At 33.3% G+C, this 461,373-nt stretch carries 408 protein-coding genes, 11 tRNA genes, 6 rRNA genes, 1 other RNA gene and 4 pseudogenes (1 of these 430 running past the window's edge); 300 read left to right on the top strand and 130 right to left on the bottom strand.

Features of this window, described 5'->3' with window-relative positions; genetic code table 11:
* Positions 1–1,749: the 5' portion of an outer membrane beta-barrel protein gene (locus H1R17_RS02680; RefSeq protein ID WP_163432528.1), read on the bottom strand. It extends 1,023 nt beyond the left edge of the window; the window shows 1,749 of its 2,772 coding nt (coding positions 1–1,749); the start codon lies at positions 1,747–1,749; its stop codon lies off the left edge, out of view.
* A 227-nt stretch (positions 1,750–1,976) separates the two neighbouring features.
* On the opposite strand from H1R17_RS02680, the gene H1R17_RS02675 reads away from it, so the two are divergent.
* Positions 1,977–2,552 (top strand): hypothetical protein, encoded by a 576-nt coding sequence (locus H1R17_RS02675; protein ID WP_163432529.1) that lies wholly within the window; start codon positions 1,977–1,979, stop codon positions 2,550–2,552.
* 210 nt (positions 2,553–2,762) lie between these two features.
* Here H1R17_RS02675 and H1R17_RS02670 read toward each other — a convergent pair whose 3' ends face one another.
* From H1R17_RS02670 to era, 7 genes are all read right to left on the bottom strand, one after another.
* Entirely contained in the window at positions 2,763–3,905 is a 1,143-nt protein-coding gene (locus tag H1R17_RS02670) for a cytochrome-c peroxidase (protein ID WP_163432530.1), read from the bottom strand.
* A 1-nt stretch (position 3,906) separates the two neighbouring features.
* Positions 3,907–5,430 carry a DUF6850 family outer membrane beta-barrel protein gene (locus H1R17_RS02665; RefSeq protein WP_163432531.1) on the bottom strand — a complete coding sequence of 508 codons (1,524 nt, stop codon included), beginning with the start codon at positions 5,428–5,430 and terminating at the stop codon, positions 3,907–3,909.
* A 9-nt stretch (positions 5,431–5,439) separates the two neighbouring features.
* Positions 5,440–6,666 carry a DUF4876 domain-containing protein gene (locus H1R17_RS02660; RefSeq protein ID WP_163432532.1) on the bottom strand — a complete coding sequence of 409 codons (1,227 nt, stop codon included), beginning with the start codon at positions 6,664–6,666 and terminating at the stop codon, positions 5,440–5,442.
* A gap of 7 nt (positions 6,667–6,673) precedes the next feature.
* The gene (locus H1R17_RS02655; RefSeq protein WP_163432533.1) at positions 6,674–9,445 is read right to left on the bottom strand and encodes a TonB-dependent siderophore receptor; all 2,772 of its coding nucleotides are present in this window, start codon (positions 9,443–9,445) and stop codon (positions 6,674–6,676) included.
* A 128-nt stretch (positions 9,446–9,573) separates the two neighbouring features.
* Positions 9,574–12,390, bottom strand: a complete 2,817-nt coding sequence (locus H1R17_RS02650; protein ID WP_163432534.1) for an outer membrane beta-barrel protein — start codon at positions 12,388–12,390, stop codon at positions 9,574–9,576.
* Between the two features lie 117 nt (positions 12,391–12,507).
* A complete protein-coding gene (der, locus tag H1R17_RS02645; RefSeq protein WP_163432535.1) occupies positions 12,508–13,818 on the bottom strand; it encodes a ribosome biogenesis GTPase Der in 1,311 nt (436 codons plus the stop codon).
* Positions 13,819–13,846: 28 nt separating this feature from the next.
* A complete protein-coding gene (gene era, locus H1R17_RS02640) occupies positions 13,847–14,731 on the bottom strand; it encodes a GTPase Era (RefSeq protein WP_163432536.1) in 885 nt (294 codons plus the stop codon).
* 116 nt (positions 14,732–14,847) lie between these two features.
* On the opposite strand from era, the gene H1R17_RS02635 reads away from it, so the two are divergent.
* The 3 genes from H1R17_RS02635 (at position 14,848) to H1R17_RS02625 (ending at position 16,480) form a co-directional block, all read left to right on the top strand.
* Positions 14,848–14,920, top strand: a tRNA-Met gene (locus tag H1R17_RS02635).
* A gap of 77 nt (positions 14,921–14,997) precedes the next feature.
* Positions 14,998–15,070, top strand: a tRNA-Met gene (locus H1R17_RS02630).
* Between the two features lie 318 nt (positions 15,071–15,388).
* The gene (locus H1R17_RS02625) at positions 15,389–16,480 is read left to right on the top strand and encodes a hypothetical protein (protein WP_163432537.1); all 1,092 of its coding nucleotides are present in this window, start codon (positions 15,389–15,391) and stop codon (positions 16,478–16,480) included.
* Between the two features lie 102 nt (positions 16,481–16,582).
* Here the strand turns inward: H1R17_RS02625 and H1R17_RS02620 are convergent, their stop codons facing one another.
* Genes H1R17_RS02620 through H1R17_RS02605 form a run of 4 tightly spaced genes read right to left on the bottom strand, consistent with a single transcriptional unit; the run spans position 16,583 to position 18,780 of the window.
* Positions 16,583–17,413 (bottom strand): YgcG family protein, encoded by an 831-nt coding sequence (locus H1R17_RS02620; protein WP_163432538.1) that lies wholly within the window; start codon positions 17,411–17,413, stop codon positions 16,583–16,585.
* Positions 17,413–17,853, bottom strand: a complete 441-nt coding sequence (locus H1R17_RS02615; RefSeq protein WP_163432539.1) for a TPM domain-containing protein — start codon at positions 17,851–17,853, stop codon at positions 17,413–17,415. The genes H1R17_RS02620 and H1R17_RS02615 overlap by 1 nt, the downstream gene beginning before the upstream one ends.
* Before the next feature lies 1 nt (position 17,854).
* Entirely contained in the window at positions 17,855–18,439 is a 585-nt protein-coding gene (locus H1R17_RS02610; RefSeq protein ID WP_163432540.1) for a LemA family protein, read from the bottom strand.
* An 11-nt stretch (positions 18,440–18,450) separates the two neighbouring features.
* Positions 18,451–18,780 carry a MerR family transcriptional regulator gene (locus H1R17_RS02605; protein WP_163432541.1) on the bottom strand — a complete coding sequence of 110 codons (330 nt, stop codon included), beginning with the start codon at positions 18,778–18,780 and terminating at the stop codon, positions 18,451–18,453.
* A gap of 169 nt (positions 18,781–18,949) precedes the next feature.
* Here H1R17_RS02605 and alaS point away from each other — a divergent pair, with 169 nt between their 5' ends.
* From alaS to H1R17_RS02575, 6 genes are all read left to right on the top strand, one after another.
* Positions 18,950–21,586: an alanine--tRNA ligase gene (gene alaS / locus H1R17_RS02600; protein ID WP_163432542.1), complete on the top strand. Its 2,637-nt coding sequence runs from the start codon at positions 18,950–18,952 to the stop codon at positions 21,584–21,586.
* A gap of 184 nt (positions 21,587–21,770) precedes the next feature.
* Positions 21,771–22,349, top strand: a complete 579-nt coding sequence (locus tag H1R17_RS02595) for a hypothetical protein (protein WP_163432543.1) — start codon at positions 21,771–21,773, stop codon at positions 22,347–22,349.
* Positions 22,350–22,402: 53 nt separating this feature from the next.
* The gene (locus tag H1R17_RS02590; RefSeq protein WP_163432544.1) at positions 22,403–22,762 is read left to right on the top strand and encodes a putative quinol monooxygenase; all 360 of its coding nucleotides are present in this window, start codon (positions 22,403–22,405) and stop codon (positions 22,760–22,762) included.
* A 26-nt stretch (positions 22,763–22,788) separates the two neighbouring features.
* Entirely contained in the window at positions 22,789–23,742 is a 954-nt protein-coding gene (locus H1R17_RS02585) for a GSCFA domain-containing protein (RefSeq protein WP_163432545.1), read from the top strand.
* Positions 23,743–23,809: 67 nt separating this feature from the next.
* Positions 23,810–24,358 carry a DUF4230 domain-containing protein gene (locus H1R17_RS02580; protein WP_240453359.1) on the top strand — a complete coding sequence of 183 codons (549 nt, stop codon included), beginning with the start codon at positions 23,810–23,812 and terminating at the stop codon, positions 24,356–24,358.
* Between the two features lie 120 nt (positions 24,359–24,478).
* Entirely contained in the window at positions 24,479–25,405 is a 927-nt protein-coding gene (locus tag H1R17_RS02575) for a hypothetical protein (protein WP_163432547.1), read from the top strand.
* Between the two features lie 127 nt (positions 25,406–25,532).
* Here the strand turns inward: H1R17_RS02575 and lysS are convergent, their stop codons facing one another.
* The gene (gene lysS, locus H1R17_RS02570) at positions 25,533–27,233 is read right to left on the bottom strand and encodes a lysine--tRNA ligase (RefSeq protein WP_163432548.1); all 1,701 of its coding nucleotides are present in this window, start codon (positions 27,231–27,233) and stop codon (positions 25,533–25,535) included.
* Between the two features lie 126 nt (positions 27,234–27,359).
* Here lysS and lipB point away from each other — a divergent pair, with 126 nt between their 5' ends.
* The 3 genes from lipB (at position 27,360) to H1R17_RS02555 (ending at position 32,680) form a co-directional block, all read left to right on the top strand.
* On the top strand, positions 27,360–28,055 hold the full coding sequence (gene lipB / locus H1R17_RS02565; RefSeq protein WP_163432549.1) for a lipoyl(octanoyl) transferase LipB: 696 nt from the start codon (positions 27,360–27,362) through the stop codon (positions 28,053–28,055).
* A 155-nt stretch (positions 28,056–28,210) separates the two neighbouring features.
* A complete protein-coding gene (locus H1R17_RS02560; RefSeq protein WP_163432550.1) occupies positions 28,211–31,288 on the top strand; it encodes a SusC/RagA family TonB-linked outer membrane protein in 3,078 nt (1,025 codons plus the stop codon).
* Between the two features lie 6 nt (positions 31,289–31,294).
* Entirely contained in the window at positions 31,295–32,680 is a 1,386-nt protein-coding gene (locus tag H1R17_RS02555; RefSeq protein WP_163432551.1) for a RagB/SusD family nutrient uptake outer membrane protein, read from the top strand.
* 49 nt (positions 32,681–32,729) lie between these two features.
* Here the strand turns inward: H1R17_RS02555 and H1R17_RS02550 are convergent, their stop codons facing one another.
* Positions 32,730–33,329 carry a ribonuclease HII gene (locus H1R17_RS02550; RefSeq protein WP_163432552.1) on the bottom strand — a complete coding sequence of 200 codons (600 nt, stop codon included), beginning with the start codon at positions 33,327–33,329 and terminating at the stop codon, positions 32,730–32,732.
* Positions 33,330–33,433: 104 nt separating this feature from the next.
* Between H1R17_RS02550 and H1R17_RS02545 the strand changes: the two genes are divergently transcribed.
* The 5 genes from H1R17_RS02545 (at position 33,434) to H1R17_RS02525 (ending at position 43,829) form a co-directional block, all read left to right on the top strand.
* Entirely contained in the window at positions 33,434–35,515 is a 2,082-nt protein-coding gene (locus tag H1R17_RS02545) for a S8/S53 family peptidase (protein ID WP_163432553.1), read from the top strand.
* Between the two features lie 124 nt (positions 35,516–35,639).
* Positions 35,640–38,681, top strand: a complete 3,042-nt coding sequence (locus H1R17_RS02540; RefSeq protein WP_163432554.1) for a SusC/RagA family TonB-linked outer membrane protein — start codon at positions 35,640–35,642, stop codon at positions 38,679–38,681.
* A 12-nt stretch (positions 38,682–38,693) separates the two neighbouring features.
* Positions 38,694–40,268 (top strand): RagB/SusD family nutrient uptake outer membrane protein, encoded by a 1,575-nt coding sequence (locus tag H1R17_RS02535; protein WP_163432555.1) that lies wholly within the window; start codon positions 38,694–38,696, stop codon positions 40,266–40,268.
* 104 nt (positions 40,269–40,372) lie between these two features.
* Positions 40,373–42,397, top strand: a complete 2,025-nt coding sequence (locus tag H1R17_RS02530; RefSeq protein ID WP_163432556.1) for a putative porin — start codon at positions 40,373–40,375, stop codon at positions 42,395–42,397.
* A gap of 70 nt (positions 42,398–42,467) precedes the next feature.
* A complete protein-coding gene (locus H1R17_RS02525) occupies positions 42,468–43,829 on the top strand; it encodes a pyridoxal-phosphate dependent enzyme (protein ID WP_163432557.1) in 1,362 nt (453 codons plus the stop codon).
* A gap of 91 nt (positions 43,830–43,920) precedes the next feature.
* Here H1R17_RS02525 and H1R17_RS02520 read toward each other — a convergent pair whose 3' ends face one another.
* Complete coding sequence (locus H1R17_RS02520; protein ID WP_240453360.1) at positions 43,921–45,579, bottom strand: GLPGLI family protein; 1,659 nt, start codon at positions 45,577–45,579, stop codon at positions 43,921–43,923.
* Between the two features lie 76 nt (positions 45,580–45,655).
* On the opposite strand from H1R17_RS02520, the gene H1R17_RS02515 reads away from it, so the two are divergent.
* From H1R17_RS02515 to H1R17_RS02295, 46 genes and pseudogenes are all read left to right on the top strand, one after another.
* Positions 45,656–46,921: a DUF2851 family protein gene (locus tag H1R17_RS02515; protein WP_163432559.1), complete on the top strand. Its 1,266-nt coding sequence runs from the start codon at positions 45,656–45,658 to the stop codon at positions 46,919–46,921.
* The gene (locus H1R17_RS02510; protein ID WP_163432560.1) at positions 46,918–47,760 is read left to right on the top strand and encodes a ComEA family DNA-binding protein; all 843 of its coding nucleotides are present in this window, start codon (positions 46,918–46,920) and stop codon (positions 47,758–47,760) included. Before H1R17_RS02515 ends, H1R17_RS02510 begins: the two co-directional genes overlap by 4 nt.
* A 37-nt stretch (positions 47,761–47,797) precedes the next feature.
* Entirely contained in the window at positions 47,798–48,940 is a 1,143-nt protein-coding gene (locus tag H1R17_RS02505) for an acyl-CoA dehydrogenase family protein (protein WP_163432561.1), read from the top strand.
* A gap of 103 nt (positions 48,941–49,043) precedes the next feature.
* The gene (locus tag H1R17_RS02500; protein WP_163432562.1) at positions 49,044–49,676 is read left to right on the top strand and encodes a hypothetical protein; all 633 of its coding nucleotides are present in this window, start codon (positions 49,044–49,046) and stop codon (positions 49,674–49,676) included.
* A 103-nt stretch (positions 49,677–49,779) separates the two neighbouring features.
* The gene (rpsU, locus tag H1R17_RS02495) at positions 49,780–49,974 is read left to right on the top strand and encodes a 30S ribosomal protein S21 (RefSeq protein WP_163432563.1); all 195 of its coding nucleotides are present in this window, start codon (positions 49,780–49,782) and stop codon (positions 49,972–49,974) included.
* 60 nt (positions 49,975–50,034) lie between these two features.
* Positions 50,035–50,946 carry a tyrosine-type recombinase/integrase gene (locus H1R17_RS02490; protein WP_163432564.1) on the top strand — a complete coding sequence of 304 codons (912 nt, stop codon included), beginning with the start codon at positions 50,035–50,037 and terminating at the stop codon, positions 50,944–50,946.
* A gap of 10 nt (positions 50,947–50,956) precedes the next feature.
* A complete protein-coding gene (hpf, locus tag H1R17_RS02485; RefSeq protein ID WP_163432565.1) occupies positions 50,957–51,256 on the top strand; it encodes a ribosome hibernation-promoting factor, HPF/YfiA family in 300 nt (99 codons plus the stop codon).
* Between the two features lie 85 nt (positions 51,257–51,341).
* Positions 51,342–51,415: transfer RNA gene (locus H1R17_RS02480), tRNA-Thr, on the top strand.
* A 19-nt stretch (positions 51,416–51,434) separates the two neighbouring features.
* Positions 51,435–51,515: transfer RNA gene (locus tag H1R17_RS02475), tRNA-Tyr, on the top strand.
* Between the two features lie 17 nt (positions 51,516–51,532).
* Positions 51,533–51,604: transfer RNA gene (locus tag H1R17_RS02470), tRNA-Thr, on the top strand.
* Between the two features lie 56 nt (positions 51,605–51,660).
* Positions 51,661–52,848: an elongation factor Tu gene (gene tuf / locus H1R17_RS02465; RefSeq protein WP_163432566.1), complete on the top strand. Its 1,188-nt coding sequence runs from the start codon at positions 51,661–51,663 to the stop codon at positions 52,846–52,848.
* Positions 52,849–52,904: 56 nt separating this feature from the next.
* A tRNA-Trp gene (locus H1R17_RS02460) sits at positions 52,905–52,975 on the top strand.
* A 14-nt stretch (positions 52,976–52,989) separates the two neighbouring features.
* A complete protein-coding gene (gene secE, locus H1R17_RS02455; RefSeq protein ID WP_163432567.1) occupies positions 52,990–53,187 on the top strand; it encodes a preprotein translocase subunit SecE in 198 nt (65 codons plus the stop codon).
* Positions 53,188–53,197: 10 nt separating this feature from the next.
* A complete protein-coding gene (gene nusG / locus H1R17_RS02450) occupies positions 53,198–53,749 on the top strand; it encodes a transcription termination/antitermination protein NusG (protein WP_163432568.1) in 552 nt (183 codons plus the stop codon).
* 56 nt (positions 53,750–53,805) lie between these two features.
* On the top strand, positions 53,806–54,243 hold the full coding sequence (gene rplK / locus H1R17_RS02445; protein ID WP_163432569.1) for a 50S ribosomal protein L11: 438 nt from the start codon (positions 53,806–53,808) through the stop codon (positions 54,241–54,243).
* A gap of 18 nt (positions 54,244–54,261) precedes the next feature.
* The gene (gene rplA, locus H1R17_RS02440; RefSeq protein WP_163432570.1) at positions 54,262–54,951 is read left to right on the top strand and encodes a 50S ribosomal protein L1; all 690 of its coding nucleotides are present in this window, start codon (positions 54,262–54,264) and stop codon (positions 54,949–54,951) included.
* A gap of 22 nt (positions 54,952–54,973) precedes the next feature.
* Positions 54,974–55,462: a 50S ribosomal protein L10 gene (gene rplJ, locus H1R17_RS02435; protein ID WP_163432571.1), complete on the top strand. Its 489-nt coding sequence runs from the start codon at positions 54,974–54,976 to the stop codon at positions 55,460–55,462.
* Positions 55,463–55,545: 83 nt separating this feature from the next.
* On the top strand, positions 55,546–55,914 hold the full coding sequence (gene rplL, locus H1R17_RS02430; protein WP_163432572.1) for a 50S ribosomal protein L7/L12: 369 nt from the start codon (positions 55,546–55,548) through the stop codon (positions 55,912–55,914).
* Between the two features lie 214 nt (positions 55,915–56,128).
* Positions 56,129–59,941: a DNA-directed RNA polymerase subunit beta gene (gene rpoB / locus H1R17_RS02425; RefSeq protein WP_163432573.1), complete on the top strand. Its 3,813-nt coding sequence runs from the start codon at positions 56,129–56,131 to the stop codon at positions 59,939–59,941.
* A gap of 243 nt (positions 59,942–60,184) precedes the next feature.
* Complete coding sequence (gene rpoC, locus H1R17_RS02420) at positions 60,185–64,474, top strand: DNA-directed RNA polymerase subunit beta' (protein WP_163432579.1); 4,290 nt, start codon at positions 60,185–60,187, stop codon at positions 64,472–64,474.
* Between the two features lie 202 nt (positions 64,475–64,676).
* On the top strand, positions 64,677–70,790 hold the full coding sequence (locus tag H1R17_RS02415) for a glycine-rich protein (RefSeq protein ID WP_181729246.1): 6,114 nt from the start codon (positions 64,677–64,679) through the stop codon (positions 70,788–70,790).
* 52 nt (positions 70,791–70,842) lie between these two features.
* Positions 70,843–75,303: a T9SS type A sorting domain-containing protein gene (locus H1R17_RS02410; RefSeq protein WP_163433148.1), complete on the top strand. Its 4,461-nt coding sequence runs from the start codon at positions 70,843–70,845 to the stop codon at positions 75,301–75,303.
* A gap of 315 nt (positions 75,304–75,618) precedes the next feature.
* Positions 75,619–76,617: a pyruvate dehydrogenase (acetyl-transferring) E1 component subunit alpha gene (gene pdhA, locus H1R17_RS02405; protein ID WP_163433147.1), complete on the top strand. Its 999-nt coding sequence runs from the start codon at positions 75,619–75,621 to the stop codon at positions 76,615–76,617.
* A gap of 3 nt (positions 76,618–76,620) precedes the next feature.
* Positions 76,621–77,494 (top strand): annotated as a pseudogene (locus H1R17_RS14250) (biotin/lipoyl-containing protein); the annotation flags it as partial.
* A 107-nt stretch (positions 77,495–77,601) separates the two neighbouring features.
* Positions 77,602–78,267, top strand: coding sequence for a dihydrolipoamide acetyltransferase family protein (locus H1R17_RS14245; RefSeq protein ID WP_370520247.1), 666 nt, complete (start codon positions 77,602–77,604; stop codon positions 78,265–78,267).
* An 83-nt stretch (positions 78,268–78,350) separates the two neighbouring features.
* The gene (locus H1R17_RS02395) at positions 78,351–79,331 is read left to right on the top strand and encodes a M28 family peptidase (protein WP_163433145.1); all 981 of its coding nucleotides are present in this window, start codon (positions 78,351–78,353) and stop codon (positions 79,329–79,331) included.
* Positions 79,331–80,008 carry an SDR family oxidoreductase gene (locus H1R17_RS02390; RefSeq protein WP_163433144.1) on the top strand — a complete coding sequence of 226 codons (678 nt, stop codon included), beginning with the start codon at positions 79,331–79,333 and terminating at the stop codon, positions 80,006–80,008. Before H1R17_RS02395 ends, H1R17_RS02390 begins: the two co-directional genes overlap by 1 nt.
* Positions 80,009–80,011: 3 nt before the next feature.
* Positions 80,012–80,614, top strand: coding sequence for a SprT-like domain-containing protein (locus H1R17_RS02385; RefSeq protein ID WP_163433143.1), 603 nt, complete (start codon positions 80,012–80,014; stop codon positions 80,612–80,614).
* Between the two features lie 2 nt (positions 80,615–80,616).
* Positions 80,617–81,681 (top strand): mannose-1-phosphate guanylyltransferase, encoded by a 1,065-nt coding sequence (locus tag H1R17_RS02380; RefSeq protein WP_163433142.1) that lies wholly within the window; start codon positions 80,617–80,619, stop codon positions 81,679–81,681.
* Between the two features lie 17 nt (positions 81,682–81,698).
* Positions 81,699–83,081 (top strand): DUF6056 family protein, encoded by a 1,383-nt coding sequence (locus H1R17_RS02375; protein WP_163433141.1) that lies wholly within the window; start codon positions 81,699–81,701, stop codon positions 83,079–83,081.
* A gap of 116 nt (positions 83,082–83,197) precedes the next feature.
* Entirely contained in the window at positions 83,198–84,931 is a 1,734-nt protein-coding gene (locus tag H1R17_RS02370) for a tetratricopeptide repeat protein (RefSeq protein ID WP_163433140.1), read from the top strand.
* Between the two features lie 123 nt (positions 84,932–85,054).
* On the top strand, positions 85,055–85,771 hold the full coding sequence (locus H1R17_RS02365; protein WP_163433139.1) for a hypothetical protein: 717 nt from the start codon (positions 85,055–85,057) through the stop codon (positions 85,769–85,771).
* Between the two features lie 93 nt (positions 85,772–85,864).
* On the top strand, positions 85,865–86,431 hold the full coding sequence (locus H1R17_RS02360) for a hypothetical protein (protein ID WP_163433138.1): 567 nt from the start codon (positions 85,865–85,867) through the stop codon (positions 86,429–86,431).
* Between the two features lie 3 nt (positions 86,432–86,434).
* Positions 86,435–87,118: a hypothetical protein gene (locus tag H1R17_RS02355; RefSeq protein ID WP_163433137.1), complete on the top strand. Its 684-nt coding sequence runs from the start codon at positions 86,435–86,437 to the stop codon at positions 87,116–87,118.
* Between the two features lie 33 nt (positions 87,119–87,151).
* Positions 87,152–87,931, top strand: a complete 780-nt coding sequence (locus tag H1R17_RS02350; RefSeq protein ID WP_163433136.1) for a sensor histidine kinase — start codon at positions 87,152–87,154, stop codon at positions 87,929–87,931.
* On the top strand, positions 87,900–88,577 hold the full coding sequence (locus H1R17_RS02345; protein ID WP_163433135.1) for a response regulator transcription factor: 678 nt from the start codon (positions 87,900–87,902) through the stop codon (positions 88,575–88,577). The genes H1R17_RS02350 and H1R17_RS02345 overlap by 32 nt, the downstream gene beginning before the upstream one ends.
* 335 nt (positions 88,578–88,912) lie before the next feature.
* Positions 88,913–89,725: an AraC family transcriptional regulator gene (locus H1R17_RS02340; protein WP_163433134.1), complete on the top strand. Its 813-nt coding sequence runs from the start codon at positions 88,913–88,915 to the stop codon at positions 89,723–89,725.
* Between the two features lie 10 nt (positions 89,726–89,735).
* Positions 89,736–90,836 carry a helix-turn-helix domain-containing protein gene (locus H1R17_RS02335; RefSeq protein WP_163433133.1) on the top strand — a complete coding sequence of 367 codons (1,101 nt, stop codon included), beginning with the start codon at positions 89,736–89,738 and terminating at the stop codon, positions 90,834–90,836.
* Between the two features lie 241 nt (positions 90,837–91,077).
* Positions 91,078–92,823, top strand: coding sequence for a hypothetical protein (locus H1R17_RS02330; RefSeq protein ID WP_163433132.1), 1,746 nt, complete (start codon positions 91,078–91,080; stop codon positions 92,821–92,823).
* A gap of 39 nt (positions 92,824–92,862) precedes the next feature.
* Complete coding sequence (locus tag H1R17_RS02325; RefSeq protein WP_163433131.1) at positions 92,863–94,680, top strand: hypothetical protein; 1,818 nt, start codon at positions 92,863–92,865, stop codon at positions 94,678–94,680.
* A gap of 34 nt (positions 94,681–94,714) precedes the next feature.
* Entirely contained in the window at positions 94,715–97,273 is a 2,559-nt protein-coding gene (locus H1R17_RS02320) for a hypothetical protein (RefSeq protein WP_163433130.1), read from the top strand.
* Positions 97,274–97,281: 8 nt separating this feature from the next.
* Positions 97,282–97,755, top strand: a complete 474-nt coding sequence (locus H1R17_RS02315) for a hypothetical protein (protein WP_163433129.1) — start codon at positions 97,282–97,284, stop codon at positions 97,753–97,755.
* An 11-nt stretch (positions 97,756–97,766) separates the two neighbouring features.
* A complete protein-coding gene (locus H1R17_RS02310; RefSeq protein WP_163433128.1) occupies positions 97,767–100,802 on the top strand; it encodes a hypothetical protein in 3,036 nt (1,011 codons plus the stop codon).
* Positions 100,803–100,819: 17 nt separating this feature from the next.
* Positions 100,820–102,079 (top strand): gliding motility-associated C-terminal domain-containing protein, encoded by a 1,260-nt coding sequence (locus H1R17_RS02305; RefSeq protein ID WP_181729245.1) that lies wholly within the window; start codon positions 100,820–100,822, stop codon positions 102,077–102,079.
* 12 nt (positions 102,080–102,091) lie between these two features.
* On the top strand, positions 102,092–103,012 hold the full coding sequence (locus tag H1R17_RS02300; RefSeq protein ID WP_181729229.1) for a type IX secretion system membrane protein PorP/SprF: 921 nt from the start codon (positions 102,092–102,094) through the stop codon (positions 103,010–103,012).
* 12 nt (positions 103,013–103,024) lie between these two features.
* A complete protein-coding gene (locus tag H1R17_RS02295) occupies positions 103,025–104,986 on the top strand; it encodes an OmpA family protein (protein WP_181729244.1) in 1,962 nt (653 codons plus the stop codon).
* Positions 104,987–105,035: 49 nt separating this feature from the next.
* Here H1R17_RS02295 and H1R17_RS02290 read toward each other — a convergent pair whose 3' ends face one another.
* From H1R17_RS02290 to H1R17_RS02280, 3 genes are read right to left on the bottom strand one after another with little or no spacing between them, the layout of a single operon-like run.
* Positions 105,036–105,548, bottom strand: a complete 513-nt coding sequence (locus H1R17_RS02290; RefSeq protein ID WP_163431652.1) for a hypothetical protein — start codon at positions 105,546–105,548, stop codon at positions 105,036–105,038.
* Between the two features lie 42 nt (positions 105,549–105,590).
* Positions 105,591–106,352, bottom strand: coding sequence for an ABC transporter ATP-binding protein (locus H1R17_RS02285; RefSeq protein ID WP_163431653.1), 762 nt, complete (start codon positions 106,350–106,352; stop codon positions 105,591–105,593).
* On the bottom strand, positions 106,352–107,092 hold the full coding sequence (locus tag H1R17_RS02280) for an ABC transporter permease (protein ID WP_163431654.1): 741 nt from the start codon (positions 107,090–107,092) through the stop codon (positions 106,352–106,354). Before H1R17_RS02280 ends, H1R17_RS02285 begins: the two co-directional genes overlap by 1 nt.
* A 111-nt stretch (positions 107,093–107,203) precedes the next feature.
* Here H1R17_RS02280 and H1R17_RS02275 point away from each other — a divergent pair, with 111 nt between their 5' ends.
* From H1R17_RS02275 to H1R17_RS02265, 3 genes are read left to right on the top strand one after another with little or no spacing between them, the layout of a single operon-like run.
* Complete coding sequence (locus tag H1R17_RS02275) at positions 107,204–108,133, top strand: glycosyltransferase family 2 protein (RefSeq protein WP_163431655.1); 930 nt, start codon at positions 107,204–107,206, stop codon at positions 108,131–108,133.
* Positions 108,134–108,137: 4 nt separating this feature from the next.
* Positions 108,138–109,628: a glucosyltransferase domain-containing protein gene (locus H1R17_RS02270; RefSeq protein WP_163431656.1), complete on the top strand. Its 1,491-nt coding sequence runs from the start codon at positions 108,138–108,140 to the stop codon at positions 109,626–109,628.
* A gap of 12 nt (positions 109,629–109,640) precedes the next feature.
* Positions 109,641–111,089 (top strand): glucosyltransferase domain-containing protein, encoded by a 1,449-nt coding sequence (locus H1R17_RS02265; RefSeq protein WP_163431657.1) that lies wholly within the window; start codon positions 109,641–109,643, stop codon positions 111,087–111,089.
* Positions 111,090–111,092: 3 nt separating this feature from the next.
* Here H1R17_RS02265 and H1R17_RS02260 read toward each other — a convergent pair whose 3' ends face one another.
* Both H1R17_RS02260 and H1R17_RS02255 read right to left on the bottom strand, forming a co-directional pair.
* Positions 111,093–111,941 (bottom strand): glycosyltransferase family A protein, encoded by an 849-nt coding sequence (locus H1R17_RS02260; protein WP_163431658.1) that lies wholly within the window; start codon positions 111,939–111,941, stop codon positions 111,093–111,095.
* A 1-nt stretch (position 111,942) separates the two neighbouring features.
* Positions 111,943–112,464, bottom strand: a complete 522-nt coding sequence (locus H1R17_RS02255; RefSeq protein ID WP_163431659.1) for a class I SAM-dependent methyltransferase — start codon at positions 112,462–112,464, stop codon at positions 111,943–111,945.
* A gap of 75 nt (positions 112,465–112,539) precedes the next feature.
* On the opposite strand from H1R17_RS02255, the gene H1R17_RS02250 reads away from it, so the two are divergent.
* The 4 genes from H1R17_RS02250 to H1R17_RS02235 all read left to right on the top strand — a co-directional run bounded on the left by H1R17_RS02250 (position 112,540) and on the right by H1R17_RS02235 (position 115,822).
* Positions 112,540–114,015 carry a lipopolysaccharide biosynthesis protein gene (locus tag H1R17_RS02250; protein WP_163431660.1) on the top strand — a complete coding sequence of 492 codons (1,476 nt, stop codon included), beginning with the start codon at positions 112,540–112,542 and terminating at the stop codon, positions 114,013–114,015.
* A 74-nt stretch (positions 114,016–114,089) separates the two neighbouring features.
* Positions 114,090–114,416 carry a DUF4870 domain-containing protein gene (locus H1R17_RS02245; protein ID WP_163431661.1) on the top strand — a complete coding sequence of 109 codons (327 nt, stop codon included), beginning with the start codon at positions 114,090–114,092 and terminating at the stop codon, positions 114,414–114,416.
* 89 nt (positions 114,417–114,505) lie between these two features.
* Positions 114,506–114,790, top strand: coding sequence for a hypothetical protein (locus H1R17_RS02240; protein WP_163431662.1), 285 nt, complete (start codon positions 114,506–114,508; stop codon positions 114,788–114,790).
* A gap of 6 nt (positions 114,791–114,796) precedes the next feature.
* Entirely contained in the window at positions 114,797–115,822 is a 1,026-nt protein-coding gene (locus H1R17_RS02235; protein WP_163431663.1) for a hypothetical protein, read from the top strand.
* Here the strand turns inward: H1R17_RS02235 and H1R17_RS02230 are convergent.
* The 5 genes from H1R17_RS02230 to H1R17_RS02210 are packed head-to-tail and all read right to left on the bottom strand — an operon-like array spanning position 115,819 to position 118,721.
* Positions 115,819–116,331, bottom strand: a complete 513-nt coding sequence (locus H1R17_RS02230) for a hypothetical protein (protein WP_163431664.1) — start codon at positions 116,329–116,331, stop codon at positions 115,819–115,821. The genes H1R17_RS02235 and H1R17_RS02230 overlap by 4 nt on opposite strands.
* Positions 116,332–116,338: 7 nt before the next feature.
* Entirely contained in the window at positions 116,339–117,076 is a 738-nt protein-coding gene (locus tag H1R17_RS02225) for a hypothetical protein (protein WP_163431665.1), read from the bottom strand.
* A gap of 53 nt (positions 117,077–117,129) precedes the next feature.
* Complete coding sequence (locus H1R17_RS02220) at positions 117,130–117,426, bottom strand: hypothetical protein (protein WP_163431666.1); 297 nt, start codon at positions 117,424–117,426, stop codon at positions 117,130–117,132.
* Positions 117,423–117,944, bottom strand: coding sequence for a HEAT repeat domain-containing protein (locus H1R17_RS02215; protein ID WP_163431667.1), 522 nt, complete (start codon positions 117,942–117,944; stop codon positions 117,423–117,425). Before H1R17_RS02215 ends, H1R17_RS02220 begins: the two co-directional genes overlap by 4 nt.
* A gap of 3 nt (positions 117,945–117,947) precedes the next feature.
* Complete coding sequence (locus tag H1R17_RS02210) at positions 117,948–118,721, bottom strand: hypothetical protein (RefSeq protein ID WP_163431668.1); 774 nt, start codon at positions 118,719–118,721, stop codon at positions 117,948–117,950.
* 193 nt (positions 118,722–118,914) lie between these two features.
* On the opposite strand from H1R17_RS02210, the gene brnQ reads away from it, so the two are divergent.
* Positions 118,915–120,216: a branched-chain amino acid transport system II carrier protein gene (gene brnQ, locus H1R17_RS02205; RefSeq protein WP_163431669.1), complete on the top strand. Its 1,302-nt coding sequence runs from the start codon at positions 118,915–118,917 to the stop codon at positions 120,214–120,216.
* 47 nt (positions 120,217–120,263) lie between these two features.
* Here the strand turns inward: brnQ and H1R17_RS02200 are convergent, their stop codons facing one another.
* Both H1R17_RS02200 and H1R17_RS02195 read right to left on the bottom strand, forming a co-directional pair.
* Positions 120,264–120,761, bottom strand: a complete 498-nt coding sequence (locus H1R17_RS02200; RefSeq protein ID WP_163431670.1) for a hypothetical protein — start codon at positions 120,759–120,761, stop codon at positions 120,264–120,266.
* A gap of 83 nt (positions 120,762–120,844) precedes the next feature.
* The gene (locus tag H1R17_RS02195) at positions 120,845–121,411 is read right to left on the bottom strand and encodes a hypothetical protein (RefSeq protein ID WP_163431671.1); all 567 of its coding nucleotides are present in this window, start codon (positions 121,409–121,411) and stop codon (positions 120,845–120,847) included.
* A gap of 148 nt (positions 121,412–121,559) precedes the next feature.
* Between H1R17_RS02195 and lpxD the strand changes: the two genes are divergently transcribed.
* Together lpxD and H1R17_RS02185 are read left to right on the top strand one after the other, a co-directional pair.
* Entirely contained in the window at positions 121,560–122,558 is a 999-nt protein-coding gene (gene lpxD, locus H1R17_RS02190) for a UDP-3-O-(3-hydroxymyristoyl)glucosamine N-acyltransferase (RefSeq protein ID WP_163431672.1), read from the top strand.
* Between the two features lie 9 nt (positions 122,559–122,567).
* Positions 122,568–123,020 (top strand): hypothetical protein, encoded by a 453-nt coding sequence (locus H1R17_RS02185; protein WP_163431673.1) that lies wholly within the window; start codon positions 122,568–122,570, stop codon positions 123,018–123,020.
* Between the two features lie 145 nt (positions 123,021–123,165).
* Here H1R17_RS02185 and H1R17_RS02180 read toward each other — a convergent pair whose 3' ends face one another.
* Entirely contained in the window at positions 123,166–124,224 is a 1,059-nt protein-coding gene (locus tag H1R17_RS02180) for a 3-oxoacyl-ACP synthase III family protein (RefSeq protein WP_163431674.1), read from the bottom strand.
* A 780-nt stretch (positions 124,225–125,004) separates the two neighbouring features.
* Between H1R17_RS02180 and H1R17_RS02175 the strand changes: the two genes are divergently transcribed.
* The 15 genes from H1R17_RS02175 to tsaB all read left to right on the top strand — a co-directional run bounded on the left by H1R17_RS02175 (position 125,005) and on the right by tsaB (position 142,725).
* Complete coding sequence (locus H1R17_RS02175; RefSeq protein ID WP_163431675.1) at positions 125,005–127,284, top strand: NADP-dependent malic enzyme; 2,280 nt, start codon at positions 125,005–125,007, stop codon at positions 127,282–127,284.
* 83 nt (positions 127,285–127,367) lie between these two features.
* On the top strand, positions 127,368–127,949 hold the full coding sequence (ruvA, locus tag H1R17_RS02170) for a Holliday junction branch migration protein RuvA (RefSeq protein ID WP_163431676.1): 582 nt from the start codon (positions 127,368–127,370) through the stop codon (positions 127,947–127,949).
* Between the two features lies 1 nt (position 127,950).
* On the top strand, positions 127,951–135,282 hold the full coding sequence (gene sprA, locus H1R17_RS02165) for a cell surface protein SprA (RefSeq protein WP_370520246.1): 7,332 nt from the start codon (positions 127,951–127,953) through the stop codon (positions 135,280–135,282).
* 58 nt (positions 135,283–135,340) lie between these two features.
* Positions 135,341–135,721: a glycine cleavage system protein GcvH gene (gcvH, locus tag H1R17_RS02160; RefSeq protein ID WP_163431677.1), complete on the top strand. Its 381-nt coding sequence runs from the start codon at positions 135,341–135,343 to the stop codon at positions 135,719–135,721.
* Positions 135,722–135,770: 49 nt separating this feature from the next.
* Positions 135,771–136,094, top strand: coding sequence for a VanZ family protein (locus tag H1R17_RS02155; RefSeq protein ID WP_163431678.1), 324 nt, complete (start codon positions 135,771–135,773; stop codon positions 136,092–136,094).
* Between the two features lie 21 nt (positions 136,095–136,115).
* Positions 136,116–136,859: a deoxyribose-phosphate aldolase gene (locus tag H1R17_RS02150; RefSeq protein ID WP_163431679.1), complete on the top strand. Its 744-nt coding sequence runs from the start codon at positions 136,116–136,118 to the stop codon at positions 136,857–136,859.
* A 94-nt stretch (positions 136,860–136,953) separates the two neighbouring features.
* Positions 136,954–137,853, top strand: a complete 900-nt coding sequence (gene cyoE, locus H1R17_RS02145; RefSeq protein ID WP_163431680.1) for a heme o synthase — start codon at positions 136,954–136,956, stop codon at positions 137,851–137,853.
* Positions 137,853–138,437 carry a cytochrome c oxidase subunit 3 gene (locus H1R17_RS02140; protein ID WP_163431681.1) on the top strand — a complete coding sequence of 195 codons (585 nt, stop codon included), beginning with the start codon at positions 137,853–137,855 and terminating at the stop codon, positions 138,435–138,437. Before cyoE ends, H1R17_RS02140 begins: the two co-directional genes overlap by 1 nt.
* Before the next feature lie 66 nt (positions 138,438–138,503).
* On the top strand, positions 138,504–139,496 hold the full coding sequence (locus H1R17_RS02135) for a cytochrome c oxidase subunit 3 (RefSeq protein WP_163431682.1): 993 nt from the start codon (positions 138,504–138,506) through the stop codon (positions 139,494–139,496).
* 22 nt (positions 139,497–139,518) lie between these two features.
* Positions 139,519–139,866 (top strand): cytochrome C oxidase subunit IV family protein, encoded by a 348-nt coding sequence (locus H1R17_RS02130; protein WP_163431683.1) that lies wholly within the window; start codon positions 139,519–139,521, stop codon positions 139,864–139,866.
* Between the two features lie 67 nt (positions 139,867–139,933).
* Complete coding sequence (locus tag H1R17_RS02125) at positions 139,934–140,596, top strand: hypothetical protein (RefSeq protein ID WP_163431684.1); 663 nt, start codon at positions 139,934–139,936, stop codon at positions 140,594–140,596.
* Positions 140,596–141,267: an SCO family protein gene (locus H1R17_RS02120; RefSeq protein WP_163431685.1), complete on the top strand. Its 672-nt coding sequence runs from the start codon at positions 140,596–140,598 to the stop codon at positions 141,265–141,267. The genes H1R17_RS02125 and H1R17_RS02120 overlap by 1 nt, the downstream gene beginning before the upstream one ends.
* A complete protein-coding gene (locus tag H1R17_RS02115; protein ID WP_163431686.1) occupies positions 141,267–141,809 on the top strand; it encodes a DUF420 domain-containing protein in 543 nt (180 codons plus the stop codon). Before H1R17_RS02120 ends, H1R17_RS02115 begins: the two co-directional genes overlap by 1 nt.
* A 10-nt stretch (positions 141,810–141,819) precedes the next feature.
* Positions 141,820–142,056, top strand: coding sequence for a hypothetical protein (locus H1R17_RS02110; protein ID WP_163431687.1), 237 nt, complete (start codon positions 141,820–141,822; stop codon positions 142,054–142,056).
* Positions 142,057–142,725, top strand: a complete 669-nt coding sequence (tsaB, locus tag H1R17_RS02105) for a tRNA (adenosine(37)-N6)-threonylcarbamoyltransferase complex dimerization subunit type 1 TsaB (protein ID WP_163431688.1) — start codon at positions 142,057–142,059, stop codon at positions 142,723–142,725.
* A gap of 27 nt (positions 142,726–142,752) precedes the next feature.
* Here the strand turns inward: tsaB and H1R17_RS02100 are convergent, their stop codons facing one another.
* From H1R17_RS02100 to H1R17_RS02090, 3 genes are read right to left on the bottom strand one after another with little or no spacing between them, the layout of a single operon-like run.
* The gene (locus H1R17_RS02100; RefSeq protein ID WP_163431689.1) at positions 142,753–143,409 is read right to left on the bottom strand and encodes a hypothetical protein; all 657 of its coding nucleotides are present in this window, start codon (positions 143,407–143,409) and stop codon (positions 142,753–142,755) included.
* Between the two features lie 47 nt (positions 143,410–143,456).
* Positions 143,457–145,442: a thioredoxin domain-containing protein gene (locus H1R17_RS02095; protein ID WP_163431690.1), complete on the bottom strand. Its 1,986-nt coding sequence runs from the start codon at positions 145,440–145,442 to the stop codon at positions 143,457–143,459.
* Positions 145,443–145,488: 46 nt separating this feature from the next.
* Positions 145,489–146,391, bottom strand: coding sequence for a NifU family protein (locus tag H1R17_RS02090; protein WP_163431691.1), 903 nt, complete (start codon positions 146,389–146,391; stop codon positions 145,489–145,491).
* A 183-nt stretch (positions 146,392–146,574) separates the two neighbouring features.
* Here H1R17_RS02090 and H1R17_RS02085 point away from each other — a divergent pair, with 183 nt between their 5' ends.
* Positions 146,575–147,603, top strand: a complete 1,029-nt coding sequence (locus tag H1R17_RS02085; protein WP_163431692.1) for a type IX secretion system membrane protein PorP/SprF — start codon at positions 146,575–146,577, stop codon at positions 147,601–147,603.
* Between the two features lie 47 nt (positions 147,604–147,650).
* Positions 147,651–148,160, top strand: a complete 510-nt coding sequence (locus tag H1R17_RS02080) for a gamma carbonic anhydrase family protein (RefSeq protein WP_163431693.1) — start codon at positions 147,651–147,653, stop codon at positions 148,158–148,160.
* A gap of 33 nt (positions 148,161–148,193) precedes the next feature.
* On the opposite strand, the gene H1R17_RS02075 is transcribed toward H1R17_RS02080, so the two are convergent.
* The 4 genes from H1R17_RS02075 to H1R17_RS02060 form a co-directional block, all read right to left on the bottom strand.
* The gene (locus H1R17_RS02075) at positions 148,194–149,237 is read right to left on the bottom strand and encodes a hypothetical protein (RefSeq protein WP_163431694.1); all 1,044 of its coding nucleotides are present in this window, start codon (positions 149,235–149,237) and stop codon (positions 148,194–148,196) included.
* A 35-nt stretch (positions 149,238–149,272) separates the two neighbouring features.
* Complete coding sequence (locus H1R17_RS02070) at positions 149,273–149,917, bottom strand: hypothetical protein (RefSeq protein ID WP_163431695.1); 645 nt, start codon at positions 149,915–149,917, stop codon at positions 149,273–149,275.
* A gap of 55 nt (positions 149,918–149,972) precedes the next feature.
* Positions 149,973–150,320, bottom strand: a complete 348-nt coding sequence (locus H1R17_RS02065) for a PUR family DNA/RNA-binding protein (protein WP_163431696.1) — start codon at positions 150,318–150,320, stop codon at positions 149,973–149,975.
* 70 nt (positions 150,321–150,390) lie between these two features.
* Positions 150,391–152,148, bottom strand: coding sequence for an ABC transporter ATP-binding protein (locus tag H1R17_RS02060; RefSeq protein ID WP_163431697.1), 1,758 nt, complete (start codon positions 152,146–152,148; stop codon positions 150,391–150,393).
* Positions 152,149–152,311: 163 nt separating this feature from the next.
* Here H1R17_RS02060 and H1R17_RS02055 point away from each other — a divergent pair, with 163 nt between their 5' ends.
* The 6 genes from H1R17_RS02055 (at position 152,312) to H1R17_RS02030 (ending at position 156,462) form a co-directional block, all read left to right on the top strand.
* Positions 152,312–153,412 (top strand): Glu/Leu/Phe/Val dehydrogenase, encoded by a 1,101-nt coding sequence (locus H1R17_RS02055; protein WP_163431698.1) that lies wholly within the window; start codon positions 152,312–152,314, stop codon positions 153,410–153,412.
* A gap of 86 nt (positions 153,413–153,498) precedes the next feature.
* Positions 153,499–154,440, top strand: coding sequence for a transcription antitermination factor NusB (nusB, locus tag H1R17_RS02050; RefSeq protein WP_163431699.1), 942 nt, complete (start codon positions 153,499–153,501; stop codon positions 154,438–154,440).
* Positions 154,441–154,446: 6 nt separating this feature from the next.
* Positions 154,447–154,935, top strand: coding sequence for a DUF1573 domain-containing protein (locus H1R17_RS02045; RefSeq protein ID WP_163431700.1), 489 nt, complete (start codon positions 154,447–154,449; stop codon positions 154,933–154,935).
* 5 nt (positions 154,936–154,940) lie between these two features.
* Entirely contained in the window at positions 154,941–155,231 is a 291-nt protein-coding gene (gene yajC, locus H1R17_RS02040; RefSeq protein WP_163431701.1) for a preprotein translocase subunit YajC, read from the top strand.
* A gap of 53 nt (positions 155,232–155,284) precedes the next feature.
* Positions 155,285–155,791 carry a hypothetical protein gene (locus H1R17_RS02035; protein WP_163431702.1) on the top strand — a complete coding sequence of 169 codons (507 nt, stop codon included), beginning with the start codon at positions 155,285–155,287 and terminating at the stop codon, positions 155,789–155,791.
* 2 nt (positions 155,792–155,793) lie between these two features.
* Positions 155,794–156,462 (top strand): hypothetical protein, encoded by a 669-nt coding sequence (locus tag H1R17_RS02030; protein ID WP_163431703.1) that lies wholly within the window; start codon positions 155,794–155,796, stop codon positions 156,460–156,462.
* A gap of 29 nt (positions 156,463–156,491) precedes the next feature.
* Here H1R17_RS02030 and H1R17_RS02025 read toward each other — a convergent pair whose 3' ends face one another.
* Positions 156,492–156,650, bottom strand: coding sequence for a lmo0937 family membrane protein (locus H1R17_RS02025; RefSeq protein ID WP_163431704.1), 159 nt, complete (start codon positions 156,648–156,650; stop codon positions 156,492–156,494).
* 122 nt (positions 156,651–156,772) lie between these two features.
* Here H1R17_RS02025 and H1R17_RS02020 point away from each other — a divergent pair, with 122 nt between their 5' ends.
* The gene (locus H1R17_RS02020) at positions 156,773–158,152 is read left to right on the top strand and encodes an NAD(P)/FAD-dependent oxidoreductase (RefSeq protein ID WP_240453339.1); all 1,380 of its coding nucleotides are present in this window, start codon (positions 156,773–156,775) and stop codon (positions 158,150–158,152) included.
* A gap of 9 nt (positions 158,153–158,161) precedes the next feature.
* Here H1R17_RS02020 and H1R17_RS02015 read toward each other — a convergent pair whose 3' ends face one another.
* Complete coding sequence (locus H1R17_RS02015) at positions 158,162–159,667, bottom strand: helicase HerA-like domain-containing protein (protein ID WP_163431705.1); 1,506 nt, start codon at positions 159,665–159,667, stop codon at positions 158,162–158,164.
* Positions 159,668–159,993: 326 nt separating this feature from the next.
* Between H1R17_RS02015 and H1R17_RS02010 the strand changes: the two genes are divergently transcribed.
* The 9 genes from H1R17_RS02010 (at position 159,994) to H1R17_RS01970 (ending at position 168,127) form a co-directional block, all read left to right on the top strand.
* On the top strand, positions 159,994–160,809 hold the full coding sequence (locus H1R17_RS02010) for a MotA/TolQ/ExbB proton channel family protein (protein ID WP_163431706.1): 816 nt from the start codon (positions 159,994–159,996) through the stop codon (positions 160,807–160,809).
* Between the two features lie 73 nt (positions 160,810–160,882).
* On the top strand, positions 160,883–161,494 hold the full coding sequence (locus tag H1R17_RS02005) for a biopolymer transporter ExbD (RefSeq protein WP_163431707.1): 612 nt from the start codon (positions 160,883–160,885) through the stop codon (positions 161,492–161,494).
* Positions 161,495–161,515: 21 nt separating this feature from the next.
* A complete protein-coding gene (locus tag H1R17_RS02000) occupies positions 161,516–162,058 on the top strand; it encodes a biopolymer transporter ExbD (RefSeq protein ID WP_163431708.1) in 543 nt (180 codons plus the stop codon).
* A gap of 24 nt (positions 162,059–162,082) precedes the next feature.
* Positions 162,083–162,958 carry an energy transducer TonB gene (locus H1R17_RS01995; protein WP_163431709.1) on the top strand — a complete coding sequence of 292 codons (876 nt, stop codon included), beginning with the start codon at positions 162,083–162,085 and terminating at the stop codon, positions 162,956–162,958.
* Between the two features lie 386 nt (positions 162,959–163,344).
* Positions 163,345–164,232: an energy transducer TonB gene (locus H1R17_RS01990; protein ID WP_163431710.1), complete on the top strand. Its 888-nt coding sequence runs from the start codon at positions 163,345–163,347 to the stop codon at positions 164,230–164,232.
* A gap of 177 nt (positions 164,233–164,409) precedes the next feature.
* Complete coding sequence (locus H1R17_RS01985; RefSeq protein WP_163431711.1) at positions 164,410–165,300, top strand: PstS family phosphate ABC transporter substrate-binding protein; 891 nt, start codon at positions 164,410–164,412, stop codon at positions 165,298–165,300.
* Between the two features lie 27 nt (positions 165,301–165,327).
* Positions 165,328–166,995, top strand: a complete 1,668-nt coding sequence (locus H1R17_RS01980) for a tetratricopeptide repeat protein (protein WP_163431712.1) — start codon at positions 165,328–165,330, stop codon at positions 166,993–166,995.
* An 85-nt stretch (positions 166,996–167,080) separates the two neighbouring features.
* Positions 167,081–167,698 (top strand): 7-carboxy-7-deazaguanine synthase QueE, encoded by a 618-nt coding sequence (locus H1R17_RS01975; protein WP_163431713.1) that lies wholly within the window; start codon positions 167,081–167,083, stop codon positions 167,696–167,698.
* A 30-nt stretch (positions 167,699–167,728) separates the two neighbouring features.
* The gene (locus H1R17_RS01970) at positions 167,729–168,127 is read left to right on the top strand and encodes a DUF2059 domain-containing protein (RefSeq protein WP_163431714.1); all 399 of its coding nucleotides are present in this window, start codon (positions 167,729–167,731) and stop codon (positions 168,125–168,127) included.
* Positions 168,128–168,154: 27 nt separating this feature from the next.
* Here H1R17_RS01970 and H1R17_RS01965 read toward each other — a convergent pair whose 3' ends face one another.
* Positions 168,155–168,865 carry a bifunctional 2-polyprenyl-6-hydroxyphenol methylase/3-demethylubiquinol 3-O-methyltransferase UbiG gene (locus tag H1R17_RS01965; protein WP_163431715.1) on the bottom strand — a complete coding sequence of 237 codons (711 nt, stop codon included), beginning with the start codon at positions 168,863–168,865 and terminating at the stop codon, positions 168,155–168,157.
* A gap of 37 nt (positions 168,866–168,902) precedes the next feature.
* Between H1R17_RS01965 and H1R17_RS01960 the strand changes: the two genes are divergently transcribed.
* On the top strand, positions 168,903–169,397 hold the full coding sequence (locus H1R17_RS01960) for a YkgJ family cysteine cluster protein (protein ID WP_163431928.1): 495 nt from the start codon (positions 168,903–168,905) through the stop codon (positions 169,395–169,397).
* Positions 169,398–169,409: 12 nt separating this feature from the next.
* On the opposite strand, the gene H1R17_RS01955 is transcribed toward H1R17_RS01960, so the two are convergent.
* Positions 169,410–169,625, bottom strand: a complete 216-nt coding sequence (locus H1R17_RS01955) for a hypothetical protein (protein WP_163431716.1) — start codon at positions 169,623–169,625, stop codon at positions 169,410–169,412.
* A gap of 83 nt (positions 169,626–169,708) precedes the next feature.
* Complete coding sequence (locus tag H1R17_RS01950; RefSeq protein ID WP_163431717.1) at positions 169,709–170,968, bottom strand: exo-beta-N-acetylmuramidase NamZ domain-containing protein; 1,260 nt, start codon at positions 170,966–170,968, stop codon at positions 169,709–169,711.
* A 4-nt stretch (positions 170,969–170,972) separates the two neighbouring features.
* Between H1R17_RS01950 and H1R17_RS01945 the strand changes: the two genes are divergently transcribed.
* Positions 170,973–172,211: an ABC transporter permease gene (locus H1R17_RS01945; RefSeq protein WP_163431929.1), complete on the top strand. Its 1,239-nt coding sequence runs from the start codon at positions 170,973–170,975 to the stop codon at positions 172,209–172,211.
* Positions 172,212–172,217: 6 nt separating this feature from the next.
* A complete protein-coding gene (locus tag H1R17_RS01940; protein WP_163431718.1) occupies positions 172,218–172,748 on the top strand; it encodes a hypothetical protein in 531 nt (176 codons plus the stop codon).
* 101 nt (positions 172,749–172,849) lie between these two features.
* Here the strand turns inward: H1R17_RS01940 and H1R17_RS01935 are convergent, their stop codons facing one another.
* On the bottom strand, positions 172,850–173,893 hold the full coding sequence (locus H1R17_RS01935) for an alpha/beta hydrolase (protein ID WP_163431719.1): 1,044 nt from the start codon (positions 173,891–173,893) through the stop codon (positions 172,850–172,852).
* A 203-nt stretch (positions 173,894–174,096) separates the two neighbouring features.
* Between H1R17_RS01935 and H1R17_RS01930 the strand changes: the two genes are divergently transcribed.
* Complete coding sequence (locus H1R17_RS01930) at positions 174,097–174,741, top strand: hypothetical protein (RefSeq protein ID WP_163431720.1); 645 nt, start codon at positions 174,097–174,099, stop codon at positions 174,739–174,741.
* 134 nt (positions 174,742–174,875) lie between these two features.
* Here the strand turns inward: H1R17_RS01930 and H1R17_RS01925 are convergent, their stop codons facing one another.
* Together H1R17_RS01925 and H1R17_RS01920 are read right to left on the bottom strand one after the other, a co-directional pair.
* Positions 174,876–176,318 (bottom strand): SusD/RagB family nutrient-binding outer membrane lipoprotein, encoded by a 1,443-nt coding sequence (locus H1R17_RS01925; RefSeq protein ID WP_163431721.1) that lies wholly within the window; start codon positions 176,316–176,318, stop codon positions 174,876–174,878.
* Between the two features lie 12 nt (positions 176,319–176,330).
* On the bottom strand, positions 176,331–179,555 hold the full coding sequence (locus H1R17_RS01920; RefSeq protein ID WP_163431722.1) for a SusC/RagA family TonB-linked outer membrane protein: 3,225 nt from the start codon (positions 179,553–179,555) through the stop codon (positions 176,331–176,333).
* Positions 179,556–179,787: 232 nt separating this feature from the next.
* On the opposite strand from H1R17_RS01920, the gene H1R17_RS01915 reads away from it, so the two are divergent.
* Positions 179,788–181,353 carry a calcineurin-like phosphoesterase C-terminal domain-containing protein gene (locus H1R17_RS01915; protein WP_163431723.1) on the top strand — a complete coding sequence of 522 codons (1,566 nt, stop codon included), beginning with the start codon at positions 179,788–179,790 and terminating at the stop codon, positions 181,351–181,353.
* Positions 181,354–181,407: 54 nt separating this feature from the next.
* Here H1R17_RS01915 and H1R17_RS14190 read toward each other — a convergent pair whose 3' ends face one another.
* The 5 genes from H1R17_RS14190 to H1R17_RS01890 all read right to left on the bottom strand — a co-directional run bounded on the left by H1R17_RS14190 (position 181,408) and on the right by H1R17_RS01890 (position 184,494).
* Positions 181,408–181,899, bottom strand: a complete 492-nt coding sequence (locus H1R17_RS14190) for a hypothetical protein (protein ID WP_163431724.1) — start codon at positions 181,897–181,899, stop codon at positions 181,408–181,410.
* A gap of 107 nt (positions 181,900–182,006) precedes the next feature.
* Entirely contained in the window at positions 182,007–182,198 is a 192-nt protein-coding gene (locus tag H1R17_RS01905) for a hypothetical protein (protein WP_163431725.1), read from the bottom strand.
* 14 nt (positions 182,199–182,212) lie between these two features.
* On the bottom strand, positions 182,213–182,695 hold the full coding sequence (gene purE, locus H1R17_RS01900; protein WP_163431726.1) for a 5-(carboxyamino)imidazole ribonucleotide mutase: 483 nt from the start codon (positions 182,693–182,695) through the stop codon (positions 182,213–182,215).
* Between the two features lie 27 nt (positions 182,696–182,722).
* Positions 182,723–183,877, bottom strand: coding sequence for a 5-(carboxyamino)imidazole ribonucleotide synthase (locus tag H1R17_RS01895; RefSeq protein WP_163431727.1), 1,155 nt, complete (start codon positions 183,875–183,877; stop codon positions 182,723–182,725).
* Positions 183,878–183,948: 71 nt separating this feature from the next.
* Complete coding sequence (locus H1R17_RS01890; RefSeq protein ID WP_163431728.1) at positions 183,949–184,494, bottom strand: hypothetical protein; 546 nt, start codon at positions 184,492–184,494, stop codon at positions 183,949–183,951.
* A 113-nt stretch (positions 184,495–184,607) separates the two neighbouring features.
* Between H1R17_RS01890 and hpt the strand changes: the two genes are divergently transcribed.
* The 4 genes from hpt to obgE all read left to right on the top strand — a co-directional run bounded on the left by hpt (position 184,608) and on the right by obgE (position 188,090).
* The gene (gene hpt, locus H1R17_RS01885) at positions 184,608–185,138 is read left to right on the top strand and encodes a hypoxanthine phosphoribosyltransferase (RefSeq protein WP_163431729.1); all 531 of its coding nucleotides are present in this window, start codon (positions 184,608–184,610) and stop codon (positions 185,136–185,138) included.
* Positions 185,139–185,155: 17 nt separating this feature from the next.
* Entirely contained in the window at positions 185,156–185,728 is a 573-nt protein-coding gene (locus tag H1R17_RS01880; RefSeq protein ID WP_163431730.1) for an adenylate kinase, read from the top strand.
* An 84-nt stretch (positions 185,729–185,812) separates the two neighbouring features.
* The gene (locus H1R17_RS01875; protein WP_163431731.1) at positions 185,813–187,087 is read left to right on the top strand and encodes a hemolysin family protein; all 1,275 of its coding nucleotides are present in this window, start codon (positions 185,813–185,815) and stop codon (positions 187,085–187,087) included.
* A gap of 4 nt (positions 187,088–187,091) precedes the next feature.
* Positions 187,092–188,090, top strand: a complete 999-nt coding sequence (gene obgE, locus H1R17_RS01870; RefSeq protein ID WP_163431732.1) for a GTPase ObgE — start codon at positions 187,092–187,094, stop codon at positions 188,088–188,090.
* Positions 188,091–188,147: 57 nt separating this feature from the next.
* Here obgE and H1R17_RS01865 read toward each other — a convergent pair whose 3' ends face one another.
* Positions 188,148–189,056: a hypothetical protein gene (locus H1R17_RS01865; protein ID WP_163431733.1), complete on the bottom strand. Its 909-nt coding sequence runs from the start codon at positions 189,054–189,056 to the stop codon at positions 188,148–188,150.
* A gap of 325 nt (positions 189,057–189,381) precedes the next feature.
* Here H1R17_RS01865 and H1R17_RS01860 point away from each other — a divergent pair, with 325 nt between their 5' ends.
* The 5 genes from H1R17_RS01860 to H1R17_RS01840 all read left to right on the top strand — a co-directional run bounded on the left by H1R17_RS01860 (position 189,382) and on the right by H1R17_RS01840 (position 194,271).
* The gene (locus H1R17_RS01860) at positions 189,382–189,615 is read left to right on the top strand and encodes a hypothetical protein (protein ID WP_163431734.1); all 234 of its coding nucleotides are present in this window, start codon (positions 189,382–189,384) and stop codon (positions 189,613–189,615) included.
* Positions 189,616–189,678: 63 nt separating this feature from the next.
* Entirely contained in the window at positions 189,679–191,613 is a 1,935-nt protein-coding gene (locus H1R17_RS01855) for a tetratricopeptide repeat protein (RefSeq protein ID WP_163431735.1), read from the top strand.
* Positions 191,614–191,623: 10 nt separating this feature from the next.
* A complete protein-coding gene (locus H1R17_RS01850) occupies positions 191,624–192,292 on the top strand; it encodes a response regulator transcription factor (RefSeq protein WP_163431736.1) in 669 nt (222 codons plus the stop codon).
* Positions 192,293–192,483: 191 nt separating this feature from the next.
* Positions 192,484–193,536 carry a type I restriction endonuclease gene (locus tag H1R17_RS01845; RefSeq protein ID WP_163431737.1) on the top strand — a complete coding sequence of 351 codons (1,053 nt, stop codon included), beginning with the start codon at positions 192,484–192,486 and terminating at the stop codon, positions 193,534–193,536.
* A 240-nt stretch (positions 193,537–193,776) separates the two neighbouring features.
* Positions 193,777–194,271, top strand: a complete 495-nt coding sequence (locus H1R17_RS01840; protein WP_163431738.1) for a thermonuclease family protein — start codon at positions 193,777–193,779, stop codon at positions 194,269–194,271.
* 72 nt (positions 194,272–194,343) lie between these two features.
* Here H1R17_RS01840 and H1R17_RS01835 read toward each other — a convergent pair whose 3' ends face one another.
* On the bottom strand, positions 194,344–194,811 hold the full coding sequence (locus tag H1R17_RS01835) for a hypothetical protein (RefSeq protein WP_163431739.1): 468 nt from the start codon (positions 194,809–194,811) through the stop codon (positions 194,344–194,346).
* A 295-nt stretch (positions 194,812–195,106) separates the two neighbouring features.
* Here H1R17_RS01835 and H1R17_RS01830 point away from each other — a divergent pair, with 295 nt between their 5' ends.
* Positions 195,107–197,113 (top strand): sensor histidine kinase, encoded by a 2,007-nt coding sequence (locus H1R17_RS01830; RefSeq protein ID WP_163431740.1) that lies wholly within the window; start codon positions 195,107–195,109, stop codon positions 197,111–197,113.
* Positions 197,100–197,726: a response regulator transcription factor gene (locus H1R17_RS01825; protein WP_163431741.1), complete on the top strand. Its 627-nt coding sequence runs from the start codon at positions 197,100–197,102 to the stop codon at positions 197,724–197,726. Before H1R17_RS01830 ends, H1R17_RS01825 begins: the two co-directional genes overlap by 14 nt.
* Positions 197,727–197,764: 38 nt before the next feature.
* Here the strand turns inward: H1R17_RS01825 and lysM are convergent, their stop codons facing one another.
* Entirely contained in the window at positions 197,765–198,223 is a 459-nt protein-coding gene (gene lysM / locus H1R17_RS01820) for a peptidoglycan-binding protein LysM (RefSeq protein WP_163431742.1), read from the bottom strand.
* Positions 198,224–198,352: 129 nt separating this feature from the next.
* On the opposite strand from lysM, the gene H1R17_RS01815 reads away from it, so the two are divergent.
* From H1R17_RS01815 to H1R17_RS01785, 7 genes are all read left to right on the top strand, one after another.
* Positions 198,353–200,506 (top strand): S46 family peptidase, encoded by a 2,154-nt coding sequence (locus H1R17_RS01815; protein WP_163431743.1) that lies wholly within the window; start codon positions 198,353–198,355, stop codon positions 200,504–200,506.
* Between the two features lie 102 nt (positions 200,507–200,608).
* Positions 200,609–200,971 (top strand): hypothetical protein, encoded by a 363-nt coding sequence (locus H1R17_RS01810; protein ID WP_163431744.1) that lies wholly within the window; start codon positions 200,609–200,611, stop codon positions 200,969–200,971.
* A gap of 78 nt (positions 200,972–201,049) precedes the next feature.
* Positions 201,050–201,973, top strand: coding sequence for a T9SS type A sorting domain-containing protein (locus H1R17_RS01805; protein ID WP_181729242.1), 924 nt, complete (start codon positions 201,050–201,052; stop codon positions 201,971–201,973).
* Positions 201,974–202,108: 135 nt separating this feature from the next.
* The gene (locus H1R17_RS01800; RefSeq protein WP_163431746.1) at positions 202,109–202,534 is read left to right on the top strand and encodes a hypothetical protein; all 426 of its coding nucleotides are present in this window, start codon (positions 202,109–202,111) and stop codon (positions 202,532–202,534) included.
* A gap of 55 nt (positions 202,535–202,589) precedes the next feature.
* Positions 202,590–203,573, top strand: coding sequence for a hypothetical protein (locus H1R17_RS01795; RefSeq protein ID WP_163431747.1), 984 nt, complete (start codon positions 202,590–202,592; stop codon positions 203,571–203,573).
* Complete coding sequence (locus tag H1R17_RS01790; protein ID WP_163431748.1) at positions 203,536–205,884, top strand: hypothetical protein; 2,349 nt, start codon at positions 203,536–203,538, stop codon at positions 205,882–205,884. Before H1R17_RS01795 ends, H1R17_RS01790 begins: the two co-directional genes overlap by 38 nt.
* Before the next feature lie 112 nt (positions 205,885–205,996).
* Positions 205,997–206,452 carry a lipoprotein gene (locus H1R17_RS01785; protein WP_163431749.1) on the top strand — a complete coding sequence of 152 codons (456 nt, stop codon included), beginning with the start codon at positions 205,997–205,999 and terminating at the stop codon, positions 206,450–206,452.
* A gap of 158 nt (positions 206,453–206,610) precedes the next feature.
* On the opposite strand, the gene H1R17_RS01780 is transcribed toward H1R17_RS01785, so the two are convergent.
* Positions 206,611–206,997 (bottom strand): hypothetical protein, encoded by a 387-nt coding sequence (locus H1R17_RS01780; protein WP_163431750.1) that lies wholly within the window; start codon positions 206,995–206,997, stop codon positions 206,611–206,613.
* Positions 206,998–207,027: 30 nt separating this feature from the next.
* Entirely contained in the window at positions 207,028–207,822 is a 795-nt protein-coding gene (locus tag H1R17_RS01775) for a bifunctional 2-polyprenyl-6-hydroxyphenol methylase/3-demethylubiquinol 3-O-methyltransferase UbiG (protein ID WP_163431751.1), read from the bottom strand.
* A 652-nt stretch (positions 207,823–208,474) separates the two neighbouring features.
* Here H1R17_RS01775 and H1R17_RS01770 point away from each other — a divergent pair.
* The 8 genes from H1R17_RS01770 to H1R17_RS01735 all read left to right on the top strand — a co-directional run bounded on the left by H1R17_RS01770 (position 208,475) and on the right by H1R17_RS01735 (position 214,320).
* Positions 208,475–209,551, top strand: coding sequence for a type I restriction endonuclease (locus H1R17_RS01770; protein WP_163431752.1), 1,077 nt, complete (start codon positions 208,475–208,477; stop codon positions 209,549–209,551).
* Between the two features lie 143 nt (positions 209,552–209,694).
* Positions 209,695–210,462 carry a hypothetical protein gene (locus H1R17_RS01765; protein ID WP_163431753.1) on the top strand — a complete coding sequence of 256 codons (768 nt, stop codon included), beginning with the start codon at positions 209,695–209,697 and terminating at the stop codon, positions 210,460–210,462.
* A 24-nt stretch (positions 210,463–210,486) separates the two neighbouring features.
* Positions 210,487–211,242 (top strand): hypothetical protein, encoded by a 756-nt coding sequence (locus H1R17_RS01760; protein WP_163431754.1) that lies wholly within the window; start codon positions 210,487–210,489, stop codon positions 211,240–211,242.
* A 144-nt stretch (positions 211,243–211,386) separates the two neighbouring features.
* Positions 211,387–211,749 carry a hypothetical protein gene (locus H1R17_RS01755; RefSeq protein ID WP_163431755.1) on the top strand — a complete coding sequence of 121 codons (363 nt, stop codon included), beginning with the start codon at positions 211,387–211,389 and terminating at the stop codon, positions 211,747–211,749.
* A 179-nt stretch (positions 211,750–211,928) separates the two neighbouring features.
* The gene (locus tag H1R17_RS01750; protein WP_163431756.1) at positions 211,929–212,300 is read left to right on the top strand and encodes a DUF1801 domain-containing protein; all 372 of its coding nucleotides are present in this window, start codon (positions 211,929–211,931) and stop codon (positions 212,298–212,300) included.
* Positions 212,297–212,641: a hypothetical protein gene (locus H1R17_RS01745; protein WP_163431757.1), complete on the top strand. Its 345-nt coding sequence runs from the start codon at positions 212,297–212,299 to the stop codon at positions 212,639–212,641. The genes H1R17_RS01750 and H1R17_RS01745 overlap by 4 nt, the downstream gene beginning before the upstream one ends.
* A 12-nt stretch (positions 212,642–212,653) precedes the next feature.
* Positions 212,654–213,739 carry a YARHG domain-containing protein gene (locus tag H1R17_RS01740; RefSeq protein ID WP_163431758.1) on the top strand — a complete coding sequence of 362 codons (1,086 nt, stop codon included), beginning with the start codon at positions 212,654–212,656 and terminating at the stop codon, positions 213,737–213,739.
* Between the two features lie 38 nt (positions 213,740–213,777).
* Positions 213,778–214,320, top strand: coding sequence for a YcxB family protein (locus H1R17_RS01735; RefSeq protein WP_163431759.1), 543 nt, complete (start codon positions 213,778–213,780; stop codon positions 214,318–214,320).
* A 56-nt stretch (positions 214,321–214,376) separates the two neighbouring features.
* On the opposite strand, the gene H1R17_RS01730 is transcribed toward H1R17_RS01735, so the two are convergent.
* A complete protein-coding gene (locus H1R17_RS01730) occupies positions 214,377–214,934 on the bottom strand; it encodes a hypothetical protein (RefSeq protein WP_163431760.1) in 558 nt (185 codons plus the stop codon).
* A 113-nt stretch (positions 214,935–215,047) separates the two neighbouring features.
* Between H1R17_RS01730 and murC the strand changes: the two genes are divergently transcribed.
* From murC to H1R17_RS01705, 5 genes are all read left to right on the top strand, one after another.
* A complete protein-coding gene (gene murC, locus H1R17_RS01725; protein WP_163431761.1) occupies positions 215,048–216,403 on the top strand; it encodes a UDP-N-acetylmuramate--L-alanine ligase in 1,356 nt (451 codons plus the stop codon).
* 114 nt (positions 216,404–216,517) lie between these two features.
* Positions 216,518–217,603: an FUSC family protein gene (locus H1R17_RS01720; protein WP_163431762.1), complete on the top strand. Its 1,086-nt coding sequence runs from the start codon at positions 216,518–216,520 to the stop codon at positions 217,601–217,603.
* A gap of 79 nt (positions 217,604–217,682) precedes the next feature.
* On the top strand, positions 217,683–218,561 hold the full coding sequence (locus H1R17_RS01715; RefSeq protein ID WP_163431763.1) for a pirin family protein: 879 nt from the start codon (positions 217,683–217,685) through the stop codon (positions 218,559–218,561).
* 221 nt (positions 218,562–218,782) lie between these two features.
* Positions 218,783–219,355: a hypothetical protein gene (locus tag H1R17_RS01710; protein WP_163431764.1), complete on the top strand. Its 573-nt coding sequence runs from the start codon at positions 218,783–218,785 to the stop codon at positions 219,353–219,355.
* 180 nt (positions 219,356–219,535) lie between these two features.
* Positions 219,536–220,102: a hypothetical protein gene (locus H1R17_RS01705; RefSeq protein WP_163431765.1), complete on the top strand. Its 567-nt coding sequence runs from the start codon at positions 219,536–219,538 to the stop codon at positions 220,100–220,102.
* Positions 220,103–220,105: 3 nt separating this feature from the next.
* Here H1R17_RS01705 and H1R17_RS01700 read toward each other — a convergent pair whose 3' ends face one another.
* On the bottom strand, positions 220,106–221,239 hold the full coding sequence (locus H1R17_RS01700; protein ID WP_163431766.1) for a hypothetical protein: 1,134 nt from the start codon (positions 221,237–221,239) through the stop codon (positions 220,106–220,108).
* A gap of 162 nt (positions 221,240–221,401) precedes the next feature.
* On the opposite strand from H1R17_RS01700, the gene H1R17_RS01695 reads away from it, so the two are divergent.
* The gene (locus H1R17_RS01695; protein WP_163431767.1) at positions 221,402–222,037 is read left to right on the top strand and encodes a hypothetical protein; all 636 of its coding nucleotides are present in this window, start codon (positions 221,402–221,404) and stop codon (positions 222,035–222,037) included.
* Here the strand turns inward: H1R17_RS01695 and H1R17_RS01690 are convergent.
* Positions 222,025–222,654, bottom strand: coding sequence for a DUF1287 domain-containing protein (locus tag H1R17_RS01690; protein WP_163431930.1), 630 nt, complete (start codon positions 222,652–222,654; stop codon positions 222,025–222,027). The two genes, H1R17_RS01695 and H1R17_RS01690, sit on opposite strands and share 13 nt — an antisense overlap.
* 303 nt (positions 222,655–222,957) lie before the next feature.
* Between H1R17_RS01690 and H1R17_RS01685 the strand changes: the two genes are divergently transcribed.
* The 8 genes from H1R17_RS01685 to H1R17_RS01650 all read left to right on the top strand — a co-directional run bounded on the left by H1R17_RS01685 (position 222,958) and on the right by H1R17_RS01650 (position 233,324).
* Positions 222,958–224,301, top strand: coding sequence for a sigma-54 dependent transcriptional regulator (locus tag H1R17_RS01685; protein WP_205600664.1), 1,344 nt, complete (start codon positions 222,958–222,960; stop codon positions 224,299–224,301).
* A 436-nt stretch (positions 224,302–224,737) separates the two neighbouring features.
* Complete coding sequence (kdpF, locus tag H1R17_RS14240) at positions 224,738–224,815, top strand: K(+)-transporting ATPase subunit F (protein ID WP_163431932.1); 78 nt, start codon at positions 224,738–224,740, stop codon at positions 224,813–224,815.
* Positions 224,816–224,948: 133 nt separating this feature from the next.
* The gene (kdpA, locus tag H1R17_RS01675) at positions 224,949–226,637 is read left to right on the top strand and encodes a potassium-transporting ATPase subunit KdpA (RefSeq protein ID WP_163431768.1); all 1,689 of its coding nucleotides are present in this window, start codon (positions 224,949–224,951) and stop codon (positions 226,635–226,637) included.
* Complete coding sequence (gene kdpB, locus H1R17_RS01670) at positions 226,637–228,670, top strand: potassium-transporting ATPase subunit KdpB (protein ID WP_305038439.1); 2,034 nt, start codon at positions 226,637–226,639, stop codon at positions 228,668–228,670. The genes kdpA and kdpB overlap by 1 nt, the downstream gene beginning before the upstream one ends.
* 18 nt (positions 228,671–228,688) lie before the next feature.
* Complete coding sequence (locus H1R17_RS01665) at positions 228,689–229,252, top strand: K(+)-transporting ATPase subunit C (RefSeq protein WP_163431769.1); 564 nt, start codon at positions 228,689–228,691, stop codon at positions 229,250–229,252.
* A 76-nt stretch (positions 229,253–229,328) separates the two neighbouring features.
* Positions 229,329–230,411 (top strand): porin, encoded by a 1,083-nt coding sequence (locus H1R17_RS01660; RefSeq protein ID WP_181729241.1) that lies wholly within the window; start codon positions 229,329–229,331, stop codon positions 230,409–230,411.
* A gap of 65 nt (positions 230,412–230,476) precedes the next feature.
* Positions 230,477–231,598: a sensor protein KdpD gene (locus H1R17_RS01655; RefSeq protein WP_181729240.1), complete on the top strand. Its 1,122-nt coding sequence runs from the start codon at positions 230,477–230,479 to the stop codon at positions 231,596–231,598.
* A 1-nt stretch (position 231,599) separates the two neighbouring features.
* On the top strand, positions 231,600–233,324 hold the full coding sequence (locus tag H1R17_RS01650) for an ATP-binding protein (RefSeq protein ID WP_163431771.1): 1,725 nt from the start codon (positions 231,600–231,602) through the stop codon (positions 233,322–233,324).
* Positions 233,325–233,393: 69 nt separating this feature from the next.
* Here H1R17_RS01650 and H1R17_RS01645 read toward each other — a convergent pair whose 3' ends face one another.
* A complete protein-coding gene (locus H1R17_RS01645) occupies positions 233,394–234,428 on the bottom strand; it encodes a hypothetical protein (protein WP_163431772.1) in 1,035 nt (344 codons plus the stop codon).
* Positions 234,429–234,567: 139 nt separating this feature from the next.
* On the opposite strand from H1R17_RS01645, the gene radC reads away from it, so the two are divergent.
* The 3 genes from radC to H1R17_RS01630 all read left to right on the top strand — a co-directional run bounded on the left by radC (position 234,568) and on the right by H1R17_RS01630 (position 237,759).
* Positions 234,568–235,263, top strand: a complete 696-nt coding sequence (gene radC, locus H1R17_RS01640; RefSeq protein WP_163431773.1) for a DNA repair protein RadC — start codon at positions 234,568–234,570, stop codon at positions 235,261–235,263.
* A 246-nt stretch (positions 235,264–235,509) separates the two neighbouring features.
* Positions 235,510–237,069: a Na+/H+ antiporter gene (locus H1R17_RS01635; RefSeq protein ID WP_240453340.1), complete on the top strand. Its 1,560-nt coding sequence runs from the start codon at positions 235,510–235,512 to the stop codon at positions 237,067–237,069.
* A 45-nt stretch (positions 237,070–237,114) separates the two neighbouring features.
* Positions 237,115–237,759 (top strand): NAD-dependent epimerase/dehydratase family protein, encoded by a 645-nt coding sequence (locus tag H1R17_RS01630; RefSeq protein WP_163431774.1) that lies wholly within the window; start codon positions 237,115–237,117, stop codon positions 237,757–237,759.
* Between the two features lie 75 nt (positions 237,760–237,834).
* Here the strand turns inward: H1R17_RS01630 and H1R17_RS01625 are convergent, their stop codons facing one another.
* Both H1R17_RS01625 and H1R17_RS01620 read right to left on the bottom strand, forming a co-directional pair.
* Entirely contained in the window at positions 237,835–238,215 is a 381-nt protein-coding gene (locus tag H1R17_RS01625; protein ID WP_163431775.1) for a VOC family protein, read from the bottom strand.
* Positions 238,216–238,259: 44 nt separating this feature from the next.
* Positions 238,260–238,619, bottom strand: coding sequence for a DUF2200 domain-containing protein (locus H1R17_RS01620; RefSeq protein ID WP_163431776.1), 360 nt, complete (start codon positions 238,617–238,619; stop codon positions 238,260–238,262).
* Between the two features lie 208 nt (positions 238,620–238,827).
* On the opposite strand from H1R17_RS01620, the gene H1R17_RS01615 reads away from it, so the two are divergent.
* Positions 238,828–239,754, top strand: coding sequence for a Dyp-type peroxidase (locus H1R17_RS01615; protein WP_163431936.1), 927 nt, complete (start codon positions 238,828–238,830; stop codon positions 239,752–239,754).
* A gap of 370 nt (positions 239,755–240,124) precedes the next feature.
* Here H1R17_RS01615 and H1R17_RS01610 read toward each other — a convergent pair whose 3' ends face one another.
* Positions 240,125–240,325: a hypothetical protein gene (locus H1R17_RS01610; RefSeq protein ID WP_163431777.1), complete on the bottom strand. Its 201-nt coding sequence runs from the start codon at positions 240,323–240,325 to the stop codon at positions 240,125–240,127.
* A gap of 776 nt (positions 240,326–241,101) precedes the next feature.
* On the opposite strand from H1R17_RS01610, the gene H1R17_RS01605 reads away from it, so the two are divergent.
* From H1R17_RS01605 to H1R17_RS01590, 4 genes are read left to right on the top strand one after another with little or no spacing between them, the layout of a single operon-like run.
* Positions 241,102–241,845 (top strand): hypothetical protein, encoded by a 744-nt coding sequence (locus H1R17_RS01605; RefSeq protein WP_163431778.1) that lies wholly within the window; start codon positions 241,102–241,104, stop codon positions 241,843–241,845.
* Between the two features lies 1 nt (position 241,846).
* Positions 241,847–242,245, top strand: coding sequence for a DUF5675 family protein (locus H1R17_RS01600; RefSeq protein ID WP_163431779.1), 399 nt, complete (start codon positions 241,847–241,849; stop codon positions 242,243–242,245).
* 2 nt (positions 242,246–242,247) lie between these two features.
* Positions 242,248–242,487 (top strand): hypothetical protein, encoded by a 240-nt coding sequence (locus tag H1R17_RS01595; protein ID WP_163431780.1) that lies wholly within the window; start codon positions 242,248–242,250, stop codon positions 242,485–242,487.
* On the top strand, positions 242,480–242,647 hold the full coding sequence (locus tag H1R17_RS01590; RefSeq protein WP_163431781.1) for a hypothetical protein: 168 nt from the start codon (positions 242,480–242,482) through the stop codon (positions 242,645–242,647). The genes H1R17_RS01595 and H1R17_RS01590 overlap by 8 nt, the downstream gene beginning before the upstream one ends.
* Before the next feature lie 327 nt (positions 242,648–242,974).
* Here H1R17_RS01590 and H1R17_RS01585 read toward each other — a convergent pair whose 3' ends face one another.
* The 4 genes from H1R17_RS01585 to H1R17_RS01570 form a co-directional block, all read right to left on the bottom strand.
* A complete protein-coding gene (locus tag H1R17_RS01585) occupies positions 242,975–244,417 on the bottom strand; it encodes a tetratricopeptide repeat protein (protein WP_163431937.1) in 1,443 nt (480 codons plus the stop codon).
* A 15-nt stretch (positions 244,418–244,432) separates the two neighbouring features.
* The gene (locus H1R17_RS01580; protein ID WP_163431782.1) at positions 244,433–246,148 is read right to left on the bottom strand and encodes a hypothetical protein; all 1,716 of its coding nucleotides are present in this window, start codon (positions 246,146–246,148) and stop codon (positions 244,433–244,435) included.
* A gap of 57 nt (positions 246,149–246,205) precedes the next feature.
* Positions 246,206–247,105 (bottom strand): hypothetical protein, encoded by a 900-nt coding sequence (locus tag H1R17_RS01575; protein WP_163431783.1) that lies wholly within the window; start codon positions 247,103–247,105, stop codon positions 246,206–246,208.
* A gap of 132 nt (positions 247,106–247,237) precedes the next feature.
* The gene (locus H1R17_RS01570; protein WP_163431784.1) at positions 247,238–248,908 is read right to left on the bottom strand and encodes an ATP synthase F0 subunit B; all 1,671 of its coding nucleotides are present in this window, start codon (positions 248,906–248,908) and stop codon (positions 247,238–247,240) included.
* Positions 248,909–249,030: 122 nt separating this feature from the next.
* Between H1R17_RS01570 and H1R17_RS01565 the strand changes: the two genes are divergently transcribed.
* Complete coding sequence (locus H1R17_RS01565) at positions 249,031–249,753, top strand: LuxR C-terminal-related transcriptional regulator (protein WP_163431785.1); 723 nt, start codon at positions 249,031–249,033, stop codon at positions 249,751–249,753.
* A 38-nt stretch (positions 249,754–249,791) separates the two neighbouring features.
* Positions 249,792–250,550 (top strand): PAS domain-containing protein, encoded by a 759-nt coding sequence (locus H1R17_RS01560; protein WP_163431786.1) that lies wholly within the window; start codon positions 249,792–249,794, stop codon positions 250,548–250,550.
* 49 nt (positions 250,551–250,599) lie between these two features.
* On the opposite strand, the pseudogene H1R17_RS01555 reads toward H1R17_RS01560, so the two are convergent.
* The 11 genes and pseudogenes from H1R17_RS01555 to H1R17_RS01505 form a co-directional block, all read right to left on the bottom strand.
* Positions 250,600–250,863 (bottom strand): annotated as a pseudogene (locus tag H1R17_RS01555) (DUF1016 N-terminal domain-containing protein); the annotation flags it as partial.
* A gap of 218 nt (positions 250,864–251,081) precedes the next feature.
* Entirely contained in the window at positions 251,082–251,498 is a 417-nt protein-coding gene (locus H1R17_RS01550) for a PIN domain-containing protein (RefSeq protein ID WP_163431787.1), read from the bottom strand.
* Positions 251,499–251,753, bottom strand: a complete 255-nt coding sequence (locus H1R17_RS01545) for a DUF6364 family protein (RefSeq protein ID WP_163431788.1) — start codon at positions 251,751–251,753, stop codon at positions 251,499–251,501.
* A gap of 550 nt (positions 251,754–252,303) precedes the next feature.
* Entirely contained in the window at positions 252,304–252,945 is a 642-nt protein-coding gene (locus H1R17_RS01540) for a DUF5655 domain-containing protein (RefSeq protein ID WP_181729239.1), read from the bottom strand.
* Positions 252,946–253,110: 165 nt separating this feature from the next.
* Positions 253,111–254,256 carry a His-Xaa-Ser system radical SAM maturase HxsC gene (hxsC, locus tag H1R17_RS01535; protein WP_163431789.1) on the bottom strand — a complete coding sequence of 382 codons (1,146 nt, stop codon included), beginning with the start codon at positions 254,254–254,256 and terminating at the stop codon, positions 253,111–253,113.
* Positions 254,253–255,752: a His-Xaa-Ser system radical SAM maturase HxsB gene (hxsB, locus tag H1R17_RS01530; RefSeq protein ID WP_163431790.1), complete on the bottom strand. Its 1,500-nt coding sequence runs from the start codon at positions 255,750–255,752 to the stop codon at positions 254,253–254,255. The genes hxsC and hxsB overlap by 4 nt, the downstream gene beginning before the upstream one ends.
* Complete coding sequence (hxsD, locus tag H1R17_RS01525) at positions 255,752–256,126, bottom strand: His-Xaa-Ser system protein HxsD (protein ID WP_163431791.1); 375 nt, start codon at positions 256,124–256,126, stop codon at positions 255,752–255,754. The genes hxsB and hxsD overlap by 1 nt, the downstream gene beginning before the upstream one ends.
* The gene (locus H1R17_RS01520) at positions 256,123–256,797 is read right to left on the bottom strand and encodes a peptidoglycan-binding protein (RefSeq protein WP_163431792.1); all 675 of its coding nucleotides are present in this window, start codon (positions 256,795–256,797) and stop codon (positions 256,123–256,125) included. The genes hxsD and H1R17_RS01520 overlap by 4 nt, the downstream gene beginning before the upstream one ends.
* 172 nt (positions 256,798–256,969) lie before the next feature.
* Positions 256,970–257,833 carry a hypothetical protein gene (locus H1R17_RS01515; protein ID WP_163431793.1) on the bottom strand — a complete coding sequence of 288 codons (864 nt, stop codon included), beginning with the start codon at positions 257,831–257,833 and terminating at the stop codon, positions 256,970–256,972.
* Position 257,834: 1 nt separating this feature from the next.
* Positions 257,835–258,656, bottom strand: a complete 822-nt coding sequence (locus H1R17_RS01510; protein ID WP_163431794.1) for a HipA family kinase — start codon at positions 258,654–258,656, stop codon at positions 257,835–257,837.
* Positions 258,657–258,893: 237 nt separating this feature from the next.
* A complete protein-coding gene (locus H1R17_RS01505; RefSeq protein ID WP_163431795.1) occupies positions 258,894–259,310 on the bottom strand; it encodes a transcriptional regulator in 417 nt (138 codons plus the stop codon).
* Positions 259,311–261,502: 2,192 nt separating this feature from the next.
* Here H1R17_RS01505 and H1R17_RS01500 point away from each other — a divergent pair.
* Genes H1R17_RS01500 through H1R17_RS01490 form a run of 3 tightly spaced genes read left to right on the top strand, consistent with a single transcriptional unit; the run spans position 261,503 to position 268,351 of the window.
* Positions 261,503–264,481, top strand: coding sequence for a SusC/RagA family TonB-linked outer membrane protein (locus tag H1R17_RS01500; protein ID WP_163431796.1), 2,979 nt, complete (start codon positions 261,503–261,505; stop codon positions 264,479–264,481).
* A gap of 23 nt (positions 264,482–264,504) precedes the next feature.
* The gene (locus H1R17_RS01495) at positions 264,505–265,878 is read left to right on the top strand and encodes a RagB/SusD family nutrient uptake outer membrane protein (RefSeq protein ID WP_163431797.1); all 1,374 of its coding nucleotides are present in this window, start codon (positions 264,505–264,507) and stop codon (positions 265,876–265,878) included.
* Between the two features lie 13 nt (positions 265,879–265,891).
* Positions 265,892–268,351, top strand: coding sequence for a S9 family peptidase (locus H1R17_RS01490; protein WP_181729238.1), 2,460 nt, complete (start codon positions 265,892–265,894; stop codon positions 268,349–268,351).
* 56 nt (positions 268,352–268,407) lie between these two features.
* Here H1R17_RS01490 and H1R17_RS01485 read toward each other — a convergent pair whose 3' ends face one another.
* The 4 genes from H1R17_RS01485 to H1R17_RS01470 form a co-directional block, all read right to left on the bottom strand.
* A complete protein-coding gene (locus H1R17_RS01485) occupies positions 268,408–268,686 on the bottom strand; it encodes a DUF6520 family protein (RefSeq protein ID WP_163431799.1) in 279 nt (92 codons plus the stop codon).
* Between the two features lie 75 nt (positions 268,687–268,761).
* The gene (locus H1R17_RS01480; protein ID WP_163431800.1) at positions 268,762–270,225 is read right to left on the bottom strand and encodes a DoxX family protein; all 1,464 of its coding nucleotides are present in this window, start codon (positions 270,223–270,225) and stop codon (positions 268,762–268,764) included.
* Between the two features lie 79 nt (positions 270,226–270,304).
* Positions 270,305–271,210 carry an AraC family transcriptional regulator gene (locus H1R17_RS01475; protein WP_163431801.1) on the bottom strand — a complete coding sequence of 302 codons (906 nt, stop codon included), beginning with the start codon at positions 271,208–271,210 and terminating at the stop codon, positions 270,305–270,307.
* Positions 271,211–271,212: 2 nt separating this feature from the next.
* Positions 271,213–271,590: a hypothetical protein gene (locus tag H1R17_RS01470; RefSeq protein WP_163431802.1), complete on the bottom strand. Its 378-nt coding sequence runs from the start codon at positions 271,588–271,590 to the stop codon at positions 271,213–271,215.
* Between the two features lie 204 nt (positions 271,591–271,794).
* Between H1R17_RS01470 and H1R17_RS01465 the strand changes: the two genes are divergently transcribed.
* Complete coding sequence (locus H1R17_RS01465; RefSeq protein ID WP_163431803.1) at positions 271,795–272,631, top strand: RteC domain-containing protein; 837 nt, start codon at positions 271,795–271,797, stop codon at positions 272,629–272,631.
* Between the two features lie 38 nt (positions 272,632–272,669).
* Here the strand turns inward: H1R17_RS01465 and H1R17_RS01460 are convergent, their stop codons facing one another.
* Positions 272,670–274,415: a helix-turn-helix domain-containing protein gene (locus tag H1R17_RS01460; RefSeq protein ID WP_163431804.1), complete on the bottom strand. Its 1,746-nt coding sequence runs from the start codon at positions 274,413–274,415 to the stop codon at positions 272,670–272,672.
* A gap of 203 nt (positions 274,416–274,618) precedes the next feature.
* Here H1R17_RS01460 and H1R17_RS01455 point away from each other — a divergent pair, with 203 nt between their 5' ends.
* The 28 genes from H1R17_RS01455 to H1R17_RS01320 all read left to right on the top strand — a co-directional run bounded on the left by H1R17_RS01455 (position 274,619) and on the right by H1R17_RS01320 (position 305,976).
* Positions 274,619–275,242, top strand: a complete 624-nt coding sequence (locus tag H1R17_RS01455) for a hypothetical protein (protein ID WP_163431805.1) — start codon at positions 274,619–274,621, stop codon at positions 275,240–275,242.
* 474 nt (positions 275,243–275,716) lie between these two features.
* Positions 275,717–280,444 carry a PKD domain-containing protein gene (locus tag H1R17_RS01450; RefSeq protein WP_163431806.1) on the top strand — a complete coding sequence of 1,576 codons (4,728 nt, stop codon included), beginning with the start codon at positions 275,717–275,719 and terminating at the stop codon, positions 280,442–280,444.
* 242 nt (positions 280,445–280,686) lie between these two features.
* On the top strand, positions 280,687–282,648 hold the full coding sequence (locus tag H1R17_RS01445) for a T9SS type A sorting domain-containing protein (protein WP_163431807.1): 1,962 nt from the start codon (positions 280,687–280,689) through the stop codon (positions 282,646–282,648).
* Between the two features lie 389 nt (positions 282,649–283,037).
* Positions 283,038–283,520 (top strand): hypothetical protein, encoded by a 483-nt coding sequence (locus H1R17_RS01440; RefSeq protein ID WP_163431808.1) that lies wholly within the window; start codon positions 283,038–283,040, stop codon positions 283,518–283,520.
* A gap of 135 nt (positions 283,521–283,655) precedes the next feature.
* Positions 283,656–285,605, top strand: coding sequence for a T9SS type A sorting domain-containing protein (locus H1R17_RS01435; RefSeq protein WP_163431809.1), 1,950 nt, complete (start codon positions 283,656–283,658; stop codon positions 285,603–285,605).
* A gap of 476 nt (positions 285,606–286,081) precedes the next feature.
* The gene (locus H1R17_RS01430) at positions 286,082–286,639 is read left to right on the top strand and encodes a YeeE/YedE family protein (RefSeq protein ID WP_163431810.1); all 558 of its coding nucleotides are present in this window, start codon (positions 286,082–286,084) and stop codon (positions 286,637–286,639) included.
* A 12-nt stretch (positions 286,640–286,651) separates the two neighbouring features.
* A complete protein-coding gene (locus tag H1R17_RS01425; protein WP_163431811.1) occupies positions 286,652–287,065 on the top strand; it encodes a DUF6691 family protein in 414 nt (137 codons plus the stop codon).
* A gap of 2 nt (positions 287,066–287,067) precedes the next feature.
* A complete protein-coding gene (locus tag H1R17_RS01420) occupies positions 287,068–287,700 on the top strand; it encodes a Crp/Fnr family transcriptional regulator (RefSeq protein ID WP_163431812.1) in 633 nt (210 codons plus the stop codon).
* Positions 287,701–287,729: 29 nt separating this feature from the next.
* Entirely contained in the window at positions 287,730–288,593 is an 864-nt protein-coding gene (locus H1R17_RS01415; protein ID WP_163431813.1) for a sulfite exporter TauE/SafE family protein, read from the top strand.
* 75 nt (positions 288,594–288,668) lie between these two features.
* Positions 288,669–290,081, top strand: coding sequence for a rhodanese-like domain-containing protein (locus H1R17_RS01410; RefSeq protein ID WP_163431814.1), 1,413 nt, complete (start codon positions 288,669–288,671; stop codon positions 290,079–290,081).
* Positions 290,057–290,440, top strand: a complete 384-nt coding sequence (locus H1R17_RS01405; protein ID WP_240453341.1) for a rhodanese-like domain-containing protein — start codon at positions 290,057–290,059, stop codon at positions 290,438–290,440. Before H1R17_RS01410 ends, H1R17_RS01405 begins: the two co-directional genes overlap by 25 nt.
* Positions 290,441–290,677, top strand: a complete 237-nt coding sequence (locus H1R17_RS01400) for a hypothetical protein (protein ID WP_163431815.1) — start codon at positions 290,441–290,443, stop codon at positions 290,675–290,677.
* An 18-nt stretch (positions 290,678–290,695) separates the two neighbouring features.
* Positions 290,696–290,989 (top strand): thioredoxin, encoded by a 294-nt coding sequence (gene trxA, locus H1R17_RS01395; RefSeq protein WP_163431816.1) that lies wholly within the window; start codon positions 290,696–290,698, stop codon positions 290,987–290,989.
* Positions 290,990–291,053: 64 nt separating this feature from the next.
* On the top strand, positions 291,054–292,514 hold the full coding sequence (locus H1R17_RS01390) for a rhodanese-like domain-containing protein (protein WP_240453342.1): 1,461 nt from the start codon (positions 291,054–291,056) through the stop codon (positions 292,512–292,514).
* 644 nt (positions 292,515–293,158) lie between these two features.
* Positions 293,159–293,842, top strand: coding sequence for a GNAT family N-acetyltransferase (locus tag H1R17_RS01385; protein ID WP_163431817.1), 684 nt, complete (start codon positions 293,159–293,161; stop codon positions 293,840–293,842).
* A 19-nt stretch (positions 293,843–293,861) separates the two neighbouring features.
* Positions 293,862–295,052, top strand: coding sequence for an argininosuccinate synthase (gene argG, locus H1R17_RS01380; RefSeq protein ID WP_163431818.1), 1,191 nt, complete (start codon positions 293,862–293,864; stop codon positions 295,050–295,052).
* A gap of 9 nt (positions 295,053–295,061) precedes the next feature.
* Positions 295,062–296,033, top strand: coding sequence for an N-acetyl-gamma-glutamyl-phosphate reductase (argC, locus tag H1R17_RS01375; protein WP_163431819.1), 972 nt, complete (start codon positions 295,062–295,064; stop codon positions 296,031–296,033).
* Positions 296,034–296,364: 331 nt separating this feature from the next.
* Positions 296,365–297,501 carry an aspartate aminotransferase family protein gene (locus tag H1R17_RS01370; RefSeq protein ID WP_163431820.1) on the top strand — a complete coding sequence of 379 codons (1,137 nt, stop codon included), beginning with the start codon at positions 296,365–296,367 and terminating at the stop codon, positions 297,499–297,501.
* Positions 297,502–297,580: 79 nt separating this feature from the next.
* On the top strand, positions 297,581–298,579 hold the full coding sequence (locus H1R17_RS01365; RefSeq protein WP_163431821.1) for an acetylornithine carbamoyltransferase: 999 nt from the start codon (positions 297,581–297,583) through the stop codon (positions 298,577–298,579).
* 109 nt (positions 298,580–298,688) lie between these two features.
* Positions 298,689–299,468, top strand: coding sequence for an acetylglutamate kinase (gene argB, locus H1R17_RS01360; RefSeq protein WP_163431822.1), 780 nt, complete (start codon positions 298,689–298,691; stop codon positions 299,466–299,468).
* A gap of 5 nt (positions 299,469–299,473) precedes the next feature.
* Positions 299,474–300,532 carry a M20 family metallo-hydrolase gene (locus tag H1R17_RS01355; protein WP_220458673.1) on the top strand — a complete coding sequence of 353 codons (1,059 nt, stop codon included), beginning with the start codon at positions 299,474–299,476 and terminating at the stop codon, positions 300,530–300,532.
* Positions 300,529–301,863 carry an argininosuccinate lyase gene (gene argH, locus H1R17_RS01350; protein ID WP_163431823.1) on the top strand — a complete coding sequence of 445 codons (1,335 nt, stop codon included), beginning with the start codon at positions 300,529–300,531 and terminating at the stop codon, positions 301,861–301,863. The genes H1R17_RS01355 and argH overlap by 4 nt, the downstream gene beginning before the upstream one ends.
* A 157-nt stretch (positions 301,864–302,020) precedes the next feature.
* Complete coding sequence (locus H1R17_RS01345) at positions 302,021–302,650, top strand: ABC transporter ATP-binding protein (protein WP_163431824.1); 630 nt, start codon at positions 302,021–302,023, stop codon at positions 302,648–302,650.
* Positions 302,647–303,918 carry an ABC transporter permease gene (locus H1R17_RS01340; RefSeq protein ID WP_163431825.1) on the top strand — a complete coding sequence of 424 codons (1,272 nt, stop codon included), beginning with the start codon at positions 302,647–302,649 and terminating at the stop codon, positions 303,916–303,918. The genes H1R17_RS01345 and H1R17_RS01340 overlap by 4 nt, the downstream gene beginning before the upstream one ends.
* On the top strand, positions 303,911–304,381 hold the full coding sequence (locus tag H1R17_RS01335) for a hypothetical protein (protein ID WP_163431826.1): 471 nt from the start codon (positions 303,911–303,913) through the stop codon (positions 304,379–304,381). Before H1R17_RS01340 ends, H1R17_RS01335 begins: the two co-directional genes overlap by 8 nt.
* An 8-nt stretch (positions 304,382–304,389) precedes the next feature.
* Positions 304,390–304,869: a hypothetical protein gene (locus H1R17_RS01330; protein ID WP_163431827.1), complete on the top strand. Its 480-nt coding sequence runs from the start codon at positions 304,390–304,392 to the stop codon at positions 304,867–304,869.
* Entirely contained in the window at positions 304,869–305,558 is a 690-nt protein-coding gene (locus tag H1R17_RS01325) for a YjjG family noncanonical pyrimidine nucleotidase (protein WP_163431828.1), read from the top strand. Before H1R17_RS01330 ends, H1R17_RS01325 begins: the two co-directional genes overlap by 1 nt.
* 1 nt (position 305,559) lies before the next feature.
* Complete coding sequence (locus H1R17_RS01320; RefSeq protein WP_163431829.1) at positions 305,560–305,976, top strand: hypothetical protein; 417 nt, start codon at positions 305,560–305,562, stop codon at positions 305,974–305,976.
* A 178-nt stretch (positions 305,977–306,154) separates the two neighbouring features.
* Here the strand turns inward: H1R17_RS01320 and H1R17_RS01315 are convergent, their stop codons facing one another.
* Entirely contained in the window at positions 306,155–306,838 is a 684-nt protein-coding gene (locus H1R17_RS01315; protein WP_163431830.1) for a hypothetical protein, read from the bottom strand.
* Between the two features lie 408 nt (positions 306,839–307,246).
* Here H1R17_RS01315 and H1R17_RS01310 point away from each other — a divergent pair, with 408 nt between their 5' ends.
* The 3 genes from H1R17_RS01310 (at position 307,247) to H1R17_RS01300 (ending at position 310,223) form a co-directional block, all read left to right on the top strand.
* Positions 307,247–308,206, top strand: coding sequence for a hypothetical protein (locus tag H1R17_RS01310; RefSeq protein WP_163431831.1), 960 nt, complete (start codon positions 307,247–307,249; stop codon positions 308,204–308,206).
* 12 nt (positions 308,207–308,218) lie between these two features.
* Positions 308,219–309,154, top strand: a complete 936-nt coding sequence (locus H1R17_RS01305) for a hypothetical protein (RefSeq protein WP_163431832.1) — start codon at positions 308,219–308,221, stop codon at positions 309,152–309,154.
* A gap of 130 nt (positions 309,155–309,284) precedes the next feature.
* Positions 309,285–310,223: a hypothetical protein gene (locus tag H1R17_RS01300; protein ID WP_163431833.1), complete on the top strand. Its 939-nt coding sequence runs from the start codon at positions 309,285–309,287 to the stop codon at positions 310,221–310,223.
* Positions 310,224–310,273: 50 nt separating this feature from the next.
* Here the strand turns inward: H1R17_RS01300 and gcvP are convergent, their stop codons facing one another.
* A complete protein-coding gene (gcvP, locus tag H1R17_RS01295; RefSeq protein WP_163431834.1) occupies positions 310,274–313,123 on the bottom strand; it encodes an aminomethyl-transferring glycine dehydrogenase in 2,850 nt (949 codons plus the stop codon).
* A 217-nt stretch (positions 313,124–313,340) separates the two neighbouring features.
* Between gcvP and H1R17_RS01290 the strand changes: the two genes are divergently transcribed.
* The 5 genes from H1R17_RS01290 (at position 313,341) to H1R17_RS01270 (ending at position 320,501) form a co-directional block, all read left to right on the top strand.
* The gene (locus H1R17_RS01290) at positions 313,341–315,737 is read left to right on the top strand and encodes a TonB-dependent receptor (protein ID WP_163431835.1); all 2,397 of its coding nucleotides are present in this window, start codon (positions 313,341–313,343) and stop codon (positions 315,735–315,737) included.
* A gap of 3 nt (positions 315,738–315,740) precedes the next feature.
* Positions 315,741–317,078 (top strand): hypothetical protein, encoded by a 1,338-nt coding sequence (locus tag H1R17_RS01285; RefSeq protein ID WP_163431836.1) that lies wholly within the window; start codon positions 315,741–315,743, stop codon positions 317,076–317,078.
* A gap of 149 nt (positions 317,079–317,227) precedes the next feature.
* Positions 317,228–317,956 carry a hypothetical protein gene (locus H1R17_RS01280; protein WP_240453343.1) on the top strand — a complete coding sequence of 243 codons (729 nt, stop codon included), beginning with the start codon at positions 317,228–317,230 and terminating at the stop codon, positions 317,954–317,956.
* Between the two features lie 24 nt (positions 317,957–317,980).
* On the top strand, positions 317,981–318,973 hold the full coding sequence (locus H1R17_RS01275) for a hypothetical protein (RefSeq protein WP_163431837.1): 993 nt from the start codon (positions 317,981–317,983) through the stop codon (positions 318,971–318,973).
* A gap of 16 nt (positions 318,974–318,989) precedes the next feature.
* On the top strand, positions 318,990–320,501 hold the full coding sequence (locus H1R17_RS01270; RefSeq protein WP_163431838.1) for a hypothetical protein: 1,512 nt from the start codon (positions 318,990–318,992) through the stop codon (positions 320,499–320,501).
* 1 nt (position 320,502) lies between these two features.
* Here H1R17_RS01270 and H1R17_RS01265 read toward each other — a convergent pair whose 3' ends face one another.
* On the bottom strand, positions 320,503–320,910 hold the full coding sequence (locus H1R17_RS01265) for a hypothetical protein (protein ID WP_163431839.1): 408 nt from the start codon (positions 320,908–320,910) through the stop codon (positions 320,503–320,505).
* 153 nt (positions 320,911–321,063) lie between these two features.
* Here H1R17_RS01265 and H1R17_RS01260 point away from each other — a divergent pair, with 153 nt between their 5' ends.
* Entirely contained in the window at positions 321,064–321,453 is a 390-nt protein-coding gene (locus tag H1R17_RS01260) for a hypothetical protein (protein WP_163431840.1), read from the top strand.
* Between the two features lie 35 nt (positions 321,454–321,488).
* Here the strand turns inward: H1R17_RS01260 and H1R17_RS01255 are convergent, their stop codons facing one another.
* Together H1R17_RS01255 and H1R17_RS01250 are read right to left on the bottom strand one after the other, a co-directional pair.
* On the bottom strand, positions 321,489–321,890 hold the full coding sequence (locus tag H1R17_RS01255; RefSeq protein ID WP_163431841.1) for a hypothetical protein: 402 nt from the start codon (positions 321,888–321,890) through the stop codon (positions 321,489–321,491).
* Positions 321,891–321,928: 38 nt separating this feature from the next.
* Entirely contained in the window at positions 321,929–322,537 is a 609-nt protein-coding gene (locus H1R17_RS01250) for an alpha-ketoglutarate-dependent dioxygenase AlkB (RefSeq protein ID WP_163431842.1), read from the bottom strand.
* Between the two features lie 110 nt (positions 322,538–322,647).
* On the opposite strand from H1R17_RS01250, the gene H1R17_RS01245 reads away from it, so the two are divergent.
* The 3 genes from H1R17_RS01245 to H1R17_RS01235 all read left to right on the top strand — a co-directional run bounded on the left by H1R17_RS01245 (position 322,648) and on the right by H1R17_RS01235 (position 326,381).
* Positions 322,648–324,039, top strand: a complete 1,392-nt coding sequence (locus H1R17_RS01245; RefSeq protein ID WP_163431843.1) for a M17 family metallopeptidase — start codon at positions 322,648–322,650, stop codon at positions 324,037–324,039.
* A gap of 82 nt (positions 324,040–324,121) precedes the next feature.
* Positions 324,122–324,586 (top strand): DUF6174 domain-containing protein, encoded by a 465-nt coding sequence (locus H1R17_RS01240; protein ID WP_163431844.1) that lies wholly within the window; start codon positions 324,122–324,124, stop codon positions 324,584–324,586.
* A gap of 322 nt (positions 324,587–324,908) precedes the next feature.
* Positions 324,909–326,381, top strand: a complete 1,473-nt coding sequence (locus H1R17_RS01235; protein ID WP_370520214.1) for a glycosyltransferase — start codon at positions 324,909–324,911, stop codon at positions 326,379–326,381.
* 57 nt (positions 326,382–326,438) lie between these two features.
* Here the strand turns inward: H1R17_RS01235 and H1R17_RS01230 are convergent, their stop codons facing one another.
* From H1R17_RS01230 to H1R17_RS01200, 7 genes are all read right to left on the bottom strand, one after another.
* Positions 326,439–326,858, bottom strand: coding sequence for a hypothetical protein (locus tag H1R17_RS01230; RefSeq protein ID WP_163431845.1), 420 nt, complete (start codon positions 326,856–326,858; stop codon positions 326,439–326,441).
* A gap of 6 nt (positions 326,859–326,864) precedes the next feature.
* Entirely contained in the window at positions 326,865–327,266 is a 402-nt protein-coding gene (locus H1R17_RS01225; protein WP_163431846.1) for a hypothetical protein, read from the bottom strand.
* 12 nt (positions 327,267–327,278) lie between these two features.
* A complete protein-coding gene (locus H1R17_RS01220) occupies positions 327,279–327,539 on the bottom strand; it encodes a DUF3781 domain-containing protein (protein WP_163431847.1) in 261 nt (86 codons plus the stop codon).
* A gap of 235 nt (positions 327,540–327,774) precedes the next feature.
* Positions 327,775–328,242, bottom strand: coding sequence for a copper resistance protein NlpE (locus H1R17_RS01215; RefSeq protein WP_163431848.1), 468 nt, complete (start codon positions 328,240–328,242; stop codon positions 327,775–327,777).
* A 74-nt stretch (positions 328,243–328,316) separates the two neighbouring features.
* Positions 328,317–328,856, bottom strand: coding sequence for a DUF1697 domain-containing protein (locus H1R17_RS01210; RefSeq protein WP_163431849.1), 540 nt, complete (start codon positions 328,854–328,856; stop codon positions 328,317–328,319).
* Positions 328,856–329,677 carry a VOC family protein gene (locus H1R17_RS01205; protein WP_163431850.1) on the bottom strand — a complete coding sequence of 274 codons (822 nt, stop codon included), beginning with the start codon at positions 329,675–329,677 and terminating at the stop codon, positions 328,856–328,858. The genes H1R17_RS01210 and H1R17_RS01205 overlap by 1 nt, the downstream gene beginning before the upstream one ends.
* A 218-nt stretch (positions 329,678–329,895) precedes the next feature.
* A complete protein-coding gene (locus tag H1R17_RS01200; protein WP_163431851.1) occupies positions 329,896–331,491 on the bottom strand; it encodes a glycoside hydrolase family 10 protein in 1,596 nt (531 codons plus the stop codon).
* Positions 331,492–331,733: 242 nt separating this feature from the next.
* Here H1R17_RS01200 and H1R17_RS01195 point away from each other — a divergent pair, with 242 nt between their 5' ends.
* The 9 genes from H1R17_RS01195 (at position 331,734) to H1R17_RS01155 (ending at position 338,450) form a co-directional block, all read left to right on the top strand.
* A complete protein-coding gene (locus H1R17_RS01195) occupies positions 331,734–332,450 on the top strand; it encodes a DUF3667 domain-containing protein (protein ID WP_163431852.1) in 717 nt (238 codons plus the stop codon).
* Positions 332,451–333,075: 625 nt separating this feature from the next.
* The gene (locus tag H1R17_RS01190) at positions 333,076–333,387 is read left to right on the top strand and encodes a hypothetical protein (protein WP_163431853.1); all 312 of its coding nucleotides are present in this window, start codon (positions 333,076–333,078) and stop codon (positions 333,385–333,387) included.
* Between the two features lie 4 nt (positions 333,388–333,391).
* Positions 333,392–334,027, top strand: coding sequence for a hypothetical protein (locus H1R17_RS01185; RefSeq protein WP_163431854.1), 636 nt, complete (start codon positions 333,392–333,394; stop codon positions 334,025–334,027).
* Positions 334,028–334,145: 118 nt separating this feature from the next.
* A complete protein-coding gene (locus H1R17_RS01180) occupies positions 334,146–335,249 on the top strand; it encodes a DUF262 domain-containing protein (protein ID WP_163431855.1) in 1,104 nt (367 codons plus the stop codon).
* Entirely contained in the window at positions 335,242–335,889 is a 648-nt protein-coding gene (locus H1R17_RS01175; protein ID WP_163431856.1) for a HEPN domain-containing protein, read from the top strand. Before H1R17_RS01180 ends, H1R17_RS01175 begins: the two co-directional genes overlap by 8 nt.
* A 213-nt stretch (positions 335,890–336,102) precedes the next feature.
* Entirely contained in the window at positions 336,103–336,507 is a 405-nt protein-coding gene (locus H1R17_RS01170; protein WP_163431857.1) for a hypothetical protein, read from the top strand.
* A 34-nt stretch (positions 336,508–336,541) separates the two neighbouring features.
* On the top strand, positions 336,542–337,120 hold the full coding sequence (locus tag H1R17_RS01165) for a hypothetical protein (RefSeq protein ID WP_163431858.1): 579 nt from the start codon (positions 336,542–336,544) through the stop codon (positions 337,118–337,120).
* A 128-nt stretch (positions 337,121–337,248) separates the two neighbouring features.
* Positions 337,249–338,070, top strand: a complete 822-nt coding sequence (locus H1R17_RS01160) for a hypothetical protein (RefSeq protein ID WP_163431859.1) — start codon at positions 337,249–337,251, stop codon at positions 338,068–338,070.
* A gap of 128 nt (positions 338,071–338,198) precedes the next feature.
* Positions 338,199–338,450, top strand: a complete 252-nt coding sequence (locus tag H1R17_RS01155; RefSeq protein WP_163431860.1) for a hypothetical protein — start codon at positions 338,199–338,201, stop codon at positions 338,448–338,450.
* Positions 338,451–338,639: 189 nt separating this feature from the next.
* Here H1R17_RS01155 and H1R17_RS01150 read toward each other — a convergent pair whose 3' ends face one another.
* From H1R17_RS01150 to H1R17_RS01130, 5 genes are all read right to left on the bottom strand, one after another.
* Positions 338,640–339,158, bottom strand: coding sequence for a hypothetical protein (locus H1R17_RS01150; protein ID WP_163431861.1), 519 nt, complete (start codon positions 339,156–339,158; stop codon positions 338,640–338,642).
* 50 nt (positions 339,159–339,208) lie between these two features.
* Entirely contained in the window at positions 339,209–339,730 is a 522-nt protein-coding gene (locus H1R17_RS01145) for an SRPBCC family protein (RefSeq protein WP_163431862.1), read from the bottom strand.
* Positions 339,731–339,737: 7 nt separating this feature from the next.
* Positions 339,738–340,115: a VOC family protein gene (locus tag H1R17_RS01140; protein ID WP_163431863.1), complete on the bottom strand. Its 378-nt coding sequence runs from the start codon at positions 340,113–340,115 to the stop codon at positions 339,738–339,740.
* Positions 340,115–340,558, bottom strand: a complete 444-nt coding sequence (locus H1R17_RS01135) for a VOC family protein (protein ID WP_163431864.1) — start codon at positions 340,556–340,558, stop codon at positions 340,115–340,117. Before H1R17_RS01135 ends, H1R17_RS01140 begins: the two co-directional genes overlap by 1 nt.
* An 85-nt stretch (positions 340,559–340,643) precedes the next feature.
* Complete coding sequence (locus H1R17_RS01130; RefSeq protein ID WP_163431865.1) at positions 340,644–341,102, bottom strand: DUF1801 domain-containing protein; 459 nt, start codon at positions 341,100–341,102, stop codon at positions 340,644–340,646.
* 196 nt (positions 341,103–341,298) lie between these two features.
* Here H1R17_RS01130 and H1R17_RS01125 point away from each other — a divergent pair, with 196 nt between their 5' ends.
* Positions 341,299–342,579 (top strand): sodium:proton antiporter, encoded by a 1,281-nt coding sequence (locus tag H1R17_RS01125; protein ID WP_163431866.1) that lies wholly within the window; start codon positions 341,299–341,301, stop codon positions 342,577–342,579.
* Positions 342,580–342,614: 35 nt separating this feature from the next.
* Here H1R17_RS01125 and H1R17_RS01120 read toward each other — a convergent pair whose 3' ends face one another.
* From H1R17_RS01120 to H1R17_RS01090, 7 genes are all read right to left on the bottom strand, one after another.
* Complete coding sequence (locus H1R17_RS01120; protein ID WP_163431867.1) at positions 342,615–342,968, bottom strand: hypothetical protein; 354 nt, start codon at positions 342,966–342,968, stop codon at positions 342,615–342,617.
* A 71-nt stretch (positions 342,969–343,039) separates the two neighbouring features.
* Complete coding sequence (locus H1R17_RS01115) at positions 343,040–343,240, bottom strand: helix-turn-helix transcriptional regulator (RefSeq protein WP_163431868.1); 201 nt, start codon at positions 343,238–343,240, stop codon at positions 343,040–343,042.
* Positions 343,230–343,637 (bottom strand): hypothetical protein, encoded by a 408-nt coding sequence (locus tag H1R17_RS01110; RefSeq protein WP_163431869.1) that lies wholly within the window; start codon positions 343,635–343,637, stop codon positions 343,230–343,232. Before H1R17_RS01110 ends, H1R17_RS01115 begins: the two co-directional genes overlap by 11 nt.
* Positions 343,638–343,649: 12 nt before the next feature.
* Positions 343,650–344,072 carry a hypothetical protein gene (locus H1R17_RS01105; RefSeq protein WP_163431870.1) on the bottom strand — a complete coding sequence of 141 codons (423 nt, stop codon included), beginning with the start codon at positions 344,070–344,072 and terminating at the stop codon, positions 343,650–343,652.
* Between the two features lie 2 nt (positions 344,073–344,074).
* Positions 344,075–344,383 carry a hypothetical protein gene (locus tag H1R17_RS01100; protein WP_163431871.1) on the bottom strand — a complete coding sequence of 103 codons (309 nt, stop codon included), beginning with the start codon at positions 344,381–344,383 and terminating at the stop codon, positions 344,075–344,077.
* A gap of 231 nt (positions 344,384–344,614) precedes the next feature.
* Positions 344,615–346,633 (bottom strand): M3 family metallopeptidase, encoded by a 2,019-nt coding sequence (locus H1R17_RS01095; protein WP_163431872.1) that lies wholly within the window; start codon positions 346,631–346,633, stop codon positions 344,615–344,617.
* A gap of 216 nt (positions 346,634–346,849) precedes the next feature.
* The gene (locus H1R17_RS01090; protein WP_163431873.1) at positions 346,850–348,127 is read right to left on the bottom strand and encodes a replication-associated recombination protein A; all 1,278 of its coding nucleotides are present in this window, start codon (positions 348,125–348,127) and stop codon (positions 346,850–346,852) included.
* Positions 348,128–348,199: 72 nt separating this feature from the next.
* On the opposite strand from H1R17_RS01090, the gene H1R17_RS01085 reads away from it, so the two are divergent.
* From H1R17_RS01085 to katG, 3 genes are all read left to right on the top strand, one after another.
* Positions 348,200–348,709, top strand: a complete 510-nt coding sequence (locus H1R17_RS01085; RefSeq protein WP_163431874.1) for a hypothetical protein — start codon at positions 348,200–348,202, stop codon at positions 348,707–348,709.
* 63 nt (positions 348,710–348,772) lie between these two features.
* Positions 348,773–349,567: a rhomboid family intramembrane serine protease gene (locus H1R17_RS01080; protein ID WP_163431875.1), complete on the top strand. Its 795-nt coding sequence runs from the start codon at positions 348,773–348,775 to the stop codon at positions 349,565–349,567.
* Positions 349,568–349,669: 102 nt separating this feature from the next.
* The gene (gene katG / locus H1R17_RS01075) at positions 349,670–351,883 is read left to right on the top strand and encodes a catalase/peroxidase HPI (protein ID WP_163431876.1); all 2,214 of its coding nucleotides are present in this window, start codon (positions 349,670–349,672) and stop codon (positions 351,881–351,883) included.
* 293 nt (positions 351,884–352,176) lie between these two features.
* Here katG and rlmB read toward each other — a convergent pair whose 3' ends face one another.
* Complete coding sequence (gene rlmB, locus H1R17_RS01070; protein WP_163431877.1) at positions 352,177–352,914, bottom strand: 23S rRNA (guanosine(2251)-2'-O)-methyltransferase RlmB; 738 nt, start codon at positions 352,912–352,914, stop codon at positions 352,177–352,179.
* Between the two features lie 41 nt (positions 352,915–352,955).
* On the opposite strand from rlmB, the gene H1R17_RS01065 reads away from it, so the two are divergent.
* Complete coding sequence (locus tag H1R17_RS01065; RefSeq protein WP_163431878.1) at positions 352,956–353,243, top strand: hypothetical protein; 288 nt, start codon at positions 352,956–352,958, stop codon at positions 353,241–353,243.
* Here the strand turns inward: H1R17_RS01065 and H1R17_RS01060 are convergent, their stop codons facing one another.
* Together H1R17_RS01060 and H1R17_RS01055 are read right to left on the bottom strand one after the other, a co-directional pair.
* On the bottom strand, positions 353,244–354,425 hold the full coding sequence (locus H1R17_RS01060; protein WP_163431879.1) for a TlpA disulfide reductase family protein: 1,182 nt from the start codon (positions 354,423–354,425) through the stop codon (positions 353,244–353,246).
* Between the two features lie 39 nt (positions 354,426–354,464).
* Positions 354,465–356,147 carry a hypothetical protein gene (locus H1R17_RS01055; protein ID WP_163431880.1) on the bottom strand — a complete coding sequence of 561 codons (1,683 nt, stop codon included), beginning with the start codon at positions 356,145–356,147 and terminating at the stop codon, positions 354,465–354,467.
* A 147-nt stretch (positions 356,148–356,294) separates the two neighbouring features.
* Between H1R17_RS01055 and rpsL the strand changes: the two genes are divergently transcribed.
* From rpsL to H1R17_RS00845, 42 genes are all read left to right on the top strand, one after another.
* Positions 356,295–356,678 carry a 30S ribosomal protein S12 gene (rpsL, locus tag H1R17_RS01050; protein WP_091100281.1) on the top strand — a complete coding sequence of 128 codons (384 nt, stop codon included), beginning with the start codon at positions 356,295–356,297 and terminating at the stop codon, positions 356,676–356,678.
* Between the two features lie 28 nt (positions 356,679–356,706).
* Positions 356,707–357,183 carry a 30S ribosomal protein S7 gene (gene rpsG, locus H1R17_RS01045; RefSeq protein ID WP_163431881.1) on the top strand — a complete coding sequence of 159 codons (477 nt, stop codon included), beginning with the start codon at positions 356,707–356,709 and terminating at the stop codon, positions 357,181–357,183.
* Between the two features lie 20 nt (positions 357,184–357,203).
* Positions 357,204–359,339, top strand: a complete 2,136-nt coding sequence (gene fusA, locus H1R17_RS01040; protein ID WP_163431882.1) for an elongation factor G — start codon at positions 357,204–357,206, stop codon at positions 359,337–359,339.
* A gap of 11 nt (positions 359,340–359,350) precedes the next feature.
* Positions 359,351–359,656, top strand: a complete 306-nt coding sequence (gene rpsJ, locus H1R17_RS01035; RefSeq protein ID WP_091100292.1) for a 30S ribosomal protein S10 — start codon at positions 359,351–359,353, stop codon at positions 359,654–359,656.
* A 99-nt stretch (positions 359,657–359,755) separates the two neighbouring features.
* Positions 359,756–360,373, top strand: coding sequence for a 50S ribosomal protein L3 (gene rplC / locus H1R17_RS01030; protein ID WP_163431883.1), 618 nt, complete (start codon positions 359,756–359,758; stop codon positions 360,371–360,373).
* The gene (gene rplD, locus H1R17_RS01025; RefSeq protein WP_163431884.1) at positions 360,373–361,002 is read left to right on the top strand and encodes a 50S ribosomal protein L4; all 630 of its coding nucleotides are present in this window, start codon (positions 360,373–360,375) and stop codon (positions 361,000–361,002) included. The genes rplC and rplD overlap by 1 nt, the downstream gene beginning before the upstream one ends.
* 8 nt (positions 361,003–361,010) lie before the next feature.
* Positions 361,011–361,301, top strand: a complete 291-nt coding sequence (gene rplW / locus H1R17_RS01020; protein ID WP_163431885.1) for a 50S ribosomal protein L23 — start codon at positions 361,011–361,013, stop codon at positions 361,299–361,301.
* 5 nt (positions 361,302–361,306) lie between these two features.
* Positions 361,307–362,131: a 50S ribosomal protein L2 gene (gene rplB, locus H1R17_RS01015; RefSeq protein ID WP_163431886.1), complete on the top strand. Its 825-nt coding sequence runs from the start codon at positions 361,307–361,309 to the stop codon at positions 362,129–362,131.
* A gap of 10 nt (positions 362,132–362,141) precedes the next feature.
* Positions 362,142–362,420, top strand: coding sequence for a 30S ribosomal protein S19 (gene rpsS / locus H1R17_RS01010; RefSeq protein WP_163431887.1), 279 nt, complete (start codon positions 362,142–362,144; stop codon positions 362,418–362,420).
* Positions 362,421–362,429: 9 nt separating this feature from the next.
* On the top strand, positions 362,430–362,840 hold the full coding sequence (rplV, locus tag H1R17_RS01005) for a 50S ribosomal protein L22 (protein ID WP_163431888.1): 411 nt from the start codon (positions 362,430–362,432) through the stop codon (positions 362,838–362,840).
* Positions 362,841–362,848: 8 nt separating this feature from the next.
* Entirely contained in the window at positions 362,849–363,580 is a 732-nt protein-coding gene (rpsC, locus tag H1R17_RS01000; RefSeq protein ID WP_163431889.1) for a 30S ribosomal protein S3, read from the top strand.
* A gap of 17 nt (positions 363,581–363,597) precedes the next feature.
* On the top strand, positions 363,598–364,017 hold the full coding sequence (rplP, locus tag H1R17_RS00995) for a 50S ribosomal protein L16 (RefSeq protein WP_163431890.1): 420 nt from the start codon (positions 363,598–363,600) through the stop codon (positions 364,015–364,017).
* Positions 364,018–364,029: 12 nt separating this feature from the next.
* Positions 364,030–364,221 (top strand): 50S ribosomal protein L29, encoded by a 192-nt coding sequence (gene rpmC / locus H1R17_RS00990; RefSeq protein WP_163431891.1) that lies wholly within the window; start codon positions 364,030–364,032, stop codon positions 364,219–364,221.
* Between the two features lie 17 nt (positions 364,222–364,238).
* The gene (gene rpsQ / locus H1R17_RS00985) at positions 364,239–364,496 is read left to right on the top strand and encodes a 30S ribosomal protein S17 (protein ID WP_091100330.1); all 258 of its coding nucleotides are present in this window, start codon (positions 364,239–364,241) and stop codon (positions 364,494–364,496) included.
* A 2-nt stretch (positions 364,497–364,498) separates the two neighbouring features.
* Positions 364,499–364,867, top strand: a complete 369-nt coding sequence (gene rplN / locus H1R17_RS00980) for a 50S ribosomal protein L14 (protein ID WP_155091394.1) — start codon at positions 364,499–364,501, stop codon at positions 364,865–364,867.
* A gap of 12 nt (positions 364,868–364,879) precedes the next feature.
* The gene (gene rplX, locus H1R17_RS00975; protein ID WP_163431892.1) at positions 364,880–365,194 is read left to right on the top strand and encodes a 50S ribosomal protein L24; all 315 of its coding nucleotides are present in this window, start codon (positions 364,880–364,882) and stop codon (positions 365,192–365,194) included.
* Between the two features lie 2 nt (positions 365,195–365,196).
* Entirely contained in the window at positions 365,197–365,748 is a 552-nt protein-coding gene (gene rplE / locus H1R17_RS00970; RefSeq protein ID WP_163431893.1) for a 50S ribosomal protein L5, read from the top strand.
* 3 nt (positions 365,749–365,751) lie between these two features.
* A complete protein-coding gene (rpsN, locus tag H1R17_RS00965) occupies positions 365,752–366,021 on the top strand; it encodes a 30S ribosomal protein S14 (protein WP_163431894.1) in 270 nt (89 codons plus the stop codon).
* 104 nt (positions 366,022–366,125) lie between these two features.
* Complete coding sequence (rpsH, locus tag H1R17_RS00960; RefSeq protein ID WP_163431895.1) at positions 366,126–366,524, top strand: 30S ribosomal protein S8; 399 nt, start codon at positions 366,126–366,128, stop codon at positions 366,522–366,524.
* 18 nt (positions 366,525–366,542) lie between these two features.
* The gene (gene rplF, locus H1R17_RS00955) at positions 366,543–367,085 is read left to right on the top strand and encodes a 50S ribosomal protein L6 (RefSeq protein WP_163431896.1); all 543 of its coding nucleotides are present in this window, start codon (positions 366,543–366,545) and stop codon (positions 367,083–367,085) included.
* Positions 367,086–367,096: 11 nt separating this feature from the next.
* Positions 367,097–367,444: a 50S ribosomal protein L18 gene (gene rplR, locus H1R17_RS00950; protein ID WP_163431897.1), complete on the top strand. Its 348-nt coding sequence runs from the start codon at positions 367,097–367,099 to the stop codon at positions 367,442–367,444.
* A 12-nt stretch (positions 367,445–367,456) separates the two neighbouring features.
* The gene (gene rpsE, locus H1R17_RS00945; protein ID WP_163431898.1) at positions 367,457–367,981 is read left to right on the top strand and encodes a 30S ribosomal protein S5; all 525 of its coding nucleotides are present in this window, start codon (positions 367,457–367,459) and stop codon (positions 367,979–367,981) included.
* A gap of 11 nt (positions 367,982–367,992) precedes the next feature.
* Positions 367,993–368,175, top strand: a complete 183-nt coding sequence (gene rpmD, locus H1R17_RS00940) for a 50S ribosomal protein L30 (RefSeq protein ID WP_163431899.1) — start codon at positions 367,993–367,995, stop codon at positions 368,173–368,175.
* A gap of 11 nt (positions 368,176–368,186) precedes the next feature.
* A complete protein-coding gene (gene rplO / locus H1R17_RS00935; RefSeq protein WP_163431900.1) occupies positions 368,187–368,639 on the top strand; it encodes a 50S ribosomal protein L15 in 453 nt (150 codons plus the stop codon).
* 18 nt (positions 368,640–368,657) lie between these two features.
* The gene (gene secY / locus H1R17_RS00930; RefSeq protein ID WP_163431901.1) at positions 368,658–370,004 is read left to right on the top strand and encodes a preprotein translocase subunit SecY; all 1,347 of its coding nucleotides are present in this window, start codon (positions 368,658–368,660) and stop codon (positions 370,002–370,004) included.
* A gap of 4 nt (positions 370,005–370,008) precedes the next feature.
* On the top strand, positions 370,009–370,224 hold the full coding sequence (gene infA, locus H1R17_RS00925; protein ID WP_011963449.1) for a translation initiation factor IF-1: 216 nt from the start codon (positions 370,009–370,011) through the stop codon (positions 370,222–370,224).
* Positions 370,225–370,235: 11 nt separating this feature from the next.
* Positions 370,236–370,352, top strand: coding sequence for a type B 50S ribosomal protein L36 (gene ykgO, locus H1R17_RS00920; protein WP_002987490.1), 117 nt, complete (start codon positions 370,236–370,238; stop codon positions 370,350–370,352).
* 2 nt (positions 370,353–370,354) lie between these two features.
* On the top strand, positions 370,355–370,729 hold the full coding sequence (gene rpsM / locus H1R17_RS00915; RefSeq protein WP_163431902.1) for a 30S ribosomal protein S13: 375 nt from the start codon (positions 370,355–370,357) through the stop codon (positions 370,727–370,729).
* Between the two features lie 8 nt (positions 370,730–370,737).
* On the top strand, positions 370,738–371,121 hold the full coding sequence (rpsK, locus tag H1R17_RS00910; RefSeq protein ID WP_163431903.1) for a 30S ribosomal protein S11: 384 nt from the start codon (positions 370,738–370,740) through the stop codon (positions 371,119–371,121).
* An 86-nt stretch (positions 371,122–371,207) separates the two neighbouring features.
* On the top strand, positions 371,208–371,813 hold the full coding sequence (gene rpsD, locus H1R17_RS00905; protein ID WP_163431904.1) for a 30S ribosomal protein S4: 606 nt from the start codon (positions 371,208–371,210) through the stop codon (positions 371,811–371,813).
* 25 nt (positions 371,814–371,838) lie between these two features.
* Positions 371,839–372,831 carry a DNA-directed RNA polymerase subunit alpha gene (locus H1R17_RS00900; RefSeq protein WP_163431905.1) on the top strand — a complete coding sequence of 331 codons (993 nt, stop codon included), beginning with the start codon at positions 371,839–371,841 and terminating at the stop codon, positions 372,829–372,831.
* Between the two features lie 62 nt (positions 372,832–372,893).
* Positions 372,894–373,382 (top strand): 50S ribosomal protein L17, encoded by a 489-nt coding sequence (gene rplQ / locus H1R17_RS00895; protein WP_163431906.1) that lies wholly within the window; start codon positions 372,894–372,896, stop codon positions 373,380–373,382.
* A gap of 120 nt (positions 373,383–373,502) precedes the next feature.
* Positions 373,503–374,615, top strand: a complete 1,113-nt coding sequence (carA, locus tag H1R17_RS00890) for a glutamine-hydrolyzing carbamoyl-phosphate synthase small subunit (protein WP_163431907.1) — start codon at positions 373,503–373,505, stop codon at positions 374,613–374,615.
* 76 nt (positions 374,616–374,691) lie between these two features.
* Entirely contained in the window at positions 374,692–375,009 is a 318-nt protein-coding gene (locus H1R17_RS00885) for a HopJ type III effector protein (protein ID WP_163431908.1), read from the top strand.
* A 126-nt stretch (positions 375,010–375,135) separates the two neighbouring features.
* Entirely contained in the window at positions 375,136–376,431 is a 1,296-nt protein-coding gene (gene eno / locus H1R17_RS00880; protein WP_163431909.1) for a phosphopyruvate hydratase, read from the top strand.
* A 278-nt stretch (positions 376,432–376,709) separates the two neighbouring features.
* Positions 376,710–377,993, top strand: coding sequence for a citrate synthase (locus H1R17_RS00875; protein ID WP_163431910.1), 1,284 nt, complete (start codon positions 376,710–376,712; stop codon positions 377,991–377,993).
* Between the two features lie 115 nt (positions 377,994–378,108).
* Complete coding sequence (locus tag H1R17_RS00870) at positions 378,109–379,023, top strand: dimethylarginine dimethylaminohydrolase family protein (protein WP_163431911.1); 915 nt, start codon at positions 378,109–378,111, stop codon at positions 379,021–379,023.
* A gap of 71 nt (positions 379,024–379,094) precedes the next feature.
* Positions 379,095–380,033, top strand: coding sequence for a citrulline utilization hydrolase CtlX (ctlX, locus tag H1R17_RS00865; protein ID WP_240453344.1), 939 nt, complete (start codon positions 379,095–379,097; stop codon positions 380,031–380,033).
* 447 nt (positions 380,034–380,480) lie between these two features.
* The gene (locus H1R17_RS00860; RefSeq protein WP_163431912.1) at positions 380,481–382,340 is read left to right on the top strand and encodes an ABC-F family ATP-binding cassette domain-containing protein; all 1,860 of its coding nucleotides are present in this window, start codon (positions 380,481–380,483) and stop codon (positions 382,338–382,340) included.
* 269 nt (positions 382,341–382,609) lie between these two features.
* Positions 382,610–383,617, top strand: a complete 1,008-nt coding sequence (locus H1R17_RS00855) for a 3-oxoacyl-ACP synthase III family protein (protein WP_163431913.1) — start codon at positions 382,610–382,612, stop codon at positions 383,615–383,617.
* 53 nt (positions 383,618–383,670) lie between these two features.
* Positions 383,671–384,336: a sterol desaturase family protein gene (locus tag H1R17_RS00850; protein WP_163431914.1), complete on the top strand. Its 666-nt coding sequence runs from the start codon at positions 383,671–383,673 to the stop codon at positions 384,334–384,336.
* A gap of 178 nt (positions 384,337–384,514) precedes the next feature.
* Entirely contained in the window at positions 384,515–384,865 is a 351-nt protein-coding gene (locus H1R17_RS00845) for a hypothetical protein (protein ID WP_163431915.1), read from the top strand.
* A 98-nt stretch (positions 384,866–384,963) separates the two neighbouring features.
* Here the strand turns inward: H1R17_RS00845 and H1R17_RS00840 are convergent, their stop codons facing one another.
* The 3 genes from H1R17_RS00840 to H1R17_RS00830 form a co-directional block, all read right to left on the bottom strand.
* The gene (locus H1R17_RS00840) at positions 384,964–387,180 is read right to left on the bottom strand and encodes an ABC transporter permease (protein ID WP_163431916.1); all 2,217 of its coding nucleotides are present in this window, start codon (positions 387,178–387,180) and stop codon (positions 384,964–384,966) included.
* Positions 387,177–388,091: an ABC transporter ATP-binding protein gene (locus H1R17_RS00835; protein ID WP_163431917.1), complete on the bottom strand. Its 915-nt coding sequence runs from the start codon at positions 388,089–388,091 to the stop codon at positions 387,177–387,179. The genes H1R17_RS00840 and H1R17_RS00835 overlap by 4 nt, the downstream gene beginning before the upstream one ends.
* Before the next feature lie 84 nt (positions 388,092–388,175).
* Positions 388,176–390,584, bottom strand: coding sequence for a TonB-dependent receptor domain-containing protein (locus H1R17_RS00830; protein ID WP_163431918.1), 2,409 nt, complete (start codon positions 390,582–390,584; stop codon positions 388,176–388,178).
* Positions 390,585–390,761: 177 nt separating this feature from the next.
* Between H1R17_RS00830 and argS (H1R17_RS14235) the strand changes: the two are divergent.
* Both argS (H1R17_RS14235) and argS (H1R17_RS14230) read left to right on the top strand, forming a co-directional pair.
* Positions 390,762–391,487 (top strand): annotated as a pseudogene (gene argS / locus H1R17_RS14235) (arginine--tRNA ligase); the annotation flags it as partial.
* A 222-nt stretch (positions 391,488–391,709) separates the two neighbouring features.
* A pseudogene (gene argS, locus H1R17_RS14230) lies at positions 391,710–392,858 on the top strand (arginine--tRNA ligase); the annotation flags it as partial.
* Positions 392,859–392,896: 38 nt separating this feature from the next.
* On the opposite strand, the gene H1R17_RS00820 reads toward argS (H1R17_RS14230), so the two are convergent.
* The gene (locus H1R17_RS00820) at positions 392,897–393,829 is read right to left on the bottom strand and encodes a hypothetical protein (protein ID WP_163431920.1); all 933 of its coding nucleotides are present in this window, start codon (positions 393,827–393,829) and stop codon (positions 392,897–392,899) included.
* Positions 393,830–393,973: 144 nt separating this feature from the next.
* Between H1R17_RS00820 and ffh the strand changes: the two genes are divergently transcribed.
* The 14 genes from ffh (at position 393,974) to H1R17_RS00750 (ending at position 414,836) form a co-directional block, all read left to right on the top strand.
* Complete coding sequence (ffh, locus tag H1R17_RS00815) at positions 393,974–395,317, top strand: signal recognition particle protein (RefSeq protein ID WP_163431921.1); 1,344 nt, start codon at positions 393,974–393,976, stop codon at positions 395,315–395,317.
* Between the two features lie 73 nt (positions 395,318–395,390).
* Positions 395,391–396,275, top strand: a complete 885-nt coding sequence (locus tag H1R17_RS00810; RefSeq protein ID WP_163431922.1) for a bifunctional 5,10-methylenetetrahydrofolate dehydrogenase/5,10-methenyltetrahydrofolate cyclohydrolase — start codon at positions 395,391–395,393, stop codon at positions 396,273–396,275.
* 82 nt (positions 396,276–396,357) lie between these two features.
* Positions 396,358–398,118: a DNA mismatch repair protein MutS gene (locus H1R17_RS00805; protein WP_163431923.1), complete on the top strand. Its 1,761-nt coding sequence runs from the start codon at positions 396,358–396,360 to the stop codon at positions 398,116–398,118.
* Between the two features lie 19 nt (positions 398,119–398,137).
* The gene (locus tag H1R17_RS00800; protein WP_163431924.1) at positions 398,138–399,130 is read left to right on the top strand and encodes a hypothetical protein; all 993 of its coding nucleotides are present in this window, start codon (positions 398,138–398,140) and stop codon (positions 399,128–399,130) included.
* On the top strand, positions 399,102–399,659 hold the full coding sequence (locus H1R17_RS00795) for a HutD family protein (protein WP_163431925.1): 558 nt from the start codon (positions 399,102–399,104) through the stop codon (positions 399,657–399,659). The genes H1R17_RS00800 and H1R17_RS00795 overlap by 29 nt, the downstream gene beginning before the upstream one ends.
* A gap of 777 nt (positions 399,660–400,436) precedes the next feature.
* Positions 400,437–401,954 (top strand): 16S ribosomal RNA (locus tag H1R17_RS00790).
* Between the two features lie 69 nt (positions 401,955–402,023).
* Positions 402,024–402,097 (top strand) — tRNA-Ile (locus H1R17_RS00785).
* A gap of 90 nt (positions 402,098–402,187) precedes the next feature.
* A tRNA-Ala gene (locus H1R17_RS00780) sits at positions 402,188–402,261 on the top strand.
* Between the two features lie 183 nt (positions 402,262–402,444).
* Positions 402,445–405,325 (top strand): 23S ribosomal RNA (locus H1R17_RS00775).
* Positions 405,326–405,511: 186 nt separating this feature from the next.
* Positions 405,512–405,623, top strand: a 5S ribosomal RNA gene (rrf, locus tag H1R17_RS00770).
* The 16S, 23S and 5S rRNA genes sit together here with 2 tRNA genes alongside, the layout of an rRNA operon.
* 181 nt (positions 405,624–405,804) lie before the next feature.
* Entirely contained in the window at positions 405,805–410,850 is a 5,046-nt protein-coding gene (locus H1R17_RS00765; RefSeq protein WP_220458695.1) for a translocation/assembly module TamB domain-containing protein, read from the top strand.
* Positions 410,822–413,149, top strand: a complete 2,328-nt coding sequence (locus H1R17_RS00760) for a BamA/TamA family outer membrane protein (RefSeq protein ID WP_163433096.1) — start codon at positions 410,822–410,824, stop codon at positions 413,147–413,149. Before H1R17_RS00765 ends, H1R17_RS00760 begins: the two co-directional genes overlap by 29 nt.
* An 85-nt stretch (positions 413,150–413,234) precedes the next feature.
* Positions 413,235–414,647: a sigma-54 dependent transcriptional regulator gene (locus H1R17_RS00755; RefSeq protein ID WP_220458694.1), complete on the top strand. Its 1,413-nt coding sequence runs from the start codon at positions 413,235–413,237 to the stop codon at positions 414,645–414,647.
* Between the two features lie 104 nt (positions 414,648–414,751).
* Positions 414,752–414,836, top strand: a tRNA-Ser gene (locus tag H1R17_RS00750).
* A 178-nt stretch (positions 414,837–415,014) separates the two neighbouring features.
* Here H1R17_RS00750 and rnpB read toward each other — a convergent pair.
* Positions 415,015–415,314, bottom strand: an RNA gene (gene rnpB / locus H1R17_RS00745) — RNase P RNA component class A.
* 92 nt (positions 415,315–415,406) lie between these two features.
* On the opposite strand from rnpB, the gene murQ reads away from it, so the two are divergent.
* The 5 genes from murQ to H1R17_RS00720 are packed head-to-tail and all read left to right on the top strand — an operon-like array spanning position 415,407 to position 418,104.
* A complete protein-coding gene (murQ, locus tag H1R17_RS00740; RefSeq protein WP_163433097.1) occupies positions 415,407–416,228 on the top strand; it encodes an N-acetylmuramic acid 6-phosphate etherase in 822 nt (273 codons plus the stop codon).
* On the top strand, positions 416,218–416,448 hold the full coding sequence (locus H1R17_RS00735; protein ID WP_163433098.1) for a DUF6095 family protein: 231 nt from the start codon (positions 416,218–416,220) through the stop codon (positions 416,446–416,448). The genes murQ and H1R17_RS00735 overlap by 11 nt, the downstream gene beginning before the upstream one ends.
* A gap of 3 nt (positions 416,449–416,451) precedes the next feature.
* Positions 416,452–416,826 (top strand): DNA topoisomerase IV, encoded by a 375-nt coding sequence (locus H1R17_RS00730; protein ID WP_163433099.1) that lies wholly within the window; start codon positions 416,452–416,454, stop codon positions 416,824–416,826.
* 3 nt (positions 416,827–416,829) lie between these two features.
* Positions 416,830–417,639 carry a TerC family protein gene (locus tag H1R17_RS00725; protein WP_163433100.1) on the top strand — a complete coding sequence of 270 codons (810 nt, stop codon included), beginning with the start codon at positions 416,830–416,832 and terminating at the stop codon, positions 417,637–417,639.
* Positions 417,640–417,681: 42 nt separating this feature from the next.
* Positions 417,682–418,104 carry a hypothetical protein gene (locus tag H1R17_RS00720; protein WP_163433101.1) on the top strand — a complete coding sequence of 141 codons (423 nt, stop codon included), beginning with the start codon at positions 417,682–417,684 and terminating at the stop codon, positions 418,102–418,104.
* Between the two features lie 15 nt (positions 418,105–418,119).
* On the opposite strand, the gene H1R17_RS00715 is transcribed toward H1R17_RS00720, so the two are convergent.
* Positions 418,120–418,509: a hypothetical protein gene (locus H1R17_RS00715; RefSeq protein WP_163433102.1), complete on the bottom strand. Its 390-nt coding sequence runs from the start codon at positions 418,507–418,509 to the stop codon at positions 418,120–418,122.
* A 112-nt stretch (positions 418,510–418,621) separates the two neighbouring features.
* On the opposite strand from H1R17_RS00715, the gene H1R17_RS00710 reads away from it, so the two are divergent.
* Positions 418,622–421,183 (top strand): gliding motility-associated C-terminal domain-containing protein, encoded by a 2,562-nt coding sequence (locus H1R17_RS00710; protein ID WP_163433103.1) that lies wholly within the window; start codon positions 418,622–418,624, stop codon positions 421,181–421,183.
* 131 nt (positions 421,184–421,314) lie between these two features.
* On the top strand, positions 421,315–426,120 hold the full coding sequence (locus tag H1R17_RS00705) for a T9SS type A sorting domain-containing protein (protein ID WP_163433104.1): 4,806 nt from the start codon (positions 421,315–421,317) through the stop codon (positions 426,118–426,120).
* 154 nt (positions 426,121–426,274) lie between these two features.
* Here the strand turns inward: H1R17_RS00705 and H1R17_RS00700 are convergent, their stop codons facing one another.
* The 3 genes from H1R17_RS00700 to H1R17_RS00690 all read right to left on the bottom strand — a co-directional run bounded on the left by H1R17_RS00700 (position 426,275) and on the right by H1R17_RS00690 (position 428,252).
* A complete protein-coding gene (locus H1R17_RS00700) occupies positions 426,275–426,886 on the bottom strand; it encodes a hypothetical protein (protein ID WP_163433105.1) in 612 nt (203 codons plus the stop codon).
* A 112-nt stretch (positions 426,887–426,998) separates the two neighbouring features.
* On the bottom strand, positions 426,999–428,039 hold the full coding sequence (gene rlmN, locus H1R17_RS00695) for a 23S rRNA (adenine(2503)-C(2))-methyltransferase RlmN (protein ID WP_163433106.1): 1,041 nt from the start codon (positions 428,037–428,039) through the stop codon (positions 426,999–427,001).
* Positions 428,040–428,063: 24 nt separating this feature from the next.
* Entirely contained in the window at positions 428,064–428,252 is a 189-nt protein-coding gene (locus H1R17_RS00690) for a hypothetical protein (protein WP_163433107.1), read from the bottom strand.
* A 151-nt stretch (positions 428,253–428,403) separates the two neighbouring features.
* Here H1R17_RS00690 and H1R17_RS00685 point away from each other — a divergent pair, with 151 nt between their 5' ends.
* Both H1R17_RS00685 and H1R17_RS00680 read left to right on the top strand, forming a co-directional pair.
* Positions 428,404–429,045, top strand: coding sequence for an O-methyltransferase (locus H1R17_RS00685; protein WP_163433108.1), 642 nt, complete (start codon positions 428,404–428,406; stop codon positions 429,043–429,045).
* 24 nt (positions 429,046–429,069) lie between these two features.
* Complete coding sequence (locus H1R17_RS00680) at positions 429,070–429,528, top strand: hypothetical protein (protein ID WP_163433109.1); 459 nt, start codon at positions 429,070–429,072, stop codon at positions 429,526–429,528.
* 32 nt (positions 429,529–429,560) lie between these two features.
* Here the strand turns inward: H1R17_RS00680 and H1R17_RS00675 are convergent, their stop codons facing one another.
* From H1R17_RS00675 to H1R17_RS00660, 4 genes are all read right to left on the bottom strand, one after another.
* Positions 429,561–430,151 (bottom strand): phosphatase PAP2 family protein, encoded by a 591-nt coding sequence (locus H1R17_RS00675; RefSeq protein ID WP_163433110.1) that lies wholly within the window; start codon positions 430,149–430,151, stop codon positions 429,561–429,563.
* Positions 430,151–430,567, bottom strand: a complete 417-nt coding sequence (locus H1R17_RS00670) for a twin-arginine translocase TatA/TatE family subunit (protein WP_220458693.1) — start codon at positions 430,565–430,567, stop codon at positions 430,151–430,153. Before H1R17_RS00670 ends, H1R17_RS00675 begins: the two co-directional genes overlap by 1 nt.
* Positions 430,568–430,629: 62 nt before the next feature.
* Positions 430,630–431,355, bottom strand: a complete 726-nt coding sequence (locus H1R17_RS00665) for a hypothetical protein (RefSeq protein ID WP_163433111.1) — start codon at positions 431,353–431,355, stop codon at positions 430,630–430,632.
* 50 nt (positions 431,356–431,405) lie between these two features.
* Entirely contained in the window at positions 431,406–432,104 is a 699-nt protein-coding gene (locus tag H1R17_RS00660; protein ID WP_163433112.1) for a hypothetical protein, read from the bottom strand.
* A 295-nt stretch (positions 432,105–432,399) separates the two neighbouring features.
* Here H1R17_RS00660 and pepE point away from each other — a divergent pair, with 295 nt between their 5' ends.
* Genes pepE through H1R17_RS00635 form a run of 5 tightly spaced genes read left to right on the top strand, consistent with a single transcriptional unit; the run spans position 432,400 to position 435,919 of the window.
* Positions 432,400–433,107: a dipeptidase PepE gene (gene pepE, locus H1R17_RS00655; RefSeq protein WP_163433113.1), complete on the top strand. Its 708-nt coding sequence runs from the start codon at positions 432,400–432,402 to the stop codon at positions 433,105–433,107.
* A 57-nt stretch (positions 433,108–433,164) separates the two neighbouring features.
* Entirely contained in the window at positions 433,165–434,514 is a 1,350-nt protein-coding gene (locus H1R17_RS00650; RefSeq protein WP_163433114.1) for an acyl-CoA dehydrogenase family protein, read from the top strand.
* A gap of 59 nt (positions 434,515–434,573) precedes the next feature.
* Entirely contained in the window at positions 434,574–434,891 is a 318-nt protein-coding gene (locus H1R17_RS00645) for a GNAT family N-acetyltransferase (RefSeq protein ID WP_163433115.1), read from the top strand.
* An 8-nt stretch (positions 434,892–434,899) separates the two neighbouring features.
* Positions 434,900–435,430, top strand: a complete 531-nt coding sequence (locus tag H1R17_RS00640; RefSeq protein ID WP_163433116.1) for a hypothetical protein — start codon at positions 434,900–434,902, stop codon at positions 435,428–435,430.
* 9 nt (positions 435,431–435,439) lie between these two features.
* Positions 435,440–435,919 carry a phosphate ABC transporter permease gene (locus H1R17_RS00635; protein ID WP_163433117.1) on the top strand — a complete coding sequence of 160 codons (480 nt, stop codon included), beginning with the start codon at positions 435,440–435,442 and terminating at the stop codon, positions 435,917–435,919.
* A gap of 37 nt (positions 435,920–435,956) precedes the next feature.
* Here the strand turns inward: H1R17_RS00635 and H1R17_RS00630 are convergent, their stop codons facing one another.
* The 5 genes from H1R17_RS00630 to H1R17_RS00610 all read right to left on the bottom strand — a co-directional run bounded on the left by H1R17_RS00630 (position 435,957) and on the right by H1R17_RS00610 (position 440,401).
* Complete coding sequence (locus tag H1R17_RS00630; protein WP_163433118.1) at positions 435,957–436,160, bottom strand: hypothetical protein; 204 nt, start codon at positions 436,158–436,160, stop codon at positions 435,957–435,959.
* A gap of 138 nt (positions 436,161–436,298) precedes the next feature.
* Entirely contained in the window at positions 436,299–437,771 is a 1,473-nt protein-coding gene (gene guaB, locus H1R17_RS00625) for an IMP dehydrogenase (RefSeq protein WP_163433119.1), read from the bottom strand.
* Between the two features lie 58 nt (positions 437,772–437,829).
* Complete coding sequence (locus tag H1R17_RS00620) at positions 437,830–438,693, bottom strand: hydroxymethylglutaryl-CoA lyase (RefSeq protein WP_163433120.1); 864 nt, start codon at positions 438,691–438,693, stop codon at positions 437,830–437,832.
* Positions 438,694–438,755: 62 nt separating this feature from the next.
* Positions 438,756–439,382, bottom strand: coding sequence for a LysE family translocator (locus H1R17_RS00615; protein ID WP_163433121.1), 627 nt, complete (start codon positions 439,380–439,382; stop codon positions 438,756–438,758).
* Positions 439,382–440,401, bottom strand: coding sequence for a quinone-dependent dihydroorotate dehydrogenase (locus H1R17_RS00610; RefSeq protein WP_163433122.1), 1,020 nt, complete (start codon positions 440,399–440,401; stop codon positions 439,382–439,384). The genes H1R17_RS00615 and H1R17_RS00610 overlap by 1 nt, the downstream gene beginning before the upstream one ends.
* Positions 440,402–440,524: 123 nt before the next feature.
* Here H1R17_RS00610 and H1R17_RS00605 point away from each other — a divergent pair, with 123 nt between their 5' ends.
* The 8 genes from H1R17_RS00605 to rrf (H1R17_RS00570) all read left to right on the top strand — a co-directional run bounded on the left by H1R17_RS00605 (position 440,525) and on the right by rrf (H1R17_RS00570) (position 454,318).
* Positions 440,525–441,241: an SH3 domain-containing protein gene (locus H1R17_RS00605; protein WP_163433123.1), complete on the top strand. Its 717-nt coding sequence runs from the start codon at positions 440,525–440,527 to the stop codon at positions 441,239–441,241.
* A 205-nt stretch (positions 441,242–441,446) separates the two neighbouring features.
* Positions 441,447–442,946, top strand: coding sequence for a gliding motility-associated C-terminal domain-containing protein (locus H1R17_RS00600; RefSeq protein WP_163433124.1), 1,500 nt, complete (start codon positions 441,447–441,449; stop codon positions 442,944–442,946).
* A gap of 348 nt (positions 442,947–443,294) precedes the next feature.
* Positions 443,295–448,529 carry a T9SS type A sorting domain-containing protein gene (locus H1R17_RS00595; protein WP_181729236.1) on the top strand — a complete coding sequence of 1,745 codons (5,235 nt, stop codon included), beginning with the start codon at positions 443,295–443,297 and terminating at the stop codon, positions 448,527–448,529.
* A 602-nt stretch (positions 448,530–449,131) separates the two neighbouring features.
* Positions 449,132–450,649: ribosomal RNA gene (locus H1R17_RS00590) — 16S ribosomal RNA — on the top strand.
* Between the two features lie 69 nt (positions 450,650–450,718).
* Positions 450,719–450,792: transfer RNA gene (locus tag H1R17_RS00585), tRNA-Ile, on the top strand.
* Positions 450,793–450,882: 90 nt separating this feature from the next.
* Positions 450,883–450,956 (top strand) — tRNA-Ala (locus H1R17_RS00580).
* Positions 450,957–451,139: 183 nt separating this feature from the next.
* A 23S ribosomal RNA gene (locus H1R17_RS00575) occupies positions 451,140–454,020 on the top strand.
* A 186-nt stretch (positions 454,021–454,206) separates the two neighbouring features.
* Positions 454,207–454,318: ribosomal RNA gene (rrf, locus tag H1R17_RS00570) — 5S ribosomal RNA — on the top strand.
* 251 nt (positions 454,319–454,569) lie between these two features.
* On the opposite strand, the gene H1R17_RS00565 is transcribed toward rrf (H1R17_RS00570), so the two are convergent.
* The 5 genes from H1R17_RS00565 to H1R17_RS00545 all read right to left on the bottom strand — a co-directional run bounded on the left by H1R17_RS00565 (position 454,570) and on the right by H1R17_RS00545 (position 461,206).
* Complete coding sequence (locus H1R17_RS00565; RefSeq protein WP_240453303.1) at positions 454,570–454,986, bottom strand: hypothetical protein; 417 nt, start codon at positions 454,984–454,986, stop codon at positions 454,570–454,572.
* 38 nt (positions 454,987–455,024) lie between these two features.
* On the bottom strand, positions 455,025–456,125 hold the full coding sequence (locus H1R17_RS00560; protein WP_163430467.1) for an efflux RND transporter periplasmic adaptor subunit: 1,101 nt from the start codon (positions 456,123–456,125) through the stop codon (positions 455,025–455,027).
* 7 nt (positions 456,126–456,132) lie between these two features.
* Positions 456,133–459,288 (bottom strand): efflux RND transporter permease subunit, encoded by a 3,156-nt coding sequence (locus H1R17_RS00555; protein WP_163430468.1) that lies wholly within the window; start codon positions 459,286–459,288, stop codon positions 456,133–456,135.
* Positions 459,289–459,306: 18 nt separating this feature from the next.
* The gene (locus tag H1R17_RS00550; protein WP_163430469.1) at positions 459,307–460,689 is read right to left on the bottom strand and encodes a TolC family protein; all 1,383 of its coding nucleotides are present in this window, start codon (positions 460,687–460,689) and stop codon (positions 459,307–459,309) included.
* Positions 460,690–460,777: 88 nt separating this feature from the next.
* The gene (locus H1R17_RS00545) at positions 460,778–461,206 is read right to left on the bottom strand and encodes a hypothetical protein (protein ID WP_163430470.1); all 429 of its coding nucleotides are present in this window, start codon (positions 461,204–461,206) and stop codon (positions 460,778–460,780) included.
* Between the last annotated feature and the right edge of the window lie 167 nt (positions 461,207–461,373).

Below are 461,373 nucleotides of genomic sequence, written 5' to 3'. Positions count from 1 at the left end.
CGTGTTTAAGGTAAAAAAGTACTTTTCGCCATTGATTTGATACCCAATGCTTGGCGCTGTTTTAACACCTTTCATGCTGTTTTGGTATGATAACAAACTATTGTAGTTGCTGTAATTACCATTTGCAGTATTAAAATCGTAAGTAGCACGCCCTTGATACTCATTACTCCAAGTATTGTTGAAATTAAACGTTAATGTTTGTTTAGGTGCAATTGGCTCACGATACACCACATTTACAGTATAAGCATCGGTATGACTGTTACTGTTGATGCTTTGGTTACGTATATCATCTGGCATATTGGTTTGATAGAAATAAGCAGCTGCATCTTTTAACTGATCTGTATTATTCTTTTTATTTTCATTATTAAACCCAATACTTAAACTACGCCCCTTACGTTTAAAGCGTCGTGCAATTAAGAACTCATTATTAAAAGTAGTATTATCAACACTTAAAAAATCAGTATTGCTACTTTTGTTTAACAATTGCCCTATTTCGTTACGCGTTTCGCTAAAACCACTGTTTCTACTAGTACTATTGGTGTTTTTAATGTTAGGAATAATAGTTAATGTGGTTAACGAGTCTAACTCCATTTCTATTTCATAGTTAAACGTATGGTTGCCTGTTTTTGATTTTAATGACGATTCTGATTCTGTAATATAGCGGTTATCTGGCAATAAATTCTCAATACGTGTTTTATTGGTATTGTTGTTCTCTACTTCATTAAACAAATAGTTCATGCTAACCTTGTTCTTTTTGCCCCAATTATCGCTGTAATTAACCCCAATCATATCGGTTTGATAAATACCTTTACCACCACCAAATTGCATTCCGTTTAAACTGTACGATCCATCATCAGACGATGATGTATAATAACCGTTACGACCACCCGACATGTTATCAAAGATTTCATTGGTAGAAAATCCGGTAGAGTTAATATTGTTGGATGCACCCAATACACTTATCTTAAAATCGCCTTTAAAATAGTTGAATAATAAGGACGATTCATATCGATCATCCGTACCATAGCCCGCTATAAAGCGCCCAAAGAGTCCTTTGTTTTTATCCTCATCAATAGTTAAGTTAATGGTTTTACTTTCACCACTTGTTGCTGCCCCCGTAAGTTTTTCTTCTTTTGTTTTACTATCGGTTATTTGTACCTTGTTAATAATGTCTTTAGGTAGGTTTTCTATAGCTACTTTACCATCGGCACCAAAGAAAGGTTTACCGTTAACCAATACATTATTTACCTCTTTACCATTTACTTTTATCTTACCATCGTCACCTACTTCAACACCAGGTAGTTGCTCTAATAGCTCTTTAACCGTAGCATCTGGACGCACTTTAAACGATGCCGCATTAAACTCTAACGTATCTTTTTTAACACGTATAGGCGCTGCATCGGTAGTAATAACCAACTCGTCTAAGGTATTATCGCCTTTTAGCGTAATAGTACCCACGTTTATGGCTTCTTTAATGCTTTCAAACTTTTGAGAGAAATCTTCAAAGCCCACATATGATACCGTCATAAAGCTAGGTTCATCAACCTTTTTTAAAGGCATGGTAAAATTACCCGCTACATCGGTAATGGTGTAATCAATAAGAGTAGAATCTTTTTGGGTTGATAAGTAAATAGTAGCAGCCTCTATAGGTTTTTTATCCTCGGCAATTACCTTACCTTTTAATTCAATTTTTTGAGAAAATGCAAACGTACTGCATAGCAATACGCATAAATAGAGTAAGTTTTTCATAAATGTTTTGTTAGTGTACTTTAGTTAACGCAAATGTGTTAAAAAAAGTATATATAAAAAAACATACTTGATATTTAGTGTTCTTTTTAACATTTTATTATACTTTTTGTCTGGATTACCTTATTAGCGTGACATTATACAGGAGTAAAACTTTACTATCTAAAGAATGATGTGTTTACTTTGAAAAAGATATATATTTACACTAATATTTTAACAATAAGTAATATATGATAGGATTTAAAAACATGATATTAATGATTGGAGGATCATTATGTGCTTGGATGTGTGGTTGCGATGATAATGATGATATAGTACCTGTGCCATATGAAAATGTAGATAGAATAGCTGTTTTAGTTGTTGATGATGCTACAAATACCTTTGAAGGAGGTGGTGTTTATCATTACAACACATTGAATCCAACATTTAATTTAAAGGTTGAAGAAGTTCCAGCAAATGATGCAGGTTATATTACTGTTTTATTTGAAGAAGGAAATGAAATTATTTACTATGCTACTCAATTTTTAAATTATGATGGTGCAATTGTTAAGCCTAATCCTTTTGTAGATGCATCCCATTTTAATAAAGTAGATACCGAAGATTTTTTAGAATTTCCTGTTAATGCTATTGCATTAACTAGTGAATCAACAGATGGTGTAGAGCAAAAATGGGCTGTTATTCAAAATGATTGGTTTATTAGAAAAGGAGCAGAGCTTAAAGGAGACAATAAAGTGTTTTATTTTAAACATCAATTAAATAAAAGTGATAACAAAAGTATTAAATGGGTTTTTATAACTAAGTACTAAAGAATTAGGAAATTGTTTTTTAAATATAATTCTACTATAATAAAAATTGAATAATAAACAACTATCTTTAATTAGTACAAACATTATGCTTATTAAAAAATGCTATAAGTAAACCTAAGAAGTGAACTTGTAAAAGTTATATAACAAAAACCGCCCATTGAGTTTAAAATACAGTGGGCGGTTTTGTGTACATGTTTATGGTATTACATACTATTTTGTAGGAAATTCGGGTCTACGCATTTTGTATGTTGTACCCGATAACGATTCAAGAAAGGCTACTAATGCCTTTTTTTCTTCTTTTGTTAGGTTCAATGGTTTTAACAAAGCATCGGTGTACGGATAGTTAGGGTCGTTTTTCTTTTGTTCCTCGGTAGGATCAATCATGTGCATGCCGCTGTTGTATAAATTTACAACGCCCTCTAGGTTATCAAACAAGCCATTGTGCATCCAAGGGCGCGTTAAAAGCAAATCGCGTAGGCTAGGTGTTTTAAAAGTACCTACATCTTTAGGGTCTTTTGTAATATCAAACCTTCCTAAGTCTTGGTATTCACGTTTGTAATATGTAAGGCCAATGTTATGAAAGCTTTCATCGGTTAAATTCTTTCCAAAGTGGCAATTCATGCATCGTGCTTTGGTTCTAAACAAATGTAGGCCGTAAATTTCTTCATCGGTTAAGGCAGTGTATTTACCATCTATGAACTTATCAAAATTACTTGGCTGACTTTTAATAGATCGTTGAAACGCTGCTAATGCCTTTGCTACCTTATCAAACGATATTTTGGTTGTACCGTATGCTTTATCAAACAATGGTTTGTAGCCTTCTATTTTAGAAAGTTTTAGCACAACATCGTCAAAGTTAGCCGCCATTTCGTTGTGAGCTGTAATAGGACCTTCTAATTGTTGTTCTAAAGAAGTTGCTCTGCCATCCCAGAAAAAAGTTTTTCTATCGGCAATGTTTAGTAAAGACATCGTATTGCGCTTACCCTCTAAGTGGTCATGTCCTAAGGCTACTCTACGTTTATCACTCCATCCCATTTCAGGGTCGTGGCATGTGCTGCATGATATTTGGTTAGAGCTTGATAGTTTAGGATCAAAAAACAACATCTTTCCTAAAGCTACTTCAGGTATTTCTTGTGTTTTAAAGTAATTGCTATCGCGCTTTATACTTTCAAACTCTTGCCAGTTTACACCTTTATCTATTGTAGGCGATGGCCAGTTGCCAATAGGTGTTTTGTATAACTGTACAATAGAATCGTACGGCGGGTTGGTGGTTGCATAGTTGTTGATGGCAGGAAAAAAACCTAACAATAAAAACGAAACAACTACGATAAAAAAGATAAAAAACTTATTCATTTTAAAAGGTAACGCCTACGGTAAGCGTTGTTTGAGTATTGGTACTTTTGTTGTGAAACTTTATATAATCGACTGCAAAGATAGCATAAAGTGCTCTTTTAGGATGTATTTTTGTGTGATAGGTTACAGCAGATGTTAAGGCATTGTACTGGCTACTTTTAACATCATAATCGTGCATTAACCAATTGTTTATACCAGTAGATGTGTAGGTGCTAAAGTAATTGCTTGCCTTTGTAACCTTACGTTGATAAGCATTTAATTGCACATTAATTACATTATTGGCGTTTAGCTGTTGTAGATAAAAAACAGTTGTACCTATGTAGTTGTAATTGTGGTGTTGGTAACTGTTGTTGTCAAACCTATCTTCGGTGTTTTTTTGCTGCGTAAAGTAGGGTGTAACCGCAAGGGTGCTGTTGTTGGTTTGGTATTGTAGTAATAACTGTACCTTTAGTTGGTTGGTTTTGTAAGCATAGTTTTCGCTTTCTAATAACTTTGATAAAACATTGCTGTTATTGGTGTACAAGGTTTCAAAACCTTTTCTGGTAGTGTTGTTGTATTGTGCTTTAACCCCCACAGTAAATTGTTGGTTTAGGCTAAACAGCTTTAAAGCACTTATAAAGTTGGTTTGATGTTGTATGCGGTTTATTTCATAACTAGATTTACCTAAGTCGGTAGCAGCATCTTTTACTAACCTACCTTTGTAACTACCTACACTTATGTTAAAGGTATTGTTAAGGGTACCAAAGGTTAATCCGTAATGATATACAAAATCTTTAAAGTAAGCATTGGTGGTTTTGTTGCTAAAGAAGAAATTATAACTACCTAAACCATTCATTTGGTATAAAGGTGTTTTTTGTATTTCGCTAGAAAAAGCAATTTCTGTTGCTTGTATGTATTTGTTTAGCCCAGCAAACACACCTACTTTATAGTTGGTTAGTACAGGGTAGTGAGCACCTATTTGTAAGTTAAGATCAGATGTTGTGTTTTTAGGTCTCGGATCTTGTGTTTTGTAACCTAATGTAGCGGTATAATCCAAGGCAAGTGCCAAGGTAAGTTGGTTTAATTGTTGGGCAAAGCCACCTGTAAAGTTATAGGTTTGTTTGTTTAAGGTACCACCAACCGAATCGGCAATGGCTATGGAAGCAATTCTGTCTAAATCAACATTATTATTCCATTGTACGTTTTTTACTTTGCTTTGTGTGTAACTAGCGCTGCCCCAAAGTGCATTGTTTTGCTTTTTTTTATAAGAAGCTGTTTCTAGTTTGAATTGATTTAAACCCGAACCTTCTGGTAACAGATAGGTATTTTTCTTTTGGGTTTGATAGTTTAATTGAATGGTAGAAAAAGAATGATTACTATAATCCAACATATTTGCCGGATTATAGTAATATTCTTTATTAAAAGATCTAAATACATGGTTTTGGTTTTCGATGTTTTGATACAACGAAAGCGTGTCTTGTGCCTTAGTTTGAAAACCAATGCAAAGCAATAGTAATAAGGTGATGTATTTTAGATTTTTAAACATAATAAGTTATTAATGAACAATACCGTTTGCAAAACTTGATGCAGACATTTTTTTGAAATCTTCGGTAGAGTTATTGGTGTCTTTATACATAGGTTTGCCATTTTCCATAGTACCAATTACTTTTCTACGAATGGTTTTACCGTAACGTTCTGGGTCACTATCAATAGTACCGCAACCTGTAAAGCCACTATCAATAGATGCATCTAAAGGATTACGTAACCAAGTAGCATCAACTGCACTGTTTACACCATCTAAAATCCAAGAGTTAGGTACTTTGTAGGCACTTTTTTTAGTAATGTTACCCGCTTGATTAGGGTATTCGTAATCGTATTTGTAGTTAGCTAACCATGTTTCTGTAGTTTCATTAGCAGGAAAACGTGCAATGGCATAGCTTTCTAACCCACGGTTGTGTAAGAAATACATATTGTAGTTAGCAGAGCTGTAAATAACGGTTGCATTAGGTACCGCAGGGTTATCAACCTGACCCAAAGAAGGATTGTCTAAGTTAGGAAACTCATAATCGGCATTGCTTAAATCGTAAGCAGGTATATTAGTTGTTTTATGATTCATAGCCATATCTGCAATAACAACAAAGTCACCTGGTTGTACATCTTTGCCTAAAGTAGCAGGTATCATTAAAGCACCATTCACTGCAAAATGGGTATTGCGTATTTCAGGTGTGTTTGTGTTGTTGGTTGATGGTAAAAACTCTGATTTAAATACAATTAATCCACCTGTGTTTAACACTTTGTTGGTGTTGTTTGTTAATTTAAAATAACGCCCCGATGTGTAGATTTTGTTTTCAAGTGTTCGTACACCTGTAAAGAAAACTTCTTCTATAATAAAATCTTCGCTAAAGTTTTTAATACTTAATTTAATAGTTACGTTTTGGGCGTTTTGGGTTAAATCAAAAGCTACCGTACCTGCTGCTTCTATTTCCTCTCCTGTTGTTAATTTTACAGTACCATTTGCTGTTGCTGTGTATGATCCTTTTTTAAGATCTAACTCAGAAGGCGATGCAGTAATATCTTTTGTAGTAACAATTCCTGTATTGATTTCTTTGAAATCAACCTTCATGCTTTTTATCTCGGCAATGTTATCACCTGTAAATGTTAATGATACTTTAGCAGGTGTGTTATCAACAACACCATTGGTGTTATCGTCATCGCTACAAGCTACGGTGGTAAATGTTAAGCCTGCTATGGCTAAGAACATAAATAGTAATCTATTTTTCATGATATAATTAAAAATTAAACGTTAATTCCATTCCAAAATAAGGTGCGCTGTTAAAGTTACGTTCGTATTCATTGCCCATAAATATATACGGACCATAGTAACTAAACAAACGGTTAACAAACAACGATGTTTTTAAGTTATTGTATAAGCGTTTGGTTGCTTTTAAGTTGCCTACAATATCAAAAGTATATTCTTTTTTCAAGTTTTCTGTAAATGATACGTTACGTACCAACCATTGTTTGTAGGTATCGGTTTTATCGGCTTCGGTAAAAGCAAATAGGTTACCGTCTTTATCATAATACGCATAAGGTTCGGCAATCATTGGCGATCTTGCTTCGTTAGAAAACCATGTGCCTTGTAACGATAAAGAAATATTCATATCTAAATTAGGTAAATAGGTATCGATGATGCAGTTGTAATTTAAACCCGAGTTATTGTAACCATAATCATTTTTATAAATACCTACATAAGGAAATGATAATCCGTTGATAGATTGTTTCGGTTTTTCATGCAAAGGCATTGAGTTTTCATAAATTGTTTTAAACCATGCGCCATTAAGTGTTATACGAGTGTTGATGCTTTTAAAACGAGGCGAGTTATAACCAAATTCAATTCCTTGCTTGTACGTTCTACTTCCGTTTAGGTTGGTAGCGTATATAGAAAAGCTGTATTGTTGTGTAAAAGGTAGGTCGTTAATGTTTGGTTTTTCGGTCATGTTTTCTAAATCCAAACCACTTGCATCGTATCTATTATAATAAAAGGTTTTAAACTGATCATCTATTCTAAACCCCGATTTCATATCTTCATTAAAGTAGGTAATAAAAAACTGATGTTTTTCATATTCCATATCTAAACGAACTTCTTTCTTAATGTTTTTAGCAGCTACCAAATCGTAATTGGTGTTATCTAATACATACGTCATAAAGTTTACGTAACGTAAATTGGGATTGTAGTGATGAAAGTTTAACTGCTGAAAATCTAAAAAGCGTTTGTTAGGATATAGCATTAACAAAGTAGGTTGCTTGTACAGCGTACCATACCCAAAAGTAACATCGGTTTTAAGTTCTTTACCTGCAATAGTTATACTTGGTGCGCTGTATTGTATATTGGCTCTGGGTTCAAAATATACTTTGTTGCCTAAAGCATACGCACTGGGCATACCCATCATTTTAGAAATACGTGCACCAGCATACATGGTAAAACCATGATTTTCAAGATCGTATTGCATTTTATCACCTACAAAGAACGCAAGGTTTTGGTATGCAGGAATATCGTTAAAAGCACGTGGGCGCGATGTCATTGTAGCAGTAGGTGGTTTTAAAACATCGTACATTTGTCCGCGACCATTGTTTTTAGAGTATTTAAAATCCAAACCTGTTTCAATAGCATGTGCAATAGCCCCCGATGTAAAAGAAGCATCGGCTATGAATTTGTACGACATATCTAAAGGGCGACCTTCGGTTTTTAAGTATGATACATAACTTAATTCGGGAAAGTAACCATCGTTTACACCTTCTTCGGTTGCAGTTGATATAACAGTTGGACCCGAGAATTGTACCCATTTGGTTTGTTTTAAATCATCGTACCCTTGTTTAATAGATGTGTTTAATTGCAAACGATTAAAAAAGCCCGATCTTATTTTGTAATCAAAGTTATTGGCAAAAGCAATGTTTTGGCGAGTGTTTTTATAAGTATCAATTTGTGCGTAACCACTGTCTGGATCTACGGATTCATCATCAATACTTAAGTTGTAATCTAAATTACTTTGCCATTTTAATTTGTTAACTCCTGCTTTAAGATGCATGGTAGATCGAACCGAACCCGAAAAACGTTTGTAGTTTTCGTGGGTATTACGTGGGTCGGCTTTGGCATCTAAATAATCTAAACTGGTGTTGATATGCCAATTATCGGCTACTTTAAATCCTTTGGCTAAATAATATAGTTTGCTAAAACCATCGACTTTTAATCGACTTTGCCATTCGGTTTCACCCGATTTACGGTTAATAACAACTAAGCCCGAAGTTAAATCGCCGTATGATGCAGTTGGTATACCACGAATAATTTCTACATTATCAATATCGTTGGTTGATATCGTTCGCATGTCGATACCATTAGCTTGGGTATTACGAGATGTTATGATATCAAGTACATTTTTTTCTTTTTGAAAAGGATCTTGGATAGATGTTTGCATATCTGCGGCACTGTTCATGGTGTTTCCATCCATCACAAACTGTACACCTAAAGAGCCTGTTGCGTATTGATTATTGGGTTGCCCGTATTCGCGAATTGTTATAGCTTTAGCGCCTGTAAGGTTAGGGTTTTGTGCTTTACCACCTGGTAGTAATTCTAATAAATCGGTAAAACTACTAGGTTGTAAGTGTGCCATAGCTTGACGATCGATTTTAGAAGATGAGGTTAAGCCTTTACTTTCTTTAGCGGTTATAACAATAGCTTCTAATTGATTGCCGTAATACTGAAGTGTAATTCGTTCAGTAGTGTTAGCATGAACCGTAATGTTTTTAAAAACCGATTGATAATTACTGTGCGTTATTTGCATATTGTAATTACCTTTTGGTAAAACCGCTGTTACTTTACCTTGAGCATTGGTTACGTATTGTTTTGTAAAGTTGGCATTGCTTATAAAATCAACTAAAGCATCGGGTACGTTTGTTTGTAAACTATCTTTTACCAAAACTTCAACTGTGAAACTTTGTCCGTAACTTAAATAAGTTGCTGTGAATAAACAGACTAACCAGATGTATTTTGATAATTTAAACATGGATGCTTTTGATGAAATCAGAGTGCAAAATTATTTAATCTTATTATAAATACATAATTTATTTAGACTTATTTTTAATAACAAAGTAAAAAAAACGTGTAATTAATTTTACACGTTTTAATATTATTTTACAACTCTCTGGTAGTTCTCATAGAATGTGGACCCATTCTATTGCCACGTCCTTTACCTTTAGCGCCGCCATTACCAAACTGATCAAACTTCCATGTTACAGAGAACATCACATAGCGTTCTAAAACCGTATTTTCTTGATCAACAATAGTTGTGGTGCCAATAACTCTAGATGTACCTGTGTTTTGGTTTAAAATATCGTACACCTTTACTTTGGCAGTTAATGCCTTGTTTAAGAAAGCGTAGGATACAGCTGTGTTCCACATAAAGAAATCTTTCTTAAAACCATCGGCAATATTACCATTATAGGTGTAGCTAAAATCGTTACCCCATGTAAAGTTTTCAGGCCAATACGTAGTGGTTTGTACCATTACATTGTGTCTTAAATAGTTGGTTTTATCAAATTGTAAATTGGTATAGTTGGTATTGTTGTACGAAAGGTTGTATGAAGGCGCAATGCTTAATACATCACCATAATCCCAAGATGTATATACGTTTGGTGCAAAACTTAACTCGTTGGCATTGTACAAAACACCATTGGCAAAAGCACGTTGTTTACCGTAACTAATTCTACCACCTAAGCCATATCTTATAGTGTGTTCATCAATTTTATACGATTTGTTCCAGTTGGCATAAAGATTTGTGCTATAAGCATCGGCAATGTTTTCATAGGTTGTAGTGCGTTTACGGTTTTCATCAAAAATAGTTGATGCCACAATTTGCGATGTGTAATAATTTCCATTGAAAAAGATGCTCCATCCAGAGCGTGTTTGAAAATCAAAGTTGCGATATCCAAAGTTAACAGCGTGGTATTTTGCTTGATCTAAGTTTTCATTACCCACATATGTTTGCAACGGATCATTTAAACGTTTGTAGTTTAATATTTGCATTACACTAGGGTTTGATACGTTGTAGTTGTATCGAAAACTAAAGTTTTTGCTTTTATCAAACTTGTATCTAAAACTTGCCTGTACATAAGGCGATACAAACTTTTTATCAACCCCATAATTGATATTTAAGTAGTACGCATCTGCATTGTAATTGGCAATGTTTACCCCAGAATTTACGTACCAGTTTAGTTTATCGTTATCATAATTAATACCCACATAAGGCGTGTTGGTAACAATATTGGTTTGTGTTTGGTTAGATAAAGCTCCGTTTAAATCGGTAAAGTTATTGCTGTTTTCATTGAAATTGTATGTTTCTAACACATCTGTTTGTTGATCATAATCTAACGAATAACCAAAATCTATATAACTTGTTTTACTAATTGGTTGCGAATATTCTGCTGTTAATGAGTACGTATCGGCAGTAGATCGTGTGTTTTCTTGCTGATTACGAACATCATCGGTTGCATTGTCTTGATAAAATTTAGTAATTGAGTTGGTATGCCCAATACCTGTAGTTTTAGAGTTGCTGTTGTTAAACTTTAAACTGAAGTTTTTTCCTTTATCATTTAGCTTTTTATTGAACTGAAGTGCGTTTTTAAACGTAAAACTATTGGCAGTTGCAAAGCTGTTTTCGTTACTTTCATTAAACAAGTTATCGTTAGCATCCATAGATTTTGAGCTACGTTTCGATTCAAATTCGTTCTTATTAGCTGTAACCGATGGATTGATGAATATCTTTGTTGTAGGATTTATTTTGTATTCAATACGTGCATTACCATTGTGGTTAATGTTATTATTGGTACGCGCAGATTCTGATTCGGTTATAAAATCACCATCAGGTAAAAGATTTACAACACGTGAACGGTTGTTGTTTTTGTTTTGCGTATCGTTTAAATAATAGCTAACATTGGTTTCAAAATCTTTAAAGTATTCATCAGAATAATTAGCGCCAATCATGTTGGTACGCGTAATACCTGTGCTACTACCAAAGCCACCTGGACCACCAGAGCGCCCGCCAAAGCTAAACATTTGACTACGACCGCCACCCATATTATCAAAGATTTCATCCATAGAAAAACCTGTTGAGTTAATGTTGTTTGATGATGCCAGTATAGATATTTTACGTTCGCCTTTAAAGTAGTTTAACAAACCGCTGCTTTCATAACGATTTTTATCATCAACCATACTGCCAATACCCGCCATTAACTTAGCCATTAAGCCTTTGTTATTTTCCTCATCAATGGTTAAGTTGATACTTGTATTATCACTTTTGGCTCTTCTGCCCGAAAATTCTTCGCCTTTTGTTTTATGATCGGTTATTTGTACTTTCTTAATTAAATCGGCAGGTAAGTTTTGCAAGGCAATGCTACCATCTTCATTGAAAAAAGGTTTTCCGTTTACTAAAATCTGTGTGACTTCTTTACCATTTACGGTGATTTTTTTATCGGCATCAATCTCTACTCCTGGTAATTCTTTTAAAAGCGCTTCTACATTAGCATCAGGTCGTACTTTAAACGATTTTGCGTTAAACTCAAGCGTGTCGTTTTTTACCCGAATAGGTGCATCGGTCACAATAACAATTTCTGAAAGTAAATCAGAATCAGCTTTCATGGTAATGTTGCCTAAGTCTTTTGATTCGATGAGTTTCTCGAATTTTTCAACATGATCTTGATAACCAATAAACGACAACGTTAAAAACGAAGGTTCGTTTACCGCATTAATATCCATTGAAAACAAACCAGCAGCATCGGTTGACGCGTACTGAATTAAAGTAGAATCTTTAGCGGCTGATAAATAAACGGTAACATCAGAAACAGCTGTTTTGGCTTCATCAATTACTTTTCCTTTTAACTGAATCGATTGCGCAATTGCCGATGTGCTTAAAAGAATTATTAAAACGGTTAGTAGAGATAGTATTTTTTTCATAACACAAAGATATAAAATAGGATAATTATGTTAAAAAGGTATGTCGCAATTAAGTTGAGGTTTACCTATTTTTGAAGATACAAAAAAAGGAAAGATGTATCATCTTTCCTTTTATAATTATTTCTGACGGAAGTAAATATCAAGTGGTACTCCTTCAAAATCATAAATTTCACGTAGTTTGTTTTCAACAAAACGCTTGTACGGATCTTTAATATACTGTGGTAAATTAGCAAAGAAAACAAACTGTGGTACCGGCGTTGGTAATTGCATACAGTATTTAATTTTAATGTATTTACCTTTAATTGCTGGTGGTGGGTTGTTTTCTATGATAGGTAATAACGTATCGTTTAATTTAGAAGTTGCAATGCGCTGCTTACGGTTTTCGTATACTTGTACAGCAGCTTCTAGCGCTTTTAACAAACGTTGTTTGTTTAATGCTGATACAAATAGAATAGGCACATCGGTAAACGGAGCAATTTCTTCACGAATGCGTTTTTCGTAATCATGGGCTGTCATGGTGTCTTTCTCAACCAAATCCCATTTGTTTACTAAAATAACAATACCCTTGCGGTTTTTTTCTGCTAACCAAAAGATGTTTTGATCCTGACCTTCAAATCCGCGAGTAGCATCAATTACTAAAATACAAACATCGGCATGTTCAATAGCACGTACAGAACGCATTACCGAGTAAAATTCTAAATCTTCTTTAACTTTTGCTTTTCTACGAATACCCGCAGTATCAACCAAGTTAAATTCAAAACCAAAACGGTTGTATTTAGTATCGATAGCATCACGAGTAGTACCAGCAATATCAGTAACCACAAAACGATCTTCGCCAATTAACGCGTTTATAAAACTAGATTTTCCTGCATTAGGACGCCCCACTACTGCAAAACGAGGAAGTTCTTCTTGATTTTCTTCAATTTCAGGTAATTCAGGTAAAATTTCAACCAATTTGTCTAAAACTTCTCCTGTTCCAGAACCGCTCATTCCAGACATGGTAACGTATTCGCCTAAACCTAAGTTGTAAAATTCAAAAGCATCTTGTTCGCGTTTTGCGTTATCTACTTTATTTACAACTAAAAGTACAGGTTTGGTAATTTTACGTAGCAATTTAGCCACTTCATTATCCATAGGTGTAATACCTTCTTCTACATCTACCAAGAAAACAATAGCATCAGCTTCATCAATAGCCAATTCTACTTGCTTGCGAATTTCGCCTTCAAAGATATCATCTGATCCTTTAATATATCCACCGGTATCAATAACCGAGAATTCTTTTCCATTCCATTCAGATTTTCCATAGTTACGATCGCGCGTAACACCACTTACTGAATCTACGATGGCTTCGCGTCTTTGAATAAGACGATTAAAAAAGGTAGACTTTCCTACATTAGGTCTACCCACAATTGCTACAATGTTGTTCATATAACAGGCACTTTTTTAAAAGTGTGATTTATTTTTGTTGATACCCAAAACGGCGTAATTGAAACTGATTGTTGCGCCAATCTTTGTTTACTTTTACAAACAATTCTATGTGTACTTGCTTGCCAAAGAATTTTTCTAAATCGGCACGGGCTTCCATTCCTACTTTTTTAATAGCAGCGCCTTTATGTCCTATAATGATTCCTTTTTGGCTGTCGCGCTCTACCATTATCACTGCTTTAATGTGAATAATGTCATCATCTTCTTTAAATTCTTCTGTTTCGATTTCTACCGAATACGGAATTTCTTTTTGATAATGCAAAAGAATTTTTTCGCGAATACTTTCGTTTACAAAAAAACGTTCAGGTTTATCTGTTAAAGCATCTTTTGGATAATAAGGAGGCGAATCAGGTAACAAGCTTAAAATTCTATTGAAAACCGTATCAACATTAAAATTATTTAAAGCCGATATTGGATAAATTTCTGCATTTGGTACTTGTTCTTTCCACAAGGCAACTTGCTCTTCTAAATGTTCTTGGTTTGATTTATCGATTTTATTCAATAATAACAACACAGGAACTTTAGCATTGGTAATTTTCTTAAAGAAATTCTCGTCTTTTAAGTCGCGCTCACCAATTTCTACCATATAAACTAATATATCTGCATCTTCAAACGCCGATTTTACAAAATCCATCATTGATGTTTGTAATTCGTAGGCAGGTTTAATGATACCTGGCGTGTCTGAAAAAACCATCTGAAAATCGTCTCCATTTACAATTCCGAAAATGCGATGACGAGTTGTTTGTGCTTTTGAAGTGATGATTGACAAGCGTTCACCAACAAAAGCATTCATTAAGGTTGATTTTCCTACATTAGGATTTCCTACAATATTGATAAAACCAGCTTTGTGCGACATATAATATATACTAAGGTGCAAAGGTATGGAATAATCACGAAACACACTAATTTAAAAAAAAGAGTACGAAATGTTTTTTTATTTAAAATAGTTGTTCTACATTTGCACCACAATAGCGCGGGATAGAGCAGTAGGTAGCTCGTCGGGCTCATAACCCGAAGGTCACTGGTTCGAGTCCAGTTCCCGCTACTAAGACTAAAAGTCCTTTTGAAAAATGTTTAGAATTTCGTTTTTTAATCGTAGTAAAAATTCAACAAAACGCACAGCGCGGGATAGAGCAGTAGGTAGCTCGTCGGGCTCATAACCCGAAGGTCACTGGTTCGAGTCCAGTTCCCGCTACTAGCAAGAGAATCAAGAAATTGGTTCTCTTTTTTTATTATATGGAAGAATATGTTGTTTATATCTTGTATTTTATCTACTTATTTATATTCCTATCTATATTTTGTTTAAACAAAAATTATAATCGTTAAACAAGAATTGTAAAATTAAATATGATTTGTTTGAAAACAGCTAATTTGTTGATTATGAATGATGTTTTGAAAATTACGAATTCTTAGTTACAATTTTTTTTACGATTTTTGTATATTAAGATTTAATTAAATAGTAAGTTAAAGAGATAAACCGTTTCTTTATTAATACATTAAAGTAATTTTTGTTATGACCAAAATCGTTTTCTATAAATCACTAATACATTTGTTTCTACTTTCTTTCTTGTTCATTGTACTTATTGGATGTGGAGAAGATGATAACAACTTTCAAGAAAATCCTAAACCAATAGATGTTGATATTTATGTTGCAGGATATCAAGCCGATCAATCGCTTATTAATAGAGCAATGTATTGGCAAAATAATCAAGCAATACCATTAACGGGATACAATATTTTAACTGAAACCAATGATATTGTAGTAGATAACGGAAATAGCTATGTTGTGGGTTATTTGAATACTGATAATTCAGCTGGGGTTAAACCAGATAAAGCAATCATTTGGCAAAATGGTGTGCCCAAGGAGCTTCTATCTCCATTAGGAAGCGCAACATTTGCTAATAAAGTATTCGTTTCAAATGGTAATGTTTATGTTGCTGGGTACACACTCAATAGACCTACACTTTACGCTACGTTGTGGATAAATGGAAAGGCTACCCATATTACAGATGGTACCAATAATGCTAAATTAAATAGTGTTTATGTAAGTGGAAATGATGTATATGTAGCTGGGCAGGTAAGTGAGGTTATTGAAGGTACTATTGACAAAAGAGCAAAATATTGGAAAAATGGCACTGTAGTTGCGCTTAATTCGGGCTCTAAAGAATCTACGGCTGAAGATATTTTTGTAAACGGTAATGATGTGTATGTTGTTGGTATTGAGGATAACAATGGCACCAAGGCTATGTTGTGGAAAAACGGTGTTTCTGTTAATTTAGCACAAACAGGAGAACGTTCGTATGCTAAAGCAGTAACTGTTTCAAATGGGGATGTATATGTGGCTGGGTATGATTATTTAGATGGAAAGTATACTGCAAAATTATGGAAGAATGGAGTACTACAGTCTTTAGAATTGAATAATTTTTCACGATCACTAGCACGCGATGTACAAGTAATTGAAGGAAATGTATTTGTGTGTGGTTACATCATAGATCCAAAACATCAAAGATATCAAGCAACAGTTTGGAAAAATGGTAAAAGTACAGTACTTACAACAGGAGAATATTCTTCAGTAGCTAGAGGTATTTCTGTGGTATTAAAATAAAGAATAACAGTATTTTGAGGTGTTTGTTTTGAACTTCCTTTAAATTTAGTAAATAAAAAAGCACTTCAAAAGAAGTGCTTTTTTATTTTAAAACGTTTGTGTTTACCAACTTCCGCCGGCTCCGCCACCAGAGAATCCGCCTCCGCCGAAACCGCCACCAGAGAATCCGCCTCCGCCGAAACCGCCACCAAAGCCGCCTCCGCCGAAACCACCGCCTCCTGATGATCCGCCACCAAAGAAGCCGCCACCGCCACCTCGACCCATTCTACTTAAGATAATTATATCCATTAAGTCGGGACCGCCACGATTTCCTCGGTTATTACCTTTGCCTCCGCCCATTTTACTAGCGATAATTAAGATGATAATGACAACCATAATGATAAAAAACACAGGAATTCCTCCACTTTCAGTATTCTCTTGTCGAGTTCCTTTGTAGGTTCCCGAGAATAATTCCATTAACTTATCGGTGCCAATATCTAAACCTGCGTAATAATCCCCTTTTTTAAATTCGGGAATAATATAGTTACGAATAATTTCGCCATTAATACCAGCTGTAAGAATGTGTTCTAAACCGTAACCTGGAGAAATCCATAGTTTACGTTCTTTTTCTGCTAATAAAATAAAAACACCATTGTCTTTATCTGCCTGACCAACACCCCATTTATGAGCCCATCTAGGAGCTAATTCTCCTTCGTATTCGCCATTTAAACTAGGTATAATGGCAACTACAATTTGGGTTGATGTAGTATCGGCATAACTAATTAACTTACGCTCTAATTCCTGTCTTTCATTGGCAGATAGTAACGAAGCATAATCGTAAACGCTTGTTTGTTCACTAGCTTTTGTAGGTTTTGCAGGAATGTTAAATTGTGCTAAAACCAGCAACGGAAACAAAAACAAACAAAACGTAGTTATTTTTTTTATTTGATTCATTAACTTCTTGAAATTTCATTAGGCAACTCGTTTACATCATCTTTACCTTGATAAGGAAAGAAAAACTTCAACTGTTTACCTGTTTGCAAAATGCCTTGTATCAAGCCTTCTTTAAACTGATTTTGTTTAAACTGATCAATAACAACTTTTTTGGTGCTTTCCCAAAAATCGTACGGAACCACTTTGTCTATACCATCATCGCCAATAATTGCAAAATGACGGTCTTTAACACCTATATAAAACAAAACGCCGTTGCGGGCGCTTGTTTTATGCATATTTAGTGTTTTAAATACTTCTTGTGCGCGTTCTAAGGCAGGTAAATGACTGTGCTCTTCAATGTGCACACGTATTTCGCCAGAGGTTTGTTGTTCTGCTTTTACAATAGCATCAACAATCTCACGTTCTTCAGTTGTACTTAAAAAATCTTCGGTTGCAGACATATTAGAATTTTACTTCAGGTGCTTTTTCTGCACCAGCATCAGCTTTAAAGAATGGTTTTTCAGGGTATCCACTTAAGAAAAACTTGTTAGGAAATTTCAATACATATCCATTATATACTTCAACAGTTTCGTTAAAACGAGTACGAGCTGTTAAAATTTGATTTTCGGTAGATGCTAATTCATCTTGCAATTTCAAGAAATTTTGATTTGTTTTTAAATCAGGATATTTTTCAACTGTTACTAATAATCGTCCTAAAGCACTTGATACACCATTTTGTGCTTGTTGAAATTCAGCCATTTTTTCAGGTGTCATATTTGTTGGATCAATAGTAGTTTGGGTAGCTTTTGAACGCGCATTGATAACTGCTTCTAATGTAGATTTTTCAAAATCGGCAGCTCCTTTTACCGTATTTACTAGGTTTCCAATTAAATCATTTCTTCTTTGATACGCTCCTTGAACATCAGCCCACGATTTATCACTAGCTTGTTTGTATCCTAAAGCGCCGTTTTGGTAGTTCATAGATAGTAAGAAATAACCACCAATTAAAACCACTAATACAATAATGATAGGAAGAATTTTTTTCATAAATTTTTTAATTAAATTTCGTTTTTAATAATAAGTAATTGTTTTTTTATCAGCTCTAATTTTTCAATAATTTCAATAGTGTTTAAAGAAGTTTTTTTGCTGTTTTTTAAAAATTCTTTAGCTCCTTCAAGGGTAAATCCTTTTTCTTTTACCAAATGAAAAATGGTTTTTAAATTTTTTAAATCTTCAGGCGTAAACATTCTATTACCTTTTGCGTTTTTTTTAGGCTTTAGAATATCAAACTCTTTCTCCCAAAAACGGATAAGCGAAGCGTTCACATCAAACGCCTTGGCAATTTCACCAATACTGTAATATCTTTTTTCGGGTAGGTCAATCTGCATTACATCAAATTTTAGCTTATGCTAATATACAATATTTCTAATAAGTTTTACAACTTCAAAAAGTTAGTTTTAAGCTGAATTTGTGTGTTAAAAATCACTATTTTTGCAACTTATATGCACTTTTTTGTAAAGTGTTAATTTTGAACGATTCATAATTTTATTATACAAAATGAAATCACAAGATATTAGAAAGAAATTTCTTGATTTTTTTGAAAAAAACGGACATTTAATTGTTCCATCAGCTCCAATTGTTTTAAAAGATGATCCTACTTTGATGTTTAACAACTCAGGTATGGCACAGTTTAAAGAATTTTTCTTAGGAAACGGAACACCAAAAAGCAACCGTATTGCCGATACGCAAAAATGTTTACGTGTTTCAGGTAAACACAACGATTTAGAAGATGTTGGTTTCGATACCTATCACCATACAATGTTCGAAATGCTAGGAAACTGGTCTTTTGGTGATTATTTTAAAAAGGAAGCAATAGCTTGGGCTTGGGAATTTTTAACCGAAGAATTAAAAATTGACAAAGACCGCTTGTATGTTTCGGTTTTTGAAGGAAACGAAGCTGAAAATGTACCTTTTGATCAAGAAGCTTGGAATTTATGGAAACAATATGTTGCCGAGGATCGCATCATCTTAGGTAATAAAAAAGATAACTTTTGGGAAATGGGCGATCAAGGACCGTGCGGACCTTGTTCTGAAATTCACGTAGATTTACGTACTAATGAAGAAAGAGCAGCCGTTTCAGGTCGTTCTTTGGTTAATGCAGATCATCCGCAAGTGGTTGAAATTTGGAACAACGTATTTATGGAATTTAACCGTAAAGCTGATGGTTCTTTAGAAAAATTACCTGCAAAACACGTAGATACAGGTATGGGATTTGAGCGTTTGTGTATGGCAATGCAAGATGTTACCTCTAATTACGATACCGATGTGTTTACACCGCTTATTGCTAAGGTAGAAGAAATTACAGGGTTAAAATATACAAATAACGAAATAAAAGATATTTCAGATACGCAAGATAAAACCAATATTGCCATTCGTGTAATTGTAGATCACGTACGCGCGGTAGCTTTTGCTATTGCTGATGGACAGTTGCCTTCAAATACAGGAGCTGGTTATGTAATTCGTCGAATTTTGCGTCGTGCTATTCGTTACGGTTTTACATTTTTAGGTACAAAAGAGCCTTTTATTTACCAATTGGTTGATGTATTGGCTGCGCAAATGGGGCAATTTTTCCCTGAAATTGTTGCGCAAAAAGATTTGGTTAAAAACGTAATCAAAGAAGAAGAAGCATCGTTCTTACGTACATTAGATCAAGGTTTACATTTGTTAGATTCTGTAATTGAAAAGACAAGTGGTAAAGTTGTAGACGGAGCTAAAGCCTTTGAATTGTACGACACGTTTGGTTTTCCAATTGATTTAACAGCGTTGATTTTACGTGAAAAAGGATACGAGTTAGACGAAGCTGGTTTTGATGCTGCAATGAAAGCACAAAAAGACCGCTCGCGTGCTGCTTCAGAAATTTCTAAAGACGATTGGAACGTTTTGGTTGAAGGAAATGTAGAAACGTTTGAAGGTTATGATAAAGTAGAAAACGATGTAAAAATTACACGTATTCGTAAAATTGAATCTAAAAAAGACGGAACATTATACCAAATTGTTTTAGATCATACGCCGTTTTATGCAGAAGGTGGTGGTCAAGTTGGTGATAAAGGCGTTTTAGTATCAGCAAATGAATCGATTGAAATTATCGATACTAAAAAGGAAAACAACTTAATTTTACATTTCACTAAGCAATTACCAGAAAATATTCACGCTTCATTTGTAGCAAAAGTAAATACCGATTTACGCAGTGCGTCTTCTAAAAACCACTCGGCTACACACTTGTTACATCAAGCATTGCGCACTGTCTTAGGAACGCACGTAGAGCAAAAAGGATCGTTAGTGGCTCCTAATTACTTGCGTTTCGATTTTTCGCACTTTGCTAAAGTAACCGAAGACGAATTGCAACAAGTAGAAGCTTTTGTGAACGCACGTATTGCAGAACAATTGCCGTTAATTGAGCGTAGAGCTATTCCTTTTAACCAAGCAGTTGAAGAAGGTGCAATGGCTTTATTTGGTGAAAAATACGGAGATTTGGTTCGTGCCATTAAATTTGGTGAATCAATGGAGTTGTGTGGAGGAATTCACGTTGCAAATACAGCAGAAATTTGGTCGTTTAAAATAATATCTGAAAGTGCTGTGGCTGCTGGTATTCGTCGTATTGAAGCGATTACAGGCGATGCAGTTCGCGCATTTTATCAAAATCAAGAAAATACCTTGAAAGAGATTAAAGAAACGCTTAAAAACCCTCAAGATTCATTAAAAGCAGTTCATTCGTTACAAGACGAAAATGCTAAATTGAAAAAACAAATTGAGCAGTTATTAAAAGAAAAAGCAAAAAACTTAAAAGGTGATTTGTTGGCCGAAGTTCAAGAAATAAACGGCGTTCAATTTTTAGCAAAACAAGTAGATTTAGATGCTACGGGTGCTAAAGATTTAGCTTACGAAATTGGCGGAACAGGTACTAATTTCTTTATTTTGTTAGGAACGATTACTGATGATAAACCGATGTTAACAGCTTATGTTTCTAAAGAAATTGTAGAAAGCAAAGGTTTAAACGCAGGGCAAATTGTTCGCGAATTAGGAAAATACATACAAGGCGGCGGCGGCGGACAAGCATTTTTTGCCACAGCTGGCGGTAAAAACCCTGAAGGTATGGCAGAAGCTATTGCAAATGCAGTGAATTTTGTGAAATAGTTTAATTTTATATAGTTATAAAAACGCAACTCGTAGAGTTGCGTTTTTTTGTATTTTAGATATTTAAATTATCATTATATGAAATTAAATAAAATAATAGTTATTATGGTTTCATTTCTGTTTTTCCATCAGTTCACAGGCAAATTATTTATTTTTTAAATACCCATTTACCAACATAACAAAATTGACTAGCAAAATTATCGATTATACTTCTCAAGATAAATACGAAATCATCTCTCATTTTACGCATAATAACGAAATATGGAGAGTAGAACAATACAAACAAAGCGGTCATCGAAAATCATTTGATGGTTTTGTTATATTTGATTCTTTTAATTATGAAAAATTTAATCACAAAAGAGCAAAAATTGAGATAGGAACTCTTGATAAAAAGGATAGGAACACAACTTCGGTAGCTATCAAAAATAATAAAGATGAAGAAATAGGCGTTGTAAAATATTTTTTTAATGAATTGGGATATGTGTTATCTATATCTCAAAGCTATTTCCATTCAAATGCGCAAAAGGAAATACAAAATATCTATACACATTTTCAATATAATTGTGCAAATCAACTTATTTTTTATTCTGTTTCTTACAATTACTTTACTACATCCCATAAATACAAACGTAAAAGTAGTGTAGAATATCAAATAGTAAATTGTAATCCTGATTCTAAAGGGAATTTTAAGGATATCTACTACAGTTCAGTAAAAAATAATAGTATTTTGAAGTTTGAAAAAAGACATTACACATATAAGTAATGAATATTTAAATTTTCATTTGATTTTTTTTATAAATTTAAAAGAAAAAAGGTATGAGATATGTAGTTATTGTTTCTTACAGAGTGTTTCCGCAGCAAAGAGAAGCTTTTTTTAATTTGGTTAGAAAAGAAGCAGATGCTTTGGTTCAGAATGAATTGGGAACTTTACATGTAACCAGCATGATGGATCAAATAGATCCAAACAAATTTTTGAATTTAAAGATTTTTGAATCCAAAGAAGCGTACGAAGAACATAAGAAAGGATCCATTTTAAAAGCATTTTTACAAGAGGCTGATGAAATGATTTTAGAAGGTCCACAAGTTATTTTTGAAGGCGTACACATGTATTCTTGCGATGATTACACCTTAGAGCAAAAAAGTGGCGAAGATATGTCGGCGTATTTTCGTAGATAGCTGTATTTTTGTAAAAAAGAAAAAGAATGCAACTTCAAACCATTGTTCCTATAAAACCGCTTGAAAATAAAATAAACTACCATTCAAAAATAGTGAGTGTAGGTAGTTGCTTTGCTATAAATATGGCGCAACGTTTTCAGCAATTTCAGTTTCAACACACAGTAAACCCTTTAGGTATATTATTCCACCCATTGGCAATTGCAAAGGTGATTGATTTTGCTGTGACCAACAAAGAGTTTACACCTAAAGATGTGTTTTTACACAATGAAATTTGGAGCTGTTTTGATGCGCATTCTGATGTAAATGAATTGGAACAAGAAGATATTATTGATTCTCTAAACGCTAAAATCCGATTGTTTCGAAACAAAATAGAAGAAGCTTCACATTTCATTATAACATTTGGAACCGCTTGGGTTTATCGACATATCGAGAAGAATGAAATTGTTGCGAATTGCCATAAAGTGCCTCAAACAGTATTTTCAAAAGAATTACTTTCGGTAGAAACTTGTCAGCAAGCAATTGCGTCTATTGAAAAAGGAATTCGAACATTAAATCCAAACATTCAAATCATTTATACCATTTCCCCTGTTCGTCACATAAAAGATGGATTTGTAGAAAATCAGCGCAGCAAAGCGCATTTAACAGCAGCTTTACATCAACATTTAGAAAGTAATTCAACCAATAATTATTACTTTCCATCGTATGAAATTGTTATGGACGAATTAAGAGATTATCGATTTTATGCGAAAGATATGTTACATCCAAGCGAACTTGCTGTTGATTATATTTGGAATAAATTTGTAGAAAACGCTATTGATGCCACCGTTTTTTCTGCCATGAAAATGGTTGACGACGTTCAAAAAGGTTTGGCGCATAAACCTTTTAATCCATATACGCAGGCGCATAATCTTTTTTTAGATAAATTGGCGCAAAAATTAGATGTTTTAATAGAACAGTATCCACACATGACATTTAGATAATATGAAAAGAATTATAATAATAGCCCTTATTTGTATTTTAATAGGAAGCGGATTAACGTTTTTTATTATGAAGAAAGTATCAGCTAAAGATGAGATTATTCCTGATACCGAGTTAATTCAGCAACAAATGAAAAATGTAAGTAAATTGGTGGTAAACGAAGCTAAAATATCACAAATTTACAATTACAAAGATCAAAAATCGTTTATGAATTTAATGACTTTTGATAAAAAAGCGTTGGTTGTCGTAAATGCCGATGTGCAAATTATGTACGATTTATCTAAGTTAGAATACAGTTTAGACGAAACTAATAAAGTAGTGAAAATCACTTTTATTCCTAAAGAAGAAATTAAAATCAACCCTGATATTAAAATTTACGATGTAGAAGCCTCACGATTTAATTCTTTTGAAGGTGCCGATTATAATAAAATCCAAGAAAGTGTGAAAAAGCAATTTCAAGAAAAAATACTAAAATCTAACATACAAGCCAATGCGCAAAACCGTTTGATTAGTGAGTTAGGAAAGTTTTTAGTTGTAACGCAATCATTAGGATGGTCGTTACAATATCAAGAAAAAAGCATCAATAAATTAGAGGATTTTAGTGTTTTAATACCTTGATTATCGAATAATCAAAAGAGTGAAAAAATAATTTACAAACAAAACTTGTTAATTTTTTAACAGTAATGTTTTTTTTGTTTATTTTAGAGGCTTAATTACAAATAATTAAAAACATTTTATATGAGAATTAATAAACTACTTTTCTTTTTATTGGCTCTAATTAGCTTAAACTCTTGTGTTGAGTATGTAGATAATGGAGTATTGGCTGGAGGCAATTTTGAAAATGAAAAAATTTTTAGAGCTGAATTAAAGCCTACTAGCGCAAAGTATGTTGGTGATACGTTTGAATTCCAATCAATGTTGACAAATGTAGATGTAACAAAATCGACTAAATTTAAAGTAAATGGTGCTGCAATAAAAGGTAATACTTATATTCCTTATAAAGAAGGTGATATTTCAGTTGTTGCCACAATGGAAAATTATACAGCAACTTTTAAGTTCAATGTTTTAAAAGAAGGTGATCAACCTGAACCACCAGCAGGGAATAGAATTGAGTATGGTGGAAAATCTTATCCTGTTTCAGATACAATGTGGGTTCTAAGTACTAATGATAAAAATCAGGTGTTGATTTATGATGTACATGGTACAGATTGTACTGTTTGGGTATTGATGTCTTTAGAGCTTGATAATGACAATAAACCATTACATCAATTTACAACTATTGTTTATGTTCCTTTGAAAGCTAATGATGAAATTGCGTTTCCTAATGAATCTCCTTCAGCACTACAGCATATTAAAGGTAGTGTAGTTATTAATGGTACGGAGGTTTTTAAGACAACAGATGTATCGTATACATTTGCTGGTACTGGGAATACGGCTCCTGCTGATCCACTTAGTATGACACCGCCATGGAGTGGAACAGCAAATTTTACAGCATTAGCTACAGGAGCAAGTAGTGGAAATTCAGCTCAGCTATTTTGGGAAGGAGATTATGTAGCTATTCCTCAAAAAATATCTGCAAAGCCAGTTATTAAAAGTATGAATATCAATACAAATTTTAAATTTGAAACTAAGTATAATGTTAGGGTTTTAAATTTGAAAAAATAATTTGTTTAAATATTGCTTACAAAAAAACGCTACCAATTATGGTAGCGTTTTTTCTTTTAAGTCAAAACATAAAAAAGTGCCTTTATTTAAATGTAAAGGCTTTTTTTGATTATTAAGTGGTGGAGTTTTAAATAAACTCAACCACTTTTTCTTCGTTTTCTGTACTTATTTTTGTTAAGTTATGAGAAGCTAAGCCTTTCATTGCTTTATCCCACTTTTTACCGCTTAGAGCTGCTTGTTCTTTCAAAGTGTTTAAAGCCATTTTATTATCGTTTTTCTCTAAAATAGCAACAATGATTTTTTCATCATCGGTTAACTCGTAACTTGGAGCTGTTTTTTCTGGGCGCATTTGCGGGAAGAATAATACTTCTTGAATTGATGGATTATTGGTTAAAAACATAATTAAACGATCCATTCCAATACCTAAACCGCCAGTTGGTGGCATGCCAAACTCTAAGGCACGTAAGAAATCTTCATCAATAAATTGACCAGCTTCGTCGTCACCTTTTTCAGATAATTTTAATTGCTCTTCAAAACGCTCGCGTTGATCAATAGGATCGTTTAACTCAGAGTACGAGTTTGCAATTTCTTTACCACAAACCATTAATTCAAAACGCTCTGTTAATTCTGGATTATCGCGGTGTTCTTTAGTTAACGGGGACATTTCTTTAGGGTAATCGGTAATAAATGTTGGTTGAATGTAATTTCCTTCACATTTTTCACCAAAAATCTCGTCGATTAACTTTCCTTTACCCATTGTTTCATCAACTGCAATACCCATTGATTGCGCTGCTGCACGAATTTCGTCTTCTGATTTTCCATCGATATCAAATCCTGTAAAATCAATGATCGATTGACGCATGGTAACGCGTTTGTAAGGTGCTTTAAAATCAATTTTATGATCACCAAAAGTAGCTTCTGAAGTTCCGTTTACAGCAATTGCACAATGTTCTAATAACTGCTCGGTAAAATCCATCATCCAATTGTAATCTTTATAAGCAACATAAATTTCCATTGCCGTAAATTCTGGATTGTGCGTACGATCCATACCTTCGTTACGGAAGTTTTTAGAAAATTCGTAAACACCTTCAAAACCACCAACAATCAAACGTTTTAAATACAATTCGTTGGCAATACGCATATACAAAGGAATGTCTAACGCATTGTGATGTGTAATGAACGGACGCGCCGCTGCACCACCCGGAATTGATTGTAAAACAGGCGTGTCAACCTCTAAATACCCACGGTCGTTAAAGAACGAGCGCATAGCGTTATATAATTTGGTGCGTTTTATGAAAATTTCTTTGTTTAATGGGTTTACCACTAAATCTACGTAACGCATGCGGTAACGTAATTCAGGATCGGTAAAAGCATCAAATACATTGCCTTCATCGTCTGTTTTTGGTAATGGTAACGGGCGTAATGTTTTAGAAAGTATCGAAAATTTTTCTACTCTAATACATTTTGCACCCACTTGCGTAGTAAATAATTCGCCTTCAATACCAATAAAATCGCCTAAATCAGTCAATTTTTTAAAAACGGTATTGTACAATGTTTTATCCTCATCAGGACAAATAACATCACGATTTAAGTACAATTGAATACGCCCTTCTTGATCTTGAATTTCAGCAAAACTTGCTTTTCCTTGATCACGAACACTCATTAATCTACCCGCAACAACAACCTTCTTATTTTCTTCAAAAGTTTCCTTAATTTGCTTGGTTGTATGATCTACCGGAAACAAATTTGCTGGATATGGATTGATGCCAAGTGCTCTTAACTTGCTCAATTTCTCTCTTCTGATGATTTCTTGTTCTGAAAGTTGCATAAAATTTATAATTCTTTTAATTAATCTGCAAAAGTAGTTATTTTTAGAATATCGAAGTAATTTCTACAATGAATTTTGAATAAGAATGCTTTTAAAATGAGTAAATTTGTGTAAATTTTTAGTGACATGAATAAAAAAGTTCAAATTCAAGATTTAGGCTTGAAAGATTATAAAGATACTTGGGATTATCAAGAAGAATTATTTCAAGGAATTTTAGATATTAAATCGCAGAATAGAAAAGATGAAGCTAATGCTAAGGAAACTCCCAATTATTTTTTGTTTGTAGAGCATCCGCATGTTTATACTTTAGGAAAAAGTGGTCATATGGAAAATATGCTTTTAAATGAAGAGCAGTTAAAGGCAAAAAACGCTACCTTTTATAAAATTAATAGAGGAGGAGATATTACTTATCATGGTCCAGGGCAAATTGTAGGATATCCTATTTTAGATTTAGATAATTTTTTTACCGATATTCATAAGTACCTACGTTTTTTAGAAGAGGTTATTATAAAAACGCTTGCAGATTACGGTTTAAAAGGAGTGCGAAGCGATGGAGAAACAGGAGTTTGGTTAGATGTTGGTACACCATTTGCACGTAAAATATGTGCTATGGGTGTACGTGCGTCGCGTTGGGTTACCATGCACGGGTTTGCTTTAAATGTAAATGCTAATTTGGGGTATTTTGATAATATAATACCTTGCGGCATTCGTGGTAAAGCAGTAGCTTCTTTAAATGTAGAATTAGGTGTTGAAAAGGTTGATGAAGAAGAAGTGAAACAAAAAATTCTTTACTATTTTAAAGAGATGTTTGAAACTGAGTAAATGAAGGTAAAAAATGTATTTTGTAAAAATTCCTGCTAAAAAGATAGAAATGTGTTTTTTTAGCAGGGATTTTTTATTTAGAATGATTTTTTTTAACAATTATTTTTTTGAGCAGTAAAATATAATCGCTATAATTGTTAAAAAAAACTTAAGATATGAATAAAAAAACCTTTGTAAGTTTAACAGTGGCGGTTGCTTTCTGTGGTTTAACATCGGCTTATGCTCAAGAAAAAACAATTACAGGAACTGTTAAAATTGGTTCTGAAGTTGTTTCTGGGGTAGATGTTGTTGTTAATGGAGGTGAAGACGGAACTTCAACCGATGATACTGGAGGGTATTCAATTTCTGCCAAAGTAGGAGATAAAATTGAATACCACTATGTAGGATATAAATCCGAAACTAGAATTGTAAACGCTTCAACTCAAGTGATGAACATTACCTTGGTTGAAGATGAAAGTTTACTTGATGAAATTGTTGTTTTGGCTTACGGGCAACAACGTTCTAAAAATGAAATTACAGGGAATGCTGTAAAAGTGTCTGGTGAAGAAATTAGTAAAGTGCCTTTGGCTTCTGCGGATCAAGCGTTACAAGGACGAGTGGCTGGTCTTCAAATGTCAGCTAACTCTGGTTCGCCAGGTTCAACTCAACAAATCCGTATTCGTGGTTTAAATTCTTTAAGTGCTTCAAATGATCCGTTAATTGTAATTGATGGTGTTCCAATGTTAAATGGAAACTTATCAGGAAATACGGAAGCTTCAACATCTTTGTCGGCATTGTCTTCTATCAATAGTAATGATATTGAATCTATAACAGTTTTAAAAGATGCAGGTGCTACATCTGTTTATGGAGCTAGAGGTGCTAATGGAGTTATTTTAATTACCACAAAACGAGGTAAGACGGGTGAAGCTAAGTTTGAAGTGGTTTCTTCTTTAGGTTTTCAAAGAAACGCTGTAAAAGGGCCAAGGTCTTTAACAGGAGAAGAAAAATATCAATTGTTGTTAGAAGCGTATAATAACACCTTTAATGGAGGTGGAGGTTTTGAAGAGCAAACTATTTATGATCAGTTAATAGCTCGATACCCTGCTCAAACAGCTGCTTTACAAGATTGGATAGATGCAGGTAGACCAATTAATAATTGGCGCGATGCTATGAGTAATAAAGATGCAATGGTTAGTATTTTAAACTTTTCTGCAACAGGAGGTGATGAAAAATCTAATTTTTATGCATCATTAGGATATAATAAAACAGAAGGTACTGTTATTGGTTCAGATTTTAGACGTATAACAGGAATGTTTAGTTATGACACTAAATTAAATAAGAAAGTTGATTTTGGTTTTAGTGCAAATGTATCAAATGTAAGACAACAAGGTATTTTAGAAGGTGGAGCTTATTTCTCAAATCCTAACATGATTAAATACTTCATGAGTCCTTGGAATAATATCTATAATGCTGATGGATCTCCTAACATTAATGGATTGTCTGGTTTGCACAATCCTTTGTATACTTTAGCTAACAATCAAAATATTAATGATATTATTCGTGTTATAAATAGTAATAAAATTAAGTATAAAATAGCAGAAGATTTTTCATTTAATACTCAGTTGTCTATTGATTATACATCATCAAGATATCATAATTATAACAATCCTGTTCATGGAGATGGAGATGGAATTGGAGGATATGTTGAAGATTCTAACATGAGCATTTTTAATTATATTTCTCAAAACTCATTTGATTATAGATTCTTTATAAGTGATGATCATCGTTTTGATGTAAAAGCATTAATGGAGTTTCAAAAGGTAAAAACAAATAATTTATATGGTTATGGTGAGAATATTGCAATAGGATTTTCTGAATTAGGAAACACCTCTGCAAATCACTTAGCAAATTCATATAAAAATGACTGGATGAATTTAGCTTATGTAGGTTTGGTGAATTATGCCTATTTAAATAAGTACATGATAGATGCTTCTTTAAGACGTGAGGGATCTTCTAGATTTGCTGATTCTCAAAGATGGGGAACTTTTTGGTCTGTAGGTGCTGCTTGGAATATAATGAATGAAGAGTTCTTACAGGACAGCAAAACTTTATCAACTTTAAGATTAAGAGGTTCTTACGGAACAACAGGTAACTCAGGTATTGCTATTAACCAATATCAAAGAATGGTTTCTACAGATAGATATGATGGTATACCAGGATTTATTCCAAGTCAATTAAGTACAGAGATAGGTTGGGAAACCCAGAAAAAACTTGATGTAGGTGTAGATTTAGGTTTTCTACAAGATAGAATAACTGCGGGTGTTGCTTATTACAAGTCTATAAGTGAAAACTTATTGTATAATGTGCCTTTAACACAAATTGGCGGTTATACAGGGGTAATTCAAAATATTGGATCTTTAGAAAATAGAGGTTGGGAATTTGAATTGAACGCACAAGTTGTTAAAAAAGAAAACTTTTCATGGACTGTTTATGGTAATTTAGGTACTGTAGAAAATGAAATGATTGAAATGCAGATAGATCCTGTAACTAATAAACCAAAAGTAATTACCGGAACTTTTACAACTATTGAAGAAGGACATTCAATACGTGGTTGGAAAATGAAAAAATATGCAGGGGTTAATCCTGAAAACGGAAACGCATGGTGGTATGTTAATGGTAAAGATGGTGCTAAAACAGAAAATTACGGTGAAGCAGCTTCTGAATGGACAGGAAAGAGTGCAATGCCTACTTATACAGCTGGTTTAGGAACGCAATTAGATATTGGGAATTTCTTTGTAGGAGCTAATTTGTATTTCTCAGGAGGTAATCAAGTTTACGAAGATTGGAGTAACTACATTCATGGTACAACATCAACAGCGCTTTTAAATTACAACTCAACAGAATATGTTTTAGATCGTTGGCAAAATCCAGGTGATGTTACCAATACTCCTAAATTAACTTATGGAAGTACAACAGCATCTCAACCTTCAACAAGATTTTTAAAAGATGGAGATTTTATTCGTCTAAGAGATGTTAGTATAGGGTATAATCTTAAAGGTTCAGTTTTACAACATTTAAAAATTGATGGATTGTCATTCTCTTTACGTGGTACCAACTTGTACACTTGGACAAAAGATAAAACTTTAAAATTAGATCCTGAAGTAGGAACGGCAAATGATGGAAGTTACGGGTATGTTGGGTTTACATCACCACCAGTAAAATCAATCATATTTACTGTTAACGTTAAATTCTAAAAAATTATGAAAAGATTATATATACAATTATTGTTTGGCTTATTGTCAGCATCAGCCATTGTTTCTTGTAGTCAAGATGCGCTAGAGCCTGAGTTAACAACTGAAAGAGACTTGGATAAAAATCCAATTGCAACAGAAACAGATATGCAGTACCTAGTAATGGGTATGTATAAAAAAATGCGTGCAGCGGAATATTATGGTCGTGATTATATTTTGTTTAATGAGTGTCGTACAGATAATGCTTATTCTGCAGGTTATTCAAACCGATTCCGAAATGTTTCGGAAATGAACGTGTTAATAACAGCTGCTTATCCTGCTGATACATGGCGTACTATTTACCAAGTAATTTTAAATGCCAATTATGCAATTCATGCCGAAGGAATTACAGGTGATGAAAATACAATTAAAGATTATCAAGGTCAAGCCTATCTTGCAAGAGCTGTAGCCCATTTTGATTTAGCTAAACTTTTCGGTCAACAACATGTCGATGGACAAGGTGGTGCAAATGCTTTAACAATTCCTTACGTTACTACGTATCCTAAAAATGCACAAGAAGGGTTAGCTTTTGGAGCAGAAAGAAATACTTTGGCTGAGGTTAGAACAAAAGCTTATGCAGATATTGATAAAGCTATAGAAATGATACAAAATACAAATCCTAAGTATTTCACAAAAGAAGCTGCTTATGGATTTAAATCTAGAATGGCACTTTATTTTGCGACTTTCTTTCCTGAAGATTGGCAAATTGCATATGATGCCGCAAAAGAAGTTATTTCTGGTGGAGATCGTGTTATTGGTAATTTAGAATTTATTAGACAATATGAAGGAAATGTGCCAGATGCTAATACGGTTTTTCAATTATCAATGCCATCAAACGATAACTTAGGAAATGATTGTTTGTCAGAGATGTATAATGGTTTAAATTATGGTGATATTGTGGCTCAAGATACTATTACCAGTATTTTTGAAGATGAAGATATTAGAACCCAAGTGTATGGATATGATGCTTATGAAGATTTTAAAAATTTAAAGAAGTATCCAACTTATTCAGATGATGTTATTGTTATGCGTTATGAAGAAGTTTTGTTGAATGGTGCAGAAGCGGCTTTTCACTTAGGAAAGTTAGATGAAGCTTTAGAGTTTGTAAATTATATTCGCGCTAAACGAAATGTTGAAGCATGGACATCAATTACCCTAGAAGATTTATTAGAAGAACGTAGAAGAGAATTGATGTTTGAAGGATTGCGTTTTGATGATTTAATGCGAACAAAACAAGACGTACCTCCAAATCCAGTTCTTTTAGAAGATGTTGCGTACGGTAGTTACAAAATAGCATTTCCAATTCCGTTAGGCGAAATTAATGCTAGTGGAATGAAACAAAATAGTGGATATTAATCCATTTGAATTAGTTTAAGTAAAGAGCTTCTATAGTGAAGCTCTTTTTTTATATATCCAAAACCAATTGATCGGGTAAAAGTTTAAAACTTTTTCTATGGTATTTGCATGGTCCGTATTCTAAAATGGCAGCTCTATGCTCTTTTGTAGGGTATCCCATATTCTTGTCCCATCTATACATAGGAAATTCTTCGTGTAATTGTAACATATAATCATCTCTATACGTTTTTGCAAGAATGGAAGCTGCTGCAATACTCAAATATTTACTATCGCCTTTTACAATTGTTTGATGAGGAATGTTATTAAAAGGTTTAAATCTATTTCCATCAACAATAATAAACTCAGGTTCAAAAGAAAACTGCGCAATAGCTTTGTGCATTGCTTTAATTGAAGCATTAAGAATGTTTATTTCATCAATTTCTTCCTCAAAAACATGAGCTACCTGAAATAATCGATTGTTTTCTTCAATAAAGTGTCTTAAATAATTACGAGATTTTAAAGATAGTTTTTTAGAATCGTTGATTAACTCATTTTCTAATTGTTTGTTAATTAGAATGGCAGCAGCAGTTACCGGTCCAGCTAAACAGCCTCTTCCAGCTTCATCAGTCCCTACTTCAAAATGAAAATTACTGTATGATTTTTGTAACATAATGAAATGTTAAATATTGGCTTATTTTAAAAGTTATGCAAAAGATACAACAAAATTACATAAATTTGATATCTTAAATGTATTATGATTAATTTTTAAATAAAATGAAAAATAAAATTACAAAGTTATTTTTGGCTTTAGCATTAGCTAGTTTTAGCGCTAATGCTCAGGTTGATAGTAATTCTGCGTCAGTTTCTAATACAATGCCTGATTATGTGCGTAAAGGAACTAATGTTGAATTCTTAAAAAGTTTTGCTGCCGAAAATGAAGCTGAGTATGACAAGAATTATACTAAAGCTGTTGAAATTGCAAAAAAACAAGGAAAACCAATTTCAGGAGAAGAAAATGGTAGTTCATTTGCCTTGGCAGGTTATGATGAAGAAACAGAGGCTTTGATATACAAAACCACATCTAATAGTAAAGCAACAAGCGGTTATGAGTTTTTTAATAATGTGCTTGTAGGTAGTTCTGTACAAACTGCTAATGCAAAGCCACTTCATGCTAGAGGAATTGAAGGTGCTGGTATGATTGCGGGTGTTTGGGATGGTGGTGCCGGGTTAACTGGTCACTTGGGCTTTACAACAGGTAGGTATCTACATAAAAACAGTCCTAATGTTGGTGCTTCTCAAGGAGGTATTGCGCATAGTGCTCACGTGGCGGGTACAGTAGCCTCAGGAGAATTTGGAAATAACTATGCTAAAGGTTTTGCATATAAAGCAATAGTTCATGCGTACAATGGTATTAATGCTAATGATATACCTACAATGACTGCTGCTGCAACTGCACAAACAAACACTATCTATGTTTCTAATCACTCTTATGGGTTAGATGCTCCAAAATATATTGCAAGTGGTGGTACAACTGCTATTTTCGGGCAATATAATGCAAGGGCTAGAGAGTATGATGTTCTAGCCAATAACGCTGCTTATTATACAATGGTTTTTGCGGCAGGTAATGATAGGAGTGATGGTAGTGTTCCAGCAAAAACAGGTAGAAAAGATTTATTGTCTAATTCAGGTGTTTCTAAGAATGTAGTTGTTGTGGCTGCTACTAGAGGTACGGAAAATTATTCAGGAATTACAGGACCTACATCCGTTGGTTCTGTTGCAGGTGTTGGACCTTTTATTTCGACTTATAGTAATTATGGGCCAACAGATGATTTTAGAATAAAGCCTGATATTGCTGCCAAAGGTGGGGAATATGGTTTTGATCCTGTAGTTTCTGTTGGTGTAGGTGGTATTACATCTACTGATGTAATGGCAGGAACATCAATGGCGGCGCCTGCAGTAACTGGCGTGTTTACATTGTGGCAAGGATACCATAAAAAAGTGTTTGATAGATACATGAAGTCAGCAGCTGTACGTGCGTTAATGGCGCATACTGCAAGAGAGACAGGTCCAGCAGCTGGTCCAGATTTTATGTTTGGTTGGGGACTAATTGATGCTGCTAAAGGTGTTGATATTATAGATCAGGCAGTAGCTAAAACTGCAATTTTTCAAGATTTAAAGATAATCCAAGGTTCTACTTTTAATTATAAATTTGTTTACGATGGAAATGGACCATTAGTAGTAACCATTGCTTGGAACGATCCAGCCGGAACAGTTTCTTCTCTATCTGATGTAGATTTAAAGAAATTAGTTAATGATTTAGATGTAAGATTGGTTAATACCGATACTAACGCAACGTCTTTTCCTTGGTCTTTGAATAGAGATATAAAAATAGCTCCAAGTTCTATTAATATTGCTACAAGACTTGTTGATAACGAAAGGGATAATATTGAAAAAATTGAGCCGCAGAATGCTGTTGCAGGAAACTATGAAGTTGTTATTACGCATAAAGGAACACTGCAAGGTGGAGAGCAAGATTTTACTTTAGTTGTTTCTGGAGCTGGAGGGCAAATGCCAACAATTGGAAATGGACTTTCTTTAGAAGATAATGTTTTGAAAAACTTAAATGTTTATCCTAACCCTGCAGATTCAAATTTAAATATAAGCGGTGATTTAGATAAATTAACAAACACAAAGGCTTATATTTATGATATGAGTGGAAAGAAAATTAAAGATGTATCACTGAATTTGAATTCAAAAGATGCTTCAATTGATGTTTCTTTCTTAAAAACAGGTTCGTATATTTTAGTTTTAGCTAAAGATGCAGTACAGCAGAGTTATAAGTTTGTAAAAAAATAAAGATTAGAATTTATTGAAAAAAAGAGAATTGTACATACAATTCTCTTTTTTTTATATGTTAAAAATTTGTTATTATATAAAAAAGCTTTAGTTTTGTAACTAAACTAATTCAAATTAAATTAATATGAGATCAAAGTTTACTTGGATTTTAACTCTGTTTCTTGTTTTTATGGCGCAAATAGGTTTTGCCCAAAAACCAGTGACAGGAGTTGTAAAAACGCAAGATGGTGACCCTATACCAGGTGCTTCTATCTTGATTGTAGGGACTCCTCAGGGAACCGAAACTGATGAAGAAGGTAGATATACTTTAACTTTAAAAAAAGGAGACAAGATTAAAGTAGAGTATCTTGGATTTAAAGCAGCAACAGTTACTGCTACTGATTCAGGAGTTTTAAACGTAACATTAGTAGAAGATGATGCAATTGGTTTAGAAGAAGTGGTAATTGATACTTACCGAACTACTTCTAAGAAAGAAAATGCAACTTCTGTTTCTTCAGTTACATCTAAAACAATTGAAGGAAGACCGAATGCTTCTATTATTCAAACATTACAAGGACAAGTTCCAGGTTTGAATATCATGACTGGTTCAGGTCAACCAGGGGCAAGTAGTCAGGTAACCTTACGTGGTTTAGGTTCTATCAATGGTTCTACAGAGCCTCTTTATGTGATTGACGGTGTTCCGATGTCTTCAAGTCGTTTTCGTTCATTAAACCCTAATGAAATTGACCGTGTAGATATTTTAAAGGATGCTGGAGCTACAGCTATTTATGGAAACCGTGGAGCAAATGGTGTAATTGTTATTACAACTAAACGTGGTTCTTTTGATGCTGATTTAAGTATCAGATATATTGGTACAACAGGTGTTTCTTCTATTCAAAGAAATCAATATAATCTTATGGATACGCAAGATTATGTTAATTTTGTAAATGGTGCAAACCGTTATTACCCTAGTATTACTAAATTTAGTCCTGCTGTGCAAAAAGGTTTTGCAGATACTAAATGGACAGATGTGTTTTTTAATGATGCAATTAGTCAGTCACATACAGTAACTTTTAGTGGAGGGGCTAAAAATATTTCTTCATTTACTTCTGTAGGTTATTCAGAATTTGGAGGAATTCTTAGAGGAACTGATTTAAAACGTTTTAATGTTAGAAATAATCTTGATGGGAAAAATGCTTCAGGAAAATTAACTTACGGTACTACATTTAATGTGAATTACTCTAAATCAAATATGGAGAATGCTGCAGGTACTAATGGTGTAAACCAAAACTACTTTTTAGGTGCTTTTCAATCTTTACCATATTTAAGTCCTAATTCTTATATTAATGGGTGGGATTTATATGAAAAATATCGTGATAGAAAAATTGGAACAGCTGATGGTATGCCATTAATGTTAATGGATAAAATGAAAACTTCAGGCTTTGGACAAAATGAGTTAAAAGTGTTAGTTAATGGTAATATTGCATATAAGTTAAATGATAATTTTAAATTATCAAACCAAACAGGTGCAGATTATCAAACAATAAATCAAAATAGTTGGACTAGATATGATGCATTTAATGAGTACTTATTTGGTGTTCCTCAAAACAGAAAATATTTTGGACGTGTAGGTGATATTTTTGAAGAGCGTTTCATTTTTAACACTAACACAAATTTACGTTATGAAGAAACATTTAATGAAGTTCATAAAGTTTCAGCTGGTGTATTCTTAGAATATCTTAAAGCACACTTTAGATCAAGAAGTATTAGCAAACAAGGTTTTGATCCTATTTTCTGGTCAGACGGAGGTTCTACAGGATGGATTGGTAGTGCAGAGAACTATCAATTATACTCACCAACAGCTTCATTATCTAGAAGTGATGCAGGTTTGTTCTCTTATTTTGGAACAGCTAGTTATGACTATGATGGAAGATATGGTTTAGATGCTACTATTCGTCGTGATGCTTCTTTCCGTTTTACTGATGATAATCGTTGGGGTACTTTCTGGTCTGTAGCTGGTAGATGGAATATTGATAGCGAGAAATTTATGGAAAATTCTGTTTTCAATACATTAAAATTAAGAGCTTCTTATGGTTCTGCAGGAAATCAGGATATTACAAACTCTGGTCTTTTTGGAGGTGCTCATTTATATGATACTCGTTATGGTTCAGGTGTTGGGTATAATCAAGAAACAGGTTTGGCCCTTACTGGTTTACCTAATAGAGGATTACAATGGGAGGTTATTACGCAAAGTAACATCGGACTTGATTTTGGTGTATGGAAAGACCGTTTAAGAGGTAGTTTAGATGTGTATAGAAAACAAACTGATGAATTGTATTTAGATACACCTATTTCAGCTATTAATGGATCTTCTACTATTAATGCTAACTTTGGTAGTATGAAAAATGAAGGTGTTGAATTAAATATTGCTGGAGATTTAATCCGTAATGATGAAACTACATTAACACTTAGATTAGTTGGAGCGTATAATAAAAATACCGTTCTTGACATTCCAACAGAGGATGGTACTTATTGGGATGGTAGTTTAGTAGGTTACCGCCAAGGACATATGGTTAATGAGTTTTTTATGGCAGATTATATTGGAATCAATCCTGATAATGGTAACATGATGTTCCGTAGCAAAGATGGTGGAGTAACTGAAGAACCTACTGATGCTGATTATCAATGGTTAGGTAAATCATCAATGCCTGTTTATCAAGGTGGATTTGGTTTAGATTTACAACATAAAGGATGGTTTTTAACTGCTGATTTTACTTATGCTTTAGATGCTTGGAGATATGATAATGAATATTATTTCTTTACAGCTCCTTCTGGAATTAAAGCAAATAACTTATCTAATGATTTAAATGATTATTGGACAAAAGATAATAGAGATGCTAAGTTCCCTGCATTAAATGGTTCTAACTTTGCTTACGGTGGTGGATCAGATTTTTATTTACAAGATGCATCTTATTTAAGATTAAGATATTTAACAGTTGGATATAACTTTAAGAAGAAAGATTTAGATTTCTTAAAATTATCTGGATTGAGAGTTTATGCTCAAGGTGAAAATATTTATACTTGGACTAAGTGGAGAGGTTGGGATGCTGAAAGTAGTAGAGCTGTTGATTTTGGACAGTATCCAACACCAAGAACAATTTCGTTTGGTTTAGAAGTTCAATTTTAAAGACAATTAATTATGAAAAAAATATTTTTAAGTGCTTTATTTGCATCAGTAGTTTTAGCTGGATGTTCAGATGCATATGAAATACAGCAGGCGGGTGTAGTTACTGAAGAAAGCCAAGTTTTCAAAAGTGCTGATGATGTAGGAAAAGGAATTCGCTATGTATATTCTCAATTTTCTGGAGAAACAGAAATTGATTTTGATTCTTACTTTACAGATGAATTAGGTGTAGGTGCTGCAAATGCAGGGCAAGGAATTAATGATGGAAGCTATACTTTTATTTTACAAGCAGGTAATGATAACGTTCAAGGAATTTGGGGAAGCTATTATGGAGCTGTTAATAGATTGAATAGAATTTTAAGCCGCATTGATGAGATGTTGGTTGAGCCTAATGCAGAAGTTGATAAATTGAATGAACATAAAGCGCATATTTATGCTTTAAGAGCTTATTGTCATTATAAATTATTTGCTTTCTTTACTCCAGATTATACGAATCCTAATGGATTATCAGTAATTAAATTTGATTTTTTACAAACTTCTGATTATTCAAGATATGAAAAAAGATCAACTGTTGGTGAAATTGTTGCTTTCATAGAAAGTGATATTGAAAAAGCAAAAAAATTAGGCGGAATCAAGAATGAAGGTGGTACTGGATTTGCTTCAAATGAAATGTTAGAAGCTATTCTAATCAAAATGTATTCAATGTTGCAAACTGATAGTTCTTATGCAAAATTAGAAGTTGCTTTTAATGAATTAAGTAAGACTAAATCAATTGCTGATTATGGTATGTATGCTGGAATGTTTGGTGACGGTGCTGGTACAGCTGATAGTGAAGGGATATTTAAACTAAACAGAGTTTCTACTCAAGGTTCTGGTACTAGTGGGGTTGCTGCTTCTTGGTATGCTGCTGAAGTTGGTGAAGGAGCTTATATGGAAATGGGGCGTTCGTTGTATAATGAATTAGATAAACTAGACCCTTCTAAACAAGGTACGGCTTATAGTAGTGATAGATTAGACTTACGTTATGCTGTAGCTGTATTTAGTAATTCATTAGTAGCTACAAACTATGCTTCATTATCTCCAGAAGATTATCGTACAAAAGATATTTTACATATTGGAAAGTATCCTGGAATAACAAACAGACCATTAATGAATAGTCTTTGGATGTTTAGATATACTGATATGTTATTATCTTTAGCTGAGAAACGCGCTCACGAAGGTAAGGTTACTGGAACAGTTGCTTTAAATGATTATTCAAATGTTGAGTCTATCATTTACAATATTAGAGCTAATAGACATTTAGGAGCTAATACGCCAGTTACAATGCCTACTAACTTTTCTAGTAAGCAACAGGCTTTTTTACGTATTTTAGAAGAACGTAGAGTTGAGTTTGCATTTGAAGGTCAACGTTATTTAGATATGAAACGTATTGGTGTTCGTGCAGGATCTCCTGGTTTTGTTCGTGATCCTAAAGATTGTGCTTCAACAAATGCTTGTAGTTTAGAGCCTAGTAGTTTAAAGTTAACTTTACCAATTCCTAGATCTGAAATGGTTTCTAATCCAAATATGGTACAAAACCCTGGTTATTAATCAGTAAGTTTTTAGATTATATTTTAAAAGAGGTGCAATTGCACCTCTTTTTTTATTGTAGAAAATTTAGTAAAATAGTTTACTTTTGTTTAAAATTTGCATCTATGCGTTTTCTTTTATGTTTTCTTATGCTTTTTTCTACTTTGGGTTGGTCTCAAGTAAAAAGAGTTGATAAAAAATTAAATAGAACTACTATAAATTCAGGTCGTGTGCAGCCAACTAATTCTGTTGATCGTTTTTCGTCAATGAATTTAGCAGGTAATGATACTATTAAAGCAAACAAAATTGTTACAGTTGCTGGTGATACAGTAGCGCCTATTTCTTCATATAAAGTTTTTAATGAGTTAAAAGGAGCTTCTACTTTTGATACAATTCTGGATGTTAAAAAACAATATGCTCAAAATTATTTACGAAAAGATACATTTGGTCTTTTAGGGTTTAGTAATGATGGACAAACCTATCAAGCACTTGATCCTAACTTTTTACATCTTCAAAACATTATTAATTTAGGTTTTAATGCACGTAGGTTTTCGTATTTAAATAAAGAAGATATCAATTATTACAATGTGCCTACCCCAGCATCCGAGTTATTCTATAGAAGCGTAACAGGTAAAGGTCAAAATTTAGATGCACTTTTAACTGTGAATATATCTGAACAGTTTAATGCTTTCATAGGTTACAGAGGAATGCGTTCTCAGGGTAAATATGTAAATCAGCAAACATCAAATGGTAATTTTAGAATAGGTTCAAGTTATTTTACTAAAAATAAACGATATCAATTCAAGAATCATATTACATTTCAAGACATTTATAACGATGAAAATGGAGGTGTTTTTAATACTGCTTTATTTGAATCATCAGACGAGCCTTACAATAAACGTGAACAAATTAGAGTTCAATTTGATGCTTCTAAAACACGATTTAAAGGATTGCGTACTTACTTAGATCAAAGTTTTCAGTTTAATAAATCTGAAAGTAACAAAGCATTGATTCGACATCAGTTTACTTACGAGTATTTTTCAAACAGATTTGAGCAAGATAATGCAAACCCATTCAACAACTCAAAGCCTTATTTTGGAACCTCTTTTTCTAATAGTATTTTTGATAAAGTACAGTTTTATCAATTTGAAAACGATGTTGATTTAGCTTTTAACTCTAGTAAGATAGGATTGTTTGCTGTAAGTGCTGGTTTCTTCAATTCAAAATTCAGTTATAACTCGGTAATATTTGATAGCAACAACCAAAAGATTCCTAATTTCTTAAAGGACGATATTGTTACATTGGGCGGTTCTTATATATTAAACAAAGAAAATTACACTGCTGATGTCAACTTTAAGCAATCGGTTATTGGTAGATCGCTTACAAATTTAAACGCAAAAGCATCCATCAATATAAATGATAGTTATGGTTTGGATGTGCAATATCAGTTGCAAAGTAAAGTACCCGATTATACTTTTCAGCTTTTTCAAAGTGATTATACATACTATAATTGGCATCATAATTTTGCAAATGAAAAGTACAATACACTTAATGCTACTCTTAATACACCTTGGGTTGCGTTATCAGGAACGTATCAGTTAATTACCGATAAGCTATATTTTTCTAACGATGCAACTACAGTAAATGCAAACAATCGTTACACACAGCAATTAGTTACGCCAAAACAATACGGTAAGGTTATTAATTATTTAAGTGTAAAGGCGCAGAAAGAATTTAAATACCGCAAATGGGCGTTAGATAATACCGTAATGTTTCAGCAAGTAGTACAAGACAATGATATTTTAAATGTACCGCAAGTAATCACGCGTAACACCTTATATTATTCAGATTATGTGTTTGATAAAGCTTTATTTCTGCAAACAGGTATCACCTTTAACTACTTTACTAAGTATTTTGCTAACGAGTATAATCCTATTTTGGGCGACTTTGTTGTGCAAAATCAAGTTAAGGTAGGTAATTTTCCAATGTTCGATTTTTTCCTTAATGCCAAAATAAAAACAGCACAAATCTACATCAACGTAGAACATTTTAACTCAAAGTTTACAGGTTATAACTATTACAATACGCCAACGCAGCCTTACAGAGATTTAACGGTACGCTTGGGTATTAAATGGAATTTCTTTAACTAAAAGTTGTGGCAACACAACTTTCTTTCTTTTACCACATCATATTTGTATCTTTGCCACAAATTAAAAAGTAATGAAATACGCTAAAAATATATTAGAAACTATTGGTAATACACCGTTAGTGCAGTTAAATAGTATTGTAAAAGACCTGCCTTGTAAGGTGCTTGCAAAGGTAGAATATTTTAATCCGGGGCATTCTTGTAAAGACCGTATGGCTTTAAAAATGGTTGAGGATGCCGAAGCTGATGGTCGTTTAAAACCAGGTGGTACTATTATAGAAGGCACGTCGGGCAACACAGGTATGGGCTTGGCTTTGGCTGCTGTAGTTAAAGGATACAAACTAATCTGCGTGATTACTGATAAACAATCAAAAGAAAAAATGGATATACTGCGTGCAGTAGGTGCTAAGGTTGTGGTTTGCCCAACCGATGTTGAGCCTACAGATCCACGTTCGTATTATTCAGTTTCTAAACGTTTGGCGCAAGAAACACCTAACGGTTGGTACGTAAATCAATACGATAACCCATCAAACGCGCAAGCTAACTATGAACAAACCGGACCCGAAATTTGGGAGCAAACCCAAGGTGCTGTTACCCATTTTATTGTGGGCGTTGGTACGGGCGGAACCATTTCTGGAGTAGGAAAGTATCTTAAAGAACAAAAACCTAATGTAAAAGTATGGGGTGTTGATACCTACGGATCGGTTTTTAAGAAGTATCATGAAACAGGAATCTTTGATGAGAACGAAGTATACTCTTACGTAACCGAAGGTATTGGAGAAGACATTTTGCCAGAGAACGTTAACTTCTCAGTAATTGATCATTTTACAAAGGTAACCGATAAAGATGCTGCGGTATATTGCCGTAAGTTAGCTTTAGAAGAAGGTATTTTTGTAGGGATGTCTTCAGGGTCGGCTATTAAAGGTTTGTTGCAAATGAAGGATGAATTGAAACCGGACGACGTTGTAGTGGTTTTGTTTCACGATTCAGGATCGCGTTACATTGGTAAGATATTTAACGATGAGTGGATGCGTGAGCGCGGCTACTTAGAGGATGAAATTACAACTGCTGCCGATTTAATTCAAAATCATATTGAAAAACCTTTGGTTGTGGTGCGCACCGAAGAGTTGGTTTCACACGCATTAGATCGTATCAGAAAGTATAAAATATCTCAAATCCCAGTAATTGATAAAGATGGTTTTGTGGGCTCTTTAGAAGATAGTGACTTATTTGCTGCTTTTATGAACGATGCAAACATTGCAGAAAAACCTATCCGCGAGGTTATGGGTGCACCTTATCCGGTTGTTAACAAGAAAGCAAAGGTTGAAGATGTATCAAAGTTAATCACAAAAGATAACAATGCCGTGCTGGTTGATTTGGAAGATGGCAAGTATCACATCATTACAAAATACGATATCATTAACTCTATTAAGTAAAAAAGTAAAGCTTCCTTTTAAAATAAGGAAGCTTCTTTTTTTTAAGTCTATTTACATAAAAGAGCAAAATGGATAGGTTGATAGTTTAAAGTTAGTTAGTACCTAACAAAACACCCGATACATTCCAATAACTAAAACTACCACCTTCTGGTAATCCTTGCGGTATGCTGATTTCTATCTCGTGCATTCCACTATTTAAATCACCCAAATAAATATATGTTGGGTTGGTAACAGTGCCCGGGCACCAGTTGGCGCGTGATAAATCGGAACTTGATAAACCATTTGCAAAATTTCCAGAAGCAGGGTTGTCTAAGCGATACGATCCGCAATCAACACGCCAAGGCAAATAGCTTTGTGCTGTTTTACCGTTTAATACTATCTCATGAATTTTAGGGACAAACTCGTCTCCATTTTCCCAACCGCCGTGACCTGTAGCAATATATCGCAAATAAACATTGGTAAGTGGCTTATCTAATTCAAAGTTTACCTTTAAAGTTTTGCCGTTTTCAAACAAGATTGGGTATTCTTGTCCGCCCATTTCCATAACATTTGTTGTATTAAACAACGGTTTTATGGTTTGGTTTGGAAACAAATTAGTCTCGTTAGGATGAATTGTAATGTTAGCCGATACTTTATGACCGCCTTTATCGTAATTACCTATAAAGATGCCTATGTAAACTTCTTGCTCAGAGAGCACTTCGTTAAACTCTGAAATATCCTGGCGGTAATCAACCCAATCGCGCCATTCCTTATCTTTTAATTTAATATGATTAAAGTGATGTACCCCAAAAGGCGTAAAGAAACGCATTAACTCTATAGGTGTTTCGTAAGTGTTTGTAGTTACAATGCCTTGGTATTTCTTGCTTGTGCCGTTATCGTACAAAGGAAGTGTGTTAATACCTTCTTGCAACCCCTTTAAAAAAGTAGCTTTAGTGCTGGGTAGTATCACAAATACCGATCCTGTTCTATCATAAGCATCTCCGTTAGCTTGTTCTTTTACATCTAAAAACACCAAGCTACCTTTATCAATTTTAGGCATCTTAATTTTACGAACTGCTACGGTACCGTTGGCAAATTTTAAGATAGAATCGTTTGATTTATTGTTTTCGTTAAAGCTAAGAATATCGTCTTTAAAAATAGGAACTGTTGTGTAACGGGCTTTCATTAACGCATCCTGAAAGTCTAATCCACTTACCGTTTTATCCATAGAAGGCGTTAAGTTGGTAAGCTCTTTCTTAGAAAGCTTTTTTACTTGCGTTGCTTCTATAACATAATCATTATTACGACTGTATTTTAAAACAACGCCTAAGGAAATGCCTAAGCTGTTGGGTGCGGCTTTTATGGGTAAATCGGTGGTAAACCAAACGTTAATGGTGTTAGAGTTTATGCTAGTTGTAGCCTTTCTGGTTTTGTATCCCAAAATGGTTTCGTACTCATTGGTTAACGTAAGCTTTTGATTGTTTATTGAGGTAGAATCAATAGTTGATAGCACCAATAAGTTTTTAAAAGTAGCTTGCGATGTAATGTAATTGTTGGTTGTATTGATGAAATTCTGTTGTTTTGGGTATACTTTTGAACTTTTAAACTGACTATTTGTTATTAAAGCTGCGGTATTGTTTGCTGTTACAAGTGTTTTTTTGTCATCATTAATAACCTTTCCATTATATTTTTCTACATAAGTAATTTGATATTGGTTTTGAGCAAAAGACAAGTTGCTTATCAATATTAAAATAAGTACAAGGTGTTTCATATAATTGTTTTTACAAATGTATTGATTATTAGGAGTTTTGAAATTTTTAAAGTACATTTATATAAAAGCTTTTTGTATGAAGGAGGATTTTTTACATTACGTATGGAGGTTTAAAAAGCTTAAAACCATTGCATTAAAAACAGTTCAAGGTCAAGAATTGGTTATAAAAGATTTTGGCTTGTATTTAGGTATTCAAGGTCCTGACTTTTTTAATGCACAAGTTTATATCGATCATCAACTTTGGGCGGGTAATGTGGAAATGCACGTAAATGCCTCAGATTGGTATGCACATCATCATGAAATCGATCCTGCTTATCAAAATGTTATTTTACATGTTGTCTGGAATAATGATATTTCGGTTCTAAGAAACGATGGATCCGAAATTCCTACTTTGGTTTTAAAGGATTTCATAACTGAAAGTGTTTTTAATGCTTACAATCAATTCAAGCAACAGCCTCAGTATATTTTTTGCGAAGATTATCTGCAACATTTTAATTCGTTCGATTGGTTTTTATGGAAAGAAAAATTAATGATTGAGCGGTTAGAACAATTCACAGATCGTATTGTTCACGAGTTAAAGCAAACCAAGAATAATTGGGAAGAGGCTTTTTACAGTATGTTGTTGCGCAATTTTGGATTGAATATCAACAGCGATGCTTTTTATGAAATTGCCAAAAAGTTACCGTTTAAAATAATAAGAAAAGAGTTAACAAATAAAACACACGTAGAAGCACTTTTGCTTGGTACTGCTAATTTGTTAGATAATGATGCCGAAGATTATTATTTAAAAACATTGCAAAAAACCTATTTTTATTTACAACACAAGTATAATTTAAAAGCGATATCCAACAAAATAACCTATTTTAAATTACGTCCCGATAATTTTCCCACCATACGCTTAATGCAGTTTGCTGCATTTATAAGCAATCAAGTTTTTTTGTTCGATTTGGTTAAAAATCCAGAGTTTTTATGTGCTAATAAGAATGTTTTAAAAGCGCAACCATCAGCCTATTGGCAAACGCATTATGTTTTTGGTAAAGAACATACCGTGAAAAACAAAGCAATATCCAGTTCGTTTTACAATTTGCTTTTAATTAATACCATTTTGCCTTTTCAATATGTGTATCATGAACAATTAGGAAGCGATGCGGTTGATGAAATATTGCAACATTACCAAACATTACCTGTTGAAAGAAATACAACTGTTGAAATGTTTAAAAATATGCAGGTTCCTATAACGTCATCGTTTGATAGTCAATCGGTATTGTATCTTAAAAAGAATTATTGCGATTTACGTCGATGTTTAAATTGTGAGATAGGTATTAAATTGATGAATCAATGAAAGCACAACTACCATTTATAAATAGCAATCAACGCAAAGGTATTCTTGCTTTAGTGTGCCTTATTGTGTTGTTGCAAATTTTTATTTTTTGGTTTAAGAGAGCTGATAATAATGCCGAATCTACACAATATATAGTTGATGTAAAAACACAGCAACAAATAGATAGTTTAAAGATTGTTGCTTTAAAAGAATACGAACCTAAACCGTTTAATCCTAATTTTGTAAAAGATGGTAAATGGTTTCAGTTGGGAATGTCTACCGAAGAAATTGATCGCTTGTTGAAATTTAGAGCAAGTGGAAAGTATGTAAATTCTGCAGTCGATTTTCAAAAAGTAACAGGTGTTTCTAATGAACTGTTAGCGAAAATAGCTCCACAATTTCAATTTCCTGAATGGACGCAAAATGAAAAGCAAGAAACAAAGAATGAAGCTGTTGTTGTGAATAAAATGGATCTTAACAAAGCAACTCTTCAAGATTTGATGGATATTAAAGGTATTGGCGACTATTTTGCAAACGCTATTTTAGCAGAAAGAGAAAAATTAAACGGTTTTGTATCCATACAACAGGTCGATTTTATCAAAGGATTGCGCCCAGAAGCTATAAACATCATCAAGCAAACAACCTTTGTGAAAAGTGCAACTAACATTGTAAAAGTAAACGTTAATACTGCAACAAAAGAGCAATTAACCCAAGTACCGTATTTAAATAGTTATTTGGCTAGAGAGATTGTAGTGTTAAGAAGCAAGCAAGAAACAGCGTTAAAAATTGAAGATTTAGAAAAAATTAATAATTTTCCACTTGACAAATTAAAAATAATTAGATTATATTTGGATTTTTAGACAATAAAGCAAAAACAAAAATAAAAAACAATTAAAAATGAACTTTGAGTATAACGAAACGCAAGCAATGATTGCGCAATCAATTAGAGAGTTTGCAGAGAAAGAAATTAGACCAAACATTATGACTTGGGATGAAGCACAAATTTTCCCTGTTGAATTATTTAAAAAATTAGGTGAAATGGGTTTCATGGGCGTTTTAGTTCCTGAAGAGTTAGGTGGTTCTGGTTTAGGTTATCATGAGTACATTACAGTTGTTGAAGAAATTTCTAAAGTAGATTCTTCTATTGGTTTATCAGTTGCAGCTCATAATTCATTATGTACCAATCATATTTTGACATTTGCTAACGATGAGCAAAAGAAAAAATGGATTCCTAAATTAGCTACTGGTGAGTGGATTGGTGCTTGGGGATTAACTGAACATAACACGGGATCTGATGCAGGTGGTATGGCAACAACTGCTGTAAAAGATGGTAACGATTGGATTATAAACGGTGCTAAAAATTTTATTACACACGCTATTTCTGGTGATGTAGCTGTTGTTATTGTTCGTACAGGTGAAAAAGGCGATTCTCGTGGAATGACTGCTTTTGTTATTGAAAAAGGAACACCTGGTTTTTCATCAGGAAAAAAAGAAAATAAATTAGGAATGCGTGCTTCTGAAACAGCTGAGTTAATTTTTGATAATTGCCGTGTTTCTGATGCAAACCGTTTAGGTGAAGTTGGCGAAGGATTTATTCAAGCAATGAAAATTTTAGATGGTGGTCGTATTTCAATTGGTGCGTTGTCTTTAGGTATTGCAAAAGGAGCTTATGAAGCGGCTTTAAAATATTCAAAAGAGCGTGTGCAGTTTGGTAAACCTATTTCAGAATTTCAAGCAATTGGTTTTAAATTAGCTGATATGGCTACAGAAATTGAGTGTTCAGAATTATTGTTACACAAAGCAGCTTACTTAAAAAACAATCATAAACCAATGACAACTGCTGGTGCAATGGCAAAAATGTATGCGTCAGAAGTGTGTGTGAAAGTTTCTACAGAAGCTATTCAAATTCACGGTGGTTATGGTTATACAAAAGATTTCCCAGTAGAAAAATTCTTCCGCGATTCTAAATTATGTACTATTGGTGAAGGAACAACCGAAATTCAAAAATTAGTTATCTCTAGAAATCTTTTAAAAGACTAATTTCTTTTAGAGAATAGATAACAGAAAATAGAGAATAGATTAAAAAGGAAAGACTGTAACGGTTTTTCCTTTTTTTGTTATTTTTAAAAAATGATATTTTGTTATGGTTAAGCTTTCGAAAGAAAATGAGGTGCACTTTTTTGAATTTCTTTCAAATCAAATTGATGTTCATGAGTTTGAAAGATTTGTATATGAAAATGAATCTTTAAGAAGTGAAATGGATTCTCAAAAATACAATAAGTTAATTAGTTTTAATTTTAAAAATGTTGAAGGAGTTTTAAACGAGCTTGTTCCATTTGTTTCTAATGAAATAATTAAAGAATCTAGTTTTTTTGTTTGGAAAATTAAAAATAGACTAGAGTTGTTTTTAAATGAACCAGAAAATATAAAAGAGCATTTAGATGAAATGTATAATTTGTATTTTGGTATTTCTGATGCATCAGGAAAGCTAAAGTTTGCATATCCTTTTTTAGGAAATTTGGCACTGAATTATTTTTATTGGCTTGAAGAGGATTACTTAAAATTGTATTATGGTAGTAATTGGAAAAGTGAGTATGAAAAAATAGTAAAAAATTTTAATTTTTATCATGAGCAATTAATTCCTTATGCGCAAAGAATTTTATCAGCCATCAATAATAAAGAAATTGAATTTTTTAATGATGGAACTTATTTTATCAATCAAGATTTAAAACATATACTAGAATCTGATGATGTTTATCAGCTAAAGCATATTTAAAAATGCTAAGTAAACATCTTTAATAAATAATTTCAAATTCATAATTCATAATTCAAAAATTATTTCTAATTTTGCACCCATAATGAAAGGAGGTGTATAAATTATGTTGATCATTCCAATTAAAGACGGAGAAAATATTGATAGAGCGTTAAAACGTTATAAAAGAAAATTTGACAAAACGGGAACGTTACGTCAGTTAAGAAGTCGTAAAAACTTTACAAAACCTTCTGTAACAAAACGTGCTCAAAATCAAAAAGCACAATATATTCAGCACTTAAGAGATTCTGTTGAAATTTAATCGCTGATAAATATTTTATAAATCGCTAATTAAAGGTAACTTTGATTAGCGATTTTTTTTATGGAAAACTACATTTCACAATATTACGATTACCTTCTTAAAGAGAAAAAATTCTCACAACATACTGTAAATGCTTATTTACAAGATGTGAAAAGTTTTTATTTGTTTATAAATAAAGATGCTTTAGCAAAGGTTTCTGAAATTAAATACGCACACATCCGTAAATGGTTAATGCAACTTTCTAAAGAAAATAAGACCAATCATACTATAAATAGAAAAATAGCATCGCTAAAAAGTTATTTTAAGTTTTTGTACATCACCAAAACAATTAGTGTGTATCCTTTGCAAGAGCATAAATCATTGCGTACCGAAAAAAAGCTGCAAGTTCCTTTTTCAGAAGATGAAATGAAGAAATTGGAACGGTCTGATTTTGATGACGATTATTTTGGATTGCAAGAATATATAATTATTGCTCTTTTTTATGCATTAGGAATTAGAAAATCTGAATTGATTCAATTAAAAGTCGCCGATTTTGATTTTTCTCAGAACGAAGTGCGTGTTTTTGGAAAAGGATCTAAAGAACGTATTGTGCCAATAATAAACGAGTTGAATAAAGAACTGATTGATTTTTTTGAAAAACGCAAGATGCAATTTCCTAACAATAAGCATCAAAATGTTTTTTTGTTAAAAAATGGACAAATTTTAAATCAAACATTTGTTTATCGTTTAATAAATAATTATTTTAGAGGTGTAACATCAAAGCAAAAGAAAAGTCCGCATGTTTTGCGTCATACCTTTGCAACACATATGCTAAACTCAGGTGCAAACCTAAATACAGTGAAAGAATTGTTAGGACACGCAAGTTTGTCGTCAACACAAATTTACACTCATTCAAGTTTAGCTGCGTTAAAGAAAGTGTATGCAACAACACATCCGCGTTTCAAAAGCAATGATGATGATTATGAACCCTAAAATTTAAATTATGAAAGTGAGCATTCAAGCAGTTAACTTTAATGTTGACAGAAAATTAGTTGATTTTATAAATGAACGTTTAGAAAAATTACAACAATTTTATGATAAAATAGTAGGAATTGATGTATCTTTGCGTACGGAAAATTCTAGTGATAAAGAAAACAAATCAGTTGATATCTTGGTAAGAATTCCTGGAGATGATTTAATTGTAAAAAAGACAGCTAAATCATTTGAAGAGGCTACGGATACGGCAGCTGGCGCGTTAGAGCGTTTGTTGGTTAAACACAAAGAAAAAGTAAAAGCACATTAATTAGAAAAAAAAATAAAAAAGTTTTTATTTTTTTAAATAAGTGTATATATTTGCAGTCCGTTAGAAATAGCGGACTTTTTAAATTGCCTCTGTAGCTCAGCTGGCTAGAGCAGCTGATTTGTAATCAGCAGGTCGTGGGTTCGAGTCCCTCCAGAGGCTCGCAATTTAAAATAGGTTAGGGGAGATACTCAAGCGGCCAACGAGGACGGACTGTAAATCCGTTGGGAAACCTTCGCAGGTTCGAATCCTGCTCTCCCCACAACAAAATTCTTTTAAGCCGGCGTAGCTCAGGGGTAGAGTGCTTCCTTGGTAAGGAAGAGGTCACGGGTTCAAATCCCGTCGTTGGCTCAAAGGTGATTAAAGTTGAACACTAATTATATAACTAAGATTAAATTAATTAAATCATGGCAAAAGAAACTTTTGATCGTTCGAAACCCCATTTAAACATTGGTACTATCGGACACGTAGATCACGGTAAAACTACCACTACTGCTGCTATCACTAAAGTATTAGCTGATGCAGGTTTATCTGAAGCACGTTCATTCGATTCTATCGATAACGCACCAGAAGAAAAAGAGCGCGGTATTACTATTAACACTTCGCACGTTGAATATTCTACAGCTAACCGTCACTACGCTCACGTTGACTGTCCAGGTCACGCGGATTACGTTAAGAACATGGTTACTGGTGCTGCTCAAATGGATGGTGCTATCTTAGTAGTTGCTGCTACAGATGGTCCTATGCCACAAACTCGTGAGCACATCTTATTAGGTCGCCAAGTTGGTATTCCTCGTATCGTTGTATTCATGAACAAAGTGGATATGGTTGATGACGAAGAATTATTAGAATTAGTAGAAATGGAAATCCGTGATTTATTATCATTCTATGAGTATGATGGTGATAACGGACCAGTTGTTAAAGGTTCTGCTTTAGGTGGATTAAACGGAGATCCAAAATGGGTTGCTAGTATCATGGAATTGATGGATGCAGTTGATAATTGGATTGAATTACCAGTTCGTGACGTTGAGAAAACTTTCTTAATGCCAGTTGAAGACGTGTTTACAATTACTGGTCGTGGAACTGTAGCTACAGGTCGTATCGAAACAGGTGTTGCTAACACAGGTGATCCAGTTGAAATCATTGGTATGGGCGCAGACAAATTAACTTCTACAATTACAGGGGTTGAGATGTTCCGTAAAATCTTAGACCGTGGTGAAGCAGGTGATAACGTAGGTTTATTATTACGTGGTATTGACAAAGCTGATATCCGTCGTGGTATGGTTATCGTTAAGCCAGGTTCAGTTAAACCACACGCTAAATTCAAAGCAGAGGTTTATATCTTGAAAAAAGAAGAAGGTGGACGTCACACTCCATTCCATAACAACTACCGTCCTCAGTTCTACGTTCGTACAACTGACGTAACAGGAACTATCTTGTTACCAGAAGGTACTGATATGGTTATGCCAGGAGATAACTTAACTATTACTGTTGAGTTATTACAACCAATCGCTTTATCTGTAGGTTTACGTTTCGCTATCCGCGAAGGTGGTCGTACAGTAGGTGCTGGTCAGGTAACTGAAATTTTAGACTAATTATAAGTTTAAATATAAAAACAAAGTTGGCAGATCATCTGCCAACTTTTTAACAAACGGGTGTAGTTCAAGGGTAGAATAGCGGTCTCCAAAACCGTTGATGGGGGTTCGAATCCCTCCACCCGTGCAAATTCAAATATTATGGCTAAAGTAGTTAATTACATATCTGACGCATTTAACGAGTTAAAATCTAATGTTACATGGACACCATGGGCAGAAGTACAACGCTACACCATTATTGTTGCTATTTTTACAATTGTATTTTCTTTAGCAACATGGGGAGTTGATACGTTGTTTGCTAAAGTAATTGCAGGCTTTTTTAATATTCTAAATTCTTAATCAAATTATAATGATTGAAAATAGCGTAAAAAAGTGGTATGTAGTTAGGGCAGTTAGCGGTCAGGAGAATAAAGTAAAAGGATACATAGAAAGTGAGATAACACGTTTAGGAATGGAAGATTACTTGTCACAAGTATTGGTTCCTACCGAAAAAGTAGTGTCTCAACGCGATGGAAAAAAAATCACAAAAGAACGTATTTATTTTCCAGGATATGTTATGATTGAAGCTAATTTAACTGGTGAATTACCACACATTATCAAATCTATTGCAGGTGTTATTGGTTTCTTAGGTGAAACAAGAGGCGGAGATCCTGTGCCTTTAAGAATGTCTGAAGTAAATAGATTATTAGGTAAAGTAGATGAATTAGCAGTTTCTGTAGATAGAGGAATGGTTAATTTTGAAGTTGGAGAAACAGTAAAAGTAATCGACGGACCTTTCAATGGTTTCAATGGAACAATAGAAAAGGTAAACGAAGACAAACGCAAGCTTGAAGTAATGGTGAAAATTTTCGGAAGAAAAACACCTTTAGAATTAGGCTTTGTACAAGTTGAAAAATTATAATTGTTACATACACATCAATCGCTTCCAATTGATAGATGTGCTAAATTTTTTTAAAAATGGCAAAAGAAATTAGTAAAGTAGTTAAACTACAAGTTAAGGGAGGTGCAGCGAATCCATCGCCACCGGTTGGACCTGCTTTGGGGGCTGCTGGTGTAAACATTATGGAATTCTGTAAGCAATTTAATGCTAGAACACAGGATAAACCAGGAAAAGTTTTACCAGTACAAATTACAGTTTACAAGGACAAATCATTTGATTTTGTTGTTAAAACGCCACCAGCTGCTGTTCAATTATTAGAAGCTGCAAAGCTTAAAGGAGGTTCTGGACAACCAAACCGTAAAAAAGTTGCTTCTATTACATGGGATCAAGTTAAAGCAATTGCTGAAGACAAAATGGCCGATTTGAATGCATTTGAAATCGAAAAAGCTATGTCTATGATTGCTGGAACTGCACGTTCTATGGGAATCACTGTTACAGGAAACGCTCCTTTTTAATCTTAAAGAAAAGAAGAAATGGCAAAATTAACAAAAAAGCAAAAAGAGGCTGCAGCAAAAATTGAGAAGAACAAATTATATTCTTTAAAAGATGCTTCTGCATTAATTAAAGAAGTTGCTTCTGCAAAATTTGATGAGTCTGTTGATATTGCAGTACGTTTAGGAGTTGATCCACGTAAAGCAAATCAAATGGTACGTGGGGTTGTAACATTACCACACGGTACAGGTAAAGATGTAAGAGTATTAGCATTGGTTACTCCAGATAAGGAAGCAGAAGCTAAAGCTGCTGGAGCTGATCACGTAGGTTTAGACGATTATCTTCAAAAAATTAAAGACGGTTGGACAGATATCGACGTAATTATCACAATGCCTGCTGTTATGGGTAAATTAGGTCCATTAGGTCGTATTTTAGGACCACGTGGTTTAATGCCAAACCCTAAAACAGGTACGGTAACTATGGATGTTGCTAAAGCTGTACAAGAAGTAAAATCTGGTAAAATCGACTTTAAAGTTGATAAAACAGGTATCGTTCACGCAGGTATTGGAAAAGTATCTTTTGGTGCTGACCAAATTACTGAGAACGCAGCTGAAATAATTCAAACATTAATTAAATTAAAACCAACTGCAGCTAAAGGTACTTATATTAAGTCTATTCATATATCAAGTACAATGAGTCCTGCTATTGCTTTAGATCCAAAAGCAGTATAATTGGTAGTTAAAATTATTTAGTATGACTAGAGAAGACAAATCAATTGCGATTCAAGATTTAACTGCACAGTTAGCTGACACTAAAGTTATTTACGTTGCAGATATTTCTGGATTAAATGCAGCAACTACTTCTGATTTACGTAGAGCTTGTTTCAAAGCAGGTATCAAGTTAGAAGTTGTTAAAAATACATTGCTTGAGAAAGCAATGGAAGCATCAGAAAACGAATATGGTGATTTACCTTCTATTTTAAAAGGAAATAGCGCTATTATGATTGGCGAGGCTGCAAACGGTCCTGCAAAAATTATAAAAGAATTCCGTAAAAAAGGTGGAATCCCAGTTTTAAAAGGAGCTTACATTAACGAAGAAATCTATATTGGCGATAACCAATTAGATGCGTTAGTAGCTATTAAGTCTAGAGAAGAGATGATTGGAGAAATCATTGGATTATTACAATCTCCTGCTCAAAGAGTTATTTCAGCTCTTAAAAATCAATTTAAAGACGAAGAATAGTAGGTTACTACTACGTTTTTAATGTTCTAATGAACGCACATAAATAATTATATTTTTACAAATCAAATTAAAAGATAGAAAAAATGGCAGATTTGAAACAATTCGCAGAACAATTAGTTAACTTAACAGTTAAAGAAGTTAACGAATTAGCAACGATATTAAAAGATGAGTATGGTATTGAGCCAGCAGCAGCAGCAGTAGTTGTAGCAGGTGGTGGTGATGCAGCAGCAGCTGAAGAGCAAACTGAATTTACTGTAGTATTAAAAGAAGCTGGTGCTTCTAAATTAGCAGTAGTTAAAGCTGTTAAAGAATTAACAGGTTTAGGATTAAAAGAAGCTAAAGATTTAGTAGACGGTACTCCAGCAAACGTTAAAGAAGGTATTTCTAAAGACGAAGCTGAAGGATTGAAAAAAGCTTTAGAAGAAGCAGGAGCTGTTGTTGAGTTAAAATAATCTCACAATATTATAATTTTACGGTTTAGGCCTTGAGATCACTCTCAATGGCCTAAACCATTTTGCATATAAATAATAATCAGTAACGAAGACAAAGGTAAACACTTTCCTAGTTTGCTTTTAAGATGTATTGATTACTTACAATTAGGAAGTATTATATAGCTGTGTTTTTACACAAACAATTACTTTTTTAAATCCAAAATTTTATTCATTAATGATTACAAATCATACTGAAAGATTAAATTTTGCCTCTACGAAAAATATCCCAAACTATCCAGATTTCTTGGATATTCAGGTAAAATCGTTTAAAGATTTTTTTCAATTAGAAACGAAATCAGAAGAAAGAGGTAACGAAGGTTTGTACAAAACCTTTATGGAGAATTTCCCAATTACGGATACACGCAACCAATTCGTTTTGGAATTTTTAGACTATTTCGTTGATCCTCCTCGTTATTCAATTGAAGAGTGTATTGATAGAGGTTTAACATACAGTGTTCCTCTTAAAGCACGTTTAAAATTATATTGTACCGATCCTGAGCACGAAGATTTTGAAACTATTGTACAAGACGTTTATTTAGGTACTATTCCTTACATGACCCCAAGTGGTACGTTTGTAATTAATGGTGCAGAGCGTGTTGTAGTTTCACAATTACACCGTTCGCCAGGGGTATTCTTCGGTCAATCTTTCCACGCAAATGGTACTAAGTTATATTCTGCACGTATTATTCCATTCAAAGGTTCTTGGATTGAGTTTGCTACAGATATTAACAGTGTAATGTATGCGTACATTGATCGTAAGAAAAAATTACCTGTAACTACTTTATTCCGTGCAATTGGTTTTGAAAGAGATAAGGACATCCTTGAAATTTTTGACCTTGCAGAAGAAGTAAAAGTATCTAAAACAGGTTTAAAAAAATACATTGGTCGTAGATTAGCTGCGCGTGTATTAAATATCTGGCACGAAGATTTCGTGGATGAAGATACTGGAGAGGTTGTAACAATTCCTCGTACAGAGATCATCTTAGATCGTGACATTGTTTTAGATAAAGACAATGTTGAAGAAATTATTGAAGCTGACGTTAAAACTATTCTTTTACATAAAGAAGATAGTAACTTGGCCGATTATACGATTATTCATAACACACTTCAAAAAGATCCAACAAACTCGGAGAAAGAAGCTGTTGAATACATCTACCGTCAATTAAGAAACGCATTACCTCCTGATGAAGAAACAGCAAGAGGTATCATAGATAAATTATTCTTCTCAGACCAACGTTACAACTTAGGTGATGTAGGTCGTTATAGAATGAACAAAAAATTAGGATTAGATACACCAATTGACAAACAAGTTTTAACAAAAGAAGATATTATCACTATTGTTAAATACTTAATTGAGTTAATTAATTCTAAAGCAGAGATTGATGATATTGACCACTTATCAAACCGTCGTGTACGTACAGTAGGTGAGCAGTTATCAGCTCAGTTTGGTGTTGGTTTGGCACGTATGGCGCGTACTATTCGCGAGCGTATGAATGTACGTGATAACGAGGTGTTTACACCAATTGATTTGATTAATGCTAAAACATTATCATCGGTTATCAACTCATTCTTCGGAACCAACCAGTTATCTCAGTTCATGGATCAAACCAATCCATTAGCAGAGATTACACACAAACGTCGTTTATCAGCCTTAGGACCAGGTGGTCTTTCTCGTGAAAGAGCAGGTTTTGAGGTTCGTGACGTTCACTATACACACTACGGTCGTTTATGTCCAATTGAAACTCCTGAGGGACCAAACATTGGATTAATTTCGTCTTTAGCGGTGTATGCAAAAGTAAATAACATGGGATTCATTGAAACACCTTACCGTAAAGTAAGCAACGGTGTTTTACAAATTAATGAAGCTCCTGTATATTTATCAGCAGAAGAAGAAGAAGAGAAATTAATTGCACAAGCAACCATTAATGTTGCTAAAGATGGAACTATTGAAGACGAAAGAGTAGTTGCAAAACAAGATGCCGATTTCCCAGTGGTTGAACCAAAAGAGTTGAACTATGCCGACGTTGCGCCTAACCAAATTGCATCTATTTCTGCATCGTTAATTCCGTTCTTAGAGCATGATGATGCTAACCGTGCATTGATGGGATCAAACATGATGCGTCAGGCAGTACCTTTATTACGTCCAGAATCTCCAATTGTGGGTACTGGATTAGAAAAACAAGTTGCTACCGATTCTCGTGTTTTAATTAATGCCGAAGGTGAAGGTGAAGTAATTTACGTAGATGCTCAAAAAATTACGATTAAATACGATCGTACCGATGATGAGCGTTTAGTAAGTTTTGATGCTGATGAAAAAACATACAACTTAATTAAGTTCCGTAAAACCAACCAAAGTACATCTATCAACTTAAAACCAATTGTTCGCAAAGGTGACCGCGTTACTAAAGGACAAGTTTTATGTGAAGGTTATGCTACACAAAATGGTGAGTTGGCATTAGGACGTAACTTACAAGTTGCTTTCATGCCTTGGAAAGGTTATAACTTTGAGGATGCAATTGTAATTTCTGAGCGTGTTGTACGTGATGATATTTTTACGTCTATCCACATTGATGATTATACATTAGAAGTACGTGATACTAAATTAGGATCTGAAGAGTTAACTAACGATATTCCTAACGTTTCTGAAGAGGCTACTAAAGACTTAGATGAAAACGGTATGATTCGTATTGGTGCTGAAGTAAAACCTGGCGATATCTTAATTGGTAAAATTACACCTAAAGGAGAATCAGACCCAACTCCAGAAGAAAAATTATTACGTGCTATCTTTGGTGACAAAGCAGGTGATGTTAAAGATGCTTCATTAAAAGCTTCTCCATCATTACGCGGTGTTGTTTTAGATAAAAAGTTATTTGCTCGTGCAGTAAAAGATAAACGCAAACGTTCTAAAGATAAAGAGGATATTGCTTTATTAGATACGCAATTTGAAGTGAAATTCAACGAGTTAAAAGATCGTTTAGTAGATAAATTATTCCACTTAGTAAACGGTAAAACATCTCAAGGTGTTATGAACGATTTAGGTGAAGAAGTATTACCAAAAGGTAAAAAATTCACTTTAAAAATGTTACATGCTATTGAAGATTTTACACATTTAACTAAAGGACAATGGACTACTGATGATCATACAAACGAAATGATCACCGATTTAATTCACAACTATAAAATTAAATTAAACGATATTCAAGGAGTTTTACGCCGTGAGAAGTTTATGATTACAGTTGGGGATGAATTACCATCAGGTATCTTAAAATTAGCAAAAGTTTACATTGCTAAAAAACGTAAGTTACGTGTAGGTGATAAAATGGCGGGTCGTCACGGTAACAAAGGTATTGTTGCTAAAATCGTTCGTGATGAAGACATGCCTTTCTTAGAAGACGGAACACCTGTTGATATCGTATTAAATCCACTTGGGGTACCTTCTCGTATGAACATCGGTCAGATTTATGAAACCGTGTTAGGATGGGCAGGTAAAAAATTAGGTAAAAAATACGCAACACCAATTTTTGATGGTGCTTCATTAGAAGAAATCAATGCATTAACAGATGAGGCTGGTGTACCACGTTTTGGTCACACATACTTATATGATGGTGGTACAGGTGAGCGTTTTGACCAAAAAGCTACAGTGGGTGTAATTTACATGTTGAAATTAGGACACATGGTAGATGATAAAATGCACGCACGTTCTATTGGTCCTTACTCTTTAATTACGCAACAACCATTAGGTGGTAAAGCGTTATTTGGAGGTCAGCGTTTTGGAGAGATGGAGGTTTGGGCTCTTGAAGCTTATGGTGCATCTGCTACATTACGTGAGATATTGACTGTTAAATCGGATGACGTTATTGGTAGAGCTAAAACGTACGAGGCAATCGTAAAAGGTGAACCAATGCCAGAACCAGGATTACCAGAATCTTTCAATGTATTAATGCATGAATTAAAAGGTCTTGGTTTAGATATCAGATTAGAAGAATAAATTAAAATTAAAGTAATCAGTTCAGATTTTATGCTGAACTGATTACCTATTTATAAAGTTTTTAAGATTTATACCCGTAAACCGTTCCGATTTTTTATAAGAAATTATAACTAGCACTTCACGATAGGCATCTGAAGTTTAGAGAAGTAATCCGAGGTAGTGTTTAAGTCATAAAGTCAAACAACTTTTAACTTAAATAAGAATCAATTTTTAATTGCAAATAAATCAATAGTAAAAACTATGATGAATAAGAATAAAGATAATAATACCGTAAAAAGATTTAATAAAATCTCTATCGGATTAGCATCACCTGAATCAATTCTAGCTGAATCAAGAGGTGAGGTTTTAAAACCAGAAACAATTAACTATCGTACGCACAAACCAGAGCGCGATGGTTTATTCTGTGAGCGTATTTTTGGTCCTGTTAAGGATTATGAGTGTGCTTGTGGTAAATATAAAAGAATTCGCTACAAAGGTATCGTTTGTGACCGTTGTGGTGTTGAAGTTACTGAGAAAAAAGTACGTCGTGATAGAGTAGGGCATATCAATTTAGTAGTGCCTATTGCACACATTTGGTATTTCCGTTCATTGCCAAACAAAATTGGTTATGTGTTAGGATTACCTTCTAAGAAATTAGATGAAATTATCTATTACGAAAAATACGTTGTAATTCAAGCTGGTGAGGCAAAACGCCCAGATGGTGAAGAATTAAAACGTTTAGATTTCCTTACAGAGAATGAGTATCTTGATATTTTAGATACACTTCCTATGGAAAATCAATATTTAGATGATCAAGATCCTAATAAATTCATCGCTAAAATGGGTGCTGAATGTATTATGGATTTATTAGAGCGTACCGATTTAGATGCTTTATCGTATCAATTACGTCACGCAGCTAATAACGAAACATCTAAACAACGTAAAACTGAGGCTTTAAAACGTTTACAAGTTGTTGAAGCTTTCCGTGAGTCTAATGAAAACCGCGAAAACCGTCCAGAGTGGATGATTTTAAAAGTGGTTCCAGTTATTCCGCCAGAATTACGTCCATTAGTGCCGCTTGATGGTGGTCGTTTTGCAACGTCAGATTTAAATGATTTATACCGTCGTGTAATCATCCGTAACAATCGTTTAAAACGATTAATGGAAATCAAAGCGCCTGAAGTAATCTTACGTAATGAAAAACGTATGTTACAAGAAGCGGTAGATTCATTATTTGATAACACACGTAAAGCAACAGCTGTTAAAACAGAATCTCAGCGTCCATTAAAATCGTTATCTGATTCGTTAAAAGGAAAGCAAGGTCGCTTCCGTCAAAACTTATTAGGTAAACGTGTAGATTACTCAGCTCGTTCGGTAATTGTCGTTGGTCCTGAATTAAAATTATACGAGTGTGGTCTTCCTAAAGATATGGCTGCTGAATTATACAAACCATTCGTTATTCGTAAGTTAATAGAGCGTGGAATTGTAAAAACAGTTAAGTCTGCTAAGAAAATCATCGATAAAAAAGAACCAGTTGTTTGGGATATCTTAGAAAACGTAATTAAAGGACATCCGGTATTATTAAACCGTGCTCCTACGTTACACCGTTTAGGTATTCAGGCATTCCAACCTAAATTAATCGAAGGAAAAGCAATTCGTTTACACCCATTAGTGTGTACGGCTTTCAACGCCGATTTTGATGGGGATCAAATGGCGGTGCACTTACCATTAGGACCAGAGGCTATTTTAGAGGCTCAGTTATTAATGTTAGCATCGCACAACATCTTAAACCCAGCAAATGGTGCGCCTATTACAGTACCTTCTCAGGATATGGTTTTAGGTCTTTACTATATGACCAAAATCCGTAGATCAACACCTGAATACGAAATCAAAGGTGAAGGTTTAACATTCTATTCTGTAGAAGAAGTACATATTGCGATTAACGAAGGCAGATTGAACTTAAATGCACCAGTAAAAGTACGTGCAAAAGATTTTAATGCAGAAGGTGAATTAGTTTACCAAATTATTGAAACATCAGCAGGACGTATCTTGTTTAACGAGGTAGTTCCAGAAGCAGCAGGTTACATCAATGAGGTATTAACTAAAAAATCGTTAAGAGATATTATCGGAAAAATTTTAGCAGTTACGGATGTTCCTACAACAGCTAAATTCTTAGACGATATGAAAGATATGGGATACGGATACGCATTTAGAGGTGGTTTATCATTCTCTTTAGGTGATATCAAAATTCCAGATCAAAAACAAGGAATGATTGATGATGCTAACGGACAAGTTGAAGGTATTACCATGAACTATAACATGGGTCTTATTACCAACAACGAGCGTTACAACCAAGTAATTGATGTTTGGACTTCAACAAATGCTATGTTAACAGAGTTAGCAATGAAAAACATTCGTGAAGATCAACAAGGATTTAACTCGGTATTCATGATGCTTGATTCTGGAGCGCGTGGATCTAAAGAGCAAATTCGTCAGTTAACAGGTATGCGTGGTTTGATGGCAAAACCTAAAAAATCGACAGCTTCAGGTGGAGATATTATCGAAAACCCAATTCTTTCGAACTTTAAAGAAGGTTTATCAATCTTAGAATACTTTATTTCAACGCACGGTGCACGTAAAGGTTTGGCCGATACGGCATTAAAAACAGCCGATGCTGGTTATTTAACACGTCGTTTACATGATGTTGCTCAAGATGTTATCATCAATTCAGAAGATTGTGGTACTTTAAGAGGAATTGAGTTTGAACCGTTGAAGAAAAACGAGGAAATTGTAGAATCATTAGGAGAACGCGTTTTAGGACGTATTGCTATTGATGATGTAGTGAATCCGTTAACAAATGATGTTATTGTTCCTGCAGGTGAAGTAATTAATGAAGCACATGCTGCTAAAATTAATGCATCGCCATTAGAGAAATTAGAAGTACGCTCTGCTTTAACATGTGAAGCTGAAACAGGTATTTGTGCAAAATGTTACGGACGTAACTTGGCATCAAACCGTATGGCACAATTAGGTGAGGCAGTAGGTGTTATTGCAGCACAATCAATTGGTGAGCCTGGTACGCAGTTAACCTTACGTACGTTCCACGTTGGGGGTACAGCAGGTAACATCTCTGAGGTTTCTACTATTACAACTAAATTCAAAGGTCGTTTAGAGATCGAAGATTTAAAAGTTGTTAAAGGAGAGGATGCTGAAGGAAATGAAATTGATATCGTAATTTCTCGTTCAACTGAGTTGAAATTAGTTGATTTAAATACAGGAATTGTTTTAAATACACATTACATCCCTTACGGATCATCTATTTATGTGAAAGATAAAGAAGTGGTTGAAGAAGGAACTGTAATATGTAAATGGGACCCTTATAACGGGGTAATTGTATCTGAATTTACAGGTAAAGTTGCGTACGAAGACATCGAGCAAAACCAAACATTTATGGTTGAGATTGATGAACAAACAGGTTTCCAAGAAAAAGTAATTACAGAATCTAGAAATAAAAAATTAGTTCCTACTTTGTTAATTTATAACAAAGATGGTGAATTAGTACGTTCTTACAACTTACCAGTAGGTGCTCACTTAATGGTTAACGATGGCGAGAAAATTAAAGCAGGTAAAGTATTAGTGAAAATTCCACGTAAATCTTCTAAAGCAGGGGATATTACAGGAGGTTTACCACGTATTACAGAGTTGCTTGAGGCTCGTAACCCATCAAATCCATCAGTAGTTGCAGAAATTGACGGAGTTGTATCGTTTGGTAAAATTAAACGTGGTAACCGTGAAATCATTGTTACACCTAAAACAGGTGAAGATGATGCACGTAAGTACTTGGTAAAATTATCAAACCAGATTCTAGTTCAAGAGAACGATTACATCAAAGCAGGTTTGCCATTGTCTGATGGAGCAATTACACCAGATGATATTTTAAGAATTCAAGGACCATCGGCTGTTCAACAGTATTTGGTAAACGAAATTCAAGAAGTATACCGTTTACAAGGGGTAAAAATCTCTGATAAACACTTTGAGGTGGTTATTCGTCAAATGATGCGTAAAGTACAAATTCAAGATTCTGGTGATACTTTATTCTTAGAAGAACAATTAATTCACAAAGATGATTTCATCCGTGAAAATGATCGTTTATTCGGAATGAAGGTGGTAGAAGATGCAGGTGATTCGTCTAACTTAAAAGAAGGGCAAATTGTTTCAGTACGCGAATTAAGAGACGAAAACTCTATTTTACGTAGAGAAGATCGTAACTTAGTAGTAGCGCGTGATGTAATTCCTGCAACAGCAACACCAGTATTACAAGGTATTACACGTGCATCGTTACAAACAAAATCGTTTATTTCAGCAGCATCATTCCAAGAAACAACAAAAGTATTAAACGAAGCAGCAGTAGCTGGTAAAGTTGATAACTTATCTGGATTGAAAGAAAACGTAATTGTTGGTCATAGAATTCCTGCAGGTACAGGTATGCGTGTATACGATCATATTTTAGTAGGTACTAAAGAAGAAAAACAAGAAGTAGATTTAAATTTTTAATTTAGATTTTCAAAAGTTTTTTAAATAGATGTAAAAAGCCACTCAAATTTTTGAGTGGCTTTTTTTGTGTTAAAACCTTGATGTAATCAATAAAAAACAAGTATTGTATAGTTAAAGTTAAAAAATAACTAAAATTTTATTAAATTATTCAGAAAAAATATTTAAGTTTATAGCTCAATTGACTAATTATAAATTATTTTTTATGAAAAAAACTACACAATTTAAGATTCGGTGGTTAAGCTTAGGTAGCTTAATTTTATTGATGATTGCATTGTTTATGCCTAATATGAGTATGTGGGCTCAGACTTATACTTATACGGGATCTGTACAAACAGTAACACTTCCTGCTGGCTCTTATCAAATAGAAATGTGGGGCGCAAATGGAGGGGGAACACAAGGTGGTATTGGGGGCTATTCAAAAGGTGAATTTGCTCATACTGGTGGAACTTTATATATTGTAGTTGGTGGCGCTGGAGGAACTGGTGGTATTCCCTCTGATTTAAATGGAGGATATAATGGTGGTGGAGCTAGACCAAATCCAGGTGGAGCAACTCGTGGATCTGGTGGTGGAGCTACGCATATTTCTAAATCAACTGGATTATTATCAGACGCTACGGTGCGTAGTAATATTGTTATAGTTGCTGGCGGTGCAGGTGGCGGTTCTAATGCTGGTACTGGTGTTGGAGGTGGTGGTGGTGTTACTGGTGCTAATAGTAATGGGCCTGATCCAGGGCAAGGCGGAACTCAGACAGCAGGTGGTGTTGCGGGAGCTGGAACTTCTGGTTCTCCAGGTACAGCAGGTCAAGGGGGGCAATCCCTTGATATGGCAGGAGCTGGAGGTGGCGGATGGTATGGCGGTGGAGCTGGAGGCGGAAGTATTATGGGTAATACTGGTAATGGTGGTGGAGGTGGTTCTGGTTATGTTGGAGGCTTAGGTGTTACCAATGGTATTACATTACTACACACACAACCAGGTTTTGTGGTAAACCCAGATACCTCAGGTAATGGTTTGGTTGTGATTAAGTCATTAATACCTTGCACTGGTACTCCAACTGTAGGTACGGCATCAGCTACTACAAGAGTGTGTGCTAGTCAACCTTTTATATTGTCTGTGTCTGGAGCTACAATGGGAGGAGGGCTTATTTATCAATGGCAAAGTGCAACTTCTACAACAGGACCTTGGATAGATATTAATGGGGCATCAGGCTTTTCATATACAGAAACAAACCAAACAGGTACTACTTATTATCGTTTTGTGGTAACTTGTACTAATAGCAATAGTATGGTTACATCTAATATTGTTAATGTTACACAACCAGCAGCAACTGGAGTTTTTTATGAAAATTTTGATGCTGTAACAACAGGGACTTCTACAAACAATACTGTTCCAACCTGTTGGACTTATTTAAATAAAGCGGCTTCTGGATATGGCTATACAACAACAACGGCTGCAAGAACAGGAAAAGGCTTTTATACATATAGACCTTCTACAACTGGAGAAATGTTGTTGATATCACCTCAGACAGATAACTTAGGTAACGGTACAAAGCAAGTTCGTTTTTGGGCAAAAGCAAGTTCGTCAACGTATGTTCCAACTCAAAATTTGGGAGTTTATACTATGGATGGTGTAACAGCTACTGCTACATTAACTTTGGTACAAAACAATATGCCATTAACAGATGTTTGGCAAGAATTTATTGTGCCTTTGCCAACAACAACAGATGATTATTTTGCTTTTTCATTTGATAGTAAAAATGGAACAACATATGTATATTTAGATGATGTATATTATGAAGATTTATCTCCTTGTATTTTCCCAATGAATTTGAAGGTTAGTGCTATAACACAAACTTCAGCAACAATATCTTGGGATGCATCTAAAGCAACAGGTGTTACGGGTTATGAATATGAGATTCGTACCTCTGGAGCAGCTGGTTCTGGAGCAACTGGTTTAGAGCAAACAGGAGCTGTAAATGCACCTGCAACATCTGTAAATATTACTAATCTATCTGCTTCAACTTCTTATATTGTTTATGTTCGTAGTAAGTGTGGTACCTCTAATGGTGCTTGGACACCTTACCCAATTAAATTTAATACAGTGTGTGGTGTAGTAACTGGTAATTTCTTTGAAGGCTTTGAAAATACGGCTGTTGGTAGTTCATCTAATATAACCTATCCTTTATGTTGGACCTATATTAATACAGTTACACCAACAACTTCGGCTTATGGATGTGTTAATACAAATGCTAAAAACACTGGAAATAACGGTTTTTATACCTATAGAAGTTCTACGGCTACAGCTAATGGAGATTTGTTGTTAATTTCGCCAGAAACTGATAATTTAGGTAACGGAGGAAAACGTCTTCGTTTCTGGGCTAAAGTTTCTGCTACCAGTTATTCACCTAAGTTTGAAATTTACACGATGGATGGTAACACAGTTACTGCTAACAAAACATTGTTAAAAACAATTAATTTAACAACTAATTATACAGAATATATTGTATACTTACCTGTAAGTACTACAGATGATTATTTTGCATTTTCGTTTGACAGAGTTGGAGCTGCTTCTTATGTTTATCTTGATGATGTTTATTACGAAGACGCACCAAGCTGTAGACCAATTGATGATGATGCTATAAAAATTACTAATGTATCTAAAAACTCAGTTGATATTTCTTGGCAAGATTTATTTAATTTTAACCCCGTAGCATATGAAGTAGAAGTTCGTGCTACAGGTAATCCTGGTACACCAGGCGCTGCATTTATAGGAACAACAGCAGTAGGTGTGACAAATATTATAGCAACAGGATTATCAGCTTCTACACAATATAAGGTGTATATTCGTTCTATCTGTTCTACTACTGATAAAAGTGATTGGACTCAAGCACAAATTAGCCCAACAACATTATGTGACTATCCTGATTTTATTTCAGGAGATGGAGCAACAACAATTTGCGGTAGTCAATCTATTGATTTAACAGCAACATATGATAAGGGTATTGTTTACTGGTATGATGGCTCTGATCCAACAACTTCAAACTTAGTGCATACCGGTTCTGTATTTACAACTCCAGTAATAAGCAATAATACTAGTTATTGGCACTATGCTGCAAATACTGCTGCAACTGCTCCAATTACTGTAGGTCCTGTAAATCCTAATGCTGTGAGTGCCTCGCAAGATGCTTGGACCATCGGTTGGAATGTACTATTTACAGTTCATCAATCAACTAATTTAAATACGATAGATATTTTTCCTGTAAATTCAAATGAAACGGGAGCTATTCAGATTAGACAAGGAGGTACTGCTTCTTCAACACCGCAAGGGACTTTATTAAAGACTGTTAATTATACAACTTCGGTTAGTGGAGGTGCAACTCCTCAAAAAATTACTATAGATATTGACTTACCACCAGGTACATATAATTTACATCCTGTTTTGCCATCATCTGGATTACGTAGAAATACTGCTGGTGCATCATATCCTTATGCCTCATCTGTTGCTTCTATAACAGGAAATGGATATTTAGCGTCTTATTATATGGGCTTTTATAATTGGCTTTTTAAAGCTCCTGTTTGTAGTTCTCCAATGACTGAAGTAGCTATTACCGTAGCGCCAAAGCCATTATTTGATTTATCAACAGATAAGGTAAGTTCATGTGATGGAAATGCATCTAGTTCTGTACGTGTAGTAACCAATTTAGGAGGATATGATACTTTTACCTGGAGTCCTAGTACAGGAGTAAATGGCGATGCTGTAAATGGTTGGACATTTAGTACAACACAAGAGCAAGAATATACTTTAGTAGCAAGCCAGTCAAATGGTATTTGTGAATTTGAGAAGAAAGTTTATGTTTATGCTAGTGAGAAACCAGAAGCGTTAATAAGCTTACCAAGTACAATAGATTTATGTAAAGATGTAGTAGAGGAGATAAAAGTATTAGAGACTTTACCACCTCATGTAACTGTAGGTACAGCACGTACTACTACAGCAGGAACAAGTAATGTGTCTGCATTTGTACAAAGTGCGGTTTATTCAAAACAGCAATATATTTATAGTGCGGCAGAGTTAATGGCGCAAGGAATTACGGGGTCTGGATATATTAAAGATTTATCATTTGAGACCTTAGATTCAGGCGCAAGTTTAAGTAATCCAAGATATACAATTAAGATGATGGCTACTAATAATACATCGTTTGGAACCAATAATTTTATATCAGGAAATTTATCAACGGTTTATTCAAAAGAGAATCATACCCATATTTTCCAAGGATTACAAACGGTAGTTTTAGATAATCCATTTTATTGGGATGGACAATCAAATATATTAGTAGAGGTAACCCAAGAAGGGGCAGGAAGTGGAAATAATGCGCAAACATACTACCATACTGTAGCAGGTGTAAATGTAGGAATGAGTGCAAGTAGTGCTACTAATGCAAATCCATCTATAGGAGTTCCAACCACAAGTCGATTAAATGTACGATTTGGATTAGGGCAATCAACAGTTACTTGGTCACCTTCTAGTAATTTGTATTTAGATGCAGCAGCAACAATACCTTATACAGCTGGATCATCAGCTACAAAAGTATATGTAGTTTCAAGTGCTAATATGAACCAAGTTTATAATGCTGTTTTAACAGGATTAAATGGCTGTTCTACTACTAAGGCTATAACAGTAAATGTAACTAGTGTACCAGCACCAGTTGTGGCAGATCAAGTGTTTTGCCAGGCTACATCTACAAGTAATGTAGTTGTAACGGGTGTTCCTAATGGTGGAAGTTTGTTGTTTTTTAACAACACAACTACCCAAATACCAATAAATACTATTTCACAAACGGGTACTTACTATGTAGAAAGTGTCTTAAATAATTGTAAATCGGTTCGTATACCATTTAATGTTACTATAACTACATTGTCTTTACCAACAGCAGCTTTTAATCAGTTTGCTTGCGGAACAGGAACAGTAGCAGATTTAAAAGCAAGTGGTGTTTCAGGGTCACAAATAAACTGGTATAGTTCAGTAACATCAACCACAGCATTGCCATTAACACAGGCTTTGGTAAATAATACAACGTATTATGCGGCTCAAGTTTTAGGATCATGTGAATCAGGACGTGTAGCGGTATTGGTAAGTGTAGGTAGTGCACCAGCGGCATTAACAGCTCAAACAATATCTATTTGTGGAAGTATAAATTATGGAAACGTTAGTTTAAATCAGTTGCCAGGCTCAGAATTGGTATGGTATCCATCTGCAAGTTCACAAACACCAATACCAAATACAAATTCAGTTGTAAATGGTACCTATTATGTGTCACAAAAGATCAATGGATGTGAATCTGCACGTGTTCAAATAGTTGCAACCGCACAAGGTAGTGTGCCAGCGCCAACAGCAGGTATTCAAAATATTTGCGGTAGTGGTACAGTGGCGCAATTAGTGGCTCAAATTTTACCAAATGCTACAGCAGAATGGTATTCAAATGCTACATCAACAAGTCCATTAGCATTAAATACACCATTAGTTAGTGGTACCTATTATTTGGCACAGCGTGTAGATAATTGTTTATCAGTAAAAATAGCAGTGGCAGTTCGTGTAATAAACACCAGTTCGCCATCAGTTGGTTCATTTACCTTATGTGAGGGGGCAACGGTTGCTAATTTGGCAATAGTTGCACCAACAGGTACTACGTATAAATGGTACTCAAATGCAACAAATACAACAGAGTTATTACCAACAGAAGTTTTAAAGAGTGGTTTTTATTTTGTGAGCAGTTCACAAGGCGGATGTGAATCAGGAAGAACTCAAGTTCAAGTAACGATTAACAGTCGTCCAAACAGCCCAACAGGAGTAACCCCACAAATTTTTAAAGATGTAGATTTCCCTGAAATAAGTAATCTAGTAATGAATCAACCAAATGTTGTTTGGTATGCTACATATGACGATGCAATGAAAGGGGTAAATCCATTACCACAAAACATGCCATTGGTAGATAAAACAACTTATTATGCAGTTATAATAGGATCAAACAGCTGTCCAAGTTTACCAACACCAATAGAAGTGCAAATTGTTTTAGGTGTAAATGATTTTGATTTAAGTAAATTAAATTACTATCCAAACCCAGTAAACGATGTGTTAACAATAAGTTATGTAGAAAACATAACAAGTGTATCGGTGTTTGATTTAAATGGAAGATTGGTTTTAACCAAGCAATTTGATAAAGAAACGGTTCAGTTAAACTTTTCAGATTTAAGTTCAGGTACTTATATGCTGAATGTTAAAACAAAAGAAAACAGCCAATTTATTAAAATTGTGAAAAAATAATTATAATTTAGCCAAGAGTAGAAATACTCTTGGTTTTACTAATTTATGTTTTATGAGAAAATATTTATTACTTTTAATTTTGTTAATGCCATGGATTAATTGGGGACAAATTAATCCGTATGCTATCAATTGGGATACAGCAACAACAGTAGGTTGGACATCTACAGGTGGTTCTATTTTTAATTTAACAAGTGTACTCCCTTGTCAAGGCTCACAATCTATTAGAGCAAGGCTGTATAGTGATGATAAATTTAATAATGTAATTTTAAAGTCAGGAAATTTAGGAGCTACTAAAGGTGGGTTAATAACCTTAACTTATGACTATAAGTGGTTACTTAATAATGGTAATATTATTATTAATCCGGTAGGTGCTGGGGGAAACAAATTAGATCTTAAATGGCAATGGTCTAATTACCCAAATGGTCCTTGGTATACATTTTCTACAATTGATGTAAGTAATCATGTAGTGTCTACTAGCTGTAGAAATGTATCAACATCTTTTACTCCTTACCAAGGAACTTCTTTGTATGTAAGGGTTCTGGTGTCTAATACAACAAATAATGATGATAATTTTATCTATCTAGATAATGTAAATATTAGTGAAGGAGCAGTTCCTACATGTAAAATGCCTATTGATGTAACAGTGACTAGTAAGACTGCTACTTCAATTAATTTTGAATGGAAAGCACCAACGCCAACTCCAGTTTCTTATGATTGGGAAGTAAGAGAATCTGGTGAACCAGGAACGCCGGGAGCTGTTGCTTCTAATAGAAATGTAACACAATTAACAGCTGGTGCTACGGGTTTAACAGGTGATAAAGTTTATAAGATTTATGTAAGAGCTAATTGTAGCTCAACAGATAGCAGTCTTTGGATAGGAATTGATGCAATGACATTTTGTAATTTTCCTACTTTAACCGTAAGTAATTATAACGTTTGTGGTATACAAGATGTAAGAATGAATGTTACATCTCCAGGAAGAGCGTTTTGGTTTGATGAGTCAGGGGCTTTAGTGCACCAAGGTACCAATAGTTATACTGAGCCTATGGTGACAGAGTCTAGAAAATTTGATGTTTTTTCTGGAGTTACAAATTCAACATCTAATCAAGAGATTATAATAGGAACTGGTGTTGGAACTGAGACTCCTGCTTCGCCTTTTAAAGATACAAAAGCAAATAAAGCTCAGTATATCTATCAAGCAAGTGAGTTGAGAGATGCAGGATTTTCTAAAGGTATTATTAAAACTTTTGGATTTAGACTTGGGAATACTGGAGGTACTTTGCAAAGAAATAATTTTACAATTCATATGGGGTTAACCGCTTTAGATGAATTTGTTACTACTGATTTTATACCTAATAATAGATTAACCGCAGTTAAGAATGCTGGAAATAAATTGTTAGTTGCAGGACAGGTTAATTGGGTTAAGTTAGATCGTCCTTTTATTTGGGATGGGTTTTCAAATATAGTTGTACAAATAACTTATAGTGATGTAGCAGCTCCTTCTTTAGCTTCAACTCAAATTCTGGCAACTACATTTACTTCAACAGGGTCAAATAGAGCTCTTTATTCAGGGCATGCAACAAATAGTTTAAATTTAATGTATGATGTTGCTACAGGAACCAGAAGTGTAATTAGAATGAATGGATATTTTGATATTTTAGATGGTTGTTTTGGAGAGGTAAAGACAGTAAATGTTACGTATAAAGATGCGCCAGATTTAATCCTGTCTTCAAATACTGTGAATAATTGTGTAGGATCTCCTAATCAAACTATTTATGCTTTAACAGGTGCAAATTTATATGACACTTATGAATGGAGTATAACTGATACAAATGATCCTGCTTTTAATGATAAAACGCATCCTGATCATCCAGATAATGCAATTGTAGGTGATCAAAATATAGGTTGGACTTTTAGCCCAACAAAAAACATTAGCTATACTTTAAAAGCTTCAAATACTGGAGGTGAACAGTGTGTTCTTACTCAAGATGTTACTGTTGAAATAAATCCAACTCCACAAATGTTGCAATTACAAAATGATTACACTTTGTGTTTTAACGATATTCAAGAATTAAAAGTAGATAATTTTACTAATGAGAAGCCAATTCAGCATTCTTTTAATGGAAACATGAATGGAGTGAGTATTGCAAATGGAAATGCTGGAGATGCAATAGTAAATGAAACAAGTTTGTTCTCGGAAGGAAATGGAAGTTTAAAAGTTACCCATAGTGCTCAAACTAACGCAACTGTTAACTTTGCAACTAGTATTAATATGATGAACGCAAAATCTATAGTAGTTGAGTTTGATCATATTGCTGTTTTACAAGCAAATAGTACTTCTGTTATGGATTATGGTTATGTTGAATACTCTATAGATAATGGAGCAACTTGGAAACCTTTTGCTATTGCTGATTATACTGGTGGCGCAAGTACTACTTTACCAATGCCTGTTGGACAAACTGGATTTCAAGGTATGTTTTTTACTAAGACATCTTATGCTGATTGGAATGGATTTGGACAAAGTACTATACCTACAAATACTGCTTGGAAAAGTGAAAAACTTGTTGTTCCTGCAAGCGAATTTACAGGTACAGGTACTTTTAAAGTAAGATTCAGAATTGGGGCTGATGGAAATACTCAATATACAGGTTGGTATATTGATAATGTAAGATTAACTCCAATAAATAAAAATACAGTTACTTGGACTCCTGTTGCTAATTTATATTATGATCAAAATGCTACTGTGCCATATGATGGTCTTGTAAATGCAGGAACATTATATTTGAAAGGTACTTCAAATAGCTTGAATGTACCTTATAAAGTAGAGTTAACTAGCGAGCATGGATGTAAGGCTAGTAAAGATTTTAATGTAACTATAGGTTTAAAAGAGTCTCCAGTTGTTCATGATATCAATAATTGTGGAATTGTTAATGTAGCAAATACAAATTTTGTTAAGAATCCAGATGGTGTTCTTAGCTATTTTGATAGTCCTACTTCTAATGTCCCAATTACTCAAATAACAACATCAGGTGTTTATTATGTAGAGCAATTAATATCTGGCTGTAAGTCAAATCGTGTTGCTTTTACAGTTGTAATTAGTCCAAATGCACCAGTGCCTACAGGATCACAATCTCAAGTTTTTTGTACTAGTTCAACTGTTAATGATTTACAGGTTAATGCTGTCTCTGGTTTTCAAATAAAATGGTATTCAACACCTACTGGAGGTTCACAAATAAGTGGAACAACACCAATTGCAAGTGGAGATTATTATGGAGAATTTGATAACGGAATTTGTTTTTCAAGCTCAAGATTGAAAGTTAGTGTTGTAGTAGGTGTTAAGCCAAATGCTATTGCAATTAATGATGTGTATATTTGTGGTATTTCTACAATAGCAGATATTAAATTGCCAACAACTACAGGAGCTACAGGTAAATGGTATCAAAATATTAATGATGCAAACTCTTTACCATCAACTACTGTGCTGAATACTGGGGTGTACTATATCTCTCAAGTTGTAGGCGGTTGTGAGTCAACACGTACAGCTGTAAATGTTTCTACAGTTCAAAATTTAACAATGCCTACAGCAGCTACAATTCAAACTTTTTGTGGTAGCGCAACTGTTGGAGATTTATTAGCATCAGGAATTGTTAATGGAGCAACTCCTAATTGGTATAGTTTTAGTACATCAGATACACCTTTAGCTAATTCAACACCTTTAACTAGTGGTACCTATTATGTAGGACAATCTATTGGAGAATGTGATTCACCTAGAAAGGCAGTTAGTGTTAGATTGTTAAGTGTTAACGCACCAGTTATTAATCCTATTAGTATATGTGGTGATGCTACAGTATCTTCTATACCTTTTGCTTCTATGCCAGGAGTAAGCTATAAAGTGTATGCAACATCTTTTGCAACTGTTGAAATGAATCAAAATGATGTAGTTAAAACAGGTACTTATTATGTATCTAAAGTTGAGACAGGATGTGAAACTGCTAAGGCTGCAGTTCAGATAACTGTTACGCCTAGACCATTAGCACCAACTGGAAATACAAATCAGACATTTGTAAATTATGCTGAAGTTAAAGAGTTGAAAACAAATGAGACTAATGTTATTTGGTTTGCTTCTTATAATGATGCTGTAAATAATCAAAATCAATTACCTATATACACTCCATTACAAGATGGTAAAACATATTACGGAGTGCTTATTACAACAAATGGTTGTGCAAGTTTACCTATTGCGGTTACTGTAACAATTACTTTAGGTGTTAATGATTTAGATTTAGCATCTTTAAAATATTATCCAAACCCAGTAGATTCTGAATTAACAGTTTCATACAAAGAAACAATTCAGTCTATTGAAGTGTATGATGTTTTAGGTAAGAAAGTAAAAACTCAGAAGTTTGATGCAAATGAAGTGAAATTAAATATTTCTCAATTATCTGCAGGAACTTATATGGTAAAAGTATTTACTCAAACAGGATCACAGTTCGTGAAAATTGTGAAACGTTAAAACAAATAAATATTATTATAAAAAAGGGAGCTATTTAAACAGCCCCCTTTTTTTATTTCATAACATTAAAGCAATATTAATTTAAAGTGTTTTCTGTTGTTAAATACGTTATTTGCATCAATGAAAGATCATGAAATTTTTTGATTCATTTCAGTGTGTGTGAAAGTCCTATTTATTAGGACTTTTTCATTTTCTAAAATTAATTTCCAACTTTAACTAAAAATAATATAATTTATTTTTTGTTCTACAAGCGATGTCTTATTTTTGCTTATAAACCCTGTAAACAAATTACAGTTTTTATTTCAATCCTATTTTATGAAAGAAATTACGAAAGAAGTATATTTAAAATGGTATGAAGACATGCTGTTTTGGCGTAAGTTTGAAGATAAACTTGCTGCTTTGTATATTCAACAAAAAGTAAGAGGATTCTTACATTTATATAATGGTCAGGAAGCTGTATTAGCAGGTGCTTTACACGCTATGGATTTATCAAAAGACAAAATGATTACAGCATACCGTAATCACGTACAGCCAATTGGTATGGGTGTTGATCCAAAAAAAATCATGGCTGAATTGCTCGGAAAAGCAACAGGAACATCACAAGGTTTAGGTGGTTCTATGCATATCTTTTCTAAAGAGCATGGTTTTTATGGAGGCCATGGAATTGTAGGAGCACAAATTCCTGTTGGTGCAGGAATGGCTTTTGCTGAAAAATACTTAGAAACAGGTGGCGTATCTTTAACCTATTTCGGTGATGGTGCTGCACGTCAAGGATCTTTACATGAGGCTTTTAATATGGCTATGTTATGGAAATTACCTGTGGTTTTTGTTTGTGAAAATAATGGTTACGCTATGGGAACTTCGGTTGAGCGTACTGCAAATCATACCGATGTTTGGAAATTAGGTTTAGGTTATGAAATGCCTTCTTATGCTGTAGACGGTATGAACCCTGTTAAGGTAGCAGAAGCAATGTACGATGCAATAGAGCGTGCTCGTAGAGGTGAAGGGCCAACCTTTTTAGAAATTAAAACGTATCGTTACCGTGGACATTCTATGTCTGATGCACAACATTATCGTACAAAAGAAGAGGTAGAAGAATACAAAAAAATAGATCCAATTACACAAGTGTTGGATGTAATTAAGGAAAATAATTGGGCAACTGAGGAAGAAATCGAAACAATTGATAATCGAGTTCGCGATTTAGTTGCTGAATGCGAGAAATTCGCTGAAGAATCACCATACCCAGAAACCAATGTGATGTATGATGTGGTTTACGATCAAGAAAATTATCCTTTCCTTTCACATAAATTATAAGTCATGGCAGAAATTATTACAATGCCTCGTTTAAGCGATACCATGACAGAAGGTACCGTAGCAACTTGGTTAAAAAAAGTGGGCGATAAAGTATCTGAAGGTGATATTTTAGCTGAAATTGAGACTGATAAAGCAACTATGGAGTTCGAGTCGTTTAACGCTGGAACCTTATTGTATATTGGTATTCAAGAGGGCGAAACTGCACCAGTTGATAGCGTTTTGGCAATTATCGGTAAAGAAGGTGAAGATTTTTCTGCTTTATTAAGTGGAAAACCAAACACTACCACTTCAAATACTGAAGTAAAAGAAGAAGCTCCAAAAGAGTCAACTTTGTCAAATGATCAAGAAAGTGATGTTACTGTTGCAGCAACACAACAAACTTCTATTCCTGCTGGTGTTGAGGTAATTACAATGCCTCGTTTAAGTGATACGATGACGGAAGGTACAGTAGCTACTTGGTTGAAAAAAGTAGGAGATAAAATTTCAGAAGGAGATATTTTAGCTGAAATTGAAACCGATAAAGCTACAATGGAGTTTGAATCGTTTTATTCTGGAACGTTATTGCATATTGGAATTCAAGAAGGTGAATCAGCACCAGTTGATAGTGTGTTAGCTATTGTTGGTCCTGCAGGAATTGATGTTTCTGGAATTATTTCGGGTAAAGTTGCGCCTACGGCTAATAAAACTGTTACGGAAGTAAAAGAAATGCCGAAAGCAGAAGCTGAAAAACCAGTTGAAATTACTTCTGTAAGCGGAGATCGTATTTTTGCTTCGCCATTGGCTAAGAAAATTGCGCAAGATAAAGGTATTGACTTATCGCAAGTAAAAGGTTCAGGTGAAAACGGACGCATTGTAAAAGGCGATGTAGAAAGTTTTACACCAAGTGCTCAAACATCTACTACAGTTACTGAAACTAAGCAAGAGGTTGCGCCAAAAGCAGCAGTTCAAACATTTGTAACAGCAGGTGAGGTTCGTTCAGAAGAAGTGAAAAACTCTCAAATGCGTAAAACAATTGCACGTCGTTTGGCAGAATCTAAATTCACAGCGCCACATTATTATTTAACAATCGAAATTAACATGGATAATGCTATGGAATCGCGTACGTTAATTAATTCGTTGCCAGAAACCAAAGTATCGTTTAATGATATGGTGGTAAAAGCATGTGCTATGGCGTTGAAAAAACATCCACAAGTAAATTCATCTTGGACCGATGCTGCAACCATTATTAATCATCATGTAAATGTTGGGGTGGCTGTTGCTGTGGAAGATGGATTGGTAGTGCCAGTTGTTAATCATACCGATTTATTAAGTTTAACTCAAATTGGTGCTGCAGTTAAAGATTTGGCTGGTAAAGCACGCAATAAAAAGTTACAGCCTAAAGAAATGGAAGGATCTACTTTCACCGTTTCTAACTTAGGTATGTTTGGTATCGAAGAGTTTACATCAATCATCAATCAACCAAATTCGGCTATTTTATCAGTAGGTGCCATTATTGAAAAACCTGTGGTTAAAAACGGTCAAATTGTAGTAGGTAACACTATGAAAGTAACATTAGCTTGCGATCATAGAACAGTTGATGGTGCTACCGGAGCTGCATTCTTACAAACATTAAAACATTTTATCGAAAATCCAGTAACTATGTTAGCATAATTGATTTTTGATTTACATACAACAACCCGTTTTGAATTTTTCAAGACGGGTTTTTTGTTACCTTTGTATAAAACCTTTTTGAAATGAAGAAAATTTTAGGCTTAGCCTTATTAGCGTTGGTTGGATGTAAAACAACTTCAAAAGTTATTGATCCTATTCCTCCTCAATTAGAAACTGTTTACGAAGTAAGTGAAGCTAATGTAGCTGAAACATTGAAGTATTTATCGTCTGACGAGTTAGAAGGGCGTGATAGTGGTAGTAAAGGAATTGAAAAAGCGGCGGTTTACTTAGAAAATCAATTAAAACAAAATGGTATAAAGCCGTATTTTTCATCGTATCGAGATACCTTGACCAATTATAAAACGATATCTTACAATGTGGTAGGGTATATTGAAGGAAATGATAAAAAGCTGAAAAATGAAGTTGTTATTTTAGGTGCACATTACGATCATATTGGTATTACGCCTGAAGCTAAAGGAGAAGATAAAATTAATAACGGTGCCAATGATAATGCATCGGGAACAACCGTTTTGTCTGAAATTGCGAAATACTTAGGCACCTTTAAGACAAACAAACGTTCGGTTTTAATTGTGTATTTTTCAGCAGAAGAAAAAGGTTTATTAGGATCGTATCATTTAGCAAAAAAGTTAAAAGAGAAAGGTGTAAACGTATACACTTTACTTAATTTTGAAATGTTAGGTGTGCCAATGAATTATGATTATGATATGTTTATTACAGGGTACGATTTTTCTAATATGGCTACAAAACTTAATGAGTATGCAGAAAGTACTTTAGTAGGAAAATCAGAAATGGCAGAAAAATACAATCTTTTTAAGGCATCTGATAACTATCCTTTCTACGAGCAATTTGGTATTCCTTCGCACACTATTTCTGCGTTCGATTTTTCTAACTTCAACTATTATCATCATCCAAAAGATGAGTTTCAAGAAATGGATACACAGTTTATGACCAAACTAGCCAATAAAATGTTGCCTGTAGTAACTAAAATGATCAATGCAGATACTCAGGAAATTAAAATGAATAATCAAGAAGTTAAAAAGTAATGAAAAACATCATTATAACAGGTACAAGTCGTGGTATTGGTGCCGAAATGGTTATGCAATTGGCAACACAAGGTCATAATGTAATTGCTATTTCCCGTAAAGAAAATACAGATTTTAAGAAATTCAAAAATATTTATTATTACTCGGTTGATTTATCTAATGCAACAGAAGTAGCCAACTTTTCTAAAAACATTGCACATACTTTTCAAAAAATAGATGTTGTAATTCACAATGCCGGCGCTATTGTAAACAAGCCTTTTGCTGAAATTTCTACTGCAGAATTTGAATATGTTTATAAAGTAAACGTTTTTGGTGTAGCGGCTTTAAACCAAGCAGTTTTACCCTTAATGCCTAAAAATAGTCATGTAATTACCATAAGCAGTATGGGTGGCATTCAAGGCAGTTTAAAATTTCCTGGTTTAGCAGCTTATAGTTCAAGTAAAGGTGCTGTAATTACATTAAGTGAGTTGTTGGCCGAAGAATACAAAGAACAAGGTGTTGCGTTTAATGTTTTGGCTTTAGGCGCAGTACAAACAGAAATGTTAGAAGAAGCTTTTCCTGGGTATCAAGCGCCTATTAATCCAGAAGAAATGGCAACTTATATTACCGATTTTGCTTTAAATGGCAATAAGTATTTTAACGGAAAAATCATCCAAGTTTCTTCATCAACTCCTTAAAAATTGAAAGATATTTTATTTAAATACCTTCCCGAACACGCGGTTGCAATTGTTTACGAATTAATTAAAACGCATCAGGTGCATTTAAAAATAGTAAACGAACGTACTACACGTCATGGCGATTATAGAAAAAATCAAGATGGTAGCCATGCCATTACGGTGAATGCTAATTTAAATAAGTATCGATTCTTAATTACAACCATTCATGAAATTGCGCATTTGGTTGCTTTTCAAAAATTTGGACGAAATATAAAACCGCACGGAATAGAGTGGAAGCAAACTTTTCGGTTGTTGATGTTACCGTTTATCAATCCTTCTATTTTTCCAAATGAAGTGTTGCCAGTGGTAGCAAATCATTTTAAAAATCCATCAGCAAGTAGTGATACCGATGCTATTTTAGCAATGACACTGAAAAAGTTTGATGCACCCAACCAAAATGTTTTTGTAGATGAAATTCCACAAGGAAGTTTTTTTAGAATGAAAGATGGGCGTGTTTTTAAAAAAGGAAAATTGCGTGTAAAACTGTTTGAATGTTTGGAAATAAGTACCAATAAAGTATATTTGTTTAAGCCCAATGCAGAAGTTGAATTGGTGAATGTAAAATAAAAATGAATAAAAATTACTATGCAATAATTATGGCAGGCGGTGTAGGATCGCGCTTTTGGCCAGTAAGTACACCTGAGTTTCCTAAACAATTTCACGATATGTTAGGAACAGGTGAAACATTAATACAAAAAACGTTTACGCGTTTAAGTCAGTTAATTCCAAAAGAAAATATACTTATTTTAACCAATGATAAGTATCAAGATATTCTAAAACAACAATTGCCCATGATTACTGATGAGCAAATTGTTTTAGAACCTGATATGCGCAACACAGCACCATGTATTTTGTATGCTTCAATGAAAATTCAGAAGCAAAACAAAGATGCTGTAATGATTGTAGCACCAAGCGATCATTGGATTGAAGACGAAGTACAATTTATTTCTAACGTACAGCGTTCATTTGATATCTGCGAACGCGATCAATCGTTAATGACTATGGGTATTTTGCCAACCTTTCCTAATACAGGTTATGGTTATATTGAATTTGATAAGTTAGATACCCGTCCTATAAAGAAGGTAAAGCAGTTTCGCGAAAAACCAGACTACCACACAGCTAAGAAATTTATTCAAGCACGAAATTTTTTATGGAATTCAGGTATTTTTATTTGGTCTACAAAGGCTATTTTACAAGCATTTGAGAAATATCAGCCCGAAATGTATCAACTTTTTCATGCAGGAAAAGATGCGTTTAATACGGCAGATGAGAAACAGTTTATTGCGGATAATTACAGCAAAGCCGATAACATCTCTATTGATTATGCGGTAATGGAAAAAGCCGATAATGTTTTTGTATTGCCTGCTACTTTTGATTGGAACGATTTAGGAACTTGGGGATCTTTGTATGATAAATTACCAAAAGACAACTATGAAAATGCAATGGTTAACGGAAAATTGTTTGTAGAAAATGCTTCAAATAACATTATTAGAACCAACCCAAACAAAATGGTGGTTATTGGTGATTTAGACGATTACATTATTGTAGATAAAGACGATGTGTTGCTTATTTATCCTAAAAAGAAAGAACAAGAAATTAAGCAAATAGTAGCTCAAATAAACCAAAAAAAATAACTGTTTTTTAAATTTGTATGATAAAAATAAAGGACTTTTTAAATAGTAAATTTGCAATTATTCTTTTTATTATTATAATTAGCGCTCCTTTGTTTTATTTAAGTTATTTCGTTTATCCTTCTGCTGACGATTTTTCTTATGCAGTTATGCATAACGAATCTTCTTTTTTTGATAAACAAAAAGCCTTTTATTTTAGTTGGACTTCTAGGTACCTTGCTACTGCAGTTCTTTCATTAACTTTTTTAAATTTTGGGTCTATACATTACTACGGTGTTTTATCTGCGGTAAGTATATTGCTTTTCTATTTAAGTATCGTATATGTTGTTCAAGTAACTTCTAAAACAAATAGTAATAAGTGGTTCTTTTCGGCGTTGTTAATGAGTGTTTATGTTTTGTTTTTACCAAGTATTTGTGAGAATTTCTTTTGGTTTCCTAGTGTAATCACTTATTTTGTTCCTTCTTCTCTTTTTTTGATATTCATTGGTGTTACTTTAAAAAACAATAAATCGCCAAGTATAAAAAATAGAATAATAGCGGTTCTGTTAATTTTTTTAATAGGAGGTTGTAATGAGTTGTTAATCGGAGCGATATTATTGTGGTTGTTTTTTCTACATTATTTAGAATACCTTAAGTATAGAAAAATTTCATATCCATATACAATTTTAACACTTATAACAATAGCTATTGCTTTGTTTGTTGTTTTGGCACCAGGTAATGCAGTACGCGCTAAAGTAATTGATTCTATTAGATACTTATCTTTTTACGATGTTGTAATACTATCATTTAAGCGGTTTTTTATAATTTATTTAAAATATTTTGTATGGATTTTACTGTTGTTTATTTTTGCGAATTCTTATTTTAAAGTAAAAATATATTTGCCTAAAAGCGTAACTGCTTTAAAGGTTTTTTTAGTAATGAATGCCTTTTTATTTGCATGTATTTTTTTAAGTATATATAGTTTAAAAGCGCAATATCCTGTGCGTGTTGAAAATCTAGTTTATTTTATTGCATTACTTTTTTTATATGTCTTTTCTATTTTGTTATTAAAAACGTTAAAAAAGGTATCAATAAAAACCAGCTATTTATGTTTAAGTATTGGATTATCGGCTTTATTTATTTTACCATTTTTTCATAAAACATTTAAAAATAATGTATGTATAATGTATTCTGATATTTTTAAAGGCAAAGCTGTTTCATATAAGCAACAATTTTTAGAACGAGATGCATATTTAACAAGTTATGCAAGTAAAAATGGACCAAATAGTGTTTGTAAAGTAGCGCGAATAAATAATCCACCTGAAACGTTATTATTTGATGATATTCAAAAGGATAAAAATCATTTTATTAATCAAGCAATAGCAAAATATTATAATGTAAAAATGATTGTTTTAAAGGAGTAATGTTTTGCTTTTATTGATATGCTTAGGTAATTTTACCTATAAGTGTTAATTAGTAAAATTACCTACTTAAATGATTAAATTATTATCTAGTTTTATATAAAATAAACAAAAGAGTAGTGCATTTAGTAGAGAAAATAGGGGTTTGCTTTAAAAAGCATCAAAGAGTAGCTTTGCTGTCTTTAGTAATGCTAAGTTGTATTCAAATATTTGCTGCGTCAAACAAGCAAGAAATAAATGCATTCATCAATCAAAATAAAGAAATTACAAAGCCTGCTACTATTCGCAAGAATTACGAAAAAACAACAAAATCGTCTTCAGCCAAAAACAATAAATCATTAAATGTAGTAAACAAAGTTTTGCAGGCTCATGCTTATTCGCAAACATTGGATGCTATCAATGATAAAAGTTTAACCTTGTATTTAGAAGCGTTAAATGAAGCAAATGAGTTAGAAGACACCAGTTTAATTATTTATGTAAACACCGAAGTAGGTTATTTTTATTACTCGTACAATGAATATTTAAAGGCGATGCCTTATTTTATTAGAACTTCTCAATTGTTGCAAAATGCCGATGACACCAAGCTCATACAAGCGAGCGAAGTGTATAAGAAAAACGCCTATTTTTTTGGAAGTTTAAATGAGCACGAGAAAAGTATTGCTTACTTAAAAAAAGCCTTGAAATTTACACCTTCTTACACACCAGAGTATGGTGCTATTTTAAATAATATAGGATCTGCTTATTATAAAATGGACAATAAACAAGAAGCGGAGCAGTATTTTTTAAAAACCCAAGCTGTTTCTTTAGAAAACAATGATAAAGTGCGTTATGCAAAATCTTTAGGTGATTTGGCACTGATTTATAAAGATAAAAAAGAGTATAACAAAGCAATTAGTTTACTACAAGAAGATATTGCTATTTCGGAAGCAGAAAATGCAGAGAGAAATATCATGTACGCGCAAATTTTGTTGAGTAAGATTTTTGTAGAAACCAAGCAGTTTACACAAGCTAAGAATACCTTGCAATTGGCACTAGATTATGTAACTAAGAAAGGGTATTTAAAAAGTCACGGATATCAAATTGCGCAAGTAAATTTGGAAATTGCTTTGCAAACAAAAGATACTGCTTTAGAATTAAGTGCTCGTAGAGCAATTGATTCGTTGGGAAAAGATATCGCAGATAAAGATGGGCAAGAAGCTGTGAATTTAGCAAATTGGGAAACCCAAAAAAGCGAATTTAATAGAACAATAGAGATTGAAAAAGCAAAGTTAGAAAAAGCAAATCTTAGAAATTGGATTATTGGCGGTTTTATGTTGGTGCTTATTTTGGTGGTAACATTGGTAATGATATCTATAAAACGCAAGTTTAAAATAGAATTATCGCAGCGTGAAAATCATATTTTAAATTACAAAGTAGATCAATTATTAGCCGATAAAAAACTAATTGATTCTGAGCAAACTTTAAACGCATACGAAACCTATTTAAAAAACCAGAACCAACAAATTAGATTGCTTGAAAAAGAACTCAAAAACATTCAAGAAAATACTTCTCAAACCAATGTAGCCGTTCAATTAATTAAAGATATGATTGATCAGCAACGTATGAGCGATAACAATTGGTTGGCACTTAAGAAAACCTTTATTAAAGAAGAAAATAATTACTACGATTATTTGTTAGCCAATTTTCCCGATTTATCAGAAAATAATTTACGTATGGTTATTTTAAATAAAATGGGACTTCAAAAAGCAGAAATTGCTTTAGTGTTAAACGTAAAAATTGATGTTGTTGAAGAAGCTTTACAACGTTTACGCATAAAATACCACGGCAGTTTTGATGATCATACACTTAATTAAATAGTTGTCAACATCTTAAAAAAAACTTAATTTAGCATCTTGTAAGTGAAAATAGATGCAACAAAACGACTTTTCTTTTATAAATCAACTTTTTTTAATTAAAAACAGACAAAAAGTACAAAAATGAGCGATGATCAAATGTACTTTTTAGTCAATGTACACAAAATGGTAACCTATTTCATGTATTTTGTTATAGTAGTTACGGTTTTTTTATGTGTACATTATTTTAAAACAAGCAAAGTAAAACTGTTTAAAGGACTTGCCATTTATTTAACAACCGTTTTTGTATTATGGGGCATCAACCATATTTTGTTATTTAATGCGCCAACAGAAGGTATAACAGAAATACCTTATACTGTTTTTATATCTTCTTTTCTTACAACTATTAGTTTTAGTTATTTGTTTATTTTTTGCTTGCCTCAACCTAAAAAAGCAAAACCTTTTTTAATACTGCTAACCTTGGTAAATATTGTGTATTTGGTATACGATTTTATTGAAAGAGGAGACAAAACTATAGTAGAATACATTTCCTATTCAGAAATATTCTGTTTTTTTACAGCATTAGTAATGACCATTTGTAGTACTTTATATGGTTTAATATCTAAAAACATAAATACCATTAAATATTTGCCATTAAGTTTGCTTTTTTTCTGCTATTCATGTGTACAAATGGTGTATGAGGTAAGTTTTAATTTCTTTGTAAATCAGGCTACCAAACAAAATAATATTTTTTTACTGTTTATGAGTAAAATTATTTTTGATGTAATCTTTTACGTACTTGTTTTATTGTTTGTTTTTCAATTAAAAACAGCTCTTAAAAGCAGTAGAGCATATACTTAAAGAAAAAATACCTAGTTGAGTGAAACACGTATTTATACGTAATGTTTTTTAAGTTAATTTGTAGTAATTTGTAAGAACTAAAAACGGATAAAGATGAACGAAATTATTACAGCATTACAAAATTGGAATGCCATTAGAAAAGATGCAGGTGCATTGATAAGCTTTTTTAATAATTTAGAAGGATTTAAATTAGATATGTCTTTGTTTCCTGTGGGAGTGCCTTTACATGCTTATCCCGCAATAAAAGACAATGCGTTGTATTTTGTTGTTATTTCTGAAGATTATGATGTGGAATCACCATCTGATGAATTAGAGCAACATTGCTTTTGGATGGAATGTAAAGAAAGTTTAATGAATAGTCAAGAGATTACTGAGGAAGATGCCTTAAGCCGTATAGATACTTGGTTAAATACAAAGATAGAATGGATAAATGATATTACCCAAACTGATTTAGGCATTTACCAAAACTTTTTTATTCCTACCTATGATTTGTTACCACAAACGTATAAAGCAAACTTTGCACTTAAAGATGGTTTAAATCCTAGTTTAAAAGCTGCCGACTTGGTTTTAAAAAGCCAAAGTAATTTGTTTTTTGATACAATTATTGGCGAGCCTCCATTTATAGATAGAAAAAAATATTATATTTTAGATTTATTGTAAAATATGAAAGACTATTATTTTTTGTTTCAAATCTTTGCTTATATCAACTCTGGTTTACTTTTAATTTATTTTTTATATTTTATTAAAAAATCAAGTATTAGTGCTGATAAAGAATTAAGAATAGTAGTTTTTTATCTTTGGTTTAGTTGTTTTTTTGATGTCTTGTCTAGGCTCATTCAGTATCTTTTAGAAATTGGTTTTATTAATGAATTTCATTCCATTTCTTTAAGAATTATGTACCGTTTAGGGGAGCTTGTGTTCATAGGTTATATAATAAACAAGTATTGGTTAAAAAGCAAAATGGCTTGGTTGTTAATAGGGGCAAGCGGTTTGTTTTTGGTGTATGATTTGTTTACGTATCGTGTAAACGGTGTTCTAAATTATATGGCGTATGCGCAAATAACAGCTAATACTTTATTGGTTTGTTTGCTAGTAGTTAATTTATTAAAACAATTACAAGGTACCAAAAAATTTAGCATTACCAATCAAATGCTCAACATGGTATTTTTAGCTTATTTTGCGGTTCATTTAATTTATACCGTTATTATGAATTTCATCATAAATCAAAAATATAGCGATAAAAGCTTTGCTTTGTTTTATTGTAGTTATGCTGTATTGCACATATTGTATTATTTTGCATTGGCATTTATTGTATACAAAAAACAAAAAAGCGTCCTTAAAAAATAAAATTTCACTCACACGTTACTTAACACACTTAATATGGAAAAATGGCAAGATCCGGATACTTTTCTAATATGGATTATCATTATTATTGGTGTAATGGTACTACTTATTGGTACCTTAATTAGTGTGTTTTACTTATCGTACAAAAAAATAGTACGTGCCAAAGAAGAAGAGCATCGTATAAAATTAGAATACCAGCGTACTTTATTAAAAGTTAGTTTAGATGCGCAAGAAAATGAGCGGGTACGTATTGCTGCCGATTTGCATGATAACATCATTTCTAAATTAACCATTATTCGATTAAAAGCGGCTATTGGTACGCAAACCGAAGAAATGGATCAATTGTTAGGAAATGCTATTACAGAATCTAGACGTATCTCTCATGAATTATCGCCTCCTTTATACGAAGAAAAAAGTTTAGAAAACGTTTTACTAACCATTTTAAAAAGTTGGGAAAGTTTTTACAACATTAAAACGCGTTTAGACATTCGCAGTAATATTGAAGTTGATAAAAATACCAAGCTACAAATGGTGCGTATATTGCAAGAATTGGTAAATAATATCTATAAACACGCCAAAGCATCCAATATCAATTTTTCATTGCGTATTACAAAAAAATACATAATTTTAAATGTTAATGACAACGGTATAGGTTTTAATAGTAAAAACAGTACCAAAGGTATTGGGTTGCAGAATATTGCGTTGCGTGCCGATACTTTGCATGCAAAATACAAATACATTAGTCAGTTAGAAAAAGGTACCCGTTTTATTTTTGTTATAGAAAATGGAAAAAATAAGATTAGCAATTTTAGATGATGATTATTTGATTGTAACTTTATTAAAAAGTTTTTTCAATCAAGATCAAGACGTTAAGGTAGTGTTTGATGCTACGGATGGATATCAATTGTATAAATATTTAGATCAAAAAGATGTAGAAAAAATTGATGTTTTATTGCTTGATTTAAAAATGAAAACGGTAGATGGTTTAGAGGTTTTAAAGCAAGTAAAGGTTAAAAATCCCGAGTTAAAAGTCATTGTAATTTCATCGCATTACCAAGATAATTCTATTGGTTTTATGCTAAAAGAAGGTGTTTCTGGTTTTGTACCAAAAGGAATTTCACCTTTTGAATTGTTAGATATTGTAAAGCATGTACAAAAAACAGGTTTTTATTTCAATACCGAACAAATGGAAATTTTAAGAGACCAAATAGCAGCCAAAGTACCCAAACCAGTAATAGAATCGGAAGAATTATTAACCGATAGGGAAAAACAAATTATTAAACTACTATGCCAGCAAAAAACGGCAAAAGAAATAGGAGAAGAACTTTTTATTACACAACGTACTGTTGAAGGTCATAAAAATAATTTATTTGCTAAAATTGGCGTACGCAATGTAGCAGGTTTAATTGTATTTGCCCTGCAAAAACAGATTGTCACGTTAGATGAGCTTCCTTTAAATTGATAAAAAAAACAGTGTTGTCACTGTTTTTTTTTGTTCCAATCACTACTCAAAGTATTCATACTTAATAAAAAAGACTTATCTTTGAAAACTGAGGAAATTTTACACAGTTTGAGGATGGTCTTTTTGCTATGATTAAGATTGCCTTTAATAGGAATGAATGGTTTTACATTATTTTTTTTCAAGCAATTATGTCTTGATTTTTTTAGAAAATTGTTTGCTGAAAATTTTTCAGGCAATTAGGTAATTATACCTGTTTTAAAAAATTGGGTAATTTCTACCTAAAATGTAACCTTTTTTTTGGTGAATTTTGAAGTATAACTTTAAACACAAAAACTATGGAAACAATTTACATACAGTTATTAAACTATGGTTTTATACTAATCTTATTATTATCGCTTTTAGTAAACAGTACATTAAGAAATGTATTTTTTACTAAGAACTCTTTAATGATGTGTGGTATTGTTACGGCACTATATGCTTTAACGGTGTTAAATGCTACGTTTCACGCTATTGCATTAGTAATTTTGGTTGCAGTTGTAGTACGTACTTTGATTGTAAAGTGGCATGTAATGATAGAAATGGAATATTTACCACTGAATATTTTATTGTTATCTGTAACCACTTTGTTTCTTGTAGTTGTAAATCAATATGTTGCTTCGTTATTTGTGTTAAGCTTTACAGCTGCATTAGTAACCATATTATTATTGTTGTTATTTGTTCATTATAAAATTCAAAGTAAAGACAATCAAGTGTTTGGGCAAATTTTCAGCGAAACGCAAGATGAGGTGGTATTTTGTAATGAAACAGATAAAAAATTAGAAAATATATTGGCGTCAATATACAAGCAGTTTGAGGATACAAAGTGTTACTTAAATTCTGCGTATACAATTGATCAGTTAGAGAAAGATTTGAAGATATGTCGTAAAGATATTTCATTGGCACTGAATAAAGTAGCAGGTCAAAATTTTTATCAATTTATTGCTTATCATCGTGTTACGTATGCTAAAGAAATGATTTTAGCTGATAACCGTTTTACATTAGAAACTTTAAGTTTAGAGTGTGGTTTTTATTCAAAATCAACTTTTAATAAATATTTTAAAAAATTTGAAGGACAAACACCTTCCAGATTTAAGTTAAGTCATTCATAAAAACCAAGTTATGGTTACCGATGTTGAATTTGCTTGCTTACTTGTAGCCTTTACATTAGCAAGCCTTAGCTATTTTTTTAATGCTAAGTACAGTTTTTATTATTTAGAAAAAGCAAAAGCAATTGCTTTTATTAGTGTGTTAGCATTACAGCTAACTATTTTGCTTTGCACCAGGTATTATCATTTACAATCCGAAATTTATTATCTAATACCTTTTAACGTTTTTTATATTGCCGTTTTTTACCAAGCACTTATAAAAGTAACAGTACTAAAAGTACCAAAAGATTATTTTTCGTATAGTATTTTAATGTTCCTTTTTATTTTGTATGTTGTTGTTTTTCAGGTAGAAATAGTCAATGATGCAAAAATATACTTTTTTATTTATCAAATTTCGTTACTTGTTTTATTAGGAAGATGTATTGTAAAATACATTACGGTTACAAAATTAGAAAATGCCCCAACAGTAAATGCTAAGTGGTATTTTCAAAGTTTAATTATTTTAAGTGTTGCCGAAATTGCGCTGTTTTTTTACCAATTAATTGCAGCCATTGATATCAAAATAAATAATGTCTTCTATTTAGTATTTATCAGCATTATTTTAACAATATTTATTGTAAAGTCTATAGTTTATTTAGATCATAAAAGTACCAAAGAACAGGTGCAAGATGTTGAAAAAGAAGAGGTTGTTCAAGAAAAGATTTTTTTAATAGATTCTTTTAAAGAATATACCACTAAAAAAGACAAATACAAAAATTCAAAACTGAAAGATGAGGATATTGTATTGATTTCCAAAAAAATACAAAGAATTTCAGAAGAAAAACTTTTTCTAGATCCAGAATTAAATTTAGATAAGTTAAGTGCTTTATTAAAAGTTCCTAAATATTCACTTTCTCAGGTTTTTAGTAGTGTTTGCGCTACTAATTTTAATGATTATATTAATTATTTACGTTGCGAGTTTGCTCTGCAGTTTATATTAAAAGAAAATTCAAGCCAAAATATTATTGAAATTGCTTATGAAAGTGGTTTTAACTCTAAAACTTCTTTTTACAGAGCCTTTAATAAAGTATACAATTGCACTCCTTTAGAATACAAACAACGCACATTAAATTAACAAAAACATCCTACACAATAGGATGTTTTTTTGTATGCATAAATTAAGGTTTTTATAACAGTTTCAAATTATTAGATACATTGATAATCAATGTTTTATTGCGTGTTTCAAATTATTAGAAACTACAAATTGCCAATTTTATGAAACTTTTTTAACCTTTTTTTATGGCAATTTTGAACTATAAAGTCGCACGTATTTTTTTGCGAGATTTTTTAAATATTGAATATTAATTCCAACAATTATGAAAAAAGAACTATTAACTGTCGCTTTACTTATGGGAACGTGGGTGGCGAGCGCACAAGTTGGAATTGGAACCTTAAATCCGGATAAATCTGCACAGTTAGATGTAGTTGCTTCAGACAAAGGTATCTTAATTCCAAGAGTGTCACTAACCAGTCTAACCGATGCTACAACCATTAAAAATGGTAATGTAGAATCGCTTTTAGTTTACAACAAAACAAATGGCGAAGGTGTTACTCCTGGTTATTATTATTGGTTTGAAGGAGAATGGCGTAGATTATTAACACCTACCGATGTTTCTTCTGATGTTTTAACTGTGTTAGATTATGATGCAACAACAAACACATTATCTTATGTGGATGAAAACAGTGTAATTCATACTTTTAAACTTAAAAATACCAAAAATAGTACCATAGTTTTAAACGGTACTGTTTTAACAGTTACAGATACTGATGGAGACGTTTATACAGTTGATTTAGCAGCGTTAGATACAAATACTACAAATACTAGTTTGGTGTTAGATGCTAATAACGATTTAAAATTAACTGATTCTGCTAATAATGTCCTAACAGCAAACATGTCTTCTTTGGTAAATACAACTAAAGTAAATGCAGGTACAAACGTTACCATTACAGGTAATGGTTCAGCTGCTACACCTTACATTGTAAATTCAAAAAATACTACAAACACAAATTTTACATTAGATAGCACTACTAATAAGTTGAAATTAGTTGATTCTGATGGTAATAATATTGAAATAGACTTAAGTCAGTTAGCAAAGAATACCACAATTGTTAATGTAACATTTGATCCAGCTACCAATAATATCACTATTACCGATTCTGAAAACAATACTAAGCAAGTTGATATTTCGGGTGTATTAAAAGCTAAAAATGGTTTGTCTGTTGAAGATAAGCATGTAGTTTTAGGTGGTGATTTAACAAAAAACACGGCAATTAATACCTTAACGTATGATTTAGCTATTCAAGATCTACAACAAACCGATACATCTGAAAATGCTAAAATGATGATGGTTGAAAATACAACTGGAAATTTAAGAGTAGCAAGCGTAGGTCAAATTGTAAATCAGGTAACCAATGTTGATGTTTCTACAGACAACAATCAAGTAAGTGTTACTGTAAACGGAAAAACGGATAGCGATACTATTATTAAAACAAACAGTTTAACTGTAAATGGTTCTACATTAACATCAAACGTTAATGGCGTTTCTTCAAGTATCGATTTAGACAGTACGATAACAACTACTCAAAAAACAACAAGTGTTTCTAACGGTACTAATACAACGGTAACGCCTACAACAACAGGTAAAAATACCGATTATAAAGTAGATGTTGCTACTGCTAATGGTACCAATTTAGGAGTTGTTAAACAAGCAGCTACAAACCCAACCGTGTTTATTAATGCAGCAGGTGAACTAAGTACAAATTCTTGGGCAGCAAATAACATTGTTGAAGTTTCTACTGATTATCCAATTACAGCAGATGATGTGGTGGTTTTAGGGAAAGCTAGCGCTGCCGATATTACCATTACATTGCCAACTGCAGCAGGTAAAAAAGGGAGAAAGTTAACTGTTAAGAAAAGCGACAATGGAAATTCAACTTACGTAAATGTGGTGTCAGCAGGAGGAAGCATTGATGGTGAAACCGACTTATACACTTCGTTACCATACTCAGGCTGGGATTTTATGAGCGATGGAACTGATTGGAAAATCGTAAACAAATTTTAATCAAAAAAAACAAAACAAAAATATTTAATAGAAACAATCATGAAAAAAATTACATATACTATCGGATTCGCATTTGCAATGTTAGCAACATCTAATGCAGTAGCACAGCAAGGTTTTGGTACTAATCGTCCAGACAAATCAGCAGCAGTAGAAATTAAATCACCAAATAAAGGTTTGTTAATTCCACGTATCACGTTAACTTCTGATACTGATGTTACTACTATTGTAAGTCCTGCTAACTCATTATTAATATATAATGAAACAACAACAAATGGATTACATGCAGGATATTACTATTTTAATACTAATCTTACTAAATGGATTCCTTTATTAGATAGTCAATACCAAAACAATACAACCGTTACGCAAGATGGTCAAAACTTATCAGTTATTGGTACACCAACAGTAAATGCGAATGGAAGTACAACAACTGATTATAAAGTTAAAATTACTCCAGGTCTAGATAAACAGTTTTTAGCAACGTATGATGACAACGGAACTTTAAAAACCAAATGGGTTAGCTATGGTGATATTATTGAAGTAACCAACGGTTTAACAAAAACTGGAAATACTATTAAGTTAGGAGGTACTTTAACCGAAGACACAACTTTAAACACTAATGGTAAAAAAGTAATGATTCAGGGATTGTCTCAAGTTCCTAATATGGACAATCAAGTAATTGCAGTTGGGCATGAAACTACAGGCGAAGTAAAAGTAGCAACGCCAAAACAAATTGTTGACAAAGGTCTTACACATGATTTAACATCAAGCGTAAACACTATGAAATCAACAATTAATGGTGTAGATAAAACAGCTCCAATTATTAATACTAATGATTTGTCTATTGCGGCAAATACTACTATTTTAACATCAACAGTAAATGGTGTAGCTGATACGCAAGATTTAAAACCTACAATTCAATCAGGACAAATTAAGTATGATGTAACAGCAGGAACTGGGGTAACAATTGATCCAACTGGCTCTACAGCTGATTTTAAAACGTTCAAAATAAGTGCTGATGCAGGTGCAATTGCTTTAGACGGCGATGTAACTGGTCCAGCAAATAACAATAAAGTAGTTAAAATTCAAAATGTTGCTGTTAGCCCTACTGTACCAAGCACAGGTCAAGTACTAAAAGAAGTTTCAGGCGTTTGGACACCATCTACTTTAAAAACAACAGATGTTACTGATGGTAAAAAATTATCATCTACCGATTTAGTTATTTCAGATGTTAACAATAAAGCGTTATTACAAGATTTAACAGTTGATATTAAAAATGATGCAGTAAAAGCAGTAAAATTAAATGATGATACAGCTGGTGCAGGTTTGGTGCGTAACGCAACAACAAAAGCTTTAGATGTAAACGCTAAAAATGGTGTTAAAGTTGATGCAGCTGATGATTTTGTAAAATTAGGAGGTGCATTAACAGAAGCAACAACCATTACAACAACTGCAAATGAAACTTTAGCAATTGCAGGTTTACAACCATTTACAGGTGCTCAGAAAAACGTGGTAGTGGTTGATGCAAACGGAGTTTTAAAAACAGCTGCAATAAATACATCAAACGCTATTGTAACAACAGCGGCAAGTTTATCATTAACGGATACTCACGAAACTATTTTAGTTAATGCAAGTGCAGGTAGCGTAACAGTTACATTACCAACAGCAGCAGACGATAACAAAGGAAAACGCTATTACGTGAAGTTAGTTGCTACAAATACAGCTAATACAAACGAAGTTATCATTTCAAGTGCAAGTGCAATTGATGGTGCTACAACTCCAATTGCTTCATCAAGTCCTTACCAAGCATGGTTATTACAATCTGATGGTACTGCTTGGTTTGTAGTAGGTAACTAAATAAAGCTAGTTTAAAAACTAAAAACAATTAATTATGAACAAAAGAGTTTTAAATATAAGTTTAATCCTGTTGATGGCAAGCACCGGTAGCGTATTTGCCCAACAAGGATTTGGTACCAACAGACCAGCACAATCGGCTGCAGTAGATATAGTTTCGCCAAATAAAGGATTGTTAATTCCGCGCGTTGCTTTACAAGCCGATAATTTAGCTGCTCCAATAACAAGTCCTGCAACATCATTAATGGTATACAACACCACTTTTGATGCAGCAAAAAATTTAAAGCAAGGATTTTATTTCTGGAACGGTACCAAATGGGAACCTTTTACAACAGCTACTACCGATTTAAATACTACCAACGTTTCGTTGGCAGTAGTTGGTGGTGAGTTAATTTTAACAGATAGCGATGGTCATCCTGTTAAGGTAAATACGTCAGATTTAGACAAGCAACAAATAACAACTTTTGATTATGATCCTAATAATGCTAATAATTTAATCTTATCATTAGAACGCGGTGGTACCAAAACAGTTAATTTGTCTAAATATTTTAATTCAACCAAATTAAAAGATGGAAAAAATACAAAAGTTTTTGGAAATGGATTAACAGGCACAGAGTATTACGTTGATGTAGAAACAGCTTCAAAAACACAATTGGGTGTTGTACAAATAGGTTCAGGTATCAATGTTGATGCTAATGGTGTAATTAGTGTACCAGCGGCGCCAGGTGAGACAACTACAACTATTACAAATACAGTTGCTGGACATAAAATAGCCGATTATAAAAACGAAGCTAATGCAACTGTTGCTATTAATGAAACGGTAACCAATTTAACGCAAAATGCTTCTGGAATTTCTTATACTAAAGAAGATGGAACTACAGCTTCAGCAAAAGTAGTGAGTGCAAATGCAGGTAATTTAATTACAACAGATACTACCGATTTTGGCGCTTTGCTAACAGAAACTAATGTGCAAGGTGCTCAAGTAAAGTATCAAGTTGTTAGTGGGTTAAATACTGCTGCTTCTTTAGACGGAACAAGTACACCAAATTTACAAAAGTATAAAGTTGATGTTAAAACAGGTAATGGTACCACTTTAGGAGTGGTTAAAGAAGCTACAACACCAACGGTAAATGTAACAAATGGTGAATTAGCGGTTAATTTAACAAATACAAAATTGTCTGGTGAGGTTTCAGGACCGTTAAATGCAACAATTGTAAATGATGATGTTATTGATGCAGCTAATTTAAAAAGCAATGCGGTTACAACGGTTAAAATAGCCGATGCAAACGTAACACCAATCAAAATACAACCAGCTGCTACACATACGCAAACGCAAGTTATGGTAACCGATGTGGCTGGAACTGTAAAATGGGTAGACCAATCAACCATTTCACCAGCTACAACGGTATCTAATACAAGTACTGATAATACATTAATAACTACGGTTAATGGTGTATCATCAAATTCTGTTAATTTGGTTAAAACGGTTGGTTTAAATTTATCTGCTGATAAAAAATTAACAACAACTGTTAATGGTGTTTCAAACACAACAGCTTTAGATTTAAGCGGTATTGATACGAACACTACAAACAAAACCTTAGCTGTTTCAGGAACAAATTTAGTTTTAACCGATTCAGATACTAACACGGTTCAAGTTCCTTTAACTGATTTAGACAAGCAAACATTAACATACACTACTTCAACAAATAAGTTGAGTATTTCAAATGGTAATGAAGTAGATTTGTCATCATTAAAAGATCCTATTACAACAAATGTTTTAGCTGTTTCAGGAACAGGTAATAATACGTTAAGTTCAACAGTAAATGGTAAGCTTTCCAACACCATAAATATGGTTGATAATGTTGCGTTAAGTTTATCTGCCGATAAAAAATTGACAACAACTGTTAACGGTGTTTCAAATGCAACAGCTTTAGATTTAAGTAGTATTGATACTAATACGGATAACCAAACATTGTCATATGATAATACAACTAAAAAGTTAAGTATTGTACGAGGGAATGATGTGGATTTATCAGCATTAGCTACAGATACCAATACCATTACTACAGTTAGTGCTAACGCAACACAGTCGTATGTGAAAGTAACATCTAATCCAGCAAATCCGGGTACAGCAAATAGAGATTATGCAGTAGGTGTTGATTCTGCTACTCCTCAAATTGTATCACAAGCAGGTACCACTACACCTGGAACATCAGGAGTTGTAAAACCAGGTAATCAGTTTAAATTAGAAACTGATGGTCATTTAACGGTTAAATATGCAATGCCTCAGTTTTTCTATATGCCTTCAATTTTAATTGATACAAGCGTGGTTGCTCCTACAGTTGATAAAACAGTTAATTTATATACACAGTACACAACACAATTTAATGTAGCAAGTGCTAACAAGCGTAGTTCAAGTGCTCCAGCACAAATACCGGTAATACCTGCAGCTACAGATTTACATTATTATGTAACATATAGCGATGATACAGCAATAGAAATTGTAAGTATTACAGACGCTGGTCTTATGACGTATAGAGTTAAAAGCAACACCAACAGTTTGTCTTTTGTAAATATTGTATTTGTAATTAAATAAGAAAGCGTATGAAAACTTTATACACCCTACTATTAGCGTTTGGGTTGTGCTTTACAGTTCATGCGCAAAGTAATGTTATCAATAATTATAATCAGTTAACTGGTTCGGCTAAAGCATCAGTTGATAATGCTTTAAATGCCAATTATTATAAATTGTTAATCCAAGAGGGATTTACGTCAAAATATTTGGGAGATCAAGCAAATGAAAAATCAGTTGAGATTGTTGGATTAAATTCATTGTTAGTAGATAATTTTAATGCAAATGAAATTCATTTTAATAACTCAAAAATTATCTTTTTTAACAATATTAATAGTCTAACAAATAATATTGTAACTGTTAACTTATCTAATGCAGCTAATTTACAATATGTTGTTTTTACAAGCCAAATTGATATTCCTAATGTACAATTACAACAATGGATTGGTAATTTAAACTTACCAAGTACAACGCAGGTTATTTATAGAAAGATTGTATTAAATTAAAAACTTAAACTATGAAACAGCTATACATATTTAATAGATGGTGGTGCAACTCATTGTTTGTTGCCATCGTAGTTTTGCTTTGCAATACAACTTTAACTAATGCGCAGATACGTAAAGCGTTTACACAACGTACATCTACACAAGCATTAAACGATTATAAAAAACCAGGTACCGATGGTAAAATTTATAATTTGCGCGGCGATTTTGCCATGGCAGGTAATACCAATATAACCTTTACAAATTATGCTGATAATGCTACTAATAGTAATGATCTTATCTATGTTGATATTGATTTAGATGGTACTACTATCAACTCATCTTCATCATTTTTAAATGTATTAAATGATAATTGTACCGAAATTGTGTACGCAGGTTTGTACTGGTCTGGGCGTGCCAATACTGGAAATATGAGTTTTAATGTTTCAGGTACTGTACAAACTCCAGGTACTACAACAACACAAACTTTGAACCATTTTCATGATGGTACAAATAATTTAAATAATACAACCCTTACAATTAATAGAGCAGGTACATCAAATGATTATTATGCCGTGCATTTAATTAAAATTGGCGACAAAGAGTTTGAGTTTACTATTAGGAATAATGGCACTGTTACCAAACGCGAACGTGTTAACAACGGTATATGGTCTAGTTCAACACAAGTCAGTGTAACGGCTACGAATAGTTTAACAAATACTAACAACATTACATATTCAAATGTTAATAGTGATATCGTTACTGTTGGAAGTGGAAATAGTAGAGTACAAACAGAAACAGAAACAAGTACTGCAACGCAAACAGATGAAAATTCCGGGTATAAAACTTTTACGTTGAGTACTCCAATTGTGTATAATTATAATTCTGTAAACTATACAATTAGTTCTATTAGATCTTATTATACGGAAAGTAGGACTAGAACTACAACTGCTACAAGAACTAGAACGAGAGACCGAGGTTTCTTTGGATGGAATTCATGGAGTGTTTGGTCAAATTATTCATACGGTTCATGGAGTGCATATTCTTCATATTTAAATAACGGATCCGAAGCTGATTTTAGAACAGAAGCGAACAACTATGTAAGAATACAAGGCCCTAAAACAAGCACAGGAACTACTAATTATAATGGTACGTTAACTAAAAATGTTGTAAAATTTAAAAAAGAAGGGCAACCTTACCAAACCTTAACAGCAGATGTTAATGATGTACGTTATCCTAATGGTAACGACGCAAATATGTACGCTGCTTATATAGACGTTACCAACTACGTACGTCAACATAAAGGTGGTAATTATATGGTTGCAGATATAGCTACAACCGCAAGTTCTGATAGTAGTGGAACAGGTTATTACGGTGGTTGGGGAATGGTTGTTATATATGCCAACCCATCAATGAAATGGCGTGACATTACAGTATTTGATGGATATGCATACGTGGCAGGTAGTACTACTATAGACCACCAATTGCCAATATCAGGTTTTCAGGCAGCGCAGCAAGGTGCTATTAATGTGGATATTGGGGTAATGGCTGGTGAAGGAGATCGTAGTATTCCAGGTGATTACTTTCAAGTATTAAGAAGCGGTGGAACTAGTACTAATGCATCACACTATGTCGATTTAGGAAATTCAGGTGGCACTGGTGGTTTTTTTAACTCTAATATAGACACAGGTTCATCTAAAAATCCTAATTTAGTTAATAATACAGGTATTGATATTCAAAGGATATCGTTGCCTAATCAAACGCCAAGCACAAATTACATTATCGGTAATAATCAAACCTCTACAACATTTAAATATGGTTCTACACAAGACACCTATATTATTTACAACCTAGTATTTGCGGTTGATGCTTATGTACCCGAAGTTGAAGGATCAAATCAGGTGTTAACTGCACAAACAACTGCTGATATAAATAATTTACAACCAGGTGATGAGGTTACTTATACATTAGATGTTTTTAATTACGGTTCGGATATTATTGAAAATGGTAAAATAGATGTGAACATACCTCATGCTATGAAAGTGGTTAGTGCTACAATGCAACAAAATACTCAAGCTGCAAGTGGCGCTACAGGATCATACAGTTTTTCACAACCCCAATGGATAAATCCTTCTACAAATGTTTCAGGTACATTACCAGCTACTGTTGATGGTGGTACCATTAGTTGGACTTTAGGTACAATACCAACGCAAACACCTGTAAGCAATATCAACAACAGGGTGCCTATGGCAACATTAACCTATAAGTTGAAGGTTACAGAGAACTGTACCATATTAACAAGCAGTGTTGACGAATGTGCATTAAAACCTGAAATTAATGGAACTATTACTGGTGTTGGTAGAAACTCTAAAGAAAATTTAAGTACAGAATTTATTAAGGGTTATGCAGCAGATTGTAACAACACACCTATTTATGGCGGAATTGATATGCAAATTAAACCATCTCAAGCTTTCTTAACACAATGTAGTTTAGATCAGCCTGTACAAAACGGTGTTCGTTTGTTTAAAAAGTTCTGTGCTGTAGCTGGTAATGTTATACCAAGAAATGAAATTGCAATTGGTAGTAATTCTAACTCGCCTAATTATCCTTTAGGAACTAAGTTTTATTCAACGTTACCAACAGTTAGCAATCCAGTTTTGGTATCAGGAGATTTTCCAGTAAATACTGATGGAACACAAAAAATGTTTTATGCGGTACTACCAGGTGCTAATCAAGCGTGTTTCTACCAATTAGCAACACAATTAGATATAATTACGCAAACACCAAGCATTGCTAATGTCGATGTTTGTTTTGGTACTGGTTACACTTTAAACCCTACAGTAGCAACACAAGATCCAGGTACTTCTTTTTACTATTTTGCTAACGGAAGTTCAACACCATTAGCCTCTGCTCCTCAGTCTACTAAGCCAGGCGTTTACACATATCAAGTAGCTTTAGGAAAGGTGCAAAGTGGAAGTTCTTGTTTTGGTCCAAAGGCTACCTTTACCATTACAATTCGTAATTGTAAAACGCCTGTAAACCCAATGATTTATACGCCACTTAATAGATAACATTAAAAACTAGTATCATGAAAAAACAATATACAATAATACTAGCGTTAGTTTTGAGCTTGTCTGTACAGGCTCAGAACAATGTTACAGTGAACCACGGCAATTTAAAGGTAAGTTCAGGAACAGAAGTATCCACTTATTTTGATTTTGTCAACACCAAGGACGGGAATGTTTTAAACGATGGTTCGATGTACTTTTACGGCGACTACCAAAACCAAGGCTTGTTTAGTTACACAACCAACAGTCGTACGGGTTATGTGGTTTTCGAAGGTAAGAACAAAACCATTCAAAGCATCTCGGGTAGTTCACCAAGTAGCTTTTACGATGTTTTGTTCAACAAAAGCGGAGGCGATTACGCCTTTCACTTAACCAACGATATCGCTACACAAGGCACAGTAAACCTGGCCGATGGTATCGTGTATATGGACAAAGCCAACGGCGGTGCCTTTGTATTCTTAAAAGGCGCAACCCATGTAAGCACCAGCGATAAAAGCCACGTAGACGGAGAAGTAACCAAAAAAGGTACCGATGCCTTTAAATATCCAATAGGCGATAAAGGCTACTACCGTTTTGCCAGCATTTCCGCACCAGCACAAGAAGCCGAAATCTATACAGGCGAGTATCTTTTAGAAGATTCCAACAACAAATACCCACACGCTAGTCGTACAGGGGTATTACAAGCTATAGACAACAAAGAATATTGGGTGATCAACCAAAGCGAAAAAAGCAACAATTCAGTAATTGTTAGCTTGTCTTATGACAAACGCACCACCCCGCAAGACTTTGTAAACAATGCAGAGCTTTTGCACGTAGTACGTTGGGACGAAAAACAAAAACTTTGGGTAGATGAAGGCGGCGTGGTTGATTTAGCCAATCAAACCGTAACCACCCCTGTAAAAGTAGAAGGCTTTGGTATTTTTACCTTAGGTACGGTTAAAAAACCATTACTTAACCCAGGCGATGTGGTTATTTACAACGGGGTAACCCCAGATGGCGATGGCATGAACGATTATTTCATCATTGATAACATCAACTACTTCCCAAACAACCACGTAAGCATTTACAACCGTTGGGGAAGAAAAGTGTATGAAACTCAAGGCTATGACAGCAAAGGCAATGTGTTTAAAGGCATGGCCGAAGGCGTAGACGTAGTAGGCAAAGGCGAAAAACTACCAACAGGTACCTACTATTACGTAGTAGAATACTTGTACGATAGAGATGGTCAAAGCCAATGGGTTAAAAAAGTAGGGTATTTACATTTAGAAAATAACGACTAAACCTAAAAAGCAATGAAAACAACAAAAATCATAGTGGCTTTATTAGCTTTAGTAAGCCTTACAGCCACCGCGCAACAAGACCCACAGTACACCAATTATATGTACAACACCATTAACATCAACCCCGCGTATGCAGGTAGCCGTGGATCGTTAAGCATCTTTGGATTACACCGCAGCCAATGGGTAGGTATTGATGGCGCACCAACAACGAATTCGTTTTCAGTAAACACACCACTGGGCGATAACAAAGTAGGATTAGGAGTAAGTTTTGTAAACGATGCCTTAGGTGTAATGGATGAAAACACCATTAGCGTAGATTTCTCGTACACCTTAGATCTAAACAACCAAGGCAGCAAATTAAGCTTTGGATTAAAAGGATCGGCAAATTTACTAAGCGTAGCCTATTCCGATTTAAACAAGTACAACCCCAATGATCCACAGATATTAAACGATATCTCAAGTGAGTTCACGCCCAACATAGGTGCAGGTATCTATTGGCATAATGAGAAAAGCTATTTAGGTTTCTCAGTACCCAATTTCCTAGAAACCACGCGTTATGACAATAATGTACAAAGTACCATGCAACAAAAAATGCATTACTACTTAATGGGAGGTCATGTATTTGAAATCAATCCAACCTTGAAATTCAAACCCGCGTTTTTATTCAAGGCAGTAAGTGGAGCACCATTACAAGCTGATGTCACTGCGAATTTCCTAATTCACGATAAGTTTACCTTAGGAGCGGCTTATCGATGGGATGCCGCATGGAGTGCCTTGGCTGGCTTTCAAATCACCAACGGATTGTTTGTAGGCTATAGTTATGATAACGATATCAAAGCGTTATCCAACTACAACAGCGGCTCACATGAGATCTTTTTACGCTTTGAATTGTTTAACAAATACCGTCGCGTGAATTCGCCACGCTTCTTCTAAAACCACAAGGACATGAAAAAAGGAATCAGCACAATTGCCCTGGTATCCGCCTTATTTTTAGGGAATACCGTGGCACAAGCACAAGCCGGTTTAAAGAAAGCCGACAAGCAGTATGATCAATGGGCGTATGTAGACGCATTGGATATTTATGAAAAAGTAGAAAATCGTGGTTACAGCAGCCAAAGCTTGCATGAAAACTTAGGCAACGCCAACTATTTTAATGCCCGCTACACAGCAGCAGAAAAGCAGTATGAGCGTTTGTTTGCAGAATACAGCAATGAAGACATAGCCCCAGAGTATTACTACCGCTACGCGCAAACCCTACAACACGTAGGTAAGGAAACCGAAGCCAAGCAATACTACAACACCTTTGTAAGCAAAGTAGGTAAGAGCCAAATAGGTGAAATACGCAAAAACGAAGCCGAATTAAAAGCACAAATTCAGGCCAATTCGGGTCGTTACAGCCAAATAACCAATTTAAGCATCAACACACCTTTTGCCGATTATGGTAGCTATGTGCACAACAACAATTTGTACTTTACCAGCGCACGCGATACCGGTAGTTTAAGCAAAAAAGTACACACCTGGACAGGCGCAGCCTTTACCAGTTTGTACCAATATTCATTGCAAAACGAAACCGATAACGGTAAAAATCAAAAAGTACAACGCATTAAAGGCGATGTAAAAAGCAAGTTAAACGAGTCTACGGCAGTTATCACCAAAGACGGGCAAACCATGTATTTTACAAGAAACAACATTGTAAAAGGTACCCGTAAGTACGATGCCGACAAAAACACCCGTTTAAAAATATACCGTGCTGAGTTGCAAAACGGCAAATGGGTAAAGGTAACCGAATTGCCTTTTAACAGCGATGATTATTCTACCGCACACCCAACGCTAAGCGCCGATGAACGCACGATGTACTTTGCATCCGATCGTCCAGGAGGCTTTGGTGAAAGCGATTTATGGCAAGTAAGCATCAATAACGGTAGCTTTGGCACCCCTCAAAACCTGGGGCCACAAATCAATACCGAAGCTCGTGAGAGCTTTCCGTATATGAACGATGCCAACGAGTTGTATTTTTCAAGCGATGGCAGAGTAGGCTTAGGTGGTTTGGATGTGTATGCAACCAAATTAGACAAAAACAATCAGTTTGAAGCCGTACAAAACCTAGGTGCACCAGTGAACTCTAACGCAGACGATTTTGCGTATTACATCAACCACAGCACCAAAGAAGGCTTCTTTTCATCAAACAGAGAAGGCGGAATGGGTAACGATGACATCTACAGTTTTGTAGAAGACAAAGAAATCAATCGTTGTCAGCAAGATTTGGTAGTAACAGTGGTAGATGCCAAAACGCGCAATATTTTAACCGATGTTGAAATTACCTTGTACGATAGGCTGTACAACAGCTTAGGCACATCGCATCCAACCAGCAAAGGCAATCAGTTCACAGCCGATTATGTTTGCGGTGAAATGTATCGTTTAAAAGTAGCAAAAGCCGATTATATCACCAAAGAAGAAACGGTAACGCTAGACACAACAACGGGCATTACAGAGAAAACGGTTGTTTTAGAACGTAAGAAAGTAGAAGTGAAAAAGAACGACGATTTGTTTAAAGTACTTCAGTTAAACCCTATTTATTTTGATTTAGACAAAGACAACATCCGTCCGGATGCAGCAGTAGAGCTAGCCAAAGTAGTAGAAGTGTTAAAAGAGTACCCACGCATGAAAATCGATGTACGTTCACACACCGATAGTCGTGCAAGCGATGCTTACAACTTAAAACTATCGCAGCGCAGAGCCAAATCAACCGCTAATTGGATGATTGCCCAAGGCATAGACGCTGCAAGAATTACCTACAAAGGTTATGGCGAAACCCAATTAGAAAACCGCTGTAGCAACGGTGTTAAATGTTCTGAAGAAGAACATCAACAAAACCGTAGATCTGAATTTATTGTTTCCGAACTATAGATTATTCTAAATTTTTCTTTCTGAGGTGGAGTTTTTACTCCACCTCTTTTTATTTTAATTGTTTTAGTTTGTGAAAAACAGCTTTTAAATAGTTTTGAGAAGATGGATCTATTGGAAGAGTAGCTTCGTTTATCAATGTTTTTAAATCGAGTTCTTCTATTTTTGAAAGATCATCTGGAAGAATTGTTGCATTAGGAAATTGTTGATGTAACAGGTTTTCAAGTTCGGTTAACGCTCTAGTATGAACACGCTGATGGCTGTTGTATTCAAAAAGAAGCGAGCTGTAAAGAAAATCAATATCAATAAATTCGTCTTGAATATTTTGTAGATTTAACGGTACCATTAATTCATCATCATCAAATGTTTGTCTTGTTGCTACATTGATGTTTCCTAAATTATTTATTTGGTTAAAATGTTTGTTGTGAAGTTCTTTTAAAGCATTTTTATATTGCTCTTTTGTAATTTCTTTGCTTTTTAGTTTTTGCTTATAACCTTGAATTAACTGTGAAAAGCCTAGTTTGATTAAATCTTTTTCAACGGCATCTTTAAAAAATGAAAACATATAGTACTAATATTAAATGAAAAATCGAGAAAAAATCTCGATTTATTTATTTGCGTGGAAACGACGAATTTCTTTTAAAAGTTCAGAAGAATAAACAAAATCAACAATATCCTCATTATCAGTTTTCATGATTTCTTCGCTATTTCCTTCCCAAACTAATTTTCCGTTTTTAAGAAATACAATATGTTCGCCAATTTGTAAAACTGAGTTCATATCGTGTGTGTTAATAACGGTTGTGATACCATATTCGTGCGTGATTTCTTGAATTAATTCATCAATTACAATCGCCGTTTTGGGATCAAGACCTGAATTAGGTTCATCACAAAATAAGTATTTAGGGTTGTTTACAATTGCGCGAGCAATGGCAACACGTTTTTGCATACCTCCTGATATTTCTGAAGGCATTTTTGTGTTGGCATCAATCAGTTTAACTCGGTCAATTACTTCTTGAACACGCGTTTTAATCTCAGCATTACTTTTGTTGGTAAACATTTTTAAAGGAAAACCAATATTCTCTTCAACTGTCATAGAATCGTACAAAGCACTTCCTTGAAAAACCATTCCCATTTCGGTTCTTAATTTGGATTTTTCTTTAGGATCTAAAGTTGCAAAATCTCTACCATCAAACAAAATTTGTCCGCTATCAGGCATGTGTACACCCAATAATGTTTTTAACATTACTGTTTTACCAGACCCCGATTGGCCAATAATTAAATTGGTTTTTCCAGGTTCATATGTAGTGGTAATGCCTTTTAAAACTTCTTTATCATCAAAAGATTTTTTTAAATTTTTTACTTCTATCATTAGGTTAACAATAACTGAGTTAATATATAGTTACAAACAATGATGGATACGGATGTCCACACAAATGCTTTTGTTGATGCTTTACCCACTTCTAAGGCGCCGCCTTCCATGTAATATCCATAAAATGAAGGAACAGTTGCTAGAATAAATCCAAAGCAAGCTGTTTTTATAAAAGCATATACAATATGAAAAGGAGTGAAATCGTCTTGTAAGCCTTTCACAAATTCTTCGGCTGCTAAATATCCACCAAACGATCCTGCAATGTATCCTCCTAAAATTCCAATAAACATACTTAAGGCAATTACAAAAGGGTAGGTGATGGATGCTACTAATTTAGGAAAAACCAAATAATTTAAAGGATTAATACCCATAACTTCTAAGGCGTCAATTTGCTCAGTAACACGCATGGTACCAATACTAGATGTAATATAAGAGCCCATTCTACCAGCCATAATGATAGAAACAAATGTTGGCGAAAATTCTAGAATAATAGATTGTCTGGCAGTAAAACCAATTAAATATTTAGGTATAATGGGGTTGTTTAAGTTCAAGGCAGTTTGAATGGTAACAACCGCACCAATAAAGAATGATAAAAAAGCTACAATACCTAAAGATCCAATAATTAATTCATCAATTTCTTTAAAAATAAGGCTTTTCATGATGCGCCATTTGGTTGGACGTCTGAAAATTTCGCCCAGCATTATGAAGTATTTCCCTATGTTTGATAACATTTTAATCATAAAACTTGTTTAATGTGCTAAATTACCAAATTAAATTTATTTTGGTTTGCTAAAATGTAAAGATATATTTTAAAAAATGTATTTTTGGTTTGCTTTTAATGAAAAGTACTTATGAAACAACTCACTTTAATTATTCCTGTTTATAATGAAGAATTAAGTATTCCTGTTTTTGTTAAAGAGTTTAGGGAGTTTTATTCAGAATTGCAAGTAAAAGGATATGCAACAGAATTATTGTTTGTAGATGATGGTAGTAAAGATAATACGTGCCATGTATTAACAAAGCTTGCACAAGAAAATGATGATATTAGCGTTTTGATTTTTTCTCGAAATTTTGGAAAAGAAGCCGCTTTATTTGCAGGTTTAGAGAATGCTAAAGGCTCTATTGTGATACCTATGGATGTGGATTTACAAGATCCTTTTGATATGATTCCTTTGATGATTGATGAATATGAAAAAGGAGCTGATGTTGTTTTAGCAAGAAGGATTAACCGTAGTAACGATCGTTTTTTGAAACGATTTTCAGCCCAATGGTTTTATCGATTAAATAATAAAATGTCATCTTTAAAACTGGAAGAAAATGTCGGGGATTTTAGATTAATGACACAGCAAGTAGTTAATGAAATAATCAGTTTGCAAGAAAATCAACTTTTTATGAAAGGCTTAATGAGTTGGGTGGGTTTTAATACAGCCATTGTAGATTATGTGAGACCTAATAGAAAAGAAGGCAAAACAAAATTTAATTACCGTAAATTATGGAATTTGGCGGTTCAAGGAATAACCTCATTTTCTACATTACCTTTAAAAGTTTGGACGTATTTTGGTAGCATCATTGCTTTTATTTCTTTTTTATACGGATTAAAAATCATAGTAGAAAAACTTTTCTTCGGTATTAATGCTTCTGGTTATGCCTCTTTAATGGTTGCAATTCTTTTTTTTGGTGGAGTGCAACTAATAGGAATTGGTGTGTTAGGTGAGTATTTAGGACGTACCTATTTAGAAAGTAAGCGTAGACCAAAATATATTATAAAAAATAAAATATAAATTAATGATAGGCAGGTATTCACATATAGAAAGCTTTTTTGATAAACAGTCTTATTCCAAAATATTATTAATTCTTTTTTTAAGCTGTTTCTTTTATATTCTACCTATTGTTTTAGCAAATACTTTTTATATTGATGATATGAACAGAACGGTTGAAGGTTTTAACTGGAATCGTGATGGTAGGTTTATATCTTCAACCATAATGCATTTGCTTTCAAGTCAGGCTCAAGTAGTTTATAGTTTATTTCCTTATTCAACTATTTTTAGTACTTTTTTATTAGCTATAAGTGGTTTTTTATTAAGTTATACTTTAGGAATACGTAGTAAATTTCAATTGTTTTTATCAGGCTTAATTATAGCAACATGTCCATTTTTGTTAGAAATACTTACGTATAAATTCGATTGTTTACCCATTTCACTTTCTATATTTTGCGCTGTTTTACCTTTTGTATTGTATGAGAATAAAATCCGTTTTTTTATAGCAAGTTTTTTATTACTGTATTTAATTTTTGGATTATACCAAACAACAGCATTTTCGTATGCCATTATATTATGTTTTTTTTTAATAAAAGATATTTGGCAAGAGCAGTATAAACAGGCTTTTATTAATGGCAGTTCGGCTTTAATCAGCTTTGTTTTAGCTTTTTTATATTATAAATTTAGATTAAATCAATACGGCGTTGAAATTGTTGATGCGCAACGAAGCGAGTTTATTTTTAATCAGCCAGATACTTATAATTTATTAATACAAAGGTGGAATGGATTTAAAGATTTATTATATAGTTTAATAAAATCGTCATATAAATATGCATTTTTCATTGCAAGCATTCCTGCTTCTTTTGGAATAATTTTCTTTTTAACGAAACAAAAAAAGTCAATAAAAATAATACCAAAGCTATTCGTTACAATAATCTTAATCCTTTTTATTTTAGTATTAGCTGTAAGTATAAATTTAGTGGTTATGGAAGCTCGCTGGAGCCCTAGAAGCTTATTAGGCTTTTCTTTTGTTTTGTTGTTAGGATATTATGCTGTTATACTATTGCCAAAAAAAATAGCTGCATTAGCTCAATTCGCTTTTTTACCCATGTTGTTTTATTCTTTTTTAATATCGTCTCAGTTAGGAATTTTTCTAAAAAACCAAGATGAATATTCAGAATTTATTATGGCAATGATTGCACCTGAACTTTTAAATCATTCCGATTTAACATTAGTAATTGATGGAACAATTCAATACGCTCCAAGAAATGCTACAGTAAGAAAGGAAACATTGCCTTTTATTTACAAGTTAGCTCCACTTTATGAGAGTTATGATTTTTATATGGGGATTAGGCGCTTAAATAAATATGGAATTTTTGCTAATCATTATATTTCAGGAAAAAAGTTTGATCAAATTCTTGAAAATAAAGAAGCGTTACCAATTGTAAAAAAAAATAAACTTTATACCTTAAGAATTCAACCACCTTATGCTGTATTAGAGTTTCATAAAACCAAGTAATTAAAAGAGCAAATGAAAATAAAAGAACTAAATGATTTAATACAAGACAAAAAATCTTTATACATTACATTATTATTAAGTCTTTTTTATATACTACCCTTATTAATTGCGAATGTATATTATAGTGATGACCACTCAAGAATTCTTTACGGACATGGGTGGAACCATGATGCTCGATTTGTAAATAATTGGATTACTAAAATAACTTCTTTCTCTAAGTATACTTTTAGTTTATATCCCTATAGCCTTGTTCTTTCTGCTTTATTATTAGGGTTTTCGGGGTATGTTTTATGTGAATTATGGGGAATTGAAAAAGGGAGAAAAGTTAAATGGTCTTCATTATTGCTCTTAATTTCACCTTTTTACTTGTCTAATCTTCCTTATAGATACGATGTGCTTTTCATGTCGTTGTCTGTTTTTTTTATGATTATTCCTTTTGCTTTTTTTGATAATAAAAAGAAATTTGTTGCGCTTTCTAGTGTTTGCTTTTTCTTAACTTTAGGATTGTTTCAGCCATCTATCACCATTTTTTTTGCTGTTGGAATTGTTTATCTAACTGTTTTTATTGAAAAAAACGAATTAAAAAGCTTTTTCATAAATGCACTGTTTTTTTTAATATCGTTTATTATTGGATACACCTTTTATCACTTAACCAAATCGGTTTTACATTTAGGTATTAATGATGATAGAATGGGGTTTATCTTTTTTGAATCAAATTTTAAAGAGCTATTAATAAATAAACTACTTACTTTCTATGAAATTTGTAAGCTGCTTTATGATACAAATTACTACTATATTTTAGTTGTTTCTTTTTTATTACTGCCTTTAATATCCGCTGTTCCGTTATTCTTAAAAAAAAATAATATCCTTTATATTTTAAAAATCATTACAGCAAGAGTAACACTTATTATAATAGCTTTGGTGTTAGTTATAGGTCCAAATCTTTTTATAAAAGCAGATTATTTGCCTTTAAGAGCTTTGCCGGGTTTAGGTGTTTTTATATTTACCATGATTTACTTTTCAAGAGATTTACAAGGTGTTTTTTTTAAATTATTTAGAGTATTGGTTGTGTTAAATACCTTGTTTTGTTTCAATTTAATGACTCAAACATCAAATGCTTTACAATTTCAAAAAGAGTATCAAGAAATGTTTGTGTATGATTTAAATGTAGTGGTAAGAACCTATGATATTAAAAAACTCATGTTTAAAGGTGATATAAGTTACGCCAGAAAATCATTTAGAATTTTAGAGCAGTTTCCTTTTGTTAAAACAGTAGTACTTAAAGAAATTGGACAAAATGCTTGGTTCTCCAAAGATGTTATTTCATTTAGCGGATTACAAGAACAGGTAGAATTTATTCCTTATCAAGAAACAGCTGTAACCTCCGAATTGGTTTTTAAAACATATGTTTATAATTTGTATAAAATAGAAGAAGGGTTTTATTTGTTAGAATTTAATTAAACCTCAAAATAATTTTTCTCTGATCTTCTTCCAGCGATATTTTCTAATAAATTTTGCTTGCTCTTTGGTTACAAGCATAGTTTTTTTAGATGATTTTGCTTTTAAAAAACCTTTTATGTAATCTAAAAAAAGTAATGGTTTGCCTTTGCGTAACGCTAATTTTAAACTGGCAATGGCTGTTATTAAAAAACCATAACCTAACGTATAAAAAGCTTCGCCTTGTTTGTATCTTGCGGATTGATTGTATGTAGCTCCGGTAGGTTTTAAATGTTTTACTTTTAAATTAGGCAAAGTAATAATTTCCCAATTGTAGTATCGGCATAACAATTCGTCAACGGTATCCCAACCCATTGCGGGTTGTAAGCCTCCAATTTGTTCAAAACAATCTTTTTTATATGCTTTAAAAGCTCCGCGAATATGATCTTTATCGGTAAGATTTTCTAAAATCCAAGTGCCATTTTTTTCAATATAAGCAAAACCGCCAACCATGCCAATTTTATTATTTGATTGAAAAGTGTTTACTATTTCTTCAAAATAATTGTTAGGAAGAATTAAATCGGCATCTAACTTAACAATGATATCAAACTGATTATCTAAAGACGAAAATCCTTTTTGAAAAGCTCTAATGACTTTACTTCCAGGTAAATGTTTGTTTTCTGAAGTGTTATAAACCGATGAAATCCAAGTGTGATTTGCAACATAGGTATCAATAATTTGTTGTGTATTATCGGTAGAATTATCATTTACAACAACAATTTTTTCTGGACGTTTGGTTTGTGAAACAATAGAAGCTAAGGTTTTTTCAATAAAAGCTTCTTCGTTGTAAGTAGGTATAACACAATAAATTTTCATATTATATTTTTTCGGCAACAACCATGTAATATCTAGGTGTAAACTTACGTAAAATAGGACGGATACCTAACTTGTTAACACCGTGTGCCCATTTTTTTCGATCGGTAATTTTATATCCACATTTTTCTAATAACCAGTCTAATTGCCAATCTTCAAATTCGTGGTAATGGCGGTCCCAAACATCGGTTTTACTTTTGTAAGCAGAAGAAAACCATAAACGCAAGGGCACAGAAATAACTATTTTTTTCGCTTTACAATTTTTTAAAACGGTATAAGGATTCAGTAAATGTTCAAAAATTTCAAAAGCAGTCATTACATCATAATGCGCATTTTTTAAAACCTCTTGATTTTCATCTAAATCTTCACCTGTTGTATTTTGTACTTTGTAGCCATCAGCTTTCATTATTTTTGACAACGGATTTTCTACACCTAAATCTAAAATGGCAGCCTCTTTAGCTACATGCTTGTTCAAAAAATCAAGTGTAATTTGAAAACGTTTTTTAGGATAGGTTTTTTCGTACATACTGCAAAAATTAGATTGTCAAAAGTAAATAAAATCATATTAAAGATTAACGATTATATTTGTAAAAATTATAAAATGGATCACAAGTTTTCTACCAAACAAGCCTTTTGGTTTACCTTCATTAATTACATTGGGGTGGCAATTGGTATGGTATCCACTTTATTTATATATCCGCACGATAAAGATTTGTTGGGCATTATGCGTTTTGTTGATGGTTTTGCCCAAATTTTGTATCCAATTATGGTTTTAGGTGCATCAACCGCTTTGTTGAATTTTCAACCTAAACTAAATGACTATTTACAACGAAAACTTTTTTCGTACAGTTTGGTTTCTGTTTTAGGGATGATTTTTTTTAGTGCTATTGCTGTTTTGTTGCTTTATTGGATTGATGAATTTTTCTTTAAAGAAATTAAAAACAAAGAATATTTTATTTATGGATTTATTATAGCCATTTGTTTGGCTTATGTTGATGTTTTTAAACGACAGGCAACTAATTTACAGAAATTATCGATTCCTACTTTTTTTGAAAAAATTATTCCTAAAGTAGCCTTACCCGTTGTTTTTTTATTGATTGTACACCATTATGTGTCAGAAACAAAAGGTTTGTGGTTGTATGTTATATCGTTTGTGGTTATGTTTTTGGCCATAGGGAATTATTTGTTGAAACATTTTAAACCTGTTTATTCGTTACGATACCAAGATTTGTTTTCCGAAATTTCTAAGAAAAATTATTACCAATACAGTTTGTATGCTTTTTGTGCAAGTTTAGGTTCCTTTTTTGCTTTTAGGTTAGATTCGATTATGATTCCACAGTTCATATCAAACGAAGCTAATGGCGATTTTAATATAGGTGTAAACTTAGCAAATGCCTTAATGATTCCGGCAACAGGTGTTTTTGCTTTATACAGTCCAATTATTTCTAACGCTTTGAAAAATAATGATTTAAGTATTTTAAAAGTAAAGTATGCCGAAGTAGCTAAGAACTTATTTTTCATAGGAATTTTAATGTACGGATGTGTGTTATTAGGCATGAAAGATTTATTTAGTTTATTACCAACGGGCAGTAAACTACTACCAACGTTGCCAGTTTTATATATTTTAGGTGCAAATGTTATTTTAAATATGTCTACAGGGTTTAATACCGAAATTATTGCATACTCTAAATATTATCGCTTTAATTTAATTGCAATTCTTTTATTAGCGGTTTTAAATATAGGGTTCAATTTTTTCATTCTAACGCAAACATCATATGGTATTGTTGGTGTTGCCTGGGTTTCTTTATTCTCAATGTGTGTTTTTAATATAGCAAAAGTTATTTTTATTTATCAAAAATTTCAAATGATCCCTTTTTCAAGATCCTACCTAAAAGTAGTTTTTGTAGCATTAGCTTGCTTAAGTATTCTTTACTTTTTGCCTTTGAATTTTGACGTTTTTGGTTTTGTTGTAAAGTGTATTTTGTATGTTTTATTAGTGAGTATTACTGTCTTTTTTGCAAAATGGGTTCCTCATTTTAATGATTCAATAATGAATTTGAAAAGAAAAATGAAGTAATATTTAATAAAAAGAAGCATATTATTATTAAACCAATTTGTTTTTTTATATATTTAAAAAAAATTGTAAAAAGAATGGATAACAAAACAGTTTCAATCGTTTCGTATATTACCATCATTGGTTGGGTAATAGCTTATTTAGTAGGTAAAGACAATTTAGATGCTTTTGCCAAATATCATTTACGCCAAAGTTTTGGGTTGGGTATTAGTGCTTTAATTGTAGGCTTTATCATTGGTATTGTTGTGTTTATTTTACCTGTTTTAGGTTTAATAACTTGGGTAATTAATGTGTTTTTCTTTGTATTGTTTATTGTAGGTATTATCAATGCAGTAAACGGACAAATGAAGCCTTTACCTATTATTGGAAAAATGTTTGAAGATAAATTTTCTTTTATAGGATAATTTTTTAAACAATAATCTAAAAGCATCTTATGAACAATAAGGTGCTTTTTTTTACATCAATAATTAAAATTATTAGCATACCAAATTGTATGAATAACTCTTTAAAAATAGCTCTAGCTTTTTTTCTACTATTGGCAATTGCCATTGTTTTACAATCGTATCTTATCTATATTGATACCGATGAAGTAATACAATTACTGTCAGTTCCTGCTTTACTTACCTTTTTAAGTATTGTTATTTGGATAGTTAGCGAGAAAAAAAGTGCATATAAAAAAGCTTTTAAAGTACTTTCTATACTTTTTATTATTGCTTTTGTATTATGGTTTATATTCGTTCAGTATGCTATTGCCTTAGGTAGTGGCTGGAATCATTAATAGCGTATGAAACAAAGAATTGATTACATAAATACAGGTCTTTTGCTTATTTTAATAAGTATCGTATTTGTTTTTGTTCGACAATTAATGAACGATTCCTATTTTGATAAAAAGTCATGGAATATGGTAGTGAATGCAGAAGGTATTCAAGATAAACCCGTTCAAGTTATTAATGCAAAGTTTTCTAATTATACCGAAAATGGCGGATATCAGGAATTAGACGAATATCAAAGGTTTACCATTATTACGGAAAATAAGGATTTTTATGTAGGTTTTAAATCTTTTGATACTGAAAATAGTTTGTATCCCAATACTTTTGAATGCGAATGGTTTTCTTTTACCGATACTGTAAATTATCAGTTAAAAGAAACAATTGCAATTGATAAAATTCAAAAAGCGATAAAAAATATTAAAAATAAAGGACTGAAAGATGTTGCTTTTTGCGCTACTTTATTACCTAAAGGAAAGGTTGTTATTTCGGTTGGAACTGAAAATCCTAGTGAAGACTATAATAAAACCTACACTTTAATACCGATTGATACTCTGCAAGCTAAAACAGTAAAAAGCGATTTTACAATTCTTAAAAACAGAGATAGTCGTCTTGAAAACATAACTACCTTAAATGATTTTATGGCAGTTTTTACCAAAAAACGGAAGTGGTATTTTTTACTTGCATTGCCATCAAATGAAAAAGTGTATGCTTTATTTTTAAACGATTATAGTGATGGATCAATTAACAAAGATGCAAATTATAACGAAGTTACTTTGCCAAAAGAAAGGTTGTTGCCAAGAGATTTTCAATTGCAATGGCAAACCAGTGAAGATGAATTTTTTAGAACCGATTGGCAGTTTAATGCAAACGAGTTATTAGATGCTTTTAAAAAGCTAGAAGCATTAAGTCCTAACGAAGCGGTTAAAATAATGTTTGTTAAAACAAACGATGTAAATACGTATCAGGTATTGTTGTCTAATAGTAAGGAAACCATTACATTAAAGAATGCCATTAAAAGCGAAGTTACTGATATGAACTAATCAAGCATATTTAAATCGAAGGTTTGTTGCTCTTGGTTAGATGAACAAATGTTTAAAGTATGATTGTTACCTATTAAAACATCTTTAAAACGAATGGACGTATTTGGGGATTTTAAAGTGTGTACTTTATTGTTCTCTAGATTTTTAATAATAACTTCAAAACTAGCAATGACTATTAAAAAATGCTGATGATAAAAGTTTTTAATAAATGTAGCTGCTGAAAGTGTTAAGTTGGGCAAAGATATTTTTTGTAAGTTATAGGTATTTATTACAAAATGATTGCTTTCTTTAGGTACATACATCCATTTTTTATCTTCAGATACAGGTACATAATCGTTTAAATAAAAAACAATAGTATTGATATCTTCAAAATAAATGTGGGTTTGATCTAAGTTGTTTATCAATAGTTTGACTTTGTACAACATGCGACCATTGTTAGGCTCAATAGCATCAACACAAACCAATTCTCCAACACCTTTAGAGGTGTTAAACGTATAAATAGGATCCATAAATCAATTAAATAGCTGATGCGTTAAAATAACGATACCCTATTTTGTGAACGGCATCTTTAACAGCTTCTTCATCGATTGTTTTGTGCACAAAAAGCACATATTCATCCGATTCTGTATCAATAAAGCCCATTTGTAATCCTTTTTTGTTAAGAACGGTATCAAAATCTTGAAAAACATTGTCGTATGATACTGATGCTCGTTTATCATAACTGCTCGCTTTAGGTAAAGGGAGTGTAGTGTTATAGGTATCTTGTAAAATGGTAGTTAAAAACCATTCTAATGATTCAATTTCTTCTTTCCAGTCTAAAGCTGTTATAAAATGAATTTTGCTTTTATCTAAATAATCCATCACATAATTCAACGTAGTATAATGATACTCGTCTTCAGAATAATCACGTAAATTTTCAATAAAAGGTACTAATTGTTCTTGCGTTTTGGGCAAAGTACATAGTTTGGCTAACTCTATATAGCCTTGTTTTTCATCTTCTTTGGTGAGCGGATAATTGTTTTCAGCATAAGCCTCATGTTCTTCATCCGTTAAAGTAAAATTCGGAAAATGGTCTGCTGATGGTTGCGTAGGCGTGTTTTCTTTTTTTAAAATTATATCCTTATTCCAAATTAAAAAAGCAAATAAACCAGCAAAAGCAATTAAGAATTTAAAGTTTAAATGGTATATTAAACTAAGTGTAACAGCAATTATAACATATAATGCAAGCAGTGTATAAAATAGGTTTTTCTTCATAAGCGAAAAGGTTTTTAAGCTACAAGTTACTTTTTGCATTGCATGAGGTAACTTTATTTTACTGTTTTAACAACTTGTATTTTTGCTGTGTTTTTTTCAATACCAATCGATATTTTTTCTTTTGTAAGTAGGCTTTGCTTTAAAAGCTTTAAATTTTGTTCAAAATTTTTATTGCTTTTTGCCAAGTAAAAAGCCTGTGCTTTCATGCCAATTTGCACAATATAAGTAGAGTCGGTTTCTACGTTTACTTGTTCTATAATTTCATTTTCATACCATTGCAGGTTAGCCTCTTGTTTAGGAGCACATGCAAAGAAAAAAGGGAATACTAATATTAGAATACTTTTTTTCATGACTTCATTACTTTTTTTAAGGCATCGGTATACTTCTTTTTCACACCATTATTTTCTTCTGTTTCTACTAAACGTTCAATTTTAGGTAATAAGGTGGTATTATGCTTTGTTTTTAATTTTAAAATTTCGCCCAAAGCATAAGCGGTAGCCCAACGTGGTACAGTACCTTCATGATTTGTGTTTGTTAATAAATATTCAATAGCCTTATCTAAATTGTTAGGATATAAATGTGCTATATTGCCGATAACCTTAGCGCTTTCCCACTTTAAACGGGGTTCATTGCCTCCTAAAGTATGAATAACATATTCCAAAACATTTTCATTAGCAATAGTTGCATTGGTTTTGGTAGCATATTCTATAGCTTCTATACAACTTGCTTGGTTTACAGCTTTTTGAGTATCGGCAAAGGCTAGTAATTCATCAATAGGTAATTGGTTGTTTATTAGCCAATCGCCAATGATGCTTACTTTTTGTTTTGCTTTAATGGTTTTATCTTGAAATACTTCTTCTATTGTCATTTTTTAGTTTTTTGGGATTCCTATTAAATATAATATTTTTCCTGTTCCTACTTTAATTTTGCTTACTTGCCAATTGTATTTTTCGTGATTTTTTACTTTTAATATCAATTCATTCATTTCTTCAATAGAATAGGTTCTCAAAGATGATACCATTCCATCCCAACAAATTAAAAGAGGAACAATTGGTATTAAATAGGTAAAAATAATGCGACCTATTTTAAACGGACGAATAAAAGGGGTGACTAACAAAACAGAAATAGGCGAAAGCAACATGCCTAAAATACTGGCAAAACTTCGCTCTTGTGCTTCAAATATAGCAATGGGATTTTCAGAATCAACAGCGTTTTGTAAAATCAGCAAGGCATCGTTTGGTTTAAAATGATGAAACGATAAAAACTGCGTTCTAAATCCTTTTAAATGACTAGGCAGTTTTCTGGCATCAATTGGTTGGCTTTCATAATCAATATTGTCAAATTGTTTTTTAACCGATTCAAAAGCAGCGATGTTAGGATAAAAATCGGTTAGGGTAACATTGAAATTTGGAATTCGTTTCTTTAAATCGTTATTCAAACCAATAATAGCACCACCAGCACCAGAACAAATATCAATAATGGAATCTGTTTTGCTGGTTTTCATCATTTCTTCCATTACAGGTAAAATAGGATTGAATAAACCTGTTTTATTTGCCATGAATTGTAAAAAATCGGTCATATAATCGCGTATAAACGATGGAAACCAACTTTGATCTTCAAATTCGAATAGATGAATGCGCTTCATGTTTTACAATTTGTTTTTAATTTTTTAAGCGTTCATGCTTAGTGGATTAACCAAACACAAAGCAGTAACTTTATGATGTTACTGTTTAAATAAATAAGGTGTTTAGTAAACAAAAATAACATTTGTATTATAATAAATGCAGGGTATGGATAAAAAATAAGTAATTTGCATGTTTTTGCTCACTATTTTTAAAATGAAGAATTCAAAATTAGCTAGTATTATTACTATGGGCTTTGCCCTTTTTGCTATGTTTTTTGGTGCAGGTAATTTAATATTGCCTCCATATATAGGATTAAATGTTGGAACCAATTGGCCGCTAGCCATTTTAGGTTTTGTAATTACAGGTATAGTAGCGCCTTTTTTAGGATTGTTAGCAGTTACAAAAAATGGATTTACTTTTTCTGATTTAGGCAAAAGAACACACCCTGTTTTGGTGTTGATTTTAGCTACCATTATTATGCTAAGTATTGGCCCTTTAGTTGCTATTCCGCGTACTGCTGCAACTACTTTTGAAATGGCTTTAAAACCTATTTTTCCTGAAATGAATGCCATAGTAGGCGCTGTACTTTTCTTTACAGTTATTTTGTTGTTGACCATATCACCATCAAAAATTGTTGATATTATAGGAAAATATTTAACACCTGTATTGGTTGTTTTGCTTTTACTGTTAGTTGTTTTGGGTATTGTAAATCCCGTATCATCAGCACAAGAAATAGCTATTTCAGCACAAGAAAGTTTTCAGTTAGGGTTTGATCAAGGATATCAAACAATGGATGTATTGGCATCGGTAGTTTTTGCAGGTATTATTATTTCTGCTGCTGTAGAAAAAGGGTATACAACGGCAAAGCAACGGGTACATATGGTTATTTTATCGGGTATTGTTGCTGTTTCGTGTTTGTTTATTATTTACGGTGGGTTAATTTATTTAGGCGCAACATCGGGCTACGCAGTTGGAGAAGATGTATCAAGAACGGAATTGTTATTAAATATCTCTCAAAATATTTTAGGAAGTTATGGTACCATTGCAGTTTCTGTTGCCATTGCTTTGGCGTGTTTAACAACGGCAATTGCTTTAACCGCTGCATTTGCCTCTTTTACAGAAAAACTAACAAAAGGCAAAGTATCCTATAAAGTAAGCATTGTACTTTGTACTCTTGTTTCTATGTTTTTTGCAGTAAAAGGTGTTGATGAAATTATTGCCTATGCAGGTGCTTTGCTCAATTTTGTATATCCTATAACATTTGCTTTGGTATTATTGATCTTATTCTTTGGAGGTAAAGTAAAACAAAGAGCACCTTATGTGGTAGCAATGGTTGTGGTTTCTATACTATCATTAATTTCATTACTAATTAGCTTTGAAGTTAGTTTTCCTTTGTTAACAAAAATGCACAGTCAAATGCCTTTGGTAGAGCATAATTTAGAATGGATGTTGCCTACTTTTGTTGTTTTTATATTGGTTGCTTTGTTTACAAAATCAAAGAATATTGTTGAGTAAGTAATCTTAAAGCATAAAAAAAGAGCGCCTTTAAAGGCGCTCTTTTTTTATGCTTTAAGAAGCGTTTCTAAGGCTTTTTTGTACTTTTCTACGTTCTCTTTCTCTATTGGTTTGCTATTTGTTAATTCAATTCTTCTTACATCAATTTTTTTATTAGCTTGTTCTTCTAAAAAAAATTTAGAGGTAGCGTTAGTTAATACTTTTTCTTTTAGAATTACAGTACAATCAACATCTAATAAACCTTTATGCTCTTTAGAGTCTTTAACTTCAATGGTATATTTTTCAATATTGTTTGGATTGAAGTTGAAATAATAATTTGATTCTGATGCTAGTTCTTTGTCAGAAAAAGGATAAGTAACTTTGATATTAAGCAGATAAGAAATAATATTTTCTTCTTCACTTAAAACTCCATTAAAGTTGGTACCTGGAGTAATAACTTCATTTGATAAATAAGGATTTAAAAAATCAATGGCCTCTTTCTTTGTTTGTGCAAAAGATTGAAATCCTAAAAGTAATAAAGTAATAATAGTGATGTATTTTTTCATAATGATGTATTTAGAGGTTTATTAATGTTTTTGTGTTGAAAATATTGTGTAAATAACTTGTTGTAAGATACTGTTTTTATTTCTTAATGCATACAACCAATATAAACTTTTGATTTTTGCACGGTTGTTTTAGGATATGTATTTTTCAAAACCATTTGCAAACTATCGGCACTTTTTTTGTTAGCAAACATACCAGCAACCAATACCATTTGGGTAGGGTAGTGCTCTGGGTCAATCTCAATAGGTTCTTTGTAATAACTAGCGTATTCAATACTTAAGCTTAAATCTTCATACCTACGCGGATAGTAACTTCCTGCGTAAATTTCATCCTCATTATCTTTTGGTAGAATAATTTGATTCAGCTGAGTATCATAATACCTGCCTAAAGTATCTATGTCAATAGCAAATTGTTTGTGAATAGCCAACATATCATTATGCAAAGCTTTGTAGTTTTTGCTACTGTTGGTAATGACCAAATAGTAATCGGCATAAGATATAGCTTCTAAAGTATCATTAACTTCAGTAGCTATTGCATTGGTGTCTTTTACCATAGTAGAGGTACTTATTTTTTTCTCGGCAACCATTTGTCTAGGAGTTGTATGGCAACTAAAAAACACTAAACCAAGTAAACTTAATAAACACGTTTTCATTTAAAAACTAATTAGATGAAGCTAATTTACATTAGTTTTTTTAAATATGTACAACCAAGTTAGCAGATGAAAACATAAAATTGTAGGATTTTTAAACATAAAGTAGTTTATTTGATGTGAAAAATAACTAAAACCTGTTTGTTATCTAATGAAAGCATATTCTATTTCTGAAATAAATACTATTTTAAAAGGGACTATTATTGGTAGTACTGACCAAAATATTACATCAACTGAAGAACTAACCAGAGCCAAAGTAGGCGATATTTCTTTTATTGGAAACAAAAAGTACGAGAAGCTTTGGGCAACTTCTAAAGCCAGTGTTGCTGTGGTAAATAAAGATATATCTATTGAACCAGGCGATAACCGAGCGTTTATTCAGGTAAGCGATGCCGATTTAGCAATGAGTCAGGTTTTGGAATTATTTGCATCACCAATGCCCGAGTTTTCTACAGATATTCATCCAACAGCTACTATTGATGCAACAGCTAAAATTGGTAATGGCGTAAAAATTGGTGCAGGTTGTTATGTAGGGCCACGTACCGAGATTGGCGATGGTACTATTTTATACCCTAATGTTACCGTGTTTGATGATTGCGTTATTGGCAAGCAAACCGTTATTTGGTCGGGTGCAGTTATACGTGAGCGTTCTAAAATAGGGCATCAATGTATTATTCACCCTAACGCAGCTATTGGTGCTGATGGCTTTGGATTTCGTCCGTGTGCAGAGCGTGGTTTGGTAAAAATTCCTCAAATTGGCGATGTAGTAATAGGCAATCAGGTTGAAATTGGTGCTAATGCATGTGTTGATCGTGGTAAATTTAGCTCTACCATTATTGGCGATGGATGTAAGATTGATAATTTAGTACAAATTGGTCATAACAGTCAGTTGGGTATGTTCTGTATTATGGCGGGTAATAGCGGTTTAGCAGGATCGGTTACCTTAGGAAACGGCGTTATGATTGGCGGTTCGGCATCTATTAAAGACCATACTACTATTGGCGACAGAGCCGTGATTGGAGCAGGTTCTGGAGTTACTGGCGATGTAGAAGCGGGTAAAACCATGTTGGGTTACCCAGCTTTAGAAGCACGTGATACGTTGAAACAATGGGCTATTATGAAACGTTTATTAAATGATAGTAAGAAGTAAGCTTTTGTTATGATAAAAAACGTATTTCTTTTCTTCATTTTAAGTTTTTTTATAGTTGGTTGTTCAACTTATCAAGTTTCATTTGATGTTAAGAAAATGCGTTATTATGATAGTCATAATTATACTGTTTTTTTAAATAATGTTCACTGTACAGTTTCAGATTTATCATACTTAGACAGTTCTATTATAAAGAAATTGACAGTTGACAAAAAGAATAAAGTTTTAAAGATATCAACAAATAATAGCCAATTAATAAAAGGAAAAGAGATTGCTGATAAGTTAAATTTTAAATTTGATTTAGTTATTTTGAATGGTGTTCCTGCTTCAGTTGATAGATTTATTAATAGCTTTTATCTGAAAAATTCAATAAAAATTGTAAAGCGAATTAGTAGAGATACAATTCAACCTAAAGTTCATCGTTATTTGGAAAATGACGTTTTATGGTTTGAGTATGATTACTAATAAAACTAAAGGATAACTTCAAAACAACTATAAAGCTTTAAAAATGTGAACAATGGGCAATTACGAAACGATTGTTGAATGATAGTAAGAAGTAAAACCAAACATAAAATCAATATTAAAAAGGTTCAGCAACTGCTGAACCTTTTTAATATTGATAAATAAGGGCGTTAATATTCATGCCTGCTCCTACAGAGCATATTATGGCTATATCGCCGTGATATATTCTATGGTTGTTAATTTCTTTGTTGCGTAATGTATCAATAAGCGTAGGTATGGTAGCCACACTACTGTTGCCTAGTTTGCCAATAGTCATGGGCATTATGTTTTCGGGTACTTCCATTTCAAACAATTTATAGAAACGATGCACAATAGCTTCGTCCATTTTTTCGTTGGCCTGATGAATCAATATTTTTTTTACCTGATCAATTGTAGCACCGCTTTTCTCTAAACAATCTTTCATTGCCAATGGTACATGCGTTAAAGCAAACTCATAAATTTTCTTACCATACATTTTAATGTATCGAACATCCGGATTATGGTCAGTATTGTACGATTTTCCAAAATGAATATAATCCGCTTCGTTTAAGGTATACGATGCCGTTTCATGTGCCATAATACCACCATCTAAACTATTAGCTTCTACCACAACGGCACCAGCGCCATCGGCATAAATCATGCTGTCTCTATCGTGTAAATCAACCACACGCGATAAAGTTTCGGCACCAATAACCAAGCATCTTTTGGCAATACTAGCTTTAATAAATGCATTGGCTTGTATTACGCCTTCAACCCAACCAGGACATCCAAAAAGCAGATCATAAGCAACGCATTTAGGATTCTTAATTTGGAGTTGCTTTTTTACGCGGGCAGCCAAAGTAGGTACCGCATCTGATTGTATTGTACCAAACTTTACATCGCCAAAATTATGGGCAAAAATAATATAGTCTAATGTTTCAGGGTTTATTTGTGCATCGGTAATAGCACGTTGAGCAGCAATTAAACCAATATCTGATGTTACCAAATTAGTTTCAACATACTTGCGTTCTTCAATACCCGTGATGTCTTTAAGTTTTTCGGCAATATGTTCGCTCTTTTGTTTTAAAGCAACACCTTGTTCATTTAAGAACTCGTAATCTTTAAAATAAAGATTGGTAATAGTTTGTGTAGGTATGTAACTACCTATACCAATAAATTTACTTGCCATTTATAGGGTTGTATTATCTTGAATTCTTTAAAGGTAACCATTTATTGTTATAATTGTATGTATGCATAGTATTTTTTTGAAAAGAAGACTCGTTTTGTAAATGTGTTGTGTTTTTATTAAATAATGAGTATGTTATTAAAACAAAGGAAGTCTATCCAACAACACAAAGTTTGTCAATCAGTAGGATTCTCAATAAACAATATAGTTTCATTCAAATTTTTAAATCTCCTAATCACTCTTTTCTCTAATATTTTAATCTTTATTCCAAATACTCCCAACGGCACTGCGATTTCTTTGTAGCTAAGCTGGCTGCAACCCCCATGTGGTACAAGCGTAACCACCACAGACTTTAACAGCATAAAGGTAAACGTGTGCCCTAACCCAACTACAGATATCATAAACATAGAAGCACCCGAAACCTTGCAAAGCTATAAGCTGTACAATGTGTTAGGGAACAAGTACAAAAAGGTTTATTTACTAACACTAATCAAATAAGTCTACAAGGTGCAACCGCATATGCCTATTTTAATAAAGTAACTTCACAGTAAGGTAGTGTAGCTATGGTAAAGGTTGTTAAGAAGTAGTTTTACAGTTTAATGTCAAAAGTAACAACAAGTTCTCAACAAGCTCGAACAAAAGCAAACCTGTAAATCTAGAGTTCAAAGCAATGTATTTTAAAACGAACATTTCGTTCACAAAAAATTAAAGATAAAAAGTAGATAATTTTTTTTGATGTTGTTGTAAGGTTGGTATATTTGTTACTTATCAAAAATTGACATCATGCACAAAGATTCAAAAAGAAGAGAAGCTTTATTATATCATGCAAAACCAAAACCTGGTAAAATTGCAGTAGTTCCAACAAAACCTACAAGTACACAACGCGATTTAGCTTTAGCGTACTCTCCAGGTGTAGCAGAACCTTGTTTAGAAATTGAGAAAAATCCTGAAAATGCGTATAAATATACCGCAAAAGGTAATTTAGTAGCCGTAATATCTAACGGGACTGCCGTTTTAGGTTTGGGCGATATTGGTGCACAGGCATCTAAACCTGTAATGGAAGGTAAAGGTTTGTTGTTTAAGATTTTTGCAGATATCGATGTTTTTGATATTGAAGTAGATACTAAGAATATTGATGAATTTATTACAATTGTAAAAGCGTTAGAGCCTACATTTGGAGGTATTAACTTAGAAGATATTAAGGCGCCTGAATGTTTTGAGATTGAAAGACGTTTAAAAGAAGAAATGAACATTCCGGTAATGCACGATGACCAACATGGTACAGCAATTATTTCTGGAGCAGCTTTAATTAATGCTTGTGAATTACAAAATAAAAACATTAAGGATGTTAAAATTGTTGTAAGCGGTGCAGGTGCAGCAGCAAATTCGTGTACGCAAATGTACGTTTCGGTTGGGGCAACAAAAGAAAACATTGTAATGCTTGATAGTAAAGGTGTTATACGTGCCGATCGCGAAAACTTAGACCCATCAAAAGCTGTTTGGGCAACCAACCGCAACATTAATACCTTGGAAGATGCTATGAAAGATGCCGATGTTTTCATTGGTTTATCGGCAGCAAATGTCTTAAGTCCAGAAGCTTTAAATACCATGGCACCAAACCCAATAGTTTTAGCTATGGCAAATCCAAACCCTGAAATTGCTTATGATTTGGCAATGGCAACACGTTCTGATATTATCATGGGTACGGGACGTTCTGATTTTCCTAATCAGGTAAACAATGTTTTAGGTTTTCCGTTTATTTTCCGAGGTGCATTAGATGTTCGTGCAACAAAAATTAATGAGGAAATGAAATTGGCAGCTGTGTATGCTTTGGCTAAATTGGCTAAAGAAACAGTACCTGAACAAGTTAATATTGCATATGGAGAAAAAAAATTAAGTTTTGGTAAAGATTATATCATTCCTAAGCCATTTGACCCTCGTTTAATGAGCGAAATTCCGCCTGCAGTTGCAAAAGCTGCTATGGAATCGGGTGTTGCGTTAGAGCCAATAACTAATTGGGAAGAATATCGAAACGAATTATCAGATCGTATGGGGTCAGATAATAAGTTGGTTCGCTTGTTAATGAACCGCGCTAAGATGGATCCAAAGCGAGTGGTGTATACTGAAGCAGATCAATTGAATGTATTAAAAGCAGCGCAAATTGCTTATGAAGAGGGTATTGCTGTGCCTATTTTATTAGGAAACAAAGAAATTATTCTTGAATTAAAAGAAGAAATTGGTTTTGACGCCGATGTTTTAATTATTGATCCTAAAACCAAAGAAGAAGCAGAGAAACGCGCACGATATGCTGAGAAATTCTGGACATCAAGAGAGCGTAGAGGTGTTACGTTATTAGATGCGCAAAAATTAATGAGAGATCGTAGTTATTTTGCATCTATGATGGTTTTAGAAGGTGATGCCGATGCCATGCTTTCAGGATATTCTAGAAGTTACCCAACCGCTCTAAAACCTATTTTAGATTTAATTCCTAGAGTGAATGGAGTCTCAAAAGTAGCGTCAACCAATTTAATGTTAACACGTCGTGGACCTATGTTTTTGGCTGATACCGCTGTAAACCCAAATCCAACATCAGAAGAAATAGCTAAAATTGCTGCTATGACACATCATACGGTGAAAATGTTTGGTTTTGATCCGGTAGTTGCTATGATTTCTTACGGTAACTTTGGTTCTTCAAAAGAAGAAACACCTAGAAAAATGAGAAAGGCGGTTGAGATTTTACATGAGCAACATCCAGATATGATTGTGGATGGTGAAATTCAAATGGATTTTGCTTTGAATCAAGAAATGTTAAAAGATAAGTTTCCGTTTTCTAAATTGGTTGGTAAAAAAGTAAACACATTGGTGTTTGCTAATTTAGATGCTGCTAATACCACGTACAAAATGCTGAAAGAATTAAACGGCGCAACATCTATTGGCCCTATTTTATTAGGATTAGATGCGCCTGTACACGTTTTTCAGTTAGGCGCAAGTGTTGATGAAATGGTGAATATGACTGCTGTTGCTGTTATTGATGCACAAGAAAAAGCGGTAAGAAAAAAGTAACATCTTTATTTATAGAGGCAAACCAAAGACAATAAATGTTAATTAATTAATAAAATTTTCTATTTTTGAAGAAAATATAGAAGATGATTGCGTTTTTAAAAGGTCGTTTGGTTGAGAAAACGCCTACAGATATTATTATAGAATGCAACGGAGTGGGCTATCAGGTTCACATTTCGTTGCATTCTTATTCTTTAATAAAAGATAGTGAATCAATATTAGTTTACACTTATTTACAAATTAAAGAAGACGCACATACTTTATATGGTTTTGTAGAAAAGTTAGAAAGAGAACTTTTTAAATTATTGATATCGGTTTCTGGTATTGGTGGTAATACGGCTCGCAATATGTTATCGTATGTTACCCCAAAAGATTTAATGCAAGCCATTGCATCAAATGATATTAAAACCATACAATCTATAAAAGGTATTGGACTAAAAACAGCGCAAAGAGTAGTAATTGATCTTCAGGAAAAAGTACAGAAAATGTATGGTTTAGAAGATTTATCTACATCTGTATACAATACAAATGCCGAAGAAGCGTTATCTGCTTTAGAAGTGCTTGGTTTTGTACGCAAGGCAACCGAAAAAGTTGTAAAAAAAATTGTAGATCAGCAACCAGATGCTACTGTAGAACAAATTATTAAGTTAGCATTAAAAAGTTTGTAACATTTTGAGAAAGCATTCACGTGTATTTGTCTTGGTAAAATATATACTCCTTATACTCTTTTTTGGTAGTATACAATCGGCTTTTGCTCAGGTTGATGAAACTCCAAAAGAGGATAATATTATCTTAAAAGGTGCTATTTCTTTGAAAGATGTAGACAGTATCATGAAAATGTATACCTATGATCCTGTTTCAAATAGATACATTTACACGGTAAGTACTAATGAGTTCAATATCGAATACCCAATGGTATTAACACGTAAGCAGTACGAAGACATATTGCTTAGAGCTGCCATGCGTGAGTATTATGCAAAGCGTTTAGCAGCAAGTGAAGGCAGGTTAACCGAAGAAGAAAAGAAAGATTTACTGCCTAGATATTACGTAAACTCAAAACTTTTTGAGAATATTTTTGGTAGCAATACAATAGATGTTAAACCTAACGGATCTGTTGAAGTAGATTTAGGAATACGTTTTTCTAAACAAGACAATCCTATTATATCTCCTAGAAATCGTAAAACATTTGCCCCAGATTTCAACCAACGTATTAGTTTAAGTTTGCAAGGAATGGTTGGTACGCGTTTAAAAACCGATATCAACTTTGACAACCAAGCTACTTTTGGTTTTCAACAGCAAATGATAAAATTACAGTATGAACCTGATGAAGATGCCATTTTACAAGGTATTGAAGTAGGTAATGTAAGCATGCCTGTAAACAATTCACTGGTTCGTGGAGCACAAAATTTGTTTGGGGTTAAGTCTAAATTTCAATTTGGAGCTACTACCATAACAGGTGTTTTTTCTAAACAAAATTCAGAGCGTAAAACCATTGTTGCAGAAGGGGGCGGAACCGTTCAAGACTTTGAGTTTTTTGCTTTAGATTACGATCAAAATCGAAACTTCTTTTTATCGCAATTCTTCAGATATCAATATGATAAAGCATTACGCAACTATCCTTATATAGATAGCCGTGTGCGTATTACCCGTGTTGAGGTTTGGGTAACCAATCGTCAAAATCGTGTTGGGCAAACCAACAATAACATGCGTAACATTATTGCTATTCAAGATTTGGGAGAGGGTAGATTAAGCAATGCCTCAACAGATAGAACTATTGGTATTGATTTAAATGCGCACCCTACTTTTTTTGGTACATCTGCAGTAGATGCGCCTGCAGGTAATAAAAACAACCAGTTTAATCCAGAAGCAATAGGTACCAACTTTTTAAATGAAGGTATTCGTCAAATCAATACCGCACAAGCTGGGTTTAATATTCCGGTTACAGAAGGGCGTGATTATGTGAAACTTGAAAACGCTCGTAAATTAACAGAGAGTGAGTTTAAATTTCATCCACAATTAGGGTACATCACCTTACAACAAGCGTTAAATAACGATGAAGTTTTAGCTGTTGCTTACGAATACACTATTGGTGGTAAAGTATACAAAGTAGGAGAGTTTGGAACCGATGGAGTTGATGCAACTGTGGTGGGGCAAAACGGAAACAACGAGGATATTCCTACAACACAGAGTTTAATTCTTAAAATGTTAAAGAGTACTTTAGCATCTGTTGATGAACCTGTTTGGGATTTAATGATGAAAAACATCTATTCTATTCCTAGTGGCCAACAAATTGAAGAAGAAGGTTTTCGTTTTAATATCTTATATACCGATCCTTCTCCGTTAAATTATATATCGCCTGTTGCAGGTACCACATTACCAGCAGATGTAGCTAATAAGCCTTTACTTAATGTTTTTAATTTAGATAGATTAAACTCTACTAACGATCCTGAAAAAGGAGGTGATGGATGGTTTGATTTTGTTGCTAACGGACCTACAAACGATCCTTTTAATAGCAATAACAATAATGGTGGTTATAATCAAGGAAATAACAATGCCTTACAAAACACCAATAAGTTTGATGGAATTACAATTGATAAAGAAGGCGGACGCATTATTTTTACCACTGTAGAACCTTTTGGAGCCCATTTATTTAGTAAATTATCAGATAATGGCTCTGAAAATTACGATGTTGATGCTAGTTACAATCCTAATCAAAAAAAATACGTTTATAAAAACTTATACCGTAATACCTATTCAAAAGCATTACAAGATAGTGAAAAGAATAAGTTTCAATTAAAAGGGCGTTTTACAAGTGCAGGTGGCGATGGTATTCCTATTGGCGGCTTTAATATTGCACAAGGTTCTGTGGTTGTAACGGCTGGTGGTAGAACATTGCTTGAAGGGGTTGATTATCAGGTTGATTATCAAAGAGGAATGGTTCAAATTTTAGATCCATCTTTAAAAGCAAGCAACACACCAGTAGAAATTTCTGTAGAGCAAAATTCAATGTTTGCGCAAAACCGTCGTACCTTTTTTGGATTTAATGTAGATCACAAAATCAACGATAAATTTATTTTAGGCGCAACTTATTTACGTTTATCAGAACAACCTGTAACGGTGAAATCAAACTATGGGCATGAATCTGTAAACAATACTATTATTGGTTTTAATGCCAACTATTCAACAGATTTACCTTTCTTAACACGTTGGGTTAATAAATTGCCTAATATTGATACCGATGTAATGTCAAGTTTAACTTTTAAAGGAGAGTTTGCTTATTTATTACCAGGTGCATCAAAATTAGATCAGTTAAATGGAGAAGCAACTTCGTTTATTGAAAACTTTGAAGGAACTCAAAGTAACATTGATGTTTTAAATCCAAGTATGTGGTTTTTATCATCTGTTCCTGTAGGTTTTGGTGAAAACTTTACCGATTTACAATCAGGGTATCGTCGTGCAAAAATGTCTTGGTATAATATTGACCAAATTTTTTATAATCCTTATAGACGCCCTGATGATGTTACAGACAATCAATTGTCATCTAACAAAACAAGACGCATCAATAAAGAAGAGTTGTTTCCTACAATGGATGTGGCAAATGGAGAATTATTAACAGTAAATCCTTTAAATTTAACATACTATCCTAAAGAGCGTGGACCGTATAACTTTAATCCACAGTTTTTAACAGGAAATCAATTGCCAAATCCACAACAAAACTGGGCGGGTATTACACGTTCTATTGCATCAACCAATTTTGAACAAGCTAATGTAGAATATATTGAGTTTTGGATGATGGATCCTTATACCGGAAACGCAGGTGATGTTACCAATACAACCAATACCGGAAAAGTATATTTTAACTTAGGATACATTTCTGAAGATGTATTGCAAGATGGTATGAAGCAATATGAAAACGGATTGCCAACACCAGCCAATAACACACCAACTATTAGTACTATTTGGGGTAAAGTACCTGCGTCTACCGCTTTGATTTATGCGTTTGATGCCGATGCTGGTAATCGTGCTTTTCAAGATGTTGGTTTAGACGGATTAAACGATCAAGAAGAAGCAACTAAATTCCCTCAGTTTTCGGGTATGGCCGATCCAGCTGCCGATAATTATGAGTTTTTCTTAACCGCCAAAGGTGATATCATTTCACGTTATAAAAATTACAATGGTTTACAAGGAAATACACCTATTGAGTTTTCTGATACCAAACGTGGAAATTCTAATTTACCAGATGTAGAAGATATTGATAATGATAATACCATGAATACCATTAATGCGTATTATCAGTATGAAATTAATGTAAATTCAAATCCTGTTATTGGTGAAAATTATGTAGTTGATGTTCGTACTACAAATGTTACCCTTCAAAATGGTAACACTTCTCCTGTAAAATGGGTACAATACAAAGTGCCTATTGTTGCTAGCCAAGAATATGCAGTAGGAGCCATTTCAGATTTACAATCGGTGCGTTTTATGCGTATGTTTTTAACAGGCTTTAATGAAGAAGTTACCTTGCGTTTTGGAACATTAAATTTAGTACGAAGCGATTGGAGAAGATATACAGAATCATTAGTTGAAGATCCAAATGCAGTTATTCAAGGTACAAACACAGGTTTTGATGTTACTACTTTAAACATTCTAAACAACTATGCACGTACACCAATACCTTATGTGTTGCCACCTGGTATTGCACGTGAGCAGTTAAACCAAAACAATTCTATTGTAAATCAAAATGAGCAAGCGTTATCGTTACGTGTTTATAAAGCAAATACATCTATAGCATCGCCAAGTGGTTTAGAACCTGATGATTCTAGAGCAGTGTTTAAAAATGTAGGTAATATTGACATGCGTCAATTCAAAAAACTACGTATGTTTTTACATGCCGAAGCTACAGAAGCAGTTGGAGATGTAAACCGATTAAAAGACGATGAAATGGTTGCCTTTATTCGTTTTGGTAACGATTTTACAAATAACTTCTATCAAGTTGAGGTTCCTTTAAAAGTTACAGAGTGGGGTACAACCATTTCAGAAGAAATTTGGCCGTTAGCTAATGAAATTGAATTACAGTTAGAATTGCTAACCAAGTTAAAGTTAATGCGTAATCGCGATAATACGCAAAATCCTAATTTTATCTACTTTAGAAACGAGGATGAAATTGCACCGGAATTAGCTTCTAAAATCAATAAACTACGTATTGGTATTAAAGGAAATCCAAATTTTGGAATGTTGCGTACCATTATGATTGGTGTGCGTAACAATACAAAGGTTTTGTATAAAGATGCTATTGAACGACCTAGAGATTTACGTGGAGAAGTTTGGTTTAATGAGCTACGTATGTCTGATATGACCAATAAAGGTGGTTGGGCTGCGGTCGGTACCGTTGATGCCAAAATTGCCGATTTTGCCGCTGTAACTGCATCTGTAAACAAACAAACTATTGGTTTTGGTGCCCTAGAACAAGGTCCGCAAGAACGTAGTCGTGAAGATATTTTTCAGTACAATGTTACTACAGCTGTAAATGCGCATCAAGTATTGCCTAAAAAGTGGAACTTAAACATTCCGTTTAGTTACTCTATTTCAGAAGAAAAAATTACACCAGAATACGATCCTAATGATCCTGATATCCGTTTAAAAGTAAAAATGGATGAAGCTAGATCAGAAGATGAACGCAAGCAAATTAAGAACAGAGCAATAGAATATACTAAGCGTACAAGTGTAAACTTTGTTGGTGTAAACAAACAACGTGGTCAAAATCAAAAAGAGCGTTTTTATGATATTGAAAACTTAACCTTATCGCATACTTTTAACGAAGTACAGCAGCATAATTATGAGGTTGAAAATATGTTGGATCAGCAAGCTCGTTCTTCGTTGGTTTATTCTTACGGATTTAAGCCTTGGAATTTAGAGCCGTTTAAAAAATCAGAGGGTCTTAATAAAAACAAATATTTAAAATTATTGACCGATTTTAATTTGAATGTTTTACCAACCAATGTAACGTTTCAGTCAGATGTATTACGTCAGTACAATCAGCAAAAATACCGAATGATTGATGTAGAAGGAATTGAAATTCAACCTTTGTATCGTAGAAATTATTTCTTTAATTACAATTACGGGTTAAATTTCAATCTAACCAAAAATCTATCAGTTACATATACTGCTTCAAATAATAACGTAGTCCGTAATTATTACGATAGCGAAATGTATGTAGATAACAGTTTAGGTATTTTTGATGGCTATTTTGATGCAGGTACGCCTAATTTACGTATGCAAAACCTACAGTTAACTTATAAATTGCCTTTTGATAAAGTACCCTTTTTATCGTTTTTAGATGCTACTTATTCTTATAATGCAGATTATAGCTGGCAACGTGCAACAGATGCTTTTTCAAATATTGATTATAATGGAGTGAATTATGCTTTAGGAAACACAGTTCAAAATGCAAACACACATAACATCAATACCGATTTAAAAATGGATGTTTTTTACAAATATTTAGGATTGGTTAGCAATAAGCAAAAAAACAAAAAAACAGGCTTGTCAACTAATTTGAAACCTAAACCAGGTGAGAAAATTGAGCGTAATAAAGACATCAACCAAAAAGATAAAAAAGAAAAAGACGAAGAAGATAAATCATCTGCTGTTTTAGATGCCGCTATTGATTTTGTAACCATGGTAAAAACAATTAAAGTAGGTTATCAAGAAACAAATGGTACCGTTTTACCTGGTTATTTACCTGGGTTAGGATTCTTTGGAACATCGCGTCCAACTTTAGGTTACGTTTTTGGATCTCAAGAAGATGTACGCTATGAAGCAGCTCGCAGAGGTTGGTTAACGTCGTATCCAGAGTTTAATCAAGAGTTCAGTCAAATGCATTCTGAAGTACTTGATTTTAGAGCAGAGTTACGTCCTATAACCGATTTGGTTATTAACTTAAATGCAAAACGCCAGTTCAGTACCAATTTGGCAGAGCAGTACGATGTTGAAAACGGAATTTACAACTCTCGTTCTCCATATGAAAACGGATTTTTTAATACCACAACATTAATGATTGGTACTGCATTCGGAAAAAGTGATGTTTCAGGATCGGCTGCGTTTGAACAATTTAAAAACAATCGTTTGGCAGTTGCTCAACGTTTAGCAACAGCGCGCGGTATTGATTTGTCTAATCCTGCAAATGTTGATAAATATGGATATCCTGTAGGATATGGTCGTACACACCAAGAAGTATTAATTCCATCGTTCTTAGCAGCATACACAGGAAAAGATGTATCTAAACAAAAAAATGGTTTCATGTCATCTATTCCATTACCAAACTGGGATTTAACCTACAGAGGTTTAGTAAAATTACCAGGGTTTAAAAATGTATTCAATCGTTTTACTATTTCGCATCGTTATATTTCAAATTATGCCATAAATAGTTTCCAAACAAATTATGAATATTTAGAAAATCCTAATGTTTTAAATGTTGCAGGTAATTATCCTTCAAAAACTGTAGCAAGTAATGTTAGTATGATTGAACGATTTGAACCTCTTGTTAAGTTTGATGTAGAAACAAAATCGGGAATGAAGTTTGATGTTGGTATTAATAAAGACCGTATGTTGTCTATGAGTTTTGATAATAACTTGTTAACAGAGGTTAATGGTAATGAATATAAAGCAGGTTTAGGTTTTAGAATTAAAGATGTTGGTTTTACAACTAATTTTGAAGGAGTAGCTAATGGCGGGCGTATAGTTAGTGATTTAAATATCAAAGCTGATTTTACCTGGCGTCGTAACACAACTATTATTCGTTATTTAGATTATAACAACAACCAAATAGGCGCAGGGAATGATTCTTGGTCATTACAAATGAAAGCCGATTATAATTTTAGTAAAAACTTTACAGGTATTTTTTATTACGAGCATACATTTTCAAAAGCAGTTATTAGTACCATGTTTCCAATTACAACCATTCGTTCGGGGTTAACCTTGCGTTATAGTTTTGGAAATTAAACCTTAAAAATTTTTCCATTCTTAATAAAGTTATACATTTGCTTAAAATAATAAAACAATGAATATACCAGCTAATTTAAAGTACACAAAAGACCACGAGTGGGTTAGTTTAGAAGGCGATGTAGCAACTGTAGGTATTACAGATTTTGCTCAAAAAGAGTTAGGAGATATTGTTTATGTTGAGGTGGAAACCTTAGATCAAACTTTAGATCAAGACGAAGTGTTTGGAACTGTAGAAGCAGTAAAAACAGTTTCTGATTTGTTTTTACCAGTTGCTGGTGAAATTGTTGAGTTTAACGAAGGCTTAGAAACAGAACCAGAATTAGTAAACTCTGATCCTTACGGAGCAGGTTGGATGATTAAAGTAAAAATGACTGATACAGCTCAGTTTGATGCTTTATTATCTGCAGATCAATACAAAGAATTAATTGGTGCTTAATAAAACATTTTTGGCCGTATTATGGAATGTGGTTATCCTTGTTTTTTGTTTGATTAACTTATCTAACATCAACGAGGTTCAAAAAATAAGCATTCCAAATATTGATAAAATAGTACATTTTATTTTTTATACTACTTCATCTTTTTTATGGTCATGGGCATTGTTAAAACAAAACGCTTCTAATTACAAACTCAATCTATTGTTAATTATTTTAGGATTGATTTTGTTTGGATTATTAGTAGAGTTTTTACAAGATGTTTTACCAACAAAACGTTCTTTTGAATGGCTTGATGTTGCTTGTAATACATTAGGTGTTTTGTTTGGAACCACTATTTATTTAGTATATACAAAATTTAAACCTCACAATTCGTGAGGTTTTTTTTATTTTTATAATATGAAAAATTATAAAGATTTTATTGAAGCTTCTTATTTGAAAACGACTAAACAAGCATTTTTAACTGAAGAAGAACATGAAAAAGTCATAGATGCTTTTTTGAATGATGTTTTAGTATCAAAATATAAAGTAGCAATGGTTTTGCCAAAAGAAGTTGCTAAGACAAAACTTTTTTTAAGTTCTCGTAAAAGTAAAGTTTTGGTAGGAACTGTCATTGATTTTCCTAAAGGTAAGGGTGGATTAGAAAAAAAGTTAAATCAAGCTTCTTTGGCCATTCAGCATGGAGCTGAGGAGTTAGATTTTGTTGTAGATTATGCATCGTTTAAAAAAGGAGCTGTAGAAAAAGTACAAGCCGAAATTAAAGAATGTACAGCATTTGTTTTAAGTCATAATAAAACAATTAAATGGATTTTAGAAACTGCCGCATTAACCAATAAAGAAATCATTCAGCTTACAGCTCTTATAAAAAATACAGTTATTCGTAATTTTAAAGAAACAGATTATGCGCATGTGTATGTAAAATCATCTACAGGTTTTTATAAAACCAAAAACAATGAACCAAATGGGGCCACGCCTTATAACATTACATTGCTTTTAGAGAATGCAACACCTTTACCCGTAAAAGCATCAGGCGGTATCAAAAATTTAAGCGATGTACTATTTTATCTTTCTAAAGGAGTTAGTCGTATTGGTACATCCTCACAGCAAGAAATTTTAGCCGAAATTAAAAACAATCGTGTTTAAAACTAGTTTAACACTAATATTGTTGAAAGAGTTAGGGTAAAGAGTTTTTTTAAAGTATATTTGCAAACCAAATTTCATTAGCAAACAAGTTATTTTGGAAGCAACTTCGACAATAAAAAAAGTTTCAGCAATTTCTGAATTTAAAGCTATAACCAAAGCTGGTTTGGCTTTTAGTGTAGTGTTTTCAACATTAGCAGGATATTTGTTAGCTGTAGAAGATTGGCAACAAATAAGTTTTAAAGTACTTTTAATGCTTGCTGTTGGTGGTTACTGCATGGTAGGTGCATCAAACGCATTTAATCAAATTATTGAGAAAGATTTAGATGCAAAAATGGATAGAACTTCTAAACGTCCTGTTGCATCTGGTAGAGTTTCAAAAAATAGTGCTTTTATTTTAGCATCAGCCTTAACGATTGTGGGACTTGTTATTCTTTATATTGTTAGTCCAAAAACGGCTATGTTTGGGGCTATTTCCATTTTTTTATACACCAGTGTTTACACGCCTTTAAAACCTTTAACACCTTTGGCTGTTTTTGTAGGAGCCATTCCAGGTGCCATTCCTTTTATGTTAGGTTGGGTAGCACATACCGATCAGTTTGGTATTGAGGCAGGAATGTTGTTTTTAATTCAGTTTTTTTGGCAATTTCCTCACTTTTGGGCTTTAGGATGGTTTTTATTTGATGATTATAAAAAAGGTGGCTTTTACTTATTGCCAACACGTAAAAAAGATAAAAAAACATCGTTACAAGTTATTTTATACAGTGTTTGGTTAATTATTGCCTCTTTATTACCTGCAACAGGATATACTGGTAGATTATATTTAAGTCCAATTGCTGCAGTACTTGTTTTAGCGGCAGGTTTATGGATGTTATATGGTGCTGTTCAGTTGTATAAAAAGCAAACCGATAAATCGGCCAAAACATTAATGCTTATTAGTGTTACTTATATTACATTAATACAAATTATTTTTATTTTAGATAAATTCTTACGATAATGAATATTGAAGAGTTAAACAGAGAACAATTGCAAAAAGGCAAGGCATATAAAACAATGCTTATTTTTGCAATGGGAAGTATTGTGATGATTTTTGCTGGTTTAACCAGTGCCTATGTTATTAGTAAGAATCGTCCGGATTGGTTGAAAGATTTTGAGTTACCTCAAGCTTTTTTATGGAGTACAGTAGTTATTGTTTTAAGCAGTGTTACGTTTCATTTAGCTAAAAAAGCCATTTCAAAGAACAACAGATCAACTACAAGTTTAATGCTTGGTTTAACTTTAGCCTTAGGACTTTTGTTTGTAGTGTTACAATTCATAGGTTTTGGGCAAGTGGTAGATGCTGGTTATTTTTTCACAGGTAGCCAAAGTACCATTACAACTTCATTTTTATATGTTGTAGTATTGGTACATATAGCCCATTTAGTTGGTGGGTTAATTTCATTATTAATCGTAATTTATAATCATTATAAACAAAAGTATAATGCAACTCAAACCCTTGGAATAGAGTTAAGTGTGATGTTTTGGCACTTTCTAGGATTCTTGTGGTTGTATTTATTTTTATTTTTTACTTTTTACAAATAATCTTTTTGCTTTTCTTTAAAAGAAAAAAGGTGTAAATTTGGGAACTTTTTAACAATTAAACTTTTTATGGGAGCGACAGTTACTACAGCAGCGACTAAAGAAAAAACTTGGGGTGGTGGTGAAGATGTTCAACCACTAGGAGCAAGCTATGGGAAAATGATGATGTGGTTTTTCATATTATCAGATTCTTTAACATTTGCAGGATTCCTTGCAGCATACGGTTTTACCAGATTCAAATTTATTGATTCTTGGCCTATTGCCGATGAAGTATTCAATCACTTTCCGTTTATGCATGGTGTAGATGCACCTATGTATTACGTAGCTTTAATGACATTTATCTTAATCTTTTCATCTGTAACAATGGTGTTAGCTGTAGATGCAGGTCATCAGTTAAAACAAAAAAAGGTTGCAGTTTATATGTTATTAACCATTATTGGAGGTTTAATTTTCGTTGGTTCTCAAGCTTGGGAGTGGAAAAACTTCATTACAGGAACATATGGAGCTATTGAAACTAGAGGTGGTGAAATTTTACATTTTGTTGATAAAGATGGTAAGCGTTTAGCTTTAGCTGATTTTGCCGATACAACAATTGCAAGAGAAGATGCTACTTTAAATAGAAGTAAAGGTACTTGGTATATGAAAGGCGGAACTGAAACTTCTGTTTCTTTAGAACAAGTAAAAGCTGGTTTAGAAAAAAATCCTAACGTATTTGTAAGAACACAATTTACAGTAGAAGGAAATAAACATAAAAAAATCGTTTTATCTCGTGAGCAATCTTTGGCTAGAGTTAATGATTTTACACACGTTGTAGAAGGTGCAAACTTGGTACGTAATGAATATGGTCATAAAACATTTGCAGATTTGTTTTTCTTCATTACAGGTTTCCACGGATTCCACGTTTCAGTAGGTATCTTATTAAACATTATTATTTTCTTTAATGTATTGTTAGGAACGTACGAGAAAAGAAAATCATACGAAATGATTGAAAAAGTTGGATTGTACTGGCACTTTGTAGATTTAGTTTGGGTGTTTGTATTTACATTCTTCTATTTAGTTTAATCCTTAAAAATAATTTGTAATAATGGGAGCGCACGCATCAAATACAAGTAGAATATGGAAAGTTTTTATTTACTTATCTGTATTAACAATTATAGAAGTAGCTTTAGGTATTTTTAAACCAGATGCTTTATTTCATCATGATTTTTTAAGCTTAAGTTACTTAAACTGGATTTTCATCTTAATGACCATTTGGAAAGCATATTTCATTATGTGGGCATTTATGCACTTAGAAGGTGAAAAATCATCTTTTCGTTGGTCAATTGTAGCACCAATGGCTTTCTTAATATTGTACCTTGCATGTTTAATATTAATTGAAGGCGATTATATTCATGACGTTTTCAAATATTCATCAATTCGTTGGATATTTTAAACATAAATAAGAGTTAAAAAGGCGGTTATTACACCGCCTTTTTTTATTTTTGTAAAAACTTTTAAAAATGAAAAAAATACTACTTTTAGTGGCTCTTTTTATAGTGCCTATTGTAGCATATCTTTTCTTTGCTTCGGGGGTAAATTCTTTTATCAAACTTCCAGTTGTTACCAATAATATTGCCGATTTACCAACTACTTGGCAAACTAATACAGTTGAACCAATACAACTAAAGAATAAAATTACGGTTTTAGGTTTTACAGGTTCTGATATTCCATACATTGAAGGAAATATTACCAACTTGGCACATAAGATTTATGATCGAAATAAAGACTTTGTCGATTTTCAAGTTGTGTACATTGCTCCTAAAGGTACCGAAGAAGCTTTGAAAAAAGTAGATGAAAAATTAGGTGTAAATGTTGATTTAAAACATTGGCATTATATTATGGCGGAGCCAGCTGAAATTGAAGCGTATTTTAAACAGTTAAAATTGGTTGGTAACTTAAACGATAAGCTAGGAACATCAAATGTTTATATTATTGATAAAGAATTAAACTTACGCGGACGTAAAGGTAAAAATAAGAAAGGCGAAGATGAATATCGTGAAGGATACAATACCATTTCTGCAGCCGATTTACACAATGAAATGTCAGATGATGTAAAGGTTATTTTAGCAGAATATCGTTTAGCCCTTAAAAAAAATAATAAAGCAGAAAACATCACTCAGTAATGAAAAAAAATTACTCTTATATTTGGGTTTCCCTAATTGTTTTGGTTTTTGGAATTTACTTTATCCCAAAAATTGTAGATCGTTTTAAAAACACCACTGTTGTAGAAAGCGATCGTTTAAATGTTGCTAATCGTCGCGAGTTAAAAGTTATTGGTAAAGCGCCTGCTTTTTCATTTACAAATCAAGACAAGCAAACCATTACCAACGATAACTATAAAGGCAAAGTATATTTAGTAGAGTTTTTCTTTTCTACTTGTCCTACTATTTGTCCTATAATGAATGAAAATATGGTGAAATTACAAAATGAATTTGGAAAAGATGATCGTTTTGGAATTGCATCTATCACCATTGATCCTGAAACGGATACACCAGAAAATTTAAAAGAGCATGCTAAGTTTTTAGGTGTAAATATGGCAAATTGGCATTTTTTAACAGGTAGCGAGGAAGCTATTTTTGGATTATCTAAAAAGTTTAATTTATATGTTGGTAAAAATGCAGATGCACCTGGTGGTTTTGAACATTCTGGATTATTTGCTTTGATTGATAAAGAAGGAAATATACGTTCACGAAATATGGAGAATTTAGAATATCCGATTATTTATTATGATGGTACAGATGATGCCGGATTAAAGATGTTAAAAGAAGATATTCAACAATTATTAAAAGAGTAATGGAAGATAAAGTATTAGAAAAAAAGTACAACGTTTGGATTTGGATTTTATCAATTGCAATACCTGTTGTAGTAGCCATATTATTCAGTGTTAATTTACACGATTTAGGATACAATGTGAAGCCTTTGTCTTTTTTACCACCAATTTACGCTTCTATTAATGGTTTAACGGCTATTTTGTTGGTTTGGGCTGTAGCTGCCATAAAAAAAGGAAATAAACCTTTGCATGAGCGCTTAATTAAGATTTGTATTACTTGTTCTGTGTTGTTTTTAGCAATGTACGTTGCTTATCATATGACATCAATTGAGACGAAATTTGGAGGCGAAGGAGCTATTCGTTACATCTATTTCTTTATATTAATTACACATATTTTGTTATCAATCATCATCATTCCGTTTGTATTGGTAACGTTTGTAAGAGGAATTTCAGGTGCATATCAACGTCATAAAAAATTAGCACGTATCACATACCCAATGTGGTTATATGTTGCTGTTACAGGGGTAATTGTTTATTTAATGATTTCTCCTTATTACATTCATTAATTTTTTTACCATGAAAAAGGTAGTTTTAGGTATTGTTTTTACAATTATGTTTGCTTTTTCAAGCACAGCTCAATGTGCTATGTGTAGAGCAGCGTTAGAAACGGAAGAATCAGGTGTACCTGCAGAAGCAGTTAATGATGGTATTGTTTACTTAATGGCTTTTCCTTATTTGCTATTGCTAATAGGCGGATGGGCTATTTATAGAATTATTAAAAACAAGAAAAATAATAAGAAGAAGCTTCCTTAGATGATTTATATACTTAACATTGAAACAGCGACTAAAAACTGCTCGGTTTCTTTAAGTGAAAATGGAAAAACAATCGCTTTAAAGCAATTGGCTGAAGATCAATTTGGACACGCTGAAAAATTGCATCTCTTTATAAAAGATGTTTTAAATGAAGGTAAGATTGCATTAAAAGATTTAAGTGCCATTTGTGTTAGCAAAGGTCCAGGTTCTTACACAGGATTACGAATTGGTGTGTCTACAGCAAAAGGATTGTGTTATGCATTAGAAATTCCACTAATAGCAATTGATACTTTAGCTATTTTAGCAGAAAAATTAAGTGTTAATGATGGATTCATTGTTCCTATGATTGATGCACGTAGAATGGAAGTTTTTGCCCAAATTTTCAGCAAAGATCATAAGGCTGTATCAGAAGTTGTTTCGATGGTTATTGAAGATGAAACTGGCTTTTCAGAGTACAACCAAAATATCCATTTAATTGGCGATGGTGCTTTGAAATGTATACCGGTTTTAAAATCGGACAAATTTATTTATTATGATGATATTGTATATCCTTCAGCTAATGAAATGGCTTTTTTAGGACATCAAAAGTTTATAACAAATGATTTTGTAGATGTAGCTTACTTTGAACCTTTTTATCTAAAAGATTTTATGTTAACAACAAAAAAATAAAGACTCCAAATTTGGAGTCTTTTTCTTTTAAAGAGTAGCTAAGAAATGACCTAGCTTGATCATATCCGTATCGTTTTCTTTAATTTTATTGCTTTTGTAAAACTCTTTTATTTCTGAAGCTTTACCAGGTATTAATTTTGATAATGTTTTTTCCTTACCATCAAACTCAACTGTTTGGTTGTTGTAAGTTACAAAATAAACATCCTTATTTGCTTTGTAAGTTGCCTGTGTATCGCTATCATAACTGTTTGATGCTTTTTTAGCAGGTACTAATTTTATGCTTTTATACTTAGAAACTTTGCTGTTTGCATTGCTTACTAATATTTGATGATAACGAGAAAGGTCTTTGTTATCTAAATTGTAATTCAATAATTCATAAATAGAACCGTCTTGAAAAACAAAATGAACGTTTTTTTCTTTGATTAACTCTAAAGTTTCAGAACCATTTTTATATTCCATTAAGTCAGCATAAGCGTTGTAACGTATTAAAAAAGATTGAGTGCCATTATTTACTTGAGCGTTGTTGTATTGTTCTGTAAAATATTTTGAACCAGCAACAGTTGCGTCATCAAAGTCTGCACTCTTTTTGAAAGTTAAATTATTGCCGCCCGTTTGCAATGTCATTTGAGCATTTGCTGCTATTGAGAATGTAATAAAAGAAGCTATTAAAAATATTTTTTTCATTTTTTTGTTTTAATTGTTGTTATAAAATTAGTGTTATTTGATTGTATTTAATTGAAAATTTCGTTAAAATTGTTTGTTGATAACCTACAACTGTTTGTGTTACAGATTTGTATTCTGTTTTTTTGACTTTTGTAATGGTCTAAAATAGGCAATTTTAATGAATAATCTATTATTAAAGGATGTTTAAAAAACGTATTTAAACTATCTAATTCTCCTTTTGTTGGATCTTTTATAATAATATACTCAAATAATTCTTTAAAAATCAAATCATTAAGTAACCATTCTGAAAAGGCACTTGCATAATTAATTTGTTGCATTACACGTTGTGTCATTTCTAAACCAATGCTTGTAAAATAATCATTTTGATACAATTGACCTATGTAAAATAAATTTCGACTCATAATTGCATTTGCAGATGGAATTACATTATCTTCAATCTCAAAAACAGTGCCAACTATTTGATTTTCATTTGATTTGAAAAAACCTTGCTTTTCATCAAAGAAGATGTCTAATGATTGAAGCGTTAAGATATGCGCAAATGCTATATGTTGCTTGTTTTGCGAATAGTTAAATAAGTCGATAAACGCTTTAATAGTAAATGCGTAATCTTCTAAAGTTCCTGAAATATAATTATTGTTGTTTTTATGAACACGACCTAGAATATCATTTTGGTAAGCTTTGTTCATTAAAAACGAAGCTAGATTTTCAATTTTATCTTCCAATTCTTTTGATGGAATAATTTTGTAAGTGTCTAATAATCCTGATAGTAACAAAGCGTTCCAAGAAGTGATTATTTTATCATCAAGAAGTGGTTTTGTTCTTTTGGAACGATTTTCTAATAAAATTTGTTCCCATTTTAGTTTTAGAGATTTTAACTGGTCAATATTGATGTTTTTCTTTTCTGAAATTTCTTCTAAAGAAAACTGCTGAAACAAAACATATGCATCTGCTTCTTCCCAATAACCAACATTGTTTATAGAAAATGTAGTTTCAAATAAATCCCAATCTTCTGTATTAATAAGTTGTTTTAAATCATGTAGCTTCCAAAAGTAAAAGGCACCTTCTTCAAGCTTATCATTGCTGTTAAGACTATCGGCATCATAAGCAGCGTAAAACCCTCCAGAAGTATCTTGCCAATTATTGAAAATAAAAGCGACTGTTTTCTTAACGATTTCTTTGAAAAATAGATTTTTAGTTTCTAAATAAGCTTGTGAATAGGTTGATAACAATTGGGCGTTATCATACAACATTTTTTCAAAATGGGGGATATGCCATCTATGATCTACACTATAACGTGAAAAACCACCTTCAATAGTATCAAACAAACCGCCTTGAGCCATTTTTGATAATGTTAAATACACATGCTGTGTTATATTTTTTTGATTGTTTGCGATGCCATATTGTAGAAGAAAATTCAAGTTGGTTGGCATCATGAATTTTGGCGCTCTTTGATAGCCTCCAAACTCCAAATCGAAACTTTTTTGCCATTGAACAAGCAAAGGTTCCAGGTTGATTGTATTGTTTGTTTTTGGATAAATCTCTAAGGTATTATTTGCTAATAAAATGCCGTTTTGAAGTTTCTCTGCATAATCATACATTTTCTCAGTATTGGTTTCAAACAGTAACGCTAATTGGTTTAAAACATCTATCCATTCTGCTTTAGGAACATAAGTTGCGCCCCAAACTGGTAATCCATTAGGTAAAGCAACAATATTTAAAGGCCAGCCGCCTTGTTTGGTCATAATTTGCAATGCTTGCATATAATAGGCATCAATAGCAGGTAATTCTTCTCTGTCAATTTTAAAACTTGTGAAGTTTTTATTCATTACCAAAGCTACTTCATCATCTTCAAAACATTCTTTTTCCATAACATGACACCAATGACAAGCAGAATATCCAATACTTATAATGAGCAATTTGTTTTTATTGGTTGCTTCTGATACATTTTCATCATTCCATAATTGCCAAAATACAGGATTGTTTGCGTGTTGCAGTAAGTAAGGCGAAAAGGCGTTTTTTAATTGATTTTTCATAGCAATTTATTTTAATAAAAAAGGTTGAGAAAACTCAACCTTTATGTTATCCGTTTAGTGCTTCTACAACAATGTCATTATTATGAAGCATTTGTCTAAGCATGTTTTCAATACCGTTTTTCAAAGTAAATGTTGAGGATGGGCAACCACTACAAGCACCTTTTAAAGTAACAGTTACTAATTTAGTGGTATCATTATAACTTTCAAAAGTTATGTTTCCACCATCACTTTGAACAGCAGGTTTTACATATTCTTCTAAAATATTTACAATTTGTTGTGAAGTAACATCTAAGTTTTCAAAATATTGTTCTTGTTGCTTTTCATGTTCCTTGGTTTGTGTAATTAAAGATTCGTCAATTACAGTACCTCCGTTTTCAATAAATTCTTTAATAAAAGTGCGTACTTCAATAGTAATTTCGTCCCAAGAATAACTGTCAAATTTGGTTAACGAAACATAGTTTTCGTCAATAAAAACTTCTTTTATATAAGGAAATTTAAAAAGTTCAATTGCCAAAGGCGATGGTTTTGCCTCGTCAATATTTTTAAATTCTACAGCTGTTTTTGTTAGTAATTTGTTAGCTACAAATTTTAAAACTCCAGGATTTGGTGTGGTTTCACCATAAACAGTTACAGGCGTTTTTTTAGTCGATTCGGTTTCTGTTTCAATAAGAACTTTACCGCCATTTGTAACAAAATCTTCAATTTGTTGTTTTACATCTTCTTGAACATCGCTCCATTCAACAATTGAAAAACGTTCAATAGCAACAAAATTTCCAGAAATATAAACAGTTTTAACAAAAGGAAGATAGAATAACTGACGTGCAAGAGGTGAATTCTCCGTTTCGTCTACGTTTTTAAACTCAAAATTAGCTCCGTAAGTAATAAAATCGGGAAATTCAAATTTTATTATGGTAGGGTTTTGGGTTTCTTTTATATTTATTTTAAACATTTTTTAAGATTTTTTTCAAAATTAACAAAGAAATATCAATTGAATATTTATATTTGGAATTTAAACTTAAAATTAACATATTTGAGGTTTATAATTACTATTGAATATATTTAAAACTTAGTGCTGTTGTAATGTAGTTTTTTATATATTTGTTAACCATTTCTAAAGAGAAAAAAAGAATTTATGAATATATTTACTAAATCCTTATTAGTTGTTATATCTTCATTATTTGTATCGCAAGTAAGTAGCGCACAAGAAGGAATTGCAGTTTATCAAGATTATCTTACAGATAATTATTATTTAATACATCCTTCAATGGCAGGTATAGCAAATTGTGCTAAAGTTCGTTTAACTGCCCGTCAACAATGGTTTGATCAGAAAGATGCACCAGCTCTTCAAACATTGAGTTTTAATACTGCTTTATCTGAGCGTTCAGGGGTTGGTGTTATTGCTTTTAATGATAGAAATGGTTACCATAAACAAATGGGGGCAAAATTGTCTTATGCACATCATATTACTTTTTCTAGAAGTGATTACGATTTAAATAAATTATCGTTTGGTGTAAGTGCTGGTATGGTACAATCTCAGTTAGATCAATCTGATTGGGGTAATGTATACGATCCTTCTGTAAACGGTAATGAATTAAACTATAATTATTTTAATGTTGATGCAGGGGTTTCTTATCACTTTTTAGATTTCTATGCACATGCAACGGTTAAAAATTTAATTACAACTGATCGTGCAATGTATTCTGATATAGAAAGCGATAATTTACGTAAGTATGTAGTTTCTGCTGGTTATGTTTTCTCTAAAAATAAAGGGTACAGATCATACAGAGATCAAGGGTTTTCTTGGGAACCTTCTGTTTTGTTTCAATACACTGAAGAAATTCAAGAAAAAATGCTTGATGTTAACTTAAAAATGTACAAAGAGTTTACTAACGGACAGTTTTTTGCGGGTATTTCTTACCGTACAATGTTTGAAGGTGCTGAGTATATGAAAGATAATAGTGAAGTGAAAAAACAAAACTATCATTCAGTTTCTCCTTTATTAGGGGTTAAGTTTAAAAACTTAATGATTGGTTATACTTATTCACATCAGTTTGGAGAAGTTCAATTTGCAAAAGGTGGATTCCATCAGTTAACTCTAGGTTTCAACTTCTTGTGTAAAGAAAGTAATTACAAATGTGATTGTCCTTCAATCAATTTCTAAAATAATAAATTTTAATCCCGGTTTTTATCGGGATTTTTTATGAAAATATGGCTTTAATAAAATCAATCAACGGTAAAGAACCTCAATATCCAAATAACTGTTTTTTTGCTGAAAATGCAACTGTCATTGGCGATGTTGAGATGGGGAATGAATGTAGTGTTTGGTACAATGCAGTAGTTAGAGGAGATGTTCATTTTATAAAAATGGGTAATAAAGTAAATGTTCAAGACGGGGCTGTTATTCATTGTACATATAAAAAACATCCTACAATAATTGGTAATAATGTGTCTATAGGGCACAATGCTATTGTTCATGGTTGTACTATTCATGATAATGTTTTAGTAGGAATGGGGGCAATTATTATGGATAATTGCACAGTACATAGTAATGTTATTATTGCAGCAGGTGCTGTTGTTACTCAGAATATGGAGCTTTTGTCAAATGGAATTTATGCGGGTGTTCCTGCAAAGCGAGTGAAAGAATTAAATGCTTCCGATTTTGCTGGAGAAATTGAGCGTATTAGCACAAATTACGTTTTATATGCTAGTTGGCAATAGATAAAGAGTTAAAAAGCGCCTAATGGCGCTTTTTTATAAATTGTTTAATGTAATTTTTACGTACTGTTTTAAGTAGGTTTTGGATGTTGTGCGTGTATTAGGATGATGAATTTCTGCTAATAATGTATTGTTGTTAAGCCAAATTAAGTTCTTGGTATTGGTTACTTTAAAATTAGTGAAATTAACCACGTACAAATCTTTAAAACTGTAGTCTTCAGAATTGTATTTTTTAATTACGAGTAAGCATCCTACTTCATCATTTGAAATAAAAGCTACGTTGTTTGTGCTTTTAAAATAGGTTGGAATTCCTGAAAAATAAACATCATCCATTTCATTGTTTATGGTCGATTTTCCAATGTAATTTCCTGGAAAGCCGTTTTCAGATTCTCTAAAAAATTGTAAATCTAAATCTCTTGAAAAACCTACATATTCTAAAGTGGTTAAACCTTCATCAGTAGTTTTAGAAAATTCTTTCAATTGACCATCTCTTAAACGAAAAGAAAATGAACTTTCTGTTGATTGCGGTTTGTTATTGCTTGTTAAAATATATTGCGGGTTTTTAGCAAAGGCTTCGTTATATACTTTTTTGTCAATTAATGCTACAGTTCCTAAAGAGTTGAAGGATTTATCTTTATCATTATAAACTTTGTTAACCTCAGTGTATCTTACTTGGTCTAAAGCATCTTTTTCGGTTAAAACTAATTCATTGTCTTTATTTACATCGCTTTTTAAAACATATGCAAATTTTGCTTTTGATGGATTTTGATCAACTTGATAAATAATTTTATAGAAATTACTTACCTCAGTATCGCCATATAAAGTTTCGGTGTTAATTAAAGGTTGTTCAATAAAAACAGCTTTTTCATCGGGTTGTGTATACAGTTTAATACTTTTTTCTTTAGCAAAAACAATGAAAGGTACTTTGGTAATGTCATTAATTACGGGCGCCTCTTCAAAATGATCAAACGTTATTTTTTGATGAGTTTGTTGAGTGGGAGTTGTTTGTTTATCATCACTTTTTTTATTGCAACTAATAACAATTTGAGCTGCTATACATAAAAGAAAAACTTTTTTCATACTTTTTAATTTAGGTACAAATTACAATTTTATTGTTACTTTTTCTTTAAGAAGTTAGATTTGCTGTAAAAAAGGATGAACTCGTAAATATGGGTCGAAGCTTCGTATTCGCTTAATCCATTGTAAATTAATCTTCTATAAAGTTTTACATAATCTAGTGTTTCTTTAAAACGCTTGTATTGATAATCTTTAAACAGTTTTAATTGATTATATGTAAAGTATTCTGTACGACCAATTTGCCCTTTATTTACTTCAAAAACAATATAATTATTGTAGTAAGGAGTTAAAGAATCATTTTTTTGAAATTGTTCGGGTCCAATACCAACATCAAACAAACCAGAAATCCAGCCTAAAAATAAAGGTTCGTTTTTAGAGTTTAATTCGTGCATTACCGATAAATCTTTCTTTTTAGGATCTTTACCGCTGATGTACAAATTGTTTAGATATATTTTTTTCTCTTTAACTTCAAATAAAGCAACGTATTTTCGATTGAGAATAGTGGTGTCAATATTGGGTACAGGACGTTTGTCTGGATAGTATCTAAAATACTGTTCCATGTGATGGTAACGATAAGGATGTTCTTTTCCTTCCCAAATAATGCGTTCTGGCTCATAGTTTTTCTGTGCAACCAAATTGAGAGTAGAAAAAGTAAAAAAAAGCAATAAGTAGATTTTTCTCATAAGCTTAAAAAAAATACCGACTAGCAGCCGGTATTAAATTATGATTGTTGTACTATTAAAAATCGTCAAATTCAACATTGGTAAAACTAGCAGTTGCTAATTCTTTTTTGAAATCCTTTTGATGTCTTTCAGAAATTACTTCTTCTCCTTTGTGATCTAAAACAAAATCAGTCATTTCATTTAAAATTTCTTTAAAAGCCACAAAATCCTCTTTGTATAAATAAATTTTATGTTTTTTAAAGTGAAACGATCCATCATCTTCTGTAAACTTTTTACTTTCGGTAATTGTTACATAATAATCGTCTGCTTTTGTAGATCGTACATCAAAAAAGTAGGTTCTTCTCCCAGCTCTTAATACTTTTGAAAAGATTTCCTCTTTTTCTAGCATTTCATTGTCTCTCATAGTCCTTTCGTTATGTTAAATTTTTTACATCTCACCAAAAGTCAAAAAAAAAATTCATATAAACAAAAAATTAATTAACATCTTTTTCGGCAAGTTGCTTTTTATATAGGTTAGCATAATATCCGTTTTGGCTTAATAGTTGATTATGAGTTCCTTGTTCTAAAATTTCGCCATCGTTCAAAATAATAATTTTATCAGCATTTTTTGCCGATGAAACTCTATGAGTTACAATTAACGTTGTTTTTTGCTGTGCAATGTCTTTTAAATTATTTAAAATACGTTCTTCTGTTTCGGTATCAACAGCCGATAAACAATCATCAAGTAGTAAAACAGGAGCGTCTTTAATTAAAGCGCGGGCAATAGAAACTCTTTGTTTTTGACCACCAGATAAGGTAATACCGCGCTCGCCCAAAATAGTTTCGTAAGCTTCCTCAAAACGCATAATGTTTTTATGAACATCGGCAATTTTTGCAAAATGCTCAATTTCTTCCTGAGTGGCATCTTCTTTTCCAAAACGAATATTGTTTTTAATGGTATCAGAAAACAAGAAAGCATCTTGCGGAACTACCGCAATTTGATCGCGAAGATTCTGTACGTTCCAATCTTTAATGTTTAGGTTATCAATAAGAATCGTTCCAGACGATACATCATACAAACGCGATATAAGTTGTAATATGGTTGATTTTCCCGATCCTGTTTTTCCTAAGAAAGCAACTGTTTCGCCTTTGTTTATTTTAAAAGAGATGTTGTTTAAAGCGTGAATTTTGGTGTCTTCATAAATAAAATGTACATTTTTAAATTCTATAATGCCTTGTAAATGATGTTCTTCAGTAGTATGTGATTGAATTGAAGGTACTTCATTTAAAAATTCATTAATACGTTTTTGAGAAGAATCTGCTTCTTGAATCATGGTTGAAACCCAACCTAAAGATGCAATTGGCCAAGTTAACATATTAATGTAAAGAATAAACTGCGCAATAACACCAATTTCTGTTATGGCACCACTCATATACATACGCGCGCCTACATATACAATTAGTAAGTTACTTACGCCAATTAACAAAACCATTGCAGGTCCTATTAATGCACTAGTGTAAGCCAAACGCATAAACTTGGTTTTGCTTTCAGTAGTTGCTTTATCGTACGCTTTGCTTTCTTTGTTTTCTAAAGCATAGGCTTTAATAACTCTAATTCCTGAAAAAATTTCTTGCGAAAAAGATGATAATGTAGAAAGGTTTTGTTGGTATTCAAAACTTCTTTTATTAATTTCTTTACTTAATTTCAACATAATATAAGCTAAGAAAGGCACTGGTATTAAAGCATACCAACTTAGTTTAGGCGATATTAAAAACATTTGCACAATTACAACTGTTATCCTAATAAAGGTGTTGATAGAATACATTACTGCGGGGCCAACATATTGACGTACTTTTGCAACATCTTCTGAAATACGACTCATTAAATCGCCAGTACGTTGACGTTTGTAAAAGTCTAAGCTTAACTTTTGGTATTGATCGTAAATTTCGTTTTTTAAATCAAACTCTATATGGCGCGACATTACAATAATGGTCTGACGCATTAAAAAAGTTAGGACTCCTGCAATAAGGGTTGTACCAACAATTACATATAAATTATACCACAAACCATCTTTTGCTTCTTGCCCACTAATTTCATTTTTTAAAAAACTTTCTAAAACAGTAATGGCATTTCCTATGTATTGCGGTGCAAAAATCATGAAAACCTGCGCTGCAATGGTAATAAAAATACCTAGTAAAAATTGGTATTTGTATTTAAAAAAATATTTGTTGAGCTTTTGAAGTTCTTTCATTTCTTTGTTTCTAATTTGCTTATATATTAAACAATTAAGATTTTTTTATTGATAATTTTTATTTAAAGTGGTTTGTTTTTATTGATTTAATAATAATGTAATCTAAAATTAATCTTAAAATAAAAATTTGGTATATTTGAAATAACCCAAACAACTTAAAATTATGACTACAAACACATATACTCCAGACGAGTTAAAAAAAGTAGATCCAGTATTTGGTCAAATTTCTTTTGATCATCATGAGCAAGTGGTTTTTTGCCACGACAAAGATACTGGTTTAAAAGCAATTATTGGTATACATAATACGGTTTTAGGACCTGCTTTAGGTGGAACACGTATGTGGAATTACACTTCGGAATGGGAAGCATTGAATGATGTTTTGCGTTTATCACGTGGAATGACTTATAAATCGGCTATTTCTGGTTTAGATTTAGGTGGAGGAAAAGCAGTGATTATTGGCGATTCTAAAACCGATAAAAGTCCAGAATTAATTAAAGCTTTTGCTAAATACGTTGATTCGTTAAGCGGGCGTTACATTACAGCAGAAGATGTTGGTACAACAACAGCCGATATGGATTTAATTCATACCATTACACCTAACGTAACCGGAATTTCTGAAAGTCTTGGTGGCTCTGGAAATCCATCACCAGTAACAGCTTACGGTGTTTACATGGGATTAAAAGCAGCAACTAAATTTAAATTTGGTTCTGATGATTTAAACGGAAAAAAAGTATTGGTGCAAGGAATTGGTAATGTTGGAGAAACGTTAGTGAAGCATTTAGTAAACGCGGGTGCTTTAGTAACCATTACCGATTTAAGCAAAGAAAGAGTAGATGAAGTTGCTAAAAAATACAACACATCAATTTTTACAGGTGATGATTTATATGGTTTAGATGTTGATATTTATGCGCCATGTGCATTAGGTGCAACAATTAATAATGATTCTATTAGCAAGTTAAAAGCAAAAGTTATTGCAGGTGCAGCTAATAATCAATTGGCAGAAGAAGCTGTTCATGGAAAAATGTTACAAGAAAAAGGTATTGTGTATGCGCCCGACTTCTTAATTAATGCAGGTGGTATCATTAATGTTTTTGGCGAAATTGCAAAATACGGATCAGACGAGGCAATTCGTAGAACAGAAAATATCTACAACACAACATTAGATATTTTAAACTTAGCTAAAGAACAAAACATTACGCCTAACCAAGCTGCAATGAAAATGGCCGAAGCGCGTATTGAAAAGAAAAAGCAAGAAAATAAATAAATATATTAAAATATTAATTAATTTTGCAAAGCGAAAATCATTAAGGTTTTCGCTTTCTTTATACAATAAAAAGTTCTTAAGTAGCCATGGTAAACAGACGTCATATCCGTTCTAAAGTATTGCAAACCATTTATGCAATGAATCAAAATCAGTCTGATAGAATTGATGTTTATGAAAAATATCTTTTTAACAGTTTAGAAAACATTCGTGAGTTGTATTTGCTTATGTTGTCTTCTTTAATTGAAATGCAAAAAGTAGAAAAAGATTTTTTAGAAGTGTCTGCTCAAAAATATCTTGCTACAGCTAAGGAGCTTAATCCCAATCAAAAATTTGTAAACAATCACGTTTTAAATGTTTTAGCTAATTCTGAAACTTTAAATAATTGGTTGGCAGAATTGCAAATTAATCAGTTTACTTTAAACGATCATTATATTAAAAATTTGCTTGATGAAGTAAAAGAGTCAGATTTTTATAAAGAGTACATGAGCAATGAAGTGAATGATTTTGAAGAAGATAAAATTTTTGCTATTAAATTATTCACCAATTTTATTGCACCAAGCGAAAAAATTTATGAGTTTTTAGAAGATAGTAAAATTTCTTGGATTGATGATATTCCTGTAGTAAACACGGCTATTTTAAAACAATTAGAAGGTTTAAAACCTAATGGATATTTTAAAATAAATAAAGTTTTTAAAGACGATGAAGACAAAGAGTTTGCTAAGCAATTGTTTAGAAAAACAGTTTTAAATAGCAACGAGTTTTTAAAAGAGTACGAGGATAAAACTAAAAATTGGGATTTAGATCGTTTGGCCGATTTAGATACAATTATTTTAAATTTAGGAGTTTGTGAATTGCAAAAATTCCCTTCAATTCCTGTAAAAGTAACAATTAACGAATATTTAGAAATAGCTAAAGAATATTCTACTCCAAAAAGTAGTATATTTATCAACGGTATTTTAGATGCTTTAGTTAAAGAATACCGCCAAGAAAATAAATTAAATAAAATAGGTAGAGGATTAATTGATTAATTAACTATGAAAAAATTAATGTTAATGGCTGGTTTTGCAGCCTTAAGCTTAGTAGCTTGTAATAAAAAAGAAGACGCATCATCACGTGTTCAAGAAACAACGTCAACTACTACAGAAACAACAACTACAGCATCATCAGCAAATGGTGCAACAGAAACTGCTACATCAAACAACGTACAAACAGGTTTTCCTAAAATTGCGTTTAATGAAACAACACACGATTTTGGTGATGTAAAAAAAGGTTCTAAAAGCGAGGTTGAATTTGAAATCAGAAACGAAGGTACTGTTGATTTAGTAATTATTGATGCTAAAGCTTCTTGTGGATGTACAGTACCAGAAAAACCTCAAGATCCAATTAAACCAGGTTCTTCAGCTAAAATGAAAGTAGTTTTCTCTGCTAACAGTCCAGGTTTACAAAGTAAAAATGTAACATTAACAACCAATACAGAAGCTGGTAGCGAGGTGTTAACAGTTAAAGCAAATGTAAAAGAATAAGTAGAATGGAAAATTTACAACAATTTTTACCTTTTGTTTTGATTTTAGGGGCAATGTATTTTTTAATGATTAGGCCACAACAAAACAGAGTTAAAAAAGAAAAAGAATTTGAAAGTAATTTAAAAGTAGGCGATAAAATTATTACAAAAGCAGGTATTCATGGTAGAATTTCTGAAATTGCCGAAACTACTATCATTGTAGAAACAATGGCGGGTAAAATGAAAATGGAAAAAGCAGCCATTTCATTAGAGCTAAGTCAAAAAGCAAACGCTAACCCTGTGGTAGAAAAGAAATAAATAAAAAACTCCTAAGTAATTAGGAGTTTTTTATTTTTGCTAAAAATATTCTTATGAAACAACTTTTATTTTTAATAGCAACCCTATTTGTTTTTTCTTGTTCAAATGATGATAATGTTCATACATCTCAAGTTGCAACAGGTAGTAATACTGCTACTTTAATTTTCGACGGAAAAAAAATGATGGGTTCTGCAATAAGTAACGCTCCACAAGATTTTTTGGTAGACGTTTCTAAGCAGCAAGTTTGGGTGTTTGTTAAATTATCAAACGGAGATGAATTTGTAACTTTTAACCTGTTCTCTAATATTGAGCTAGAAGAAGGGAAGACATATGCAATTAAAGGTAACTTGAATTCTAATGTAAAGGCAGTTAATGAGCACTATGGTTCTAATGTTCAATATATAGGTTGTAGTACCAATGAAGAAGTAGGGGGGAGTATTACAATTACAAAATTAGATTATAAAAGTAGAATTATTGGAGCTGCTTTTACTTATGATACAGTTGATGACAAAGGCGTTATTCATACAATACGTAATGGTTGGTTTGATTTAAAGTTTTAAATATGAAAAAAATTACCTTTATTTTTTTAGTTGCTTTTTTGGTTTTATCATGTTCATCAGATGATAGAGTGGTAAATTTTTGTAACGAAGAAGTTGTTTCTTCTTATCAAGAAGACATACAACTAACAAAAAATGTTAAGAATAATGTTGTAGCAATTGAGTTTAATTATGGTGTTTCTGATGTTGTTGTAAGTGAAAAATTAAAAGAGCTTGCGCTTTTTGATTTACCCTTAGATGAAAAAGGAATGATAAGAACTATTATGCCTGATTTTGTGTCAACATATCCTACTAAAGTTGTTTTTGGATATTTTACAGAAGGAAATTTGTCTTGTGAGCAATTAAATACATACATCGCTAAAATTCAAAATATTACTGAAGTGCATATTGTAAGAAAAGTGATACAAGGGTCAAGTAAATATCGTATATATAAAGAAACCAATATTTTAGAAATAAAAGTTGAAACAGAAGCTGATGTTGCAGTTTTAAATAAAAAAGCTTTAGAATTAGGTTTGGTTGTTTTAGAAGAAGATCCGTCTAAAATAAATGAAAAGCAAAGTTTAGTTTTTTATTTGGTTGATGAATCAAATAAAAAATCAATGATAGCTTTGGCTAAAGAATTTTCCCAAACATTAGAGTATTCCTATATAAAACCTTTATACATATCAATTTAAAAAACCTCCCTAAAAGGAGGTTTTTTTTATTAAGGCTTATTGCCTGTTATTAATCTGTAAAGTATTGCAATTACGGCTAATACTAATAAAATGTGAATAAAACTACCTACGGCTTCACCAAAGCCAAAGTATCCAACTGCCCAAAGTATAATCAATACTACAGCAATTAGCCAAATTAAATCTCTCATAATAGCTCAATTTTTTGTTATATTAAAATTACTAAAAAAAAGTTAAAACAATGATTTTTAATTTATTTATTTAAAAAATAGCCATTTAAACAGCATTTTTAGTAACTTTAAACACTTTTTAAATGTTAATAGAAAAGCGTACTATGCTTACAAAAAATAATAATATTGCTATTGCAGGCGCGGGTCTTGTAGGAACACTTTTAGGAATTTATTTAAAGAAGAAAAATTTTAATGTAACCATTTTTGATCGCAGTGATGATATCCGAAAAATTCAATTTTCTGGGAGATCTATCAACTTAGCAATATCAACAAGAGGTTGGCATACTTTAGATGAAATTGGTATTGGTGATGAAATTAGAAAAATTGCCATACCAATGGATAAACGTGCTATTCATTTGCAAGATGGATCGCTTACTTTTCAGCCTTATGGTGTTAATGGCGAAGCAATTTATTCTATATCACGTGGTGGATTGAACCGATTAATGATTGATTTGGCAGAAAAAGAAGATGTTCAATTTCAATTCAATCAAAAAATTTGGGATGTAAACATGGATACCGCTACCTTATATATAGGAGAAAATGAACATGGACCTTTTGAACAGAAAACATTTGATCGTGTTTTTGGTGCTGATGGAGCTTTTTCTCGTATTCGTCATCGTATGCAGCGTCAAAATCGTTTCAATTACTCTCAGTTTTTCTTAAACATAGGATATAAAGAACTTAATATTCCTGCAAATGCAGATGGTTCTTATAAAATCGATCCTCATTCTTTTCATATTTGGCCACGTGGCGAGTTTATGTTAATTGCACTTTCTAACGAAGATGGTTCTTTTACATGTACACTGTTTATGCCTTTTGAAGGTGAAAATTCTTTTGAAGAAGTTAATACAGAAGAGAAGTTAGCTGCTTTTTTTGAAAAGTTTTTCCCCGATACAAAAGAATTAATCCCCAATTTACAGACAGATTATTTCAAAAATCCAACATCTTCATTGGTTACCATGCATTGTTATCCGTGGACGTATAAAGATAAAATTGCTTTAATTGGTGATGCTGCGCATGCTATTGTGCCTTTTTACGGACAAGGAATGAATGCTGGATTTGAGGATATTACGGAGTTGAATAATTTATTAGATCAATTTCCAAACGATTGGGAAACTGTTTTTGAAAAATACCAAGAAAATAGAAAACCAAATGCCGATGCAATTGCAGAATTATCATACCGCAATTTTATTGAGATGAGTACTAAAACAGCCGATAAAGATTTTTTACTTCAAAAACGTATTGAGGCATGGTTTACAAAAAAGCATCCTACTAAATGGTTGCCATTGTATGATAGAGTTACCTTTAGTTTAAAACCATATGATGAAGCTTTAGCAATTGGCGATTTACAAAAAACGGTAATGGAAAAAGTAATGCAATTACCTAATATTCATTCTGAATGGGAAACCCAAGAAGTTGAAGACTATATTTTAGAATTATTAGAAAAAAATAAAAACGGATAAAATCCGTTTTTATTTTTTAAACATCTTGGTTAAAACTCCAAAAGCTCCTCTTATAAAAGTAGCGCTAGTTAGTACTTTTACAACTTGTTTTGTAATATAACTTTCTTCTTTCTTTTGAGGTTGTGTTGCTTTTTTTGCTACAGGTTCATTTGTAGGTGCGGGTGCTTCAGTTAGTTTTTTGTTTAACAATTCGTAAGCACTCTCTCTGTCAACAACTGCATTGTATTTTGGAGTTAAATTAGATTTTGAAATAACCGATTCAATTTCAGTAGTTGTTAAAACATCCATTCTACTCATTGGCGCACGCAACATACAGACAGTTAGGGGTGTAGGAATTCCTTTTTCGTTTAAAACCGTTACTAAAGCTTCTCCGGTTCCTAATTCTGTTATTACCTCATTTGTCTTGTAAAATTCAGTAGAAGGAAAGTTTTCAGATGCTAGTTTTATAGCTTTTCTATCTTTATCTGTAAAAGCACGCAAGGCATGTTGAATTTTTAATCCTAACTGTGCTAAAACACCATCAGGCACATCGGTTGGGTTTTGTGTGATGAAATACAATCCAATTCCTTTTGATCGAATTAACTTAACTATTGTCTCAATTTGATCTAACAAAGCTTTGCTTGCTTCTTTAAATATTAAATGCGCTTCATCAATAAAAATGACTAATTCTGGCTGACCGCTATCGCCTTGTTCTGGCATGGTGTTGTATACTTCGGCCAATAAGCAAAGCATAAAAGTAGAGAACAATTTAGGTTTGTCTTGTATATCGTTTAAGCGTAAAATATTAACGTAGCCTTTGCCATTTTCATCAATACGCATTAAATCATGGATGTCAAAAGATGTTTCGCCAAAAAATAAATCAGCTCCTTGTTGTTCTAATTCAATTAACTTACGTAAAATGGCACCTGTTGATGCTGTTGAAACACGTCCGTATTCACTTTCAATTGCTTCTTTTCCTTCGTTTGTAATGTATTGAATTACTTTTTTTAAATCTTTTAAGTCTAATAAAGGAAGTTTATTGTCGTCACAATATTTAAAAATTAATGAAAGTACACCACCTTGCGTATCATTTAAATCTAAAATTCGCGAAAGTAATACAGGACCAAATTCAGAAATTGTAGCACGTAAACGCACGCCGTTTTGTGTAGATATGGTAAGTAATTCTACGGGGAAAGCGCTTGTTTCATAAGGCAAATTCATTTTAGCATGGCGCTCTTCAATAAAAGCAGTTTTTACACCAGGTTGTGCAATGCCGCTAAAATCACCTTTAACATCCATCATTAAAACAGGAATTCCTTTGTTAGAAAGTTGTTCAGATAATACTTGAATGGTTTTGGTTTTACCAGTACCCGTTGCACCTGCAATTAAACCATGACGGTTTAAGGTTTTGAGTGGAATATTAATAGGTAAATTGGCAATAGCTTCTTTTTCATACAAAGCACCGCCAATAGTTATGTAATCTGTTGTAAATGTATAACCTTGGGTAATGGTTTCTTTAAATTTTTCTATACTCATTATATAAATATGCGTTTTTTTGTTAGATATAAAGGTCTTATTATTATTGAAAATACAATATTATTGCAATATTAATTAATTGTTACGAGAATTTTAGTGATAAAAAACAATATTATTGACAATGAAACGTTTATTAAATTAGAATTTGATAAAAAAATATTAAAAAGTAAATTAATTGTTTCTTTTTCGTTAATTTTAAATTCTTAAAAAACTCAACCTGATTTTTTATTTTTTTATTTAAACTAAAAAAGTAAATTTGCCGTGCTTGAGTATAAGCAAACAAACATTTAAAAATTGAGTAAACATTAAATTTAAATTTTATTAAGATGACACAAACAGTTGAGAAAAATCCAAGTAGTTCAGGATTATCAAACGTTGCTGCGGCGATTACTATAATTGCATGTTTAGGTTTTGGTGCTGCCGTATGGCATTTCTTTTTAGGAGCATCTGGAAACTTTATGAACGGAGACCCTAATGGAGATCCACTTCCAGGAAACTTAAGAGGTATGATGTATAAAGGAGGTCCTGTAATTGCATTATTAATTGGATTAATGACAACTACTATTGTTTTTGGTATTGAAAGATGGATTGTTGTTAGTAAAGCAGCTGGTTCTGGTGATGTTAAAGGCTATGTTGCTAAAGTACAATCTTTAGTTAATGCTAACCAAATTGGAGAGGCTATTGAACTTTCTGACAAACAAAAAGGTTCTGTTGCAAATGTTGTAAAAGCAGCTTTAGTTAAATTAGAAGAAGTTAAACGTGAAGGTTTTGATGCAGATAAAGCTACAGAAACAATTCAAAAAGAAATTGAAGAAGCTACTGTATTAGAAATGCCAATGTTAGAGAAAAACATGATCATTTTAGCAACTTTAGTATCTATTGGTACATTAGTAGGTTTATTAGGTACAGTAACAGGTATGATTAAAGCATTCTCGGCTTTATCTACAGCTGGTTCTCCAGATTCATCTGCTTTAGCAACAGGTATTTCTGAGGCGTTAATGAACACTGCTACAGGTATTGGTACATCTACTTTAGCTATTGTTTTCTACAACTTATTCACAACTAAAATCGATAAATTAACACATTTTATTGATGAGGCTGGATTCGCAATTACACAATCTTACAGAAGACACAATAAATAATTTAACTTATTTATTGTAGTTAGTAAACATTGTATAATTCCAGATTTATTCTGGTTAAAAAAGAAGAAAGAATATGGCAAAAATGAAAAAATCAAGTACAAGAATTGATATGACCGCAATGTGCGACGTATCATTCTTATTGCTAACATTCTTCGTTTTAACCTCTACAGCAAAAACACCAGAAGTACACCCTGTTGATTTGCCTGCATCTACTAAAGAAACAAAAATTCCCTCAGATGATATTTTATCAATTACTGTAGGTCAAGAAAATGTTTTCATTGGTATTGCTGGAAAAGAAGATCGTAAAGATATCTTAACAAGAATGGGGCGTGAATATAAGATCGAGTTCACAGAAGCAGAGAAAAATGCTTTTGCAGGATTAGAAAATTTTGGTGCTGATATTCGTGAAATGAAGAGCTTGTTGGCTAAAACACCAAGCGATCGAATGAAAGAAGAATTTCATAAAGGTATTCCTTATAAAGATTCTTTGAATAATCAGTTAGCTTCTTGGGTAACAAATGCACGTGAATCGTCTTGGCAACGTAAAGAATCGTTCTTAAAAGTGGCTATTAAAGGTGATGCTAATGAGCAATACGGAACCATTAAGGAGATAATGAATATTTTACAACAACAACGTCAAAACCGCTTTTACCTAGTTACAGGTTTAAGAACAGACGATTTTTAATCTACTAAATTTTAAAAAGAAATGGCAGAATTAAATACCGGTGGTAACGAAGGCAAAAAAGGCGGCAAAAAAGTAAGAAGTAAAAAACAAAACGCTGGGGTTGATTTAACAGCCATGGTAGATTTGGCATTCTTATTGATTACGTTCTTTATGTTAACCACCTCTTTATCTAAACCTCAGTCAATGGATTTGACTTTGCCAGATAAATTGGATAAAAATGATGTGCCACCACAAGAGGCAAAAGAATCTAAAACCATGACTGTTTTAATTGGTAAAGACCGTAAATTAAAATATTACATGGGACAGTTTACTGCACCTTACGGAGGAGAAGGACCTATTGATCAAACCTATGGAAAAAACGGAATTCGTAAAATAATTTTGCAAAAAATGGCAAACTTAAAAGCGAAAGGTCAAATAGGTAAAGAAGGATTGGTTGTTTTAATTAAAGGAACCGAAGAAGCAACATACACAGATTTGATTGATATATTAGACGAAATGGCTATTACAGGTGTTGAAATCTATTCGCTTCAAGATATGACGGATGCTGAAAAAGCAATCATGTAATAAGCTTCAATAAAAACAATATATATGGCTAATATAAATTTATTTGGAAAAGGTTGGACCAATATCGTTTTTGAAGGACGTAACAAAGAATACGGCGCTTACAAATTACGTGAGGAAAACCCTAAAACAACATTGCTTGCATTGTTGTTAGGTATACTATGTTTAGGTTTAGCTTTTGGTGGATCTTATGCTTATACAAGTTTATTTGGTGATAAATTCAACGGCAAAAAAGATGTTGAAGAAGTTTCGGTAACTGAGGTTGAATTACCACCGTTACCAGAACCAGAACCAGAAGTAGAGGAAATTAAGGAAGAACCACTTCCTGAGCCAGAACCAGAACAAGCAGATGCTTCAAAATCAGTTCAAGAAGAAGTAAAGTACGTTGAAACTGTTGTTAAGAAAGACGAAGAAGTTAAAAACGAACAAAAAACTTCTCAGAAAGATTTTGATGATACTAAAACATCTGGACGTGAAGATAACGCGGCAGATAAAGATGGTGACTTTAAATCAAAAGGTGAAAAAACCGGTGATGCTGAAAAAGGTTCTAAAGGAAAAGGAACTGGAGATAAAAAAGGCGACGATGAAAACAAAGTATATAGCTTTGTACAGCAAAAAGCTGCACCAGCAGAAGGTTTACCAAAGTTTTATTCTAACTATGCTCGTAAATTCAACGCACCTGATGTAGGTGGTGGTGTAACCGAGATTGTTGTTAGATTAAAATTCGTTGTTGAGAAAAATGGTGAGTTTACTGATATTCAGGTATTAGATGACAAACAAGGTGTAGGTAGAGAAGCAATTCGTGTTTTAAAATCAATGCCTAACTGGCAACCAGCACAACACAACGGTAAAACTGTTCGTTCTAGTTTTACGTTACCAATTAAGATTAAAGTAAATAACTAATATGTTAACAGACTTTATTAATAATTTTAAGCAAAAATCGCTGTTACAGCGATTTTTGTTCTTTATGGGAATCCTATTTTTAGTACTTTATTTTACATTAGGGTGTATGTTTATTTTTTGGAAAAGCATTCCGCTAGAATTATCTTATACAAGGCGAGTACTTTTTGGATCATTACTCATTGTATACAGTATTTTCAGGTTTTACCGCATCATTAATATCAAGCAAGACTAGTTCTTGCTTTTTTTATTAAAATAATTCAATAGATGCATACTAAAATTTAGTATATTTTCGTTATTCCTTTAATTGTATAGATATATTTAATAACTTTAGTTAAAATTACGAGCTATGAAATAATTTTTACCCATTAACTTAAAACATTTTAATTATGAACGGTTTAAATTTATTTGGAAAAGATTGGGCAAACATTGTGTTTGAAGGACGCAATAAATTATACGGTGCCTATAAATTAAGACAAGAGAGTGGTAAGAACACATATTTTGCCTTAGCAATTGGTTTAGGATTACTAAGTGTTGTTTTTGGAAGTTCTTATTTGTATGCTTCTAAAGGGGCTGAAGTAGGTAGGATTATTGAAATACCACCTATTGCAACAACGCCCATTATTGATGAGAAACTGCCTGCTGAAGAAGTTATAGACAAAAAGGATGATGCTAAAAAGGTAGATGATGTAAAAAATAAAGTTACTAAAGAGTCGTCTGCAAGAACCGATGTTCAAAAAAACAAACGTTATACTGATGCTAACGTTATTAAGGATGATTTAGTAAAAGATCAAGTAACTTCTCAAGATAAGTTTGATGACAATACCAATTCAGGTCAAAAGGATAGTGATGCCGATACTGAAAATGGTACTTTAAAGAAAGATGGTGCTAAAACAGGAACATCTAAAGATGGGGCAGAAGGTAAAAAAACAGGAAATGATAAAGGTACTGGTGAAAGTACAACCAACGCTGTAATGAAAGTAGTACAACGCAAAGCAGAACCAAATGAAGGTTTTGATAAGTTTTACAAAGGCTTCATTAAAAAATTCTCAGCAAATGGTGCTGATAATGTTAGTGAAATCACCATAAAACTAAAATTTGTTGTAGAAAAAGACGGGTCGTTTTCTGATATACAAGTGTTAGATGATAAATCCGGTTTAGGACAAGAAGCAATTCGCGTACTTAAAAACATGCCAAAATGGAAGCCAGCACAACACAATGGCCATACAGTGCGCTCTATGTTTACATTGCCTATAAAAATTAAAGTAAATAATTAAAGTAAAAACTCGCAATTTGCGAGTTTTTCGTTTTACTTATGAAGCTATTTCAACTTATTTATTTAGAATAAAATGAGAGATTGATTCTATTTATTATTTGTTTTCATAAAAAAGTGAATTTTGTAACGATTATAAAAAAAAATTAGTAGATTTAGCAATCAATTAATAGGTATAGTTATGAAACAGATTGTTTGGTCTGTATTAGGAGTTGTTTTGTTGGTTTCATGTAAAAAAAATGAAACCGTTGTAAATAAAGAAGCAAAAGAAACATATGATAAAGGTACAACAGAAATGTATGTTGAATCTTCTATCTATCCTATTATTGATGATATTAATCAAGTTTTTAAAGGATATTACGCTGATGCTAATGTTGAATTGAAAATGCTTTCTCAAAACGAAATATTAAATGCCGTTTATAAAGATTCTAATCGTTTAGCTGTATTACCTAAAGATTTTAGTGCAAAAGAATTGAGTGTTTTTCAAGGAAAAGTAGTGCCTAAAATTACACCAATTGCTAAAGATGCCGTGCTTTTTGTAACTCAAAAAACAGCAACCGATACCTTAATTAACTATCAAGATGTAGTATCAATATTTAAAGGAACAAAAAAATCCGATAAAGTTTTTGTTTTTCATGATGCTAATTCTGCACTTGTCACCAAATTAAAAACCGATGCTGGTGTAAAAGATATCAGCAATAATGTGTTTTATGTAAAAACAGTTGAAGAAATTGTTAGTTACATCAATAAAAATAAAAACGCTGTAGGTGTCGTAGGTATTAATTGGATGGTGCAACCAAATGAATCAATTAAAGAAGGTATCAAACAATTGCGTTCTATGTATGTGTATAATGATTCGTTAAAAAAATATTTTGCGCCATCACAAAGTTCAATTGCAGATAATACGTATCCTTTAGTACGTACCATAAATATTATTGATGTGCAAGGAAAAACAGGTTTAGGAACTGGTTTTGCTAGTTTTGCAGCATCAGACAAAGGGCAACGCATTGTTTTAAAATCGGGATTAATGCCTATAACATTGCCAAAAAGAGAAATTAATATAGTAGAATAGTTTAGATTTTCAATACAAGGGTATATTATGAATAAAAAAATTACACTAAGTTTAGCATTATTATCATTTGTTTTTAGTGCGTCTGCACAAAATAATTACACTGTAGGAAGAGATATTGATACGGCAATGAAGTACGGTCAATATGATGTTGCAAAGAAAGAATTATACAAACTTGTAAAATCGCAACCTACACAGGGAAAAAATTATTATCGTTTAGGACTTATTCATATCAATGAAAAAAACAACGATTCTGCAAACTACTATTTTAAGTTAGGCTTAAAAGGACATAGAGATGCGGATATTAATAATTTAGGTCTTGGAAAGGTTTTACTTTTAGAAGGAAAAGATAAAGAAGCAAAATCTAAATTCAATGCAGCTACATTGACTTTATCTCCTGGCGATTTTCAAACACATTTAGATATCGCGCAAGCATATATTCACGCACCAAAACCTGATTATGAAGCTGCTTATTTGGCTACAGGAGCTGCGTTGATTGTAAACAAAGATACGCCAGAACCGCATTTAACAAGAGGTGATATTTATTTTGCCGAGAAACAGTTTGTTGATGCACGTAGAGTGTATTATGAAGTATCTAAAATGTTCCCAAATAGCGTTCTTCCTAAAATGAAATTGGCAGATGTTTTTAGAGCAGGTAATGAGTTTGAAGATGCTATTAAAATGTATAACGAAGTAGTTGCGTTAGATTCTACTTATGTTGATGTTTACAAACAATTAGGTTTAACTTATGCAGATTATGCACGTTTTAAAGATGATAAAACCATTTTACAAAACGGTGTAAGCAATTACTTTAAATACCATGGTTTAATTGGTGAAAGTATGGATAGCGATAATGAGTTAGCTGCTTATTTTATCAAAAATAAAGATTACAAAGCGTTAAGCGATTTAGTTCGTACTAAGTGGTTTACACGTGGAGACAACTTCTTAATGTACCGCTATCGTGCAATTGCCGATTTCCAAAACGGACAATTCTTAGATGCTAAAGAAAGCATCAATAAGTATTTTGATGTTCAAGATAAAAAAGAGCAAATTTTACCAATTGATTATTTATATAAAGGTTTGTCTGAATTAGAAGCTTCTCGTAATCAAGATGGAACTTTTAATGAAGGTGTTTATAAAAAATCAATCGAAGAAATGTCTAAAGCTGTTAAAGACAATCCAAAATTAGGAGTTGCTTTACACGATTTAGGTGTTGATTTATTTAAAGATGAACATTATGAACAAGCTTATTTTGTTTTTGATTTAGCTTCAAAAGATGAAAAATCTCCTTATTATGTATACGATATGTATTACAAAGGAAATGCTTTATACATGGCAAGTGATAAACCTATGTTTAACGATCAATTACAAAAAGCTAAAGAAAATTTAGATAGCTCTATTAAGAAAACGCCTACTTTTGAAGCTTACTTAATTAGTGCACGTATTAATCGTAATTTAAATACACCAACGTCTTTAGCTAATATGGAAAAAGATTACGAAGGTTTTGTTGATTTATTAACGCAAAAAGGTTTTGCTAATGAGCCTGTTTTTAAAGATGCTTTAATTGAAGCTTATACCATGATAGGTAATTTTAATCAAACAAAAAACAAAGCAAAAGCAACAAGTAATTTTCAAAAAGTATTGCAGTTAGATTCTAGTAACGAATACGCAAGAAAGCAAGTGCAAAACGCTAAATAAATACAAAAGAGCAACTCATTAGGTTGCTCTTTTTTTTATCAACTTAATTTTAAGAAGTATTGTATCTTTGCAAAAAAGATTTGAAATGACAAGTACAGATAAAATGGTAACAGCGTTGCCTTTAATGGAAGCGTTTTATACCATTCAAGGAGAAGGATTTTATACAGGGCATGCGGCTTATTTTATACGTTTAGCAGGATGCGATGTTGGTTGTCATTGGTGCGATGTGAAAGAAAGTTGGGATCAAAACTTGCATCCAACAGTTACGGTTGATGCAATTGTAGCTGAAGCAGAAAAACACGGAAATTTAGTTGTTATTACAGGTGGTGAGCCTTTAATGTGGAATCTTGACTTCTTAACACAGCAGTTGCAATTAAAAGGTATTAAAACAAATATAGAAACATCGGGTGCATATGAACTTTCGGGTACTTGGGATTGGATTTGTTTATCGCCTAAGAAAACAAAACTACCTACGCAAAGTGTGTATGATGCTGCAAACGAGTTAAAATGTATTATTTATAACAACCACGATTTTGTTTTTGCCGAAGAACAAGCGGCTAGAGTTAATAAGAATGCTAAGTTGTATTTGCAAGTAGAGTGGGGTAAGAAAGACGAAATGCTTCCTGCGGTGATTGATTATGTAAAAAACAATCCTAAATGGGTTATTTCTACTCAAACTCATAAATATTTGGATATTCCGTAATTTAAACTACATTTGTTGAAAAATTAAGCTATGAAAAAAATAATTCTTTTACTTGTTATGTTGCTAAGTTGCGTGCCAACATTTGCACAGGCAAATAAAGCAAGCGTGCAAAAATTGATTGAGTTATCAGGTGAGTTGAAAGAGTTTTACAATATTACAGAACAACTTTCAAGACAGCTTTCTGCAGAAAACAGAGATGATTTTAAGAAGGATATGCAGCCTTTGTTAGATAAGCAAAAAGCTAGATTGGTAGCCTATTATGCCCAAAATTTGTCGCAAGATGAAGTAGATAATTTAATTACCTTTTACCAATCGCCGTTAGCAAAAAAATACGTAATGATTGGGCAAAACTATGCGGTGGTTCTAAGTAATAAAGCCGATGCTTTTAAAGAAGAGTTACAAGGTATTATTATGAAATATATGATGTAAAAAAGAGAAACCAAAGTTTCTCTTTTTTTATTTTGTAATACGTGCTAAATAATCAAAATGATCGCCTTCGGTTATTAAAGTACATTTTAAGTTTTGTGCCAAACAAGCATTTTGCAAGGTGTTGTAATCTAAATACAACCAATCAAATGTTTCTTCCTGCTCACCTTTGTAAGTAACTTTAAAAGTTAATTCGCCATAATAATCACCTTGTATGGGAATCCATTTTCCGCCATCCTCATCTTCATCAAACATATAAATAATATCGCTGCTATCTATTAAAATTTGTCCATTTTCGTTTAAAAGCGATATCAGTTTTTTAAGGTATTCATCAATGTTTTTAAGCTTACCAAAAATACCTGTACCATTCATAAGTAAATAAATAGTATCAAACGTTTCGGTAGTAGGTAACTCTAAAATATTTTGTTGTTTTGCTCTTTTAACACCTCTTAATTTACAGGTTTCAATAGCGTTGGATGATATATCAATTGCTAAAACATCAAAGCCTTTTTCTTGCAAATACAAAGCGTGGCTGCCAGCGCCGCATCCTACATCTAAAATACTTCCTTTGGCTAATTGCAGTGCTTTTTGTTCAAGTTTAGGCATTTCTTTAAATGAACGAAACAAATAGTTTACTTCCATTTCATCAGCCTCGCTAATATTGGTTTCGGTAATGATGTTTTCTGGAGAATTGTTTGTAGCAAAATCAAGCATTGCTTTACCAAAAAGATCTTTAAACATAAAAAGGATATTTGTAATTTTGCATTTTAAGTATGCAATGGAAAACTATTTAAAACAATTACCAAAGTTAGCAAAAGATAAGCATTCTGAGAACAAGAAATATTTTGATAAGCTAAAAAAGAAAACGCCCAAGGATTTAGACTATCAAATGCAAAAGATACACGACGATGTTTTTAAGAAAACTGATTGCTTAAGTTGTGCAAACTGTTGTAAAACTACAGGGCCTTTGTTTACAATTGCCGATATTGATAGAATTGCAAAGCATTTACGTATGAAATCGCAGCAGTTTATAGAGCAGTATTTGCGTGTTGATGAGGATAATGATTATGTACTGCAACAAGTGCCTTGTACTTTTTTAGATGCCGATAATTATTGCTTTATTTACGATGTACGTCCAAAAGCTTGCAGAGAGTTTCCGCATACCGATAGAAAAAAGTTTCAGCAAATAAGCAATCTTACTTTAAAAAATGTAGAAATATGCCCAGCAGCTTATGCTGTGGTAGAAGAAATGAAAAAGAAAATGCCTTTGTAAAAAGGCATTTTCTTATATAAAACTATGTTCGTTATCTAGGTAATTTTTTAAAAAGGCTTGAACATCCTCTTCGTTATCAAAAGTTTCTAAAACATATTCTACTAAACTTAAGATAAACTCTTTAAAACGTTCAAATAAATCAACTATTCTTCCAAATATTTTTAAAAACCATTCATAAAGTGATTGAAAACGATCAATAATTGAAATGACAGCGTCTGTTACATTCATAGCACGTACTTTTTTTCATTGTTATTACATCAAAAATATAAAAAATATTTGATTTTAGTAGACGCAAGAATGATAAATTGTCGTTAAAAATCGGTGTATAACAAGTATTTTGCTCTTGTTTTTTTAAAGTCCTCCAAGCCAGCTTTCCACGTTGCTTTAATTTCCTTTTCAGTTAATCCTTTTTCAATTTGTTGTTGTAATTTTTTGGTGCCAGCCAACTTAATAAAAAAGTTATTAAAGAATTTTTCTTTATTACTAGTGTTTTTATATGCCTTTAACAACCATTCTAAAGAAAAACTGTCGATTGGTTTGTGGTTTGATAAATCTTCACCATAACATAACGTGCCATTGTGCATCGGATCTTTAGCACCATCGTTTGGTTTGGGAGTAAAACTATATATTGTATTCTTTAAAAATGGCGATCCGTATATTTGGAATTGCTTGTTGGTGCCTCTGCCTGAGCTTACATTGGTTCCTTCAAAAAAACACAAACTAGTGTATAGATTAATAGATAAATCGTTTGGTAAATTAGGCGATGGCTTTACAGGTAATGAATACGCCATGCTTTTGTTGTAATTTGCCACAGGTATTACAGTAAGTTGTGCTTGTACACCATTTTTTAACCATTTTTCACCGTTAATCATTTGGGCATATTCGCCAATGGTCATTCCATGTAAAACGGGAATAGGGTGCATACCTACAAAACTTTTGTTTTCCATTTCTAAAACAGGTCCATCAATAGTTGCGCCTTTAGGGTTCGGTCTGTCTAAAACAATTAACGGAATGTTATTTTCGGCACAAGCTTCCATTACATAATGTAACGACGATATATAGGTATAAAATCGCGCACCTACATCCTGTAAATCAAAAATCATAACATCAATACCCGCTAATTGTTCTTTGTTTGGTTTTTTATTGTTTCCGTACAAAGAAATAATTGGTAAACCAGTTTTGGTATCTTTTCCGTCCTTAATCAGTTCACCGGCATCGGCAGTTCCTCTAAAACCATGTTCAGGAGCGTAAATCTTTTTTAGGTTGATGTTCTTTTCGATTAAAAAATCAACCAAATGCACTATTTTGTATTTATGGGTAGTACTTTTTAATTCACTTCCATTAGTTACAATCCCATCTTCCACTTTTACAATACCCGTTTGATTGGTTAAAATACCTACTTTTTTATCTTTTAATAACGGAAGATATAGTGGTGATTGATTGGCTCCTGTTTCTATAATGGAGTTTTCATAAATATAGTTTTCCTGAGCCCAACAAGCAAAATTTAAACTTGTAAACAAGCTTAATACAAAAAATAAAAATGTATTTTTGGTGTGAATTATAGATTTCATGGGTTTGAATTTATCTTATTTTATTGCCAAACGTTTAGCAACCTCTAAAAAGTATAAAAATAGTGTTTCTGCGCCAATTATAAAAATTGCAGTTGCAGCAGTTGCCATTAGTGTGGTTATGATGTTGGTTTCGGTAGCAACAGGTTTGGGATTACAACAAAAAATACGCGATAAAATTACATCATTCAATGGGCATGTAGTGATTTCAAATTTCGATAACAACCAATCGCAAGTTACGTTAGAACCTATTTCAACTCAACAGCAGTTTTATCCTAAGTTTACTGCTGTACCTCAAGTTACCGCTGTGCATCCTTTTGCGACAAAAGCGGGTGTGGTGCGTACCGATAAAGCTTTTGAAGGTATTGTTTTTAAAGGAGTTGATGCTAACTACCAATGGAATTACCTGCAAGAGTATTTGGTTGAAGGCAAATTGCCTGCCTACCCTAAAAATGGTATGACCAACGAAGTACTTGTTTCATCGTTCTTAGCTGATAGATTACAGTTGAAAGTAGGCGATAAAATACAGACTTATTTTTTACGAAACGATGAAGAAGGTTTACCGCGTGTGGTGGCTTTCAAAATAGCGGGTATTTATACATCGGGTTTTCCGCAGTTTGATGAAACCTTTGTGATAGGCGATATAAAGCACATACAACGCTTAAACAAATGGCAAGAAACTGAAGTAGGAGGGTTTGAAGTTTTTATTGACGATTTTACCCATATTGAAACCGTTTCGCAACAAATTTACGATCAACTACCGTCAACCTTAAACAGTGAGCCTATTACAGCCAAATACATTAATATTTTTGATTGGTTAAAACTGTTTGATTTTAATATTTACATTATTGTTGGCTTAATGATTTTAGTTGCCATAATAAACATGGTAGTGGCTTTATTGGTGCTTATTTTAGAACGTACCCAAATGGTAGGGCTTTTAAAAACCATGGGGGCAAGCAATTGGCAAATACGCAAAATATTTGTGTACAATGCCACTTATATTGTGTTTATAGGTTTGTTAATAGGCAATGTGGTAGGCATTGGTTTGCTGCTACTGCAACAACAATTGGGTATTATAAAGCTTGATCCTACCCAGTATTATGTGAAAGAGGCTCCTGTATATTTATCTCTAGTACATGTATTGCTTATTAATACTGCCTTGGTGGTATTGTGTTACCTTATTATGCTTATTCCGTCTTATATTACAACTAAAATTGCACCTGCAACATCGGTTAAGTTTCAGTAGAGTTAGATGAAAGAAAATAAAGAAAAGAGAATAGAAGATACATTTAAATTCTACTTTGATTTTGAAGATGTTTCACTACAGATAGAGAAATTGAATAATCATTTTGATAAAAGCCATCAATTAGGTGATTGTTTAGAGAACGGAACTGTTGAAAGGGTTCATAGTGCTTCTGAAAAAGCAATAGCTGTTTTTGAACAAGTTTTTATAGATGTTACTAAAGAAATAACTTTATTGATATATGAGTTTCCTGAGCCAAATGCTTTTAATGCTCCCAATAGTTTTCTTCATTCTCAGATAAATAATATAACAGATTCTATAAAAATTTCAAAGAAAAAATTTGATATTTTTCTGATTAAAGTGCCTATTAAAAATATCAATTATAAAGAAATTTTAAAGACTATCGTTAATACCGAAATGGGATTTAATCCATCCACTGATCAAATTGTATACTTTCTTGATTTTGAAACAGATAATGCGTTTGTGATGTATGATGATAGATTTTGTTTAACAAAAAGTACCACCAACTTGTCATTCTGAAAGAATCCTCGAACAAGTAGTTTGTTTATTGAGATTCCTACGGAATGACATGCTGTTTGCAATATAAACAAACAACATCCTACACTAAACATCCATCACCACTACTTCAACAAACCGTATTCTTTTAATATATCTTTAAACTTGGGGTTTTTAATATAATCGTTAAAATCGTGCGACTTTTGTCCCGTAAAATCAGTTTTTACAAAGCAAGTGTAGTAATCGCACAATTGATTGTAAGCATCTTCTTTGTAACCCAAATCGGTTGGTTTTAAGGTTTTCGATAAAAAACCAATGAATTTTTTCAACAACGGATCGGTATTATTCACGGTAATGTGAATGGTTTTTAATTGATGCGAAAAATCTCTAAAGTCGGTTACATCATCGTATTTCGATTTAAAATCATCAACCCCCACAGCAGGTGCCAGCATAATACAGGTAATTTTGTTTTTGTTTTCGCGTAGGGTTTTGGCATCGTCAATATCCACGTTATGGTTTTCAAAGGTTTGGGTTTTAATACTTTCGTTAAAATGAGGCGAACTCAACGCACTCAGTACCACCGATGCCCCACGGCTGTGCGATATAATATACACCTCTTTATTGCTTATGGCATTTAAGATACGACGCAAACCAAACTCGCCCGCCATTTGACTGTAATTGGTAGCATCAAACCAAATTTTAGCACCACCCAACATGTTTTGTGCCGCCAAACCATCCCAATAAAACTGAATCACGCCATCGGTACTTGAGTTAATGTTCATGATACTGCGTGCAAGCTCGTAATTCTCAGTGCTTTTTTTTGCGGTGCTATTAAAACCGTGAACAAAAATAAACACGCGCTTTTTAGATTGTACTTGTGTACTTACGCTTTTAAGAAACGTGTTTTCGCTTTGCGATAGTTCTTTTTCAATACCCTTTTCGGTAGCAATTTTCATTAACGAATATTCGTTTTTTTTGGCATTAGGCGGAGGGGTACCGTATGTTTTGCGCCAATTGTTTGGATAAAAGTTTCCGTTTTGATCTACAAAAGAGTACAACACATTGGGTTTTTCTACCACATTAGGATTTGCCGATTTAGGTGTGTTGTGCAACGCCGCACACGATGTAATGATAATGCTGATACTAATGTAAAGGAATAACTTTTTCATAAGCCTACAATTTTATACAAAGTAATACAATTATGATGAGCTATTGTTTTTTGGAAGGATTATTTTGTTAAAATAAAGATATAATATGCATTACTAATACAAACATCTTACATATATAAAATAAGAAATAAAACAGGGCAAATAAATCTGTATATTCGTATAGTGTTGTTATAATAAAGGCAATTAATAAAAAAACAAGAAGTATGATATCAACCCAAACCCTTAACTTACCAAACAGGCAAAATTTGCAACGTATTTGCAAAGCTATTTCGGTTTTAGATGCTATTTTTTCTCAAGAATGGGAGTATCGTTACTATTCTTACAACAACAAATGGGGCAACAACGAAGAATTCTTTGAAATGCGCGATGGTGCTGGCGATCAAATGTTGGTGCTATTTACAGCCAATGGTTGTGTTATTAATGGTTTTGCACATGAGTTTTATGATTACGAAGAGCAATTACCCTCAAAAGAGGTGTTAACCAATGGTTTGCCTGCTGCTTACCACGAGTTTATATTTGGTGAGCCTGTACAATCAATTGGTACTACTTTTTGTATTTGGACAAATGATGAAAACCAATGGAAAATAGCTGAACTGGAGCATTATGAGGATGGATCGGCTGATTTATTAGATGCTTTTGATGATAATCCGCAAAGTTACGTAGATTGGGCTACAGAATATTTTGATGGTAGCTTTGTTGAAACGGGTATTCCGTTAGCAACGGTAACACATATTTACAACGGCGCTCCTTTAACCAAGGAGTTGGTTTTAACTTTGGTAGATGAACTAGAAGATTGGCAACAGTTAGAGGATGATCTTAATGAAATTGGCTATCCTTATCAATTTTAATAAACATTTGGTGGTTGTTGGTTTGTAAGATAGGTTTTATTGAAAATACATGGCAGATGTATACTTAATTACTACCAACAAAAAAACCGATTGTTTTACCAATCGGTTGCAATAAATAAATAAAAAGCGAAAAATTACTGAATGTTCCACCACACACGGGTGTTAATATCATCGGCTCCCATTTGGGTTACTGCCTGTTGGTAGTTCTCGGCATTTTGTCGTTTTACATCTTGTGGGTATGGATAACGTACTGGCATTTTACCATCGTTATACAAGTTAGGTTGCAACGGTAGTTTAGGAAAACCTGTACGGTTAAACTCCATCCATTGTTGATTATCGGTAAAATACAAAGCAAAGTACTTTTGTGTTATAATTTGCTCTAAGGTATTGTTGAAAGCCACTTTAGGGTTTTCAAAATAAGCAGTAGGTGGTGTTGCATTCCATACTTTCATAGCGGCAGTTACACCATTTTTGTAAAAAACAGCAGCATCGCCTGTAATGGTTCCTTTAAAAGCCAATTCGGCTTTAATAAATTCAACTTCGGCATACGTCATTACAATGTTTTTCATAGGTGCTAATGCCGTGTTGTTGTGCGGTGCCGATGGGGTATAATCAATAGCACCTTCATTAAACGCATAACCCGATGGTATGCCTTTATAACCAATGTCTTTTTTGTCTTTATCTAACGCTTTGGTTGCCCAAATAGGTAATCGTGGGTCGTTCCATGCTAATAACTGATCCACAAAGAAAGTCGATAGCTTTTTATCGGCAGCATAATCTTGTATACGAGGCCATGGGGTAATGTTAGGTGCAACGCCTGTGTTAATAAGTATGGCATCATCGGCAGTCGATGTAAACACTGGGTAAGTAGCTGGGTTGTTAAGTATAGTGTTTAACTGCGCAGCGCTTTCGGCAGGCATTACATCGCTAACACGCAACAACATGCGCAGGTGTAATGAATTGGTCAACTTTTGCCATTTGTCTACTTTGTTGGCATACAATAAATCGGGCGCGTAAATCATGGGTTTGCTTACATCGTACAGCGTGTTTGCTTGATTTAAGTAGCCTAATACGGCTTTGTATATTTCTTGTTGACGTTGGAATTTAGGTTTTAAAACACCTTCGTCTCCTTTTAATGCTTCTTCAAAAGGAATATCGCCAAAACAATCGGTAAGGTTGGCAAAACACCAAGCTTTTAAGGTTAAAGCAACTGCTTGATAGTTAACATCGCCCGCGGCAATGGCAGCTTTTTCCATTTCATCGATGTTTTTTAACCAACGGTAATGATTGTCCCACATGGTTTGCCCAATAGCATCGGTAACCCAATAACGATGATACCCTAACGCATCATTTGACGGAAATGGAACGATACCTTGCATGAAGTGAGCTGTACGGTTATGCCACGCAGAATAAGAATTGTGATTGGTTACCCCATACAAAATAGGGTTTAGTAACGATGCCGGACTGATGCTTTCTAAACGATTTGGATCGGTGTTGATTTCTTCGAACTCGGCAGTGCAATTGTATAATGTTGTGGCTGCAATAAGTGCCAACAAGCTGTATTTTATTTTTTTCATGATGCTAAACAATTATAAACTTACTTTTACATTAAAGCCGTAGGTGGCTGGCGATGGTAACTGACCCATTTCTACACCTGGTACCATGCTTGCGCCGTTAAGTGCAGCAGTTTCGGGGTCGTAAAAAGGAAAATCACTCCAAGTATATAGGTTACGTGCAAAGGCGCTAATGGTTAAACCTTTTAGTTTGTTGCGCTCTAAGAATAATTTAGGAAAACTGTATGATAAACTTATTTCGCGTAGTTTTACATAAGTGGCATCAAATTTATTAGCCTCAACATTGGCACGGCGGTAGTATTCAGAATAATACGCAGGTACATCTACTTGTTTGGTGTTAGGTGAGTAAGTACCGTCAGCATTTTTAACAACACCATCGCCAATAATATAACCTTCTTCACGCCCCATTAACGATCCGTTTAAATGACCGTGTTCCATTGTTTTGTGATACGATTGTGAATAAAGAACCCCACCAAACGATCCGTCTAACGTAACACCTAAGTTCCATCCTTTGTACGATATATTGTTCGTCCAACCACCTTTCCAATCGGCATAGGCATTCCCTTGATAAGTTTCGGTTTCAGGGCGTACAGGCAAACCTGTTTTGGCATCGTAAATGATTTTACCATCTTCGTTACGAACAAAACCATAACCGTACATATCACCTGTTGATCCGCCTACTTTGCCAATAATAGATACTGTACCTGCCGAAGCTAATACTTGGCTGTCTGATCCTTCAAGACCCGCACCTAATTCTAATATTTCGTTTTTATTGTTAGCATAGGTGAAAGATGTTCTCCACTCAAAGTTTTTTGTTTTAATAGGCGATACATGTAGCATGGCTTCAAAGCCACGATTTTCTACCTTACCTGCATTGATGTACTGGCTGCTGTAACCTGTTGCGTAATCTAAAGGCACACTGATGATTTGGTTAGATGAAATGGTGTTGTAATACGATACATCAAACCCAAATCGATCGTTAAAGAAACGCATGTCTACACCAAACTCTGTTGATGTGGTTTGCTCTGGTTTTAAATTTGCGTTGTACAATTGGTTATCGTTAATAGCAGAACCCACAAACGGACTGTTATCGTAATATTTACCTGTAATAAAAGCACGAGAATCGTTACCTACTTGTGCCCATGATGCGCGTAGTTTGGTATAATCAATCCATAAAGGAAAGTTTAAGGCATCGCTTAAAATAAAACTTAAATTAGCTGATGGGTAAAAGTACGAGTTGTTACCTGCGGGTAGGGTAGATGACCAGTCGTTACGTGCTGTTAAATCTAAAAACAATAAGTTGCGGTATGAAAACGATCCTAAAGCATACAAACTGTTTACTTTTTCACGGTAATCATTAGAAACCGTCATTACGTTGCTGCTTGCATTGGCTAATTTATAAACATCGGGCACCGCTAAACCGTTGGCAGAAGCATCTAATCGGTTTACTTTATTGCTCATAATATTACCACCTGCCGATAAACTATAGTTAAAATAATCGCTTTCGTTGCCTTTATAGGTTAATAAGAAATCGGTGTTTATTTCTTGTTGGTTAATTAATTGCTTTTCGTAATATCCGGTAGCAAACTTCACCAAATCATACGGGCGTTTTAATTCGCGCACTTCGTTTTGTGAGTTAATACCAGAGCGTAACATTAACTTTAGGTTTTTGCTTAAATCAATATCTAAACTTAAGTTTCCTGTAAAAGTATTGTTATTGCTGCTGTTAATTACCTCGTTTACCAAAGCAAATGGGTTGTCTAAATACGTACTAAACGGACTGTTCATTTGCGTTTTTCCTTTATCTAACCAAATTTTACGGTACCAATCGATGTTGTTATTGGCATTGGTTAAAATCATAAAGTACGATATGGTGTGGTTGTTATAACCGGTAGATGGCATATTATCGCTGCTACGGTTGTAAAAGTTTAAGGTAGAATTAAGTTTGATGCCTTTAGCAATTTCATAGTTAGCTTTGGTTGATATAGCCACACGCTCAAACCCTGTATTAGGCATAATCCATTGATTGTCTGAGTAAGTTACCGATGCACGCATAGCGCCTTTGTCATTACCCGCAGCAAACGATAAACTATTGGTTAAAGTAGTACCAGCACGCCAAAAGCCTTTACGGGCATTATCATAGTTTTGCCACAAAGTACGTTGCGTACCCATGGTTCCTGTAGCGGGATCGTACTGAAAATACGATTGACCGTTAAAACGCGGACCAAAACCTAAATTACTTTGTGTTGCAGGACCGTCTTCACTTGCTTGATACGAATAATACAACTGCCCGGCGCTGTTAAAAGCCTTACCAGTACCCGATCCGTATTGTGTTTGCCAATCGGGCCAACGTTGTATTACATCAATGCTTACGTTAGAGTTGTATGTAATACCCAAACCTTGGCTCTTTTTACCCGATTTAGTAGTAATCATAACAGCTCCGTTTGCAGCACGCGATCCATACAAAGCCGTAGCACCTGCACCTTTTAATACTGTTACCGATTCAATATCTTCTGGGTTGATGTCTGACATACCGTTACCAAAATCAACAGGAGAGTCTGATGATAAATAACCTGAACTGTTGGTAGATGATGACATGTTTGAACTAATAGGAATACCATCAACCACAATTAAAGCACCGTTTAAATTAGGATCAATTGATCTGTTACCACGCAAAACCACTTGGGTAGAACTCATAGGTCCAGAACTAGCCGATGTAAATTGCATACCCGCCACTTTACCTTTCATGTTGTCAACCCAATTGTTAGATCGGGCATTGGTAAACTCGTCTGCATTTAACTTTTGTTGCGAATATCCTAACTGCTTCTCTTCTCGGGCAATACCTAAAGCAGTGATAACAATTTCATCTAGTTGGCTATCGTCTTCTTTTAAGGTAATGTTTAAAAAGGGAGTGCCATTGTAGGTTTGCGTAACATCTGCATAGCCAATGTAAGAGAATACTAATTCTGTAGTGTTGTTAAAATCATATTGTAATTCAAACATACCATTAGCATCTGTTTCAGTACCAATATCGGTACCTTTTATGTAAACAGCTGCCCCTGCAACAGGCTCGTTTTGCGCATTTACAACCTTACCTTTTACTGTAGATAGTGTTTGTTGTAACGTAAAAGCATGATGGTTGTTTGTAGGTGAAGCCCAAATGTATTGTGTTGAAAAAGGTATGGAAACCAAAACGAACATTTTTAGGAAATGAGCTACACTTTGTAGATTTTTTTTCATTTTAATTAAAATTGTTTTCGATTGTTTGCTTGTTGATTTTGTTGCACAAAGTAAGGGTGAACTTTTGATAACCCTTGATTTTATTGAGTTATCAAAAATTTATAAAAGTGTTTCCTAAAGATTATCGAATCTTATCAACTGATAAATTTTCTTAATAATTACTTAAACGTAAAAAATTTGTATTGTTTAAAATGTGCACTTTTTTTGTGCACAACAAATTTTTAAAACAACAATGAAACAATTTTTTAGTTCGGTATTTTTGCTACTGACTGTATCAAGTGCTTTATTTGCCCAAGAAAAAGCAAAAGGTATTGTTTACGAAGATGTAAACAAAAACGGTAAAAAAGATAAAAAAGAAAAAGTGCTTTCTAATGTATTGGTAAGTAACGGAGTTGATGTAGTTGCTACCAATAAAAAAGGAATGTATGAATTACCAATTACCAATGATGCACCTATTTTTGTAATTAAACCAGCAGGATATCAATTTCCGTTAGATGGTTTTAATTTGCCAAAATTTTATTATTTACACAAACCACAAGGGTCGCCGCAATCTAAATACGCTGGTGTACAACCAACGGGTAATTTACCAAAGTCGGTGGATTTTGCTTTGGTTCCTGCAAAAGAGTCTAACAGTTTTACAGCATTTGCTTTTGGCGATCCACAAGCATATACAAAAGAAGAAATAGAGTATTTTATAAACGGCGTTATAAAAGATGTTGATAAAAGCAAAGCGGTTTTTGGTATTAGTTTAGGCGATTTGGTAGGTGATGATTTATCATTGCAACCTGATTATAAAGAAGCTATTAAACAAATTGGTTTGCCTTGGTACAATGTTATGGGAAACCACGATATGAACTACGATGCTAAAATAGATGAGCATTCTGATGAAACGTACGAGTTAAACTTTGGTCCAAACAATTTTTCATTTAACTACGGAAAAGTACATTTTATCATCTTAGATAATATTTTGTATCCCGATCCAAGAGATGGCAAAAGTTATTGGGGAGGTTTGCGTGAAGATCAATTAAAATTCATTGAAAACGATTTAAAATTCGTTCCAAAAGATCATTTAGTGGTGTTGTCGTTTCATATTCCTTTAGAAGATAATAATAATGAGTGGTTTCGTGTTGCAGATCGTGAGCGTTTGTTTGATTTGTTGAAAGATCATCCAAATACGCTTTCATTATCGGCACACACACACATTCAGCAACAAATTTTTTACGGAAAAGATAAGGGTTGGAAACAAGAAAAAGCACATCATGAGTACAATGTAGGAACTACTTCTGGTGATTGGTATTCAGGTGAAATGAATGCACAAGGAGTGCCGGCATCAACCATGCGCGATGGTACTCCAAAAGGATATGCCTTAATTCATTTTGATGGTAACAAATACAAAGTAGATTATAAAGTTGCAGGTAAATCGCAAGAGTATCAAATCAATGTGTTTGCGCCAAAAGCTGTTTTAAAAGCAGAGAAAAGCCGTCATTTTGTTTATGCAAATGTTTTTATGGGAACGCCAACCGATGAGGTTTTATACAGTATAAACGATGGTGAATGGAAAAAGATGAATTTTGCCGATGAAGGTGATCCACATTACGAAAGTACTTTTTATAAATGGGATGTTTCAGAACAAGCTGTTAAAGGGCGTCGTCCATCAAAATCTATGAAATCTACCCACTTATGGTCGGCAAAAATACCAACCAATTTAGGCGTAGGTACGCACAAAGTAAAAGTAAAAGCTACCGATATGTATGGTAAAATACATTATGGCTCAACCGAATATAAAATAACTGAATAGGTTTTATTCATTTTTGCGTGTGAAAAAGCCAACCTTTTTAGGGTTGGCTTTTTGTTATGTTAGTTTGTTTTGAAATGAAATGGCATGTTGCTCTTTTAAAATATTGAGTAAATTATTTATTTCTTCTGGTTTTTGGGTCCCAATTAAAATTTTCTTACCGTTTTTTAAATGCATTTTCAAACCAATGTTTCCTTTAATATTATAGGCTTTGTCATCGCCAATGCCTCTAATGCCCCATCCACCATATTCAAAAAGCGGACTGTATTTTAATAATTCAATGCTATTGATTTCGTCCCATTTAAAGACTTTTGGTTTTCTATGAAAAGGACTAAATTGAAAACTGATACCTTCACTATTTATGGATGTTTGCAGATACATTACAGCAAAAAGAATCATAATAATCACCATAGGACCTGTGTATATGAGTATAGATATTATAGATGGATTGGGCTTTTTAAAGAGAGGAAATAATGAAGAAATCAAAAGTCCTGTTAAAAGTATCCAAACCCAAATTTGTGTAAAATGTTGTTTTTCTTTGAACTGCATACCAAAGTGTTTTTTCAAATATAATAAAAAAGGTCAACCTCAATGGTTGACCTTTTTTACTTTTCATGCTTATTATTAAATAGTGAAAGTATTGAATACTACTATTATTAATTAGAAGGAATTAATTCTACGGGTTCATGATTAATTGTTTCTTGCAATAAATGAGATCTTGAGAATCCTTTTGAAATTGTATCTGTTGTTTCTTTATTTGTTGCCATTGTGTGACTTTGACTTGAACCACAAGAAATGATTAAAAAAGTACTAACGCAAATAATTAATAGTGATGCAAATATTTTCATATAAAAACTTCTTTTTATTTATTTAATCCTTCAGCTGCCTTTAAAACGGCTTCTTTTAATCTTAATTTGTAGTCGATCATTTTTTGAAGCAATTCAGCGTTTTGACTTGCTAAAATTTGTACAGCTAATAAACCAGCGTTTTTAGCTCCGTTTAAAGCTACGGTTGCTACAGGAACGCCGCCAGGCATTTGTAATATTGATAAAACAGAATCCCAACCATCGATTGAATTTGATGATTTTACAGGAACACCAATTACAGGTAGCGGACTCATACTTGCTACCATTCCTGGTAAATGTGCTGCACCACCAGCCCCCGCAATAATTACATTGATGCCGTTTTTATGTGCGTTGTTTGAAAAATCGACTAATTTTTCAGGAGTTCTGTGTGCTGATACAATATCAACAAACGTTTCTACTCCAAATTCTTTTAAAACATCTATGGCTTGTTGCATTACCGGCATATCCGAAATACTTCCCATTACTACTGCTACTTTCATTTATTGTTGTGTTGTTGTTTTTAAATCTTATTTCGAAATCACTCTAATGGTTTCTTTTACTTGTTGAGCCACTTTACGAGCTTCGGCCATGTTTTGGTTTACAATCGTTACGTGACCCATTTTGCGGAACGGACGTGTTTCACGTTTTCCGTAAATATGAGGAGTAACGCCATCAATCGCCATGATTTTTTCGATGTTTTCATAAACAACTTGTCCTGAAAAACCTTCTTCGCCAACTAAATTCACCATAATTCCGGCAACTTTACTATCGGTGTTTCCTAAAGGTAAATCTAAAATAGCGCGAATGTGTTGTTCAAATTGTGATGTATAACTTGCTTCAATAGAATAATGACCCGAATTGTGTGGGCGAGGAGCTACTTCATTCACCAAAATTTGATCATCGGCAGTTTGAAACATTTCAACAGCCAATAAACCTACATGATTGTATGCTTCTGAAACTTTTAAAGCAATTTCACGAGCATTATTTGCAACCGTTTCATCAATACGCGCTGGGCAAATAACATATTCTACTTGATTTGCTTCTGGATGAAATTCCATTTCTACCACAGGATATGTTTTTATTTCACCTGAAGCTGAACGAGCCACAATAACGGCTAATTCATTTTTAAACGGAATCATTTTTTCTGCGATACATTCTGTTTCTGGAAGTGTATTTAGGTCTTCCATTTTACGAACTACTTTAACTCCGTTACCATCGTAGCCGCCTTCGGTTGCTTTCCAAACAAAAGGAATTTCAATGTTTCCATTGTTTACCTCCGTTTTTAAGGCTTCTAAAGTTGTAAAGCGTTTATAAGGTGCTGTTGGGATGTTGTTTTTTGTGTAAAAATCTTTCTGATTTCCTTTGTTCGAAATTAAACGCAACGTTTTTGGTGAAGGATATACTTTTTTTCCTTGCGATTCTAAAGTTTCTAAAGCTTCAAGGTTTACATTTTCAATTTCAATGGTTAAAACATCTACCTGATTTCCTAAATCTATCACCGTTTGGTAATCATTTAATGATCCTTGAAAGAATTTTGTAGCGCCAAACTGGCAAGGAGCCTCAGAACTAGGATCTACTACATAGGTTTGTATATCGAATTTTCTAGTTTCGGTCAACATCATTTTACCTAATTGACCACCGCCTAAAATGCCTAATTTAAAATCTGAAGAAAAATAACTCATCCTAATTTTTGATTGTGTGTTGTTTAAACCGCAAAGATACTATTTCGGTTTTCATTATGAAAATGTAAAATTCACGATTTACGTTTATGCAATAGTTTCATTATTTTTTTGCCTCTGCTCGTAAACGATGGCTCTTGTAACAACAAATTTTGTTCAATAAGGGCAATAAGTTGTTCTTTAATCCAATCTTCTTCATCAACCAAGAAATATAAAATATGTATTGCATTTACGCGTGTTGCCACTGCCGATGGTAAAATAATCCAATCAAACATGGTGTTTACAATTTGTTGCTTTTGCGTTGTGTTGTAAACATTTTTGTTGTGTTTTAATTGATGAAAAATAGTTCTAGAAACGCAGCGCTTGGTAGATTCGTGTGTTTCGTTTAACGCTTTGCTCAAATACAAATCTAAATAATCATTCAAATAATCTATATGGCGTTCTACCAACATATCAAACGCATGGTAAAGAACAATTTTTTGCTTTTCATCTACAAAATAAATCACCTCCAGAAACTTATCAGCCAAAATACCCTGATCCAAAATATGATTCATTGCCAACGTTCTGCTAGGAGTGCTTAAATTGTGCTGGTGTGTTGAAAAATAGGTAATTACATCCATATAAAATTATTGAAAAGCGAATTTATATTAAAAATAAAAATATATTCGGTAAAACTGAGAATAAACTTTATTTAAAATACACGTATTCGTATATTTGCAAAGAAAATGCAAAAATGGAAATTCAAATTCTAGATAAAACTTTTGTGCCCTACATTACAGCATCGCAAATTGATGTTGAGGTGCAGCGTATCGCAAAAGAATTATTAGCCGAATATGAAAATGAAGTTCCTGTTTTTTTGGTGGTTTTAAACGGTGCTTTTATGTTTGCTTCAGATTTAATGAAGCATTATAACAACCCCGCAGAGCTATCGTTTGTTAAAATGGCTTCTTATGAAGGAGCCGATTCAACAGGAGAAGTAACACAATTGTTAGGTTTAGATATTGATATTACCAATAAACATGTGGTAATTATTGAAGATATAGTTGATACCGGAACAACCATTGTAGCATTACATCAATTAATAAACAGATTTAAGATAAAGAGCGTTAAAGTGGCTACTTTGTTTTTTAAACCCGAAGCTTATAAAAAAGAAGTGCCTATTGATTTTATAGGATTTCAAATAGAAAATAAATTTATAGTAGGTTACGGTTTAGATTACAACAAACAAGGAAGAAATTTAAGCGAAATTTATCAAATAAAATAACACAATTACATAATTAAATGATAGCAATAGTATTATTTGGAAAACCTGGTGCAGGAAAAGGTACTCAGGCTGAGTTTTTAAAAGAAAAATATAACTTAACACATATTTCAACTGGAGATGTTTTTCGTTTTAATATTAAAAACGAAACCGAATTAGGTAAAAAAGCACAAGAGTTTATTAATAAAGGTGAGTTAGTTCCAGATTCAATTACTATTGATATGCTAAAAAATGAAGTAGAAAAAAACATGGATAAAGCAGGTTTTTTGTTTGATGGTTTTCCAAGAACCATTGCACAAGCCGAAGCTTTAGATACTTTTTTAACTTCAATAAATTTACAAGTTACAGCTACCGTTGCTTTAGAAGCTGATGATGATGTATTGGTAGCACGTATTTTAGAGCGTGGTAAAACTTCTGGCAGACCAGATGATCAAGACGAAACTAAAATTCGTACACGTTACGATGAATACAATGAAAAAACAGCACCACTTATAGAATATTATAAAGGGCAAAATAAATACCACGCAGTAAACGGAATTGGTTCTATTGAAGAAATTACCAATCGTTTAAGTGAGGTTATAAATCGCTTATAATTTTTCAAAAAATAATTTAAAATAATCTTATCCTTTTTGTATTTTAGGGTAAGATTATTTTGTGTTTAATAAATAAAGAAATCATTGGAAATTTTAATAATTTTTATCCTAATCCTTTTAAACGGAATTTTTTCTATGTCGGAAATGGCATTAGTCTCCTCAAGGAAAAATCGTTTAGAAATGGCCGCCAAGAAAGGCAGTAGTAGTGCCAAAGCCGCCTTAAAGTTGGTTGATGAGCCCAATAATTTTTTATCAACCGTACAAATAGGAATTACCTTAATAGGTATTTTAACCGGTATTTTTTCGGGTGATAAGGTTACGGCCGATATGCAACTTTTAATATCAAAAATACCAGCACTACAACCTTATGCGTCTTCATTAAGTGTTGGTGTGGTTCTTTTTCTTCTTACTTTTTTCTCTTTAATTTTAGGAGAGCTTGTTCCCAAACGTTTAGGCTTAAATTATCCAGAAACCATTGCTAAAATGGTAGCTATTCCTATGACCTTTATTTCAAAAATTGCAGCTCCTTTTGTGTGGTTACTTACAAAATCATCTGATTTGTTATTAAATATTTTAAATATTAAACCAACTGCCGATGGTAAAGTAACCGAAGAAGAAATTCGATCAATTATTAAAGAAAGTACCGAAATTGGTGAAGTACAAGAAATTGAACAAGATATTGTAGAGCGCGTTTTTAACATTGGCGATTTAAAAGTGAATGCTTTAATGAGTCATAGAAAATCGGTTGTTTATTTAGATTGCGAAGACACTTTGCAAGAATTAAAAGACAAAGTAATTAACGAATTGCACTCTCATTACCCTGTTTGTGAAGGAAGTTTAGATGAAGTTATTGGGGTGGTATCTTTAAAAGATTTATTTTTGCTGTTTGAAAAAGGCGGAAACGATTTAAAAACCATTTTAAAAGAGCCTACTTTTTTCATAGAACACACATCGGCTTATAAGGCGTTAGAGCAGTTTAAAAAGTCGAAAAACCATTATGCGTTGGTTACCGATGAGTATGGTGTAATTCAAGGTGTAATCACTTTAAATGATATTTTAGAGTCGTTGGTTGGCGATGCTTCTGAGTTTTACGAAGAAGAATTTAAATTAGAAGAGATAAGCGATGGTAAATGGATTGTAGATGGATTTTATCCTTTACACGATTTGCTTTCGTATTTTGAGTTAGACGAATTAATGCCCGATTATGATGTAACAACTGTTAGTGGCTTGATAATGAAAGAATTATCTTACATACCAAAAACAGGCGAAAAATTAATTTGGAATAAAATGGAGTTTGAAGTGTTGGCTGCAAACGGAGTAAAAATTGATAAAATAGGCATTACCCTATTAAAAGATTAAAACAATGACAGAAGGGAATTTTGTAGATTACGTAAAAATATATGTAGCATCGGGTAAAGGTGGTAAAGGATCATCTCACTTACACCGTGAAAAGTTTATTGAAAAAGGAGGTCCCGATGGTGGTGATGGTGGTCGTGGTGGTCATATCATCATTCGTGGAAACGAAAGTTTATGGACTTTGCATCACTTGCGTTTTCAGCGTCATATAAAAGCGACACACGGTGGCGATGGAGGAAGTTCAAGAAGTACAGGTTCCGATGGTGAAGATCGTTACATTGATGTGCCTTTAGGTACTGTTGTAAAAGATAAAGAAACAGGCGAATTGCTTTTTGAGATTACTGAAAACGGCGAAGAAAAAATCTTAGCGCGTGGTGGTAAAGGTGGTTTGGGTAACTGGCATTTTCGCTCGTCAACCAATCAAACGCCTCGTTATGCGCAACCAGGTATGCCAGGTGAAGAAGTTGATATTATTTTAGAGTTAAAAGTATTAGCGGATGTAGGTTTGGTTGGCTTTCCAAATGCAGGGAAATCTACTTTACTTTCGGTTTTAACTTCAGCAAAACCAAAAATTGGCGATTATCCGTTTACAACCTTAAAACCAAATTTAGGTATTGTAGAATATCGTGATTTTAAATCGTTTGTAATTGCTGATATTCCAGGTATTATTGAAGGTGCTGCAGAAGGAAAAGGTTTAGGTCATTATTTCTTAAGACATATTGAGCGTAATTCAACGTTGTTATTTTTAATTCCTGCTGATGCCGATGATATTAAAAAAGAATACGATATTTTGTTGGATGAGCTAAGAAGATACAATCCTGAAATGTTAGATAAAGATCGTTTGGTTGTTATTTCTAAATGCGATATGTTAGATGATGAGTTGAAAGCAGAAATGAAACAACAACTAGATAAAGATTTTGAAGGTTTACCTTATTTATTTATCTCATCGGTAGCTCAACAAGGCTTAACCGAATTGAAAGATAAATTATGGCAAATGCTGAATTAAATCTATAAACGAATACTAATAAAAAAAGGAGCTAATCTGTACAGATTAGCTCCTTTTTTATTGTAAAATGTATTTTTCTATAATATATTCTGTAATTGGTTTTAATGTTTTTCCAGTTTCGGGATGTAAGCCAGGCGCATTAAAAAAATCCAAAGTACCATTCGCATTTTTAACATACCAAATTTTAGGATTGCCTTTTACATCAAAAAAAGAGGTTTTATTACTCACTTTTATCTTCTTAAAATGGTTGATTAATTTTTCATCTTTTGGTACACTGGTTTCTACAAAACCTTTAACACGTTCATTACAACTAATGGCTTGGTATTGCTCTCCGTTCCAAATCATACAGTCTTTAGTTGTAAAGCTTTTAATATTTAAAAATAACGATATTGCCACTATCATTGATAGCAAACTAATTACTACTATTTTCTTACTTCGTTTATTTTTTTTCGGAATTACTTTTTCAATAATTATTTCCTTTTTATTAGATGGAACAACTTCTTCAGAGGATATTTTAAACTCATCTTCGGCTAAATTTATTGAATCAGCAGCAATTAAATTATTTCTTTCTTCAATTACATCTTTATCTTCTATTTCCAAATTATCAACTTCTTTTTTTGAAAGATGCATAAACTTTTTAAACGGTCTATTTGGATAGTTTAAAACAACAGCCAAAGCATCGAGTCTTTTAATTTCAGATAAATCACTTTTATCTTTTAAGAAATTTACCAACGGACGAAACTTATCTATTATTCCTTTAATCTTATGTGCGTTATTTTTTTCATAAGGAAAGCCAAAAAAGCGCTCAAATATAATAGCATCAACTTCGTTGTTTGTTTCTTCTATTCTTTGAACGAATAAATCTCTTAATAAAGCAGGAGTAGGCATTATTAAATAATGACTTTTTTCACCTTCTTTCTCTACTTCATAATATTCTTTAAGTGCTTTTTTATAGGATTCAGGCATAAATAAAATGTTTTATATCGGAATTCGTCCACATTCATCGGAATTGTCGGAATCATCGGAATTCCTTGATATTCAGCTTCAAAAAGTGCTGTTACTTTGCTTCAGAAATCAGTAAATGTTTTGTTACGAATATGACAAAAGTACAAAACTAATTTCTGTTAAATAAATGCATGACTTGCAAAATCTTTCTCTGGGAAGTAGCATTTTTTTGTGAGTTAGACATTACCACTTCCCAATACAGAGCGCTCTGTTTTTTTGAAAGTGTGCAAAACTATCGACAAGCGTCGAAAGGCACACTATGGTTTAATCTTACAACTTAATTAAAATGACAAAAAAAGGCTTTTTAGCAGGATTGTTCCTGCTTGGTATTTCGGTAACTGCTTTTGCAAAAAATAGTGAAACAGCAAAGCAAAATATTTCGATAAATGATGAATCAATTAACAAGATTTTTTCTAGTGAAACTGTTGATGGAGATCAAAGTGGTGGCGGAAACACTGGTGCAAACGGCACTATATTAATTCCTATAAAACCACCCAAACCACCTGTAATTCTTAAATAGAAATTCTTGTTTAACAAAAGAAAAGTAATAATTTAGAGTTTTCTTAATTTCTTTAACAGCTTAATGAAATTTTACTACTTTATTTTATTACTTTTTTCTGTTTTATGCGTTTCTTGTCAAAAACAAAATCGTTCTTTTGATGATAATAAGGATGTTTACAAAACGATTGATTCGCTTTATCAATTGTCTTTTTCAGACAATCTTAGTTTTATAGATCAAGTAAAAGCTACTAATCAAGGCATGTTGGTTGCTAAAACACATAAGATTGATTCATTGTATTTAAAAGGTATGAGTAACAAGGCATATCTTTATAGTAATATTCATCCTGATCGCGCTCAATACTACATCAATCAACTTGTTTCTGAATCAAAAAAGAGAAATAATAAAAAATACCTAGGTTACTCTTATTCGTTAAAAGGAAATTCTTTTTACAATAAAGCGTTGTATGATAGTGCTTACTATTATTTTAAAAACGCGAATCTTATTTATAATGATGTAAAAGATAGTGTGTCTTTAGGATACAACCAAATAATGATGGCACGCATTCATTATTTTTATAATGATTATAATACAAGCGAAGAATTGGCAACGTTAGCTATAGAAAATCTACAAGCAAAAGAAAGCTCTTATTTAATAGAAACGTATAATATTTTAGGTAGTATTTATAAGAACACACATAAATACGATGAAGCAATTATTTATTACCAAAAGGCATTAACACTTACAGAAAAAAAATCTTTAGAAGGACAATATTTAAGAAATAATATAGCTTCATTATACATCGTTTCTCATAAGTATGAAAAAGCAAAAGTAATCCTCTATGATTTGCTAAATTCTGAGTTGATTAATAGAGATGTTACATTACAATCGGCTGTCTTATTAAATTTAGGCCATGTTTTATTTAAACAAAATAATAAAGATGGTTTGCAACAAATGGTACAATCATTACAGCTACGAGTAAAGGCACATTTAGAATTATCATCTATTGAAAACTATATTTTAATATCCGATTTTTATGAATCCAAAGAAAAATCTACATCTATTGCATACTTAAAAAAAGCATTAACATTAGCAACAAAGCATAAAAATATAGACAATGAAATTTTAGCTTTAAAAAAGTTGATTTTACTTACACCTAATGCTCCAAATTATGCTGAAAAATATATTAGTTTAAATGATAGCATAACTTATGTTCGAAATCAAGCTAAAAACCAATTTGCTAAAATGCGCTTTGATTATTCTATGGAATTGCAGCAAAATCAGCAATTAAAATCAAAAGCTATAAAAGATGAATTATTAATACAGCAACAAAGAAATCGACATTTTATATTGTATACAACAATTATTTTTCTGGTGCTGCTGGCTTTGTTTATCTATTATTACATTCGCATCAAGCATAAAAAAGAAAAAGTAGAGGAAAATTATAAAACCGAACAACGCATTGCTACCCGCATTCATGATGAGTTGGCTAATGATGTGTACCATACTATGTCTTATGCAGAAAATACCGATTTGTCTAATGATGAAAATAAAGAAAAATTATTAGATCATTTAGAAGATGTTTACCATAGAACGCGGAATATTTCTAAGGAAAACAGTTTTATTGCCACAGGAAATGATTATGTTGATTATTTAAGAAACATGCTTTTAGAGTTTCAAGACAATCATGTGAAAATAACTACAGCTGGTATAGACGATTTTCCTTGGCATCAGTTAAGCGATATAAAAAAGGTAGTGGTGTACAGGGTTATTCAAGAATTATTGGTGAATATGAAAAAACATAGTCAGGCCAATTTGGTGATGATTAAGTTTGTTAAAACACATAAAATAGGGCAAATTCATTATTCAGATAATGGAGTAGGTTTTAATAAGAATGAAGAAAAAATTAAAAATGGACTTCAAAATGTGGAAACCCGTACAAAAACCATAAATGGAAGCATTACTTTTGACCAGAAAGTAAAAAAAGGGGTAAAGGCTATTGTTAGTTTTCCTATCTAAAAAGAGTAAAATGTTCAAAAAAGTTTTAATTGCAGAAGATATTGATACAATTAGTTTAGGCGTGGTTTCTGCTTTAAAGTTGTATCCAGAAATGGAAATTGTTCATTCTAAATATTGCGAAGATGCTTTGTTAAAAATAAAAAAAGCACTACAAGACAATCAACCTTTTGATTTGCTAATCTCAGATCTTTCTTTTAAGACTGATCAAACCAATACTGTTCTCAATTCTGGGGAAGATTTAATAAATGCAGTTAAAAAAATACAACCCCAACTTGCTATTGTGGTGTATTCAATTGAAGATCGTATGGCAAAAATTAAAAATATGTTTGATCGTAATTTAATAAACAGCTATGTTTCAAAAGGACGTAACAGTGCACAAGAGCTAAGAAAATCAATTGAAAATATTTATGAAAATGGAGAACAGTATGTACCAGAATCACTTCAGCATTTACTAAAAAAAGCTACTGTTTTTGAAATAGATGATCAAGATATAGAATTATTACATCTTTTAGCAAGTGGACATTCACAAGAGGAAATTAGCACCGTTTTTCGAAACAAAAAATATTCATCTGCTAGTGTAAGTAGTTTAGAAAAACGCATCAATAAACTCAAAATTCATTTTAACTCACGCAATATAACACATCTGATCAATCAAACGAAAGATCTTGGTTTAATCTAGATTTTAATTAGTTATAATATTACATAGAAACACTTGTTTGTTGTTGTTTTCCTAGAGTTTTTTAATTCTAAGAAAACGCTAAATCCGACTTACCAAAAGTCGGATTTTTTTATATTTTTTTTGGCTGAATAAGGAAACCCGTAAGGAATTTGGGATTGTCAGTTATATGTTTGTTTAAAAGATTTTTACAAATGGAATTACAATCACAACTGAAAAGTTTAGCTGAAAAGATCAGTTTGCTTAAAGATAAAATTGAAACTGAAGAATCTACAAAACATGCTTTTGTTTTGCCCTTCATAAACATTTTAGGATATGATGCTTTTAACCCTTTAGAGGTTGTTCCTGAATTTACAGCCGATTTAGGACTTAAAAAGGGAGAAAAGGTAGATTATGCAATTTTTCAGAATGGTGAACCAATTTTGATAATAGAATGTAAAAATTGGAAAGAACCTCTTACAGTTCATAATTCTCAGTTATTTAGATATTTTCATGTAACTCAAACGCGTTTTTCATTATTAACGAATGGAATTCAATATCAGTTTTTTACAGATTTAGAAAACAAAAACAAAATGGACGAAAAACCATTTTTAGAATTTGATATAACAGAATTAAAAGATTCTGTTATAAATGAAATAGCCAAATTTCACAGATCTAACTTCGATATAGATAAGATAATCAATAATGCAAGTTCTTTAAAATATACAAGAGAAATTAAGAATGCTATCAATTCTGAAATCACCTCTCCTTCTAATGAATTTGCAAGATTGTTTGCGGGTAAGGCTTATTCTGGAAGATTAACCGAAAAAATACTTGAAGAATTTAAAGAACTAGTTCAAAAAGCATTTAGTCAAATTATTAGTGAAAAAATTAATGATAGATTAAATTCGGCTTTAAAAAAGGAATCTGTTCAACAAAAGGTTGAAAATATAGAACTTGAAGATGATGCACATAAAATTGAAACAACAGAAGAAGAACTTGAAGCATTCAGAATTGTTGTTGCTATTTTACGAAGAAAACTAAATGTTGAAAGGATTGTTTACAGAGATACACAATCTTACTTCGGAATTTTATTGGATGACAACAACAGAAAACCATTATGTCGTTTGCATTTGAATGGAGGAAAAAAATATATAGGACTTTTTGACTCTGAGAGAAAAGAACTTAGAAAACAGATAGAGAAACTAGAAGATATTTATGAGTTCGAGAAAGAACTTTTAGAAACAGTAGATTACTACGAAAATTAAATATAATATAGTGAAAAAACTAATACCCATATTTCTAATATTTATAACTTTCTCTTGCCAACAAAAACAGAAAGAAGTTTTAATTGCACAAAATTGTCACACAGAAGCTGAGGCAACATGTACAGGGAGTAGTTCATGTAATGCATGTAAAAATTGTAAGTACTGCAAACACTGCTCTAAAGGTGGTAATAGTTGTGGTGTTTGTAAATAATTTTCATTTTTGTATTTTAAACTAAAAACATGAAACACCTTTCTTTGCTTATTTTACTTATTACGTTTAGTTTTTGTGGTTCCAATAAAAATGATTATTCTGAAAATACTTTTCAAAATAATCAGCTGTATAAAGTAACTAAAGTAGTGGATGGCGATACTTTTTGGGTAGATAATGGTACAGCAAAAGGTATTAAAATTCGGTTTATAGGTATTGATGCGCCTGAATCGCAAAAACGTTGGAAAAAAGAAGAAGGACATTTTGGAAAAGAATCAAAAGCATATTTAACGAATGTATTAATGGGGCAAAAAGTACGTTTAGAAACCGATATTGATTCTTTAGATCGTTATGGAAGAACTTTGGCGTATGTTTATTTGGAAGATGATACTTTTGTAAATGCAGAATTAGTCAAAGAAGGCTATGCCGTAATTATGACAGTGCCACCAAATGTAAGGTACGCTGACTTTCTTTATGATTTGCAAGTAAAAGCCCGTGAAAAAAAGTTGGGCTTATGGAATAAATGATTAAACTTAAAACATAATTAAAAACCACTTCATTATGAAGTGGTTTTTTTGTAAATAAAATAAATATAAAGCTTATTGTTTTGTTCCTTCAAAGCTAAATTCAATTTCGTTAGCAGATTGTTGCATTGTTCCAACGTTTAAACTTTTATTTTGATGATTATAAACAAAAGCACCTTCTGGACTACCTGCTACGTGTGTAACAGATTGTAAATCTGATTGTCCAGCTGCGTAACTATAGGTTACATTAAACGTTTTTGGTGTAGCTACTGAATATGGTTGCCCACTTTTTGGTGTAACTTTTAATTGGCTATCACTAACTTTAGTAACCACAACTTCAGCATTAAAATATTCTTTAGCTGTTTCCTCTGGTACGTAGACTGTAATAGTGCCTTTAAAAGTACCAGTTGCTATACTTATATCACCCTTGTCAATACCAGGTGTAATTGGGTTATCATCGCTACCACAGCTTATTGCGGTAACTACTAATAAAAAAACAGAAACTGTTTTTGTTAACTTGGTTATTAATACATTCTTTTTCATAGGATATCATTTTTTAATTTGTTACTATTAAAAAGTAGTGTTTTTGCTTTATAAAATATTTAGTAATAAAGGTTTTTTTAAGAAGCCGCCCGAAAGCGGCTTGTTGTAAAAAATATGAAAAGTATAACTACCTGAATTCTATTACTGTTTCTTATTTCAAAGTTGCCTTTTTTAATTGTTGCATACAATTCCAATTATTTGGTATTTTTTTCTAACCATATTTAGGTATTTTTTAAAAACATCGTTTTTTTTATAAATAAACCAATACATTTATATAAACTTAAGGTAGATGTTTATGAAAAAGCTACTCATTTTTTGTTTGTTTTTTGTAAGTATGCTTGCACAAGCCCAGCATCCATTAAATATGGAGAAATTTGCCGATAGTTTGTATGTATTGCTAAAAAATGCACCTAATGATAGTGTTAAAGCAGCTACTTACTTCAATTTAGTTGCTTATTGGGCAGCTAAAGATTCTTTAAAAGCAGATGAGTGTTTACAGAAAGGGTATCAGTTAATAGGTAATAATGTATTTTTAAAAGGAGCTTATCATGCAAAAAAAGGATACTTGTATTATTACCATCAAGACTTACCCAACAGTACAAAGCATTATTTAAAGGCTGATAGTTTATTACAAAAAGTGCCAGATGTAATGGCTTATAAATTATTGGCAGATGTATGGAATAATATTGGGGTTATTTATCAAATTGAAGGTAATGATGAAGCTTATATTGAAGCACTTTTAAATAAAGCAATTCCTAATGCAGAGAAAGCAAAAGATCAAAATAGGGTAGCAACTTATTTCATAAGTCTGGGCGTATGCTTCTTGAATTTAGAACAATACTTAAAATCAATTCATTACCTAAATAAGGCTGAGCAAATATTAATAAAAGATAAATCGCAAGAATTTCGTTTGGTATCCATGTACAATCGTATTATCGAAGCGTATTTGTTAAGTAATGATTTACCTAAAGCAAAAGAGTTTATTGATAAAGCGCGTATTATATTCAATAAAAATCCTTCTTCAGAACAAATAGCTCTTTTTCATATGGTAGAAGGTATCTATTATAAAAAAACAAAAAATTATGTAAAAGCCATTGCGTTATTTAATTTAGGGTTATCAAAAGTTTCGGGTCCTAATAAAATATACCACGCACACGAAATCAATATTAATAAGTTAGAAACACTTATTGAGCAAAAAAGTTATAAAGAGGCATTGATTTTAGCAAAAAACTTAGAAGGTGATTCTTATTTTGTTGAGCTAGAAGAAAATAAGGCTATGGTTTATTTATCATTAGCACAGATATATTATCATACAAATCAATTTCGTTTAGCGTACGATTATTTAAATAAGCATTCAGATTTAAAGGCACAGCTTTACAAAAGTGATTTGAAAGAACAAATAAATCGATTAGAAACCAAGTTCAACACACAAGCAAAAGAAAAAGAATTGGCTGCATTAAAAAATCAGCAGAAAGAAGTGGAACTTGAGTTAAAAAATAGTCGTTTGTATATGGCTTTAGCTCTTGCCGGAATGGTTATTTTTTTATTGGTAGCATTGCTGATTTTTATTTACTACAAGAACAATAAAAAGACATTGGCGCAAAAGGAAATTATTCATAAACAAAAGATTAGCGAAACGGAAAGAGAAAAAAAACTATCTGTTACCAACGCTGTTTTAGAAGGACAGGAACGTGAACGTGAGCGTGTTGCCAAAGATTTACATGATGGGTTAGGAGGGATGCTTGCTGGTATAAGTGTTAAATTCTCGGTTTGGGAAACAAAATATTTAAAAGAAGAAGGTAAAGAAGATTTTGAGAAAAACAAACAGCAGTTAGATAATGCCATTGCCGAATTAAGAAGTATTTCTAGAAATTTAATGCCAGAATCGTTATTGAAATACGGACTTGAGGCTGCTTTAGAAGATTTGTGTGAGTTTTATCAATCACCTAAATTACGTATCGATTTTCAATGGTACGATGTTTCTAACGATATAAAAATAGCAGCACAACTTTCTATATATCGTATCATTCAAGAGCTATTGTCTAATGCAGTAAAACACGCAAATGCCTCACAACTTTTAGTGCAATGTTCACAAAACCAAAATCATTTTTTTATTACGGTAGAAGATAACGGTAACGGATTCAACATCAACGATACCAATATTAAAGGAATGGGCTTGCATAATATTAAAAACAGAGTCGCATTTTTAAACGGAAAAATTGAAGTTTTAAGTACAAAAACCGACGGAACTACCATAAATATTGAAATTGATCTAAACAACTTAAGAAATGCAGAAAATTAAAATTGCCATTGTAGATGATCATCCTATTGTATTACAGGGTTTTAAACAACTTTTGTCTGAAAATGAAAATACAGAAATAATTGGTGCTTTTGAAGAAGGCGCTGGTATTTTGTTGTTTCTTAAGAACAATTTGGTCGATGTAGTTTTAATTGATATTGAACTACCCGATATTAATGGTGTTGTATTATGCAAAGAAATAAAAGAAAAACATCCAGAAATGGTGGTACTTATGGTAAGCAATCGTTCTGAACGAAGTGTTATTCTTGAAGCAATAAAAAATGGAGCAAGTGGTTATTTGTTAAAAAACGCTTCTATGAACGAGCTTTTACAATGTATTACACAGGCTATGAACGGAAATATTGTTTTTAGTAAAGAAGTGAAAGAAATCATTAGTAAACCTTCGGCAAGAGATTTAGATGAAGTGCCTAAATTAACAAAACGCGAAAAAGAAATTTTACGATTATTAATTGAAGGGAAAACAAGTAATAAAATAGCCGACGAGCTGTTTTTAAGTCCTTTTACGGTTGATACTCATAGAAAAAATATACTGCATAAGTTTAAAGCAAAAAATGTAGCAGAATTAGTTTCAAAAGCACATCAGTTGCCTTTGTAAAAAAAAAGCCTTTCAAATTAATGAAAGGCTTTCTCAGTTTATAAATTAGGTATTCTTAAAACCTGACCAGGATAAATTTTGTCAGGATGTGTAAGCATAGGTTTGTTTGCTTCAAAAATAGTGTTGTACTTATTAGCATCACCATAAAAATCTTTTGATACTTTAGAAAGCGTATCGCCGCTTTGTACTGTATAAAATTTTGCTTGTGGCGCAGGTGTAGCAACTGTCATTAAGTTGTCAACTTGGTCAACTCCTTCAACATTACCAACTGCTAAAACAATTTTTTCAGCATCTTCTTGTGAAGCTACTTCACCTTCAAGTTTTACATCATCATCAGTAACCGATAATTTTAATCGATTGTAAGGTAAACCTAACTGTTTTACATAATCAAGTAAGGCTTGTGCTTGCAATGTTTTTTGTTCTTCAACTGGTGCAGCTGCTTCTTTTGAGCCAAATATTTTAGCTCCTTTTTCCTTAATAAAAGAAAATAATCCCATAGTTCATCAATTTTAATTTATATAAATATAACTAAAAAATCAATTGATGATGTTACATTTTTATTAAATGTTAAAAGCAATCGTAAAAAATAAGTATCTTCGCAATACAGAAAAAAAATCATCAAAATAATGAAAAAATTAAGCTTAGTACTTTCGTTGTTTATGCTGGCAATGCCTTTGGGTATGTTTGCAAACGAAGGAATGTGGTTTTTAATGTTTATTGAACGTTTAAATCACCGCGACATGCAAAAAATGGGTCTGCAGTTAACCGCAGATGAAATTTATAGCATTAACAATCACTCTTTAAAAGATGCTATTGTACAGTTTGACGGTGGTTGTACTGCCGAAATTATTTCGGATCAAGGTTTGGTTCTAACAAATCACCACTGTGGATATGATAAAATTGCCGAGTTATCTACTCCGCAAGATGATATCTTAACCAATGGTTTTTGGGCTAAAACTAAAGCTGATGAACGCAAACCAAAAGATATTTCGGTACGTTTCTTTGTACGTATGGACGATGTTTCAAAACGTATTTTAGGTGTTGTAAATAAAAATATGACCGAGGCTGAGCGTGAAAAAGCAATCAACCAAGAAATTGCAAAAATTCAGAAAGAAAACAACGAAGGTGGTAAATATACAGTTTCGGTTCGTTCGTTTTTTCAAGGAAATGAGTATTACTATTTTGTGTATCAAGATTATACCGATGTACGTTTAGTAGGAACTCCTCCTGCATCAATTGGTAAATACGGTGGCGATACAGATAACTGGGAATGGCCACGCCACACAGGAGATTTCTCTATTTTCCGTGTATATGGAGATGCAAACGGTAATCCTGCAGATTATTCAGCTAACAACGTGCCTTTAAAACCTAAACACTTTTTACCTGTAAATATTAAAGGGTTAAAACAAGGTGATTTTTCTATGATTTTAGGATATCCAGGTAAAACTAACCGTTGGATGCCTGCTGAAGGAATCCAACAAAACGTAGCTTATTCATATCCTGCTTGGGTTGAAGGTTCTCGTTTAGGTATGGATGTAATGAAAAAATACATGGATAAAAGCGATGAGGTTCGTTTAGCATACGCTAGTAAATATGCAGGTGTTGCAAACTACTGGAAAAACCGTCAAGGAATGATTGATGCTTTAACAGAGCAAAAAACAGCAGATACTAAGCGTAAAAATGAGGCCGATTTTAATAAATGGGCTAACAAAAAGCAAAATAAAGAAGAGTACGGAACAGTAGTGGCTGATATCAACGCATATTACGCAGCTACCAATGAAAAAGCACGTCATGATAATTATTTAATGACTATTTTACGTACGTCTAATTTAGCAACTTTACCTTATAGTTTTGGTAGTGCGTTAATTCAGTATGCTAATGAAAATGAGGCAAAACGTGCAGAAATGCGTCCAAGATTAGAAGAAGGAATTGAAGCTGCGTATAAAGAATTTCATGGTCCGTTAGAGGCAGAAATGTTAGCACGTCAGTTAAATTTATATGCTACTAAATCTACAGGATATAATGTGGCTTCTTATGTAAAAGAATTAGGTGCTAAAAACAATAACGATTTCACCAAAGTAGTTGATAAAGCTTTTGCAGGAAGTGTTTTCTCATCAAAAGATTTATTAGAGAAATACTTGAAACATCCAGATAAATCAATGATTGAGAACGATGAATTATACAAAATCTCTACTGATTTATTAACAAAGTACCGCGAACAACCTGCAACTATTGCTCCATTAAAAGAGAAATACGATGTAGCGTTCCGTAAGTTGGTTGATGGTTTACGCAAAGCAAATCCTAAAACAAAATATTATCCAGATGCTAACTCTACATTACGTTTAACGTATGGTAAAGTAATTGATTTACCACGTGGAAACAAAGTTAACGATGCTAAAGAAAACTGGTATACTACATTAGACGGAACCATTGCTAAACACAAAGCAGGTGATGAAGAGTTTGAAAACCCACAACGTTTAATCGATTTATACAATGCTAAAGATTACGGTCAGTATGCAGATAAAGACGGTTCTTTACATGTTAACTTCTTAACTGATCATGATATTACAGGTGGTAACTCAGGTTCACCAGTATTAAATGGTAAAGGTGAGTTAATTGGTTTAGCTTTTGATGGTAACATTGAAGCAATGGCTGGCGATGTTATTTTTGATCCTAAATTACAACGTACCATTAATGTTGACATTCGTTACGTATTGTTCATCATTGATAAATACGCTGGTGCAACCAACATCATTAATGAATTAAAGATTATTAAGTAATCTTTTTAAGATACTATGATTTATTAACCCCGATAGAGTTCTAAACTCTGTCGGGGTTTTTGTTTGATAGATTTTATATATTAGTGAAAATATATTTTTAGCATGAAAACCACTTATTCACTATTATTTTTATTCATAATGATTTTTGTTACCTCATGTACAAATCAAGTTCCATTTAATAGAGAAGGTTGGAATACTATAAATGATATTGATTACAACCATCGTGAACCTATGATTAAAGATTTACAAACAAAATATTTAAAATCAGGTATGCATTATAATGATGTTGTAAAACTGTTAGGAACAAATGGCGGTGGAAAATCGGATGATGATTTAACTTTGAAATATGACATTTTTGTAGATTATGGTTGGGATATCGATCCTGTAGAAACAAAAATATTTATCGTGAATTTTCTAGCAGACTCTACTTATGTAAGTTCAGAAATTACTCATTGGAAAAAATAATGTGATTTAACATAAAAATAATTATATTTATGCTTTATGTTTGTTTATTTTAGTTTTTGTTTAAATAATTTAGTAATTATGAAAAAGTCAATTTTAGCTATTTTAATACTTTTGCCTTTTCTTGTAAATTCGCAAATTACTTTAATACCTGATACCGTTTTTGAACAATACTTGATAGACACAAATATAGATAGTGATAAAACAATAAACGGTCAGATTTTAACAAGCGATGTAGTAAATGTTAAAAAAATAGATGTAATACATGGGTATCTAATTAATAATTTTACCGGACTAGAAAGTTTTATTTCTTTAGAAGAATTACACATTCCCTATCAACCAGTGACAAATTTAGATTTATCCAAAAACGTAAATTTAAAAGTTCTTAATTGTATCCAAAATAATCTAACCAATTTAGATTTATCGCAAAATATTAATTTAGAAGAGTTGTATTGTAGTAATACAGTAATTGATGCTGTTCCACAAAACAAATTAAGTATCATAAATTTAGAAAAAAACAAAAAAGTTCATAAGGTAGAAGCTATTAACATTTTAACATTACATTTAGGAGGTATTTACCTTGCCAATGGTAATAATACAAATGTTAATAATATGGAAATAGATATAAGAAGGCAAATGAATGGTGTTGAGCCTCCGATTTGTATTGTTGTGGATGATAAAAATACCGCTATCAATGGAAATACACCTTATAATAGTTGGATTGTAAAAGGTGTTTATAATTTTAATTGTATTTTAAAAAACGAAACTTTTTTATTGGACTCTTTTAAAATATATCCTAATCCTACAACAAATTATTTATTTGTAAATATGGATAAATCAATTTTAATAAAAAATATCCAAATATTAAACATAAATGGTAAGCTACTAAAATCAATTGATAATAATTTCCAAAATATTAATATTTCAGATTTAGCTAGTGGTAGCTATTTATTAGTAATTAATACTAATGTAGGTACAAAAGTTGAAAAGGTAATTAAAAAGTAAATTTTGATTGTACATAAGAATGAAACGAAAAGGATTCCTTTTCGTTTTTTTAATTTCAAATAAATGTTCATCATAAAAAATAATGTGATTTAACATTAAAAATGATTACTTTTAATTAACTAAAATAGTTAAGCTATGAAAAGCAATCTTTTAAAAATAATAATCTTACTTATTTGCATTGTTAGTGGTGGTACAACAATGGCGCAAAATAAAAAAGTAAAACGTGCAGAATTTGGTAATTTAACCAAGGCAGGTACGTTTACGGAATATCTTTCTCAAAATGGCACTGTTATTACGGTTGGCGATACCTTACAAGTGGGTAATCCTAGTAATTTTGAAAAATACGCACACATTACACAAAACGATGCCTATTTAAGAGCAGAACAAATGAATAAAAAATTGGTGTTAAAAACCATCAACGTTTCGGGCGATGCTAAAAAAGGCTACAGCGTTTATTTTACTTTTAAAGGTTTAGGAGCCACTCCTGTTTTTGTGAAATACGAAGATGCTTTTCAAACTCATGAAATAGTTCCCTTAGTAAAAGGTGAAACTATAGAATAAAAAAATCCCTACCTACAGCTATTTTTTAAGCCTAATCTTTTTGTAATTTTGAGGCATGAAAAAGTATGTCGTAATATTAGTGCTTCTATTGGTTGCTTGTACAACGAAAACCGAGCCTGTAAACATTAGTTTTTATTTTTGGCGTACCAATTTTAGTCTATCGGCAACAGAAGAAAACTATTTAAAAGAGCTTAATGTGCAAAAACTGTACATACGTTATTTTGATGTTGCCCTACAAAACAATATCCCCATACCTGTTGCACCTATTGTATTTACAAACAAGCCTACAAATTACAAAGTAGTGCCCGTTGTGTATATTAAAAACGAAGTGTTTTTAAAACCTTTAGCTACCGATTCTTTAGCACAAAACGTGTACAATTACATCCAGCAAATTAATAAAACAGCAGGAGTTACAGTTGATGAAATTCAGTTTGATTGTGATTGGTCTTTGCAGTCAAAAGAGCATTATTTTGCATTTATCGAAGCTTTTAAAAAACGCCATGCTCATTTATCGGCTACTATTCGTTTGCATCAAATTAAATATCCCGAAAAAACTGGCGTGCCTAAAGTAAATTTGGGTACTTTAATGTATTACAATATGGGCGTTATTGGCGCAAATAATGATAACTCCATTTATACCCAAACCATTGCGCATAAATACATACGTGGTTTGCAAAATTACAAGTTGCCCTTAAATATTGCGTTGCCTATTTTTAGTTGGGGTGTACATATACGAAATAATCAAGTGGTAAACCTTATTGGTGGCTTACAAGAGCAAGATTTTACGACGGATGTTTTTGAAAAAATAAGCGATAACAGATACAAAGTACTAAATGATATTGTTTACAAAGGAAGGTTTTTAGCTAAAAACGATGAAGTAAAGTTAGAAGCTGTAACCGCATCGCAACTTAAAGAAATGATTGCTGATATTAAGAAATACAGTACCAATAAACCAAACGAAATTATATTTTACGATTTAAACGAAAAGAATTTAAAAGCATATGAAAAAGAAGATTTTAAAGCTGTTAGCCGTTGGTAGTTTAACAGCCGTTTTTGGGTACGGAACCTACGCTTATGGTTGCGCCGATGGATGGTGGGGTAGTGGCTATTCCTCTATTTTCTCTCCAGAAGTAACCGTTTTTGATAAAGACTATGAACCGTTTTTTTACGACGATTATACTATTTTTTATAACGGATACAGTTTACCATCTACCACTGATCAGTTTAAAGATGAAACTGTTGAAGATTGGACCAAGTATTTAAAAAAGTACAAACCAGAAGTAGTTGAATATTTCTTGTTTGATAAAGATTTAAACAGCACGCTTGCAAATGTTGCTAAAGCTAAAAATGTAGAGGCCGAGTTTAAAAAACAAAAGTTTAAATACAGCTTAGATTTAAACGATGAAAAGTCGCAAAAATTTGTATTGTTTGTAATGGTAGCACGTGGTATTGAAACCTATTCTAATCAAACCTATAATTATTGGGATTATAATGAGCGCAAACAGTTAAATGCCGAAAGTAGTTTTACAACCAAGGTAGAAAATCTGTATAAAAAAGATGTATCGCAAAACGATGCCTTTTTTAAAAACCGTGTGTGGTTTCAGGTGTTGCGTACCAAGTTTTATTCGGATGACAGAGCTTCGGTTATTGCCTTTTTTAATGAAACAAGCGCATCGCAACCTAAAAACAGTTTGTATTACCGCGGATTAAGTTATGTGGCGGGTGCGTATAAAAGTTTAAAAAATTACGAGCAAGCCAATGTATTGTTTGCTGAGATTTTTAATGATTTTAAACCTTTAATGGCTTCGTGTTTGTTTGATTACAAACCGTTAGATGATGCCGCTTTTAAAAGTTCTTTAAACAAATCAACATCATTAGGTGGCGATGAAGCTTTGTATGCCTTACAAGGATATTACACCAATGGTTTTGATGCTATGCAAGATTTGTACAAACAAAATCCGGCTTCGCGTCATTTAGATTTCTTATTATCGCGTTGGGTAAACATCAATGAGCAAAGTATTAATACTTACACGGCTTATGACTCGTTAGATATCGATACTAAAAAAATCAGAAAAGATTTAAAAACTAAAATAAATGCAGATCAGTTAAAATGGATCAATCAAGTAGCTAAAGATAACAAAGTGTTTAATCAATACATTTGGAAAGCAACGGCAGCTTACTTTAATACCTTATCGGGCGATTATAAAACGCCTGTAACCTTATTAGCGCAAGCAAAAGAAACAGCTAAAAACCAAGCACAAGAAGATCAGTTGCGTAGTTTAGGCTTGTTAAATAAATTACTTGATACTGATAAAATCAACAAAGCCAGCGAAGAAAAGTTGGTTGATGATATTGCATGGTTGTTAAAATCTGAAGAAAGAACTATTTATGATGATAAATATGATCCATACGAAGATTTTAATCGTTATTCGTATTTACAAACTTTTGCTAAAAAGTACATCAGCTCGTTATACAAAAAAGATGGGAATACTGTAATGGCAGAACTTACGTTTCCTATTAAAGGGTTTTACAAAAACCAAAAACAAAGTGAGGCTATGGAAAAACTGTTGTTAACTAACAACAAAACTGCTTGGATACAAGCCTTTGAAAAAGAATATCGATACAAATTAGCCGATATTTACGAAAGCAGAGGTATTTATTTGTTTTATCAAGATAAGATAGACGAAGCTATTGCCGAGTTTAATAAAATTACACCGTTTGAAAGTAAAGAATATAATTGGGAAAAACAGGTTTATGAAACCAAAATGGTAGATTACAAAGAATCTGAGTTTTTTGGAAATCCTTTCAATGGTAAAATCAAAGATTGTAATGATTGTGATCACGCAGCAAAGCAATCGGTTAAATACACGCAAATGGCTTTTCTTTTAAAAATCAAAGAAATGAAAGCTAAAATTGCGGCTGGCGAAGATGTTTACAACAACGCTTTATTGGTTGGTAATGCTTTTTACAATGCATCGTATTTTGGTAACGGTCGATCGTTTTATTACAACGAAATTATCGATGAATACGGTAACGGAATTAGTGATGAGCACAGCAAAATGCTTTATGGTATGGAAAACGTAAAGAAATACTATAAAATGGCACAAAAAGCCGCATTAGATAAAGAGCAGCAAGCAAAAATGGCGTATATGTTGGCTAAAACAGAACGTAACGATTTCTATTATAACAGATATTTTGCAACTACTACTTATTGGGGTTATCCTGATGGACCAGTAATACAAAAATGGCAAGGCTTTCAAGATTTAAAAAGCAAATATGCCGATACTAAGTATTATCAAGATGTTATTGCAGAATGTGGGTACTTTAGAAAGTATTTAGGTTTGCAATAACACAGAATATAGAGAAAAGAAAATAGAGTTTAGAAAAAGAGTAAAGACTTTGGTTTTTACTCTTTTTTATTGATAGAATACAAGTAGTTTTAGTACTTTTAAAATAAAAAAGATGAAGAAAATAATTGTTTACACCTTAACATTGTTTGCTGTAGCAGCTTGTAACAATCTTAAAAGTAATTCGGCAAAAAACAACGAACAAACTATAGAAACCGCTACACAAGAAACACAACCATCTATTGGAGGTCAAAAAGATGCACATGATTGTTTAACTGCTGCGGGGCAAACTTGGAGCGAATTAAAACAAAACTGCATACAAGTGTTTAAAGAAGGGCAACGTTTAAACCCTGTAAACCAGAAAAGCGATGAAGCTGTCATTAGTGCTTTTGTTGTTTTTAACGATGCCAAAACTAAAGTGGAATTGTTTTTACCCAACAATGATAAAACTACTATTATACTAGATAAAACAACAGCCGATGTTTATCAAAACAAAGAATATGTATTTAACGCTAAGGAAATAGCTATTTATATTAATGGCAAAAAAATGTATGCAGTAGCAAACCAGTAATAAATAATTTAAAAGTATTTAGATTTACAATATCTAAAGAGTAAAGACCAAGGTCTTTACTCTTTTTTGTTAATTGTAGATTTTAGAGGATTCTTTTGTCATTCCGTAGGAATCTTCAATGTTTTTATAAACCTAAAGAATTCTTTCAGAATGATAAACTAAACCTCATCATAGGGTAAATCATCAGGGTGTACATCAATAAAATTAGGAGCGGGCAGCGTAGGTAATCGATATGCCTTTATAGTACCCAACCCGTTTAACGAAGCTTTTGCTATACGGTGCATGCCATCCACCACTTTTCCTTCGGGGCAAATAATAATAGGATACGCTAAACTAGCTTCTGTAACCAATTTCATGTGTTCTATAATCGATAAACAAGTAGGTACATCGCCTTCATGAGCATACCAATAGGGTTCATTTAACTCGGTAATACTGTTTAAATCTATTGTTTTAATGGGTAAGTTTTGGGTAAGCTTTATTAAATCATCCACATCCCAAGCATATAATTTGTTGTTTATAGTTCTAAAATGATATTGCTTTCTCATGTTTTTAGGTGTGTCTATGATTTACAATGTTTAGATATCTTTTTTCTTAGCCACCAAAGCATATACCATAGGTATTTTATCATCTAAATGCGCAATGCGGTATTTTTTATCGGCTACTTTAACGGTAGGCGAAAAACAATTGTAAGGCGAATAATCATATTCATGAAACTGTTCAATACTTAAATTGTTTTTTAAAAGACTGCTTACCACCTCGCTTAAACTGTGGTTCCACATAACATACTCTTGTGTAATAGCCGCATCTTTATCGGCATACGTACCACTTTCGGTTTCAACAATAGGACCCGAATTAAAATAACGGTAGTGTATGTTTTTAAAAGCATCATCGTACATCCAAACAAACGGATGAAACTCTACAAAAACAAAAGTGCCGTTTGGTTTTAAGAAATGCGCAACTACGTTAGCCCAATCATCTAAATTAGGCAACCAACCAATGGTGCCGTAGCTGGTAAAAACCATATCAAACTGTTGGTTTAAATGTTTAGGCAAATCATACACATTGCAACAAACAAAGGTAGCATTACTATTGGTTTCGGTAGCAAGTTGTTGGGCTTTGGCAATGGCAACGTCTGATAAATCAACACCCGTTACCTGCGCGCCCAACCAATTTAATGAAATAGTGTCTTGTCCAAAATGACATTGTAAGTGCAAAATGCTTTTACCTGATACATTACCCAAAAGTGCTAACTCAATTTCGTTTAACGATGTGTTGCCTTTTTTAAAATGCGCCACATCATAAAAGTCTGATGCGTAATGTGCATCGGTACGGTTGTTCCAAGAACGTTTGTTTATTTCTTCGTAATTCATAGTTTTTTTAAATTTAAATGACTTTTTATTAAAATAGCATTTGCAGTTTTTACAAGCTAAAAAGTAAATAAAGCTATTTTTTCTGATTTATGCTTAAAAAAATAGTGTTTTTGTTAGTAACAATAATTTCTTTGTCAGTATAAAGAATTACTTTGTCAGCAAAAAGAATTAATTTGTCTGTAAAAAGAATTACTTTGTCAGTAAAAAGAAATACTTTGTCAGTAAAAAGAGTTGTTTTATAGGTAAAAAGAATTACTTTATCCCTAAAAAGAATTAATTTGTCGGTAAAAAGAATTACTTTATCCATAAAAATAGTTAATTTATCCCTAAAAAGAATTACTTTTTTGTTATAAAAAGTTTTTTTCTAACAATAATTTGCAGCTAAATAGCTTTAAAAAAAACGCTACACTTAAAGTAGTTATTATGCATTGATAAGTAGTGTTTTTTGTGTTATTTGTAAGCTTACTGTTTTATTGTTTTTAAAGACAATGAAGTTTTAGGATATTGTTTAAGAAATGTTTTTATGTTAAATTTTGATTATATTGCATGTTATTTATTAATGCTGTTAAAGTGTTTTTTAAATAATAACATTTACTTAAATATGAATTTTCTTATAACATACTAAAAACTTAAAAATAAACTATTTGAACTTATGGAAGCAGATTTAAAATTAAAACTTGAACAACTTCATCAAAGAGTTGATTCATTAAAAGATCAAATAAATACTGAGGAGGCTACAAAAAATGCTTTTGTAATGCCATTTATCCAAATTTTGGGATATGATATTTTTAATCCAACAGAAGTAATTCCAGAATTTATTTGTGATATAGGAACTAAAAAAGGAGAGAAAGTTGATTATGTTATTAAAAAAGATGGAGAACCAATTTTAATTATTGAATGTAAGCATTGGAAAGAAAATGTTGATGCCCATAATTCTCAACTTCATAGATATTATCATGTATCAAAAGCACGCTTTGGTGTTCTTACAAATGGTCATATTTATAATTTTTATTCAGATTTGGAAAAGCCCAACATAATGGATGAAAAGCCTTTTTTTACATTAGACCTTTCTAATTTAAAAGGTTCTAGTATTAAAATTTTAGAAAACTTTACAAAAAATGATTATAACTTAGAAAATATTCTAGATTCTGCTGAAGGTTTAAAATATATTAAAGCAATTAGAAATGAATTTGAAAAAGAAATTCAAGAACCATCTGATGAGATGATAAAACTTTTAGTTAGTAGATTTTTTGATAAACCTTTAATAGCTTCTAGATTAGCAACTTTTAAAGAATATACAAAAAAGGCTTTTTCTAATTCTATAAATGAATCTATTAATTTTAGATTAAAAAATGCTTTAAATATTAGTGAAACAGTTCCTTCAAAAGTTTCTGAACAAATTAATTCTATTGATGATAATGTTTCTGAAGCTCCTAAGTTTATTACTACTGAAGAAGAAATAGAAGGTTCTCAAATTGTAAAAGCAATATTAAGAGAACAACTTCCTGCATCAAGAATTGCATTTAGAGATACTCAGTCATATTTTGGAATTTTACTAGATGATAATAATAGAAAACCATTGTGTCGTTTACATTTTAATTCTGCAAATAAATATTTAGAAGTCTTTAATCAAGGAAAGGATAATGGTGAAAAGAAACTATTATCATGTATTGATGACATTTATAATTATAAAACAGAATTATTAGCAACCTTAAAGAATTACGAATAAGATTTTGTTCCCACGCTATCACCAAATCTTAGTATGGTAATTAAACAAACCCAACCCATAAAAAAAGCAGTACACAACGTACTGCTTTTTTAGTACTGTTTTGTATCTTTACTTAGTGACCATCCAAAAGTTACAAAATGCTTATGAAAAAAATAGTTGTACTTGCAAGTGCTGTATTGTTTACTTTTTGTACCAACAAAAAAACAGAAACAGCTAATGAAACCGTACCTACTACCAGCAACCGTAATGTGTATGTGGATACGGCTGATATGACACCCCAAAAAGAAGAAGTAGTGGTAAAACAAAAACCAACCGATTTTATTCCGAAGGGTTATATAGAGTACAAACCCGAAGGTATAGAAACCCTAAAAGGCGATTTAAACAAAGATGGTTTAGACGATATGGTATTGATGATTAAAGGCACCGATAAAACCAAAGTAGTAAACGTAGAAGGCAGAGGTATGTTAGATAGAAACCGCAGAGGTGTTGTTGTTTTGTTTGCAACGGCAAATGGATATGAGCTGGCATCTCAAAATGTAAGTTGTTTTTATTCTGAAAACGAAGACGGCGGTGTGTATTATGCACCTGAAATTGATTTAGGTATAGAAAAAGGTAAATTGATGGTGTATTTTAGCCATGGACGTTACAGTTATTGGAGCTATACATTTAGATATGAAAAAACCGACTTTAGATTAATAGGTTACGATTCGTATAGTAGTCGCGGGCCCGTGCCACAATACGTCACCAGTATTAATTTTTTAACTAATAAGAAATTAATACGCGATAATTTAAACAAAGATCAATATGGTGATGAATACGAAGAAAACTTTGTAGATACTTGGGAAAACTTAAAAACAGTAAAACCCATGTATTTAGCAACCATCAAAGAATTTGATGATTTAGATTTTTAAACTTTTATTAAAAAGAACATTTATATGAAATTACTTGTGTTTTTTCTCTTACTATGTAGCACCACCTTTGCTCAAACCATTGATTTTGAAACCGAAAAAAGCATTATTAAAGAAACCCTTAGTCAATATTTTAATGACAACCCAAATTCAGTGGCAAGTTATTTAAAAGGGTCAAAAGGATTCAAAATGGCAACTTTTGGTTTAAAAATGGGCATTGCCATGGAAGAAGATGAAGCTAAAAAGAACGATTTAATAAAAAATTTAAAAGAATTTGATGCATATTCAGATTCTTTGGTTGATGTATTAAAAACTAAGAAAATAAACGTACAACTAAGCGATACACTGTATGCATACAAATACGTAATAGGCAGCAGTAATTTGCAAAAAAAAGAAGATTGGCAAGAGGCTTACGATTTTTTGTTAGATGATTTTGAAAAAAACGATCTGGCACGTTTAGATACTATTATTGGTAAAGCATATATTGATTTAATCAAAAAACAAATTGATTATAAAGGCACCGATAAAATCATACAACGCAACGAACTCAACCACGGTTATTACCAATACACAGATGCATCAAAACCTTGCGAAGATGAATTATGTATAAAAGCAGATAAAGTATACCGAGCTGTTTTTAACAGCTCCGGCTCAAAAGGTTGTTATTTGGTATCGTTTTATTGTAGAAACGGTATTTGTCGCAGTTTTGTTTTTATCGAAAAAGTAAACAACCAATGGAAATACGTAGATGATTACCCCTCATGGTTGGTTGATGATTTGTAAGGATTTTTATTTTTAATAATAGTTATGAAAAATGATTATTTGAAAGAATTCTTTAGCAAGTTACATCTTTAAGAATTCCAACAGAATAATAAAAACAACATCCGTGCATGTGTGGTAATAAAAATTATTAATACCTATTTGTAAATGAATCAAATTACAACAGCAGAAGTTTATCAAGTTTTAAAAGATAATTTTCCTAAGCAAAATGATTTTAACGAATCAGATTACAAAGAAGAGTTAACAGAACTATTAGATTTTAAAGTCAATACAAAATTAAAGTTAGAAGAAATAGTTCTTAAACATAAAGATGAAGTACTATTAATTGATAGTGATGAATTAGATGATTTTCATATTAAAGCATACTCAAAAGAGCTTGGTGAATCTTATGTTAATGATAGAATAAAAAATAAATTTTGGTTTGCTTATCAAGGATTACTTAGAATTGTTTTAGAGCTTGAATTTGGTGAAGATTATGAAAAATATGCTGATAGTAGGGATGGAATATAATTTATAAAGACATAAAGATTCCTACGGAATGACAAAAACAAGTAACAGCAACTTGTCATTCTGAAAGAATCCCTTAGATTCATAAATAGCATTAAAGAATCCAACAGAATAATAAAAACAATATCCGTGCATCTGTGAGAATAAAACACCACACAATCTAAAAAAAAATCAAAAGACCAATGAAAACATTAGATGATTTTTATTTACAACAACCCGCGCCTATAAAAGAATGTTTTTTAGCACTACAAAAAATAATTCTATCACAAGATTCTAACATTACTCATACATTAAAATACGGAATGCCCTTTTTTTGTTACAAAGACAAAATGTTTTGTTATTTATGGTATCACAAAAAATACCAACAACCCTATATAGGTATTGTCGAGGGTAATAGGTTTAATGAACCCTATTTAATACAAGAAAAAAGATCAAGAATGAAAATAATGCTGTTTAATCCCCATCAAGATTTACCTATAGCAACCCTAAACAACTTGTTACAAAAGGTATTACATTTGTATCAATCAGGAACAATTAAAACAAAGAACATATGAAAAAGTTAGGAATGCTTGTATTAATAGCTGTTGCATTGGTAGGTACCTACAGTTGCAACACAACAAAGAATAAAACAAACGTAGAAAGTAGCAACGAGCTTACTGTAACAGGTACAGTAGGTACCATAACAAATGGTAAAGACGGTTATACCGCCGCAATAAAAGACAAAAACAACAAAACGTATCTTGCTACAATTAGTATGGTTAATTTAATGGAAAGTAAAAGCGAGTATAAAAGATACGAGCAAGGAGATAAAATTACCGTAACCGGACCTACTTGGAAAGATGACGAAGGTAATGTATACATTACCGTTAAAGAGTTAAAAGAGGTTAAAAAATAACATCCTAATTGTATGATAAAGAACGTGTTAACATACATGTTACTACTTTTAAGCACTATTGTTTTTGCTAACGATGGTGCTTATTTTGCAAGTGGTAACCACTTAATACCTATTAACGAAACCGATATTAGCGTTAAGAAAGAAATACTTACGCTTAAAAAAGTACGCAATCAGTTTGTTGAGGTAACGGTTTACTATGAGTTTTACAACCCTGGTAATGCCAAAAAGCTAACCGTTGGTTTTGAGGCAATTTCGCCTCAAGGTGATGTAGAGGGGGCTCCTAAAAACGGACATCACCCTTATATGCGCGATTTTACCGTACAGCTTAACAACAATATCTTGCAATACAACGTGGCGTATGTTGCCGATTCGTTATACAACAACAAAGGCACCATAAAAAGTATTGATTTAGAAACTTTTGAAGGCAATAAAGAAGGTAATTACGTTGATTTCTTTTATGTGTATCATTTTGAAGCCAATTTTAAAAAAGGACTCAATATTATAAAACACACTTATAATTACGATTTATCGGGTTCTGTTGATTATAATTATGATTTTGAATATGTGCTAACCGCTGCAAACCGTTGGGCTAACAAACAAATTGATGATTTTACCTTAATTGTTGATATGGGCGAATTTGAAACCTTTTCTATCAACAAATCGTTTTTTAAAGATGCCAATGAATGGTTGGTACATGGTATTGGTAAAACCGAGGATGTAAAAGGAAGTAAAAATGCGTTTATAGAACACGATGCGTTAAAGTTTCACTTGCAAAAAGGAACGCTTATTTTTCAGAAAAATAATTTTAAAATAAAAGGCGATTTGTTTTTGTATGCACAAAATTATATTGGTATGGATGATTTAAGTTATGTGCCTTTTAGTTATTATCAAGCTGAGAATATTGCCGAACCTAAAACCGATTTCGATAGAAAAGTACTCAAGAATCTTCCTTTTGCACGTCGTGGATATGTTTTTCAAAACAAAGAGTTAAATGCCTATTTTAAATCGATGGATTGGTACATTGCCAACCCCAACTACGAAGCCAACATAGAAATTTTAACCGATGCAGAAAAACAATGGATTGAAAAGTTTAAGTAAGATTATTACTGTGTTTACTCAAGTTATTATTAAAAAAGATGTATTTAGAATATAGTTTAAGTGAAAATGATTTTTTGAAAAGTCAACTTTATAGTGCTTCAAAAAGTAAAATTGTAATTAAACAAAGGCGTAGAACGTTTATAATATTAATCGTTATGTTTCTTGTTTTTTTAGTATCAAGTTATATAAATCAGAATAGATTTCCCTATTTAGATTTATTGTTTTATTGTTTGTTTTTAATTGGCTATAAAATCTATGAACCTATAAGATATAAAAAACACTATAAAAAGTTCATAAATCACACTCATAAAGAAAAGTTTGGTTTAAAATGTAAGATAAATTTTACTGAAGATCAAATCATAGAAGAAAGTGTTTTAGGAGAGTCTAAAATTAATTTAAATAGCTTGTCTGAAATTAATGAGATTCAAGATTATTACTTTTTAAGATTAATAACTTCAGAGAGTTTAATAATTCCTAAAAACGCAATCAAAGACATTAAACAATTTCAATTAAAAATGGATACTTTAAAAACCAAATTTAATATTGTAGAAAATATTGACTTAGATTGGAGTTGGAAGTAATTTAATAGTGGTAATTCATTTTAACTTAAAACCACCTAGAACAGGTGGTTTTTTTATTAATCACAAGAAACGCTTGTGTCAAGTAAATCAGCGTTTTTAAGTTTAAAATCAATAGCGCGGTTTAGTTTTAAAGCATCCTTACCGGTTTCTATATCCATTTCGGTATCAAAAACTTTAATGGTAAGTTTAGTCCCTTTTTTTAAGACGTCAGCAAACCCTTTTAGTTTTGCTTTTTCTTTAAACGGATTTTTAAAATTGGTGCCATCTATCAAAAATTGTATCACATTGTTAGAGTCGTCTTCAGAACTAATAAAATCAATTCCACCATAATCGCCATCGCGGTAATTATTAGAGTATTCTACTAAAAACGAAGGATCATTACTGCTGTTTTTGCATTTTAAACGTAAATACAAAATATAATCTTTGTTAGAGTAATTTAAAAGATATTGGTACGTATCATAATTAATAAGTACCCAACCATCTTTAGGAGCTGTTTTTTCAAGGTTATTCCAATCTTCTTCGGTATTAACGGTAAAAGTAGTTTTGCTTTGCGCTTGTACTTGCGTTGTTGCAAATAAGCCAATAGTTACCAATAGCTGCATGCTTTTTCTCATAGTTTCTTTTTCATAGATGAATGATAAAAATACTAAAAAATATAAAATCTTTCGTCTTTAATCTTTTTTCAATTCTCTTAAAAAATGTAGCTTTGTTACTTAAAATAAAAAACATGCGCGTACATTTTATAGCAATTGGCGGTAGTGCCATGCACAATTTAGCAATGGCTTTACACGATAAAGGTGATGTGGTGACAGGTAGCGATGATGCTATTTTTGAACCATCGAAATCGCGCTTAGCTGCCAAAGGATTGTTGCCACAAGAAATGGGTTGGTTTGCCAATAAAATTACGACCGATTTAGATGCTGTTATTTTAGGAATGCACGCTAAAGCCGATAACCCCGAATTGCTTAAAGCACAAGAATTAGGATTAAAGATATATTCGTATCCCGAGTTTATTTACGAGCACGCTAAAAATAAAACACGAGTGGTAATTGGCGGATCGCATGGTAAAACAACCATTACTTCGATGATTTTGCACGTAATGAATTATCATAACGTAGCAGTTGATTTCTTAGTAGGCGCACAGTTAGAAGGTTTTACCAATATGGTGCACTTAACCCAAGAAAATGATTTTATGGTGATTGAGGGCGATGAGTATTTGTCATCACCTACCGATTTACGTCCAAAGTTTCATTTGTATCAACCCAACATTGCGTTGATTAGTGGTATTGCGTGGGATCATATCAACGTTTTTCCTACGTTCGATAATTATGTTGATCAGTTTAAAATATTTATCGATAAAATTACCAACGGCGGTATTTTGGTGTATAATGAAGAAGATGCTATTGTAAAGCAAATTGCCGAAGAAGCCGAAAAACCAATTCGTAAAATGCCATATGGTATACCACAGTACAGCATTGATAACGGAATTACCTATTTAGACACACCAGACGGACCAATGCCTATTGAGGTTTTTGGCGATCATAATTTAAATAATTTATCGGGTGCCAAATGGATTTGTCAGAACATGGGGATTGATGAAGCTGAGTTTTATGAAGCCATTGCATCGTTTAAAGGAGCATCAAAACGATTAGAAAAAATTGCCGAAACTAATAATGCCGTAGCGTATAAAGATTTTGCGCACTCGCCAAGTAAGGTGCAGGCAACAACGCAGGCAGTTAAAAAGCAATATCCCAACAAAAAATTAATTGCGTGTTTAGAGTTGCATACCTACAGTAGTTTAAATGCCGAGTTTTTAACGCAATACCAAGACGCGCTTGATACTGCCGATGTTGCGGTGGTATTTTACAGCCCCGATGCGGTTGCTATTAAAAAGTTAGAAGAAATTAGCAAAGAGCAAATTGAAACGGCTTTTAAACGCGATGATTTAATTGTGTATACCAACCCAGAGGAGTTTAAATCGTTTTTAGTGGTGCAAGAGTTTACTGATTCGGTTTTATTACTGATGAGTTCGGGTAACTACGGCGGATTAGATTTTGATGAGGTTCAAAGTATTATAGAATAATTTAAAGCGACTGTTAATCAGTCGCTTTTTTTATGATTTCTTTGACAAAAGAAAAACGTTGTTAAAGAACAATTCTCATTTTGTTGCCGTAAATTTGCATTTTAAATGATTATTATGTCTTATTATTTCCCTTTTTTAAAAAACGAGTTAGTATCAATTTTTAAATTAGGAACAAATAAAAGGCATTGGACAATACCTGTAATGGCATCGTTATGTGTTGGGTTTCCTATGTTTATAGGTGCGTTAACACATCATTTCAGCACATCGCTTACCGTAAGTTTAGGTGGGTTGGTTATTCTCTATTTACCTGCTAAAGAAAACATAGTAGGTAGGTTATCTAAACTATTACTATGCTCTTTTGGTTTTATAATTGCCTATTTAATAGGTATTACTTTTAGTTTTAACTTTTACATATCAAGTATTGTTTTTGGCATTTTTGGCGGTATGGTTTATTTTATCTCTAAAATGTTTCGTTTAGCGCCCCCTGGAAACTTCTTTTTTATTATGATATGTGCCATGGCGAGTGGCCTTCCGTTTAATGCAGAGCAAATTCCGTTTAAAATAGGACTCATTACTTTAGGTACTTTGTTTTCTTGTTTGGTAGCCTTTGTATTTAGTTTGTTTATTTTTAAACCCAATTTACAGAAAGATGTAAATGAAACCTTTAACAATCTATACATTCGTAAAGAGGTAGATTATTTAGAAGCTTTTATCATTGGCTTTTTTATGTTTGCATCGTTGTTTCTGGCTCATTTTATTGGGTTAAAAAATCCTTATTGGGTGCCAATATCTTGTTTGGCTGTAATGCAAGGCGTAAACACACCGCATATTTGGCGTCGTGGGTTTTATCGTATTTTAGGTACCGTTTTAGGAATGCTACTTTGTTGGCTTATACTTACTGTGGTTAAAGCACCCCTTGAAATGATTGTAGCTATTGTTATTTTACAATATGTTATTGAGTTGTTAGTGGTGAAAAACTATTTTTGGGCTGTTTTATTTATTACGCCAATGACTGTTTTGTTAGCCGAAGCAGGTAGTAACATTACACAAGATCCAAGCATTTTAGTTATTGCCCGATTAAAAGATGTTATGTTAGGATCGTTTTTAGGAGCTATTGGTGGATGGATGATTTACAACGAAAAACTACGCTTTCAGGTAGTAAAACGTATTAGAGTAACCAGACGAAGTTTAAAGTATTAAAAGATTATTACTTAATCTACATCAAGTAAAAAAAGGTTACTTCTTATTAATTTTGAATGTATTACTAAATTAAAAAGCAATGAACCGAAAAGATTTTTTAAGAAAAGGATTGTTAGGTACGGGTATATTTGTAGCAAGTGCATCGTTGGGAAACATCCTTAAAAACGAAATAGACGAAATTGAAGCTTTAAAACCAATGGGCTTTAATCATTTACCTAATCCCGAAAGTAAAATCAATCAAAATACGGTATTGCACAAAGCCAATTCGCGCGGTGTTGCCGATCATGGTTGGTTAAAAAGCCACCATACTTTTAGTTTTGCCAATTACCACAATCCCGATCGCATGCATTTTGGGGTATTGCGTGTGTTAAACGATGATAAAGTTGCGGGAGGAATGGGCTTTGGAACACATCCGCACGATAATATGGAAATTATTAGTATTCCGTTAGAAGGCGATTTAGAACACAAAGACAGTATGGATAACGTGGCTGTAATAAAAAGTGGCGATGTACAAGTAATGAGTGCCGGTACAGGTATTACACATAGCGAATACAATAAAAATAGCAACTCTGATGTAAAGTTTTTACAAATTTGGTTGTTTCCTAACAAACGCAATGTTACCCCACGATACGATCAGCTTACCTTAAATTTAGAAGATCGAAAAAATAAGTTGCAACAAATTTTATCGCCAAGTGCTGATGACGATGGTGTTTGGATTCATCAAAACGCGTGGTTTCATTTAGGTACGTTTGATAACGATTTTGAAACAAACTATAAAATAAAACAAACAGGCAACGGCGTGTACGCTTTTATTTTAAAAGGCAAAGTAATGATTAACGGTCAGGAATTAGAAACCAGAGATGGTTTTGGTATTTGGGATGTTGACAATTTAGATATTAAAGCTTTGCAAGCCAATACCGAAATTTTATTAATGGATGTACCTATGGCTTTGGTATAAACAACTAAATAGTATAAGTATATAAAACCAACAGATTTGCTGTTGGTTTTTTTGATGTTTACAGATTATCAACTTTTAAAGATTTACGTAAATTTAGTATTAACATTCCGTTTGTCATTCCGTAGGAATCTATAAAATACTTCACTTGTTAAAGTGTTTCTTTTATAATGACAAGTTTGTGTATACGTTGTTGTTTTGTTTATATTAGTAAAAAACAATTTATGAGAGTTTATCCTGAAGAAGGTTTAACTATGGTTAAGGTTTCAGAAAAACCTAAAAATAAGTTCTATGCTTTTATGAAATGGAAGTTTCTTGTTGTTATAGGTTTAATATGTTTATTTTTCTTTTTTTTTGAAGAGTATATTCCAAATGAGGATAATTTTTATTCAGGTTTTCTTATTGGTATTCCTTTATTAATTTATGTTGTATATGTACGATTAGGTAATGTTTTTAGAAAAGAGAATATTGCTTTTAACATATTAGGAAAAGTGTATTTTAATTATGATTACATTGAGATAAACTCAGAAAGAAAATATTTAGAAGAAATACAACAAATTAATATTGAAAATGATGACTATAAAGGACAATTGATAGTTAGTATGGATTTAGATGAGCCAATACATTCATTGGGTATTTCCAATTTTATTACAATTACATATAAAGACAGTTCTGTTGAGAAAATTCAATTTATGCAAGAAAATGAAAATCATTTAATGTGGTTTAGAAATGAATTAATGCATTATTATAACCTTCAATTAATAGATTACCCAACCATTAAAAGGGTTTTAAAATAAACCAACAGATTTGCTGTTGGTTTTTTGATGTTTAAAGTGCATCAACTTCTAAAGATTTACATAATTTAGTATTAACATTCCTTAGTAATCTCACCAAATACTCTACTTGCTAAAGGATTCTTTCAGAATGACAAGTTTGCGTATATGTTGTTGTTTTGTTTATATTAGTAAAAACAATGTATGAGAGTTTATCCTGAAGAAGGTTTAACTATGGTTAAGGTTTCAGAAAAACCTAAAAATAAGTTCTATGCTTTTATGGAGATGAAAGCAATTGCTTTGGCACTTTTATTATTAATTGTTATAATGGCTTTAGTAGATTATGCACCTGATTTTGTAATTAAAGGTCTATTTTTAATTGTTTTGTTGATTTTACTTTTTCGGATGTTCTATGTGAAAATAGGTAATTTTTTTAGAAGCGAAAATATTGAGTATAATACAATTGGAAAGATACATTTTCGAGATGATTGTATTGAAGTCAATAATGAAAAGAGATTATTGTCAGAGATCAATCGAATTGATATTAGCAATTATGATTTTGTAGATAAATACATCCCATCGCAGGATAATCCAATGCATTCATTAGGTATTTCCAATTTTATTACAATTACTTATAAAGACAATTCTGTTGAGACAATTCAATTTATGCAAGAAAATGAAAATCATTTAATGTGGTTTAGAAATGAATTAATGCACTATCATAATCTTCAATTAATAGATATCGCAACCATTAAAAGAGTTTTAAAATAACTTTTATTCCTTTAAAACATCGTGTCTTATTTCAGTAAGCGAAGGAAAGCTTTGGGTTTTAGTTATTTTTCCTTTGCTGTAAAAATCAACTGTAAAAGGAGCGTTGTTGCGTATATCAATACCGTCTTCAATTGTGCCTTTTTCATTATAATCGGCATAACCAATTACTTCTTTGGGTTGAAAAGGAACGGTTTCTATAAACGACAACAAATTATCTAACTCAAAATTTTCATCATTTTTAAAATTAGCAACCAATTTGTTTAAGATATCTTCACAGCTTAAACTAGATTTGTGCGGAAACTTGGTGTAAATCAAGAATAAGAATTCGTTTTGTGGTTCAATGAAATTCAAAAGGCGTTTGGTATTGCGTGTGAACGCATATTCTTTTAATTCCGTTTCGTTTTTAGAATAATAAATCACTGTGGCATTGGGAGTACCTTTGCTAACTTGGGTAAAAGCAGGTTTTGCAGTTTCTATTTTCTGATTGTTTTTATAAAAATCGGCATTAAGTTCTTTTCCGTTAGATGTTATGCTGATACTGCTCTCGTCCATAAATTTAGAAACCAATAGTTTGTGGTTTTTTAACTCAAACGAAAATCGAGCAAAAGCATGCATGGCAAAAGCATCTATGTGAAACGACGTAATTTTGAAGTTGCTGTACTGCGCAATTCCTAAAACCGATTCATTACCTAACGAAATATATTCATACCCCGATTTTATTTTATTGTTTTCAAAAATCGTTTCTAAATCATACTCAAAATGCGATGAATCTTCTTCTTTTAAATAATTGTAGGTATATTGCTTGGTTAAAACGCCTTTTTCATAATAATTGATGATGGGAATTTCGCCCAATATTTTTTCTTCCGATTTTACATAACCATCATACGGTTGGTTGTTTTTTAAAGTAAGATTATACTCTTTTTTTGGATTGTTTTTCAGGATAAAAGTATTATCGATAATGGCTACCAACTCATTATTGTCGTTGTATTTTTTCTTGACAAATAAGTGCTTGCTGTAGCTATCGGCGTATTCAATTTCTTCTCTCAATTTAGAAGTGTTTTTTTCTTGCGCGTGTAGTTGATTTGTACAAAACAAAGCATAACAACTTAATGCTAATAAGGTAATTGATTTTTTCATAGAGTAGAAAGATACTGCTTTTTTAATTAAGGTTCATATACAAAATGACCTGTAATTTGATACTTAAACAAGCAATTTTCTAACACTTGTCCGCTACCTACATATTGATTAAGATGAGCAGTTTTTTTGTTGCTTTTTTTTATATTCGTAAAAAACATTTTTATGCGAGCATATGCTGAAGAAGGTCTAAGTATTGTTGAAGTTTTACCAGATCCGCCCAATAAATTTTATAACATTATTGATAAAGGATGGTTCGTTATTCTCCCCTTAATTGTAATAGTCTTATTTTTTCACAAATATCTTCCTGATTCTGTTGCGATTTTTATCTCTATTTTTCTTGTAGTATATATCTTTCTTTACCTTTTATATGTACAAATAGGTAATTTGTTTAGAAGCGAAAATATAGCCTATAATATTATTGGAAAAATACATTTTTATAATGATTTCGTAGAGATTATGAATATGCGAATTGATTTTTCTGAATTAAGATCGATTGAAATTACTTCTTATGATTATGAAGGCAGAAGAAGTTCTAGTAATACATTATACAATCCAATATATTCTTTAGGAATTAATAATTTTTTGATTGTTTATTTTAAAGATGGAACAGTTGATAAATATCAATTTAAATTACTTAACGAGATTCACATGTTCTATTTTAGAAAAGAATTGATTCATTATTATAAATTGGGCTTAATTCGTGAATTAAATCTTCATGATATTCTTGGTAATCATAGTTTTGAAAGCAAAAGTGATTTCAGAAAGCATAATCCAAAATACAACAACTATCCCTCATAAACAAAATGCCCAATAATGGTGTATTTAAATAAACAATCTTCTAGTACTTGTCCACCGCCTACATTATGCACAATTAACCTGCGTTTACCATCTTTAGATAATTTATTGGTCACAATTCCAATATGAGGCATTTTATCGTTAATCATCCACGTAACCAATGCGCCTGTTTTGTAGTCATTAGCATTTTGTGTAATAGGTAACGCTTTGCCTTTGCGTTTAAAGAAAACCTCTAAATTAGGCACTCTGCGGTGGTCAATGTTGGTATCGGTTTTTGTAGCACCCCACATTTTAGGATATTCGTTAAAATGCGCTTTCATATCTTCATGTACTTCCTTTTGCAAATCAATTCCTAGTTTTCGGTAAGCTCTAATCACAACATCGGTACAAACACCTGTTTTAGGGGGCACATCGCCGTTTGGATAGTCAATAGCAACATAGTTAGGCGTGTATTTTATAGAAGCATCAATAATACCAATGGCTTTTTGCGAAAGTTGTTTTCTAAAAGCAGATACATCATCGGCAATAGTATCCTTTTTTACAGTAGTAGCTTCTGTAGTAGGTTCAAAAATGATTTCGTTTTCGGATAACTTACCTCTATCAAATCCATATATAAACATTCCACCCAAAATCAACACAATTAATCCAATAAAACCTAGTAAAACATATAGTTTTTGCCATATACTTAGTTTGGTTGCCAATGTAATGAACAAGACAGCAACTAGCAATACTATTATAAAAAGAAAAACAATGCCCATAATGTTTTAATGGTTACAGCTTAAAAATGATGTTTTAAATATAATCATTTACCATTTCTTACACAAAATCATTTATTAGTTCTTACAAAAAAATATGAGAGTTAGAGAGTGAAGTATTCTTTCTAAAAACAAGAAAATAAGTAGTAAATTTGATTTTATTAAATTATGATAAAAGTGGTAAAAGTACTTATAATAGATGATGAAGAGAAGTTAAGAAGCTTACTTTCTAAAATTATTAGTTTAGAAGGATTTGAAGTAGCTCAGGCATCAACTATTAAATTAGGATTAAAAAGATTAGAATTAAAAGATATAGATGTTGTAATCTGTGATGTTAAATTACCTGATGGAAATGGTATTGAAACCGCTCAGATTATTAAAGATAAATATCCTGAGGCAGAAGTGATTCTTTTAACCGCTTTTGGTACTATTACAGATGGTGTACAAGCGATAAAAAATGGTGCTTTTGATTATATTACAAAAGGAGATGATAACAATAAGATTATTCCACTTTTGTATAAAGCTAGTGAAAAGGCAACATTAAATAAAAAAATTCTAAAGTTAGAAAAGCAGTTAGGTGAAAAACATTCTTTTGAAAAAATTATTGGTAAGTCAACATCATTGTTAAAGGCAATAGACTTAGCCAAAAAAGTAGCAGCAACATCTACAACCGTTTTGTTAACTGGAGAAACAGGCACAGGAAAAGAAATTTTTGCACAGGCTATTCACCAAGCAAGCAATAGATCTTCAGAAAATTTTGTAGCTATAAATTGTTCTGCTTTTAGTAAAGAGCTGTTAGAAAATGAATTATTTGGTCATAAAGAAGGAGCCTTTACTGGAGCTTCTAAAAATCAGAAAGGTTTGTTTGAAGAAGCACATAAAGGAACCATTTTTTTGGACGAAATAGGCGAACTGGCATTAGATTTACAAGCAAAAATATTACGTGTTTTAGAAACAGGAGAATTTTTACGAGTAGGCGACTCAAAACCTATTAAAGTTGATGTACGTGTTATTGCTGCTACTAATCGAAAATTAGAAGAAGAAATACAAAAAGAGCATTTTAGAAGTGATTTGTTTTATCGTTTAGCCGTTTTTGAAATTCATTTGCCATCGTTGCGCGAACGAAAAAAAGACATTTTGCTTTTGGCAGATTATTATGTCAATTATTTTGCCTTACAAACTAACCGAAAACTATTAAAACTATCAAAAGAATACGCAACAGCGCTTGAAAATAATAATTGGAAAGGAAATATTCGCGAACTTAAAAACGTAATTGAACGAAGCGTGATCCTTACAGATTCAGATATTTTACAAACAGACACACTTCCTGCAGATTTTTTAAATGAAGTTGGTTCTACTAAGGCTCTTTCGTCATTTTCAATGGCGAACATAGAAAAAAAACACATTCAAAAAATACTTCAACACACAGGTGGTAATAAAGCCGAAACTGCGCGGTTACTTGAAATAGGAATTGCAACACTTTATAGAAAAATAGAAGAGTACCGTCTTTAAAATAATAGTACCATATTGAGAAAAGCCTATCATTTTGATAGGCTTTTTTTGTTTGAATATAATTTTATTTTCTTTTAGTTGGTTGATTTTTAATTATTTGTGATTGCTTTTTGCTTTTTGGAACATAAGTTGGCATAAGGTTATGAAACAATTTAAAAATGAAACATAAGAATGAATCTTCAAGAAAAAGAAAAGAACCTCCATCACCACCAAAATGGCTTAAATCTTATCATTTGTTGCTTATGGCATTTATAGTAATGATACTATTTGGCGCAATCATAAAATACATTAGTAATGTTTAATAAAAAATAAATAAATGATAGCAATCTTATTAATTCTTACAGGCTTGGCTTGTTTTGCCTTATTTATTAAATCAATAGATTTTTTCGATAAAATATAAAAAGTATCACAAAAATTACAAATAAAAATAAATAACATGTTGGCATTATTTCTTATCGCTATAGCAGTATTTATATACATCTGCTACGTGCTTCTTAAACCAGAAAAATTTTAACCCATCATCATTATGAAATTTAACTACTCATCATTAAGGGAAATAGGACAAGTGATTTTGATATTTCTTATGATTTTAGGATGTGTAAAATTGTTTGGATGGATGTTTAAAAACCTATTTAATTAATCAAAAAATGAATACAGAAATATTAGGGATTATTGCAATGTTCACAATAACGGTACTTTTAGCAATACCGTTTGGTAAATACATTGCAAAAGTTTTTGGAAATGAAAAAACACTTCTAGATCCCATTTTTAATCCAATAGAAAGGATTTTTTATAAAATAAGCGGTTTAAATCCGCAAACCGAAATGAGCTGGAAACAACAAATGGTTGCTTTGGTAACTATCAATATGATTTGGTTCTTGATGGGAATGCTCATTTTAATGACACAAGGAAGCTTGCCTTTAAATCCAGATCAAAATCCAAGTATGTCTGCCGATTTGGCTTTTAATACAGTTATCTCATTTGTGGTGAACTGTAATTTGCAACATTACTCGGGCGAAACAGGTTTGAGCTATCTAGGGCAGTATTGGCTCATGTTTTTACAGTTTGTGAGTGCAGGTACAGGTATGGCTGCTGCAGCTGTGTTGTTTAGAGCTTTTAGAGAGAAATCAACACAAAACTTGGGGAACTTTTATGATTTTTTTGTAAAGTCTTGTACCCGCATTTTATTACCTGTTTCGTTTGTAGTGGCCGTTATTTTGGCTTTTGAAGGTACTCCAATGACATTTGAAGGCAAAGATATCATAACCAATTTACAAGGAGAACAGGTTGCGGTTTCCAGAGGGCCAGCTGCGGCTTTTGTTGCCATAAAACATGTAGGTACAAATGGAGGAGGTTTTTTTGGTGTTAACTCGAATCATCCTTTTGAAAACCCTTCATATTTATCAAATATGGTTGAAATGTTTGCCCAAACCATTATTCCCATTGCGATGATTTTTGCATTTGGATATTTTATCCGAAGAAAAAAACTATCATGGATGATTTTTGGTGTGATGACGGTTGGTTTCTTGTTGTTAGCGATTCCAAATATCAATATGGAAATGAACGGAAACCCAGCTATTTCGGCTATGGGAATAGATAATTCGCTCGGTGCCATGGAAGGAAAAGATGTGAGAATAGGGGCGCCTGCAGCTGGTTTTTGGAGTATTGTAACTACCGTTATTTCCACAGGATCTATCAATTCAATGCACGATAGTACCATGCCACTTTCAGGAATGAACGAATTGCTTGCTATGATGATTAATGCCTTTTATGGAGGTGTTGGCGTGGGCATGCTCAACTTTTTTATATTCATCATTCTGGCTGTGTTTATTAGTGGTTTAATGGTAGGGCGCACACCTGAGTTTTTAGGAAAAAAAGTCGAAGCACGTGAGATGAAAATAGCCATGATCATAGCCTTGTTACATCCTTTTTTGATATTGGTAGGTACTGCATTAGCAGCGGCACTACCGCAGTACACAAGTGAAACTTTAAACAATCCTGGTTTTCACGGATTAAGTGAGATGTTGTATGAATACACCTCTTCATCAGCAAATAATGGTAGCGGTTTTGAAGGTTTGGGTGATAATACAATTTGGTGGAATATCAGTACAGGTTTTGTACTTATTTTATCCCGTTTCTTACCTATTATCGGTCCGGTAGCTATCGCTGGTTTGTTAGCACAGAAAAAATACATTCCAGAAGGCGATGGAACATTAAAAACCGATACAGCCACTTTTGGACTTATGGTATTTGTAATTATAGCAATTGTTGCTGCCTTGTCCTTCTTTCCTGTATTGGCTTTAGGCCCTATTGCCGAGTTTTTTACACTTTATTAATGAAACAGCTTAAAGATTTAAAAATGAATAATAATACCTCATTGTTTCAAAAAAGCATGGTTCAAGAAGCCTTGAAACAATCATTCGTAAAACTCAATCCAAAGTTAATGTTTCGCAATCCAGTGATGTTTACGGTATGGATTGGAACTGTAGTAATGCTTATTGTAAGTCTATGGACGCTTTCAGGTGCACAAGGACAAGGAAGTTTTGGATATAATTTTGTTGTATTTATGGTGTTGTTGCTTACCTTGTTGTTTGCCAATTTTGCTGAAGCTATTGCCGAAGCTCGTGGTAAAGCCCAAGCCGACAGCTTACGTAAAACGAGAGAAGAAACACCTGCTGTTCTTCAGAACGGTCAAACCATTTCGTCTGCTCAACTCAAAAAAGGAGATGTCTTTGTTTGCAAGGCTGGTGATGTGATTCCTTCGGACGGAGAAATTATTGAAGGACTTGCTACGATAGATGAAAGCGCCATTACAGGTGAATCAGCACCCGTAATCAGAGAAGCAGGTGGCGATAAAAGTTCGGTTACAGGAGGTACTAAAGTGCTTTCAGATAGAATAGTGGTACAAATAACCACGCAACCAGGTGAAAGTTTTTTAGATAAAATGATTGCTTTGGTAGAAGGAGCAGCACGTCAAAAAACACCGAACGAAATTGCTTTAACCATTCTCTTAGCAGGATTTACTTTAGTGTTCATTATCGTATGTGTTACCCTAAAGCCTTTTGCCGATTATTCTAATGTAAGCATTACTATTGCATCGTTCATTGCATTATTTGTGTGTTTGATTCCCACAACTATTGGAGGATTACTTTCGGCCATTGGTATTGCAGGAATGGATAGAGCGCTAAGAGCCAATGTCATCACAAAAAGCGGAAAAGCCGTAGAAACAGCAGGAGATATTGATGTGTTGCTGTTGGATAAAACCGGAACTATTACCATTGGTAACCGTAAAGCAACGCATTTTTACCCTGCAAATGGTGTTGATGAAGCGCGATTAATTAAAGCGGCAGTTTTGAGCTCTATGGCTGATGAAACACCTGAAGGAAAGTCGATTATTGAATTGGCGGGTATCAATCCGCTAGCATATGCTGTAAAAAATTCAGAGTTTGTGAAGTTTACAGCCGAAACACGCAGTTCGGGTATCAATTATGAAAATATTCGCATCAGAAAAGGAGCCACAGATTCCATTAAGAATATGATTACGCAAGCGGGAAATCATTTTCCGCAAGAAGTGGAAGATCAAGCCAAAGAGATTTCAAAAAATGGAGGAACACCACTTGTGGTTTCTGAAAATGAACAAGCATTGGGCGTTATCGAATTGCAAGATATTATCAAAACAGGTATTCAAGAGCGTTTTGAACGCCTTCGAAAAATGGGAATAAAAACCGTAATGGTTACAGGAGACAATCCGTTAACAGCAAAATTTATAGCTGATAAGGCGGGTGTAGATGATTTTATTGCCGAAGCCAAGCCTGAGGACAAGATGAATTACATCAAAAAAGAACAATCTGAAGGGCGATTGGTAGCTATGATGGGCGATGGAACGAATGATGCTCCTGCTTTGGCACAAGCCGATGTCGGTGTAGCCATGAATAGTGGAACACAAGCTGCTAAAGAAGCTGGTAATATGGTGGATCTTGACAACGACCCTACCAAGTTGATCGAAGTGGTAGAGATTGGAAAACAATTGTTAATGACTCGTGGTACACTAACAACCTTTAGTATTGCAAATGATGTGGCCAAATATTTTGCTATTATTCCGGCACTTTTCATCACAGCTATTCCGGCATTACAAAGTTTAAACATTATGAAACTTCACAGCCCAGAAAGTGCCATTTTATCAGCAGTAATATTTAATGCGATTATCATCCCAATGTTAATTCCGTTGGCTTTAAAAGGAGTTGCTTACAAGCCAATTGGCGCGAGTGCATTACTTCGTCGTAACCTGTTAATATTTGGTTTAGGAGGCGTTTTGGTTCCTTTTATTGGTATCAAGCTAATTGATATGCTGATATCCGTTTTCTTTTAATTTTTAATATTTAAAAAAATGAAAAAACATATTTTACCTGCATTAAAGTTAACGTTTGTGATGATTGTATTCTTCACCGTTATTTATCCACTTGCGGTATGGGGCATCGCCCAAATGGCTCCCAATTTAGGAAAAGGCGCAATAGTAGAAGTTGATGGAAAAAAATATTACACCAATATTGGTCAATCATTTACAAAAGACGCGTATTTCTGGTCAAGACCATCGGCAGTTGGTTATGATGCTTCGGGTTCTGGAGCAAGTAATAAAGGCCCTTCAAACGAAGAATACCTAGCCGAAGTACAAGCTAGAATTGATACTTTTTTAATGCGCAATCCCGGAGTTGAAAAAGCAGCAATTCCTGTAGATTTAGTAACAGCTAGTGGCAGTGGTTTAGATCCTAATTTCTCCGTGCAAGCTGCTAAAGTACAAGTGAAGAGAATTGCTAAAATTAGAGGTATAGGAGAAGCGCAACTAAATCAATTAATCGATGAGCAAATCGAAAAACCGTTATGGGGATTATTCGGTCCTGAAAAAATCAATGTTTTACAATTGAACATCGCTTTGGATAAGCTTACAAAATAAAATAGTTACTCTTAAAAAAACGATTGGGCTAAGAACTACAAACCCAATCGTTTTAAACCATCAAATAAATTTCACAATGAAAAAAATAACCTTGTTTCTGGCAGTCATGTTAGGAGCAACCGTAAGTGTATGCGCACAAGAAACTGAGAAAAAACCATTGACCATAAGTGGCTACGCCGAAGTATATTATCAATATGATTTTAACAATCCCAAAACGAATAATCGTCCTGGTTTTGTTTACAGTTTAAGTAGAAATAACGAAGTAAGTTTAAATTTGGGTTTTATTAAAGCCTCTTACGAAACCGAAAAGGTAAGAGCAAATTTAAGCGTAGGTGTGGGGTCGTATATGAATGCAAATTATGCTGCAGAGACTAATGTGCTTAAAAATATTTATGAAGCAAATGTAGGCGTAAAGCTTTCTAAAAACCATGATTTGTGGTTAGATGCCGGAATAATGCCTGCCCATATTGGATCGGAGAGTGCCATAGGTGCCGACTGCTTTACGTTAACACGCAGTATGATGGCTGATAATTCGCCTTATTTTGAAACTGGCACCAAGTTATCGTACAATACATCAAACGGAAAATGGAGTATGGCGGCATTGGTATTGAATGGTTGGCAACGAATTCAAAGAGTAGATGGCAATACAACACCAGCTTTTGGACATCAATTAACCTATCGTCCAACCGATAAAATCACCTTGAACAGCAGTTCTTTTATTGGGAATGATTTTCCAGACAACGAACGCAAAATGCGCTACTTTCATAATCTGTATGGACAAGTTCAGTTAAGCGATAAAGTTGCTTTTATTGCCGCATTTGATATTGGAGCACAACAAAAAGAAAAAAATAGCACACGTTATAACACTTGGTATACACCTGCTTTTATTGCAAAATGGTCCCCTTCTGAAAAAATCGATCTAGCAGCGAGAGTTGAATATTATAACGACAAAAATGGGACGATTATAGCAACCGAAACTACCAATGGTTTTCAAACTTTTGGCGCTTCATTCAATGTTGACTACCACATTTTATCGAATGTAGTTTGGCGAACCGAAATTAAGAGCCTCAACAGTAAAGATGCAGTTTTTGCAACCCGAAGTAATGAAATGAAGAAAGATAATGCTTCCATTGTTACCTCTTTGGCAGTACGTTTTTAGAATTTAGCAATTTTTCTCATTCCTTCATCTTGTTATGAAGTGGAATGAGTACTTTTAGTAATGTTATGGACGAAAGAAAAAGTGCGGAACATTTTTTAGATTTAATTCAAAAAGCACGCAGAGGGAAATTTAAACTTTATATAGGTATGAGCGCAGGCGTGGGCAAAACCTACCGCATGCTGCAAGAAGCACATACCCTTTTGCGAAATGGCATTGACGTAAAAATAGGTTATGTAGAAACGCACAATCGGGCAGAAACACATGCTTTATTAGACGGTTTACCTATTATTCCTCGTAGAAAATTGTTTTACAAAGGAAAAGAATTAGAAGAGTTCGATCTACAAGCAGTACTCAATTTGCGTCCTGAAATTGTAATTGTAGATGAGTTGGCGCACACCAATATTGAAGGCAGTGAGAACGAAAAACGCTGGCAGGATGTAATGGATATTCTCAACGCAGGAATTAACGTAATCAGTGCCGTGAACATTCAACACATTGAAAGTCTAAATGCAGAAATAAAAGAGATAACAGGAGTTGATGTCCAAGAACGAATTCCTGATAGTGTAGTAGCGCAGGCAGATGAGGTAGTAAATATTGATTTAACAGCCGAAGATTTAATTGATCGTTTAAAAGAAGGGAAAATCTACGATTCTTCTAAAGTAGCCGCCGCTTTAAACAACTTTTTCAAAAGCGAACATATTCTACAATTAAGAGAATTGGCTTTAAAAGAAGTAGCTTCGCAAGTACAACGAAAAGTAGAAACCGAAGTGGTTTTACCGCGAAATGTAAAAAAAGAACGTTTCATGGCATGCATAAGTTCCAATGAAGTTACGGCAAAAAAAGTCATTCGTAAAACCGCTCGTTTAGCCAATTATTACAACAGCAAATGGTATGTTATGTATGTGCAAACACCTAAAGAAGCTCCTCATAAAATTGCATTGGACAAACAACGCCATCTCATTAATAATTTTAAATTAGCAACAGAATTGGGAGCCGAAATTGTAAAAGTAAAGGCAAAAAACACCACAATGGCAATTATTCAAGAGTGTGGAGATAGAAAAATCACGACCGTTTGTATCGGAAAACCTCACATTACATTAGCTAAAATAATTTGGGCAACCGATACTTTTAATGCTTTGTTGAATAAATTGTCGCATGAAAATATTGACCTTGTAATATTGTCTTAAAATGAGAATTAAAGCAAAACTAACATTTGGCGTAGGATTACTTTTTATACTAATCTTAGCTTTAGCGGCAATTAGTGGCTGGTATGTAAATCAATTAAAAAAAGATACTAGTAATATTTTAGTAGCCAATTATAACACACTGCTATATTCAAGAAATATGTTATTAGCCTTAGAAGATTTGGCAACTGATACTGCTGCTGTTGAAACCTTTCAACGTAATATTAACCTACAAAAATTAAATGTTACAGAAATGGGCGAATTAGAGGCTACAAATCTAATCATTAAACACTTTGAACTTTTAAAAGAAAATCAGAACGATGTAAAACTTGTTTCGTCTACCCGAAAAGATATTACCGAATTAATGCGGTTAAACATGGAGGCTATTAGTAGAAAAAGTGATATTGCCGACGATACTGCACAAAAAGCCATCGTTATTATTATGGTAACCGGAACCCTGTGCTTTTTAATTGCGTTTATTTTACTTGTAAATCTTCCTTCAAATATTGCAAATCCTATTAAAGAGCTTACTGAAAGTATCAAGGAAATTGCCGGACAAAATTATAAAAAACGGGTTCATTTTGAAAGTCATAATGAATTTGGCGATTTAGCAAAATCATTTAATACCATGGCAGAAAAGTTAGAAGAGTATTCTGAAAGTAAGTTAGATAAAATATTAAAAGGAAAAAAACGCATTGAAACGTTGATTGATAATTTACACGATCCCGTTATTGGAATTGATGAAACTAAAAAAGTGCTTTTTGCAAATGAAGAAGCTTTGCTTATTTCAGGTTTGAAAAAAGAGGAGTTTATTGGAAAACAAATTCAAGATATTGCGGTAACAAATGATTTGATTCGAACCATTATTAAAGATATTTTTCTTGTAGAACAAGATTTAAAAGAAGAACCTTTAAAAATTTATGCAAACCAGAAAGAAAGTTATTTCGAAAAAGAAGTAGTAAATATTAACATTGTTCCTACAGGTGAAGAGGAAAGTGAATTTATAGGTCAAGTTATTTTACTGCGAAATATTACGCCATTTAAAGAATTAGATCAAGCTAAAACCAATTTTATGGGTACCGTATCGCATGAATTTAAAACACCTATATCCTCTATTCAAATGGGCATACAGTTATTAGAAAACAATCAAATAGGAAGTTTAAACCATGAACAACATGAATTGGTAAAAGGAATAAAAGACGATACCAATCGTTTATTAAAAATTACTTCCGAGTTACTAAACGTAACCCAATTAGAAAGTGGATTGTTACAAATGAATATAAAAGCAACCGCGGTTCAGCCTATAATAGATGAAGCAGTTAAAGCAAACAAGGCGCTGGCCGATTTTAAAAACATAAAAATTGAAGTTGTAAATAAAGTAACTAATTTAATAGAAGCCGATAGCCAGAAAACCGCTTGGGTGTTAAATAATTTAATTTCAAACGCCATTCGTTATTCGTACGATAACGCAACAGTTTTTATTAAAGCTGAAAAAATAAATGATAAGGTACAATTCTCGGTTACAGATCATGGACAAGGAATTCAACCACAGTATTTAACAAAGATATTTCAACGGTATTTTCGTATTCCAGGTACCAGAAAAGAAGGTACAGGATTGGGCTTAAGCATAAGCAAAGAATTTATAGAAGCGCAAAAAGGTGTTCTTTGGGTAGAAAGTGACTATGGATCAGGTAGTTCGTTCTTTTTTAGCTTACAGGCGGTAGTGTAATAAGACAATTAAAAGTACAAAAAAAAGACAGATGGCTATCATCTGTCTTTTTAATTATATCTCTAAGCTTTATAGTTTGCTTTTTATAACATAAGATTCAATGTTACGTACACGCATACGATAGCTTAAGCCTAGTTCAAACATTAAACCGCTGGCTTGTTTTTGTGATAGGGCAAGGTAACGCATGCCGCCGTGAAAGTTTACATAATGACTCACCACTGCTGGTAAACCGTAATACAATGTAGGTTTTTGTTTACCAATTAAGATAGGGTAGTGCATAGAAACCCCAGGACTAAAACCTTTAAATTGTACCCAATTAGGATCTTTTTCATATTGTTTTTCTGTAATGCTTTGCGCAGCATAATTCAAATCGGCTTGAATATTGAATTTATCAAACCATTTACCAAAACTTAAACCGATCATTAAAACAGCACGATTGTTCATTTGAGGAACATTGGTATGTATAGGGTAATCCATTTTGTTTTTGTTGCCGTAAATACTCATGTTAATACCGTACAAAAAGTTTTTACTATCGTTAAACGTATAATCCATTTTTATACCAGGGCCAATGCCGTTGTAACGTGATGGATTTCCTATAAACTGATTGGCTACAAAACCAATAAGTAAATCGCCACCCGTGTTATCCAACGTAATGCTTTCAAAGTCGGATGTTTTTAACTGATGAAATTGTGTGTTAGTTATAAAAGCAGCAGCACTTGAGGTAAATTCATAGCTAGGATACTGCAAGTTTAAAAAGAAAACAGCGCTTTCAGCTTTACCATTAACCATTTTAGGATTAAAATTAGGTAACGTTTGGGTTGTTTCTTCTAAAAGACTTTGAATTCCATCATCGGTTACTCCATTGATTTTGTGTAAAGTTGGGGCTCCATCTTCGGCAACTTTAAAAATAAGTTCAATAGGTTGGTTGCCTATTAAAGCGCGTTGTTCGGGCGTAAAATCAATACTATAGTAAATCAGTGCTAAATCGGTAAGGTCTTGTTTCGGACTCACTTCTTGCGTAATATTCTCATTAACTTGTGCCCAAAAAGGGGTTGCAGTTAAAAACAAACCAAGTAGCAGCAAGCTTTTAAATGTGTTTTTCATGTGTTTTTTGTTTTATGCGGCAAATATACTAAAAATAGGTTATAGGGTAAGGGTTTGCCTATTGCCAAAACCAATAAGCTTTTTGCCCTGTATGTTAGGTGTATTGCTTTTTTTAGTATTTTAATGCAAAATAATAGGTATGGATAACGGTACGCATATTTCGATTAAAGACTGGAGCGAAGACGATCAACCTCGTGAAAAGTTATTGTACAAAGGTAAAAACGCCTTGAGTGATGCCGAATTGTTGGCCATTTTAATTGGTTCTGGCAGCCGTAATGAAAGCGCTGTTGATTTATGCAAACGCATACTGCAACAAAACAACAACCAGTTGCACCAATTAGCAAAGCAAAGCATTCAACAATTAATGCAGTTTAAAGGCATAGGAGAGGCTAAAGCCATTACCATTGTTGCTGCTTTAGAGCTGTCTAAACGCTTGCAGTTATCTGATGTAAAAGAGTTGACCAAAATAGGGTCTTCTGCTGATGTATGCAAATTAATGCAACCCATTATTGGCGATTTACCTCACGAAGAATTTTGGTGTTTATTGTTGAATAACAGCAATAAAGTTATTTACAAGTTTCAGTTAAGTAAAGGTGGTTTAACCCAAACAGTAGTTGATGTACGCATGCTGTTTAAAACCGCTTTAGAACATTTAGCAACTGCCCTTATTTTAGTACACAATCATCCATCGGGGCAACTGAGTCCAAGTACGGCCGATAAAGACATTACATTTAAAATACAAGAAGCCGGCAAAAGCTTAGATATAAAACTATTAGATCATTTAATTATTACCCAAACAAGTTATGTTAGTTTTGCCGATGAAGGTTTGGTGTAGTTAAAACAAAATAGCTTTTTTATTTGTTTGTAATTGTTTTTTTATACTTTTAATGCATTGTTACCCATGCAAATGATCCGTTTATTTTTCATAACAAGTCTTAGGCTAGATATCCATCATCAGCACTTTTGTTAAAGCTGTAAAGGTTTTGTTTGTGTCAAAGCCCGCACGCTTTATCGTTTTACTATCCATTTTTATATACCTTATACCATTATGTTGCACCAGCTTTTACCTTTTGGCCTTATTATGGTTTTTATTATAGTGTTGCTTAATATTTGGGCAACCAAACTTAAAATTGCCTATCCTATTTTATTGGTTTTGGCAGGCTTGGTTATTAGTTTTATACCTGGCTTGCCTGTTATTCATATCAATCCAGACATGATTTTCTTTATATTTTTACCACCCCTTTTGTATGAAGCATCGTGGACGGTTTCTTTTAAAGAAATGAAAAAGTGGTGGCGTATTATAGGTAGTTTTGCCTTTTTGGTTGTGTTTTTTACCGCCTTTTTAGTAGCCATTACCGCCAACCATTTCATACCTGGTTTTAGCATTGCTTTGGGTTTTGTTTTAGGAGGGATTGTTTCGCCGCCCGATGCCGTGAGTACAGGTGCCATTACCAAGTTTGTAAAAATTCCTAAGTCTACATCGGCTATATTAGAAGGAGAAAGTTTATTGAACGATGCTTCATCGTTAATTGTGTTTCGTTTTGCGTTAGTAGCTGTAGGCACAGGGCAATTTATTTGGCAAACCGCCGTAGTTGATTTTCTATGGATGCTTTTTGGTGGGGTAGGCATTGGGTTGTTGATAGCCTTTGTGTTTATGAGAATCCATAAAAAGTGGTCAACAGACCGTGTTTCCGATACCGCTTTAACTCTAATTGCACCGTACTTGATGTATTGGGCGGCAGAGCAAGTACATTGTTCTGGTGTTTTGGCAGTGGTGAGCGGTGGACTTTTACTATCATCTCAACGTTTGAATTTCTTAAGCAGTAGTAGTCGTATTACCGGTTTTAGTGTTTGGCAAAGTTTTGTTTTTATACTAAACGGTATTGTGTTTTTAATTATTGGGCTTGATTTACCTGTTATTGTAAACGGATTAAAAGCAGCAGGTATTCCCTTAGAAACCGCCATAGTATATGGTGCAATTGTTACTTTGGTTTTGGTACTAGCACGTATGATTAGTGCGTACTGTGCTTTTTTTGCAACACGTATTTTTAGACCCACCGTTGCACACAGTATGCAAATGAACAAAACCAGTTGGTTAACTCCGCTTGCGTTAGGGTGGACAGGCATGCGTGGTGTGGTTTCGTTAGCCGCTGCATTATCAATACCCTTACAATTAAACGGAGCCCCTTTTCCGCACAGGCATCTTATTTTGTTTATTACCTTTGAAGCCATTTTGTTAACCTTAGTAGTACAAGGCTTAACCTTGCCTTGGGTAATTTCTAAGTTTAAACCTTTTCAAGGATTGGCACAATTAGAGCATGATGAGCATGAAACGCGCATGCAAATAAAAAAAGGGTTAAAACAACATGTGTACGATCATGTAAAAAGCAAATACGAGAACGAGGATAAATGGAAAGGGCATGCAGGCATGGAACGTGTGTTGAAACATTGGGAAGTCCAAGCCAATACACAAGACATCCGTTGGATTGATGAAGATATTAAGTTGATGCTTTTAGAAATGTTTGAACTGCAACGCGCTTATTTGCACAACTTAAACAACGATCCTATGATTGATGAAGAAATTATTCGCATGCAAGTGTACCAGATTGATTTAGAAGAAGAGCGTATTAAGTACCTTTAAACAACAAGATACTTTAATAGGAATTGATAAAATAAGAAACAAACTATGAAAATAATAATAACAGGCACAACAGGTATGGTTGGCGAGGCGGTACTTTTAGAATGCCTACAAGATGCTAAAATAACACAGGTATTAAGTGTTTCTAGAAAACCATGTGGTATAACCCACCCTAAAATGAAGGAGCTTTTGGTACCCAATTTTACAGAAATAGCGGCATTTAAGGACGAACTTGTAGGTTTTGATGCTTGCTTTTTCTGCGCAGGTATTTCATCAGTAGGTATGAAAGAAGAGCAGTACCGCCACATAACATATGATACCACTTTGGCGTTTGCCAACACCCTAGTACAAATAAACCCCAATATGGTTTTTACTTATGTAAGTGGCGCTAGTACCGATAGTACTGAAAAAGGGCGTGTAATGTGGGCACGCGTTAAAGGTAAAACCGAAAACGATTTAATGAAACTACCTTTTAAAAGAGTCGTAAATTTTAGACCAGGTGCTATGCTGCCTTTTCCTAACCAGCAATACGCCAAAAAGCTATACAACGTAATTGCCAAAGCCTTGCATTTTATAATGCCTAAAAAAGTAATTGCATTAAGTGCTTTAGGACAAGCCATGATACATGCTGTAGAACGTGAAAACGTAAAGTCTATTTTAGAAATTGCCGATATCAATGCATTGGCTAAGTAAACATTAAACAACAAACACCCCTTTGTTTTTATTTGGAAACAAAGGGGTGTTTGTTATTACAGTAGCTGTATTGTATTAATGATCGGTAGGTTCCCAAAGTTCTATTTTGTTGCCATCGCAATCCATAATATGAACAAATTTACCGTATTCATACACCGCAATTTCGTCTACAATAGTTACACCTTCTTTCTTTAATTCGGCAACCAAAGCCTCTAAATCGGCAACGGTATAATTAATCATAAAAGGCTTTTCAGACGGTTCAAAATATGTAGTGTCTGCTTTAAACGGACTCCATTGAATAGATGATTTCTGTGCATCTTCAGCCGCAGGGTCGTATTCAAAACTACATCCCCATTGGTTTATAGGCAAATCTAAATGTTTTTTATACCACTCTTTTAATCGTTCCGGATCTTGCGATTTAAAAAACACGCCGCCAATTCCTGTTACTTTTTTCATTGTTTTATCGTTTTGTTTAACGTATTTATCTTGTTGTAAAAGCACTAGCTTCTCAATATTTTTTCCAATGTTTTGCCTTTAGCTAACTCATCAATCAGTTTGTCTAAATATCTGATTTTTTGCATCAACGGATCCTCAATATCCTCTACACGATACCCACAAATAACGCCTGTTATTTTAGCAGCATTTGGGTTTAATTGCGGTGCTTGGTTAAAGAAATCTTCAAAATTAGTAGCATCATTTAAAATGCGTTGCAAATGGGTACTGTTATAACCTGTAAGCCAAAATATAACCGTATGCAGTTCTGCAACTGTGCGCCCTTTTTTTTCTACTTTGGTTACATAATGTGGGTATACACTAGCAAAAGTCATTTTAAAAACACGTTCGTTGTTTTTGTTGTTCATCAATTGTAAATACTAAGTGGTTTTGCAACATTAAAAGTACATAATTATTTTAGTTTTGCTAAACAAGCAGGCAATTTATTAAGTTACTTTTAATGAAAAAGAGTTTAGATAGAAACAAATGGTTAAGCTGTGTAAAAAAGCTAAAACCATAACCAAATTAATTGTTGTTACACAAATCATTTTTTATATTTGGTATTCAATCTATCATATGCAAGCACAACCACAAAACGTTTTAGACAACCCAAATAACAATACCATTTTTATGGTGTGGCAGTTTCATGAAAGCAATGCACAAGTAGCAGCCGCTTTTAAAAAAGTATGCGCGCTAGTGCTTAATTTAAACCATTCTGCCAAAACACGTTTTCCAAATGCTAGGGCAAGTGTGGTTATGGGTATTAGTAAAAATGCTTGGACGCTTTTGCAACTTATGCAACCTTTACCTAAAGAGTTGGTGCATTTTGAACCTATTGTGGGCAAAAAACATACGGCAGTTGCTACCCCAGCCGATTTGCATTTTCACATTAGAAGCGATGCCTTTAGTTTTTGTTTGGATATGGCCACGCTTATAGCCGATTGCTTGCGTAATGTTGCTACTTGCTTAGATGAGGTACATGGTTTTAGATATTGGGACGGACGCAGTATTTTGGGGTTTGTAGATGGTACAGAAAACCCGCAAGGAGCTGAACGTGCCCATTTTGGATTAATTGGCAATGAAGATGCCGCCTACCAAAACGGTAGCTATTTATTTGTGCAAAAGTACATACACAATATGCAAGCATGGCGTGCCTTACCTATTGCAGAACAAGAAAAGGTTATTGGCCGAAGCAAGCAAGAGGATGTTGAAATGGCCGATGATGAAAAACCAAGCAATGCCCATAGTGCACTTGCAAATGTAGGCGATGATAAAAAAATTGTACGCGATAATATGCCCTTTGGCACTACTGCGCAAAACCAAATGGGTACGTATTTTATTGCCTATGCCAGTACTTTTAGTACAGTAAAAGAAATGCTTACTAGAATGTTTGTGGGTTACCCTGTAGGAAATTACGATCGTATTTTAGATTTTAGTACCGCAACTACAGGTACGTTGTTCTTTGTACCAACATTAGATATGTTGGATGCTTTTACCAATTAAGTTTTTTAGGTGTGTTCATACATTACTCATGCACTATCTATGCTTTATCTATGCCTTTACTATGCTTTATCTATGGAGTTGACCCGTCCTATGACCCGTCCTGACCCGTCCTAAAATAACTATACCTATTTTTAAATAAATCCTGTTATAGTTATACAGTTGCCTTTTATTTTTTGCCACAGATGCACAGATGTTTTTTTGAACTAAAGAATGATGATTTGCACAGATATTTAATCATTGATATATTCTGTATGTACAAATAGAATGCGTCAATTCGAGTGGTTTTTCGAAATGTAATGAAGAAAAATTGTATCGAGAATAGCATTTTATTCGATTTTTACTATTTAATCAATAAATCATCAATAGACTTTTAATCTAAAAACTTGATGACTTCTTCTTGTGTTAAACGAGTATAAGAACAGAAATCGGTAACTGATATGGGTTGATGTGCACTTTTATCATACACTTTTTTTATTTGATGAAGCATACGTAAACTTTGACGGTAGCTTTTTCCTGTAATACGCATAACATCTTTTGGGTAGATGCATATTCTTGTTTCTTTTGTTTTCATTTGTTGTTTTTTAATGCAACAAATATGTGTTTGTTTTTTGGGGTGTTTTCCCAAGGTGGGAAAAAATGGGAGTTCTTTTTGTGTTTAGTAGTGTTAAAGGAAGTAAATAGAAAATTTTGTTCATTTTGTCTTGATACAAAACGAACCAAAAGATCAAGACTCTATTTTTTCAACGGTCAAAATAAGTTTTCTTTCCTAAAAGAAATAAACTCGCTTTTCAAGCTCAGACAGCATTTCTTTTTACGGAAAGTGCAACTTTTTGACGCTCGCTGAAAAACTAATGTCGTTTTTTTGATTCTGCTTAATAGTTCAATTTGATTTTGATTGATAATGCTATTTATTTTCAATTGCACTTTTTTTTAGCTACTTGTGAGACACCGCATCAAGTGCGGTGTGACAGGGAATTCTGCTAAATAGGCTATTTGACTTTGATTGATAATGCTATTTTATTTTCAATGACACTTCTTTTTAGCTACTTGTGTGACTGCTACGCCAGTTCGCTTTGCTCGGGTCCGCATGGAGTGCGGTGTGACAGGAAATTCTGCTAAATAGGTTATTGATTTTTTAAGTGCTTTATAGCTTGTTGAAGGGTAAATGTTATCAATTTAATGATGTTGTTACCTTGGTTTTTATGCTTAATTGTGTTGGTTTTTGTCTAAAAATGCCATATGGTACGGGGTGTAAGTGTTTGTGTGTTATTGTTTTGCATATTTGTATCTCATTCTACTAGTTGCAACGGAACGAATGGTATTGTTTCACTTTTAAATTTTTACATTATGGCTGGACAAGACGGCATTTTTAAAATTAAAGGTACTCTGGGTGGGGTTACTTTTTACAAAACAAGAGATGGGTATAAGGTGCGCGAAAAGGGCGGAATTGATAAGAAGCGTATTGCTACCGATCCTGCTTTTAAACGAACGCGTGAAAACGGTAAGGAGTTTGGTACTGCGGGTGTATTTGGTAAGTATTTACGTACTGCTTTTAGACCGCTACTTAACAATACTTCTGACAGGCGTGTGGTAAGCAGATTGCTTAAAGAACTTATGGGTATTCTTAAAACCGATGTAGTAAATAAAAGGGGTGAACGCACGCCTTTAGCGGGTACGCTTGCGTTGTTGCGTGGTTTTGATTTTAATAGCAATGCGCCTATTAGCAACACGCTTTACATACCTTTTAATGCTACATTAGACAGAGCCAGTGGCACGGCTGAAATAAGTTTGCCTGATTTGGTGCCTTCGCAAATGATTAACGCACCTGCTGGTACTACTCATTTTAAAATAGTTGCTGGTGCTTCTGAGGTTGATTTTGAAGCTGGTAATTCATTAACCAGTTATGCTGCAACCGCAGAATATCCCGTGGTGCCTGCTGTGGTACTAAACACGCCTTTAACGGCGGGTAGCACGCAGCCTTTATTTCAGGTATTGGGTATTGAGTTTTACCAACAAATTAACAATGCTTTTTATCTGTTAAACAATGGTACCTACAATACCTTGGCTGTTGTAAATGTAGAAAAGGCGTAGTATGTTGGTATTAACCAGAACTTATTTGCCACATGCAACTCATGGTGTTTTAACCTTAAATGGAACTCATTTGGCTTATACCTTAGAGCTTGCTTGGCGTAATAATGCCCGAACCATATCTTGTATACCCGAAGGTATTTATACTTTACGTAAGCGGTATTCTGAAAAGTTCAGATGGCATTATGTGGTACTTAATGTGCCCAACCGATCTTATATTTTGTTGCATGCCGCTAATAATGCACAAAAAGAATTACAAGGGTGCATTGCACCTGTAACCCAGATTGTAGCCGAAGGAATAGGCACACAATCAAAACGCGCCTTACAGTTGGTTATGGAGCAATTAGCAACCTTAACCCAAAAAGGACTTTTACAATTACACATTACTTCAAATACTTTTTAATTATGAGCAAAAATTCAATTATAGCACGTGCTGCGGCACCAACCCCTAGTTTTTTTAAAACCTTACGTACTATAGGTTTAATAGTAACTGCTGTAGCAGGTACCCTTTTAACAGCACCTGTTAGTTTACCTTTGGCAGTGGTAAATATTGCAGGTTATTTAGCGGTAGCCGGTGGTGTATTATCGGCGGTATCGCAAATTACTGTTGATGACACTAAGCAAAAACCTACAGTTGATGCCTAACGAGAAAAGTTATTATATGGGTGGCGTAATGCTATCATGCGGATACAGTGTGTTGTATGCCCAAGCCATACAAACAATTGTATTAGCCGTATTAGGTACCTTGGTAAGCTACTTGGTTAGTAGGCTTATGAAACGATGGGACGAACGTAAAGAAAAGTAATTTTACGTATATAAAAGAACGAGTGGTGTAGTGCCACTCGTTTTTTCATTGTATTCCTAATCATGAAGTTTTTTTACTAAAAAAGTTCTTTTTGTTACTGAATCAGAAGTTACATTCAATGTTATATTCTTCTTTTCTTAAAGCTATGAAATGATTATTTCAAGAAAAGGCATAGTTTCTGATTCTGAAAAAATTAATCAAAAAATACACTAATAAAACTTTACAAGTTTTAGATAACTTAAAAATTCCTATAAATAGCAAAGAAGAGTTAAGAGAGTTTTAATTAAACTTAATGAACAGAATGGTAAAAAAGTTTTACCCATATATTTATTTATTACGCCATTCTTTAGCTTTCTTTTTATCTTTTTCTACACCAAGACCTTCTTCGTACATTTGGGCTATTTTTTCTTTTACTTTGTTTTTAAGTGCCTGATCAATTTCTTCGCCTTTAACCTCATACGATTTCACAAACCAAGTCATTGCCTCTGTAAGATCTTTTGGTGTGCCTAATCCTTCCTCGTACAACTGTGCTATCATTGCGGCAGATCTTTGACGAAATAATACATTTGATTCATAAGTTTGAACTTTTTGAAACCATTGCATAGCTTCTGGAAATTTTTTTAAATTGAAATAAGCTCCTCCTGTATAATACATTGCTGATACAACCTCATCGGTATTTATTTTATAAGCATAAATGGCATTTTGGTATTCTTTTAAACTAAAATAAATGTTTCCTAATTCTTCTGCACAATATATATTTTTCAAGTCAACTCCTTTTTTATACCAAACTATTGCTGTTGTTAAATCCTTTAGTCCTTTATGGTAAACCATACCAAGTTCATGAAACGCATTGGTTTTTTTTTCATCGGTTTTAATAGCTAGGTTTAACCATTTTATAGCTTCATTGTAGTTTATTTCGGCTCCATAACTACCCGTTCTATAAATATAACCTAACGTAATCATGTCTTCTACAATACCTTTTCTAGCTCCGTTTTCCAACCATTTTATAGCATCCGCACTATTTTTCTTACCATACCAATAATATTTACTGATTTCTTCCGCAGCATAAGCATCTCCTTTTTCAAATGCTTTTGTAAAATATTCAAATACTTTTTCTTCATTATAGGTAACACCTTGCTTATTTTCATATCTTAATGCCAAAGCACGATAAGCACGACCGTATTTTTTATCAACTCCTTTTTGAAACCATTCAATAGCCGTGGGATAATCGTATTTACGGAAATAATAATATCCTATATCTACCGTTGCTAAAACATTGCCTTTGTCATACGCTTTTAGATACCAATTATAGGCATCGTCTTCTTTCCTATCTTTTTCGGCTTTCTCTGCGTTTACGTATTCAGGCATTTTTTTCCAAGCAATTCTTTTTTTTCCAAAAGAAAGATTTTCTTCAATAGTATTGATTTCTCTCATTTTATCCATATCTATTTGGTTGGAAGACATTTTTTCTGAATGTTTTACATAAGATTGTACTTGGCGATCAAGTTCATCCGCCTTTTCATTCCATTCTTCATAATTTACAAATTTATCTAAGCATATTATTTTTAAATACCCAACTTTCGCTGTCCATTTATCTAATAATTTTTCGGCATTGGTTAAATGAGTGATTGCTTTTTCATATTCTTTATTCTGAAAAGCTGTTTCGGCATCTTCATATTCAATGCGTGCTTTTAGTTCGTTTTGTGAGAAGATGTTGTTTGTGCTAAAAAGCAAAAAACTTGCTATTAAAAGTACTTTATATAGTTTCATATTGTTTGATGTTTATTATTTACTTACAGTTCTGTTTCCTATGGCAAATTTATAACCGAATTGGAATTGGTAAAAGGCTTGGTCGTTTGCTCTACCTCTATAATTGTAGTTTATCAAACGTACAAAAATTGCTGAATTGGGATTTCCGTTAGGATGGTAAAATACTTCAGCTTCATTACGTAAAACAGGAATTTTATTGATAGGAAATCCCTCGCCATTATGATTTTCGTAGTCAAATTCAGAAAGTTCAATTTTATAATCAAAACCAAAATTATTGAAGCGTTTAGTGCTTAAATGTAATCCACCTCCGAAACCAAGAGATTTTATATCTTTAATATCCTTTTTATCTTCTGTACCGTTATTGATTTCTGCAATATTATAATTGATAAAACCGTATAAACTAAGTTTTACAGGTGAATTTTTGTGTTGCCATTTTAAAACATCTCCTTCAACCCCCATAGTTAGATATCTTTTTTCAATCAATCCTAACGATTCTAACCTTTCTAGGTTTTCTATTTTTGCATATCGACTAATATTCTCAAACCTCGAATAGTTAACATAAGGAGAAATAGTAGGTAAATACTCTATCTGCCCTAATGTTTTTTTACTCCCAAAAAAACTATAAGGGTAAGGGAAAAGATAAAAAGTGGCTTTTCCATCAATCTGAACCAGTCCATTTTCAGCCTCTCCAAAAAGAGCAAGAAAATCTGAGTAGGCTCTTAACTCTACTATTTTTTCCAATGAGGTTTTCTGTTGAATTTTGTATTTAACATTACTGTCTTTGTTGTCAATAGTATCGGCAGGAAGCTTTACATCTAGTTCTAATGGAATATAATGATTCCCTATGTCATAACTATATGAAAAGACATCCGTAAGTTTTATATAAAAATTATCAAGTTGTTTATCTTCATAAATTCCTGATCCGTCTTTTTTTTCTGAATGAGTATAATATAAGAATTTACGATTTCCATGACTTGTGAAAAATAAAATACTGATTCCTACTTGATTATTAAAAATATGAGTATTACCTTTTTCATCTTCTACATGAAGCACAATATCAGAAAAGTAACCATCGCAAATCTTTACATCAACTTTTTTGAATTTGAAACTGTTTGCGGTTCGCGTAAAGACTTTATTTTTATTTGATTCGTAAAAGAAAAACTTTGCTCCTTTTTGTGGAATAGTAATATCGCCAAAATAATGATCCTTTCCTTCTGTTGACAATACCTTTTTTATAACATCGACTTCTTTTCCTGATTTATCCTTCAATATCTCGTGGTCTATAGTTTCATTTTCACCAAAATAAGTAACAATTTTTGTTGGTACAGCAGTGTCTGTAATTGCTACAATATTTTTATTTGGCACAAAGATTTCTTTTATCTCTTCAATAGTTAAACCTTTAGTAGTATAATAAACTTTATAACTTTCATATTTTTTAATGATTTCTACAAGTTCATTATTCAATGTCTTGGTAGTTTGTTGTTGTGTTTGGATTTCGTTTAAAAATTGCGGAGCAGTATTAAGATTTACTTCTTTTACTAATTCTTCAAATTTTTTCTTTTCAACTTCATATACTGCCAATTTAGACGTATATTCTTTTTCAAGTTCCACAAAATCTTTATTAGCATTTCCTAACAATGTCTTTTTATCTTCATCAGAAATATTTTTCTCCTGCCCAAAAACCACCCCTGTTAGCAACAAAAATGGTACTATTAGTAATTTTGTTTTCATGATTTATAAGTTTTAAAAGTTTAATATATTTTTTTTCTTAATTATGTTATACTTATTTTAATATGCTGGTTCACCAACATTTAGGTCTCGTCGTAAAACGATTCTAAGTTTATTTGAAAATATCTTAAAATAGATATTATCTATACCTACACCTGGTACGTTGATTGAAATTGTGGCTGTTTCTTTATTGTAATTATAATATTGAGGAGCAAGATTCCTTTGGATGTCATAAAAAATCTCATTAGCACTATCTATGCTATTTCCAGACACTAACATATAAGCGAAATAGATAACTTTATTATCTTGAGCACTTATAAAAGCTGGACCATTTTTAGTACTCCAAGGATCCCCTGAGTATGTTTTGCTTTTCAGTTTCTTCACAAGTTTTTCATTTTCTGAAGATAAAGCAGCAAATTCAGATGTGGTTATATTAGGTTTGTAATTGTACTTTTTTGCAAAATTTAAAACATAAGCTTGGGCTTTTTTCAATTCTTCTGCTTCCTGTTTTTCTTTCATTTGTCTGTCCTGTTGTGCAAGACGAATCTGTTCTTCTTTTTGTTGTTTAACTTGGTTGTATTCGGCTAAAGTTTTTGGAAGGTATTTCATATTATTTGACAAATCATATATCTCCCTATACTTTTCTGTGTCTGTTGTATAGTTATCTAAATAGTGTTTAGTTAAGGCTCTTAAATCTTCCAATTCTTTGTATTCATAGCTATAATCTCGAAAAATTTTTGCTTTAGAGATAATCAATAAATAGCGTGTTTTGGAAGTAGGTTTTCCCAGCAATTTTTCTGCACTTTCTAAATGAGTAATTGCTTTGTTATAGTTTTGGCTTTGATAAGCTGTTTCGGCATCTTCAAACTCCATACGGGCTTTCATATCGTTGTTTTGTGCAAAGATGTTGGTACTAAAAAATATTAAGGTTAGTATCAAAAAAAGTTTATGTAGTTTCATATCTATTATGGTTTAGTTGTTATTTATCATAAAATAAATTTTCAGTAGCTTGTCATTCCGACGATAGGAGGAATCTCAATTTCGATGAGATTCTTCACTCCATTACATTTCGTTCAGAATGACAAAAAAAAGTTAATCCCAAAAGCTATCGCTTTTTTTGGTTTCGGTTTTTTTCTCTGTTTTGGTTTCTCCCCAAAAATCGTCTGTTTTTTGCGGTGTAGTGGTTTTGGTTTCTTGTTTGGTTTCTGTTTTAGTTTCATTACCCCAAAAATCGGTAGCGCCGTTTTCTGCTCCGTCCCATTTTTTTCCTTTTACGGTATAAGTACTTACACTTACTTCTGCTTGCGGCAACAGCTCTACAAAAACGCTTCGTTCTTTTTCTGCCAAGGCTTTTGTGGTAAAATAACCCACTAAAGTTACTTTGCCGCCTGCTGCTTTTTCAGATTCAGAAATTACTTTGTCTTTAAATGCCCACGTACCGTCTTTGAATTTTGCATACGGAAACACATTACTCACTTTTGCAGTTGTTTTCCCGTCGTACCAATAGGTAAAAAAATACAGTTCATCTAAATTAATGTTGTGTCTAGACAGTGGCACACCACCTTCGGGATACTGCTTAAAAATATCGTTTCGTAGATTCGCTATTTTTTGCTTTCTTTCCGTTTCAATACGGGTACGTTCTGCATCGCGTTCTTTTCGTAGTTTTTCCTGTGCTTCTTTGCGTTCTTTTTCGGCTTTGGCATTACCAATAATGTTGGCAACGCTGGTAGCAAGCTCGCCAACCGCTTGGTCTGCACCTGTAGAATTACCCCACAAATATTCCTGTGTGTTGGCATTTTGTTGCATTCTGGCATCGCTTAAATCTTGTGCGTATTGGTTAATAGCATTGGCTTGATTGTAAAAAGCATTTTGCAAATCTTCTACATTATCAAACCGTTGGTTAAACGACGAATTATCTGAAATTCCTTGTTCGGCTCTACTTCGGGCTTCGTTGGCATAAAAACTATTTGCCATAACAGCATCTCTGCGATCTTGTTCTTGTTTTTGCTTTTCCATTGTATTAAAAAAACGATTTTCCTGCTCGGCATAACGGTCTCTTGATTCTTGTAGCTTTTTATCGGCTGCAATTTGTTCTTTTGATTTTTGAGGAGTTTGTGAAGGACTATCGTTCCAAAAATCATCTGAAGTAGGTTTATTAGAAGAAGTAGTGGTGGTAGTTTGTGTTTTTTGCTCTGAATTAGTGTTAGAATTTCCCGATGAAGTACTAATAGCGGCATCTGTTTTTTTACCCGATGAATTATTATTCGCGTTAGCATTTTTGGGTGGATTCAAAATTTCGGTTATCTTTTTACGGCAGGCATCAGAAATGTCAAGGTTCGAAATAAAACATTCTTTAAGCTCTTTAAATGTTGCTCTGCTTCCTAAAACTATTGTTGATGAGTCTCCAATATATTGCAATAAACCAGCTTGTGTAGTTAAAAGTGTTCCATTGTCCTCATACGTGTACATAACTTGTACGTGAGCCGATTTAAGAGGGTTACAACTAATTCCTAATTGCGAAGAGGTGTAATGTTTTCCATTTAGCAAGTAACCTTTGGCATCGGGTTCTACTTTTAATAATTTAACTTCAAATCGTTTAATCTGGTCTCCTTTATTAATTTCTGTTATTCCTAATGTTACATTATACGAATAACCATAGCCTATTTTTGATGCATCTACATAAAAATTGACTGTTTGTGAATAGGTATGTTTATATAAAAAAAGAAACAATAATATAATGGTAGTATGTATATATGTTTTCATATTAAAATATTTTTAAATGTTAATGCTTTTAACAAAATTATATTTATTACATTTAATAAAAAATAGCTATGTGTAGCTATTCTTATAACAATTTGTTACAGTATCATTAATAATGTATCGCTATGGATTGGGGGAATTTACTTAAAAAAGGAATGGAGGTGTTTTCTCAAGAAAGCAATGCAAATGATGATGTGAATTTTAAGATGAATAAGCCTATTGATCCTTTTCCATCGTATTATTTTATTTTTAATTGTGAAAGTGCCGAAATTGATTATATAAGCCCAGAATTAAAGAATGTTTTAGGATATGAAGCCAATGAATATTCTATTGGTCTTTTATTAGATTATATTCATCCTAATGATCAACCTATATTTATTCGGCACGAAACCAAAGCATTAGAATTTTGTAAGCAATTAAGTGCTGATTTGCAAGAAAAGTATTGCGTTATGCACAATTTTAGACTGAAAACAAAAGCAGGTGATTTTATTTGGATTCAGCAACAATCTTATGCCTGCGAAGTTAAAGACCGCGTTTTAAAAAAAACAATGGTTATTCATTCAAACATCAATAATTTTAAATCATACCATAAACATGAATTACATTTTATAGGTTTAAATGGACATCCTTCGTATTACAATATTCAGGATTCTTTTACGCTGTATACAAAAAGAGAACACGAAATTTTAAGCTTAATGGTGCAAGGTTTAACAAGCGAAGCTATTGCAAAAAAATTACAGCGAAGCATACATACGATTAGAAATCATAGAAAAACAATTCTTGAAAAATCGAAATGTGAAAACGTACAAGAGCTTTTGGTAAAAGCGATTCGAGAAAGTTGGGTTTAGACAATTAATGTTGTTTTTTATATAAAACAAGTTTTGGTATGAGTGAAAAAATAAATAAACTACGCGATATTTGGGATAGCATACCCAATTCTGTAACAGAACAAATAGATTTATCTCAAAAAGAACTTATCAACCAATATATGGACGTTTTTCATTTTGGTGAATATTTTTATGTAATTTTTAATACTCGTACCGCGGAAATGGAATATGTAAGCCCAAATGTTGAAAATATATTGGGTTATACACCTAAAGATTTTTATTTACAGGTGGTGATGGATAATATACACTCTGAAGATTTGCCTTACTATTACCATTATGAGCAAAGTGCGGTACGCTTTTTTTCGGCACTGGCTCCCGAATTGTTTTTTAAATATAAGTTCGCCTACGACTATCGTTTGAAAACCAAAGAGGGGTCTTATAAAAGGGTACAACAACAGATTGTGCCAATTTATTATTTTCCAGAGGGGGGCGTAAGAACTTTAGGTATTTTTACCGATTTAACACATCTTAATATTACAGGTATACCTAAGCTTTCTTTTATTGGTATGCAAGGAGCCCCTTCTTATTATAATGTACATTTGAAAGATGATTTTTTAAAAATACCTACGTTATTTTCAAAAAGAGAATTGGAGATTTTATCTTTAATGGTGCAAGGCTTTACAAGTGAAATTATTAGTTTGAAATTAGAAAGAAGTATTCATACCATAAGAAATCACCGTAAACATATTTTAGAAAAATCGGGCTGTGAAAATGTTCAGGAGCTTTTAGTAAAAGCGGTACGTGAGGGGTGGGTTTAAATAGAGGGTAAAACGCTACAACTTTATACCTTTCTTCTTTTTCACCTAATTAGCAAACTGTTCTTTCTTGTTCAGCCAATTTTAGGATTTCATTTTTGTCTTTACTTAATGCAAGCCTTGTGAATAATGCCGAATTATACTGTCTGTTGAACTCTCTTAAACTCCAATTGTTTTTCAAAATCTCCGTTTCGTAAAATTTTCTCTCTAAATTATCTTCCATTCTCATTAACTTGATATTGTGCGACCAACTTAATTTGAATTCGTCAGACAGTGTCTGCCCTTTTTCAGAAATAACAAATTTTGAAGAATGCTTTTTGAATTTTTTTGTTTTTTATGTAGATAAAGATCAATTGCTTACATCTATTGAAGGCTTTTACTAACACTTTGTTTGGCTAAAATAATAATTTAATTGAGCCAAAAAACAAGTATATAATATGTTTGGTTTTACTATTATTTATTGCATCTAAGGGTATAATAAGACGGCTTGAATGAAGAAGTTGAGGGAGGTTAAAGCTTAGTTATTAACTGTAGTTACTTTTTAACCGTTTGCAAATAACTTTCAGCGTTCATTACTGGTATCATTGAATTCTTAAAATCCTTTTCGTTTCTTGTTAGTATCAAATCACAATTTGCTGAGATTGCGCTATAATATTGCATGGCATCTTCAAAATCTTTGAAATCTGAGTTTATGGCTTTTTCTACCACTTCTTCATCCATTACAGAAATGGAACAAAGTAATTTAAACTTTCTAATTTTCTCTAATGCAATTTTTGTGTTTTCATATTTTGCTAATACATAAAAAGTATTTCCAATTGAAGTTGGAGATGTAAAAACTTTAATTTTCTTTTTGTCTGCTAAAGTCAAAACTTTGGCAACAGCATCGTAAAATCCATCTCTTTCACCAAGAAAATCAATAACAATATTTGTGTCTAAAAAAACCTTTTGCATTTACTTGTATTTCTCGTCTAAATGATCCGCATATTGATCTCTGATTTCTTTCCAATCAGCATCAATTGGAATGCTTTTTCCAGTTGCAATACTTTTTACAAATGGAGAAATTTCAAAATCATTGTCTTGTTCTTTGGTTAAAGAGTCTAAATAATTTTCGATTAATCTTGATAAACTTAACTTTTTGTTAGAAGCGTATTTTTTAGCTCGTTCAATAACATCTTCATCAAGTTTTAAAGTCAGCTTTGTATCCATAACAATTAATTATACGGATAAAAATACAAAAAATATACGTATTTTGAAATTATTGTAACATTTTTTTTAATTACAGCTGAAATTGTTTTTTAACCACCCCAGCGAAGTTAACTGTACGAAACGAATACTATAATGTAGGTTTCTTTTCATTTAGCTAAGCTGTTATATTTGATAATGTAATTTAAAAGAAAAGATGTTCTTTGCTACATTAATAATTAGCTTTTTATTTTTAATGTGTTCGGATTTTAAATGTGCTTGTGTGGATATAGTGTATTGTATGCCCAAGCCATACAAACAATTGTATTAGCCGTATTAGGTACCTTGGTAAGCTACTTGGTTAGTAGGCTTATGAAACGATAGGATGAACGTAAAGAAAAGTAATTTTACGTGTATAAAAGAACGAGTGGTGTAGTGCCACTCGTTTTTTTATTGTATTTATAATTATGTAATTTTTCTTACTAAAAAGCTTATTGGAAAAAACTACATTTTCTATATAGTTTTTCATTTTAACGTACAGATTACAAATCTGTAGGAATAGGGAAGCTTAGGTTTATATGATTTGTTTAATTAAACTCATAATGTATTCAAGATATTTTGTGTCAGAAATGCTTATTTCGTAGTCCCCATTTCCTGCATGTCCAAGGTTAGAAACATCACGGGTAATACCTTTTCCATCTTCTAAAGTTCCTTTTTTTGCATTAATCCATAGTTTTAATTTGTTCTTCTGAATTTCAATATCAGCTATATGCTTTTGGCCTTTAAAAGCAATATACCATTTTTTAGGTTGAACTTCAATATCTGCCGATAGTAATAAGATGGCATCTCTAAAAGTTTCGTATAATTCTTTTACATTATCATTTTTACCTTGTAATTGATCTTCCTCTGTATAGACTTTAATTTCTTTGGTTACCTTACTTAATTCAGAATCATTATTTTGCTGTACTTGTTTGATACTAGGTGCCGATTTAGATTTTTTCAAGGGGTTTATAATTACAATATCATTTTCAAATTGTTTTATTTCCCATAACTCAATGGCTAGATCTTTAAAATTTGATGATTGTTTTTGAAAATCAGTAAATGATGGTGAAACAAAAATAATTTTACTTTGCGACCAATCTACATCGGTACGTTTCAAGGTGCTTTTTTGCGTTTCATTATACTCAACAATAAAATCGGCTTTGTATTCTAACATTAAATTTAGATACGAAACTCCTTGATCTATAACACTATAATTTTGGTTCCGTTTGTATTCAATAATTACAAAAGCTTTACTTTCCTCATCAAAAGCTAATGTATCAATGCGATTGTTTTTTATTGAAAATAAAGTGTAATAGTTTGATATTTTGTAAATTACTATTTAATTAATAAAAGCTTTGATGTAATTACTGTGTTTTTTAAAACTTGATTTAAACATCCCACCGCATTCAGTAAGCTTAGAGCATTTTGTACATTCGTTGAAGTATATATTCTTCCAATCTGAAATAGACTTTCTGCTAAAATCCCACAATTCTTTAGGTAATAAACATAGAGGAATGTTGTAAATTGAAACATTCATTCCAAAATCGTTTAAAAACAAGACCGTTTCTTTTAGTTCTTCTTGATAATCATACGGGTCAATCCATAATTTATCTAAGTTAAAAGGAGTATATCCTTCCATTTCAAGTCCCATTAAGGCAATGTGCTCTACAAAGGGCATATTTTTATAAATAAATTGAGCTAATTTTTGTAATCGAGGTATTGTTATTTTATGTAAAACGACTCTTATTTCAATTCTCTGGTTGTATCGCGCTAAATTGTATATACCATTTACTGTTTGATTAAAAGCTTCTTTTGCTTGTACCACATAGTCATGAATTTCTGCAACATCCGCATATAATGGTATGGCTAATAACAATCCTTCATGGTTTATTTCATTTAGTTTTTCCGCAGTATTACTCCATGCAAAGGTTCTACCATTGGTTAAACATTGTACAAAAGTATTAGGTAAATTTTTTTTCAATTGCTCAATTAAAGAGAAAAAAAAGTTCCCTAGCAATGTAGGTTCACCACCAGTTATACCTAATGAATCACATTTATCAGCAGAAATTAATGATATTAATTCAGAATTAATATTGTAAAAATATTCTGTGTCATCTTTATCTTTTGGTGGCTGTGAACACATCAAACAATTGCTATTACATCTTTCTGTTAAAAATAAAAAGTTATGGTTTGAATGCTCTCGATACAATGTGTTTATTACACCATTTGTATTTATAACCACTATATCATTATTATTTAAATGATTAATTTCTTTAACACTGTAAATAATTGGTGTAGAGTCAATAGATATTTTATCAATTGCATCCGGTGTAATTATTGCTTTTACATCTGATAAATCAATTGATGGTAAATAATCTAAATCTGTAACAATTAAAATACAATTTTTATTAGGTACATTGATTGAAATGATGCCTACTATAAATGTGTTAACGAATTGAGGTATTCCTTTTGTTTTTAATATCATGATTGAAAGCCTGTTATCCAACTTTTAAAAATTCGTTCATTTTCTTTATCCTCAATCATCAATTCAAATAGAAATTTTATAATTTCCATATTCTTTTTACAAAAAATATTAGTTGGTCTAAAACCATATAAATCTCCTTGTGTTGTATAATTTAGTACAGGATCTGCTCCACAGTATGGTTGAAAAGCACAATCACTACAACCAGCTAGAGATTCATTGCACCATGTCTCTGAAATTTCCAATGCTTTATCTCCATAGAATATTTCATTGTAAGTATTCTTGCCTAGTTCTCCAATCTGAAATTTAAAATCTTTTGATTCTGCAATCATTCTTGCTTCATCGGATGCATAAACTTTTCCATCATAATTGAATACTACTACGCTATTCAAAACTCCTGCGGGTGATTGTAAATCTACATATCCAACAGGAAATGGGGTGAATATTTTTTTCAATATGATGCTTGCATAATCTTCAGCTAAAAAAACACCTTGTTTGTTGTAATTTAAAATATGAACTAAACCTTCTTTGTAGAAATCTAAAAACTCTTCAATAAAATAATGATTTTTATTAGGGTTATACTTTGCAAAACCATACGGACTAATAGGGCGTAAAAAAATATTTGCAAAACCGTTATTTACATATTCATCTATAATTTCTTTAGGATGTTTTAGTGATAATGCAGAAGTTGTCATTAATGCAGAAACTTTATCTTCACCTAAAACACTTCTACATTTTGCTATACCATCTAATGTAAGTTCATAGCTATTGTTTCCAGGTCGCTTTCTGTTCTCATTATGTATGAATTTTGGACCGTCTAAAGAAGTAGAAATAAGAATCTCATGTTCATTTACAAAGTCTAAGATTTCATCAGTTATTGGTGCCAGATTAGTACAAATAACAAACGCAATATTTTTATTATTAATTTCTGCTTCTACTTTCGCTTTTGCTACAGCATATTTAATTCTCTCAAATGCTAATAAAGCTTCGCCTCCTTGAAATTCCATTGTTACGTTAGGATTTGGGCTTTGCATCATCAATTTAATACCTTCATCAATATGAAAAAAAGACATATCAAATACATCTTTGTTTTGTGTAACGCGAGAAACTTGGCAATAATGACAAGTGTGTTCACATCTTAACGAAATAACAAAAATATGTAGTGATGTAAAATGATCTAAGAACGATTTTTTTGTTCTGTATCTTGCTACAATAACTTCTAATAATTCAGGTACAGTTGTTTCAGATATAATAAAATTAACTAAAAGCTCGTAATAAAGTTCAAGATCATCTTCTTTTTTAAACTGCTTAGTAACTATTTTGTGTACAATTCCTTTTGCAATAATTACAAAATCTCCAAGATCATTTGTAATAATATCGTAATTATTATTTAATGATTTAAATTTAAAAGGAAGTAAATAGTAACTATCTGATTGATTTTTATAAACTTCAGCTTCCTTAAATTTTCGTGTTTGTTTTTGATTTGGTGCTATAGTCATTATTTTATATCATTCGGATCAAAACCTACAGGATCACTTATCTCAAAATTGTTGTCTTCCATTATGTTAAAATCATAATTCGCAAAAGCCTTGGCTGTTATTAGCTCTCTTAAATTAGCGGTTTCATTATTAATAATTTCTCTTAACTTAAAATCAATTAAATCATTTTTTAAACGTACTATTAATTCTTCCTCATCAAAATCAGTATTGTTTTTCAAGGCAATTTTTACAGTGTAATCATTAAAATCAGATGTTATTTCTACATTGTAGTTTCCCAAATACCAGTACATACATTTATATACCACACTTTCAGAATAGTCTTGAATACTAAGCTTAAAAATTAATATTCCATTTTTATATGCTATGTTCTTCATAGTTTATCTTGCATTATTTGTAAGGTTTTTGTACCCACTTTACCGTCAGGTTTTAATTCGTTTTCTTTTTGAAATTTTATAACAGCCTCTTCTGTTTTACCTCCAAAATATTCAGAAACAATTACATCAAAGCCTAATAATTTTAAAATTTCTTGTAGTTTTTCAACGTCTTTTCCTTCACAACCTTTAAAAAGAACACGGTCACCCAACGTATAAGCAGTTGTTGAGGTACTGCCATATAAACTCTGATAGTTGTTTGTTGAATTGCTATTCGATGATGATGAATTTTTTACCGATGAAGTCAATGAACTACTAGATGACGGATAGCTATATGAAGATGAAGTGCTATTTGTTGATCGTGTACTCGTAGCACCAGAGCTATAACTCGACGAATAATGTGAAGAGTGGGAGCGGTGCGATGAATGAGATCGATGTGAGGAGTGCGACCTATGCATCATAGCTTTTAATTCTGTACCTGCTGCATTCAACTTTAAAACCAAAGTTGGTTTAAGTTTTTTATTAAATCCGATTTCATTAGCTGTATTTCCATCATCTTTGAAAAGCAAATTTTTAGTTTCTTTAGCAAAGGCATTTGTAAATGTAGCTAATGTAGCTAAAAGTAAAGCAACCGATTTACTTTTTAGTTGTGTAAGTTTTTTTATGTTTTTCATTAGTGTTAAAATGAGTGTGTATCCTGTTTTGCAATATACCTAATATTCTTGATTTTTTAATGCCATGCTCTTTATATGTAAAAAACTCCCGACAAAGCCGAGAGTTTTAGTATTCTTATTTCTTGTGATTTTACAATATTTTTTTTCTACCAGTAATTAAATATATGAAAAATTAAATCAATTCAGAAAATCTAGTTGCATTTGCTTTTAATATTGTAGCAGTTACTTCTTCTAATTTGTTAGAATTAATTACGTTATACATTTCATTATCCTGATTAATCAATGTGCTATATAACTCCGCATATTTTTCATTATAACCTTTGTATGCATCTATAACAAGAAAATGTTGGTTATTTTTTGGATTTTCTACTTTATCTTCAGAAAATTTATTTAATCTAAAATTTAAACTTTCTAACTCTGAAATGTCTTTTTGAATATTATCTAATGTTCTATTGGAATTGATATCAATACATTTTACACTATAAATTGAACCATTCACACCTATGCCATTCAATTTATAATCAAAGAACAATGATGGAATAATACTTTTTTCTATTTTATAATCGATGTCAATAATATCCGATAAAGGTTTACTAAAATCATTTTGCACACGATTTGTAAATACTAAATCTACTTTCCTATTTTTAAAATTAGATTTAAACTCACCAATATATTTATCATAAAATTTATTAAAGAATGATTTGTCTATATCAATGTTTAATTCTATAGGTTTGTCAAATTGGATTATACCATTGTTATAGATTGAAAGACGATCGATATATTGTTTCAAATCATTTGTGTTTTCTTCAATAAATAATTGATCGTTTGCGTTTAAATCTAAACTTTCTTTTATTTTTTTTATATTAAAATTCAATAGATCATCTTTGTTATCAGAAAGCTTAGAAATTAATTTAATTTTTAAATCTGAAAATTTATAAAAAACACGTGTATTAGAAATAGCAATTAAACCAATAACAATGTTCTCCTTGGATAAGGAGTTATTAAAATACCTAATTAAACTATAATACGATTTCATCTTAAAAGTTGTTTAATTTATTTGCTACTCTTGTGATTCTTTCTTGATTTTCTAATATTTCAATAATTTTCTGTTTTCCAGATCTACTTAATCCAATTTCAGAAGGCAAAGCTTCTAAAAGATTAGGTAAGATATTTAACGTTGTATGAATCTTATTAATAATACGATTGTTGTAATTCGAAATTACATTACTGTCTGCAAATTTACAAATCTTTTTAGTGAAATCAGATCTAATTAACATATTTGTTAAATCACTATCCATCAGAGGTATTCGTAGTTGTTTATAGTTGTTTTGATTCGCAAAAAGTTGTGTATGGTCTATTGCTACAAAGTCTAATTTGCGATCTTCTTCGATTAATAATAGGTTGGTATTTTTTATATGACGGTCTTTATTTGCTAACCAAATATCACAAAAGGCAATATCCAAAAATTTATAAGGGTCTAAAAATTTATTGAAATCATTTTTGTTGGTGATGGTCATATTATGCAAATCTAGCTCTGTTTGATTTGCAACTTCTTTAGCACCTATAACAAATAATTCTTCAATATTATATTGACTATATTTTGATTTTATATTATTTTCTAAAATAAAAGTTTGCAATAGTTGGTTTTCAATTTTTATGATCTTAATTTCAGGTACTTGAATGCCCCAACTACTGTAAATGATATTTCCAATTAATTCATTTATAATATCTTCTAAAGGAGGATGTGTTTTGAATATTGTTTTTGCAAAATAACTTTCCGTATCGTCAGCTAAAATTCTAATCGGAATACTGTTTGTTCCTAAAATATCAATAATTTGTATTGCATTAACAACTTCCATAATAATTTGTGGTTTTTAAATATAGGCAAAATAATACGTAATTGAATACTCATTGTTTAGTTGTGGAAACTTCATTTAAATCTTCAAAAAGAATATTATTATGTTCCCGTAAAAATTATTTTTTAAGAATTAAGATATCTTCATGGTTTAGCAAACTTTGATAAAATACATTTTTTTTTAAATTTACTTTAAGATAAACAGACATATAATATTGTTGTTCTCTAATTGTCAATTTAATTATGATTTGGCTCTACTTTTACTTTTATTTAAAGTGTCAATCTCATCACTAGTCAGAATCCTTCCATTAATAATACGGTAATTTTTAATTACATTGCCATACTTGTCAATTTGAACTTTGGTAGAAGTAGTTTTTATCATTTCAATTTCTAGCTCTAATAAATCGTCATTTATTTTTTCTCCGGGTAAAAAGTCTTTTAGTTCCAAATTAAAATAGTTTGCGATTAGGTTTAATTGACGTAAAGAATATATTCTATCTTCACTAAAGCTTTCTACTTGCCCTATAAAGCCTTGAGCAAAACCGATTCCAAGTGAAAGAGTGGACTGAGAAACATATGGTATTGATAAGCTCCTAATTTCTCGGATTTTATCAATTATATGTAAGTCAATGGCAGATATTATTATTTTTTTTCTCAATTTTAAATAAAGTTTGATGCAATAACCTTATAAATGAGAATTATTTCAACTCCCTATTTGGAGTTGTTAAAAAAATGTGTATATTTGTTTCATTGAATTACAATACAATAATGTAATTTTGCAATACTTTATATAGAAAATATTAAGCTATTGCTTTGATTCTCGGTTCGGAAACTGGTAATTTTTAAACACACGAGATGATAAGTAGATTAGTTCACGACCTAGGCGTGAGCTTAACTTATCTGTGTGTAGGTATACCAGTACCGCGAACCAGATTTGTTGAGTTTCACGCCTTTTTTATGCTTTTTACTCAACTATTTGCCGGTTATGGTGCTGTGTACAGGTACCAATGTTTTTAATACTTTTAGTGTTTGTTTAATTGTTAAAACAGAATTTTAGAATTGATTTTTATGCTATAATAAAAATGAGATGTTATAGGATATTTCTGTATGACAGGAAGTTAAACGTACAATAACCTCAACATAAAAGAAAATTGAAAAAGAGAATTAGTTAAATGTACAAGCTAAGCACATAACCTATTTCAAAATCATAATGCAAAACAGGTAATAGGTTTTAAAATTATTGTTAATTTATAGTTAGTTTACCCAGAAAGGAGGTTGTGTGCCGCGGCTTGTGTGAAGTTAGAGTATATAAGTGAAGATATTGAGATTGTAAAAGAAGATTAGATGAGGTGAGATAGTGTATGATTAGGTCAATTTCTTTTGGTCGCAAAAGAAACAAAACTCCTGAGCGCCACTGCTCGTGGTCGATTAACGATTTAAAAGCTAAATCAAATAAACTCGCTTTCTAAGCTTAGACAGCATTTGATTTTACGCTTTTTTCATCAAATCGACGCTCACTCCGCTGTGAATGCTCAGTTTTAGATTGTGATGAATAGTTTAATTTGGTTTTGATTGATGGTGGTATAGCTTGTTGACTAGAATTAAAAGCGCCATTGGCATCAAATCGAACGTTAAATCGTTGCAACAAGCGTAAACGAATCGGGTAGCTTTGCTACGATTCGATTCGGTAGATTGTGAAACGTAATTTAACCGATTTCAGGCCGAGGCAAGATTAAAGAAAAGAAACTTTGCTTCTTTAGTTATAAAGAAGAAGAAAAACCGAGATGTTCTTTTTTAAGAAATCAGGATTGTACAAAACAAACCTGCTTATGATAGAAATCAAAAAAGGAATGCGATATCGCGTTAGGTGTTATGAAAGGAAAAAAGTTAATGATTGGAAATTATAGTTATAATGATTATTCTGTTCATTTTGCCTTGATGCAAAACGAACCAAAAGATCAAGACTCTATTTTTTCAACGGTCAAAATGAGTTTTCTTTCCTAAAAGAAATAAATTACTCACTGTTGTTATTTAGTTTTAGTGTTCGTGAATCTTTGATTTCGAACAAGTTCTCAAACAGCATTTCTTTTTACGGAAAGTTCAACTTTTTGACACTCGCTGAAAAACTAATGTCGTTTTTTTAATTGTGATGAATAGTTTAATTTGGTTTTGATTGATGATGAGATAGGAAATAAGAGAGTTGTAAAGCTGAACTGGAAATGAAAAAGTAATTGAGAATTTATGTTTTGATATTTATTCTGTTCATTTTGCCTTGATGCAAAACGAACCAAAAGATCAAGACTCTATTTTTTCAACGGTCAAAATGAGTTTCCTTTCCTAAAAGAAATAAACTCGCTTTTCAAGCTCAGACAGTATTTCTTTTTACGGAAAGTTCAACTTTTTGACACTCGCTGAAAAACTAATGTCGTTTTTGTTATTCTGATAAATAGTTTAATTCTATTTTGATTGATAAATGGAATAGCTTATTTGGCACAATTCCAAACGAGCATTCACAGCGGAGTGAGCGTTGATTCATTGAACACAGCGTAAAATCAAATGCTGTCTGAAGCTTTTGGAAAAAGCAAGTTTATTTGATTTAGCTGTGAAAATGCAAATCGACCACGAGCAGTGGTGCTCGGGCACTTTGCTTCTTTAGTGCATTAAAGAAGAGAAAAACTGAAATAGATCTATTTGTAAACCTAAAGAAGTAATTAAAACAAAAAATGAAAAAATAAATCTACAAGGTTTTCAAAACCTTGCAGAATAAAAAACTCCCTACTACAACAAGTTGGCGCTTAGGTAGTAGAGAGCAACACGTAAGATTAATATTAACCCTAACACCACAAAAGTATGAAAAAAATTACTTTTGCAGCACTTGTTGTACCCCTTATGTGGGTGCTACTAGTATTACTGTTACTAAGCAACAACAAACTATACGCACAAGAACGCACCGTTCTTAGTGGCGTAGTAAAAACTGTAAGCGGTACCCCGTTAGAAGGGGTAACCGTATGGCAACCCGAAACCAATGATGGTACCCAAACCAACGAGCAAGGTTTCTACAGCTTAGAAATACCCCCAAACACCACCGTTACTTTTGAATACCTAGGGTATGTAACCCAAAAGATAAAAGCTACCAACAAAGTACTCAACGTTACCCTAACAGAAGACGAAGATGTGCTAGATGAAGTAGTGATTAATGCAGGTTACTATACGGTAAAAGACAAAGAACGTACGGGTAGTATTTCAAAAATAACGGCAAAAGAAATTGGTCAACAACCAGTTGCCAACCCACTGGCCGCAATGCAAGGCCGTATGGCAGGGGTGAACATTACGCAAAGCAGCGGTACCCCCGGCGGTGGCTTCGATATACAAATAAGGGGGCGTAACAGTTTACGAACCGAGGGAAACGCGCCCCTGTATATCGTTGATGGCGTGCCTTATTTAAGTGAAAGCCAAAGTTTTAGTGGGCTATCTTTTTCCATATTAGCTAATACAACGAATAATCCGCTGCAACTGATAAATCCTGACAATATTGAAAGTATCGAAGTGTTAAAGGATGCTGATGCTACGGCTATTTATGGTTCGCGTGGAGCAAATGGTGTGGTGCTGATTACCACCAAAAAGGGCATGCAGCAGCCTACAGTATTTTCTTTACAAAGCCACACGGCTGTAGGAGTGGTGCCTAGATTTATGAAGTTGTTGAATACAGCTAAATATCTTGATTTACGGCGTTCTGCTTTTAAAAATGATGGTATTACAGAATATCCTGCCAACGCTTATGATATAAATGGAACATGGAATCAAGATAGGTATACAGACTGGCAGCAGGAGTTGTTAGGTGGTAAGGCGGTAAGCCAGCAAGTATCTGCAAGCATACGAGGAGGTGATAAAAGAAATAGTTTTATGTTGCAGGTAAGTACGGCGCGCGATGGTACTGTGTTTCCAGGAGATTACGGAAATAGGCGCAAAAATATATTGGGGCAGTTCAGCCATATTACGGTTGATGATAAATGGAAAATACAAACGCAGTTTGTGCATGGTCAAAGTAACAACCTGCTGCCAGGTACCGACCTTACACGGGAGGCATTAACTTTGGCACCGAACGCTCCTGCACTGTATAATTTGGATGAAAGCTTGAACTGGGAAAACGGAACGTGGAATAATCCGTTGCGTTGGAAAAATCAAACTTATAGCTCTTTAAGTACACAATGGCTTAACGCATGGGATATTGAAGGGAAGTTAACTAAGGATTTGACGGTTAAGCTGCAGGCGGGGTTCAACGAAAGTAATACGGAAGAGTTTAAGCTTAGCCCGCATACGATTAATAATCCAGCAGCGGGATTGGACAGTTCACGTTCTACTTCTTATATTAACAATGCACAGGCAAAAGGATGGAACATTGAACCACAGCTGCATTACAATAAACGTATGAACCTACATACTTTTAGTGTATTGGTGGGTACTTCATTTCTTCATCAAGAAAGTACACAGAAAACATGGTATGCCTCCAACTTTACTTCTAACAGCCAGTTGGCAAACCTGTCTGCTGCAAAATCAGTACAGCTGATCAACAATCAGATGAACCAGTACAATTATAACGCGGTGTTTGCACGGCTGAATTATCAATTTTTTGATAAATACATTGTAAATTTTACTGGACGACGAGATGGTTCAAGTCGTTTTGGTTCGGATAGGCGTTGGGGGAATTTTGGAGCAATAGGTGCTGCTTGGTTGTTTAGTAGGGAAAAACTTCTTGAAGGCAGCAGCTGGTTAAGTTTTGGTAAGCTTCGTGCAAGCTACGGTACCGCTGGTAACGACCGTATAGGTGACTACCAGTATCTGGATACTTACGGGATATCAGGCGGTATGTACGATGTAGGTGGTCTGTCACCTCAACGTTTGTACAATCCGTATTTCAGTTGGGAAACCAACCTGAAGAAAGAGGTGGCTTTAGAGCTTTCGTTGTTTAATAATAAAGTAAGCTTGTTGGGTGCCTATTATCAGAATGAATCGTCTAACCAGCTGGTGGGTGTGCCGCTGCCTGGTACTACGGGTTTTGGTAGTATACAGGCGAATCTTCCAGCTACAGTACGCAACTCTGGATGGGAGTTTGAGGCTCGGGCGAAGTTGGTTGATGTGGTGGATTGGAAGTGGTCGTTAAACGGAAATATTTCTTTTAATAGGAACAGGCTCTTGTTTTTTCCAGATTTGGAGGGATCTACTTATAAAAATACCTATGCCGTGGGACATCCTGTGTCTATGCAGTACGTTTTTGAATATGCTGGTATTGATCCAGTTACGGGACTGTATACATTTACCGATTTTAACGGAGACGGCAAGATTACCGCTGCTGATGATAAGAAGAGAATCATTGACCTGACGCCCGAATTTAGTGCAGGTTTCGGGCAAAATCTTTCTTACAGGAATTGGTCGCTTGCCTTATTCTTTCATGCAGTGAAACAGCAGGCGGTAGGCTATAGGGCAGGCTGGGGAATGCCGGGAATGCCACACAACCAGCCTCAGAACTATGATAGCGAACTGATACAGAATCCTTCTGCTGGTTTTAAAAATGAAGCAACAACGGCTTATAATCAGTTTACGCAGAGTAACGGCATTTTAGAAGATGCTTCCTTTATTAGGCTTAAGAATATCAACCTGTCTTACAGTATCCCAGAACTTTTTGGTTTGAAACTCAAAGGAACGGTCTATGTATCAGGGCAGAATGTTCTTACCTGGACAAGGTATAAGGGGTTGGATCCTGAAAGCCTCAGCAATGCATCCGTGCCCCCATTAAAGGTGTGGTCGTTTGGTTTTGTTCTAAATTATTAAAGGTGAATGCAAATATTTTAAAGATGAAAAAAACAGCTAAATATAATAAGATTATAGTGTTAATAGGGCTTTGCCTGTTGTACTCATGTGAAGATTTTATCGACCTTGACCAACCTGGTACTCAGATAGTGGCAGAGGAGGTGTTTAACGATAAAAAGATGACAGAGGCCGCTATGGCGGAAAATTATGTAAGACTCAGGGATCGGGTGCTTCTCAACGGAAATAATACGGGACTTGGCGTAACAATGGGGTTGTATACGGATGAATTGCAGAACTGGCTGGTAACAAATACCTTCCACCAGTCGCTGTATACCAATACGCTCACAGAAAGCGAATTAGCAATTAAAAACATATGGGATGGTTCCTATCAGGTAATCTACCAGTGTAACAGGATTATTGAAGGGGTATCTTCTTCAACAGGCATTGCTACGGCTGATAAAAGGGGGCTGCTGGGCGAGGCGTATTTTGTACGTACGTTGGTGCATTTTTACCTTTCGCAGCTTTGGGGTGCGGTGCCTTATGTAACGGGTACCGATTATACGGTGAACCGCAGTGTTTCAAAAACACCGGAGATTGAAATGCATAAGCTGTTGGTTACCGATGCACAAAAGGCTTTGGAGCTTTTGGAGGATGTACCTTCTATAAACAATTATAGACCGAATGCGGCTACTGCTATGGCATTGTTAGCAAGGATACATTTGTATAGCAAACAATGGCAGCAAGCATTGTTTTATGCCGATGAGTTGATTGCTTCTGGGCGCTACAAGTTAGAGTCTGATTTGTCAAAGGTGTTTCTGAAAGAGAGTAGCGGTACGCTTTGGCAGCTACGAACGGGGTTGGAAGGTGTAAATACGCTGGAGGCGCAAACGTATATCTTTGCTACGGTACCGCCTCCAACTATATCGCTTACTTCTGTTTTGGTTTCTTCCTTTGATCCGCGAGATAAGCGCAGGGAATCATGGATTGCTAAACCAGCGGCAGCACAAGGTTTTTATTACAGTAACAAGTATAGGGAACGTCAAAATACGTCGGTTTCAAAGGAATACTCGGTGGTATTCAGGTTAGAGGAGCTTTATTATATACGAATTGAAGCCAACATACAGTTAGGTAACTATAAGCAAGCATTGGATGATTGGAACATGTTGCGTGGACGTTATGGGTTGGAATTGTTTTCGGAGCTACCGCATAATTGGGAAGTGTTGCTGTTACAGGAACGCCGACATGAATTTTTCTGTGAGTTTGGTCACCGCTTTTTTGATCTGAAAAGAACGGGCAGGCTGGCTTCGGAACTGGTTGATGCAAAACCGCAATGGCAGGCGTTTTTTGCAAGGTTGCCCCTGCCTCAGTCTGAATTGTTGTTGAATCCTAACCTGCTTCCGCAAAATGAAGGTTACTAGTATAAAAATAGTAATGTTGTTGTTGGTACTTGCGTTGTGCTTTTCGGGTGCTGCTCAAGACCAGATGCAGCAGCCGGATGCTGATTCTGATAAATGGTACGATCTACGTCAGGTAAGGCTTTCAGACGATGGCCGGTGGGTTGCCTTTAAGAAGGATCATGTGGGCGACAGTATTTTCATCTCAGATACGCATACGGGAAAGCTTAAAGGTTTTGGTGACAATATCGCATATAATATGCGTACCGATACAGGGGAGGTGCTGCTGAAGAATAATTCCGGCTGGATGTATGGTAATCTGAAACAGGATGCTTGGAAAACGCTTCCTTTTAAAAAGCAGTATTTTTTTAGTGGTAACATGCACTATCTTTTTTGGCGGGATGGTAGCGCAATTGGTACCTATGATCTGCGAAACGCAAAAGGGGCAAATGTAGCGTTGGCTTTGGTTGACGAAGTGTTTACAGCAGAAAATGCAAGAGCGGTTGTTTATACACAAGAGAACGAAGGCAGGTTTGAAGTGTATCGTATCGATGGCAGTACTTTTAAAAGTACGCTTGTCACGGTGCTGGACGATAAGCCTTTCGGACTGGTGTTTGATCCAGTGGGCGATACTTTTGCTTTTGGAACCAAAACCAAGACGGGAGTAAATATAATGTATGTGGCGGTACCGGAAAAAGATGGTTGGGAAACGATCGTTCGACCTTTAGGACATCAGTGGAACGGCCAGAAATTCATATTGGATGGGCAAAAGGCTGCGGTGTATTTTGAAACAGCTGATTCGTTGAAGGTGAAGGTTAAGAACCCTATGGTGGAAATACGGTACTCGCTCGAGGAACGACAGGAAGCAACACGTCTGCATCAGGTGATGTGGGATTATGACAAGAATACCGAAACCATTTTGTGCCATCCGGAACTGTCTCAGGTTTTTAATACGGCAGTACCTGGTGTGTTTTTGGGTTTTGATACGCGTTCCTACGATTTAAGGGATACCCGAAGTATTGAGCATGCCGATCTGATGCTGTTGGCAGGGGATACGTCGCTGCTTATTGAAAAAGATGTGGAACTTCTTTCCAACCACATACTGGTTCATCCGGAAAAACCGTATGTACTGTATTATAAATCGGGTTTCTGGTGGTCTTATAATTTGAAAACGGGTAAAAAGATTTGTCTGAATACCAAGCTTCCGTATGGGTTTGAAAACCACGATAAAAATTACCTGTATATGGCTTCCCATTACGGTGCAATAGGTTGGGGTGCTGATGCATCGGTGTTTTTGTATGACCGCTACGATGTTTGGAAGTTCAATCTCGACGGCAGTGGTTCACAAAGACTTACGAAGGGTAGGGAAGAGGAATTAACCTACCGCAATGCGGAAGATGCGCTCGTTACTTTGGATTTTCTGCGTACGTTTTCTATCATGCTTCCTGCGATATCTGATGAAGATTATTTGCTGTTTAAGGTGCACCATCCCGAAACGGAACGATACGGTATTGCTGCCATGACAAGGTTAAACAGTTTAAAGATGCTTTTTCCGTTGGATCGCTACAGGTACCGATGGGTAAAAAGGATCAGCAGAAAGGAGCTGATTGTGAAAAGATCGGGACACAATGTACCGCCGCAATTTATGATTGTTCAGAAGGATGGCAGTGTACGGTGGAAGTACCATACCAACAAGAGCCATTTCGATAAACCGTTCGGTGATGCCAGACTAGTTACCGTACCTCTTGAAGACGGTAAAACGTCAAAAGCGGCTTTGTTTTATCCTGCCGGGTTCGAACTGGGAAAAAAGTATCCGATGGTCGTGTATTATTACGAAAAAACTTCTTCACAAATAAATGATTTTGTGGTGCCATCCTACTTGAATCAGAATGGTTTTAACCGCACTCTTCTTACGCAGAATGGATTCTTTGTCTTGAATGTGGATATGCGTTATAAGGACAATGAGGTGAGCAGGTATCTTTTAGAGGATACCAACCGTATTCTGGACGGTGTTGTTGAATTAGAACCGGGAGTGGATGCGGAACGTCTGGGAATGTTCGGTTTTTCGTTTGGTGGATATGAGGTGCTGTATCTTATCGGGCAGGCCAATCGCTTTAAGGCAGTGGTTGCCGGTGCGGGAATTTCTGATCTGTACGATATTTATTATGGTGAAAAGGATAAGGGAAGTCTTGGTATGGAAACTGTAGAGAACCTGCAGTTAAGAACAGCTGCTCCGTACCAGAATCCGAATTTTAATAAAATGAATCCGATCATGTTTGTGGATCGTATTGAAACAGCGTTGCTGTTATGGAGTGGTGACGCCGATTACAGGGTCAGTAAGAACCACAGTGTAAAGATGTATCTGGCATTGAAAAAGCAAAAAAAAGAAGCAGTGCTTCTTCTGTATAAAGGGGAATACCATACTATTGATAAACCAGAAAATCAGAAAGATCTTACCCAGCGGATTCTTGATTTTTATAAGGAGAAGTTAAAATAGTTTTTTTATTTTATTAAATTAAAGATGAAAGAGGCCCGTGAGCCTCTTTCTTAAAATTAGTTCATTCGCTGGAACAGCGGTTTTTCACAATCTACATCGTTTATAGACCATTTACCATAAGCGTTGTGTGTAACACCGTTAACCTCCGCAGTACAAGCAATGCTTCCAGTATTGCTACATTCTACTAGAATCTCGCATGGTTTTGTTAGGTCAAGGGTTACATATCCTGCTTCATCCGCAAGAACAGCTGTTTTGCTACTGTGGGAAGCAAAAGCTGCTACAGCGCCTAAAACCATTACTCCCAATGGTAATAAGCTTTGTTTAATTTTTTTCATAATATTAAAAATTTATTTGATGCCTACTATTTTACAGGGTTTCGGCTTGTCCCCGACTGCTGCGCAGCAATATGTTTATTCGTAAACTGATTTTCTGAATTTGGTAACGATACAGCTTTTGTCTCCGATTCCAAAGAGGTATTCTCCATGTGCAGATAGTTCTGTAATGGGGGTTTTGTTAAAGCGGTGCATGTAAAAGCTGTAGCTATAGGTACGATCTCTGAGGTCGTACACATCAATAATGTCCGCTTCGCTGTACATCTGTCGACGCTCGTTTCTGCCCATGCGCTCGCTTAAAATGAAAAGGTAGTTACCTGATGTAGTGGCAGCTTTGTTTACAAATACAGGTTTTTCAGACATCTTTAATTGCTTTTTCTGCTCCAGATAGGTTATGTGAAAATTGGGTCTGCTTATGGTGTCGATTGTTTGGAGAATCTGAGGATTGCTAAGGTCGTGGTTTAAAACAAGGTTCTTGTTCTTATAGTAATACACGTAAATGATTTTGTTCAGGTGGTTGTTGTAAAGCAGTATCCCGTCGTTTGAAAAGAGATCCTGAGGTTGTCCTTCTTCATCTAATAGACCTTTAGTGATAACTGTTGTACCTGATTCGGTATCTAAAATTCCCAATGTTACATTGTTTTTTTTACTGTTGAACAGCCTTAGTGCAATTTTGTCTATTGTTAGTGGTACTGCTGATGAATAACTGTTAGGGTTCACATCGATTTTCTTTTTGATGATTCGGTCTTTCAGGTTGCCTGTATAAATTAATCTCTGCTTTGTGTCTTGCAGTATCAAAAGGTCATTGTTACTATTCCATTTTGCAACGGTAAAAGAATAGTTTTGGAAATTGTTCATTTGTAATAATACTGTATCTGTAATAACCGCATTGGTGTTTAGTTCCAATCCGTGCAGCGGTGCGGTGTGGTTACCCAGATAGATATGTTCATCGGTGGCACCAGCAATGTAATAGGAATTGAAAGGAAGTGTTATTCCCTTAGGGTCGGTTACAGGATGCGGCAGGAACCTTCTTGTAAATGGATTTTCCTTTTTCATGATATGTTCTGAACTGATAAAAAGGATTACAACTATTGCAGTACTTATGGCTATTGCTAAAGTTGTGTACAATATGGTTTGTTTGGTTGTATGGTTGTGAAGTATTAATGCAACAGCAACTATTGTTGTAATGATGTTAAACCACAAATGTTCCCACCACCCCATTTTCTCTAAAATACCACCGCAAGAACAAGGTACAAACGGACTATAATGTAAAATAAGATATATGTAAACAGTAAAGGCGGTCATGAAACCTAAAAACAAATAAAGCCCTAACGCTTTGGTTATCTGAAAACAAAGCAATAGGGCAATGATTAATTCACCAACTACTACGCCGTATGCAATAGGCGTGGAAAAGGCACTTAATAAAGGGGATTGTGCTACTTGCACTTGAAAATTCTCAAAGTCAACCAGCTTGCTTATGGCAGCATATACAAATAGTAGTATAAAAAAGCTTATGATGCCTGTTTGTATTCTTTTTTTCATGGGATGAATGTTTAAAAAGAGTATACAAATTTTGCTAAATTATACGGGTACTAGATGTTTATTTAGATTTAAAAACTAGTTATTTGGGTTTTCTTTTTTTGTTGGTTCTTAGTTTATTAGGATTTCTATTAAAATATTTGGTGTAGTTTTTGAAAAAATTAGAGTAATTGGTAAAACCTGAGTCAAATGCTATTTCTTTAAGTGATGTTGAAGAGTTTAAAATAAGATCATTAGCATATTCTAAACGTTGTTTTAAGTAGTATTGATAAATAGAATCTTGGTAAAGTAATTTAAAGCCCTTTTGTAAAGCTGAGATGTTGATGCCATATAAACTGCTAAATTGTTCTATGGTTTTTATATGTTGAAATTTTTTGCTGTTGATGTAATCGTATACCTGTGCAATACATTCTAATTCATGCGGGCGTACTTTGGAAATGGAAACAAGGCTTGTGTGGGTTTCGGCATATTCGCTAAGCATTTCTGGATGAATAATAGTACGAGCAAGGCTTAAAATGTATTGGTCTGTTGCTGTTTTATGTAATGTTGCGTACGTGTTGTAATTTTTTGAATTTGTAAGAATATCTAAAGAGAAAACAATTTTATTGCTGTTTGTTTGTTGCAATTGCTCAAAATTAGAATGAAACTTGTCCTGTTCTTTTAAAGGGATAACGTTTAATAATGAATTACCTACTTGTATTTTAGGAAATGCTTCTTGAACGCTATTGCTGTAATTAATTAAAGTAAAATTAGATTGAAAGATAAAGTGGTAGCTGTGCGTAAACTGATATAGAGAATTGGGACGTAGAAAATTAAAAAAGAGTATTTTATTATCTAAGTTTTCTGCAAACATATTAAGAGCTTGATATATACCGTTTGTAACAGGATTATTGTCGGTTTTTATACGGTAAGAAAAATTGCCCTTGTTTAATTCTGTAATTACTTTACAAAGTTGGTTTGTAAAATGGGTAAGTTCATTGGTATCCATAGTTAAAATGAATTTAAAAAGGTGAGTGCTTGTTGTATATTATGAAAGACAGCATGATTTTGATGTTGAAAATCGGTTTGTAAGTGTATCTTGGTTAAGAAATTGATTTGAGGTTGATTTGCGATAAAAGCTACTGCTTTTACATGATGATAGCCCGAGTAGATGAGAAAATGATGGGCTTCTTTTTCAATACCTGTAACATTTTGTATAAAAAATACAATAGGAAAAGGTTTTTCATTTTGAAATTTTAAACGATCGGCTACAATTGTTTTGGCAATATGTAGTGTTATGACCATAGGGTTTACAATAGTAATATGAACAATACCTTGTATGAGTTCATAGTTAGCAAAAGTGTTTTGCATGCTTTTATAAGGAACCATAAGATTGTGTTTTGTTAAAGGAAAATAAATATGCGTCTTAATACATTGCTATTTGGTATTAAAAGATGGCTATTTAGAATAGAATTCTAATATAGTGTTTATTTGCCGATTTTTTTATTGATTTTTGAGTTTTAAAATCATTCATGAAGTGGAGGTAGTGAAAAGGTACGATTTTAATGGTAGTGCAACTATTTTACCCCACATATGATACATACCATTCACCATTTAATTGAACAGCAAACCAACTTAGATGTTGCTTTTGATTATTTTTCACCAGAACAGCTTTGTTTTATCAAGTCAAAAGTGTTAGAGTTAGAGTGTTTGCTTCACACCATACATAGTTACATACGTACCTATTCATTTAAAAACATTCAAGAAGAGATTCTTTTTTTTAAAGAGTTAAAACCAATGGTAGTAAAAGAATATATTTTTATGATATGGTTGCAAAAAATACACTTACAAAGCAGTCACTGTACCTTATATAAAAAAGATCTTTTAAAAAAACAGTTGCAAAAAACAAAGAAACTGTTTAAAACCGAACGTTTTTTTTATGGTTATATTAAAGGAGAGCAAACCATGTTTGATGCTTACTATTTTACTAGATTACAGGAGCAAAACCTACAAGAGCAAGACTATTACATTAATTTTGATCATAAAATATCCTGCTCACATGGGTATTTGAAAGCAAAACTATTAGCACATGAAAAAATGCAGTATTGTTGTGCTGATTATTTAATGGGAAAACCAGAGCTTGTAAAAGAGATTGAAACAATACCTATAACCACAGAATTAAAATGGACAGCTACTAAAGTAGAGGCGGTAGAGCTTTTGTATGCTTTGTATTATGCAGGTGTTTTTAATAATGGCACTGCAAGTGTACAGCAAATAGCCAAGCTTTTTGATTGCTTTTTAGAAGGTGAAATGGGGAAAAATATTTATAGAGATTTTGTAGATGTTAAGAACCGTAAAATAAATACCACTAAATTTTTAGATAAATTAAGTAATGGCTTGAAATTAAAAATAGCAGAGGAGTTGAAGTGAAACGAGGTAAGATGGGATTGTATTGTTTAACAGATCTTTTACAAATGGACATCATTCTCTGTTTCATTTTTCTTTTTTTGTATGTAAAAAGAGGGTGACATGCCTGTTTCTTTTAAAAAAGCATTTGAAAAACTACGGGCACTAGAAAAGCCTAATTTTTCAGCGATGGCCTGGACTTTTAATTTGTACCACTTTTTATTTTGCTCTGCTTCATCTAAAAAATACGACACTCGCAAACTATTTACATAATCATTAAATGTTTTTTGTTTATGAACATTGATAAATTCAGATAGATAAGTGCGATTGGTATTCCATTGTAATGCTAGATAATTTAGATTTACTTCATTATTTAAGAAGTCATGTTTTTTTTCAAAAGCATCAAATAGGGGTACTAGTTTGTTAATGGTTTTATCATTAAGTTCTTTTGCACTATTGTTTTTGTTTGTATCATTTACAACTTCTAAAACATTAGGTATCTTACTATGTACAGCAACATTTAATGAGGTGTTTTTACTTTTACGCTGCTGTAATAAATCATGATAATTTTTTACATATTGTTTTCTTTTTCGGTAGTTATAAGTGGCAAAAATTAGTAATATTACAATGATTATTGTTCCTAAAACCCCCATGTACATAGTGCCTTTGTTTTTACTATTTAAATCGTTTTCTAAACGTTTTTTTTCAGATAAAAGCTTGCTTACATCAAAATTATAATGCAAAGAAACACTAAGTGATTTATATTCGCTTTGTAGGTATTGCATTATCTCAATCATACGATTGGTGTAAAATAATTCTTTAGCAGGTATGTTTTTTTGTTGATAGTATTTAATTAAATAAGTGTAAGCTTCTTTAATTTCTGGATTACTGTAGTGTTGTTCTTTAAAAATACGATCGATTTGATTAAAGTAAAATACCGCTTGTTCCTCATTTTTCAGCTCATGGTAATTTTTACCTAAATAATAATAAAGAGTAGCTAGGTTTGCAAAATCGTTGTTAGCAATAATCAAGTCAATTTGATCCTCTAAAAGGGTAATACTTTCTGCATATTGTTTTTCGCGGTATAGGTTTAGCGCCAATACATATTTAAAATAAGAAAGCTTGTAAGCATCATCAGCTTTTAATAATTTTTTTTTGTTTAGACCATTTTTTATGAGGTTTTTGCTTTCAGAGTAATTGTTCAAATAATACAAAGCAAACGCTTCTCGATATAACGAATTGAAGTAGCCTTGTACATGACTGTAATCTGTACTTTTTTGAAAATATACACGTGCTTGGTTAAAATAGGTATAAGCTTTGTTATATTCTTGTATGTGAAAATAGACCAATCCTATACTATAAATACTTTTGTAAAAGGCGTAGGAATCTGTTTCTTTGTTTAGTTTATTTAAGGCTTGTAGTTCGTATTTTAATGAATTTATATAATCTTTTTCATAGTAATAATTAGTAGCCTTAGCTTGCAGAGCTCTTATGTAATACGCTTGAGGTAATTTTTTGGCTATAAGCAATAAACTATCTGTATATATGTGGGCTTTTTGGGCAGAGGGTTCATAACCTGAATATTTATAATAGGCTTCAAACAAATGTTCAGTATGCTGTTCTTTTTTTGCTTTGTTTAAATACAATTGTAGAAAAAAGGGATATTTCTTGTCTTTTTTATTAATAACAGCTAAGGAATCAGAAAGTTGCTCAAAGGTTAAAGATGCCTTTTTGTTTTGTGAAATAGATTGACTGTTTGTTGCATAAAACAAGAAAAAAAAGCATAAAAAAAAGTAATGTTTTGGCATATATAAAGATTATTCTTCTGCAAATTACAATTTTTAAGGATACAAAGCGAAAAAAAAATTAGAATTGAAAATCAGTTGTTTAGCTGTTTTTTAACTGTAGATTGATCAATCTGCACAACTACTTTTTGGCTGCTATTGTGTTAAATGATAGCTTTGAAATACTTACAAATAAAACTTTAATAAAACATTTTAAACTACTGCTCATGAAAAATTATTACTTAGTAAGTATTTTGTTTTTTTTAACTGTTTCATGTTCTCATGATAGTACAGAAAGTAATGAAATAGTTTCAGAAGAAAATCATACAACATTTAATGTGCAATCTAAAACCTCTTTAGAGTTAAATCAATTAGTTTCTCAGTTGGTTTCTAGTTACCAACAACAAGCTTTGAATAATGCACCTACTACACTAAGTGCAACAATAACTCTGTTAGACACTATATCCTTACAAAATACCTCATTTTTACAAATTAAACCTTTAGATTATAATTTAACAACTGCTATTCAAGCGCAGCGTTTTATCCAAAATTATGATGATGAGTACGCTAATCTAAGCATCTCCACTTCGGTTGCAAATTATTTTGAATTGATTCTTGCTAAAGAAACTGCTTTTGATACCATCCTAAGTTTTGTTGAAACAGATAATGAACTAACAACTCATGAAAAAAAGCTGTTGCATTTTATTATTACTTGTATAGACAACAATCCACCTGGTAACGGAGGAGATAACGACTGGGACAAAAAAATGATTGTTGCTACAGCATTAGGATTTAAAGAGAATGAGGCACAGGCTGTATTTAATGTGACACTACTTATTGTAAATGAGTAATTGTTTGTAAATAAGATGCTTAAAAGGTGTAGTGTAATGCAAACAGAATCTTTAACTATTGCACTTATTGAATTTAGAGACTTGTTTTACACAATATAATATTGCTGTTAAATTAAGTTATTATTCAAAGCGAGATGTTCTTGAAATTATATTATTTGTTGTTTAAGCCACGCGTATTTTAGTTAGTTGGTACGTGTGGTTTTACCTAAAAACAAACATGGTTTATAGTACTGTCACTTATTTCTTCCTTAAGTAGAGTTAGAGAGGTGTAAGGCAGAAAACAAGGAACAGGGAGCAGAAAATAGAGAATAGAAAATAGAGAACAGATGTCAGTAATCTAAACCCCACAACATAGAACATACAAACTGAAATCCACAACTTAAAACAAAATAACAAATACTAACCTTTAAACTATCGGTTTAGGTATCGGTAGCATACAAACAGTAAAATTTTATTAATTTAATTTTCAAATGTATGAAAAACATTACCAGACCGCCCATTAGGGCATTGGGCATCTTATTGATGTTTCTACTGTCTTTTCAATTAAAGGCACAAACTCCAAATTCAGCAACACTTACTTGGGATCAACAAGTGGGATGCATTAGGTATGATGATGAGGTAAAAGAAGGCGAAGGGGGAGGTGAGAACCAAGCACCAAGTACATCGGTTAATCTCATGGAGAACATGTTAGATGGCAGTTGTCTTCGTTTTTGCGAGTTCAGTTATGTAACTTACACATTGCAGGGTAACAACATTGCAAATGTACAATGGCAAGTAAGTGGTGGAACTTTAAACTCTAGTAACAATACCAATGCTTATGTAAGCTGGGGTACAGTTGGGGGAGGAAGTTTAACCATCTCAATTACTTATAGTGACAATACAGTTGTGACACGTACCATTTGTATTGAGAAAATTGTTAGACCCGATGCTAAATTTTTGATTGATGGTATAGACCCTTACCAACAAGTTTTTTGTGTGGGGACTCCTATTTCATTCAATAATCTTTCAACAGCAAACAATGGTTCTGCTATTGTAAATTATCTATGGGATTTTGGCGACGGCACTTTTTCTAATGCTTTTGAACCCACCCATACGTACACAAACTCTGGAAGTTATGTAATATTATTAACTGTTACCAATAGTTGTAATTGCAGCGCTACATATGAATATCCTATTACGGTTCTGGATGCTAAACCTATTGAAATTACGTGCTTAAACGTAACCTGTGAATACAATACCGAAACATACACTGCAAACGATGGTTGTGGAGGCGATTGGAAAGTGATAGGTGGTACTATTGTAGGTGGTGGAAACGGAAGTTCATCAGTTACCGTAGTTTGGGATCAAGTAGATCCAGCAGATGGTTTTGGTTATATCAGTTACCTTTCATATTGTAATTGTCCGTATTGGAATACCGTAAAAATTCCAGTTGTTGTTCGTCATGTGTTATTACAAGGTCCACAAATTATTTGCCAAGGAAAGCAAGCTAAATACAGTTTACCACAATGGCCTACTACCGATTTTAAATGGAGCATAAATGGAGATCCTAATCACCCAATGATTGTTTATACCGATCAACGTAATGAAATTATGGTAGATGGTATGGCGCCGGGTACTTATTTTATAGATGTTGAATATCAAAATACACTATTAGGAACCGATAATTGTAGAGGTCAAATTGAAAGATTTGTATTTGAAGTAGTAGAAAATGTATCTGTTAACTGGGATCAAGTACAAACAGTTTGTGCAGGAACATCTAAATTTTTCTCTTCAAGTAACGGCTCTAGTGTAAGCTGGGAAATAAAGTTAGGCAACAACATTGTTCATACTGATTTTAATAGCAGTACGTCTTTTACATTTAATTCGGGGGGCAGTTATACGGTAACAGCTACTAACAATGGTTGTATTAGTGATGCTGTTGTAATTAATGTAATACCAACACCTGTTATTACAGGTGCTATTGTTGGGCCTGCTAAAGTATGTTTAAACGTACCCTACACGTATAGTATTACCGAAAACGACCCTGGTGCCATTTACGTATGGACTGCTACAGGCGGTAGTATTATTGGTAGCAATGCAGGTACCGAGGTTGCCGCGGTATTTACCAGCTCAACGGGTACGGTTAGCGTAGTAAAACAATACGTTAAAAATGGGGTTATTTGCGCATCTGCACCAGTAACTTATAATGTTAGTCAGGTGGTTGTAAATCCAACTATTACCAATAATAGTGGATTAATGCAGTTTTGCTCAAGCAGTATTTATGATTTTACAGCAAATTTAAACGGAGTTGATGTAGATCATATCGAGTGGAAAATTTCGCCTCCTAATTTCGGTAACATAATTAATGGCGTTAACGATGGTACAGTTACCATTGGTTTAAATGAAGAAAGTTTAGGTGTAACATCAGGTACTTTGGTTGTTGAGGTTACAAAATGTGGTATTAAAACAAATACTTCGTATCAAATCAATTTAATTGGTAACGTTTCGCTAACCATTGGTACAATAGCACCTATTTGTCCGGGGACTCCATTTTTTGATGTACCAATAACTTCATCTGCACCTGCAAACTTGGGCACATTAGAGTTTTTATATGATGGAATTGTATTATATACTACCCCATATATAGGCAGCACACCTTTGGTGCCAAACTATAGTATACCACAAAGTTTTACTAACCCTAGTAATTCTGCTTCTATAGGTGGTATTTTAACGGTACGATTAGTTAATCCATTTGGTTGTACCACTACTATTATTGCAAACAAAGCAGTAACCATATTACCAGCTACAACTGTAGAAATATTTAATGAAAGTGTTGTAAATACAGTATGCACCTCTAATGCTTTTAGTATTGATTTAAAAGCAACATTCTCTACGGGGGTAACAAGTTCTGATACTTTTTATTGGTATCGTAACAACAACAGTTCTTCTATAGCAAGCGGTGTGGGTATGACTAGTTTAACATTAAACAATGGTTTTTTTCCTGGTGCAGGCGAATACTATGTACAGGTAACCGATGTTAACGGCTGTTTAATTACATCGAACAAAATTTGGATTTTCGAAGATTGTTCGCCAGGTGGTCCTGGTAATCCAGGTAGTGGTTGTACGTTAGGTTTTAATCCTATACCAACACTTACCTATAGCTGGTTACCTTGTGGAACGGTAAACCTTCATGCTACCTATGATCCAGCTGCTGTACCATCTATAGCAAACGTTGAATGGGAAGCGGTAACCTTTGGAGCTACATTAGGAACATTTAATAACGATGATGCACAGTTTAACATAAACAATGTTGGACTTTACGAACTTAAGGTAAAAGTACGTTATGCAAATTGCCCTGATACCTTTGTAAAAACCATAACTGTACGCAAACATTATGAACCTATATTGCGTTATGTAGTAACTTGTTTAGGTAATAATTCGTATAACATTGAGCTTAAAAACAACAGCAAAATGTTTGATATCAATGCTTCATCGGTAAACATTTCGTATTTTGATGCAGCAAACAACCTACTAGGTACTGGTCAAAGTGCGTTGGTTACAGGGGTTGGTCCAGGTGTACACACTTACAAAATGGTGTTAAATGCTGGTGGCCAGCTTACAGCAAACGGTACACCAATACCCGATTGTGAAACTACCATACAGGTAGAAATACAAGGGCCACCGCCTACTGCATTTACAATTGCACCTACTAAGTATTGTGCCGAAGAGCCTATAACCCTAACATTACCAAGTGCTATGTTGCCGGGCTACCGCTACGAATGGCATTTCTTAAACACTTATTATGTGGCAGCTGGGCTAAGTACGCAGATTAATATTTCAACTGCTGGACAACATGACATTAAACTAAGAGTGTACAATCAGTACGACTGTATGTTTGAATCAGCTGATGTTTCAGTAGATATTTTCAAAGCCGAATTTGATGGAAAAGTGAATCCTAACCCATTAAATTTCTGCGAAGGCAGTGCTGTAACACCTTTACAGTTTCAACCAAATCCTTTTACAGATTTACCAACCAATGCCATTTGGATGCGCGACAACGTACAGGTAGCTGCTAGTGGTTTAACCTATACCCCAACCCAAAGTGGCAGTTACTGGCCCATATTGATTGATGCCAAAGGGTGTAAGTTTTACGGTATGTCAGCTAATCCAGCAATAGTTACCATGCGCAAACCACCGTTTGCAAGCATAAACGGCAACACCAGTGTGTGTTACGGTGAAAGCACTACTTTAACGGGTATTTATACCGACCCTAACGTTGAACACCGTTGGACGTTAAATGGCAATGCTTTACCAGGTAGCATGGGTAACTGGACAACAGGGGCTGGTAATTTAACATTAAGTTTAAGTGGTTTAACCCCAGGTAGCTACAACTACGCTTTTGAAACCCGTTTGCCTAATGATACCAGTTGTGTAAACAGCTTTAAGGCTGTGGTGGTGTTTCACCCACAATTGGCTACACCAAATATTAATTTTAACCTAGTAAACTGTCAACCTTACACCCTTGAGCTAACGGCTAACGGGCCAGCCGCGGGTACCTATAATTGGAGCAATGGTATGATAGGGCAAACCATATACGTAACCCATGGGGGTGCCTACAGCGTAACCTATACCGCACCAACAGGCTGTAGTGTTATGGCACAGGTACAAACACCGCATAACCCAGAACGTACTTTGTGGATCGTACCAGCAGGATGTTATAGAATTTGCGCTAGTTACAATCCGTATTTGTTAGCACCTTATGGGGTATACAACGGTTATTTATGGTCTGTAAACGGATGGCAAACCCAAACGGGTGGTGGTTTTATACCAAATCAGCTAGTAAATCAGTCAGGCGAATATCAATTGGCTATTTCAACTGCATCGGGTTGTATTTTTTACAGCAACAAACCGCGTATCGATTTAGATTATGGATGCCGTACAGCAAATAAAACTACAACACCAACAGTTGTGACTAAGTTTGTGTTAAGCCCTAACCCAACAACCGATACCACTTTGGCTACCTTTGATACAGGAACAAATAGCCAAGCTGCTACAAGCATTACGGTACATGATGTTACAGGCGTACAACGCTTACAACAAAAGCTAAGCGGTAGTAAAGGTGAGGTAGTGCTAAACGTAAGTTATTTGGCACCAGGTACCTATATTGTAAACCTACATGTAGGCGCTACGGTTATAGCACAACAAAAATTAATTAAAAAATAACCTTATAGTTGTAAGTAGTAAGCTATAAGCAAACTCCAACAGGGTTTTAAACCCTGTTGGAGTTATTTTACTTTATTTTAGTATTTTTATAACACAAACACCACGTATTCCTTGCTAAAGGCGGGTTAGGGAGGTGTAGAAAAGCAATCAGAAAACAGCAATCTGAAAGTTGAAAGCTGTAATCTAGCAGCTGTAACCTGAAACTTAAAACATACAACCAGCAACCTAAAACAAAAGAAATTATGAAAAATAAACTACCCAAAAACAATATTCTTTGTCATCCCGAACAAAGTGAGGGATCTCGTAATACAACTAATCACGTCACTTCGAGTAGCAAAGCGTATCGAGAAGTCAAATCCTTAAATATCCCAATCTTTCTATTCTCTATTTTCTGTTCTCTATTCTCTATTCTGGGCTACTCCCAAAACTACGACTGGCAATGGGCAATAAACGGAGGTGGCAGCTTTGGCAGCGGCAGTTGGAACTATGATGTAGAGCAGGTTTTTGATGTACAAGTAGGTACCGATAACAATTATTATTTTATAGCTAAAATAAAAGATGGAAGCCCTAAACTTGCTGGGCAACCTGTAACCGTATATGGCAATGGTGGCCATGATATTTTTATTTTTTCAACCACTTGCGATGGGCAGGTACGCTGGAGCCAAGCCATTGGAGGGGCAGAACAAGATGATGCTTACAAGATAGCATTAGACAACAGTAATAATGTATACGTGGGGGCAAATGTAGAAAATCAGGTAAGCACAACCTACGCTACACATTTTAGCCCAACCGATTTTTTACCTCCCTGGCCTGCTAATCAGGCAACAATAGATGCAGCCTATAAAACTTCTTATCTTGTAAGGTATGATAGCAACGGACAGTTTGTATGGAAACGTGCCTTACAAGGTGATGTTAATTTCCATAATAGATTTTCTTGGATTCACAACTTGGAAATAGACAGTAGTGGCAACATTCATTTTATTGCAGCGTTTCAAAATGGTGTACATTTAGATAATAACATTACTGTACCTGTAGTTAATACATATCAATATTATGTGGTGAAATATAATGTTTTAGGACAATATGTTAGTAGTATGATGTTACCTATACCCGATGGAAGCGGTTTTGTACCACCCAGCTTTACGTTTAAGTACGACGAACCCCGCAACCGTTATTATCTAGCAGGTTTCCGTTCGTATGTAAATACAAACGAAGACTTTCCATTAACCTACGCTGGTACTGCATTTACAAAAAATGCGTATGTATTGGCACTAGATGCTGCAAATGGCAATGAAATATGGCGCCGTGAGATGGAGGTTAATTTAAATTTAAATAATGACGACTGCCGAATTTATGATTTGGTAGTTGACGATGCTAATGGGGATGTTTATATTGGTGGTAAATTCTTTGTAACAGGAAATTCGGGCAGTTTTGTAAAAATTATAGATGCTAAAAACCCTACAAATACTTCTTATACTTTTAATCTTACAGTATCTGGTAATATGCCTTTTATAGCGAAGTTAAACAGCACTGGTACGGTACAATGGGCACGTACACCCACAGCTTATAATGCACCGTGGGCAGATACTGGTATGTATTGGGGTTTTGGTTTGGCATTGCGTGGCAATGAAGTGGCATTTGCCACCATGGGCAATAATACCGTATGGGATGGTTTTAGCTTAAGCCGTGCGGCTAACCACCAGCCTGATCCATTGTTGGTACGTTTTAACAAACAAACGGGTACAGTAGTGGGCATGCACGATATTATGGGCAGTGCAGGCAGTATGCACATGCTAACAGCAGTAGCGGTAGATAACGATGGTAACTATGTTGTAGGCGGAGGATTTGAGGGATATTTGTTTCCACAACACAGTACCATTCCTATAGTGATGGGTAATGGGCACTACGATTTTTTTATAGCGAAGTTAGGTGCAAGTACCTGCGGTACGGCAGTAAGCACCACAGATTTTAACAGTATAAAGGTAAACGTGTACCCTAACCCAACCAATGATATTGTAAACATAGAAACCCCAGAAACCTTGCAAAGTTATGAGGTGTATAACGTATTAGGGCAACAAGTACAAAAAGGAAACTTTAACGATAACAGCCAAATAAACCTACACGGTGTAACCGCGGGTACGTATTTTATAAAAGTAACCACACAACAAGGCAGTGTAGCTACGGTAAAGGTTGTTAAGAAGTAGTTTTACAGGCTAAAGTCAAAAGTCATAAAGTCTAACGGCTAAAACAAACCCCGTCACATCGAGCTTGTCGAGATGTTACTAATAAGTTCTTAACAAGCTTGAACTGACGTTACAATTGTCATGCTGAACTTGGTTTACTTCGTACAGTTCGCAAGCTCGGGTCAGCATCGCATCATCTAAATAAAAGAATTTAAAAGATTCCTACGGAATGACAAAAACAAGTAACACTATCTTGTCATTCTGAAAGAATCCTTTAACAGGTGATAGGTTTTAAATGATACTTCTGAACTTATTCTCAGCTATTATGACCGTCACATCGAGCCTGTCGAGATGCTACTAATAAGTTCTCGACAAGCTCGAACAGACGGAAACCTAAAACAAAAGAAATTATGAAAAATAAACTACACAAAAACAATATTCTTTGTCATTCCGAACAAAGTGAGGGATCTCGTAATACAACTAATCACGTCACTTCGAGTAGCAAAGCGTATCGAGAAGTCAAATTCTCAAATCTCTACATCCTTCTATGCTCCATCCCAGCCACCGCCCAAAACTACCAATGGCAATGGGCACTTAACGGTGGCGGCAGCTTTGGCAGCGGTAGTTGGGATTACCAAGTAGAGCAAATTTTTGATATTGCTATAGACAAAAACAACAATTACTATTTTGTTGCTAAAATAAAAGGGGTAGCCGCTTTTATTTTTGAAGTGGTAGAGGTTGATACCACCAATGTGTTATTGTGTACCCAAGGCAGTAACAAGTGTGTACACCGCAATTTAAAAAATACAACGTATTATGATTGTAGGGTAGCCTATGTTGCTAAAGACGATTTTAGGGTTTTCAGCCCTTTTATTCGTTGTTTTGTACTTTAAAAAACAAAATAAGAACGCCGTGTTATGCACGGCGTTTTTTAGGTTTTAATTGTAAGTATAGTATAAGAGGTATTTGTAAATATAATGTTAAAATTATTTGTATCTTTAAGGAATCAACCTAAAACAAAACACATTATGCAACACCAACTACACAAAAACAATATTCCTTGTCATCTCGACCAAAGTGAGGGATCTCCTTTCCAAATTTTCAAATCCTTAAATCTCCAAACCCTTCTATTCTCTATCATCTATTCTCTATTCTCTGTTCCAGCCACCGCCCAAAACTACCAATGGCAATGGGCAATTAATGGCGGTGGTAGTATAGGAAGTAACGGTTGGGATTTTCAAGCAGAACAAATTTTTGATGTTGTTATAGACAAAAATAACAATTACTATTTTGTAGCTAAAATAGAAAACGGTACCCCAAAATTAGCAGGGCAACCCGTTACCGTATACGGTAATCAAGCAGGTGGTAACGATATTTTTTTATTTTCAACCACTTGCAGTGGACAAGTACGCTGGAGCCAAGCCATTGGAGGAGGAGGATTATTTGACGCCGCTTATAAAATAGCTTTAGACAGCAACAACAACGTATTCGTAGGAGCAAATGTAAGCTTAGGTAATACTACCAAACCAGTGTATTTTAGCCCTACTGACGCATTACCTCCACGACCAGCATACAACCCTAATGACCCTAATGGATTAATACCAAGTGATGGATATAAAACTACTTTTTTGGTAAAATACAACAGTAACGGACAGTTTGTATGGAAATGCGCTTTACAGGGTGACGTTGGTTTCCCTAATAATCATTCTAGTGTTTTGTCTATAGTGATAGACAGTAAGGATAATCTGCATTTTATAATAGGTTTTTTACACGGTACCCACTTAAACAATACCATAACAGTGCCTACTCAATACAAATACGATAGTACAACTGCCTGGGGATATGTTATGAAATACTATTTGGTACGATACAATAGTGCTGGGCAATTGCTAAACAGTATGCCATTACCTATAGCAGATGGTTCTATGATTGCGGAGCCCAGTTTTACTTTTAAATACGATGAGCCTAACAACAGGTATTATATAGCGGGTTTTAGGTCGTATGTAAATGTAAATGAAAATGTGCCTTTAACCTATGGTGGTAGTGCCATTATAAACAATGCCTACATACTAGCAGTTAATGCTACCAATGGTAGTGAATTATGGCGCAGAGAAATGGAAGCAGACTCAGATGATTGTCGTATTTACGACTTAGATGTAGATACCAATGGCGATATTTTCATAGCAGGCAAATTTTCAAGAATACCAAATACTGGAGTGAAAATAATAGATCCTAAAAAACCTACCACTAATCCTTATAATTTTAGCTTTGGAAAACACTATGGCAACATGCCTTTTATAGCCAAGTTAACTAAAAATGGCGAAGTAAAGTGGGCGCGTACCCCAAACAACGATACCAGCAATATGTACTATTCGCATAGTTTGGTTATACGTGGTAACGAAGTAGCCTTGGCAACCGAGGGTACTTATATGATATGGGATAGCTTTAGTATGAACCAACAGTTTATAAACGGTTTACAGCCCAACCCAGTATTGGTGCGTTTTAACAAGCAAACAGGTACGGTAATAGGTTTACACGATATAGAAGGTAGTATGAATTACCACAAGTTAACTTCTGTAGCCGTAGATAACGATGGTAATTATGTAGTAGGTGGCACATTTAATGGTAATTTGTTTGCTACACACAAAAGCATCAATATGTTGGTAACCAATGGTCACTATGACTTCTTTGTAGCCAAATTAGCTGCAACTCCATGTGGTACAAGCGTAAGCACCACAGATTTTAACAACATAAAGGTAAACGTGTACCCCAACCCAACCACAGATATTGTAAACATAGAAACCGAAGAAACCTTGCAAAGTTATGAGGTGTATAACGTGTTAGGGCAACAAGTACAAAAAGACAACTTTAACGGCAATAACCAGGTAAACCTACACGGCGTAACCGCAGGTACCTATTTTATTAAAGTAACCACACAGCAAGGCAGTGCAGCTACGGTAAAGGTTGTTAAGAAGTAGTTTTACAGGCTAATGTTTAAAGTCATAAAGTCTAACGGCTAAAGCAAACTCCGTCACATCGAGCCTGTCGAGATGTTACTAATAAGTTTTTAACAAGCTTGAACTGACGTTACAATTGTCATGCTGAACTTGGTTTACTTCGTACAGTTCGCAAGCTCAGGTCAGCATCGCATCATCTAAATAAAAGAATTTAAAAGATTCCTACGGAATGACAAAAACAAGTAACACTATCTTGTCATTCTGAAAGAGTCCTTTAGCAGGTGATAGGTTTTAAATGATACTTCTGAACTTATTCTCAGCTATTATGACCGTCACATCGAGCCTGTCGAGATGTTACTAATAAGTTCTCAACAAGCTCGAACCGACGGAAACTTAAAACATACAACCCACAACATACAACCTAAAACCTCATTGTAACATTTGTTACCAATCATTCCATTTTATTTGCTGATTTTTGTATTATTAAAAGATAAAACATGAATTGGATATTAGAACCTTGGCCGTGGTATGTATCGGGTCCGTTAATAGCGTTGGTAATGTTTACGTTACTGTATTTAGGTAAAAACTTTGGAATGTCTGCCAATTTACGTTCATTATGTACGTTGTGTGGAGCTGGTAAAACTTGCGATTTCTTTAAGTTTGATTGGAAAACCCAAAAATGGAACCTGTTTGTTATGTTGGGTGCTGTAATAGGTGGTTTTATAGCCGCTCATTACTTATCGGTTAATCAAATACCTCAATTAAACCCTAATACCATTACAACTCTTAAAGAATACGGTTTTCATAGTGCAGGTAGCGCTTATGTACCTACCGAAATGTTTGGTGCCGATGCTTTTTCATCGCCTTACACCATTGTATTGTTACTTGTTGGTGGTATTTTAGTAGGCTTTGGTGCGCGTTACGCAGGTGGTTGTACATCGGGGCATTCTATATCGGGCATTAGTAACTTTCAGTTGCCCTCTTTAATTGCTACTATTGGTTTTTTTATTGGTGGTTTGGTTATGGTACATGTTATTTTTCCTTTATTGTTTTAATGATATCCTAGTATGAAGAATAGTGTTTTTTTAGCAGTTGGTGTGTTTTTTGGCATCATTATGTATAAATCTGAAGCCGCATCATGGTTCAGAATATTTGAAATGTTTCAATTTCAGTCGTTTCACATGTATGGTTTAATGGGTACGGCTTTGGTAACGGGTATTATTGCAGTGCAATTCATCAAAAGAAAACAGCTGAAAGATGTAAACGGCAATGCCATCATCATTCCTAATAAAGACAAAAGTATTGCCCGTTATTTAATTGGTGGTATCTTTTTTGGGTTGGGTTGGGCATTAGCAGGTGCTTGTCCTGGGCCTATGTTTGTGTTGACAGGTGCTGGTTATTTCCCAATATTAATTGTAATTTTAGGCGCTTTAATAGGAACTTGGATATACGGTTTATTAAAAAATAAATTACCTCATTAAGAATGATTGATAAAAGTTTGTTAACCACTTATTTTAGTCCGATGTTTGAAGACGAGCTACTGCAAGAAATTGCCGAGATTGGTCTGTTGAAAGCATTTACTGAAAACGAAATTTTAATAGAGTTAGACCAGCTTATAACACACACGCCTTTGTTATTACATGGTGCTGTGAAAATTATGAGAGATGATGATAACGACGGCGAACTGCTTTTATACTATTTAGAAAAAGGCGATACCTGCGCCATGACCATGACGTGTTGTTTGGGCACTAAAAACAGTAACATTAGAGCAACGGCCGAAACCAATGGTGAAATGGTGTTGATACCTGTACAAAAAATGGATGAATGGTTGGCTAAGTATGCATCATGGCGCGCGTTTGTTTTTACAAGCTATCAAGACCGTTTAGATGAAATGATGCGTTCTATAGACAACCTAGCTTTTAACGATTCTAAGGGGCGATTAAAGAATTATTTAATTGAGGTAGCTAGTGTAAACAAATCACATACGGTACATAAAACCCATGCCGAAATAGCGTACGAGTTAAACACATCGCGAGTGGTGGTTTCCCGATTGCTTAAGGTATTAGAGAACGAGAAGTTTATTGAACAACAACGAAATAGTATTACCCTCATTTAAAAGATGCTTTATAACAAGCATCTTTTTTTGTGCATTATAGTGTAACAATTGTTACGCTTTGTGCCGCTACTTTGTTAGAAATTTGTACAGTAAATAATTTAATTATGGAAGTTTTAGGCTATGTACTTACTGTAGCAATAGGTGTTTTGGTTGGTCTTTTTGGCGGCGGGGGTAGTATTTTAACAGTGCCCGTTTTGGTGTATTTGTTTATGATACCTGCAACGCTTGCAACAACTTATTCTTTGGCATTGGTAAGCATTAGCAGTTTAATTGCGGCAGTGCCTTATGTTCTTAAAAAGCAAGTGTCATACAAAAGAGCCTTGCAGTTTGGCGTGCCTTCGTTAATAACCTTGTATGTAGTACGTGCCTTTGTTTTACCTGCTATTCCGCAACGGTTTCATTGGTTAGGAGTTGTGGTTGATAAAAACACCTTAATGCTTGTTTTTTTCTCAGTACTGATGTTGGTTTCAGGTTTTTTTATGATTAGAAAAAGAAAATCAGAACCCGATTGTTTAGATTGCCCTTACAATAGTTTGGTTTTGATTTTTGCTGGTTTGGCAGAAGGTGTTATTACTGGGGTTGTAGGGGCTGGCGGCGGTTTTATTATTGTGCCTGTGCTAATGATATTTGGAAAACTAAATATGAAACAGGCTGTAGCTAACTCGTTACTTATTATTGGGGTTAAATCGTTGATTGGCTTTTTAGGTTCGCACAATGTTTTGTCTTTAAACTTTAGTTTATTAGCCACTTTACTAACCATTGCTATAGTAGGTATGTTGCTTGGCTTACAGTTAAACAAAAAACTAGATGCTAAGCAACTAAAACCATTGTTTGGTTATTTTGTAGTAGCAATGGGTATTTTTATATTATTTAAAGAGTTCATTATAAAATAGTTCATGTAACAAATGTTACCAAGCATTACAAAAGAAAGCAAGAAATTTACATTATAAATTAAAAAATACAACTACATGAAAATAGAGCAAATTTATACAGGATGTTTAGCGCAAGGTGCTTATTATATAGAAAGTAATGGTGAAGCTGTAATTATTGATCCGCTACGTGAAACTCAACCTTATTTAGAGCGTTTATCAAAAGATAACGTTCAATTAAAATACATTTTAGAAACGCATTTTCATGCCGATTTTGTGAGCGGACATATAGACTTAAGCGCTAAGACCAATGCACCCATTGTATACGGACCTACAGCAAAACCTGATTTTGAAGCCATTATTGCAACTGATAATCAGGTTTTAGAAATAGGGGCTATAAAGATAAAAGTGTTGCATACACCAGGACACACTTTAGAAAGTACTTGTTATTTATTGTTAGATGAAAATGATAAAGAAACAGCATTGTTTAGCGGCGATACCTTGTTTTTGGGAGATGTTGGTAGACCAGATTTGGCTCAAAAGGCTGCTAGTATGACACAAGAAGAATTGGCAGGTATGCTGTATGATAGTTTGTACAACAAAATACTTCCTTTAGCAGATAATGTAACGGTTTATCCAGCTCATGGTGCAGGTTCTGCTTGTGGTAAAAACATGATGAAAGAAACAATTGATTCTCTAGGCAATCAAAAGAAAATAAACTATGCTTTAAATCAACCAAACAAAGAAACTTTTATAGAAGCAGTTACTGATGGTTTATTACCTCCGCCAGCCTATTTTGGAATGAATGTGGCTATGAACAAAAACGGATACACAAGTTTTGATAAAGTACTGTCACAAGGAATGACAACCTTATCGGTTTCCGATTTTGAAACGATTGCAAAGCAAACAGGTGCTTTAATTTTAGATACTCGCTCTAACATTGATTTTGCAAAAGGATTTATTCCACAAGCAATAAATATTGGGCTAAGTGGCGATTTTGCGCCTTGGGTAGGCGCTATGATTGTAGATGTGCAACAACCAATCTTATTGATTACAAATCAAGGTTTTGAGGAGGAAGCAGTTACAAGAATGAGTCGTGTTGGGTTTGATAACGTTATAGGGCATTTACAAGGTGGTTTTGAAACGTGGCTGCAGGCACGTAAGGAAATAGATACTGTTAATAGCATTACTGCAGAACAATTTTCACAAGAAATAGAAGGCAAAGAAGTTGTGGTGGTTGATGTACGAAAAGAATCAGAATATGCAGCTGAACATGTAGAACATGCTTATAGCAAACCATTAGCTTATCTTAACGATTGGATTAAAGATGTAAATCCAAACCAACCTTTTTATTTACACTGTGCAGGTGGATACCGAAGCATGATTGCAGCAAGTATTTTGCAAGCACGTGGCTATCGTAATTTTAAAGAAGTAGCAGGTGGTTTTTCTGCCATTTCACTAACCAATATTCCTAAAACCGATTTTGTATGTCAAAGCAAAGTATTAAAATAGTATTAACCTTTATAGCCCTTTTTATCATGTTCGGATTAATAAAAAATATGTTTTTAGATAACAGTAATAATCAAGAATTAAGAACCGTAATTCAAAACAAAGCATTTTTGGTAGATGTACGTACACCTTCAGAATTTGCATCAGGTCATGTGGAAGGATCGGTTAATATCCCTTTAGATCAAGTGTTAAATCAATTGCAAATGTTTCAAAACCATGAAAATATTGTTGTATTTTGCAAAAGCGGAAATCGTAGCGGACAAGCTTTTCAAATGTTAAAAGCCAATGGTTTTAATAACGTAACCAATGGCGGAACATGGCAACAAGTAAAAAAAGTACAAACCGATTTAAAAAGCAAGTAAATGAAGAATTGGATGTATCAATGGAATGCTATGCGATTGATTCGATTAGCAATGGGGGTTTTCATCATATTTCAAGGAATTGAATCCAACCAATGGCTGTTTGTGCTTTTAGGAGGTGTTTTTAGCTTAATGCCCTTGCTCAATATAGGTTGTTGTAGCACAGCAGGTTGTGCTACCAATCGTTTCATTTCAAAGAAGAGCAACAGTAAAGAAACTACTTTTACCGAAATAAAATAATAAATAAAACAACAAATCATGACATTTGAAGAAATAATACAGCAAGACAAACCCGTTTTAGTAGATTTTTTTGCTACTTGGTGCGGACCTTGTAAAATGCAAGCGCCAATTTTAGATGAGGTTAAAAAAACAATGGGAGACCAAGTTTCTATTATTAAAATTGATGTTGATCAAAACCAACATGTAGCTGCACAATACCAAATACGCAGTGTACCAACCATCATTATTTTTAAAAATGGTGCTATTAAATGGCGTCAATCAGGTGTTTTTCAGGCAACTGAGTTAGAACGACTTTTAAAAGAAAATATATAACCTACAGAGCACTGTTTTTACAAGCGGTGCTTTTAAATTTGTAATGATTAAAGTAAAATAATTCATGAACCATATAAAATCAAAATTAATTGTAACCGCTTCATTTGCAGTTTTTTCGCATACAACGCAAGCTCAAAGTATGCTATTTGAGCGTATTTATGATGAAACCTTAGCGCAAGCAAGTTACATTATAGCCAATGAAAATAAAGAAGCAATTGTAATTGATCCTAAACGTGATATTGACACTTATTTAAAGTTTGCTGCTGACAATAAGTTGACCATTAAATATGTAACCGAAACCCATATTCATGCCGATTTTTTAAGTGGATCAAGAGAGTTAGCAAAGGCAACCAATGCTACTTTATTATTGTCTGATGAAGGAGGGAATGATTGGCAGTATCAATTTCCGCATGAAGGATTAAAAAACAATCAGCAAATAGCATTAGGAAACGTGCAGTTAAAAGTAATGCATACCCCTGGGCACACGCCTGAAAGTATTACTTTTTTGGTGCAAGATACCCAAAATCCTAAAACAGCAGCTAAAGCCATTACAGGCGATTTTATTTTTGTGGGCGATGTAGGCAGACCCGATTTATTAGAGAAAGCAGCTGGTGTTAGTGGTTCACAGTTTACCGGTGCGCATCAATTGTTTGAATCGTTAAACCAATTCTCTAAACTACCAAAAAACACCGAAATATGGCCTGGGCATGGTGCGGGTTCTTTTTGTGGAAAAAGTTTAAGCAATATTCCGCAATCTACCCTAGAACAAGAAATGCAAAGTAATAAAGCGTTTCAGTTGTTGCATGATAAAGATGCGTTTACCACTTTTATTTTAGATGGGCAATCAGAACCGCCTAAGTATTTTGCTGTAATGAAGCAATGGAACAAGCAGTTGCGCCCGTTAACAATTGAAGTGCCTAAAATTGCCAAATTAACAGGAGCCGATGTTGTTAAAGCTCAAAATAAGCAAGTTTTAATTATTGATACCCGCCCAAAAGACGAAGTTGCCAAAGGGTTCATTCCGGGTAGTTTGCATATTGAAGGAGGAAAATCATTTGCAACTTTTGCAGGTTCTTTGATTGATTATAACAACCAAATTATACTAATTGCCGCCGATAAAAATGTAGAAGATCTTACCAGAAAATTAATGCGCATTGGGTTGGATAATATCTATGGATATATATCAGATATTACTTTTTTTAATGATTTAAAAACTGCGAATATCATCTCAGCCGATGAAGTACAACAGCAAATGAAAAACGCTACAGTACAGTTAATTGATGTGAGAACTGTGAGCGAATATGAAAGCGGACACATTAAAGGGTTTCAAAATATACCCTTGAACAGTTTAGAAAAAAGAGCTTCAGAAATCAATAAAAATGCACCTGTACTTATACATTGTCAAAGCGGTGTGCGTGCGGCTATGGCATATTCAGTATTAGAAAAATTAGGCTTTAAAAATATTCTGAATTACAGTGGTGGTATTAACGATTGGAAAGCCCAAAAATTACCATTAACACCCTAAGAGAAGATAAAATAATTAAATTTTGAAAACCGATTGCTTGTTGCACCGGTTTTTTTTTTTGAATTCATAGTAAAGTTTTTTCATCGGTTATTTACTTTTTCTTCCGAAGAATTACACAAATTAAATTATTTGTAAAATGCAATGCTTTTAAAAGCTCTTTTTTGAGTTGTAGAATTTACGATTGTTGTTTTGAGAATATCGCGTTTTTTTATAATATTTATTAGGAAAAATATATTTCTAAATTAGAAAGTGTAATTTAGATTTTTATTCTATAAAACAGGTTTTTAGTGGTGTTTTTATGATGATACCGAAAGTGGATAATCAAAAAAAAGTTTTTTTTACTTGTTTATTAAAAATATTATTAGATAACTTTGCAGCATCACAATTCACAAAATGACATTTAACTATTCACATATCGTTTTCAACAAGTACAGCCGCTTAGCTGTATTGCGACGCTGTGTGCAAACTACTCCCATGTCATTTTCTCCCATTAGGGCCAGGGCTTAATCGCTTTTTGGCACTTCTTTTAGAGAAATAGGACCTTTTTGTGTCCGTTTATTACCCTTTCGTTTACTATTAATTTTATTCATAAAGATTGTATGCTTCATCGCATTCAGTTGAATATGAAGTAATTCATCTCCAAAATGAATTCATCTTCCGATTTTATCATCATTCCTGCAAATGAATCGCATGTGGAATATGCAGAACAGATCTGCAACGAAATGTTTGAATCTGCCAAGGCTCGCGGCACGGGAATCGCCCGTCGCAAACCCGAATATGTCGCAAACAAAATGATTGAGGGCAAGTCAGTTATCGCTTTGCACAAGGATGGAACCTGGGCGGGCTTCTGCTATATCGAAACCTGGAGTCACGGAAACTATGTGGCCAATTCCGGACTGATCGTCAACCCTGAATTTAGAAAATTCGGCTTGGCAAAAGCCATCAAGCACCGCATTTTCAAGCTTTCTCGCGAGAAATATCCCACCGCAAAGGTTTTTGGATTGACCACCGGCTTGGCGGTTATGAAAATCAACTCCGATTTGGGCTATGAACCGGTGCCTTATTCCGAATTAACGCAAGATGAGGAGTTCTGGAAAGGCTGTACGTCTTGTGTCAACTTCGAAATCCTTCAAAGTAAAGACCGTAAGAACTGTTTGTGTACCGCTATGCTTTGGGATCCGGCTGAAAAGGAAAAGGAACTGAGGCGAAAGATAGAAGAACGGGCAAAAGCAAAAGAACGGTTGAAGACTATGCAAAAGAAAGCGTCGTTATTGAAGCGATTGGTCTGGAAACTGAGAGGAAACAAAGGTTTTTCATTTTTTATTTAAGCATTATAAATACAATACCATGAGTAAAAAGAAAGTTGTTTTGGCATTTAGCGGAGGTTTGGATACTTCGTTTTGCTGCATCTATTTAGCGAAAGATTTAAATCTTGAAGTTCATTCTGTGGTGGTCAACACCGGAGGTTTCAACGAAGCTGAATTAAAACAAATTGAGGAAAGAGCATTGAGTTTGGGCGTTGCTTCGCACAATGTGATTGATGAAACTACAAATTATTACAACGATAGCATCAAGTTTTTGATTTTTGGAAATGTTTTGAAGAATGCAACATACCCGCTTTCGGTAAGTGCAGAGCGTGTGTGCCAAGCTACAGCGATTGCGAACTATGCAAAGGCAATTGGGGCAGAATGTGTAGCACATGGATCGACTGGAGCAGGAAACGATCAGGTTCGTTTTGATATGATCTTCGATATTTTAGTGCCTAATGTTGAAGTTATTACACCCATTCGCGATTTAAAACTATCTCGTGAAGCTGAAATGGAATATTTGGCGCATCATGGAATAGAAATCAATGCCGAAAAGGCAAAGTATTCGATTAATAAAGGACTTTGGGGTACTTCAGTAGGAGGAAAGGAAACCTTAACTTCTCATCAATATCTTCCAGAAGAATCGTGGCCTACTCCCATCACAAAATCGGGCACGGAACAAATAACAATCGACTTTCTAAAGGGTGAACCTGTGGCTTTAAACGGAGAAACGATGCCTTCAGTTCAAGTAATTCAGAAATTGCAAGACCTTGCACAGCCGTACGGCATTGGTCGCGATATTCACGTAGGCGACACCATTATTGGCATTAAAGGGCGTGTGGGTTTTGAAGCCGCTGGGCCTATTATTATTGTAAAAGCGCACCATACCTTAGAAAAGCATGTGCTTACCAAATGGCAATTGTCGTGGAAGGATCAATTGGGGGCATTTTATGGCAATTTCTTGCATGAAGGGCAATTTCACGATCCTGTAATGCGCGATATCGAAGCCTTTTTGCAAGCTTCTCAAGCTACCGTAAATGGAAAAGTAATTGTTCAATTGCAACCCAATTATTTCACGGTTTTGGGTATTGAATCTGAGAACGATTTAATGTCGAGCCAGTTTGGAACTTATGGCGAAATGAACAATTCTTGGACGGGTGACGATGTAAAAGGATTCTCTAAAATCTTTGGAAATCAGGTTTCCATCTGGCACAAAGTAAATAATAAATAATAAAGAGCTATGAAGAAGATAAAAGTAGGTATTATAGGTGGTGCGGGCTACACAGGGGGCGAATTGCTGCGTATTTTGGTCAACCATCCGCATGTTCAGATTGAGTTTGTGCATAGTAATAGTAATGCCGGCAATCCTTTGCATCACGTACATACCGATTTGCTTGGCGAAACCGATTTATTGTTCACCCATCAGCTTTCACAAGCGATCGATGTGTTGTTTTTATGTGTGGGGCATGGCGATGCAAAACAATTTTTGGATAAAAACACCTTTCAAGAAGGCATTAAGATCCTCGATCTGAGTCAAGACCATCGATTGGCAGCTGCTCAAAACCAATTTGTGTATGGTTTAGCTGAAATGAATCGCGATCAAATCAAGCAAGCGCAGTACATTGCCAATCCCGGCTGTTTTGCCACCGCCATTCAGTTGGCTTTGGTGCCTTTGGCGGCTGCAAATAAGCTGAACAGCGATATTCACATCACCGCCATCACAGGTTCTACGGGGGCTGGGCAAGGTTTGAGCGCTTCGTCGCATTTTAGTTGGAGAAACAACAACATTTCGGTTTACAAAGCCTTTTCGCATCAGCATTTAAACGAGATTGGAGAGAGTTTGGTCGCATTACAACCTCATTTCAATCAAGAAATTAACTTCATTCCCCAACGTGGCGATTTCTCGCGAGGCATTTTTGCTTCCATCTATATGAAATCGGACATCACCGAGGAAGAAGCGGTTCACATCTATCAAGAATATTACAAAAATCATCCGTTTACCTTTGTTTCCGAAGCAAATATTGATCTGAAGCAGGTCGTAAATACAAATAAGTGTTTGTTGTATGTGAAAAAGCACGGCAACAAGCTGGCTGTTTTCTCTGTTATCGACAATTTGTTGAAAGGTGCAAGCGGTCAAGCCGTGCAAAATATGAATTTAATGTTTGGTTTAGATGAATCCGCGGGCTTAAAACTAAAAGCGGTTGTATTTTAATACTTAGATTTTAGTATTGAGAAATTAGAATTTAGATTACTTGTCATTCTGAGCTTGACTCAGAATCTCATAAACAATTATGCGATGCTGAACTAAATTTACTTCGTAAAGACGTAAGCTCTAGTCAGTATGATAAAGTATCTAAATAAAAATTGAGATTCTTCACTTCGCTATCGCTTCGTTCTGAATGACAAGTGAATTACTATCTAAGTAAAATCAAGATAAAAGTACAAAGTATTAAGAGGTTTATCAGTTCATGTGATTTTCGAAACTAAGTGTAGAAAATCGTATCGAGAACTTCCAATATTAAAAAATTTAAAAGAGTAAAGAAATGAAACTATTTGATGTATATCCAATCAACGCCATCGAAATTCAAAAAGGTCAAGGATCTTATGTTTTTGATGCGCACGGAACAAAATATTTAGATTTATACGGCGGCCATGCGGTTATTTCCATAGGGCACACGCATCCACATTATGTAAATCGGTTAACCAAACAGTTGCAAAGTTTGGGTTTTTACTCAAATTCCATCGAAATACCTCCTCAAAAGCAACTCGCAACCTTGTTGGGCGAGGTTTCAGGCAAACCAAATTACCAATTATTCTTGTGCAATTCGGGTGCAGAGGCAAACGAGAACGCTTTAAAGTTGGCATCGTTCTACAATCAACGAAAAAAGGTGATTGCATTTCAAAATGCCTTTCACGGACGCACCTCTTTGGCGGTTGCAGCTACCGACAATCCTAAAATTGTAGCACCTGTAAACGAAACTAATAACATTGTGTTCCTTCCTTTTAACGATGAGGTGGCTTTAGAACAAGCCTTTGCCACTTTTGGAAGCGAAATTTCATCGGTAATCATCGAAAGCATTCAAGGCGTAGGCGGTATTCAGGTCGCAACTCCATCTTTTTTGCAAAAGATACGTTCGTTAACCATTCAGTACAATGCCGTTTTCATTGCCGATGAGGTGCAGTGCGGTTACGGTCGATCGGGATTGTTTTTTGCACAAGATCATTCGGGTATTGAAGCCGATGTGTACACCATGGCAAAAGGAATGGGCAACGGATTCCCTGTCGGGGGGCTTGCCATTGCCGATAAGTTTGTGCCTTGGCACGGCGAGTTGGGAACTACCTTTGGCGGAAACCATTTGGCGTGTGCTGCGGCATTATCGGTTCTAGAAGTGATTCAAAAGGATGATTTAATGAGCAACGCATTAGAAATTGGAAACTACTTGATGCACGAATTGAAAGGTTTTGATAAAATCAAAGAAGTGCGAGGCAAAGGATTGATGATTGGGATTGATTTACCCCTTGAAATGAAAGCAGTTAAAGACAAATTATTGTTCGAAGATCGCATTTTCACCGGCTATGCAGCCCCAAATGTAATTCGTTTGCTACCTGCATTAAATGTATCTAAAGTAGAAGCAGATATTTTTTTAGAAGCATTACAAAAGCAGTTGAATAAGTATTAGTTTTAGATAAAAGAAGAAAGAAAATAGAGAAAAGACTTTAAGTTCTTTCCATTTTAATAACAATTTGAACCCAAGATAAATGAAGAATTTTTTTTCGATAGATGATGTAGATAATTTATCACAAGTTGTGAAAGAAGCTTTAGATGAAAAAGCTTCCCCCAATAGCCGCGAAGCCTTAGGCAAACACAAAACCATGGGCTTGGTGTTTCTAAACCCCAGTTTACGTACGCGTTTAAGCACCCAAAAAGCGGCTATGAACTTAGGCATGCACGTCATGATTATGAATATGGATAAGGACGGTTGGGCATTAGAAACCCACGACGGCGTAGTAATGAACGGCAACACAGTAGAACACATTCGCGAAGCCGCAGCAGTGATGGGCGAGTATTGCGATATCTTGGGCTTGCGTTGTTTTCCTAATTTAAAGGATGCCAAAGAAGATTACAGCGAAGATTTCTTTACCAAGTTTATGAAATATTGCAACACGCCCGTGATAAGTTTGGAAAGTGCCACGCGCCATCCGTTGCAAAGCCTTACCGATTTAATTACGATTATAGAACACGGAAATTTTGCTTTTGATGAAGCAAAACAACAATACATTCCGCAAGGCAAAAAGCCCAAAGTAGTATTAACTTGGGCGCCACATATAAAAGCATTGCCACAAGCAGTTCCCAATTCGTTTGCCGAATGGATGTGCAAGGCACAAGAACAAAATTTGATCGATTTGGTGATAGCACAACCCAGTGGGTACGAATTACAAGAAGATTTTACACAAGGTGCTACAATAACAAACAATCAGGAAGAAGCTATAAAAGACGCCGATTTCATTTACGTTAAAAACTGGTCGAGTTACAAAGATTACGGTTGCATTTTACCTGTGTGTGATGATTGGATGCTTACATTAGATCGTTTAAAAAACAACGATGATGTCAAAATAATGCATTGTTTGCCCGTTCGCCGTGATTTGGAACTAGGATCGGATGTGTTAGATTCCGAAAAATCCTTAGTTGTTCAAGAAGCAAGCAATCGGGTATGGGCAGCGCAAGCAGTTATTAAGCGTATATTAGAGGAAGAATAGATAAGAGAAGAAAGAGAATAGAATCATCGTATATTTTTGTCGTTCTAAACTCGATTCAGCATCTCATAGGATTAAGTTCTACAAAATAATACTAGACAATACAAAAACAATGGAAAAACTAACACTTGTAAAAATTGGAGGAAACATATTAGACAATGAAAACGCGTTGGATACATTCCTAAAACTATTTCAGCAATTACCCGGTAAAAAAATATTAGTACACGGTGGTGGCAAAATAGCAACCGAGCTAAGTGAGAAAATAGGATTAGACCCTGAAATGGTGAAAGGGCGTAGAGTTACCGATGCCGCAATGTTGCAAGTAGTAACCATGGTTTATGCAGGTTTAACCAACAAAACGCTTATTGCTAAATTGCAAGGTTTGGGTGTAAACGCGTTGGGCTTAACAGGCGCCGACGGCAATGTTATAGTCGCTTCTAAACGACCTGTATTAGAAGTTGACTTTGGTTTTGTGGGTGATATCACCGAAGAAAACGTAAACACCGATTTTCTAATAAGTTTAATCAATCAAGACATCGTTCCTGTGTTTTCGGCTATTACACACGATGGGCAAGGACAATTGTTCAACACCAATGCCGATACTATTGCGTCAACACTTGCTATAGCTTTAGCGTCAATGTATCATGTTCGTTTGATTTATTGTTTTGAAAAGAAAGGCGTTTTAAAAGATATAAACAATGAACACTCGGTTATTTCTTTAATTAATGAAGCTAATTTTGAAGAACTAATAGCGCAGCAAATTATTGCCGATGGCATGATTCCAAAAATCACCAATTCCCTACAAGCAACTAAAAAAGGAGTTGAACAAGTAGTTATCAAAAATGCAAACGATTTATTAGACGATTCTGCAGGAACCATCATTACAAAATAAAAATTATGGAAAAATTAATAGAAGGAAGTATTGCTTTGTTGATGGATTTAATTCGTACCCAATCGTTTAGTGAGGAAGAAGATCAAACAGCTAATATCATCAATACCTATTTACAAACTTATGGAGTGCAAACGCATCGCGATTTAAACAATGTTTGGGCTTTTAATAAATATTACGATCCTTCAAAACCAACCGTTTTATTAAACTCACACCACGATACTGTGCATCCTAACAAAGATTATGCACGTGATCCTTTTAATGCCGAAATTATTGATGGTAAATTATTTGGATTGGGAAGTAATGATGCTGGTGGATGTTTGGTTTCGTTAATTGCTACCTTTTTACATTATTACGACAAGCAGAATTTAAAATACAATTTTGTTATTGCTGCAACTGCTGAAGAAGAAATTTCGGGCTTGCATGGTTTAGAATGGGTAGTACCTAAATTAGGTAATTTAGAGTTTGCTATTGTGGGTGAACCTACCCAGATGCATTTAGCCATTGCTGAAAAAGGTTTGATGGTTTTAGAATGTAAAGCACCTGGGAGATCGGGGCATGCAGCACGCGAAGAAGGTGAAAATGCAATTTACAATGCAGTGAAAGATATCGTTTGGTTTCAATCGTATCAGTTTCCAAAAACATCTGAAATATTCGGACCAATAAAAATGTCGGTTACCATGATAAATGCTGGCACACAGCACAATGTAGTACCATCAAGTTGCGATTTTGTGGTAGATGTTCGTATCACAGATGCTTATACAAATGATGAGGTTTTAGATATTATTCATCAAAATACTATAAGCGATATTCATCCGCGTTCAACTCGGTTAAAACCTTCAAGTATCGATATCAATCACCCAATTGTTAAGGCTGGTTTGGCATTAGGAAGAACAACTTATGGATCTCCAACCACAAGCGATCAAGCACTATTATCTATTCCTTCATTAAAATTAGGACCAGGAGATTCGGCTCGTTCGCACACTGCTGATGAATTTATTTATGTAAGTGAAATTGAGGAAGGAGTGCCTTTATATATTAAAATGTTAGACCAAATTGTACTATGAAATTGTGGCAAAAAAATACGGAAGTAAATAAAACCGTCGAAAAGTTTACTGTTGGTAACGACAGAGAAATGGATTTTTACTTAGCAAAATTTGATGTGTTGGGTTCGTTAGCACATACACAAATGCTTGAATCCATCGGCTTATTATCTTCAGAAGATTTAGTATCGATACAAAAAGAATTAAAAAACATCTATAAAGAAATTGAAGCAGGTGATTTTGCTATAGAAGATCATGCCGAAGATGTACATTCACAAATCGAATTCATGTTAACCGAACGTATTGGCGAAGCAGGAAAGAAAATTCACAGCGGACGCTCTCGAAACGATCAAGTTTTGGTTGATTTAAAATTGTTTTTTCGTTCCGAAATCGAAAAAATGGTGATTCATGTTAAAGAGTTGTTTGATACTTTGATTGCGTTAAGCGAAAAACATAAAAACGTATTACTTCCTGGTTACACACACTTGCAAGTAGCCATGCCAAGTTCGTTTGGATTATGGTTTGGCGCATATGCAGAAAGTTTAATAGACGATTTAGAACTCATGTTAGCTGCTTGGAAAATCACCAACAAAAACCCATTAGGTTCGGCAGCAGGTTATGGATCATCGTTTCCATTAAACAGAACCATGACTACCAAATTGTTAGGTTTTGAGCAACTAAATTACAATGTGGTTTATGCACAAATGGGGCGTGGTAAAACCGAGCGTATTTTAGCACAAGCTATGAGCAGTATTGCGGCTACCATGGCTAAAATGGCAATGGATATTACCTTGTATATGAATCAAAACTTTGCGTTTGTAAAGTTCCCCGATCATTTAACCACGGGTTCCAGCATTATGCCGCATAAGAAAAACCCAGATGTGTTAGAATTGATTCGTTCTCGTTGTAATAAAATTCAAGCATTACCTAATGAAATTGCTTTAATGACAACAAATTTGCCATCGGGTTACTTTAGAGATTTACAATTGCTAAAAGAAAACTTGTTTCCAGCATTTGAATCGTTGAATGATTGTATGGAATTATTCGTTTTGATGTTAGACAACATTCAAATAAACAAAGAAATTCTAAACGATACCAAATACGATTACCTGTTCAGCGTTGAGGTAGTGAATAACGAAGTGTTAAACGGAGTGCCGTTTCGTGAAGCCTATAAGAAAATTGGTTTAGATATTGAAAACGGAACCTACAAACCTTTAAAAGAAGTAAATCACACTCACGAAGGTAGCATTGGTAATTTAATGAACGCTGAAATTACACAAGCTTTTAATGAAGTTGTAACCCACTTTAATTTTAATAAAGTACATCAAGCCTTAAACGCTTTGGTTCAAGAATAAAAAAAGTCCGATGTTTTACATTGGACTTTTTGCTTATTAATAAAACAGATAAACAACTTGCTAGATTATTGTTTAAAATGATGCTTTCCTTAACATTTTATTCCCAATTTATGTGAAAAGGAATCAGTATCTTGCGTACCGTTTAACAATATGTAAAATGATTCAGACGCAAAACGTTACGTTTTCTTATTCAAATACGCAAAACTTTCAATTTCCTGATGTTAACTGTGCTAATGGCGAAACGTTATTAATTACAGGAAATTCAGGAACAGGAAAAACCACACTACTGCATTTGTTAGGTGGTTTGTTGCATCCAAGTGCGGGTACTATCACTATTAATCAGCAAAATATTCAGCAATTAAAAGCAACTCAGTTGGATGCTTTTAGAGGACAAAATATTGGCATGATTTTACAAAAATCATTTTTTATTGAAGCTTTAAGCGTTTTAGATAATGTAGTTTTGGCTTCTTGGATTGCACAAAAAAGCAAAGCAAAAGAAAAAGCACTCAATATATTAGAGAACTTAGGTTTAAAAGAGCATGTGCATAAGTTGCCGAGCCAATTAAGTATTGGTCAGCAGCAACGTGTAAACATTGCGCGCGCTTTAATAAACAATCCGTCGGTTATTTTGGCAGATGAACCAACGTCAAGTTTAGATGATGAAAATGCCTTAATTGTTGCCCAATTGTTATCTGATTTAGCTAAAGAGTACCAAACTTCATTGGTTATTGTAACACATGATCAACGTTTAAAAAAAGTGTTTAACCAGCAAATTACCTTAATATGATTACAAAAATAGCTTGGAAAAATACTTGGTTTAAACCATTAAACACCTTTTTAAGTATTGTGTTGTTAACAGCTTCGGTTGCTATAATATCGATATTAATTTTGTTGCAAAAACAGTTTGAAGAAAAATTTTCGGCATCAATAGATAATATCGATTTGGTTTTAGGAGCAAAGGGAAGTCCGTTACAGCTTATTCTATCATCGGTTTATCAAATGGATGCTCCTCCTGGAAATATTTCATATACCGAAGCTGAGGCTTGGATGAATAAACCAATGGTTGAAAGTGCTGTTCCTTTGGCTTATGGCGATAATTATTTAGGCTATAAAATTGTAGGTACTACCGATAATTACCTAAAACACTTCAATTTAAAAGTAGCACAAGGAACTGTGTTTACAAAAGATTTTGAAGTAGTAGTAGGTGCTGCAATTGCTAAAAACATCGATTTAAAAGTAGGTGCTACTTTTTATGGTACACATGGCGATGCGGAAGAAGGAGAGGTTCATGATCATCACGCTTATAAAGTAGTAGGTATTTTAGAACCTTCTGGTAAAGTAGCCGACCAATTAATTTTATCAACGATTGAATCAGTTTGGCATATGCACGATCATGAACACGAAGGACATGCTGAAGAAGCTCAAAATCATGCATCAGAAGAAACGCATCATCATGCTGAAGGAAAAGCACATCATGATCATGAAGAAGTGAAAAATCCTCACGAAGGAAAAGAAATTACAGCCGTATTATTAAAATTGCGCAACAATATGGCTAAAATGACGTGGCCACGCATCATACCTCAAAATACCGAAATGCAAGCAGCATCACCAGCCTTAGAGGTTAACCGTTTGTTTGCATTGTTTGGTGTAGGTATTACGGCTTTAAAATATTTGGCTTATGGTATTATGCTTATTTCGGGTATTAGTATCTTTGTAGCATTATACAATACATTAAAAGAACGTAAGTACGAGTTTGCTTTATTGCGTATAACAGGAGCTTCAAGATTTCAGTTGTTATGGCTGGTTTTATTAGAAAGTATTTTTTTATGTGTAATGGGCTTTATTCTTGGTATTGTTTTTGGAAGGGTAGGCTTGTATATGTTGTCTGTTTCTTCGCAAGAGGAATTCAAAATGGCTTTTAATCCGTTTGAGTTTTTATGGAAAGAAGAAGGTTTGTTGTTTGCTGCAACCTTAGCTGTTGGTATAATAGCAGCCCTTATTCCGGCTATAAAAGCGTATTCATTAAATATATCTAAAACATTAGCAAATGCTTAAAAAAATAGTAGTAGCCGCTTATGTAGGAACAGCTTGTTTTTTAATGAGTTTTGCTCCTAAGATTACATCTAATGATAGAACGCAGCATAATAAAATACAAGAGCAATCAATTGACATCACTTGGCAAGTTTTAGCAAATATGAATGCTAGTTTACAGGTTATGAGTAATTATGGAAACATAATTAAAGAAAATGTTCACGGTAAAAAAATAAAAGTCAGCGGATTTGTTATTCCTATTGATAGTAAATCATATGTTTTAAGTAAAAATGTTTACTCGCATTGTTTCTTTTGTAGTACAAGTGCTGGTGCTGAAACTATTTTAGGAATTCAATTTAAAAGTAAACCACCTCGTTTAAAAACAGATACTTATATTAGTTTAGAAGGAACTTTTTTTTACAATGATAAGAATTCCGATGATTGGAAATTTAGTATACTCAATGCTGTAATCACGCACAAAAAATAAAATAACACATGTTAAAAAAAATAATAATTGTTTCTTATTGCGCCTTAGCAATCTTATTAATGAGTTTTACTCCTAAAACAAGTACTGTTGTTGATAAAGTAGAATTTCAAAATCCAACAGAAGTTACTTGGAAATTATTAGGACAAATTGATTTTATAAAAAAGAAAAATCCTCATTATGGTGAAGTAATGTATCCTATGGTAAACGGTACATTAAAAGCTTTACAAGGAAAAAAAATTAAGGCGTCGGGTTTTATTGTGCCTATTGATAGTAAATCATATGCATTGAGTAAAAACGTGTTTGCACAATGTTTTTTCTGTGGTAACGCAGGACCAGAAACCATTATGGGAATTAAATTTAAAGGAAGTACACCGCGTTTAAAAACCGATACTTATGTAACTATGGAAGGTACTTTTAGATATAATGCAGATGATATTGATGATTGGATTTATCACATTGAAAACGCTGTTATAACACATCAAAAATAATGATACGTAAAGAAGGTTTAACCGATTTATTTTTTGATTTAGATCATACTATTTATGATTTTGATAAAAATTCAGCACTAACTTTTGATGCAATTTTTAACGAAATGCAGCTTAAAGGTGTAGGTGATTTTATGACACATTTTAAACCCATCAATGATTATTATTGGGATAAATTTGCTAAAGAAGAAATATCACATGATACCCTACGCTATGGTAGGTTAAAAGATACCTTTGATGCCATTGATGTTGCCGTAAATGATGATCAAATTTATTATATAGCAGATGCTTTTATAGGTAATTTAACCAATTACAACCACGTGTTTGATGGAGCACATGAAACATTAAATGCTTTAAAGAAAAACTATCGTTTGCATATTATTACAAACGGACCCAGTTTGGTTCAAGAAAAAAAACTTAAAAACTCTAAGCTAGAGCAGTATTTTGAAACAATAACCAATTCAGAAAAAGCAGGAGTAAAAAAACCAAATCCAATCATTTTTCAACACGCATTACAATTGGCTAATGTTAAGGCTGAACAAAGCCTTATGATTGGCGATAATATTCAGGCCGATGTTCATGGAGCTTTGAATGTAGGGATGCAAGTAATTTGGTTTAATGAGTTTCAGTTGCAAAGTGATGTTCAAGTAGCTGAAGTACAACAATTAAAACAACTTTTAGATATTTTATAAGATGAAGAAATTTTTATTTTTATTGCTTTTCGTTTTTATTGGATTAGGAACAAAAGCGCAAAACATAGGATCGGTTAAAACCATTCAAGTAAAAGCGGTTTACGATTTTCAAGATACTTTTAATGAATACCGTGTAAACTCGTATTTAAAACATCGTTTAGAAGAAAAAGGATTTACTGTGTATTACGACAATCAAGAAGCACCTGCTGAAGTTGCAAATGATCCTTGTAAATTGTTAAAATGCAATGTAAAACGAGACAAGTCAATGTTAGCAACCAAATTAATTATTGAATTGGTTAATTGCAAAGGAGAAGTTGTTTTTACCGCAAAAGGAGAGAGTAGACTAAAAGCTAGAAACAAATCACATGTTGATGCTATTAAAAACGCTTTAGAGTATTCTACACTGAATAAATTATAAAAAAAGCACTTCGAAAGAAGTGCTTTTTTAATACCCATACTTACCTTGCCAACGCTGATGCAAAAAGTCTTTGGTTTGCTTTTCTCGGGCATTTTCGCCTGGTTCGTAAAAAGAGGGCATAAATATAATTTTTATATTACTTTGTTGTCTAAAACTATTATATTTCTCTAAAGAAGTATTACTTTTTATCCGTTAAGTAAATTTCCATTTTGCCATCTTCTGCTTTTAAGTTAAGCATATAACCCGCATGTTCTGTAATGGTAGCTGTTGTACCCGTAGTTTCAAAGCTGGTATTGTTCATTTGTTCTTTAGGTTTGTAGCTTATGCTTATTTCTGTTGATTTAACTAATGTATACACATCACCTCGAACGTTTATAATTTTGAACCAACCAAAACCAAGATTGGATGCAATTCGATCACCTGCTTGTTTAAAAGCCTCATATCTTCCAAAATAAATATCACCCACTTGCGGTGCTTGTTCCATAGAAATGTAAGTAGCTGGTTTAGGAGCATCGGTTTTTATACTATCGTAAACTAAGTAGCCAAAAAAACATACAATGGCTGCAACAAAAAGCCAACCTACAATCGTAAATTTAAAAATAAAAGAAGGTTTTGGCGTGCTGTTTATTTTTTGCTGAGCAAAAGCTTTCATTTCAGGCGACCATAGCTTAGTAGGAATTTTTTTTCTTGTAACATCATCCCAAAATTCAGCAACTACTTTTTTAGAGCGAACTGTAAAGAAAGCAGTTCTTGATTGTGTTCTATAAATACCCAAAACCATTGGGTTTTCTTTGTTTTGCGGATTTTGTAATTCATTGGCGTGAAAAGCACCTTCTTCTAATCTGGATATTGAGAAAAACATATTGCGTTGGTTTGTATGTGATTATAGTAAAAATAGATGTTTTTTTGATGATTTACTATAAAAGTTGCACGAAAAACGATTTATAACAAAAAACGCCCAACTTTTCAGTTGGGCGTTTTACAATATATTTAAAAGCAATTATGCTTCCATATAAGCTTCAATAGGAGCACAAGAACATACTAAGTTTATGACACCAAATGCATTGTCATATTAAGTTACTTTTTATAATAAATTATTTAAATAGATAACCTGACTAAAGGTAAATAGATATATAAATTTATTATTTTTAAATTATGCATGCATAGTGTTTGTGTTGTGTTATCTGTTTTTTAATTCTTTATTAGATAAATGATGAAAATTCTGTTAGATTTGATATTGCCAATTATTTATGATCTTAAAATATACTTAATGAAAAATATTATTTTGATACTTTCAATTATTAATTTTTTTTATGGATACCCTCAAGAGAAGTATCAAGCATTTCAGTACGAAAACAAATTCGGTGTTGTTGATAAAACTTCACTAGAAGAAATAGTGCCTCCTACATATGCATCTTTTGCACCAGTTTTTCAAGATGTTTTGGCATTTGTTGATAAAGATAAATTTTATTTTTATGATGAGAATACAGGCGTTACTTCCATTTATATTGATAGAAATCAGCCAATATTAATTTATAAAATGGGAATTTATTTTCATTGTGTTAACAATGATAAGAGTGTTCTTATTTCATCGTCAAAATTTTCTAATAAAATCTTTTTCAATAGAGAATATGAAAGAATTACAACTGTGTATCAAAATATTATGGGATTTACTAAAACTAATTCCATAGATGTTTATAAGAAAGGTGATTACAATACACAATATTTAAAAGATGTTTCTGCCACATTTTTTGAATTTGAGCATCTTTATGATATCAAAAATCAAAAAGAAGTTTCTACTTATATTTTTTACGGAAAAGATAATATATATATTTATGATGAAAATTTTGAGTTACTGAATTCAATAGCTTCATCAGAAAGTGATTATAAAAAAATCTTACAATTGATTGCAGGTGATTATAAAAAAATAGACCAGGATTGGAAAACAGATGGTTGGGGAAATATTTCAATTTGGAATGTTAAAAATGAAAAAGGGATTACAGTTTTTAGTGTAGATGGATTTGATTTTTCTTTTTCTGTTAAAGGCAATTTTGATAAAAGTACATTGTCTTTAAGTAAATTTTATTTAGATGTGCGAGATATCAATTATTGGGTGGTTATTAAAAATATTGAAACACAGATGGAATATTGCTTTAAAATTGATCTTAAAAATAAAACCTTTTTCTATCCTAAGAAATATCAAAAAAAACTTAAATTACAAATGTTGTAATATAACTACTTTATGAAAAATAAAATTTTATTAACTATTATATTGCTTGTAGCTAATTTTTCATTTGCACAACAAAAATATGAAGTATTTGGAATTGATAATAAATTCGGAATTGTAGATTATGAAACGGGTAATGAATTTATCGAACCTCAATTTGTAAATTATAAGAACTTTTTTATTGACTTTGTTGATTTTGAAACCGAAACTGAATTGATTTTGTTCAATAAAATTAGTGGAAAAAAAGTAGTTTATAAAAAAGGGCAAAATGAAAGTTTTTATCTTAGAAAAGTGAATTCTAATATGAAAGAGAGCACACAACGGTTACATATTATTGAAAATAATAAAAGTACAGTTGTAGATGCAGTAAATAACAAAATTACACTTCCTAAAAAATATTCAAAATTACAAACTAATGACGCTTGGCTATTTGGCTTTAATGAAAATGAAACCATTGATGTTTATAGTTATGATGATTTTAAAAAAATAAAAGTTACCATAAAAGCGTCTAAGTTTATTAAAGATTGGGTTTATAAATTAGAAACTAATGATTATAAAAATCATTATGTTTTCTATAATGAACTTGAAGTGTTTGTTTATGATGAAGTGTTTAATTTGGTTAAGAAATACGCAACTGGAGGAAATACTTATTCAGAAATAAAAGAGGTAATAAAGACTGATTTCAAAGTGTCTTCACATATTAGTCAAGGTGTCTTTATGGATGAATGGAAAGTAACTTATTCTAATGGCTATTCAAATTTTAATTATATTAAGCAACTATCTTTTCAATTAAAAGGTAACTTTGAAGCTTTAACGAAAGGTTGGGACTATATTTTAATTGAAGAAAATAATTCCCAAAAAAAATATTTCTTCTTTTTAGATTATGAAAATAAAAGATTTTCGCTACCAAAAGCCGAGCAAATTAAATTAGATTTACATTTTTTAGAATAAAATAGGCTACCTTAAAATGTATTTTAAAGTAATTTTGATATTTTACTTTTCCAAAAGAAAAAAGAGGTATCTCACTTTTGGAATAGTTTCTTCTTTAAAAAAAATAAAATTTCTGTAACATAACTACATTATGAAAAATAAAATTGTATTAACTATTATTTTAGCTATAGCTAACTTTTCATTTGCTCAAACTAATTATGAAGTATTTGGTGTAAATGGTAAATTTGGTATTATTGAAAAGAAAACAAACAGTGAATTTATAAAGCCTATATATACTAAACATGCTAGTCTTATAGAAGATTATATAGTTTTTTTAACGAAAACAGATTTTATTTTATATAATAAAATTTCGGCGGATAAAATAACTTATACTAAAGGTCAAGATAATCATTTTTTTCTTTTGCCAATAGATACTTCAATTGTTGGTTACGAAGCAAATTATCACATTATTGAGAATAATAAAAGTGTTGTAATTAATAAAAAAGCAGAAAAAAGAAAATTACCTAAAAAATATTTAAAGATAGCTAGCTTATCTGGAATGTTATTAGGATTTACAGATAAATCAATAGACATATTTACTGATAATAGATTAGAAGCTCCAGCAAAAACTATTAATGCTTCTAACTTTATTGAGATAGATTTTACTAAAAAAAGTGATAAAAATAAAGAGAAGTTCTATGTTTTCTATAATAAAAGTAAAATATATGTTTATAATGATTTGTTAGAAATAGAAAAAGCTTATCAAGGAGGAGGAGATAATGACAAAAAAATAATTGAAGTAATAAAAAGTGATTTTATAGAAGAACAATTAAAATTTGGTGCGCAAAATACCTTCAGAGTAAAAACTTATATAACTCAAGAAAAGGAATTTTCATCAATAAAAATTGAAGATTTTGCGTTTAGTGTGAAAGGAAATTCAGCAATAAGACATCATAGACGAGATTTCATAACAATAGAAAACGATATTACTAAAGAAAACTACTATTTCAGTGTTAATTATAAGGAAAGACAAATTTATTTACCTCAAAAGTATCAAGAGCAACTTAATTTACAAATTTTAGAAGAATAAAAAAACGCCCAACTGAAAAGTTGGGCGTTTTGCAATATATTTAAAAGCGATTAAGCTTCCATATAAGCTTCAATAGGAGCACAAGAACATACTAAGTTTCTATCTCCGTAAGCATCATCAACTCTGCGTACGCTTGGCCAGAATTTGTTTTCTGCAACATACTCTAACGGATAAGCCGCTTGCTGACGAGAATATGGTTGTTCCCAAGTTTCAGCTGTTAACATAGCTAATGTATGAGGCGCATTTTTCAATACGTTGTTTACATCTTCAGCTGTTGCTGCAGCAATTTCTTTACGAATTGAAAGCATTGCATCACAAAAACGATCTAACTCAGCTACATCTTCCGATTCCGTTGGTTCAATCATTAACGTACCTGCAACAGGGAAAGATACTGTTGGTGCGTGGAAACCGTAATCCATTAAGCGTTTTGCAATATCAGTAACTTCAATACCTTGCGCTTTGAACATACGACAGTCAATAATCATTTCGTGAGCTGCACGACCTCTTTCTCCAGAATACAATACTTCGTATCCTTCGCTTAAACGTGCTTTCATATAGTTCGCGTTTAAGATAGCTGTCATAGTAGATTGTTTTAAACCTTCGGCACCTAACATCGAAATGTATCCGTACGAAATTAAACAAACCAATGCAGAACCGTAAGGCGCAGCAGAAATTGCAGTAATAGCGTTATCGCCACCCACTTTCATAACTGGATTTGTTGGTAAAAACTCAACTAAATGCTGTGCCACACAAATTGGTCCAACACCTGGTCCACCACCACCGTGAGGAATAGCGAATGTTTTGTGTAAGTTTAAGTGACAAACGTCTGCACCAATTCTTGCAGGATTTGTTAATCCTACCTGTGCATTCATGTTAGCACCGTCCATATATACTTGTCCACCATTTTCGTGGATCATGTTGGTAATTTCAATGATTGAAGATTCGTAAACACCATGTGTAGAAGGGTAGGTAATCATTACACAAGATAAATTGTCTTTGTGTAATTCTGCTTTCGCTCTTAAATCTTCAACATCAATGTTACCTTCTTCAGTCGTTTTAGTAACCACAACCTTCATACCTGCCATTGCAGCAGATGCTGGGTTTGTACCGTGAGCAGAAGCTGGAATTAAAGCAATGTTACGGTGTCCTTCGCCACGAGATTCGTGGTACGCACGGATAACCATTAAACCTGCATATTCACCTTGTGCACCAGAGTTTGGTTGTAAGGTTGTGCCAGCAAAACCAGTAATAACGTTTAACTGTTGCTCTAACTTATGTAACATAGTTAAGTAACCTTGTGCTTGGTTTACAGGTGCAAACGGGTGCATGTTGTTCCAATTTGGGTTACTTAAAGGTAGCATTTCAGCCGCAGCGTTTAATTTCATCGTACAAGATCCTAAAGAAATCATTGAGTGATTCAATGCTAAATCTTTACGTTCTAATTTTTTGATGTAACGCATTAATTGCGATTCTGAATGATATGTATTGAAAACATCATGCTCTAAGAACGTTGAAGTACGCTCTAATTTTACAGGTACTAAAGCTTCTTGAGATAATTCTGTAACTGTTTGGAATGATTTTCCTGCTACTTCAGCAAAAATACCAATAACAGTGTTGATGTCGTTAAATGAAATAGTTTCGTTTACCGAAATAGACACGTGGTTAGCATCTGGGTAAAAGAAGTTGAATTCTTTAGCTTCAGCAACAGCTTTTACTTTAGCAGCATCTGCTTTTACTAAAATAGTATCAAAATAAGCATCGTTTACTTGCTCAAATCCTAATTTTTGTAATTCGCTAGCAATAGTAACCGCTTTAGCATGTGCTTCGTTTGCAATTCTACGTAAACCTTGTGGTCCGTGGTAAACCGCATACATACCTGCCATAACAGCTAACAATACTTGTGCTGTACAAATGTTTGATGTTGCTTTTTCTCGCTTAATGTGTTGCTCACGCGTTTGTAATGCCATACGTAATGCACGGTTTCCGTTGGTATCTTGAGAAACCCCAATGATACGACCTGGCATAGAACGTTTGTACTCTTCTTTTGTTGCGAAGAAACCAGCGTGTGGTCCACCAAAACCTAACGGAATACCAAAACGTTGTGTAGTACCTACCACAACATCAGCACCCATTTCTCCTGGCGATTTTAAACGAACTAACGATAAAATATCAGCAGCAACAGCTACGGTAATACTTTTAGCGTGTGCTTGATTAATGAATGCTTCATAATCAAAAACTTGTCCGTATTTACCTGGGTATTGTAAGATAGCACCAAAGAAATCTTCAGAAAAATCGAAAGTTTCGTGGTTTCCTACTACTAATTCAACACCAATTGGCGTAGAACGTGTTTGTAATACTGATAAAGTTTGAGGTAAAATTTCTTCTGAAACAAAGAATTTATTTACATTATTTTTCTTTTGATCTCTTGTACGAACATCAAATAATAAAGCCATAGCTTCTGCCGCCGCTGTAGATTCATCTAATAAAGATGCATTGGCAATTTCCATTCCAGATAATTCAATTACCGTAGTTTGGAAGTTTAATAAAGCTTCTAAGCGACCTTGCGCAATTTCTGCTTGATAAGGTGTGTAAGCAGTATACCATCCTGGGTTTTCAAAAATGTTACGTTGAATAACCGCCGGTACAATAGCTTCATTGTATCCTAAACCGATCATTGTTTTAAATACTTTGTTTTGCGCACCTAAAGCAGTTGCGTGTGCTAAGTATTCATATTCTGTCATTGCTGGATCTAACTCGATATCTTTCTCTAAACGAATTTTGTCAGGGAAAGTTTCATATAATAATTGATCCATATCCTTTACACCAACGGTGTTAAACATGTGTTGTAAATCTGTAGCTCTAGGACCAATATGTCTTAAAGCAAAAGCATTTGTCTTCATCTGCAGAAAAAAATGATTAGTTGTGTAAGGTGCAAATTTAATACTTTTTATGGTTTTACAAAAGCATAACTTACATACATATTAGTATTTAATATGCTAAAAGTTAAGTTGTGATTATCTAAGGGAAACTTTCTTATTTTTATTTGGATTTTATCTAAATAAACATACCTTTGCAAAAATATTTCATTTTCTTATGCGCCTTTTTACACTACTTTGTTTGATATTGACTACCCATGTTGCCTCTGCACAGTATAAAATTTTTGGAAAAACATATGATGATAATGGTCAATTAGTACCCAATGCATCTGTTTTATTAGTTGTAAACGATTTGGTAAAAGAAACCCAATCAAACACTAAGGGAGATTATTTATTTGAGAATATACCTGTGGGCTCTTACCAAATTATAATTAAAAAAGGACTTTACGAAGAATACACCGATGTTACTGTTAGCAATCAAAATGTTGAAGTAGATCTTTATTTAATTTCAGATAACGCAGAAACTATGGATGATTTGGTAATTCATGTAGAATCGGTTAAATCAAAATTAGAAAAAGAAGGTTTTGCAATGAATGTTATTGAAACCAAAGATGCAGCGGTTCGTAATATTCAAACAAACGAATTATTGGATAGAACGGCAGGTGTACGTGTACGTCAAAATGGAGGATTAGGAGCAGCAGTTGACTATAATTTAAATGGAATGACGGGTAATGCTATTAAAATTTTTGTTGATGGATTACCAATATCTACTTACGGATCATCATTTGACTTAAACAGCATACCTCCCGCACTTATTGAACGTATCGAAGTTTATAAAGGTGTAGTGCCTATTCATTTATCAGACGATGCTTTGGGTGGTGCTATAAATGTAGTGCTTAAAAAAGGATTACGAAATGCTGTGAACGCTTCTTTATCTTATGGGTCTTTCAATACATTTCAAGCAAATTACAGTGGAATGTTTCGTAATAATAAAAGTGGATTAACCTTTAAAACTTCTGGTTTTCACAATTATTCAGATAATAACTATGAAATCTGGGGCAAGTTTGCAAGAAACATCAAAGGTGATGGAAGTTATGAATATGTAAAAGCTAAACGTTTTAATGACGCTTTTAAATCAACGGGTTTACGTACAGAGATTGGTTTTACCGATGTAAAATGGGCAGATAATTTTTTTGTAGGCTTAAATTTATCAGAAGCTTATAATGAAATTCAGCACGGTTTGTACATGACAGTGCCGTATAAAGGTAGATATACACAAAGTGAGGCGCAAGTTTTTCATTTTGATTATAAAAAGAAAAATTTATTTGTTAACGGCTTAACCTTTGATATTAACGGAATGCTAAGTAAGCGCCAACAAATTGTAAGTGATACTGTTTCTTATAGATACAATTGGTATGGTGAAATAGCAAAAGGACTTTATGGTGAAGATTTAAAGACGACACAGGGAGCACAGCAAGGAGCACCAACTTTAAATCATATAAATAGAACCATTAAAACATTACGCGCTGGTTTAAGTTATGAGTTTGTAGATAATCATAAATTATTTGTAAACCATGTTGTGTATGATGTTGATCGAACAGATGAAGATCAATTAAAGCCTATTTCGCAACAAATTTATGCTACATCAAATACTTTGCAAAAAAACATAACTTCTTTTGCATATGATTTTAAAGCATTTGATGAAAAATTAAAAGTAAACGCTTTTTTAAAACTATACGAACAAAAAATGAAGCAAATTCAACCAACATCTAAATTAGTTGAAGGACAACAAACAAAAGTAGATATTGAAAGAACCAACGCAAGTAAAGAAACAGGTTATGGTGTAGCATCGTCTTATTTAGTTTCACCATCAGTTGTGGTTTTGTTTTCTGCTGAACGAGCATTGAGATTAGCATCGGAAAGAGAAATTTTTGGAGATCCAAGTGAAAATATGATTTCAAATACGGGTTTAAAACCAGAAATAAGTGAAAACTATAACTTAGGATTAAAGTTTGGAGCTTATAAAATTAAAGATCATACTTTTTCTGTATCAGCTTCAGGGTTCATCAGAGATACGCAAGATAAAATTGTTCGTAAGGCAGATGATAAAGTAAATGCAGCTTTAGAAACAGCTCCGTTTATTAATGTAGGAAGAGTTAAATCAATCGGTTTTGAAACAGAGTTAATGTATACTTATAAAGATAAATTAACGTTACATGGAAATGTTTCTCGATTTAACTCAATAAACAAAGTAAAAACCGACAATTCTTATAACGAGCAAATTCCTAACGAACCTTTTTTTACAGCAAATGCATCATTGCAATATCAAATTAAAAATGCTTTTCAAAAAAACAGCAATTTGTTTATCAACTACGCTTTTGGATTTGTAGAATCATTTTATACCATTCAACCACCTGGTAAAGGAATTGCTAACCGCCAAGATTTGTTAGATGAAGCTACAACACCACAACAGTTTATACAAGATATAGGTTTTAGTTATACGTTTCCTAACAAAAAGTTTATTGTAAGCTTTGATGCTAAGAACATTTTTAACAAACAAGCCTTCGATAATTTTGCGGTACAAAAACCAGGGCGCGCCTTTTATTTTAAAATCAATTACTCATTTAATACATTATAACCCATGAAAAACAAGTTTTTTAAATTCGTTTCATTAAGTATTGTTTCATCATCGTTGTTTTTTGCAAGCTGTTCATCTAATGATGACGTTGCTCCGAAAGACGAGAATATAACACCTACAGAAGATCGTTGGATTACAATTGCAGGTGCTAAAATGGGAGCTGCGCCAGACGGGCAACCTGGAGATGGAAACGGAGGAACAGTAGTATATTCTATTTCAAAAACAAATGCAAAAAATCCTGATTATGAAGTGTCTGTTTACGATAACGGATTCGGAGTGCATTCAAGTAGAACAGCTCGTTTACAATCATCTGCTGATGGTAAAATATTGTTTAACATACAATATACAGGCGTAGACGGCGGACAGTTAGATAAATATACAGTTAACGGTGGTAATGCTTTTGGCTATGTAAAAGGGGCAAACGCATCGCAACAAGTAGGTACTTCACCACGCTGGGCAAAATTATTTGACGGAGATAAAACGGGTATCGCTGTAAATGTTACCACTCCAAAAGCAAATAATGCTGATGACACCACTACTGCTTTTAAATATTATAGAGGTACATCAACAGTTTTGGCGTTAGATTTAGTGAATACTGCAATTAAAGGATATAAAAGTTATGAATTACCTTTAAGCGCTGAAGAAGAATTAGCAGGACATCATATTTTTCGTTTAGATGCACCCGTTTTAAACAAAGCAGGTAACAAATTAATTGTTGGTACTTGGATGAGACAAACAGATCCAACAACTGGAAAAAATGGCTTTAAAGACGGACGTTTAGGTACAAAATCATTAGTTGTTGATTATCCTTCATTAGAAAATCCTTCTTTAATTACTTCTACCGTTGATAATGGTGACACAAGTGGTTACCGTAGTTTTAACGCTTTTGTTGCAAACGATGGTAATATTTATCAAGCAACTCAACGTGGTACAAAAGGTTCTCATATTTTAAGAATTAACCAAAACAACCAATACGATAACGAGTATGTGTTTAGTTTAGACAGCGCATTAGGTGTTACAGGTACGTATGTTGATGCTTGGAGGTATGCTGGTAATGGCATTGCTTATGTAATGTATACGTATACAGGTACAGAACAAGGATTTGTAGCTAGAGTTGATTTAAATGCTAAAACGGCAGCAAAGGTTGATTTACCTTATGAAGCTGGTCTAGATTTTGGTCAATACCAAGGTTTTGTGGTTGATGGTGATGAGGTTTACATTGCAGTTACACCAGTTGGTAAAGACGGTAATATTTACATTTTAAACAGCAAAACAGGTACAGTTACAAAAGGCGCTAAATTAAAAAACAAGCCAGGTAACCATTACATTGGTGTTTATTAATATTTAATTAAAAATAAATTATTTAACCTCAAGGATTTTTATCTTTGAGGTTTATTTTTTTATTGATTTTGAGGTTACTAAAAAAAATATTAGATTGGTATATAAACGCAAGTCTACACGTTGCTTTAGCTACAACAGCTTTAGTACAAATGACTTTTTATTTTTGTCATATTCCGTTTGATGTAATCGTAACTCTTTTTGTGTTTTGCGGTACATCGGCTTCATACAATATCATAAAATATTTGCCCTTTGTTTTAAAAAACAAAGAATACAAAACCTCATTAAAGCTAATTATTGCTTTAACTTCTTTGTTTTTGGGCATTTGCTGTGTTTTGTTTTTTCAACTAAAAACAGCAACACAAATAGTTACTTTACTTTTTTGCGTATTAAGTATTATGTACGTCGTGCCATTTTCTAAGGCATTGCCTAATTTAAGAAATTTTGCAGGTATCAAAATATATATTGTAAGTGTTTGCTGGGCAGGGGTAACCATTTTATTGCCCATGTTAAATGCCGATATGGAAATAGGTATTGACGTAGTTTACAAGTTTCTGCAGCGATTTATTTTAACGCTTATTCTAATTCTTATATTTGAAATTTACGATTTAAAATATGATTCGTCTTACCTAAAAACGGTTCCTCAAATTTTAGGTGTTTCAAAAACCAAAAACCTAATTTATGGTTTACTAATTCCCTTTTATATATTAGAGTTTTTTAAAGAAGGCTATTATCCCAATCAGTGGTTTATTAATCTGTTGCTTTGTATTTGTATAGCGCTTTTTACTTTTTTTGTGAGTCATAAACAGTCCAAATATTATACTGTTTTTTGGGTAGAAAGTATTCCGATTTTATGGCTGTTACTTGTTTTGATATTTTAATTTTTTGTACATTTAAAATAAAAAATGAAAAGAAAAGCGATCTCTTTGCTTTTATTAATAAGCGCTTCTGTTTTTGCTCAAGAACGAAGATCCATTTCATTGGTTGATTTTTCTGATAAATATTCAGGAAAAATAGTTGAAAACGATAATTCTTATGGTGATATCGAAACAAATTGCAACTTAATACTTTACGATAAAAAAACAGGTAAACAGGTTTTTTCAGCCCAAGCTTTTGATACCGTTTTTCAATCAGATGATTATTTCTCTTCAAAAGAACTAAATGTAAATGTCAAAGAATTGCCTTATGGTGAACAAAGTGTATTGATTTTTGAAGATTTTAATTTTGATGGCGTAGAAGATGTTGCTGTGCGTACAGGATATTTTAGTTGTTATGGTGGGCCATCGTATGATGTTTATTTAGCAACCAAAAAAGGCTTTAAGAAAAGTGAAAGTTTTAGTGAATTGGGTTCAAGTAATTGCGGAATGTTTGCGGTTGATTATGAAAAAAAGCAACTAGAAACCATGACTAAAAGTGGTTGTTGTTGGCATCAATTTTCTAAATATGTGGTTGAAAATGACATCGTGGTACCCATTGAAATTTTAGAAGAACAGTACTCAGGTATGTTGGTTGATTATACCCTTTTTAAAAGAGTAAACGGAAAAATGGTGAAAAGCACTTATCAAACATTTGATACCGAAAATAATGAACCTGAGGTTACCTATGTTTTTGAAAATGGCAAAAAAATGTATTTAATAAACGGACTTAATGATAACTTGTATTACATTTTTACCGACAAAGAGAATAAAGTAGAGCTTTCATATGATGATGATTTTCAGTACAATGTGCAAAACAATACTTTGTTGTTTAATGTAGAAAAAACAACTTACATGATTTCTAGTAATGAGATTTTAGTAAAAACAGGAGGCAAAGAATATCATTTAAATAAAATTCAATCTAAAAAAGGTTCTTTAAAGAATGTGAATTTTAAAGAATACCCCAACGTAATTAGTAAATAATTAATTTAAAAGATGTATGAGAAAGCTAATTGTTTTAATGTTTGTTTTATTTTTAAATAGTCAACTTTTTGCTAGTGAATGTTATCATTACCATGTGTCAACAAAGTATGAAATTCAGGTAAAAAACAACGAAGTTTTTTTGCGTCAAAATACTGTTGATCCAAACGGAGTTAGCATTTCTCAATCCAATAAAATACAATTGTCATTTAACACTGCTGAGAATTGGAAAATTGATGGCGTAGAAAATAACATGGTATTTTTATCAACCAATAATGCGTACTATTTTGTGAGCGTAGAAGGTTATAATTTTAACGAGCAAAAACCAATGTTTCTATTTAAGAAAAGTGAAGTTGAAAATAGATTTAACAACAATATGTTTCAACAAAACGGACAATGGATTTTTGTGTCTTACGATGCTTGGGATAAGAAAATACATAAGAAAAAGGTGCCTTCGGTTCCAGAAAATATTCAAATAATTGCTAAAACGCAAAACAATGCATATTTAGTCAAAAATAATGCAGGTGTTTATGTTGGTAATTTTCAATCAGATGGTGTTTCATTCACCAAAATAGAGCATCTAAATCCCCAAACAACGCAATTTATCATTCCAAATTATTATTTAGATGCTTATTTGTTGTATGATGATGATACTTTTTACCTTACCAATATCAACATCGAAAATAACGAAGATGTTACAAACGAATTTAAATCTTTAGGTTTTAAAGGCGATTTTACACAGCTAACATTCATTAAAAGCGAACTTTTAAGTGGTTTTAAGGATAAAAACAATCAATTTTGGGCATATGTTGAAGCAGGTATATCATTAGAAAATGCAGACGATGTTCATTTTTATCCTATTGAAAACGTACAGTTTACTAAAGATAATTCGTTGTTAATTGCTGATAATAAATATTATAACAGCAGTTGGGGCGCTATTTATCAAATGGAAAATATTGATGTTTCTAAGGTTAATAATCCGAATGATTTACAAAATATCAATGGTAGTGTTTATTATGATGGTTTATATTATTATTGGCTTAATTACGAAACACGTGCTTTTGAAAAAGAGGCAACTTTGGTTGGTCATTTAATGATGTTTGATAGCGTAACAAGTTATCAACATGGTTTGTCTTCTTTTTTCAGTTTGCAAAACAATGCTTTGTATTATTTTACGGGTGATCAAAAAGTAAAAAAAATCACAGCTTACTCTGGTACCATCAAAGATGTAAAAGTAGCTTATGCTTTTAACGATAAAATGTATATTGATGATGCAATTATACCATCGCCCTTAAATTTTGAAACATTAGAGTTTGTGCAAAGTGTTGTAAATGTTGAACAAGGTTGCGATGGCGGCAGAGGGCAAATACCTGTTATTGTACATTATTATCACTTTTTTAAAGATGCCACAAGTTTGTATGTTTATGCTACTAAAACTCAAACTTTTCAAAAAATAGATGATCAAAAAGTGGCAACCAATTTTGATACTGCTTATCAATGGGTTCAAACTCAAGTAGGAAAGAAAAAATAATTTAGGCAACGCGTTCTAACTCAGAAATTGTTTTTTCAATTTCGTACGCCTTTTTTAATTGATTTCTTAAAATGCAATCGCCGTATTTCTTTTGGTGTTTTTCAATAGTTCTGTTTAAATGCGCTTTAAATAATTGGCTGTGTAAGCTACTGCTGTATTGTTCTATAAGATCATAGGTTTTCTTTATTTCAACAGCATTGTACTCATTAATTTCTGTTTTGTGTAAACTGCGTAGCAAGTTGTTTAAATAATGTTCTTTTTGATATTCTAAATCATTTATTTTTTCTTGATATATTTTCATGTTTACCTCATCATTAATTTCAGCCCACGTTTCTTTTTCAATAGAAAAGGCTACTATTTTAAGGCTTAATTGTAAAAGCTGGTATTGGTGTCTTAAGTAACGTGTCATGATTTTTGTTTTTTCAAAGATGATAAATAAATACGTCGCTCTTTGTCGTTTTTGAGATAGGTGTTAAAAAATTAAAAATTAACACTTTACCAAATACATCTTTGCAATAAATGATTACTTTTAAAACCTATTAAACTAAACTAAAAGAAAATTATGAGTGAAAATTACTTTAAAGCTACAAGCGAAAGCCAAAATTTTATCGATTATTTTAAGGCAGTTAATCCTACCTTTTTAAACAACAATGTAAAAGCACTTTTTATTGTAAAAGCACATGATAAGGTGTATTTGAAATCGGTTTTTACAAAAGAAGAGTATTTAAACAAGTTTAGCTATGTTACTACTTTTACCACTTTGGAAAGAGTGATAGATACTTGTGATAGTGATGAAAACCCTGAGGGACAAATTTTTGAATACAAATTGCCAAATGAACAATTAATTGACTTTTTTGTGAATTTAGGAGAAGAATGTTTGATTCAAATTTTTGAAGATGAATTAATAGCAGTTGATTTTTTAGTAGATTATTATGAAGCTGCTACTGTTTAATTTCTATAAAAAAAGCATCCCAAAAGGATGCTTTTTTATTTTTCAAATTCTATAACTATTGGATTATTCACAGGAGGTTTTTCTGGTCCAGAAGTTAGAGTTAAATGTAAAGATTTATTGTTAGCATTAACTTTGAAGTATACCATATTATATCCAAGATCAACCTTTATATCTTCATGATTATTTACCCAAGTATACGGAAATGTTCCCTTTGGACTTGCAAATGAATACGGACTTTCATTAATCATTTTAATGCTATCATTGTCAAAAATCCAAACAATATCGCCTTTGGTTATAATAGGTGGCTCTTTATTATAAACGATGTACTTTATCATTTTCCAATTGCCTAAAATACTGTCGTTATTTTCACTTATATTATCATCGTTTTTACAAGATGCTAAACTTATAAAAATACTTAAAAACATTAGTTTTTTCATATTTAATAAAATTTGGTTGCATAGTAAAAATACTAAAATTATTCTTCAATAGTTCTAAAAGTTAAATTAACTCGTGGTGTAAAAACCTTTTTTGTAGGCGGTAACCTGTGCAACCAATGTGTTTGCGTAACATCTTTCATAACTAGTAAACTACCATGTTCTAGCCAAATATCAATTTTTTCAAGAGTTTGTTTGTGTTTAAAACAAAATTTACGTTCTGCACCAAAACTTACCGATGCTATAGCGCCATTTTTCTTTAAATCTTTTTCGCCATCACTATGCCAAGCCATTCCTTCTTCGCCAGAATGATACAAGTTTAATAAGCAAGAATTAAAGGTTTCACCCGTAACTTGTTCTATGTGTTGTTTTAAAGCAAGCAGTTCTTTTGTCCAAGGCAAAGCATGTTTTGTAACATTAGAATAAGTATACTCAAAAGGCGCACTTCCGTACCAAGCTACCTTGCGCTTTGTAATGATTTTTTTTCCAAAAATAACCGCTTCATCGTTGCGCCAATCAATGGTTTCTAAAAGTGTGTTTAAATAATAAAGGGCGTCAACATCATTCCATAAAACACCATAATAATTTACAATACCATCATAGGGTAGTACATTGTTATTGTGATTTGGAACATCTTGAAATAATTTCATCTATAAAGTCTTATGCTATCAAAGATAAATGATTTTTGTATTAATTAGCTGCATAATTCATCATTTTGAAACCTACATTTCGTACATTTGAAATTCAATAAAATAATATCATGTTACAATTAACCCCGCAAATTAAAGGAACTGCCTTTGTTTATGTTGTAAATAAGCAAAGCACGCCAACCAACGATACCCCAACTTATGTTGTAGAAGCATTTGAGGCTTTTAAAAATTTAGATGCTCCTGTTGATTTTATCAAAATAAGCAACCATTTTTATTTTTTTGTAAAAGAGAATAGCGATTTAGAAAAAATGCGTGTTGCGGGTTTCAACATCCGTCAACAATTAGATAAGAAAACGGTTGAACTTACCATTGTAGGAAACGGTGAAACTACATTAGCATTGGCCGAAGGTTTGGCTTTGTCTAACTATCAATTTTTAAAATATTTTAAAGATGCCGATGAGCGTGAGTATGCTTTAGAAAACATCTTTTTATTAGGAGATATTGCAGCAGATGATGTTAGTAAAATGAACAACGTAATAAAAGCTGTTTTCTGGGCACGTGATATGGTAAACGAACCACATTCGTATTTAAACGCGACACAGTTAGCCAAAGAAATGCAAGAAATTGGTGATGAAGCGCATTTTCATGTAGAAGTTTTTAGAAAAGCAGAAATCGAAGCTTTAAAAATGGGTGGTTTGTTAGCCGTTAATAAAGGATCTGTGCAGCCACCAACATTTACTGTAATGGAGTACAAGCCCGCAAACCCAATAAACCAGCAACCAGTTGTTTTGGTAGGTAAAGGCGTTGTGTATGATACAGGAGGTTTGTCGTTAAAACCAACTCCTAACTCAATGGATTTAATGAAATCGGATATGGGGGGGGCAGCTATGATGGCAGGTACTATGTACGCAGCTGCTTTAAATAAGTTAAACGTACATATTATTGCATTAGTACCAGCAACAGATAACCGCCCAGGAGGTGATGCTTATGCGCCTGGAGATATTATTACCATGATGGATGGTACAACGGTTGAAGTATTAAATACCGATGCTGAAGGCCGTATGATTTTAGCAGATGCTATTAGTTATGCAACCAAGTATAATCCAGAATTAATTATTAATTCGGCTACATTAACGGGTGCTGCCTTAATTGCTGCGGGTACACGTGCTGCTTGTTTAATGAGCAACGCATCTAATGAAGTTAACAATGCTTTGTTAAGTTCTGGTAACAAAGTATATGAACGTATGGTGCAATTGCCTTTATGGGACGATTATAAAGAGCAGTTAAAATCATCTTGTGCCGATTTAAAAAATATTGGAGGTCGTATGGCAGGTACTATTACTGCAGGTAAATTCTTAGAGCATTTTGCCAAAGCACCGTTTGTACATATTGATATTGCTGGGCCTGCTTTTACCGAAGCTCCTGAAAACTATAAAGGTTTAGGTGGTACAGGTACGGGGATTCGTACCTTGCATGATTTCTTTGTAAATTATAAAAAGTAAGATAGTTACATAATATTGTAAAAAATCCGTTACGGTTAGGTAACGGATTTTTTGTATTTTTAAAAACTAAACACTATATGATATGAAAAAAATGTTTCTACTTACATCGCTAATAACGGTTTGTACTGCAATGACTTGTGATGATGATCATGATGCTTTTGTAAAATTTGATAATGCTCAGTTTGATAAAAATCGTGTTTTATGGGAAAACGCCAATATCCGTAATTATACCTATGTACTTTCTTATTTTTCATCGGCAACTGGTCCTCGAAAAGATACCATTGAAGTAGTAAACGGAGTTGTTCAAAACCGTGAAAAAATGCATTTTTATCCGTATACCATTAACGATGTCTTTAAAAAGATTAAAGATGATGTAAATGAGGGTTACAATGAAAAAAGAAGCGAAGTATATGGTGTAACCATGAATGTTACCTATGACAATCAGTATCATTTTCCTAAAGAAGTAAATTATTCGGTATCATATAAAACCAATGTTGTGGGTGGTGCTTATTATGATCTTTCTGTAAGTAATTTTCAAGTAAAATAAAAAACGGATAACCGTTATATGATGAAAGGTGTGCATATTTCTGCACACCTTTTTTGCATACTATATAATCTAAACGTGTTTTAATACTGGCAAGTAATCTTAACAAAGCGTTAATTAACATGTTAAAAAAAGCTTTTAACATTGGGGTTTTGGCATGGGTACACACCTCAATGTGAGGGTGCGTACTACACAATATCTTCTGAAAACTCTTAAAAATAGGGCTTTTTTTGTTAAAAAGTCTCATGGCATAGTAGTTGAAAATTGTTTTAGCGAACAAATTGTTCAACAATCTAACCTAAGAGATCAACAAAATTTAATATATATGCCCACACCAACAACCATTCTTAAAAACAACTCGTTTTTAGAACCAAAAGAAACAACAACCCACTTAAAAGTGGTTCGCAATGATGCTCAATCGCAAAAAGTAGCACGTTCAAAATTCTTAGAAAGTATGTCATTGAACTCTCTAAAAAGAAAAGACTATTTGGTAGTAGCTTTAACTTTTTCATTAATGCTAACATCGGTATGGTTTTTTGTTCAATTTCAACCCGAATTAGAAAAACTGCATTTTGAACGTATGAATACTTGGTGGGGAGCTGCCATTAATTATGTAGCCGTTACTTTATTGGTGCTTCAATTGGCTTTTTTATCGTATTTAATCATTCTATATATAAAATACAAAGCCGTAAAACCTGTAGCCGATGAATTATTACCTACTTGTACGGTTATTGTACCTGCTTATAACGAAGGGAAATTAGTTTACGAGACCTTGTTAAGTTTAGCAGATAGCGATTTTCCTGCTGATAAATTACAAATCATGTCTATTGACGATGGTAGTAAAGACGATACTTGGCAATGGATGCTTAAGGCAAAAGCTGCATTAGGAGATCGTTTAACTATTTACCAACAACCAAAGAACATGGGAAAACGCCATGCGTTATATCGTGGTTTTACAGAAGGCACCGGACAAGTTTTTGTAACAGTTGATAGTGATTCTGTTGTGAAAGAAGATACATTAAGAAACTTGGTAAGTCCGTTTGCGGTAAACGATAAATGTGGTGCCGTAGCAGGTAACGTTCGTGTACTTAACAAAGAAAACGGATTAATACCTAAAATGTTAAACGTAAGTTTTGTGTTTAGTTTTGAGTTTGTACGTTCTGCGCAAAGTGCAATTGGATCGGTATTATGTACACCAGGAGCGTTAGCTGCTTATAGACGAGATGCCGTAATGAACTGTTTAGAAGATTGGATGAACCAAACCTTTATGGGGCAACCAAGTGATATAGGCGAAGACCGCGCTATTACTAATATGATTTTAAAGCAAGGCTTGCACGTGTTGTTTCAAAAGAATGCCTATGTGTATACTAATATTCCAGAGCGCTATAAAAGTTTGTATAAAATGTTTGTTCGTTGGGAGCGTAGTAACGTACGTGAAAACATTATGATGAGTAAATTTGCTTACTCAAAGTTTAGAACAGAATCAACCGTTGGGCCACGCATTTTATTAACCATGCAGTGGGTTAAAGTAGTAATGGCTTTTCCTTTATTGTTGTTGTTGATGTTTTTTGTAGCAACACATCCTATTTTGTTTGTATGCAGTAGTTTGGTAGGAATTTTAATTTTCTCTAGTATACAAATGTTTTTCTATGCTAAGAAATACAATATATCCGAAGCCTTTTTAGCTTACACCTACAGTATTTTTTACATGTTTACTTTGTTTTGGATAACACCTTATGCCATTGCAACTGCAAGTAGAAGAGGGTGGTTAACCAGAGAGTTACCTGTAACCGCTTAAGAGAACTAAATTAACTATAATGTGAAAGGGCAGTACGTATTTGTGCTGCCTTTTTGTTTACTTTACTTTTTTAAGCCAAACTTTGTTTGTTTTTTGTCTGCTGTTTAAAATAGTTCCTTCATACCATTGTTTTTTTGCATTGTATTTTAAACGATAATGAATAAAAAAAGCTTCATAAGGATCTACAATGTTTTCTGCTGTAAACGTTAAGCTATCGTTTTTAAATTGAATATTAGAATACCTTAAAAGAGAATCGCTTAAGCATTGAATGTCAAGATTATTTTGTACTAAGCTTATTTTAAGGGTATCCACATAAGTAACATTTCCTTCTATATCAATTGTATCTTGTTCCCAATGTTCAGACCATAAACCAATGCTATTGTTGTAATTGTTTTTTGACGTTGCTGTTTTGTTTTTAATACCACATGCTACCATAAGTAAACATATAACAGCAACAAATATTATTTTTGTTTTCATAAACGGTTATTGCATCTTTTTTAAAGAAACTTTATTTTCTTCATTTACACTGTTTATAATACCACCACTGCATTCGTTGCGCTTTTTGTTTACTGTAAGCGTGTAATAAACAAAGAAACGTTCATTAGGATCAACCAAATTTTCTTTTGTAAAAGTAAGTTGATTTCCCTTTAATTGAATGTCTGAATACACATACATATCGTAGTTAATGCATGTAATGTTTAATTGATTGTTTTTTGTGTACAGCTTAAGCGTATCAACGTAATTAACGCTTTTATCAGGATCAATAATATCAGGAACCCAATGCTCTGTCCATATACCCGATAAATCTTGCGGTGTTAACTTGTTTTTTACACCACATGAAATTGTTAGGGTTAAAACACTTAAGTAAAGAATCGGTTTTTTCATAGCTTTTGTTTTTTATGATGTCTTTAATCGGTCAACAGTAATTACCCTAAAGGTATACGAATTTATGGTAATTCTAATTTTATGTTTTGAACTTGATAGATAATAATTTTTCCCTATTTGCTCTACTTCATCTTCTTTAATGTGTTGAACGATATCATAGATAAGCGTTTCAATTTCAGCATTTGAATAACTGGTTTTTAGTTTTTTATTAATTCTACCATATACTAAAGGGGTGTAACCTATTTTTGATAGCATTTCAGGTATGACTTCCATTTCTTTTTTTTGATATTTAAAGATAGTTAAAATAAAAAGCCGAAAGGTTAACTTTCGGCTTTTTTAAAAGATTTAAACGAATGTCTGCTTTTGGTATTGATTCACGATTTGTTATTCTGAATGCAACGAAGTGGAATGAAGAATCTCTTTGATGATTATAGATTTCTCCTTCGACGAAATAACAAAAAAACTGTTGAAATTTGAACTATATTAAAAAATGGACATTCAAAAACATTTATTTTATTTTAGTGAAACGATAGTGCGCTTTTAACGGACCATCAATTTCTTTACCATCTTGGTCTAAAGCAATCAAGCCGTTTTCTATTACTTTTAGCTTGCTGTCAATATCTTTTCCTTTTAAATGAATAACCGATCCGTTATCGTGCCACATAATAGTACCTGTATTGTTAATATTAGTGTTTCTTTCTAAATATTCAGACAGGTAAGTAAACGCACCATCTTTTGTAATGATAATGGTGGTTTTTATTCCCGGACAATCGGCACATGGTAGTGTAGCTTCGTAAGTACCCGCCCAATCTAACGAGTTTTCAGCATTGTGCCCATCATGCGTAATTGTATCAAGTTTTTGTTCCACTAACGAATCATTTTTCATTGAGTTATCTTCAACAGGCGCATCCGTTTTTTTAGTGCAAGCAGTTAATGTAGCCCCTGTAACTAATGCTAATAAGAAAATTTTTTTCATAACGCTTTCATTTTACAATTCAATAAAAAAAAGCATCAATTTAAATGCCAAAAGCTTTAAAAAAGAAGTGAAAATTAGTCAATTGCAGTTGTTAAGGCAATTAGTTTTAAAATGGTATTTAAATTACGCCCCGTTGCCGTTACATTTAGCTTTTTTTCGAAAAAGTTGTTGTTCATTTTTGATTTTCCCATACCATTGGGTACATAAAAGTAAAGTATTTTGTTTTGTACATGAAACACTTCGTTGCCAAAATCTATAGTTTGTAGTTTTGCAACCAAAGCAACATCGGGTACCGTATCTAAAAAAGTAAAAAAAACTTTGTTGGATTCTGCTGTTGCTGGAAAAGGATTGTTAGCTACGGCATTTTCTAAATCGGATAACAAAAGAATAAAAACAGGCACGTTTACCTGAAATTGGTTTAACAAAACAGCCTCAAACTGTTTTTGTGCAGCGGTTTTATCTAAAGGCGTTTGTACCACAATGTTTCCGCTTTGTATGTAAGTACTTACTTTTGTAAACTCGTGTAAAAGCAATGCTTGTTTTAAAGCATCCATTTTAACCAGGTTTTTACCCGATACGTTTATTCCACGTAATAAAACAATGTACGTATGCATTATGCTAAATCTTTAATAATGATTTTTTTCATTTGCATTAAAGCAGCCATAGCATTAGGATTATTAGCCATTAGCGTATTTAAGTTTTCAGGAATAATTTGCCAACTTACGCCAAAAGCATCTTTACACCAACCACACATACTTTCTGCGCCGTTTTTAGTAAACGCATTCCAGTAATAATCTATTTCTTCTTGGTTGTTGCATAAAATTACAAACGACACGCCTTCGTTAAATTCAAATGTTTCATTGGCCGATCCATCAGTAGCCATAAACGTAAAATCGTTGGCAATAAACTGCGCATGTTGCACAAGGTTTTGTTGTTCTGCATTAGGATATTTTAAAATACCTTGTAACTCAAACTTAGGAAAAATAGTACGGTAATATTCAATAGCTTCCTCGCATTTTCCTAATTGATTTTGTGTAAACATAAGGGTAGGAGTTAACTTTTGTTGGTTAACATCGCTTAATTTGCCATAATACAATTGCCATGTAACGCCATATTTATCGGAAAGCCAACCATAACGCTTGCTCCACGGATAAGCATCTAAAGGCATTAAAACCGAACCGTTTTCTAGTAAAGCATTCCATAAGGTATCCACCTCTTCTGTAGTTTCACAGGTAACCATAATAGAGATGGATGGATTTATTTTAAACATGGGTCCTCCATTAATACCACTAAACGAAACACCAGCCAATACCGCATTGGTAACCACCGGATTACTTTGCGTTATGTAACTGTCTTTAAAAAGTGTGGTGTAAAAATCAAAAGCTTCTTTTGCGTTGGTATCAAACCAAAGGGCAATATCTATTTTGTTGGTCATAATAAACAGATTTAAAATTATTTAGTAGCATTTTATTTATGAATGTTCGCTTTTAGTAATGACTCAAGATTTGTCATTCTGAATGCAACGAAGTGGAATGAAGAATCTCTTGGATAATTAGAGATTTCTCCTTCGTCGAAATGACAAAATCTACTGAAATCTGATTAAAACCAAACATTTAAATTTACGTATATAATAACGTACAAAAAAGATAAATATTATAATTTCTTCGCTACATAATCGCTTTCATTACCTAAACGGTCAATAGCTTTTACAGCTACAGCGTTTAAACTTTTACCATTTTTGGTTTTGGCAATACGGGTGGTGTAGGTGTTATGATTCACAATTTCGTACGTCCAATCGTTATTGTATTTGGTAAACACAACCCACTGAAAAACTTTGCTTACATCATCAATATTCCACGAAACCAACGCATCTTGTGTATCGTTTTGAATTTTAATAGTAGGCTTTGGTAGTTTATCTATCTTCATCCAAGGGCTTGCAGGTATCAACGCCTTTTCTTTATAAGGTCCGTTTTTTAATTCCGTAACCATTTCACGATTATTCAATAAACCCGCTACGCTGTAATGTATAGCCCCAACGCTTTTTTTATTAAGCACCTGATTGGTGATTTTAATTTGATTGACAATCTCGGTTGCCTTATTGTTCGCTTTAATTTCAACCGTATTTAAACCAGGCCATAAATGGCGATTCATGGTGTTTTCATCTTGCCACCATTCTAATAAATCTTGAAAATTTTGGCGTTGCGAGTTTATTGGCCAATACAACTGAGGTGCAAAATAATCGACCCAACCTTTGTTTAACCACAATTTAGCATCGGCATACAATTCATCGTACTGCGACGAACCCACCACGCCATCAGGATAGCCCGATTTCCAAATACCAAACGGACTAATACCAAATTTTACGTACGATTTTGTTTCTTTAATTTCTTTATTAATACGCTCTATAAACGTATTTACCTGACTACGGCGCCAATCGGCTTTTGATAACGAACCGTTGTTGTTTTTATAGGCATTCCACGATGCCGTATCCGGGAAATCGGCACCACCGTTGTACGATGCATACGGATAAAAATAATCATCAAAATGTACGGCATCAATATCGTAGCGCGATACAATATCTTTTACCACTTTTGAAACGTGATCTTGCGTTTGCGTACTAGCAGGATCAAACCAATACATACCATTTTTAAGCTTTACAATGTTGTTTGGCGATTTACGCACCATAGATTCACTACTAACCGATCCGCCGCTTAAGTGATGCGCACGGTACGGGTTTAACCACACATGTAGTTCCATACCACGCTTATGTGCCTCATCAATCCAAAACTCTAACGGATCATAATACGGTGACGGACTTTGCCCTGTTTGCCCCGTAAGGTAATACGACCAAGGTTCTAAATTACTTTTGTACAACGCATCGGCAGCAGGGCGTACCTGAAAAACAACCGCATTAAAGTTGGTGTCTTGCAGTAAATCTAAAATTTTAATGGCCTCGTTTTTCTGTTCCTGCGTGCTTAAGTTTTTACTACTAGGCCAGTTAATGTTTGCCACCGTAGCAATCCACGCGGCTCTAAACTCGCGTTTTACTTCGGGTAACTCTGTTCTGTAAGTATCGGTACCTATTTCTTTAGTAGGTAGGGTAGTTGCTTTTGTGGGTTGGGTTGTAGTAGTTTCGGATTGCTTTACAACTTGTATTTTTCTAGGTTGCTGTTGTTGTACAGCACACGATATTAACGATAACGATATAAGACCAACAAAGGCCATGTATTTATTTAAACTGCTTTTCATGTGTAGGGTAATAACGCAACAAAAATAGGAAGATTTATGAGTAATTGTTTCTATTTTAGGATATTCTGTTGTAGTTTTTTTATGGATAGATATAGTACTGTTTTTTTGTATAAGCTTAACGTTTACACAGATTTATAACTTGTACGTTTTTTTTACAAATTTTTTATATTTTTAGTTTAATTGAAAGTAATCTTAGTTGTAATTTTACCCAACAAATTGTAAATTATAATTTTACACAATAAATGAACTGTAAAAACTGTAATAATGAGGTAAACTCAAAATATTGTCCAAATTGTGGACAACCAACGGAAGTAAAAAGAATAGATGGACATTATATAGTTCATGAAATAACACATCTTTTACATTTTGAAAAAGGTATCTTGTATACCATAAAGCAATTACTTATTAACCCAGGTAAAACAATAAGAAAATTTATTTTAGAAGATAGAAGCAGACTTGTTAAACCTGTTGTTTTTATAATAATAACTTCTTTAGTTTTTTCACTCGTAGCGCATTTTTTTCACATTGAAAGTTTCGTTTCTTATGAAGATGTACAAAACACCTCAACAGCTAATAAAATTTTTAAATGGGGTGATATAAATTCAGGATATACAAATATTATAATAGGAGTATTTATTGCCTTATGGATAAAATTATTTTTTCAAAAATCCAATTTCAATTTGTATGAAATTCTTATTTTATTATGCTTTGTTACAGGAATGTCAATGTTGTTTTTTTCTGTTTTTGCTTTTCTGCAAGGTATAATACATTTTGAATTAATGAAAATATCAGGAATAATTGGCATTATTTATTGTACTTGGGCAATTGGACAATTTTTTGATAAAGGAAAAGTGTTGAGTTATATAAAAGCTTTTTTTGCGTATGTTTTAGGAATGATGTCATTTTCACTTGTAGTAGTAATCATTGGAACGCTAATTGATAAATTAATTGGACACTAAAAATAAAAACTAAGTTTAGTTTCGTTAAGAAACCTGCTAACAGATTTATAACGTTTCGGATTTCTAATTAAAACGTTTTCTTAAAGAAATAATCTTATTAACTCCAACAGAGTTTTAAACTCTGCTGGAGTTTTTTTACAACACCCAACAACCTTTCAATTGCGTCGGGTTTTAACCCGATGTTACCATGCAAACCAAAAAAGACTTTAGTCAAAGTTTTGTGTTTTTGGCTAAAGCCCTATTGTATAACCATTTTAAGCTAACAGGTTAAAACCTGTTGTTATTAATGTGGTTTTTTATAAAAAAAAGATGTTTTTATAACTAAATAGTTGTAAATTAGAAAGGTAAAACATAAACATATGAAACAATGAAAACAGCAACGGAACCTTTTAAAACATAAGCTACTTGTTTAACTTCATAAACCTACTACATTTACCCAAAGCGTTGTTTTAAATAACCAGCCCCTTAACTTTTACTCTTTATAGTTAAGGTTTTGTTTTATAAGTACTACTTATAAAACTTTTTTTTATTATTCATCTGGCAATAGTATCCTTTTTATATAGTTGATTTTTACGAAAGAAAAGTAGGTTTTCAAAAAAGAAAAGTAGGTTTTCAAAAAAGAAAAGTGAGTTTTCAAAAAAGAAAAGTAGGTTTTCAAAAAAGAAAAGTAGATTTTCTCAAAAGAAAAGTAAGTTTTCTCAAAAGAAAAGTAAGTTTTCAAAAAAGAAAAGTAAGTTTTCAAAAAAGAAAAGTAGGTTTTCTCAAAAGAAAAGTAAGTTTTCAAAAAAGAAAAGTAGGTTTTCAAAAAAGAAAAGTAGGTTTTCAAAAAAGAAAAGTAGGTTTTCAAAAAAGAAAAGTAGGTTTTCAAAAAAGAAAAGTAGGTTTTTATATATCCGTAAACAATTTTAAAAGTGTAGGTATTGCCCAAACAATTTAAAATCATGAAGATATTATTATTAAAGAAAACGTTTAAGTCGTATTCCGATTTAAAGTTAATAGCCTTAGCACAAAATGTTTTAAACAGTTTTTTACAGCCTACGGCAGAAAAAAATGAAATTGATGGTGTATTTATACCAAATTTAAAACCAACGCATTCCGAAGTCGAAAGCTTGTACAATGCTTTTAATACTGCCGTTGTAGATTATATGAATAAAGGCAAAGTAGAAAAAGTAGTGCGCGATGTAAAACGTTTAGAGCTTGAAAATGCGTTAAAGCTATGGGCGTTACAAGCCGAGGTTTTTGCCAATGGCGATATGGAAATTTTAGCCAATACAGGTTTTGATATGAACAAAACACCAACCCCTATACCCGAACCTGGTGTACCTGTTGGCTTTATGGTTGTTAGTACCAATGTGGGCGAGCTTACCTTAACGGTTAAAAACGTAAAAGGGGCAAAGGCTTTTCAGTTTGAACTGAACATGCAAAACGACCCTAATATTATGATTTGTACCCAAGGTACTGCTAAATGTGTTATGCGTAATTTACAAAGCGGTATGCATTATGTATGCAAAGTTGCCTATATTACTAAAAACGATACTAAAATTTATGCTCCCGCCCAAACCGTGGTGGTTAGTTAACTATAATGCCGTGCTACGCACGGCATTTTTTATTTTTTTATGTTAAAATTTAGGGTATATTAGCAGGGCTAATGATTATGTTAGCTGTAATTTTTTTTAAAAATAACTACAAAATAATATGGAAGATAATTTAGAGTTTGATGACAAAACTGAAGAAAATGAAGTTATTGAAATTCCACAAGAAGTTAGAAAAATAACGACTCAAGCCTATGATAAAAGTGTTTCAGATATCGTAAGGATGATTGAAGATGGAGACATCAACTTAAATCCTGAATATCAAAGAAACTATATTTGGGATAATAAAAAATCATCGTTATTAATAGAATCTTTAATTTTAAATGTTCCTATACCAGTAGTTTATGTTTCTCAGGAAGAAGATGATTCTTGGACTGTTATAGATGGATTACAAAGATTAAATTCTTTATACAGGTTTTTTCAAAGAGATTTTAAATTAAGCGGTTTAGAGATTTTAACCGAATTAAACAAAAGTGATGTTAAATCTTTAAACCCTAAAGCTTTAAGAGTTTTAAAAAATGGATTATTAAGAATTATTGTTATCTCTCATGATTCCCATCCAGAAATCAAGTATGATGTATTTATGAGATTAAATACTGGGGCTGTAAAATTAAATGACCAAGAATTACGTAATTGTTTATATAGAGGAAAATTAAATGAAAAAGTCAAAGAAATAACAAAAAAGGAAAATATTCTAGCTTTATTTAGTTTAGAGGGACCTCATAAAAGGATGGCAGATTGTGAACTAATATTAAGATTTTTATCCTTGTATTATAATTTTAACTCTGATAATAATAGCATTAATAATTATAAAGGTAGAATGAAAAATTTCATAAATGATTTTTTAGTAAATAATAATAAAATTTCTGAAGAAAAATTAAATGAAATTGAAAACTTAATTGATGAAGTATCGGATACAATTATTAAAGTTTATTCTCAAAATGCATTCAAACGATTTAACACAGAAGATGTTTATGAAAATACATTAAACAGATCATTAATGGATATTTTATTTATTAGTACGGCTGTCTTAGATAGAAATAGAATATTAGAGAAGAAAGATGAAATTTTCCAAAAATTTAAATTACTAATTACAAACGATACTGAATTTAGAAACAGTATTACTATTGGTACGTCTGATACAAAAGTTTTAAATTATAGAATTGACAGATGGATTAATGAAATAAAAACTATAATTAATGCATAACTTTTACTCATTTGATGACTTTAATGAAGCTCTAAAAGAAATTCAAGTTTTACTTGATAATGCTATAATGGTTGAAAGTGACATGCTAAAATATGGAACATTCAATAAAGCTTCAATAGTACTTTTATGTGGGAAATTTGAGTCGTTTATTGAATCTTTTTTAGAAGAATATTGCTATGAAATAATTTCAAATTATACCAACGCTAAATTAGAAGAAAATATAAAACATCATTTAACAGATGTACTAATTAGTGAGCTAGAGAAAAAAAAGAATAATAAAACGAAAAGAGTTGAAGTAATTTCAAAATTCAATAAATTATATGGGGATAATGAAATATTATGCAATGATTATCCTATCGATTGTAAATTTAGTTATGGGAAACATGGCGAAGGTGAAGTAAAAAAACTACTTAAAAGATTTGGTTTTGAAACTTTTGCAGAATCAGAAGAAAATAAAGTGTTTTTTGAAAAATTTAATTCACTTAATTATTTGAGAAATAATATTCTTCATGAAGATAGTACTCCATCATTGACACATAATGATGTAGAATTACACATAAATTTAATATTAGAATTTATATCAAATCTTTGTGCTTCTGCTTCAACTAAATTATTACAATTAGAAGAAAACTACGGCTAATAACTAAGCTTTCCTCAATGCTGGCGCAAGCGTAACGCTTGTGCCAAATAAAAAAAACTAAGTTTTATAAACACTAGCAAGATACTCGCGCTAACGTTTAAATAACATATTAAAAATGCCGTGTACCGCACGGCGTTTTGTTTTTATAGAAACTATTGTATATTTGGTTTTACTAACTAAAATAAGCGCTAAAGCAACAAGCTATTTATAAAAATGGAATTACTGAGTCAATATTACGGTCTATTTATTATTCTTGCATTTGTAATTACCCTATTGGTTTATAGAAAAATAACCAATAATAAAGAAGCGGCAATTTCTAAATTTGTAATCAGTAAAAATGTAACTGCTGAAGTTAATTTAAAGAGTAAAATTATTTCCGCATTAGAATCTTCAGGTTTTCAAACGATTACCTACCACGAAAAAGAAAATAGAATTACGGCAAATACATCTGTAAGTTTTAAATCTTGGGGCGAAATTGTAGAAATCCAACTCGAAGAAAATAAATCCAATCCTCAAATAGTATTTAAATCTATTTGTGCTTTTCCATTTCAGATTTATGATTGGGGCAAAAACAAACGTAATTTCAATAAGTTTTGGAAAAACTTTAATCTTAAATAAGGATTACTGGCAAGTAAACCCAAACATTACGCAAATGAAAAACCTTTTTATTTTATTCATCATTTTTTTGTCATTTACAAATTGTAAAGATGACCATTCGCAAAAAAGCAATCCAATTTCAAATAGTAAATACGTGAATAAGGTTGACACTGTTACTAAACTAAAACCACAACATACAGAATCAATTATAAAAAAAACAGATACAGTTGAAATTTCAAAAAATCATAAAATAAATACCCTAAAATGTGATTTAGATGGAGATAAACTTAAAGATACAATTCAAATTGTTAGAAGTACAAAAAGTGGAAAAAGCGGATTGAAAATTATTTATGGGAATAATAAAAAGACTGATTATTTTGGACTTGGGAGCGATGTCTTAAACCAAGGATTTGATGAAATTGATTGGGTTGGGATATTTGAAGTTGCACCCAAAAATAAAATCTATTATAGCAATGTAAATGAAGAAGGTGAGATAATTTCTGAAGAAGAAGTAAAAGAAAGCGATAAAATTCGCCTCAAAAATGATGGGATATTTATACATGCTGAAGAAAGTTGCGGAGGAGGAATAATTTACCTTGAAAATGGTCGTTATAAATGGATTCAACGAGAATAATTTTGCTTGTAATTAACTTTTACTAGTATAATCATCACGTTTGTACAATAATAACATATAGGAAAATGCTGTGCATTGTCGTGTTTTTTTTATAGAAACTTTTGTATCTTTAGTTTAGCTAAACAATCATGTTAGCAGAGATTTTAAGCCAACTTACAAACAGAATGAAAAAGTACCTTCCTATTTTCACAACAAACAATTTAACGATAGATGAGCGATGGAATATTTTGAGACAATTTATTGAGAATTGGTATGATTTTGAAATTCCTGATACTAAGTTTGAATCACAATTAATAGAACTTGAAAATTCCTTAAACCTAAAGTTACCTAAATGTATTGGTAGATTTTTTATTCTTGCAAGTCAGCTGCAAAACATGGGGCATACATATACTTATAGTGGACAAAAATCGAATAAATTTTCAAGTATTTTTAGAGATTGTCTTGATATTTCATTTCTTGAAAAACACAATGCCTTATCTCTATTAATTCAAGCTGAACAAGACACATATTGGGCAATTAAAAGAACAGATTTTAAAGAAGAAAACCCAAAGGTATATTCTTACTTTCTAAATTATGAGAGTGATAATAATGATTTTGAACTTTATGGAAGTCCATTTTTTTCTGTAACCTCATTTGTGCTTAATCATATTCTTATTTATCTGAATAATTGTAGCAGTTTTGGAATGCTAATTGAAAACGTTGAATTATTTAGAGAAAAAATCAAGTCAAGTTTTGAAAATCATATTTTTTATGATGGAATGGAACTATTTGAAGCCGAAAATTTGATTGCATTCATAAATGAGGACTTGTTTGAAAAAGGTAATTTTAATTTTGTGTTACATTTGAAAGAAAATAGAGAAATTAAAAATTTACCTCACACAATCATTGATATTTTGGAAAATAAAGAAGGAGGTTGGACTTCAAACAGATTTAATGAGTTTCCCAGATAGTGCATGCGTTACGTTTGTATAACGGTATAAAGACAGGTAAGCTGTTTATTGAGATTCCTACGGAATGACAAACTAAAAAGATTCTTACAGAAAGACAAAACAACAATATTAAGAACACAAAAAGATTTATGGCAAATAGTAAAAAATTATCCGAACTAACATTAGAAGAACTTCATATAGAGAAAAAGAAACGAAAAGGAGTTTTAACAGGATTAGGAATTGTAATGCTTATAGCATGTGTAATAATGGTTGTTGTTGCTGTTAAAAGTAAAAACTACGCATTAATTGCGGTTGCATGTGGTGTTTTTGTAACCTTAATGCCGTTAATGGCTAGTTTAAATGAAGTTGAAAAGGAAATTAAAAACCGTCAGCAGAAATAAAACAATAAAATAAGTCCGTTAAACTTTTCTGTAGGCTTACAAAAGGGATAAGTACAAGTAAGATGTTTGGTAATATGTATTTGTTGAGATTCCTACGGAATGACAAGCTAAAAAGTTCATACAGAATAAAAAAACAAAACCTGTAAAGCCATACGCATTTACAGGTTTTTTTAATTGCTTAGAAAATGCTTATTTGAGAATTAAATTCTCAAAATCATATAAAGTTATAAAATCAATTTTGTGAGCCCAGGTTTCATTTGTGTTTGTACCAGGGAAAGCACCTATTATACTGGTGTTTTCAAACGTATCACTAAAATAGTATTTTATATCTGCTTTATAAGTAATGTGTTTTTTTGAGTTGTTTCTAAGCATTAATAAAGTGTTCCAGTCTTTATCTTCAGAACCATCATTACTATAGGCTCCCATAAAAAAAATCTCAACCGTATTTTCTTTTGGTTTTTTCTCAAAGAGATTTTCATTTTTGGTAAATGAATAATAGTCGGTGATTTTTTCAATAGAAATTACTTTATAGTCATATTTACCATTACCTACCTCTTTTAATTCGATTAAAATCTTTGAACCTAATTCAAACGTAAACTTGTTACCAAAGGCTGTAGGTAACGCTTTAGGGATATTTAAATTGGTTTGCGCTTGAACATAAAGATTTGTGAACATAACAAATGTTAGAAAGATAATTATTCTTTTCATAAGAGCGAATTGTTTAGATAATTACGAATATATTTAATTTCTTGAAGGTGTTATTGCTTTTCTATTACTTCTTTTAAATTAAGAACACCTTGTTCAAAATCTTTATTCATATCATAACACAAACCCATTAGGTTAAAAGGGTAAGGCATTTCACCATCAACCACCCAACGTACTTTGGTTTGGTTTTCGCTTACAGCCTCGGTTGTAATAAACGATTTTGACGCATCAGTACTGTCTTCAAAAAACAAATCAAAGTCAACACGTTTGTTTTCGTCAATTTTTGTAATTACTTGTGCACCGTTGCCCACCTCTTTGCTTTTCCAAGTGTATTTAAAGCCAACCGTACCATCGGTACCATCATAAGCTTTTTGTATGTTAGGATCCATACGAAACCAAACACCGTACTTTTCTTGGTTTTTTAAGTATTTTACAAAGTTAAAAACCTCTGCATTGGGTTTGTTAACAACGGTTGTGCCTTCGGCATGAAAAGCTTTGGGTACAAATAAGGCAACTATTAATGCAAGGGCAATAATGCCTAAAAGGGTAAATAAAGCGTATTTTAAAAATTTCATACTGGTATTATTTAGCGTTAGTATTCGGTTCAAAAATACCAAAAACATTGTTATCAAGGTCTAAAAAGTAGCCTTGGTAGCACAAACCTTCAATAGCAAATTTAGGCATGGCTACTTTACCGCCGTTTTTTAGTATTTTTTCTGCCATAGTATCAAAATTTTCTACTTGTATAGAGCAAGTAAATGCGTTGGTACCACAATTTAATGGAGGCGTATCGGCAGGGCGTTTAAACAAACCACCATGCATGCCTGTTGTTATGATCTTGTAGTATTCTAAGGGTACATTTTCTGCACGCTCAAATGTCCAACCAAAAATCTGCTCGTAAAAACGAGCAGATTCTAAAGGGTTGTTGGCTTGTATTTCAAAATAAGCAACGTTGTTCATTAGCTCATTTTTTTGTTACCTTCAAAATGAATCATCCAGCAAATACCAAACTGATCTTGAAACGATGCATACAATTCTGCCCAGAACTGCTCACCTAATTCCATTTCAATAGCTTGCGCGTTTACCGATAAAGCCGCATATAAATCTTTAGCTTCTTGCGCCGTTTGGGTATCCAACATAATATACGTTGAATTTCCATTAACCAATTTATGACCAAAGTTTTCAATGCAATCAGATCCTAAAATCATGGTATCTTCATTGATCATGATTGCGGTATTCATGATTTTTTTCTTGTCCTCTTCGCTCATCGGAAAGTTGTCATCAGCAGGCATATCGCCAAAACGATGCATGCCCATGTTTTTTGTGTTAAACACTTTTTCATAAAACGTAAATGCTTCTTCGCAGTTACCGTTAAAGTTTAAATACGCGTGAATTCTTGCCATTTCTATAATTTTTTAAGTTTGTTTTACCAAAGATAAGCAACAAAACGAATCAATAATGACGTTAGTGCAATTTGTTGTTCTTTTTTTATTTCTTTCTGTTTAGAATTGATTCGTAGGTTGTTACGTAATCATCAACCGATATTTTTTGCATTAATTGGGCAATTAAATCAAAAGGGATGTCGTCTGTCTTTTTAAATCGAATACAGCTTTTACCCATATCTAATTTGCGTTTGCTGTGGTTAGGGTATTCACTCACAAACCAATCGTACACCTCTGGCATCATGTAAATACCCATGTGGTACAACGCTAAATGACTTTTTTGCGCCGCCAATGTAACAAACGGTAAAGCTAATTCTGGTGTACAATGATAACCTGCTGGATAAATGCTTTTAGGTACCACAAACCCTATTTGATTGTAAATAAATTGTTCTTCAAAACCTTTTGGAATGTTGTTTTTAACGGTAGTGTATAGTTGGGCAAATGCTTCTTTACGGTCAGCATCAACTTGTGTTAAATAGTTTTTAATATCGGTAGGTTGATCCATAAATATAGTGCTAGTTTGTTTTTTAGTAAAACGAATTTAGAAATTAATCATGGTATTTGCTACATATAATCTAGGAATAGTGCGTTTAAGAAATTGTTTTTGTACTTAATTTGATAAAAAAACTAGTGAATTGTTATTCATAATACGAATGTTTTTTTAATAAAATTGTAAATTTGTAGGAAACCCACTTTTTTTTATGGAATTATACTACACGTTTTCAGTTTTAATTGTACTTGCCTCGTTTTTTGCTTATTTAAATCTTAGATTTCTTAAACTACCGGGTACTATTGGTATTATGATTATTGCCATGTTGGTTTCGGTTGCCATTCGTTTGGTAGGCGATTCGTACTTTCCCAATACCACCAAAGAATTTTTTGAATTGATACAAGAATTCGATTTCAATGAAATTCTAATGGGTGCCATGCTTAACTTTTTATTATTTGCAGGTGCCCTACATATTAATATATCCGATTTACGAGAACACAAATGGCCCATTTTAACCTATGCATCTATAAGCGTAGTATTATCGGCTTTTATTATAGCAGGCTTGTTTTATTACATCGCGCCAATGATGGGTATTAACATACCGTTTATTTATTGTTTGTTATTTGGTACTTTAATATCGCCAACAGATCCTATTGTGGTGTTGGGTATTTTAAAAGAAGCCAAAGTACCTAAAATGATTGAAACCAAGATTACAGGAGAGTCGTTGTTTAACGATGGTGTTGCGGTTGTAATGTTTGCCGTTGTTTTAAAAATGGCGACTGATACCGATTTTGATGCTACTTTAGCATCGGTTTCTTGGTTGTTCTTTGTAGAAGCTGGCGGAGGTATTTTATTGGGTGTATTACTTGGTTTTACAGCTAGTAATGTAATGAAGAAGATTGATGATTACAAAGTATCGGTTTTAATTACGCTTTCTATTGTAATGGGCGGCTTTTTAATAGCCAAACAATTGCATTTTTCATCGCCTTTAGCAATGGTTATTGCGGGGTTAATAATTGGTAATTATGGCAAAGCTGTGGCAATGAATGCAACCACACGTGATTACCTTAGTAAGTTTTGGGAGCTAATTGACGAAATTTTAAATGCTATTTTGTTCTTATTTATTGGTTTTGAATTGTTAATGTTGCCCGATTTACAAGAACAATTATTATTAGGTGTTGCCGCTATATTTATTTGTTTACTGGCGCGTACATTTGCTATTTTTATACCAGCAAGTACCATTTTAAGAAGAAATACTTATTCTAGAGGATCTTTAATTACCATGGTTTGGGGTGGTATTCGTGGGGGCGTTTCTATTGCGTTGGTTATGAGTATACCAAACTCGGTTGGTGAAATAAAAGACGTATTACTAGAGGTTACCTATATTGTAGTATTGTTCTCTATTGTTGTACAAGGCTTAACAGTTGGTAAAGTAGCCAAAAAGGTTTTGGCAAACGATACCGATGAGGATGCCGTTCAAGAAGCAGCTTAAATAAAAAGCAGCAACCTATTTAGGTTGCTGGTTTTTTACTGTATTAACTTTCTAAAGTAATTTAAAAACATACCCGTTGCGCACATTATGGTAAAACCTAAATAAAGCAAACCAGAGATAAGCATTGTTTTAGCGTCAGCATTAAAAGCAGAAAACTCACGCAATTCTGATAACAAGGCTAATAACATATAAAGCGAAAGCAATATAAAAAGTAAAGGAATCATTATGCCTGATACTTTGTTTTTAAAGATAATTTGAAGCGCCATTACAACCAATAACCCAATAGCAATGGGGTTGAATAAATTAGAAGTAAAGTACCAATAAAAAATAATAGTCAGCACTAAAAGATACTCAGCGTATTTTAATGATGTTTTTAAAGTGTTTATCATGATGATTGTTTTAGTTATTACATCTAAAACGAAAACTTCAGCTATAAAAGTATTTACAGAATGTTTTTTATTTAATCATCCTCTTCTAATTCAAACAAATCATCTACCTTCATCTCAAAAACTTTAGCAAGCTTTAAGGCCAATACAGCTGATGGAATGTATTTTTTGGTCTCAATAGAATTAATGGTTTGTCTAGAAACTCCCACTTTATCTGCTAAATCGCCTTGTGTAAGGTTATGGCGTGCCCTTTCTATTTTAATACTATTTTTCATGTTCTAAAGCTTCTTTCAATTGCTTTCGTGCTTTGTAAAACAGCAATACATTAAAAAACATAACAGTCATAATAATACCTCCAGCAGATTCAAAGTTATTGATTTGATTCCACAAAAAATAATTCAGTAATGGTTTTGTAACAATTAAAAACACACCAATTAATAAACTATATGTGGTTGTTTTTAGTCTTATTTGCTGCAGCATTTCATCCTCATCTTTATATTTAGAAAACACCAAAAAGGCAAAAGCCAAAGATACAATGAATTCTAAGAATGTTTTTTGAATAAAGACATTGTTAAACAACACAATGTCTAAAGTAGAAACCACAACAGGTACTAAAATTAGTAGAATGCTAGCATATTTAAAATATCCAGGTAATAAAAACATCGATTTCATAATTAAATTGTTTTAATTGTCGGTTAGTTCTTTTTTAAGCGAATAACGTTTCATTTGAAATAGTACAATTTGATACAGTAAAATAAAGATCATCACTTGCCCTGCCTTTAAATCTTTCACGTCTTCATTAAATACAAACGAATCCATTAACGGAGATATTATGATAAAAACAATACCTACCAATAAAGCATTTAATGCCAATTTTAAACGTATAGCCATTAACATTTCATCGTCTTCAGGGTATTTTGAAAACTGAATAAAAAACAAAGCCAAACAAATAAGACCTATTAAAGTATGCCCAATAACGGCATCGTAATGAGCTGAAACTTGTATTAATTGAAAGTTGTTGTTAAGTATAGCTACACCAAATACTAAAATGATAAGTGCAAAGGCGGCTTTTCTAACTTTTGCTGGAAATAGAATGTTTGTTTTCATAATTAATCATTATATTTTAATTCTTTTTTTGCTTTGTAAACTTTCCCTCCAAAAATGAAAAGCATCTGAAATAACATCATAAATAGTATAGAAATACTAGATGAAAAGAGCTCCATTTCATCATCAAAAAAAACAAAAGCATTAAACCAAGTACTTACTACAAATGTAATTACACCAAAAATTAAACCACTAAAGGCTGCAATTAGTCTAAAATTTAAATACATTTCATCACCATCATCTTTTGTCCATTTTGTAAAAAAAAGCATTAACATTCCTAATAAAGAAATCGATGCAATAGCTTTAGCGTTCACAAGAGTCAATTGGAAATTCAACAATGTTAATGCGACTATTAAAATAATTGGCAAGATTATAAATAAGAGGCTTATCCATATCTTATTCTTAGAAATTAGTTTACTCTTCATGATTAAATTTAGTTAAGTTGATTTGATACAAATATAAACAAACTTTTCATTTTGTCAAGTGAACTTTACAAATTGTGCAATAAAAAAACGGATGACTATTATTTGCATCCGTTTTTTATATTACAACAAACCAGCGCGCTTAAGTAAAGCTTCGGGTTGTGGTTCTTGTCCTCTAAATTTTTTGTACAACGTCATTGGGTGATCTGTACCGCCTTGAGATAGTACATTATCTTTAAACTTAGTTGCAATTTCTTTGTTAAAGATTCCGTTTTGTTTAAAATAATCAAACGCATCGGCATCTAAAACCTCAGCCCATTTGTAAGAATAGTATCCAGACGAATATCCGCCAGCAAAAATATGCGAGAAAGCAGTACTCATAGCATTTTCTGCCACATCAGGATATAATTGAGTGCTTTCAAATTCTTGGTTTTCAAATTCTTTTAAGCTACCAATATCATCTGGATTCTTGGTATGCCAAGCCATATCCAACAAGCCAAAACTTAACTGACGCAAAGTAGCCATACCTTCTAAAAAGTTAGCACTTTCTTTAATTTTGGTAATGTATTCTTGCGGAATGGTAGCACCTGTTTCGTAATGTTTGGCAAACAAAGCCAAGGTTTCAGGTTCGTACACCCAGTTTTCTAATATCTGACTAGGTAATTCTACAAAATCCCAGTAAACCGATGTACCCGATAACGATGGATATGTTGTATTGGCCAACATACCGTGTAAGGCGTGCCCAAATTCGTGAAACAAAGTAGTTACTTCATTAAACGTTAACAACGATGGTTTTGATGGAGTAGGAGGTGTAAAGTTGCATACAATAGATATATGCGGACGCTGGTTTTTACCATCCTTTATCCATTGCGATTTAAACGATGTCATCCAAGCGCCGTTGCGTTTTCCTTTTCTTGGGAAGAAATCGGCATAAAAAAGAGCCACTAAATTATTGTTGCTGTCTTTTACTTCAAATGTTTGCACATCAGCGTGGTATTTGTCAATTGTAGTGACCTCAACAAAATGTAAATCGTACAAACGTTTTGCTACCTCAAAAGCTCCGTTTAATACATTTTCTAATTTAAAATAAGGTTTTAAGGCTTCATCATCTAAATTAAAACGCTCTTGTTTTAGTTTTTCAGCATAGTAACTACCATCCCATTTCTCTAAATGCGAAATACCGTCTAATTGATTTGCATAAGCAGTAAGTTCATCAAACTCTTTTTGAGCAGCAGGTTTTGCTTTAGCTAATAAATCATTCAAGAACGAAAATACTTTTGCGGGATTTTGCGCCATACGTTCTTCCAAAACAAAATCGGCATGTGTTTTATAACCTAATAACTGTGCACGATTGTTGCGTAAACGCACGATATCTAAAACAATGTGTTCGTTGTTAAAATCGTTATCTTGAAAGCCTTTTTTACCTGCAGCAATGGTTATTTCTTTACGCAACGCTCGGTTTTCAGCATAGGTAACAAAAGGCAAATAACTTGGGTAATCTAACGTAAACAAATAACCCTCTTTGCCTTCTTGTTCGGCTAAGTTTTTAGCAGCTTCTAAGGCACCTTCAGGTAATCCTTTTAGATCATCGCTATTAGTTACGTGTAAGCGATACGCATTGGTTTCAGCTAAAACGTTTTCGTTAAACTTTAACGATGTTACGGCAAGTTGCGCATCCATTTCGCGTAGTTTTTCTTTATCAACATCGTTCAACAAAGCGCCATTACGTACAAAGCCTTTGTAGGTTTTATCAAGCAAGGTTTTTTGTTCGGTGGTTAAGGTTGATGCATCAACGGTATTGTGTACTTGTTTAACGCGTGCAAATAAATCGGGGTTAAGAGAAATGTCGTTTCCAAAAGCCGATAACTTTGGTGCTACCGCTTGTGCTATTTTTTGTAACTCTTCGTTGGTTTCTGCTGAGTTTAAATTAAAAAAGATGTTGGAAATACGATCTAACTGCATACCCGAAAAAGCCATTGCAGCAATGGTGTTTTCAAAGGTAGGCGTTGCGGTATTGGTTATAATGTGTTGAATTTCTTCTTTGGCTTGTGTAATAGCCGTATCAAAAGCGGGCTCGTAATCACTGATTTTTATTTGTGAAAACGGCGCGGCATCAAAAGGCGATAATAAAATGTTTTCCATAAATATAAAGTCTGCTGTTTAGACAGCCTAAATGTACTGTTTTTAAAGTTAACGAAGTGCTAAAGAAAAGGTAAATACCGTTACTTTGAGTAGTGAAATAAAAGAGTAAGTTCTCGACAACACAAAATGATACTGCGACTGTGATATTGAATCATATTCGTACAAACGTTCTTGTGAAATTGCTTCGCTAGTTCTAGTGTAGGAATGATTGCTTTTTTAATACCCATACTTCCCTTGCCAACGTTGCGCCAAAAAGTCTTTGGTTTGTTTTTCACGAGCGTTTTCGCCAGGTTCGTAAAAAGGAGTGTTGATTATATCGTCTGGTAAATATTCCTGATATGCAAAATTACCTGGGTAATCATGGCTGTATTTATAATCTTCGCCATATCCTAACTCTTTCATAAGCTTGGTAGGTGCATTGCGCAGATGAATAGGAATAGACAAATCGCCTGTTTGTTTTACAGCTGCTTGTGCTTTACCAATAGCCATATAACTGGCGTTACTTTTTGGCGACGTTGCCAAATAGATAGCACACTGACTTAGTAATATTCTACTTTCGGGATATCCGATAACCGATACAGCTTGAAAAATATTATTCGCCATAATAATTGCCGTAGGGTTTGCCAAACCAATATCTTCCGATGCCGAAATAACCAATCTACGTGCAATAAATTTTACGTCTTCGCCGCCTTCAATCATTCGTGCTAACCAATATACAGCACCATTAGGATCGCTTCCACGAATCGATTTTATAAAGGCTGAAATAATATCGTAATGTTGCTCGCCTGTTTTATCATACAAAACGGTGTTCTTTTGAACAATTTGCAATACTTTTTCGTTGGTAATCTCAATATCATCGCCCCCAAGCGAGTTTACAATTAATTCAAACGTATTTAAGAGCTTGCGTCCATCGCCACCCGAAACTCGAAACAAAGCTTCGTTTTCTTTAATGGTAATTTGTTTATTTTGTAGTTCTTTATCTACCTGTAAGGCACGTTGTAGCAACTGATCCAAATCGTTTTTTGTAAAAGCATTCAACGTGTATACTTGGCAACGTGACAATAGGGCAGGTATTACCTCAAAACTTGGGTTTTCTGTTGTAGCACCAATAAGTGTAACCCAGCCTTTTTCTACCGCAGCCAGTAAAGAATCTTGTTGCGATTTACTAAAGCGATGAATTTCATCAATAAACAAAATAGGGTTTTTAGGTGTAAACAAACCGTTGTTACCCTTGGCTTTTTCAATAACTTCACGCACATCTTTTACTCCTGCATTTATCGCGCTTAGTACATAAAACGGACGGTTGCTTTCTTGAGCAATAATTTCAGCTAGTGTCGTTTTTCCTGTACCTGGAGGTCCCCAAAAAATCATAGACGGAATAATACCTCTTTTAATATTCTGAGTTAAAACACCAGTTGCGCCAACTAAATGTTGTTGACTGATATAATCTTCTAATTTTTTAGGTCGGATACGTTCTGCTAAAGGTGCTTTCATAGGGTAAAAATAGGAAATAGATATGGCGTTTCAAAAAAATATGTATTTTAGTATAATTAAAACACTATTGATATGAAAAAGATATTTCTGTTTGTACCTCTAGCATTTGTTTTTACATCATGTGTAAGTGATGATGGAGGTTGTGGATGTGTTCCACCTCCTGGAAATGATCAAGAATTGTTGATTAATGTCCAAAATAAAAGTGGAGATAATTTGTTGCTATCTAGTACGATTGATTATATACCAGAAGACAACCTTACGTTTTTTTTATTAAACCGTTCAGGATCTATTAACCTTACAAAAGATCAAAGAAACAGTTCAATTATTAGAGAAAACAATCCAACTAGTGATAAATATATTAGTTTGCGCTTTGGTTGGTACATGGAAGAGCAGAATGGCATTAAAGAAGGAAATTATGTTATTGATTATGGCGGATTATATCCTAATGATACAATTTATACAAAGTATAAAGTAACCCCTTGGGAGCAATCGGATCCTTTATTAGAAGTAAAACTTAATGGTGTTTCCCAACAACTCGATTCAGATTCAAATGTTGCGAAGAGTATCACAATTATAAAATAAATTACTAAGACTGCTAAAATGGCAGTCTTTTTTTATTGGATGTGTTTTTGATAAAGCAAACGCATGAAAGTAGATCAATTAAAATACAGACCACAGGTTCTTTGGGTTCCTTTTGCTTTTTTATTAGCAATTTGGCTGGTTTATTATTTAGATTGGCGCTACTTTTTAGAGTGGAAAGATTACGGTATACTGCCTCGAACTTTTAAAGGATTTAGAGGTGTGTTGTTTTCTCCTTTTTTACACGGTTCTATTCAACACTTATGGAATAATTCTTTAGCCTTACTTGTTTTGTTGCCTTTAACATGTTACTATTATTTTAAAAATTGGAAAACCTTAATTTTTGGTGGCATTCTTTTATCAGGTATAGGAACGTGGCTTATTGCAACTTCTGGAAATCATATTGGCGCAAGCGGACTTATTTATGTGCTTACTTCGTACATGTTTTTTACAGGTATTCGTAGTAAGCAATATAAGTTAATGGCGGTTTCTTTTGTAATGGTTATTTTATACGGAGGATCGGTTTGGTATATGTTGCCTAATATTGAAGAAGGTATTTCGTGGCAAGGACATTTGGCTGGATTTTTATCAGGTTTGTTGCTTTCATATGTTTTAGAAAGACCTCGATTTGAATCTCAATATACTTACGATTGGCAATATCCTGATTACGATGAATCAAAAGACGATTTTATCAAACAGTTTGATACCAATGGAAATTTTAATCCGCAACCATTATTAAGGAAAGATTTTCAGGGATATATTTACAACGATACATTTCATCGCAAACATTGTCCTTTACAAACCACATTGTATCAACAACAAAGAATAGTTTATACTTCATATCAAATAGCAACTAACTAAGAAAAATCTATTTATTCATAGATTTTTAATATAGTGTAAATCGTAAATATGGTATCTTTTTGCTAATTTTATAGAAAGTTCATAACAAAACAACATAATACTATGGAAGACAAACAAGGAGATATCAGTAAATGCCCTTTTCATAACGGTACAATGAATAACCCTATTGCTGGTGGTGGAACTCAAAATAAAGATTGGTGGCCCAACCAATTAAATTTAAGTATTTTAAAGCAACATTCTGAAAAATCAAATCCTATGGGAGCTGATTTTAATTACGCCGAAGCCTTTAAAACTCTTGATTTAGAAGCGTTGAAAGCTGATTTAAAAGCATTAATGACCGATTCGCAAGATTGGTGGCCTGCAGATTTTGGACATTACGGACCCTTATTTATACGTATGGCTTGGCACAGTGCAGGAACCTATCGTGTACAAGACGGTAGAGGGGGGGCAGGAGCTGGTCAGCAACGTTTTGCACCATTAAACTCTTGGCCCGATAATGTTTCGTTAGATAAAGCGCGCCGTTTATTATGGCCAATTAAGCAAAAATATGGTAACAAAATTTCTTGGGCCGATTTAATAATTTTAACTGGAAACATGGCGCTTGAATCTATGGGATTCAAAACGCTTGGTTTTGCTGGTGGACGTGCTGATGTATGGGAACCAGATATGGATGTATATTGGGGATCTGAAAAAACATGGTTAGGTGGCGATGAACGTTATGCTACCGAATCAGATAACAAAGAAAATTCACGTGATTTAGAAAATCCTTTAGCAGCGGTACAAATGGGGTTGATTTATGTAAATCCAGAAGGACCAGATGGTAACCCTGACCCGTTAGCTTCTGCAAAAGATATTCGCGAAACATTTGCGCGTATGGCTATGAACGATGAAGAAACGTTGGCGTTAATTGCAGGCGGACATACGTTTGGAAAAACACACGGAGCAGCATCGGCAGATCACGTAGGTAAAGAACCTGAAGCAGCCGATTTGGAAATGCAAGGTTTAGGATGGTATAATAGTTATGGTAAAGGAAATGCTGGCGATACCATTACTTCTGGTTTAGAGGTAACTTGGACTAGCAAACCAACCGAATGGTCTAACTTGTTTTTAAGTTACTTATATGGTTTTGAGTGGGAATTAACCAAATCGCCAGCAGGTGCTCATCAATGGGTGGCAAAAAATGTGGGTGAAATTATTCCTCATGCACATGATGCTAATAAGCGATTAAAGCCAACAATGTTAACGTCGGATATTGCTTTGAGAGAAGATCCGATATATGAAAAGATTGGTCGACGATTTTTAGAAAATCCAGATGAATTTGCAGATGCATTCGCTAAAGCGTGGTATAAATTAACGCATCGTGATATGGGGCCTTTAGAACGTTATTTAGGTGCCGATGTCCCTAAAGAAGTGTTTACTTGGCAAGATCCAATTCCTACGCCTGATTACGAAAAAATAAACAATGAGGATATTACTTCGTTAAAAACTCAAATCGCCAATTTAGGATTAAGCGTTTCTGAAATGGTGGGTACTGCTTGGGCATCAGCTTCAACATTCCGTGGATCTGATAAACGCGGTGGTGCTAATGGCGCTCGTATTCGTTTACAACCTATGAAAAACTGGGAAGTAAATAATCCAGTACAATTAGGTAAAGTGCTTGCAGCTTTAGAAAGTGTGCAGAATCAATTCAATACAAACACAAAGAAAGTTTCTATGGCCGATTTAATTGTTTTGGCAGGAAATGTAGGTGTTGAGAAAGCAGCAAAAGATACAGGATATGCAATTGAAGTTCCGTTTACTGCAGGGCGTGCTGATGCTACACAAGAACAAACTGATGCTGATTCTATTAAATGGTTAGAACCTATTGCAGACGGATTTAGAAATTACAGAAGATTAAAAAATCGCGCCGTTTCAACCGAAGAATTGTTAATTGATAAAGCACAGTTGCTTACTTTAACAGCTCCTGAATTAACAGTATTGTTAGGAGGTTTACGTACAATTAATATTAATTTTGATGGATCTAAACACGGTGTTTTTACAGAGAAAGCAGGTGTTTTAAGTAATGATTTCTTTGTGAATTTGTTAGATATGGCTACACAGTGGAAAGCAATTGACGATAGCAAAGAAGTGTATTTAGGTACCGATCGTAAAACAGGAACACCAAAATGGACAGGTACACGTGCTGATTTGGTTTTTGGATCGAACTCTGAATTACGTTCAATTGCCGAAGTTTATGCTTCTGCAGATGCTAAAGACAAGTTTATGAATGATTTTGTTGCCGCTTGGAATAAAGTAATGACAGCAGATTTATTTTAAATTTACATACTTCAATAAAAAAAAGCGGATTCTAATTAGAATCCGCTTTTTTTAAAATCTTATTTCTGAATAATAATAAAATAGAAATTATTATTAAATCGATATAAAACAAATATTTAATATCTTTTAATGAATCACACAAATTGTCTCCTGAGATTGTTGAAATACAATCATCATTAAAGTTCGTCTCGTACTTTAGACTTACCATTGTGTTAATTATTCCAAAACCAAATATAAAAGCAAGTAAAATTAGAATTGTAATTAAAAAAATATAAATTTTAGTTTTCATTGTTTTATAAGCGTTGTCTTACCGCTTCATATAAAAAAGCACCACACGCTACCGAAACATTCAAAGAAGAAATAGTTCCAAACATAGGTAATTTTGCTTTTTCGTCTACAATTTTTAAAACTGATGGGTTTACACCTTTATCTTCAGAACCCATAATAATAGCAATACCTCCTTTAAAATCAATATCGTAAATATTGTTTTCGGTTTTTTCGGTTGCAGCTACAGTTGAAATACCAGAACCTTGCAAATAAAAAACGGCATCTTTAATATGATCGACTTTACAAATAGGAATATTAAAAACTGCACCTGCCGATGTTTTTACTGTGTCTCCATTTACAGGAGCCGATCCTTGTTTTTGAATAATGATACCATCAACACCTGTACATTCGGCTGTACGAATAATAGCGCCAAAGTTTCGGGCATCTGATAACTGATCTAAAATTAAGAACAAAGGATTCTCTTTTTTCTCTAAAACACCTTCAACCAATTGCTCCATGGTAACAAACTTAATAGGTGCAACAGAAGCAACCGCTCCTTGGTGGTTATTAAACTTGCTAAGTTTGTTTAGTTTTTCAACCGGAACGTACGAAAAATTAACGTTGTTTTTCTTTAACGTTTTCATAAGCTCTTGCATTAAATCGCCTTGAGCTTCTTTTTGGATAAATACTTTATCAATTTCTTTTCCTGCATTTATCGCCTCGATAATTGCACGAATTCCAAATATTTGATGTTCGTTTTGCATATTGCAAAGATAGTAGTATATTTAATAAAAATTAATGTATTATGTTTCCAATAAAAAGATTTTATTTGCTTGGCGCAAGTTTGACCTTGTTAGTACTTTTTTCTTGTAAACCGAAGGCTGCTTATGACAAAGTAGCTTATCAGGATATTATGGAACATTCGGTACAATTATTAGCAAAAGAAGAAAAAGGAAAAACTCAAGGTAATGTAGCAAACATTAAACAAGATACTTTAAGTGAAGTATATTTAAAGTTTAAACCTGAAATTGATTCTATAAATACCGCTCGAAAAGAGCAAATACAAAAAGAGAAAACTAACAAAAACAAGTAACTACTTGCTTTTTTTAATTAGTTTATTTAACTCTTTGGATAATTCTTTATGTAATTTATTAGAATACCCCATTGCAGAATATTTTATTTTGCCATCTGTCCCAATAATATAAACAGTAGGATACATTCTAACATTATATGCTTTAGGTATTGAACCATCTACTAATAAAATGGCATAGTTTATAGGAGTACGTTTTAAGGATTTTTCAATACGTTCCTTGTCTTTTGTTTTGTTCTCTAGAGGGTTTACACCTACAACATCTACGTAATCTTTAAATTCTTCTTGAATTTGGTTTAAAGCAGGAATAGCTTGAATGCAAGGCATACAGGAAGTATACCAAAAGTCAATTACCTTTATTTTATCAAACTTTACAACCGTTTCTTTTGAATAATCTGGAAATAAAAAGCCTTTTATTTGTGGGGCATCACTTTTATTTGCAAGTAATTTGAAATCTTCTTTAGTTAAAGGTTTGTAGTCTTCTAAAGAATAGGTGTCAAAATAGTGTTGAACACTTTGCTTTAAGTCATTGCTGGTAAATGTGTTAAAAGTAATATTGCTTAAAAGCCATTGGTTTTTTTGAATTTGATCTTTGTATTTGGCAGAATAGGTAATTTTATCAATTACTTTTAATTCTTTATTGAAAAAGAATTGTTCTGTTTCATCGTAATAATCTCCTTCGTTAGGAAACTGAAGTTTCACAATAATGTAATTGGCAGAATCGGTATACGTTTTAATGTTCTTCGGATTATTGATAGCTGCAGGTACATTGCCTATTTTAGAAAAATAAACATCAAGTACTCTACCATCCATATTTCCTGTTACTGGAAAAGTTTCTCCTTTTTTTGTATTGTATTTAGTTATTTTTTTATCACTATGCTCAATAAGATATAAGTTTTGTGAGTCGTAATAATTTATCATATGAGCCATAGAATCGTTTCTTGTGTATGTAAACTTGCTTCTAAAAGCCTTATCCATAAGATCCTTTTCTATTTTTACAGATGAATTTAAGTAGATGGGTTTTTCGTCATCAAAAAATTTAATCATATAATTAATATCATAGCTCATGCTTTTGTAGCCATTGTATTTTAAAATGATTTCATTAATTAAGGCTTTATTAGCATCAGTCTGTGATATTGCAGAAGTAGTAATACAAAAAATAAATAATAAAAGTAATTTTTTCATATAAGCTTTAAATTGGTTTTTTAAATATAAACTATTTTTTTAAAACTGTGTTTTGTAACTTAAATGAAAAATACTGTTTGATAGTTTAAAGTCGGTATTAGGTTGTATACCGTTTGCATAAATAATATTAAACAAACCACCGCCTGTTTGTATGCCAAAGCCTAAACCAAATGAGTATAGTAAATCGCTTACATTATCTCCTTCGTAATACGCAACATCAGAAATAGAATGTAAATACATGTTTGGAGCTAATAAATACCGAGCTTCATTATACAAACCAATTTGCGATTTTGCAAGTAACGAGTTTTCTTTAAAACCTCGAATCGAATTAATTCCTCCAAAGCGATAGTACTCATTATATAATAAAGGTAAAGCACTGTTGAGCAATGAAGCTTCGAGTTGTTGATAAAAATACCACCTATTATTTAATTGCCACAAATAAGTAAGGTTGAGCTGAGCAAACTGCTGAGAACCTTTACGGTTGTCTTTTTCCTCGGTTTTTGATCCAACGCCAAATAATGCGGTTGCGGTGTATTTTAAAGGAAATAGGGGATGGTCTTGGTATTTATTTAATAAGTAGTTTAGCGTAACAAACTGATTGTTGAAATCGGCAGCTTGATAAAAATTATCAGTGCCTGCTACAGATGCCGTTGATTGATATCCCACACCAATACGATGATTAAACGTTAGGTAGTAAAGCAAAGCAGCATTGAATTTAGTGTTCATCATGGTGCTGTCTTGCTTAAACAACTCTAAAGATCCTTTAATACCAAAAGCAGTGTTCATTATATAAGGAACTTCGGTAGCTAAATTAAACTGTGTTTGCTGGTTTCCATCGTTTTTCCAATACAATTTTAATTGCTCGCCTTTATTTAAAATATTCATCAATTGTAAATCGGCATAACCATTAAATTGTACTTTTCCGTTATCATCGTTTGTAAAACCAATCAAGCCGTCAAACTGACTGATGTTTTGTCTGTCAATGTACATATACAAAGCAGTGTTCGATTCGGTAAACAAAACTTCGGGTTGTTTCACTGTTTTGATAAAAGGAAACTGACGCATTTCTTTTTGAATATCATTAGTGACCGTTTCGGTAAAAGCTTGGTTTTCGTATTTTTTAAGCAAACGTTGTTTAATAGCTTTAGGAAAGTTGTTGTAGGGCGTAAAAACCAATTGATCAATTTTGCGTTTTTCATCAATATGAACATCCAAATCGGCAATTAACAAATGATTTTGAAATCGATGATCTGTTAACTTAACAGTACTAATAGCGTGTCCTTTTTGAGCTAGTTTCTCAACAATAGCATTTAAGTAAGTTTGCGTGTTTTCTATGCCAATGGTTTGCTGTTGTTGTTTTAGTGATAAAACTTCTTGTAAAATAGTTTGCTCTTTGTTGAAATGAATTTGCAAACTATCGGTTTTAAAACCTAAATCAAAAAGTACATGATATAAACTATCGTTTTTTTGGCGCGATATTATTTTGTGTTGCAAATAACCATGTGTACCTAAGTATTCTTGTAATGTGGTTAGTGATTTTTCTAATTCTTGTCCGTTACTAAAAATACTGTCTTTGTTATTTTTTTGTAAAACAAGTGTTTCTTCTGTCGATTTTCCTTTTAGTTTTAAGTAAATTTGCTGGCTGTAAACAGTATGTGTGCTTGCAAAAAGCAAAATAAAAATACTACATATATATATAAGGTATGTTTTGTTTAAATGCATTACACAATAGAAGTTAATAAACGTAAATGTATAAATATTTTGAAAATAAACGAAATAGGTTTGTTTTGAATATAATAATTTATATATTTGCATCCCCGAAAATACACGGGAAATTAAATTGAATGTAGAAAATTTTTAATAAACATTATGCCAACAATTCAACAATTAGTAAGAAAAGGGAGAACCCAATTGACTAAGAAGAGTAAATCGGTTGCTTTGGATTCATGTCCTCAAAGACGTGGGGTTTGTACACGTGTTTATACTACTACACCTAAAAAGCCAAACTCTGCAATGCGTAAAGTAGCGCGTGTACGTTTGACAAACGGTAATGAAGTAAACGCGTACATCCCAGGAGAAGGACACAATTTACAAGAGCACTCGATAGTATTAGTTAGAGGTGGAAGGGTAAAAGATTTACCAGGTGTTAGATACCACATTGTACGTGGTGCTTTAGATACTGCCGGTGTTAACGGTCGTACACAAAGAAGATCTAAGTATGGTGCTAAACGCCCTAAAGACGCAAAAAAGTAATCGGTTAAAAAACTTTTAAGAAAAAGACATGAGAAAAAGACAGGCAAAGAAAAGACCTCTTTTACCAGATCCAAAATTTAACGATCAGTTAGTAACACGTTTCGTGAACAACTTAATGTGGGATGGTAAAAAATCGACTGCTTTCAAAGTATTCTATGATGCTTTAGAAATTGTAGAAACAAAAAAGCAAGATGAAGAAAAATCATCTTTGGAAGTGTGGAAAGATGCATTAACAAACGTTATGCCTCACGTTGAAGTACGTTCACGTCGTGTGGGTGGTTCTTCATTCCAAATTCCAATGCCAATTCGTCCAGATAGAAAAATTTCTATGGCGATGAAATGGATGATTCTTTATGCAAGAAAAAGAAACGACAAATCTATGGCTTCTAAGTTAGCTGCTGAAATTTTAGCTGCTGCTAAAGAAGAAGGTGCTGCTGTTAAGAAAAGAATGGATGTTCACAAAATGGCGGATGCTAATAAAGCGTTTTCTCACTTTAGATTTTAATTTTTCATAAAGAACAACAAATGGCTAGAGATTTAAAATTTACTAGAAATATCGGTATCGCTGCTCACATTGATGCTGGTAAAACAACAACAACAGAGCGTATCCTTTTCTATACGGGTAAAAACCATAAAATTGGTGAAACTCACGAAGGATCTTCTACTACTGACTGGATGGAGCAAGAAGCAGAGCGTGGTATTACCATTACTTCTGCAGCTGTAACAGTTGAGTGGAATTTCCCAATGGAAAACGGTAAGCCAACAGCAGATACTCAAAAATATCATTTTAATATCATTGATACTCCTGGACACGTTGACTTTACTGTTGAGGTAAACCGTTCTTTACGTGTATTAGACGGGTTAGTGTTCTTATTCTCTGCAGTTGACGGAGTTGAGCCACAATCTGAAACTAACTGGAGATTAGCAGATAATTACAAAGTTCCACGTATGGGGTTTGTAAATAAAATGGACCGTCAAGGTGCAGATTTCTTGAAAGTTTGTCGTCAAGTAAAAGAAATGTTAGGTTCTAATGCAGTGCCTATTGTTTTACCAATTGGTGATGAAGTTGATTTCAAAGGAGTAGTAGATTTAATTAAAAACCGTGCAATTGTATGGCATGACGAAAACCATGGATCAACATTTGATGTTGTTGAAATTCCAGCTGAAATGGTTGACGAAGTGAAACAATTCCGTGGTCAATTAATCGAAGAGATTGCTGCTTATGACGAAAACTTGTTAGAGAAATTCATGGAAGATGAAAACTCTATCACAGAAGACGAAATTAATGCTGCTTTACGTGCTGCTACATTAGATATGAGTATCATTCCAATGATGTGTGGTTCTTCTTTCAAAAACAAAGGAGTTCAATTCATGATTGATGCTGTGTGTCGTTATTTACCTGCTCCAACAGATAAAGAAGCAATTCACGGTACAAACCCAGATACTGATGAGCCAATTAGCCGTAAACCATCTGTTCAAGATCCGTTTGCTGCATTAGCATTCAAAATTGCTACCGATCCTTTCGTAGGTCGTTTAGCTTTCTTCCGTGCTTATTCAGGACGTTTAGATGCAGGTTCTTATGTGTTAAACAACCGTTCAGGTAATAAAGAGCGTATTTCTCGTATTTACCAAATGCACGCTAATAAACAAAACCCAATCGAATATATCGAGGCAGGTGATATTGGTGCAGCTGTAGGTTTTAAAGATATCAAAACAGGTGATACATTATCTGATGAGAAACACCCAATTGTATTAGAATCTATGGATTTCCCAGATCCAGTAATTGGTATCGCAATTGAGCCTAAAACAAAAGCTGACGTTGATAAAATGGGTATGGCTTTAGCTAAATTAGCTGAAGAAGATCCAACTTTTACAGTACGTACAGACCAAGCTTCAGGACAAACGATTATCTCTGGTATGGGTGAGTTACACTTAGATATCATTGTAGACCGTATGCGTCGTGAATTCAAAGTTGAAGTAAACCAAGGTGAGCCTCAAGTTGAGTACAAAGAAGCTTTCACAAGAGATGCTAGCCACAGAGAAACTTATAAAAAGCAATCAGGTGGTCGTGGTAAATTTGGTGATATCGTATTCAAAATTGGTCCAGCTGACGAAGTTGATGGAAAACCATTCGTAGGTTTACAATTCGTTAACGAAGTTAAAGGTGGTAACGTACCAAAAGAATACATTCCTGCTGTTGAAAAAGGATTCCGTGAGTCTATGAAACAAGGTCCTTTAGCTGGATTCGAAATGGATTCATTAAAAGTTACTTTAGTTGATGGTTCTTACCACGCGGTGGATTCGGATGCATTATCTTTCGAATTAGCTGCTAAAATGGGATATAAAGAGTCTGCTAAAGCTGCAGGTGCTATTATCTTAGAACCAATCATGAAGTTAGAAGTATTAACTCCAGAAGAGAACATGGGTGATATTGTTGGTGACTTAAACCGTCGTCGTGGTCAAATCAACTCTATGGACGATCGTAACGGAGCAAAAGTTGTTAAAGCTTCTGTGCCGTTATCAGAAATGTTTGGTTATGTAACAACATTACGTACATTATCATCAGGTCGTGCTACTTCTACAATGGAGTTTTCTCACTATGAGCAAACACCTTCTAACATTCAAGAAGAAGTAATTAAAAAAGCAAAAGGTAACGCTTAATAATTAAGAAAATGAGTCAAAAAATCAGAATAAAATTAAAATCTTACGATCACGCTTTAGTTGATAAATCAGCTGAAAAAATCGTAAAAACTGTAAAAAGTACAGGTGCAGTGGTAACAGGACCAATTCCATTACCAACTCATAAAAAAATCTTTACTGTTTTACGTTCTCCGCACGTTAACAAAAAAGCGAGAGAGCAGTTTGAATTGAGTTCATATAAAAGATTATTGGATATTTACTCTTCATCTTCAAAAACGATTGATGCTTTAATGAAATTAGAGCTTCCTTCAGGAGTAGAAGTAGAGATAAAAGTGTGATAATAAAATTTTTATAAAAAAGCTTGTATATTTCAAGCATTGGTATTACTTTTGCCGATGCTTGAAATTTTTATATTTAATAATTATTAATTTTATATTATGTCTGGGTTAATTGGAAAAAAAATCGGCATGACTAGTATCTTCGATGAGAGCGGGAAAAATATTCCTTGTACTGTAATCGAGTTAGGTCCATGTGTCGTTACCCAAGTCAGAACCAAAGAGGTTGACGGGTATGAAGCTTATCAACTTGGTTTCGATGACGCAAGAGAAAAGAATGCAACTAAAGCGGCTACAGGTCACTTTAAAAAAGCAGGAACTTCTGTAAAGAAGAAAGTCGTTGAAATTCAAGATTTTGAAAGCGCTTATGGTTTAGGTGATGTTATCACTGTAGATTTATTTACTGAAGGAGACTTTGTTGATGTACAAGGTACTTCTAAAGGTAAAGGGTTCCAAGGTGTTGTAAAACGTCATGGATTTGGTGGTGTTGGTCAAGCTACGCATGGTCAGCATAACCGTTTAAGAGCTCCAGGTTCTGTTGGTGCATCGTCATACCCTTCAAGAGTATTCAAAGGTATGCGTATGGCTGGAAGAACAGGAGGAGAAAAAGTAACAGTTCAAAACCTTAGAGTTTTAAAAGTGGTTGCAGACAAAAACTTATTAGTAGTTAAAGGTGCTGTACCAGGTCACAAAAACTCTTACGTAATCGTTCAGAAGTAATGGAAGTAAAAGTTTTAGATATCAACGGAAAAGAAACCGGAAGATCAGTACAATTGGCTGATTCTGTTTTCGCAATTGAGCCTAACAAACATGCTATCTATTTAGATGTTAAACAATATTTAGCAAACCAACGTCAGGGAACTCACAAAGCTAAAGAAAGAGCTGAAGTGGCGGGTTCTACTCGTAAAATTAAAAAACAAAAAGGTACAGGTACTGCACGTGCAGGATCTGCAAAATCTCCTGTTTTTAAAGGTGGTGGTACTATTTTTGGTCCACGCCCAAGAAGTTATTCTTTCAAATTAAACAAAGCTTTAAAACGTTTAGCTCGTAAATCAGCTTTCACAATTAAAGCACAAGAATCAAATTTAGTAGTAGTTGAAGACTTTACTTTTGAAGCACCAAGTACTAAAAATTTCATTAACGTGTTGAAAGCTTTAGGGTTAGAAGGAAAAAAATCATTATTTGTGTTGGGTGAATCAAATAAAAATGTATATTTGTCATCACGCAATTTAGAAAGAGCTTCTGTTGTAACTTCTTCAGAATTAAATACTTACGGTATTTTAAATGCAAAATCGTTAGTGTTAACTGAAGGTTCATTAGAAGGAATTGTAGAAAATTTAAGTAAATAAGTAGGGAAATGAGTACAATTATTAAGCCTATCATTACCGAAAAAATAACAAAAGACGGTGAATTGTTCAACCGTTTTGGTTTTGTAGTAGCAAAAAAAGCGAATAAAGTAGAAATTAAGAAAGCTGTTGAAAAAGCTTACGGAGTTTCTGTTTTAGATGTAAATACAATGATTTACAGAGCAGATCGTTCTACAAAATACACAAAAAGCGGTATGATTACTGGTAAAACGTCTGCTTACAAAAAAGCAATAGTTACGTTGAAAGAAGGAGATTCAATCGATTTTTATACTAATATCTAATAACAATGTCAGTTAGAAAATTAAAACCTATTACCCCAGGTCAGCGTTTTAGAGTTGTGAATAGTTTTGACGCTATTACAACTGATAAGCCGGAGCGTTCATTATTAGCACCGAAAAAAAACTCTGGAGGTAGAAATAGTCAAGGAAAAATGACCATGCGTTATATTGGTGGTGGTCATAAACAACAATATCGTATTATCGATTTTAAAAGAACTAAAGTAGGTGTTCCTGCAATAGTTAAAACAATTGAGTACGATCCAAACCGTTCAGCTTTTATTTCATTATTAGCTTATGCGGATGGAGCTAAAACTTATATCATTGCTCCAGCAGGATTGCAAGTTGGTCAGAAAGTAGTTTCTGGTCCAGAAGCAGCTCCAGAAGTTGGTAACGCAATGCCTTTAGCAAACATTCCTCTTGGTACAATTATTTCTTGTATCGAGTTACGTCCAGGTCAAGGTGCTGTTATCGCACGTTCTGCAGGTACTTTCGCGCAATTAGTTGCTCGTGACGGAAAATATGCTACAATCAAAATGCCATCAGGTGAGATTCGTTTAATCTTATTAACATGTATGGCTACAATTGGAGCAGTATCTAACTCAGATCACCAATTAATCGTTTCAGGTAAAGCAGGTAGATCTCGTTGGTTAGGTAGAAGACCACGCACTAGACCAGTAGCAATGAACCCAGTTGATCACCCAATGGGAGGTGGTGAAGGACGCTCTTCAGGAGGTCACCCACGTTCTAGAAAAGGTTTACCAGCAAAAGGTTACAGAACTCGTTCTAGAGTAAAAGCAAGTAGTAAGTATATTGTAGAACGTAGAAAGAAATAATTAGAAAAGTATGGCACGTTCATTAAAAAAAGGACCTTATGTTCACTTTAAACTTGAGAAAAAAGTTGCAGCGAACGCAGAAAATGGTAACAAAGCAGTTGTTAAAACTTGGTCTAGAGCATCTATGATTACTCCAGATTTCGTAGGACAAACAATCGCAGTACACAATGGTCGTCAATTTGTACCAGTTTACGTAACAGAAAACATGGTAGGACATAAATTAGGAGAGTTTTCACCAACACGTTCATTCCGTGGACACGCAGGTGCAAAAAATAAAGGTAAAAAATAATAAGAAGCTATGGGAGTTCGTAAAAGAGAAAGAGCCGAGCAAATTAAAGAAGCAAACAAAAGTATTGCTTTCGCTAAGCTAAACAATTGCCCAACTTCACCTCGTAAAATGCGTTTAGTTGCAGATTTAGTAAGAGGACAGAAAGTTGAGAATGCTCTTAATATATTAAAATTTAATACTAAGGAAGCTTCAGGAAAAATTGAAAAATTATTGTTATCAGCTATTGCTAACTGGCAAGCTAAAAATGCTGATGCAAACATGGAAGAAGCAGAATTATTTGTTAAAGAAATCCGTGTAGACGGTGGTATGATGTTAAAAAGATTACGTCCTGCACCACAAGGTCGCGCGCACAGAATTAGAAAACGTTCTAATCACGTAACAATCGTATTAGGATCAAACAATAACACACAAAGCAATTAATAAACAGTATGGGACAAAAGACTAATCCAATCGGAAATCGCCTTGGGATCATCAGAGGATGGGACTCTAACTGGTACGGTGGAAATGACTATGGAGATAAACTTGCTGAAGATGCTAAAATCAGAAAGTATATCCATGCTCGTTTAGCAAAAGCTAGTGTATCTAAAATCATTATCGAGAGAACTTTAAAACTTGTAACCGTTACTATCACTACTGCTCGTCCGGGAATTATCATCGGAAAAGGAGGTCAAGAGGTAGACAAGTTGAAAGAAGAACTTAAGAAAATCACTAACAAAGAGGTGCAAATTAACATCTTTGAAATTAAAAGACCAGAATTAGATGCTTATTTGGCTGCAACAAGCATCGCACGTCAAATTGAAAGCCGTATTTCTTACCGTAGAGCTATTAAAATGGCTATTGCTGCGGCAATAAGAATGAACGCTGAAGGTATGAAAGTGCAAATTTCAGGTCGTTTGAATGGTGCTGAAATGGCACGTTCAGAAAACTTCAAAGAAGGTCGTATTCCTCTTTCTACTTTCCGTGCTGATATTGACTATGCTTTAGCTGAAGCGCATACTACTTACGGTAGAATGGGTATTAAAGTATGGATCATGAAAGGTGAGGTTTATGGTAAAAGAGATCTTTCTCCGTTAGCAGGTATGGACAAACAAAAATCGTCTAAACCAGCAGGATCTGGAAAACCAAATGGAAGACCAAACCAACGCAACAAAAGAAAGTAATTTAAAACTAACGAAAAATGTTACAGCCTAAAAGAACAAAGTACCGTAAGGTACAGAAAGGTAAAATGAAGGGAGTGTCTCAAAGAGGTCACGAACTTTCTAACGGTATGTTTGGGGTTAAATCTTTAGATTACTCATTCATTACTTCTCGTCAAATCGAAGCTGCACGTATCGCTGCAACTCGTTTCATGAAACGTGAAGGACAATTATGGATTAAAATCTTCCCAGATAAACCTATTACTAAAAAACCACTTGAAGTACGTATGGGTAAAGGTAAAGGTGCAGTTGAATACTGGGCTGCTGTTGTTAAACCAGGAAAAATTATGTTTGAAGTAGGTGGTGTGCCATTAGCAGTTGCTAAAGAAGCATTACGTTTAGCTGCTCAAAAATTACCTGTAAAAACTAAGTTTATCATTGCTAGAGATTTCGAAGCTTAATTTTAGATCATTATGAAGAAACAAGAAATAAATAATCTATCTGCAGCTGAGTTAGAAGTTAAACTTAATGAGTTAACAAACCAATATGCTGAGTTAAGAAACGCACACGCTATTTCACCAATTGCAAACCCATTACAATTAAGAACTGTAAGAAGAGCTATTGCAAGAGTGAAAACTGCATTAAGCAAAACCGACTTACAATAATTGTATTCTGCTGAAAGATGGAAAAAAGAAATTTAAGAAAAGAAAGAATCGGTGTAGTTACTAGCAACAAAATGACTAAGTCTATTGTTGTGTCTGAAACAAAACGAGTAAAACACCCATTATACGGAAAGTTCGTGTTAAAAACTAAGAAATACGTTGCACACGACGAAACAAACGACTGTAACATTGGTGACACAGTTAGAATAATGGAAACACGTCCATTATCTAAAAACAAATGTTGGAGATTAGTTGAAATCATTGAAAGAGCGAAATAATTATGGTACAACAAGAATCTAGATTAAAAGTAGCAGATAACACGGGAGCTAAAGAAGTTTTAACTATTCGTGTTTTAGGAGGAACGAAACGTCGTTATGCCTCTGTTGGAGATAAAATCGTAGTATCAATTAAAGAAGCTACTCCTAACGGAAACGTTAAAAAAGGAGCTGTTTCTACTGCGGTAGTTGTACGTACCAAAAAAGAAGTGAGAAGAGCTGATGGTTCTTATATCCGTTTCGATGACAATGCATGTGTTTTATTAAACGCTGCAGGTGAAATGAGAGGTACACGTGTTTTTGGTCCTGTTGCAAGAGAACTTCGTGAAAAACAATTCATGAAAATTGTATCATTAGCACCAGAAGTGCTTTAATTCGTTCAAAGAATGACAAAGCTAAAAATAAAAACAGGTGATAACGTACGCGTTATTGCTGGAGATCATAAAGGATCTGAAGGAAAAGTTTTACGCGTTTTCCGCGAAAAAAACAAAGCAATTGTTGAAGGTGTAAACATGGTTTCTAAACATGTTAAACCTAGTGCTACAAATCCTCAAGGTGGAATTTTAAAAAAGGAAGCTGCTATTCATATCTCTAACATTCAATTAGTAGATCCAAAATCAAACGGAGTTACTAAAGTTGCTTACAAAGTAGAAGGAGATAAGAAAGTACGTATTTCTAAAAAATCTAATCAAGCATTATAGTCATGACTTATATCCCAAGACTTAAACAAGAATATAAGGACAGAGTAATCTCTGCTCTTACTGAAGAATTCGGTTACAAGAATGTAATGCAAGTTCCTAAACTTGAAAAAATTGTTGTAAGCCGTGGTGTAGGTGCTGCTGTTTCTGATAAAAAATTAGTTGACCACGCAGTTGAAGAATTAACTAAGATTACAGGACAAAAAGCGGTTTCTACTATCTCTAAAAAAGACGTTGCTTCTTTTAAATTGAGAAAAGGTATGCCAATTGGTGCTAAAGTTACTTTACGTGGAGAAAGAATGTATGAATTCTTAGACCGTTTAGTTACTTCTGCTTTACCACGTGTACGTGATTTTGCTGGTATTAAATCTAACGGATTTGATGGTAGAGGAAATTACAACTTAGGTGTAGTTGAGCAAATCATTTTCCCAGAAATTGATATTGATAAAGTGAACAAAATTGCTGGTTTTGATATTACTTTTGTAACATCTGCTAATACAGATGCTGAAGCTAAATCGTTACTTGCAGAATTAGGAGTACCTTTTAAAAAGAACTAAGGAATGGCTAAAGAATCAATGAAAGCCCGTGAGGCGAAAAGAGAAGCTTTGGTAGCTAAATACGCTGCAAAACGTCAAGCTTTAAAAGAAGCTGGAGATTATGAAGCATTACAAAAGTTACCTGCAAACGCGTCACCAGTGCGTTTACACAACCGTTGTAAATTAACTGGTCGCCCAAGAGGTTATATGCGTCAATTTGGTATTTCACGTGTAACATTCCGTGAAATGGCAAACCAAGGGTTAATCCCAGGCGTTAAAAAAGCAAGTTGGTAATCTCACAAAAAAAGATTACATTTGCAAACTAAAAAATAATTTTAATTGATTAAAGGTTCAGGAAACGTGTGTTTCCTGAAAACCGTAATCGCAATTTTATACATATGTATACAGATCCTATTGCAGATTTCTTAACAAGAATTAGAAATGCATCTCGCGCAAACCACAGAGTTGTTGAGATTCCAGCTTCTAACTTCAAAAAAGAAATTACAAAAATTTTATTCGAGCAAGGATATATTTTAAGCTACAAATTTGATGATTCATCTGTTCAAGGTACCATCAAAATTGCTTTAAAATATGATAAAGACACTAAAGAGTCTGTTATCAAAGATATCCAAAGAATTAGTAAACCAGGTTTACGTAAATACGCTTCTTCAGCTAATTTACCACGTATCTTAAACGGTTTAGGTATTGCTATTGTTTCAACATCTAAAGGTTTAATGACAGGTAAAAAAGCAAAACAGTTAAATGTTGGTGGCGAAGTTGTTTGTTACGTATACTAATTAAAAAGACGAACGAATATGTCAAGAATAGGTAAAAATCCAATCACAATTCCTGCAGGTGTAACAGTTGATGTTAAATCTGACGTTATTGTAGTTAAAGGAAAATTAGGAGAGCTTTCACAAGAAATTAGTGATATTGATGTGAAAGTAGAAGACGGGCAAGTAATCGTTGAGCGTTCATCTGATGTAAAAGATTTAAGAGCAAAACACGGTTTATACAGAAGTTTAATCAATAACATGGTTATTGGTGTATCTGAAGGATTCTCTAAAGAATTAGAATTGGTAGGGGTAGGATACCGTGCTTCAAATCAAGGTCAAAAACTTGATTTAGCTTTAGGTTATTCTCATAACATTGTTTTAGATATTGTTAACGAAGTTAAAGTTGAAACAGTTTCTGAAAAAGGTAAAAACCCTATCGTTAAATTATCTTCACCTGATAAGCAATTATTAGGACAAGTAGCGGCTAAGATTCGTTCTTTCCGTAAGCCAGAACCTTACAAAGGAAAAGGTATTAAGTTTGTTGGTGAAGAGTTAAGAAGAAAAGCAGGTAAATCAGCTTAAAAAGTAAAGCCATGTCATTAAACAAATCTGAAAGAAGACAAAGAATTCAATACAGAATTAGAAAAACAGTTAGCGGTACAGCTGCTACACCACGTTTATCTGTATATAGAAGTAATAAAGAAATCTATGCACAAATCATAGATGATGTGAACGGTGTAACTTTAGCTGCTGCTTCATCAAGAGAAGCGGGCGTTAAAGGAACTAAAATTGAAACAGCTGCGGCGGTTGGAAAACTAATTGCTGAAAAAGCTTTAAAAGCTGGTGTTGAGACAATCTCTTTTGATAGAGGTGGAAACTTATACCACGGTCGTGTTAAATCATTAGCCGAAGGAGCTAGAGAAGCAGGTTTAAAATTCTAATTGTAGTTAGCTATGTATCAAAATTATAAAAACGTAGAATATGTGAAACCAGCAGGTCTTGATTTAAAAGATCGTTTGGTTTCTGTAAATCGTGTTACTAAAGTAACTAAAGGTGGTAGAGCATTTGGTTTTTCTGCTGTAGTTGTAGTAGGCGATGAGAATGGTGTGGTAGGTCACGGTTTAGGAAAATCGAAAGATGTTTCTGAGGCAATTGCTAAAGCCGTTGAGGATGCTAAGAAAAATTTAGTTCGTATCCCTTTATTTGGAACAACTATTCCTCATGAACAAAAAGGTAAATTTGGCGGAGCGCGCATTTTCTTAATGCCTGCATCTGTTGGTACCGGGGTTATTGCTGGTGGTTCTGTACGTGCAGTATTAGAGTCAGTAGGAATTCACAATGTATTATCTAAATCTCAAGGTTCTTCTAACCCTCATAACGTAGTAAAAGCAACTTTTGATGCTTTATTAAATATGAGAAGTGCTGTTACTGTTGCAAAACAAAGAGGAATTTCTTTAGAGAAAGTATTTAAATCTTAATTTTGAGTAGTATGTCAAAAATTAAAGTAAAACAAGTTAGAAGCAAAATCAATTGTCCAGAAGATCAAAAAAGAACTCTTGCAGCTCTAGGTCTTCGTAAAATGGGTCAAGTTGTTGAGCATGATAATACACCAACTATCGTAGGAATGGTAAAAAAAGTTCAACATTTAGTTTCTGTAGAAGAAATTAATTAATTTAAGGAAGTATGAATTTAAGTAATTTACAACCAGCAAACGGTTCTGTACATAATCAAAATAAAAGAGTTGGTCGCGGAGAAGGTTCAGGTAAAGGCGGTACAGCTGCACGTGGACACAAAGGGGCTAAATCTCGTTCAGGGTACTCTAAGAAAATTGGTTTTGAAGGTGGTCAAATGCCATTACAGAGACGTGTTCCTAAATTTGGTTTTAAAAACATCAATAGAGTAGAGTATGTAGGTATTAATTTAGATACATTACAAACTTTAGTAGATAACGGAACAATTACTAATGCAGTTGATTTTAATGCATTAGTTGAAAATAGAATTATTTCTAAAAATAGCTTAGTAAAGATTTTGGGTAGAGGCGAGCTTAAGTCAAAATTAACAGTAACCGCTCATAAATTTACAGCAACAGCAAAAGCCGCTATTGAAGCAGCTGGAGGTGAGGCAGTAACTTTATAAGAAAATCTTTAACTAGTTATGAAGAAGTTTTTTGAAACATTTGCCAATATTTGGAAAATCGAAGAACTTAAGAATAAAATCTTAATAACTTTAGGTTTGTTGCTTGTGTACCGTTTTGGTACGCAAGTAACTTTACCAGGTATTGACGCATCTAAATTACAGGCTTTATCAGATCAAACTGATCAAGGGATTGGCTGGTTAATTAATGTGTTTACAGGAGGAGCTTTTTCACAAGCATCTGTATTTGCATTAGGTATCATGCCTTATATCTCTGCGTCTATTGTAGTTCAGTTAATGGGTATAGCAGTACCTTACTTACAGAAACTTCAAAATGATGGTGAAAGTGGTAGAAAGAAAATGAACCAAATTACAAGATGGTTAACCATAGGTATTACCTTAGTACAAGGACCAGGTTACATTTATAATTTGTACAAACAATTACCACCTGATGCATTTTTATTAGGTTTTAATTCTTTTTCTTTCTTGTTCTCTTCAGTACTTATCTTAACAACAGGAACAGTTTTTGCAATGTGGTTAGGAGAAAAGATTACTGATAAAGGAATTGGTAATGGTATTTCATTATTAATTATGGTTGGTATCATTGCAAAATTACCAATGGCTTTCATGCAAGAAACACAATCACGCATGGTAGCTGGTAACGGTGGTCCAATGATGATTGTTATTGAGGTAATTATTTGGTTATTAATCATTATTGCTTGTATTTTATTAACCATGGCAGTTCGCAAAATTGCAGTACAATACGCTCGTAGAAGTGTTGCAGGTGAGTACGATGCTGCTTCGGTTTCAGGAAACCGCCAATGGATTCCATTAAAATTAAATGCATCTGGTGTAATGCCAATCATTTTTGCACAAGCTATCATGTTTATACCACCAGTTGTGGCTGGATTATCTTCTTCAGACAGTGCCCAAAATATTACAACAATGTTTAGTAATATATTTGGTTTGGAGTATAATTTACTTTTTGCATTGTTAATCATTATTTTTTCGTACTTTTACACCGCAATTACAGTACCTACCAATAAAATGGCAGATGATTTAAAGAGAAGTGGTGGTTTTATACCAGGTATTAAACCAGGTCAAGACACTGCAAACTTCTTAGATCGTGTAATGTCATTAATTACATTCCCAGGATCTTTATTCCTTGCAGTTATTGCAGTTTTACCTGCTATTGCTGTATCAGTATTAAAAATTCAACAAGGTTGGGCAATGTTTTACGGTGGAACTTCATTGTTAATTTTAGTAAGTGTTGCTATTGATACTATTCAACAAGTAAACTCTTATTTATTAAACAAACAGTACGACGGCTTAATGAAGAGCGGTAAAAATAGAAAAGCAATCGCTTAATTATATGGCAAAACAGTCAGCAATAGAACAAGACGGAGCAATCATTGAAGCATTATCAAATGCAATGTTCCGAGTAGAATTAGAAAATGGACATATTGTAATTGCTCATATTTCTGGAAAAATGCGTATGCATTACATCAAATTATTACCTGGTGATAAAGTGAAGCTAGAAATGAGCCCTTATGATTTGTCTAAAGCAAGAATCACATATAGATACTAAAGGCTATTAATATGAAAGTAAGAGCATCAGTTAAAAAAAGAAGTGCAGAGTGCATAATTGTACGTAGAAAAGGAAGATTATACGTTATTAACAAAAAAAATCCTAGATTTAAACAAAGACAAGGATAATTATGGCAAGAATCGCAGGGGTAGATATACCTAAAAATAAAAGAGGAATTATTGCTTTAACTTACATTTTTGGTGTAGGTTCAAGCAGAGCAAAAGAGGTGTTAGCAACAGCTAATGTTAATGAAGATAAAAAAGTTTCTGAATGGAACGATGATGAAATCGGAGCTATTCGTGAGGCAATGTCTCATTACAAAATTGAAGGTGAATTACGTTCAGAAGTATCTTTAAACATCAAACGTTTAATGGATATTGGATGTCAACGTGGTATCCGTCATAGAGCTGGTCTTCCATTAAGAGGACAAAGAACAAAAAACAACTCTAGAACAAGAAAAGGTAAAAGAAAAACTGTTGCTAACAAGAAAAAAGCAACTAAATAATAAGTAGTATGGCTAAAGCAAGTACAAAAAAACGTAAAGTTATAGTTGAATCTACTGGAGAAGCTCATATCAACGCAACGTTTAATAACATCATCATTTCGTTAACAAACAAAAAAGGTGAAGTTATTTCATGGTCGTCTGCAGGAAAAATGGGATTCCGTGGTTCTAAGAAAAACACTCCTTATGCAGCACAAATGGCAGCAGAAGATTGTGGTAAAGTAGCGTTAGAAGCTGGACTTAAAAAAGTGAAAGTTTACGTTAAAGGACCAGGAAATGGTAGAGAATCTGCGATTCGTTCTATCCACAACAGTGGTATCGAAGTTACAGAAATTATCGATATTACTCCAATTCCTCACAATGGATGTCGTCCTCCAAAAAGAAGAAGAGTTTAATTTTTATAGTATAACCTAAGGTAGGAGAAAGATTATCGGAGGATGAGACCTGAATTCATAATCCCTACCTTTTTTAATTTTCAGAAATGGCAAGATATACTGGTCCACAAACAAAAATCGCTCGTAAATTCGGAGAAGCAATCTTCGGAGAAGACAGAGCATTCGAAAAAAGAAATTACCCTCCAGGGCAACATGGTTTGTCTAAAAAAAGAGGTAAAAAATCTGAATACGCAATTCAGTTATTAGAGAAACAAAAAGCTAAATATACATATGGTATTTTAGAAAAACAATTCCGTAACTTGTTTAAAAAAGCAACAGCTGCACGTGGTGTAACTGGTGAGGTTTTAATTCAATTATGTGAAGCTCGTTTAGACAATGTTGTTTTCAGAATGGGTATTGCTCCTTCTCGTCGTGCAGCACGTCAAATTGTTTCTCACAGACATATCACTGTAAACGGTGAACTTGTTAATATTCCTTCATATCATTTGAAAGCTGGTGATAAAGTAGCTGTTCGTGAAAAATCTAAATCTTTAGAAGCTATCGATCGTTCTCTATCTAATTTTAGCGCTGTTTACGAATGGATTACTTGGAACAATGAAACTAAAGAGGGTACTTTTGTAAGTGTTCCTGCTAGACTTCAAGTTCCAGAAAACATTAAAGAGCAGTTAATCGTAGAGTTGTACAACAAATAATAATTGACATTCAGTCGAAATACACATGGCAATATTTAATTTTCAAAAGCCCGACAAAGTTATCATGATTGATTCAACTGAGTTTAAAGGGAAATTCGAATTTCGTCCTTTAGAACCAGGATATGGATTAACTATTGGTAATGCACTAAGAAGAGTACTTCTGTCATCACTTGAAGGATATGCAATAACTTCTGTTCGTATTGAAGGTGTTGAACATGAGTTTTCTACTATTTCTGGTGTTGTTGAGGATGTTACAGAAATTATCTTAAATTTGAAACAAGTACGTTTTAAACGTCAAATTGAAGATGTAGATAACGAATCTGTGAGTATTTCTTTCACAGGAAAAGATCAATTAACAGCAGGCGATTTCCAAAAATTTATTTCTGGTTTCCAAGTGTTAAATCCTGATTTAGTAATTTGTAACCTTGATGGTGATATTACTATTAATATGGAGTTAACTATTGAAAAGGGAAGAGGTTATGTACCAGCTGAAGAAAATAGAAAACCTAATGCACCTTTTGGTACTATTTATACAGACTCTATTTACACGCCTGTAAAAAATGTTAAGTACGCAATAGAAAACTATCGTGTTGAGCAAAAAACCGATTATGAAAAATTGGTTTTTGATATTGTTACCGATGGTTCTATACATCCTAAAGATGCTTTAACAGAAGCTGCTAAAACTTTGATTCACCATTTCATGTTGTTTTCAGATGAAAGAATCACTCTTGAGGCTGATGAAATTGCTCAAACTGAATCATATGATGAAGAATCTTTACATATGAGACAGTTACTTAAAACTAAATTGGTAGATTTAGACCTTTCAGTAAGAGCGTTAAATTGTTTGAAAGCGGCTGAAGTTGACACATTAGGCGATTTAGTTTCTTATAACAAAAACGATTTGATGAAATTTAGAAATTTCGGTAAGAAATCATTAACAGAATTAGAAGAACTAGTTCAAGTTAAAGGATTAACTTTCGGAATGGATCTATCAAAGTACAAATTAGATAAAGAATAAATTACTTCATAATTTGCTCTCCAAAGAGGATTGAAGCAAGATGAAGATAAAATAGTCACGAAATGAGACACGGAAAAAAAATAAACCACTTAGGTAGACAAGCTTCTCACAGAAAAGCTATGTTAGCTAATATGGCTTGTTCGTTAATCGAGCACAAACGTATTAATACTACTGTTGCTAAAGCAAAAGCTTTAAAAGTTTATATTGAGCCTTTAGTAACAAAATCTAAAACAGACGATACACACAACCGTCGTATTGTTTTCTCTTACTTAAAAGATAAGTTTGCTGTAACTGAATTATTCAGAGAAGTAGCTCCAAAAGTAGGAGACCGTCCAGGTGGATATACTCGTATTATTAAATTAGGAAATCGTTTAGGAGATAACGCTGAAATGGCGATGATTGAATTAGTAGATTTCAACGAGTTATACAACGCTGGTAAAAAAGAAGTTAAGAAAGCTACAACAAGAAGAGGTAGAAAGAAAGCAGAAACTACTGCTGACGCTACTCCTGCAACAGAAACTTCTGCTGAAGCTACTGAAACTAAAGAATAATTGGTTTTGTACAAACTATTCTAATATAATTAAGGACAAACTTTTAAGGTTTGTCCTTTTTTTTATATTTTTTTTTAAAGGAATTAGTATTAATTTTGCACACAGAAATAATCAACAAAAATGAAATATACTTCTAAAGATAAAGCAATCATTCTATTAAGCGATGGTACTATATTTTACGGAAAATCAGTAGGGATAAAAGGTACTACTACAGGTGAAATTTGTTTTAATACAGGAGTTACCGGCTACCAAGAAATTTTTACCGATCCATCGTACTTTGGTCAAATTATGTTAGCTACAACAGCTCACATTGGGAATTATGGTGTTCATGAAGACGAAGTAGATTCAGACGGAATTAAAATTTCTGGTTTAGTTTGTAAGAATTTCAGCTACAATTTTTCAAGACCAGCAGCTTACAGTTCTTTATATGATTATTTTGAGAAGAAGAATCTAGTAGCAGTTAGCGATGTTGACACGCGTGCTTTGGTAAGCTATATTCGCGATAACGGAGCTATGAATGCTGTTGTTTCTACAGATGGAAAAACAATTGAAGAGTTAAAAGCTATTTTAGCAGCTGTACCTAATATGAACGGTTTAGAGCTTGCTTCTGCAGTTTCTACCAAAGACGCTTACTTTTATGGTGATGAAAATGCAACGTACAAAGTAGCCGCTTTAGATTTTGGTATTAAAACCAATATTTTACGTTGCTTAGCAGCACGTGATTGTTATGTAAAGGTTTTTCCTTACAATGCAACGCTTGAAGATTTAAATAGTTTCAATCCTGATGGATACTTTTTATCAAACGGTCCTGGTGATCCACAACCGTTAACAGGGGTAATTGAAACAGCTAAAGATATTATTGCTACTAACAAACCTGTTTTTGGTATTTGTTTGGGGCATCAGTTAATAGCGCTTTCACAAGGTATTAATACCTATAAAATGTTCAACGGACATCGTGGTATTAACCATCCAATTATGAACGCCATTTCAGGTAAAGGCGAAATTACTTCTCAAAATCATGGTTTTGCTGTGGTACGTGAAGAAGTAGAGAATCACCCAAATGTTGAAATTACACATTACCATTTAAATGATAATACCGTTGCAGGTATTCGTTTAAAAGATAAACAAGTGTTTTCGGTACAATACCACCCAGAATCATCTCCAGGTCCAAACGATTCTAAATATTTATTTGATGAGTTTGTTGCCAATATGAAGAGTACAAAAGAAGCTTAAAAGATTTTATTATATATGATAACCTTTCGGAATGTAATTCTGAAAGGTTTTTGTTTTTAAGAATATAAAATTTACTATGGATATTAAATCATTACACCAACTACCTTTTAAAGAAATACTAAACTTCATCGAAGAAAAGTATCAATATACACCATCTGCATTTAAAAATGGAGATTTAATAAATGGAGAAGATGAGAATCAAGGAAGTGCTAAAGTATTGTACTTTGCCCAAATGAATACTATATCAAAAGAAGATACCTTGCTATTGTTTGCAGAACATTATCAAGCGGTTTTAGAAGATGTAAACGGATCATCACACCAAAATATTCGCAATTTTATGCAATACGGCTGGGAAGGTGTTGCCTTTGAAAATATAGTTTTACTTAAAAAGTAATTTTATTTAAGGTGAATATTGTATATTTAGCTATAGTTCCCTATTAAGAAGCCTAAAAAGCCTCTTTTTTTTTATCAATCAATTATTTACATTTGCAGCAACAAATTAAACAACACAATTAAAGATATGAGTACAATCGTAAAAATTCATGCACGTCAAATTTTAGATTCACGTGGAAATCCAACGGTAGAAGTTGATGTAGTAACAGAGAATGGCGTTTTAGGTAGAGCGGCGGTTCCATCAGGGGCATCAACAGGAGAACACGAAGCTGTTGAATTACGTGATGGTGGTAAACACTGGATGGGTAAAGGAGTTTTAAACGCAGTAAAAAATGTAAACGAGGTTATTGCTGAAAACATTGTTGGTTACAGCGTGTTTGAACAAAATGCTATTGACCAAGCCATGATTGAATTAGATGGTACTCCAAACAAATCAAACATTGGGGCAAACGCAATTTTAGGTGTTTCTTTGGCGGTTGCAAAAGCAGCAGCTAATGAGTTAGGTATGCCTTTATACCGTTACGTTGGCGGTGTTTCTGCCAATACGTTACCAGTACCTATGATGAATATCATCAATGGAGGATCGCATTCTGATGCACCTATTGCTTTTCAAGAGTTTATGATTATGCCTGTTTTGGCTAAAAACTTTACCGAAGCTATGCAAATGGGGACTGAAATTTTCCATAATTTAAAGAAAGTATTACACGATCGTAATTTATCTACAGCAGTTGGCGATGAAGGTGGTTTTGCGCCTAATTTAGCTGGTGGAACAGAAGATGCTTTAGATTCTATTAAATTAGCAGTTGAAAAAGCAGGATATGTTTTTGGTAAAGATATTATGATTGCTTTAGATTGTGCTGCTTCTGAGTTTTATGTGAACGGAAACTACGATTACACAAAATTTGAAGGCGCAACAGGAAAAATTCGTACATCAGAAGAACAAGCTTCTTATTTAGCGGAATTATGTGAGAAATATCCGATCATTTCAATCGAGGATGGTATGTATGAAGACGATTGGGCTGGTTGGAACTTATTAACACAAAAAATTGGTGCTAACGTACAATTAGTTGGCGATGATTTATTTGTTACAAACGTTGCACGTTTAGAGCGTGGTATTAATGAAGGTACAGCAAACTCTATTTTAATTAAAGTAAACCAAATTGGTACGTTAACAGAAACTATTGCGGCAGTAAATATGGCGCATAATGCAGGTTATACTTCAGTAATGAGTCATCGTTCCGGTGAAACCGAAGATAATACCATTGCAGATTTAGCTGTAGCGTTAAACTGCGGACAAATTAAAACTGGTTCTGCTTCTCGTTCAGATCGTATGAGTAAATACAATCAATTATTAAGAATTGAGGAAGAATTAGGATCAGTTGCTTACTATCCTCAAAATAAAGCTTTTAAAGTAAGTAAATAAGTATTAGCTACATAGATGAAAAAAGACGCATTTGCGTCTTTTTTCTGTTTTTTAGGTATATCTTTCACTTACTAATAAAAGTATTCCTTAAATTTTAGCATACCCAAAATTATTTCTTAAATAATTAAGATTTTTTAACGTTAATTAGGGTGGTGCGTTATATTAAATATAAGTTATTTCTATAAATCATATGAATTATTTATAGTTATATGTTTTATTAAGTGAAACATTTTTATTAAATTCGCTAACAACAAAATATAAAAAAAACGAAAAAATATATGTCAAAAACTGCTACTATAGCGATAGACGACAAAAAAATTGAATTACCTGTAATTGTGGGTACTGAGAATGAAGTTGCTATCGATATCGAAAAGTTACGTGCTTTAACTGGAGTAATTACTTTAGATCCAGGTTATAAAAATTCAGGTTCTTGTAAAAGTGCTATTACTTTCCTTGATGGCGAAGAAGGTATTTTAAGATACCGTGGGTATGCTATTGAAGATTTAGCAGAAAAATCAAACTTTTTAGAAGTTGCTTACTTAACTATTTTTGGAGAGTTACCAACTACGGAAGAAATTCAAAAGTTTGAAAACGATATCCGCAAGCATACTCTTGTTAACGAAGAAATGAAAGGAATCATTGATGGCTTCCCTAAACATGCGCATCCAATGGGTGTGTTGGCTTCTTTAACATGTGCTTTAACAGCTTTTAACCCAAGTGTGGTTAATGTAGAGAATGCAGATCAAATGTATGATGCTGTTTGTAAAATCATGGGTAAATTCTTGGTTGTTGCAACATGGACGTACAGAAAAACAAAAGGATATCCTTTAAATTATTACGATAATACAAAACCATATGTAGATAACTTTTTACGTTTGATGTTTGAATTACCAACAGAGCCTTACAAAGTAAATCCTGTGGTTTTAAACGCAATTGATAAATTGTTTATTTTACATGCAGATCATGAGCAAAACTGTTCTACGTCAACCGTGCGTATGGTAGGTTCTTCTCATGCTGGTTTATTTGCTTCTATTTCTGCGGGTGTTTCTGCATTATGGGGTCCATTACATGGTGGTGCTAACCAAGCGGTGTTAGAAATGTTAGAAGAAATTCAAAATGACGGTGGTGATGCTGATAAATATTTAGCTAAAGCAAAAGACAAGAACGATCCGTTCCGTTTAATGGGCTTTGGTCACCGTGTTTATAAAAACTTTGATCCACGTGCACGCATCATCAAAAAAGCGGCAGACGAAGTTTTAAAAGAATTAGGTGTTAACGATCCTATCTTAAAAATCGCTAAAGATTTAGAAGAAATGGCATTGAAAGATGAGTACTTTGTTGCTCGTAACCTATATCCAAACGTAGATTTCTATTCAGGCATTATTTACCGTGCCTTAGGAATTCCAACCGAAATGTTCACCGTAATGTTTGCAATTGGACGTTTACCAGGATGGGTAGCTCAATGGAAAGAAATGCGTGAAAACAAAGAACCAATTGGTCGTCCACGCCAAGTTTATGTAGGAGAGCCATTGCGTGCATTCAAAGAAATGAAAGACCGTTAGTCTTTAAATCTATAAATTATAACAAAAGCCAAATCATTTGATTTGGCTTTTGTTGTTTTATTTTTAACTCATCAATTAACTTCTTATATTTGCTAAAATCAACATTCAAAAAAATATGAATTTACACGTAACCGACGAAACTTCTCGTTTAAGGGCCGTGGTATTAGGAACAGCGGTAAGCAACGGACCAACGCCAACTATTGATGAAGCTTATGATCCTAAATCTTTAGAACACATTAAGGCAGGTACTTATCCTGTTGAAGCAGATATGATTAAAGAAATGGATGCTTTTAATGCAGTGTTTCAAAAATACAATGTAACGGTTTATCGTCCTGAAATAATTAACGATTACAATCAAATTTTTAGTAGAGACATTGGTTTTGTTATTGACGATGTTTTTGTGAAAGCCAACATTCTTCCAGATCGTGAACGTGAATTAGATGCTATTCAGTACATTATCGATCAAATAGATCCTAAAAAAGTAGTACGCCCACCAGAAGAAGTACATATTGAAGGAGGCGATGTAATGCTATACAACGATCATATTTTTATTGGTACTTACAAAGGCAGCGATTATAAAGATTTTATTACCGCACGTACCAATATGCAAGGGGTGCAATACATTAAAGATTTGTTTCCAAACAAAATTGTAAAAGAGTTTGATTTGGTAAAATCGAAAATTGAACCACGTGACAACGCTTTACATTTAGATTGCTGTTTTCAACCAGTAGGTAAAAACAAAGGTATTATTTACAAATCGGGCTTTCGCGAGGAGGCAGATTATATGTACTTAGTAAATCTTTTTGGAGCAGAAAACTTGTTTCATATCACCAGAGAAGAAATGTATCAAATGAATTCGAATGTATTTTCAATCGACACCAATGTAGTAGTGGTAGAGCAAAACTTTACTCGATTAATTGATTGGTTAGAAAGCAATGATTTTATTGTAGAGAAAATTCCGTATGCCGAAATTGCCAAGCAAGAAGGTCTTTTACGTTGTTCAACGTTACCTTTGTTAAGAGATAAATAAATTGTTTCATGTTTAAAGTTTCAAGTTCTTAACTTGAGACCAAGAAAACCTGAAACTCAAACACAAAATATATGAGTCAGCAAGCAGCAAATACCGTATTAATGATTCGCCCGGTTCAGTTTAGAATGAACGAGCAAACAGCAGTAAATAATTATTACCAAAAAAGATTAGAAGGTTTAACACCTGCCAACGTAAACCAAAAAGCTCAGGAAGAGTTTGATGGTTTTGTAGAGCGTTTACGATCAGTAGGTGTAAACGTGGTTGTTGTTGATGACACCAAAGAAACCGATACACCCGATAGTATTTTCCCTAACAACTGGGTTTCGTTTCACGAGAATGCCGAAGTAGTTTTGTACCCAATGTTTGCTGAAAATCGCAGATTAGAACGTCGTGAAGATATTCTAGATCTTTTAGAAGATCAAGGTTTTGCGATTAGTGAAATCAACGATTATACATCGGCAGAAGAGGATAATATTTTCTTAGAAGGTACAGGTAGTATGATTATCGACAGAGAAAATGCTAAAGTATACGCAGCTTTATCGCCACGTGCCGATGAAGAATTGATTATTGAATTTTGCGAAGATACCGATATGCACCCTGTGATTTTTGAAGCGTACCAAACGGTTGCTGGCAAGCGTTTACCAATATACCACACTAACGTGATGATGAGTGTTGCCGAAACTTTTGTCATTATTTGTGCCGATAGTATTGATGATAAGCAAGAACGTAAACTGGTAGTAAACAGTTTAAAAGAAGACAAAAAAGAAATTATTTACATTACCGAAGATCAAGTAAATCACTTTGCGGGTAATATGTTACAAGTTGAAGGCAAAGATGGCGCTTTGTACATGGTCATGAGTACACAAGCCTACGAAGTTTTAACCGATATACAAATTAAAACCATTGAAAAACATTGTGCTATTTTACACGCACCGCTTTATACCATTGAAGCATGTGGCGGCGGTAGCGCACGTTGCATGCTTGCCGAGGTTTTCTTACCTAAAGCATAATTTTACTTTATACACATTCCAACGCATCAAGAAATTGATGCGTTTTTTTATAGGTTTTACTTTAAAATGTTGATAAGACTTATAGTAAAATAAAAATAGCAACGGATGTAATGCAATATAGAAATACTTAAGAATAAAGAGATCGTTAATGAAAAAAATGTAGCTACAACTCCTTTTATTGTTGAAAAAAAGGAAGTTTATAACGAATGTAAAAATAAAGACTATTTTTAATTTAATAACTACCACTTTTTTACTCTTTCTAACGTTTTCTTGCATGCTAATGATCATTCCTTAAAAAAGGAAAGACTTATTTTTCTTTTTAATACACAAATGCATCCAATCAAAAAAAAGAATCTAACCCTTTGTAAATCTATCCAATACATTTTAGTTGGTAAAGGTTTGTCTTTCCATTGGTAAAAGAGTATTTTTGCCAATCAACAGTACATTATGAACTATCTTTCAGTAGAAAATATATCAAAATCATTTGGCGCACGCACGTTGTTTGAAAACGTTTCGTTTGGTATCAATAAAGATCAAAAAATTGCTTTTGTTGCTAAAAATGGTACAGGTAAATCAACCATATTAAGCATTATTAACGGATTAGATTTTCCCGATTCTGGACAAGTGGTTATTCGTAAAGGTATTCGTATGGAATTTCTTTCGCAAGAGCCTCATTTACAAGACGAGTTAACTATTGAAGAAAGTATTTTCGCTTCGGATAACGATGTTTTAAAAGTCATTGAACGTTATGAAAAAGCTTTAGAGAATATTGATGACCAAGAAGCATATCAATTAGCTTTTGATCAAATGGATCAGTACAACGCTTGGGATTTTGAAACGCAATACAAGCAAATTCTTTTTAAATTAAAACTAGAAGATTTAAAACTTAAAGTTAAGAATCTTTCAGGAGGGCAACGTAAGCGCTTGGCTTTGGCTATTATTTTGATTAACAAACCCGATTTGTTGATTTTAGATGAGCCTACCAACCACCTTGATTTAGAAATGATTGAGTGGCTTGAGGATTATTTTGCTAAAGAAAATATTACTTTGTTTATGGTTACGCACGACCGTTATTTTTTAGAGCGTGTTTGTAATGAAATTATTGAGTTAGACAACGGAAAAATATACCAATACAAAGGTAATTACAGTTACTATTTACAAAAGAAAGAAGAGCGTATAGCATCAGAAAACGCTTCTATAGACAAAGCTAAAAACCTTTTTGTAAAAGAGTTAGATTGGATGCGTCGCCAGCCAAAAGCGCGTACTACTAAGTCAAAATCGCGTCAAGATGATTTCTACGTAATTAAAGAAAAAGCACATTCGCGTCGTAAAGAACACCAATTAGAGTTGGAGATTAATATGGAGCGTATGGGCTCTAAAATCATTGAAATGCACAATGTGTCCTTGTCTTTTAAAGATAAAGTAATCCTAAAAAATTTCGAATATCTTTTTAATCGAGGCGAGCGTATTGGTATTATTGGTAAAAACGGTACAGGAAAATCTACCTTTTTAAATATTTTAACCCAAACCATGCAACCCGATTCTGGTAAGGTAATTATTGGTGATACTATTAAAGTTGGTTATTATACGCAAAGCGGTATTAATCCTAAGCCAGAGCAAAAAGTTATTGATATTATTAAAGAATACGGTGAGTTTATTCCGCTTACAAAAGGAAGAATGATTTCTGCAGGTCAGCTGTTAGAGCGCTTTTTGTTTGATAGAAAAAAGCAACACGATTTTGTTGAGAAATTAAGTGGGGGCGAGTTGAAGCGTTTGTACTTATGTACGGTTTTAATTCAAAATCCTAACTTTTTAATTTTAGATGAGCCTACCAACGATTTAGATATTGTAACCTTAAATGTTTTAGAGAATTTCTTGTTAGATTATCCAGGATGTTTGTTAGTGGTATCGCACGATCGTTATTTTATGGATAAAATTGTAGACCATTTATTTGTGTTTAGAGGAGAAGGTGAAATTGAAGATTTCCCTGGAAACTATTCTGATTTTAGAATTTACGAAGATTCTGCTGAACCAGTAAAGGAAGAAACGTCGAAAGAGAAAGTAAATTGGAAAGACAATCAACCAAAAACTTCGGGTTTAAGTTTTAACGAGCAAAAAGAGTTTACTAAAATTGAACGTGAAATTAAAGATTTAGAGTATCAGAAAAAACAATTGGAAGATGGTTTTTCAAACGGAAGCATCTCAGACCAAGATATGATTGCTAAAGGTGTTGAATTACAAAAAATAATTGAAACCTTAGAACAAAAAGAAGAACGCTGGTTTGAGTTGAGTTCTAAAATGGAATAGTAAAGAAATTAATAAAAAAAAGCTTCTATTTAGAAGCTTTTTTTATGTAAACACATTGTGATTGTATCTATAATTACTATAATTTGGGTTTAAACATTTTAATTAAAAGTGATTTAAGAATTTTTTATAAATATAGCCTTAGGTTTTCACTAATGTTGAGTTAAGTATCAAATGAATTTCAGTATTTCTGCAAATTGTATTTTTAAGACTTTTTTAAAAAGCAGTGTTAAAAAAATATAAGTAAATTTACACTTTAAAATTTAGTAAATATGTATCATTCTAAAATATCAGGTTTAGGGTTCTATGTACCTGAAAATGTTGTAACAAACGATGATTTATCAAAGTTAATGGACACAAATGACGAGTGGATTCAAGAGCGTACCGGTATAAAAGAAAGACGCCATGTAGCTTTACCAGAAGATACTACTTCGGGCATGGCTTTAAAAGCTTCTAAAATAGCTATTGAACGTGCTGGTATTGATAAAAATGATATCGATTTTATTGTTTTTGCCACTTTAAGTCCCGATTTTTATTTTCCAGGTCCAGGGGTAACCCTTCAAAAAGATTTAGGTATTGATACCGTGGGTGCGTTAGATGTACGCAACCAATGTTCGGGTTTTATTTATGCGCTTTCGGTTGCCGATCAGTTTATTAAAACAGGTATGTACAAAAATGTATTGGTGGTTGGTTCTGAAATTCATTCTAAAGGATTGGATATGACAACTCGTGGACGTGGTGTATCGGTTATTTTTGGCGACGGGGCAGGAGCAGCTGTTTTAAGTAGAACCGAAGATACAACCAAAGGAATTTTATCAACACACTTACATTCACAAGGAGAACATGCCGAGGAGTTGGCTTTAACAGCGCCAGGTATGGGAACACGTTGGGTAACCGATATCATAAAAGATAACAATCCTGATGATGAATCGTATTATCCGCATATGAACGGACAATTTGTGTTTAAAAATGCTGTGGTTCGTTTTTCTGAGGTCATTAATGAAGGATTACAAGCAAATAATTTACAAGTTGCTGATATTAATATGTTAATACCGCATCAAGCCAATTTAAGAATATCACAATTTATTCAACAAAAGTTTCAGCTAACCGATGATCAAGTGTACAACAACATCATGAAGTACGGAAACACCACAGCCGCATCGGTGCCTATTGCGTTAACCGAAGCTTGGGAGTTAGGTAAAATTAAAGAAGGCGATTTGGTTGTTTTAGCAGCTTTTGGTAGCGGTTTTACTTGGGCAAGCGCAATAATTCGTTGGTAAAAAGTTGTAGTATTCATTAGTTCTTATTAATTTAGAAAGCAAAAAAATAATTTATGAAAGGGCAAAGAGTAGAGAATTCAGGTCAAGCACAATTATTCAAAAATCCTTTTTTAGAAATGCTTACCAAAGGACATCCTGGGGTAAGCTGGGGGCTTCATCTTCCTATTTTAATGTATTGTTTTTATTACGGTTATACTCATTATGATATGGGCTTGGGTACTATGTTTTTAGTAGCCGTTTTTGGATTGTTTTTTTGGACATTTTTTGAGTACATAGCACACCGATATATTTTTCATTTAATTAGTGAAAAGGAAAGTATGCAAAAATTTGCGTACATTATGCATGGTAATCACCATCATTATCCAAAAGATAAAAGCCGATTGTTTATGCCACCTGTGCCTAGTTTAATTATAGTTACAGTTATTTTTTCAATTTCATACTTGGTTGCTGGTAAATATGCGTTTGCTTTTTACCCAGGGTTTATTTTAGGCTGGTTAATGTATGCATCTACTCATTATTTGATTCATGCCATAGAGCCGCCTTTTAAATTTTTACAACCTATTTGGCGCAACCATCATTTGCATCATTACCGCAACGATAATTTAGGATTTGGAGTGAGCAATACCTTTTGGGATAAAATTTTTGGAACAACTTTCGATTTAAAAAAAGAACGTATTGATCGTAAAAAATCAAAGGAATTAATGTTTGATAAAAAATAAAAAAGTGAAGTTTTAAACTTCACTTTTTTTGTTATATTTAAATGTTAATAATGAATAGATGATAAGCTTTACCAAAACATACAATTATTTTTTAGCAGGTTTATTGTTAATACTACTTGGTTATTGTGTTTCAAAGACATTTGAAAAAAATCAGCTATATTATCATGATTTTACAATTATGGATACAAAACCTAACCTTAATAAAGAACCTTATTTTTTAAAAGATTTAGAAGAACTTCCTGAACCAGAACCTTATTGTTCAGATGAAGAAAGTAATTGTTATTCATCTAAAGAAGCTGTTGTTATTGAAACTAAAAATTATATGTCGCAAAACCTAATAGAAGCAATCTCAAGAAAAATTGATTCATTAAAAGTAAATAACATCAAACATGTAAATATTGAAATTAAATGTGATCTAAATGAATTTACGTATCAATCTTTTATTGATATTTTAGATTTATTTGAAAAAAAAGATGCTAAAATTTATGGAGTTCATAAAGATGTTATTTTTTGGATTAATGCTGATTAAAAAGATATCAAAAATAAAATTGTAATGATTGGTTTCTTTATACACTTATATTTTTAGATAAAATAAAAAACCGACTACTTTCGTAATCGGTTGCAAGGTTATTTTTTAGGTAGTATTTGATCTAACATTTCTTTAAAGTTGGTATCGGTAGGAAAAGCAAATTCACTGTTTACCAATTTTCCTTCAGGATCAATAATAATAAACCTTGGAATACTGTTTAAACGATAAAATTTAGATAATTCATCAATGTTTAAAGCATATAGTTGCGTTACATTTTTATCGTTAAGTTTTACCTTTTTACGCCAATTACTTTGTTTTTCATCAACACTTAACGAAACAAACACAATATCGCCTCTTTTGTTGTATTCTATGGCATGTTTTTCAAAATACGGAGCTTGGTAAATACAAGGTCCGCACCAAGTTGCCCAAAAATCTATAACCACATATTTACCTTTAAAATTGTTTAAAGTTACTTTTTCGTTATTGGGTGTTATGGCATTAAAACTAAACGCTAAACTGCCTTTGGTTAATTTCTTTTTCTCGTTAATGTAATTTGTATAATAAGTTTTGCTTTTTGCATCATTTATCAAAGGTAAAAAATCGTTTTCGTAACGTAACAATTCGTCAATATCATTTACCTTGCTTAAATTATCTAACAAAATGGCTTTTGCAAGTTGGGTTTGAAGCGTGTTGTTTTTTATATTTTTAATGCCTTTTACATATTTAGAAATTACATCTTGATCTGAAGTATCTTTTGAAGTGATTTCATAAATTTTGTATCTAAAATAATCTTGCACTTCAGCATTTGCTAAAATGTTTTCATCGGGTGTAAAATCAACATCAATAATATCTTCAATTTTTTGATCTTTTTGTTCAAATTTAGGGTTTGATCTTACTACCAAATCTTTGTATTGTTCCCAAATTAATCGGTATTTGTAATACACTTCTGATTTTTTAATTTTAGCATAATCTTCTCGAACGGCGTAATTATCGCTTGTATGAAATTTAGAAATGGTTTTAATATCGCTTTTATATTCGCTGTTTAGCAACTGCGTAATAATTGCTACACTTGCTTCATCGCCTTCGTTGGCTAATTGGTTAATGTAGTTGTAGTTAGAACTCAATTCAAAATTTAAATTATTTTCAGCTAAGCGTGAGCCTAATATTTTAAACGATTGATTTTTAGATTCATCCTCAAATTGAACATTAACAATATCGTTAGTACTAAAAATAACAACATTTCTATGCATACCTTTTTCATCTGTCCACATTAAACGATAGTTTTTTAAAGGCATATCGTTTGCAATTTTATAGTTGAAAGAGTTGTTGTTTACTTTTATAACATGCAAGGTGTCATCCATTGTAGTATCTAACAAATACAGCGCATTTACGTTACTGTTTTCGGGTAATGTACCTGTAATAGCTATTTCGTTACTTTGCATTAATTGCTTAGGTTTTAACACAAATATAAAAGCAGCCAATAAAATAATGGCAGGTACAAAATAAATAGTAATTACTTTTGAACGATCAGTAATCATCCATTTTTTGTTTTTAAAAACGTACCAAAACGTAAGCAATAACATAATAATTACGGTAGCTATAATACTTAAGTATTCGTTGTAGGTTAGTATGTTGCCTAAATCGCTGGTTTTTAATAAACTATTAGATAATATTTTAGTAGGAAACCATTTGGGTAATAATTTAAATTGATCTAAAATTGGGGCTATTAATAAAGAACCTAAACCAATAATAATGGTAAAAATATAACTTGAAAATCGAACCGATACCGCATAAATAATGGCTAAGAAAAAGCCTGTGCCTATTGTTAAACTAATGAATTTTTTAAGCAATAAAAACCAAGGAATTTCTAAAATGTAATTAGGGTTGCTTTTGTGTAATAAATAAGTAACCACTACATTTAAAAGAATGCTGGCAAAGAAAAGTACAATACACGTAATACAAATTTGATATATTTTAATAAATTTTGCGTTTATTAAAATGGCTCTTTTAATGGGTTGTGTTTCTAATAATTGCCACGTATTATTTTTGTGTTCAATTTGTGTTATTCTTGAAACAATAATGATGATGATAAGCGGATATATAAAGCCTGTAAAAGTGGGGTTGACTTCGTTAAACTCTGAGTAAAATAGATAATTTGGTGAGTTTAAAGTATCGGTTTCGGTAAAAAACTGATAAATATTTACAGCTAATATTATAACAGGAATTAAAACAGCTAAAATGTATGCTATGAATTTTATGCCTGTATGTTTAAGTTTTAGGTTTTCTGCTTTTAAAGCATTTAAAAATTGTTTCATAGTTTCTTTACTTGTTTTGTTAAATCAATAAACCATTCTTCTAATCCACCTTGAGGTTGAATTTTGTACACTTCGATATTTTGGGATACCAAGAAATTTACAAGCAAAGGAATTTCTTCTTTATTATTAAGTTTTATAAGTAATTCTTTTTGATTTAGTTGGATACAATCGGAGAATTTTTCTTGAATTACAGATAAGTGATTATCTATATTTTTAATCTCAATTAAAATAGCAGGATTGTTATTTTTAGCTTTTAAAGCATCCATAGTGCCTTCAAACTGCAAAACACCATTGTAAAGAATACCAACATGAGTACATAGTTTTTCAACTTCAGAAAGAATATGACTTGATATAAAAATAGTAATGTTTTTTTCTTTGTTTAGTTTTTGAAGCAACAAACGCATCTCTATAATTCCTTGCGGATCTAAACCATTTACAGGTTCATCAAGAATTAACAATTTAGGATTGTTAAGCAAAGCCATAGCAATACTTATGCGTTGTTTCATTCCTAACGAATACTTTTTTACTTTGATGTTTTTCGCATGATTTAAATCTACTAAATGTAAAATATCATCGTAAGCAACATTGGTAATATTTTGCATTTTTGCAATAAGTTTTAAATGCTCTAAACCCGTTAAATGGCTGTATAAAGTAGGCGTTTCTATAATGCAACCAATTTCAGAGAAAACCTCGGGAAGTTGCCCATGTAAAGGTTTGTCAAATAAAAGAATTTCTCCAGGATTTTGTTCTGCTAATAATCCAGTGATTAACCGAATTGTTGTTGATTTTCCGGCTCCGTTAGGACCCAAAAAACCATAAATACTATTTTCAGGAACATTCAAAGACACTTTGTTTAATAGCAATTGCCCTTTCTGAAAAGAGAAAGATAAATCTTTGGTTTGTATAATCATAAATTGTTTTTTTCGATTTTAACAAATATACTTTTTTGGATGATATAAAAAAAACCGACTACTTTCGTAATCGGCTTTTGTATGTTAAAAGAAACCTCCTGATTTCTGAACTTCATTATTGTCGCGGTATTTACGCTGAACGGCTTTGTTTTTACCTGTTCCAAACATATATTGAAAACCAACATATAATGATTGACTTTCCCATGTAAACTCACCCGTTTGGCGGTAAGGTGCATCGCCCACAAAACTTGCCTTCATGGTATTGAATACATCGTTAAAACGCAAACTTAAATTGGCACTGTTTTCCCAGAAACTGTAACGTACACCAGCATCAACTTTGTACATTGGATTCATTTTTCCGTTAATGTCTTTTGCTTCACCACGGTAAAATCCAAACAAACTAGCACGTAATTGGTTGGTAATTTTAAAGTTATTGTTTAAACGTGCGTTAAAAACACCATTGTCAATTTCTCTTTGTTGTAACTCACCTTGGCTTGTAGTTGGGTTTAAAACTGTAACAATTCCACGCTGATTTCTAAAATAATATTCTACACTTGGTTGGGCATCCCACCATTTGGTAACTTTATAATTCGCTGATAATTCTGCACCGTAAGCGGTTGATTCATCAAAGTTACCATAGCTCATAACCATTTTCTTTTCAGCAATTGCTTCTGGTGTTGAGGTGTCTAAGTAAAAAGTACGCTCAATAGGCGAATCAATCATGCGGTAATACGTGCCTAAAGTAACGCTGCCTTTTACGCCTAAAATTTTAGTGTAATTAAATTCGATAGAATTGGTAAATTGTGGTTTTAATTCTGGGTTACCTACTTGTACTACACGTGGCGTACTGTAATCGCGAATAGGGCGCGTTTGCCAAACATTAGGTCGATCAACACGGCGGCTTGCACTAACCTGTAAGAAATCAGTTTGTGTAGGCGTGTAGCTTAAGAAAGCTGATGGGTAAACGGTTAAATAATCGTCTTTAAAACCATCTTTTGTTGATCCAATCGTATAATCGGCATTTACGTTGTATTTCTCTACACGCGCACCTAATTGATAGCCCCATTTATCAAACTTCGACCCAAAAGTAGCGTATGCCGATGCAATATCAACATCATACGTAAAATCGGTTTTATTAGCTACAGCATTTGTGGTGTTGTAAAAGTTATCAATACCTGTTGTACGGTATTCGGCACCTACTTCTAACTTGGTTTTTTCGTTAAAAGGATGTACATAATCTAAGTTAGCTTGTACGGCATCAACCGTATTATTGCTGTTATCGTTGTATTTTGTTGGCGAATTACCTGCAATACCAAAATTACCCGACTGATCTTGCTTTGTTTTACTATAATTTACCTCGAAATCTAACGATTGCCCAGGCTTGGTAAATGTTTTTTTATAGGCAGCGTTGTAAATTTGCGAAGTATCATCGCCATTGTACTGATCGGTCTGTAATAAAGCAGGATTGCTAGGGTAGGTAAGGGTATTTGCTACTTGACCAACACCTTTGCTAAACGTTTGGTTGGTGTAAAACGAAAACGTGTTTTTTGCGTTGGCGTAAATATCAAAACCTACTTTAAAAGTATGCGATTTATTATCGTTTACAATATCAAATTTCTGAGAGCTTTTATCATCTAATTGCTCCATAAGTCCCCAATTGTATCCTCTGTGATCGGTATATCCGTAGTTTCCAAAGAAATTTACTTTTCCTTTTCTAAGGTTTAAATCGATCCCTTGGTTGAATTTAGGAGCGCGCGCAAAAGTGATGTTTCCGTTGTAACTTCCGTTAAAACCATCTTGCATGTTTTTCTTTAAAACGATGTTAATCATACCCGACATACCTTCTGGATTGTATTTTGCAGATGGATTGGTGATTAACTCAATTTTATCGATAGAGTTTGATGGAATTTGTTTTAATAAGGTTTTAGGATCTAATTGCGTTGGCTTGCCATCAACCAAAATGCGTACGTTTTGGTTACCACGCATAGAGATGTTTCCGTCTTGATCAACGTTTACCGATGGAATATTGTTCATAATTTCAGAAGCCGAAGCCCCCGCAGTTGATAAATCTTTTCCAACACGTATTACTTTTCTATCCACCAACTGCTCCATAGTACTGCGTTCTGCCTGAATAACTACCTCGCTTAACAATTCATCATCGGCATCTAATGAAATCGTGCCTAAATCAATTGTTTTCTCGTTGGTAAGGTTAACGGTGTTTTTGTAGGTTTTAAAGCCTATGTATTCAACAGACAGTTCAACTTCTTTATTAGGTAAGTTGGTAATGGTAAAACTACCGTCTTCATCGGTTAAATCGCCCGAAATAATTTCACCGTTTACCGAAATAGCAACCGAAGCAAAGCCTACATTACTTTTAGAGTTTTTTTCGATGACTTTACCTTTAATAGTTCCGTTTCCTTGTGCTGGTTGTTGCGCAAATGATGAAACCGATGCTGTTAATAATACAAATAAGCTTAAATACTTGTTTTTCATTGTTATGGTTATTTTGTATGTATGTAAAACAACAGTGTTGTACTAATTGTTTGGATAATTAGTTTGCTAAACCTTGAAAAAGTTACATGGTAAATAAAAAAATATATCAACATTTTAATAAATTATGACTTGTTAAAAAGTTTTATCTTTGCACTTTCATTACAAATTCAAAATAATATGTCTTTACAAGAAATTTTAACACCATACATTCAACAAGCAGTTCAACAATTGTTCGATTTATCGATAGAAAGGATAGAATTTCAAGCTACACGTAAAGATTTTGAAGGAGATGTTACTATGGTTGTTTTTCCGTTGGTAAAGCAATTAAAAGGAAATCCTGTTGAAATAGGAAACAAAATTGGAGAATATTTGGTAACAAACGTTGAAATGGTTTCTAAATTCAATGTGGTTCAAGGTTTTTTAAATCTTGTAATTAACGATACGTATTATTCAACTTTTTTTAACGATATTTTTGCCAATGCTACTTTTGGTTATCAACCAATAAATACTGGTGAAAAAGCGGTAATGGTTGAATATGCATCGCCAAATACCAACAAACCTTTGCATTTAGGTCACGTTCGTAATGTGTTGTTAGGTTATTCTGTTGCCGAAATTTTAAAAGCTTCAGGAAAAAAAGTGTACAAAACGCAAGTAATTAACGACCGTGGTATTCATATTTGTAAATCGATGTTGGCTTGGGAGAAATTCGGAAACGGACAAACACCAGAATCAACAGGTTTAAAAGGCGATAAGTTGGTGGGTAATTTTTATGTAAAATTTGAGAACGAATTGCGTTCACAAGCTAAGCCAATTTTCGAAAGTTTTATTAATGGAGATTTTACACTTGATAAAACCAATAAAGAGGATAAATTAAAAGCGTTAATTTCAGAAATAAACAAATTAGAAGGTTTTTATAATACAGAAATAGAAAAAATAGATTTTATAATAATTGATCAAGAAAATAGTGATTTATCTAATCAATTAGAAGCAGCTATTACAGATAAAGGATCTATTTTAAAAGTTATTTCTTCATTTAAGAAACAAGTATCAGAAGATTATTTTAAGGGTAAATCGTATAAAACAATTGATGGAATTTTAAAACCTGCTTTAACACTTTCTGAAAAAATAGAAAATCTAAAGTCTGATGTTAATGAAATTGCGAGAAATAGTACTTCTGCAATGCAAGAAGCAAAAGAAATGTTACGCAAATGGGAAGCTGGTGATGAGCAAGTTGTACAACTTTGGGAAATGATGAACGGCTGGGTTTACGAAGGTTTTGAAACATCGTACAAAAATATTGGCGTAGATTTCGATTGCAATTATTACGAAAGCAATACCTATTTGTTAGGAAAAGATGTGGTTGAAGATGGTTTAGCAAAAGGTGTTTTCTATAAAAAAGAGGACGGTTCGGTTTGGATTGATTTAACTTCTGACGGATTAGACGAGAAATTAGTGTTACGTTCTGATGGAACTTCGGTTTACATGACGCAAGATATTGGTACCGCTATTCAGCGTGTAAAAGATTTTCCTGATGTAGGTGGAATGGTTTATACAGTGGGTAATGAGCAAGATTATCACTTTAAAGTGTTGTTCTTAATCCTTAAAAAATTAGGATTTGATTGGGCAGAGCATTTATATCATTTATCATACGGAATGGTTGATTTACCTTCTGGTAAAATGAAATCGCGTGAAGGTACTGTTGTTGACGCTGATGATTTAATGACAGATATGACTACTACAGCTCGTGAAATTTCGGAAGAATTAGGAAAGTTAGACGGATTGTCTCAAGAAGAAAAAGATGGTTTATATAAGACTATTGGTTTAGGAGCTTTGAAATATTACATTTTAAAAGTGGATCCTAAAAAACGTATTTTGTTCGATCCAAAAGAGTCGGTAGATTTTGCTGGTAACACAGGTCCGTTTATTCAATATACCTATGCACGTATTCAATCTATTTTACGTAAAGCAGATTTTGATTTCTCAAAGTCGGTTGAAATGGTTGAGTTACACAGTAAAGAAAAAGAGTTAATCAAAGCATTGGCTCAATTTCCTGAGGTAATTCAACAAGCAGCCAAAACATACAGCCCTGCTTTAATTGCAAATTATACGTATGATTTAGTAAAAGAGTACAATTCGTTTTATCAATCGGTTTCTATTTTAGGTGAAACTGATGAAATTAAGAAAGTATTCCGCGTACAATTATCACAAAAAGTAGCACAAACCATTCAAAATGCTTTCAAATTATTAGGAATTGATGTTCCTAGTAGAATGTAATATGATAAAAACGCCGTTCATTTGAACGGCGTTTTTATTTAAATTGAATGAGGGTTGAAAAACTTATTATACATGAGTTTAGAAATGTAAGCACCTCCAAAAATAGCACAACAAATAAAAAACACATACAACGCAAAATGCAAAGGTTCCTGATTTTTTAAAACAATAGGTAGTAATGCAATTGCGTATGCAGGTGCCATTTTTTGCTTAAATACTGCCAGAAATAAAGAAATAACCACAAAATTAACAAGCAATACCAATAGTAAATCGCTTATATAAAGGTAAATATAACCTCCAATTAATGATGAAACAACTAATAAAGTAGTTTTAAGCAGTACAGGTTGTAGTTTAATTACCGGACCGCTAATCATTTCTAAACCAACAACAATAACAGGCGGTATAGCCAACATATAATGGTAATCATTGTAATAGCAAAAAGAAATCCAAATGGTTATGATGGAAAAGTAAGCAAAAAAGGTTCTAAAAGGAACAATTTCTTTGGCTACTTTTTCACCTGATTGGTATTTTAATTGTACAAAAGCAGCTAAAATTAGTGTAAAAACTAAGGTAGATATTAAAAAGTAAACTGAGTGGCAGTTTGTTATAATAGGTAATAAACCTGTAGCAATAGCTGGTGCCAATACATTTTTACTAAAATAAAAAAGTAAAAAAATAAGCAATAAAACCAAAGCTATTTTTAAAGCCAAACTTATAGAAAGCATATTAATACCAAAGCCCATAAAAGCAGTAATACTTGGTAAAATAAAAAGCATTTTAGGATTGGCGTTCCATGATGCCTTTTTATAAATAAAACAACCAGCACTTAAGGCAGCTAGTTCAGGTAAAACAATTTCTATATCGTTAGCCCAAATAGCAAACAAACCCATTAAAAGAATAAGGCTTCCTGCTAAGAAATAGTCAAATACAAGTTTTTGTGATACGGTTTTTTGTGATACGGTATTAAATAACATTTTTATTACAAATGTAAAAGAAAAGCATTTTTTATTACGTAGATTTCCTGTAAAACTTTACAACTAATTTTATCAGAGTAGCTTTACTCTTTGTCACTTACCAACTTTGTATTATATTTGTAGCTTAGTTATAATATCAAGACTATGTTCGATAATTTAAGTGATAAACTAGACAAAGCCTTTCATATATTAAAAGGTCACGGAAAGATTACAGAAGTTAATGTTGCCGAGACTTTAAAAGAAGTACGTCGTGCATTATTAGATGCCGATGTAAACTTTAAAATTGCCAAAGAATTTACCAATAAAGTAAAAGAAAAAGCAATTGGGCAAGACGTATTAACAACGTTACAGCCAGGTCAATTAATGGTTAAAATCGTTAAAGACGAGTTAATTGAATTAATGGGAGGCGATGCTGTTGGTGTAAACCTGTCTGGTACTCCGTCAGTTATTTTAATGTCTGGTTTACAAGGTTCGGGTAAAACTACCTTCTCTGGTAAATTAGCGAATTTCCTTAAAACAAAGAAAAATAAGAAGCCGTTATTGGTTGCTTGTGATATTTATCGTCCGGCGGCAATTAACCAGTTGCACGTAGTTGGTGATCAAATTGGGGTAGAAGTATATTCTGAACCAGAAAATAAAAACGCAGTTTCTATTGCTACCAATGCAATTGAACATGCTAAGAAAAATGGTTTTAACGTAGTTATTGTCGATACGGCAGGTCGTTTAGCGATTGACGAGGAGATGATGAACGAAATTGCGAATGTTCATGCAGCCATTAAACCACAAGAAACGTTATTCGTAGTAGATTCAATGACAGGGCAAGATGCGGTGAATACAGCAAAAGCTTTTAACGATCGATTGAATTTTGATGGAGTTGTTCTTACAAAATTAGATGGTGATACACGTGGTGGAGCTGCCATTTCTATTAAATCAATTGTAAATAAACCAATCAAGTTTATTGGTACGGGTGAGAAAATGGATGCTATTGATGTGTTCTATCCAGACCGTATGGCAGATCGTATCTTAGGAATGGGAGACGTTATTTCGTTAGTAGAGCGCGCACAAGCACAATACGACGAAGAGGAAGCGCGTAAACTTCAAAAGAAAATTGCTAAAAACGAATTTGGTTTTGATGATTTCTTAAGTCAAATTCAGCAGGTTAAAAAAATGGGATCTATGAAAGATCTTGTTGGAATGATTCCTGGTGTAGGTAAAGCATTAAAAGATGTAGAAATTGAAGACGATGCTTTTAAACACATTGAAGCTATGATTCATTCAATGACACCTGCAGAGCGAAAAAAACCAGCTATTTTAGACGCAAAACGCAAACAACGTGTTGCCAAAGGATCTGGAACCGATATTCAACAAGTAAATCAGTTGTTAAAACAATTTGACCAAATGAGCAAAATGATGAAAATGATGCAAGGCTCACAAGGTAAAAACTTGATGCGTATGATGGGGCAGATGAAAGGCATGGGAATGAAATAAAAGTAAACCTGCAAGATTTTCTTGCGGGTTTTTAAATTTAAAAAACAATTAACTACATAACACAAAACCAACAATGCAATTATTAGACGGTAAAAAAGTATCGGAAGAAATTAAAAATGAAATTGCTGCCGAAGTAGCTCAAATTAAAACAAAAGGAGAAAAAGTACCTCATTTAGCTGCTGTATTAGTAGGTAGTAATGGTGCAAGTTTAACATACGTGGGAAGTAAGGTTAAAACGTGTGAAAAAATTGGTTTCGATTCTACATTGGTATCTTTACCTGAAGAAACAACAGAGGAAGAATTGTTAGCAAAAATCAATGAGTTAAATAACAATGATGATATTGATGGCTTTATTGTTCAATTGCCTTTGCCAAAACATATTGATGAGCAAAAAGTTTTAAATGCTGTAGATCCTGATAAAGATGTAGATGGTTTTCATCCAGAAAACTTTGGTCGTATGGCGTTGGAATTAGAGTCGTTTATTCCTGCAACCCCTTTCGGAATTTTACAATTGTTAGAGCGTAATAAAATCGAAACAAAAGGTAAAAACGTGGTAGTTATTGGTCGTTCAAACATTGTGGGTAAGCCAATGAGTTTGTTAATGAGTCGTAAAGCGTATCCAGGTAACGCAACAGTAACATTAACACATTCTGCAACTCAAAATATCGAAGAAATAACACGTGAAGCAGATATTGTAATTACAGCTTTAGGTGTGCCTGAATTTTTAAAAGCGAACATGATTAAAGACGGCGCTGTGATTGTAGATGTTGGTATTACACGTGTTGCTGATGAAACTAATGCAAAAGGTTATGTAATTAAAGGTGATGTTGCTTTTGATGAGGTAGCTGAAAAAGCATCGTGGATTACCCCGGTGCCAGGTGGTGTAGGCCCTATGACTATTGCGATGTTAATGAAAAATACGTTAATTGCAAGAGAACGCAGAGCAAAGAAAAACTAAAATTTATAGTATTTATACAATTAAAACCATCTCATTTGCTAGATGGTTTTTTTGTGGCTATTTTTAACGAAAATTACAAATCATGTATCAAGATATAAGCAATCAGCAAAAACAAATACTAAAAAAATTGACTTCTAAAAAAACAGTGTTAAGTTGGTTTAGGCTCGTTTTTTTAATAGTTGCTGTTTATTTGTTTTATTTAATGATGTATCAAAAAAATGAAACAATGGGCTGGTGGGCTTTTTTGGCTTTACTTCTTTTTATTATTGCGGTAAATGTGTATTTAAAATTGCAAACTAAAATTAGCTATCATAAAACATTACAAAAAATTAACGATGATGAAATTGATTTTTTAAAAGGTGCAAAAACGTTTGATGAAGGAAACGAATTTTTAAATCCGCAACACGCTTATTCATATGATTTAGATTTGTTTGGTAAAAATTCTATTTTTCAATTTATAAATCGCACAGGAACATCGTTAGGTAAAAAGCAATTGGCTAAAGATTTGCAAACCATTCCAACGGAAGATGTTATTAAACTACGTCAAGAAGCAGTTCAAGAACTAACACAACAATTTGATTTTCGACAACAATTTCAAACATTAGCACTTTTAGCCGATACATCTGAAAAAGAAGATAACGCAATAGAACAATGGACAAAATCTAAAAGCGATAATCCTAATAAATTAATACAAGTAGCGGTTATTTTAGTGCCTGTTTTATTCTTATTATCATTGCTGGCATCTATTTTTAATTGGCATCCTTTGGCATCTAAGTTTACCTTGTTTTTCTTTTCGTTTAATTTATTAATTGCGGGGTTTATGACGCAGTTTATCATGAAAGAAATTGGTAAAGGTGATAAAATTGCCAATAGTTTACAGCAATATGCAAAGATGATTAAACTGTTTGAAGTAACTTCTTTTCAATCAAAATACTTACAAGAGAAACAAAATCAATTAAAAAACAACAATAAAACAGCTACTGAAATTGTTGATGAATTGGCAAATTTGTTTGAAAAGCTAAATACAATTGCCAATCTTTTCATATTTATTGCGTTCAACGGTACGTTTCAATATCATTTTTGGGTGCATAAAAAATTATTGATGTGGAAACAGAAACATCAAGCACATTTATGGCAATGGATTAAAATTATTGGAGAAATTGAGAGTTTAAACAGCTTGGCAAATTTCGCATATAATAATCCGGAATATCAATATCCAACAGTGTCTAAAAATGTAATTTCTTTCGAAAATTTAGGACATCCCTTATTATCAAAAGAAAAACGAGTACGCAACGATATTGATTTTTCAAATCAATCATTTGTCATTTTAACAGGCAGTAATATGAGTGGTAAAAGTACTTTTTTACGTACAGTGGGTATAAATTTAGTGTTAAGTTACGTGGGGGCCCCAGTAGATACTACCAAAGCTGTTATTTGTTCTTTGCCGTTGTGGGTTTCTATGCGTTTAACCGATTCGTTATCAGATAGTGAGTCGTTCTTTTTTGCTGAAGTAAAACGATTAAAACAAATTGTAACCGAAGCGCAAAGCGAACCGATTTTTGTTTTATTAGATGAAATTTTAAAAGGAACCAATTCTGATGATAAAAAAACAGGAACCGTTGGAGTTATTGAAAAATTGCATCAGTTTGATGTAAAAGGAATGATAGCTACGCACGATTTAGAAGTTTGTAATACCGTAGATAAATATCCAGAAACAATGATCAATAAGCGTTTTGAAGTAGAAATTATTAACGATGAATTACATTTTGATTATCAATTAAAAGAAGGTGTATGTCAAAATAAAAATGCTACATTTATCATGAAAAAAATGGAGATCATATAAATTGTTGATTTAAAATTCTATGAAAAAAATAGTACTATTGTTGTTGCTTTCAGCAAGTTTATTTTCGTGTGTTTCGGTTAAAACTAAGAATATTCGTGAAAATATCTTAACATTAAAAGATAGTTATTGCAAAGCGCCTTTTAAATATCATTATAATAAAACACTTCCTTCATACAATGCAGATAGTATTTTATTGGCAAACAAAGAGCTTAAAAATTACTTTACAGATCAAAGTATATTGATTTTAAATGCGCTAACTTCTATTGATGAGGTAAATGAAATTTTAGAATTAAAGAAAGATAATTCAATAGAGGCGCAACTAGAAATTTTGCATTTACGCAGTGAAATTGATAATAAAGTGACCATTGCTTTAACCGAGTTAGACGCTGTGGCTGCTGAATTTGATTGCGAAGGCGAGCGCGTAGGACAAATAGCGAGCTACGTGGATGATTTAAATGAGCGAAGAATGAATCGTTTGGTTATTTATTCTATTATTATTGGGGGTGCAGCATCTATTGCAAGCGGTACTATAAAAAACGATAAAGCGGGTAGTGCTGTTGATATTGGTGCAGGTGTTGCAGGTGCAGCCTTAGGTTTTTTAACTTTAAAACCTAAAAGTGAAAAAGTAGAATTTATTCATAAGCGAAATTTGTTGCGAGACATTTGGAATGAAAAACTGGAAGCCGAAAATTTTCCGCCGTTTGTTTGGTATATGTACACTCAAGAGCGATTTTTTAGCAATTCGGGTACGCTTTCCATTATTAAAAATATAAAAGATAAATGGTTGCAATTTAATTTTCACAATGATCTTGAAGAAGCAAACGCTTCAATTTTGTTTAACGATGGCGGAATTTATAAAGCCGATGATTTACATAACCGTACATCAATGCTTAATCAAATGCAATCGGCAACACGCACTATTAACCAAAACGTTAATTATTTATTGTTAGATCTAGATAAGTTTATTAACACTCCAAGCAAAAATGAAACACTTCATAATCTCAAAAAATAGTTTACAACCCAGTGTTTGGGATGGAGGTAAAACGTACGGATATTTTATTTATCCGCCAGAAGCAACTTATGCTAAAAGAGATTTTTTGTTTCGTATAAGTGCAGCTTCTATCGCAAAAGTACCTTCTCATTTTACTCGGTTTGAAAATTATCAACGTTTTTTAGTGATGTTAGATAATGATTTACATATCCAACGAAACAGTAAAAAAGAGCATTATAAAAAAGAAGAAATTTTTAGTTTTGATTCAAACGATGAAATTATTTCTCAAACTTTAGGAAACGATTTTAATTTGATGGTTGCTAAGGAAAAAGTAACTGCAAGTGTTTATTTAGCAAAAAACGATATGCTATTAAAGTCAAATTTTCTATTGTTTTTTGCATTAAATGAGGTTCAAGTAAAGGTAAATCAAAATGGTTTTTTATTAAGCCCAAATGATTTATTAGTCATTGAGAATGATTCTAATATCATTTTAAATACTGTATTAAACGCTTCTGCTATTTGTTGTGAAATAATGTTTATATCCTTATAAGTAATTTTAGAATTGATTTATGTTTAAGTATTATTTTATTTTAATGTTTTTGTTTAATTCTTTCTGTCTTTTAAAAAAGTACCAATTATAAGATTCTTTTTATTTTAAAATATGTAAAGTTAATTTAAAACTGTATAGTTTTCTTAGATGTAAATAGAAAACTTCAGTATTATTTAATCAAATATTCTGTTTTTACTATGTAATATATATATAGTACTTGTTCTAAAGTACCTTATTTATGAATAATTGAATTTCCAACTTTAAGGCGAATAAACCATAATGAAAAGATTTTTCCTCCAACTCTATACTTCAAAGCAAAATTTTTTAGAAACTGTACCTGCTAACCCCTTGCCCAAAAGCCATTTAAAAAAAAGAATAAAAAAAGGGTAAAAAATATTAGGAAAAAGGAAATAAAAGGGGGTATCTTTGCACTCGCATTACAGAAATAACGTTCATTTAAAGATTTGGTAACACAATAAAAATTTAGAAAATAAATTTGGATTGTAAATAAAAAAGGTTGTAGCTTTGCAATCCGATTCCGAAAGGAGTTTTGTAAAAGTTCATAATTTTTTAAGGTTAAAAAAATCGTTTAAAAATTTTTTCAAAAAAAATTTGCGAGATTAAAAAAGAGTTACTACTTTTGCAACCGCTTTAAGAAACAAGGCGAGAGAATAAGAAGATACGTTCATAGACATATTGGATTAACAGAGAATAAAGAGTAAGAGCTTTTAGGTAACTAAGAGGTCTTGAACAACACATCAAAAATATAAAAAATATACGATGAAGAGTTTGATCCTGGCTCAGGATGAACGCTAGCGGCAGGCCTAACACATGCAAGTCGAGGGGTAGAGGCAGCTTGCTGCTTTGAGACCGGCGCACGGGTGCGTAACGCGTATGCAATCTACCTTATACTAAGGGATAGCCCAGAGAAATTTGGATTAATACCTTATGGTTAATAGAATTGGCATCGATTTTATTATAAAGATTTATTGGTATAAGATGAGCATGCGTCCCATTAGTTAGTTGGTAAGGTAACGGCTTACCAAGACGATGATGGGTAGGGGTCCTGAGAGGGAGATCCCCCACACTGGTACTGAGACACGGACCAGACTCCTACGGGAGGCAGCAGTGAGGAATATTGGTCAATGGAGGCAACTCTGAACCAGCCATGCCGCGTGCAGGATGACGGTCCTATGGATTGTAAACTGCTTTTGTACAGGAAGAAAAAGAGTTACGTGTAGCTTATTGACGGTACTGTAAGAATAAGGATCGGCTAACTCCGTGCCAGCAGCCGCGGTAATACGGAGGATCCAAGCGTTATCCGGAATCATTGGGTTTAAAGGGTCCGTAGGCGGGGTATTAAGTCAGCGGTGAAAGTTTTCAGCTTAACTGAAAAATTGCCGTTGATACTGGTATTCTTGAATGATTGTGAAGTAACTAGAATATGTAGTGTAGCGGTGAAATGCTTAGATATTACATGGAATACCAATTGCGAAGGCAGGTTACTAACAATTTATTGACGCTGATGGACGAAAGCGTGGGTAGCGAACAGGATTAGATACCCTGGTAGTCCACGCCGTAAACGATGGATACTAGCTGTTTGGACTTCGGTTTGAGTGGCTAAGCGAAAGTGATAAGTATCCCACCTGGGGAGTACGGTCGCAAGACTGAAACTCAAAGGAATTGACGGGGGCCCGCACAAGCGGTGGAGCATGTGGTTTAATTCGATGATACGCGAGGAACCTTACCAGGGCTTAAATGTAGTTTGACAGATTTGGAAACAGATTTTTCTTCGGACAAATTACAAGGTGCTGCATGGTTGTCGTCAGCTCGTGCCGTGAGGTGTCAGGTTAAGTCCTATAACGAGCGCAACCCCTGTTGTTAGTTGCCAGCACGTAATGGTGGGAACTCTAGCAAGACTGCCAGTGTAAACTGTGAGGAAGGTGGGGATGACGTCAAATCATCACGGCCCTTACGTCCTGGGCCACACACGTGCTACAATGGCCGGTACAGAGAGCAGCCACTTAGCGATAAGGAGCGAATCTATAAAGCCGGTCACAGTTCGGATCGGAGTCTGCAACTCGACTCCGTGAAGCTGGAATCGCTAGTAATCGGATATCAGCCATGATCCGGTGAATACGTTCCCGGGCCTTGTACACACCGCCCGTCAAGCCATGGAAGCTGGGGGTACCTGAAGTCGGTGACCGCAAGGAGCTGCCTAGGGTAAAACTAGTAACTAGGGCTAAGTCGTAACAAGGTAGCCGTACCGGAAGGTGCGGCTGGAACACCTCCTTTCTAGAGATGGTTCAAGCATCTTTTACTCTTTAACTGTTGGTTCAAAAAACAAGAATAATTAAAATACAGAGTCTCGTAGCTCAGCTGGTTAGAGTACTACACTGATAATGTAGGGGTCGGCAGTTCGAGTCTGCCCGGGACTACTATTTAAGTTATTTAAAAGGAAATTTTAGAAGTTGAGTTATCAACAATCCGCTGAAAGCTAACGGCTGATAACTGCAAGCTAAAAACACGGGGGATTAGCTCAGCTGGCTAGAGCGCCTGCCTTGCACGCAGGAGGTCATCGGTTCGACTCCGATATTCTCCACTATCTTAAGAAGATAGAGAATAGAAAAGAGAAAATAGACTTAGTCTGTTATCTATCATCTATACTCTATTATCTAAAGGAAAAGTTCATTGACATATTGAGATACATTTAAAAAGTAGAAAAATATTATAGTAAAATAATATAAAGCACATTTTTAATCTTTTGAGATTAAAAAGTAGAGCACAATAAGCAAAATAAGGGCGTATGGGGAATGCCTAGGCTCTCAGAGGCGAAGAAGGACGTGATAAGCTGCGAAAAGCTACGGGGATTGGCACACACGAATTGATCCGTAGATATCCGAATGGGGCAACCCGGCATGTTGAAGACATGTCACATCGATAGATGAGCAAACCCGCTGAACTGAAACATCTAAGTAGGCGGAGGAGAAGAAAACAAAAGTGATTCCGTAAGTAGTGGCGAGCGAACGCGGAATAGCCCAAACCAAAGTTGTTACGGCAATTTTGGGGTTGTAGGACCACGACATTGTATGCAAAGCGAATAAGAATCATCTGGAAAGATGAACCGCAGAGGGTGATAGTCCCGTATTGGTAAGCAATGTAATGCATAGTGGTATCCTGAGTAGGTCGGGGCACGTGAAACCTTGATTGAAACTGGCGGGACCATCCGCTAAGGCTAAATACTCCTGAGAGACCGATAGTGAACCAGTACCGTGAGGGAAAGGTGAAAAGAACCGTGAATAACGGAGTGAAAAAGATCCTGAAACCATACGCCTACAAGCGGTCGGAGCCCATTCGTTGGGTGACGGCGTGCCTTTTGCATAATGAGCCTACGAGTTACCGTTGCTGGCAAGGTTAAGTACTTCAGGTACGCAGCCGAAGCGAAAGCGAGTCTGAATAGGGCGCATTAGTCAGTAATGGTAGACGCGAAACCGTGTGATCTACCCATGGACAGGTTGAAGTTTGGGTAACACCAAATGGAGGACCGAACCCGTTGACGTTGAAAAGTCTTGGGATGATCTGTGGGTAGGGGTGAAAGGCCAATCAAACTCGGAAATAGCTCGTACTCCCCGAAATGCATTTAGGTGCAGCGCTATTATAGTTTATTAGAGGTAGAGCTACTGATTGGATGCGGGGGCTTCACCGCCTACCAATTCCTGACAAACTCCGAATGCTAATAAATGATTACTAGTAGTGAGGGCATGGGTGCTAAGGTCCATGTCCGAGAGGGAAAGAACCCAGACCATCAGCTAAGGTCCCCAAATGTATGCTAAGTTGAACAAACGCGGTTTGATTGCCCCGACAGCTAGGATGTTGGCTTGGAAGCAGCCATTCATTTAAAGAGTGCGTAACAGCTCACTAGTCGAGCGATCGAGCATGGATAATAATCGGGCATAAGTATACTACCGAAGCTATGGATTTGTATTATATACAAGTGGTAGGGGAGCATTCTAAACTGGGTAGAAGGTGATTTGTGAGAATTGCTGGACTGTTTAGAAAAGAAAATGTAGGCATAAGTAACGATAATGCGGGCGAGAAACCCGCACACCGTAAGACCAAGGTTTCCACAGCTATGCTAATCAGCTGTGGGTTAGTCGGGACCTAAGGCACACCCGAAGGGGGACGTCGATGGCCAACGGGTTAATATTCCCGTACTTGTAATAGTTGTGATGGAGTGACACAGTGGTGAAAGTACCGCGAACTGACGGAATAGTTCGTTAAAGCACGTACCTATAGATCTTATAGTAAAATGCGTAGGATTTGGAGAAATGCGATAGTACACGGAGCCTTCGGGCAAAGTGATAGTGTACCTAAAGGCTGTCAAGAAAAGCTTCTAAACTTAGATTATTACAACCCGTACCGCAAACCGACACAGGTGGTCGAGGAGAGTATCCTCAGGTGCTCGAGAGATTCATGGCTAAGGAATTAGGCAAAATAGACCTGTAACTTCGGGAGAAAGGTCGCCAGCAGCAATGCTGGCCGCAGTGAAAAGGTCCAGGCGACTGTTTATCAAAAACACAGGGCTCTGCCAAATCGTAAGATGAAGTATAGGGCCTGACACCTGCCCGGTGCTGGAAGGTTAAGAGGAGATGTTATCTTCGGAGAAGCATTGAATTGAAGCCCCAGTAAACGGCGGCCGTAACTATAACGGTCCTAAGGTAGCGAAATTCCTTGTCGGGTAAGTTCCGACCTGCACGAATGGTGTAACGATCTGGACACTGTCTCAGCCATGAGCTCGGTGAAATTGTAGTATCGGTGAAGATGCCGATTACCCGCAGTGGGACGAAAAGACCCTGTGCACCTTTACTATAGCTTAGTATTGTTCTTGGATAAGTGATGTGTAGGATAGGTGGGAGACTTCGATCCTGCGTCGCCAGGCGTAGGTTAGTCATTGTTGAAATACCACCCTTTGCTTATCTGAGATCTAACTCGACGACGTTGAGGACATTGCTTGGTGGGTAGTTTGACTGGGGTGGTCGCCTCCAAAAGAGTAACGGAGGCTTCTAAAGGTTCCCTCAGCACGCTTGGTAACCGTGCGTAGAGTGCAATGGCAAAAGGGAGCTTGACTGAGAGACCAACAAGTCGATCAGGTACGAAAGTAGAGCATAGTGATCCGGTGGTTCCGCATGGAAGGGCCATCGCTCAAAGGATAAAAGGTACGCCGGGGATAACAGGCTGATCTCCCCCAAGAGCTCATATCGACGGGGGGGTTTGGCACCTCGATGTCGGCTCGTCACATCCTGGGGCTGGAGAAGGTCCCAAGGGTTGGGCTGTTCGCCCATTAAAGTGGCACGCGAGCTGGGTTCAGAACGTCGTGAGACAGTTCGGTCTCTATCTACTGTGGGCGTTAGAAATTTGAGTGGATCTGATTCTAGTACGAGAGGACCGAATTGGACTAACCTCTGGTGTATCAGTTGTGCCGCCAGGTGCATTGCTGAGTAGCTACGTTGGGAAGGGATAAGCGCTGAAAGCATATAAGCGCGAAACCCACCACAAGATGAGATTTCTTTAAAGGGTCGTAGAAGATGACTACGTTGATAGGTTACAGATGTAAAGGCAGTAATGTCATAGTCAAGTAATACTAATAGCCCGTAAGCTTATGTGCTCTAGGGATTGCTTTATAAATTATAGTATTAAGATTTTAGAATTAAGTATTAAGACTAAAATAGCTACAGAATAGTATCAAAAATATGTTAACAATATTGCAGCAAAGCTGCGTTTAAAGTTCCAAGTTTAAAGTTAAAGGTTGCAAACCTTAAACAAAAAAAAACGTGAAACCTTAAACAAAAACTTAGGGTGGTTATAGCGTTGGGGCTCACCTCTTCCCATCTCGAACAGAGAAGTTAAGCCCAATTGCGCAGATGGTACTGCATATTAATGTGGGAGAGTATGTCACCGCCTTTTTTTAGAGACCCCTTCACGTAAGTGAAGGGGTTTTCTTTTTAGAATCCTTATCAGAAACGAGCGCAGCGAACTGACAAAGTAAATGATGAGGATTTTTTGTTTTGGATAATTAAATGGTGTTTTTTTTTTGATTATAAGGTTTAATTGATATTTTTGTTACGAAAAGGAAATAAAAATTGTTTTGAAAAAAAAAATATGGAAGGTAGTCAAATACTTATTGATTACTATTGCATCTATCTTAATACTTCTATTGGCAGCTATTTATTCGCTGCAATTTCCTTCTGTTCAAAACTTTGTAAAAGATAAACTGGTTACCTACTTAGAAGGAAAAATTAAGACCAAAGTTGCTCTTGATAGAATTTATGTTCATTTTCCTAATAAAATTGAATTAGAGAATTTATTTTTAGAAGGTCAAAATGTAGATACCTTACTTTATGTTCATCATTTAAATGTAGGTTTAAATCTACCTAAATTACTTGATAACACTGCTGAGTTTACTTCTATTGAGCTTGATGGGCTAACAGCCAATGTAGTTAAAGATGCTAACGGAACATTTAATTTTGATTATATAATTGATGCTTTTGCTAGCAAGGAGGAAGATACAGATGAATCAAAGCCTTTTTTAATAAACCTTGATAAAATTCATTTACAAAACTTAAATGTAGGTTATAAAGACATCTCTAGTAAGAATGATATTGCTGTAAAGCTTACAAATATTGAAACTATTGTTAAGACATTTGATTTAGAAAAGAATAACTATGCTGTTGATTTTATTGAAGCAAAAGGATTAAAACTAAAGTTTAATCAAGGAATGCTTGAAGAGGTAGCTGAAAATGTTGAAGAAACAGTAGATTCTTTATCAGTTAAAAATCCATTGCAAGTTGGAATAAATGGTTTGAATTTACAAGATTTTGATATTTTGTACGATGATGAAAATTCGGCAACTAAAGCTAAAATTGTTTTTAAGGAATTATCGGCAAAAATCAAGACTTTAGATTTACCAAAGTCAGATTTCAAAGTAAATGATTTAACTTTTAAAGATGCTTTTGTAGATGTACTTTTAACAAGTGATTCTAAAGCATCTAAAGCAATAAATGAATCAAAGAATACTGATACTCTTGTTAAACCGGAAACTAATCCACTAAAATTTGCATTAGAAAAAGCGCAATTAAGCAATGTAAACGTAATTTATAACAACGGTTTAGGAACTAATACTCAAAAAAGTTTCAATGCAAATCACTTAAACATAAAAAACCTATATGGGAATTTGAATGATTTATCAATGATCGGTTCTGAAATTTCGGGGGCAGTGAAGGATGTTTCTTTTGTTGAAGAAAGTGGATTTACATTAAATGAATTATCAACTAAGTTTAAATATGCAAACAAAGAAACAGTTGTTGAAGATTTAACTTTAAAAACACCAACTACTTTTTTACAACGAAGTTTAAAACTAACCTACAATTCAGTTGACGATTTTTCAAATAATCTTGGTGCTGTTGGTATAGAAGCTAAGTTGCCTAAAACTAAAATTGGTTTTCAAGATATTTTATGGTTAGCGCCTAATTTAAAAAATACGGCTCCTTTTAATAAATATCCAAAAGCTATTTTAAATGTTTCAGCTGATGTAAAAGGAAAAGTAAACGATCTTTTAGTGCAAGAGTTTAAATTGTCGGGTATTGATAATTTGAACATAAATGCATCAGGAACAATAAAAAATGCTTTAGATACAGATAAGTTATGGGTTAATTTAAAGGTAAACGATTTAACTGCAAGCAAAAGATTAATTACCCAAATAGTTCCTAAAAACACCTTACCAAATTCAATTGAATTGCCTGCAACTTTTTCTGCAAGTGGTAAATTAAAAGGTAGTTTAAATGATATTTATGTTGATTTAGGTTTAAAATCATCATTTGGAAACGCTAAAGTAAAAGGAACCTTTGATCAAAAAGTTAAGAATGCACAACGTTATGATTTGCAAGCCAATCTAGCAAGTTTTAATGTTGGTAAATTAATAAAGCAACCAAAAGTAGGTATTGTTACAGCATCGGCAAAAATTAAAGGAGTAGGTTTTGATTTTACCAAAAACAATGCGCAAATTGATGCTTTTGTAAACCAAGCAACGTATGATAAATACACGTATCGTAATGTAGCTTTAAAAGGATCTTTAAAGAAAGGAAACTATAATGTTACACTGAATTCTGATGATGAGAATGCAAAATTAAATATTGTAGCTTCTGGTATTTACAATGCCAATCAGCCAACAATTAAAACCGAAGGAACTATTTTTAAGGTCGATTTAAATAAATTAGGCTTTAGTGAAACGCCAATGGCTTTAGCTGGAAAATTAAATGCCGATTTTTCGTCGCTTAATCCTGATGCGTTGAATGGAAACTTGTTTTTACAAGATTTTGTGCTTTCAAACGGGCAAGAAATATATCCTGTAAGTGAAATAAGTCTAAATGCTGTGAGCAATGATACATTAAATGCAATTGATTTAAAATCGCAAATTCTTGATGCTTCTATAACTGGGAAATACAAATTAACGCAAATTAGCAATTCGTTGTTGCAAACAGTAAATCAGTATTATCATTTCCAAAAAGATACCATTGCTCAGAAAATCGAACCACATCAGTTTTTTAATTTTAGAGCAAAGTTTAAAAACGACGATTTAGTTAGAAAATTTGTTCCCGATTTAACTTCTTTTGAAACCATTAATTTGTATGGCGCTTATAATGCCGATGAAAAGAAAATTACCATGTACGGCAGTGTGCCACATGTTACGTATGGCGCTTATAAGTTAAACGATATTAAATTATCGGCAGGTAATGATAATGATCAGTTAAATTATGCTGTAACTTTAAAAGAGTTTGATAGTGATCAAATTCGTTTGGCCAATATTACGTTAGATGGTTTTGTTGCAAATGATTTAATTGATTACAATTTAGTTGTTAAAACCGATAAAGAAGAAACTCAGTATAAAATTGCCGGAAATGTTGCCACAGCAAATGGTTTGGTTGATGTTATCTTAAAACCAAACGGTTTGGTGCTTAATTTTGATGAATGGACAGTTGCGCCTGATAATAAATTAACACTTCACCCTAAAGGTTTGGTTGCTAATAATTTATTGTTGAGTAAAGATGGTAGTTCCATTTTATTAAATTCGGAAGGTACAACACCAGAAAGTCCGCTACTTGTTAAATTCCAAAACTTCAAAATAGAAACGCTTACAGAAATTATTCGAAAAGATGATTTATTAGCCGAAGGAATCATTAATGGTGAAGCTAATATTAAAGATTTAATGAATGATTTGCGTTTAACAGCCGATTTAAATGTAACTGATTTAAAAGTATTTGGCAACGCCATAGGAACCATTGATGCAAAAGTGGCTAATGAAACAGCAAGTTTGTACAACGCAAATGTTAAGTTAAGCGGTTTTGATAATGATATGACTATGGTAGGTAGTTATGACACTGCCGCAACTAGTTTTAATGCAACGGTAGATATTAACGCATTACAAATGACCAGTATTCAAGGTTTTTCAATGAATCAGTTGCGTGATGCAAAAGGATTTATATCAGGTAATTTAAAAGTTTCGGGCACTACAACCAATCCAAACATATTGGGTAGTTTAAAGTTTAATAACGCAGCTTTTGGTGTAACACAATTAAATACCACATTTCAAAATTTAAACGATAAAATTGACTTCACTAATCGTGGAATTGAATTCAGCGCTTTTAAAATTAACGATACCGATGGAAATAGTTTAACCATTAACGGAGCTGTTTTAACGCAAACATATCAAGATTTTAAATTTGATTTAAATGTTAATGCTCGTAATTTTAAAGTAGTAAACTCTTCGCAAACCGAAAATCAAATCATGTATGGTATTATGGCAATTGATGCTAATTTAGGTATTAAAGGCGATATGAATTTACCAAAAGTTGACGGACAGCTTACGGTTGCAGATGCTACTGATTTTACATTTGTATTACCACAATCTAGTCCGGCTTTGCAAGAACGCGAAGGTATTATTGAGTTTATAGATCAAGACCAAATGGCTTTAGAAGGAACATTAACAACCGATAAAGACATTATTGAAGAAACAATGAAAGGTTTAGATGTAAACTTAAACATAGAAATTAAGAAAGATGCTAAACTTTCAATTGTTATTGATAAAGCAAACGGAGATTTTATTAAACTACAAGGTGAGGCGCAGTTAACAGGCGGAATTGATCCTTCTGGTAAAACTACTTTGGTGGGTCGTTATGAGGTAAACGAAGGTGCTTATGAAATGTCTGTAAACGTGTTAAAACGTAAATTCGAAATTCAAGAAGGCAGTTCAATCACTTGGACAGGTGAGCCTACCAAAGCTAATTTAGATATCACCGCAATTTATAAAACAAAGGCAGTTCCTTTAGATTTGGTTGAACAGCAATTACAATCAGATACGGGTGGAGTTGATGCCAATATGTATCGTCAGAAAATCCCATTCAATACATTACTAAAACTAAGCGGAGAATTATTAAAACCCGTTATTAAGTTTGATATTGAAATTGAAGGAAACAACCCAAGTGTTCCTTCTGAGGTTATAGAATTAACCAAAACTAAATTAGAACAATTACGTACCGAAGAATCAGAAATGAACAAACAAGTTTTTGCTTTGTTGTTGCTAAATCGTTTCATTGGTGAAAATCCATTTGCTAGCAGTACCGGTATGACAGCAGAATCTATGGCACGCCAAAGTGTTAGTAAATTATTATCGCAACAATTAAATAATCTAGCTGCGGATTTAATTGAAGGAGTTGAATTGAATTTTGATTTAGAATCGGAGGATGATTATTCTACAGGAACAAAAGAATCAAGAACCGATTTAAATGTTGGCATTTCAAAACGATTATTAAATGATCGATTAAAAGTATCTATTGGTAGTAATTTTGGATTAGAAGGTACCGAACGTCAAAATGAGCGTATGACCAATATTGCCGGTGATATACAAGCAGAGTATTTGCTATCTAAAGATGGAAGATACATGTTAAAAGCATACAGAAAAGATGAATATCAGCTAGCATTACAAGGACAAATTGTTGAAACAGGTGTTGGTTTTGTAATAACGGTAGAATACAATAAGTTTAAAGAATTATTGCGTCGCCGTAGAAAAAATAGAGAATTAATAAGAAGAACTCAAAGTACAAATCAAAATGAGCAAACTATCCAAACAACTAAATAAGCTTGTCTTTGCAACCACAATAGGTTTAGTTGCTGGTTGTAGCAATACTAAATTTGTGCCCAATGGTGATTATCTGTACACGGGTGCTTCTATTAACATAATAGGCGATTCTTTAACTAAAAGCGAAAAAAGCAAACTTAAAACCACTTTTAAAGAGCAGCTTACACCAAAACCTAATAAATCGTTTTTAGGCTTACGTCCTAAACTTTATATTTATAATATTACAGGAAAACCTAAAAAAGAGAAAGGTTTAAAACATTGGTTAAAAAACAAAGTAGGCGAAAAACCTGTTTATTTAAGCAGTGTTGATATTCCGTTTAATTTAGATTTAATTGAAAACACAGGCGAAAATTTAGGTTATTTTAATATATCGGCAAGTTTTGATACCATTAAAAAGAACAAAAAAGCAACTATTAATTACACAGTTTCGCCACGTACGCAATATGTAATTGAAAAAGTATCTTTTCCTACTGATTCTACTTTAATAGGACAAGAAATAGCAAAAATAGCGGATAGAAGTTTACTAAAAGTAAATCAGCCTTTTAATTTAAATGTTATTAAGGCAGAACGCGAACGTATTGATGCAGGTTTAAAAGAAAGAGGTTTTTATTATTTTGACCCTGACAATATTATTGTTCAAGTTGATAGTACGGTAACCAAGCACAAGGTTGATTTAAACGTAAAAGTAAAAGATAACACTCCAGAAATAGCCAAAGATCAATATACAATTGATAAAATTTATATTTTTTCTGATTTTAATCTACGCAGAAACCAACGCGAACAAAGAATGCGTTCTGTTACCTCTAACGATACGTTGTTGTGGCGAGATAATATTTATGTTATAGACCCTAAAAAGAAATTCAGACCTCAAATTTACGACCGAGCTTTGTATTTTAAATCGGGCGATTTTTACAACAGAACCAATCATAATTTAACACTGAATCGATTAATCAATTTAGGTACGTTTAAATTCGTAAAAAATCAATTTGTAGTAAGCGATTCGTCTGCTCATAAATTCGATGCTTATTATTATTTAACACCTAACGATTTTAAATCGTTGCGTTTTGAAGTTCTTGGAAAATCAAATTCGGCAAGTTATGCAGGTGGCGAAGCAAACTTTAATTGGCGTCATAAAAACTTTTTAAAAGGAGCCGAATTATTTACCGCTTCCTTGTATACCGCGCTAGATTTTCAAGTAGGTGGCAATAAAGAAGCTAATAATATTTACCGTATTGGTAGTAAATTTAGTTTAATGTGGCCACGTATTATAGCACCGTTTAATTTTCATTCATCAAGTGCTTTTGTTCCAAAAACTAGGGTAGAAGTAGGGTATGAGTATCAAAAGAGAACAAAACAATATTCGTTGCACAATTTCAATGGATCTTTTGGGTATTTATGGAAAGAAAACGCTTTGCGTGAGCATGATTTAAAAATAATTGATATTACCTATGTAACCCCAGATTGGGTGAGTGAAGAGTATCAAAAGGATATGAACGATTCATCAAACAAAAACGCCGATGCATTACGTAGAGTAGTAGAAAAGCAGTTAATTTTTGGACCTGTATATTCATATACCTATACAACAACCATGCTGCCCAAAGAACATACTTTTTATTACAGAGGATTGTTAGATTTATCTGCTAATTTAACTGGTTTAATAATGGGTGCCAAAGCAGATGATCAAAAATCAATTTTAGGAGTGCCTTTTAGCCAATACGCTAAAATGGAACACGATTTTAGATATTACTTAAAATTAAATGATAAATCGCAACTTGCAGCACGTTTTATAGGTGGTTTAGCATATCCTTACGGAAATTCAGAATACATGCCTTTTTCCAAACAGTTTTTTGTAGGCGGTAGTAATAGTATAAGAGCCTTTAGAGCCCGTACATTAGGACCCGGTAGTTATGATCCTAGAAATGATCGATCTAAGTATTTTCATGATCAGGCAGGAGATGTTAAGTTAGAAGCAAATTTAGAATACCGCGCCAATATTGTCAGTTTTTTAAACGCAGCCGTTTTTGTTGATGCAGGTAATGTTTGGTTGTTAAATGATCAGGAAGGAAAACCAGGAGGAAAGTTAAGTAAAGAATGGCTTTCTGAAATTGCTGTAGGAGCTGGAGTAGGACTGCGTTTTGATTTTTCAATATTAATTTTAAGAACCGATTTTGCCTTTCCTTTACGCGTACCGTATTATCCTAAAGGAGATCGATGGAATTTTAATGAAATTGATTTTAGAGATAAACAATGGCGCAAAGACAACTTAATGCTAAACATTGCTATTGGATATCCTTTTTAATAATATAAATGAAATACCTACTTGTTTTTTTTGTACCTTTCCAAAATACACTAAAACATAACACTTAGTTTAAACACTAATGATAATGAGTAAAATACTAATTATAGAAGACGATGTTTCTTTCTGCTTAATGTTAAAAACGTTTTTAACCAAAAAGGGGTTCGAAGTTTTTAATGCATTTTCTTTTAAAGAGGCCGAAGTTCTTTTAAATAGTGAAAAGATTGATTTGGTTTTAACAGATGTTCGTTTACCCGATAGTGATGGAATCGAAATTTTACAATTCATCAAAGATATCAATGCGCGCATTCAAGTTATTTTAATGACGGGTTACACTGATATTAAAACAGCTGTTAATGTTATGAAATTAGGCGCTTTTGATTATGTTGCAAAGCCTATCAATTCAGAAGAAATTTTACATACCATTCACAAGGCTTTAGAAAGTAAGTCTGAAAATAACAATCAATATTCTCAATCAGATGTTGCTACTACAAAAGAAACGCGTCCTTTAAAGAATGCGTACACAGGTAGCCATTTTATTACAGGAAAAAGTGTAAAATCTAAAGAATTACATGATTTTGTTAATGTAGTAGCTCCAACCAATATTTCGGTTTTAATTATTGGCGATAGTGGTACAGGAAAAGAAAACATTGCCTATTCTATACATAAATTAAGCAAACGTTCAAATATGCCTTATGTGGCTGTTGATTGTGGTGCAATACCTAAAGATTTAGCAGCAAGTGAATTTTTTGGACACATTAAAGGATCGTTTACAGGTGCAACAACCGATAAAATTGGTCATTTTGAAGCTGCAAATGGCGGAACTATTTTTTTAGATGAAGTTGGGAATTTAACCTACGATGTACAAGTACAATTATTACGTGCTTTACAAGAGCGTAAGGTAAAACCTGTAGGAAGCAGTAAGGAAATAGATGTTGATATCCGCATTATTGCGGCTACCAATGAAGATTTACAAAAAGCAGTACGTGCAGGTGATTTTAGAGAAGATTTGTATCACAGGTTAAACGAATTCTCAATTCAAGCGCCACGTTTGCACGAAAGAGGAAAAGATGTACTTGAGTTTGCTCATTTCTTTATTGCACAATCTAATGAAGAATTAGAACGAAATGTAGAAGGTTTGTCTGATGAAGTGACGCATTTGTTTTTAGATTATGAATGGCCGGGTAACTTGCGCGAAATGCGAAATGTAATTAAGCGTGCCGTTTTATTGTCAAAAAACAATGTAATTGATGTTGATGTGTTACCTGCAGAAATGTTTCAACAAAATGTTTTAAAAAACAATGGCGACTTTGATGTTGTGAGAACCGAGGGAGAAACTCGCCAAGAAGATTTAAAATTATATTCTTCTAAAAATGAAGAACAGCTTATTAAAGTAGCTTTAGAAAAAGCCAAATACAACAAAACAAAAGCTGCCCAAATTTTAGGAATCGATAGAAAAACGCTGTACAATAAATTAAAATTATACGATATAGAGCTCTAAGAAATTAGAGTAATAAAAATACTTTAAAAAATTGTTTGTAAGTAGAAAATGATTATATTTGCACCACAATTGAAAAAAACAACAGAGGATGTTGTTTTGTTAATGGAGAAATGGCAGAGTGGTCGAATGCGGCAGTCTTGAAAACTGTTGACTGTAACAGGTCCGGGGGTTCGAATCCCTCTTTCTCCGCAAAAAAGCCTACAATATAATTGTAGGCTTTTTTCTTTCTATATTAGGATTATACAAGGAATGTTCAAAAAGCTTACAGTCAAATTAAACAAAGTACTTATAAGTACAATTATAAATATTCAGCATTCAATAAAATAAAAAGCAACATATTTTATTATTTTTAGAAGAAGTTTTTAAATAAAAAAGTAGACCTATAAGCCGGGTTCTGTAAAAAATAAATTTTCCCTTATCATTTATCTAGGCTTTCAATTACTCAAAAGCTCCATCTGCCTACCCTCCAACATGCACGAGCAGCACTTAACGTTGGTATACATGGCATTTCACCGAATAGAGTTTACCTGGTTTCACTACAGCCTAACTGTACATACTTTCTGTTGCACTTGTCCTCGCTTTACAACGGACGGGCGTTACCCGCTATTCTGCTCTATGGTGCCCAGACTTTCCTCTGACATAAGCCAGCGATAAGGCGGTCTACTTGCCTGCAAAAGTACTACGAAATTTGGTTTTCTTCCTACAAATTTTACTTCTAAATTAAAATTTTGACTAAATTTGTTGCTAATACTTTTGTTTATGACCTTCCATAAAATAACCGAGTCTGAATCTAACTACCTTCATTTAGAGCAGATGAGTGTTGCTGATTTACTTATCAACATTAATAATGAAGATCAAACAGTTCCTTTAGCTGTACAAAAAGTAATTCCTGAGATAGAAAAAACGGTTGTTAAAATTGTTTCGCAATTAAAAAATGGCGGACGCTTGTTTTATATCGGAGCAGGCACTTCGGGCAGATTAGGTATTGTTGATGCTTCCGAATGCCCTCCTACTTTTGGTGTTCCGTTTGATTTGGTTATTGGTTTAATAGCGGGTGGCGATGATGCGATTCGTAAAGCGGTTGAAAATGCCGAGGACGATGCCCAACAAGTAATTGATGATTTAAAAACTTACAACATTAACAGTAACGACTTTTTAATTGGTATTGCTGCCTCAGGTACAACACCGTATGTTTTAGGGGGAATTGATTTTTGCAATCAAAATAACATTCCTACAGCGGGTATCACTTGTAATCCAGGTAGCCCATTGGCAACATCAGCTCAATTTGCTATTGTGCCTGTAGTGGGTGCCGAATTTGTAACAGGCAGTTCTCGTATGAAAGCAGGTACAGCTCAAAAATTGGTTTTAAATATGATCTCTACTGCAACCATGATACAGTTAGGTCATGTAAAAGGAAATAAAATGGTTGATATGAAATTATCAAACCATAAATTAGTCAATCGTGCTACTAAAATGGTGATGTATGAATTAAATGTATCCGAAAGTGTAGCATCAGCTTTAATTAAAGAATACGGAAATGTGCGCAATGCCATTGATAATTACTTAAAATATGGAAAATAAAGAAACCGATAAATCAAAAATTTACAAAGGTTTACAAAAAATATTTTTTGCCATACCTTTAATGTTTGTAGGCCCAATTATCATTAATTCGTCATTTAAAAACCCCGAACATTTTTTATACTATCCTGTACTAATTGTAGGATGTTTAGTATGTTTATTTTCAATGTATTTATTTTTTATAGGTTTACGCACCTTAGTTAGCGGTTTATTTAACGATTAAATTATGAAGAAATTATTTTTATTAATACTGCCTTTAGCTTTGGTAGGATGTTACAATCAAGAACGAAATTGTACCGATTTTAAAACAGGAACTTTTTCATTTGAACAAGAAATCAATGGAGAAAAACATACATCAACCTTTGTTAGAACAGAACAATACGAAATTGAAACTTACAACGGCAAAACCGATACCGCAAGTATTCGTTGGGTAAACGATTGCGAATATATTTTACAAAAACTACATCCAAAAAATATGGCCGAGAAAAAAGCCGTTCAAATGAAAATACTTTCAACTACTAAAGATGGATACACGTTTGAGTACAATATTGTAGGCGATGTAAACAAACAAAAAGGAGAAATTAAAAAAACAAACCAATAATTTATGGAAATACTATTTACATCAGAAGCTATTATTGCTTTCTTAACCCTTACCTTTTTAGAAATTATTTTAGGTATTGATAACGTTATTTTTATATCTATTGTAACAGGAAAATTACCCGAAGAAAAGCGTAAAAAAGCGACTCAAATTGGTTTGTTTTTGGCAATGTTTATGCGTATTGCCTTATTATTTGCTATTTCATGGTTAACACGTATGAAAGCGCCTTTGTTTTCTATAGATTGGGGTTGGTTTAGTGCACATATCAACGGACAAGCTTTAATTCTATTAGGTGGAGGAATTTTCTTGATATATAAATCAACCAAAGAAATTCACGAAAAAGTAAATCATATCGAACACATTACCGATTCTAAAGAAGCTACTCAAAAACGTTCGGTATCTTTTTCGTCAGTAATTGCTCAAATTTTAATGATTGATTTAATTTTCTCTGTCGATAGTATTTTAACAGCAGTGGGAATGACCAACGGTTTGTATCCAGCAAATGTTGAAATTTGGGGGCAACGTCCAGAATTAATTATTATGATTACAGCCGTTATTGTATCAGTTGCCGTAATGATGGCTTTTGCAGTGCCCGTAGGTAAATTTGTAAACAAAAACCCTTCTATTCAAATATTAGCATTATCCTTTTTAATTTTAATTGGATTTATGCTAACAACAGAATCTATGCACTTATCAGAAGCTGTTTTAGCAGGCGAACATATTGGTGCAGTTCCTAAAGGATATTTGTATTTTGCCATTGCTTTTTCGCTAGTGGTAGAATTTTTAAATATGCGTTTAAGAAAAAAATCGGTTTAGTCCGATTTTTTTTATACCTTTAATAGAAACAAAAGAAATAATATGAAAAAGGTATTTTTTTTCGCTTTTCTTGCATTTGGATGGATGCAACAAGCACAAGCACAAGAAGTAAAAACGGATATTGAAATTGTTAATGAGATTAAAACGGTTTTTATGACAGTTAATGCAGATCGTTTTCATGATTTAAAAGATTTTGATTGGAGAAGACATTTAACCGAAGTTTTTAGAGATATTCCAGAAGAAGCTACCATTGGTATTCGTGTCAATATTGGAGCAAAGCAGTTAGGAAACGATGTAGCCACATTAAATAACAGAATGTCTTTACAAGAAATAGGCCCCGCTAGAAATAGAGAAGCTATGTTGCGCAGAGTAGTATATAACGTTCAAGATTTTATACAAGATGAGCAGCAGGGAAATAATATTGAAACAAAAGATATTCAGAATGCAGAAAAAAAGAAAAGGTAATACCTTTTCTTTTTTTTATATAGTTACATGATATACATCACTATTGTTTCTGGTAATGTTTAAAATTTCAAAACCACCATCTTCTGGAATAATTTCCACCAAATCAAAAACCAAACAACCTTTAGGCAAACCTTTAAAAATTAAAGTAAACTCTAACGGATTATTAAAAGGAATCAACGTCCATTGAGGGGCATAACTAATTCCTTCAGCAAAAAGTAATTCGTGTTTTTTGCCAGAAGTTCTATCAATTAAATAGGTACTTCTCCAAATACGAGCTGCATCGCCAAAATCAACAGCATGAATAGCACAATGTACAATTACTTGTTTTTCTTCGTTTATTGCTGATGAAATGCTGTGTTTTAACTCTTTGCATATAACAATTTCCTCTTCTAATAAAACACCCATAATTATTATTTAAGTTACAAATTTACAAAAAAAAAATTATGAAAATTGTTTGGAAAGTGTATTCGATTTACATAACAGTATGTTATATTTGTTAACTTATTATTGTGATTTTATGAAAAAAATTTACTTAGTGTTATTGTTTTTGTGTGTAAACATGTGTTTTGCGCAATATTATAAGCAGCATTATATCGCACCAGCCCCATGGCAATATTGGAACGATGCTAACGAGATTGTAATTGGTACAGTTGAGCCTAATACTAATGTAACAGTTGAAATAACCAAAAGTGATGGTACTTTGGTTACAAATTTTACGGTTACTGAAAACAATCCAGTATCATATCGTTTTTTAGGAGCTATTGCAACTTCAACAAAAAATCCTTTAAATACTATTGAAAATGCCAAAGGATTGATTGTAACAGCGAGCCATCCGGTCATAGTAAACGTTAGAAATATTGCTTCTGATGCACCTGGTAGTACTGTGGCCAATATTAAAGGAAATGCATCTTTAGTGAGTTTTGGTGCGGAAGGTCTAGGGTTAGAATTTAGAGTAGGCTATTATAGAGCTTCTGTATTGGGGTTGAATATGAGTGCTCCTATTTATAGTATTATGGCAACTGAAGATAATACTAGTGTACAATTACCTACTAGTAACATTACATTAAATAAAGGTCAAAGTTATTTGTTTAATGCACCATTAGGGTCTTTAATAAAAGCGGACAAATTAGTGGTGATGAATACAGGTAGCTATGGAGATACTCCTCAATTGTGTGGTTTTAGTGGTCAAGATGGTGAAGATGGAACTTTTGATCAAATTGCGCCTATTCAATCTTTGGGAAATAAGTATTTGGTTGTAAGAGGCGAAGGTACAGCACCAACTCCACAACAAGCACAACAAGGTTTTGGTTCAGAACAAACAACAGTGGTTGCCTCAAAAGATAATACTGTTCTTAATATACAGCATTTTAATGCAAATGGAACGCCTTTTGGAGCTTCTTTCCCTATTAATTTATTTAATGCAGGAGAAAGTTTTACATTTTATCATGGTAATGGTAGAGACTTGTTTTCTTCCACCCTTATTACATCAGATAATAATGTTATTGTATATTCTGGAACTGCTGTTGATTGTGAAACTGATATTTCCACTGTATTACCTATCGGTGGATGTTCCGGATCTTTAAATATACAAACTAAGAAATTTATTAATTATAATAACGGTAATCTTCCATATTTTGGTTTTTGCGTAATAGAAAGTAATACAGTACCTGTTTTTGTAAACGGACAAAATATAGAAGTTGTTACAGGTAATTTGCGTGTTCCTATAGGTACAACGGGGTTTTATTTAATAACTTTTAATAATGTTCAAATTGCTAATCCTTTAAACTTAATTATTACTTCAACAATGCCATTAACTACAAGTTTGGTGCAACAAGGTGGAGGGTTTTCTATGTCGGCATTTTTCTCATCTTTTGGTGAGGCTGCCAATACACCTGTTTTTGCAAAACGAAATAGTGATTGTAGTGTAACATTAGAAGCTGATTCTGGTTTTAGTCAATATGTTTGGTATAAAGATGGAGCTAAACATCAAACAACTACTAAAAATTCATTACAAATAACAGAAACAGGAAGTTACTCAGTTCAAGTTATGAGAGATTGTGGCTTGTCTGGAGTTTCTACCCCTTTAGAAGTTAAGGTTGACCCTTGTTCTGATCTCGAAATGATCAAAGAACGTACATTTCAAGATAATTTAGATATAACGTTTACTTTAACAGTTACCAATTTAAATCCACATTTTACCGAACCAAATGCAATTGCTAAAGATGTGTTGCCAAGTGGTTTAATTTATGTTTCTTCGTCTGCTACAAAAGGGTCATATGATAGTACTTCTGGTACTTGGACAATTGGTTCGTTAGCACCTAATCAAAGCGAGGATCTTATTATAAAATGTAAAATTGGTGGTTCAGGAGATTATTTGAATACTGGTACAGTAACAGGAGATTTTGAAGATACTAATTCAGGTAACAATAAAGATACTGCTACTGTAGAAGCTTTTGTTGCTGATATTGATGCAATAAAAGATGATAATGCGGATTTTTATAAAAATGATGACTATTTAAATTATACTATTAAAGTTGTCAATAAAGGACCGCAAAAAGCGATTGCTGTGTTGGTTGAAGATCCAATGCCACATCAAACAACAGAAATGACATGGAGTGGTAATGGAAAAACAGGAACAGGAAATTTATCAGATATTATTGATATTTTGGAAGTACATCAAGAAGTAATTTATAATGTAAAACTTCGTGTGCCAGCAGATCATATTGGAGCGTTTGTTAATACGGTAAATATAGGTTCTGAATACATTGTTGATCCTGTTGTGCCATGTACAAGATGTTCTGATTTAAATATTCCAGAGTTTGAAATCCCTAAAGGAATTTCGCCTAATGGAGACGGTGCTAATGATTATTTAGATTTGTCAAATTATTTTGTGAGTAAAATTATTATCTACAATAGATACGGTAGAGAAGTTTATACTAAAGAGGATTATAAAAATGAATGGTTTGGACAAGACAATAATGGCGGAATGTTACCTTCGGGTACTTATTTTTGTTCTGTTTACGTTTTAAAAAGACCTTATAAAACAGGGTATATTCAAGTACTTAGAGAAGTTAAATAAAAATGTTAATACAATACAAAAATAATGTAAAAAGATATGTAACATTTTTTAGAAAGTAGCGTCTTATCATTGTTAATAATAAAAGATTAAGATAATAAAAATAATTTGTCGATTTTATCAGCTACTATTCAATGAAAAAGGTTTTACTTTTAATTTTTCTTATTTTGAGCAATATTGCGATTGCTCAACAAGATTGTGATACAGCATTAAGTATTTGTGGTAATTCAAACATTAATTATTCCCCCATTGGTTTTGGTAATGTTAATGAATCTTTAGGTGGTTGTTTAGCTCAAGGTGGAGAAAATAATTCGGTTTGGTACAAATTCCAAGTTGCAACTAGCGGTACTTTAACTTTTGTAATCGCACCTACGTCAGCTGTTGATTATGATTGGGCAGTTTATGGTCCTAATGTTACATGTGCATCTAAAGGAACACCTATACGTTGTAATGCTGCTGGAACGTTTGGTAACACTGGTTTGAATTTAACAAGTACAATTACAACAGGTGCTCCAGGATCAACCACGCCTTTTTGTAAATATTTAGATGTTATTGCAGGTGAAACTTATTATCTTTTTATTGATAACTGGGTAGGCGGTGGCTTTAATAGTATTGCTCCTTTTACTTTAACTTGGGGAGGAACAGCTACTTTGGCTGATCCATTTCTTAATAGTACCATAGCACCAAACCCTTTTGTAGCCCCTGGTGTTGCTGCTGCTAATCCTTCAGACCCTCGTGAAATTTTGGTTTGTACAGGTTCATTTAGTTTTGATTTTACAACGCTTTCAGCAGGAATCTTAAACAACAATCAAAACTTTGTTGTAACCTATCATTTATCATCAAATGATGCATTAACGGGGAAAAGTCCTATTGCATCGCCAGCAACTGTAACAGCTTCAACAGTTTATTATTATAGTATTAAATATCAAGATCCTAATGGAAATACAAGTTCTTGTAGACAAATAGGATCTTTTAAATTTATTGATAAATCAATTAGTGTTAATATAACTTCAACTTTAACACATCTTTGTCCAGGAGATACAGCTACTTTAACTTCTAGTATTGCAACAGGTAATACATGGTCTAATGGAGCTACAACACAATCTATTACAGTTAGTAATGGTGGAACCTATACATTAACAAATTCAAATGGAACATGCTCTAGTACAGCAAGTGTAAATTTAACATCTAGTATAGATCCTAATGTTCAAATTTCGGGTAATCTTTTAATTTGCGATACAACTTCTACCGTTTTAACTGCTACTGCTACTGGTACTACACTCACTTATTTATGGTCAACAGGGGCAACAACACCAAGTATAACAGTTACTAATTCTGGTAATTATACTGTTACTGTGAAAGATGGTGGTAATTGTTCTTTTTCTAAAACAGTAAGTGTCGTAAATAATTCATTAGTAACCGCTCAAAATGCAAGTTTAACTGTTTGTTCAACTTCGTCTCCTGCTGTCTTTGATCTTACCACGGCTCAGCCTTTAATTAGTACTATTGCTGGTGTAACATATAAGTTTTACCAAAATCAGGCCGATGCAATAGCTGCAAATACAAATACGATTGTAAATCCTGCTGCATATACATCAGCTAATACAACTGTTTATGTGTTATTGCAATTAGGACAATGTTCTAAAGTGGTTGCTTTACAATTGAATGTAACACTAACACCAGTTATTGTTTCACAACCAGCTAATAAATTGGTATGTGCTGGCAGCAGTACTAGTTTTTCTGTAAGTGCTAATAATAGTGTAGGGTATCAATGGCAGGTAGATACAGGTTCTGGTTTTACCGATTTAACCAATAATACAATATATAGCGGTGTAACTACCAATACCCTAACAATCACAAATGCTTCAAAATCATTAAATGGATATAAGTATAAAGTAATAGTTAAAAGTGGTTGCGTACCTAATTTAGAATCGGTTATAGTTACTTTAACAGTTCCTGAAGTTAGTATTAGTATCACTCAAAAAAATGTTACTTGTAATGGAGCAGCAAATGCAACAATAACAACAACAGTATCAGGTGGTAATACTCCATATACTTATTTATGGTCAAATGGAGCTACAACAGCATCCTTAAATCAATTAGCTCCTGGTACTTATACAGTAAAAGTAACAGATGCTAATGGATGTTTTGCAAATGCTAGTGTTACAATTACGCAACCTATTGTTTTAAGTGCTTCTTTAAAAAGTACCAATGTAAGTTGTAAAGGACAGAACAATGGAACGGCAGAGGTAACACCATCAGGAGGAACAGCACCTTATACCTATTTATGGTCTCATAATAATGCAACAACAGCAAAAGTAACAGGTTTATCGCCAGGTGTTTATTCTGTTGAGGTAAAGGATACTAATAATTGTAGTAAAACGGAACAAGTAACAATTACTGAGCCTAATGCATTGGTAGCCACCATTACTCATAAAAACAGTACTTGTTTTGGTAGTAATAATGGCGAGGCAATTGTAAATGTAGTAGGAGGAACAGCTCCGTATACGTACTTATGGAGTACAAGTGCAACAACATCTAAAATTAGTCAATTATCAATAGGTCAATATACAGTAAAAGTAACAGATGCAAATGGTTGTGTTACTAATAGTGCAGTAACTATTACAGAGCCTACTGTATTACAATTAGCAACAAATCAAGTAAAAGCGGGATGTAATGGTGCAACGGTAAATTCGGTAATTACAACGGTTAGTGGAGGTACAACACCTTATTCTTATGCATGGTCTAATGGCTTAACAACTGCTAATGCAGATAATATTAGTCCTGGTAGCTATGTATTATCAGTTACCGATGCTAATGGATGTAAGGTGAATCAAAATGTAAATGTAGTGCCTTTTACAAATATGGTTCTTACTCTTGATAAAAAAGATATTACATGTAATGGGGCTGTAAACGGCTCTATTACAGCAAATGTATCAGGAGGTAAAACTCCTTATGTGTATAGTTGGTCTACAGGTGCTACTACACAAACAATTAATAATTTAAATAAAGGTGTTTATACTGTAATAGTTACAGATGGTTTTGGTTGTTCTGAAACGCAATCAGTAACTGTTTTAGAGCCAACTTTGTTAACTGCAACGCATTCGCAGGTAAATGTTACTTGTTTTGGTGGAACAGATGGATCATTATCAGTAGTTCCAACTGGTGGTACAGCACCTTATAAATATACATGGTCTAATGGTGCGCAATCAGCTAGTGTAACAAATTTAACAGCTGGAAACTACACAGTTTTAATAACCGATGTAAATGGTTGCGCATATAATCATACTATGGTTGTAACTCAACCGGTTGATGTTGCTACACCTATCACATCTAGTCAGTTATTTTGTCTTAGTGCTCAAGCAACTGTAAATGATTTAGTTGTAACAGGTTCTAATGTAAAATGGTACAATTTCCCTGTAGGAGGTACTCCATTAAAAAATACCGATGTACTTTTATCGGGCAATTATTACGCATCGCAAACAATAAATGGTTGTGAAAGCGTTGCAAGAACAGGTATTCAAGTAACCATACAAAATACTAATGTTCCTGTAGGATTTTCTACACAAGATTTTTGTAGCCCATTTGTTCCAAAAATAGCAGATTTAACTGCAACTGGTTCTAATATAAAATGGTTTGATAAAGCAATAGGAGGGAATCTACTAAACTCTTCAACTGTCTTAGTAAATGGTTCAACTTATTATGCATCGCAAACTGTAAACGGTTGTGAAAGTACTAATCGTTTAGCGGTAAAAGTAACAATTTATCCAAATCAACCTATAACAACAACTAGTTTAGTTATTTGTGATGTTGCTACTTTACAAGATATTTCGCTTGATAGTTTTTCAAGTACACAATTAAAATGGTATGCCTCTGCAACAAGTACACAAGAGTTGCCAAAAACACAAGTACTGGTTTCGGGTACATATTATGTTAGCACTTTTACTAATAATATGTGTGAATCAGTTAGAAAACCAATTCAGGTATCAGTATCAACAAATGTTCCTGTACCAACGGTTACTGCTCAAAATTTTTGTGATAAAGCACTTATAAGCGATTTAGTAATTGGATCTTTACCAGGGGCTAAAGTATATTGGTACGATTCTTTTCAATCAACCACTCCGTTAGCTGCATCAACAGCTTTAAAAAATGGAACTTATTATGTAGAGCAAGAAATAGTGCCTTGTAAATCGGCAAGAGTTGCTGTAGCAGTACGTATTTATTCAACTACAGCGCCTGTTATGACTAATTTTGTTTTATGTGATGGTGCTACAGTAGCCGATTTGTACCTTGCAGGAAGTACTAATCTAAAGTATGTTTGGTTTGTAGATAATGTTTCAACATCTTCATTACCTAGTAATTATGCTTTAACAACGGGATATTATTATGTTGCTATAGACAATAATGGATGTATTTCTAATAGAACAAGTGTACATGTACAAGTAAATTCAAGACCAAGTGCACCAACAGGAAGTGCAGTTCAAAGTTTTACTCATCAAGCAAAAGCTTCTGATTTAGTAATGAACCAACCAAACATTACCTGGTATTTAAGTTATACAGATGCTATTAATAGAATGAACGCTTTAAATGCCAATGATTTATTAGTAGATGGAACTACTTATTATGGAGTAATTATTGATGCTAATGGATGTCCTAGTTACCCTACAGCAGTAAAAGTAAATATTACTTTAGGCGTTAATAATTTAGATCTTGATAGTTTAAGATATTACCCTAACCCAATTGATAATGAACTTACTATTTCATATCATCAAAAAATTGATCAAGTTGAAATTTATAGTATAACGGGTCAGCGAATATTTAGCCAAAAGTTTGATGTTGAATTGGTAAAAATAGATTTTTCAAGATTTAGCTCAGGTGCCTACATGGTAAGAGTTAGCTCGGAAAGTCAGTCACAATTTGTGAAGGTTATTAAGAAGTAGAATTATTAATCTAAAGTAAATAAATAAAAATGACTTGAAATTTCAATAATTCAAGTCATTTTTTTATCATAAGAGGACTGTAATGTTTATCAATGGTGAATTTAATTTTAAAACCTATACTTTGTCACTCGTTTTTAAAATATACTAAATAAAGCTAACCCCGTATCAAATTAATTGTAGATATAATAAACCACTTGTTATTTCTATTTTCAAAAACGAAAATATCTCCTGATCCGCATAAACCACCACAATATATTCTGTAATAAACTGCAGCGTATTTTCCAGAAAAACTTACTTTAGAAAATTCAACAACCAAATTCGATTGATATTTCTTATTTATTTGATTCCAACCTTCATTGATATCTTTTTTAAAGAAAGATTCAAAATTACGTTTATTAATTAATTTCAGTTTGAATTGTGGATTAATAAAAGAGTCTATTTTAATACTATTTTTCGATCCTTTTAATAATCCTAATAGTGCCAATCTTAAATTTTCATCAGAATTGTAAACTTTAATTAGATTTTCATCTAAATAACTATCCATATAATCAGGTACACCATTTAAATTAGCTTTTAACTCCAATAAAACATCACTACTCTCAACATGCTTTACTGTTTTACTAAAAATCAAAGCTGTATTCTTATTAGTCCAGTTAATTTCCTTATCATTAAGTAAGATTGAATATATTTCATAATCTTTATTCTGAGAAAAAGTGTTTGCTATTAAACTAAAATACAATACATTAATAAATAAAATCTTCTTCATAATAAAAGTTTAAGACCTAATTAAAAAAACATTTTTTTGTTGCTTGTTTGTAAGAACAAAAGATAAAGTAAAAAAACAAAAAATCCTGTAGCAAAAGTACAGGATGTATTATTTATGATTTGTTAGCTAATTGTCCGCAGGCGGCATCAATATCTTTCCCTCTTGATCTGCGTACTTTTGCCACAATACCTGCATTATCTAACGCTTTTATATAAGCATCAATAACGGATGCATCGGCTTGTTGAAATTCACCATCATCAATTGGGTTGTACTCAATAATATTTACCTTACACGGTACATACTTGCAAAATTTTACCAATGCATCAATGGCTTTCTTATCATCGTTAATGCCTTTCCAAACCACATATTCGTACGTTATTTTACTTTTTGTTTTGCGGTACCAATATTCTAATGCTTCGCGAAGTTCAGGCAACGGAAAACTCTTGGTAAAAGGCATGATTTTATTTCGAGTTTCCTCAATAGCAGAGTGTAAGGATACGGCTAGTTTAACTTTTACCTCATCATCGGCCATTTTTTTAATCATTTTTGATACACCCGATGTAGATACAGTGATGCGTTTTGGAGACATGCCCAAACCTTCATCAGAAGTAATCTTATCAATGGCTTTCATCACATTAGGATAGTTCATCAAAGGTTCGCCCATGCCCATAAATACAATATTAGACAACGGACGGTTATGGTACAAACGACTTTCTTGATCGATAGCTTTTACTTGATCGTAAATTTCATCGGGTGCCAAGTTACGCATGCGTTTTAAACGTGCAGTGGCACAAAAGTTACAATCTAAACTACAACCAACTTGCGAAGATACACAGGCTGTGGTGCGGGTTTCGGTAGGAATTAAAACAGATTCTACAATTAAGCCATCGTGTAAACGTACCGCATTTTTTATAGTACCATCGGTGCTGTGCTGCATGGTATCTACCTGAATATGATTGATTACAAAATACTGCTCAAGCATTACACGCGTTTCTTTAGATACATTGGTCATATCTTCAAAACTATGTGCGCCTTTGCTCCATAACCATTCATATACCTGATTGCCTCGAAAAGCTTTATCACCTTGCGAAACAAAAAAGTCGCGAATTTGTTCTTTCGTTAAACTACGTATGTCTTTTTTTGTTGAATCCATGTTGCAAAGTTACAACAAAATCAACTATTTTAATAAATCTTGATTAAGCGGAGAAACAGTTTGTTCTGTAATTTTAGCTTTTGTTAAATACGCAACATTTGTTTCCTTAGTTTGGTTCACTGTTGATGTTCCTAATGATACAATAGCCGTTAAAACAAGTGTACATCCTAAAAAGCCAGTAGCTACAATTACATTTTTAAATTTAGTATTCATGATTATTAGTTAGTTAAGTTGGTTAAATATACAAATTATTTATAGTTACAAAAACTTAACTGTAAAATAATCTAAATTTTAACATTTTAAAAAAGCTATTATTAAAAAGCACTCATTTGTAAATGTTGCGTAATTTTGCAAAAAAAAGAACATGCATTTTATATCTGAAGATTTAGAAAACTATGTTGCTGCGCACTCTCAAGAAGAACCTCTTTTGTTGCAACAATTAAATAAAGAAACGCACCAAAAAATATTACAACCCCGCATGTTAAGCGGTCATTTTCAAGGTAGGGTTTTAAGCATGTTGTCTAAAATTATTTATCCCAAACATATATTAGAGCTGGGTACGTATACAGGTTATGCTACTTTATGTTTAGCCGAAGGTTTACAAAACGATGGTACTATTGATACTATTGATATTAACGAAGAATTAGAAGAAATTCAAGAAAAATATTTTAATTTATCTGATTACAAAGGAAGAATTTTTCAGCACATTGGAAATGCTACCGAAATTATACCTACACTCAACAAAAAATTTGATTTGGTTTTTATTGATGCCGATAAAGAAAACTATATTACTTATTGGAATTTAATTGTACCTATGATGAATAAAGGCGGTATTATTTTAAGCGATAATGTTTTGTGGAGCGGAAAGGTTTTGGAAGAAGTAAAGAAAAACGACAAATCGACCCCGATATTATTAGAATACAACAAAATGGTAAACAACGATCCACGTGTTGAAACCGTTCTACTACCCATTAGAGATGGTTTAACAGTTAGCAGGGTTTTGTAAATAAAATGGTTTTATCACTTTAATATGAATAAATTTTTTTTTGGTATTTTAAGTTTAGCGTTGTTTTCTTGTGGTAATATAAAGTCTATACATTACGGGCATGAAACTGGAAGTTTATGTTATAATGTTTTTTATAACAAGAATTTAAATATTAAATCATTTGATGGTGTAGAGTATCATGTTTATATGTTTTATAACAATAATGATTTCTTATACCTAACAAGTGATAATGGAATTCCAGGAGAAAATTATGACAATATGATGAAAATCATAAATAATGATTCTGTTGCATTTTATGAATTCATGTACAATAATAAATTACCACGATCAATAAAAGGAAAAGATGAAAATGGATATTATTATAATTATACTGACACAATTATTAATATTGGATACAGCAATGTAAAATCAAGAAAATCTAAAAGACATTTTGATTATATTATTAAACATCTACAGAAATGTAATAACAAATCAAACGATTAAACAGAATAATAATCTCAACAAAAAAACGCTTTCTAATGGAAAGCGTTTTTTTGTTGTTTATCTTTTAAGTTGAATTTATTATTAAAGTACTTAAATATAAAGTAAAATAAAGTACCCGATGCTAAGCCAAACAAATAACCACATAAGATATCTAACGGATAATGCAATGCTAAGTAAATACGGGTGTAAGCAAACAGCAACGGAAAAAAGAAAATAACCCATGCGTATTTGTAATACTTTTTCATGATAAGGAATATCAATAAAATAGACCCCATAGAGTTAGACGCATGCCCAGAAAAGAAACTCGGACTGTTGGCACCTCTTAAATAACGTAAATGTGGTAAAATATCAGGATCGTTCACTGGGCGTAAACGTGCTACTGCGTATTTTACTACGTTTGTCATTTGATCGGTAAAAACAAAAAATAAAGCCAACACCAATACCAATAAACCGAATTGTTTTAAGGAAATCTTTTTTAATAACAAGAAGATTAAGATCACAAAAAACGGCCACCAATTAATTTGATGCGTTATGTACATAAAAATAGGATCCCAAAAATCGGTTCCTAAATTATTTAAATAAATCAGTAGTTGTTGATCTTTATTAATGAGGCTCTCCAACATTATTTTTGACGTTTAATAGGTCCTGTCATGTTTTCGATATCTTCTTTAGCAGCATCAATTTCTTGTTGCACATCGTTCATCGGATTAAAATGATCCAAACTCATTGATTCTTTCATTTCATCGTACCCAATGTTCTTTTTAATATCGTCTAATCCAATACGTTTCTTAATATCTTCCATTTTAACCGCTTCTTTGATATCCTTTACAACACCTGTTTCATCAACACTTTTGGTTATTTCAGATTTAATTTCGTTAGAAGCACTTTTAAACTGATTGATCATTCTAGCTAATCCACGTGCCATTTCGGGAACTTTATCAGAACCAAAAAGCATTAAAATAACCAAAACAATCAATACCATTTCGCCTCCGCCAACGCCAAAAATAAAAAGCGAATGTGTGTATATGCCTAAAAACATGATTTTATTTTTTTATAAACTATGTGTATTCATAATTATAATTACAAAGTTACATAAAACTATTATTTTAAAACGCGAAGAATCTCTAAAAATTCGGTTGCTTTTTCGGTATACATCAGGCTAAGTTGCGTATCGGCAACTGTTTGGTATGAAGTAACTATTACCGGATCTTGTGCGATAAAGTATCCAAAAGCCATGTAATATTGCTCTGGAATTTGCAAACGTTGTGTGTAAAAATCTGACGGAAACTTATTTAAAAGCTTTTCTGCAAAAATATATTCTTGTTCTAAAGCTACTGCTTTTTCTAACATTTTGGTTCGTCCAGAAATAGCATTTACAATTAAATCAACAGGAATAATACCACCACCAGATGATGTTGCTGTGTGCAATCTGCGTTGTGCAGGTGTTAAACGTTTTACTTTACCAAAGCCTAAACTTTCACTTGTTATGGTTCTATCAATAACCAATTCATCTAAAACAGTATCGGCAAATTGCATAGGTACAAAAACCAACGATTTGTTCATATCAGTATAAGTTAATACTTTTTCACGACCTATTAAATGAATGGCAGAAATAACCAAAGTGTCATTAGGACTAGCTTCTATTGAAAAATAACCGCCTTTTTGTGTAGAAACTCCTTTATTGGTATTTACGTTTTTTACATAAATACCTTCTAAATCTCTTGTTTTAGCAACTACCTTTCCTAAAACTACTTTGCTTTGGGCAAAAGTGAAGTTGGTAAAAAGTACAAAAAACAATACTACAATATACGTAATGGTTCTATTCATAATGCAAAGCTATTGATTCTTTTAAAAGCATCTATGTTATTATAACGATTTTAACGATTAGGCAAAACGTTTTCTTGTTCTAAAAATTGAAACGATTTATCTAACAAATGCATACGCCATTTAGCTTCATCGTTTTGTTTTATGTACGAGTCTATTTCATAATCATCGTTCATATAATAATAAAATTTTTCTACCAACTCATTCGGGATTTTTAAATAATCGGTCATAATATCTCGTGGTAATCCTGCTACATACGGATTCATTTCGGTAGACTTTCTTGGAACAAAAGGCTCGCTTTTTTCTCCTCTTATTTTCCCAACAATCCATAAAAAAATCGCTTTAAAATCCATATTCATGTTAGGATTTGGGTTGGGGGTATTACTCATAATGGTTTTTCCATCAACCCCAAGCGATTTTGCTGTAATTTTTTGTACTTCAACAGTGCTTAATTCGGTATTAATAGGTTCTAAATAAATACGAACAATAGAAGCTTTTAAATCGGTGTTTTTAATTTTGTATTTTAATTGATAAAAATCGTTTTCGTTGACAACCAATTCATCTCCTTCATTCAAATTCATCGTTAAAAAGCCCGCTGTATCAGACAAAACACTTTCGTTTGAAGTAGTATTGATTACTTTTAAAGGAAAAACACCTACTTCATTAGCCATTAATCGAACTTTATAACTGTTTCTTTGTTGTGAAAACGCCGTTATTGATACTAAAATAATTAAAAAATAATAATACTTCATACTGTTTTATTTGATATGCCGTAAAAGTATCTGCTAAACTGTTAAAATATAAACAGCAACTTGATAAACAATTGTTAAATAAATAAGTTTGTAAAAAAACAAACGGCTTTGCATTAGAAACCATTGAAAAAGGATATTTTAGAACCGGTGAAGGTGAAGAAGTAAAACTTTTAATAAATTCGCAAAACAAACCTATTATACTGATTACAACTAACACAAACGAAAAAATTTATTATGCTGCTAAAGAAAAATCGAATCAAGAAATTTTCAATCAGTTAATTAAAGTCGTAAAAAAATGAAAAACTTAATCATAGCAAGCACCTCAACCGTTTTTGGCTTGGGCTATTTAGAATATTTACTACCTACCTTAGAAGCGCATTTTAAAAACGCCGAAACCATTGTATTTATTCCTTATGCACGTCCTAGTGGAATATCGCATGATGACTATACGTTAAAAGTAAGCGAAGCTTTTACCAAAATAGGTAAAAAAGTAGTAGGATTACATACTTTTGAAAGCCCTCTAGCAGCAATTGAACAAGCACAAGGTATTTTTACGGGTGGTGGAAATACTTTTTTACTGGTTAAAAAACTATACGAAACCAACGTATTATCTGCCCTAAAAACCGTTTTACTTAACGGCACTCCTTATTTGGGATGCTCTGCCGGCAGTAATATTACCGGTTTAACTATGGAAACCACAAACGATATGCCTATCGTCTATCCGCCAAGTTTTAAAACATTAGGTATGGTTCCGTTTAATATTAATCCGCATTATTTAGATCCAACAGAGGGTTCTACACACATGGGCGAAACCCGTGAAACCCGCATTAATGAATTTCACGCTTTTAACACACAACCTGTTTTGGGTTTACGCGAAGGAAGTTGGTTAGAAGTGCGTGGTGCTAAAATCACTTTAAAAGGTACATTAACCGCACGATTGTTCCGTCAAAACCAAACTCCGATTGAGTTAGAATCCGAAGCAGATTTATCAAATTTATCATAAAAAACGATCTATTACAGATCGTTTTTTATTTTCTTTTTGTAACTTGAAAAGAAAAATATGCTTGATAAAATAAAGAAAACCATTGATTTAATTCAGTCTATTGATATAGATGCCTTACAGAAACTTAACGAAAAAGTCGATTTAAAACAGTTAATGCAATCGGTAAGTGCGTTAAATGATGAGCAATTAAAAGGAATTGTTCATTTACTAAGTGGTACACAAAAAAAACACGAAGTACCTCCTATTGATGCCGATTTTTATGATGTAAGTGATGGTTTAACAGAAGACGAACGCAACATACAATTAAAAGTGCGTGCGTTTATGGAAACCGAAATCGCTCCTCTTGTAAACGAGCATTGGTTACACGACAGTTTTCCTATGGAAATTATCCCTAAAATTGCAGCACTTAATGTATGTGGTATTAATTATGAAGGATATGGTTGCGCAGGAAAATCGTCTTTATTAGAAGGCATCATTGCTTGCGAACTGGCCAGAGTTGATGCCTCAATAGCCACTTTTTTTGGTGTGCAAAGCGGTTTGTGTATGGGCAGTATTTACCGTTGCGGATCAGAAGAGCAAAAACAAGAATGGTTGCCCCAACTACAACAATTTAAAAAAATAGGCGCTTTTGGGCTAACCGAACCCGAAGTAGGTTCTGGTGCAGCTGGCGGATTGACTACTACTTGTGAAAAAACCGAAAATGGGTGGAAGCTAAACGGACAAAAAAAATGGATTGGAAATGCTACTTTTGCTGATATTGTAATTATTTGGGCACGAGATATTGCAGATAATCAAGTAAAAGGATTTATAGTAAAAACCGATAATCCTGGATTTTCTGTAGAAAAAATAAAAGATAAAATGGCATTGCGTATTGTACAAAACGGTTTAATTACGCTTACAGATTGCATGATTGATGAGAAAGATCGCTTACCAAACGCCAATAGTTTTAAAGATACTGCTAAAGTTTTACAAGCAACCAGAGCAGGTGTAGCTTGGATGGCGGTTGGTTGCGCACGTGGTGCTTATGAAAATGCATTGGCGTATACCACACAGCGCAAACAATTTGGAAAACCAATTGCATCTTACCAGTTAATACAAAATCATTTGGTAGAAATGTTGTCCAACCTTACTGCTATGCAAACAATGGTTTTTCGTTTATCACAATTACAAGATTCGGGTAAATTAAAAGACGAGCACGCATCATTAGCTAAAGTGTTTTGTACCTTACGAACACGTGACATTGTTTCAAGAGCCCGCGAAGTAATGGGAGGTAATGGTATTTTATTAGAATACAATGTAGCCCGATTTTTAGCCGATGCTGAAGCTATTTATTCGTATGAAGGTACAAAAGAAATAAATTCTTTAATAGTTGGCAGAAGTATAACTGGTTTTTCTGCCTTTGTATAAATCAATCTACATTAAGCTTTTACAACTCGCAAAAATGTACCTTTATAAAAACAAAAAAAATGAAAGAAGAGTTTATTTCCTTAGAAGTGCATAAAAATGATAGCAATCATCGTTTTGAACTAACTGTTGATGGCTATACAGCATTTATCGATTTTAAAGAGCGTAACCAAACCATTACCCTTATTCATACAGAAAGTCCTGAAGAATTAGCTGGTAGAGGTGTTGCTACCGCTTTAATTGAAAAAACATTGATGTATTTAGAAGAACATCAATATACTTTGATTCCACTATGTCCGTTGGTTTTTGCTTACATTAAGCGTCATCCGGAATGGAAACGCATTGTAGATCCTATCTTTACAAGATTCAATGAAAAATAAAAAAAGCTATGAAATACCTATTTATTTTTATTGCCTTAATGGTTAGTGGAGGAACTTTTGCGCAAAAAAAGAAAACACCTAAAATTGTTCCACCTCCACCTCCCGTTCGCGAAGCACCTCCTGTAGCAATAGAGTCGCTAGCAAAAGACGATGATAACGACACAAAATGTTTTGTATACACCACTAAAGAAGAAAAAGAAGGGAGAGTATTTGTAACCGAAAGTCTTTTGGAATACGGATGGAATAATAATTTGGCGCGAATGATTATTACCAATTATGATTACGATCCTGTTGCAGAAAAGGAAGCCAATGAAAAAGGATATATTATTGGTCAAGCAAAACAACTACAGTTTATTGAAGGAACTTTTAGAGTTGCCAAAGGCGTTTTAACCTTTGAGCCTGAAAAATTAGATTTATTTAAAACCGAATCTTTTAAAATATTGTTTGAAGGTAAAGACAAAAAAGTAAAACACTTAACAAATAGTAGAAATGAAGTGTTTGAAAAAGGAGAATGTTTAAAACCTATGGTTAGTATGTAATAAATAGGTATGAAAAACGGATTTCTTTTTATTATTTTCTACTTGTGTTCTTCAACAGTATTTTCTCAAAATAAAGAAGATATTTGGTCTGGAACGTATGTTTTAAAAATGCACAATAACAACAATACCGTTATTGACACATTGGTAATTGAACCTGCACCCATATTAAATAAAAATGATGTTGCAAGTAAGTATGAAGCCGATTTAAAAAGATGGACTATTTACTCTAAAAAAGATATCAAGAAAGATAAACAGGCTATTCGCAGGTTTTTATTTAATGAAGAAAATAACGAATACGAAGAATTTGGATGGACAACTCTGCACAAAAACAGTAGCATGAATTGTATGGACGGCGGTCATTTTTTTATTTGCCAAACCAACCAAAAAGGTTCTTTAAAAATAAGCAATGAAACCTTTGCGTTAACAACTAACATGTTTGGTGTTTGGCTACATTATGGTTTATATGATCTTGAAAAAATAAGTAATTAAATAAAAAGCTCTTGAGAAATCAAGAGCTTTTGTTTTTTTAGTTTACGAACTTAAACTTGTTTAGCATAAACTTTACACCAAAGTAAAAGCTGCTTAAAATGGTAAAAATAATAGCAACCATTGCAAAGTATTCTACAAAACGCATTACTACGTTAAGCTCTACTCGATCACTATCTAACAACACACCTACTGTTGTAATTGCAAAAGCAATAGTTAAAATGTTTAAAAGTTGTTTTTTCATTGTACTTGTTTTTAGTTATTTATACAACGCTTTAATTAGTATTTTATTGTAGGTACTTTTTACAACGTTTTCATAATTTCTAAAAATAAGAAAAAAGCTTTCCATTTGGAAAGCTTTTTTTGATATATAAAAACTAAATTATCTTGAATAATTAGGTGCTTCTTTTGTAATGGTTATATTATGTGGATGCGATTCTCCAATTCCTGAAGCGGTTAATTGTACAAAACGAGCCGTTTCTTGTAGTGTTGCAATATCTTTTGCTCCACAATACCCCATACCAGCGCGTAAACCTCCAATAAACTGCGTCATCGATTCAATTAATTCTCCTTTATAAGGTACACGACCTTCAATTCCTTCTGGAACTAATTTTTTTACGTCGTCTTCTACATCTTGGAAATAACGGTCTTTTGACCCATGCTTCATCGATTCAACAGAACCCATTCCACGGTATGTTTTAAACTTACGACCTTCAAAAATTACTGTTTCGCCCGGAGATTCTTTTGTACCAGCTAACATCGATCCTAACATCACACAATCAGCACCTGCGCCTAAGGCTTTAGGAATATCTCCTGTGTAACGTAAACCACCATCAGCAATAACAGGAATACCTGTACCACGTAAAGCAGCAGCTACTTCCATTACAGCCGAGAATTGCGGAAAACCAACTCCTGCAACTACACGAGTAGTACAAATAGATCCCGGACCAATACCTACTTTAACAGCATCGGCACCCGCTTCTACTAAATACAAAGCTGCTTCGGCAGTTGCAATGTTACCTACAACTACATCAATTTCAGGGAATGCCGCTTTTACAGCTTTTAAAGTTGTTACCACACCTTTTGTGTGTCCGTGTGCAGTATCAATAATTAATGCATCAACCCCCGCAGCAACTAAAGCACTTGCACGTTCAACAGCATCGGCAGTTACACCTAAAGCAGCTGCAACACGTAAACGACCAAATTTATCTTTATTTGCGTTTGGTTTTAAGGTTAATTTTGTGATATCACGAAAAGTGATTAATCCTACTAATTTATTTGAAGCATCAATAACAGGTAGTTTCTCAATTTTATTTTCTTGAAGAATTGATTCAGCCTCAGCCAAAGTAGTACCTTCTATAGCTGTAACAACATTTTGAGAAGTCATTACTTCTTGAATAGAGCGTTTATTGTCTTTTTCAAAACGTAAATCTCTGTTGGTAACGATTCCTTTTAAGATTTGATTTTCATCAACCACAGGAATTCCTCCAATTCCGTTTTCGCGCATTGCATTTTTAGCATCGCCTACGTTTGCGCTTAATGGCAATGTAACAGGATCAATAATCATTCCCGATTCTGCACGTTTTACTTTACGAACTTCCATAGCTTGTTGCTCTGTAGTCATATTTTTATGTAAAACGCCAATTCCGCCTTCACGAGCCATTGCAATTGCCATTGCACTTTCGGTTACCGTATCCATTGCAGCTGAAATTACTGGAACGTTTAAGGTAATGTTTTTTGTAAATTTTGATTGAATATTTACTTCGCGTGGTAATACCTCAGAGTAAGCTGGTATTAACAATACATCGTCATAAGTTAGACCTTGACCAACGATTTTAGTTGTATGTGCTTTCATGTGCAATTGTAGTTGAATTGCATGCAAATTTAATCAAAAAAAATTAAAATATAAAATTCTAGTGATAAAAATTAAAGATGTTTAACGCTTCGTTATAAGCAGCCTCAAAAGACATCATTTGTACACCTGTAGCTACTTTATTTGCTGTAAAATAACTCAACATTTTTTCGGTTGGCATATTTCCTGTTAAATCATCCTTTGCCATTGGGCATCCACCAAAACCTTTAATAGCGCCATCAAAACGAGTACATCCTGCTTTGTACGCTGCGTCTACTTTTTCAAACCAAGCATCAGGTGTGGTGTGTAAATGCGCACCAAATTCAATTTTAGGATATTTAGGGATTAAGTTAGAAAACAAATAATCAATATCTTCAGGAGTTGATGAACCAACGGTATCAGAAAGCGATAAAATGGTAACCCCCATGCTTGCTAATTTTTCTGTCCACTCACCAACAATATCAACATTCCAAGGGTCGCCGTAAGGATTTCCAAAGCCCATAGATAAATACGCTACCACTTCTTTATTGGTTTTAGCTGCAATATCTAAAATTTCTTGAAGCGTAATTAATGATTCTGCAATGGTTTTGTGCGTATTGCGCATTTGAAAATTTTCTGAAATAGAAAAAGGAAAGCCCAAATACTTAATTTCGTTATGAACCGATGCCAATTCTGCACCTTTTGTATTAGCGATAATAGCTAATAATTTAGTTTGCGTTTCAGATAAATCTAACTGAGCTAGAACCTCAGCCGTATCTTGCATTTGTGGAATAGCTTTTGCCGAAACAAAACTACCAAAATCTAAGGTGTCAAAACCACAGCGTAGTAACGATTGAATGTATTGTACTTTTTTTTCGGTAGGAATAAACATCTTGATGCCTTGCATAGCATCTCTTGGACATTCGATTATTTTGACTGGTTTCATAGTTTTCAAAGATAAGAGAAACTAAAGTATTTGCAAAAAATTAGTATAAAATTATCATTACACTATTTCATCCACATAAAAACAATTAGGGCAATAAAAACAGCTATTTGCACATAATTTAAAAGTCCTTGAATGTATGTGTGCTTCACTAAAAATTTACGAATGTATGATGAAAGAATGGCTACTAAAACAAAGACAATTAAAGCTTGTATCATAAAAATACTGCCTAACGTATACACTTGTAGTTTTAAATTTCCGAATTCGGGTTTTAAAAACGTTGGGAATAACGACAAGAAAAACAACATAATTTTCGGATTCAATACATTCATAATCAACCCTTGTTGCACTTGTTGAAAAACCGATTTTGAAGAAACGGTATTTGTTACATCAACTACAATAGGTTCAATGGGTGCTTTGTAAAGCAAGTAAATAATACGCAATAAGTAAAGGGTACCGAAAACTTTTATGGCAATAAACAGCCACGGAATTGCTACAATTAAGGTCGAAATTCCAAAGGCTAATAATGTGGTATGAAACAACAATCCGGAACTAAGCCCTATTGCAGCTGCAATTCCGAATTGTTTTCCTTTCGTAATACTTGTAGACAATACATACATTATATCAGGACCAGGCGCAATAGTTAATGCCAAACTGGTTAAAAAGAACGATATAATGATTTCTAATGTCATTAACTACGTTTTAAAATAGCTTGATTGATTTCTTTAATTAAAGCAGGTCCTTCGTAAATAAAACCTGTATAAATTTGTACTAATGCGGCACCAGCATCTAATTTTTCTAAAGCATCGGCTGCAGAATGAATACCACCAACACCTATTATAGGAAACGATTTATTGCTTTTTTCTGATAAAAAACGAATAACTTCTGTAGATCGCTTGGTTAAAGGTTTACCAGATAAACCACCTACTTCTACTTTATTTGCCGATTGCAAACCTTCACGTGAAATAGTTGTATTGGTAGCAATAACACCCGCAATTTTGGTATCGTTAATAATATCAATAATATCCAATAATTGCTCATCGGTTAAATCGGGTGCAATTTTTAATAAAATAGGCTTTGGATTTGCCTTTTCAAGATTTCTTTTTTGAAGCGTAGATAACAACTCTGTTAAAGGTTCTTTGTCTTGTAATGCACGCAAATTAGGCGTGTTAGGCGAAGAAACATTTACCACAAAATAATCTACATACGCAAATAAAGCATCAAAACAAATGGTATAATCGTTTACAGCCTCTTCGTTTGGTGTTACCTTATTTTTACCAATATTTCCGCCAATTAAAACACCTTTGTTCTTTTTTAAACGCTCAATAGCTAAATCAATTCCGCCATTATTAAAACCCATACGGTTAATAATTCCCGAATCTTCTTTTAAGCGAAACAAACGTTTTTTAGGATTTCCTTCTTGTGGTTTTGGCGTAATGGTTCCAATTTCAATAAAACCAAATCCAAAAGCATCTAACTCATTATAAATCTTAGCATCTTTATCCAAACCAGCGGCTAATCCTACCGGATTTTTAAATTTCAATCCAAAAACCTCACGCTCTAATCGTTTATCGTTTACCTGATAAATAGATTTAATGATTGATTTTGCTCCAGGAATCTTTTGCATCGTTTTAATCATAGAAAAAGTAAAATGATGCACTTCTTCTGGATCGAATTTAAAAAATAAAGGACGGATGATTGATTTATACATAGTTGTGAGATTATTGCGTTGCAAAAGTAATCTTTCTTACATCAAAATAAAATATTTAAGAATTGAAAGATTTAAATTCTAAAAAAAATGTACTTTTAATTACTTTAAACTTTAATCAATTGTATGCATAAAGTTATTTTCTATAGTGTAATTTCTGTTTTTTGTTTGATGAATACGGCATCTTTTGCTCAATTTGGAAAAATAGTTGATAAAGATGGTTTTGTGAATTTGCGAGAAAAACCCAATGCAAACAGCAAAATTGTGGGTACTATAAAATCGAATGAATTTGTGTATGTTTTTGATGATGCCGATGTTAATTGGTTCATGGTTGATTATCCCAAAACAGATACAGAAAGTTTAAACGGAAACATCCATAAATCGCGCGTAGTTTTATTAGAAAATTTTTTGGCTTTAAAGCAAGATTTCATTTCTGATAATGAAGTGCATTTAACAGCCAAAAACATTAAAATTGTAGTTAAAGGTGAACCTTTTGATTATAAAAAGAACAAAGCAAAATTTAAAAAAGTAAAACATAAAGAAGTAGGTTATGTAGAAGAGTTTTATAACAATCAGTTGGTTTGGGGTACCGATTTTACCATTCCAAAATCACATTATAAAAGCATTGAAGTAACCTATAATAATAGCAAAACGGTTTTACCCGCAAAAATTATCGAAAATTTGTTTAATGTAAGTATTGGTCAAACTACAGCTTATTTTGATGCTAAAACAGAAGAGTTGTATCTGCTTTCTTTAAATTCTGATGGTGCAGGTGCTTATTATTGCTTGTTTGTATTTGAAAAAGGTGTTTTTAAACAACGAAAAGTAATTATGCCTTTTTAATGATGATTTACAATACTATTGCTAACTTAAGATTTGCTTAAAATTGATACAGTCTCTTTTTTAATGAAATTACACAAAATACCTTTGTTTATAAATAATGAAATTTATGTAGTAACATATTGTTTAGTGTTTTTAGATGTTTTTTTTAAAAGTATTAAAAATATCATAAAAATGTATATTTTTACAGACATTATTATTTAAAAACATGTACAAAAAAACACTTCTTATTTTTTTTGCTTTTATTAGCACTTTTGCTTTTGCGCAAAAAGTATCATTATTTAAACAGTTTTATGGTAGTTATGATTTTACCATGTTAGGAAATACAATGAATGTATTGCCTAATGGTGATCCTGCTTCATGTGCAATTTTAACAGAGTCATCTGATTTTTTACGGATCAATGGAGATAAAACAATTGTGGCAGCATACTTATATTGGTCTGGAAACGGTGTTGAAAAAGAGGCAGATTTGAATGTAAAACTAAATGGTGTTGAAGTAAAATCTACAAAGGAAAATTACCTATATTTAAGTACCGACAAAAAGAGTGGCTATTTTTCAGCCTTTGCTGATGTTACGAATATAGTAAAACAATTTGGAAAAGGAGAGTACAAGCTCTCAGAGTTAGACTTAACAAGACATATGCCTAAATATTGCGGTGGCAATTATGTTGGTTGGTCTATTGCTGTAGTGTATCAAGATCCTCAAATTGAAAATAATTTAGTTGCTATTTATGATGGTTTTGAAATTATGGATAGAGATGTAAATCCTATGATTAATATTGTATTAGACGGTTTTAGAATTACAAACGCAGCTAATTCAAAAATTGCTTTTTTAGCTTGGGAAGGTGATAAAGATATAAGCGATGGAGAAGAATTAAGAATTAATGATAAATTGTTGTCAAATGGATTAAATCCGTCCAATAATGCTTTTAACGGAACCAATACATTTTCTGGATCAATAGAAGCTTGGAATATGGATTTAGATTTGTATGATTTAAGTAATCACGTAAAAGCTGATGATACATCATTGGATATAAAAATGAAAACTAATGGAGATGTTGTTTTAATTAATACCATTGTCTTATCTGTGTATAGTGTTTTTCCTGATGCTACTATAGCTTTTGATAGTTATAAAAATCATTGTCATCAACGCATAGTTGATGTTGAATATACTGTTGCAAATTACAAAGGAAATCATCCACTTAAAAGTAATACTCCAATAGCTTTTTATATAAATAATGAATTAGTAGGGAAAGCTGAAACAGATTTTGAAATAGGTATTGGAAAAGAAAGCAAGCTTAAAACTCGACTAGAAATACCTGCAAAGTTTGGATATCGATTTGATTTAATGATTAATGTTGATGATGATGGTACAAAGAAAGGTTTTGTTTATGAAATAGATGAAGAAAATAATTCAACTAAATCTCATGTTAATTTGGCAAAGGATTGTCCTATACAAAAAGGAGTTTCTGCTAATTCTGACGGATCTAATGATGGATTTGATTTAAGTATTTATGATTTAAATGAATTGAAAATATATAACAGATATGGTACTGAGGTTTTTAAACATGGAAAAGGATATACCACTCAGTGGATAGGGCAGGATAAAAACGGACAACTACTACCAGCAGGTACTTATTATTATGTTTTTAGTACAGCATTTGAAACTTTTTCTGGATATATTTACTTAATAAGAGAAATAAAGTAAAAAAGTTTATTATATAAAAAAAGACCGAGTGAAAATGATTACTCGGTCTTTTTTATTTAGAATAGATATTTATCATGCTAATTTCTGTTAACTAGAAAGAATTTAAAACAGATTAATAAATGAATTGAACATTATAAATAGGTGATGTTTTTTATGTTGTACTTTACCAAATAGAAGTATTAAATAATACAGGATGTTAATATATGTTTTTGTTTGTTAAATACTTGATAGAATCTATTAAAATTCACTCATTTTTATTTGTAGTTAAAAAAAATATAAAATTTCATTAAACTATTCAAAAAATTTTTTTAAGTTTATCTTCTATAAACTAATTTTGATTTTTTATTTATGAAAAATTTTTATTTAATCATTCTTTCGCTAATAAGTGTTCTCTGGTTTTCTTTGAGTGCTCAAACCGCTTTGCCATATACCCAAGGGTTTGAAAACACTAATCACGGTTGGACATTAGCAAACGGGACACAGACAAATGGATGGTTTGTGGGGACAGCCGTTGCAAATGGAGGTACGAAAAGTTTGTATATTTCCAATGATAGTGGAGTAACAAATAATTATACAAATAGTACTGCAAGTACGGTTCACGCTTATAAAGACTTTATAGTGCCCATTGGTGTTCCTGAAGTAGAGATTTCTTTTGATTGGAGAGCTTTAGGAGAAAGCTGTTGCGACTATATTAGAGTATGGTTGGTTCCAACCTCTTTTACACCAACAGTAGGTACGCAAATTGGTACAGCTACTGACCAAATTAATTTGACGGGTAATTTAAATATGGACGCTTCTTTCAAGAGATTGCAATTTGTTCAAAATATTGCAAATTACTCTGCTGCAGGATCTTTCAGATTGGTTTTTGAGTGGAGAAATGATGGTTCATTAGGTACGATGCCTGCAGGTGCTATTGATAATGTCGATGTTAAAGCACTTACTTGTTTTAGGCCATTAAATACCACTGTTAATGTAGCTTCTGCTACATCAGTAGATGTTGTTGTCACTCCTGATCCAGCAAGCCCTTCAAATGTTACTTATGAGTATGAAATAAGAACAGCTGGTGCACCTGGTAGTGGAGCAACAGGTTTAGTTCAACAAGGAACATCAACTACGCCTAATTTTACAGTATCCAATTTGCAATCAAACGCAAGTTATAATATTTATGTTCGAACAAAATGTTCTGCAACAGATAAAAGTTTATGGGTAAACAAAAGTTTTTTTGTAATTGTTCCTGAAAATATGCCGTATAGTCAAAGTTTTGAAACAGCTACAGTTGATTGGGTGTTGTCTAATGGTACGGAAGTAAATAAATGGGTTGTTGGTACCGCAGTAGCCAACAGTAGTACTAAGTCATTATATGTTTCAAATGATAATGGAGTAACCAATAATTACACAATAAATACAGCTAGTGTAGTGCATGCCTTTAAAGATTTTAATATACCAACAGGTATTGAAGAGGTCGCTTTAGAGTTTGATTGGAAAGGAGGAGGTGAAAGTTCATGGGACTTTTTAACGGTATGGCTTGTACCTACTAGTTTTAATCCTACAACAGGAACTAGAGTTACAGCCTCTGCTGACAGAGTAGATTTATTCGGTCTTTTAAATTTGAAGAATACTTTTCAGAGAGCCCATGTGATAAAAGATATTACTAAATATACTAATAATTTTAGAGTTGTTTTTGAATGGAGAAATGATGGTTCTGGAGGAACAATGCCTGCTATTGCAGTAGATAATATAAATGTAGTACCAGTTACTTGTTATCAGCCTATTAATTTGGTTTTTAACTCAATAACTAAAAATTCAATAAGTGCTACTATTACACCAGATACTCGCTCTTTATCAAGTGTTACATTTGAATATGAAGTAAGAACTTCTGGTGGTGCAGGTAGTGGACCTACTGGATTGGTAGCTTCGGGAACTACAACTTCACCAAGTTTTACAGTTGCTAATTTACAACCTGAAACTAATTATCAAGTATATGTAAGAACAGTTTGCTCTGCTACAGATAAAAGTTTGTGGAGTAAAGAGTTTAAATTTATGACTTTATGTAATTATTCAGATTTTACATCATATACTACATCATTAGATTTATGTGGTCCACAAAAAGCGGAACTAAATGCAGTAGTAGAAAATTCTAGTTATGTAGCAGTATGGTTTGATACAAAAGATGACTTAACGCCTTTGTATGAAGGAGCTAATTTTATGTCTCCAAATGACGTAACACAAAACAGAAGCTTTTGGTTACGTAGTTGGAATGTCTCTAAGAATACTCCTGTTACTGTTGGTACAGGGACATTAACTACTACGGGTGAGGAAACTTTTTTAATTCATTTTTATGGGGGATATAAACACCAGTTTATATTTACAGCAGCTGAATTAATTGATAAAGGATTAACAGCAGGTCCAATAACAGCATTGAAGTTTGATGTAGTAACTGTTGGAACAGCAGCAAGAAATGATTTTTCTATAGCTATGGGTACTACAACTCAAAGTGTTGCAACTGGTACTCATGTTGCCAATGCTAATTTAACACAGGTTTATTCTAATGCATCAGAGACATTTGCAGTAGGTACGAAGACTTTTACTTTTACAACTCCTTTTGTTTGGGATGGTGTAAGTAATATAGTTGTTCAAACAAATTGGAGTAATCAAAATACAGGTGGTAATGATGGGGCTTTAAGATATCATACAACTTCTAATGATATGAACACATATACTTATGCTGATAGTAGAACAGCAGCAGAATTTTTAACTGTTGTTAGTGGAAGTGTTAATGGAAGCGGTGGTACGTCTACTATTGATGGTCGTCCAAATACGGTGTTTGTTGGGAATGCAGGTTGTGTATCACCAGCAATAGAGATTCCAGTAACCGTAGCGCCAAAGCCATTATTTGATTTATCAACAGATAAGGTAAGTTCATGTGATGGAAATGCATCTAGTTCTGTACGTGTAGTAACCAATTTAGGAGGATATGATACTTTTACCTGGAGTCCTAGTACAGGAGTAAATGGCGATGCTGTAAATGGTTGGACATTTAGTACAACACAAGAGCAAGAATATACTTTAGTAGCAAGCCAGTCAAATGGTATTTGTGAATTTGAGAAGAAAGTTTATGTTTATGCTAGTGAGAAACCAGAAGCGTTAATAAGCTTACCAAGTACAATAGATTTATGTAAAGATGTAGTAGAGGAGATAAAAGTATTAGAGACTTTACCACCTCATGTAACTGTAGGTACAGCACGTACTACTACAGCAGGAACAAGTAATGTGTCTGCATTTGTACAAAGTGCGGTTTATTCAAAACAGCAATATATTTATAGTGCGGCAGAGTTAATGGCGCAAGGAATTACGGGGTCTGGATATATTAAAGATTTATCATTTGAGACCTTAGATTCAGGCGCAAGTTTAAGTAATCCAAGATATACAATTAAGATGATGGCTACTAATAATACATCGTTTGGAACCAATAATTTTATATCAGGAAATTTATCAACGGTTTATTCAAAAGAGAATCATACCCATATTTTCCAAGGATTACAAACGGTAGTTTTAGATAATCCATTTTATTGGGATGGACAATCAAATATATTAGTAGAGGTAACCCAAGAAGGGGCAGGAAGTGGAAATAATGCGCAAACATACTACCATACTGTAGCAGGTGTAAATGTAGGAATGAGTGCAAGTAGTGCTACTAATGCAAATCCATCTATAGGAGTTCCAACCACAAGTCGATTAAATGTACGATTTGGATTAGGGCAATCAACAGTTACTTGGTCACCTTCTAGTAATTTGTATTTAGATGCAGCAGCAACAATACCTTATACAGCTGGATCATCAGCTACAAAAGTATATGTAGTTTCAAGTGCTAATATGAACCAAGTTTATAATGCTGTTTTAACAGGATTAAATGGCTGTTCTACTACTAAGGCTATAACAGTAAATGTAACTAGTGTACCAGCACCAGTTGTGGCAGATCAAGTGTTTTGCCAGGCTACATCTACAAGTAATGTAGTTGTAACGGGTGTTCCTAATGGTGGAAGTTTGTTGTTTTTTAACAACACAACTACCCAAATACCAATAAATACTATTTCACAAACGGGTACTTACTATGTAGAAAGTGTCTTAAATAATTGTAAATCGGTTCGTATACCATTTAATGTTACTATAACTACATTGTCTTTACCAACAGCAGCTTTTAATCAGTTTGCTTGCGGAACAGGAACAGTAGCAGATTTAAAAGCAAGTGGTGTTTCAGGGTCACAAATAAACTGGTATAGTTCAGTAACATCAACCACAGCATTGCCATTAACACAGGCTTTGGTAAATAATACAACGTATTATGCGGCTCAAGTTTTAGGATCATGTGAATCAGGACGTGTAGCGGTATTGGTAAGTGTAGGTAGTGCACCAGCGGCATTAACAGCTCAAACAATATCTATTTGTGGAAGTATAAATTATGGAAACGTTAGTTTAAATCAGTTGCCAGGCTCAGAATTGGTATGGTATCCATCTGCAAGTTCACAAACACCAATACCAAATACAAATTCAGTTGTAAATGGTACCTATTATGTGTCACAAAAGATCAATGGATGTGAATCTGCACGTGTTCAAATAGTTGCAACCGCACAAGGTAGTGTGCCAGCGCCAACAGCAGGTATTCAAAATATTTGCGGTAGTGGTACAGTGGCGCAATTAGTGGCTCAAATTTTACCAAATGCTACAGCAGAATGGTATTCAAATGCTACATCAACAAGTCCATTAGCATTAAATACACCATTAGTTAGTGGTACCTATTATTTGGCACAGCGTGTAGATAATTGTTTATCAGTAAAAATAGCAGTGGCAGTTCGTGTAATAAACACCAGTTCGCCATCAGTTGGTTCATTTACCTTATGTGAGGGGGCAACGGTTGCTAATTTGGCAATAGTTGCACCAACAGGTACTACGTATAAATGGTACTCAAATGCAACAAATACAACAGAGTTATTACCAACAGAAGTTTTAAAGAGTGGTTTTTATTTTGTGAGCAGTTCACAAGGCGGATGTGAATCAGGAAGAACTCAAGTTCAAGTAACGATTAACAGTCGTCCAAACAGCCCAACAGGAGTAACCCCACAAATTTTTAAAGATGTAGATTTCCCTGAAATAAGTAATCTAGTAATGAATCAACCAAATGTTGTTTGGTATGCTACATATGACGATGCAATGAAAGGGGTAAATCCATTACCACAAAACATGCCATTGGTAGATAAAACAACTTATTATGCAGTTATAATAGGATCAAACAGCTGTCCAAGTTTACCAACACCAATAGAAGTGCAAATTGTTTTAGGTGTAAATGATTTTGATTTAAGTAAATTAAATTACTATCCAAACCCAGTAAACGATGTGTTAACAATAAGTTATGTAGAAAACATAACAAGTGTATCGGTGTTTGATTTAAATGGAAGATTGGTTTTAACCAAGCAATTTGATAAAGAAACGGTTCAGTTAAACTTTTCAGATTTAAGTTCAGGTACTTATATGCTGAATGTTAAAACAAAAGAAAACAGCCAATTTATTAAAATTGTGAAAAAATAATTATAATAGTCAATAGTTAATATCCACAACCAAGGCTGCCTTTTAAGGCAGCCTTGGTTGTTTTATATAAAGATTAAAGCTTTAACTTATATAGATAAGTTATAATGAAAAGATTTTTCCTCCAACTCTATACTTCAAAGTATAATTATTTAGAACCCCCAGTTGCTAACCCCTTGCCCAAAAGCCATTTAAAAAAAAGAATAAAAAAAGGGTGTGAAATATTAGGAATCTATTTAAAAAAGGGGGTATCTTTGCACTCGCATTACAGAAATAACGTTCATTTAAAGATTTGGTAACACAATAAAAATTTAGAAAATAAATTTGGATTGTAAATAAAAAAGGTTGTAGCTTTGCAATCCGATTCCGAAAGGAGTTTTGTAAAAGTTCATAATTTTTTAAGGTTAAAAAAATCGTTTAAAAATTTTTTCAAAAAAAATTTGCGAGATTAAAAAAGAGTTACTACTTTTGCAACCGCTTTAAGAAACAAGGCGAGAGAATAAGAAGATACGTTCATAGACATATTGGATTAACAGAGAATAAAGAGTAAGAGCTTTTAGGTAACTAAGAGGTCTTGAACAACACATCAAAAATATAAAAAATATACGATGAAGAGTTTGATCCTGGCTCAGGATGAACGCTAGCGGCAGGCCTAACACATGCAAGTCGAGGGGTAGAGGCAGCTTGCTGCTTTGAGACCGGCGCACGGGTGCGTAACGCGTATGCAATCTACCTTATACTAAGGGATAGCCCAGAGAAATTTGGATTAATACCTTATGGTTAATAGAATTGGCATCGATTTTATTATAAAGATTTATTGGTATAAGATGAGCATGCGTCCCATTAGTTAGTTGGTAAGGTAACGGCTTACCAAGACGATGATGGGTAGGGGTCCTGAGAGGGAGATCCCCCACACTGGTACTGAGACACGGACCAGACTCCTACGGGAGGCAGCAGTGAGGAATATTGGTCAATGGAGGCAACTCTGAACCAGCCATGCCGCGTGCAGGATGACGGTCCTATGGATTGTAAACTGCTTTTGTACAGGAAGAAAAAGAGTTACGTGTAGCTTATTGACGGTACTGTAAGAATAAGGATCGGCTAACTCCGTGCCAGCAGCCGCGGTAATACGGAGGATCCAAGCGTTATCCGGAATCATTGGGTTTAAAGGGTCCGTAGGCGGGGTATTAAGTCAGCGGTGAAAGTTTTCAGCTTAACTGAAAAATTGCCGTTGATACTGGTATTCTTGAATGATTGTGAAGTAACTAGAATATGTAGTGTAGCGGTGAAATGCTTAGATATTACATGGAATACCAATTGCGAAGGCAGGTTACTAACAATTTATTGACGCTGATGGACGAAAGCGTGGGTAGCGAACAGGATTAGATACCCTGGTAGTCCACGCCGTAAACGATGGATACTAGCTGTTTGGACTTCGGTTTGAGTGGCTAAGCGAAAGTGATAAGTATCCCACCTGGGGAGTACGGTCGCAAGACTGAAACTCAAAGGAATTGACGGGGGCCCGCACAAGCGGTGGAGCATGTGGTTTAATTCGATGATACGCGAGGAACCTTACCAGGGCTTAAATGTAGTTTGACAGATTTGGAAACAGATTTTTCTTCGGACAAATTACAAGGTGCTGCATGGTTGTCGTCAGCTCGTGCCGTGAGGTGTCAGGTTAAGTCCTATAACGAGCGCAACCCCTGTTGTTAGTTGCCAGCACGTAATGGTGGGAACTCTAGCAAGACTGCCAGTGTAAACTGTGAGGAAGGTGGGGATGACGTCAAATCATCACGGCCCTTACGTCCTGGGCCACACACGTGCTACAATGGCCGGTACAGAGAGCAGCCACTTAGCGATAAGGAGCGAATCTATAAAGCCGGTCACAGTTCGGATCGGAGTCTGCAACTCGACTCCGTGAAGCTGGAATCGCTAGTAATCGGATATCAGCCATGATCCGGTGAATACGTTCCCGGGCCTTGTACACACCGCCCGTCAAGCCATGGAAGCTGGGGGTACCTGAAGTCGGTGACCGCAAGGAGCTGCCTAGGGTAAAACTAGTAACTAGGGCTAAGTCGTAACAAGGTAGCCGTACCGGAAGGTGCGGCTGGAACACCTCCTTTCTAGAGATGGTTCAAGCATCTTTTACTCTTTAACTGTTGGTTCAAAAAACAAGAATAATTAAAATACAGAGTCTCGTAGCTCAGCTGGTTAGAGTACTACACTGATAATGTAGGGGTCGGCAGTTCGAGTCTGCCCGGGACTACTATTTAAGTTATTTAAAAGGAAATTTTAGAAGTTGAGTTATCAACAATCCGCTGAAAGCTAACGGCTGATAACTGCAAGCTAAAAACACGGGGGATTAGCTCAGCTGGCTAGAGCGCCTGCCTTGCACGCAGGAGGTCATCGGTTCGACTCCGATATTCTCCACTATCTTAAGAAGATAGAGAATAGAAAAGAGAAAATAGACTTAGTCTGTTATCTATCATCTATACTCTATTATCTAAAGGAAAAGTTCATTGACATATTGAGATACATTTAAAAAGTAGAAAAATATTATAGTAAAATAATATAAAGCACATTTTTAATCTTTTGAGATTAAAAAGTAGAGCACAATAAGCAAAATAAGGGCGTATGGGGAATGCCTAGGCTCTCAGAGGCGAAGAAGGACGTGATAAGCTGCGAAAAGCTACGGGGATTGGCACACACGAATTGATCCGTAGATATCCGAATGGGGCAACCCGGCATGTTGAAGACATGTCACATCGATAGATGAGCAAACCCGCTGAACTGAAACATCTAAGTAGGCGGAGGAGAAGAAAACAAAAGTGATTCCGTAAGTAGTGGCGAGCGAACGCGGAATAGCCCAAACCAAAGTTGTTACGGCAATTTTGGGGTTGTAGGACCACGACATTGTATGCAAAGCGAATAAGAATCATCTGGAAAGATGAACCGCAGAGGGTGATAGTCCCGTATTGGTAAGCAATGTAATGCATAGTGGTATCCTGAGTAGGTCGGGGCACGTGAAACCTTGATTGAAACTGGCGGGACCATCCGCTAAGGCTAAATACTCCTGAGAGACCGATAGTGAACCAGTACCGTGAGGGAAAGGTGAAAAGAACCGTGAATAACGGAGTGAAAAAGATCCTGAAACCATACGCCTACAAGCGGTCGGAGCCCATTCGTTGGGTGACGGCGTGCCTTTTGCATAATGAGCCTACGAGTTACCGTTGCTGGCAAGGTTAAGTACTTCAGGTACGCAGCCGAAGCGAAAGCGAGTCTGAATAGGGCGCATTAGTCAGTAATGGTAGACGCGAAACCGTGTGATCTACCCATGGACAGGTTGAAGTTTGGGTAACACCAAATGGAGGACCGAACCCGTTGACGTTGAAAAGTCTTGGGATGATCTGTGGGTAGGGGTGAAAGGCCAATCAAACTCGGAAATAGCTCGTACTCCCCGAAATGCATTTAGGTGCAGCGCTATTATAGTTTATTAGAGGTAGAGCTACTGATTGGATGCGGGGGCTTCACCGCCTACCAATTCCTGACAAACTCCGAATGCTAATAAATGATTACTAGTAGTGAGGGCATGGGTGCTAAGGTCCATGTCCGAGAGGGAAAGAACCCAGACCATCAGCTAAGGTCCCCAAATGTATGCTAAGTTGAACAAACGCGGTTTGATTGCCCCGACAGCTAGGATGTTGGCTTGGAAGCAGCCATTCATTTAAAGAGTGCGTAACAGCTCACTAGTCGAGCGATCGAGCATGGATAATAATCGGGCATAAGTATACTACCGAAGCTATGGATTTGTATTATATACAAGTGGTAGGGGAGCATTCTAAACTGGGTAGAAGGTGATTTGTGAGAATTGCTGGACTGTTTAGAAAAGAAAATGTAGGCATAAGTAACGATAATGCGGGCGAGAAACCCGCACACCGTAAGACCAAGGTTTCCACAGCTATGCTAATCAGCTGTGGGTTAGTCGGGACCTAAGGCACACCCGAAGGGGGACGTCGATGGCCAACGGGTTAATATTCCCGTACTTGTAATAGTTGTGATGGAGTGACACAGTGGTGAAAGTACCGCGAACTGACGGAATAGTTCGTTAAAGCACGTACCTATAGATCTTATAGTAAAATGCGTAGGATTTGGAGAAATGCGATAGTACACGGAGCCTTCGGGCAAAGTGATAGTGTACCTAAAGGCTGTCAAGAAAAGCTTCTAAACTTAGATTATTACAACCCGTACCGCAAACCGACACAGGTGGTCGAGGAGAGTATCCTCAGGTGCTCGAGAGATTCATGGCTAAGGAATTAGGCAAAATAGACCTGTAACTTCGGGAGAAAGGTCGCCAGCAGCAATGCTGGCCGCAGTGAAAAGGTCCAGGCGACTGTTTATCAAAAACACAGGGCTCTGCCAAATCGTAAGATGAAGTATAGGGCCTGACACCTGCCCGGTGCTGGAAGGTTAAGAGGAGATGTTATCTTCGGAGAAGCATTGAATTGAAGCCCCAGTAAACGGCGGCCGTAACTATAACGGTCCTAAGGTAGCGAAATTCCTTGTCGGGTAAGTTCCGACCTGCACGAATGGTGTAACGATCTGGACACTGTCTCAGCCATGAGCTCGGTGAAATTGTAGTATCGGTGAAGATGCCGATTACCCGCAGTGGGACGAAAAGACCCTGTGCACCTTTACTATAGCTTAGTATTGTTCTTGGATAAGTGATGTGTAGGATAGGTGGGAGACTTCGATCCTGCGTCGCCAGGCGTAGGTTAGTCATTGTTGAAATACCACCCTTTGCTTATCTGAGATCTAACTCGACGACGTTGAGGACATTGCTTGGTGGGTAGTTTGACTGGGGTGGTCGCCTCCAAAAGAGTAACGGAGGCTTCTAAAGGTTCCCTCAGCACGCTTGGTAACCGTGCGTAGAGTGCAATGGCAAAAGGGAGCTTGACTGAGAGACCAACAAGTCGATCAGGTACGAAAGTAGAGCATAGTGATCCGGTGGTTCCGCATGGAAGGGCCATCGCTCAAAGGATAAAAGGTACGCCGGGGATAACAGGCTGATCTCCCCCAAGAGCTCATATCGACGGGGGGGTTTGGCACCTCGATGTCGGCTCGTCACATCCTGGGGCTGGAGAAGGTCCCAAGGGTTGGGCTGTTCGCCCATTAAAGTGGCACGCGAGCTGGGTTCAGAACGTCGTGAGACAGTTCGGTCTCTATCTACTGTGGGCGTTAGAAATTTGAGTGGATCTGATTCTAGTACGAGAGGACCGAATTGGACTAACCTCTGGTGTATCAGTTGTGCCGCCAGGTGCATTGCTGAGTAGCTACGTTGGGAAGGGATAAGCGCTGAAAGCATATAAGCGCGAAACCCACCACAAGATGAGATTTCTTTAAAGGGTCGTAGAAGATGACTACGTTGATAGGTTACAGATGTAAAGGCAGTAATGTCATAGTCAAGTAATACTAATAGCCCGTAAGCTTATGTGCTCTAGGGATTGCTTTATAAATTATAGTATTAAGATTTTAGAATTAAGTATTAAGACTAAAATAGCTACAGAATAGTATCAAAAATATGTTAACAATATTGCAGCAAAGCTGCGTTTAAAGTTCCAAGTTTAAAGTTAAAGGTTGCAAACCTTAAACAAAAAAAAACGTGAAACCTTAAACAAAAACTTAGGGTGGTTATAGCGTTGGGGCTCACCTCTTCCCATCTCGAACAGAGAAGTTAAGCCCAATTGCGCAGATGGTACTGCATATTAATGTGGGAGAGTATGTCACCGCCTTTTTTTAGAATCCTCATCAGTAATGATGGGGATTTTTTGTTTTGGATAATTAAATGGTGTTTATAATAAGGTTTGGACTGTTTTTAGTAGTTGATTATAGATGCGGTTGAAGGGTTTTATATTTAGGAAATGAAATTGTTGCTTTAGTTATTGCAATTCTATTTAATTTTAAGATAGAGAATTAATATAAAAAAACATAATATATTGAAAAAGCGACTTCTCTACGAAGTCGCTTTTTTGTTTAAAATTAAATACTACTTATTCCCTTTTAAAAAACTTTTATAACTGTTTTCGTTTTCAAAATAAGCAACCTCTCCATTGTCTCCAATAACAACAATATAAGCATTAGCTTTGTCTATCTTTTTTAACGAGAATGGGTCTACTGCATAACGAACTTTCTCTTCTTTAGGTATTTTTTCTTTACACATATTGCAACATCCGTAGTACTTTTTACCTTCAAAAACAACTTCTATTTGCTCTTTACCCATATAAGCATCGTTTACCATACAAACCAAATTACTTGCTACGTGTGTTCCTTTTTTAGGATTTGTGTTTTGCGAGATTTCTTTTGGTTCTGAAATTTGTTCTGTTTGTGGTTGTGTTACTTCAGATGTAGTTTCTGACTTTTTCTCTTGGCAACTAACAAACGATGTTGCTGCTAGAATTACCATACAAATTGATTTACTGTTTAATAACATACTATATTGATTTATTTTTTTACTGATTTATTATTTGGTACTGTTGTGCCTTCTACAATTTCTTCAGAAGCCATTTTTAAAATGTGATCTCCTTGATTTAGTTCTCCAAAAACTTCTACTTTATCATCCATTAAACGACCTTTTGTTACTGGAATGTTTTTAGTCTTACCATTCTCAACCTTAATCACATATAATCCCATGCCGCTTTCTACCAAAGCCATTTTAGGAATAAAAAAAGTAGCTACATTATTTTGTAATTTAATTACAGTTTCTGCTACCATATAAGGTTTTAAAACATTGTTTTTGTTTATAAAATCAGCTTCTATTTTTTCAGAACGTAATTTTTCATCTAAACTTCCTGATTTTCTACTTACAAGAGCCATATGCATTTCTTGAGGTTTAGAACGTACATAGAATTTTATAGTATCGCCATTGTTGATGAATGATGTATTTGCTTCTGGAACTGAAAGATTTAAGCGTAACTTTTGATTATTTTCAACTACTAATAAAGGATCTTTACTCATAGGGCCTACATAGGCACCTAAATCTACATTTCTGTTGGTTATTGTTCCGCTAAATGGAGCTTTAATAACCAAATAATCATTAATGTTACGCAATTCATTATATGCAGAACGCGCTGCTTGTAACTGAGATTCATCTGCTAGTTTTCTAGCTTTAATTTGATCTAAAGCATCTTTTGCTACAGCACCTTTTGTTTCATCGGCTTTTATCATTCTGTCATAAGTAGCTTTTGTTGAAAGATAAACAGCTTCTTGTGCTTGTACTTTTGCTTTAGCATTAGCAATTTGCGAAACAATTTCAGGAGCTTCTAAAACAACCAAAACTTGTCCTGCAGTAACTTTATCGCCAATATCTACTTTAATACTTTTTACATAACTGTTTACTTTGGCAAAAAGAGCCGTATGCTCGTAAGGTTTCAATTCGCCCGCTAATTTCAATTTTACTTCAGGATTTGTTTTAGAAATTGAAATGGTTTCCATCATATTCATAGCTTGCATTGCTTCTTTTCCATCTTTCTTGGCATCTGCTTCTTTATTACAAGCAACTAATGATATTAATAGGATGAATGGTATGATATTTAATATTTTCATTTTTTAATTAATTTGATTTAATAAAATGGATACTATCTTCATCTTCAGGATCTAATGAAGGTGAAAGAATGCTTGCTGATTTTTGTAACCAGCTAAAAACAAGAGGTAAAATAACAAGTACAGAAACAGTAGAAAATAAAAGTCCGCCAATTACTGCTCTTCCTAATGGAGCAACTTGATCACCACCTTCGCCAAAACCAATTGCCATAGGTAACATACCCGCAATCATTGCCAAGGTTGTCATTACAATTGGGCGAATACGTAATTTTGCAGCCTCAATACTAGAACTTACTGCATTATTTGTTTGCTTACGTAATGTTTCTGCATTAGATATTAATAAAACGGCGTTGGCAATAGAAACTCCTACCGACATAATTAACCCCATGTAGGATTGCAAATTCAACGTTGACCCCGTAATATTTAGCATTAATAAAGAACCAACTACCACAAAAGGAACTGTTGATAAAATAACCAACGAAACCCTAAATGATTGGAAAGTTGCTGAAAGCATTAAAAAGATGACTACTACGGCAATTAATAAACCTGTTGCTAAACTAGATAAGGTTTCATTTAAAATAGGTGCCATACCTGCCACTTCTATATTAACTCCTTTTGGAAGTTCGCCAAGTGATGCAATGGCTGCCTGAACATCTTTAGAAGCTTGTTCTAAATCTTTCTTATGTAAATTAGCTGTTACAGTAGTATACCCCATTGTACCTAAATTGTAACTTTCACCCAACTCTTTTGTAGCTGTTATAGTTGCAACATCACCTAAAACGGGTCTGTCTGCATTTTTGCTCAATGGTAGGTTTGCTAATTCTTCTTTGCTATTTAAAATATTTTGAGGTGTTTGTACTTGCACATCATATGCAATACCCATCATACCACCAACCCAAAAGTTTTTATTGGTATATCTGGTAGACGCTGTTGCTGCAACTAATGATTTTGCGATATCTTGCGCATCTAATCCTAACTGAGCTGCACGCACACGATCAATATTAATTTGCATAGCAGGATAATCCATTGATTGTGGAATTTGTTGATCACGCATATAATCAATCTCTTTTAATTTTGCTAAAAGTTTGTTGGCATACATGCGATTCATTTTTTTCATCATTCCCGAAATACGAACTTCAATAGGTGTATTGGTACCCTGATTTAAGATTTTCTCTGTTAACTCTATCGGTTCAAAAGAAATCGTTAATTCGGGCATTTTTTCTTTGTAGTATTTTCGTAATTGATCTTTTAATTCATCAGAACTACCTTTCAATTCTTTTAACGCTACTTGCATTAAGGCTTCATGCGGACCAGCATTATACAAATACACAGGACTTACCGCAAATGTTGATGGATGTTGACCTATGAAAACAGAAGAAATTGCAATGTTATCTTCTCCTACATTTTTCTTTAAATGAGTAAGAAATTCTTTTACTTTTAATTCGGTTACTTCAATTCTGGTTCCTTCAGCAGCTTTAATTCTAACTTGAAATTGACGTGAATTTGATGCTGGTAATACATCCTTTCCTGTAATTTGATACAATGCAACACCACCAATTAATGCAACAAGTAATCCTATACTAACAATAGCTTTTTTACGTTGTATTAATTGCGTAAGAAAGTTTACGAACTTATCTGTAAATGTTGAAAACCAGTTTTTCTTATGAGCCGTATTTTCACAATGATTGTTGTTGTGCTTCATCATCCAATTTGCTAAAACAGGCACAAAAGTTTGTGATAATAAAAACGATACAATCATAGAACAACCAATAGCCATTGCTAAAGGCATAAATAAAGATCCAGGAATACCCGTCATCATAAAAGCAGGTGCAAATACTGCCAAAATACACAACATAATTAACAATTTAGGAAAAGCTATTTCTTTACAAGCATCCCAAATAGCTTGCGCTTTTGTCTTACCCATTGCAAAATGCTGGTGGATATTTTCTATGGTAACGGTACTTTCATCAACCAAAATTCCAATAGCTAAAGCCAATCCTGAAAGCGACATGATGTTGATGGTTTGTCCAAATAATTTTAAGAATAAAACACCTGAAATAATAGAAATTGGAATGGTTAATATGACAATAATTGCCGCCCTACGATCGTTTAAGAACAACATAACCATTAACCCTGTTAACAAGGCTCCTAAAACTCCTTCAATAATCAAACTTTTTAAAGCATTGGTAATATAAACCGATTGATCAAACTCGTACGAGATTTGTACATCATCTGGCATATTACGCTGAATATTAGGTAATTCTTTTTTCAATTTATTTACAACATCTAATGTAGATGCGTTACCTGCTTTAGCAATATTAATGTATACCGATCTTTTTCCATCAATCAAGGCATATCCTGTTGCAATATCGGCTCCATCTTTAACGGTAGCAACATCTTTAATGTAAACATTATCAACCGTTCCTTTAAAAATGGGAATATCGCCCAGCTCTTCAACATGTTTAACGGTGTTGTTTGTTGGCGTTAAATAGTTTTTATCGCCTATATAAACATTTCCTGAAGGCGATGTGATATTGTTTCTGCTAATAGCTTCAACAATTTGCTCAGGAGAAAGGTTATGAGCTCTTAATTTATAAGGATCGATATTTACTTCAATAGTACGCGGGCTACCTCCAAATGGTGGCGCTGTTGTTAAACCCGGAATTTTAATTAAAAAAGGTCGAGCATTAAAATTGGCAATATCCTGCAATTCATTATTGGTTTTGGTATTACTTCTAAAAACCAACTGACCAACAGGTTGCGAAGAAGCATCAAACCTAATAATAAACGGTGGTGGTGCGCCTGGTGGAAGGAAAACCTGCGAACGATTTGATAAAGCATTTACAGTAGCAATAGCCTCACCCATCTCGGTTCCTTCGTAAAAAGTAACTTTCATTAACGTTAAGCCCTGCGTGTTTTTAGATTCAATACTTTTTACACCATTTGTAAACAGCATCATATTAACGTACATTTTGGTAAAATAACCCTCCATTTGTTGGGGTGTATAACCATTAAATGAGTGCGCAATGTATACAACAGGCAAATCCATTTCTGGTAAAATATCTACCTTTATTTCTTTGGAAGCTTTAACACCAAAGAATAGTAATCCTAGCACCAAAACCATAATTGCTATAGGTTTTTGGAGTGCAAATTTTATTAAATTCATAATTAATTTTTAAAATAATTAAGGTGTTAAAATGCTAATATCTCCTTTAGCCGAAGCTTGTAGTAACAAAGCTTGCCAAACATTATTCTGCGCTATTTCATACTCAACCTCTGCTCTATTTAAACTGTATAAAGCCTGTGTGTAATCAACCAAATTGGTTAATCCATTTTCATATAAAGAAGTGTGTTGTTGATAAGCAAGAGAAGCTGCACTTAATTGAATTTTTGATTCCTCAAAATTATCTACCGCATTTTTAAACTGAGCATTTGCTTGTGCGTGCAATGCTTTTATTTCTTTATCAAAAGTATCGTACTGATATTGTAACGATTGAACCAAATGTTCTTGCTCTTTAACTTTTGATTTTAAGCGATAGAAATTTGTAATATTCCAAGTAAGCGATAATCCTAAAAGATAATTGCTTCTATCAATACCAACACTTTTTAAATAATTGGTTGTATAAGCTGATTGATCTTGAGTATAATTCCAATCAAACCCTGATCCGCGACCTTGAATTACTCCAAAAACAGAAACATTAGGTTTACGATTTGCCTTGATGACCGAAATGCTTTGAACACCTTCATCAATGGCACTTTTTTGAAACTGTAACATGGGATGTGTAGCACTATCAAAAGTATGATTCTCTAAAGTTTGGGCAGGAATTGTAATGCTGTAACGATTATCTAATTTATATGTTTTAAAATCATCGTTAATTAAAACAGCTAATTGCTTAGACAACTCTAACTCTTTATCATGAGCTTTAATTTCTAGAGATTTAGCATTAGAAAGCTCTGCTTTTGCCAATTCAGCATCCACCTCAGGAATCAAACCACTTTTAGCTCTTGCTTCAGTCATTTCAAAAAACACGTGTGCACGTTCTGTGTTTTTTTCTTGTACAAATTTAATTCGTTGTACAGCTAACAAACTAAGATAAGCAGCGCTAACCTTTACCTGTTGTTGAAAAATTTCTTGCGATAAATCGGCTTTAAGTTTATTTTCTGTTTTTTCGCCTAAAGTAACTTGGTTTTTGATTCTACCAAACGTAAAAACATTCCAATTTACATTAGCAAAATATAAAGAACCAAAGGAGGCATCCCAGTTTTGTTGAGAAGTAGGCATTGATGTTGCTGCAGAAGCTAATCCGCCAAAGGCATACATGGGTCCGTGTTGTGCATTGATGGTTCCAAAACTTTGTTGCCCACCAACGGTTACATCAGGAAGATATTGTGATTTTTGATAATGAGTGTTTTGAGCAGCACCCAAAACCAATTCATTTTTAGCTTTTATTTTATCGTATTGATTAACAGTACGATCTAAGGCATCTTGCAAGGTTAATATTTGCGAATAACCAACTGTATTTAAAGCAAATACCAAACTAATAGATGCAATGAATTTTACATTCATTGTACATAAAATTTAGAAATTAGACATAAAAATTCGAGCATTACTTAGATTAAACTAAATAATACTACCATGATTTAAAGTCTAAAAATCATATTCTATAAACGCAATGTAAAATATAAAGAGGATTGCCCTGTACTGGGACTTTGGAAGAAGAATAAAAGGTATTTGTAAGGAAAGCTGGCTCTAAAGCAACATAATCAAAAACACTACCCAACATTTTGTTAGGAATAGCATCTCCCCAAAACTTAACTGATAAATCAAAATCAGAATGCTTTTTTACGCTATCGTCAACTTTAATAAGCTTAGCTTCGTGCTTACAACAATCTTTTTTAGATTCTTTTAATCCTTTTTCTTTAAGTGAACAAATTGGACAAGGTTTGTCTCTATTTGAAGATTCTGCACTAGAAAAACTATAAGAAGTGCTTCCCATAGACTTGCACATATGACTATATCGAGTAAAACCAGAAGCAATACCCAAATAGAAAAGTGAAAGAAAAATAAGAAGTAGTTTTTTCATACGATTTAAGATTCAAAAGTAAATTATAATTTACTTAAGTAATAAAGCGAAGTGCGAAGGTATATTATTATTCTCAACTTTTTCTTAACAAATTATTAAAAATGATTTTTGATTTTAATATTGTATCAGTTAAAACTATAAAAACGAAAAACGAGCTTTAATTTAAA

Origin of the sequence: Flavobacterium sp. xlx-214 (assembly GCF_013874595.1) — a bacterium.
In the GTDB taxonomy this organism is placed as follows: Bacteria; Bacteroidota; Bacteroidia; order Flavobacteriales; family Flavobacteriaceae; genus Flavobacterium.
The sequence above is the reverse complement of the archived record's forward strand: the minus strand, read 5'-3'. Positions and strand labels throughout refer to the sequence as shown.

Excerpts from the sequence above, each read along its gene's own strand:
- H1R17_RS01255 (WP_163431841.1), bottom strand. The coding sequence starts at position 321,890 with ATGAAAAAACTAATGTTTTTAAGTATTTTTATAAGTTTAGCATCTTGT.
- H1R17_RS02515 (WP_163432559.1), top strand. The coding sequence starts at position 45,656 with ATGAAGGAGGATTTTTTACATTACGTATGGAGGTTTAAAAAGCTTAAA.
- rpsJ (WP_091100292.1), top strand. The coding sequence starts at position 359,351 with ATGAGTCAAAAAATCAGAATAAAATTAAAATCTTACGATCACGCTTTA.
- H1R17_RS02075 (WP_163431694.1), bottom strand. The coding sequence starts at position 149,237 with ATGAAAAAAGTTTTTCTTTTATGTATAGCAGCTCAAATTGTTATTAGT.
- H1R17_RS01845 (WP_163431737.1), top strand. The coding sequence starts at position 192,484 with ATGGAATTACAATCACAACTGAAAAGTTTAGCTGAAAAGATCAGTTTG.
- H1R17_RS00900 (WP_163431905.1), top strand. The coding sequence starts at position 371,839 with ATGGCAATATTTAATTTTCAAAAGCCCGACAAAGTTATCATGATTGAT.
- H1R17_RS00700 (WP_163433105.1), bottom strand. The coding sequence starts at position 426,886 with ATGAAGAAGATTTTATTTATTAATGTATTGTATTTTAGTTTAATAGCA.
- hpf (WP_163432565.1), top strand. The coding sequence starts at position 50,957 with ATGAAAGTGAGCATTCAAGCAGTTAACTTTAATGTTGACAGAAAATTA.
- rplP (WP_163431890.1), top strand. The coding sequence starts at position 363,598 with ATGTTACAGCCTAAAAGAACAAAGTACCGTAAGGTACAGAAAGGTAAA.
- H1R17_RS02315 (WP_163433129.1), top strand. The coding sequence starts at position 97,282 with ATGAAAACTTTATACACCCTACTATTAGCGTTTGGGTTGTGCTTTACA.
- H1R17_RS02260 (WP_163431658.1), bottom strand. The coding sequence starts at position 111,941 with ATGAAAATTTATTGTGTTATACCTACTTACAACGAAGAAGCTTTTATT.
- H1R17_RS01265 (WP_163431839.1), bottom strand. The coding sequence starts at position 320,910 with ATGACACGTTACTTAAGACACCAATACCAGCTTTTACAATTAAGCCTT.
- H1R17_RS01895 (WP_163431727.1), bottom strand. The coding sequence starts at position 183,877 with ATGAGTTATTTTTCTTCAGATTTTAAATTAGGCATTTTAGGCGGTGGT.
- H1R17_RS01110 (WP_163431869.1), bottom strand. The coding sequence starts at position 343,637 with ATGAAATCGATGTTTTTATTACCTGGATATTTTAAATATGCTAGCATT.
- H1R17_RS01385 (WP_163431817.1), top strand. The coding sequence starts at position 293,159 with ATGAATTCATCTTCCGATTTTATCATCATTCCTGCAAATGAATCGCAT.
- H1R17_RS00860 (WP_163431912.1), top strand. The coding sequence starts at position 380,481 with ATGAACTATCTTTCAGTAGAAAATATATCAAAATCATTTGGCGCACGC.
- H1R17_RS01510 (WP_163431794.1), bottom strand. The coding sequence starts at position 258,656 with ATGGAAGTTGTTAATGCAATACAAATTATTGATATTTTAGGAACAAAC.
- H1R17_RS01620 (WP_163431776.1), bottom strand. The coding sequence starts at position 238,619 with ATGAACAACAAAAACAACGAACGTGTTTTTAAAATGACTTTTGCTAGT.
- nusG (WP_163432568.1), top strand. The coding sequence starts at position 53,198 with ATGATTGAAAATAGCGTAAAAAAGTGGTATGTAGTTAGGGCAGTTAGC.
- hxsC (WP_163431789.1), bottom strand. The coding sequence starts at position 254,256 with ATGATATTAAAAACAAAAGGAATACCTCAATTCGTTAACACATTTATA.
- alaS (WP_163432542.1), top strand. The coding sequence starts at position 18,950 with ATGAAATCACAAGATATTAGAAAGAAATTTCTTGATTTTTTTGAAAAA.
- H1R17_RS02355 (WP_163433137.1), top strand. The coding sequence starts at position 86,435 with ATGAAAGACTATTATTTTTTGTTTCAAATCTTTGCTTATATCAACTCT.
- H1R17_RS02115 (WP_163431686.1), top strand. The coding sequence starts at position 141,267 with ATGGAAGATAAAGTATTAGAAAAAAAGTACAACGTTTGGATTTGGATT.
- rplX (WP_163431892.1), top strand. The coding sequence starts at position 364,880 with ATGACAAAGCTAAAAATAAAAACAGGTGATAACGTACGCGTTATTGCT.
- rlmN (WP_163433106.1), bottom strand. The coding sequence starts at position 428,039 with ATGGATTCAACAAAAAAAGACATACGTAGTTTAACGAAAGAACAAATT.
- H1R17_RS02130 (WP_163431683.1), top strand. The coding sequence starts at position 139,519 with ATGGGAGCGCACGCATCAAATACAAGTAGAATATGGAAAGTTTTTATT.
- purE (WP_163431726.1), bottom strand. The coding sequence starts at position 182,695 with ATGAAAGTAGCAGTAGTAATGGGAAGTATTTCGGATATGCCGGTAATG.
- H1R17_RS02305 (WP_181729245.1), top strand. The coding sequence starts at position 100,820 with ATGAAAAAACAATATACAATAATACTAGCGTTAGTTTTGAGCTTGTCT.
- H1R17_RS01925 (WP_163431721.1), bottom strand. The coding sequence starts at position 176,318 with ATGAAAAAAATAAAATACAGCTTGTTGGCACTTATTGCAGCCACAACA.
- gcvP (WP_163431834.1), bottom strand. The coding sequence starts at position 313,123 with ATGAAGACAAATGCTTTTGCTTTAAGACATATTGGTCCTAGAGCTACA.
- H1R17_RS00605 (WP_163433123.1), top strand. The coding sequence starts at position 440,525 with ATGCATAAAGTTATTTTCTATAGTGTAATTTCTGTTTTTTGTTTGATG.
- H1R17_RS01345 (WP_163431824.1), top strand. The coding sequence starts at position 302,021 with ATGATTCAGACGCAAAACGTTACGTTTTCTTATTCAAATACGCAAAAC.
- H1R17_RS00845 (WP_163431915.1), top strand. The coding sequence starts at position 384,515 with ATGGATACAAAACCTAACCTTAATAAAGAACCTTATTTTTTAAAAGAT.
- H1R17_RS01330 (WP_163431827.1), top strand. The coding sequence starts at position 304,390 with ATGTTAAAAAAAATAATAATTGTTTCTTATTGCGCCTTAGCAATCTTA.
- H1R17_RS01615 (WP_163431936.1), top strand. The coding sequence starts at position 238,828 with ATGCAAGCACAACCACAAAACGTTTTAGACAACCCAAATAACAATACC.
- H1R17_RS01150 (WP_163431861.1), bottom strand. The coding sequence starts at position 339,158 with ATGAAAAGAATAATTATCTTTCTAACATTTGTTATGTTCACAAATCTT.
- H1R17_RS02090 (WP_163431691.1), bottom strand. The coding sequence starts at position 146,391 with ATGTTTAAAATAAATATAAAAGAAACCCAAAACCCTACCATAATAAAA.
- H1R17_RS01520 (WP_163431792.1), bottom strand. The coding sequence starts at position 256,797 with ATGAAAAACATAAAAAAACTTACACAACTAAAAAGTAAATCGGTTGCT.
- H1R17_RS00820 (WP_163431920.1), bottom strand. The coding sequence starts at position 393,829 with ATGTTATTTAATACCGTATCACAAAAAACCGTATCACAAAAACTTGTA.
- H1R17_RS01225 (WP_163431846.1), bottom strand. The coding sequence starts at position 327,266 with ATGAAAAAACCGATTCTTTACTTAAGTGTTTTAACCCTAACAATTTCA.
- H1R17_RS02110 (WP_163431687.1), top strand. The coding sequence starts at position 141,820 with ATGAAAAAGGTAGTTTTAGGTATTGTTTTTACAATTATGTTTGCTTTT.
- H1R17_RS01400 (WP_163431815.1), top strand. The coding sequence starts at position 290,441 with ATGAAGAATTGGATGTATCAATGGAATGCTATGCGATTGATTCGATTA.
- H1R17_RS02230 (WP_163431664.1), bottom strand. The coding sequence starts at position 116,331 with ATGGATCCTATTTATACGTTTAACACCTCTAAAGGTGTTGGAGAATTG.
- H1R17_RS01990 (WP_163431710.1), top strand. The coding sequence starts at position 163,345 with ATGAACGGTTTAAATTTATTTGGAAAAGATTGGGCAAACATTGTGTTT.
- rpsD (WP_163431904.1), top strand. The coding sequence starts at position 371,208 with ATGGCAAGATATACTGGTCCACAAACAAAAATCGCTCGTAAATTCGGA.
- H1R17_RS01475 (WP_163431801.1), bottom strand. The coding sequence starts at position 271,210 with ATGGATACCAATGAACTTACCCATTTTACAAACCAACTTTGTAAAGTA.
- H1R17_RS01715 (WP_163431763.1), top strand. The coding sequence starts at position 217,683 with ATGAACCGAAAAGATTTTTTAAGAAAAGGATTGTTAGGTACGGGTATA.
- hxsD (WP_163431791.1), bottom strand. The coding sequence starts at position 256,126 with ATGAAGAACATAGCATATAAAAATGGAATATTAATTTTTAAGCTTAGT.
- H1R17_RS01780 (WP_163431750.1), bottom strand. The coding sequence starts at position 206,997 with ATGAGAAAGCAATATCATTTTAGAACTATAAACAACAAATTATATGCT.
- H1R17_RS01815 (WP_163431743.1), top strand. The coding sequence starts at position 198,353 with ATGAAAAAATTAAGCTTAGTACTTTCGTTGTTTATGCTGGCAATGCCT.
- rplC (WP_163431883.1), top strand. The coding sequence starts at position 359,756 with ATGTCTGGGTTAATTGGAAAAAAAATCGGCATGACTAGTATCTTCGAT.
- H1R17_RS01420 (WP_163431812.1), top strand. The coding sequence starts at position 287,068 with ATGATTGATAAAAGTTTGTTAACCACTTATTTTAGTCCGATGTTTGAA.
- H1R17_RS01800 (WP_163431746.1), top strand. The coding sequence starts at position 202,109 with ATGAAAAGCAATCTTTTAAAAATAATAATCTTACTTATTTGCATTGTT.
- H1R17_RS01130 (WP_163431865.1), bottom strand. The coding sequence starts at position 341,102 with ATGGATCAACCTACCGATATTAAAAACTATTTAACACAAGTTGATGCT.
- H1R17_RS01750 (WP_163431756.1), top strand. The coding sequence starts at position 211,929 with ATGAAAACATTAGATGATTTTTATTTACAACAACCCGCGCCTATAAAA.
- nusB (WP_163431699.1), top strand. The coding sequence starts at position 153,499 with ATGGTAAACAGACGTCATATCCGTTCTAAAGTATTGCAAACCATTTAT.
- H1R17_RS00690 (WP_163433107.1), bottom strand. The coding sequence starts at position 428,252 with ATGAATACTAAATTTAAAAATGTAATTGTAGCTACTGGCTTTTTAGGA.
- H1R17_RS01610 (WP_163431777.1), bottom strand. The coding sequence starts at position 240,325 with ATGAAAACAAAAGAAACAAGAATATGCATCTACCCAAAAGATGTTATG.
- secE (WP_163432567.1), top strand. The coding sequence starts at position 52,990 with ATGGCTAAAGTAGTTAATTACATATCTGACGCATTTAACGAGTTAAAA.
- H1R17_RS02015 (WP_163431705.1), bottom strand. The coding sequence starts at position 159,667 with ATGAGTATAGAAAAATTTAAAGAAACCATTACCCAAGGTTATACATTT.
- rpsS (WP_163431887.1), top strand. The coding sequence starts at position 362,142 with ATGGCACGTTCATTAAAAAAAGGACCTTATGTTCACTTTAAACTTGAG.
- H1R17_RS02510 (WP_163432560.1), top strand. The coding sequence starts at position 46,918 with ATGAAAGCACAACTACCATTTATAAATAGCAATCAACGCAAAGGTATT.
- ruvA (WP_163431676.1), top strand. The coding sequence starts at position 127,368 with ATGATTGCGTTTTTAAAAGGTCGTTTGGTTGAGAAAACGCCTACAGAT.
- H1R17_RS02070 (WP_163431695.1), bottom strand. The coding sequence starts at position 149,917 with ATGAGAAAAATCTACTTATTGCTTTTTTTTACTTTTTCTACTCTCAAT.
- fusA (WP_163431882.1), top strand. The coding sequence starts at position 357,204 with ATGGCTAGAGATTTAAAATTTACTAGAAATATCGGTATCGCTGCTCAC.
- H1R17_RS01105 (WP_163431870.1), bottom strand. The coding sequence starts at position 344,072 with ATGAAAACAAACATTCTATTTCCAGCAAAAGTTAGAAAAGCCGCCTTT.
- H1R17_RS02000 (WP_163431708.1), top strand. The coding sequence starts at position 161,516 with ATGGCAGAATTAAATACCGGTGGTAACGAAGGCAAAAAAGGCGGCAAA.
- H1R17_RS01865 (WP_163431733.1), bottom strand. The coding sequence starts at position 189,056 with ATGCCTGAATCCTATAAAAAAGCACTTAAAGAATATTATGAAGTAGAG.
- H1R17_RS01240 (WP_163431844.1), top strand. The coding sequence starts at position 324,122 with ATGAAAAAAATGTTTCTACTTACATCGCTAATAACGGTTTGTACTGCA.
- H1R17_RS01185 (WP_163431854.1), top strand. The coding sequence starts at position 333,392 with ATGAAGATATTATTATTAAAGAAAACGTTTAAGTCGTATTCCGATTTA.
- H1R17_RS01825 (WP_163431741.1), top strand. The coding sequence starts at position 197,100 with ATGCAGAAAATTAAAATTGCCATTGTAGATGATCATCCTATTGTATTA.
- rplN (WP_155091394.1), top strand. The coding sequence starts at position 364,499 with ATGGTACAACAAGAATCTAGATTAAAAGTAGCAGATAACACGGGAGCT.
- H1R17_RS01235 (WP_370520214.1), top strand. The coding sequence starts at position 324,909 with ATGCCCACACCAACAACCATTCTTAAAAACAACTCGTTTTTAGAACCA.
- era (WP_163432536.1), bottom strand. The coding sequence starts at position 14,731 with ATGTCGCACAAAGCTGGTTTTATCAATATTGTAGGAAATCCTAATGTA.
- H1R17_RS00620 (WP_163433120.1), bottom strand. The coding sequence starts at position 438,693 with ATGAAACCAGTCAAAATAATCGAATGTCCAAGAGATGCTATGCAAGGC.
- rplJ (WP_163432571.1), top strand. The coding sequence starts at position 54,974 with ATGACTAGAGAAGACAAATCAATTGCGATTCAAGATTTAACTGCACAG.
- H1R17_RS02660 (WP_163432532.1), bottom strand. The coding sequence starts at position 6,666 with ATGAAAAATAGATTACTATTTATGTTCTTAGCCATAGCAGGCTTAACA.
- rlmB (WP_163431877.1), bottom strand. The coding sequence starts at position 352,914 with ATGCAAAACGAACATCAAATATTTGGAATTCGTGCAATTATCGAGGCG.
- H1R17_RS02210 (WP_163431668.1), bottom strand. The coding sequence starts at position 118,721 with ATGAAGCGCATTCATCTATTCGAATTTGAAGATCAAAGTTGGTTTCCA.
- H1R17_RS01175 (WP_163431856.1), top strand. The coding sequence starts at position 335,242 with ATGCATAACTTTTACTCATTTGATGACTTTAATGAAGCTCTAAAAGAA.
- rplQ (WP_163431906.1), top strand. The coding sequence starts at position 372,894 with ATGAGACACGGAAAAAAAATAAACCACTTAGGTAGACAAGCTTCTCAC.
- H1R17_RS02615 (WP_163432539.1), bottom strand. The coding sequence starts at position 17,853 with ATGTCTGCAACCGAAGATTTTTTAAGTACAACTGAAGAACGTGAGATT.
- H1R17_RS00870 (WP_163431911.1), top strand. The coding sequence starts at position 378,109 with ATGAATTTACACGTAACCGACGAAACTTCTCGTTTAAGGGCCGTGGTA.
- H1R17_RS01220 (WP_163431847.1), bottom strand. The coding sequence starts at position 327,539 with ATGGAAGTCATACCTGAAATGCTATCAAAAATAGGTTACACCCCTTTA.
- H1R17_RS02325 (WP_163433131.1), top strand. The coding sequence starts at position 92,863 with ATGAAAAAAATTACATATACTATCGGATTCGCATTTGCAATGTTAGCA.
- H1R17_RS02625 (WP_163432537.1), top strand. The coding sequence starts at position 15,389 with ATGACCAAAATCGTTTTCTATAAATCACTAATACATTTGTTTCTACTT.
- H1R17_RS02125 (WP_163431684.1), top strand. The coding sequence starts at position 139,934 with ATGAAAAAAATACTACTTTTAGTGGCTCTTTTTATAGTGCCTATTGTA.
- H1R17_RS02525 (WP_163432557.1), top strand. The coding sequence starts at position 42,468 with ATGAAATACGCTAAAAATATATTAGAAACTATTGGTAATACACCGTTA.
- rpsL (WP_091100281.1), top strand. The coding sequence starts at position 356,295 with ATGCCAACAATTCAACAATTAGTAAGAAAAGGGAGAACCCAATTGACT.
- H1R17_RS01950 (WP_163431717.1), bottom strand. The coding sequence starts at position 170,968 with ATGAAATCTATAATTCACACCAAAAATACATTTTTATTTTTTGTATTA.
- H1R17_RS01260 (WP_163431840.1), top strand. The coding sequence starts at position 321,064 with ATGAGTGAAAATTACTTTAAAGCTACAAGCGAAAGCCAAAATTTTATC.
- H1R17_RS02490 (WP_163432564.1), top strand. The coding sequence starts at position 50,035 with ATGGAAAACTACATTTCACAATATTACGATTACCTTCTTAAAGAGAAA.
- H1R17_RS00840 (WP_163431916.1), bottom strand. The coding sequence starts at position 387,180 with ATGAAACAATTTTTAAATGCTTTAAAAGCAGAAAACCTAAAACTTAAA.
- murC (WP_163431761.1), top strand. The coding sequence starts at position 215,048 with ATGCGCGTACATTTTATAGCAATTGGCGGTAGTGCCATGCACAATTTA.
- H1R17_RS01210 (WP_163431849.1), bottom strand. The coding sequence starts at position 328,856 with ATGCATACGTACATTGTTTTATTACGTGGAATAAACGTATCGGGTAAA.
- H1R17_RS01325 (WP_163431828.1), top strand. The coding sequence starts at position 304,869 with ATGATACGTAAAGAAGGTTTAACCGATTTATTTTTTGATTTAGATCAT.
- rpoB (WP_163432573.1), top strand. The coding sequence starts at position 56,129 with ATGATTACAAATCATACTGAAAGATTAAATTTTGCCTCTACGAAAAAT.
- H1R17_RS01920 (WP_163431722.1), bottom strand. The coding sequence starts at position 179,555 with ATGAAAAAAAATCTACAAAGTGTAGCTCATTTCCTAAAAATGTTCGTT.
- H1R17_RS01735 (WP_163431759.1), top strand. The coding sequence starts at position 213,778 with ATGTATTTAGAATATAGTTTAAGTGAAAATGATTTTTTGAAAAGTCAA.
- H1R17_RS01180 (WP_163431855.1), top strand. The coding sequence starts at position 334,146 with ATGGAAGATAATTTAGAGTTTGATGACAAAACTGAAGAAAATGAAGTT.
- H1R17_RS02185 (WP_163431673.1), top strand. The coding sequence starts at position 122,568 with ATGATAAAAAACGTATTTCTTTTCTTCATTTTAAGTTTTTTTATAGTT.
- H1R17_RS01280 (WP_240453343.1), top strand. The coding sequence starts at position 317,228 with ATGACTTTTTATTTTTGTCATATTCCGTTTGATGTAATCGTAACTCTT.
- H1R17_RS01115 (WP_163431868.1), bottom strand. The coding sequence starts at position 343,240 with ATGAAAAATAGTATTAAAATAGAAAGGGCACGCCATAACCTTACACAA.
- H1R17_RS00665 (WP_163433111.1), bottom strand. The coding sequence starts at position 431,355 with ATGAATAGAACCATTACGTATATTGTAGTATTGTTTTTTGTACTTTTT.
- H1R17_RS02540 (WP_163432554.1), top strand. The coding sequence starts at position 35,640 with ATGAGATCAAAGTTTACTTGGATTTTAACTCTGTTTCTTGTTTTTATG.
- H1R17_RS01365 (WP_163431821.1), top strand. The coding sequence starts at position 297,581 with ATGAAGAATTTTTTTTCGATAGATGATGTAGATAATTTATCACAAGTT.
- H1R17_RS00615 (WP_163433121.1), bottom strand. The coding sequence starts at position 439,382 with ATGACATTAGAAATCATTATATCGTTCTTTTTAACCAGTTTGGCATTA.
- H1R17_RS01765 (WP_163431753.1), top strand. The coding sequence starts at position 209,695 with ATGAAAAAAATAGTTGTACTTGCAAGTGCTGTATTGTTTACTTTTTGT.
- ctlX (WP_240453344.1), top strand. The coding sequence starts at position 379,095 with ATGAGTCAGCAAGCAGCAAATACCGTATTAATGATTCGCCCGGTTCAG.
- H1R17_RS01705 (WP_163431765.1), top strand. The coding sequence starts at position 219,536 with ATGAGAGTTTATCCTGAAGAAGGTTTAACTATGGTTAAGGTTTCAGAA.
- H1R17_RS01390 (WP_240453342.1), top strand. The coding sequence starts at position 291,054 with ATGAACCATATAAAATCAAAATTAATTGTAACCGCTTCATTTGCAGTT.
- rplE (WP_163431893.1), top strand. The coding sequence starts at position 365,197 with ATGACTTATATCCCAAGACTTAAACAAGAATATAAGGACAGAGTAATC.
- tuf (WP_163432566.1), top strand. The coding sequence starts at position 51,661 with ATGGCAAAAGAAACTTTTGATCGTTCGAAACCCCATTTAAACATTGGT.
- argB (WP_163431822.1), top strand. The coding sequence starts at position 298,689 with ATGGAAAAACTAACACTTGTAAAAATTGGAGGAAACATATTAGACAAT.
- H1R17_RS02340 (WP_163433134.1), top strand. The coding sequence starts at position 88,913 with ATGGAAACAATTTACATACAGTTATTAAACTATGGTTTTATACTAATC.
- carA (WP_163431907.1), top strand. The coding sequence starts at position 373,503 with ATGAAATATACTTCTAAAGATAAAGCAATCATTCTATTAAGCGATGGT.
- H1R17_RS02100 (WP_163431689.1), bottom strand. The coding sequence starts at position 143,409 with ATGAAAAAAATATTTTTAATAGCTTCTTTTATTACATTCTCAATAGCA.
- rplV (WP_163431888.1), top strand. The coding sequence starts at position 362,430 with ATGGGAGTTCGTAAAAGAGAAAGAGCCGAGCAAATTAAAGAAGCAAAC.
- H1R17_RS02065 (WP_163431696.1), bottom strand. The coding sequence starts at position 150,320 with ATGAGAGACAATGAAATGCTAGAAAAAGAGGAAATCTTTTCAAAAGTA.
- H1R17_RS00710 (WP_163433103.1), top strand. The coding sequence starts at position 418,622 with ATGAAAAAAATTTACTTAGTGTTATTGTTTTTGTGTGTAAACATGTGT.
- H1R17_RS01595 (WP_163431780.1), top strand. The coding sequence starts at position 242,248 with ATGAGCAAAAATTCAATTATAGCACGTGCTGCGGCACCAACCCCTAGT.
- H1R17_RS00760 (WP_163433096.1), top strand. The coding sequence starts at position 410,822 with ATGAGCAAACTATCCAAACAACTAAATAAGCTTGTCTTTGCAACCACA.
- H1R17_RS01215 (WP_163431848.1), bottom strand. The coding sequence starts at position 328,242 with ATGAAAAAAATTTTCTTATTAGCATTAGTTACAGGGGCTACATTAACT.
- rplO (WP_163431900.1), top strand. The coding sequence starts at position 368,187 with ATGAATTTAAGTAATTTACAACCAGCAAACGGTTCTGTACATAATCAA.
- H1R17_RS00805 (WP_163431923.1), top strand. The coding sequence starts at position 396,358 with ATGTATCAAGATATAAGCAATCAGCAAAAACAAATACTAAAAAAATTG.
- H1R17_RS01310 (WP_163431831.1), top strand. The coding sequence starts at position 307,247 with ATGAAAAATATTATTTTGATACTTTCAATTATTAATTTTTTTTATGGA.
- H1R17_RS01160 (WP_163431859.1), top strand. The coding sequence starts at position 337,249 with ATGTTAGCAGAGATTTTAAGCCAACTTACAAACAGAATGAAAAAGTAC.
- H1R17_RS02665 (WP_163432531.1), bottom strand. The coding sequence starts at position 5,430 with ATGTTTAAAAATCTAAAATACATCACCTTATTACTATTGCTTTGCATT.
- H1R17_RS01060 (WP_163431879.1), bottom strand. The coding sequence starts at position 354,425 with ATGAAAAAATTACTTTTATTATTTATTTTTTGTATTACTACTTCTGCA.
- H1R17_RS01810 (WP_163431744.1), top strand. The coding sequence starts at position 200,609 with ATGAAAACCACTTATTCACTATTATTTTTATTCATAATGATTTTTGTT.
- H1R17_RS01485 (WP_163431799.1), bottom strand. The coding sequence starts at position 268,686 with ATGAAAAAAATTAAACAAAGCTTATTACCATTGGGAGTAATGGTTTTA.
- H1R17_RS01090 (WP_163431873.1), bottom strand. The coding sequence starts at position 348,127 with ATGAAAGCACCTTTAGCAGAACGTATCCGACCTAAAAAATTAGAAGAT.
- H1R17_RS01495 (WP_163431797.1), top strand. The coding sequence starts at position 264,505 with ATGAAAAAAACAGCTAAATATAATAAGATTATAGTGTTAATAGGGCTT.
- H1R17_RS01065 (WP_163431878.1), top strand. The coding sequence starts at position 352,956 with ATGTTTCCAATAAAAAGATTTTATTTGCTTGGCGCAAGTTTGACCTTG.
- H1R17_RS01995 (WP_163431709.1), top strand. The coding sequence starts at position 162,083 with ATGGCTAATATAAATTTATTTGGAAAAGGTTGGACCAATATCGTTTTT.
- H1R17_RS01165 (WP_163431858.1), top strand. The coding sequence starts at position 336,542 with ATGAAAAACCTTTTTATTTTATTCATCATTTTTTTGTCATTTACAAAT.
- H1R17_RS01650 (WP_163431771.1), top strand. The coding sequence starts at position 231,600 with ATGAGAATTAAAGCAAAACTAACATTTGGCGTAGGATTACTTTTTATA.
- H1R17_RS01140 (WP_163431863.1), bottom strand. The coding sequence starts at position 340,115 with ATGAACAACGTTGCTTATTTTGAAATACAAGCCAACAACCCTTTAGAA.
- H1R17_RS01775 (WP_163431751.1), bottom strand. The coding sequence starts at position 207,822 with ATGAATTACGAAGAAATAAACAAACGTTCTTGGAACAACCGTACCGAT.
- H1R17_RS01300 (WP_163431833.1), top strand. The coding sequence starts at position 309,285 with ATGAAAAATAAAATTGTATTAACTATTATTTTAGCTATAGCTAACTTT.
- H1R17_RS02675 (WP_163432529.1), top strand. The coding sequence starts at position 1,977 with ATGATAGGATTTAAAAACATGATATTAATGATTGGAGGATCATTATGT.
- rpmD (WP_163431899.1), top strand. The coding sequence starts at position 367,993 with ATGTCAAAAATTAAAGTAAAACAAGTTAGAAGCAAAATCAATTGTCCA.
- H1R17_RS02220 (WP_163431666.1), bottom strand. The coding sequence starts at position 117,426 with ATGAAAAAAAGTATTCTAATATTAGTATTCCCTTTTTTCTTTGCATGT.
- H1R17_RS01980 (WP_163431712.1), top strand. The coding sequence starts at position 165,328 with ATGAATAAAAAAATTACACTAAGTTTAGCATTATTATCATTTGTTTTT.
- H1R17_RS00715 (WP_163433102.1), bottom strand. The coding sequence starts at position 418,509 with ATGGGTGTTTTATTAGAAGAGGAAATTGTTATATGCAAAGAGTTAAAA.
- H1R17_RS00650 (WP_163433114.1), top strand. The coding sequence starts at position 433,165 with ATGCTTGATAAAATAAAGAAAACCATTGATTTAATTCAGTCTATTGAT.
- lysS (WP_163432548.1), bottom strand. The coding sequence starts at position 27,233 with ATGCAACTTTCAGAACAAGAAATCATCAGAAGAGAGAAATTGAGCAAG.
- der (WP_163432535.1), bottom strand. The coding sequence starts at position 13,818 with ATGAACAACATTGTAGCAATTGTGGGTAGACCTAATGTAGGAAAGTCT.
- H1R17_RS02550 (WP_163432552.1), bottom strand. The coding sequence starts at position 33,329 with ATGTTACAAAAATCATACAGTAATTTTCATTTTGAAGTAGGGACTGAT.
- H1R17_RS02135 (WP_163431682.1), top strand. The coding sequence starts at position 138,504 with ATGGGAGCGACAGTTACTACAGCAGCGACTAAAGAAAAAACTTGGGGT.
- H1R17_RS01590 (WP_163431781.1), top strand. The coding sequence starts at position 242,480 with ATGCCTAACGAGAAAAGTTATTATATGGGTGGCGTAATGCTATCATGC.
- H1R17_RS00795 (WP_163431925.1), top strand. The coding sequence starts at position 399,102 with ATGAAACACTTCATAATCTCAAAAAATAGTTTACAACCCAGTGTTTGG.
- H1R17_RS01730 (WP_163431760.1), bottom strand. The coding sequence starts at position 214,934 with ATGAGAAAAAGCATGCAGCTATTGGTAACTATTGGCTTATTTGCAACA.
- H1R17_RS02270 (WP_163431656.1), top strand. The coding sequence starts at position 108,138 with ATGATAGGCAGGTATTCACATATAGAAAGCTTTTTTGATAAACAGTCT.
- H1R17_RS01275 (WP_163431837.1), top strand. The coding sequence starts at position 317,981 with ATGAAAAGAAAAGCGATCTCTTTGCTTTTATTAATAAGCGCTTCTGTT.
- rplD (WP_163431884.1), top strand. The coding sequence starts at position 360,373 with ATGGAAGTAAAAGTTTTAGATATCAACGGAAAAGAAACCGGAAGATCA.
- H1R17_RS01340 (WP_163431825.1), top strand. The coding sequence starts at position 302,647 with ATGATTACAAAAATAGCTTGGAAAAATACTTGGTTTAAACCATTAAAC.
- H1R17_RS01985 (WP_163431711.1), top strand. The coding sequence starts at position 164,410 with ATGAAACAGATTGTTTGGTCTGTATTAGGAGTTGTTTTGTTGGTTTCA.
- H1R17_RS02360 (WP_163433138.1), top strand. The coding sequence starts at position 85,865 with ATGAACGAAATTATTACAGCATTACAAAATTGGAATGCCATTAGAAAA.
- H1R17_RS00595 (WP_181729236.1), top strand. The coding sequence starts at position 443,295 with ATGAAAAATTTTTATTTAATCATTCTTTCGCTAATAAGTGTTCTCTGG.
- gcvH (WP_163431677.1), top strand. The coding sequence starts at position 135,341 with ATGAATATACCAGCTAATTTAAAGTACACAAAAGACCACGAGTGGGTT.
- H1R17_RS01965 (WP_163431715.1), bottom strand. The coding sequence starts at position 168,865 with ATGTTTAAAGATCTTTTTGGTAAAGCAATGCTTGATTTTGCTACAAAC.
- H1R17_RS01125 (WP_163431866.1), top strand. The coding sequence starts at position 341,299 with ATGGAATTATACTACACGTTTTCAGTTTTAATTGTACTTGCCTCGTTT.
- H1R17_RS00645 (WP_163433115.1), top strand. The coding sequence starts at position 434,574 with ATGAAAGAAGAGTTTATTTCCTTAGAAGTGCATAAAAATGATAGCAAT.
- trxA (WP_163431816.1), top strand. The coding sequence starts at position 290,696 with ATGACATTTGAAGAAATAATACAGCAAGACAAACCCGTTTTAGTAGAT.
- hxsB (WP_163431790.1), bottom strand. The coding sequence starts at position 255,752 with ATGACTATAGCACCAAATCAAAAACAAACACGAAAATTTAAGGAAGCT.
- H1R17_RS02030 (WP_163431703.1), top strand. The coding sequence starts at position 155,794 with ATGAAAAAAATTACCTTTATTTTTTTAGTTGCTTTTTTGGTTTTATCA.
- H1R17_RS01500 (WP_163431796.1), top strand. The coding sequence starts at position 261,503 with ATGAAAAAAATTACTTTTGCAGCACTTGTTGTACCCCTTATGTGGGTG.
- H1R17_RS01795 (WP_163431747.1), top strand. The coding sequence starts at position 202,590 with ATGAAAAAGTATGTCGTAATATTAGTGCTTCTATTGGTTGCTTGTACA.
- H1R17_RS02285 (WP_163431653.1), bottom strand. The coding sequence starts at position 106,352 with ATGATAGAAGTAAAAAATTTAAAAAAATCTTTTGATGATAAAGAAGTT.
- rplK (WP_163432569.1), top strand. The coding sequence starts at position 53,806 with ATGGCAAAAGAAATTAGTAAAGTAGTTAAACTACAAGTTAAGGGAGGT.
- H1R17_RS01645 (WP_163431772.1), bottom strand. The coding sequence starts at position 234,428 with ATGAAAAACACATTTAAAAGCTTGCTGCTACTTGGTTTGTTTTTAACT.
- rplL (WP_163432572.1), top strand. The coding sequence starts at position 55,546 with ATGGCAGATTTGAAACAATTCGCAGAACAATTAGTTAACTTAACAGTT.
- H1R17_RS02175 (WP_163431675.1), top strand. The coding sequence starts at position 125,005 with ATGCACAAAGATTCAAAAAGAAGAGAAGCTTTATTATATCATGCAAAA.
- H1R17_RS01790 (WP_163431748.1), top strand. The coding sequence starts at position 203,536 with ATGAAAAAGAAGATTTTAAAGCTGTTAGCCGTTGGTAGTTTAACAGCC.
- H1R17_RS01685 (WP_205600664.1), top strand. The coding sequence starts at position 222,958 with ATGATAAAAGTGGTAAAAGTACTTATAATAGATGATGAAGAGAAGTTA.
- H1R17_RS01915 (WP_163431723.1), top strand. The coding sequence starts at position 179,788 with ATGAAACAATTTTTTAGTTCGGTATTTTTGCTACTGACTGTATCAAGT.
- H1R17_RS01460 (WP_163431804.1), bottom strand. The coding sequence starts at position 274,415 with ATGCCAAAACATTACTTTTTTTTATGCTTTTTTTTCTTGTTTTATGCA.
- obgE (WP_163431732.1), top strand. The coding sequence starts at position 187,092 with ATGACAGAAGGGAATTTTGTAGATTACGTAAAAATATATGTAGCATCG.
- H1R17_RS00675 (WP_163433110.1), bottom strand. The coding sequence starts at position 430,151 with ATGTTGGAGAGCCTCATTAATAAAGATCAACAACTACTGATTTATTTA.
- H1R17_RS02150 (WP_163431679.1), top strand. The coding sequence starts at position 136,116 with ATGAAAAATTATAAAGATTTTATTGAAGCTTCTTATTTGAAAACGACT.
- H1R17_RS02140 (WP_163431681.1), top strand. The coding sequence starts at position 137,853 with ATGAATATTGAAGAGTTAAACAGAGAACAATTGCAAAAAGGCAAGGCA.
- H1R17_RS00885 (WP_163431908.1), top strand. The coding sequence starts at position 374,692 with ATGGATATTAAATCATTACACCAACTACCTTTTAAAGAAATACTAAAC.
- H1R17_RS02085 (WP_163431692.1), top strand. The coding sequence starts at position 146,575 with ATGAATATATTTACTAAATCCTTATTAGTTGTTATATCTTCATTATTT.
- H1R17_RS01970 (WP_163431714.1), top strand. The coding sequence starts at position 167,729 with ATGAAAAAAATAATTCTTTTACTTGTTATGTTGCTAAGTTGCGTGCCA.
- rpsN (WP_163431894.1), top strand. The coding sequence starts at position 365,752 with ATGGCTAAAGAATCAATGAAAGCCCGTGAGGCGAAAAGAGAAGCTTTG.
- H1R17_RS02250 (WP_163431660.1), top strand. The coding sequence starts at position 112,540 with ATGGATCACAAGTTTTCTACCAAACAAGCCTTTTGGTTTACCTTCATT.
- H1R17_RS02380 (WP_163433142.1), top strand. The coding sequence starts at position 80,617 with ATGAATAAAAATTACTATGCAATAATTATGGCAGGCGGTGTAGGATCG.
- H1R17_RS00850 (WP_163431914.1), top strand. The coding sequence starts at position 383,671 with ATGAAAGGGCAAAGAGTAGAGAATTCAGGTCAAGCACAATTATTCAAA.
- argG (WP_163431818.1), top strand. The coding sequence starts at position 293,862 with ATGAGTAAAAAGAAAGTTGTTTTGGCATTTAGCGGAGGTTTGGATACT.
- H1R17_RS02200 (WP_163431670.1), bottom strand. The coding sequence starts at position 120,761 with ATGAAAAAATACATCACTATTATTACTTTATTACTTTTAGGATTTCAA.
- H1R17_RS01755 (WP_163431755.1), top strand. The coding sequence starts at position 211,387 with ATGAATCAAATTACAACAGCAGAAGTTTATCAAGTTTTAAAAGATAAT.
- H1R17_RS01205 (WP_163431850.1), bottom strand. The coding sequence starts at position 329,677 with ATGACCAACAAAATAGATATTGCCCTTTGGTTTGATACCAACGCAAAA.
- H1R17_RS02240 (WP_163431662.1), top strand. The coding sequence starts at position 114,506 with ATGAATAACTCTTTAAAAATAGCTCTAGCTTTTTTTCTACTATTGGCA.
- H1R17_RS00600 (WP_163433124.1), top strand. The coding sequence starts at position 441,447 with ATGTACAAAAAAACACTTCTTATTTTTTTTGCTTTTATTAGCACTTTT.
- H1R17_RS01625 (WP_163431775.1), bottom strand. The coding sequence starts at position 238,215 with ATGAAAAAAGTAACAGGAATTGGCGGCGTGTTTTTTAAATCGCAAGAT.
- H1R17_RS02005 (WP_163431707.1), top strand. The coding sequence starts at position 160,883 with ATGGCAAAAATGAAAAAATCAAGTACAAGAATTGATATGACCGCAATG.
- H1R17_RS02390 (WP_163433144.1), top strand. The coding sequence starts at position 79,331 with ATGAAAAACATCATTATAACAGGTACAAGTCGTGGTATTGGTGCCGAA.
- H1R17_RS02195 (WP_163431671.1), bottom strand. The coding sequence starts at position 121,411 with ATGAAAACGTGTTTATTAAGTTTACTTGGTTTAGTGTTTTTTAGTTGC.
- H1R17_RS01565 (WP_163431785.1), top strand. The coding sequence starts at position 249,031 with ATGGATTGGGGGAATTTACTTAAAAAAGGAATGGAGGTGTTTTCTCAA.
- H1R17_RS02585 (WP_163432545.1), top strand. The coding sequence starts at position 22,789 with ATGCAACTTCAAACCATTGTTCCTATAAAACCGCTTGAAAATAAAATA.
- H1R17_RS02320 (WP_163433130.1), top strand. The coding sequence starts at position 94,715 with ATGAACAAAAGAGTTTTAAATATAAGTTTAATCCTGTTGATGGCAAGC.
- H1R17_RS01250 (WP_163431842.1), bottom strand. The coding sequence starts at position 322,537 with ATGAAATTATTTCAAGATGTTCCAAATCACAATAACAATGTACTACCC.
- H1R17_RS00755 (WP_220458694.1), top strand. The coding sequence starts at position 413,235 with ATGAGTAAAATACTAATTATAGAAGACGATGTTTCTTTCTGCTTAATG.
- H1R17_RS01690 (WP_163431930.1), bottom strand. The coding sequence starts at position 222,654 with ATGTTTATATATGGATTTGATAGAGGTAAGTTATCCGAAAACGAAATC.
- H1R17_RS02280 (WP_163431654.1), bottom strand. The coding sequence starts at position 107,092 with ATGATTAAAATGTTATCAAACATAGGGAAATACTTCATAATGCTGGGC.
- H1R17_RS02045 (WP_163431700.1), top strand. The coding sequence starts at position 154,447 with ATGAAAAAATTAATGTTAATGGCTGGTTTTGCAGCCTTAAGCTTAGTA.
- rpsE (WP_163431898.1), top strand. The coding sequence starts at position 367,457 with ATGTATCAAAATTATAAAAACGTAGAATATGTGAAACCAGCAGGTCTT.
- H1R17_RS01335 (WP_163431826.1), top strand. The coding sequence starts at position 303,911 with ATGCTTAAAAAAATAGTAGTAGCCGCTTATGTAGGAACAGCTTGTTTT.
- guaB (WP_163433119.1), bottom strand. The coding sequence starts at position 437,771 with ATGAAAGCACATACAACTAAAATCGTTGGTCAAGGTCTAACTTATGAC.
- H1R17_RS00830 (WP_163431918.1), bottom strand. The coding sequence starts at position 390,584 with ATGAAAAACAAGTATTTAAGCTTATTTGTATTATTAACAGCATCGGTT.
- H1R17_RS01635 (WP_240453340.1), top strand. The coding sequence starts at position 235,510 with ATGGTTTTTATTATAGTGTTGCTTAATATTTGGGCAACCAAACTTAAA.
- H1R17_RS01455 (WP_163431805.1), top strand. The coding sequence starts at position 274,619 with ATGAAAAATTATTACTTAGTAAGTATTTTGTTTTTTTTAACTGTTTCA.
- lysM (WP_163431742.1), bottom strand. The coding sequence starts at position 198,223 with ATGGGATTATTTTCTTTTATTAAGGAAAAAGGAGCTAAAATATTTGGC.
- H1R17_RS01315 (WP_163431830.1), bottom strand. The coding sequence starts at position 306,838 with ATGTTTTTCTCAATATCCAGATTAGAAGAAGGTGCTTTTCACGCCAAT.
- H1R17_RS01170 (WP_163431857.1), top strand. The coding sequence starts at position 336,103 with ATGGAATTACTGAGTCAATATTACGGTCTATTTATTATTCTTGCATTT.
- H1R17_RS00610 (WP_163433122.1), bottom strand. The coding sequence starts at position 440,401 with ATGTATAAATCAATCATCCGTCCTTTATTTTTTAAATTCGATCCAGAA.
- H1R17_RS01770 (WP_163431752.1), top strand. The coding sequence starts at position 208,475 with ATGGAAGCAGATTTAAAATTAAAACTTGAACAACTTCATCAAAGAGTT.
- H1R17_RS01655 (WP_181729240.1), top strand. The coding sequence starts at position 230,477 with ATGGACGAAAGAAAAAGTGCGGAACATTTTTTAGATTTAATTCAAAAA.
- H1R17_RS01135 (WP_163431864.1), bottom strand. The coding sequence starts at position 340,558 with ATGGCAAGAATTCACGCGTATTTAAACTTTAACGGTAACTGCGAAGAA.
- H1R17_RS01710 (WP_163431764.1), top strand. The coding sequence starts at position 218,783 with ATGAGAGTTTATCCTGAAGAAGGTTTAACTATGGTTAAGGTTTCAGAA.
- H1R17_RS02180 (WP_163431674.1), bottom strand. The coding sequence starts at position 124,224 with ATGGCAAGTAAATTTATTGGTATAGGTAGTTACATACCTACACAAACT.
- H1R17_RS01840 (WP_163431738.1), top strand. The coding sequence starts at position 193,777 with ATGAAACACCTTTCTTTGCTTATTTTACTTATTACGTTTAGTTTTTGT.
- H1R17_RS01430 (WP_163431810.1), top strand. The coding sequence starts at position 286,082 with ATGAATTGGATATTAGAACCTTGGCCGTGGTATGTATCGGGTCCGTTA.
- H1R17_RS00685 (WP_163433108.1), top strand. The coding sequence starts at position 428,404 with ATGCATTTTATATCTGAAGATTTAGAAAACTATGTTGCTGCGCACTCT.
- H1R17_RS02290 (WP_163431652.1), bottom strand. The coding sequence starts at position 105,548 with ATGTTTTCATTTTTTAAAGATGCCGTTGAAAAAGATTTAATCAAACTA.
- pepE (WP_163433113.1), top strand. The coding sequence starts at position 432,400 with ATGAAAAACTTAATCATAGCAAGCACCTCAACCGTTTTTGGCTTGGGC.
- H1R17_RS01740 (WP_163431758.1), top strand. The coding sequence starts at position 212,654 with ATGATAAAGAACGTGTTAACATACATGTTACTACTTTTAAGCACTATT.
- H1R17_RS01935 (WP_163431719.1), bottom strand. The coding sequence starts at position 173,893 with ATGAAAAAGTTATTCCTTTACATTAGTATCAGCATTATCATTACATCG.
- H1R17_RS01195 (WP_163431852.1), top strand. The coding sequence starts at position 331,734 with ATGAACTGTAAAAACTGTAATAATGAGGTAAACTCAAAATATTGTCCA.
- H1R17_RS01465 (WP_163431803.1), top strand. The coding sequence starts at position 271,795 with ATGATACATACCATTCACCATTTAATTGAACAGCAAACCAACTTAGAT.
- H1R17_RS01850 (WP_163431736.1), top strand. The coding sequence starts at position 191,624 with ATGTTCAAAAAAGTTTTAATTGCAGAAGATATTGATACAATTAGTTTA.
- ffh (WP_163431921.1), top strand. The coding sequence starts at position 393,974 with ATGTTCGATAATTTAAGTGATAAACTAGACAAAGCCTTTCATATATTA.
- H1R17_RS01145 (WP_163431862.1), bottom strand. The coding sequence starts at position 339,730 with ATGAAATTTTTAAAATACGCTTTATTTACCCTTTTAGGCATTATTGCC.
- H1R17_RS02330 (WP_163433132.1), top strand. The coding sequence starts at position 91,078 with ATGAAAAAAGAACTATTAACTGTCGCTTTACTTATGGGAACGTGGGTG.
- H1R17_RS01560 (WP_163431786.1), top strand. The coding sequence starts at position 249,792 with ATGAGTGAAAAAATAAATAAACTACGCGATATTTGGGATAGCATACCC.
- H1R17_RS01585 (WP_163431937.1), bottom strand. The coding sequence starts at position 244,417 with ATGAAACTATATAAAGTACTTTTAATAGCAAGTTTTTTGCTTTTTAGC.
- H1R17_RS02580 (WP_240453359.1), top strand. The coding sequence starts at position 23,810 with ATGAAGAAAGTATCAGCTAAAGATGAGATTATTCCTGATACCGAGTTA.
- H1R17_RS01760 (WP_163431754.1), top strand. The coding sequence starts at position 210,487 with ATGAAATTACTTGTGTTTTTTCTCTTACTATGTAGCACCACCTTTGCT.
- secY (WP_163431901.1), top strand. The coding sequence starts at position 368,658 with ATGAAGAAGTTTTTTGAAACATTTGCCAATATTTGGAAAATCGAAGAA.
- H1R17_RS02500 (WP_163432562.1), top strand. The coding sequence starts at position 49,044 with ATGGTTAAGCTTTCGAAAGAAAATGAGGTGCACTTTTTTGAATTTCTT.
- H1R17_RS00640 (WP_163433116.1), top strand. The coding sequence starts at position 434,900 with ATGAAATACCTATTTATTTTTATTGCCTTAATGGTTAGTGGAGGAACT.
- H1R17_RS01665 (WP_163431769.1), top strand. The coding sequence starts at position 228,689 with ATGAAAAAACATATTTTACCTGCATTAAAGTTAACGTTTGTGATGATT.
- H1R17_RS01600 (WP_163431779.1), top strand. The coding sequence starts at position 241,847 with ATGTTGGTATTAACCAGAACTTATTTGCCACATGCAACTCATGGTGTT.
- H1R17_RS01080 (WP_163431875.1), top strand. The coding sequence starts at position 348,773 with ATGAAAGTAGATCAATTAAAATACAGACCACAGGTTCTTTGGGTTCCT.
- H1R17_RS02265 (WP_163431657.1), top strand. The coding sequence starts at position 109,641 with ATGAAAATAAAAGAACTAAATGATTTAATACAAGACAAAAAATCTTTA.
- rpoC (WP_163432579.1), top strand. The coding sequence starts at position 60,185 with ATGAATAAGAATAAAGATAATAATACCGTAAAAAGATTTAATAAAATC.
- H1R17_RS02365 (WP_163433139.1), top strand. The coding sequence starts at position 85,055 with ATGAGCGATGATCAAATGTACTTTTTAGTCAATGTACACAAAATGGTA.
- lpxD (WP_163431672.1), top strand. The coding sequence starts at position 121,560 with ATGAAAGCATATTCTATTTCTGAAATAAATACTATTTTAAAAGGGACT.
- H1R17_RS01890 (WP_163431728.1), bottom strand. The coding sequence starts at position 184,494 with ATGGATGTAATTACCTATTTTTCAACACACCAGCACAATTTAAGCACT.
- H1R17_RS01660 (WP_181729241.1), top strand. The coding sequence starts at position 229,329 with ATGAAAAAAATAACCTTGTTTCTGGCAGTCATGTTAGGAGCAACCGTA.
- H1R17_RS02530 (WP_163432556.1), top strand. The coding sequence starts at position 40,373 with ATGCGTTTTCTTTTATGTTTTCTTATGCTTTTTTCTACTTTGGGTTGG.
- H1R17_RS00800 (WP_163431924.1), top strand. The coding sequence starts at position 398,138 with ATGAAAAAAATAGTACTATTGTTGTTGCTTTCAGCAAGTTTATTTTCG.
- radC (WP_163431773.1), top strand. The coding sequence starts at position 234,568 with ATGGATAACGGTACGCATATTTCGATTAAAGACTGGAGCGAAGACGAT.
- rpsC (WP_163431889.1), top strand. The coding sequence starts at position 362,849 with ATGGGACAAAAGACTAATCCAATCGGAAATCGCCTTGGGATCATCAGA.
- katG (WP_163431876.1), top strand. The coding sequence starts at position 349,670 with ATGGAAGACAAACAAGGAGATATCAGTAAATGCCCTTTTCATAACGGT.
- H1R17_RS01515 (WP_163431793.1), bottom strand. The coding sequence starts at position 257,833 with ATGAAATCGTATTATAGTTTAATTAGGTATTTTAATAACTCCTTATCC.
- H1R17_RS01570 (WP_163431784.1), bottom strand. The coding sequence starts at position 248,908 with ATGAAAACATATATACATACTACCATTATATTATTGTTTCTTTTTTTA.
- H1R17_RS02610 (WP_163432540.1), bottom strand. The coding sequence starts at position 18,439 with ATGAAAAAAATTCTTCCTATCATTATTGTATTAGTGGTTTTAATTGGT.
- H1R17_RS02410 (WP_163433148.1), top strand. The coding sequence starts at position 70,843 with ATGAGAAAATATTTATTACTTTTAATTTTGTTAATGCCATGGATTAAT.
- H1R17_RS02010 (WP_163431706.1), top strand. The coding sequence starts at position 159,994 with ATGACACAAACAGTTGAGAAAAATCCAAGTAGTTCAGGATTATCAAAC.
- lipB (WP_163432549.1), top strand. The coding sequence starts at position 27,360 with ATGAATAAAAAAGTTCAAATTCAAGATTTAGGCTTGAAAGATTATAAA.
- rpsU (WP_163432563.1), top strand. The coding sequence starts at position 49,780 with ATGTTGATCATTCCAATTAAAGACGGAGAAAATATTGATAGAGCGTTA.
- H1R17_RS02650 (WP_163432534.1), bottom strand. The coding sequence starts at position 12,390 with ATGAAAAAAATACTATCTCTACTAACCGTTTTAATAATTCTTTTAAGC.
- rplW (WP_163431885.1), top strand. The coding sequence starts at position 361,011 with ATGAGTACAATTATTAAGCCTATCATTACCGAAAAAATAACAAAAGAC.
- H1R17_RS00565 (WP_240453303.1), bottom strand. The coding sequence starts at position 454,986 with ATGGTAATTCTAGCAGCAACATCGTTTGTTAGTTGCCAAGAGAAAAAG.
- H1R17_RS01960 (WP_163431928.1), top strand. The coding sequence starts at position 168,903 with ATGGAAAACTATTTAAAACAATTACCAAAGTTAGCAAAAGATAAGCAT.
- H1R17_RS01320 (WP_163431829.1), top strand. The coding sequence starts at position 305,560 with ATGAAGAAATTTTTATTTTTATTGCTTTTCGTTTTTATTGGATTAGGA.
- tsaB (WP_163431688.1), top strand. The coding sequence starts at position 142,057 with ATGATTTATATACTTAACATTGAAACAGCGACTAAAAACTGCTCGGTT.
- H1R17_RS02345 (WP_163433135.1), top strand. The coding sequence starts at position 87,900 with ATGGAAAAAATAAGATTAGCAATTTTAGATGATGATTATTTGATTGTA.
- H1R17_RS01975 (WP_163431713.1), top strand. The coding sequence starts at position 167,081 with ATGACAAGTACAGATAAAATGGTAACAGCGTTGCCTTTAATGGAAGCG.
- argC (WP_163431819.1), top strand. The coding sequence starts at position 295,062 with ATGAAGAAGATAAAAGTAGGTATTATAGGTGGTGCGGGCTACACAGGG.
- H1R17_RS02080 (WP_163431693.1), top strand. The coding sequence starts at position 147,651 with ATGGCTTTAATAAAATCAATCAACGGTAAAGAACCTCAATATCCAAAT.
- murQ (WP_163433097.1), top strand. The coding sequence starts at position 415,407 with ATGACCTTCCATAAAATAACCGAGTCTGAATCTAACTACCTTCATTTA.
- H1R17_RS02055 (WP_163431698.1), top strand. The coding sequence starts at position 152,312 with ATGACTACAAACACATATACTCCAGACGAGTTAAAAAAAGTAGATCCA.
- H1R17_RS01245 (WP_163431843.1), top strand. The coding sequence starts at position 322,648 with ATGTTACAATTAACCCCGCAAATTAAAGGAACTGCCTTTGTTTATGTT.
- H1R17_RS02245 (WP_163431661.1), top strand. The coding sequence starts at position 114,090 with ATGGATAACAAAACAGTTTCAATCGTTTCGTATATTACCATCATTGGT.
- H1R17_RS01450 (WP_163431806.1), top strand. The coding sequence starts at position 275,717 with ATGAAAAACATTACCAGACCGCCCATTAGGGCATTGGGCATCTTATTG.
- H1R17_RS02415 (WP_181729246.1), top strand. The coding sequence starts at position 64,677 with ATGAAAAAAACTACACAATTTAAGATTCGGTGGTTAAGCTTAGGTAGC.
- H1R17_RS01410 (WP_163431814.1), top strand. The coding sequence starts at position 288,669 with ATGAAAATAGAGCAAATTTATACAGGATGTTTAGCGCAAGGTGCTTAT.
- H1R17_RS01955 (WP_163431716.1), bottom strand. The coding sequence starts at position 169,625 with ATGAATGTAACAGACGCTGTCATTTCAATTATTGATCGTTTTCAATCA.
- H1R17_RS00670 (WP_220458693.1), bottom strand. The coding sequence starts at position 430,567 with ATGTTTTTAGGCATATACACACATTCGCTTTTTATTTTTGGCGTTGGC.
- H1R17_RS02310 (WP_163433128.1), top strand. The coding sequence starts at position 97,767 with ATGAAACAGCTATACATATTTAATAGATGGTGGTGCAACTCATTGTTT.
- H1R17_RS01695 (WP_163431767.1), top strand. The coding sequence starts at position 221,402 with ATGCGAGCATATGCTGAAGAAGGTCTAAGTATTGTTGAAGTTTTACCA.
- H1R17_RS01230 (WP_163431845.1), bottom strand. The coding sequence starts at position 326,858 with ATGAAAACAAAAATAATATTTGTTGCTGTTATATGTTTACTTATGGTA.
- H1R17_RS02590 (WP_163432544.1), top strand. The coding sequence starts at position 22,403 with ATGAGATATGTAGTTATTGTTTCTTACAGAGTGTTTCCGCAGCAAAGA.
- yajC (WP_163431701.1), top strand. The coding sequence starts at position 154,941 with ATGGAAAATTTACAACAATTTTTACCTTTTGTTTTGATTTTAGGGGCA.
- H1R17_RS01930 (WP_163431720.1), top strand. The coding sequence starts at position 174,097 with ATGATATCAACCCAAACCCTTAACTTACCAAACAGGCAAAATTTGCAA.
- H1R17_RS02295 (WP_181729244.1), top strand. The coding sequence starts at position 103,025 with ATGAAAAAAGGAATCAGCACAATTGCCCTGGTATCCGCCTTATTTTTA.
- H1R17_RS01745 (WP_163431757.1), top strand. The coding sequence starts at position 212,297 with ATGAAAAAGTTAGGAATGCTTGTATTAATAGCTGTTGCATTGGTAGGT.
- H1R17_RS02255 (WP_163431659.1), bottom strand. The coding sequence starts at position 112,464 with ATGTACGAAAAAACCTATCCTAAAAAACGTTTTCAAATTACACTTGAT.
- H1R17_RS01490 (WP_181729238.1), top strand. The coding sequence starts at position 265,892 with ATGTTGTTGTTGGTACTTGCGTTGTGCTTTTCGGGTGCTGCTCAAGAC.
- H1R17_RS01720 (WP_163431762.1), top strand. The coding sequence starts at position 216,518 with ATGTCTTATTATTTCCCTTTTTTAAAAAACGAGTTAGTATCAATTTTT.
- H1R17_RS02620 (WP_163432538.1), bottom strand. The coding sequence starts at position 17,413 with ATGAATCAAATAAAAAAAATAACTACGTTTTGTTTGTTTTTGTTTCCG.
- H1R17_RS02555 (WP_163432551.1), top strand. The coding sequence starts at position 31,295 with ATGAAAAGATTATATATACAATTATTGTTTGGCTTATTGTCAGCATCA.
- H1R17_RS01830 (WP_163431740.1), top strand. The coding sequence starts at position 195,107 with ATGAAAAAGCTACTCATTTTTTGTTTGTTTTTTGTAAGTATGCTTGCA.
- rplF (WP_163431896.1), top strand. The coding sequence starts at position 366,543 with ATGTCAAGAATAGGTAAAAATCCAATCACAATTCCTGCAGGTGTAACA.
- argH (WP_163431823.1), top strand. The coding sequence starts at position 300,529 with ATGAAATTGTGGCAAAAAAATACGGAAGTAAATAAAACCGTCGAAAAG.
- kdpA (WP_163431768.1), top strand. The coding sequence starts at position 224,949 with ATGAATACAGAAATATTAGGGATTATTGCAATGTTCACAATAACGGTA.
- H1R17_RS00735 (WP_163433098.1), top strand. The coding sequence starts at position 416,218 with ATGGAAAATAAAGAAACCGATAAATCAAAAATTTACAAAGGTTTACAA.
- H1R17_RS02025 (WP_163431704.1), bottom strand. The coding sequence starts at position 156,650 with ATGAGAGATTTAATTTGGCTAATTGCTGTAGTATTGATTATACTTTGG.
- H1R17_RS02215 (WP_163431667.1), bottom strand. The coding sequence starts at position 117,944 with ATGACAATAGAAGAAGTATTTCAAGATAAAACCATTAAAGCAAAACAA.
- rpsG (WP_163431881.1), top strand. The coding sequence starts at position 356,707 with ATGAGAAAAAGACAGGCAAAGAAAAGACCTCTTTTACCAGATCCAAAA.
- rpmC (WP_163431891.1), top strand. The coding sequence starts at position 364,030 with ATGAAGAAACAAGAAATAAATAATCTATCTGCAGCTGAGTTAGAAGTT.
- H1R17_RS02575 (WP_163432547.1), top strand. The coding sequence starts at position 24,479 with ATGAGAATTAATAAACTACTTTTCTTTTTATTGGCTCTAATTAGCTTA.
- ykgO (WP_002987490.1), top strand. The coding sequence starts at position 370,236 with ATGAAAGTAAGAGCATCAGTTAAAAAAAGAAGTGCAGAGTGCATAATT.
- H1R17_RS00720 (WP_163433101.1), top strand. The coding sequence starts at position 417,682 with ATGAAAAAGGTATTTTTTTTCGCTTTTCTTGCATTTGGATGGATGCAA.
- H1R17_RS02335 (WP_163433133.1), top strand. The coding sequence starts at position 89,736 with ATGGTTACCGATGTTGAATTTGCTTGCTTACTTGTAGCCTTTACATTA.
- H1R17_RS00560 (WP_163430467.1), bottom strand. The coding sequence starts at position 456,125 with ATGAAAATATTAAATATCATACCATTCATCCTATTAATATCATTAGTT.
- H1R17_RS02670 (WP_163432530.1), bottom strand. The coding sequence starts at position 3,905 with ATGAATAAGTTTTTTATCTTTTTTATCGTAGTTGTTTCGTTTTTATTG.
- H1R17_RS02275 (WP_163431655.1), top strand. The coding sequence starts at position 107,204 with ATGAAACAACTCACTTTAATTATTCCTGTTTATAATGAAGAATTAAGT.
- H1R17_RS00630 (WP_163433118.1), bottom strand. The coding sequence starts at position 436,160 with ATGAAAAAACAACTTTTAAACATTTTAACTATTGCTTTTGCAATTACA.
- H1R17_RS02300 (WP_181729229.1), top strand. The coding sequence starts at position 102,092 with ATGAAAACAACAAAAATCATAGTGGCTTTATTAGCTTTAGTAAGCCTT.
- H1R17_RS01445 (WP_163431807.1), top strand. The coding sequence starts at position 280,687 with ATGAAAAATAAACTACCCAAAAACAATATTCTTTGTCATCCCGAACAA.
- rpsQ (WP_091100330.1), top strand. The coding sequence starts at position 364,239 with ATGGAAAAAAGAAATTTAAGAAAAGAAAGAATCGGTGTAGTTACTAGC.
- H1R17_RS02605 (WP_163432541.1), bottom strand. The coding sequence starts at position 18,780 with ATGCAGATTGACCTACCCGAAAAAAGATATTACAGTATTGGTGAAATT.
- H1R17_RS02560 (WP_163432550.1), top strand. The coding sequence starts at position 28,211 with ATGAATAAAAAAACCTTTGTAAGTTTAACAGTGGCGGTTGCTTTCTGT.
- H1R17_RS02020 (WP_240453339.1), top strand. The coding sequence starts at position 156,773 with ATGTTAATAGAAAAGCGTACTATGCTTACAAAAAATAATAATATTGCT.
- H1R17_RS00680 (WP_163433109.1), top strand. The coding sequence starts at position 429,070 with ATGAATAAATTTTTTTTTGGTATTTTAAGTTTAGCGTTGTTTTCTTGT.
- H1R17_RS01580 (WP_163431782.1), bottom strand. The coding sequence starts at position 246,148 with ATGAAAACAAAATTACTAATAGTACCATTTTTGTTGCTAACAGGGGTG.
- H1R17_RS01285 (WP_163431836.1), top strand. The coding sequence starts at position 315,741 with ATGAAAAACAAGTTTTTTAAATTCGTTTCATTAAGTATTGTTTCATCA.
- H1R17_RS02120 (WP_163431685.1), top strand. The coding sequence starts at position 140,596 with ATGAAAAAAAATTACTCTTATATTTGGGTTTCCCTAATTGTTTTGGTT.
- H1R17_RS02350 (WP_163433136.1), top strand. The coding sequence starts at position 87,152 with ATGGAAAAATGGCAAGATCCGGATACTTTTCTAATATGGATTATCATT.
- H1R17_RS01550 (WP_163431787.1), bottom strand. The coding sequence starts at position 251,498 with ATGCAAAAGGTTTTTTTAGACACAAATATTGTTATTGATTTTCTTGGT.
- H1R17_RS01120 (WP_163431867.1), bottom strand. The coding sequence starts at position 342,968 with ATGATAAACACTTTAAAAACATCATTAAAATACGCTGAGTATCTTTTA.
- rplR (WP_163431897.1), top strand. The coding sequence starts at position 367,097 with ATGTCATTAAACAAATCTGAAAGAAGACAAAGAATTCAATACAGAATT.
- rpsM (WP_163431902.1), top strand. The coding sequence starts at position 370,355 with ATGGCAAGAATCGCAGGGGTAGATATACCTAAAAATAAAAGAGGAATT.
- H1R17_RS00705 (WP_163433104.1), top strand. The coding sequence starts at position 421,315 with ATGAAAAAGGTTTTACTTTTAATTTTTCTTATTTTGAGCAATATTGCG.
- brnQ (WP_163431669.1), top strand. The coding sequence starts at position 118,915 with ATGAAGAATTCAAAATTAGCTAGTATTATTACTATGGGCTTTGCCCTT.
- H1R17_RS02520 (WP_240453360.1), bottom strand. The coding sequence starts at position 45,579 with ATGAAACACCTTGTACTTATTTTAATATTGATAAGCAACTTGTCTTTT.
- H1R17_RS01880 (WP_163431730.1), top strand. The coding sequence starts at position 185,156 with ATGATAGCAATAGTATTATTTGGAAAACCTGGTGCAGGAAAAGGTACT.
- H1R17_RS01545 (WP_163431788.1), bottom strand. The coding sequence starts at position 251,753 with ATGGATACAAAGCTGACTTTAAAACTTGATGAAGATGTTATTGAACGA.
- H1R17_RS01355 (WP_220458673.1), top strand. The coding sequence starts at position 299,474 with ATGGAAAAATTAATAGAAGGAAGTATTGCTTTGTTGATGGATTTAATT.
- H1R17_RS01055 (WP_163431880.1), bottom strand. The coding sequence starts at position 356,147 with ATGCATTTAAACAAAACATACCTTATATATATATGTAGTATTTTTATT.
- H1R17_RS01425 (WP_163431811.1), top strand. The coding sequence starts at position 286,652 with ATGAAGAATAGTGTTTTTTTAGCAGTTGGTGTGTTTTTTGGCATCATT.
- H1R17_RS02505 (WP_163432561.1), top strand. The coding sequence starts at position 47,798 with ATGAACTTTGAGTATAACGAAACGCAAGCAATGATTGCGCAATCAATT.
- H1R17_RS01805 (WP_181729242.1), top strand. The coding sequence starts at position 201,050 with ATGAAAAAGTCAATTTTAGCTATTTTAATACTTTTGCCTTTTCTTGTA.
- H1R17_RS01575 (WP_163431783.1), bottom strand. The coding sequence starts at position 247,105 with ATGAAACTACATAAACTTTTTTTGATACTAACCTTAATATTTTTTAGT.
- H1R17_RS01540 (WP_181729239.1), bottom strand. The coding sequence starts at position 252,945 with ATGTTAGAATACAAAGCCGATTTTATTGTTGAGTATAATGAAACGCAA.
- H1R17_RS00550 (WP_163430469.1), bottom strand. The coding sequence starts at position 460,689 with ATGAATGTAAAATTCATTGCATCTATTAGTTTGGTATTTGCTTTAAAT.
- H1R17_RS00660 (WP_163433112.1), bottom strand. The coding sequence starts at position 432,104 with ATGAAGTATTATTATTTTTTAATTATTTTAGTATCAATAACGGCGTTT.
- H1R17_RS01905 (WP_163431725.1), bottom strand. The coding sequence starts at position 182,198 with ATGAAAATATTTGCATCACTATTAATTATTTGCGTTAGTACTTTTTTA.
- H1R17_RS02545 (WP_163432553.1), top strand. The coding sequence starts at position 33,434 with ATGAAAAATAAAATTACAAAGTTATTTTTGGCTTTAGCATTAGCTAGT.
- H1R17_RS01405 (WP_240453341.1), top strand. The coding sequence starts at position 290,057 with ATGTCAAAGCAAAGTATTAAAATAGTATTAACCTTTATAGCCCTTTTT.
- H1R17_RS02395 (WP_163433145.1), top strand. The coding sequence starts at position 78,351 with ATGAAGAAAATTTTAGGCTTAGCCTTATTAGCGTTGGTTGGATGTAAA.
- H1R17_RS01855 (WP_163431735.1), top strand. The coding sequence starts at position 189,679 with ATGAAATTTTACTACTTTATTTTATTACTTTTTTCTGTTTTATGCGTT.
- H1R17_RS02375 (WP_163433141.1), top strand. The coding sequence starts at position 81,699 with ATGATAAAAATAAAGGACTTTTTAAATAGTAAATTTGCAATTATTCTT.
- H1R17_RS00835 (WP_163431917.1), bottom strand. The coding sequence starts at position 388,091 with ATGATTATACAAACCAAAGATTTATCTTTCTCTTTTCAGAAAGGGCAA.
- H1R17_RS00545 (WP_163430470.1), bottom strand. The coding sequence starts at position 461,206 with ATGAAAAAACTACTTCTTATTTTTCTTTCACTTTTCTATTTGGGTATT.
- H1R17_RS01095 (WP_163431872.1), bottom strand. The coding sequence starts at position 346,633 with ATGGAAAACATTTTATTATCGCCTTTTGATGCCGCGCCGTTTTCACAA.
- H1R17_RS00725 (WP_163433100.1), top strand. The coding sequence starts at position 416,830 with ATGGAAATACTATTTACATCAGAAGCTATTATTGCTTTCTTAACCCTT.
- H1R17_RS01270 (WP_163431838.1), top strand. The coding sequence starts at position 318,990 with ATGAGAAAGCTAATTGTTTTAATGTTTGTTTTATTTTTAAATAGTCAA.
- H1R17_RS00855 (WP_163431913.1), top strand. The coding sequence starts at position 382,610 with ATGTATCATTCTAAAATATCAGGTTTAGGGTTCTATGTACCTGAAAAT.
- H1R17_RS14190 (WP_163431724.1), bottom strand. The coding sequence starts at position 181,899 with ATGCAGTTCAAAGAAAAACAACATTTTACACAAATTTGGGTTTGGATA.
- H1R17_RS01480 (WP_163431800.1), bottom strand. The coding sequence starts at position 270,225 with ATGAAAAAAAGAATACAAACAGGCATCATAAGCTTTTTTATACTACTA.
- H1R17_RS01605 (WP_163431778.1), top strand. The coding sequence starts at position 241,102 with ATGGCTGGACAAGACGGCATTTTTAAAATTAAAGGTACTCTGGGTGGG.
- H1R17_RS01700 (WP_163431766.1), bottom strand. The coding sequence starts at position 221,239 with ATGAAAAAATCAATTACCTTATTAGCATTAAGTTGTTATGCTTTGTTT.
- H1R17_RS02035 (WP_163431702.1), top strand. The coding sequence starts at position 155,285 with ATGAAACAACTTTTATTTTTAATAGCAACCCTATTTGTTTTTTCTTGT.
- H1R17_RS00555 (WP_163430468.1), bottom strand. The coding sequence starts at position 459,288 with ATGAATTTAATAAAATTTGCACTCCAAAAACCTATAGCAATTATGGTT.
- H1R17_RS02060 (WP_163431697.1), bottom strand. The coding sequence starts at position 152,148 with ATGAAAGAACTTCAAAAGCTCAACAAATATTTTTTTAAATACAAATAC.
- H1R17_RS01305 (WP_163431832.1), top strand. The coding sequence starts at position 308,219 with ATGAAAAATAAAATTTTATTAACTATTATATTGCTTGTAGCTAATTTT.
- hpt (WP_163431729.1), top strand. The coding sequence starts at position 184,608 with ATGGAAATTCAAATTCTAGATAAAACTTTTGTGCCCTACATTACAGCA.
- rplB (WP_163431886.1), top strand. The coding sequence starts at position 361,307 with ATGTCAGTTAGAAAATTAAAACCTATTACCCCAGGTCAGCGTTTTAGA.
- H1R17_RS00875 (WP_163431910.1), top strand. The coding sequence starts at position 376,710 with ATGTCAAAAACTGCTACTATAGCGATAGACGACAAAAAAATTGAATTA.
- H1R17_RS00810 (WP_163431922.1), top strand. The coding sequence starts at position 395,391 with ATGCAATTATTAGACGGTAAAAAAGTATCGGAAGAAATTAAAAATGAA.
- H1R17_RS01440 (WP_163431808.1), top strand. The coding sequence starts at position 283,038 with ATGAAAAATAAACTACACAAAAACAATATTCTTTGTCATTCCGAACAA.
- H1R17_RS01860 (WP_163431734.1), top strand. The coding sequence starts at position 189,382 with ATGACAAAAAAAGGCTTTTTAGCAGGATTGTTCCTGCTTGGTATTTCG.
- H1R17_RS01085 (WP_163431874.1), top strand. The coding sequence starts at position 348,200 with ATGAAAAAGATATTTCTGTTTGTACCTCTAGCATTTGTTTTTACATCA.
- H1R17_RS01370 (WP_163431820.1), top strand. The coding sequence starts at position 296,365 with ATGAAACTATTTGATGTATATCCAATCAACGCCATCGAAATTCAAAAA.
- H1R17_RS01435 (WP_163431809.1), top strand. The coding sequence starts at position 283,656 with ATGCAACACCAACTACACAAAAACAATATTCCTTGTCATCTCGACCAA.
- infA (WP_011963449.1), top strand. The coding sequence starts at position 370,009 with ATGGCAAAACAGTCAGCAATAGAACAAGACGGAGCAATCATTGAAGCA.
- H1R17_RS01940 (WP_163431718.1), top strand. The coding sequence starts at position 172,218 with ATGAAAGAAAATAAAGAAAAGAGAATAGAAGATACATTTAAATTCTAC.
- H1R17_RS00635 (WP_163433117.1), top strand. The coding sequence starts at position 435,440 with ATGAAAAACGGATTTCTTTTTATTATTTTCTACTTGTGTTCTTCAACA.
- H1R17_RS00730 (WP_163433099.1), top strand. The coding sequence starts at position 416,452 with ATGAAGAAATTATTTTTATTAATACTGCCTTTAGCTTTGGTAGGATGT.
- kdpF (WP_163431932.1), top strand. The coding sequence starts at position 224,738 with ATGTTGGCATTATTTCTTATCGCTATAGCAGTATTTATATACATCTGC.
- H1R17_RS02095 (WP_163431690.1), bottom strand. The coding sequence starts at position 145,442 with ATGAAAAATCAATTAAAAAACGCCTTTTCGCCTTACTTACTGCAACAC.
- H1R17_RS01835 (WP_163431739.1), bottom strand. The coding sequence starts at position 194,811 with ATGAAAAAGAATGTATTAATAACCAAGTTAACAAAAACAGTTTCTGTT.
- H1R17_RS01200 (WP_163431851.1), bottom strand. The coding sequence starts at position 331,491 with ATGAAAAGCAGTTTAAATAAATACATGGCCTTTGTTGGTCTTATATCG.
- eno (WP_163431909.1), top strand. The coding sequence starts at position 375,136 with ATGAGTACAATCGTAAAAATTCATGCACGTCAAATTTTAGATTCACGT.
- kdpB (WP_305038439.1), top strand. The coding sequence starts at position 226,637 with ATGAAACAGCTTAAAGATTTAAAAATGAATAATAATACCTCATTGTTT.
- H1R17_RS02535 (WP_163432555.1), top strand. The coding sequence starts at position 38,694 with ATGAAAAAAATATTTTTAAGTGCTTTATTTGCATCAGTAGTTTTAGCT.
- H1R17_RS02225 (WP_163431665.1), bottom strand. The coding sequence starts at position 117,076 with ATGAAGAAAAACCTATTTTATACACTGCTTGCATTATATGTTATAATT.
- rpsH (WP_163431895.1), top strand. The coding sequence starts at position 366,126 with ATGTATACAGATCCTATTGCAGATTTCTTAACAAGAATTAGAAATGCA.
- pdhA (WP_163433147.1), top strand. The coding sequence starts at position 75,619 with ATGAAAGAAATTACGAAAGAAGTATATTTAAAATGGTATGAAGACATG.
- H1R17_RS02655 (WP_163432533.1), bottom strand. The coding sequence starts at position 9,445 with ATGTTTAAATTATCAAAATACATCTGGTTAGTCTGTTTATTCACAGCA.
- H1R17_RS02235 (WP_163431663.1), top strand. The coding sequence starts at position 114,797 with ATGAAACAAAGAATTGATTACATAAATACAGGTCTTTTGCTTATTTTA.
- H1R17_RS01630 (WP_163431774.1), top strand. The coding sequence starts at position 237,115 with ATGAAAATAATAATAACAGGCACAACAGGTATGGTTGGCGAGGCGGTA.
- H1R17_RS01155 (WP_163431860.1), top strand. The coding sequence starts at position 338,199 with ATGGCAAATAGTAAAAAATTATCCGAACTAACATTAGAAGAACTTCAT.
- rplA (WP_163432570.1), top strand. The coding sequence starts at position 54,262 with ATGGCAAAATTAACAAAAAAGCAAAAAGAGGCTGCAGCAAAAATTGAG.
- H1R17_RS01785 (WP_163431749.1), top strand. The coding sequence starts at position 205,997 with ATGAAGAAAATAATTGTTTACACCTTAACATTGTTTGCTGTAGCAGCT.
- H1R17_RS01470 (WP_163431802.1), bottom strand. The coding sequence starts at position 271,590 with ATGGTTCCTTATAAAAGCATGCAAAACACTTTTGCTAACTATGAACTC.
- rpsK (WP_163431903.1), top strand. The coding sequence starts at position 370,738 with ATGGCTAAAGCAAGTACAAAAAAACGTAAAGTTATAGTTGAATCTACT.